Annotated in this window: 386 protein-coding genes, 9 tRNA genes, 1 other RNA gene and 11 pseudogenes (2 of these 407 cut by a window edge); 200 read left to right on the forward strand and 207 right to left on the reverse strand. The window is 64.8% G+C overall.

Annotation, left to right across the window (positions count from 1 at the left end; genetic code table 11):
* On the forward strand, positions 1-685 hold the 3' end of the coding sequence (locus LOY42_RS16725; protein ID WP_258598510.1) for a hypothetical protein. Its footprint begins 1,373 nt before the window's first position; the window shows 685 of its 2,058 coding nt (coding positions 1,374-2,058); the start codon falls outside the window, past its left edge; it ends in the stop codon at positions 683-685.
* Positions 686-777: 92 nt separating this feature from the next.
* Here the strand turns inward: LOY42_RS16725 and LOY42_RS16730 are convergent.
* Positions 778-854 (reverse strand) — tRNA-Val (locus tag LOY42_RS16730).
* 202 nt (positions 855-1,056) lie between these two features.
* A tRNA-Val gene (locus LOY42_RS16735) sits at positions 1,057-1,133 on the reverse strand.
* A 202-nt stretch (positions 1,134-1,335) separates the two neighbouring features.
* On the opposite strand from LOY42_RS16735, the gene LOY42_RS16740 reads away from it, so the two are divergent.
* Positions 1,336-2,619 (forward strand): FAD-binding oxidoreductase, encoded by a 1,284-nt coding sequence (locus tag LOY42_RS16740; protein ID WP_102719452.1) that lies wholly within the window; start codon positions 1,336-1,338, stop codon positions 2,617-2,619.
* 78 nt (positions 2,620-2,697) lie between these two features.
* On the opposite strand, the gene LOY42_RS16745 is transcribed toward LOY42_RS16740, so the two are convergent.
* Positions 2,698-3,390: a peptidase C39 family protein gene (locus tag LOY42_RS16745; RefSeq protein WP_177486045.1), complete on the reverse strand. Its 693-nt coding sequence runs from the start codon at positions 3,388-3,390 to the stop codon at positions 2,698-2,700.
* A gap of 204 nt (positions 3,391-3,594) precedes the next feature.
* On the opposite strand from LOY42_RS16745, the gene LOY42_RS16750 reads away from it, so the two are divergent.
* Positions 3,595-3,774, forward strand: a complete 180-nt coding sequence (locus tag LOY42_RS16750) for a hypothetical protein (protein WP_081941225.1) — start codon at positions 3,595-3,597, stop codon at positions 3,772-3,774.
* Positions 3,775-3,870: 96 nt separating this feature from the next.
* Here the strand turns inward: LOY42_RS16750 and LOY42_RS16755 are convergent, their stop codons facing one another.
* Both LOY42_RS16755 and LOY42_RS16760 read right to left on the reverse strand, forming a co-directional pair.
* Positions 3,871-4,623 carry a TerC family protein gene (locus LOY42_RS16755; RefSeq protein WP_102683332.1) on the reverse strand — a complete coding sequence of 251 codons (753 nt, stop codon included), beginning with the start codon at positions 4,621-4,623 and terminating at the stop codon, positions 3,871-3,873.
* A gap of 15 nt (positions 4,624-4,638) precedes the next feature.
* A complete protein-coding gene (locus LOY42_RS16760) occupies positions 4,639-4,878 on the reverse strand; it encodes a hypothetical protein (protein ID WP_102683333.1) in 240 nt (79 codons plus the stop codon).
* Positions 4,879-5,009: 131 nt separating this feature from the next.
* Here LOY42_RS16760 and nhaR point away from each other — a divergent pair, with 131 nt between their 5' ends.
* From nhaR to LOY42_RS16775, 3 genes are all read left to right on the forward strand, one after another.
* Positions 5,010-5,903, forward strand: coding sequence for a transcriptional activator NhaR (nhaR, locus tag LOY42_RS16765; RefSeq protein ID WP_110698522.1), 894 nt, complete (start codon positions 5,010-5,012; stop codon positions 5,901-5,903).
* Between the two features lie 72 nt (positions 5,904-5,975).
* The gene (sstT, locus tag LOY42_RS16770) at positions 5,976-7,187 is read left to right on the forward strand and encodes a serine/threonine transporter SstT (protein WP_139671996.1); all 1,212 of its coding nucleotides are present in this window, start codon (positions 5,976-5,978) and stop codon (positions 7,185-7,187) included.
* A 124-nt stretch (positions 7,188-7,311) separates the two neighbouring features.
* The gene (locus tag LOY42_RS16775; RefSeq protein WP_102683336.1) at positions 7,312-7,950 is read left to right on the forward strand and encodes a YceH family protein; all 639 of its coding nucleotides are present in this window, start codon (positions 7,312-7,314) and stop codon (positions 7,948-7,950) included.
* A 1-nt stretch (position 7,951) separates the two neighbouring features.
* Here LOY42_RS16775 and LOY42_RS16780 read toward each other — a convergent pair whose 3' ends face one another.
* Entirely contained in the window at positions 7,952-8,143 is a 192-nt protein-coding gene (locus tag LOY42_RS16780) for a hypothetical protein (protein WP_023631521.1), read from the reverse strand.
* A gap of 166 nt (positions 8,144-8,309) precedes the next feature.
* Here LOY42_RS16780 and LOY42_RS16785 point away from each other — a divergent pair, with 166 nt between their 5' ends.
* Positions 8,310-8,774 carry a DUF1348 family protein gene (locus tag LOY42_RS16785; protein ID WP_046856235.1) on the forward strand — a complete coding sequence of 155 codons (465 nt, stop codon included), beginning with the start codon at positions 8,310-8,312 and terminating at the stop codon, positions 8,772-8,774.
* 350 nt (positions 8,775-9,124) lie between these two features.
* Here the strand turns inward: LOY42_RS16785 and LOY42_RS16790 are convergent, their stop codons facing one another.
* Complete coding sequence (locus tag LOY42_RS16790; protein ID WP_258598517.1) at positions 9,125-19,951, reverse strand: peroxidase family protein; 10,827 nt, start codon at positions 19,949-19,951, stop codon at positions 9,125-9,127.
* A gap of 653 nt (positions 19,952-20,604) precedes the next feature.
* Here LOY42_RS16790 and LOY42_RS16795 point away from each other — a divergent pair.
* The 5 genes from LOY42_RS16795 (at position 20,605) to LOY42_RS16815 (ending at position 26,864) form a co-directional block, all read left to right on the forward strand.
* Entirely contained in the window at positions 20,605-22,341 is a 1,737-nt protein-coding gene (locus LOY42_RS16795) for a type I secretion system permease/ATPase (RefSeq protein WP_258598518.1), read from the forward strand.
* 6 nt (positions 22,342-22,347) lie between these two features.
* Positions 22,348-23,685, forward strand: a complete 1,338-nt coding sequence (locus LOY42_RS16800) for an HlyD family type I secretion periplasmic adaptor subunit (RefSeq protein ID WP_258598520.1) — start codon at positions 22,348-22,350, stop codon at positions 23,683-23,685.
* Position 23,686: 1 nt separating this feature from the next.
* On the forward strand, positions 23,687-25,015 hold the full coding sequence (locus LOY42_RS16805; RefSeq protein WP_258598522.1) for a TolC family outer membrane protein: 1,329 nt from the start codon (positions 23,687-23,689) through the stop codon (positions 25,013-25,015).
* A gap of 91 nt (positions 25,016-25,106) precedes the next feature.
* Complete coding sequence (locus tag LOY42_RS16810) at positions 25,107-26,159, forward strand: hypothetical protein (protein WP_258598523.1); 1,053 nt, start codon at positions 25,107-25,109, stop codon at positions 26,157-26,159.
* A 99-nt stretch (positions 26,160-26,258) separates the two neighbouring features.
* Positions 26,259-26,864 carry a hypothetical protein gene (locus tag LOY42_RS16815; protein WP_258598525.1) on the forward strand — a complete coding sequence of 202 codons (606 nt, stop codon included), beginning with the start codon at positions 26,259-26,261 and terminating at the stop codon, positions 26,862-26,864.
* A 67-nt stretch (positions 26,865-26,931) separates the two neighbouring features.
* Here LOY42_RS16815 and LOY42_RS16820 read toward each other — a convergent pair whose 3' ends face one another.
* Positions 26,932-27,723 carry a FecR domain-containing protein gene (locus tag LOY42_RS16820; protein ID WP_258598527.1) on the reverse strand — a complete coding sequence of 264 codons (792 nt, stop codon included), beginning with the start codon at positions 27,721-27,723 and terminating at the stop codon, positions 26,932-26,934.
* Between the two features lie 264 nt (positions 27,724-27,987).
* On the opposite strand from LOY42_RS16820, the gene LOY42_RS16825 reads away from it, so the two are divergent.
* The 4 genes and pseudogenes from LOY42_RS16825 (at position 27,988) to LOY42_RS16840 (ending at position 31,257) form a co-directional block, all read left to right on the forward strand.
* Positions 27,988-28,368: a hypothetical protein gene (locus LOY42_RS16825; protein ID WP_198755186.1), complete on the forward strand. Its 381-nt coding sequence runs from the start codon at positions 27,988-27,990 to the stop codon at positions 28,366-28,368.
* Positions 28,369-28,535: 167 nt separating this feature from the next.
* Positions 28,536-28,628, forward strand: a pseudogene (locus LOY42_RS26675) (isocitrate lyase/phosphoenolpyruvate mutase family protein); the annotation flags it as partial.
* A 367-nt stretch (positions 28,629-28,995) separates the two neighbouring features.
* Positions 28,996-30,036, forward strand: coding sequence for a hypothetical protein (locus tag LOY42_RS16835; RefSeq protein WP_139672005.1), 1,041 nt, complete (start codon positions 28,996-28,998; stop codon positions 30,034-30,036).
* Between the two features lie 357 nt (positions 30,037-30,393).
* Positions 30,394-31,257 (forward strand): sensor domain-containing diguanylate cyclase, encoded by an 864-nt coding sequence (locus LOY42_RS16840; protein WP_139672008.1) that lies wholly within the window; start codon positions 30,394-30,396, stop codon positions 31,255-31,257.
* Between the two features lie 61 nt (positions 31,258-31,318).
* Here the strand turns inward: LOY42_RS16840 and bla are convergent, their stop codons facing one another.
* Positions 31,319-32,194 (reverse strand): class A beta-lactamase, encoded by an 876-nt coding sequence (gene bla, locus LOY42_RS16845; RefSeq protein ID WP_139672011.1) that lies wholly within the window; start codon positions 32,192-32,194, stop codon positions 31,319-31,321.
* A 227-nt stretch (positions 32,195-32,421) separates the two neighbouring features.
* Between bla and LOY42_RS16850 the strand changes: the two genes are divergently transcribed.
* From LOY42_RS16850 to LOY42_RS16860, 3 genes are all read left to right on the forward strand, one after another.
* On the forward strand, positions 32,422-32,739 hold the full coding sequence (locus LOY42_RS16850; protein WP_046856247.1) for a hypothetical protein: 318 nt from the start codon (positions 32,422-32,424) through the stop codon (positions 32,737-32,739).
* A gap of 239 nt (positions 32,740-32,978) precedes the next feature.
* Positions 32,979-33,362 (forward strand): tautomerase family protein, encoded by a 384-nt coding sequence (locus LOY42_RS16855; RefSeq protein WP_139672014.1) that lies wholly within the window; start codon positions 32,979-32,981, stop codon positions 33,360-33,362.
* 76 nt (positions 33,363-33,438) lie between these two features.
* Positions 33,439-34,494, forward strand: coding sequence for an alpha/beta fold hydrolase (locus LOY42_RS16860; RefSeq protein WP_139672020.1), 1,056 nt, complete (start codon positions 33,439-33,441; stop codon positions 34,492-34,494).
* 51 nt (positions 34,495-34,545) lie between these two features.
* Here LOY42_RS16860 and LOY42_RS16865 read toward each other — a convergent pair whose 3' ends face one another.
* Positions 34,546-35,337 carry a response regulator transcription factor gene (locus tag LOY42_RS16865; RefSeq protein ID WP_258598531.1) on the reverse strand — a complete coding sequence of 264 codons (792 nt, stop codon included), beginning with the start codon at positions 35,335-35,337 and terminating at the stop codon, positions 34,546-34,548.
* A gap of 138 nt (positions 35,338-35,475) precedes the next feature.
* Between LOY42_RS16865 and LOY42_RS16870 the strand changes: the two genes are divergently transcribed.
* The 3 genes from LOY42_RS16870 (at position 35,476) to LOY42_RS16880 (ending at position 38,598) form a co-directional block, all read left to right on the forward strand.
* Positions 35,476-36,579 carry an extracellular solute-binding protein gene (locus LOY42_RS16870; protein ID WP_258598533.1) on the forward strand — a complete coding sequence of 368 codons (1,104 nt, stop codon included), beginning with the start codon at positions 35,476-35,478 and terminating at the stop codon, positions 36,577-36,579.
* A gap of 121 nt (positions 36,580-36,700) precedes the next feature.
* Positions 36,701-37,855, forward strand: a complete 1,155-nt coding sequence (gene tssI, locus LOY42_RS16875) for a type VI secretion system tip protein TssI/VgrG (protein WP_198755182.1) — start codon at positions 36,701-36,703, stop codon at positions 37,853-37,855.
* 89 nt (positions 37,856-37,944) lie between these two features.
* Complete coding sequence (locus LOY42_RS16880; RefSeq protein ID WP_139672032.1) at positions 37,945-38,598, forward strand: HD domain-containing protein; 654 nt, start codon at positions 37,945-37,947, stop codon at positions 38,596-38,598.
* Positions 38,599-38,600: 2 nt separating this feature from the next.
* Here LOY42_RS16880 and LOY42_RS16885 read toward each other — a convergent pair whose 3' ends face one another.
* Positions 38,601-39,062, reverse strand: a complete 462-nt coding sequence (locus LOY42_RS16885; RefSeq protein WP_139672035.1) for an Lrp/AsnC family transcriptional regulator — start codon at positions 39,060-39,062, stop codon at positions 38,601-38,603.
* A gap of 320 nt (positions 39,063-39,382) precedes the next feature.
* Here LOY42_RS16885 and LOY42_RS16895 point away from each other — a divergent pair, with 320 nt between their 5' ends.
* From LOY42_RS16895 to glsB, 4 genes and pseudogenes are all read left to right on the forward strand, one after another.
* Positions 39,383-40,588, forward strand: a complete 1,206-nt coding sequence (locus LOY42_RS16895; protein WP_139672038.1) for a diaminopropionate ammonia-lyase — start codon at positions 39,383-39,385, stop codon at positions 40,586-40,588.
* A 97-nt stretch (positions 40,589-40,685) separates the two neighbouring features.
* Positions 40,686-41,243: pseudogene (locus LOY42_RS16900) on the forward strand (HD domain-containing protein); the annotation flags it as partial.
* A 9-nt stretch (positions 41,244-41,252) separates the two neighbouring features.
* Positions 41,253-41,759, forward strand: coding sequence for a GNAT family N-acetyltransferase (locus LOY42_RS16905; protein ID WP_256659329.1), 507 nt, complete (start codon positions 41,253-41,255; stop codon positions 41,757-41,759).
* Positions 41,760-41,908: 149 nt separating this feature from the next.
* The gene (glsB, locus tag LOY42_RS16910) at positions 41,909-42,826 is read left to right on the forward strand and encodes a glutaminase B (RefSeq protein WP_038705799.1); all 918 of its coding nucleotides are present in this window, start codon (positions 41,909-41,911) and stop codon (positions 42,824-42,826) included.
* Between the two features lie 249 nt (positions 42,827-43,075).
* Here the strand turns inward: glsB and LOY42_RS16915 are convergent.
* From LOY42_RS16915 to LOY42_RS16925, 3 genes are all read right to left on the reverse strand, one after another.
* A protein-coding gene (locus LOY42_RS16915; RefSeq protein ID WP_258598537.1) for an IS3 family transposase occupies positions 43,076-44,295 on the reverse strand; the annotation gives its coding sequence in 2 pieces (ribosomal slippage) (positions 43,076-43,947 and positions 43,947-44,295; 1,221 coding nt in all).
* A gap of 111 nt (positions 44,296-44,406) precedes the next feature.
* Positions 44,407-48,627, reverse strand: coding sequence for a hemagglutinin repeat-containing protein (locus LOY42_RS16920; protein ID WP_258598538.1), 4,221 nt, complete (start codon positions 48,625-48,627; stop codon positions 44,407-44,409).
* Positions 48,628-48,665: 38 nt separating this feature from the next.
* Positions 48,666-50,375, reverse strand: a complete 1,710-nt coding sequence (locus LOY42_RS16925; protein WP_258598556.1) for a ShlB/FhaC/HecB family hemolysin secretion/activation protein — start codon at positions 50,373-50,375, stop codon at positions 48,666-48,668.
* Between the two features lie 546 nt (positions 50,376-50,921).
* Here LOY42_RS16925 and LOY42_RS16930 point away from each other — a divergent pair.
* The 11 genes from LOY42_RS16930 to LOY42_RS16980 all read left to right on the forward strand — a co-directional run bounded on the left by LOY42_RS16930 (position 50,922) and on the right by LOY42_RS16980 (position 62,095).
* Positions 50,922-51,380, forward strand: a complete 459-nt coding sequence (locus tag LOY42_RS16930; protein ID WP_139672053.1) for a GNAT family N-acetyltransferase — start codon at positions 50,922-50,924, stop codon at positions 51,378-51,380.
* Positions 51,381-51,549: 169 nt separating this feature from the next.
* Positions 51,550-53,052: a glycine betaine/L-proline transporter ProP gene (gene proP, locus LOY42_RS16935; RefSeq protein WP_023631310.1), complete on the forward strand. Its 1,503-nt coding sequence runs from the start codon at positions 51,550-51,552 to the stop codon at positions 53,050-53,052.
* Positions 53,053-53,200: 148 nt separating this feature from the next.
* Positions 53,201-53,656 (forward strand): (2Fe-2S)-binding protein, encoded by a 456-nt coding sequence (locus LOY42_RS16940; RefSeq protein WP_023631311.1) that lies wholly within the window; start codon positions 53,201-53,203, stop codon positions 53,654-53,656.
* The gene (locus LOY42_RS16945) at positions 53,656-55,902 is read left to right on the forward strand and encodes a molybdopterin cofactor-binding domain-containing protein (protein ID WP_258598558.1); all 2,247 of its coding nucleotides are present in this window, start codon (positions 53,656-53,658) and stop codon (positions 55,900-55,902) included. Before LOY42_RS16940 ends, LOY42_RS16945 begins: the two co-directional genes overlap by 1 nt.
* Positions 55,903-55,919: 17 nt before the next feature.
* Entirely contained in the window at positions 55,920-57,254 is a 1,335-nt protein-coding gene (locus LOY42_RS16950) for a cytochrome c (protein ID WP_139672059.1), read from the forward strand.
* A 66-nt stretch (positions 57,255-57,320) separates the two neighbouring features.
* Positions 57,321-58,337, forward strand: coding sequence for an XdhC family protein (locus LOY42_RS16955; RefSeq protein ID WP_139672062.1), 1,017 nt, complete (start codon positions 57,321-57,323; stop codon positions 58,335-58,337).
* 189 nt (positions 58,338-58,526) lie between these two features.
* Positions 58,527-59,108 (forward strand): hypothetical protein, encoded by a 582-nt coding sequence (locus tag LOY42_RS16960; protein ID WP_139672065.1) that lies wholly within the window; start codon positions 58,527-58,529, stop codon positions 59,106-59,108.
* Positions 59,109-59,171: 63 nt separating this feature from the next.
* Positions 59,172-59,726, forward strand: coding sequence for a lipocalin family protein (locus LOY42_RS16965; RefSeq protein ID WP_110698569.1), 555 nt, complete (start codon positions 59,172-59,174; stop codon positions 59,724-59,726).
* A 220-nt stretch (positions 59,727-59,946) separates the two neighbouring features.
* Positions 59,947-60,252: an NIPSNAP family protein gene (locus LOY42_RS16970; RefSeq protein ID WP_110698570.1), complete on the forward strand. Its 306-nt coding sequence runs from the start codon at positions 59,947-59,949 to the stop codon at positions 60,250-60,252.
* A gap of 137 nt (positions 60,253-60,389) precedes the next feature.
* Positions 60,390-60,812 (forward strand): DUF2231 domain-containing protein, encoded by a 423-nt coding sequence (locus LOY42_RS16975; RefSeq protein ID WP_102684433.1) that lies wholly within the window; start codon positions 60,390-60,392, stop codon positions 60,810-60,812.
* A complete protein-coding gene (locus LOY42_RS16980) occupies positions 60,809-62,095 on the forward strand; it encodes a sorbosone dehydrogenase family protein (protein ID WP_139672067.1) in 1,287 nt (428 codons plus the stop codon). Before LOY42_RS16975 ends, LOY42_RS16980 begins: the two co-directional genes overlap by 4 nt.
* Before the next feature lie 90 nt (positions 62,096-62,185).
* Here the strand turns inward: LOY42_RS16980 and LOY42_RS16985 are convergent, their stop codons facing one another.
* The 10 genes from LOY42_RS16985 to LOY42_RS17030 form a co-directional block, all read right to left on the reverse strand.
* The gene (locus tag LOY42_RS16985) at positions 62,186-62,446 is read right to left on the reverse strand and encodes a hypothetical protein (protein WP_139672070.1); all 261 of its coding nucleotides are present in this window, start codon (positions 62,444-62,446) and stop codon (positions 62,186-62,188) included.
* 72 nt (positions 62,447-62,518) lie between these two features.
* Positions 62,519-63,085 carry an EndoU domain-containing protein gene (locus LOY42_RS16990; RefSeq protein WP_110698576.1) on the reverse strand — a complete coding sequence of 189 codons (567 nt, stop codon included), beginning with the start codon at positions 63,083-63,085 and terminating at the stop codon, positions 62,519-62,521.
* 77 nt (positions 63,086-63,162) lie between these two features.
* Entirely contained in the window at positions 63,163-63,945 is a 783-nt protein-coding gene (locus LOY42_RS16995) for a glycoside hydrolase family 19 protein (RefSeq protein WP_139672073.1), read from the reverse strand.
* Between the two features lie 92 nt (positions 63,946-64,037).
* A complete protein-coding gene (locus LOY42_RS17000) occupies positions 64,038-64,424 on the reverse strand; it encodes a hypothetical protein (protein WP_110698580.1) in 387 nt (128 codons plus the stop codon).
* A gap of 31 nt (positions 64,425-64,455) precedes the next feature.
* A complete protein-coding gene (locus tag LOY42_RS17005; protein ID WP_232968108.1) occupies positions 64,456-64,629 on the reverse strand; it encodes a hypothetical protein in 174 nt (57 codons plus the stop codon).
* 43 nt (positions 64,630-64,672) lie between these two features.
* A complete protein-coding gene (locus LOY42_RS17010) occupies positions 64,673-64,978 on the reverse strand; it encodes a hypothetical protein (protein ID WP_110698584.1) in 306 nt (101 codons plus the stop codon).
* Entirely contained in the window at positions 64,978-65,250 is a 273-nt protein-coding gene (locus tag LOY42_RS17015; RefSeq protein WP_110698586.1) for a hypothetical protein, read from the reverse strand. Before LOY42_RS17015 ends, LOY42_RS17010 begins: the two co-directional genes overlap by 1 nt.
* 87 nt (positions 65,251-65,337) lie before the next feature.
* On the reverse strand, positions 65,338-65,952 hold the full coding sequence (locus tag LOY42_RS17020; protein ID WP_110698588.1) for a DUF2589 domain-containing protein: 615 nt from the start codon (positions 65,950-65,952) through the stop codon (positions 65,338-65,340).
* An 11-nt stretch (positions 65,953-65,963) separates the two neighbouring features.
* Entirely contained in the window at positions 65,964-66,452 is a 489-nt protein-coding gene (locus LOY42_RS17025; protein WP_110698590.1) for a DUF2589 domain-containing protein, read from the reverse strand.
* Positions 66,453-66,652: 200 nt separating this feature from the next.
* Positions 66,653-67,672: a helix-turn-helix domain-containing protein gene (locus LOY42_RS17030; RefSeq protein ID WP_139672082.1), complete on the reverse strand. Its 1,020-nt coding sequence runs from the start codon at positions 67,670-67,672 to the stop codon at positions 66,653-66,655.
* A 223-nt stretch (positions 67,673-67,895) separates the two neighbouring features.
* On the opposite strand from LOY42_RS17030, the gene glpT reads away from it, so the two are divergent.
* Positions 67,896-69,248, forward strand: a complete 1,353-nt coding sequence (gene glpT / locus LOY42_RS17035; RefSeq protein ID WP_046856272.1) for a glycerol-3-phosphate transporter — start codon at positions 67,896-67,898, stop codon at positions 69,246-69,248.
* A gap of 54 nt (positions 69,249-69,302) precedes the next feature.
* Here the strand turns inward: glpT and LOY42_RS17040 are convergent, their stop codons facing one another.
* Both LOY42_RS17040 and LOY42_RS17045 read right to left on the reverse strand, forming a co-directional pair.
* Entirely contained in the window at positions 69,303-69,590 is a 288-nt protein-coding gene (locus LOY42_RS17040; RefSeq protein WP_046856273.1) for a HigA family addiction module antitoxin, read from the reverse strand.
* A gap of 30 nt (positions 69,591-69,620) precedes the next feature.
* Positions 69,621-69,884 carry a type II toxin-antitoxin system RelE/ParE family toxin gene (locus LOY42_RS17045; protein WP_139672085.1) on the reverse strand — a complete coding sequence of 88 codons (264 nt, stop codon included), beginning with the start codon at positions 69,882-69,884 and terminating at the stop codon, positions 69,621-69,623.
* A 288-nt stretch (positions 69,885-70,172) separates the two neighbouring features.
* Between LOY42_RS17045 and LOY42_RS17050 the strand changes: the two genes are divergently transcribed.
* The 4 genes from LOY42_RS17050 to LOY42_RS17065 all read left to right on the forward strand — a co-directional run bounded on the left by LOY42_RS17050 (position 70,173) and on the right by LOY42_RS17065 (position 73,536).
* Entirely contained in the window at positions 70,173-70,397 is a 225-nt protein-coding gene (locus LOY42_RS17050; RefSeq protein WP_139672088.1) for a hypothetical protein, read from the forward strand.
* Positions 70,384-70,764, forward strand: coding sequence for a hypothetical protein (locus tag LOY42_RS17055; RefSeq protein WP_139672091.1), 381 nt, complete (start codon positions 70,384-70,386; stop codon positions 70,762-70,764). Before LOY42_RS17050 ends, LOY42_RS17055 begins: the two co-directional genes overlap by 14 nt.
* Before the next feature lie 2 nt (positions 70,765-70,766).
* Positions 70,767-71,900, forward strand: a complete 1,134-nt coding sequence (locus LOY42_RS17060) for a hypothetical protein (protein WP_139672095.1) — start codon at positions 70,767-70,769, stop codon at positions 71,898-71,900.
* A 559-nt stretch (positions 71,901-72,459) separates the two neighbouring features.
* On the forward strand, positions 72,460-73,536 hold the full coding sequence (locus tag LOY42_RS17065) for a type I restriction endonuclease (protein WP_139672100.1): 1,077 nt from the start codon (positions 72,460-72,462) through the stop codon (positions 73,534-73,536).
* 62 nt (positions 73,537-73,598) lie between these two features.
* Here the strand turns inward: LOY42_RS17065 and LOY42_RS17070 are convergent, their stop codons facing one another.
* The 3 genes from LOY42_RS17070 to gnd all read right to left on the reverse strand — a co-directional run bounded on the left by LOY42_RS17070 (position 73,599) and on the right by gnd (position 78,204).
* A complete protein-coding gene (locus tag LOY42_RS17070; protein WP_258598565.1) occupies positions 73,599-75,395 on the reverse strand; it encodes a glycoside hydrolase family 15 protein in 1,797 nt (598 codons plus the stop codon).
* A 316-nt stretch (positions 75,396-75,711) separates the two neighbouring features.
* Positions 75,712-77,220, reverse strand: a complete 1,509-nt coding sequence (gene zwf, locus LOY42_RS17075) for a glucose-6-phosphate dehydrogenase (RefSeq protein WP_258598567.1) — start codon at positions 77,218-77,220, stop codon at positions 75,712-75,714.
* Positions 77,221-78,204, reverse strand: coding sequence for a phosphogluconate dehydrogenase (NAD(+)-dependent, decarboxylating) (gene gnd, locus LOY42_RS17080; protein WP_110698609.1), 984 nt, complete (start codon positions 78,202-78,204; stop codon positions 77,221-77,223).
* A gap of 197 nt (positions 78,205-78,401) precedes the next feature.
* Between gnd and LOY42_RS17085 the strand changes: the two genes are divergently transcribed.
* The 9 genes from LOY42_RS17085 (at position 78,402) to LOY42_RS17125 (ending at position 92,132) form a co-directional block, all read left to right on the forward strand.
* Positions 78,402-78,569, forward strand: a complete 168-nt coding sequence (locus LOY42_RS17085) for a DUF6026 family protein (RefSeq protein ID WP_219730232.1) — start codon at positions 78,402-78,404, stop codon at positions 78,567-78,569.
* 495 nt (positions 78,570-79,064) lie between these two features.
* Entirely contained in the window at positions 79,065-80,624 is a 1,560-nt protein-coding gene (gene glgA / locus LOY42_RS17090; protein WP_102684443.1) for a glycogen synthase GlgA, read from the forward strand.
* Positions 80,625-80,638: 14 nt separating this feature from the next.
* Complete coding sequence (gene treZ, locus LOY42_RS17095) at positions 80,639-82,381, forward strand: malto-oligosyltrehalose trehalohydrolase (protein WP_139672109.1); 1,743 nt, start codon at positions 80,639-80,641, stop codon at positions 82,379-82,381.
* Complete coding sequence (gene malQ, locus LOY42_RS17100) at positions 82,378-84,447, forward strand: 4-alpha-glucanotransferase (protein ID WP_139672114.1); 2,070 nt, start codon at positions 82,378-82,380, stop codon at positions 84,445-84,447. Before treZ ends, malQ begins: the two co-directional genes overlap by 4 nt.
* Positions 84,444-87,218 (forward strand): malto-oligosyltrehalose synthase, encoded by a 2,775-nt coding sequence (locus LOY42_RS17105; RefSeq protein ID WP_258598569.1) that lies wholly within the window; start codon positions 84,444-84,446, stop codon positions 87,216-87,218. Before malQ ends, LOY42_RS17105 begins: the two co-directional genes overlap by 4 nt.
* 17 nt (positions 87,219-87,235) lie before the next feature.
* A complete protein-coding gene (locus LOY42_RS17110; RefSeq protein WP_139672120.1) occupies positions 87,236-87,478 on the forward strand; it encodes a DUF2934 domain-containing protein in 243 nt (80 codons plus the stop codon).
* 156 nt (positions 87,479-87,634) lie between these two features.
* Positions 87,635-89,788: a glycogen debranching protein GlgX gene (gene glgX / locus LOY42_RS17115; protein ID WP_102684448.1), complete on the forward strand. Its 2,154-nt coding sequence runs from the start codon at positions 87,635-87,637 to the stop codon at positions 89,786-89,788.
* A gap of 165 nt (positions 89,789-89,953) precedes the next feature.
* Positions 89,954-90,736: an endonuclease/exonuclease/phosphatase family protein gene (locus LOY42_RS17120; RefSeq protein WP_139672126.1), complete on the forward strand. Its 783-nt coding sequence runs from the start codon at positions 89,954-89,956 to the stop codon at positions 90,734-90,736.
* A 319-nt stretch (positions 90,737-91,055) separates the two neighbouring features.
* Positions 91,056-92,132: an autotransporter outer membrane beta-barrel domain-containing protein gene (locus LOY42_RS17125; protein ID WP_102684450.1), complete on the forward strand. Its 1,077-nt coding sequence runs from the start codon at positions 91,056-91,058 to the stop codon at positions 92,130-92,132.
* A 95-nt stretch (positions 92,133-92,227) separates the two neighbouring features.
* Here the strand turns inward: LOY42_RS17125 and glgB are convergent, their stop codons facing one another.
* From glgB to LOY42_RS17140, 3 genes are read right to left on the reverse strand one after another with little or no spacing between them, the layout of a single operon-like run.
* Positions 92,228-94,438 carry a 1,4-alpha-glucan branching protein GlgB gene (gene glgB / locus LOY42_RS17130; RefSeq protein ID WP_139672129.1) on the reverse strand — a complete coding sequence of 737 codons (2,211 nt, stop codon included), beginning with the start codon at positions 94,436-94,438 and terminating at the stop codon, positions 92,228-92,230.
* Positions 94,439-97,756: a maltose alpha-D-glucosyltransferase gene (gene treS, locus LOY42_RS17135; protein ID WP_258598572.1), complete on the reverse strand. Its 3,318-nt coding sequence runs from the start codon at positions 97,754-97,756 to the stop codon at positions 94,439-94,441.
* Positions 97,757-97,803: 47 nt separating this feature from the next.
* Positions 97,804-99,822 carry an alpha-1,4-glucan--maltose-1-phosphate maltosyltransferase gene (locus LOY42_RS17140; protein ID WP_258598574.1) on the reverse strand — a complete coding sequence of 673 codons (2,019 nt, stop codon included), beginning with the start codon at positions 99,820-99,822 and terminating at the stop codon, positions 97,804-97,806.
* Positions 99,823-99,961: 139 nt separating this feature from the next.
* Here LOY42_RS17140 and LOY42_RS17145 point away from each other — a divergent pair, with 139 nt between their 5' ends.
* Together LOY42_RS17145 and LOY42_RS17150 are read left to right on the forward strand one after the other, a co-directional pair.
* Positions 99,962-100,123, forward strand: coding sequence for a hypothetical protein (locus LOY42_RS17145; protein ID WP_167388392.1), 162 nt, complete (start codon positions 99,962-99,964; stop codon positions 100,121-100,123).
* A 162-nt stretch (positions 100,124-100,285) separates the two neighbouring features.
* Positions 100,286-100,546 (forward strand): acyl carrier protein, encoded by a 261-nt coding sequence (locus tag LOY42_RS17150; protein WP_102684454.1) that lies wholly within the window; start codon positions 100,286-100,288, stop codon positions 100,544-100,546.
* Here the strand turns inward: LOY42_RS17150 and LOY42_RS17155 are convergent.
* Positions 100,521-102,191 (reverse strand): AMP-binding protein, encoded by a 1,671-nt coding sequence (locus LOY42_RS17155; protein WP_198755735.1) that lies wholly within the window; start codon positions 102,189-102,191, stop codon positions 100,521-100,523. The genes LOY42_RS17150 and LOY42_RS17155 overlap by 26 nt on opposite strands.
* A 311-nt stretch (positions 102,192-102,502) precedes the next feature.
* Between LOY42_RS17155 and LOY42_RS17160 the strand changes: the two genes are divergently transcribed.
* Genes LOY42_RS17160 through LOY42_RS17175 form a run of 4 tightly spaced genes read left to right on the forward strand, consistent with a single transcriptional unit; the run spans position 102,503 to position 108,064 of the window.
* The gene (locus LOY42_RS17160; protein WP_102684456.1) at positions 102,503-103,666 is read left to right on the forward strand and encodes an isovaleryl-CoA dehydrogenase; all 1,164 of its coding nucleotides are present in this window, start codon (positions 102,503-102,505) and stop codon (positions 103,664-103,666) included.
* 19 nt (positions 103,667-103,685) lie between these two features.
* On the forward strand, positions 103,686-105,293 hold the full coding sequence (locus LOY42_RS17165) for a carboxyl transferase domain-containing protein (protein ID WP_102684457.1): 1,608 nt from the start codon (positions 103,686-103,688) through the stop codon (positions 105,291-105,293).
* A 3-nt stretch (positions 105,294-105,296) separates the two neighbouring features.
* On the forward strand, positions 105,297-106,106 hold the full coding sequence (locus LOY42_RS17170; RefSeq protein ID WP_102684458.1) for a gamma-carboxygeranoyl-CoA hydratase: 810 nt from the start codon (positions 105,297-105,299) through the stop codon (positions 106,104-106,106).
* Positions 106,103-108,064, forward strand: a complete 1,962-nt coding sequence (locus LOY42_RS17175) for an acetyl/propionyl/methylcrotonyl-CoA carboxylase subunit alpha (protein WP_258598577.1) — start codon at positions 106,103-106,105, stop codon at positions 108,062-108,064. Before LOY42_RS17170 ends, LOY42_RS17175 begins: the two co-directional genes overlap by 4 nt.
* A 354-nt stretch (positions 108,065-108,418) precedes the next feature.
* Here the strand turns inward: LOY42_RS17175 and LOY42_RS17180 are convergent, their stop codons facing one another.
* Positions 108,419-109,075 carry a LexA family transcriptional regulator gene (locus LOY42_RS17180; protein ID WP_139673169.1) on the reverse strand — a complete coding sequence of 219 codons (657 nt, stop codon included), beginning with the start codon at positions 109,073-109,075 and terminating at the stop codon, positions 108,419-108,421.
* A 129-nt stretch (positions 109,076-109,204) separates the two neighbouring features.
* On the opposite strand from LOY42_RS17180, the gene LOY42_RS17185 reads away from it, so the two are divergent.
* The 3 genes from LOY42_RS17185 to LOY42_RS17195 all read left to right on the forward strand — a co-directional run bounded on the left by LOY42_RS17185 (position 109,205) and on the right by LOY42_RS17195 (position 111,717).
* Entirely contained in the window at positions 109,205-109,519 is a 315-nt protein-coding gene (locus LOY42_RS17185; RefSeq protein ID WP_102690657.1) for a DUF6124 family protein, read from the forward strand.
* Between the two features lie 430 nt (positions 109,520-109,949).
* On the forward strand, positions 109,950-110,465 hold the full coding sequence (locus LOY42_RS17190; protein ID WP_139672147.1) for a DUF4880 domain-containing protein: 516 nt from the start codon (positions 109,950-109,952) through the stop codon (positions 110,463-110,465).
* Positions 110,466-110,568: 103 nt separating this feature from the next.
* Positions 110,569-111,717 (forward strand): carboxypeptidase family protein, encoded by a 1,149-nt coding sequence (locus tag LOY42_RS17195; RefSeq protein WP_139672149.1) that lies wholly within the window; start codon positions 110,569-110,571, stop codon positions 111,715-111,717.
* Positions 111,718-111,730: 13 nt separating this feature from the next.
* On the opposite strand, the gene LOY42_RS17200 is transcribed toward LOY42_RS17195, so the two are convergent.
* From LOY42_RS17200 to LOY42_RS17230, 7 genes are all read right to left on the reverse strand, one after another.
* Complete coding sequence (locus LOY42_RS17200; protein ID WP_139672151.1) at positions 111,731-112,699, reverse strand: spore coat U domain-containing protein; 969 nt, start codon at positions 112,697-112,699, stop codon at positions 111,731-111,733.
* Entirely contained in the window at positions 112,696-115,029 is a 2,334-nt protein-coding gene (locus LOY42_RS17205; RefSeq protein WP_258601251.1) for a fimbria/pilus outer membrane usher protein, read from the reverse strand. The genes LOY42_RS17200 and LOY42_RS17205 overlap by 4 nt, the downstream gene beginning before the upstream one ends.
* A 68-nt stretch (positions 115,030-115,097) precedes the next feature.
* Entirely contained in the window at positions 115,098-115,874 is a 777-nt protein-coding gene (locus LOY42_RS17210) for a molecular chaperone (protein WP_139672157.1), read from the reverse strand.
* A 34-nt stretch (positions 115,875-115,908) separates the two neighbouring features.
* Positions 115,909-116,412, reverse strand: a complete 504-nt coding sequence (locus tag LOY42_RS17215) for a spore coat U domain-containing protein (RefSeq protein ID WP_111532995.1) — start codon at positions 116,410-116,412, stop codon at positions 115,909-115,911.
* Between the two features lie 3 nt (positions 116,413-116,415).
* A complete protein-coding gene (locus LOY42_RS17220) occupies positions 116,416-116,949 on the reverse strand; it encodes a spore coat U domain-containing protein (protein WP_111532996.1) in 534 nt (177 codons plus the stop codon).
* A 17-nt stretch (positions 116,950-116,966) separates the two neighbouring features.
* Complete coding sequence (locus LOY42_RS17225) at positions 116,967-117,500, reverse strand: spore coat U domain-containing protein (protein WP_102684541.1); 534 nt, start codon at positions 117,498-117,500, stop codon at positions 116,967-116,969.
* Between the two features lie 24 nt (positions 117,501-117,524).
* Positions 117,525-118,052 carry a spore coat U domain-containing protein gene (locus tag LOY42_RS17230; RefSeq protein ID WP_139672163.1) on the reverse strand — a complete coding sequence of 176 codons (528 nt, stop codon included), beginning with the start codon at positions 118,050-118,052 and terminating at the stop codon, positions 117,525-117,527.
* Between the two features lie 271 nt (positions 118,053-118,323).
* Between LOY42_RS17230 and LOY42_RS17235 the strand changes: the two genes are divergently transcribed.
* The 3 genes from LOY42_RS17235 to LOY42_RS17245 are packed head-to-tail and all read left to right on the forward strand — an operon-like array spanning position 118,324 to position 123,474.
* Positions 118,324-120,606 (forward strand): ATP-binding protein, encoded by a 2,283-nt coding sequence (locus LOY42_RS17235; RefSeq protein ID WP_258598583.1) that lies wholly within the window; start codon positions 118,324-118,326, stop codon positions 120,604-120,606.
* An 11-nt stretch (positions 120,607-120,617) separates the two neighbouring features.
* A complete protein-coding gene (locus tag LOY42_RS17240) occupies positions 120,618-121,079 on the forward strand; it encodes a response regulator (RefSeq protein WP_102684529.1) in 462 nt (153 codons plus the stop codon).
* A 10-nt stretch (positions 121,080-121,089) separates the two neighbouring features.
* Positions 121,090-123,474, forward strand: a complete 2,385-nt coding sequence (locus LOY42_RS17245; RefSeq protein WP_139672168.1) for a response regulator — start codon at positions 121,090-121,092, stop codon at positions 123,472-123,474.
* A 54-nt stretch (positions 123,475-123,528) separates the two neighbouring features.
* On the opposite strand, the gene LOY42_RS17250 is transcribed toward LOY42_RS17245, so the two are convergent.
* Positions 123,529-123,603: transfer RNA gene (locus LOY42_RS17250), tRNA-Gln, on the reverse strand.
* Positions 123,604-123,895: 292 nt separating this feature from the next.
* On the opposite strand from LOY42_RS17250, the gene LOY42_RS17255 reads away from it, so the two are divergent.
* From LOY42_RS17255 to LOY42_RS17265, 3 genes and pseudogenes are all read left to right on the forward strand, one after another.
* On the forward strand, positions 123,896-124,138 hold the full coding sequence (locus tag LOY42_RS17255; protein WP_102684527.1) for a hypothetical protein: 243 nt from the start codon (positions 123,896-123,898) through the stop codon (positions 124,136-124,138).
* A 106-nt stretch (positions 124,139-124,244) separates the two neighbouring features.
* Complete coding sequence (gene zapE, locus LOY42_RS17260) at positions 124,245-125,318, forward strand: cell division protein ZapE (RefSeq protein ID WP_258598586.1); 1,074 nt, start codon at positions 124,245-124,247, stop codon at positions 125,316-125,318.
* Between the two features lie 120 nt (positions 125,319-125,438).
* Positions 125,439-125,630: pseudogene (locus tag LOY42_RS17265) on the forward strand (MFS transporter); the annotation flags it as partial.
* Here LOY42_RS17265 and LOY42_RS17270 read toward each other — a convergent pair.
* The 16 genes and pseudogenes from LOY42_RS17270 to LOY42_RS17345 all read right to left on the reverse strand — a co-directional run.
* A pseudogene (locus tag LOY42_RS17270) lies at positions 125,604-125,684 on the reverse strand (cell filamentation protein Fic); the annotation flags it as partial. The pseudogenes LOY42_RS17265 and LOY42_RS17270 overlap by 27 nt on opposite strands.
* A gap of 2 nt (positions 125,685-125,686) precedes the next feature.
* The gene (locus LOY42_RS17275; RefSeq protein WP_102684523.1) at positions 125,687-125,854 is read right to left on the reverse strand and encodes a YhfG family protein; all 168 of its coding nucleotides are present in this window, start codon (positions 125,852-125,854) and stop codon (positions 125,687-125,689) included.
* Between the two features lie 77 nt (positions 125,855-125,931).
* On the reverse strand, positions 125,932-127,743 hold the full coding sequence (locus LOY42_RS17280; protein ID WP_139672174.1) for an ABC transporter ATP-binding protein/permease: 1,812 nt from the start codon (positions 127,741-127,743) through the stop codon (positions 125,932-125,934).
* Positions 127,744-127,985: 242 nt separating this feature from the next.
* Positions 127,986-128,189, reverse strand: coding sequence for a formate dehydrogenase subunit delta (locus LOY42_RS17285; RefSeq protein ID WP_139672178.1), 204 nt, complete (start codon positions 128,187-128,189; stop codon positions 127,986-127,988).
* Positions 128,186-131,062 carry a formate dehydrogenase subunit alpha gene (gene fdhF, locus LOY42_RS17290; RefSeq protein ID WP_139672181.1) on the reverse strand — a complete coding sequence of 959 codons (2,877 nt, stop codon included), beginning with the start codon at positions 131,060-131,062 and terminating at the stop codon, positions 128,186-128,188. Before fdhF ends, LOY42_RS17285 begins: the two co-directional genes overlap by 4 nt.
* The gene (locus LOY42_RS17295) at positions 131,059-132,603 is read right to left on the reverse strand and encodes an NADH-quinone oxidoreductase subunit NuoF (protein ID WP_139672184.1); all 1,545 of its coding nucleotides are present in this window, start codon (positions 132,601-132,603) and stop codon (positions 131,059-131,061) included. Before LOY42_RS17295 ends, fdhF begins: the two co-directional genes overlap by 4 nt.
* The gene (locus tag LOY42_RS17300; RefSeq protein WP_139672187.1) at positions 132,597-133,082 is read right to left on the reverse strand and encodes a formate dehydrogenase subunit gamma; all 486 of its coding nucleotides are present in this window, start codon (positions 133,080-133,082) and stop codon (positions 132,597-132,599) included. The genes LOY42_RS17295 and LOY42_RS17300 overlap by 7 nt, the downstream gene beginning before the upstream one ends.
* A 351-nt stretch (positions 133,083-133,433) precedes the next feature.
* Positions 133,434-134,591, reverse strand: a complete 1,158-nt coding sequence (locus tag LOY42_RS17305; RefSeq protein WP_139672190.1) for a glutathionylspermidine synthase family protein — start codon at positions 134,589-134,591, stop codon at positions 133,434-133,436.
* A gap of 2 nt (positions 134,592-134,593) precedes the next feature.
* Positions 134,594-135,346: a DUF1190 domain-containing protein gene (locus LOY42_RS17310; protein ID WP_139672193.1), complete on the reverse strand. Its 753-nt coding sequence runs from the start codon at positions 135,344-135,346 to the stop codon at positions 134,594-134,596.
* 25 nt (positions 135,347-135,371) lie between these two features.
* Positions 135,372-135,797, reverse strand: coding sequence for a DUF350 domain-containing protein (locus LOY42_RS17315; protein ID WP_023631082.1), 426 nt, complete (start codon positions 135,795-135,797; stop codon positions 135,372-135,374).
* Between the two features lie 12 nt (positions 135,798-135,809).
* Complete coding sequence (locus LOY42_RS17320) at positions 135,810-136,466, reverse strand: DUF2491 family protein (RefSeq protein WP_046856318.1); 657 nt, start codon at positions 136,464-136,466, stop codon at positions 135,810-135,812.
* Positions 136,467-136,721: 255 nt separating this feature from the next.
* Entirely contained in the window at positions 136,722-137,423 is a 702-nt protein-coding gene (locus LOY42_RS17325) for a PspA/IM30 family protein (RefSeq protein ID WP_046856319.1), read from the reverse strand.
* A 16-nt stretch (positions 137,424-137,439) separates the two neighbouring features.
* The gene (locus tag LOY42_RS17330; RefSeq protein WP_139672196.1) at positions 137,440-138,054 is read right to left on the reverse strand and encodes a YjfI family protein; all 615 of its coding nucleotides are present in this window, start codon (positions 138,052-138,054) and stop codon (positions 137,440-137,442) included.
* 107 nt (positions 138,055-138,161) lie between these two features.
* Positions 138,162-138,794 carry a hypothetical protein gene (locus LOY42_RS17335; RefSeq protein WP_139672199.1) on the reverse strand — a complete coding sequence of 211 codons (633 nt, stop codon included), beginning with the start codon at positions 138,792-138,794 and terminating at the stop codon, positions 138,162-138,164.
* An 11-nt stretch (positions 138,795-138,805) separates the two neighbouring features.
* Positions 138,806-139,096 (reverse strand): hypothetical protein, encoded by a 291-nt coding sequence (locus LOY42_RS17340; RefSeq protein ID WP_139672202.1) that lies wholly within the window; start codon positions 139,094-139,096, stop codon positions 138,806-138,808.
* Between the two features lie 272 nt (positions 139,097-139,368).
* Positions 139,369-140,298: a LysR family transcriptional regulator gene (locus LOY42_RS17345; RefSeq protein ID WP_102684513.1), complete on the reverse strand. Its 930-nt coding sequence runs from the start codon at positions 140,296-140,298 to the stop codon at positions 139,369-139,371.
* 176 nt (positions 140,299-140,474) lie between these two features.
* On the opposite strand from LOY42_RS17345, the gene LOY42_RS17350 reads away from it, so the two are divergent.
* The 3 genes from LOY42_RS17350 (at position 140,475) to LOY42_RS17360 (ending at position 143,111) form a co-directional block, all read left to right on the forward strand.
* On the forward strand, positions 140,475-141,458 hold the full coding sequence (locus LOY42_RS17350) for a DUF1852 domain-containing protein (RefSeq protein WP_139673174.1): 984 nt from the start codon (positions 140,475-140,477) through the stop codon (positions 141,456-141,458).
* Positions 141,459-141,484: 26 nt separating this feature from the next.
* On the forward strand, positions 141,485-142,519 hold the full coding sequence (locus LOY42_RS17355) for a methionine synthase (protein WP_139672206.1): 1,035 nt from the start codon (positions 141,485-141,487) through the stop codon (positions 142,517-142,519).
* A gap of 85 nt (positions 142,520-142,604) precedes the next feature.
* A complete protein-coding gene (locus LOY42_RS17360) occupies positions 142,605-143,111 on the forward strand; it encodes a flavin reductase family protein (protein ID WP_111533003.1) in 507 nt (168 codons plus the stop codon).
* Positions 143,112-143,136: 25 nt separating this feature from the next.
* Here LOY42_RS17360 and LOY42_RS17365 read toward each other — a convergent pair whose 3' ends face one another.
* The gene (locus LOY42_RS17365; RefSeq protein ID WP_111533013.1) at positions 143,137-143,712 is read right to left on the reverse strand and encodes a hypothetical protein; all 576 of its coding nucleotides are present in this window, start codon (positions 143,710-143,712) and stop codon (positions 143,137-143,139) included.
* A gap of 235 nt (positions 143,713-143,947) precedes the next feature.
* Here LOY42_RS17365 and LOY42_RS17370 point away from each other — a divergent pair, with 235 nt between their 5' ends.
* A complete protein-coding gene (locus tag LOY42_RS17370) occupies positions 143,948-144,985 on the forward strand; it encodes a sensor domain-containing diguanylate cyclase (protein WP_139672208.1) in 1,038 nt (345 codons plus the stop codon).
* A 295-nt stretch (positions 144,986-145,280) separates the two neighbouring features.
* Positions 145,281-145,562 carry a GNAT family N-acetyltransferase gene (locus LOY42_RS17375; RefSeq protein WP_372241241.1) on the forward strand — a complete coding sequence of 94 codons (282 nt, stop codon included), beginning with the start codon at positions 145,281-145,283 and terminating at the stop codon, positions 145,560-145,562.
* A gap of 152 nt (positions 145,563-145,714) precedes the next feature.
* Here LOY42_RS17375 and LOY42_RS17380 read toward each other — a convergent pair whose 3' ends face one another.
* Positions 145,715-146,527, reverse strand: a complete 813-nt coding sequence (locus LOY42_RS17380) for an aminoglycoside phosphotransferase family protein (RefSeq protein ID WP_139673177.1) — start codon at positions 146,525-146,527, stop codon at positions 145,715-145,717.
* Positions 146,528-146,778: 251 nt separating this feature from the next.
* Here LOY42_RS17380 and LOY42_RS17385 point away from each other — a divergent pair, with 251 nt between their 5' ends.
* On the forward strand, positions 146,779-147,843 hold the full coding sequence (locus tag LOY42_RS17385) for an FAD-binding oxidoreductase (RefSeq protein ID WP_139672217.1): 1,065 nt from the start codon (positions 146,779-146,781) through the stop codon (positions 147,841-147,843).
* 20 nt (positions 147,844-147,863) lie between these two features.
* Here LOY42_RS17385 and LOY42_RS17390 read toward each other — a convergent pair whose 3' ends face one another.
* On the reverse strand, positions 147,864-148,919 hold the full coding sequence (locus LOY42_RS17390) for a hypothetical protein (protein ID WP_258598597.1): 1,056 nt from the start codon (positions 148,917-148,919) through the stop codon (positions 147,864-147,866).
* A 442-nt stretch (positions 148,920-149,361) separates the two neighbouring features.
* Here LOY42_RS17390 and LOY42_RS17395 point away from each other — a divergent pair.
* From LOY42_RS17395 to LOY42_RS17420, 6 genes and pseudogenes are all read left to right on the forward strand, one after another.
* Positions 149,362-149,606, forward strand: a pseudogene (locus LOY42_RS17395) (hypothetical protein).
* A gap of 138 nt (positions 149,607-149,744) precedes the next feature.
* Positions 149,745-150,014 (forward strand): DUF3077 domain-containing protein, encoded by a 270-nt coding sequence (locus LOY42_RS17400; RefSeq protein WP_102684504.1) that lies wholly within the window; start codon positions 149,745-149,747, stop codon positions 150,012-150,014.
* Between the two features lie 288 nt (positions 150,015-150,302).
* Positions 150,303-150,692, forward strand: coding sequence for a hypothetical protein (locus LOY42_RS17405; RefSeq protein WP_139672224.1), 390 nt, complete (start codon positions 150,303-150,305; stop codon positions 150,690-150,692).
* Between the two features lie 261 nt (positions 150,693-150,953).
* The gene (gene dusA, locus LOY42_RS17410) at positions 150,954-151,961 is read left to right on the forward strand and encodes a tRNA dihydrouridine(20/20a) synthase DusA (protein ID WP_258598599.1); all 1,008 of its coding nucleotides are present in this window, start codon (positions 150,954-150,956) and stop codon (positions 151,959-151,961) included.
* Positions 151,962-152,174: 213 nt separating this feature from the next.
* Positions 152,175-153,095: a transaldolase gene (gene tal / locus LOY42_RS17415; protein WP_139672345.1), complete on the forward strand. Its 921-nt coding sequence runs from the start codon at positions 152,175-152,177 to the stop codon at positions 153,093-153,095.
* 144 nt (positions 153,096-153,239) lie between these two features.
* Entirely contained in the window at positions 153,240-155,093 is a 1,854-nt protein-coding gene (locus LOY42_RS17420) for an alkaline phosphatase D family protein (protein ID WP_258598602.1), read from the forward strand.
* 29 nt (positions 155,094-155,122) lie between these two features.
* Here LOY42_RS17420 and rssC read toward each other — a convergent pair whose 3' ends face one another.
* Positions 155,123-155,605: an anti-sigma factor antagonist RssC gene (gene rssC, locus LOY42_RS17425; RefSeq protein WP_023631332.1), complete on the reverse strand. Its 483-nt coding sequence runs from the start codon at positions 155,603-155,605 to the stop codon at positions 155,123-155,125.
* Positions 155,602-156,786: a two-component system response regulator RssB gene (gene rssB / locus LOY42_RS17430; protein ID WP_102684499.1), complete on the reverse strand. Its 1,185-nt coding sequence runs from the start codon at positions 156,784-156,786 to the stop codon at positions 155,602-155,604. The genes rssC and rssB overlap by 4 nt, the downstream gene beginning before the upstream one ends.
* 269 nt (positions 156,787-157,055) lie before the next feature.
* On the opposite strand from rssB, the gene LOY42_RS17435 reads away from it, so the two are divergent.
* Positions 157,056-157,355 (forward strand): PilZ domain-containing protein, encoded by a 300-nt coding sequence (locus LOY42_RS17435; protein ID WP_102684498.1) that lies wholly within the window; start codon positions 157,056-157,058, stop codon positions 157,353-157,355.
* A gap of 48 nt (positions 157,356-157,403) precedes the next feature.
* Here the strand turns inward: LOY42_RS17435 and LOY42_RS17440 are convergent, their stop codons facing one another.
* Positions 157,404-158,111: a VacJ family lipoprotein gene (locus LOY42_RS17440; protein ID WP_139672352.1), complete on the reverse strand. Its 708-nt coding sequence runs from the start codon at positions 158,109-158,111 to the stop codon at positions 157,404-157,406.
* A 329-nt stretch (positions 158,112-158,440) separates the two neighbouring features.
* Here LOY42_RS17440 and LOY42_RS17445 point away from each other — a divergent pair, with 329 nt between their 5' ends.
* Complete coding sequence (locus LOY42_RS17445; RefSeq protein ID WP_258598604.1) at positions 158,441-158,992, forward strand: phosphonoacetaldehyde phosphonohydrolase-related protein; 552 nt, start codon at positions 158,441-158,443, stop codon at positions 158,990-158,992.
* Positions 158,993-159,115: 123 nt separating this feature from the next.
* Positions 159,116-159,379 carry a DUF4404 family protein gene (locus LOY42_RS17450; RefSeq protein ID WP_031315272.1) on the forward strand — a complete coding sequence of 88 codons (264 nt, stop codon included), beginning with the start codon at positions 159,116-159,118 and terminating at the stop codon, positions 159,377-159,379.
* 118 nt (positions 159,380-159,497) lie between these two features.
* Here the strand turns inward: LOY42_RS17450 and queF are convergent, their stop codons facing one another.
* Positions 159,498-160,328 (reverse strand): NADPH-dependent 7-cyano-7-deazaguanine reductase QueF, encoded by an 831-nt coding sequence (gene queF, locus LOY42_RS17455; protein ID WP_139672358.1) that lies wholly within the window; start codon positions 160,326-160,328, stop codon positions 159,498-159,500.
* 68 nt (positions 160,329-160,396) lie between these two features.
* Complete coding sequence (locus tag LOY42_RS17460) at positions 160,397-160,915, reverse strand: plastocyanin/azurin family copper-binding protein (protein WP_139672360.1); 519 nt, start codon at positions 160,913-160,915, stop codon at positions 160,397-160,399.
* A 158-nt stretch (positions 160,916-161,073) separates the two neighbouring features.
* Between LOY42_RS17460 and LOY42_RS17465 the strand changes: the two genes are divergently transcribed.
* Together LOY42_RS17465 and LOY42_RS17470 are read left to right on the forward strand one after the other, a co-directional pair.
* Entirely contained in the window at positions 161,074-161,754 is a 681-nt protein-coding gene (locus LOY42_RS17465) for a heavy metal response regulator transcription factor (RefSeq protein WP_102683161.1), read from the forward strand.
* Positions 161,751-163,097: a heavy metal sensor histidine kinase gene (locus LOY42_RS17470; RefSeq protein ID WP_258601261.1), complete on the forward strand. Its 1,347-nt coding sequence runs from the start codon at positions 161,751-161,753 to the stop codon at positions 163,095-163,097. The genes LOY42_RS17465 and LOY42_RS17470 overlap by 4 nt, the downstream gene beginning before the upstream one ends.
* Before the next feature lie 101 nt (positions 163,098-163,198).
* On the opposite strand, the gene LOY42_RS17475 is transcribed toward LOY42_RS17470, so the two are convergent.
* The 3 genes from LOY42_RS17475 to LOY42_RS17485 all read right to left on the reverse strand — a co-directional run bounded on the left by LOY42_RS17475 (position 163,199) and on the right by LOY42_RS17485 (position 166,447).
* Positions 163,199-164,443, reverse strand: a complete 1,245-nt coding sequence (locus LOY42_RS17475) for a lipoprotein-releasing ABC transporter permease subunit (RefSeq protein ID WP_102683170.1) — start codon at positions 164,441-164,443, stop codon at positions 163,199-163,201.
* 62 nt (positions 164,444-164,505) lie between these two features.
* Positions 164,506-165,189 (reverse strand): lipoprotein-releasing ABC transporter ATP-binding protein LolD, encoded by a 684-nt coding sequence (gene lolD / locus LOY42_RS17480; protein ID WP_172670900.1) that lies wholly within the window; start codon positions 165,187-165,189, stop codon positions 164,506-164,508.
* Between the two features lie 7 nt (positions 165,190-165,196).
* Positions 165,197-166,447 carry a lipoprotein-releasing ABC transporter permease subunit gene (locus LOY42_RS17485; RefSeq protein ID WP_046856390.1) on the reverse strand — a complete coding sequence of 417 codons (1,251 nt, stop codon included), beginning with the start codon at positions 166,445-166,447 and terminating at the stop codon, positions 165,197-165,199.
* 93 nt (positions 166,448-166,540) lie between these two features.
* On the opposite strand from LOY42_RS17485, the gene LOY42_RS17490 reads away from it, so the two are divergent.
* Together LOY42_RS17490 and LOY42_RS17495 are read left to right on the forward strand one after the other, a co-directional pair.
* Positions 166,541-167,125, forward strand: coding sequence for a PilZ domain-containing protein (locus LOY42_RS17490; RefSeq protein WP_102683159.1), 585 nt, complete (start codon positions 166,541-166,543; stop codon positions 167,123-167,125).
* 30 nt (positions 167,126-167,155) lie between these two features.
* Positions 167,156-167,872 carry a glycerophosphodiester phosphodiesterase family protein gene (locus tag LOY42_RS17495; protein ID WP_258598606.1) on the forward strand — a complete coding sequence of 239 codons (717 nt, stop codon included), beginning with the start codon at positions 167,156-167,158 and terminating at the stop codon, positions 167,870-167,872.
* Positions 167,873-167,920: 48 nt separating this feature from the next.
* On the opposite strand, the gene sthA is transcribed toward LOY42_RS17495, so the two are convergent.
* The 3 genes from sthA to LOY42_RS17510 all read right to left on the reverse strand — a co-directional run bounded on the left by sthA (position 167,921) and on the right by LOY42_RS17510 (position 172,168).
* Positions 167,921-169,315, reverse strand: a complete 1,395-nt coding sequence (gene sthA, locus LOY42_RS17500; protein WP_023631920.1) for a Si-specific NAD(P)(+) transhydrogenase — start codon at positions 169,313-169,315, stop codon at positions 167,921-167,923.
* 203 nt (positions 169,316-169,518) lie between these two features.
* On the reverse strand, positions 169,519-170,553 hold the full coding sequence (locus tag LOY42_RS17505; protein ID WP_408981062.1) for an FAD:protein FMN transferase: 1,035 nt from the start codon (positions 170,551-170,553) through the stop codon (positions 169,519-169,521).
* Positions 170,554-170,704: 151 nt separating this feature from the next.
* Positions 170,705-172,168, reverse strand: coding sequence for a glyceraldehyde-3-phosphate dehydrogenase (locus LOY42_RS17510; RefSeq protein ID WP_046856393.1), 1,464 nt, complete (start codon positions 172,166-172,168; stop codon positions 170,705-170,707).
* Between the two features lie 167 nt (positions 172,169-172,335).
* On the opposite strand from LOY42_RS17510, the gene mfd reads away from it, so the two are divergent.
* From mfd to LOY42_RS17525, 3 genes are all read left to right on the forward strand, one after another.
* Positions 172,336-175,785 (forward strand): transcription-repair coupling factor, encoded by a 3,450-nt coding sequence (mfd, locus tag LOY42_RS17515; RefSeq protein ID WP_139672366.1) that lies wholly within the window; start codon positions 172,336-172,338, stop codon positions 175,783-175,785.
* Between the two features lie 9 nt (positions 175,786-175,794).
* Positions 175,795-176,355, forward strand: a complete 561-nt coding sequence (locus LOY42_RS17520) for a peptidoglycan binding protein CsiV (RefSeq protein WP_258598611.1) — start codon at positions 175,795-175,797, stop codon at positions 176,353-176,355.
* Positions 176,356-176,770: 415 nt separating this feature from the next.
* The gene (locus LOY42_RS17525; RefSeq protein ID WP_408981085.1) at positions 176,771-179,671 is read left to right on the forward strand and encodes a DEAD/DEAH box helicase; all 2,901 of its coding nucleotides are present in this window, start codon (positions 176,771-176,773) and stop codon (positions 179,669-179,671) included.
* A gap of 66 nt (positions 179,672-179,737) precedes the next feature.
* Here LOY42_RS17525 and nagZ read toward each other — a convergent pair whose 3' ends face one another.
* Positions 179,738-180,736, reverse strand: coding sequence for a beta-N-acetylhexosaminidase (gene nagZ, locus LOY42_RS17530; RefSeq protein ID WP_177486054.1), 999 nt, complete (start codon positions 180,734-180,736; stop codon positions 179,738-179,740).
* Between the two features lie 180 nt (positions 180,737-180,916).
* The gene (locus LOY42_RS17535) at positions 180,917-181,621 is read right to left on the reverse strand and encodes a TetR/AcrR family transcriptional regulator (protein ID WP_046856397.1); all 705 of its coding nucleotides are present in this window, start codon (positions 181,619-181,621) and stop codon (positions 180,917-180,919) included.
* 219 nt (positions 181,622-181,840) lie between these two features.
* On the opposite strand from LOY42_RS17535, the gene lexA reads away from it, so the two are divergent.
* Together lexA and sulA are read left to right on the forward strand one after the other, a co-directional pair.
* Positions 181,841-182,449 (forward strand): transcriptional repressor LexA, encoded by a 609-nt coding sequence (gene lexA / locus LOY42_RS17540; protein WP_110698740.1) that lies wholly within the window; start codon positions 181,841-181,843, stop codon positions 182,447-182,449.
* Positions 182,450-182,462: 13 nt separating this feature from the next.
* Complete coding sequence (sulA, locus tag LOY42_RS17545; RefSeq protein ID WP_139672383.1) at positions 182,463-182,939, forward strand: SOS-induced cell division inhibitor SulA; 477 nt, start codon at positions 182,463-182,465, stop codon at positions 182,937-182,939.
* A 51-nt stretch (positions 182,940-182,990) separates the two neighbouring features.
* On the opposite strand, the gene LOY42_RS17550 is transcribed toward sulA, so the two are convergent.
* The 7 genes from LOY42_RS17550 to LOY42_RS17580 all read right to left on the reverse strand — a co-directional run bounded on the left by LOY42_RS17550 (position 182,991) and on the right by LOY42_RS17580 (position 191,213).
* Positions 182,991-183,224: a hypothetical protein gene (locus LOY42_RS17550; RefSeq protein WP_023630868.1), complete on the reverse strand. Its 234-nt coding sequence runs from the start codon at positions 183,222-183,224 to the stop codon at positions 182,991-182,993.
* A 51-nt stretch (positions 183,225-183,275) separates the two neighbouring features.
* Positions 183,276-183,797, reverse strand: coding sequence for a DUF6586 family protein (locus LOY42_RS17555; RefSeq protein WP_139672386.1), 522 nt, complete (start codon positions 183,795-183,797; stop codon positions 183,276-183,278).
* 109 nt (positions 183,798-183,906) lie between these two features.
* On the reverse strand, positions 183,907-186,516 hold the full coding sequence (topA, locus tag LOY42_RS17560; RefSeq protein WP_139672389.1) for a type I DNA topoisomerase: 2,610 nt from the start codon (positions 186,514-186,516) through the stop codon (positions 183,907-183,909).
* Between the two features lie 100 nt (positions 186,517-186,616).
* A complete protein-coding gene (locus LOY42_RS17565) occupies positions 186,617-186,868 on the reverse strand; it encodes a DUF1653 domain-containing protein (protein WP_102683169.1) in 252 nt (83 codons plus the stop codon).
* 78 nt (positions 186,869-186,946) lie between these two features.
* Positions 186,947-188,122 carry an acetyl-CoA C-acyltransferase FadA gene (gene fadA / locus LOY42_RS17570; protein ID WP_023629457.1) on the reverse strand — a complete coding sequence of 392 codons (1,176 nt, stop codon included), beginning with the start codon at positions 188,120-188,122 and terminating at the stop codon, positions 186,947-186,949.
* Between the two features lie 30 nt (positions 188,123-188,152).
* The gene (gene fadB, locus LOY42_RS17575) at positions 188,153-190,300 is read right to left on the reverse strand and encodes a fatty acid oxidation complex subunit alpha FadB (RefSeq protein ID WP_258598622.1); all 2,148 of its coding nucleotides are present in this window, start codon (positions 190,298-190,300) and stop codon (positions 188,153-188,155) included.
* 475 nt (positions 190,301-190,775) lie between these two features.
* A complete protein-coding gene (locus LOY42_RS17580) occupies positions 190,776-191,213 on the reverse strand; it encodes a hypothetical protein (RefSeq protein ID WP_139672395.1) in 438 nt (145 codons plus the stop codon).
* A 110-nt stretch (positions 191,214-191,323) separates the two neighbouring features.
* On the opposite strand from LOY42_RS17580, the gene LOY42_RS17585 reads away from it, so the two are divergent.
* Positions 191,324-191,767 (forward strand): universal stress protein, encoded by a 444-nt coding sequence (locus LOY42_RS17585; RefSeq protein WP_139672398.1) that lies wholly within the window; start codon positions 191,324-191,326, stop codon positions 191,765-191,767.
* An 81-nt stretch (positions 191,768-191,848) separates the two neighbouring features.
* Here the strand turns inward: LOY42_RS17585 and LOY42_RS17590 are convergent, their stop codons facing one another.
* Entirely contained in the window at positions 191,849-193,780 is a 1,932-nt protein-coding gene (locus tag LOY42_RS17590) for an ATP-binding cassette domain-containing protein (protein WP_102683168.1), read from the reverse strand.
* 206 nt (positions 193,781-193,986) lie between these two features.
* Here LOY42_RS17590 and LOY42_RS17595 point away from each other — a divergent pair, with 206 nt between their 5' ends.
* Positions 193,987-195,915, forward strand: a complete 1,929-nt coding sequence (locus LOY42_RS17595) for a transglycosylase SLT domain-containing protein (RefSeq protein WP_102683147.1) — start codon at positions 193,987-193,989, stop codon at positions 195,913-195,915.
* A 347-nt stretch (positions 195,916-196,262) separates the two neighbouring features.
* On the opposite strand, the gene LOY42_RS17600 is transcribed toward LOY42_RS17595, so the two are convergent.
* Together LOY42_RS17600 and LOY42_RS17605 are read right to left on the reverse strand one after the other, a co-directional pair.
* A complete protein-coding gene (locus LOY42_RS17600; RefSeq protein WP_139672401.1) occupies positions 196,263-197,066 on the reverse strand; it encodes an MOSC domain-containing protein in 804 nt (267 codons plus the stop codon).
* 55 nt (positions 197,067-197,121) lie between these two features.
* Positions 197,122-198,057 carry a chemotaxis protein CheV gene (locus LOY42_RS17605; protein ID WP_102683145.1) on the reverse strand — a complete coding sequence of 312 codons (936 nt, stop codon included), beginning with the start codon at positions 198,055-198,057 and terminating at the stop codon, positions 197,122-197,124.
* Between the two features lie 339 nt (positions 198,058-198,396).
* On the opposite strand from LOY42_RS17605, the gene LOY42_RS17610 reads away from it, so the two are divergent.
* The 3 genes from LOY42_RS17610 (at position 198,397) to LOY42_RS17620 (ending at position 200,832) form a co-directional block, all read left to right on the forward strand.
* Entirely contained in the window at positions 198,397-198,909 is a 513-nt protein-coding gene (locus LOY42_RS17610) for a histidine kinase (protein ID WP_139673188.1), read from the forward strand.
* Positions 198,910-199,283: 374 nt separating this feature from the next.
* The gene (locus LOY42_RS17615) at positions 199,284-200,180 is read left to right on the forward strand and encodes a sensor histidine kinase (protein ID WP_139672404.1); all 897 of its coding nucleotides are present in this window, start codon (positions 199,284-199,286) and stop codon (positions 200,178-200,180) included.
* Positions 200,170-200,832 (forward strand): response regulator transcription factor, encoded by a 663-nt coding sequence (locus LOY42_RS17620; protein ID WP_139672407.1) that lies wholly within the window; start codon positions 200,170-200,172, stop codon positions 200,830-200,832. The genes LOY42_RS17615 and LOY42_RS17620 overlap by 11 nt, the downstream gene beginning before the upstream one ends.
* Here the strand turns inward: LOY42_RS17620 and yegS are convergent.
* The gene (gene yegS, locus LOY42_RS17625) at positions 200,816-201,703 is read right to left on the reverse strand and encodes a lipid kinase YegS (protein ID WP_139672411.1); all 888 of its coding nucleotides are present in this window, start codon (positions 201,701-201,703) and stop codon (positions 200,816-200,818) included. The two genes, LOY42_RS17620 and yegS, sit on opposite strands and share 17 nt — an antisense overlap.
* A 273-nt stretch (positions 201,704-201,976) precedes the next feature.
* On the opposite strand from yegS, the pseudogene LOY42_RS17630 reads away from it, so the two are divergent.
* Positions 201,977-203,433 (forward strand): annotated as a pseudogene (locus LOY42_RS17630) (mannose-1-phosphate guanylyltransferase/mannose-6-phosphate isomerase).
* 64 nt (positions 203,434-203,497) lie between these two features.
* On the forward strand, positions 203,498-204,733 hold the full coding sequence (locus LOY42_RS17635) for a glycosyltransferase family 4 protein (RefSeq protein WP_139672417.1): 1,236 nt from the start codon (positions 203,498-203,500) through the stop codon (positions 204,731-204,733).
* On the opposite strand, the gene glp is transcribed toward LOY42_RS17635, so the two are convergent.
* Positions 204,722-205,942 (reverse strand): gephyrin-like molybdotransferase Glp, encoded by a 1,221-nt coding sequence (gene glp / locus LOY42_RS17640; RefSeq protein WP_256659318.1) that lies wholly within the window; start codon positions 205,940-205,942, stop codon positions 204,722-204,724. The genes LOY42_RS17635 and glp overlap by 12 nt on opposite strands.
* On the reverse strand, positions 205,926-206,465 hold the full coding sequence (gene moaB / locus LOY42_RS17645) for a molybdenum cofactor biosynthesis protein B (RefSeq protein ID WP_046856412.1): 540 nt from the start codon (positions 206,463-206,465) through the stop codon (positions 205,926-205,928). The genes glp and moaB overlap by 17 nt, the downstream gene beginning before the upstream one ends.
* 180 nt (positions 206,466-206,645) lie before the next feature.
* Here moaB and LOY42_RS17650 point away from each other — a divergent pair, with 180 nt between their 5' ends.
* Positions 206,646-206,867: a YgdI/YgdR family lipoprotein gene (locus LOY42_RS17650; protein WP_023632528.1), complete on the forward strand. Its 222-nt coding sequence runs from the start codon at positions 206,646-206,648 to the stop codon at positions 206,865-206,867.
* A gap of 82 nt (positions 206,868-206,949) precedes the next feature.
* Positions 206,950-207,026 (forward strand) — tRNA-Pro (locus LOY42_RS17655).
* A gap of 97 nt (positions 207,027-207,123) precedes the next feature.
* Here LOY42_RS17655 and mqo read toward each other — a convergent pair.
* From mqo to LOY42_RS17670, 4 genes and pseudogenes are all read right to left on the reverse strand, one after another.
* On the reverse strand, positions 207,124-208,689 hold the full coding sequence (mqo, locus tag LOY42_RS17660; protein WP_258598630.1) for a malate dehydrogenase (quinone): 1,566 nt from the start codon (positions 208,687-208,689) through the stop codon (positions 207,124-207,126).
* Positions 208,690-209,060: 371 nt separating this feature from the next.
* The gene (locus LOY42_RS26680) at positions 209,061-209,828 is read right to left on the reverse strand and encodes a methyl-accepting chemotaxis protein (protein ID WP_372241246.1); all 768 of its coding nucleotides are present in this window, start codon (positions 209,826-209,828) and stop codon (positions 209,061-209,063) included.
* A 165-nt stretch (positions 209,829-209,993) separates the two neighbouring features.
* Positions 209,994-210,773: pseudogene (locus tag LOY42_RS26685) on the reverse strand (methyl-accepting chemotaxis protein); the annotation flags it as partial.
* A gap of 100 nt (positions 210,774-210,873) precedes the next feature.
* On the reverse strand, positions 210,874-212,637 hold the full coding sequence (locus LOY42_RS17670; protein ID WP_258598632.1) for an ABC transporter transmembrane domain-containing protein: 1,764 nt from the start codon (positions 212,635-212,637) through the stop codon (positions 210,874-210,876).
* Positions 212,638-212,883: 246 nt separating this feature from the next.
* On the opposite strand from LOY42_RS17670, the gene LOY42_RS17675 reads away from it, so the two are divergent.
* The gene (locus tag LOY42_RS17675; protein ID WP_173862435.1) at positions 212,884-213,054 is read left to right on the forward strand and encodes a PA1571 family protein; all 171 of its coding nucleotides are present in this window, start codon (positions 212,884-212,886) and stop codon (positions 213,052-213,054) included.
* Positions 213,055-213,107: 53 nt separating this feature from the next.
* Here LOY42_RS17675 and pdxB read toward each other — a convergent pair whose 3' ends face one another.
* The 3 genes from pdxB to rlmM form a co-directional block, all read right to left on the reverse strand.
* On the reverse strand, positions 213,108-214,250 hold the full coding sequence (pdxB, locus tag LOY42_RS17680; RefSeq protein ID WP_258598635.1) for a 4-phosphoerythronate dehydrogenase PdxB: 1,143 nt from the start codon (positions 214,248-214,250) through the stop codon (positions 213,108-213,110).
* 47 nt (positions 214,251-214,297) lie between these two features.
* Positions 214,298-214,540: a sulfurtransferase TusA gene (gene tusA, locus LOY42_RS17685; protein WP_139672427.1), complete on the reverse strand. Its 243-nt coding sequence runs from the start codon at positions 214,538-214,540 to the stop codon at positions 214,298-214,300.
* A gap of 107 nt (positions 214,541-214,647) precedes the next feature.
* Entirely contained in the window at positions 214,648-215,712 is a 1,065-nt protein-coding gene (gene rlmM / locus LOY42_RS17690; RefSeq protein WP_139672430.1) for a 23S rRNA (cytidine(2498)-2'-O)-methyltransferase RlmM, read from the reverse strand.
* A gap of 219 nt (positions 215,713-215,931) precedes the next feature.
* Between rlmM and acnA the strand changes: the two genes are divergently transcribed.
* The 3 genes from acnA to LOY42_RS17705 all read left to right on the forward strand — a co-directional run bounded on the left by acnA (position 215,932) and on the right by LOY42_RS17705 (position 221,345).
* A complete protein-coding gene (gene acnA, locus LOY42_RS17695) occupies positions 215,932-218,673 on the forward strand; it encodes an aconitate hydratase AcnA (RefSeq protein WP_139672433.1) in 2,742 nt (913 codons plus the stop codon).
* Positions 218,674-218,802: 129 nt separating this feature from the next.
* Positions 218,803-219,579 (forward strand): CPBP family intramembrane glutamic endopeptidase, encoded by a 777-nt coding sequence (locus tag LOY42_RS17700; protein WP_258598637.1) that lies wholly within the window; start codon positions 218,803-218,805, stop codon positions 219,577-219,579.
* Between the two features lie 200 nt (positions 219,580-219,779).
* Complete coding sequence (locus tag LOY42_RS17705; RefSeq protein ID WP_198753849.1) at positions 219,780-221,345, forward strand: PAS domain-containing methyl-accepting chemotaxis protein; 1,566 nt, start codon at positions 219,780-219,782, stop codon at positions 221,343-221,345.
* A 113-nt stretch (positions 221,346-221,458) separates the two neighbouring features.
* Here the strand turns inward: LOY42_RS17705 and LOY42_RS17710 are convergent, their stop codons facing one another.
* The 4 genes from LOY42_RS17710 to LOY42_RS17725 form a co-directional block, all read right to left on the reverse strand.
* Positions 221,459-222,343, reverse strand: coding sequence for a pseudouridine synthase (locus LOY42_RS17710; protein ID WP_139673197.1), 885 nt, complete (start codon positions 222,341-222,343; stop codon positions 221,459-221,461).
* Between the two features lie 50 nt (positions 222,344-222,393).
* Complete coding sequence (locus LOY42_RS17715) at positions 222,394-222,702, reverse strand: transcriptional regulator (RefSeq protein ID WP_139672441.1); 309 nt, start codon at positions 222,700-222,702, stop codon at positions 222,394-222,396.
* A 67-nt stretch (positions 222,703-222,769) separates the two neighbouring features.
* Entirely contained in the window at positions 222,770-223,006 is a 237-nt protein-coding gene (locus tag LOY42_RS17720; protein ID WP_046856422.1) for a glutaredoxin family protein, read from the reverse strand.
* A gap of 73 nt (positions 223,007-223,079) precedes the next feature.
* Complete coding sequence (locus LOY42_RS17725; protein ID WP_258598640.1) at positions 223,080-224,288, reverse strand: ammonium transporter; 1,209 nt, start codon at positions 224,286-224,288, stop codon at positions 223,080-223,082.
* Between the two features lie 302 nt (positions 224,289-224,590).
* On the opposite strand from LOY42_RS17725, the gene LOY42_RS17730 reads away from it, so the two are divergent.
* The 6 genes from LOY42_RS17730 (at position 224,591) to LOY42_RS17755 (ending at position 231,552) form a co-directional block, all read left to right on the forward strand.
* Positions 224,591-224,902 carry a YqjD family protein gene (locus LOY42_RS17730; protein ID WP_023631678.1) on the forward strand — a complete coding sequence of 104 codons (312 nt, stop codon included), beginning with the start codon at positions 224,591-224,593 and terminating at the stop codon, positions 224,900-224,902.
* 9 nt (positions 224,903-224,911) lie between these two features.
* Positions 224,912-225,286: a phage holin family protein gene (locus tag LOY42_RS17735; protein WP_102683128.1), complete on the forward strand. Its 375-nt coding sequence runs from the start codon at positions 224,912-224,914 to the stop codon at positions 225,284-225,286.
* A complete protein-coding gene (locus LOY42_RS17740; protein WP_102683127.1) occupies positions 225,283-225,609 on the forward strand; it encodes a hypothetical protein in 327 nt (108 codons plus the stop codon). The genes LOY42_RS17735 and LOY42_RS17740 overlap by 4 nt, the downstream gene beginning before the upstream one ends.
* Positions 225,610-225,687: 78 nt before the next feature.
* Entirely contained in the window at positions 225,688-227,019 is a 1,332-nt protein-coding gene (locus LOY42_RS17745) for a deoxyguanosinetriphosphate triphosphohydrolase (protein ID WP_102683164.1), read from the forward strand.
* 278 nt (positions 227,020-227,297) lie between these two features.
* Positions 227,298-227,918 carry a response regulator transcription factor gene (locus LOY42_RS17750; RefSeq protein ID WP_102683126.1) on the forward strand — a complete coding sequence of 207 codons (621 nt, stop codon included), beginning with the start codon at positions 227,298-227,300 and terminating at the stop codon, positions 227,916-227,918.
* 1 nt (position 227,919) lies between these two features.
* Entirely contained in the window at positions 227,920-231,552 is a 3,633-nt protein-coding gene (locus tag LOY42_RS17755) for a transporter substrate-binding domain-containing protein (RefSeq protein ID WP_139672447.1), read from the forward strand.
* A 30-nt stretch (positions 231,553-231,582) separates the two neighbouring features.
* On the opposite strand, the gene LOY42_RS17760 is transcribed toward LOY42_RS17755, so the two are convergent.
* Positions 231,583-231,927 carry a YggL family protein gene (locus tag LOY42_RS17760; RefSeq protein ID WP_046856427.1) on the reverse strand — a complete coding sequence of 115 codons (345 nt, stop codon included), beginning with the start codon at positions 231,925-231,927 and terminating at the stop codon, positions 231,583-231,585.
* Positions 231,928-232,112: 185 nt separating this feature from the next.
* Here LOY42_RS17760 and dacB point away from each other — a divergent pair, with 185 nt between their 5' ends.
* Positions 232,113-233,576 carry a D-alanyl-D-alanine carboxypeptidase/D-alanyl-D-alanine-endopeptidase gene (dacB, locus tag LOY42_RS17765; protein WP_139672450.1) on the forward strand — a complete coding sequence of 488 codons (1,464 nt, stop codon included), beginning with the start codon at positions 232,113-232,115 and terminating at the stop codon, positions 233,574-233,576.
* A gap of 448 nt (positions 233,577-234,024) precedes the next feature.
* Here dacB and LOY42_RS17770 read toward each other — a convergent pair whose 3' ends face one another.
* From LOY42_RS17770 to LOY42_RS17790, 5 genes are all read right to left on the reverse strand, one after another.
* Positions 234,025-234,834 (reverse strand): OmpA family protein, encoded by an 810-nt coding sequence (locus LOY42_RS17770; RefSeq protein ID WP_102683123.1) that lies wholly within the window; start codon positions 234,832-234,834, stop codon positions 234,025-234,027.
* Positions 234,831-235,184, reverse strand: coding sequence for a DUF4398 domain-containing protein (locus LOY42_RS17775; protein WP_102683122.1), 354 nt, complete (start codon positions 235,182-235,184; stop codon positions 234,831-234,833). The genes LOY42_RS17770 and LOY42_RS17775 overlap by 4 nt, the downstream gene beginning before the upstream one ends.
* A 9-nt stretch (positions 235,185-235,193) precedes the next feature.
* The gene (locus LOY42_RS17780) at positions 235,194-236,015 is read right to left on the reverse strand and encodes an ABC transporter substrate-binding protein (RefSeq protein ID WP_139672456.1); all 822 of its coding nucleotides are present in this window, start codon (positions 236,013-236,015) and stop codon (positions 235,194-235,196) included.
* A gap of 87 nt (positions 236,016-236,102) precedes the next feature.
* A complete protein-coding gene (locus LOY42_RS17785) occupies positions 236,103-237,032 on the reverse strand; it encodes an electron transfer flavoprotein subunit alpha/FixB family protein (protein ID WP_139672459.1) in 930 nt (309 codons plus the stop codon).
* The gene (locus LOY42_RS17790; RefSeq protein WP_102683119.1) at positions 237,033-237,782 is read right to left on the reverse strand and encodes an electron transfer flavoprotein subunit beta/FixA family protein; all 750 of its coding nucleotides are present in this window, start codon (positions 237,780-237,782) and stop codon (positions 237,033-237,035) included.
* Between the two features lie 542 nt (positions 237,783-238,324).
* On the opposite strand from LOY42_RS17790, the gene LOY42_RS17795 reads away from it, so the two are divergent.
* The gene (locus LOY42_RS17795; protein WP_139672461.1) at positions 238,325-239,989 is read left to right on the forward strand and encodes an electron transfer flavoprotein-ubiquinone oxidoreductase; all 1,665 of its coding nucleotides are present in this window, start codon (positions 238,325-238,327) and stop codon (positions 239,987-239,989) included.
* 63 nt (positions 239,990-240,052) lie between these two features.
* Here the strand turns inward: LOY42_RS17795 and LOY42_RS17800 are convergent, their stop codons facing one another.
* From LOY42_RS17800 to LOY42_RS17815, 5 genes and pseudogenes are all read right to left on the reverse strand, one after another.
* Positions 240,053-241,702 carry a hypothetical protein gene (locus LOY42_RS17800; protein WP_258598643.1) on the reverse strand — a complete coding sequence of 550 codons (1,650 nt, stop codon included), beginning with the start codon at positions 241,700-241,702 and terminating at the stop codon, positions 240,053-240,055.
* 189 nt (positions 241,703-241,891) lie between these two features.
* Positions 241,892-241,939, reverse strand: a pseudogene (locus LOY42_RS26475) (hypothetical protein); the annotation flags it as partial.
* Positions 241,940-241,972: 33 nt separating this feature from the next.
* The gene (locus LOY42_RS17805) at positions 241,973-243,298 is read right to left on the reverse strand and encodes an MFS transporter (RefSeq protein WP_258598645.1); all 1,326 of its coding nucleotides are present in this window, start codon (positions 243,296-243,298) and stop codon (positions 241,973-241,975) included.
* Positions 243,299-243,367: 69 nt separating this feature from the next.
* Positions 243,368-243,853, reverse strand: a complete 486-nt coding sequence (locus LOY42_RS17810) for a histidine kinase (protein ID WP_102683115.1) — start codon at positions 243,851-243,853, stop codon at positions 243,368-243,370.
* Between the two features lie 171 nt (positions 243,854-244,024).
* A complete protein-coding gene (locus LOY42_RS17815; RefSeq protein ID WP_408981063.1) occupies positions 244,025-244,501 on the reverse strand; it encodes a sigma-70 family RNA polymerase sigma factor in 477 nt (158 codons plus the stop codon).
* Between the two features lie 216 nt (positions 244,502-244,717).
* On the opposite strand from LOY42_RS17815, the gene LOY42_RS17820 reads away from it, so the two are divergent.
* Genes LOY42_RS17820 through LOY42_RS17830 form a run of 3 tightly spaced genes read left to right on the forward strand, consistent with a single transcriptional unit; the run spans position 244,718 to position 249,266 of the window.
* Entirely contained in the window at positions 244,718-245,896 is a 1,179-nt protein-coding gene (locus LOY42_RS17820; protein ID WP_102683113.1) for an efflux RND transporter periplasmic adaptor subunit, read from the forward strand.
* Position 245,897: 1 nt separating this feature from the next.
* Complete coding sequence (locus LOY42_RS17825) at positions 245,898-247,856, forward strand: MacB family efflux pump subunit (RefSeq protein ID WP_258598647.1); 1,959 nt, start codon at positions 245,898-245,900, stop codon at positions 247,854-247,856.
* Between the two features lie 3 nt (positions 247,857-247,859).
* Positions 247,860-249,266, forward strand: coding sequence for an efflux transporter outer membrane subunit (locus LOY42_RS17830; protein ID WP_139672473.1), 1,407 nt, complete (start codon positions 247,860-247,862; stop codon positions 249,264-249,266).
* 60 nt (positions 249,267-249,326) lie between these two features.
* Here LOY42_RS17830 and LOY42_RS17835 read toward each other — a convergent pair whose 3' ends face one another.
* Positions 249,327-250,949: a twin-arginine translocation signal domain-containing protein gene (locus tag LOY42_RS17835; RefSeq protein WP_102683110.1), complete on the reverse strand. Its 1,623-nt coding sequence runs from the start codon at positions 250,947-250,949 to the stop codon at positions 249,327-249,329.
* 146 nt (positions 250,950-251,095) lie between these two features.
* On the opposite strand from LOY42_RS17835, the gene LOY42_RS17840 reads away from it, so the two are divergent.
* The gene (locus LOY42_RS17840) at positions 251,096-252,028 is read left to right on the forward strand and encodes a siderophore-interacting protein (RefSeq protein WP_139672476.1); all 933 of its coding nucleotides are present in this window, start codon (positions 251,096-251,098) and stop codon (positions 252,026-252,028) included.
* Positions 252,029-252,098: 70 nt separating this feature from the next.
* On the opposite strand, the gene LOY42_RS17845 is transcribed toward LOY42_RS17840, so the two are convergent.
* The 3 genes from LOY42_RS17845 to LOY42_RS17855 form a co-directional block, all read right to left on the reverse strand.
* Entirely contained in the window at positions 252,099-253,499 is a 1,401-nt protein-coding gene (locus LOY42_RS17845; RefSeq protein WP_102683108.1) for an aspartate aminotransferase family protein, read from the reverse strand.
* 247 nt (positions 253,500-253,746) lie between these two features.
* On the reverse strand, positions 253,747-255,069 hold the full coding sequence (locus LOY42_RS17850; protein ID WP_139672478.1) for an ATP-binding protein: 1,323 nt from the start codon (positions 255,067-255,069) through the stop codon (positions 253,747-253,749).
* Complete coding sequence (locus tag LOY42_RS17855) at positions 255,066-255,749, reverse strand: response regulator transcription factor (RefSeq protein WP_102683106.1); 684 nt, start codon at positions 255,747-255,749, stop codon at positions 255,066-255,068. Before LOY42_RS17855 ends, LOY42_RS17850 begins: the two co-directional genes overlap by 4 nt.
* Positions 255,750-255,949: 200 nt before the next feature.
* Here LOY42_RS17855 and dsbD point away from each other — a divergent pair, with 200 nt between their 5' ends.
* From dsbD to dsbG, 3 genes are read left to right on the forward strand one after another with little or no spacing between them, the layout of a single operon-like run.
* Positions 255,950-257,668, forward strand: a complete 1,719-nt coding sequence (dsbD, locus tag LOY42_RS17860; RefSeq protein ID WP_139672481.1) for a protein-disulfide reductase DsbD — start codon at positions 255,950-255,952, stop codon at positions 257,666-257,668.
* Positions 257,668-258,498 carry a TlpA disulfide reductase family protein gene (locus tag LOY42_RS17865; RefSeq protein WP_102684969.1) on the forward strand — a complete coding sequence of 277 codons (831 nt, stop codon included), beginning with the start codon at positions 257,668-257,670 and terminating at the stop codon, positions 258,496-258,498. Before dsbD ends, LOY42_RS17865 begins: the two co-directional genes overlap by 1 nt.
* Position 258,499: 1 nt before the next feature.
* Positions 258,500-259,258 carry a thiol:disulfide interchange protein DsbG gene (gene dsbG, locus LOY42_RS17870; protein ID WP_102684968.1) on the forward strand — a complete coding sequence of 253 codons (759 nt, stop codon included), beginning with the start codon at positions 258,500-258,502 and terminating at the stop codon, positions 259,256-259,258.
* Between the two features lie 92 nt (positions 259,259-259,350).
* On the opposite strand, the gene LOY42_RS17875 is transcribed toward dsbG, so the two are convergent.
* The 3 genes from LOY42_RS17875 to LOY42_RS17885 form a co-directional block, all read right to left on the reverse strand.
* Positions 259,351-259,749: a hypothetical protein gene (locus LOY42_RS17875; RefSeq protein ID WP_139672483.1), complete on the reverse strand. Its 399-nt coding sequence runs from the start codon at positions 259,747-259,749 to the stop codon at positions 259,351-259,353.
* Positions 259,746-264,278, reverse strand: coding sequence for an RHS repeat-associated core domain-containing protein (locus tag LOY42_RS17880; protein WP_139672486.1), 4,533 nt, complete (start codon positions 264,276-264,278; stop codon positions 259,746-259,748). Before LOY42_RS17880 ends, LOY42_RS17875 begins: the two co-directional genes overlap by 4 nt.
* A gap of 150 nt (positions 264,279-264,428) precedes the next feature.
* Positions 264,429-277,376 carry a non-ribosomal peptide synthetase gene (locus LOY42_RS17885; RefSeq protein ID WP_258598649.1) on the reverse strand — a complete coding sequence of 4,316 codons (12,948 nt, stop codon included), beginning with the start codon at positions 277,374-277,376 and terminating at the stop codon, positions 264,429-264,431.
* A 319-nt stretch (positions 277,377-277,695) separates the two neighbouring features.
* Here LOY42_RS17885 and LOY42_RS17890 point away from each other — a divergent pair, with 319 nt between their 5' ends.
* The gene (locus LOY42_RS17890; RefSeq protein WP_046856458.1) at positions 277,696-278,223 is read left to right on the forward strand and encodes an RNA polymerase factor sigma-70; all 528 of its coding nucleotides are present in this window, start codon (positions 277,696-277,698) and stop codon (positions 278,221-278,223) included.
* A 112-nt stretch (positions 278,224-278,335) separates the two neighbouring features.
* Here the strand turns inward: LOY42_RS17890 and LOY42_RS17895 are convergent, their stop codons facing one another.
* Positions 278,336-279,136, reverse strand: coding sequence for an ABC transporter substrate-binding protein (locus LOY42_RS17895; RefSeq protein WP_102684965.1), 801 nt, complete (start codon positions 279,134-279,136; stop codon positions 278,336-278,338).
* A gap of 184 nt (positions 279,137-279,320) precedes the next feature.
* On the opposite strand from LOY42_RS17895, the gene LOY42_RS17900 reads away from it, so the two are divergent.
* Positions 279,321-279,872, forward strand: coding sequence for an exonuclease domain-containing protein (locus LOY42_RS17900; protein WP_102684964.1), 552 nt, complete (start codon positions 279,321-279,323; stop codon positions 279,870-279,872).
* Between the two features lie 72 nt (positions 279,873-279,944).
* Positions 279,945-280,229, forward strand: coding sequence for a pyrimidine/purine nucleoside phosphorylase (locus tag LOY42_RS17905; protein ID WP_038705716.1), 285 nt, complete (start codon positions 279,945-279,947; stop codon positions 280,227-280,229).
* Between the two features lie 143 nt (positions 280,230-280,372).
* Here the strand turns inward: LOY42_RS17905 and LOY42_RS17910 are convergent, their stop codons facing one another.
* Positions 280,373-281,065 carry an alpha/beta family hydrolase gene (locus tag LOY42_RS17910; RefSeq protein ID WP_139672492.1) on the reverse strand — a complete coding sequence of 231 codons (693 nt, stop codon included), beginning with the start codon at positions 281,063-281,065 and terminating at the stop codon, positions 280,373-280,375.
* 49 nt (positions 281,066-281,114) lie between these two features.
* Between LOY42_RS17910 and ccoN (LOY42_RS17915) the strand changes: the two genes are divergently transcribed.
* From ccoN (LOY42_RS17915) to LOY42_RS17990, 16 genes are all read left to right on the forward strand, one after another.
* Positions 281,115-282,539, forward strand: a complete 1,425-nt coding sequence (gene ccoN / locus LOY42_RS17915) for a cytochrome-c oxidase, cbb3-type subunit I (RefSeq protein ID WP_050706570.1) — start codon at positions 281,115-281,117, stop codon at positions 282,537-282,539.
* Between the two features lie 13 nt (positions 282,540-282,552).
* On the forward strand, positions 282,553-283,161 hold the full coding sequence (gene ccoO, locus LOY42_RS17920; protein ID WP_139672495.1) for a cytochrome-c oxidase, cbb3-type subunit II: 609 nt from the start codon (positions 282,553-282,555) through the stop codon (positions 283,159-283,161).
* A gap of 5 nt (positions 283,162-283,166) precedes the next feature.
* Entirely contained in the window at positions 283,167-283,361 is a 195-nt protein-coding gene (locus LOY42_RS17925; RefSeq protein WP_023632287.1) for a cbb3-type cytochrome c oxidase subunit 3, read from the forward strand.
* The gene (gene ccoP / locus LOY42_RS17930) at positions 283,358-284,299 is read left to right on the forward strand and encodes a cytochrome-c oxidase, cbb3-type subunit III (protein WP_102684963.1); all 942 of its coding nucleotides are present in this window, start codon (positions 283,358-283,360) and stop codon (positions 284,297-284,299) included. Before LOY42_RS17925 ends, ccoP (LOY42_RS17930) begins: the two co-directional genes overlap by 4 nt.
* A 434-nt stretch (positions 284,300-284,733) precedes the next feature.
* Entirely contained in the window at positions 284,734-286,176 is a 1,443-nt protein-coding gene (gene ccoN, locus LOY42_RS17935) for a cytochrome-c oxidase, cbb3-type subunit I (RefSeq protein ID WP_046856465.1), read from the forward strand.
* Entirely contained in the window at positions 286,176-286,784 is a 609-nt protein-coding gene (gene ccoO, locus LOY42_RS17940) for a cytochrome-c oxidase, cbb3-type subunit II (RefSeq protein WP_023631369.1), read from the forward strand. The genes ccoN (LOY42_RS17935) and ccoO (LOY42_RS17940) overlap by 1 nt, the downstream gene beginning before the upstream one ends.
* Positions 286,785-286,789: 5 nt before the next feature.
* The gene (locus LOY42_RS17945) at positions 286,790-286,981 is read left to right on the forward strand and encodes a cbb3-type cytochrome c oxidase subunit 3 (protein WP_102684962.1); all 192 of its coding nucleotides are present in this window, start codon (positions 286,790-286,792) and stop codon (positions 286,979-286,981) included.
* Positions 286,978-287,961, forward strand: a complete 984-nt coding sequence (ccoP, locus tag LOY42_RS17950; RefSeq protein WP_110699087.1) for a cytochrome-c oxidase, cbb3-type subunit III — start codon at positions 286,978-286,980, stop codon at positions 287,959-287,961. The genes LOY42_RS17945 and ccoP (LOY42_RS17950) overlap by 4 nt, the downstream gene beginning before the upstream one ends.
* A gap of 257 nt (positions 287,962-288,218) precedes the next feature.
* Positions 288,219-289,634, forward strand: a complete 1,416-nt coding sequence (gene ccoG, locus LOY42_RS17955) for a cytochrome c oxidase accessory protein CcoG (protein ID WP_258598651.1) — start codon at positions 288,219-288,221, stop codon at positions 289,632-289,634.
* 15 nt (positions 289,635-289,649) lie between these two features.
* Entirely contained in the window at positions 289,650-290,177 is a 528-nt protein-coding gene (locus tag LOY42_RS17960; RefSeq protein WP_258598653.1) for a FixH family protein, read from the forward strand.
* A 106-nt stretch (positions 290,178-290,283) separates the two neighbouring features.
* The gene (locus LOY42_RS17965) at positions 290,284-292,755 is read left to right on the forward strand and encodes a heavy metal translocating P-type ATPase (protein ID WP_232967861.1); all 2,472 of its coding nucleotides are present in this window, start codon (positions 290,284-290,286) and stop codon (positions 292,753-292,755) included.
* Positions 292,737-292,949 carry a cbb3-type cytochrome oxidase assembly protein CcoS gene (gene ccoS, locus LOY42_RS17970; protein ID WP_102684671.1) on the forward strand — a complete coding sequence of 71 codons (213 nt, stop codon included), beginning with the start codon at positions 292,737-292,739 and terminating at the stop codon, positions 292,947-292,949. The genes LOY42_RS17965 and ccoS overlap by 19 nt, the downstream gene beginning before the upstream one ends.
* Positions 292,942-293,625: a sulfite exporter TauE/SafE family protein gene (locus LOY42_RS17975; RefSeq protein ID WP_139672501.1), complete on the forward strand. Its 684-nt coding sequence runs from the start codon at positions 292,942-292,944 to the stop codon at positions 293,623-293,625. Before ccoS ends, LOY42_RS17975 begins: the two co-directional genes overlap by 8 nt.
* A gap of 100 nt (positions 293,626-293,725) precedes the next feature.
* Positions 293,726-295,108 (forward strand): oxygen-independent coproporphyrinogen III oxidase, encoded by a 1,383-nt coding sequence (gene hemN / locus LOY42_RS17980; protein ID WP_139672504.1) that lies wholly within the window; start codon positions 293,726-293,728, stop codon positions 295,106-295,108.
* Between the two features lie 187 nt (positions 295,109-295,295).
* On the forward strand, positions 295,296-296,030 hold the full coding sequence (fnrA, locus tag LOY42_RS17985; RefSeq protein ID WP_023630845.1) for a Crp/Fnr family transcriptional regulator FnrA: 735 nt from the start codon (positions 295,296-295,298) through the stop codon (positions 296,028-296,030).
* Between the two features lie 53 nt (positions 296,031-296,083).
* Positions 296,084-296,632 carry an adenine phosphoribosyltransferase gene (locus LOY42_RS17990; protein WP_139672510.1) on the forward strand — a complete coding sequence of 183 codons (549 nt, stop codon included), beginning with the start codon at positions 296,084-296,086 and terminating at the stop codon, positions 296,630-296,632.
* A 120-nt stretch (positions 296,633-296,752) separates the two neighbouring features.
* Here LOY42_RS17990 and recR read toward each other — a convergent pair whose 3' ends face one another.
* From recR to dnaX, 3 genes are all read right to left on the reverse strand, one after another.
* Positions 296,753-297,355, reverse strand: a complete 603-nt coding sequence (recR, locus tag LOY42_RS17995; RefSeq protein ID WP_139672513.1) for a recombination mediator RecR — start codon at positions 297,353-297,355, stop codon at positions 296,753-296,755.
* Positions 297,356-297,443: 88 nt separating this feature from the next.
* Positions 297,444-297,779: a YbaB/EbfC family nucleoid-associated protein gene (locus tag LOY42_RS18000; RefSeq protein WP_023632783.1), complete on the reverse strand. Its 336-nt coding sequence runs from the start codon at positions 297,777-297,779 to the stop codon at positions 297,444-297,446.
* A 65-nt stretch (positions 297,780-297,844) separates the two neighbouring features.
* On the reverse strand, positions 297,845-299,905 hold the full coding sequence (dnaX, locus tag LOY42_RS18005; protein ID WP_139672516.1) for a DNA polymerase III subunit gamma/tau: 2,061 nt from the start codon (positions 299,903-299,905) through the stop codon (positions 297,845-297,847).
* Between the two features lie 131 nt (positions 299,906-300,036).
* Here dnaX and LOY42_RS18010 point away from each other — a divergent pair, with 131 nt between their 5' ends.
* Complete coding sequence (locus tag LOY42_RS18010; protein ID WP_139672519.1) at positions 300,037-300,834, forward strand: ABC transporter substrate-binding protein; 798 nt, start codon at positions 300,037-300,039, stop codon at positions 300,832-300,834.
* Here LOY42_RS18010 and LOY42_RS18015 read toward each other — a convergent pair.
* Complete coding sequence (locus LOY42_RS18015; protein ID WP_139672522.1) at positions 300,795-301,289, reverse strand: DUF2938 domain-containing protein; 495 nt, start codon at positions 301,287-301,289, stop codon at positions 300,795-300,797. The two genes, LOY42_RS18010 and LOY42_RS18015, sit on opposite strands and share 40 nt — an antisense overlap.
* An 85-nt stretch (positions 301,290-301,374) precedes the next feature.
* Here LOY42_RS18015 and LOY42_RS18020 point away from each other — a divergent pair, with 85 nt between their 5' ends.
* Positions 301,375-301,809: a helix-turn-helix domain-containing protein gene (locus LOY42_RS18020; RefSeq protein WP_258598660.1), complete on the forward strand. Its 435-nt coding sequence runs from the start codon at positions 301,375-301,377 to the stop codon at positions 301,807-301,809.
* Here LOY42_RS18020 and LOY42_RS18025 read toward each other — a convergent pair.
* From LOY42_RS18025 to LOY42_RS18055, 7 genes are all read right to left on the reverse strand, one after another.
* Positions 301,763-303,709, reverse strand: a complete 1,947-nt coding sequence (locus tag LOY42_RS18025; protein WP_139673200.1) for a hypothetical protein — start codon at positions 303,707-303,709, stop codon at positions 301,763-301,765. The genes LOY42_RS18020 and LOY42_RS18025 overlap by 47 nt on opposite strands.
* Positions 303,710-303,732: 23 nt before the next feature.
* Positions 303,733-304,122 (reverse strand): hypothetical protein, encoded by a 390-nt coding sequence (locus LOY42_RS18030; RefSeq protein WP_139672528.1) that lies wholly within the window; start codon positions 304,120-304,122, stop codon positions 303,733-303,735.
* A 163-nt stretch (positions 304,123-304,285) separates the two neighbouring features.
* Positions 304,286-304,382: signal recognition particle sRNA small type (gene ffs / locus LOY42_RS18035), an RNA gene on the reverse strand.
* 156 nt (positions 304,383-304,538) lie between these two features.
* Positions 304,539-306,881, reverse strand: coding sequence for an NAD-dependent DNA ligase LigA (gene ligA / locus LOY42_RS18040; protein ID WP_258598663.1), 2,343 nt, complete (start codon positions 306,879-306,881; stop codon positions 304,539-304,541).
* A gap of 100 nt (positions 306,882-306,981) precedes the next feature.
* A complete protein-coding gene (gene zipA / locus LOY42_RS18045; RefSeq protein ID WP_139672534.1) occupies positions 306,982-307,872 on the reverse strand; it encodes a cell division protein ZipA in 891 nt (296 codons plus the stop codon).
* A 361-nt stretch (positions 307,873-308,233) separates the two neighbouring features.
* Positions 308,234-311,722, reverse strand: coding sequence for a chromosome segregation protein SMC (gene smc, locus LOY42_RS18050; RefSeq protein ID WP_258598666.1), 3,489 nt, complete (start codon positions 311,720-311,722; stop codon positions 308,234-308,236).
* Between the two features lie 3 nt (positions 311,723-311,725).
* Complete coding sequence (locus LOY42_RS18055; RefSeq protein ID WP_110699108.1) at positions 311,726-312,385, reverse strand: GntR family transcriptional regulator; 660 nt, start codon at positions 312,383-312,385, stop codon at positions 311,726-311,728.
* Positions 312,386-312,657: 272 nt separating this feature from the next.
* Between LOY42_RS18055 and xdhA the strand changes: the two genes are divergently transcribed.
* From xdhA to guaD, 4 genes are all read left to right on the forward strand, one after another.
* The gene (gene xdhA, locus LOY42_RS18060; protein ID WP_139672540.1) at positions 312,658-314,112 is read left to right on the forward strand and encodes a xanthine dehydrogenase small subunit; all 1,455 of its coding nucleotides are present in this window, start codon (positions 312,658-312,660) and stop codon (positions 314,110-314,112) included.
* Entirely contained in the window at positions 314,105-316,504 is a 2,400-nt protein-coding gene (gene xdhB, locus LOY42_RS18065) for a xanthine dehydrogenase molybdopterin binding subunit (RefSeq protein ID WP_139672543.1), read from the forward strand. The genes xdhA and xdhB overlap by 8 nt, the downstream gene beginning before the upstream one ends.
* 129 nt (positions 316,505-316,633) lie before the next feature.
* Positions 316,634-317,479: a xanthine dehydrogenase accessory protein XdhC gene (gene xdhC / locus LOY42_RS18070; protein WP_102684658.1), complete on the forward strand. Its 846-nt coding sequence runs from the start codon at positions 316,634-316,636 to the stop codon at positions 317,477-317,479.
* A gap of 10 nt (positions 317,480-317,489) precedes the next feature.
* The gene (gene guaD, locus LOY42_RS18075; protein WP_139672546.1) at positions 317,490-318,794 is read left to right on the forward strand and encodes a guanine deaminase; all 1,305 of its coding nucleotides are present in this window, start codon (positions 317,490-317,492) and stop codon (positions 318,792-318,794) included.
* Here guaD and aqpZ read toward each other — a convergent pair.
* On the reverse strand, positions 318,791-319,489 hold the full coding sequence (aqpZ, locus tag LOY42_RS18080; protein WP_102684656.1) for an aquaporin Z: 699 nt from the start codon (positions 319,487-319,489) through the stop codon (positions 318,791-318,793). The genes guaD and aqpZ overlap by 4 nt on opposite strands.
* A 264-nt stretch (positions 319,490-319,753) precedes the next feature.
* Positions 319,754-320,509: a GntR family transcriptional regulator gene (locus LOY42_RS18085; protein ID WP_038705701.1), complete on the reverse strand. Its 756-nt coding sequence runs from the start codon at positions 320,507-320,509 to the stop codon at positions 319,754-319,756.
* A gap of 355 nt (positions 320,510-320,864) precedes the next feature.
* Between LOY42_RS18085 and LOY42_RS18090 the strand changes: the two genes are divergently transcribed.
* Complete coding sequence (locus LOY42_RS18090) at positions 320,865-322,214, forward strand: NCS2 family permease (RefSeq protein WP_258598671.1); 1,350 nt, start codon at positions 320,865-320,867, stop codon at positions 322,212-322,214.
* A 454-nt stretch (positions 322,215-322,668) separates the two neighbouring features.
* Here the strand turns inward: LOY42_RS18090 and LOY42_RS18095 are convergent.
* Positions 322,669-322,914: pseudogene (locus tag LOY42_RS18095) on the reverse strand (RHS repeat-associated core domain-containing protein); the annotation flags it as partial.
* Positions 322,915-323,097: 183 nt separating this feature from the next.
* Positions 323,098-323,451 (reverse strand): hydroxyisourate hydrolase, encoded by a 354-nt coding sequence (gene uraH, locus LOY42_RS18100; RefSeq protein WP_028692847.1) that lies wholly within the window; start codon positions 323,449-323,451, stop codon positions 323,098-323,100.
* Positions 323,452-323,817: 366 nt separating this feature from the next.
* Here uraH and puuE point away from each other — a divergent pair, with 366 nt between their 5' ends.
* The 7 genes from puuE to LOY42_RS18135 all read left to right on the forward strand — a co-directional run bounded on the left by puuE (position 323,818) and on the right by LOY42_RS18135 (position 330,844).
* Entirely contained in the window at positions 323,818-324,744 is a 927-nt protein-coding gene (gene puuE / locus LOY42_RS18105; protein ID WP_102684653.1) for an allantoinase PuuE, read from the forward strand.
* Positions 324,744-325,259, forward strand: coding sequence for a 2-oxo-4-hydroxy-4-carboxy-5-ureidoimidazoline decarboxylase (uraD, locus tag LOY42_RS18110; RefSeq protein WP_139672555.1), 516 nt, complete (start codon positions 324,744-324,746; stop codon positions 325,257-325,259). Before puuE ends, uraD begins: the two co-directional genes overlap by 1 nt.
* 98 nt (positions 325,260-325,357) lie before the next feature.
* Positions 325,358-325,861: an ureidoglycolate lyase gene (locus LOY42_RS18115; protein ID WP_046856488.1), complete on the forward strand. Its 504-nt coding sequence runs from the start codon at positions 325,358-325,360 to the stop codon at positions 325,859-325,861.
* Positions 325,862-325,916: 55 nt separating this feature from the next.
* Positions 325,917-327,233 (forward strand): urate hydroxylase PuuD, encoded by a 1,317-nt coding sequence (locus LOY42_RS18120; protein WP_102684673.1) that lies wholly within the window; start codon positions 325,917-325,919, stop codon positions 327,231-327,233.
* 194 nt (positions 327,234-327,427) lie between these two features.
* Positions 327,428-328,783 carry a nucleobase:cation symporter-2 family protein gene (locus LOY42_RS18125; RefSeq protein ID WP_046856489.1) on the forward strand — a complete coding sequence of 452 codons (1,356 nt, stop codon included), beginning with the start codon at positions 327,428-327,430 and terminating at the stop codon, positions 328,781-328,783.
* Positions 328,784-328,924: 141 nt separating this feature from the next.
* Positions 328,925-329,710: an outer membrane protein OmpK gene (locus LOY42_RS18130; RefSeq protein WP_139672561.1), complete on the forward strand. Its 786-nt coding sequence runs from the start codon at positions 328,925-328,927 to the stop codon at positions 329,708-329,710.
* A gap of 351 nt (positions 329,711-330,061) precedes the next feature.
* On the forward strand, positions 330,062-330,844 hold the full coding sequence (locus tag LOY42_RS18135; protein WP_102684649.1) for an outer membrane protein OmpK: 783 nt from the start codon (positions 330,062-330,064) through the stop codon (positions 330,842-330,844).
* 67 nt (positions 330,845-330,911) lie between these two features.
* Here LOY42_RS18135 and LOY42_RS18140 read toward each other — a convergent pair whose 3' ends face one another.
* Complete coding sequence (locus LOY42_RS18140) at positions 330,912-331,826, reverse strand: DUF808 domain-containing protein (RefSeq protein WP_102684648.1); 915 nt, start codon at positions 331,824-331,826, stop codon at positions 330,912-330,914.
* 132 nt (positions 331,827-331,958) lie between these two features.
* On the opposite strand from LOY42_RS18140, the gene LOY42_RS18145 reads away from it, so the two are divergent.
* Entirely contained in the window at positions 331,959-332,570 is a 612-nt protein-coding gene (locus tag LOY42_RS18145) for a TetR/AcrR family transcriptional regulator (protein WP_028692838.1), read from the forward strand.
* A 141-nt stretch (positions 332,571-332,711) separates the two neighbouring features.
* Here LOY42_RS18145 and LOY42_RS18150 read toward each other — a convergent pair whose 3' ends face one another.
* Complete coding sequence (locus tag LOY42_RS18150) at positions 332,712-333,152, reverse strand: heme-binding protein (protein ID WP_139672567.1); 441 nt, start codon at positions 333,150-333,152, stop codon at positions 332,712-332,714.
* 257 nt (positions 333,153-333,409) lie between these two features.
* Here LOY42_RS18150 and gcl point away from each other — a divergent pair, with 257 nt between their 5' ends.
* The 8 genes from gcl (at position 333,410) to LOY42_RS18190 (ending at position 343,087) form a co-directional block, all read left to right on the forward strand.
* Positions 333,410-335,185, forward strand: coding sequence for a glyoxylate carboligase (gene gcl / locus LOY42_RS18155; RefSeq protein WP_102684645.1), 1,776 nt, complete (start codon positions 333,410-333,412; stop codon positions 335,183-335,185).
* Between the two features lie 54 nt (positions 335,186-335,239).
* On the forward strand, positions 335,240-336,022 hold the full coding sequence (gene hyi / locus LOY42_RS18160; protein ID WP_046856495.1) for a hydroxypyruvate isomerase: 783 nt from the start codon (positions 335,240-335,242) through the stop codon (positions 336,020-336,022).
* A 176-nt stretch (positions 336,023-336,198) separates the two neighbouring features.
* Positions 336,199-337,092 (forward strand): 2-hydroxy-3-oxopropionate reductase, encoded by an 894-nt coding sequence (locus LOY42_RS18165; RefSeq protein WP_023631172.1) that lies wholly within the window; start codon positions 336,199-336,201, stop codon positions 337,090-337,092.
* A 246-nt stretch (positions 337,093-337,338) separates the two neighbouring features.
* Positions 337,339-338,613, forward strand: coding sequence for a glycerate kinase (locus LOY42_RS18170; protein ID WP_139672571.1), 1,275 nt, complete (start codon positions 337,339-337,341; stop codon positions 338,611-338,613).
* Positions 338,610-340,025 (forward strand): pyruvate kinase, encoded by a 1,416-nt coding sequence (gene pyk, locus LOY42_RS18175; RefSeq protein WP_258598678.1) that lies wholly within the window; start codon positions 338,610-338,612, stop codon positions 340,023-340,025. The genes LOY42_RS18170 and pyk overlap by 4 nt, the downstream gene beginning before the upstream one ends.
* A 196-nt stretch (positions 340,026-340,221) precedes the next feature.
* On the forward strand, positions 340,222-341,097 hold the full coding sequence (locus tag LOY42_RS18180) for an urea transporter (RefSeq protein WP_258598679.1): 876 nt from the start codon (positions 340,222-340,224) through the stop codon (positions 341,095-341,097).
* A gap of 45 nt (positions 341,098-341,142) precedes the next feature.
* Positions 341,143-341,964, forward strand: coding sequence for an ion transporter (locus tag LOY42_RS18185; protein ID WP_258598682.1), 822 nt, complete (start codon positions 341,143-341,145; stop codon positions 341,962-341,964).
* Between the two features lie 124 nt (positions 341,965-342,088).
* Positions 342,089-343,087: a sulfate ABC transporter substrate-binding protein gene (locus LOY42_RS18190; protein WP_102683548.1), complete on the forward strand. Its 999-nt coding sequence runs from the start codon at positions 342,089-342,091 to the stop codon at positions 343,085-343,087.
* A 199-nt stretch (positions 343,088-343,286) separates the two neighbouring features.
* On the opposite strand, the gene LOY42_RS18195 is transcribed toward LOY42_RS18190, so the two are convergent.
* Positions 343,287-344,213 (reverse strand): class I SAM-dependent methyltransferase, encoded by a 927-nt coding sequence (locus LOY42_RS18195; RefSeq protein WP_102683602.1) that lies wholly within the window; start codon positions 344,211-344,213, stop codon positions 343,287-343,289.
* 161 nt (positions 344,214-344,374) lie between these two features.
* On the opposite strand from LOY42_RS18195, the gene LOY42_RS18200 reads away from it, so the two are divergent.
* The 4 genes from LOY42_RS18200 to LOY42_RS18215 all read left to right on the forward strand — a co-directional run bounded on the left by LOY42_RS18200 (position 344,375) and on the right by LOY42_RS18215 (position 350,688).
* Positions 344,375-345,028, forward strand: a complete 654-nt coding sequence (locus LOY42_RS18200; RefSeq protein WP_102683549.1) for a DsbA family protein — start codon at positions 344,375-344,377, stop codon at positions 345,026-345,028.
* Positions 345,025-346,128, forward strand: coding sequence for an efflux RND transporter periplasmic adaptor subunit (locus tag LOY42_RS18205; RefSeq protein ID WP_052752633.1), 1,104 nt, complete (start codon positions 345,025-345,027; stop codon positions 346,126-346,128). The genes LOY42_RS18200 and LOY42_RS18205 overlap by 4 nt, the downstream gene beginning before the upstream one ends.
* Positions 346,129-346,164: 36 nt before the next feature.
* Entirely contained in the window at positions 346,165-349,242 is a 3,078-nt protein-coding gene (locus LOY42_RS18210) for a MexW/MexI family multidrug efflux RND transporter permease subunit (RefSeq protein ID WP_110704539.1), read from the forward strand.
* A 78-nt stretch (positions 349,243-349,320) separates the two neighbouring features.
* Positions 349,321-350,688 carry a TolC family outer membrane protein gene (locus LOY42_RS18215; RefSeq protein WP_198754911.1) on the forward strand — a complete coding sequence of 456 codons (1,368 nt, stop codon included), beginning with the start codon at positions 349,321-349,323 and terminating at the stop codon, positions 350,686-350,688.
* A gap of 480 nt (positions 350,689-351,168) precedes the next feature.
* Here LOY42_RS18215 and LOY42_RS18220 read toward each other — a convergent pair whose 3' ends face one another.
* From LOY42_RS18220 to LOY42_RS18230, 3 genes are all read right to left on the reverse strand, one after another.
* Entirely contained in the window at positions 351,169-351,372 is a 204-nt protein-coding gene (locus tag LOY42_RS18220; RefSeq protein WP_139672577.1) for a DUF3077 domain-containing protein, read from the reverse strand.
* Positions 351,373-351,404: 32 nt separating this feature from the next.
* The gene (locus tag LOY42_RS18225) at positions 351,405-351,644 is read right to left on the reverse strand and encodes a hypothetical protein (protein ID WP_139672580.1); all 240 of its coding nucleotides are present in this window, start codon (positions 351,642-351,644) and stop codon (positions 351,405-351,407) included.
* Between the two features lie 491 nt (positions 351,645-352,135).
* A complete protein-coding gene (locus tag LOY42_RS18230; protein ID WP_046856506.1) occupies positions 352,136-353,032 on the reverse strand; it encodes a LysR family transcriptional regulator in 897 nt (298 codons plus the stop codon).
* A gap of 584 nt (positions 353,033-353,616) precedes the next feature.
* Between LOY42_RS18230 and LOY42_RS18235 the strand changes: the two genes are divergently transcribed.
* The 8 genes from LOY42_RS18235 to LOY42_RS18270 all read left to right on the forward strand — a co-directional run bounded on the left by LOY42_RS18235 (position 353,617) and on the right by LOY42_RS18270 (position 361,989).
* Positions 353,617-354,804, forward strand: coding sequence for a hydroxymethylglutaryl-CoA synthase (locus tag LOY42_RS18235; RefSeq protein WP_258598691.1), 1,188 nt, complete (start codon positions 353,617-353,619; stop codon positions 354,802-354,804).
* Between the two features lie 5 nt (positions 354,805-354,809).
* The gene (locus LOY42_RS18240) at positions 354,810-355,592 is read left to right on the forward strand and encodes an enoyl-CoA hydratase-related protein (RefSeq protein ID WP_046856508.1); all 783 of its coding nucleotides are present in this window, start codon (positions 354,810-354,812) and stop codon (positions 355,590-355,592) included.
* Positions 355,593-355,672: 80 nt separating this feature from the next.
* Positions 355,673-357,616, forward strand: coding sequence for an asparagine synthase (glutamine-hydrolyzing) (gene asnB, locus LOY42_RS18245; protein WP_102683557.1), 1,944 nt, complete (start codon positions 355,673-355,675; stop codon positions 357,614-357,616).
* Positions 357,613-358,737: an NAD(P)/FAD-dependent oxidoreductase gene (locus LOY42_RS18250; protein ID WP_050706619.1), complete on the forward strand. Its 1,125-nt coding sequence runs from the start codon at positions 357,613-357,615 to the stop codon at positions 358,735-358,737. Before asnB ends, LOY42_RS18250 begins: the two co-directional genes overlap by 4 nt.
* Before the next feature lie 10 nt (positions 358,738-358,747).
* Entirely contained in the window at positions 358,748-359,824 is a 1,077-nt protein-coding gene (locus LOY42_RS18255) for an acyl-CoA dehydrogenase family protein (RefSeq protein ID WP_258598694.1), read from the forward strand.
* An 11-nt stretch (positions 359,825-359,835) separates the two neighbouring features.
* A complete protein-coding gene (locus LOY42_RS18260; protein WP_046856512.1) occupies positions 359,836-360,273 on the forward strand; it encodes a PaaI family thioesterase in 438 nt (145 codons plus the stop codon).
* Between the two features lie 206 nt (positions 360,274-360,479).
* Complete coding sequence (locus LOY42_RS18265; protein WP_023629104.1) at positions 360,480-361,127, forward strand: FMN-dependent NADH-azoreductase; 648 nt, start codon at positions 360,480-360,482, stop codon at positions 361,125-361,127.
* A 1-nt stretch (position 361,128) separates the two neighbouring features.
* Complete coding sequence (locus tag LOY42_RS18270) at positions 361,129-361,989, forward strand: glutathione S-transferase C-terminal domain-containing protein (protein WP_046856513.1); 861 nt, start codon at positions 361,129-361,131, stop codon at positions 361,987-361,989.
* A 273-nt stretch (positions 361,990-362,262) separates the two neighbouring features.
* On the opposite strand, the gene LOY42_RS18275 is transcribed toward LOY42_RS18270, so the two are convergent.
* From LOY42_RS18275 to LOY42_RS18295, 5 genes are all read right to left on the reverse strand, one after another.
* Positions 362,263-362,739: a hypothetical protein gene (locus tag LOY42_RS18275; protein WP_258598696.1), complete on the reverse strand. Its 477-nt coding sequence runs from the start codon at positions 362,737-362,739 to the stop codon at positions 362,263-362,265.
* Between the two features lie 88 nt (positions 362,740-362,827).
* On the reverse strand, positions 362,828-363,175 hold the full coding sequence (locus LOY42_RS18280) for a DUF3969 family protein (protein WP_258598698.1): 348 nt from the start codon (positions 363,173-363,175) through the stop codon (positions 362,828-362,830).
* Positions 363,176-363,197: 22 nt separating this feature from the next.
* Complete coding sequence (locus LOY42_RS18285) at positions 363,198-363,458, reverse strand: hypothetical protein (RefSeq protein ID WP_258598700.1); 261 nt, start codon at positions 363,456-363,458, stop codon at positions 363,198-363,200.
* 340 nt (positions 363,459-363,798) lie between these two features.
* Complete coding sequence (locus LOY42_RS18290; RefSeq protein WP_258598701.1) at positions 363,799-364,140, reverse strand: colicin D domain-containing protein; 342 nt, start codon at positions 364,138-364,140, stop codon at positions 363,799-363,801.
* 163 nt (positions 364,141-364,303) lie between these two features.
* On the reverse strand, positions 364,304-364,858 hold the full coding sequence (locus tag LOY42_RS18295; RefSeq protein WP_258598703.1) for a hypothetical protein: 555 nt from the start codon (positions 364,856-364,858) through the stop codon (positions 364,304-364,306).
* A gap of 472 nt (positions 364,859-365,330) precedes the next feature.
* Between LOY42_RS18295 and nfi the strand changes: the two genes are divergently transcribed.
* Positions 365,331-366,029 carry a deoxyribonuclease V gene (gene nfi / locus LOY42_RS18300; RefSeq protein WP_102683565.1) on the forward strand — a complete coding sequence of 233 codons (699 nt, stop codon included), beginning with the start codon at positions 365,331-365,333 and terminating at the stop codon, positions 366,027-366,029.
* Here the strand turns inward: nfi and LOY42_RS18305 are convergent.
* The 4 genes from LOY42_RS18305 to LOY42_RS18320 all read right to left on the reverse strand — a co-directional run bounded on the left by LOY42_RS18305 (position 366,013) and on the right by LOY42_RS18320 (position 380,517).
* Positions 366,013-366,879, reverse strand: a complete 867-nt coding sequence (locus LOY42_RS18305) for a hypothetical protein (protein ID WP_102683566.1) — start codon at positions 366,877-366,879, stop codon at positions 366,013-366,015. The genes nfi and LOY42_RS18305 overlap by 17 nt on opposite strands.
* On the reverse strand, positions 366,879-377,720 hold the full coding sequence (locus LOY42_RS18310) for a DUF637 domain-containing protein (RefSeq protein ID WP_258598705.1): 10,842 nt from the start codon (positions 377,718-377,720) through the stop codon (positions 366,879-366,881). Before LOY42_RS18310 ends, LOY42_RS18305 begins: the two co-directional genes overlap by 1 nt.
* Positions 377,721-377,776: 56 nt before the next feature.
* A complete protein-coding gene (locus LOY42_RS18315; protein ID WP_258598707.1) occupies positions 377,777-379,471 on the reverse strand; it encodes a ShlB/FhaC/HecB family hemolysin secretion/activation protein in 1,695 nt (564 codons plus the stop codon).
* A gap of 146 nt (positions 379,472-379,617) precedes the next feature.
* Positions 379,618-380,517 carry a DMT family transporter gene (locus tag LOY42_RS18320; RefSeq protein ID WP_102683571.1) on the reverse strand — a complete coding sequence of 300 codons (900 nt, stop codon included), beginning with the start codon at positions 380,515-380,517 and terminating at the stop codon, positions 379,618-379,620.
* Positions 380,518-380,650: 133 nt separating this feature from the next.
* Here LOY42_RS18320 and LOY42_RS18325 point away from each other — a divergent pair, with 133 nt between their 5' ends.
* The 3 genes from LOY42_RS18325 (at position 380,651) to LOY42_RS18335 (ending at position 383,874) form a co-directional block, all read left to right on the forward strand.
* Positions 380,651-381,088 (forward strand): Lrp/AsnC family transcriptional regulator, encoded by a 438-nt coding sequence (locus tag LOY42_RS18325; protein ID WP_028692812.1) that lies wholly within the window; start codon positions 380,651-380,653, stop codon positions 381,086-381,088.
* Between the two features lie 504 nt (positions 381,089-381,592).
* Complete coding sequence (locus LOY42_RS18330) at positions 381,593-383,128, forward strand: NCS1 family nucleobase:cation symporter-1 (RefSeq protein ID WP_258598710.1); 1,536 nt, start codon at positions 381,593-381,595, stop codon at positions 383,126-383,128.
* Between the two features lie 17 nt (positions 383,129-383,145).
* Positions 383,146-383,874 carry an aspartate/glutamate racemase family protein gene (locus tag LOY42_RS18335; RefSeq protein ID WP_110703939.1) on the forward strand — a complete coding sequence of 243 codons (729 nt, stop codon included), beginning with the start codon at positions 383,146-383,148 and terminating at the stop codon, positions 383,872-383,874.
* A gap of 101 nt (positions 383,875-383,975) precedes the next feature.
* Here LOY42_RS18335 and LOY42_RS18340 read toward each other — a convergent pair whose 3' ends face one another.
* From LOY42_RS18340 to LOY42_RS18375, 8 genes are all read right to left on the reverse strand, one after another.
* Positions 383,976-385,166 (reverse strand): D-amino acid dehydrogenase, encoded by a 1,191-nt coding sequence (locus LOY42_RS18340; RefSeq protein WP_258598713.1) that lies wholly within the window; start codon positions 385,164-385,166, stop codon positions 383,976-383,978.
* 45 nt (positions 385,167-385,211) lie between these two features.
* Positions 385,212-385,874, reverse strand: coding sequence for a hypothetical protein (locus LOY42_RS18345; RefSeq protein WP_023629101.1), 663 nt, complete (start codon positions 385,872-385,874; stop codon positions 385,212-385,214).
* Between the two features lie 189 nt (positions 385,875-386,063).
* On the reverse strand, positions 386,064-386,402 hold the full coding sequence (locus LOY42_RS18350; protein ID WP_102683576.1) for an FKBP-type peptidyl-prolyl cis-trans isomerase: 339 nt from the start codon (positions 386,400-386,402) through the stop codon (positions 386,064-386,066).
* A 74-nt stretch (positions 386,403-386,476) separates the two neighbouring features.
* A complete protein-coding gene (locus LOY42_RS18355; protein ID WP_258598716.1) occupies positions 386,477-386,890 on the reverse strand; it encodes a GFA family protein in 414 nt (137 codons plus the stop codon).
* A gap of 107 nt (positions 386,891-386,997) precedes the next feature.
* On the reverse strand, positions 386,998-387,558 hold the full coding sequence (locus tag LOY42_RS18360) for a DUF1285 domain-containing protein (RefSeq protein ID WP_258598718.1): 561 nt from the start codon (positions 387,556-387,558) through the stop codon (positions 386,998-387,000).
* Positions 387,559-387,569: 11 nt separating this feature from the next.
* On the reverse strand, positions 387,570-388,175 hold the full coding sequence (locus tag LOY42_RS18365) for a DUF4823 domain-containing protein (RefSeq protein ID WP_023629097.1): 606 nt from the start codon (positions 388,173-388,175) through the stop codon (positions 387,570-387,572).
* 66 nt (positions 388,176-388,241) lie between these two features.
* Positions 388,242-389,210 carry a GTP 3',8-cyclase MoaA gene (locus LOY42_RS18370; protein WP_198754893.1) on the reverse strand — a complete coding sequence of 323 codons (969 nt, stop codon included), beginning with the start codon at positions 389,208-389,210 and terminating at the stop codon, positions 388,242-388,244.
* A 128-nt stretch (positions 389,211-389,338) separates the two neighbouring features.
* Positions 389,339-389,974 (reverse strand): TetR/AcrR family transcriptional regulator, encoded by a 636-nt coding sequence (locus tag LOY42_RS18375; RefSeq protein ID WP_023630645.1) that lies wholly within the window; start codon positions 389,972-389,974, stop codon positions 389,339-389,341.
* Between the two features lie 73 nt (positions 389,975-390,047).
* Between LOY42_RS18375 and LOY42_RS18380 the strand changes: the two genes are divergently transcribed.
* Positions 390,048-391,181: an aminotransferase class V-fold PLP-dependent enzyme gene (locus tag LOY42_RS18380; protein ID WP_139672616.1), complete on the forward strand. Its 1,134-nt coding sequence runs from the start codon at positions 390,048-390,050 to the stop codon at positions 391,179-391,181.
* A gap of 246 nt (positions 391,182-391,427) precedes the next feature.
* Here the strand turns inward: LOY42_RS18380 and LOY42_RS18385 are convergent, their stop codons facing one another.
* The 12 genes from LOY42_RS18385 to LOY42_RS18440 all read right to left on the reverse strand — a co-directional run bounded on the left by LOY42_RS18385 (position 391,428) and on the right by LOY42_RS18440 (position 401,286).
* Positions 391,428-392,210, reverse strand: a complete 783-nt coding sequence (locus LOY42_RS18385) for a TatD family hydrolase (protein ID WP_102683581.1) — start codon at positions 392,208-392,210, stop codon at positions 391,428-391,430.
* 33 nt (positions 392,211-392,243) lie between these two features.
* Positions 392,244-393,230: a DNA polymerase III subunit delta' gene (locus tag LOY42_RS18390; RefSeq protein WP_139672619.1), complete on the reverse strand. Its 987-nt coding sequence runs from the start codon at positions 393,228-393,230 to the stop codon at positions 392,244-392,246.
* Positions 393,223-393,855 (reverse strand): dTMP kinase, encoded by a 633-nt coding sequence (gene tmk, locus LOY42_RS18395; protein WP_139672622.1) that lies wholly within the window; start codon positions 393,853-393,855, stop codon positions 393,223-393,225. The genes LOY42_RS18390 and tmk overlap by 8 nt, the downstream gene beginning before the upstream one ends.
* Entirely contained in the window at positions 393,852-395,027 is a 1,176-nt protein-coding gene (gene mltG / locus LOY42_RS18400) for an endolytic transglycosylase MltG (protein ID WP_139672625.1), read from the reverse strand. The genes tmk and mltG overlap by 4 nt, the downstream gene beginning before the upstream one ends.
* Positions 395,028-395,030: 3 nt before the next feature.
* Positions 395,031-395,846: an aminodeoxychorismate lyase gene (gene pabC, locus LOY42_RS18405; protein ID WP_139672629.1), complete on the reverse strand. Its 816-nt coding sequence runs from the start codon at positions 395,844-395,846 to the stop codon at positions 395,031-395,033.
* Positions 395,846-397,090, reverse strand: a complete 1,245-nt coding sequence (gene fabF, locus LOY42_RS18410; protein ID WP_102683587.1) for a beta-ketoacyl-ACP synthase II — start codon at positions 397,088-397,090, stop codon at positions 395,846-395,848. Before fabF ends, pabC begins: the two co-directional genes overlap by 1 nt.
* Positions 397,091-397,244: 154 nt before the next feature.
* Positions 397,245-397,481, reverse strand: a complete 237-nt coding sequence (gene acpP, locus LOY42_RS18415) for an acyl carrier protein (protein ID WP_046856533.1) — start codon at positions 397,479-397,481, stop codon at positions 397,245-397,247.
* 203 nt (positions 397,482-397,684) lie between these two features.
* Complete coding sequence (gene fabG / locus LOY42_RS18420) at positions 397,685-398,425, reverse strand: 3-oxoacyl-ACP reductase FabG (RefSeq protein ID WP_023630496.1); 741 nt, start codon at positions 398,423-398,425, stop codon at positions 397,685-397,687.
* Between the two features lie 16 nt (positions 398,426-398,441).
* The gene (gene fabD, locus LOY42_RS18425) at positions 398,442-399,380 is read right to left on the reverse strand and encodes an ACP S-malonyltransferase (protein ID WP_139672631.1); all 939 of its coding nucleotides are present in this window, start codon (positions 399,378-399,380) and stop codon (positions 398,442-398,444) included.
* A 168-nt stretch (positions 399,381-399,548) separates the two neighbouring features.
* Positions 399,549-400,559 carry a phosphate acyltransferase PlsX gene (plsX, locus tag LOY42_RS18430; protein ID WP_102683589.1) on the reverse strand — a complete coding sequence of 337 codons (1,011 nt, stop codon included), beginning with the start codon at positions 400,557-400,559 and terminating at the stop codon, positions 399,549-399,551.
* 3 nt (positions 400,560-400,562) lie between these two features.
* Positions 400,563-400,745, reverse strand: coding sequence for a 50S ribosomal protein L32 (gene rpmF, locus LOY42_RS18435; protein WP_028690987.1), 183 nt, complete (start codon positions 400,743-400,745; stop codon positions 400,563-400,565).
* Positions 400,746-400,758: 13 nt separating this feature from the next.
* Positions 400,759-401,286 carry a YceD family protein gene (locus LOY42_RS18440; RefSeq protein ID WP_023630499.1) on the reverse strand — a complete coding sequence of 176 codons (528 nt, stop codon included), beginning with the start codon at positions 401,284-401,286 and terminating at the stop codon, positions 400,759-400,761.
* Positions 401,287-401,382: 96 nt separating this feature from the next.
* Here LOY42_RS18440 and LOY42_RS18445 point away from each other — a divergent pair, with 96 nt between their 5' ends.
* Positions 401,383-401,961, forward strand: coding sequence for a nucleoside triphosphate pyrophosphatase (locus LOY42_RS18445; RefSeq protein WP_258598729.1), 579 nt, complete (start codon positions 401,383-401,385; stop codon positions 401,959-401,961).
* A 124-nt stretch (positions 401,962-402,085) separates the two neighbouring features.
* Here LOY42_RS18445 and LOY42_RS18450 read toward each other — a convergent pair whose 3' ends face one another.
* Genes LOY42_RS18450 through rluC form a run of 3 tightly spaced genes read right to left on the reverse strand, consistent with a single transcriptional unit; the run spans position 402,086 to position 404,712 of the window.
* The gene (locus tag LOY42_RS18450; RefSeq protein WP_139672636.1) at positions 402,086-403,072 is read right to left on the reverse strand and encodes a S49 family peptidase; all 987 of its coding nucleotides are present in this window, start codon (positions 403,070-403,072) and stop codon (positions 402,086-402,088) included.
* Positions 403,073-403,074: 2 nt separating this feature from the next.
* A complete protein-coding gene (locus tag LOY42_RS18455) occupies positions 403,075-403,755 on the reverse strand; it encodes an HAD family hydrolase (RefSeq protein ID WP_110703908.1) in 681 nt (226 codons plus the stop codon).
* A 3-nt stretch (positions 403,756-403,758) separates the two neighbouring features.
* Positions 403,759-404,712: a 23S rRNA pseudouridine(955/2504/2580) synthase RluC gene (rluC, locus tag LOY42_RS18460; RefSeq protein WP_102683593.1), complete on the reverse strand. Its 954-nt coding sequence runs from the start codon at positions 404,710-404,712 to the stop codon at positions 403,759-403,761.
* Positions 404,713-405,507: 795 nt separating this feature from the next.
* Here rluC and rne point away from each other — a divergent pair.
* The gene (rne, locus tag LOY42_RS18465; protein WP_258598733.1) at positions 405,508-408,741 is read left to right on the forward strand and encodes a ribonuclease E; all 3,234 of its coding nucleotides are present in this window, start codon (positions 405,508-405,510) and stop codon (positions 408,739-408,741) included.
* Positions 408,742-408,933: 192 nt separating this feature from the next.
* On the opposite strand, the gene murB is transcribed toward rne, so the two are convergent.
* The 8 genes and pseudogenes from murB to LOY42_RS18505 all read right to left on the reverse strand — a co-directional run bounded on the left by murB (position 408,934) and on the right by LOY42_RS18505 (position 415,799).
* Complete coding sequence (murB, locus tag LOY42_RS18470) at positions 408,934-409,953, reverse strand: UDP-N-acetylmuramate dehydrogenase (RefSeq protein ID WP_258598735.1); 1,020 nt, start codon at positions 409,951-409,953, stop codon at positions 408,934-408,936.
* Complete coding sequence (locus LOY42_RS18475; protein WP_258598737.1) at positions 409,950-410,414, reverse strand: low molecular weight protein-tyrosine-phosphatase; 465 nt, start codon at positions 410,412-410,414, stop codon at positions 409,950-409,952. Before LOY42_RS18475 ends, murB begins: the two co-directional genes overlap by 4 nt.
* Positions 410,414-411,178, reverse strand: a complete 765-nt coding sequence (kdsB, locus tag LOY42_RS18480; protein ID WP_139672644.1) for a 3-deoxy-manno-octulosonate cytidylyltransferase — start codon at positions 411,176-411,178, stop codon at positions 410,414-410,416. Before kdsB ends, LOY42_RS18475 begins: the two co-directional genes overlap by 1 nt.
* Positions 411,175-411,360 carry a Trm112 family protein gene (locus LOY42_RS18485; protein WP_003247142.1) on the reverse strand — a complete coding sequence of 62 codons (186 nt, stop codon included), beginning with the start codon at positions 411,358-411,360 and terminating at the stop codon, positions 411,175-411,177. Before LOY42_RS18485 ends, kdsB begins: the two co-directional genes overlap by 4 nt.
* A 33-nt stretch (positions 411,361-411,393) precedes the next feature.
* Positions 411,394-412,404 (reverse strand): tetraacyldisaccharide 4'-kinase, encoded by a 1,011-nt coding sequence (gene lpxK, locus LOY42_RS18490; RefSeq protein WP_110703899.1) that lies wholly within the window; start codon positions 412,402-412,404, stop codon positions 411,394-411,396.
* On the reverse strand, positions 412,404-412,838 hold the full coding sequence (locus LOY42_RS18495; RefSeq protein ID WP_023632003.1) for a biopolymer transporter ExbD: 435 nt from the start codon (positions 412,836-412,838) through the stop codon (positions 412,404-412,406). The genes lpxK and LOY42_RS18495 overlap by 1 nt, the downstream gene beginning before the upstream one ends.
* The gene (locus LOY42_RS18500; RefSeq protein WP_110703965.1) at positions 412,835-413,470 is read right to left on the reverse strand and encodes a MotA/TolQ/ExbB proton channel family protein; all 636 of its coding nucleotides are present in this window, start codon (positions 413,468-413,470) and stop codon (positions 412,835-412,837) included. The genes LOY42_RS18495 and LOY42_RS18500 overlap by 4 nt, the downstream gene beginning before the upstream one ends.
* Positions 413,471-413,589: 119 nt before the next feature.
* A pseudogene (locus LOY42_RS18505) lies at positions 413,590-415,799 on the reverse strand (DNA internalization-related competence protein ComEC/Rec2).
* Positions 415,800-415,943: 144 nt separating this feature from the next.
* Between LOY42_RS18505 and LOY42_RS18510 the strand changes: the two are divergent.
* Positions 415,944-416,600 (forward strand): DUF2062 domain-containing protein, encoded by a 657-nt coding sequence (locus LOY42_RS18510; RefSeq protein ID WP_258598743.1) that lies wholly within the window; start codon positions 415,944-415,946, stop codon positions 416,598-416,600.
* Here the strand turns inward: LOY42_RS18510 and LOY42_RS18515 are convergent.
* The 3 genes from LOY42_RS18515 to LOY42_RS18525 form a co-directional block, all read right to left on the reverse strand.
* Positions 416,484-417,263 (reverse strand): ABC transporter permease, encoded by a 780-nt coding sequence (locus LOY42_RS18515; protein WP_023631459.1) that lies wholly within the window; start codon positions 417,261-417,263, stop codon positions 416,484-416,486. The genes LOY42_RS18510 and LOY42_RS18515 overlap by 117 nt on opposite strands.
* Positions 417,260-418,192 carry an ABC transporter ATP-binding protein gene (locus LOY42_RS18520; protein WP_110703895.1) on the reverse strand — a complete coding sequence of 311 codons (933 nt, stop codon included), beginning with the start codon at positions 418,190-418,192 and terminating at the stop codon, positions 417,260-417,262. The genes LOY42_RS18515 and LOY42_RS18520 overlap by 4 nt, the downstream gene beginning before the upstream one ends.
* Before the next feature lie 133 nt (positions 418,193-418,325).
* A complete protein-coding gene (locus LOY42_RS18525) occupies positions 418,326-418,949 on the reverse strand; it encodes a glutathione S-transferase (protein ID WP_258598746.1) in 624 nt (207 codons plus the stop codon).
* A gap of 510 nt (positions 418,950-419,459) precedes the next feature.
* On the opposite strand from LOY42_RS18525, the gene LOY42_RS18530 reads away from it, so the two are divergent.
* The 4 genes from LOY42_RS18530 to LOY42_RS18545 all read left to right on the forward strand — a co-directional run bounded on the left by LOY42_RS18530 (position 419,460) and on the right by LOY42_RS18545 (position 423,202).
* Positions 419,460-419,699 (forward strand): hypothetical protein, encoded by a 240-nt coding sequence (locus LOY42_RS18530; RefSeq protein ID WP_139672656.1) that lies wholly within the window; start codon positions 419,460-419,462, stop codon positions 419,697-419,699.
* A complete protein-coding gene (locus tag LOY42_RS18535; RefSeq protein ID WP_139672658.1) occupies positions 419,696-419,935 on the forward strand; it encodes a DUF3077 domain-containing protein in 240 nt (79 codons plus the stop codon). The genes LOY42_RS18530 and LOY42_RS18535 overlap by 4 nt, the downstream gene beginning before the upstream one ends.
* 255 nt (positions 419,936-420,190) lie before the next feature.
* The gene (locus LOY42_RS18540) at positions 420,191-422,638 is read left to right on the forward strand and encodes an acyl-CoA dehydrogenase (RefSeq protein WP_258598750.1); all 2,448 of its coding nucleotides are present in this window, start codon (positions 420,191-420,193) and stop codon (positions 422,636-422,638) included.
* 153 nt (positions 422,639-422,791) lie between these two features.
* Complete coding sequence (locus tag LOY42_RS18545) at positions 422,792-423,202, forward strand: PA2817 family protein (protein ID WP_110698185.1); 411 nt, start codon at positions 422,792-422,794, stop codon at positions 423,200-423,202.
* Between the two features lie 68 nt (positions 423,203-423,270).
* On the opposite strand, the gene LOY42_RS18550 is transcribed toward LOY42_RS18545, so the two are convergent.
* The 6 genes from LOY42_RS18550 to LOY42_RS18575 form a co-directional block, all read right to left on the reverse strand.
* Positions 423,271-423,495 carry a hypothetical protein gene (locus LOY42_RS18550; RefSeq protein WP_139672664.1) on the reverse strand — a complete coding sequence of 75 codons (225 nt, stop codon included), beginning with the start codon at positions 423,493-423,495 and terminating at the stop codon, positions 423,271-423,273.
* 247 nt (positions 423,496-423,742) lie between these two features.
* Positions 423,743-423,818 (reverse strand) — tRNA-Gly (locus tag LOY42_RS18555).
* Positions 423,819-423,898: 80 nt separating this feature from the next.
* Positions 423,899-423,974 (reverse strand) — tRNA-Gly (locus LOY42_RS18560).
* A gap of 4 nt (positions 423,975-423,978) precedes the next feature.
* Positions 423,979-424,054: transfer RNA gene (locus tag LOY42_RS18565), tRNA-Glu, on the reverse strand.
* A 92-nt stretch (positions 424,055-424,146) separates the two neighbouring features.
* Positions 424,147-424,222 (reverse strand) — tRNA-Gly (locus LOY42_RS18570).
* Between the two features lie 4 nt (positions 424,223-424,226).
* A tRNA-Glu gene (locus LOY42_RS18575) sits at positions 424,227-424,302 on the reverse strand.
* A gap of 433 nt (positions 424,303-424,735) precedes the next feature.
* Between LOY42_RS18575 and LOY42_RS18580 the strand changes: the two genes are divergently transcribed.
* Complete coding sequence (locus tag LOY42_RS18580; RefSeq protein WP_046856553.1) at positions 424,736-425,503, forward strand: hypothetical protein; 768 nt, start codon at positions 424,736-424,738, stop codon at positions 425,501-425,503.
* 165 nt (positions 425,504-425,668) lie between these two features.
* Here the strand turns inward: LOY42_RS18580 and LOY42_RS18585 are convergent, their stop codons facing one another.
* Complete coding sequence (locus tag LOY42_RS18585; RefSeq protein WP_139672667.1) at positions 425,669-426,151, reverse strand: GAF domain-containing protein; 483 nt, start codon at positions 426,149-426,151, stop codon at positions 425,669-425,671.
* A complete protein-coding gene (locus tag LOY42_RS18590; protein WP_139672670.1) occupies positions 426,152-427,039 on the reverse strand; it encodes an ATP-binding protein in 888 nt (295 codons plus the stop codon). It abuts the gene before it with no gap.
* Between the two features lie 186 nt (positions 427,040-427,225).
* On the opposite strand from LOY42_RS18590, the gene LOY42_RS18595 reads away from it, so the two are divergent.
* The gene (locus tag LOY42_RS18595) at positions 427,226-429,580 is read left to right on the forward strand and encodes a response regulator (RefSeq protein WP_198754651.1); all 2,355 of its coding nucleotides are present in this window, start codon (positions 427,226-427,228) and stop codon (positions 429,578-429,580) included.
* Here the strand turns inward: LOY42_RS18595 and LOY42_RS18600 are convergent.
* On the reverse strand, positions 429,570-430,058 hold the full coding sequence (locus LOY42_RS18600; RefSeq protein ID WP_046856557.1) for a glutathione peroxidase: 489 nt from the start codon (positions 430,056-430,058) through the stop codon (positions 429,570-429,572). The genes LOY42_RS18595 and LOY42_RS18600 overlap by 11 nt on opposite strands.
* A 12-nt stretch (positions 430,059-430,070) precedes the next feature.
* On the reverse strand, positions 430,071-430,466 hold the full coding sequence (msrB, locus tag LOY42_RS18605) for a peptide-methionine (R)-S-oxide reductase MsrB (RefSeq protein ID WP_139672676.1): 396 nt from the start codon (positions 430,464-430,466) through the stop codon (positions 430,071-430,073).
* A gap of 167 nt (positions 430,467-430,633) precedes the next feature.
* Between msrB and LOY42_RS18610 the strand changes: the two genes are divergently transcribed.
* Both LOY42_RS18610 and htpX read left to right on the forward strand, forming a co-directional pair.
* Positions 430,634-431,845 carry a pyridoxal phosphate-dependent aminotransferase gene (locus LOY42_RS18610; RefSeq protein WP_139672678.1) on the forward strand — a complete coding sequence of 404 codons (1,212 nt, stop codon included), beginning with the start codon at positions 430,634-430,636 and terminating at the stop codon, positions 431,843-431,845.
* Between the two features lie 228 nt (positions 431,846-432,073).
* Entirely contained in the window at positions 432,074-432,961 is an 888-nt protein-coding gene (htpX, locus tag LOY42_RS18615; RefSeq protein WP_038705666.1) for a protease HtpX, read from the forward strand.
* Positions 432,962-433,105: 144 nt separating this feature from the next.
* Here htpX and LOY42_RS18620 read toward each other — a convergent pair whose 3' ends face one another.
* Positions 433,106-433,756: a thiopurine S-methyltransferase gene (locus LOY42_RS18620; RefSeq protein WP_258598753.1), complete on the reverse strand. Its 651-nt coding sequence runs from the start codon at positions 433,754-433,756 to the stop codon at positions 433,106-433,108.
* A gap of 101 nt (positions 433,757-433,857) precedes the next feature.
* On the opposite strand from LOY42_RS18620, the gene LOY42_RS18625 reads away from it, so the two are divergent.
* On the forward strand, positions 433,858-434,610 hold the full coding sequence (locus tag LOY42_RS18625) for a class III extradiol ring-cleavage dioxygenase (protein WP_258598755.1): 753 nt from the start codon (positions 433,858-433,860) through the stop codon (positions 434,608-434,610).
* Between the two features lie 87 nt (positions 434,611-434,697).
* Here LOY42_RS18625 and LOY42_RS18630 read toward each other — a convergent pair.
* A pseudogene (locus tag LOY42_RS18630) lies at positions 434,698-436,414 on the reverse strand (DEAD/DEAH box helicase).
* Positions 436,415-436,717: 303 nt separating this feature from the next.
* A complete protein-coding gene (locus tag LOY42_RS18635) occupies positions 436,718-437,473 on the reverse strand; it encodes a spermidine synthase (RefSeq protein WP_110698165.1) in 756 nt (251 codons plus the stop codon).
* A 116-nt stretch (positions 437,474-437,589) separates the two neighbouring features.
* On the opposite strand from LOY42_RS18635, the gene LOY42_RS18640 reads away from it, so the two are divergent.
* Positions 437,590-438,936, forward strand: a complete 1,347-nt coding sequence (locus tag LOY42_RS18640; RefSeq protein ID WP_139672690.1) for a class II 3-deoxy-7-phosphoheptulonate synthase — start codon at positions 437,590-437,592, stop codon at positions 438,934-438,936.
* On the opposite strand, the gene LOY42_RS18645 is transcribed toward LOY42_RS18640, so the two are convergent.
* Complete coding sequence (locus LOY42_RS18645) at positions 438,917-440,137, reverse strand: winged helix-turn-helix domain-containing protein (protein WP_258598758.1); 1,221 nt, start codon at positions 440,135-440,137, stop codon at positions 438,917-438,919. The genes LOY42_RS18640 and LOY42_RS18645 overlap by 20 nt on opposite strands.
* Positions 440,138-440,207: 70 nt before the next feature.
* On the reverse strand, positions 440,208-440,426 hold the full coding sequence (locus tag LOY42_RS18650) for a DUF1127 domain-containing protein (RefSeq protein ID WP_258601271.1): 219 nt from the start codon (positions 440,424-440,426) through the stop codon (positions 440,208-440,210).
* Between the two features lie 96 nt (positions 440,427-440,522).
* Here LOY42_RS18650 and LOY42_RS18655 point away from each other — a divergent pair, with 96 nt between their 5' ends.
* On the forward strand, positions 440,523-441,374 hold the full coding sequence (locus tag LOY42_RS18655; protein WP_258598760.1) for a LysR substrate-binding domain-containing protein: 852 nt from the start codon (positions 440,523-440,525) through the stop codon (positions 441,372-441,374).
* Between the two features lie 76 nt (positions 441,375-441,450).
* Here LOY42_RS18655 and LOY42_RS18660 read toward each other — a convergent pair whose 3' ends face one another.
* Positions 441,451-442,200 carry a sulfite exporter TauE/SafE family protein gene (locus tag LOY42_RS18660; protein ID WP_139672701.1) on the reverse strand — a complete coding sequence of 250 codons (750 nt, stop codon included), beginning with the start codon at positions 442,198-442,200 and terminating at the stop codon, positions 441,451-441,453.
* A gap of 115 nt (positions 442,201-442,315) precedes the next feature.
* On the opposite strand from LOY42_RS18660, the gene LOY42_RS18665 reads away from it, so the two are divergent.
* The 3 genes from LOY42_RS18665 to LOY42_RS18675 all read left to right on the forward strand — a co-directional run bounded on the left by LOY42_RS18665 (position 442,316) and on the right by LOY42_RS18675 (position 444,342).
* Positions 442,316-443,272 carry a LysR family transcriptional regulator gene (locus tag LOY42_RS18665; RefSeq protein ID WP_046856564.1) on the forward strand — a complete coding sequence of 319 codons (957 nt, stop codon included), beginning with the start codon at positions 442,316-442,318 and terminating at the stop codon, positions 443,270-443,272.
* Between the two features lie 55 nt (positions 443,273-443,327).
* A complete protein-coding gene (locus LOY42_RS18670) occupies positions 443,328-443,783 on the forward strand; it encodes a MarR family winged helix-turn-helix transcriptional regulator (RefSeq protein ID WP_102684218.1) in 456 nt (151 codons plus the stop codon).
* A gap of 130 nt (positions 443,784-443,913) precedes the next feature.
* A complete protein-coding gene (locus tag LOY42_RS18675; RefSeq protein WP_011532840.1) occupies positions 443,914-444,342 on the forward strand; it encodes an organic hydroperoxide resistance protein in 429 nt (142 codons plus the stop codon).
* A 108-nt stretch (positions 444,343-444,450) separates the two neighbouring features.
* On the opposite strand, the gene efp is transcribed toward LOY42_RS18675, so the two are convergent.
* On the reverse strand, positions 444,451-445,020 hold the full coding sequence (gene efp / locus LOY42_RS18680; protein WP_011532839.1) for an elongation factor P: 570 nt from the start codon (positions 445,018-445,020) through the stop codon (positions 444,451-444,453).
* Between the two features lie 48 nt (positions 445,021-445,068).
* Positions 445,069-446,202 (reverse strand): elongation factor P maturation arginine rhamnosyltransferase EarP, encoded by a 1,134-nt coding sequence (gene earP / locus LOY42_RS18685; RefSeq protein ID WP_139672704.1) that lies wholly within the window; start codon positions 446,200-446,202, stop codon positions 445,069-445,071.
* 135 nt (positions 446,203-446,337) lie between these two features.
* Between earP and LOY42_RS18690 the strand changes: the two genes are divergently transcribed.
* Both LOY42_RS18690 and LOY42_RS18695 read left to right on the forward strand, forming a co-directional pair.
* The gene (locus tag LOY42_RS18690; RefSeq protein WP_046856567.1) at positions 446,338-446,736 is read left to right on the forward strand and encodes a hypothetical protein; all 399 of its coding nucleotides are present in this window, start codon (positions 446,338-446,340) and stop codon (positions 446,734-446,736) included.
* A gap of 2 nt (positions 446,737-446,738) precedes the next feature.
* Complete coding sequence (locus LOY42_RS18695) at positions 446,739-447,221, forward strand: GreA/GreB family elongation factor (protein WP_139672707.1); 483 nt, start codon at positions 446,739-446,741, stop codon at positions 447,219-447,221.
* Between the two features lie 7 nt (positions 447,222-447,228).
* Here the strand turns inward: LOY42_RS18695 and LOY42_RS18700 are convergent, their stop codons facing one another.
* Positions 447,229-448,158, reverse strand: coding sequence for a LysR family transcriptional regulator (locus LOY42_RS18700; protein ID WP_139673202.1), 930 nt, complete (start codon positions 448,156-448,158; stop codon positions 447,229-447,231).
* Between the two features lie 124 nt (positions 448,159-448,282).
* Between LOY42_RS18700 and LOY42_RS18705 the strand changes: the two genes are divergently transcribed.
* On the forward strand, positions 448,283-449,032 hold the full coding sequence (locus LOY42_RS18705; RefSeq protein WP_258598763.1) for a 3-oxoacyl-ACP reductase family protein: 750 nt from the start codon (positions 448,283-448,285) through the stop codon (positions 449,030-449,032).
* Between the two features lie 109 nt (positions 449,033-449,141).
* On the opposite strand, the gene LOY42_RS18710 is transcribed toward LOY42_RS18705, so the two are convergent.
* Positions 449,142-450,026, reverse strand: a complete 885-nt coding sequence (locus tag LOY42_RS18710) for a LysR family transcriptional regulator (protein WP_258598765.1) — start codon at positions 450,024-450,026, stop codon at positions 449,142-449,144.
* Positions 450,027-450,134: 108 nt separating this feature from the next.
* Between LOY42_RS18710 and LOY42_RS18715 the strand changes: the two genes are divergently transcribed.
* Positions 450,135-451,322 carry an MFS transporter gene (locus LOY42_RS18715; protein WP_139672719.1) on the forward strand — a complete coding sequence of 396 codons (1,188 nt, stop codon included), beginning with the start codon at positions 450,135-450,137 and terminating at the stop codon, positions 451,320-451,322.
* A 108-nt stretch (positions 451,323-451,430) separates the two neighbouring features.
* Here LOY42_RS18715 and LOY42_RS18720 read toward each other — a convergent pair whose 3' ends face one another.
* The 5 genes from LOY42_RS18720 to LOY42_RS18740 all read right to left on the reverse strand — a co-directional run bounded on the left by LOY42_RS18720 (position 451,431) and on the right by LOY42_RS18740 (position 457,732).
* Positions 451,431-452,780, reverse strand: coding sequence for a TolC family outer membrane protein (locus LOY42_RS18720; RefSeq protein WP_139672722.1), 1,350 nt, complete (start codon positions 452,778-452,780; stop codon positions 451,431-451,433).
* 9 nt (positions 452,781-452,789) lie between these two features.
* Positions 452,790-454,082, reverse strand: coding sequence for an HlyD family type I secretion periplasmic adaptor subunit (locus tag LOY42_RS18725; protein ID WP_102684211.1), 1,293 nt, complete (start codon positions 454,080-454,082; stop codon positions 452,790-452,792).
* Positions 454,079-455,800, reverse strand: a complete 1,722-nt coding sequence (locus tag LOY42_RS18730; RefSeq protein WP_110698140.1) for a type I secretion system permease/ATPase — start codon at positions 455,798-455,800, stop codon at positions 454,079-454,081. Before LOY42_RS18730 ends, LOY42_RS18725 begins: the two co-directional genes overlap by 4 nt.
* 44 nt (positions 455,801-455,844) lie before the next feature.
* Positions 455,845-456,210, reverse strand: a complete 366-nt coding sequence (locus LOY42_RS18735; protein WP_256659321.1) for an AprI/Inh family metalloprotease inhibitor — start codon at positions 456,208-456,210, stop codon at positions 455,845-455,847.
* Positions 456,211-456,274: 64 nt separating this feature from the next.
* A complete protein-coding gene (locus LOY42_RS18740) occupies positions 456,275-457,732 on the reverse strand; it encodes a serralysin family metalloprotease (protein ID WP_139672727.1) in 1,458 nt (485 codons plus the stop codon).
* 439 nt (positions 457,733-458,171) lie between these two features.
* On the opposite strand from LOY42_RS18740, the gene LOY42_RS18745 reads away from it, so the two are divergent.
* Together LOY42_RS18745 and LOY42_RS18750 are read left to right on the forward strand one after the other, a co-directional pair.
* Positions 458,172-458,549 (forward strand): hypothetical protein, encoded by a 378-nt coding sequence (locus tag LOY42_RS18745; protein WP_046856576.1) that lies wholly within the window; start codon positions 458,172-458,174, stop codon positions 458,547-458,549.
* A gap of 235 nt (positions 458,550-458,784) precedes the next feature.
* Positions 458,785-458,798, forward strand: partial view of a TonB-dependent siderophore receptor gene (locus LOY42_RS18750; protein ID WP_258598769.1) — the 5' end (the start) only. Its footprint extends 2,116 nt past the window's final position; the window shows 14 of its 2,130 coding nt (coding positions 1-14); its start codon is at positions 458,785-458,787; the stop codon falls past the right edge of the window.

Here is a 458,798-nt window from a genome sequence, read left to right on the forward strand (position 1 = left end):
GGCATTCTCCAGCGATTGGCTAGACCTGCTGTGGACGCCCCACGACCTCAGCGAACGCGAACCGTCAGCCAGAGGCTGGTGGCCTTGCCAGGACACACTGGACTGGCTCAACCAGGAACTGCTGCCACAGGTCAGGCGCTGGACCTGGGAGCGCGAATTCGGCTCACGCTGGCGTCGGTTGCGCTACGCCAGGGAAGCTCGGAGCTTCGCAGGCTATCTGGATTATCTGCTGACGATCGGGGATGTACGCGAACAAGCACTGGTAGCACAAGGCCGCTGGCAGGCGGACCTGCCGTACGCCATCAACCGACTCGAGCGTTACTATGCAAGCCGCTCGGCAGGGCACATCGACAAGGAAGATGTCGTCAACCTGTACCGCGCAGTCGCCATGATGGCAGGCCACAAGCGAGGGCTGCCCAGGTATCTTGCCCTGTCGCTGAGCCTCGAACCGACAGAGGATCACGACACGCTGATGGCATCGATTCACCACCACATCGAGACATCAAAAACAGTCGTCAACAATACAGTGGTCGAATATGCGCTAAGGGCCCTGGGCGCTCAGTTCGAGGGGGCAGACAGCCCTTTGCAGGCCAATGAACGCCAGCAGATGCTGGACTGGCTGCTGCCGTTGGCACATACGTGCGATGACGGTGCGCTGGTGCGACGCCACAGCAGCAAGCGCTAAGGCCGTACCAGGGCGACCGAGGAAAAACACCGCAAGCGTCTTTTCTTGCGCAAACAAAAAGGGCGATCCTTGCGGATCGCCCCTTTCTGATTTGGTAGGCACAATTGGACTCGAACCAACGACCCCCACCATGTCAAGGTGGTGCTCTAACCAACTGAGCTATGTGCCTGTCGTGTGGTGCGCATATTAGTGATCGACTGCGCACCTGTAAAGCGTTTTTTTCAAAAAAATCAAAAACTTTGCGAAATTTATCCGAACCGCCCCAGTGACCTGCGGGCAAGGCTTTTACCGGCCGATCTCGCATACGGCTCGCCCGCTGGAAGCGACCAAAAGCAAAAAGGGCGATCCTTGCGGATCGCCCTCTTCTGATTTGGTAGGCACAATTGGACTCGAACCAACGACCCCCACCATGTCAAGGTGGTGCTCTAACCAACTGAGCTATGTGCCTGTCGTGTGGGGCGCATTCTACCCGATCCAGATACCCTGTCAACTGTTTTTTTCACGCTAAGCTACTGAATCTTAAACTATTTATAGAAAGGTCGAGGCTCAGGGGGGCGTAAAGGATTTTCACCGGACGACTAGCGGGTGTTTATTATTATTGATAGCATCGGTACATTCGTTAAAAATATAAAACACGAGGTCCCTCGAGCATGGCTAACACCCCCTACCCCCAGTCCTACTACGCCGCCTCGGCCAACCCGGTGCCGCCACGTCCGGCGCTGCAGGGTGAGGTGGAAACCGATGTATGCATCATCGGTGCCGGCTACACCGGCCTGTCCAGCGCCCTGTTCCTGCTGGAGAACGGCTTCAAGGTGAGCATCGTCGAGGCCGCCAAGGTCGGTTTCGGCGCCTCGGGCCGCAACGGTGGCCAGATCGTCAACAGCTATAGCCGCGACATCGATGTCATCGAGCGCACCGTCGGCCCCAAGCAGGCGCAACTGCTCGGTCAGATGGCCTTCGAGGGCGGGCGCATCATCCGTGAGCGCGTGGCCAAGTACAACATCCAGTGCGACCTGAAGGACGGCGGCGTGTTCGCCGCGCTGACCAGCAAGCAGATGGGCCACCTGGAATCGCAAAAACGCCTGTGGGAACGCTTCGGCCACAACCAGCTGGAGCTGATGGACCAGAAGCGCATCCGCGAAGTGGTGGCCTGCGACAGCTATATAGGCGGCATGCTCGACATGAGCGGCGGCCACATCCACCCGCTGAACCTGGCCCTGGGCGAAGCCGCCGCGGTCGAGTCGCTGGGTGGCATCATCTATGAGCAAACCCCGGCCGTGCGCATCGAGCGTGGCGCCAACCCGGTGGTGCATACCCCGCAGGGCAAGGTGCGCGCCAAATTCATCATCGTCGCCGGCAACGCCTACCTGGGCAACCTGGTACCGGAGCTGGCTGCCAAGTCGATGCCCTGCGGCACACAGGTGATCACCACCGAGCCGCTGGGCGAAGAACTGGCCCGCACCCTGCTGCCGCAGGACTACTGCGTCGAGGACTGCAACTACCTGCTCGATTACTACCGCCTGACCAGCGACAAGCGCCTGATTTTCGGCGGTGGCGTGGTGTACGGTGCGCGTGACCCGGCAAATATCGAGGCGATCATCCGCCCGAAGATGCTCAAGGCCTTCCCGCAGCTCAAGGACGTCAAGATCGACTACGCCTGGACCGGCAACTTCCTGCTGACCCTGTCGCGCCTGCCGCAGGTCGGCCGCATCGGCGACAACATCTACTACTCGCAGGGTTGCTCGGGCCACGGAGTCACCTATACCCACCTGGCCGGCAAGGTCTTGGCCGAAGCCCTGCGCGGCCAGGCCGAGCGCTTCGACGCGTTCGCCGGCCTGCCGCACTACCCGTTCCCGGGTGGCCAGATGCTGCGTGTGCCGTTCAGCGCCATCGGTGCCTGGTACTACAGCCTGCGCGATCGCCTGGGCTTCTGATGTAAAGCCATCGCGGGGCAAGCCCGCTCCCACAAGGCCATCTTGTGGGAGCGGGCTTGCCCCGCGATCATTTCAGCCTCACCGTCCGAGGCTGATGACAGCCTGCTTCGCCGCGATCTCCTGCCCCGAACGGGCCAGTTCATCCGCTGCCTGCAGCCAGCGCTGGCGATCCACCTGGGCCGGCAACTGTCGCGGCGATTGCACCAGCACCGCCCAACGCCCCTCCTTGCCCCACGCCGACTCGAAATCGTCGAAAGCCATCAACTGGCGCCGGTGCATGCCCGAGCGCAGCAATACCCGCTGCTTGTAGCGGTCATAGCCGATCAGCACGGCATAACGCGGCTCGCTCCACCACGCCGAACCTTCCTGATAACGCAGCAGCACCGGGTAACCGGCCGCCACCTGGGCGAGCAAGGCATCCAGGTGTTTGTCCAGCGGGTAGACGACCCTGCCGTATTCACGGGCAACCCGAGGGATGCCGGTTTCCAGCGAATCGGCGGCGGCAGGCAGGCCCAACGACTTGTCGAGCAGGCCCGGCGTGATCGGTGCGCCCTGCTGCGACAGCACGGCGGCCAGGGCCATCGAGCCACTGTGGTTGGCGTTGCCGCCGTAGAAGGGAACGCTGCTGATCTCGACCCGCTGCGGCAGGCCCTTGAGCGCGGCCGGTGGCGTGCCGGCGCAGCCGGACAGGGTCGCCGCCACCAGGCAGGCGGCCAGCAGGCGACGTGGGCCCTGGGCCCGAAACTTGGAGAGCTTTTGCAACGTGGACACTCGCTTGTTCCGCGGCCAGGCAGGCAGCGCCCGGCCAAGAAGCCGATCATAGGACGCCGGCGCCTGCGGGTATAGCCCGATGCGGGCTTGGAACGAAACGGCCCAAGGACTAGACCTTCGGTCAATGGAACGTCACAGCCGACAGGCTAGACTAAAGCAGTGTCTGGATGGCGAGCCTGGCTTGCCAGAGAGAAGGAGGCACGCATGAGCCTGACAATGGCGATTCTAATGCTGGTCGGCATGTGGCTGAGCGTCGCGGCCGCCATGCTCTGGGGCGTACTGCGCATCGTGCGCCGGCATGCACACCCACATCACCTGCCCCCTCAGGCCCTGGTCAAACCACAACCTGTGCGCCGTGCGCGTCGGCATGCCGGGGCCCATTGAGCTGAAGCTTTCCTGAAACGCATCGCGGGGCCAGCCCACCACCACAAGATCCATGTCCTGTGGCGGCGGGCTGGCCCCGCGATGGTTCACGCCAGATCAGCCCTCGGCAGCCTCACGCTTCAAGCGCGCCCGGCGGGCCATGATGTTGAGGATCTCGATCGCGGTCGAGAACGCCATGGCAGCGTATACGTAGCCCTTCGGCACATGGGCACCGAAGCCTTCGGCGATCAGCGTCATGCCGATCATGATCAGGAAGCCCAGGGCCAGCATCACCACGGTCGGGTTGTCGTTGATGAACTTGGCCAGCGGGTCGGCGGCCACCAGCATCACGATCACGGCACTGATCACGGCGATGATCATGATTGGCAGGTGCTCGGTCATGCCCACGGCGGTGATGATGCTGTCGATCGAGAAGACGATGTCCAGCAGCAGGATCTGGAAGATCGCCGCAGTGAAGCCGATGGTCACGACGTGGCCGGCCTTGGACTCTTCCTTGGCGCCATGTGGGTCGACACTTTCATGGATCTCCTTGGTCGCCTTCCACAGCAGGAACAGGCCACCGGCAATGAGGATCATGTCCTTCCACGAGAACGTGTGGCCGAACACCTCGACCACAGGCTCGGTCAGCTGGACGATCCAGGCCACGGTGCTGAGCAGCGCCAGGCGCATGACCAGAGCCATGCTGATACCGATGCGCCGCGCCTTGGAACGATAGGCCTCGGGCAGCTTGTTGGTGAGGATGGAGATGAAGATCAGGTTGTCGATGCCCAGCACGACCTCCATGGCCACCAGGGTGGCGAGGGCTACCCAGGCGGTGGGGCTTGCGGCGAGTTCCAGCAAATATTCCATTGGTCAGTCCTGCTCTCAGATGTCCTGGGTGTCTTTCTTGTCGTCTTCGGCCTTGGCTTTCTCGCCATCGCCACCGATGGCGTCGCTCAAGGCCTGCTGGGCGGCGTCATTGGTCTTGTCGATGGCCTGCTTGGCCGTTTCAGCCGCCTGGTCAAGCATCTGCTGGGCGGATTTCTCGGCCTGGTCGCAACCGGACATGGCAAACAGGGCCAGTGCCAGTACCAGCGGTGTGCCAATGGATTTGAGTTGTAGCATGAGGTCCTCGCTTGTCGAATGCCGGGCGGCGCGTCATGCGCCTGATGGGGTGGCATTCTAGAGGGACTGAAACATCCGGAAAATTCGTATTTTCAGCGTGTATACTTCGATTTTTCCGAATCGAGGCAGGCATGCTCAACTATCGCCAGCTCCACTATTTCTGGGCGGTGGCCAAGACCGGCAGTATCGCCCGCGCCAGCGAACAGCTCAACCTGACGCCGCAGACCATCAGTGGCCAGATCAGCCTGTTCGAGCAGACCTGGAATCTGGAGCTGTTCCAGCGCGTCGGGCGCCAGCTGGAACTGACCGAGACCGGGCGCCAGGCCCTGGCCTACGCCGAGCAGATGTTCCAGATCGGCGGCGAGCTGGAGGCCATGCTGCGCGCCGGGCCGCAGGAGCAGATCCTGTTTCGCGTGGGGGTGGCCGATGTGGTGCCCAAGTCCATCGTCTATCGCCTGCTGGCACCGACCATGGAGCTGGAGGAGGTATTGCGCATCAATTGCCGCGAGGACAAGCTCGAACGCCTGCTCGCGGACCTGGCGATCCAGCGCCTGGACCTGGTGATTTCCGACAGCCCCATGCCCAGCCACCTGGGCATCAAGGGCTACAGCCAGAAGCTCGGTGAGTGCGGCCTGAGCTTTTTTGCCACTCAGGCATTGGCCGAGCGCCTTGATCGCCCCTTCCCCGCCTGCCTGGACGACGCGCCGCTGTTGATCCCAGGCCAGGAAACCGTGCTGCGCAGCCGCCTGTTGCGCTGGCTGGCCGAGCAGCAGGTACAGCCGCGGATCGTCGGCGAATTCGACGACAGCGCGCTGATGCAGGCCTTCGGCCAATCGGGCAGCGGCATCTTCGTGGCCCCCAGCGTGATCGCCGAGGAGGTCTGCCGCCAGTACGGCGTGCGCCTGATCGGCCAGACCGAGGCGGTGAACGAGTCGTTCTACGCCATATCGGTGGAGCGCAAGGTCAAGCACCCGGGGATCCTGGCGATCACCGAAGGCGCGCGGCGGGAGTTGTTTCACTGGTAGGCCCGCGCCTACAGGAGCCAGCGCGGTCTGTGGTAAAGTCGCGCGCTTTCACGTAACTGGATTGCGCTGCACATGACCCCCATCCTCCGCCTCATCAACCGCACCGGCCTGGTGACGCAGATCTGCATCGGCCTGGTGGCCGGCATTGCCCTGGCCCTGCTCGCCCCCGCCGTGGCCCGCGAGCTGGGGTTCCTCGGCAAGGTCTTCGTCAGCGCCCTGAAGGCCGTGGCGCCGATCCTGGTGTTCATCCTGGTGATGGCCTCGATCGCCAACCATCGCCATGGCCAGGAAACCCATATCCGCCCGATCCTCTGGCTGTACCTGCTGGGCACCTTCGCCGCTGCGGTAGTGGCCGTGGTGGCCAGCATGCTGTTCCCGTCGAACCTGGTGCTGAGCACCGGCGAGGCCACGCTGAGCGCGCCCGGCGGCATCACCGAGGTGCTGCAGAACCTGTTGCTCAGCGCCGTCGACAACCCGATAAACGCACTGCTCAATGCCAACTTCATCGGCGTGCTGACCTGGGCCATCGGCCTGGGCGTGGCCCTGCGCCATGCCGGTGACACCACCCGCACCGTGGTCGAGGACCTGTCCAACGGCGTGACCCTGATCGTGCGCGTGGTGATCCGCTTCGCCCCGCTGGGCATCTTCGGCCTGGTCAGCGCCACCCTGGCGCAGTCAGGGCTGGATGCACTGCTTGGCTACCTGCACCTGCTGGCCGTGCTGATCGGCTGCATGCTGTTCGTGGCGCTGGTGATGAACCCGCTGATCGTATTCTGGAAGATCCGCCGCAACCCCTACCCGCTGACCCTGCTGTGCCTGCGCGAGAGCGGCATCACCGCGTTCTTCACCCGCAGCTCGGCAGCCAACATCCCGGTCAACCTGGCACTGTCGGAGAAACTCGGCCTGCACGAGGACACCTATTCGGTGTCGATCCCACTGGGCGCGACCATCAACATGGCCGGTGCGGCAACCACCATCACCGTGCTCACCCTGGCCGCCGTGCACACTCTGGGCATCCCGGTCGACCTGCCGACCGCGGTGCTGCTCAGTGTGGTGGCCGCGGTCTGCGCCTGCGGCGCCTCGGGTGTGGCCGGTGGCTCGCTGCTGCTGATCCCGCTGGCCTGCAGCCTGTTCGGTATCCCCAGCGAGATCGCCATGCAGGTGGTGGCGGTCGGCTTCATCATCGGCGTGCTGCAGGATTCGGCCGAGACCGCGCTGAACTCCTCGACCGACGTGCTGTTCACCGCCGCGGCCTGCCAGGCCATGGAGCGGCCCAGCACCTGAAGCCCCAGCCGTGCCAGCTCCCACGCCACAGGGGAGCTGGCTTGGCCGGCGACGCCAGCGGTGATTGCTTAAGCCCGGCGCTTTACCTAGGCTAAGGGCCTTTTCCTCGCAATGAGACAGGGCCATGTCAGAACACGAAACCACCCGCGAAGGCCGTTTCAACAGCATCGAGATCCGCGTGCTCGGTTCACTGATCGAGAAACAGGCCACCAGCCCGGAAACCTACCCCCTGACCCTCAATGCCCTGGTCCTGGCCTGCAACCAGAAGACCAGCCGTGAACCGGTGATGAACCTCTCCCCCGGCCAGGTCGGCCAGGCCCTGCGCGCCCTGGAGAACCAGGAAATGGCGCGCCTGCAGATGGGCAGCCGCGCCGACCGTTGGGAACAGCGGGTGGACAAGGGCCTGGAGCTGGTGCCGGCGCAGCTTGTGCTGATGGGCTTGATGTTCCTGCGTGGCCCACAGACCCTCAGCGAACTGCTGACCCGCAGCAACCGCCTGCATGAATTCGAGGATGTCGATCAGGTCCAGCACCAGCTCGAGCGCCTGGTCTCGCGGGGCCTGGCCTTGCACCTGCCGCGCCAGGCCGGCCAGCGCGAAGACCGCTACACCCACGCCCTGGGCGACCCGGCCGAGATCGAGGCGATCCTCGCTGCCCGCCAGCAGGAAGGCGGCACGCGCGCCAGCGCGGCGGACGAGCGCATAGAGGCGCTGGAAGCACGGGTGGCGGCGCTGGAGGCGCGCCTGGCCCAGCTCGAAGGTTGACTCAAGGCTTTTCGGCGTCGGGGAAGTTACGGCAACTCTTGCGTTCGGCCAGCTCCCGCTCACTGGGTCGCTGGTCGACGAACACAGTGCGGCCGTCGGCGTAGATTTCCAGGTAGCCCCAGTGCAGGTCCTGCTCGGTCTGCCCGGGCTTGGGCGGGACGAGCCACCAGGGTTCGCGGCTGATCAGGGTCATGGCGGGCTCCAGCGAATGTCTGGGGTAACTATAGACAGGCGTGCCAGGCGGGATTGTTCCTCCAAGAGCAATTATGAAGTGCCCAGGGCACCGATTCTCCCCGCCAGCCGACCGGACTACTCTCGGTTCTGCAAACCAAGCCCACCGACCTTGAGGATTGACCACGATGTCCCGCCCACCATTGCCCCCGTTCACCCGTGAAACCGCCATCGAGAAAGTCCGCCTTGCCGAAGACGGCTGGAACAGCCGCGACGCCGCCAAGGTGGCCCTGGCCTACACCACCGACACCCACTGGCGCAATCGCGCCGAATTCTGCAGCAGCCGCGAAGAGGCCCAGGCCTTCCTCACCCGCAAGTGGAACCGCGAGCTCGAATACCGCCTGATCAAGGAGCTCTGGGCCTTCACCGACAACCGCATTGCCGTGCGCTACGCCTATGAGTACCGCGACGACAGCGGCCAGTGGTACCGCGCCTACGGCAACGAGAACTGGGAGTTCGCCGAGGACGGCCTGATGCGCAATCGCCACGCCAGCATCAACGAACAACCCATCAGCGAAGCCGAGCGCAAGTTCCGCTGGCCACTGGGGCGCCGTCCGGACGATCACCCGGGCCTGAGCGACTTCGGCTTCTGAAGCCCGACACCGGATCAGCGGGGCCGCTCCACGGCCCCGTTTCAGGTTTGGGAAACGGACTACGCGGTCTGGGGAAACAGTGAGCGCAGCGCTGCCAGACTTTGCGGCGAATCCACTTCAGGACAGCCCGATGACCCTCCTTGATGCCTTTTTACAGCGTCGCCGATGGTGCCCGGACCGTGCTGGGCAAGGCCAGCCCCGGCGCAAGGTCCGGGTCGGCGAAATGATCAGTCTGCGCAGGGTCGATGACCAGACGGCCGGCGTGCGTTCCTAGGCTGTGTGTTTGGATGAAGTGGAGCAGCAAGCAAAGACCTGGCGCAGCGCCGCTGACGCGACGCTGCGCCATTGCCTCAGGACGCCAGGATAAAGTCCGCCGCCGTCACGCTGGTCGCATCCCCCACCCCGACCAGGCGGATGGAGTCAGGCCCACCGAAACTCACCAGCGTATCGGCGCCCACATCGGCAATGCTGACGCTGCCGGCAAAGGTCGCCGCGGTAATGCTCAGTGCCGTGATATCCAGCCGGTCCTGGCCGCCTGCCGGGGCGGCGTCGAAACCGAACACCTGATCGGTGCCGAAGCCCGCCGCGAACTGGAAGATATCGTTGCCGTCGTTGGCGACCAGCGTGTCGTTGCCAGCCCCGCCACTGACGATGTCGTCACCGGCACCGCCATCGACGAAGTCATTGCCGTTGCCACCCTGCACCACATCGTTGCCGCCCCCGCCCAGCACCGTGTCGTCGCCATCGCCACCGGCCAGCACATCGATGCCGACGCCACCATCGAGGTTGTCGTTGCCGGCCCCGGCCTGCAGCGTATCGTTGCCAACGCCGCCATTGAGCGTGTCGTTGCCGTCACCGCCGTCGAGGCTGTCATCGCCACCACCACCGTTGAGGCTGTCCGCGCCAAGGCCACCGATCAACTGGTCGTTGCCGGCATCGCCATTGAGCGTGTCGTTGCCCGCGTTGCCGATGAGGGTGTCGTTACCACCGTCGCCCGTGAGCGTATCGTTGCCGACACCGCCGGTGATGACGTTGTTCAGCCCGTTGCCGGTGCCGACGAAATTGCCAGCGCCGGTGTAGGTCAGGTTCTCGACGTTGGCACCCAGGCTGTAGCTGGCCAGCGCGGTCAGCACGGTGTCGGTACCACCACCGCCTGCCTCGACCACCACATCCGAGGCAGAGTCGACAATGTAGGTGTCGTTGCCGGCACCGCCTACCATTCGGTCACCACCTGCCCCGCCATCGAGCCGGTCGTTGCCGGCAGCACCCGTGAGGGTGTTGGCCAGTGCGTTGCCTAAACCTGCGAAGTTGCCGTTGCCGGTGTAGGTGAGGTTCTCGACATTGGCGCCCAGTTGGTAGCTGAGCAGGCTGGTCTGCACCAGGTCGGTGCCGCCACCGGCCACCTCGATGACACTGTCGCCTACATTGTCGACCACGAAGGTGTCGTTGCCGAGGCCACCGTCCATGGCGTCCGCGCCAAGGCCGCCGTTGAGGGTGTCGTTGCCGTCCTCCCCGAACAGGAAGTCATCGTCGTCGCCGCCGTTGAGGATGTCGTTGCCCACCCCGCCGAACAGCTGGTCGACGGCCCCCAGGCCATTGAGCGTGTCGTTGCCGCCCAGGCCACGCAGCACATCGTTGCCGACGCCACCGGTGAGGGTATTCGCCGCATTGGTACCCACCAGCGTGACGCCACTCAGCAGGCGCACCGCGGTGGTCGCCGCGGAGGTCACCGTCTCCTGGGCGCCGAAGCCGTCGGTGTAGCGCACGATCACCCGCAGTTGCTGGTTGCCCTGGGCGAAGCCCGGGGTGTAGCTAGCTGCGGTGGCGCCGGCGATGTTGACGAAGTTGCCAGCCACGCCCTGCTGCCACTGGAAGCTGAAGGCCCCCAGCCCGTCGAGGTCGGCGATGCCGGCGGTTGAGGCAGTCAGCAGTTGCCCCTGGTCCGGCGTGGTATCGCTGATCAGCACCGCGCCGGTCGGCGCGTCGTTGACGTTGGCCACCGGGCCGAGGATGTCGCTGGCGGCGCGCTCGGCCACGCCGAAGGTGTCCACGTAGCCCACCTGCACCCGCACATGCTGGCCGACCTGGGGCTGGCCGAGGGTAAAGGTACTGGCAGTAGCGCCGCCGATGTCAAGCCAGCCCCCACCGTTGTTCATCTGCCATTGGAAGGTGAACGGCGCGCCACCGATACCATCGGCGTCGACGATGGTAGCCGGGTTGGCGGTCAGTACCTGGTTCTGCGCCAGCAGCCCGGCCACGGCGGGCCCGCTGCTGGGCGCGCTGTTGGCCGACGAATCGACAATCTCCAGAGTGCCCTTGGCGTCCTGGTAGACCGCACGTACACGAATGTTCAGGCCGGCGACATCGTCCGCCACCCGATAAGTGCTGCCGGTCACCCGCGAGGCTTCGCCGGCGGCAACGAAGGTGATGTCCTCATACACGCCCGTGCCGGGGATGCTCTCGACCTGCCAGTAGTAAGCCACCGGCCCGTTCAGCGCGCCGTTCGGGTTGCCCGCGCCCTGGTTGTCGGCATCGTGCACCGCCAGGTTGCTGACCCGCAGCAGTTGGCCCGCGACCGGTGTGTCATCGCGCAGGCCGCTGGCATCGTCGACGATCGCCAGGTGACCGGTAGGGCCGTTGTTGATGGCGCTGCCCACGCCCGAGGCCAGGGCGCCGTCGGCGAACTGCAGGCGCTCGATGCCAGTCAGGCGGTCGGCGCCGTCGCGCCCGACCACCGTGTCGGTGACGATCACGGTGTTGCCCTCGATGACGATACGGTAGTCGGTGGCAATGCCCGAGAACAGCGCGGTGTCGTACTGGTCGGTACCGCTGAGGATCTCCCGCACGATCACCAGCTGGCCGGGGTTGTAGGTGCCCTTGAGCATCAGTGGCACCATCGGTTCCATGCTGTCGAACGAAGCGATTTCCGCCCCGCTGCCGTCGTTGTTGGCACGCACGCTGATGCGCACGTTCAGCCACTTGTCGCCATCGAGGATGTCGTCGCCGCCACGCCCTTCGATCAGGTCGCTGCCGCTGCCGCCGAGGATGATGTTGCCGCCGTCGTAGAAGGTCGCGCCGGCGCGCAGCAGCCCGGCCAAGCCGTTGATCAGGCTGATGTTGGTGAGCACGCTGCCGGTGGCCCCGGCAGTCGGCAGCGAGGTGGCGTCCTCGTTGTCGCCGCGCAGGAAGTCGCCATGCGCCGAGCCCGAAAGGCCTTCCATGATGTCGAAGCGCACCAGCGCCGAGGCCCCCGAGCCCGGAACCGGCGGCACATCGAAGAAGCGGTCGCTGTAGTCGATGCTCACGCCCTGGGCCAGGCCCTTGAAGGTTGCCCAGTCATAGCCCGAGCCGCCGATGTAGCGATCGCCGAAGCCGAGGCTGCCGACCATGATGTCGTCACCGCCCTCGCCGTTGAACTTGTCGTTCTCGTTGCCGCCGACGAACACGTCGTTACCGATCACCGGGTCGTTGCCAAGCGGGTCGAAGTTGTCGCCGGGAGCCCCGTCCGAGGTACCCTTTTCGATCCAGTCATCGCCTTCGTTGCCCATGTCCTGCTCGTTGGCCTTGCTGCCGAGGATGAAGTCGTTGCCCTGGCCGCCGATGGCTTCGGAGGCATCCTCGCCGGTGACGATGAAGTCGTTGCCGAAGCCGCCGATGATCAGGTTGACGCCATTGCCACCATGCAGCACATCGTTGCCGTCTCCGCCCTGGATGTTGTCGTCGCCGCCCATGTCGCTGATGATGTCGTCGCCGGCGCCACCGCGCAGCTGGTCGTTGCCGTAGCCCCCTTCGATACGATCGTTGCCGCCATCACCCCAGACCGTGTCATCACCTTCGCTGGAAACGAGGATGTCATCGCCCTGGGTGCCGCCCAGCACGATGTGCTGGTCACCGGCATAGCGGATGTAGTTGCTGTCGGGGCCATCGGTCAGCGGGCTGTCGCGGAACACCACTTGCTGGCCGTTTTCACCCAGCGGGTCGGCGTTGCCCAGGCCATCGTTGTACTGCTTGTCGCGATCCAGTTCCAGGTAGAAACCGGGATCGGAGAACACCAGCCCCGGCAAGTGGGTGGCCGAGGTGTTGGCCATGATCAGCTTGGCGAACGAGTTGCTCTCAAGCTCCGCGTTCATCGACAGGCCGGCGGTGCGCTCCAGGTAGTAGAAACGGTCGCCGTCCTGGAGTTTCTCCAGCTGGTTCTCGAACACGAAATTGAAGGTGCTGCCGAGCATGCCGCCGAACGGCGTCTTGGCCTCGGCCAGACCGCCGATCCACAGGTCGATGGCATCGACGCCGGTCACCGTCACACCCTTGAGGTCATCGGCAGTGCCCATCACCCCATCCTTGCCGGCCAGGGTCACGTTGGCCCAGGTGCCGCTGCCGTTGAGGAAGTCCAGGCGGTCGCTCGGCGCGCCAGCGCCGCCGAATACCAGGGCCAACGCCGCGGCACGCTTGTCGTCCAAGGTGATGGCCGAGGTGATGCTGCCGTGGGTGCCATAGGCTGCAATGAAGTTGATCAGCGACTCCGGATGCTTCAAGTGCTGCACCAGGTCGACCCAACTGGTATAGGGCTTGAGCTGGGTGTCTCCGGTCTGCCCGAAGATGTCGCGGCGCACGGCGTTGAGCGATGGGATGCCGACATCGCGGCCACGGGCGATGTTGATCGCCGGCAGGTCCAGTGGCAGGCCGAGCAGGTTGTTGCGCAGCGCCTCGGTGACGAACTCGTCGATCTCGTTGCCGGCCTGGCGGGTCACCCCACGCACGATGGCGCTGGTCGCCTCCTCCGGCGTCACGCCGCTGGCGGCATACGCCAACGGGTTGAGGAATGCCGCGATCAGGCCGAGCTGCTGCTCGGGGTTGGCGCTGGTCGGGTCACCGATCACTTTGAAGTCGATGTCGAAACGGTCGACGGTTTCGGTCAGCATCGAGTGACCGAAGCGGTACACGGTGTGCGCGAACTCGGCGACGATCGAGGCATCGAGGTCGACGTCGTAGACCTGGGTCGGGGCGAAGAACAAGTCCACGCGCGGCTGGATGGTACGGGCAAACTCCTCGAACACCAGGTGCTGGTACTGCATCTCGGTGCCGAACTTGGCCGCCTGGAACAACCGCTCGCCGTTCCACACCAGCGCATCGACCTCTGCCTGGCTGACAGGCAAGGCGCTGACCGGCGCGAGCAGCCATTCGTTGAGGAAGGCCAGGTCGCCCGAGTCGAGCACGGTGTCCTGGGTCTGCGCTACCAGCCGGTTGTGCTCGGCATGGAAGATCGCATGCACCGCCGTCAGACCGATGTTCTCGTTGACCCGGCCATCGCCGGCGATGTAGTGGGCGTCCAGCAGTTCGTTGTCGTAGGCCAGGTTGGCGCCGGTGTGCGGGTTGACCGGCACGGCATTGCCGGTGGCAGCGTCGGCGTCGGGGGCCAGCACTCCACCGGTGAACACTGGCACGGCATTGTGGGCGATATCGGCAAGGAACTGGTGGCCGGTGCGCACCGCGTTGGTCAGGTCGATCGGCGCCAGCGGGTTGCCCTCGACCAGCACGTCGTCAGCAGTGCCGCCCAGGCCGTCGGCGCCCTTCATCACCACCATCGGATAGCCATGCGGCCCTTTGATGAAGTTGCCATAGGCGTCGGTGGCCAACAGCGGCACATTGTCGACGTCGGCGTCGGTGAGGCGGAGGCCGAGAATGTCGTTGGCCTGGGCCTTGACCACCTTCCAGGTGGCCATGCCACCGATCTCGCTGTCGTCGCCGGTACCGAACTTGCCGTCGCTACCCAGGTCGCGGTTGGTGATCAGCCGGCCAGTGGCGATGGGACCGCTGGCGGTGAGCTGGTAGCCACGCAGGAACACCTGGTGCGAGGGGTGCGAGCTGTAGGTCTGGTTCTGGTCCACGAAGGGCGTGGTGGTGTTGCTGTGCTCATGGATGTCATCGGCGTTGCCGAGGATGCCGTCCGGCCCTGGCAGGTTGGTGGCTCGGGTCAGCACCATGAAGTTGGCGGCGCCGCCTGGCACGTACAGCGGATCGTCCGGCTGCAAGGGGATGAAGATGGTCCCCGAACCGCCCTTGGTGACCAGGTCCAGGCCATGGTCGAAGAACTGGCCGAAGAAGGTCATCCAGGCATTGAATGGCGCCGACAGCCCGGCATCCGCCGCAGTGTTCTCGAACAGGAAGACATCATGGTCGTCGCCGGTGCCGAACTGGCCGTCCATACCTGGGCTGGCGACCACCCGCACACCGTCCTTGAGCTGGTCGTCGTTGCCGGGGGTGCCGAAGTCCAGCACGCCGTTGGCGCCGGGGTCGTAGGCGCTGGCGTAGGCCGCCGGGTTGTTCGAAGTCTGGTCGACGATCAGGTTGCTGATGGTGCGTGGCTGCGAGTCGAACACGTAGCCGCTGGTCTGCTGGTAGGACGAGCCGGGAATGGCCGGCGAACCCGGACCGAAGAAGCCGGCGGGCGCGCCCTCGGCAGCGTTGAACACCGGGTCGGTCAGACGCGGGAAGACATGGTCGGCGGCGCCGTAGCCGGTGTGGTCGTGGCCATTGAGGTTCATCAGGTTGTTGTTAGAGCCGTCGACCGCACGCAGGCCCAGGGGCGCGCGGATGTTGGGGATCAACGAGAGTATGTCCTGACCGGCGGCGTGCGCCTCGGCAATCTTGATCTGGGCCAGGATGAAGTTGAGGTCGGAGCGGACCATGTGCAGGCCATCGCCCCCCGCGCTGGCATCGACCACCGGCGTCGGCGCAGTCGGCACCATGGGGGCGCCGGCCTCGACCACGCTGGTGGGCGCGCTGAACAGCACCTCGGTGGTGCCATGGCCGTCCTGGTAGATCGCCTTGACCCGCAGCGACAGCCCGGCCAGGTCCGGCGACACCTTGAACGCGGTGCCATCGGCGCTCTGGAACGCCAGGTCGCCGGCCGGCAGCAGGATGATGTCCTGGAACACGCCGCTGCCGGGGTCGGCCTCGAACTGCCAGAAGTAGGACACCGACGCGTTGGCCAGAGTACCCAGCGGGTTGCCCGCTGCGACATTGTCGCCATCGCGCACGCCGGCCATGCTCACGCTGAGGATATCGCCGACGGTGATCGCACCACCGTTGCCGTCGCTGAGGCTCGGGCTGCCGGTCGGCTGCGCGTTCAGCCCTGGCACCAGTACGCGCTGGGCATCGGCGAACTGCAGGCGCTCGATATGCAGCAGGGTATCGGTGCCGTCACGACCGGCCACGGTGTCGGTCACGGTCCACACATCGTCCGCCAGGTCGGCGGTACCACGGGTGTCCTGGGTCACCACGTACTCGGCCTGCACCCCGGAGAAGACCGCGGTGTCGAAGGCGGCGCCGCCGGTCGAGGTGCCGGGCAGGATCTCGCGGATGGCCTTGAGCTGGCCCGGGTTGTAGGTGCGGTCGAGCATGAACGGGATCATCTCGACCATGCTGTCGAAGCTGGCAATCTCGGGCCCTGTGTGGTCGACGTCATCCGCGGCGTAGACCGCGATGCGCACGTTGAGCCACTTGTCACCATCGATCAGGTCGTCACCGCCACGGCCTTCGATCAGGTCGCTGCCATTGCCGCCCAGCAGGATGTTGCCGGTGGCGAAGCCGGTAGTCGGCAGCCCGGCGTCGGCGAGGAACTGCGCCAACCCGCGGATCAGCGCAACATTGCTCAGGGCGCTGCCCGTCGTGCCACCATGGTTGAGGATGGTCACCGCATCGACGTCATCGCCCTTGAGCACGTCGGCGAACCGCGAACCGGACAGCCCTTCGACCTCGGCGAAGCGGTCGAGGATCGACGCCGGCGAGGCGCCGACCGGGTTGAACACCCCGGCGTTCTGGTTCGGCGCGTTGCCATGGGGCTGCGCCAGCGCGGCCAGGCTCAGGTCGGCGGTGACGCCGACCTGGTCGTTCTTGTAGGTGACCCAGTCGAAGCCGGACATGCCGTCCATCTTGTCCTGGGCATCGCTGCCGACGAAGATGTCGTCGCCGCCCTCACCGATCATTTCGTCGAATCCGCCGCCACCGACGAAGATATCGTTGCCCACCACTTCATCGGTGAGTAGCGGCGCGAAGTTGTCGCCCGGTGCGCCGTCCTGGGTGCCCTTCTCGATCCAGTCGTCGCCCTCGTTGCCGGTGGGCGGCAGGTTGGTCTTGGCGCCAAGGATGAAGTCGTCGCCCTGGCCGCCGAAGGTGGTGCTGATGTCTTCGGTGGTGATGATGAAGTCCTGGCCATCGCCGCCAAGGATCAGGTTGCCGGCAGCAAGCATGCTGCCCGCCACGATTACATCGTTGCCGGCGTTGCCCTCCAGGCGGTTGTCGCCGAACGCATCGGTGATGATGTCGTCGCCTGCACCACCGAGGACGGCGTCGTTACCGGCGCCGCCCTCGAGGTAGTCGTTGCCGCCATCGCCATACAGCGTGTCGTCGCCTTCGCCGGAGATGATGATGTCGTCGCCCGAAGTACCGCCGAGCACCACATGGTCTTCGCCGGTGTAGTGCAGGTAGTTGCTGTCAGCGCCCTCGGTATCGGGATTGTCGCGGATCACCAGCGGCACGATCTCCACGCCGTTGATCTGCAGGCCGCCGGTAGGATCGGCGCGACCGTCACCGCCCAGCCCGGTGAACTGGTTGGCCTGGTTCACCTCCAGGGTGAAGGTCGGCGTCAGGAACACAGTGTTGGACAGGTGGGTGACATCCGAGTTGGCCATGATCAGCTTGGCGAACGAGTTGTTTTCCAGCTCCGCGCCGAAGTTCAGCCCGGCGGTACGCGCCAGGTAGTAGAAGCGGTCGCCGTTCTGCAGGGCCTCCAGCTGGGTCTCGAAGACGAAGTTGAAGGACGAGCCGAGCATGCCGCCGAAGGGCATCTTCTGTTCGGCCAGGCCGCCCACCCAGAAGTCGATGGCATCGACCCCGGTGACCGTCACCGCGGTCAGGTCGTCCGCGGTGCCCAGCACGCCGTCCTGGCCGGCCTTGGTCACATTGGCCCAGCTGCCGGTGCCATTGAGGAACTCCAGGCGGTCGGCGGGTGCGCCGCTGCCCCCCAGCACCAACGCCAGCGCCGCGGCGCGTTTGTCGGCCAGAGTCGCCGCCGAGGTGATGGTGCCATGGGTGCCATAGGCGGCGATGAAGTTGACCAGCGACGCCGGGTGCTTGAGGTGGTCGGCAAAGTCGACCCAACTGATATAGGGCTTGAGCTGGCTGTCGCCGGTCATCGCGTAGAACTCGCGCCGCGCCTCGTTGAGCGAAGGGATACCGGTATCACGACCACGCGCCAGGTTCAGCGCCGGCAAGTCCAGGGGCAGGCCTAGCAGGTTGTTGCGCAGTGCTTCGGTGACGAACTCGTCGATCTCGTTGCCGAGCTGGCGGGTCACGCCGCGGATGATCGCCCCGGCCGCCTCATCGGCGGTGGCACCGCTGCCGGCGAAGGCCAGCGGGTTGAGGAAGGCGGCGATCAGGCCCAGTTGCTGGTCCGGGTTGTCCGGGTCGCTGAGAATCGGATTGAACGCCGGGTCGAAGCGGTCGACGGTCTCGGTCAGCATCGAGTGGCCGAAGCGGTACACCACATGGGCGAACTCGGCGAGGATCGCCGGGTTGATCGAGGTGTCATAGCCGTTGGGCGCGAGGAACTCGTCGATCTGCGGCTGGAGGGTACGGGCGAACTCCTCGAACACCAGGTGCTGGTACTGCATCTCGGTACCGAACTTGGCAGCCTGGAACAGGCGCTCGCCGTTCCACACCAACGCAGCCACCTCGGCGGGCGTGGCGGGCAGTGCGACCACGTCGATGGCCAGCCACGCGTTGAGAAACGCCAGGTCGCCGGAGGCAAGCACGGTGTCCTTGGTCTGCTGGACCAGGCGGTTGTGCTCGGAGTGGAACACGTGGTGCACGGCGGTCAGGCCGATGTTCTCGTTGACCCGGCCGTCACCGGCGATGTAGTGGGCGTCGAGCAGTTCGTTGTCGTAGCTCAAGTTGTTGCCACCCGGGCCCATGGGCTGGGCATTGCCCACGGTAGTATCGGCGTCGGCCTGCAACACTCCGCCGACCAGCACCGGCTCGGCGTTGTGGGCGATGTCGTCGAGGAAGCCGTGGCCCGTGCTCACGGCATTGGCCAGGCTTATGGGCGCGGCGCGGTTGCCTTCGACCAGCTGGGTGACGTCATCGGCGGTCCCGGCAATGCCGTCGGCACCATTGCCCACGCGGATCACCACCTGCGGCATGCCGTTGGGCCCGCGCAGGAAGTTGCCATAGGCGTCGGTGGCCAGCAGTGGCACCCGATGCACGTCGGCGTCGGTCAGGTTGATGCCGAGAATGTCGCGGGCCTGGGCCTTGACCACGGCCCAGGTAGCCATGCCGCCATTCTCGGCATTGCCGTCGTCGCTGGTGCCGAACTTGCCATCGGCGCCCAGGTCGCGATTGGTAATCAGACGCCCGGTCGCCACCGGATGGCCGCTCGCGTCGAGGGCGTACTCGCGCAGGAACACCTGGTGCGAGGGGTGCGAACTGTAGGTCTGGCTCTGGTCGACAAAGGGCGAGGTAGTGTTGGGCTGGCCATCGTCGGCGGTGCCGAGCACGCCATCGGCGCCAGCCGTGCGCACGGCACGCGACAGCACCATGAAATTGGTCGGACTGTTGGCCACGTAAAGCGGATCATCAGGTTGCAACGGGATGAACACGATCTCGCTGCTGCTCTTGGTGACCAGGTCCAGGCCATGGTCGAAGAACTGGCCAAAAAAGGTCATCCAGGCGTTGAAACCGGCGGTCAGGCCAGCGTCCGGCGACTGGTTGGGGATGAAGAACACTGCTTTGTCGTCCGCGGTGCCGAACACCCCGTCGATGCCGGGGCTGAGCACCGGCGCAGCACCGCCGTTGGCCTCGACCGCGGCCGGGTTGCTGGCCGTCTGGTCGACGATCAGGTTGCTGATGGTGCGTGGCTGGCTGTCGACCACCATGCCGGTGCCGGCATAGGCCGCCCGGTACTGGGCATCCATCAGGCGCAGGAAGGCGTTGTCGGCGGCGCCGAATTCGCTTTGCCCGGCCACCAGGTTGTTGTAGCTGCCATCGACGGTGCGCAGGCCAAACGGCACCTGGCTGTTGGGCAGCAGGTCGATGAGGCTGGCGCCGTTGGCATGGGCCTCGGCGATGAAGATCTGCTGGAGGATGAATTGCAGGTCGGACTTGCTGAAATTGGCCATGTTGGCTGACCTCGATCTGTCGGGCGGCGGGCAGGCGCAGGCGCTCGCCACGCCCGGTCATTGGCGTGCACGGTTATGCGGTTCGGTTGTCTAGTGGCGAACACGGGCTCAGCCCGCCGCGCGGGATGCGAACCTGGAATTCGCGGGGTTCAGGGCTCGCCGACGATCAGGCGCGGCGCTCCCGGGCGGTGGGTGGGCCATGGTTTCGCGAGTGGGAGGGGAACGTCCTGTAGAGCCCATTCACTCGGCACAAGAACAGGAAACGAGTCATGTTCTGCTCCTACAGGAATGTCGACAGAGGATTCGCGGAGGGGTCGGGGCGACAGCAGGCCTGCGGCGAAAGTTCCCACGAACTGATTAAGACTAAAGTTGCGCTGCAAAATCTTGTCAATATTTCGTCAGCAAAAAAACCTTGCCAGCGATAATGGTTATCAACCCACTGTTTTTAATAGGAACTTGAAGGAACCGATAGAGCAAAAAGATATTACAGGATGTTTCTGAGGCACCTACTCTGCTGCTTGTGGGCTGCTTGCACTGTATTCGGAAAACGCGCCAAAAGAGCGACCAACCTTTCTGCAAACCAGCAACCACAAGGCTTCTAGCCCGACCGCCGCAACGGCGGACGGCTTTTGCGAAGAGGGAGGCTCCCCCCGATGACCAGGCATCCAGGTACCCGCTCCGAGCTGGCCGAGGCAGTGTTTCATTTGCGACGCAGCTTCTATGCCCTGGCGGTGTTCAGTGGGGTGATAAACGTCATGATGTTGACACCTGCGGTGTACATGCTGCAGGTGTACGACCGCGCGTTGGTCAGCCGCAACCTCACCACCCTGGGCATGCTGACGGTGCTGGTGACGGGCCTGTTCCTGCTGATGACCGCCCTGGAGCTGCTGCGCAGCCGAGTACTGGTGCGGGTTGGCAATCGCCTGGACATGGCGCTGAACCGGCGCCTGTTCAGCGCCGCCTTCGAGCGCAACCTCAGCCGTGCCGGCGGCAGCCCCGGCCAGGCCCTGCAGGACCTGGCACAGGTGCGCCAGTTCCTCACCGGCAATGGCCTGTTCGCCTTCTTCGACGCGCCCTGGACACCTATCTACCTGCTGGTCGCCTACCTGATCCACCCATTGCTGGGGCTGGTCACGCTGGTCGGCTCGCTGATCCTCGCGGCCCTGGCCTGGCTCACCGAGAAAGCCACCAAGCAACCGCTGTCCGAGGCCAACCACGCCGCCCTCGCCTGCGCCCACTACGCCAACAACAACCTGCGCAATGCCGAAGTGATCGAGGCCATGGGCATGCTGCCGTCGATCAGCCAGCGCTGGTTCCAGAGCCACCTGCGCATCCTGCAGATGCAGACCCTGGCCTCCGACCGCGCCGCCGTCATCGGCAGCATCGGGCGCTTCGTGCGCATCACCTTGCAGTCGTTGATCCTCGGCACCGGCGCCCTGCTGGCCATCGAAGGCAAGATCACCCCCGGCATGATGATCGCCTGCTCGATCCTTACCGGCCGTGCGCTGGGCCCGGTGGAACAGGTGATCGCCGCGTGGAAACCGCTGCTCGGTTGCCGTCTGGCCTGGAGCCGCCTCAACGGCCTGCTGCAAGACTACCCGCAGCGCCCGCCGAGCATGTCGCTGCAACGGCCCGTGGGCATGCTTGCCGTGGAGAACGTCTACGCCGGGGCGCCCGGCACCAGCAACACCATCCTGCGCGGGGTCAGCCTGAGCCTGCTGCCAGGCGAAAGCCTCGGCGTCATCGGCCCCTCGGCGTCCGGCAAGTCGACCCTGGCCCGGCTGCTGGTCGGGGTATGGCCAGCCCAGGCCGGCAAGGTGCGCCTGGACGGCGCCGACATCTTCACCTGGAACAAACGCGAACTGGGCCCCTGGCTCGGCTACCTGCCCCAGGACGTGGAGCTGTTCGAAGGCAGCATCGCCGACAACATCGCCCGCTTTGGCGAGGTGGACAGCGACGCGGTCATCCGCGCCGCCAGGAGCGCCGGCGTGCACGACATGATCCTGCGCTTTGCGCAGGGCTACGACACCCGCCTGGACAGCGACGGCAGCCCGTTGTCCGGTGGCCAGAAGCAGCGCATCGCCCTGGCCCGTGCCTTGTACGGCGAACCCAACCTGATCGTGCTGGATGAACCGAACGCCAACCTCGACGACGTCGGCGAAAAAGCCCTGGTCGACGCCCTGGCCGAGCTCAAGGGCCGCGGCGCCACCGTGGTGTTGATCTCGCACCGCCCCAACGTGCTCTGCGCCGTCGACAAGGTACTGATGCTGCGCGATGGCGGCGTGCAGATGTTCGGCAGCCGCGACGAAGTGTTCGCCGCCCTGCGCACGGCCAGCGTCATCCCCGCTGGCACCGCGACCCCACTGGCCGCCGTCAAGGCAAGGGAGTGACCGATCATGTCCACCACCGCGCATACCGAACTGCTTGCCGCCAACACCGAGCTGCTTGACCTGGACGTTGGCAAACCCGTGCGCTGGGGCCTGTGGCTGGTGCTCGCCGGCTTCGGCGGCTTTCTCCTGTGGGCCTGGCTGGCGCCGCTGGACGCCGGCGTGGTCGCCACCGGCACGGTCAAGGTCACCAGCAACCGCAAGGCCGTGCAGCACCTGAGCGGCGGCACCGTGGAGGCGATTCTCGTGCACGAAGGCGAGCGGGTCGGCAAAGGCCAGCCGCTGGTACGTCTGGACGCCCTGCATGCGCAGGCCGAACAAGGCGCGGTCAGCGCCCAGTACATCGTCAGCAAGACCGTGGAAAACCGCCTGGAGGCCGAGCGGGACGGGCGCGACACGGTCATCTTCGCCCCCGAACTGCTCAGGCAATACGCAGGTGACCCGCGCCTGCTTTCAGCCATGGACCTGCAACAGCACCTGCTCGATACGCGCCGCGCGGGGCTCGCCGGAGAGATCAGCATCCTCGAAGAGAACCTCGCCGCCTCGGCGGCGCAGCTCAAGGGCCTGCAGCAGGTGTACGGCGCACGCGCCTCGCAGATCGGCTTCCTCGGCCAGGAGCTGCAAGGCACTCGCATGCTCGCGGCCGAAGGTTACGTGCCGCGCAACCGCCTGCTCGAGCTCGAGCGCAGCAACGCAGAGCTCTCCGCCGGGCAAGCGGAGAACCTCAACAACATTGCCCGTGTGCGCAGCCAGGTCACCGAGCTCAAGTTGCGCGTGCTGCAACGTCGCCACGACTACCTCAAGGAAGTGCAGTCGCAGTTGACCGACACCGCCAAGGAGAGCACCACCCTGGCCGACCGCCTGCGCGCCCTGGACGACGAGGTGACTCACACAGTCATCCGCGCGCCCATCGACGGTATGGTCCAGGCCCTGGGCATCGCCACCGTTGGCGGGGTGGTGCAGCCCGGCGCGCGGATCATGGAGGTGGTCCCGCTCGACGAGCCGCTGCAGGTCGACGCGATGATACCGGTGCAGGCTATCGACAAGATGACGCCGGGGCTGGCCGTGGACATCGCCTTCCCCGCTTTCAACCATGCCAGCACGCCGAACATCCCCGGGCGCGTGCTGACCGTCTCCGCCGACCGCCTGCTCGACGAGGAGAGCAAGCAGCCGTTCTACCTGGCCCAGGTGGAGGTCACGGCCGATGGCATGGCCTTGCTCGGCAGCAACCATATCCGCCCCGGCATGCCCGCCACCGTCACCATCAAGACCGGCGAGCGCAACCTGCTGAGCTACCTGCTCAAGCCCCTGCTCGAACGCGTCGACGCCGCGTTCAAGGAGCAATGAGATGAACCGCCACTGCCTTGGCCTGTGCCTGCTGGCGCTGGCGTTGCCGGCAGCCGCCATGGACCTCAGGCAGGCCTGGGACCTGCTGCAGTACCAGGGGCCGATCTACCGCGCCGCGGTGCATGAACAGCAGGCCGGCCTGGAAAACCGCGCCATCGGCCAGGCCGGCCTGCTGCCGCAGGTCAACGCATCGGCCTACGCCAACCGCATCGACGGCAGCCAGCGCCAGCACGGCATCGACAATGACCTCGACTACGACTCCACCGGCGCCAACCTGCGCCTGCGCCAGCCGCTGTTCAACAAGCAGAAAATGGCTGAATACCGTCAGGGCCAGCAGCGCGCCGACTACAGCGTCGCTGTGTTCGATGCCAAGAGCCAGGACGCCGCCGTGCGCCTGGCCGACAGCTACTTTGACGTGCTCCTCGCTAGCGAGACCATCACCCTGGCCCGCGCCAAGCTCGCCTCCTTCGAGGAACAGCTCACCTCGGCCCGGCGACGCATGCAGCTGGGTGCCGGCACCGTCACCGATATCGACGAGTCCCTGGCCCGCCGCGACCTTGCCGAAGCCCAGCTGATCGAGGCCCAGGACGACCTGGCCAATGCCAGCCGCAAGCTGGCCGAATACATCGGCGAGACACCGGCGTCGCTGACCACCCTGCAAACAGATTTCGCCACCCCGCCGCTGCTGCCGGACAACCTGCGCGACTGGCTGGCCCGGGCCCAGGCCGACAGCCCATTGATCCATGCGCGCCAGCACAGCTACGCGCAGGCCGAGGAAGAGTTCAAGCGTGCCAAGGCCGGTCACTGGCCAACCCTGGACTTCGTCGCCGGCTACACCGCCGGCAAGAGCCAGTCGATATCCGAGCTCAACCAGCGCAACCACTACAGCTCAATCGGCCTGGAGCTGAACATCCCGCTGTACAGCGGTGGCGGTGTCAGCGCGCTGAGCCGGCAGGCCAGTGCCAACAGTGCCAAGGCCCTGGACGAGCTCGACGCCACACGCCAGGAAGTCATCACCGGCACCACCCGCGAGTTCCGCGGCGTGCAGAGCGGAGCCCTGCGCGTGCACGCGCTGGAGCGGGCGGTCGCCTCCAACGAACGCTCGCTGCTCTCGGCGCGCAAGGGTTTCAGCGCGGGCGGCACCAGCACCAATGCCGATGTGCTCAACGCCGAGGAGTTGCTGTTCGTGGCACGCCATGACCTGTTCGAGGCCAAGCTGCATTACCTGATGTCACGGCTGCGCCTGGCGTCTTCGGTGGGCAGCCTGGGAGATGACGACATCGACCAGATCAACCGCTACCTGGGGCCGGAGTTGTTGGTGACGAACTGAAATCTGCATACCTGCTCATTCAGCGCTATTTGGCCAGATGCCAGCCTTATCAGCGCTGCGATCTGCAAGGCACGTCAGGGGACGTCCAGAAATGCAACTGAAGCGTTCCATGTCAGGCGTACTGCTCGCAACTGGGTGCATCATCTCGTTGCTACCCGTGTTGTACGTCAACGATGGACTCGATCTGTTCGAGTCAACGCAAAGCCTGGGCACACCCCGCATAGAGATCCATGTCGACGACGCCTGCAACTCGGTTGCCGAGGTGACTGCCATGATGGAGGTGCTGCCATTCCAGTCAGCGCTCACCATCCAAGCACTGCCGTCGGAGCACCCCAGCTGCAGTACCCCGCCCTATGCACTGATCACCACCGAAAACCTGGTGCTTCACTTGGAGGAAGGCCGGATCATTCCTCGTGGTTTCTCACTCAACGATGGGCCGAGTATCGTAACCCGAGGGACACTGAAGAGGGCCATGGGTGAATCTTCGTCATTTGCCGTACACCTTGCAGGAGATGTCTCTAACCCTCAAGGCAGCTTCCGCCTGGCCGCTGATGCAATGGACGCCGGATTCGGTCAAGTTTCAGCCCAGGTTCAGCTCGCCACCCGAAATCTGCGCTGCCAGGACGCTGTCTCGGGCCAACCGAACCAGAATGGAAAGCCTGACGATCTCAATTGCGGGCCCCCCTTGCGGGGAGCGCTGTTGTACGCATCCTCGGTGTTTGAATTGACCTCCGCGCTCCCTCCTGTTCAAGGTCTGTCGATGGGGCCGAACATCGGGCGTGGTGATGATGTCGAACACCGTTATTTCGCCACGACCCGGCTATCGTGGTCCGGGAAGCCAACAGCACGTTCCAGTGACATCCAGGGTGCATTGACAGGCTTCGAGATCCACCTGCAAAAACGCCACAGCGTAGCTCAGCGCCTGTTCGTGACCATCAGCTGTTCTACCCTGTTCGGTGCGTTCCTTTCCATGCTCATGGGCTTGTTCATGCCGCCCGCCGGCACCTTGAGCACGCATGACAGCGATGGGCCTGTCGGGACACCTCCCTCCACCCTCTCATCTGGCACGCCCGAGGCGAGAGTACCTGCCGAGGAAGACTCCACGATTGCACCCACACAGGACCAGGACGACAAATCATCCTGAGCGTTGGTCCGCAACCAGCCTGGAAGAGGCGTGCCCCACGACATCCGCCCACGGATTGGCGATACTACGCGGCCCTCATCCATGAAAAGGACTTCGCTGATGAAGCGACTGCTTACCCTCGCCCTCCTCACCCTGGCCATCGCCGGCTGCGACAAGGCCGAACAGACCGCCGCAGTGTCTGGCCAATGCGCCAAGGACACCGACTGCAAAGGTGAGCGCATCTGTGAGAGTGGACAGTGCGTCAACCCCCAGCCGCAACCCGCGCTGCTGGCCAAACCGGCCACCGCGCCGCTGGCGCCGAGCATCGCCTACGAGCCGCTGCCAGTCGGCGACGAAGGCGCCGGGCCGTTCACCGTGCAAGGCATGGAACTGGGCACTGCACTGAACTACCAGTCCCGGGCGGGCGTGATGAACGTCATGGAGGCCGTCGTCGCCGATGCCGAAAGCACCGGCTACGTCGCCATCGAAAAGGCCTATACCTTCGGCCCCAACCGCTATGTACTCGTGGTTTCCACGGGCGAAGGCGGCAATGCCTGCCCGGCGTCCACCTATGTCTTCAGCTTCGATACCAGCGGTGAGTACGTGGACGGCAAGGCCGAAGTGGAAGGCTGTTCGGAAATGGTCGAAAGCATGGCCGAGGGCAACAAGCTGACCATCAAGAAGGACGGCGCCGCGACGGTGGTGTACAACGGCCAGGTGAAGTAAGTGACTGGCGCGTGCGGTACGTTGCAGGTCCCGACAACACGCTGTTCAGCCGTTGAAACAGACGGACTCAGGCCGGCACCACGTTGACCCAGAACCCCAGCACCCGCAGGACCCGGACTGGCAGCACTTCGCTCAGCAGCGTCAGGCTGTCGTCCGGCTGGTCGAGGGACAACGATCTGCTGACCTGCAATCCCGCGACCCGCGGGTCGCACCTGAGCACGCCGGGGCGATAGTTGTCGAGCTCCTCCAGCACCTCGGCCAGGGGCATGTGCTCGGCCACCAGGTGCCCGTGGGTCCAGGCTCCAGCACCATCCGGCAGCGCAGCTCTCGGTGTGCAGCCCTTGTCGCCGAACAGTTGCTGCCAACCGCCTTCCAGTACCACCGGCGCTGCCGAACCACACGCGATCGACGCCACGCCATCAAGCATCTGCACCAGGGTGACGCCGGCCTGTTGCTGAACGATTAAGCGTGCCGCCTGCCCCGGCAGAATGCATATCTGCGCAGTTCGCAGGCTGACTCCAGCGCCCTGCGTCACCTCCAGCAACACCCGTCCACGTTGCAAGGTCACGGCGCGGTCAACGCTGTCCAGCGCGCTGCGGCTGTCCAGTAGCACTGAAAGGCCCGACGCCAGCCGCCAGCCACGTCGTTGCCCGGTGCCAGTGGCGCAATCGCTGAACAGGGTTGGCAGCGCGCCGCACTTGCTCGCGCCATAGCCACTGGCGAGGAGCGCACCGGCCACGCTCAGTCCGCCGAGCAATGCCCGCCGCGATACCTTCGCCCCGCCACTCCAGGTGCCCAGCGGCTCGGCGCCATTGTTCTGGATCAGGTCCAGAGCCGGCTCGCGGTTGGTTGAAGACATACGACGACTCTCTGGGGAGGGCGAAAGGCGCTTATGATAATTCTTATCATTTACTTTCTGCCAGTTGCTTCAATCCACTCCAAAGGCAGGCTTTCAAGACGCTGGCCACAGCGCTTGCTGCAGACAACCGGAGAGCAAGCCCCGGGGCACGCGCCGCTCCAGAACTTTTTCCATTTTGCCGGTCTATTGGATGAGTGCGTTCCACGGTTGTTCCAACAGCTACCGAACGCACGTTCAACTGCCAATCAGAGGTTGTCTTCACTCATGAAAATCCCTGCCCCATACATGCTGCTCGTTGGCCTGTTCGCACTCGCGACCGCAGGCTCGGCAACCGCCGCAGCGATGAAGACTTCGACACCTCCCTCCCATACCCTCGACCTGGCGGACCGAAAGGCCACTGAAACCCCTTGGCCAAGCCTGGCAAGCGCGCCATCGGCACCGCTGCTGGCCCATGACGACCGCTACCGCCACGACGAGCGCTGGCATGACCACCGCGACGACTGGCGCCGGGAGCAGTGGCGCCGCGAGCAATGGCGCCGGGAGCAGCACCGCCGGGCAATGGAGCGGCAACGCTACTGGGACCGCCACCATGATCGCGCCCTGCACCATCGCTATGACGACGACCGCCGCTACTATCGCCGTTGAGCAGCAGCCCTGTGTATGCAGCCCCGCGCTAAAGCTCCACTGGGGCTGGAGGCCACCGCGACGCTTCGCTGGAACATCTTGAAAAATCCTGCAGGCCCGACCGGTTGGGTGGCAATCTAGGGCGCGCAGCAAACACTCTTCAGGATATTCAAGGGAGTCATGCACTAATGCCTGCAATGGATCGCATTTTTCATGACCTTCACCAGCAAGAGCTGTTGATGCTGGCCAATGTGGCGGACGCCGGCGGTGCACGCCTGGTCGGGAGCGTTCGAGTAGCCGCCTTCGATATCCACGGTTTCCTCCACGGTGCCATGCGCGGCCTGATCCAGCGCTTCCTGCAGAGCGGGCAGCTCGAGACCAGCGGGTTGAAGGCCCACAGCAATGCAGAACTCAACGCACTGATGGCACCTCCCCAACGGTAGGGAAAGCCTGTAAATGCTGAACAGCACCTGACCCTCATGGGTTCGTGTGAGCTGGTCAAGGCCTTGCTCTACGTGGACGGTGGCGGATGTTCTAAACGGAAGAGCAAGCGCTCCACCACCGTGGGCTGATCACCTTCGGCCCACTGGACGATTAGCCGGAATCGCCCTAGCATCGGCGCCCCCATGGCCTCACTCACGGACGATCATGCACCCCGCCGCCCGCCTGCTTGCCCTGTTCGCCCTGTCCACCCTGGTCAGCGCCTGCAGTCTCAATGGTACCTATATCGACAGCGCCCGCCCGGATGCCGCCAAGCTGCGTTACATCTCGGGCAATGGCAGCGCCACCCTGGACCTGTTCGACAGCGCGCGCTGTGAAGCCCGGACCACCGGCATGCTCAACAACCTGTTCGTGCCCGACTCTCGCCGGCGGGCCGACATGAGCGTGCCGCCGCCAGCAAACAGCAACAGCTACTACGAGATCCGCCTCGAACCCGGCCAGCCGGTACATGTTCGCGCCAACACCCAGGGCGCAACCACGGTCTGCTCGGCCTCGTTCACCCTGACACCTCAGGCAGGCTCCGAGTATGAACTGAGCTTCGACCAGTCACCTGGCTACTGCCAGGCGGCACTGGTGCGTCTGCAACGCGTCGAGGGCAAGGACCAGCGCCAGCCCTATCCGATGATCGACACCATCCCAAGCGCCTGCCGGGGTACCTCAGCGTTGTTCCCGAAACAACCCACACCGCTGCCCGATACCCCCCGGCGCACCGCGTTGATCGATAGCATCATCCACGACAGCGTCACCCCGGAGATGGAGCAACTGACCACGTTGCGCACTGCCGTCGCCATCACTCGTCAAACCTCTCCCGAAGCCCAGGTAGCGGCACGCAAGCGGGAACTGGGCCTCGATCTGCCAGAGGCCTACTGGCAGCAGTACCAGCAGAATCTGCAGAGGCTCGCCGAGGCGCTCGCCAACCTCAAGGCACGTACGCTAGAGCGCTACGACGCCGACAGCCGCGCCTATCTGCGTAGCGTGCGCGACGAGCAGCTACAGGTCTGGGCCGGTGGCAACAACGACGCAGGCCTGCGCAGCAAGGCCCAGCGCATGCGCGACATGGCGTACTATTACAACTATGTCCTGCAAGAGACGGTCGCGCAGATCAGCCTCGAACACTTGCGCAGCATGGCTGAACTGGATCAACGCGAAGGGGTTTGCCAGCGCTTCGCCGGATGCTGGAGGCTGTAGGCAGTCACCCGAGCGCAAGTCTGTCCCATGCTAGTGATCGCCGCCCCCTTGAACCTCGGCCTCAGCTCCCTGAGGCCAGCCACCAACCCGCCGGCTCCATCAGCCTAGGCGCAGCCCGGCACCTGCCTGCGCAAAGGTCACGCCCTGCGCCCGGTCACCCTCGCCTTGGGGGACAGGGTACGCGCCGCCAGGCTGCACCATGCAGGCTTTGCTTGCTCACAGGTAGTGTGCCCGCCCCCGACCCTGTGTATGCTGCTCGGGCGCGGCAAGCGGCCCACGGCGGCTTGCAGGACATCGCGCGGCCGCCCTGCGTGATCGGACCATGACCGGGCTACCCGTATCGGATACCCCCGCCCTATGCCCGTCGACCTGCAAGCGCTGTACCCCAGGCTGATCCACCTGATGCTGGACACCGTGTTCGTGGTCGACCGGGACGACACCATCGTGTTCGTGAGCGATGCCTGCGAGGCCTTGCTCGGCTACCGCGCCGACGAGCTGACCGGCACCCCGATCACCCGCTACATGCACCCGGATGACCTGGAGGCCACCCGCGCCTCGATCGTGCGGGTGATGAACGGCAACGCCCACTGCGACTTTCGCAACCGCTATGTACGCAAGGATGGCGAGATCGTGCACATTCTCTGGGCGGCCTCCTGGTCCGACGAAGTCGGCGCGCGGATCGGCGTGGCCCGCAACATCACCGCCCTCACCCAGGCCGAGCAGGAACTGCGCTTCCTGGCCCATCACGATCCGCTGACCAAGCTGACCAACCGCTCGCTGTTCAACGACCGCCTCGCCACGGCCCTGCGCATGGCTCGCCAGCAGCAGCGGCGGCTCGCCTTGCTGTTTCTCGACGTCAATGATTTCAAGGGTATCAACGATGTGCATGGCCATGCTGCTGGCGACCGCGTGCTGTGCACCATCGCCCGCCGGCTGCAGGACAGCGTGCAGGCGGCGGACACCGTGGCGCGGATCGGCGGCGACGAGTTCATCGTGCTGCTGACTGACGTGCCCTCGGAGGATGCCGTGTACCAGATGGTCGAGCAGATCGCCAGGGTCATGGAGCAACCGCTCGGCGCCGAATTCGGTGAGGTCAGGATGCCCTCCTGCAGCATTGGCGTGGCCTGCTACCCCAGCGATGGCGAAGATGCCGACACCTTGCTCAGCCATGCCGATGGCCAGATGTACCTCAAGAAACGGCGGCGCGTACGCGTGGGGTGAGCCGACCTCATCGCGGGGCAAGCCTGCTCCCACGCGTTCGGATAATGGTCCGAGCGATTGCTCAGCCCTGCCAGGCGTCCACCACCACCCGCGTGGCTGCCGCGATCGTCTCGCTGTTCCAGGGTGCATCCGCCTTGGCGCCCCGGCTGAACACCACCAGGATCCACGGCGCCCGGCCTTTGGGCCAGATCACCGCGACATCGTTGGCCACGCCATAGTCACCCGACCCGGTCTTGTCGCCCACCACCCAATCCTTCGGCACGCCGGCGCGGATGCGGGCATCGCCCGTGGTGTTGCCCTTGAGCCAGGCCTGCAGCTGTTGTCGCTCGGCAGCGGCCAAGCCGTCGCCCAACAACAGACGCTGCAGGGTCACGCCCATGGCCAGGGGCGTGGTGGTGTCACGCGGATCGCCTGGCAAGGCGGTATTGAGGGTCGGTTCGTTGCGGTCGAGACGGAACGTCGGGTCACCCAGGCTGCGAGCAAACGCCGTAAGACCCGGCGGGCCACCGACCAGCTCGAGCAACAGGTTGCCGGCGGTGTTGTCGCTGTACTGCACCGCGGCGGCGCAGAGCCCGGCGACGGTCATGCCGGCGCCTACGTGCTTTTCGGTGACCGGGGAATACACCACCAGCTGTTCGGCGCCGTAGGCGATGCGCCGCTCCAGCAAGCCTGGCTCGGCCTGGCTGCGGTGCAGGATGGCGCCGGCGAGGACGGCCTTGAAGGTGCTGCAGAACGCGAAGCGCTCCTCGGCGCGCCAGGCCAGTTGCTGGCCGCTGCCCGTGTCCAGGGCCCACAGGCCGATCGTGCTGCCGGTGGTGGCCTCCAGTTGCTGCAATGCTTTGCGCAGCGGGTCATCCGCCCAGGTTGGCAGGGCCAGCAAGGCCGAGCAGCCGAGCGCGCCCTGGAGCACGCGACGGCGGCTGAGGGTGGAAGTCATGCGGGTATTCCTTACGGCAATGAGCAAAACGCGAAGGCTAGAACGTTTTAGCATGCGCGCCAAGTAGAGGATGCGCCCAGGGCTGCCTGCGCGGCGCATGGCACGCGCTTGTGCTGCGAGCGAGCCTGGACAACTGTTTTTCGCGCCACCGCCCTGGCTACCCTTGCGCTGACCGGCAAAAGGCAGGACAGTAACCGGGTATTCCCGCAAAGAAACGGAGATTCGCCTTGACTACCGATCGCCTGAGCCTGCTCCAGTTCGAGCACCTCAGCCTGAAACCCGCCGCCGCCAGCCAGTTCGCCCTTTCGTTGAAGGAGCTTGAACAGCTGACCCTCCCCGAGCGCTACGCCTTCCGCGCAGCCCACTACCTGGGCGACCTGGCCGAAGCGGAGAACAGCCAGCAACTGGCGGTTGCCAAGGACCAGGGCATCGGCTTTACCCAGGGCCTGCTCACTGCCGCGGCAATCGAAGACGCACTGGCGAAAAGACTGATCGAGGTCTTCAATAACGCCAGCGAACGCGCCCACAAGCTGTTGCCTCAGTAATGCCTTCAAGAGCCCGGCGCCATGCCGGGCTCTGCCCCTGCCCCGATCCTGTCCTAGGCTCTGTACGAAAAGTCTTGAGACGCAGGTCAGGCAAGGCGAAAACAGCCGAGGAAGCGCAGTGTACTGGAGTACATGAGCATTCCGAGGCTGTTTTCAACGCAGCATGAACAAGTATCAAGGCTTTTCGTACAGAGCCTACCAGCTTCTGCGTCTCGCCTGGCATAGCCCAAGGAGTCCACATGCCCCTGGTACGCATCGACATCAAGCGCCACCCCGACCCGACTCACCTGCGCACGCTTGGCCAGATCGTCTACGCCTGCCTGCGGCGCACGATCAATGTCCCCGAGCACGACAACTTCCAGGTCCTGACCGAGCACGACGGTGATCGCCTGGTGTTCGACCCGCAGTACTTGGGCATCCAGCGCTCCGACGGCCAGGTGTTCATCCAGATCACCCTCAGCGAGGGCCGCACCCTGGAGCAGAAGAAGGCGCTGTACCAGGCGATCACCGAAGGCTTCGAACGCGAGGCCGGGGTCCGCCCGCAGGACGTGTTCATCAACCTGGTCGAAGTGCGCAAGGAGAACTGGTCGTTCGGCAACGGTATCGCCCAGTACGCGCTCTGAGGTAAAACGACCACCTACCGCAGAGGACCTGCGTCCACCCCGGCATGACACGCACTCATTCAAGGAAGAAAAGAGATTGAAAACAGTTTTCGGCGCACTGTTGTCGGCTTGCCTGACGACGCTTGCCTTTGCCGATGAGAACGCCATCGGCTTCCAATCCTCCACACTGCAGGATTCGCACACTGGCCGCCCACTGCAGATGGTTGTCTGGTACCCGACCGCAGCGACCACCACCGCGCAACTGATCGCCGACAATGCGCTGTTTGCCGGTGTCGCTGCCGTTCCTGACGCACCGCCATCCAGCGGTGAACACCCCTTGGTGGTGCTCTCTCACGGCTATCGGGGCAACTGGAGCAACCAGGCATGGCTCGCCAGTGCCCTGGCCCACAAGGGCTACATCGTCGCCGCCGTCAATCATCCTGGCAGCACGACCCATGACCGCAGCCCAGAAGCTGCTGCGCAGTTATGGCAGCGGCCGGTTGACCTGCGCCGCGCCATCGATCGGGTCACGGCTCAACCGAATAAGTTCGGCAGGGTCGCCGCTGGCCGCATTGCCGTGGTGGGCCATTCACTCGGTGGCTGGACCGCCCTGGAAATCGCCGGTGCGCGTTTCGATCCAGATCGCTTTGCCCACGACTGCAACGCCCACCCGCAGCTGTCCAGCTGCTCCGTTTATGACCAGATGAAGCCGGCAGGCACGTCAGACGCGAAGGCCGCGCTCGGCGCCAATCTGCGCGATGAACGCGTCAGCGCTGTGGTGAGCCTGGACCTGGGTCTTTCACGGGGTCTCACCGATGAAAGCCTGGCCGCGTTGCCCGTACCTGCGCTGGTGATCGCCGCCGGCGTCCCCTCGCGGGAACTACCCGCCGAGCTTGAGTCCGCCAACCTGGCCAAACGCCTGCCCGCGGCGTCAAGCCGTTACGTCGAAATCGGCGACGCAAGCCATTTCACCTTCATGGCTGCGTGCAAGCCTGGCGCACAGTCATTGCTCGAAGCAGAAGTGCCCGGCGATGGCATCATTTGCCTGGACGGCGATAACGGCCGCGCCCGCGAGGTGATCCAGCAGCAGGTCACTTCACTGATAACAGCATTTCTCGCCCAGCCAGCCGGCGAAACAACAGGCAGTCTTTGAACGTGCGGTATTGACCGCAAGCTCACGCCCGGTCAATACCGACAACTCACCTCACCGCGCAGGAAGAGCGTCCTGCTTTGGCATTAGAAACCGAGCGAACAATTCCGATTGTGAACGGACATTCAACTTGGCATAGAGGTTACGCCGATGAACCTTGATGGTCTCCACCGAGAGTGCCAGCTTGCCGGCCACTTCCTTGTTGGAATAGCCACTGAGCAACAACCTGAGCACATCGCTTTCGCGCGAGGTGATCTGCGTGGCCAGCTGCGCAACCGTTTCAGGCCATGACAGTGGCTCGGCGAGGTGTTCATTCGCGTCGACTTCAAAGGCTATGCGCTGGTGCATGAGCGCAGTTACCCAGGGCTTGATGATATCGAGCAGGGTAATTTGCTCCTGGCTGAAACGTACCTTGCTCCCGATGGACATGCACAATGTTCTATCGGGGTCGAGCTGGACATTGTATTGGACTTCATCCGCCGAAATATAATGAGCGAAATACTGCTGATAGTATTCAGTTTCGACGAAGTATTCCGGCGCTATGTCCAGCAGATGAAAGAAGCCACTCTGCGGGTTTTCCCGATTGGCGATATAAAACGGGTCCAGCAGGTAAAGCCCCTTCACATAGCGATGAATGAACGCATCGACCTCCTGCGCATCCGCCACCTCAGGAAGAGCCACCACGTCCACCTGCTGCTGGCTGAAGATCAACACCACCCAGTTGTCGATCTGCACGTACTCATTCAATACCCGCACCAACGAACTCCAGAACGCGGGGCGGTCCAGCTGCATGATCAGCTTGCCGATCGAACGGTGCCACGCCAGGCCATGAAGGTCGAACGGCATTTTCTACCCCTTTTGGGTTAGGAATCAGCAGGTCAGCGCTACGTAATCGGAGGTATTTACTATCCGGGCCTGCCCGGTATAGTCGCTGTCTGGGCTCAGGACGGGCCAGAAGATACATCGTTTCGATAAGGATGTTGCATGAGAACGTCACGTTTGCGAACCCTTTTTGCGGCCTCGCTGCTCGGTGCGGCAATCAGCACCTCGGTGGCCGCGGCCCAGCCCGGCATGTACCTGTACAACTGGTTCGGGCTGCTCGCGCCTGAGACCCCCAAGGCCTTCGAGCAGGCAACCGGCACGCGGATGCGCATGGATGCGTTCGACAGCGCCGACATCATGCAGAGCAAGGTAATGGCCGGGCGCACGGGGTATGACGTGGTCGTGGCCACCTCCAACGTATTGCCCAGCCTGATCCAGGCGGGCGTGCTGCAGCCCTTGGACCGTGAGCAACTGAGCAACCTGGCGCATATCGACCCGGCGCTGCTGGCCCAGGTCGCGGTCAATGACCCTGGCAATCGTTACGCGGTGCCCTACCTGTGGGGCACCACCGGCATCGGCTATGACGTCGACAAAGTCAAAGCGGCATTGGGTGAACAGGCGCCGGTGGACAGCTGGGACCTGATCTTCAAGGAAGAGAACATCAGCAAGCTGCAATCCTGCGGGGTGGCGATGCTGGATTCCCCGAGCGAGATCATCTCGATTGCCTTGCATTACCTGGGGCTGCCCAGCAACAGCAAGAACCCGGACGACTACCAGAAGGCCCAGGCGCTGCTGTTGAAGATACGCCCCTACGTCCTCTACTTCGATTCCTCGCGAATCGACACCGACCTGGCTGACGGTAATATCTGCGCGGTTGTCGGTTGGGCCAATGGCGCCCTTGCGGCACAGGCCCTGAACGAAAAGACCAACACCGGGCGCCGGATTTCCTACAGCCTGCCGCGCGAGGGCGCGCTGGTCTGGTCGGAGAACCTGGTACTGCTCAAAGACGCCCCTCACCCCAAGGAAGGCATGGCGTTCATCAACTACATGCTGCGGCCAGAAGTCATTGCCAAGACCTCGAACCACACGCTGTACCCCAACGCCAACAAAGACGCCACCGCGTTTGTCGAGCAGAAGCTGCGCGACAATCCCTGGATCTACCCGGACGCCACGACGATATCCACGCTGATCCCACTCGAGCCACTGCCATTGAAACTGGAGCGGATCCGCACCCGGGTCTGGACCAAAGTGAAGAGCGGCGTGTGATCTGAGGTGATGGGGTGGCTGCTGCCCCATGCCACCCCTTGATCGTGTCCATTGCCGTGCAGCGCGCTGCGCGCCAATGCCTGTTGCTCAATTGAGTCCGACCTTGAAAAGAGAACAGTGGATGTTCAGCCCAGCCCAACAAACTCGATTCAGTTTGACGATCGACGGTATCGATCCCGCTTTCCAGGTGCTCGCATTCAGTGGGGAGGAAGCGCTCGGCAGGCCGTACTACTTCAATGTGGAGCTTGTCGGCGAGCGGGCTGACATGGATCTCGAGTGCCTTTTCGACCGTGAGGCTTTCCTGTCCTTCGACAACAATGGCAACGGCATCCATGGCCGGGTCTACCACATCGCTCAAAGCGGTAATGCACAGTGCTCGAAGCACTACAGCATGACCCTGGTACCGCACCTCTCCTACTTGCGCCATCGCATCAACCAGAGAATCTATGAACAGTTCTCGGTACCGAATATCGTTGCCTTGATCCTGGAAGAGCACGGAATCGTCGGCGACGCTTATCGGTTTCATCTAGGCTCGACCTACCCCGAGCGCGACTACTGCACCCAGTACGACGAAACGGATTTGCACTTCATTCAGCGCCTGTGCGAGGAAGAAGGCATCCACTTCCATTTCCAGCACAGTGCCCAGGGCCATGTGCTGGTGTTCGGTGATGACCAGGCGGTGTTCCCCAGGTTGGGGCAACCTGCCGCCTGCAACCAGGACGGCGACAATCCGCTCGATTTTCGTGGCCTGGCAGATCATCAAGCTGAAGGGCACAGTGACCAGACCCATTTGGCCAGTGGCCATGTGCTGGACGTTTGCGGGCATCCGCGCCAGGCGTTGAACGCCCCGTGGCTCCTGACGCGGGTCATTCACCAGGGCAGGCAACCACGGATAGCCGGTGAGCGCGGCGCCACTGACCACGTGGATGACATTGCTCGGGGATACCGCAACCACTTCATGGCTATTCCCTGGGAAGCGCCCTACCGCCTGCCTCTGACTCACCGCAAACCTGAGTTACCCGGCAACCAGACCGCTGTCGTCATCGCGGTGGAAGACGAGATGTCCCAGCGTGACCGGCGCCTGGCAAAGATACAGGTCAAGTTCCCCTGGGACCGTGAAGACAGGTTCGACGACAAGAGCCGTTGCTGGCTGAGCGCGTGCTCCAGTTGGAGCTGTGCGAGCACGCCACCGCACACGGGCATGGAAGTCATGGTCACCTTTCTGGAGAACGACCCTGATCAACCGCTGATCAGCGGTTGCCTGTGTTGCCGCTGACCACGCCTGCCCGAGCCAGCGACGATTGGTGTACCGTTGCCGCGCCGAACCGATGTTCAGCCCTTACCCTGATCGATGGAGCACGCTCGATGGCCAACGCGCCGTTCTTTCCCCTGCAGCCCCTGGCTGACGAACTGCTGCCCTGCCTGCCCGGCGCCTGTACCGACGGCTCCCACGACCTCGCCCATGTGCAGCGGGTGTGGAGCAACGTCCGGCGCATCCAGGCCAAGGAAGGTGGCGACCTTGAAGTGCTGCTGGCCGCCACCGTGCTGCACGACTGCGTGGCGGTGGAGAAGAACTCGCCTCTGCGTAGCCAGGCCTCGACGCTCTCGGCCAAGCGGGCCGCCGCGATCCTCACCGACAAGGGCTGGCCATCGGCACGCGTCGAGCAAGCGGCCCATGCGGTGCAGGCCCACAGTTACTCGGCGGGCATCGCGCCGCTGAGCCTGGAGGCGAGGATCCTCCAGGACAGCGACCGCCTCGATGCCCTCGGCGCGGTGGGCGTCGCCCGTTGTTTCTATGTCGCAGGGCGCATGGGCTCGTCACTGTACGACTTCGAGAATCCCACTGCCGAAGGGCGGGACCACCAGGACAACCGGTACGCCATCGAGCATTTCCACACCAAGCTGCTAAAGCTCGCCTCGGGGTTCCAGACCACCGAGGGGGCTCGCCTGGCGACGCTCCGGCATGAACGGCTGGCGTCGTTCCTGGACGACTTCATGGATGAGATCGGCGTGGCCTGAGCTCAGGTCGCCGGCACCTGCAACCCGGTCTTCACATTGCTCATCGCCACCAGCGTCTTGAAGTGCTTCACATTGTTGCTCTGGAAGAACAGCTCCCGCGTCAACTGGGTGTACTGCGCCATGTCCCGCACCAGCAGGATCAGCACGAAGTCGCATGCCCCCGCCACGTAATAGCACTGCTGAACCTGCGGGCAGGCCATGAAGGTGCGCTTCATGGCGTCGAGCAAGTCGAGCCGCTCATTCTCCACCTCCACTTCGGTGATCACCGTCAGCGTGTAACCCAGCGCCACCGGGTCGACCAGGGCCACGGTGCGCTGGATCACGCCATCGTGGGTGAGTTTCTTCAGCCGACGGTTAACCGCAGCCGACGACAGGTTCACCTGTGTGCCAAGATCGATCTGGGAAGTGCTGGCGTCACGCTGCACGGCGTCGAGCAGTGCGCGGTCGAAGGGGTCAAGGGTCATGGGAGTGGGTCCTGTCAGGCGTGTGCGAATGCAACAAGATTACGCATTTTACCTGAAAATCAATCTTTCCATACGCCACAAGCAAATACCATTTCGCTCACACCGCATGGCGTCAATGCACAGAGTGGAGGCCATACGCGCATCGCTCCGGCGGCGATGACCTTCTTGCCCATCCAGGACTGGTATCAGCCACACCCCCCGTGAGCATACTGACGACGCCCAGTTGCTCGACGGCGCGCGGATGTTGCTGGACGTGGTTGCTCAGCGACTGAGCGCCACGCAGTGACCAGATCCTACCGCCCTGCCCCCTGGAGACGTATATGCTGTTTGCCAACCCCAACGCCACCCGCCAGCCCTATCCTCGCAGCCTGCAGGTACTGATGAGCATCCGCCAGGCGAACGAAAGCCGCCAATGGCTGGCGCACTGGCCGCAACTGCGCGCCGCGGGCACGCCACTCTACGACCTGCCTGACCTGGCCGCCGAACTGGGTGTCGACCAGGTGCTGGTCAAGGATGAATCGGTGCGCTCCCCCTTGGGCAGCTTCAAGGCGTTGGGGGCGCCCATCGCCCTGGTGCGCCTGATCCTGCGCACCTTCCCCGGGCACGGCTTCACCGCCGCCGACCTGTTCGCCGGCCGACACGCCAGCGAGCTGGCCGGCTTCAGTGTGGTCAGCGCCACCGACGGCAACCATGGCCGCGCCCTGGCCGCCGCCGCGCAGAGCGTGGGGTGTCGCTGCGTCATCGTCCTGCACGCCCACGTCAGCGTGGAGCGCGATCAGGCCATTGCCGCCTACGGCGCGCAGATCATACGGGTCGAGGGCAACTACGACGCCGCGGTGGCGCACGCCGCGGCCTTGGCCCAGGCCCACGGCTGGCAGGTGGTTTCAGACACGTCCTACGATGGCTACGAGCAGATCCCCGGCGATGTCATGCAAGGTTACGGAGCCCTCGCTGCCGAACTGGTCGAGGCCGGCGGGCCAGATCCCACCTTTACCCATGTGTTCCTGCAAGGGGGCGTGGGTGGCTTGGCGGCGGGCATTGTCAGCTACCTGTGGGAGCTGATGGGTGAACAGCGCCCGACCTTCATCGTGGTCGAACCTGAGCAGGCCGACTGCCTGCTGCAAAGCGCCATGGCCGGCCAGCCCCGTGCTGCCAGCGGCTCGGTGAACTCACTGATGGCCGGACTGGCCTGCGGGAAAACCTCGCCGCTGGCATGGCGATTCCTGCAGCCAAGCGTCGACTTCTTCATGACCCTGAGCGACACCGATGCCATCGCCGCGATGCGGCGCCTGGCGCAAGGCAGTGCTCGGGACATTCCGTTGCTGGCGGGTGAGTCGGCGGTGGCCGGGCTGGCAGGGTTGGCGCAGTTGATGGCGGCGCCGGAACTGGCGGCCCAGGTGGGGCTCGGACGCGACTCGAGGGTGCTGCTGATCAGCACCGAAGGGGCTACCGCGCCGGGCCTGTATACCGAGTTGGTGGGGGAAAAGCCGGCATCGGTGCTCGCACGGCAGCAGGCGTGGAATTGAGTATCCCAGGCATGCAAACGTCAGAACCATGAAGGCCGGCAGTCGTCTGGGGTTATCATGCCGACACGCTGAACCCGCCCCAGGACATGGAGTCGCCATGAACATCGAAAAACTGCAGAACCGCCTGGACTTCCTGCGCCAGGCCGAACAACTCAAGAGCGTGCTGCGCAGCGCCCATACCTCCACCGGCCGTGCCGAAAGCACCGCCGAGCACACCTGGCGGCTGTGCCTGATGGCCATCACCTTCGCCGACGAACTGGGCGACCTCGACCTGCTCAAGGTCCTGAAAATGTGCCTGGTCCACGACCTCGGCGAGGCCATCAGCGGCGACGTGCCCGCCGTCAGCAAGCAGGGCTTCCCCGACAAGAGCCAGCAGGAGCGCGACGACCTGCTGCAGTTGATGGCGAGCCTGGATACGCCCCTGCGCGAGGAGATCATGTGGCTGTGGGAAGACTACGAAGCCGCGACGTCCGCCGAAGCCCAGGCGGTCAAGGCCCTCGACAAGTTGGAGACCCTGCTGCAGCACAACCAGGGCCGCAACCCACCGGGCTTCGACTATGCCTTCAACCTGGATTACGGCAAGCGCTACACCGCCGCCACACCGCTGTTCGAGGCCCTGCGCGGCCTGATCGACGCCGATACGCGCAGACACCTGGACAATGGCATCGCCCTGCGCGACGAACGCCCTGAAGACATCGACGCCATCGGCCAATTGACCGCAGCCGCCTTCGCCGACGCCGAGCACAGCAGCCACACCGAGCAGTTCATCGTCACCGCGCTGCGTCGGGCGGGGCAGCTCACTGTCTCGCTGGTGGCCGTGGAAGCCGGCGCTGTCGTCGGCCATGTGGCGATTTCCCCAGTCACCCTGGCGTCGGGCGCCAGCGGCTGGTTCGGCCTCGGGCCGGTGTCGGTGTCGCCGGCGCGCCAGGGGCAAGGCATCGGCTCGGCGCTGATCAATGCCGCGCTGGCCCGGTTGCATGGGTTGGCCGGCCAGGGCTGCGTGGTGCTGGGCGACCCGCGCTACTATGCCCGCTTCGGCTTCAAGGCCCAGCCGGGCCTGACCTTGCCGGGCGTGCCTGCCGAGTACTTCCAGGCCCTGGCCTTCACTGGGGACGTACCGCAAGGCGACGTACAATACCACGCCGCGTTCGAGGCAACCTCCAACGCGTAAAACGCGGTCACTGCAGGCGCGGGGCAAGCCTGCGCCTGCAGGTCACGCATCATCACAGGAATCAACGCCGGCAGATGTGCTCCGCAGCCAGCGACCATCGTCTACCTGAACGTTTTCGACCGCGTCTTTCCTCCGCACCAGGTTTTCCGATGCAAGCACTCCTGCAAGAGATCCTCGACCACGTCCGCCCCCTGCTCGTCCAGGGCCAGGTGGCGCAGTACATTCCCGCCCTCGCCCAGGTCGACCCCAACCAGCTGGGCATCGCCGTGCAGAGCCTGGACGGCCAGTTGCACTGCGCCGGGGATGCGCGCACGCCGTTCTCGATCCAGAGCATCTCCAAGGTGTTCAGCCTGGTGCAAGCGATCAACCACAGTGGCGAAGACATCTGGTCGCGGCTGGGCTACGAGCCTTCGGGGCAGGCGTTCAACTCGCTGGTGCAGCTGGAGGTGGAAAAGGGCCGGCCGCGCAACCCGTTCATCAATGCCGGGGCGCTGGTGATCTGCGACATCAACCAATCGCGCTATGCCACCCCCACCCTGTCGATGCGCGACTTCGTCCGCCGCCTGGCGGCCAATCCGCGTATCGTCAGCGACACGGTGGTGGCCGAGTCGGAGTACCAGCACCGCGCACGCAATGCGGCCATGGCGTACCTGATGCAGGCCTTCGGCAACTTCCACAATGATGTCGACGCGGTGCTGCGCAGCTACTTCCACCACTGTGCGCTGTCGATGAGCTGCGCCGACGTCGCCCGTGGCTTCGCCTTCCTGGCCAACAGCGGCTACTGCCCGCACAGCGGCGAACAAGTGCTCAGCCCGCGCCAGGCGCAGCAAGTGAATGCGATCATGGCCACCAGCGGGCTGTATGACGAGGCCGGCAATTTCGCCTACCGGGTCGGCCTGCCGGGCAAGAGCGGCGTGGGCGGCGGCATCGTCGCGGTGGTGCCGGGGCGCTACAGCATCTGCGTGTGGTCGCCGGCGCTGAACGCCTCGGGCAACTCGCTGGCGGGATTGCGGGTTCTGGAGCTGTTGAGCGAACGGATCACCGGGTCGGTGTTTTCGGCGGTCTGAACGAGGCCGTTGCAGGCAGGCGCTTGGTTGCACACATAACCTGCACGCGAGCGGGCTTGCCCCGCGATAGCGTCAGATGCCCTATGGCGTTGCCTTGTGCTATCGCGAGGCCAGGCTCGCCTCCACAGCTCTCGCACCAAGCCGAGAGGCTCAGCCCCGCCCAGCGCTATTCCGATCTAGGACACCGTCGCTATTACCAGTGTCTAGTCCTGAAATAGGTTTACACCTGTTCAGGTAGGCCGACAGACCTCAAAACGCCCGATGCACCGCATCGGGCGTTTTGTTTTTCAGGGCCATATGAGACCGTTCTGTGTTGTAGATCTGCACTGCCTCATCAACCATCTTCCTCGCCTGCTCAAGATCTTCAGGGATCCTCAACAACAGCTCCGTCTTGAGGATTCCGTTGATGCGCTCCGCCAGCGCGTTCTGATAACAGTCATACCCATCAGTCATGGAGCACTGAACGTCGTGCCGTTGGTGCAGTGACTGGTACAGCGTCGAGCAGTATTGGATGCCTCGATCCGAATGATGGACTAATGGCTGGCGACGACGTCGCTTTCGTAAGGCCTGCTTGAAGGCTTGCGCCACTGACTCGGCATGCAGGCTTTCATGGACGTGGTGGCCAACAATTTTCCTGGAGTACGCATCCGTTACCAGGCTCAGATACAGCGGGCCGTTACGTGCGGGCAGATAAGTAATGTCGGCAACCCAGACGTGCTCTGGCCTTGTCGGTACGACTTGGCTTGGGCCGGGCTTAAGTAAGTTGGGATGACGGTAGAAGCGATGAAAGCTCTGCGTTGTCTTGTGATACGCCCGCTTAGGCAGCACTAGCAAGCGGCGCTCACCCAAGACCTGGAAAAGCCTGTCTCGGCCGAGCTGGACTCGTCTGTCAGGTTGGCAATGCAGCAGATAGTGCAGCTTGCGTGTACCCAGACGAGGCTGGCGCATCCGGATTTGCTGTACGAACTCAACCACTCGATCCGTCTGGCGCTCTTTGTCATCAGCGGCTTGGTTGCGCTTGTAGTATGCCTGTCGACTGATGCCTAGAAACTGACAAGCCCTGGCAATGCTCAGTCCTGCGACTTGACCTTGCGTGAGGACTTGCCGGATCGCTTTTTTACGACCGATACACCGTAGTCATTTTTCAGAACATCAACGACCGTCTCAAAGAACTGAGCCTTCTGACTCATCAGCTCAAGCTGCTGCTCAAGCTCTTTGATTCGCTGCTCTGGAGTGAGCGTTTTGGGGTCAGACATCGCGCAGCTCCTCTCGTCGCGGATCGAGGCCCCCTGGCTCCAATCCTGCCGACCGTGCTTACGCAACCATACCAGAACCGTAGATTTTCCTTGGATGCCGTACCGCTCCCGGGCCTGGGTGCAGGTCAGCTCGCCTTTTTCGATCTGATCGACCACTGCCAATTTAAAAGACAGCGAGTAATCACGCTGTGTGCGCTTTACACCTTGATCCATCTGACTCTCCGGAAATTCGGGATGGGAGGTGTAAACCTTATTCAGGACGGGACACAGCCAACGAAAAGGGGCGCCAAGCGCCCCAGACCTCATTGGTGTAACGGAAGCCCTTCAGCCGTCGATATGCCCCTCGACCGTCAGCGGCCCGACCTTCAGCTTGCCGTCATCCAGCGACACGCTGGGCAGGCCGGCGTCAGGCAGCTTGGGCAGGTCGAGGGTGGCCTTGACCTGGTAACCGAGTGGTTTCACCTCGGCCCCGACCGTGTTCCCGCCCTGCTCCACGCCCTTGACCTGCAGCCCCAGCTCGCGCTGCGCCGCTATCTGCGACGTTTCCTGGACCCCGGCCTTGCGCACGAACTCGCCCTGCGCGTTGAACGACGGCGTGTAGCCGAAGGCGGGCTTGGCTTCGCCCTCCTTGGCCTCGCCCGGTTTGCCGACAAGGCCGGCGCCCAGGTCGAGACGCACCGAGGTGGTGGTGTCCTGACGCTCCTGGATGCTGAGCCCGCCGGCGAGCTTGCCGCCGATGTGCGGGCCTTCGACACGGGCACCGCTCAGTTGCGCCGCGCCCGTGCTGTTCAACGCCACCGTGTCGGCGGCGATCCGGCTGTTCTGCTGGGTGGTGCCCTGCAGATGGTCCACGTGCACCTTGCCGCCGAGGTCGAAGTCATGGGACGCAGTGGCCTGCTGGCCGGCGTCGGCCGGGGTATTGCGGCTCAGGTTGCCGCCGGCCTTCAGCTCGACGCCCCAGTTGTTGCGGCCCTGGGTGGACTGCGCCGACTCCAGCGCCAGGCCACCCTCGCCTGCGCCGACGTTGACGCCCGCAGCAGCGACCTGCGTGCCCTGCAGATGCACCGACTGGCCGGCCAGGTCCACATTGGCGTGGCTGTTCAGCTGGCCGCCGCTCAGGGTCTGCGAGCGTTCGTTGGTCTGGCCCACATTGAAGTTGCCGCCCAGCTTGCCGCTCAGGTCGCGGCCCTGCTCGCCGGTGGCTACCTTGCCGCCGAGGTTGAGACCGCCGCCCAGGTGGCTGCCGCTGACAGTCCGGGTGTCGCTGGCGGCCTGCAGGTCAAGAGCGCCACCGGCCTTGAGTTCGACCGGGCCCGTCGCGTCAATGCGCGTACCTTGCAAGGTCTGGTCGCCACCGCTGCCCAGCCGCACCGGGCCGCTGCCGCTGATGCTCGCCACCTGGGCCTTGCTGTCGGCACTGTGTTCGCCGGCATGATCGAGTTGCAACCCTGCGCCCAGGTCGACCTTGTCACCCACCGGCAAGGTGCCCACGGTCAGCGAGCCGCTGCCACCGAGGCTGCTGGTGTCGCGACGCTCATGGTTGCTGGCCTGCTCCAGGGCCAGCTTGCCGCCAGTGTTGACGGCCACCGCGCCCTGGCCACCGTCGAGGCGGCTGCCTTCGAAGCGGGCATCGCCGCCGACCTGGATGTTCAGGCCCTGATTGCCAGTGAAGGTGCCGACCACGGCAGTGGAACGGTCTTCGGCCAGGCGCTTGCTCCCCCCCGAACCACTGGCGGTCACATTCAGGTCCTCGCCGGTCTTGGTGTAGACCCGGGCGGATACATCGGCATTCACCTGATGTTCGCTGCGGCTGTGGGTGTTGCTGGCCGCATCGGCCTGCAACGTGCCGGCCTTGACGTTCAGCGCGCCGCCGTTGGCGTTGTACTGGGTGCCCTGATCCTTCAGCGCACCGGCCACGTCCAGCTGGACGCCCTGGCCGTTGAACTGGCTGACCACCGCGGTGCCGGTCTGCTCGCCCTGCTGCTGGCTGGCATGGCCCACGGCCAGGTCGACGCCCAGGTTCGGCGTGCCTAGCTTGCCCAGGGCTTCGGTCAGCGAGGTCTTGCCGGCAAGCACGTCCTTGACATCGCCCAGCGGCAGCTTGCCGTCGAGCGCGTCTTTCACCGACACCTTGCCGTCCACCACATCCTTGACCACCCCGGCGATCGGCCGGGCGATGTCCTTGTATTCGACATTGACGCCGACATCCGCCGTCCAGTTGCTCTGCTGGTGGCTGCTGCTGGTGGTGTCGCGAGCCGCGCGGTTGTCCACCTGGTTGGCGCTGACGCTCAGGGTGCCGGCGCTGTTGACCTGGGCGCCTTCGCTGGCCAGGGTGTCGGCCTTGATGGTCAAGCTGCCGGCGCTGTCGAGGCCGGTGGTCTTGGCAGTGCTACTGCTCGCGGCGTCCTGCTGGGTGCCATGGGCGAAGTCGACCCCGGCGCCGGCACGGTCGAGGCCGGCGGTGAGGTAGACGCCACCCCCGGTGTGGCTGCTGTCGCGGGACTCGCTGCGGCTGTCCTGCTCGGCCAGCAACAACACCTGCTTGCCGGCCAGGGTAGTGTCGCCGGCGGTGGACTTCACCGCTGCGCCCTTGACGGTCAGGTCAGCGCCGGCGGTCAGCTGAACCTCGCTGCCGCTGAGGCTGGAACCCTGCTGGCTGACCTGGCTGCCAGTGGCGCTCTGGCGATCGCTCGCATAGCCGACGCCGGCCCGATACTGCCCCGAGCCCGGCGCGGTCTCTTTGGCCGAGGCCACGAAACCACGGTTGCTGCTGGCGCTGCCGTGCTCGCGGGTGTCCTGGGCCGAGGCGACCTTCAGGTCGCCCGCCGCGTCAGCGCTCAACGCGCCGGTGGCCTTGACCGTGGAGCCGACCACCTCGATGCCTTCGGCGCTGTTCAGGCCAACGCTGCCACCGGCCACCAGCTCGCTGCGCACGGCGGTGCTTTCCCGGCTGTTCTGCTTGGCTTCGTTGTGGCTGACGCCGAAGAACTTGCTCTGCTGGTTCTGGCTGTCGCGCTGGTCGGTGCGCGAGGCGTTGCTGATCTGCACCTGTTTGCCGGCGATGCGGATGTCCTGGCCGCTGGTCAGCTGGGCACCTTCGGCCAGCACCGAAGCCTTGGCCCGCAGTTCGATATCGCCGCCCTTGAGCTGGCTGGTGACGCTGCGCTGGGTTTCGCTGCGGTTGTCCCAGTCGGCCTTCCAGAAGCCCTTGGTGTGCTTGCCCTGGTCGCTGTTGACCTGGCGTTCGGTGGCAGCGGTCAGGCGCAGGTCGCCACCGCTGTTCAGGCTCAGTTGGCCGGGCGCCTCGATGCTGGCGGCATTGACGGTGACATCCTGGCCGGCATTCGCCCGAGCATCACGCTGGGCCACGACCTGCACCCCATGCTCGCGGGTATCGCTGTCAGTCTGGGTGCGCTGGTAGGTTTCCCAATCGATGCCCAGTGCGCCGCTGCGCCAGTTCTCGCGTTTTTCCTGGAGCTTGCGGCTTTGCACGGTGCTCAGGGTGAGGTTGCGCCCGGCGTCGAGCTTGACGTCGCGCCCGGCCACGTCGGCGGCGGCCAGGGTCAGGTCCTGGGCACCATGCAGTTGCACATCGCCCTGGCTGCTGCGCACGCCCGCACGGGTCGCTTGCAGCGAGTCGGCCACGGCGGCGCCGCTGATATTCAGGTTACCCGCCGAGTCGATGCGCACGCCGTCGCGGCCTTCGATCTGCCCTGGCCCGACCCGCACCCCGGCACCCTGCGCGGTGCTGACGATATTGATGCGCCCGGCCTGCATCGCGCCGAACAGGCTGGCGTCGATACGCTGCTCGCCGCTGGCCGCGCCCCCGTCGAGCACCTTGACCTGGCCGCTGGCGTAGTCCACCTGGTTGCGCCCCACGGTAAGGTTGAGCTGGTCCCGGGCATCCAGTCGGCCCTGGCTGTCGATGCGCGGGGCGATCAGGTTGACCGAACCGCCGTCGTTGCGCAGGCCGGCGCCCTGCACCTGCAACTGGCCGTTGGCGTCCTGGGTGCCCAGGGCCTTGAGCCGGCCCGCCTCCAGCTCGGGCCGGCCCACCACCAGGCTGGCGTTGGGCGCGTTGATGAAGCTGGCACCATTGACCGAGATGCCGTTGGGGTTGGCCAACACATAGTCGGCGGCACGGCCGAAGATTTCCTGGGCGCCATTGATGGCGGAGGCATTGCGGCTGACCACTTCATTGAGGATCACGCTCGCCGCCTGGCCCTGGAACTGCGGGTTGGCCGCCAGCTCGCCGGCCAGCTGCGAGTGCCCGGCCTGCAGGGCGTTGTTCAGTACCAGGCCCTGGCGGTCGACGTTGTAGTCGAGGAACTGGTTATGCGACAGGCCCGCGCCGTTGGGGGCGACGATATTGACGATGGGCACGCCGCCCTGGGTCTGCAGTTGCGCCGTGCCCCCGGGCCCGGGGGCGACTACCACGCCGCCAGCCAGCGCCTGGGGCAGGCTGGTGGCCAGCAGCAGGCTGGCGATCGCCCAGCGCAGCTTGCCTTGCGGGGACAAATGGAAGGTAAAGGGGGTCTTGGGCATAGGTCACTCTCCATGTAGGTACTGCTAAATCGGTGCGCTCAGATCTGCACGGCGGCCCTGAACAGCCAGACTTCAGGCTCGCGCTGGTAACCGCGGGGAGTGTTGAGGCTGCGCTGGTAGTCGATGTCCAGCTGCAGCGCCTTCCAGCCCAGGTTCACGCCCAGGCTCGCGCCGCTCAGGCGCTGGCTGGCGGCGCCGTGGTCGGCCTTGATCCAGCCGTGGTCCAGGCCCAGCCGTGGGGTGACGCTCAACGGCCCCTGCGCCCGCAACGGCAGGCGGAGGGTGTTGCGCCATACCGCCCCACTGGCCCCGGACAGGCTGCTGATGCGGTAGCCGCGCACGGCCGAATCGTCGGTGCCGAGCAACTGCTCGATGGCCGGCAGCGGGTCGGGGCTGTACTGCAGGTTGAGCTGGCTCTGCCACTGCCAGGCCTGACCCAGCAGCTGGCCATTGCGCCACTGGCTGAGCCCGGCGCGGTACTTGTGGAACTGCGCCCTGGGCAGGTCGGGCACCGGGCGATCGGCGTCATCGTCGGCACCGAACCAATGCAGCCCCTGGGCATAGTTGAGGTCCAGGTTCCACACCGCGTGGTCGAGCCAGAACAGGTTGAGCCCGGCCTCGGCCACGGTCAGCGTCGGGCTCTGCACGTCCAGGCGCACCTTGGCGAACTCGCTGTCGACATCCTTGTGCGCCAGTTGCAGGCTGGCGCTCAGTTGATGGCGCTGGTCGCGCCACAGCACGCGCTCGCCGCGCAGGCTGAGCTGGTCGGTGATGCCGCGGCTATGCAAGGTCAGCGTGCTGAGCTTGACCGGCGAGCGGTACTCGGCATGGCTGGCGAACAGGCTGAAGGTCCAGTAGCCATAGGGGATCGCGTAGTACAGGCTGGCGTTGCGGCTGTAACGGTCGCCCTGGTTGAGGGTATCGCTGGCCGACAGGCTGAGCAGGTCGTTGAGTGCCAGCGGGTTGTCCAGGCCCAGGCTGAGCACGCGACGGTCGCGCCCGGTGCTGGCGCTGCCGAGGTTGTCCAGGCCCAGGCCCACGGCCACCCGTGGCTGGCCGGCGCTGCGCGGGCGCAGGATGATCCGCGAGGCGCCCGGCTGGCTGCCGGGGGCGATGTCGGCGGTCAGGTCGACCGAGCGCAGGCGGTTGAGCTGGTCCAGGCCCTGCTCCAGGTCACGCAGGTTCAGCGGCTCGCCGAGCATGCCGGGGAAGGCCCCGGCCAGCGACACCGGCAGGCGCTGGTCGGCCAGTTCGATGGCCTCCAGGTAGCCCTCGTCCACCAGGATGTCCAGCGACTGCCCGGCTGCCGGGGCGCTGCTCAGGTAGGGCCGGCTGGCGATATAGCCCTTTTCCAGGTACAGCGCGGTGATACTCGCCAGCAGCTGGTTGATCTGCCCCACGCCCATGCACGCCGCCACCAGCGGATCGATGCGCGCATCGAGGGTGGCACGGTCGATCAGGGTGACGCCGCCCACCCGCACCCCGGCCAGCGGCCAGCAGTGCGTATCCGGAGCCGCGGCCTGAGGGACCTGCGCGGATGTATCGGGCCCTGTGAACGCACCGCGCTGCAGTTGGCGGCGGCGTTGTTCCAGTTGCAGTTGCTGCAGGTCCTGTTGTTGCTGTTGCTGTTGGCGCAACACTTCCTGGCCAGGCACGAACGTCTCAGCCCGCACGTTGCCCAGGGACAGGCAAGTCAATACGACACACAGCGATACGCGGCGGCAATCAATAGCAGACAGGTACGACATACAACACCCATTCGCAGGCAAAGGCACAGCGAGAATCGCAGCACTTGGAACTTCCCGGCACGGTTACCGAGAGTTATCGGCACACGTGCAATAACTTTAGAAAGTTGAGCGTTATTCACTGAAACGCTCACGGAAAAGTTAATGACTGCCAATTACCACCCGAAGCCTGGCATGACCACCTGGTCACCCGACACCCCGTATTGCAGAGGCTAGAGGGACTGACGCGCTAGATTGTCCAACAATCAAACTTGCCGACTGTTTGAGCCAACGGTACTTCTAGACACGAGCGGGAGACACCGGACTTTAGTCGCATGCCGCCTACGCACAGCAACTTGGAAACACACAAGAGGATTCTACCTCGGTGAAACGCGCCGAAACTAAGCCGAATAATTGGCCCGTGCGGCGACGGTTCGTGCTGAACTTTCGACTCTATTGAAGCGACTGCCCTCGAATGCACTTGCAACTCGAGTACGCGTTAGAGGCCTGGTGTATGCTCGCGACATCACAGCCCACCGCACTGAAATGCCCCTCGACAAGGACAACAGCATGCCCCGCCTGGACTGGCTTGAACACCACATGGCCCACAGCGATACCCTCGCCCAGTGGCTGCACCAACAGTTCCACTACGAGTACGCGGACGTGCCGCTTAGCGACTGGCAACGCGAGTTCGCCGAAGGCCAGCGCAACGGCCAATGGCGATGCCTGGTCGCCCTCGACGGCGACCGCCTGCTGGGCAGCGCCGCCCTGGCCAGCGACGACCTGCCCGGGCGCAGCGACCTTGGTCCGTGGCTGGCCTGCGTGTTCGTCACCCCGCAAGCACGAGGGCAAGGCCTGGCGGAGCAACTGATCGAAGGCATCTGCGACCATGCACGCAGCAGCGGAGTCTCCACGCTCTACCTGCACACCCACGACCAGAGCGCCTACTACGCCAAGCGTGGCTGGGCACCGCTGGAACCCTTCGAGGCCTGGGGGCAGCAGCACTGGCTGATGTCACGCACGCTCTGATCGCTTGCCCGATGGCCTCTGTAGAAGCGGGCTTGCCCCGCGCCAGGGCCATCCATGCCGCACACAAATGATCCAGTAGGGAATTATTTAGCGCGCCGTTGTATCTGACCCTAGGTACAAGGCTGGCCAAACCATGGCCATGCCCCCAAGCCTTCAAGGACAACGGCCCATGAAATCACGCAGAAAACCCGTCAAGCCCATCGGCTTGAAGGACATCACCATCGTCGACGACGCCAAGATGCGCAAGGCCATCACCGCCGCCGCCCTGGGCAACGCGATGGAATGGTTCGACTTTGGCGTCTACGGCTTCGTCGCCTATGCCCTGGGCAAGGTGTTCTTCCCCAACGCCAGCCCCGGCGTGCAGATGATCGCGGCGCTGGCCACCTTCTCCGTGCCCTTCCTGATCCGCCCGCTGGGCGGGCTGTTCTTCGGCGCCCTGGGCGACCGCTACGGGCGCCAGAAAGTGCTGGCCGCGACCATCGTGATCATGTCCCTGAGCACCTTCGCCATCGGCCTGATCCCCTCCTACGCCAGCATCGGCATCTGGGCGCCGATCCTGCTGTTGCTGGCGAAGATGGCCCAGGGCTTCTCGGTGGGCGGTGAATACACCGGCGCCTCGATCTTCGTCGCCGAGTACGCCCCGGACCGCAAGCGCGGCTTCCTCGGCAGCTGGCTGGACTTCGGCTCGATCGCCGGCTTTGTCCTCGGCGCCGGCGTGGTGGTGCTGATCTCGACGCTCCTCGGCGAGGAACAGTTCCTCGAATGGGGCTGGCGCCTGCCGTTCTTCCTGGCCCTGCCGCTGGGCCTGATCGGCCTGTACCTGCGCCACGCGCTGGAAGAAACCCCGGCCTTCCAGCAACACGTCGAAAAACTCGAGCAAGGTGACCGCGAAGGCCTGGCCAGCGGCCCGAAAGTTTCGTTCAAGGAGGTGGCGACCCAGCACTGGCGCAGCCTGCTGACCTGCATCGGCGTGGTGATCGCCACCAACGTCACCTACTACATGCTGCTCACCTACATGCCCAGCTACCTCTCGCACAACCTGCACTACAGCGAAGACCACGGCGTGCTGATCATCATCGCGATCATGGTCGGCATGCTGTTCGTGCAGCCGATCATCGGCCTGCTCAGCGACAAGTGGGGGCGCAAGCCGTTCATCATCATCGGCAGCGTCGGCCTGTTCGCCCTGGCGATCCCGGCGTTCATGCTGATCACCAGCGGCAAGCTGGCGGTGATCTTCGCCGGCCTGTTGATCCTCGCCGTGCTGCTGAACTTCTTCATCGGCGTGATGGCCTCGACCCTGCCGGCGATGTTCCCCACGCATATCCGCTACAGCGCCCTGGCCAGCGCCTTCAACATCTCGGTGCTGATCGCCGGCCTGACCCCGACCCTCGCCGCCTGGCTGGTGGAAACCACCGACAACCTGTACATGCCGGCTTATTACCTGATGGTGATCGCCGTGATCGGCCTGCTCACCGGCCTGACCATGAAGGAGACCGCCAACCGCCCGCTGCGCGGCGCCGCCCCGGCCGCCTCGGATATCGACGAAGCCCGCGAACTGCTGCAGGAGCACCACGACAATATCGAACAGAAGATCGAGGACATCGACGCGCAGATCGCCGAGCTGGAGGCCAAGCGCAAGACCCTGGCCCAGCAGCACCCGCGCATCGATTGAGGAGGCTTGCGCATTCCACCGGATTGCTTGCCTGATCCTCTGAACCTGCGGGGTGCATCGATTGCGCAACGGGGCCATGTGCTAGCGTTTCTGGATTGGGGAACAGCGTATTCCCCGCTTCCAGAACCGATGATCAGCAGGTGAGCCCATGGAACTAAGAATCAACCAGCAGACCTACCAGGTCGAGGCTGACGCCGACACGCCCTTGCTCTGGGTGATCCGCGATGACCTGGGCCTGACCGGCACCAAGTACGGTTGCGGCCTGGCCCAATGCGGCGCCTGCTCGGTGCTGGTGGACGGCAATGTGGTGCGCGCCTGCGTCACCCCGGTGGCCGGCGTGGTCGGTCGTGAAGTCACCACCATCGAGGCCATCGAAGCCGACGCCGTGGGCAAGCGAGTGGTCGCCGCCTGGGTCGAGCACCAGGTGGCCCAGTGCGGCTACTGCCAGTCCGGCCAGGTGATGGCGGCCACTGCGCTGCTCAAGCACACCCCCAAGCCCAGCACCGAACAGATCGACGCGGCCATGGTCAACCTGTGCCGTTGCGGCACCTACAACGCCATCCATGCCGCCGTGCACGAACTGGCCCAAGGGGAGAACGCCTGATGAACGCGCGTATCGACACCCCTGACGACCTGGCACGGCTGCGCAGCGGCGAAACGGTCAACCTGTCGCGCCGGCGTTTTCTCGCCGGCAGCGCCATCGGTGCCCTGGTGCTGGGCTTCGGCCTGCAGCTGGGCTCGGCGCGGGTACAGGCCGCCGCCGCGACCACTGAGCGCGGCACCCAGGTGCCGGCCTTCCTGGAAATCCGCGCGGACGGCAGCGTGCACCTGCTCAGCCCGTTCATGGAGGGCGGGCAAGGGGTCAACACGGCCATGGCGCAGATCATCGGCGAGGAACTGGACGCCGACCCGGCCACCTTCGTGGTCGAAAGCGCGCCAGCGGGCGAGGCCTACGTGGTGATGGAGAACGGCCTGCGCATCACCGGCGGCAGCATGTCGGTGCGCATGAGCTACCCGACCATGCGCCGCCTCGGCGCCCTGGCCCGCGCCATGCTGCTGCAGGCCGGCGCCGAGCAGTTGGGCGTGCCAGTTGGTGAATTGAGCACCGAGCCTGGCAAGGTGGTGCACGCGGCCTCGGGCCGTGCGCTGGGCTACGGCGAACTGGCCGCCAAGGCCATGGACCTGCCGGTGCCCGACCCTGCCAGCGTCAAGCTGCGCGACCCCAGCCAGTTCCGCTGGATCGGCAAGCCGGTGCAGCGCCTCGACGCCTACGACAAGTCCACCGGCAAGGCCGTCTACAGCATCGACGTCAAGGTCGACGGCATGCTCCACGCCGCCGTGCAGCATGCCCCGCGCCTGGGCATGACCGTAGGCAACCTGCGCAACGAGGAACAGGTCAAGGCCATGAAGGGCGTGCACTCGGTGCATCAACTGCCCGGTGCGGTCGCCGTGGTCGCCGAACGCTGGTGGCACGCCAAGCGCGCGGTGGAAGCGCTGCAGGTGGACTGGAAGGAAGTGGCCGCCGACAGCCAGGTGCGGCCTATGCCTGCCGATTTTTCCAGCGATGGCTGGCGCGAACACCTGGCCGCCCAGACCGGGCCGAGCCGCGACGAGGAAAACCAGGGCGATGTCGCCAGCGCCCTGGCCGGGGCCAAGACCAAGGTCGAGGCCACCTACCACAACCAGTTCCTCAACCACGCGCAGTTGGAGCCGCCCTCCGCCACCGCCCGTTTCAACCCCGACGGCTCGCTGGAAGTGTGGCTGCCCAACCAGGCCCAGGACATGTTCCGCGACGATATCGCCAAGCGCACCGGCCTGGACCCGGCGCGGATCACCCTGCATTCGCCCCTGCTCGGCGGTTTCTTCGGCCGGCACTTCCTGTACGACTCGGCCAACCCCTACCCGCAGGCCATCGCCCTGGCCAAGGCGGTCGGCAGGCCGGTGAAACTGATCTGGAGCCGCGAGGAGGAGTTCCTGCGCGATGCCATGCGCCCCATGGCCGTGGTCAAGTTCCGCGCCGCGCTGGACGAGAAAGGCCTGCCGGTGGCCATCGAGGCGATCAGCGCCACCGAAGGCCCGACCGAGGCCATTGCCGGCAAGCAGGGCGACACGGTCGACCCCACCGCCCTCGAAGGACTGTCGGGCAAGGCCTACGCCATCGCCAACAAGCGCATCGCGCAGATCTATGTCAAAGGCCCGGCCATGCTCGGCTACTGGCGCTCGGTGGGCAATTCGCTGAACGACTTCTTCTACGAGTCGTTCCTCGACGAGCTGGCCGACAAGGGCGGCCACGATCCCTTCGAGCTGCGCCTGCAGCTACTGCGGGACAACTCGCGCCTGACCGCCCTGCTGCAAGCGGTGGGCGAATTGTCCGGCGGCTGGAAGCGCGGCCCGTTCACCGCCGAGGACGGCAGCAAGCGCGCCCGCGGCGTGGCCATGGCCTCGCCATTCGGCTCGGAGGCGGCGGTCATCGCCGAAGTGTCGCTGGAGGGTGGCCAGGTCAAGGTGCACGATATCTGGCAGGCCATCGACCCGGGCAGCATCGTCAACCCGGCGATCATCGAGGCCCAGGTCAACAGCGCGGTATCCCTGGGCCTGTCCCAGGTGCTGCTGGAAGAATCGGTGTGGCTGAACGGCATGCCACGGGCGCGCAACTACGACCTGTACCCGGTGCTGCCGCCATCGCGCATGGCCCGGGTGCATGTGCGCATCGTCGAGAGCGGGGCGAAGATGGGCGGCATCGGTGAACCGCCGCTGCCGGCGGTCGCGCCTGCGGTGGCCAACGCCGTGGCGCAGCTCACCGGCCAGCGCGTGCGCAGCATGCCCCTGAGCCGCCATACCTTCAGCTGACACGACAAGGACAGCCCATGAACAACAGCCGATTCGCAAGAACCGCAGGCTGGCTGGCTTTGCCGTGCCTGGTCGCGGCAGGCCTGCTGGCCTGGTACGTCACCCGCGAGCCTGCCTCGCCCTTCAGCGCCTCGGACAGCGCCGACGCCGCCCTGGTCAGCCGCGGCGAATACGTCGCCCGCCTCAGCGACTGCGTGGCCTGCCACAGCCTGCCGGGCAAGGCGCCCTTTGCCGGAGGCCTGGAAATGGCCACGCCGCTGGGGGCGATCCATGCCACCAACATCACCCCGGATCGCGACCACGGCATCGGCGCCTACAGCCTGGCCGACTTCGACCGTGCCGTGCGCCAGGGCGTGGCGCCGAGAGGGCGACGGCTGTACCCGGCCATGCCCTACCCGTCCTATGCCAAGCTCAGCGATGACGATGTACGGGCGCTCTACGCGTTCTTCATGAAGGGCGTGCAACCGGCAGCCGAAGCCAATATACCCAGCAGCATTCCCTGGCCATTGAACCTGCGCTGGCCCATCGCCCTGTGGAACGGCCTCTTCGCACCGACCACCGCCTATGCGCAGAAACCCGACCAGGATCCGCTGTGGAATCGCGGCGCCTACATCGTCCAGGGCCCCGGCCACTGCGGCAGCTGCCATACGCCTCGGGGCCTGGCCTTCAACGAGAAAGCCCTGGACGAAAGCGGCGCGCCGTTCCTCGCCGGGGCCCTGCTCGATGGCTGGTACGCGCCGAGCCTGCGCCAGGACCACAACACCGGGCTCGGGCGCTGGAGCGAAGCCGAGATCGTGCAGTTCCTCAAGACCGGGCGCAATCACCATGCGGTGGTGTACGGCTCGATGACCGAGGCGTTCAACAACTCCACGCAGTTCATGAGCGACGACGACCTGGGCGCGATCGCCCGCTACCTCAAGGCATTGCCCGGTGACCCTCGACGTGATGGTGCGCCCTGGCAGTACCAGGCGACGGCCGCCGCGTCTGATGCGCCCGGCGCGCACACCTACGCGACCCGTTGCGCCAGCTGCCATGGCGCGGATGGCAAGGGCCAGGCCGAGTGGATGCCGCCGCTGGCGGGGGCCACCTCGATGCTGGCCGCAGAGAATGCCTCGGCGATCAACATCACCCTCAACGGCTCGCAGCGCATCGTCGCCGCCGGGGTGCCGGACGCCTACCGCATGCCGGCGTTCCGCGAGCAGCTGTCGGACCGGGAGATCGCCGAGGTGCTGAGTTTCGCCCGCAGTGCCTGGGGCAATCAGGGTGGCGCGGTGCAGGCCAAGGCGGTGGGCGAGCTGCGCGGGCATACCGACCCTGCCAGCAGCAGCCCGATCATCCTGCATATGCGCTGATACCGCCATCGCGGGGCAAGCCCGCTCCCACGTGTGAAGCGTGGAGCACAGACAACCGAGGACACCATGGAAAGCATCGACCTGCTGGTCCTGCGCACCACCCACGACTGGCTCCAGGCCGGGCACCGCGTGCTGCTCGCCACTGTCGCCCGTACCTGGGGCTCCTCCCCTCGCCCGGTCGGCTCGATGATGGCGCTGCGCAACGATGGCCGGGTGGTTGGCAGCGTGTCCGGCGGCTGCATCGAAGACGACCTGATTCATCGCTACACCACCGCCTATGGCGGCCCCGGCCTGCCCCAGGGCAGGCCCGAGGTGATTCGCTATGGCGTCAGCGCCGACGATGCCCACCGCTTCGGCCTGCCCTGTGGCGGCACCCTGGAGCTGATCCTGGAATTCGAACCGGCCGCGTTGCCCCTGCTGCAACTGCTGGAGCACCTCGACCAGGGCCGGCTGATGCGCCGCCGACTGGCCCTGCAAAGCGGCGCGGTGAGCCTGGCAGCCACCGCCACCCCCGAGCAGTTCAGCTTCGACGGCCAGCACATGGTCAACACCCTCGGTCCCGGCTACCGCATGCTGCTGATCGGCGCCGGGGCACTGGCCGAATACCTGGCGACCATGGCCTTGTTCAACGGTTTTCGGGTGGCGGTGTGCGACCCTCGCCCCGAACACATGGCCACCTGGGCGGTGGCCGGCGTCGAGCACCTCAAGGGCATGCCGGACGATGCGGTACGCGCCTTCAACGCAGACCTGCGTACCTGCATCATCGCCGTCAGCCATGACCCCAAGCTCGACGACCTGGCGCTGCTCGAGGCCCTGCACAGCCCGGCGTTCTACATTGGCGCCATCGGCTCGCGGCGCAACAGCCAGCTGCGCCGCGAGCGCTTGATAGAGCATTTCGGCGAGAGCGAGGCCTCGTTGCAACGACTGCATGGCCCCATCGGCATCTACATCGGCAGCAAGACCCCGGCGGAGATCGCGGTGAGCGTGATGGCCGAAGTGCTGGCCGCCAAGAATGCCGTGAGCTTGCCGGGGGCGGTGAGCGTATCCGGGGCCAAGCGCGAGCGTGACCATCAACCTTCGTAATGCCTGAACCGGCCTCATCGCGGGGCAAGCCCGCTCCCACGTTGGTACTGCTCGCAACTCTGCTGGCTGACGATCGTGGGAGCGGGCTTGCCCCGCGATGAGACCGACACGCTCCACACATCTGCCAACCTGTGTCTATGCTTCTTCTCGCATACATCCACCGGTATCGACCACAAGGAAGACAGGCCAATGACTGCCACCCTCGCACGCGCTGTTGCTTTCGCCTCGTTAGTGTCCGCCGCCAGCCTCGCCGCCCACGCCGCCGAACTGCCCATCGCCAGCGAGGCGCTGGAAAGCCATATCACCACCGAAGTGACCAAGATCGACCTGCCCAACCGCCAGGTCACGGTCAAGGGTCCCCACGACAAGGACGTGACCTTCCAGCTCACCGAACAGGCCAAGGCCCTGCCCAACCTCAAGGTCGGCGACCAGGTCGACATCAAAGTCACCCGTGCCATCGCCTATGTACTGAACACCAATGTCGGCGGCGCGCCCAAGGCCTCCGAGGAATCGGGCACCATCCGCGCCACCGCGGCCAACCCCAACCCAGGTGGCGAGGCTTTCCGCCAGGTCAAGGTCACCTCGCAGATCAAGAAGATCGACCTGAACACTCATGAAGTCACCCTGCTGCCGCCCGAAGGCAAACTGCAGGTGGTCAAGGTCGAGAATCCCGAACTGCAGGCACGCATGAAAAACCTCAAGGTCGACCAGACCGTCGAAGCCATCTTCACCGAAGTACTGAGCGTGGAAACTTCCCGCCCAGCCCAGTAAAACCTTTGGCCGGCCCGCGCATCGAAAGCCATGTGAGCCTTTCCCCCCTTCAGGAGGTTTCCCATGGCGATGCGCCTGGCCGTGCCGTTTTGCTGCTGCCTTACCCTCGCGCTCACGGGCTGCACCAGCGCCCGCGACGAGCAGCCACCGCCTACCACGCAACAGGTCGAGCTCCAGCGCTATCAGGGCACCTGGTATGAACTGGCGCGCCTGCCGATGTTCTTCCAGCGCAATTGCGTGCAGTCCGAGGCCCGTTATGGCCTGCGCGAGGACGGGCGCATCGACGTCTCCAACCGCTGCCTGGAAAAGGACGGCCAATGGAACCAGGCCAATGGCATCGCCGAGGCGCAGGTACCCGGCCGCACCGACAAGCTCTGGGTGCGCTTCGACAACTGGTTCAGCCGCCTGGCACCGGACCTGACCAAGGGCGAATACTGGGTGCTGTATCACGACGCGGATTACCGCGTGGCCGTGGTCGGCCACCCGAACCGCGAATACCTGTGGCTGCTGTCGCGCACCCCCACTGTCAGTGACCAGACCCGTGACCAGCTACTGGCGCTGGCGCGCAAGCAGGGTTATCCCACCGAGCAATTGATCTGGCGCCAGGCCAAACTCTAGTGTGGTGTTTCACAAATAACGACCATAACTCGCGGCGCTTTTTGCGCTCATGCGGCGTTGTCGCTCCTCGCCGTAGCTGGGCTACGACTCGTCGCGACGCCTTGCCTGAGCGCAAAAATCGCTCGCGAGTTATTGGCCGTATTTGCAAAACACCACACTAGCTGCCCACGCCCACGCCCTGTAAGGTGAGCCACCCGGCTCACCCAAAGGATTGCGTGCAATGATCACCTGCCACCTCAAGTACATCATCGACCCCTACCAGGTCCCCGCCTTCGAAGCCTACGGCAAGCTGTGGATCGGCCTGGTCAACCGCATGGGCGGCAGCCATCACGGCTACTTCCTGCCCAGCGAAGGCGCCAACAATGTCGCCTATGCCCTGTTCAGCTTCCCCAGCCTGGCGGCCTACGAGCAGTACCGCAAAGCTTCGGAAACCGACCCCGAGTGCATCGCCGCCTTTGCCCTGGCCACCGAGCAGCGTTTCATCCTCAGCTATGAGCGCAGCTTCCTGCGGCCCGTGCTCGACTGAATTTCCCAGGCAAGACCCAGGCTCCTGCAGGCGCCGGTAAAGCCAACGGCAAACGCCACTGAACTATTGCACCTCGATCACGATCCTCACCTAAGCACCCTCGACCCAGGATCGTCGATCGACAAGGAGCCTAGCCAGTGACCACTACCACCCTCCCCCGTTGCACCCCAGGGCCGCTGCACGCGACCCTGCTCGCCGGCAGCGTGCCGCTGTTCCTCGGCGCCCTGCTCAGCGACATTGCCTACTACCAGAGCTACCAGATCCAGTGGAGCAACTTCGCCGCCTGGCTGATCGCCGGGGCCCTGCTATCCAGTGGCCTGGCGCTGCTGTTTGCCCTGGCCAACCTGATCCGGGCGCCACGCAAGGCCGGTCGCCCGCTGCTGTACGTGCTGTTGCTGCTGGTCACCTGGGTACTGGGCCTGGTCAACGCCTTCGAGCACGCCAAGGACGCCTGGGCCGTGATGCCCGCAGGCCTGGTGCTGTCAGTAGTGGTCACGGTGCTGGCCATGATCGCCACCTGGGCCGGCCTGACCCGCCTGCGCACGGAGGGCGAAGCATGAAGCACGCATTGAGCGCCCTGAGCATGGCCCTGCTGCTCAGCGCCTGTGGCGGCGACGGCGAGAAGACCCAGGCCCATGGTCCGGACCCGAAATTGCCGTCTCCCGAGCGCGGGCTGCTGCCAAGCATGAAGATCGCCCAGCCGGCCGTCTGGGGTGAGCAAAAACCCCTGGTGCCCCAGGGCTACCGCATCAGCGCCATCGCCACCGACCTGAAGATCCCGCGCCAGACCCTGGTGCTGCCCAATGGCGACATCCTCGTTGCCGAGGGGCGTGGCGGCAACGCCGCCAAGCTCAAGCCCAAGGACGTGATCGCCAGCCAGATCAAGGCCAAGGGCAACACCCAGGTCAAGGGCGGCAACCGCCTTACCCTGCTGCGCGACGCCGACGGCGACGGCCGCTACGAACTGCAGACGGTGTTCGCCGAACACCTCAATGCCCCCTATGGCCTGGCCTATGCCGACGGCAAACTGTACGTGGCCAACCAGGACGCGCTGGTACGCTTCGATTACCAAGACGGCCAGACCCAGGCCGGCAGCCCGCCGACCAAGGTCACCGACCTGCCCGCCGAGATCAACCACCACTGGACCAAGTCGTTGGCCATCAGCCCCGACGGCCGCTACCTGTACGTCGGCATCGGCTCCAACAGCAACATCACCGAGCGTGGCATGGAGGCGGAGGTCGACCGCGCCATGGTCTGGCAGGTGGACGCTGCGACCGGTGCCCACCGGCCTTATGCCACCGGCCTGCGCAACCCGACCGCGCTGGCCATCCAACCACGCGAGGGCAAACTGTGGGCAGTGGTCAACGAGCGCGACGAACTGGGCCCGGACCTGGTGCCGGACTACCTGACCTCGGTGCAGGAAGGCGCGTTCTATGGCTGGCCATACAGCTACTGGGGCCAGAACGTCGATGACCGCGTGCGGCCGCAGAACCCGGACAAGGTGAAAGCCGCGATCAAGCCCGACTACAGCCTGGGCTCGCATGTGGCGGCGCTGGGCGTGGCCTTCTCCAACCCGGCCATGGGCGAACCGTTCGCCGACGGGGTCTTCGTCGGCGAACACGGCAGCTGGAACCGGCCGAACCCGGTGGGCTACAAGGTGATTTTCGTGCCGTTTCGCAACGGCAAGCCCGCCGGCGAGCCGGTGGATTTCGCCACCGGTTTCCTCGGTGAGGACGGCAAGACCCGTGGCAGGCCCGTGGGGGTGACCGTCGACCCGAAGGGGGCGTTGATCATTGCCGACGACCTGGCCAACACCCTGTGGCGGGTGACTCGCGAGCCGTAGGGGCGCCAGCGCTTTTCAGGTGCTCAACACGAGCGTGCAGCGCTCGCGTTGCGCACGTGGCTACCGCCATGCACATTTTGCAAGGCGCGTTCAGGCCTTGCCTGCAAACGACTCCAAGGCTTTGATGAAATCCTGCAACGGCAGGTGTACGGCCGGCCAGCCTTCGATGTAATAGTGCTCGATCACCACCGCGTCCTCTTCGAACGCAACATGGTAGGCATTGCCACTGTAGGGCTCCACCACTCGGTTGAGGCGCGCGGCAAGGGCCTTTTCCAGCAAATGCTCGCGTGCCACGGCCGTCACCTCATCGTCCAGGAACTGCTGCAGACTGCTGGATGGGATGTTGGACATCAGCAAACTCCTTTGTCGTGCTGACGAAAAGAGCCGGGCATCACGCCCGGCCCTGCAGAGAGTGACGCAGAATCAGTAGTCAGGATAGGCGGTGGTTACCACCGTGCCACTGGCGTTCATATAGCCGACGATGTTGAAGGACGCCGCCGGGTTGCCCGCCTGGCAACTCGCCCCCGACGGCCCGTGGAACTCGCCGTTTACCAGCCCGGTGCGGTTGTTGTACGCGTTCTGGATGGCCGCCACCACGTTGGCTTGTGAGCAAGTGTCAGGAAACATCGTGGAGACGGTCTTGGTGCCGGTCGCGCCATTCTGGGTGATGTTGAAGTTGCGCAGCACGTAGATCCCGGCCGGACCACGCGGGGTATTGGTGGTGGCAGCGGTAAAGGTCACGGTGGCAGGTGACTGGCCGTTCGGCCTGCTGTGAAAGCCCTTGGCCCGGTTGCCGGCAGCCTGCACCTGAACCTCACCACAGAACACATGCTGCTGGTTGACCGCGGGCGCGCCGCCCGAGTTGGGTTGCGGGCATTGCACGGCGGCCTGGGCAGGCGCCATCGGCACCAGGGTGAAGGCCAAGCTGCCGATAATTGCCAGACCAGCCAGCACGGCACGTGCAGGGGTTGCTACGAAAGTCTTTTTCATCTTGAAGCTCCTTTTTGCAGTGACAGGACGTTGTTGTCCTCTGGCTCCGCCGCTGCCGGCGGAAAGCGGGAGTGGGGTCAGCCGAGCAGCAGCCACTTGGCCCGGGCTAGATAAGCGGCACGATCATCGAGGCCGTTGAAGCCGCCGTTGACGCGCCGGGTGACTTCGCGCAGGTCATCCTTGTCGGCCCAGTCGTTGAGCTTGCGGTTGGCCCAGAACCAGCCGGCGACATCCACCGCCAGGGCCGGGTCGCTGCTCACCAGGGCGGGGTCGTCCTTGTTCTCGAAGTCGCGCGTGCAGTACTGGCCGTACTGGCGATAGTTGGCGCGGCCGGTGAGCTGAATCAGGCCACGCCCCTTGAAGCGCGGGCCGTCGCCCGGCTGCAGGTTGCCGAGGTCCTTGCGCCCTTCGTAGGCACTGCCGCTGGCCAGCTCTTCGGTGTATCGAAGGCAGCCACTCTCATGGGCGATCTGGGCGAGGAAGTGAGCAATACGCAGTGGCGTATCGATGCGGTAGCGGGTCAGCACCTCCAGCAACGGCTGATGGAACGCCGTGATGCGTGCGCTGCTGGCGTTGATCAGCGCCAACCACAGCTTGGCCACGCCGAGCCCGCCGGGCAGCCCGACCCGCAAGGCGGCCAGGGTCGTGTCGCCCGGCGCTACCGGTTTGCCGGCCGGGCTGCCGATGATCTGCTGGAAGCTCTCAAGGGCGCTGCGCGTGCCTGCGCCCCAGAGGCCATCGGTGCCGAGCGCGCAACTGAAGCCGCGTTGCCCGCTGTTGAGGTTGAGCAGCAGTTGCAGGCTGCGCACATCGGCGGGCGCATTGCTACCGCCGGTTCCTACGGTGTTGGTGATGCACATGGTCTGCTCCTTTTTCGGGCAAGCCGCTCCCCGTGGGGCAGCGGGCAGGCCGTGCCTTGGTGTCGAAGCGAGAGGTGTCGTGGGGGTTGGCGCTACTTACCGGATGGCAAGAGCGTCAGGCTGTAAGCCAGCTTGTTGCGTTGGGTAAACAGTTGCACCTGCAAGCCACCGCCACCCTGGCTGCTCTGCAGGTAACCCTGCGCCAGTTGCCCGCACAGGCCAGCGCCTGCGCCATCCAGGCCATAGCTGTTGACCTGCCCGTTGGCCCCGCTGTACTCCAGGTCGAAGCCGCATTTCCAATTGCCGTTGAAACGCACCTTGCCGGCGCGATCCCCCAACCCGGCGGCGGGCTCAATGTCCAGGACGACGGGGATGTCGCGGCCATCGTCCTTGAAGGTGCCGCGGTACTCGACGGCCCAGGCCGATGCCAGGCTGGTGAGGGCCAACGCCCCCACCAGTGCAGTTGCCAACTGTTTCATGGTGACTCTCCTTGTTGGTTGAATGCAGGGTTCAGAACGCCAGCACCAGCCCCGCCCACTTGGCGATGCTCAGGGCCAGGTCAGGCTGGATCGCGCCCAGAGCCACCAGCGCAGACAGCACCGCAGCGGCGATGGCGCACAGCACGCGCCTGGTGGTGGACATACGCGCCGGTTGCGCGTTTTTTTTCTTCAGGATCGTGCGCATGGTTCGAGTCTCCTGGGTTGAGAGCAGCAGCCGCATCGAGCGGTCAGTTCGCCTGGCCATCAGCGGGCCTCCGGTAGTGCCCGAACAGCTCGCCATCGAGGCGCACGACGATCGCCGCATGGGCATCGCCGGGCACGACAATGCTCAGTTCATGCAAGGTCTGCTTACCGCGTGGCGGGCGGCCGACCCGCAACGCCAGGCAGCCCGAGACATCGCCTGGCTCGACGGTCGCGGCCAGCGACACCTCCATCTGGGCGATGCGGATGCCCGGCCAACGCGCCCCTGTGACCTGCTGGGCGCCGGCCATGGCACCGCCGAGGGCCTGGACGAATTCTTCGAGGTGGTTCATCACGAGGCCTCCTGCTCGTCAGGCAGCCAGAACGGCCGACGGGCGAAGCCCACGTGGTAGATGAGCGACTGCAGCACCACCTGGTGCTCGCCGATGTTGAGCAGGTTGAAGCTCTTCTCGATGCCGACGATGCGCCCCTTCGGCGGCTCGCAGAGACAGCGGTTGAGCAGCGCGGTCTGCGCCTGGATCACATCCTGCGACGTCAGCTTCTCCGGATCGGTGCTGCCGACGACGATGCGTTTCACATATCCCACGTCCGTTAGATCGAACATCACGGAACTCCTTTCCGGAAAAGACTGACGGCCAACCCCCGGTCAAGGCTCAGGCGAACCCAGGGCTGACGCTGGGCCGCTCACCCTTTACTGCTGGGTGATGGCTTTTGGCGCAACCGACTGCGATATCATGTCCAGCACCCGGGCCAGCCCTTCCGGCATTCCGTCGTCGGCGGCGTGCACCTCGACGTGGTACTTGGCCGACTGGTCGGTGGAACGGGTGTTCTCCTTGTGCGAGGACACCGAGCCTGAGATGTTGACTTTGGCGCTGAACGGCCCCCAGCCCACACTGGCCTCGGCCGACATCGCCGCCTGGGCGTCGGTGGCTTCGCGCGATTGCTCGGAGTTCTTCACCTCCATGTCGAAGGTGATGTCGACCTTGTTGATCGACAGGTTCGGCACCTTGACCACCGCCAGCAGCGGTACTTCCAACTCGACCCGTTCCATGGGGATGGTGCCGTCGTCGGGCTTGCTGGTGGAGGGACGGTCGAAGCGGAAGCTGACCGTACGCACATCACCCACCCGGTTGGGGTCGGTGTTGTTCGGGTCAGGCGCCGGTGGCAGGAAGCCGATCACCTTGATGAAGTCGGCGGTAGCGTTGGCCAGGCGGACCTGGGCGTCGCAGGCGGCGGTCAGCGGACCACCGATCAGGTCGCCCATGGGCAGGCCGCGGAACTGGTCACCCATCGAGAAGTTAGCCATTTCTGTGTCTCCTAGATCAATTTATCGAGGTTTTGCAACAGCCGAGCCATCCCCTCCGACGGGGGCTGGGTTTCGACTTTGAGGGTGACGCGCGCCAGTGGCCCGCCTTCACCATTGCGGCGAACGCCCAGGTCGACGTTCAGAGCCTTGTGGTTCTCGCTCGGCCAGCCCGAGCCATCGGCGCCGGCATTGGCCGGTCCGACGTTCGCAGCCGAGCCGTCATCGGCGTTCAGCCCTACCTCGAACGAGATTTCCATGTCCTTGACGGCCATCAGCCGTGCCCCCACCAGCGACAGCAGCGGCACACGCACCACGCGCTCCTCGCCTTCGCGCGCTTCGGGCGAATGGGACGGCAGGCGCACATCAATGCTCACCGGTCGGTTGTCTTCGTCGAAGTACTGGCGCACGGTCGATACCTGAAAACGCTGGATCTTGTCCTGCGCCTCTGCGACCGCGCCGGCGATGCTCTGGATGAGGTGGTGGAGGGATTGATTCGCCACGTCCGACGCTCCTTGTCTGTTGCGGTGCCGATGCCGTCCGGGTGGCTTCGCAGTTCGTGCGTTGCAGGTTCAGGCCCTGACGACGGCACCGGATTGAAGGGTGGTTGGGTTACCCGTTGAATCCAGATTACGGTCAGGGCCACGCACTGTCCGGGGCTGGGCGTCCCAAAAACCTGGTCAGCCGTCCCAGGATGCGGGGGTTACTGGCCAGCCAGTTCATGCAGCCAACGGGCCAGTGAAGGCGGGGCGTGCGCGCCGCTCGCCGCGGCGTAACTGGCACTCAGCTCACCGCGCTGCAGCGCCCTCCGGGCGGCACGGGGCGACAGGCCGAAGGCCTTGCGAAACGCCTTGCTGAAATGCCCTTCGTCGGTGAACCCGTAGACATAAGCCAGGTCGCCGATACGCCGCCCGGCATTGGCGGGCTCGCCCAACGCCAGCAGGCAACGCCGCAGACGCCGTTGCAGCAGATAGCGCGCTACCCCGCCGAACGGTTCGAACGCCCGGTACAACTGGCTGCGCGAGGTACCCAGTGCCTTGGCCACAACGGCCGGGGTAAGGTCGTCACGCTGCAGGTTGCCCTCGATGTAACGACGGGCGCGCCGCCCCAAGGTCTCGGCGTCCGGTACGACAAGCGCAGGGTCGGTCACCGCGCTGGCCAGGCACGCGGCGATCACATGGAGCAAGGGCTCGGTCAGCCGTGTGCAGTCATCCTCGGTCAGGCGCGGTGCGGCCACCGCCAGCGACGCCAGCAGGCGCCCCAGAAGGCCGCCCATCGTGCTTTGCCGGCACAATCGCAGGCCATGGAGTTGCCCCTTGGCATGGGGCACCACTACGCGCGGGATGACCAGGCTCAGCCCCTCGCCTGCGGCCATGCCGAATGTCGCCGGCTGGGCCAGGTCCAGCACCACTACATCCTGCACGCGCACGCGTAGGCCATTGCCGCCGGCCAGCCCACGTTGCAGCGGCAGGTACAACACATAGTGATCCAGGTCACACCAGGCCAGACGCGCTCGATCACGCACATAGCGGGCAGCGTCCAGGCGACCGCTACACAACAGGAACCGCTTGAAATGAAAGACCGCGAGCGAGGCGTCAACCGAGGTCCCGGCACGAGCCGTGGTGCCGAACAGCACCGAGGGCCAGCCGGGATGATTTTCCTGACCGAGGTGCAGGTGGGGCAGCAGCGTGGCGCGGTCGATTGGCGTTGCGTGAATATCCATGGGATTGGCTCTTCCGTCCGTAGTAGAGCCGGAAAAGTGGTCCACAACTGACCAGTTCGTAGCCAATCGCCATCATCAATGTCAGAGGATGCCTTGCGCTGCCGTAATCACCCATGCGCAGGCTTTCACAAAAGAACAACCACCCGGCCTAAAACCGAGATTTTTTCCGTAACGAAAATGTAATATTCGCTTTCGCATACCTATAACAAGCTGGGAGCTTCAAATGTTTGCCTTCTTCCGCCCTGCCGCGCACCAGGCGCCGCTGCCCGACGAGCGCGTCGACAGCACCTATCGCCGCCTGCGCTGGCAAATCTTCGCCGGGATCTTTTTCGGCTATGCCGGCTACTACCTGCTGCGCAAGAACTTCTCCCTGGCCATGCCCTACCTCATCGAGGAAGAGGGCTACACCCGCGGCCAGCTTGGCCTGGCGATCTCCGCCATCGCCATCGCCTACGGTTTGTCCAAGTTCCTCATGGGCCTGGTCTCGGACCGCTCCAACCCACGCTACTTCCTGCCCTTCGGCCTGCTGATCTCGGCCGGGGTGATGTTCATTTTCGGTTTCGCGCATTGGGCCACGTCCAGCGTGACGATCATGTTCGTGCTGCTGTTCATCAACGGCTGGGCCCAGGGCATGGGCTGGCCGCCAAGCGGCCGGACCATGGTGCACTGGTGGTCGCAGAAAGAGCGCGGCAGCGTGGTGTCGGTGTGGAACGTCGCCCATAACGTCGGTGGCGGCCTGATCGGCCCGCTGTTCCTGCTGGGCCTGGCCTGGACCAACGACTGGCATGCGGCCTTCTACGTGCCTGCCACGGTTGCCGTGCTGGTGGCCGTGTTCGCCTTCGCCACCATGCGCGACACTCCGCAGTCGGTCGGCCTGCCACCGGTCGAGCAGTACAAGAACGACTACCCCGAAGGCTACGATGAGAGCCACGAGCAGGAGTTCAGCGCCAAGCAGATCTTCGTCCAGTACGTGCTGTGCAACAAGCTGCTGTGGTACATCGCCCTGGCCAACGTGTTCGTCTACCTGCTGCGCTACGGCGTGCTGGACTGGGCGCCGACCTACCTGAAGGAAGCCAAGCACTTCAGCGTCGACACCACCTCGTGGGCCTACTTCTTCTACGAGTGGGCAGGCATCCCCGGCACCCTGCTGTGCGGCTGGATGTCCGACAAGATCTTCCGCGGCAACCGTGGCCTGACCGGCATCGTGTTCATGGCTTTGGTCACCGTGGCCACCCTGGTGTACTGGCTCAACCCGCCGGGCAACCCGACCATCGACATGATCGCGTTGTTCGCCATCGGCTTCCTGATCTACGGTCCGGTGATGCTGATCGGCCTGCAGGCGCTGGAACTGGCGCCGAAGAAAGCCGCCGGTACCGCGGCAGGCTTCACCGGGTTGTTCGGTTACCTGGGTGGCTCGGTCGCGGCCAGCGCGGCGATGGGCTACACCGTCGACCACTTCGGCTGGGACGGTGGCTTCGTGATGCTGGTCAGCGCGTGCGTGCTGGCGATTGCGTTCCTGATTCCGACCTTGCGTCATACCAAGGTGGCCAGTGCAGGTCGTGAGGCAGTGGCCTGACAGCCTCGGCCGACACTCAGGTAAAAGCCCGGGGCCTGCACCCCGGGCTTTTTTTCAAGCGGCTTGATGCAACCGCGTGATCACCGGTTGCTGACGCTGGCGCGCCTGCCAGATGTCGTAGTCCACCTGGATCGTCAGCCACAGCCGCGCCGTGCTGATGCCGGCCATTTCCAGGCGTACCGCCAGGTCCGGAGAAACCGCCGCTCGGCCATGAAGGACCCGCGACAGCGCCTCACGCGAGAAACCCAGATGCTCGGCGAACGCCTTGACCGTCAGGCCCAAGGTCGGCAGGACATCTTCACGCAGGGTTTCGCCGGGGTGAGGCGGGTTGTGCATAGCCATGATTTTTGCCCCTTGTCAGTGGTAGTCGAGCTAGTCGACCAGTTCGACATCAAAGCCTGTGATACGGAAAACCAGGCGCCAATTGCCGGACACGCTTATCGACCAGAAACTGAGCCGCTCTCCTTTGAGCGGGTGCAACGGCCAGCCAGGCACATTCATGTCCTCGGCGACCACGGCACTGTCGAGGAACTGCAACTGTCGCCGCAGTCGCTGGAAATGGGCAGCACGAATGCCGCGGGTATTACCCGTTTCGTGGAAGAGCCGCAGGCCTTTGTGGCGAAAGCTGATGATCATGGGGCACGCATCCGTTCCATGCGACAAAACCAGAGTGTGACCCCACGCGTCACATATAGCAAAGTATCATATGTGACCCCATGCGTCACACCCTGCCGATAAAAATGTCGTGCCCTGCCTACATGGAGCTACCATCGCTCCGTCACTGGCTGGATGCGGCGCAGGCGCTGATCAGCTATTTGCGCCGCTCGCCTCGACGTGTCTGACGCAGCTCCCCAACGGTATAATACCCTGCTTGCCATCTGGAGGAACGGGCTTGCGCGCAATGGCGCCAACAGTGATACAGAAATGACCTACACCAAACACAGCCATTCTGACGTTCAGATCAGCAGCTGGCTCCTCAATTTGCATCTACAGTCAGGTCCGATGCAGCAAGTGCGCAAAAAACACTCCGGTAAAAATACTGCCCGCTTGCAAGCCATCATCGAACGCCAAGTCATGCCACATGGACGCACCACGACCATGGACCTAGAATGCCAGACACGACAAGGATGCACCGATGACCTTTCCTGATGGGCTGCCCGACAACTGTCCGCTACCAGCGGCTGTGAGCTGCTCCGGTATGATCTATATGGTTTCACTCAACAACCCCGTGCACGAACAGGATTGCCTCTCGCAGGCGGAGCGTGGCCGGGCCGCTGACGCAACCGGCGAAAATGCCTGCATTCGCCATGGGTTGTCCGTATTTCCCGACCTTGCCAGTTGCAGCCATCAGCAATCATTGTTCCCAAGACTTGGGAAGTACATCGCTACCGCCAGGCTCGAGCCAAGCCACGGAAAGATTCTGCAGACACCGGCAAAGCGCAACCCTCTCCATATGACGTGGTGGCCATGCAAGGACGTCGAGCGCAAGCTTCTGTTCTCGATGATGGAGGTTTGAGCATGCTGTGGCCCGTTACCTCTAACCCCATCAGCCCCCAGCCCTTTGAGACGCTGCATATCGCGGAGGTCCTTTACGAGTTCGACGGCCCCAAGATATTCACCACCTTGGGCAGCGATTCCCTCCTGCGTTTCTGGTACGAAAGCGAGGAAGACCGCGAAGAGAAGTTGATTCGCTATCTGGTTACCCCTACCAGCCCCTCGCTGATCCAACAGTTAAAAACTGGGCACAAAACTGTCCATGACCTGCTCAAACAGAGTTGGCTCTGGGTGGTCGATATGCACTACGACATGTCCCCCGCCATGGCCTGGAGCCTGGAAAGCCTGGATGACGTACCCCTGCAGTTCAAGCCAGAACCCCATGCCACCCTTTGCCCAGAGCATATGCCGCTGCTTTCCTATCGCCTCATCGGGCCGGGTCTGAAGGAAGGCGCAGTACCCGCCAGCGTGATTGCACGAGCGGTCAACAGCCCGGCAAGCGCGCTCAAGAAAATCCTCGAAGTCGTCACGCAAAGCGTCTCGCAAGGGAGGCCGGAAGAGAGTTTCAGGAGATCATACGATCTTCCTGCCACGCGCTTTGCCTACAACAGCTTCGAAGTTTCGTTCAGCATCCCCAACTCCGACCAACTGGATCTGCAGACCTCTCCCATAGACACTTATGCCCAAAGTGCGCACGTGCTCGAGTCGGGTTTGAGCTGGCTTGTCGAGCGGTCAGGCAACGAGCCTGAGATTTCCATACTGGAAGCACTGAGGGACCTGACACCACCGACTCACGGCCAGGTGGAGTCTGCCGAGATTCGCGGGCAGTTGATCAAGAACAATCAAGTCATCCGCCTGAACCGCCACCACCGAAAGTTCATCAGTGAAACGCTAGCCCGGCACCTTACGCAAAAGCACCAACTCGTGAAGACCAGCGGCCAGATCCGAGAACTGGACAAGGACAACCTGACCTTCATCCTCCGTGGCCGCCCCAACGGCGAGGCCGAACTGAAATGTGCTTTCAACGACAGCCTCTACGATGACGTCGTCGAGCACTTCGCCAGCGAAGTGAACATCAGCGTCACCGGCAGGCTCCGGCAAACCAAGGCAGTGCTGGAGATCAGCGATATTGAAGCCATACCGGATGATGCTGTTTAGCACTCTTGCAGTATCTATCCGTCTCAAAGTCGCTTAGCTGAACTACCGCTCAGGGAGCACAGTGGCAGGCATCACCAACGTGGGAGCGGGCTTGCCCCGCGATAGCGCCTTGCAAGTAATGGTGGCAGTCGTGTGCAGGGCTGCAAGACCGGGGCAATAGGAGAAAACCCGGCTGGCCCGAAGGCCACCCACACACAACCGCCATAAATCAGCCACAGACAAACGTCAGCAGCATAGCAGTTAGCGCTAGGCTTCCTATCACACACAGGCTTGCAGACCTGGTCGCTGAATTGGCAACGACCGAAGGAGCCTAGATTGATGAGAAAACCGTAGCAATGGCCAAGGAGGGGTAAAAGGATGATTCGGAAACGGACTACAAGCAATGAGGAAAATCTGATCGTTCTGCGGATGTAGGATTAACTTTCAGGCCGCTACATTGTGCTTTCACCTGCCTGTTCGGGTATCCAGCATGGATGAAACGACAGTAGCGGCAAGCAGATCCCCCATAGTAGCGTCTTGCCTCTACCGCCCGGATGGGCGAGCACGCACTGGAGCGCAAATGGAATTTGTAGAACGTCTCAACGCGATGGCCGCCAAGGTCAACCAACTGGCTTCGAGCATTCAAACTGAAGAAGCTACTAAAACTGCATTCATCATGCCCTTTATCCACTCCGTTCTGGGCTACGACGTTTTCGACCCGTCCGAAGTTGTCCCAGAATACGTCTGTGACGTAGGCACAAAGAAAGGTGAGAAAATTGATTACGCCATATTGAAAGATGGTGAAATCCAGATACTCATCGAAACAAAGAAAATTGGCGAACCGCTCAACATCAACCATGCCAGTCAATTGTTCCGCTACTTCCACGTCACAACCGCCAGAATTTCAATATTGACGAATGGGCGGCATTACCGCTTCTTCACAGACCTTGACGCACCGAACAAAATGGACGAAAAGCCATTTTTGGAAGTCGACCTTCTCGATATTGATGAGCACGTTATCCCGGAGCTGCAGAAGCTTACAAAATCAGCTTTCGACGTTGACTCAATAATCAATGCAGCAGGAGAGCTCAAGTACGTCGGGCAGATCAAACGAGTCATCGCATCACAATTCAGCCAACCTGACGACGACTTTATAAAATTCTTCGCCTCACGCGTCTACGACGGCGTTATCACTCAAAAGGTGAGAGAGCAATTCGGCCTGCTGACTCGCAAGGCAGCATCTCAATTCTTGAATGACCAGATCAACGATCGCCTGAAGTCAGCCATGAGTGGTGTTTCTTACCCAACCCCTGCTGAAAAGGTTGTTACCGAAACGCAGAGTGATTCCTCGGATAACGCAGAAGATCGCATTCAAACCACAATGGATGAGTTGGAAGGCTTCCACATAGTCAAAGCTATTGTCCGTACCACTGTGGACTCCAAACGTGTCATCCACCGAGATACGCAGAGCTATTTCGGGATTCTGCTGGACGACAACAACCGAAAACCGATTACCCGGCTTCACTTCAACCGTTCACAAAAATACATCGGTATTTTCGACAAAGATAAAAATGAGACACGCCACCCCATTAACTCATTAGACGACATCTACGAATTCGCTGACCAGTTAAGGGACACCGTGGGCTATTACGAGTAAAGATAAAGACGCCCTCGCCACTGGAGTACAGCCAGGGCGAAGGCAACCCTACCGTGTCACCATCAACTGCCTCCCGCCCGATCCCGCACCGGACACTGCGCCCGGTGCAGGTTCAGCGCCGTATTGATGATGCCGATATGGCTGAACGCCTGCGGGAAATTCCCCAGCATCCGTTTGCCCACCGGGTCGTACTGCTCGGCCAGCAATCCCACGTCATTGCACAAAGCCGTGAGCCGTTCATAAAGCCCCTGTGCCTCCTCCTGCCGCCCCAGCAGCACGTAGACATCCGCCAACCAGAACGAACACACCAGGAACGTCCCCTCCCCTGGCGTCAGGCCGTCGCTGCAACTGTCGCTGTCGTAGCGCAGCAGCAGGCCGTTGCGCAGCAGGCGGGTTTCGATCTGTTCGAGTGTGCGCAGGAAGCGTGGATCGTCGGCGGGCAGAAAGCCGGTCAGGGCAATTTGCAGCAGGCTCGCGTCGAGCTCGGTCGAGCCGTAGGCCTGGACGAAGTGGCGCCCGTCGGCATCCAGCCCGCGGCGGCAGACCTCGTCACGGATCTGGTCCGCCACCTGGCGGTAATGTCGCCCCCGTTCACGCCCTTCCTCGGTGGTGTCGGCCAGGCTCGCCGAGCGGTCGAAGGCAACCCAGGCCATGACCTTGGAGTGCACGAAGTGCTGGCGACCGCCGCGCACCTCCCACAGCCCCTCGTCGGGCTCGCGCCAGGTGCTTTCAAGGTACGGCAGGATCGAGCGGGCGATGGCGGCGCTGCGCGGATGCCGCGGCAGCCCGCCCTTGATGGCCTGGGTCATGGCGTCGGCCAGTTCGCCGTAGATATCGAGCTGCAACTGCTCGGAAGCGGCATTGCCGACCCGCACCGGCTGCGAATGCTCGTAACCGGCCAGCCAGGGCAGGCTGAACTCCGGCAGGTCGCGCTCCCCCGCCAGCCCATACATGATCTGCATCTGCTCGGGGTTGCCCGCCACCGAGCGCAGCAGCCACTCGCGCCAGGCCTGGGCCTCGTCGAAGTAGCCAAGGTTCATCAGCGCCAGCAAGGTCATGGTGGCGTCGCGCAGCCAGCAGTAGCGGTAGTCCCAGTTGCGCTCGCCACCGACACGCTCGGGCAGCGAGGTGGTGACGGCGGCGACCATGCCCCCGGTGGGCGCGTAGGTCATGGCCTTGAGGGTCAGCAGCGAACGGCGTACCCGCTCGGTGTATGGGCCGACGTCGGGGCAGCGGGCGGCGAAGGTCTGCCATTGGTCGATTGTCTGCTCGAGGTCGTGGTCGACATCGCAACCGGGCTGCACAGGCAGGTGCGAGGGCTGGTGGCAGAGGCTGAACACCTGGCGCTCACCGGCGCGCACGCGAAACCGGGCGACGCTGTGGTGGTCCCGGCCATGGGTCTCGGTGCTGCTGCGCAGGATCAGGCGATCGGGGCCGGCAACCGCGCTCAGGGTCAGCGGGTCGAGTTTCTCCACCCAGGGCACGCTGCGGCCATAGTCGAAGCGCAGCACCAGGTCCATCTCGAACGCCGTCTCGCCGGCCAGGCCCTCGACAATGCGCAGCACAGCATTGGGTTCGCCCAGGGGCATGCAGTCGAGCACGCGGGCGCGACCGCTGGCGGTGGTCCAGGTGGTTTCCAGTACCAGGGTGTCGTCGAGGTAGCGGCGGGCGCTGTGATCGACCGGGTCGCTGGGGGCGATGCGCCAACGGCCGTTTTCCTCGTTGCCCAGCAATGCGGCGAACACCGCGGGAGCGTCGAAGCGTGGCAGGCACAGCCAGTCGAGGGCACCGTCGCGGTTGATCAGGGCGGCACTGCGACAGTTGCCGATGAGGGCATAATCTTCGATCAGGGCGGGCATCGCGGGTCCTCAGGCGGTGGGCGTGAGTTTGGATGCCGAAGGGGGATTGCAGGTTCCGTTGCGATGCACTCGGTGCAGGCTACCGAGGCGTTCGAATCGATGCGCAAGAACATTGATCCACGGCACAGACCCACTGTTGCGCTGTGTTAGAAATACCGGGCCAGTGGTTTCCTGACCTGAGTGATTTGTCGACGATCTCGTTGCCGGACTGGAAACTGTTCTGCAACGAGGAGAATATTGCCAGGATCGAACCTACCGGCGGCCTGTAGGGCACACCTGCGCACCTACCGCCAACGGCGGTAGGCTCGCCGCAAACTCATCCCAGCCTGTGCCACTCGCGCTTGTCCCGCGCCAGCAGCTCGTCGCCGGCCTCGGGGCCATCCTCTCCCGCCGCATACTCATGCACCTCGCCACCCTCGGCCGCCCAGGCATCGAGGAACGGCTGCACGGCACGCCAACCGTTCTCGATATTGTCGGCGCGCTGGAACAGGGTCTGGTCACCGGTAAGGCAGTCGTAGATCAATGTCTCGTAGCCGGTCGCCGGGGTCATCTTGAAGAAGTCCTTGTAGGCGAAACCCAGCTCGACATTCTCCATCACCAGCTCCGGCCCCGGGCGCTTGGCCTGCAGGTCGAACCACATACCTTCGTTGGGCTGGATCTGGATCTTCAGGTAGTTGGGCTTGGGCCGCTCCAGTTCGCTTTCGCGGAACTGCGCGTAGGGCGCCGGCTTGAAGCAGATGGCGATCTCGGTGTCGCGCACGCTCATGCGCTTGCCGGTACGCAGGTAGAACGGCACCCCCGCCCAGCGCCAGTTATCGATCATCACCTTGAGGGCGACATAGGTCTCGGTCTGGCTGTGCGGGGCGACATTGGCCTCCTCGCGGTAGCCGGGGAGTTTCTTGCGGCCCTGCTTGCCGGCGCCGTACTGGCCACGCACGGAATTGCGCAGGGCCATTTTCTGCGACCAAGGGCGAATGGCGCCGATCACCTTGGCCTTTTCACCGCGTACCGCATCAGCGCCGAAGGCCGCCGGCGGCTCCATGGCGACCATCGCCAGCAGCTGGAACAGGTGGTTGGGCACCATGTCGCGCAGGGCGCCGGTATTGTCGTAGAACGCCCCGCGCGTCTCGACGCCGACGGTTTCGGCGGCGGTGATCTGCACGTGGTCGATGTAATGATTGTTCCAGAACGATTCGAACAGGCCGTTGGAGAAACGGCTGACCAGGATGTTCTGCACGGTTTCCTTGCCCAGGTAATGGTCGATGCGGTAGATCTGCCGCTCGTTCATCACCTTGAGCAGGCAAGCGTTCAGCGCTTCGGCGCTGGCAAGGTCAGTGCCGAAGGGTTTCTCCACCACCACCCGGCGAAAGCCGCCACCCGACTCGTCGAGCAGGCCGGCGTCGCCCAGGCGCTGGGCCACCTCGGGGAAGAAGCGTGGCGAGGTGGCCAGGTAGAAGATGGCATTGCCATGGCCGGTTTTAGCGATGCGCCGAACCAGGGCCTGGTAAGTCTCGGGGTCGAGGAAGTCGCCGGTCTGATAGTCCAGGCGCTTGGCCAGTCGCGCCCAGCGCTTCTCGTCCAGGCACTTGGCATGCCCTTCCACGCCCTTGTCCCGCGCCTGCATGAACGCATGCAGGCGCGCGGCAAAGTCCTCGGCCGTGGCCGGGTTGTGGTCGACCCCGACGATACGCAGGTTGCGGTCGAGCAGGCCGTCACGGCTGAGGTTGTACAGCGCCGGCATCAACAGGCGCTTGACCAGGTCGCCGTTGGCGCCGAACAGGAACAAGGTGCATGGCGGCGCCGCGGGGATGGTCGTTCTAGTCATCTAGTCCTTCTTTTTCTCGACGTGGCCGCCGAAGCCCAGGCGCATGGCGGAGAGGATCTTGTCACCGTAGGTGCCCTGCTGCTGGCGCGAGCGGAAGCGGGCAAACAGCGCGCTGGACAGCACCGGCACCGGCACGGCCTGTTCGACGGCGGCGTCGATGGTCCAGCGCCCTTCGCCGCTGTCCGATACCGAGCCGCTGAATTCGGTCAGTTGCGGGTCGGCGACCAGCGCGTCGGCGGTCAGGTCCAGCAGCCAGGAGGTGACCACGCTGCCGCGGCGCCACACTTCGGCGATCTCGGCGACATTGAGGTCGAAGCGCTGTTCTTCCGGCAGTTCCGGGCCACCCTTGCTGCGCAGCAGGTCGAAACCTTCGGCGTAGGCCTGCATCAGGCCGTACTCGATGCCGTTGTGCACCATCTTCACGTAGTGACCGGCGCCGGGCGGGCCGGCGTGGATATAGCCATGCTCGGCGCGCTCGTGCTCGCCGCTGCGGCCCTGGGTGCGCGGAATGTCGCCGACGCCCGGGGCGAGGGCCTTGAACAGCGGCTCCAGGCGCTCGAACACCGCCTTCTCGCCGCCGATCATCATGCAGTAGCCACGGTCCAGGCCCCACACGCCGCCCGAGGTGCCGACGTCGAGGTAGTGCAGGCCACGCTTGCCCAGCTCGGCGGCGCGGCGCACGTCGTCCTTGTAAAAGGTGTTGCCACCATCGATGATGGCGTCGCCCGGCTCGAGCAGGTCGGCCAGTTGCGCGATGGTCTGCTCGGTGATTTCGCCCGCGGGCAGCATGACCCACACCGCGCGCGGCGCCTTGAGTTTCTGCACCAGCGCACCGAGGTCGTGGGCGCCGACGGCCCCCTCGCCTTCCAGGGTGGTGATGGCTTCGCGGTTGCGATCGTGGACCACAGTGCTGTGACCTGCGCGCATCAGGCGCCTTGCGATATTGCCGCCCATGCGGCCAAGCCCGATGATTCCCAGTTGCATGTGCCGACGCTCCCGTTGGTTTTGCTTTACAACAATTGAAGATTTCAGATTAGTCCAGCGTTCTGGCGTAGGGTTCACCGACGAACGGGGCGACAACGATAAACAAAAAAGTTCCCAAGGGCCTGCAAAGAATTCAGAATGCGCGCCGCGTGAAGCGTCTACGCTTCAAAATGTCACCAGCCATGCGAGGTGTGCCCATGGGAACCCTGATGCCTGCCACTCCCACCCAGACCCTCTATGTCACCGTGCGCCGCGATGAGCTGCGCCAGTTGAAGGATGAGCGCGATCACCTGCGCCAGCAGGTCGCCCAGCTGAACCTGCTGCTCGAACAGGCCCGTTTGCAAGGCAAGGCCGCCGGCCTCTGACTCACCGCCCCTCTGCGTGGGAGCTGCCAGGCTCCCACCTCGCCTCAGCTTCCCTTCCTGATTGCGTTGTGCCGCGTCTGTCGCGAATCCGCTGCGCCTACGCTGGCTAGCCTCATATTTTGCAACAACTCGCCAACGTTTGCGCGTCTAAACAGTCGCGACAAAAATGACCAACGGGTCACTTTCATGCCGCTTCGTCTCCTACACTCCAGATTCGGCCCGCGTTTTGCTCGGAAAAAGTGACGTAAAAAAGTCGAACTTTCCAAAACACGGGCAGGTCAGGACTTAAGTAGGGCCGACGCAAAGGACTGCCTGACGCCAGGCCCGCACACCCCAACCAGTCCATACGTCTTTCGGCGGGAATGCCGAGCGTGTCGTGCCTGCGCGCACGAATCTGGGGCAAGGAATGCACTACGAAGATGCAACAACGATCAGAGAGCAGACCCACGAGCCAACGCCAACGCCAAGCAAACAGAACAAGGGACGGAGAGAAGTATGATCAGTGCCGCTGTCGAACCTCACGTAGAGTCATTCAACCCGGATAACCGCGAGCCGCTGCCATCGGCACTCGCCCCGACAGTCAAGGCACCCGGCGCGCAGCGCCAGCACAATCCGAACAAACGCAAGATCCTGTTCGTCACCTCGGAGATTGCCGACCTGGTCAAGACCGGCGGCCTGGGCGACGTGTCCGCTGCCCTGCCCCGTGCCCTGGCGCACCTGCACGATGTGCGCGTGCTGATCCCCGGCTACCGCCAGGTGGTCGAGAGCGACAACCCCATTCACATCGTCGGCGAGCTGGGCGGCCACGCCGCGCTGCCGCCGTGCAAGATCGGCCGCATGGATCTGGCCGACGGCCTGGTGATCTATGTGCTGATCTGTCCCGAGCTGTACCAGCGCGACGGCACGCCCTACGGCGCCAACAACGGTCGCGACTGGCCCGACAACCACATCCGCTTCGCCCGCCTGGGCCTGGCCGCCGCGGAAATCGCCGCCGGCGAAGGCATGGCCCACTGGCGCCCCGACCTGGTGCACGCCCACGACTGGCCGGCCGGCCTGGCCCCGGCCTACATGCACTGGCGCGGCCTGAGCACCCCGACCTTGTTCACCATCCACAACCTGGCCTACCAGGGCGTATACAGCCGCGGCTGCAGCCCGGAACTGGCGATCCCCGACCACGCCATGCAGCAGGAAGGCATGGAGTTCTACGGCAAGCTGTCGTTCCTCAAGGCCGGGCTTGCCTACGCCAGCCATATCACCACGGTCAGCGCCACCTACGCCCGGGAGATCACCACCCCTGAGTTCGGCTGCGGCCTGGACGGTTTTCTCGCCAGCAAGGCCCAGCAGGGACTGCTCGGCGGCATCCCCAACGGTATCGACGAAAGCTGGGACTCGGCCACCGACCAGCACCTGGACCACAACTTCAGCATCAACGACTGGGAGGGCAAGGCGCGCAATGCCGACCAGGTACGCGCGCTGTTCGGCCTGCAAGCAAGCGAGGGGCCGCTGTTCGCCGTGGTTTCGCGGCTGGTCTACCAGAAAGGCCTGGACCTGACCCTGGGGGTGGCCGACTACATCGTCGAACAAGGCGGCCAGATCGCCATCATCGGCCGTGGCGAACCGGAGGAAGAGCAGGCCATGCGCGAACTGGCCCTGCGTCACCCCGGCCGCATCGGCGTGCGCATCGGTTTCAACGAGACCGACGCCCGGCGCATGTTCGCAGGCAGCGACTTCCTGCTGATGCCGTCGCGCTACGAGCCCTGCGGCCTGAGCCAGATGTACGCCCAGCGCTTCGGCTCGCTGCCAGTGGCGCGCAACACCGGCGGGCTGGCCGACACCATCGAGAACGGCGTGACCGGTTTCCTGTTCAACGACTCCACCGAGGACAGCTATCGCGAAGCCCTGGGCCGCGCCTTCTATGTGTACGGCAAGAAGCACCTGCTCAATGCCATGCGCTGCCTGTCGATGACCCAGCCATTCAACTGGTGCCAGGCGGTGGAACCCTATGCGCGCCTGTACGAAGACCTGGTGAAGCAGACGCAGCACGCCCATTACTGAGCGGAGAGCCGATGATGCACAAGCATGGCGCACAGTTGCTGGACGCCACGTCGGCGCGCTTCGCCCTGTGGGCGCCGGATGCGCGCAGCGTGAGCGTGGCGATCGGCCAGCAGCCGCCCGTGGCACTGCTGCCCGACGACGATGGCTGGTACACCGGCGTCGCCCCTTGCCAGGCGGGCGAGCGCTATCAATTCGTGATCGACGATGAACAGCGGGTTGCCGACCCGGCCTCGCGCTGCCAGCCCGAGGGCGTGCATGGGCCCAGCGAGCTGGTGGACATCAGCCGCTACCCGTGGCACCACGCGTGGCAAGGCCGTCCGTGGCACGAGGCGGTGATCCAGGAGCTGCACGTGGGCCTGTTTGATGGCTACCACGGCGTGGCCCAGGTGCTGCCACGCCTGGCCGGGCTGGGCATCAGCGCCATCGAGCTGATGCCGCTGGGGCAGTTCCCCGGTGAGCGCAACTGGGGCTATGACGGCGTGCTGCCGTTCGCCCCCCAGCACAGCTATGGCCGCCCCCAGGACCTGTGCGCGCTGGTCGACGCCGCCCATGGCCAGCGCTTGATGGTGCTGGTGGACGTGGTCTACAACCACTTCGGCCCGGACGGCAACTACCTGCACCGCTACGCCAGCCCGTTCTTCCGTGAAGACCGCCAGACACCGTGGGGCGCGGCCATCGACTTCCGCCGCGCCGAGGTGCGCGAGTTCTTCATCCAGAACGCCCTGATGTGGTTGTGCGACTACCGCTGCGACGGCCTGCGCCTGGACGCGGTGCACGCCATCGACCAGCCGGACTTTCTCGTCGAGCTGGCCCAGCGGGTACGCGCCACGGTCGAGCCTGGGCGGCAGGTCTGGCTGGTGCTGGAGAACGAGCACAATCAGGCCATGCTGCTCGAGCAAGGCTTCGACGCGCAGTGGAACGACGACGGCCACAACGCCCTGCACGTACTGCTGACAGGCGAAACCGAAGGCTACTACGCCGACTACAAGGACCGGCCGATCGACCAGCTGGCACGCTGCCTGGCCGAGGGTTTCGTGTTCCAGGGCCAGCCCGACCGCCACGGCAGGCCCCGCGGCGAGCCCAGCGGCCATCTGCCGCCCAGCGCCTTCGTGCTGTTCCTGCAAAACCACGACCAGGTCGGCAACCGCGCCCTGGGCGAACGGCTGTCCCGGCTCTGTCCGCCGCAGGCCCTGAAGGCCGCCACCACCCTGCTGCTGCTGGCACCGATGATCCCGCTGCTGTTCATGGGCGACGACGACGGCAGCCGCAAGCCGTTCCTGTTCTTCACCGACTTCCACGACGCGCTGGCCGACGCCGTGCGTGAAGGTCGCCGGGGTGAGTTCGCTCATTTCGAGGCCTTCGCCGACCCGCAGAAGCGCGAGCAGATACCCGACCCCAATGCCGAGGCCACCTTCGAGACCTCCCGGCCGCGGCAACAGGAGGTGCTGGCCGGCTGGCACGGCCTATACCAGCAACTTCTCGAACTGCGCAGGCGTCACGTCACCCCACATCTGCCCGGCACTCGCGCCGAGGGCTGCGAGGTACTCGGCGCCAAGGCGCTGACCGCCCGCTGGCGCCTGGGCGACGGCCAGCAGCTGCGCATCGACCTGAACCTCGATACCCAACCCCAGCCGGTCACCTTGCCGGCACTGCCCCGCCGCCTGTTCGACAGCAGCGACAACGCCCACCCCGACTCGAGCCTCGCCGCGCACAGCTGCGTGGTGAGCCTGCTGCCCCCCGACCAGGAGACGCCATGAGCGCAGAGCCCCTTCACCGCCTGGCCGCCCGGGCAGGCCTGGCCCGCGACTGGATAGACGCCAATAACCGCCCGCAGCAGGTCAGCGATGACGTGCTGCGCCTGGTGCTCGCCGGCCTTGGCCACCCGGCCGGCAACGCCGCCGACATCGACGCCAGCCTGCGCGCCGTGGAGCAGGCCGAAGACAGCGAGCACCTGCCACCGCTGCTGACCGTGGACATCGACCAGCCCCTCGACCTGCAGCGTTACTTCAGCGCCGCCAGCCAGGTGCGCTGCAGCCTGGAAGACGGCAGCCAGCGCAGCCTGACCCTGGACGCCCAGGCGCGGCTGCCGGCCGGGTTGCCCCTGGGCTATCACCGCCTGGATATCGATGGCCGGACCTGCACCGTGGCCGTGGCACCGGCGCGTTGCCATGCCCTGCAAGACTGCGTGGAGCAACCCCCGCCCCGTTGCTGGGGCCTGGCCGTGCAGCTGTACAGCCTGCGGCGCCCCGGCGATGGCGGCTTTGGCGACTGCCTGGCACTGGAACAACTGGCGCGCCACGCCGCCGAGCGCGGCGCCGATGCCCTGGCCATCAGCCCGATCCACACCCTGTCGGCCTTCGACCAGCACCACTACAGCCCCTATTCGCCCTCCAGCCGCCTGCTGCTCAATGTGCTCTATGCCAGCCCCGGCGTGGTCTTCGGCGAACGCGAAGTGCGCATGGCCATCGAGGCCTGTGGCCTGGAGGCGACCCTCGAAGCGCTGGAGCAGCATACGCTGGTGGACTGGCCCAGGGCCGCCGATGCCCGTCTGCGCCTGCTCGAAGCGCTCTACCGGCACTTCAGCCAGGGCGAGCACCCCTTGCGCGCGGACTTCGACAGTTTCCGCGCCAGTGCCGGCGAGCAACTGGAACACCACTGCCGCTTCGAAGTACTGCAGGCCGAAGCGGTGAGCAGCGGCCTGGGCGCGGACTGGCGCAACTGGCCCAAAGCCTGGCACAACCCCTACGACCCCGAGGTCGAGGCCTTCGCCAACGCCTACCCGGCCCGGGTCGAGTTCCATGCCTTCTGCCAGTGGCTGGCCGAGCGCAGCCTGCAACGGGCCCAGGACGCGGCGCGCGGCAACGGCATGGCCGTGGGCCTGATCGCCGACCTGGCAGTGGGCGCCGACGGTGCCGGCAGCCAGGCCTGGAGCCGCCAGGACGAACTGCTGGCCGAACTCAACGTCGGCGCCCCGCCCGATATCCTCAACCGCGCCGGGCAAGACTGGGGCATCTGCGCGTTCTCTCCCGAAGGCCTGCGGCGCAACGGCTACCGCGCCTTCATCGAAATGCTGCGGGCCAACCTGGCCCATGCCGGCGGCCTGCGCATCGATCATGTGATGGGCCTGCGCCGCCTGTGGCTGATCCCCCGTGGTGCCCGGCCCAGCGAAGGCGCCTACCTGAATTACCCGCTGGACGACCTGCTGCGCCTGCTGGCGCTGGAGTCGGCGCGACACCAGGCGATCATCCTTGGCGAGGACCTGGGCACCGTGCCCGAGGGCCTGCGCGAGCGCCTGGCCGACAAGGCCGTGCTGGGCATGCGCGTGCTGCCGTTCGAGCAGCAGCCGCCCGGGCGCTTCACGCCGATCCTCGACTGGCCGGACAACGCCCTGGCCACCACCGGCACCCATGACCTGGCCCCACTCGCCGGCTGGCTGGCCAGCCGTGACATCGACTGGAGCCATCGCCTGCAACTGATCGACGCCGCCACAGAGCTGCACTGGCGCCACACCCGGGCCCTGGAGCGCGACGGCCTGCGCCGAACCCTGGAGCAGAACTACGGGCCACTGCGCGACGATTCGGCGCTGATCGACGCGGCGATCCGCTACGTCGGCCATACCCGCGCACCGCTGGTGCTGGTGCCGCTGGAGGACCTGCTGGGCAGCGACGAGCAACCCAACCTGCCCGGCACCACCACCGGCCATCCCAACTGGCGCCGCCGCTTCAAGGCGCCAGTACGCGAACTGCTGGACGACGAGGACGCCGTCCGGCGCCTGGAACTGCTGGCCCAGGCCCGCGAACAAGCCTGGGAGCGTGACCGATGAAACCCTTGACCGCCACTCTGCGCCTGCAACTGCACAGCGACTTCACCCTCGACCACGCGGTACCGCTGGTGCCTTATTTCGCCCGGCTGGGTATCAGCCACCTTTACGCCTCGCCCATCCTCACCGCCCGCGCAGGCTCGCGCCACGGCTATGACGTGGTCGACCCGACCCGGGTCAATCCCGAACTCGGCGGCGAGGCGGCGCTCGAACGCCTGGTGGCCGCCTTGCGCCAGCATGGCATGGGGCTGATCGTCGACACTGTGTCCAACCACATGGCCGTGGGCGGCGCCGACAACCCGTGGTGGCAGAGCCTGCTGGCCTGGGGCCGGCGCAGCCCCTACGCGGAATTCTTCGATATCCAGTGGCATTCCAGCGACCCGTTGCTGGCCGGGCAACTGTTGCTGCCGTTTCTCGGCAGCGACTATGGCGCCTCCCTGCACAACGGCGAGATCCCGCTGACCTTCGATGCGCAGCACGGGCGCTTCGAAGTCGCCCACCATGAGCACCGTTTCCCGATCTGCCCACTGGACTACCCACGCATCCTCGGCCAGGCCGAGGACCCGCGCCTGCAAACACTGGCCGCGCACTTCAGCGCCCTCGGCGAGGCGGCCGACCCTCTGGCCGAGGCCCAGCCGCTACACCGCGAACTGGCGCGCCTGGCCGCCGCCGGCGCGGATCCGCAACCCGCCCTCTCTGCCTTCGACAGCCGCGGCGAAGTAGGCTTCAAGCGCCTGCACCTGCTGCTCGAGCGCCAGACCTACCGCCTGGCCAGCTGGCGCACCGCCGCCGACGACATCAACTGGCGGCGCTTCTTCGACATCAACGAACTCGGCGGCCTGCGCGTGGAGCGTGCCGTGGTGTTCGAGGCCACCCACGCCAAGCTGTTCGAGCTGATCCAGCGCGGCCTGGTCGATGGCCTGCGCATCGACCACATCGACGGCCTCGCCGATCCGCGCCGCTACTGCCGCAACCTGCGCCGCCGGGTCGATTCGCTGCTGGCGCGACGCCCCGTCGATGCCGCGCTGGCGCACTTCCCGATCTACGTGGAAAAGATCCTCGGCGCGGGCGAACACCTGCACCGCGACTGGCTCACCGACGGCACCACCGGCTACGAGTTCATGAACCAGGTGTCGCTGCTGCAGCACGACCCTGCGGGCCAGCCCGCCTTGGACGAACTATGGCGCAGCACCAGCGAGCGTCCCGATTTCCCCGAGGAGGTGCGCATTGCCCGGCACCTGGTGCTCAACGCCAGCCTGGCCGGCGACTGCGAGTCGGTGGCCCAGGCCCTGCTGCAGGTGGCCCGCGACGACCTGATGACCCGCGACCTCACCCTCGGCGCCATTCGCCGGGCGCTGCAGGCGCTGGTCGAGCACTACCCGGTGTACCGCACTTACATCAACGCCTGCGGCCGGCCCGCCGAGGACGAGGCGTTCTTCCAACAGGCGCTGGCCGGGGCGCGCCAGTCGCTGGGGGAGGCCGACTGGCCGCTGCTCGATCAGCTCGAACGCTGGCTCGGTGGCCAACCCTGGCGGCACCTGCCGCCGGGCCGGCCGCGCAAGCACCTGCGCCACGCCTGCGTGCGCTTCCAGCAACTGACCGCTCCCAGCGCCGCCAAGGCCGTGGAGGACACCGCCTTCTATCGATCCGCCCGGCTGCTGTCGCGCAACGACGTGGGCTTCGACGCCGAGCGTTTCGGCGCCGATACGGCCTGGTTCCACAACGAAGCCCAGCGCCGCCTGCGCGACTTTCCCGACAACCTGCTGGCCACCGCCACCCACGACCACAAACGCGGCGAGGACTGCCGCGCGCGGCTGGCCGTGCTCAGCGAACGCGCGCCTTGGCTGGCCAGCCGCGTCGAGCACTGGCGCGAGCTGGCAGCGCCGTTGCGTGAGGAACTGGACGATGGGCAGGCGCCAAGCCCCGGCGACGAGCTGCTGCTGTTGCAGACGCTGCTCGGCAGCTGGCCGCTGGACCTCGACCTGCATGCCCCGCAAGCCCTGAAATGCTACGCCGAACGCCTTGGCCAATGGCAATGCAAGGCCCTGCGCGAAGCCAAGCTGCGCAGTAGCTGGGCGGCCCCCAACGAACGCTACGAGCGTGCTTGCGCGGCCTACGTCGACGGCCTGCTGCTGGACGAGGAAAACCAGCAGCTGCGCCAGTCCCTGCATGAAGCCGCGCAGCGCTTGGCCTGCCCCGGCGCCTTGAACGGCCTGGTGCAGTGCCTGCTGCGCATGACCACCCCCGGCGTGCCGGACCTGTACCAGGGCAACGAGTACTGGGACCTCTCGCTGGTCGACCCGGACAACCGTCGCCCGGTGGATTACCCGGCAAGGCGCGCCAGCCTCGAAGATGGCACGCCCCTGGCCGAGCTGCTCGCTCACTGGCGCGATGGCCGCATCAAGCAGGCCCTGGTGGCCCGTGTGCTGGACGCCCGCCAGGCCCATCCAGAGCTGTTCCAGCGCGGCGCCTATCTGCCACTGACCGTGCAGGGCCGCCACGCCGACCAGGTGCTGGCCTTTGCCCGCCTGGGCCAGGGCGAACGCGCCATCATTGTCGTGCCACGGTTGGCCAGCGCCCTGCTGGGCCCGGCCGCCACCCCGTTGATCCCGGCACAGAACTGGGACGATACCCGGCTTGTACTGCCGTTTGCCTTGTCGCCTGCCAACTGTTCGGGACTTTTCGGCGGCGGTGCTGTCACCCCTTCAAGGGAGCTGATGTTGAGCACCGTGCTGGCCGAGTTTCCGGTCAATGTGTTGATTGATCATGCCTAACTGTATTCAGGAGCGTCGTGATGAGTGTCGATGAAAAGCGTATTCGCGAGTTCGCGTATCAGATCTGGGAGTCGGAGGGTAAGCCTGAGGGGCGCGAGGCGGAACATTGGGACAAGGCGCGCAAGCTGGCCGAGGCCGAAGCGCTGGCCCCCAAGGCGCCACCACGCAAGAAGACAGCGGCCAAGCCGAAGGCCGCTCCCCCCGTGGAAAAACCGCTCCCGGTGAAAAAAACCAGAGCAGTGAAGAAGCCGGCAGTCTGAATTCGTCGTAGTACCTGTACCGGCCTCATCGCTGGCAAGCCAGCTCCCACAGGGTCCGTGCAGACTTCTCAGGTACCGCTGTACCTGTGGGAGCTGGCTTGCCAGCGATGGGCCGCACAGCGGCCCCGCTTCCGACCACGGACCATGAGGACCGCCATGAGCCCCCGCACCCCGAAGAAAACCCGCTCCGTCGCCCCATCGCGCATTCGCGAAGGCCTGCCCTTCCCCCTCGGCGCCACCTGGGACGGCCTTGGGGTCAACTTCGCCCTGTTCTCGGCCAACGCCACCAAGGTCGAGCTGTGCCTGTTCGACGCCACGGGCGAAACCGAAATCGAGCGCATCGAGCTACCCGAGTACACCGACGAGATCTACCACGGCTACCTGCCCGACGCCCACCCGGGCCTGGTCTACGGCTACCGGGTGCACGGACCCTACGAACCGGAGAACGGCCACCGCTTCAACCCCAACAAGCTGCTGATCGACCCCTATGCCAAGCAATTGGTGGGCACGCTGAAATGGTCCGAGGCGCTGTTCGGCTACACCATCGGCCACCCCGACGGCGACCTGTCGTTCGACGAGCGTGACAGCGCGGCGTTCGTGCCCAAGTGCAAGGTCATCGACCCGGCCTTCACCTGGGGCCGCGACCAGCGCGTGTCGATCCCGTGGGAGCGCACCATCATCTACGAAGCCCACACCCGCGGCATCAGCATGCGCCACCCGGCGGTGCCCGAGCACCTGCGCGGCACCTTCGCGGGCCTGGCCAACGACGAGCTGCTGGCTCACATCAAGGAGCTGGGCGTGTCGAGCATCGAGTTGCTGCCGATCCACGCCTTCGTCAACGACCAGCACCTGCTGGACAAGGGCCTGAACAATTACTGGGGCTACAACAGCATCGCCTTCTTCGCCCCCCACCCGCGCTACCTGGCCAGCGGCAAGATCGCCGAGTTCAAGGAGATGGTCGCCCACCTGCACGACGCAGGCCTGGAGGTGATCCTCGACGTGGTCTACAACCACACCGCCGAAGGCAACGAACGCGGCCCGACCCTGTCGATGCGCGGTATCGACAACGCCTCGTACTACCGCCTGATGCCCGACGACCGGCGCTTCTACATCAACGATTCCGGCACTGGCAATACCCTCGACATGAGCCATCCACGGGTACTGCAACTGGTCACCGACTCGCTGCGCTACTGGGCCGGCGAGATGCATGTGGATGGCTTTCGCTTCGACCTGGCGACCATCCTCGGCCGCTATCACGACGGCTACAGCGAGCGCCACGGCTTCCTCGTCGCCTGTCGCCAGGACCCGATGCTCAGCCAGACCAAGCTGATCGCCGAACCCTGGGACTGCGGCCCGGGCGGCTACCAGGTGGGCAACTTCGCCCCGGGCTGGGCGGAGTGGAACGACCGCTTCCGCGACACCGTGCGCAGCTTCTGGAAAGGCGATGAAGGCATGCTCGCCGACTTCGCCGCGCGCATCACCGCCTCGGGCGACCTGTTCAACAACCGCGGCCGGCGCCCCTACGCCTCGGTCAACTTCGTCACCGCCCACGACGGTTTCACATTGCGCGACCTGGTGTCGTACAACGACAAGCACAACGAGGACAACGACGAGAACAACCAGGACGGCACCGACAACAACCTGTCGTGGAACTGCGGCGTCGAAGGCCCCACCGACGACCCGGCGATCAACGCCCTGCGCATGCGCCAGATGCGCAACTACTTCGCCACCCTGCTGCTGGCCCAGGGCACGCCGATGATCGTCGCCGGCGACGAGTTCAGCCGCACCCAGCACGGCAACAACAACGCCTACTGCCAGGACAGTGAGATCGGCTGGGTGAACTGGGACCTGGACGAGGACGGCCAGGCGCTGATGGCCTTCGTCAAGCGCCTGACCCGACTGCGTCTGGCCTATCCGATCCTGCGCCGCTCGCGCTTCCTGGTCGGCGACTACAACGAGGCGATCGGGGTCAAGGACGTCACCTGGCTGGCCCCGGACGCCAGCGAGATGACCGTCGAGCAGTGGGAAGATCCGCACGGGCGTTGCCTGGGCATGCTGATGGATGGCCGCGCCCAGGTCAGCGGCATCGCCCGGCCCGGCGCCGAGGCGACCATGCTGCTGATCGTCAACGCCTACCACGACGTGGTGCCGTTCACCCTGCCGGCGGTGCCGGAGGGCGACTACTGGAGCTGCCTGGTCGACACCGACCGGCCCGAGCTGCGCAAGGCGCAGCATCTGGCGTTCGATACGGTGTTCGAAGTCAAGGGGCGGTCGTTGCTGCTGATGGTGTTGCAGCGGGAGGAGGACTGAACCTGCAATGGGCCTTTCGGTCCTACACTGTAGCCTTGATCGCCAACGCTGCCCCCTGTAGGAGCGGCTTTAGCCGCGATCCAGACGCCGCGATGCAGGGCACCCGCTTCGCGGGTGATCGCGGATGAATCCGCTCCTACAGGGGACGTGTCAACAGGAGCCGCCGTGAGCAGTCCAGGTTTCGCCAGCGTCAGCCAGGCCCCGGCCGTGCACCGGGTCAAGGTGCTGACGGTCAACACCCACAAGGGCTTCACCGCCTTCAACCGACGCTTCATCCTGCCGGAGCTGCGCGAGGCGGTGCGCAGCACCGGGGCCGATGTCGTGTTCCTCCAGGAGGTGCTCGGCAGCCACGACCGCCACGCCGCACGCTACCCCGGCTGGCCCCAGACCTCACAGTACGAGTTCCTCGCCGACAGCATGTGGAGCGACTTCGCCTACGGCCGCAACGCGGTCTACCCCGACGGCCACCACGGCAACGCGCTGCTGTCCAAATACCCGATCATCGAGCACCGCAACCTCGACGTGTCGATCACCGGCCCCGAGCGCCGCGGCCTGTTGCACTGCGTACTGGACGTCCCCGGCCAGCAGCAGGTGCATGCCATCTGCGTGCACCTGTCATTGCTCGAGCGGCACCGGCAGAAGCAGCTGCACCTGCTGCGCCAGTTGCTCGACGCCCTGCCCGCCGACGCCCCGGTGATCATCGCCGGCGACTTCAACGACTGGCGGCTGCGCGGCAACCGCACCCTGCGCCTGCACCGCGACCTGCACGAGGCCTTCGAGCGCCATCATGGCTTGCTCGCCCGCACCTACCCCGCCCGCCTGCCCCTGTTGCGCCTGGACCGCGTGTACCTGCGCAATGCCGACAGCCACGCGCCGAGAATCCTCGGCAACAAACCCTGGACCCACCTGTCCGATCACTTGCCACTGGCGGTGGAGGTACGCTTGTAGCAACGATTCGGCATAGCGGCGTGGCGGCAAATCACCATTGTCGATATGCGGGAATAAATTTCCAATTGATTCAATAATTTGTGCAGCCAAACAGGCATTTCGCGATCATTTCACGCTTTCTTGACGCAAGCGCCGTCCTCTCCTTAGCTGAACAGTAATCACCAGATGGAAAATCTCGTGCCGGGCCTCTAGCTCGCGCCCTCGTGCGCGTTCCAAGAAGCTGGCGCGCTGGTTTGGGTCGCCCCTGTTCTTGTCGTACAGCTCGTGACATCAGGCCAGGTATCGGGCTGTTCACTTCACACACAACAGGAGATCCGCCATGAAAAGCACCTCGAATCCCTCGCGCTTCGACGCTTTTTTCTGTGCGGTTTCCACGTCGCTGCTCCTGGCAACCCCGGTGGAAACCTTCGCGTTCGAACTGCAGGAGGGCGAGCCCTTCGCCCCCTTCCTGGCGCAACCCGAGGTGCCGCGACTATCGCTCGATCCAGTCAGCGCCAGCGGCCTGAGCCAGGGCATGCTCAGCGCCTTTTCCGAGCGCATGGGTGAGCGCCACGGCCAGCCCGACAGCGATCATATTGCCAGCCAGTGGGCGCAGTTCTTCCCCGGCGCGCCGCGCCCGGGCGCCCAGCCACCGGCGCAGGTGGAGGCCCCGAGCCAGCAGATGATGATCGGCCCGGACCTGTTCGTGCGTGAAACCAGCGCCGGCAACGTGCACCGCGCCGGCATCTTCGTCGGCCACAACAACCTGCAGAGCAGCTTCAATGGCATGCGCCCGCTGCTCGGCGACAAGCAGCGCGACGCGGTCAACCTCAGCGGCGAGAGCCTGGGCGTGTACTGGAGCATGACCCACGAACAGGGCTGGCACGTGGACGCCGTGGCCATGGGCACGCGCATCGACGTCAACGGCCGTTCCCAGGCCGGCCAGCGCCTTGACGACAGTGGCCACGCGATGACCTTCTCGGTGGAGGGCGGCTACCCCATTGGCCTGGGCGCCGGCTGGGTGATCGAGCCCCAGGCACAGTTGATCAACCAGCAGTTCTTCCCCGGCAGCCAGGTGCAGGAAGAGACCCTGCAGGCCTTTGACAGCCAACCCAGCTGGAGCGGCCGGGTCGGCGCCAAGCTGTCGGCGCGCTACGAGGTGCGTGGCATGCCCATCGAACCCTATGTGCGCACCAACGTCTGGTACGACTTCAGCAACGCCGACCCGGTGAAGCTGGACCAGGTGGACAAGATCTCCAGCTCGCGCAGCGCCGCCACGGTGGAACTGGGGTTGGGCCTGGTGGCCCGGGTGACGCCGAACGTGGCGCTGTTCGTCAGCGCCGATTACAGCTCCGATGTGGATGACAATGACCTCAATGGGCTGATCGGCAGCCTGGGGGTCCGGATGCGCTGGTAAGCAGGCTCGGCCTCATCGCCGGCAAGCCAGCTCCCACAGGGATAGCACTCTGTGGGAGCCGGCTTGCCGGCGATGAGGCCAGGACAGCCGACACATCAGGCCGGCTTCATCACCAATACCCCCAGCGGCGGCAGGTTCAGCGCCAGCGACAATGGCTGGCCATGGCTGGCGACCTCATCGGCCACCACCGCCCCGAGATTGCCCACGTTTGACCCGGCATACAGCTCGGCGTCGCTGTTGAGCAGTTCCACCCAGTGCTCGCCAAACGGCACGCCAATGCGGTAGCCCTCCCGCGGCACCGGGGTGAAGTTGGCCACCACCAGCAGCGGCTCGCCCTGGCTGCTCCAGCGCAACCAGGCATACACGCTGTTGTGCGCATCGTCGCCGATCAGCCACTGGAAACCCTGGGGCTGGCAGTCCTGCTCGTGCAGCGCGGGCAGTTCGCGGTACAGGCGGTTGAGGTCGGCGACCAGCTTCTGCACGCCCTGGTGCTCGGAGTACTGCAGCAGGTACCAGTCCAGCTGCTGGTCGTGGTTCCACTCGCGCCACTGGCCGAACTCACACCCCATGAACAGCAGCTTCTTGCCCGGATGGGTCCACATGAACGCCAGGTAGGCGCGCAGGTTGGCGAACTTCTGCCAGCGATCGCCGGGCATCTTGTCGATAAGCGAATGCTTGCCGTGCACCACTTCGTCGTGGGAAATGGGCAGGATGAAATGCTCGGAATAGGCGTAGATCAGCCCGAAGCTCATCTCATTGTGATGATAAGTGCGGTGGATCGGGTCGTTCTGGATGTAGTGCAAGGTGTCGTGCATCCAGCCCATGTTCCACTTGTAGGCGAAGCCCAGGCCGCCCTGCTGCACCGGCTGGCTGACGCCGGGCCAGGCGGTGGATTCCTCGGCGATGATCAGCGCGCCCGGCGCTTCATGGGCGGCAACGCTGTTGAGGTGGCGGATGAAGTCGATGGCTTCGAGGTTCTCGCGCCCGCCGTGGCGGTTGGGCACCCATTCACCAGCCTTGCGCGAATAGTCGCGGTAGAGCATCGAGGCCACCGCGTCCACGCGCAGGCCATCGATGTGGAAGTGCTTGAGCCAGTGCAGCGCCGAGGCCAGCATGAATCCGCGCACCTCGTTGCGCCCGAGGTTGTAGATCAGCGTGTTCCAGTCCTGGTGAAAGCCTTCCAGCGGGTTCTCGTATTCGTACAGGGCAGTGCCGTCGAAACGCGCCAGGCCATGCTCGTCGGTGGGGAAATGCGCCGGCACCCAGTCCAGCAGCACGCCGATGCCGCCCTGGTGGCAGGCATCGACGAAGAAGGCGAAGTCCTCGGCGCTGCCATAGCGTGAGGTCGGCGCGAACAGCGACAGCGGCTGGTAGCCCCACGAGCCGCCGAAGGGGTGCTCCATGATCGGCATCAGCTCGATATGGGTGAAACCCAGCTCCTGCACATATGGCACCAGGCGCTCGGCCAGTTCGCGCCAGTTGTAGTAACGGGCGACTTCGCCGGCATCGTCCAGCTCGCAGCGCCAAGAACCGACGTGCAGCTCGTAGATCGACAGCGGCGCGCTGTAGGCGTGGCGCTGGGCCCTGTGTTCCAGCCACTGGCCATCGCGCCATTCATGGGCCAGGGCGCCGGCCACCTTGGAAGCGGTGCTCGGCGGCAGTTCGGTGGCGCGGGCCAGGGGGTCGGCCTTGAGGGGCAGCACGCCATCATGGCCGAGCACTTCGAACTTGTAGGTCTCGCCCACGCCAAGGCGCGGCACGAACAGCTCCCACACCCCGGCGCCATGGCGCAGGCGCATGGGGTGGCGACGGCCATCCCAGTTGTTGAATTCGCCCACCACCGACACCCGCCGGGCATTCGGCGCCCATACCGAAAAGCACACGCCGGCGACCCCATCCACCTCGGTCGGCTGGGCGCCGAAACGCCCGGACAGGTCGCGGTGGTTGCCCTCGGCAAACAGGTACATGTCCATCTCGCCCAACTGCGGGCCGAAGCTGTAGGGGTCCTCGGTGACCTGCTCGCCACCGGCCCAGCCGATCTGCAGCAGGTAGGGGACCGCCTGGTCCAGGTGCGCGGTGTACAGACCGGGCACGCCGCCCTGGCGCATCTCGGCGAGTACCCTGCCGTCGTCGCGGGCCAGCACGCGCACGCTCAGGGCACTGGGCAGGAAGGCCCGGATGAACTGGCCGCCCGCACCATCGGGGTGCGGGCCGAGTACGGCGAACGGGTCGGCGTGCTCGGCGCGGGCCAGGGCATCGAGGTCCCGTTGCCGAAGGCCGCCGTTGTCACGCGTGGTTGCATTCATCTATGACTCTCCCCAGGTACTGATCAGTCCATGCAGGCCATGCAAAGGCACGGCCAGCCAACTTGGCCGGTTCTCGGCTTCATAGGTAATTTCGTAGGCGGCCTTCTCCAGGCAGAACAGCTCCAGCGCGGCGCGCTCGCCCTCGGCCTGCTGCCAGGCGTGGGGCATGGCGGCGGTGGCCAACCCGTAGGCTTCGACGAAGGCATGGCGCGACTGGTGCAGGTACTGCCGGGCGACCCGCTGCCGGGCCTGGCGCGCCGCCTCGGAGAGGTCTACCGCCGAGGCGCTGCGCAGGATCATCGCAGCAGCATAGTCGAAGGATCGCAGCACACCGCTGACATCCTTGTACGGGCTGTGTTTGGCCCTGCGTTCATCCAGCGGTCGCGCCGGTTCGCCCTCGAAATCGATCAGGTAGGCGTCGCCCTGCACCACCAGCACCTGGCCCAGGTGCAGGTCGCCGTGCACCCGCATCAGCAGCCCGCCCTGGGCCTGGTGTGCGAGATTGTCGACATGCTGCTGCAGGCCTTCGCGCTGTTGCTGCAGGTCGTCGACCAGGGCCTGGCTGTCACTGTCCAGGGTGTCACGGTGCTGGGCGAGCAAGTCGAGGGCATGGCTCAGTTCGGCACTGATCTGGCGGCTCCAACGCTCGCTGTCGCGGGCGTCGCTCGGGCGTGAGCGGAACGCTTCGTCGTCGCTCGGCGCGGCCAGCAACAGGTGCATCTCGCCCAGGCGCTGGCCAAGCAAGGCGGCAAAGCCGGTCAGCTCGGCCAGGGCATCGGTGTGCGCCTCCTGCTCGACGCTGGTGGGCTCCATCTGGTCGCGGATCGCCCGTTCCAGGGTGTTCTGCGTCCAGTCCCAGGCATCGCCCTGATTGCTCAGGTAGCCCTGGGCGATCATCAGCAGATGCGGCTGCTCGCTGTCGTCCTCGCGGCTGACCCAGGCCAGCAGCGGCGAGATGTTGGCAAAGCCAGCGGCGGTCAGGTAGGCGCTCATCTCTAGCTCCGGGTGGATGCCCGGATTGACCCGGCGGATCAACTTGAGCACCAGGCTGCCGCCGACCACCACCGAGCTGTTGGACTGCTCGGCGCTCAGGTAGCGCACCTCGCTGTGCTCATCGAGCTGCAACGCAGCCAACTGTTCGGTGCTGTGGAAGCGCAACTCGCCCAAGCCCTCGCCACAGGCCAGCCGCAGGCCGTCCTGGCAGCCCTGGAGCACGGCGCGAATAAAGGGCTCTAGCACGAAAGCATCGGTGATCAACCCCACCTGACGGCCACGGCGCACCCGCGACAGCGCCAGCTGCTGGGGCAGCGCGGCATTGATCTGCTCCTCCGGCAACAATCCGAAGGGCAGCTGGTAGTGGGTGACCACGCCCTCGCTGTACACCTCCAGCTCGCCAAGCAGCACCGGCAACGCCGGGGTGGCCATGCGCACACCGTAGCGCAGGCGGACCTCGTCGACCGGCCCTTCCTTGCCGGCGAACCAGCGGCGCTTGGGCAGGTACTGCGGCAGGATCGCTGCCTGCAACGTCTCGCGGGCCGGTGATTCGAGCAGCTCCTCCATGCGCTTGCGCAACACCAGGGTGGTCAGCTCGGGCAGGCCCTCGCTGGGCTGGATATGCCAGCTGGGCATGCGGTCGTGGCTGGCCAGCAGGAACCAGTAGAAGCCGTAAGGTGGCAACGTCAGCAGGAACGGCAGCTGGCCGATGGGCGGGAAGGCGCTGCCGCCGAGCATCTCCACCGGCACCTTGTCAGCGTACTGCGACAATTCCAGCTCGGCGGCCTGGGCGGCCCGCGAGACGTTGGCCACGCACAGCACGATCTCGACATTGCCCTCGGCATCGGTGTACTCGCGGATATAGGCCAGCACCCGCCGGTTGCTCGGCGTGAGCATCTTCAGGCTGCCGCGGCCGAAAGCCTTCTGCTGCTTGCGCACCGCCAGCAGCCGGCGGTTCCAGTTGAGCAGCGAATGCGGGTCGTGGGCCTGGGCCTCGACGTTGATCGTCTGGTAGCCGTACAGCGGATCCATGATCGGCGGCAGCACCAGACGCTGCGGGTCGGCCCGCGAGAAGCCGCCGTTGCGATCCGGCGACCATTGCATGGGGGTGCGCACGCCATCGCGGTCACCCAGGTAGATGTTGTCGCCCATGCCCAGTTCGTCACCGTAGTACAGCGTCGGCGTGCCGGGCATCGACAGCAGCAGGCTGGTGAGCAGCTCGATACGCCGCCGGTCGCGTTGCAGCAGCGGCGCCAGGCGCCGGCGAATCCCCAGGTTGATGCGGGCGCGGCGATCCTCGGCGTAGTAGTTCCACAGATAGTCGCGCTCGCGGTCGGTGACCATCTCCAGGGTCAGCTCATCGTGGTTGCGCAGGAAGATCGCCCACTGGCAGTTGGCCGGGATCTCCGGGGTCTGGCGCAGGATGTCGGTGATCGGGAAGCGGTCTTCCATGGCCAGGGCCATGTACATGCGCGGCATCAACGGGAAGTGGAAGGCCATGTGGCATTCGTCGCCGTCGCCCTCGCCGAAGTACGGGCGGGTGTCCTCGGGCCACTGGTTGGCCTCGGCCAGGAGCATGCGGTCGGGGTAGTTGGCGTCGATTTCGGCGCGGATCGCCTTGAGCACCACATGGGTCTCGGGGAGGTTCTCGTTGTTGGTGCCGTCGCGCTCGATCAGGTAGGGGATGGCGTCCAGGCGCAGGCCGTCGACGCCGATGTCGAGCCAGAAGCGCATCACCCCGATCACTGCCTTGAGCACCTGCGGGTTGTCGAAGTTGAGGTCCGGCTGGTGCGAGTAGAAGCGGTGCCAGAAGTACTGGCCTGCCACCGGGTCCCAGGTCCAGTTGGACTTCTCGGTGTCGAGGAAGATGATGCGCGTGCCGTCGTACTTCTGGTCATCGTCCGACCACACGTAGAAGTCCCGGGCCTTGCTGCCGCGCTTGGCATGCCGGGCGCGCTGGAACCAGGGGTGCTGGTCGGAGGTGTGGTTGATGACCAGCTCGGTGATCACCCGCAGGCCGCGCTTGTGCGCCTCGGCAATGAAGCGCCTGGCGTCGGCCATGCTGCCGTAGTCCGGGTGCACGGCCTTGTACTCGGCAATGTCGTAGCCATCGTCGCGCCGTGGCGAGGGGTAGAACGGCAGCAGCCAGAGGGTGTTGACGCCAAGTTCCGCGATGTAGTCGAGCTTGCCGATCAGGCCTGCGAAATCGCCGATGCCGTCGTTGTTCGCATCGAAGAACGATTTCACGTGCAGTTGGTAGATCACCGCGTCCTTGTACCACAGCGGATCGTCGATGAAGGCTGCCGGGCGGGAACGCTTGGCCATTGGGGACTCCTTTGTGTCCGAGGGTTCAGCTTGAAGCCCATCGCGGGCTAGCGCGATTTCTCGATGCGCCAGATACCGAACGGCTGGTGCCAAGGTTCGATGCGCATCCACTGGGTCTTGCCATGCCAGGTCCAGCGCTGGCCATTCATCAGGTCTTCCCCTTGGGTGTCGGCGCTGTCGTCCAGCCCCAGCTCCCACAGTGGCAACTCGAAGCTGGCCTCCTGGGCGTTGTGCGGGTCGAGGCTGATGGCCACGAGGATGAAGTTGTCGCGCTCGCGGGTGCGCTTGGCGAAGTAGAGAATGTTGTCGTTCCAGCAGTTGAGGAACACCACCCCAAGGTGGGTCTGCAGGGCGCGGTTGTGCCGGCGGATGCGGTTGAGCTGGGCGATCTCGGCGACGATGTTGCCAGGCTGGGTGAAGTCCCGGGGGCGGATCTCGTATTTCTCCGAGTCCAGGTACTCCTCCTTGCCCGGCAGCGGCGTGCCCTCGCACAGTTCGAAGCCCGAGTACATGCCCCACAATCCCGAACCCGTGGTCGCCAGCGCCGCACGGATCAGAAAGCCCGCCCTTCCGGAGGTCTGCAGGAAGAAGGGGTTGATGTCCGGGGTGTTGACGAAGAAATTGGGTCGGTAGCACTGGCTCCACGGCGGCTGGTTGAGCTCCTCGAAGTAGTCGCGCAGCTCCTGCTTGGTATTGCGCCAGGTGAAGTACGTGTAGCTCTGCGCGTAGCCGACCTTGCCCAGGCGCGCCATCATCGCCGGGCGGGTGAACGCTTCGGCGAGGAAGATCACCTCGGGGTGCTGGCTGCGCACATTGCCGATCAGCCATTGCCAGAACGGCAGCGGCTTGGTGTGCGGGTTGTCGACGCGGAAGGTCTTCACCCCCTCCTCGACCCAGCCGACCACCACGTCGCGCAGCGCCAGCCACAGGCTCGGCACCGCCTCGGGGGCGTAGAAGTCGACGTTGACGATGTCCTGGTATTTCTTCGGCGGGTTTTCCGCGTAGCGGATACTGCCGTCGGGGCGCCAGCTGAACCAGCCGGGGTGCTCCTGCAGCCAGGGGTGGTCCTGGGAGCACTGGATGGCGAAGTCCAGGGCGATCTCCAGGCCATGCTCGGCGGCGGCGGCGACCAGTCGGCGGAAGTCCTCACGGCTGCCCAGCTGCGGGTGGATGGCATCGTGCCCGCCCTCGGGGCTGCCGATGGCATAAGGGCTGCCGGGGTCGCCGGGCTCGGCCTGCAAGGCGTTGTTGCGGCCTTTGCGGTGCTTCATGCCGATGGGGTGGATCGGCGGGAAGTACAGCACGTCGAAGCCCATGTCGCGGATCATCGGCAGGCGCTGGTGCACGTCATCGAAGGTGCCGTGGCGTTCGGGGTCGTCGGTCACCGAGCGCGGGAACAGCTCATACCAGCTGGCAAACTGGGCCGCCTCGCGGTCCACGTCCAGCGGGAATTCGCGGCTGCGGGTGAGGTAGCTGCGGTGCTCGGCCTCCCCCATCAAACGGGCGGCCTCAGGGTGCAGCAACGTCTTCACCTGTTCTTCCACCGGCAATCCCGGCAAGCGCTGCTGCAGCTGCGCCAGTTGCTCGCGCAGCAGCCCGTCGCTGCGTTCGATGCCCTTGCCCAGCAGCAAGCGGCCCTCCTCCAGCTCCAGCTTCACCTCCACGCCGGCGGCGTACTTCTTCTCCAGGTCGTGGCAATAGGTGGCCCAGGGGTCGATCCAGGCCTCGATGCTGAACAGATGCAGGCCCAGCTCGGCAGGCGTGAATTCGGCCAGCCACAGGTCGTTGCCCGGCGAATGCATGGCCACGCAGTGCCAGCGCCGGCTGTGGGCCTGGCGCCAGTGCAGGGTCACGGCCAGGCGGTCATGACCGTCGGTGTAGACCTTGGCGCCCACTTCGACCTTGTGACCGCGCACGGCCTTGGCGGCGAAGGTGCCGCCGTCGAGCACCGGGCTTGCGTCCTCGATCACGATGCGCGGCGCCAGCAGGGCCTGGGACAGGCTGATGGCCTGGTCCGGGTGATCACCTGCCATCGGCACGCTTTCGAACGGCTCGTTACCAGACATCGACCTTGCTCCCCTGGGCTGGTGGCGGTAAGGGTTCAGAGCCGTGCGCAAGCGCGAGGGTTCAAAAAAAATGAGCGCAGGGCGCAGGCTTGGGTCAAAGCCTGCGACACCTCTTCATTCATCCCGCGAGGCCAGGCCCATGAACATTCCCATTCCACCGGAGACACCCGACCCGAACATCGACGACCCGACCTTGCCGCCGCCAGTGCCCGAGGAGGACCCGGACGAGCTGCCGATCAAGCCGACCGTGCCGCCGACGGTGGGCGACCCGCCGAGCCAGGAGCCGCCGGTGAAAGCTTGAGGATAGACAAGGCTGCGCAAATCTGACCGCCTTGGCCGGCCTCGTCGCGGGGCCGGCATTCACAGCACAAACCTGGCTCAACCGCACCTGGCATTTCTACCAGTAGCACCTGCCCGCAAAGCCACGTACAGAGAAGCCTCACTCTCTGACGATCCTTCCGGCATGCACTCACGCCTCTACATCGCCTTCCACCTGCAATGGATCCTCGCAAGCTTCCTGGAGCAGAGCCTGCACCAGATCCGCCCCGACATCTCCCTGGACGAACTGGGCGCCGACAGCTTCGACCTGATGGAGCTGCAGGCGATCATGGAGGAAACCTTCGGCATCTTCATCGCCGAGCCCCTGCGTACCTACACCACCTTCGCCGAACTGGTCGAGCTGGTCTACACGACCATGGCTAACCCCCCAGCTCCTCCACACTGATCTCGCGCATGCGAAACTTCTGCACCTTCCCCGTCACCGTCATCGGAAACTCTTCGACGAAGCGGAAATGCCGCGGTGTCTTGAAATGCGCCAATCGCGCCTTGCACCACTGCTGCAATTCCTCGGCCGTGGCATGGTGCCCAGGGTGCAGGCGAATCCACGCCACCACCTCCTCGCCGTACTTGCTGCACGGAATCCCCACCACCTGCGCCTCGGCCACGGCCGGGTGGGTATGGAAGAACTCCTCCAGCTCGCGCGGATAGATGTTCTCGCCGCCGCGAATGATCATGTCCTTGTTGCGCCCGACAATGCGCACATAACCCTCGTCGTCCATCACCGCCAGGTCGCCGCTGTGCATCCAGCCGGCCGGGTCGATGGCGTCATGGGTGGCCTGCAGGTTGTCCCAGTAACCAAGCATCACGCTGTAACCACGAGTGCACAGCTCGCCGATCTCACCCTGGGCAACGATGCGCCCGTCGGCGTCCACCAGCTTGGTCTCCAGGTGCGGCTGGGTACGGCCCACGGTGGTCACGCGCAGCTCAAGGCCATCGTCGGGACCGGTCTGCAGCGACACCGGGCTGGTCTCGGTCATGCCGTAGGCGATCTGCACCTCGGCCATGTGCAACTGGTCGATCACCTTGCGCATTACCTCGATCGGGCAGGTGGCACCGGCCATGATGCCGCTGCGCAGGGTGGACAGGTCCAGTTGCGTGCGTGCGGGGTGGTCGAGCATGGCGATGAACATGGTCGGCACCCCATATAGGATGCTGGCGCGCTCCTCGGCCACGGCGCGCAGGGTGAACTCCGGGTCGAAGGCATCGTTGGGGTAGATCATGGTGCTGCCGTGGGTGATGCAGCCGAGGTTGGCCATGACCATGCCGAAGCAGTGGTACAGCGGCACCGGGATCACCATGCGGTCGCGCTCGCTCAGGCCCAGGCTCTGGCCGACCATGTAGCCGTTGTTGAGAATGTTGTAGTGGCTCAGGGTCGCGCCCTTGGGCGCGCCGGTGGTGCCGGAGGTGTACTGGATGTTCACCGGCTGGTCGAACTGCAGGCCCTGTTGCCGCGCCTGGTAGGACTCAACCTCGACCGCCCCTGCCCGCCCGGCCAGCGCGGCCCAGGGCAGGAAACCCGAGGGCGGCTCGGCGGCCAGGCTGATCACGCCACGCAGGTCGGGCAGGCGTTCGCTGGCCAGTTCGCCCAATGCGTGGGTCGCCAGCTCCGGCACCAGCGCCTGCACCATCGCGTGGTAGTCGGAAGTCTTGAAGGCATCGGCGCACACCAGCCAGCGGCAGCCGGACTGGCGCAGCACGTACTCCAGCTCGCCCACCCGGTAGGCCGGGTTGATGTTGACCAGGATCGCGCCGACCTTGGCCGTGGCCAGTTGCAGGATGCACCACTGGGCGCAGTTGGGCGCCCAGATGCCAACCCGCTCGCCCACCTCCACCCCCAGCGCCATCAAGGCCTGGGCCTGCACATCGACCTCGGCGGCGAGCTCGCGCCAGCTGTAGCGCAGCCCCTGGTGGCGCACCACCAGCGCCTCGCGCTCGCCGTGGCGGGCGACGGTGGCATCGAAGGCCTGGCCGATGGTCAGGGTCAGCAAGGGGTGGTCTTGACGGCCGCGGGTATAGCTTGGTTGAGGCATGGTGATCCCTTCTTGTGGTTGTTCTGGGCATGACTGAAGCAGGCGGCGAATACTCTGGCGCAGATTTACGTTTACGTAAAGGTGATGATCCGATTGACAGCCCCGGAAGGCAGGTTTACGTTAACGTCAACCACGCATCACGACGACCGGACGGGAGCGCGGTTGTGGGAGCGGGCTTGCCCCGCGATGAGGCCGGACCAGGCAACACAGCTGGCCGTTCTGACGGGCATCGCGGGGCAAGCCCGCTCCCACAACCCCGTTTCCGCAAGGTCGCCGTGGTACCCAAATTTCAAGAACAAGAAGGTGCCCACATGCATTACCCCAGCCTGAACTTCGCCCTGGGCGAGACCATCGACATGCTCCGCGACCAGGTGCGCACCTTCGTCGCCGCCGAGCTGGCGCCGCGCGCCGCGCAGATCGACCACGACAACCTGTTCCCCGCCGACATGTGGCGCAAATTCGGCGACATGGGCCTGCTGGGCATCACCGTGCCCGAAGAATACGGCGGCGCCGGCCTGGGCTACCTGGCCCACGTGGTGTCGATGGAAGAGATCAGCCGGGGCTCGGCGTCAGTGGCCCTGTCCTACGGCGCCCACTCCAACCTGTGCGTCAACCAGATCAACCGCAACGGCAGCCACGAGCAGAAGCTCAAGTACCTGCCCAAGCTGATCAGCGGCGAGCACATCGGCGCCCTGGCCATGAGCGAGCCCAACGCCGGCTCCGACGTGGTGTCGATGAAACTGCGCGCCGAAAAACGCGGCGACCGCTACGTGCTCAACGGCAGCAAGACCTGGATCACCAACGGCCCCGACGCCAACACCTACGTGATCTACGCCAAGACCGACCTGGACAAGGGCCCCCACGGCATCACCGCGTTCATCGTCGAGCGCGACTGGAAAGGCTTCAGCCGCAGCAACAAGTTCGACAAGCTCGGCATGCGCGGCTCCAACACCTGCGAGCTGTTCTTCGACGGCGTCGAAGTGCCGGAAGAAAACATCCTCGGCCAGCTCAACGGCGGCGTGCGCGTGCTGATGAGCGGCCTGGACTACGAGCGCGTGGTGCTGTCCGGCGGCCCGACCGGCATCATGCAGAGCTGCATGGACCTGGTGGTGCCGTACATCCACGACCGCAAGCAGTTCGGCCAGAGCATCGGCGAGTTCCAGCTGATCCAGGGCAAGATCGCCGACATGTATACCCAGCTCAACGCCAGCCGCGCCTACCTGTACGCCGTGGCCCAGGCCTGCGACCGCGCCGAGACCACCCGCAAGGACGCCGCCGGGGTCATCCTCTACACCGCCGAACGCGCCACGCAGATGGCCCTGGAAGCGATCCAGATCCTCGGCGGCAACGGCTACATCAATGAATTCCCGGCTGGCCGCCTGTTGCGCGACGCCAAGCTGTACGAGATTGGCGCCGGCACCAGCGAAATCCGCCGGATGCTGATCGGCCGCGAACTGTTCAACGAAACCCGCTGAGCACAAGGAACGGGCGCACATGGCTACCCTGCATACCCAGATCAACCCGCGCTCGGCGGAGTTCGCCGCCAACAGCGCGGCCATGCTCGAACAGGTCCAGGCCCTGCGCGGCCTGCTCGCCCAGGTCAGTCAGGGCGGCGGGCCGAAGGCCCAGGAGCGGCATACCTCGCGGGGCAAGCTGCTGCCGCGCGAGCGCATCGACCGCCTGCTCGACCCGGGCTCGGCGTTCCTCGAGATCGGCCAGCTGGCCGCCCATGAGGTGTACGGCGAAGACGTGCCGGCTGCGGGCGTGATCGCCGGCATCGGCCGCGTCGAAGGCGTGGAGTGCATGATCGTGGCCAACGACGCCACGGTCAAAGGCGGCTCCTACTACCCGCTGACGGTGAAGAAGCACCTGCGCGCCCAGACCATCGCCCTGCAGAACCGCCTGCCATGCATCTACCTGGTGGACTCCGGCGGCGCCAACCTGCCACGCCAGGACGAGGTGTTCCCTGACCGCGAGCACTTCGGGCGGATCTTCTTCAACCAGGCCAACATGAGTGCCCTGGGGATACCGCAGATCGCCGTGGTGATGGGCTCGTGCACCGCCGGTGGCGCCTACGTGCCAGCCATGGCCGACGAAGCGATCATGGTGCGCCAGCAGGCGACCATCTTCCTCGCAGGCCCCCCTTTGGTAAAAGCCGCGACCGGCGAGGTAGTCAGTGCCGAGGACCTCGGCGGCGCCGACGTGCACTGCCGCACCAGCGGCGTGGCCGACCACTATGCCGACAACGACGAGCACGCCCTGGCCATCGCCCGGCGCAGCGTCGCCAATCTCAACTGGCACAAGCAGGGCAAGCTGCAATGCCAGGCACCGATCGCGCCGCTGTACAACGCCGAAGAGCTGTACGGCGTGGTCCCGGCCGACGCCAAGCAGCCGTTCGATGTGCGCGAGGTGATTGCGCGGCTGGTCGATGGTTCGGTGTTCGATGAATTCAAGGCGCTGTTCGGCACCACCCTGGTGTGCGGCTTCGCTCACCTGCACGGCTACCCGGTGGCGATCCTGGCCAACAACGGCATCCTCTTCGCCGAGGCCGCGCAAAAAGGCGCGCACTTCATCGAACTGGCCTGCCAGCGCGGCATCCCGCTGCTGTTCCTGCAGAACATCACCGGTTTCATGGTCGGGAAAAAATACGAGGAAGGCGGCATCGCCAAGCACGGCGCCAAGCTGGTGACGGCAGTGGCCTGCGCCCAGGTACCGAAGTTCACGGTGATCATCGGCGGCAGCTTCGGCGCCGGCAACTACGGCATGTGCGGCCGCGCCTACGACCCGCGCTTCCTGTGGATGTGGCCCAACGCCCGCATCGGCGTGATGGGCGCCGAACAGGCGGCCGGCGTGCTGGCCCAGGTCAAGCGCGAGCAGAGCGAGCGCAGCGGCGAGGTGTTCAGCGCCGATGACGAGAAGAAGCTCAAGCAGCCGATCCTCGACCAGTATGAGCGCCAGGGCCACCCCTACTACTCAAGCGCCCGGCTGTGGGACGACGGTGTCATCGACCCGGCGCAGACCCGCGACGTGCTCGGCCTGGCGCTGTCCGCCGCGCTGAACGCCCCGATCGAACAGAGCCGCTTCGGCATATTCCGGATGTGACCCATGAGCGAATTCGCCACCCTTGAACTGGTCAAGGACCCTCGCGGTTTCGCCACCCTGTGGCTGAGCCGGGAAGACAAGAACAACGCCTTCAACGCGCAGATGATCCGCGAACTGATCGTCGCCCTCGACCAGCTGGGCGAGGATAGCGGCCTGCGCTTCGTGGTGCTGCGCGGCCGTGGCCGGCACTTCAGCGCCGGCGCCGACCTGGCGTGGATGCAGCAGTCGGCGCAACTGGACTTCAACACCAACCTGGACGACGCCCATGAGCTGGGCGAGCTGATGTACGCCCTGCACCGGCTCAAGGCGCCGACCCTGGCCGTGGTGCAAGGCGCGGCCTTCGGCGGCGCGCTGGGGCTGATCAGTTGCTGCGACATGGCCATCGGCGCCGAGGACGCCCAACTGTGCCTGTCGGAGGTGCGCATCGGCCTGGCTCCAGCGGTGATCAGCCCGTTCGTGGTCAAGGCCATCGGCGAGCGCGCCGCCCGCCGCTACGCCCTCACCGCCGAGCGCTTCAGCGGCGTGCGCGCCCGCGACCTGGGCCTGCTGGCCGAGGTGTACCCGGCCGCCGAACTGGACGCCCAGGTCGAGGCCTGGGTCGACAACCTGCTGCAGAACAGCCCGCAGGCGCTGCGCGCCACCAAGGACCTGCTGCGCGAAGTGGATGACGGTGAGCTGAGCCCGGCCCTGCGCCGCTACTGCGAGAACACCATCGCCCGCATCCGCGTCAGCGCCGAAGGCCAGGAGGGCCTGCGCGCCTTCCTGGAAAAACGCCGCCCTGCCTGGCAAGACAACAAGGAACCGCGCCCATGAGCCGACCCACGCTGACCACCCTGCTGGTCGCCAACCGCGGCGAAATCGCCTGCCGGGTGATGCGCACCGCCAAGGCCATGGGCCTGACCACCGTGGCCGTGCACAGCGCCACCGACCGCGACGCGCGGCACAGCCGCGAGGCCGACATCCGTGTCGACCTCGGTGGCAGCAAGGCCGCCGACAGCTACCTGGTGATCGACAAGCTGCTCGCCGCCGCCAAGGCCAGCGGCGCCCAAGCCATCCACCCAGGCTATGGCTTCCTCTCGGAGAACGCCGGTTTTGCCCGCGCCATCGAACAGGCCGGGCTGATCTTCCTTGGCCCACCGGCCAGCGCCATCGTTGCGATGGGCAGCAAGTCGGCGGCCAAGGCGCTGATGGAGGCCGCCGGCGTGCCGCTGGTGCCGGGCTACCACGGCGAGGCCCAAGACCTGGAGACCTTCCGCGCCGCCGCCGAGCGCATCGGTTACCCGGTGCTGCTCAAGGCCAGCGCCGGGGGCGGCGGCAAGGGCATGAAGGTGGTCGAGGAGGAAAGCCAGCTGGCCGACGCCCTGGCCTCGGCGCAACGTGAAGCGCAGTCTTCGTTCGGCGATGCGCGCATGTTGGTCGAGAAGTACGTGCTCAAGCCGCGCCACGTGGAGATCCAGGTGTTCGCCGACCAGCACGGCCACTGCCTGTACCTCAACGAGCGCGACTGCTCGATCCAGCGTCGCCACCAGAAGGTGGTCGAGGAAGCCCCGGCACCGGGCCTCTCCCCCGAGCTGCGCAAGGCCATGGGCGAGGCCGCGGTGCGCGCCGCACAGGCCATCGGCTACGTGGGGGCCGGCACTGTCGAGTTCCTGCTCGATGCCCGTGGCGAGTTCTTCTTCATGGAAATGAACACCCGCCTGCAGGTGGAGCATCCGGTCACAGAGGCCATCACCGGGCTCGACCTGGTGGCCTGGCAGATCCGCGTGGCCTGCGGCGAGCCGCTGCCTTTGATTCAAGAGCAGGTGCCGCTGATCGGCCACGCCATCGAGGTACGGCTATACGCGGAGGATCCCGCCAACGAATTCCTCCCGGCCACCGGCACCCTGGCGCTGTACCGCGAGTCGGCGCCGGGCGAAGGCCGCCGGGTGGACAGCGGCGTCAGCGAGGGCGATGTGGTATCGCCGTTCTACGACCCGATGCTGGGCAAGCTGATCGCCTGGGGCCAGGACCGCGAACAGGCGCGCCTGCGACTGCTGGCGATGCTCGATGAGTTCGCCATTGGCGGGCTGAAAACCAACATTGCCTTCCTGCGCCGCATCCTGGCACACCCAGCGTTTGCCGAGGCGGAGCTGGACACCGGGTTCATTCCGCGTCACCAGGATGTGTTGTTGCCTGCGCCTCAGACTTTGCCGGCCCATTTCTGGGAAGCTGCCGGCGAGGCGTGGCTGCAAAGCGAGCCTGCGCTAAAGCGCCAGGACGACCGCGCTTCACCGTGGGTGGCCCGCGATGGCCTGCGCCTGGGCTTGCCGGCGCGCAGCAGCCTGCATTTGCAGTGTGAAGGGCATGAACAGGCGGTGGCACTGGAGCGCAGCGCGCCTTCGACTTATCGCCTGGAGGGGGAGCAGCTGTGTCATGACCAGGATGGTCTGCGCCATCGCCACCTGGCGGTGCGTCGGGGTGGCACGCTGTACCTGCAGTGGCAGGGTGAGCTGCATGCCGTCAGCGTTCATGACCCGATCGCTGCGGCCGAGGCCAGCCACAGCCACAGCCACCAGGGCGGGCTGGGTGCGCCGATGAACGGCAGTATCGTGCGGGTGCTGGTGGAACCGGGGCAGGCTGTGGAGGCCGGTACTGCGCTGGTGGTGCTTGAGGCGATGAAGATGGAGCACAGCATCCGGGCGCCCCATGATGGGACGGTGAAGGCGCTGTTCTGTCAGGAGGGGGATATGGTCAGCGAGGGGACAGTGTTGGTGGAGTTGGAGGAGGCGTAACGGCGGCAATGTGTTCGTCGAAAGGGTTGTTTCGCCTCTGAGATCGAGCGCCGCCCGCGCGGCGCATCGCTGGCAAGCCAGCTCCCACATCTGTTTCGGGCCAATCAATCCTGTAAGGTCATCACTGTCCGCCTTGGCGCTTGTCTTGAGACAGGTGGGGCGCCAGTGGCGCCCAAGCTGAAACCGCGTCGTACCCACAAGGCGTACAGCCGCGGCGGCGCAGACATAACTGGCCCGAAACCGGTGTGGGAGCTGGCTTGCCAGCGATGCGCCGCGCGGGCGGCGCTCGATCTCGAGAGCGCTGCAAGGCTCCCGCCTGGCACCTCGCAGCCCCAACACGGTCTGTGCGCGAACCTAGAGCACCCCGTGCATTCGCACCACAACACCAAGGAACTCGCACCCTTCCTCGCACAGCACCGTCGGATACAAGGTATTGAGCGGCCTGAGCATCCGCTGCCCGCCCTCCTCGATCAACTCACGCAGCACCGCCGACTTACCGGGCTGCCGAGCCACCACCAGCCTGCCCGGCGTCACCTCGATCCCCGCATCCACCAGCACCCGCATACCCAGCGGCACGCTCCTACCGCTGGCGGCATTCATCGAATCGTTCTCGACCGGCAACCAGAACGCATTGCCCGCAGGCATGTAATCGGTCAGCTCATGAACTTCACAGGATTGCGGCAAAGGCCCGTCCAGGTCGGACCAGCTCAGCACTGGAAAGCGGAAACTGGCATGGCGCAAGGCATTGACCGAAAGCGGCCGCTCCACGGCATAGGCCCCCCTGGTCTCGCGAACCGTAACGTCACGCTCGACCACCATCACCCGCGCTTCGAGGTACACCAGCCCGAGCTTTTCCAGCTTCTCGTTGACTGTCACCAGGGTGGGCCTGCGCGTGCCACGCAGCCAATGGCCGACACCACCTTGGGTCATGCCCAGGCGTTCGGCCAGTTGGTGCTGCTTGAGGTTGTGCTCGCGCTGATAGCGCGACAGAAATTCGATCCAGTTTTCCATGGCAGTGAACGATACGGACTGGATGAACGGCATCAATACACATCCTGAATTATCTCAGAACTAAAAAACAATACAAATTGACCTAACATCAACGCTCATTGTCCTCGAAGGGATTTCACAGGAGCAGTCATGAGCAATTCGACAAAAGAAGAAACAGATCTCGACGAAGAAGCAGCCCGCCGCGCCCTCGATTTCTACCTCAACCCCACCCCCACGCCCCGCGACCTGGAACGTTCGCTGTGGACCCTGCGCGAAGGCGTCAGCGACGCCCAGGCCAGCGAGCACGCCATGGCCCTGCTGCGCTGCGCATCGGCCACGGCACAGGAAACCGGCAACCATCTGCAGGGCACGACGCGGGAAGTGGTGTTTGCGCTGATGCACATGATCAATATGGCCCGCGCCCTGCTGGAGCAGTGCCACGCCACGGAAAAGGCATCGAGCTGAAGGGAGAACGTGATAGCCGACGAACGGCAAAAGCCCCGATTGCCGGGGACGAGGAGTGCGTCAGGAATATTTTTTTAGCCGATCGCTGAAAAATCATTTGACTGGCAAATGATAACGATTATTATTGCACTCAGCAGGTCGCGAGACCCGCTGGATAACCTGCAACGTCCTCAGGTCGGACGCTCAGATTATCTCCTCATCAGGCTAATCACGGTTTTTGACCCGGCTTTTTGCCGGGTCATTTTTTTTGGCTCTTCAGGCTAATGAAGATCGTTTAATGGCCGCGATGATAGCAAAAGTGTGTCAGCACGTGAATGCTCATTACAAATCTTTGCGGAATCAGCACTTGAGAATCAATCTCGTTTAGCCTAAGCTGGTTCGGCATCAAGGAAGATGCCCCCACCCTTTCCTTATGAGCAAGGAGCTGTCCATGACCCGCCTGCTGCTGCCTCTCGAGCACGACCCGCACCCTGCCGAAATGCACGCTGAAGACGCACTGCTGCATGCACTCAAGCGCCTGCCGCGCCGGGTCCAGCAAGTCTTCCTGCTCAACCGCCTCGACCAGCTGAGCTTCGCCGCCATTGCCGAGCACCTGGACCTGCCACTGATCAGCATCGAACGCCACATGAACCAGGCCCTACAGACTGCCCGTGCCCCCGGCGACGCGCTGGCCAGCATTGCCGGCCAATGGTACGTGCGCCTGCAGAGCCCGCAGGTGACCGCCAGCGAACGCATCGACTTCCGCCGCTGGCTGGATGCCGACCCCGACCACCTGCGCGCCTTCCACGAAACCGAACTGCGCTGGCGCAGCCTGCTCGCCCCCGCGCGGCAATTGGGCCATGACGGCTGGTACCGGCAAGGGCGCGCGGCGCTTTCGCTAGGTGGCTGTTCGATTGCCGTCGGGCTTGGTGTTGCTGCGCTTGTGGCACTGGGGCTGCTGGCCTGATTCGCAGGCGCGGGCTTATCCACGACTGCGTCAATTAACCTGCGCACCCGCGCCACCAGGCGGTGTAGAGTACGGTCACAACAACGCCAACAGGAGGCTGGCAATGACCGTGACGCTCTCCCCGCTGCACATCGACTGCGATTTCGACTCCGGCAACATCCTGGTCCTGGACGCCAGCGACCCTGCGCACGTCCACCTGAACATCCGCAAGGACAGCCGCAGCGACCACTTCCAGTGGTTCCACTTCAAGGCCAGCGGCCTGACCCCGGGCCAGGTTCATCGCTTCAGCCTGGATAACGCCCACCAGTCCTCCTACAAGAACGCCTGGACCGGCTACCACGCCGTGGCCTCCTACGACCAGCAGACCTGGTTCCGCGTGCCCAGCCAGTTCGACGGCAAGGCCCTGAGCTTCGACTTCAAGGCCGAACAGCCACAAGCCTGGTTCGCCTACTTCGAGCCCTACCCCCGCGCTCGCCACAACCAGCTGATCGAGCGCGCCAAGCAGATCCGCGGCGTCGAGCTGCTGGCCAGCGGGCGCAGCGTGCAAGGTCGGGATATCCCGCTGCTGCGCGCAGGCAACGGCGCGGTCGGCAAGCGCAAGCTGTGGCTCATCGCCCAGCAGCACCCGGGCGAGCACATGGCCGAGTGGTTCATGGAAGGTGTGATCGACGCCCTCGAAGCCAACACCCCGGTCATCCAGCAACTGCTGGCCAAGGCCGACCTGTACCTGATCCCCAACATGAACCCGGATGGCGCCTTCCTCGGCCACCTGCGCACCAACTTCAAGGGCAAGGACCTCAACCGCGCCTGGCAGGACGCCAGCGTCGAACTGAGCCCCGAGGTGTTCTTCGCCCAGAGCCAGATGAAGCTACATGGCGTGGACGCGTTCATCGATGCCCATGGCGACGAGGAGATCCCCCATGTGTTCACCGCGGCCTGCGAGGGCAACCCCGGCTATACGCCACGCATCGCCAAGCTGGAAGAGCAGTTCCGCAGTACCCTGTGCAGCCTGACCCCAGACTTCCAGGTGAAGTATGGCTATACCCGCGACGAACCAGGCCAGGCCAACATGACCCTGGCATGCAATGCCGTGGGGCAGACCCATGACTGTCTGTCGCTGACCCTGGAGATGCCATTCAAGGACCACGACGATGCGCCGAACCCGCGCACCGGCTGGTCGGGTGAGCGCTCCAAGGCGCTGGCCGGAGCGGTGCTTGAGACGTTGCTGAAGATGGTCGGCGACCTGCGCTGAGCAACGCCGTCACTCAAAACTGCACATCCAGGATCACGCTGTCGGTATAGGTCGCCGCCGGCGGCGTGGCCTGGTCGGTGTACACCTTGGCGTTGTAGTTGAACACCTGGCTGCCCGTGCCGGTCCCCGCCCCGGGGTTCACCTCGGCATCGCTGCTCGAACGCCGCGCCGCGCCCACCGAGCCCCAGCGCACCACGCCTGCGCTCTTGAAGATGTCGTAGGCCAGGTAGTTGTTGGCACTGGATTTCATCCGCCGCCGTCCGCCCGAGACGTTCTGCCCGTCGTCCAGCCCGACCGTGTAGTTGCTGCCCTTGGTGCACGACACGCTCAGGCTCTGGTTCACCGTGCCGAACCCGGCCACCACCGGTGCGCTGGCGAAGCTGATGTTGGGCGTGGTGATCTGGCAGTCGTTGCTTACCGTCAGGCTGACGTTCAGGGTCTTGCTGCCACTGCCGATGTCGCGCCCCAGGCAGATATTGCCGATGCCGATGCCCGAGCAGTAGTTCCAGCTCCAGGCAACGGTCAGCGTCTCCTGGTACAGGCCCGCGGCGACATTGCTGCCGATCTGTGTACGCAGATAAATCGGTACCGCCTTGGGCGTCGGACCATTGAGCAGGCCCAGCAAGTCGATGATGCCATTGCGGGCAAAGTCGAAGGCAACGCCCCGGGTGATCGGGTAGTTGACACTGTTGTCGGCATACAGGGTGTAGTTGATGACATCGCCGGTCGGGCCGACCAGGCCACCGGAGGCGGGCGTGATGGTTGCGTAGAAGTGGTCATTGCTGGACAGCAGGCTGAGCAGCGAGCCGGTGCACTGCAAGCCGGAATTGGTGCTCGAGGCCGTCTGCACGGTAGTACGTACCAGCGTCGAATTGACGGTGCCGAACGCCGCTGGCGTGGTAGCCACCGACGAACACAGTGCCCAGGCCGGGCATGGCGCCAGCAACAGGCCGAACAGCAGGCCGTGCCGTCGAACATTCACTGGCACACCAGCGGACCGATCAACGGGATCGGCCCCTCCCCTTCAGGCAGGTCGAACGCCACCTGGCACTGCCCGCCGTCGGCCTTGTCCACCTGCAGGCGGTTGTGCGGCGCCAGGTTTTCCAGGTAGACCAGCCCATCCCAGCCCACCACCGCCTCGGCGCCGCTTTCCTGGTGGCGCACCCGGCTGCCCAGCTTGAGCTCCTGCTGATTGCCGTCGACCAACACCAGGCTTGCCGCCAGCACACGCTGGAGCGGGAACTCCAGCAGGTAGCCGCTGCCACGGCGCACCGCCACTCGCTGTTCCACCTGCGGCGCCAGCACATCGGCGGGCAGGTCCATGGGGTCGATCTCGTATTTGCCGCGGTAGTAGCCACTGCTGTAGGGCACCAGCAAGTGGCCATTGCGGTCGGTGCGACCGATCTGCTGGTTCTCGTAGCGCACCGGCACATCGGCGTAGCCGCTGGTGCTGACCACCACAAAGGCGTCGTCGATGCGGTTGGCGGCGAACAGCCCCGCATCCATCAGCACCAGCGAACCGCTGACGTCGGCCCAGCGGGTCATCTCGCCGCTGCTGCCGTAGGCGCCTACCTGCAACTGCACCGATTGCAGGCGCCAGGTCAGGTCGGCCTGGCGGTAGTCGTCGCGGTTGCCGCCGGTGGCGTAGCCCAGGTTATAGCCCACACCACCGCCCACCGGTACCGCCTGGCTGTAGTTGACCCGCTGCAGGTCCTGGCCGTCCTTGCTGCGCTCGGCGCTGAAGGCCAGGGTGCCGCGCAGGTCGAAGGGGATCACCAGTTGCGCCTGCACCGCCCACTGGCTGTCACCAACCTCGCGGTTCGCCGACAGGTACAGGCTGCTGTTGCGCCACAGCGGCTTGCTCCAGCTGAGGTTGATCAGCCGCGTGCGCGTGCCGTCACCGGCGCGCACATCGAAGTAACCGGCGCCGAGGCTGCCGTAGCTGTCCAGGTTCAGGCTCAGAGTCGCCTGCTCGCTGCGCTGGCTCAGGCGCGTGTAAGGGCTGTCGACCCGCGACAGGTCGGCGTAGTCGCCATGGCGCTGCACACGCTGGTAGTTGAAGCCGATCCGCCGGCTGTTGTACTGGTAGCCCAGCGCCAGCTGCTGGCCTGTATCGCCTTCAAAGCGGCTCTGGGTCACTGCCGCATTGAGCACGCCTAAGGTGCCCAGGCGCAGGTTGCCGCCCAGGCCGCCGAGCATCAGCGACTCGGCGCTCTCGGCATGGGTTTCCACGGTGAAGTAGTCGGATACACCGTGGCGCAGGGTCGCCGAGGCCACACCCGGACCATAGGCGAAATCGCGCACGGCGTAGTCGCGGCGCAGGCTGCCGGCGGCCACCGAGAAGTCCGACAGGCCCTTGGCCAGCAGGCTGCTGGTGACATAGAACGGCAAGGTGGTCGACACCTGCCGGCCCAGGGCATCGGTGGTGACCACCACCGCTTCGCCGGCGCCGTTGATGAACGGCACGTTGGTCAGGGTGTAGGGGCCAGGCTGCAACTCGGTACTGCTGCTCTTGTAGCCGTTGATGAACAGGTCCAGCGAGGTCGGCACAGCGGCTTCGCCAGCAAAGGCCGGCAACGGATAGGTGACCAGGTCGGGACGGGCGCCGAAGTCGCGGGACAGTTGCAGCCCGCCCACGCGCACCGAGGTGGTCCAGGGCAGCGCGCCGGTCACCAGGTCGCCGGCCTCATAAGTGAGCAGGCGCTGCTCGTCGGTGTAGCGGAAGGTGGTGTCGTAGCGCAGGAAGCCCTGGCGGCCCTGGGCCTGGGCACCATTGAACGACTGGCGCCATTGCCCGGTGGTGGAAAAGGTGCCCCAGTCGTCGAACAGGCGCAGCTCGTTCCAGGCGGCCAGGTAGCTGCCGCCCTCATCGGTGTCGTTGAGGTAGGCGTCGTAGTTGAGCAAGGCGCCGAAGCTGCTGCGCGCGTCGCTGGCCGGGTACAGGTTGCGCTCACTGACCTGCTGGTCGGGTAGCCAGGCCGGCGGCACCTGCAGCAGCAGGCGCTGGTTCTGGCTGTCGTAGTCGCTGTGCAGGCCGGAGATGTCGTCCAGGGCCACCTCGCCCTGAGGCTCTCCCGGCAGCCTGACGCCCGCCTCGCGCAGCACCTCGCTGGCCAGGTACAGGCGCCCGGCGCGCTGCTGCACCGGCACCAGCTCAGCCTTGGCCACCTGGTTCACCAGCAGGTCGAGGTACAGCGTGGCGTCGGCGATGGCGGCATGCTCCGAGGGCGGCGGCGGCAGCTCGTCGGCCACGCCCAGGCCGGGCCCCAGCACCGCCAGGCCCAGCCACAACCGGTGCGTTGCCACCCGCACCCAGCTCACACACGATTTCCAACCATTGCCGGGTCCTCCCTGGCCCCTGTGATCCGTTCAAGCGCGGCTCATTGCCCCTGTTTGATGGCCTGTGCCACCTCCTGGCCGTTGACTCGCCCTTTCAGCACGCTGGCGGCGCCCGGCGTGGCCGGTGCCGGCCAGCGCATGCTGGCGCCAGGCAACACATAACCGAGCAGCCCTTCGACCAATGGCCTGTCCTGACCGGCTTGCTGCAGCACCACGTCGGTCAGCCGCGCATGCACAGGCCCCGTGTTGCGCAGCTCGACATAGGGTTTGCCTTGTACCGTCACCGCGTGCCAGCTCAACTGCGGCTTGCCCACGCCTTCGGCGCTGCGCTTGCCCGCAGGGTCGGGTTTGCCCCACAGCCCCTCGCCGTAGACGAACAGCGGCACCGAGTAGCGCATCTGCAAACGGATCGCTGCCTTCGGCCCTTCACTGGCGGCATCGGTCGGCAGCGGCGACGGGATCTCATCGATGATGATGCGGTATGCCTGTTCCTGACCTGCGGGCGAACCGCCGGTGCGGGTCAGGCGGATCAGTTGTTTCTGCCCCGGCGCAATGTTGGCCACCGGCGGGCTGCCGATGATCTCGCGCTGGGCCTGGAACTGCTCCTGGTACTCGCCCTGGCGCCAGGCGAACACCCGCACCTGCAGGCTGGTCGGCGCCGAGCCACGGTTTTCCAGCCACAGCGCGCCGGCCTTCTGGTCGGCCTCAAGCACTGGGTCGATCGGCCAGATCAGCACCGAGGTGGCCGCGAAGGCCGGTGCGCTGGCCAACAGCAGCACCCCGATGATTCCTCGCGCCCATTTCGCGCCTGCCCCCATGCCCCTCTCCTTTTCTGTTATCCGCGGTGGCCTTTCACCAGGTCACCGTCACTTGCACGACATCGGTGTAGGTCCCCGCCGGCAAGGTGCCGGTCAGGGTGGTACGGCCATAGACCGGCAGCTTGATCGCGGTCGGGTCGCTGTAGCTCACCGCCACGCTGCTGCCGATGCCCAGGCTCTGGCTGAAACCAGCGTCGCGGTAAAGCTGGTAGGCCAGCAATTGCGTACCGCCCGAACGCTTGAGGTTGCGCGTGCCGCTGGCGCTGTTCTGGCCGCCGTCCAGGCTCATGCTCAGGGCCACGCCGGGGGTGCACTGGAACGTCACCGTGCTGCCGCCGAGCGAGGTGCTCAGGGTGGCCGTGGACAGTGCCGAGCTGGTGCCGTAGTCGAGCACGCCATAGGCCGTCACGCCGCCCACAACCAGGCAGCCCGCGACGATCTGCGCCGTCACCTGGAAGGTGCTGGTGGTGACCGCGTGGGCACCCGGGGTCAACGTCAGGCACACGCCGACCGCCAGCAGCCGCGCAGTGCCTGGCATGGCTCAGAAACTCAGCTCGACCGCCACCGTGTCGGTGTACACCCCGGCCGGCAGGCCGGCTTTACCCCGGGCCTGGCCATACAGGTTGACGGTCTGCGCCACGCCGGTACTGGTCGGCAGGGTAATGGTGCCGTCGATCGCCAGCAGCTGGGTGTGTCCGGCGTCGGTGTAGAAGTCGTAGGGCACGAAATTGCCCGCGCCATCGGCCAAGGCCCGGGTCCCCCCGGCGGACTGCGAGTCATGGGCGCCGGCACGCACCTTGATCGTCGGCACCGTGCCTGCCGAGCAGAGAATACTCATGGCCCCGCCTCCGCCGCCGAGCACCTGGCCATTGGCGGTGGTGAACAGCGAATCCTGGGTGCCAAAGTTGAGGCTGCCGAAATTCAGCCCCGAGGTGCCGCCGCTGCCATTGACCTGACAGGCGGCGGTCAGGGTCAGGGTCGAGCTGATGGTGCCGGTCACGGTAGCGGCCTGGGCCTGGGCCGCCAGGGCGAGGCCAAGGCCGGCGAGCATGCAGCGGGTGAGGTGCTTGGGCATCGGAATCTCCTTGCGTGTTACCAGTCCAGGGTCACCCTGAGGGTGTCGCGATACAGCCCGGCGGGCAGCGCGCGCGGTTGCGCGACCACTACGCCGTAGATGGGCACGGGCACTTGCTGGGTACTGCTGATGGTGAAGGTACGGGCCTGGCCGATGCCGTAGCGGCTGTTGCCGCCCGGGTCGATGGCCAGTTGGTAGGGAATGAGCTCGCGGCCATTGCTCAGGCGGCGCACGCCGTCGCTACCGTTCTGGCCACCGTTGATGCGCACGCTGAAAGCGCGCACCTGGGGCGAACAGCTGATCTGCAGGCTGCCCTCGCCGCCGGCCTCGTCGACCCGGCTGGTCAAAGGCTGGTCCCAGGTCGGCCCCCGCGCACCGAAGTCCATCAACCCCGGGTTGCCCAGGGTGGCCGGTTGCGGGTCGCTGCTGATCTGACAGGCGGCGCTGATCACCAGGCGCGCCTGGATGAAGCCGGTGGTGGTGCCGTGGGCCGCGCCAGTGGGCAACAGCAGCGGGCCGAGGGTCAGCAGCAGGATCGATCCACGGTGCAACACTTCCATGAGCATGAAGCCTCCCTACCAGGTGACCGTGACTTTGAGCAGGTCGGTATACAGGCCGGCGCGGGGTACCCAGGCCAGCTTGTCGATCCGTGCGTAGAGGGGAAGCTGCGCCGAACCGCTGTCCGGCACCCGCGCCGATTGCGCAGCGTCCACCGCCAACGGCTGGCGCCAGGCGGCGTCGCGGTAGAGACGATAGGGAATCGGCCGGGCCTGGACATCGCGGCTCGCCAGGTAGCGCAGTTCGCCGATGCCGCCGTGCTGGCCGCCATCGACACGTACCTGGTACGGGGTATCGGGGTTGCACTCCAACCGCGGCGGGCGCTGGGCCAGCAGAGCGCCACTCAACGGCGCACCAGGGCCATCCAGGCGCGCCGCGCTGCCCAGGTCGATGCGCCCCAGCGCCTGCGGGCCGGCATCGCGCTGCTGGTTGACCAGCATGCACCCGCGCTGCACGCGCACCTGCACTTCAACGAGAAAATCCGCTGCCATGGCGTTGCCACTCAACCACAGGCCCAACAGCATGGCCACAAAGCGCTCCGTCACCTGACAATCCTTCCTGTATAGGTTGAACTTGAGCGTAGCAGCGCGATTGGATCCGGGCCGGGCAAGCCCTACCCCTCTTTGGCATTAATGAAAATGGCGGGGCTGGGGCTGTGCAGTTCATTGCGGGCCTGACAAACGTGACACGATTGAATTTTCTCGCCTGATAACGAAACCCCAGCGCCTGGCGCCTTTCAAAACAATCAGATCCCGGCAAAGCGGCCGGCATTCTGATACCGTTCACCAACAACATCCTGTGCAATACGCATGCGCCATGCGTGGACGGACCCTACAGGAGAGTCCCGTGACGACCGAACCGACCTCGCTCGAGCAGGCCATCGAGCGCTGTGCCCAGGAACCGATCCAGGTTCCGGGCAGCATTCAGCCACAGGGTTTCCTGTTGGTGCTGGACGAGACCGACCTGCGTATTCTCCAGGCCAGCGAGAATACCGAACGTTGGCTGGGCGTACCTGCCCGCGCGCTGGCGGGCCAAGCCTTCGCCGAGCTGGTCAGCACCAGCTTCGACCTGCGCACCCGCCTGGCCAACCTGCCCGACGACGAAATCTTCCCGTTTCACATCGGCGATACACACCTGCACCATGGTGCGCCCTGGCAAGCGCCGCTGCGGGTCCTGGCACACCGTCACGACCAGGTGCTGATCCTCGAACTGGAACCCCACCGCAGTGCTGCGCAGGGTGGCGAAAAGGACAACTACTACCCGCTGGTCCGCGCCTTCGTCAGCACCCTGCACCAGGTCAGCAGCATCGACGAGTTGCTGCTGCAATCAGTACGCCAGATCAAACGCATCACCGGCTTCGGCCGGGTCAAGGCCTACCGCTTCGACAGCGAGGGCACCGGCACGGTCCTGGCCGAGGATGCCGACCCCGGCTACCCGAGCTACCTGGGGCTGTGCTTCCCCGCTTCGGACATCCCGCGCCAGGCCCGCGAGCTGTACCGGATCAACCGCATCCGGGTGATCGAAGACGCCAACTACCAACCCTCGCCCCTGGTGCCGGCCAGCAATCCGCGTACCGGCAAGGCCCTGGACATGAGCTTCGCCTCGCTGCGCAGTGTGTCGCCGGTGCACCTGCAGTACATGCGCAACATGGGCACACTGGCGTCGATGTCGTTGTCCATCGTGGTCGATGACCAGCTATGGGGCCTGGTGTCCTGCCACCATGACCAGCCTAGGCCGGTGGATTTCCAGACCCGCACCGCCTGCGAACTGCTGGCCAATGTGCTGTCGTTGCAGATCGAGGCCATCGAGTCCCACGACAGCACACGCCAGCTGCTCGACTTGCGCCAGCGCATCGTGCGCATGCTCGGCTCGATGGCCGACCATGACAGTGTCAGCGATGGCCTGCTCGCCCAGCCCGAGGTGATGCTGCAGTTCGCCGGAGCCTCGGGGGCGGCGATCATCAGCGCCGAGCGCTGCGACCTGATCGGCGCCACCCCGCCAGCGTCGCTGGTCAATGCCCTGGCGCACTGGCTGGCGCGGCGTGACGGCCAGGCGGTGTTCCACACCGACAACGTACAGCGTGACATCGATGAACTGCCTGAATTGGCCCGGCATGCCGCCGGGGTGCTGGCAGTCGCGATCTCGCAGATTCATTCGCACTATCTTGTATGGTTCCGGCCCGAGCAGGCCCATACGGTGAACTGGGCGGGCCAACCGGAGAAGTCTGTCGGTCCGCAGGGCAATCTCAACCCACGGCACAGCTTCGACCGCTGGCAGCAGGAAGTGCGCGGCTTCAGCGCGCCTTGGCACCCGCTGATCATCGAAGGCGTGATGGAGTTGCGCGGCGCGGTGCTCGGCATCGTCTTGCGCAAGGCCGAGGAACTGGCACAGCTGGCCGGCGAGCTGAAGCGCTCGAACAAGGAACTCGAAGCGTTTTCCTACAGCGTGTCCCACGACCTGCGTGCTCCGCTGCGGCACATCGCCGGCTACAGTGAACTGCTCGGCGAAATAGAGGGAGAGCAGCTCTCCGAACGCGGCAAGCGCTTCCTCAGCCATATCGAGGATGCCGCGCAATTCGCCGGTACCCTGGTGGACAACCTGCTCAACTTCTCGCAGATGGGCCGTTCCGCGCTGCGCCTGTCCGACGTCGACCTCAATACCCTGGCCGACACCATCCGCTCGGAGCTGGCGCCGGACTACGCGGGGCGTGACATCGTCTGGGAAATCGCCGACCTGCCCAAGGTGATCGCCGACCCGGCTTTCATCAACATGGTCCTGCACAACCTGATCGCCAATGCCATCAAGTACACCCGCGGCCGCGCCCCCGCGCGCATCGAGATCGGCTCGGTGCGTCACCGGCACGAACTCGAGTTCTATGTGCGCGACAATGGCGTGGGCTTCGACATGGCCTATGTCGACAAGCTGTTCGGCGTGTTCCAGCGCCTGCACCGTATGGAAGAGTTCGAAGGCACCGGGATCGGCCTGGCCAGCGTGCGCCGCATTATCGAGCGCCACGATGGGCGGGTGTGGGCCGAGGGCCGCATCAACCAGGGCGCCAGCTTCCACTTCACCCTGCCACTAAACCCAAAGTCTGCCTGAGGCCGGACATCATGCTCAAACCTATCCTGCTGGTCGAAGACAACCCCAGAGACCTCGAACTGACCCTGCTCGCCCTTGAGCGCAGCCAGCTGGCCAACGAGGTGGTCGTCGTGCGCGACGGCGCCGATGCGCTGGACTACCTGCTGCGGCGCAACGCCTTTGCCGGACGCGACGGCGGCAATCCGGCGGTGATGCTGCTGGACCTGAAGCTGCCCAAGGTCGATGGCCTGGAAGTCCTCAAGGTAGTGCGCGAAACCGCCGAGTTGCGCAGCATCCCCATCGTCATGCTGACGTCCTCGCGCGAGGGGCCGGACCTGAGCCGGGCCTATGAGCTCGGGGTCAATGCCTATGTGGTCAAGCCTGTGGAGTTCAAGGAGTTCGTCACCGCCATCTCCGACCTGGGCATGTTCTGGGCGGTGCTCAACGAACCACCACCCGGTTCGCTGCGCCTGAACCGACGCGGCAGCAACTGAGGCGGACACGATGCAACTTACTCCACTGAAACTGCTGATGGTCGAAGACAGCGCCATGGATGCCGAGCTGATCCTGGTGCGCCTTGAGCGCAGCGGGTTTCAGGTGCAATCACGGCTGGTGTTCGACCATGTCGGTGCCGAGCATGCCCTGGGCGAGGCTTCGTACGACCTGATCCTATGCGATTGCGTGCTGCCGAGTTCCTCTGGCGCCGACGTGCTGGCCATCGCCCAACGCCTGGCGCCTCACATACCGTTCATCTTCCTCTCCGGCATCTACGGCGAAGAACACGCGGTGGAGATGATCCGCCTCGGCGCCACCGACTACGTCCTGAAGAAGAACCTGCCGCTGCTACCCAAGGCCGTGCGCCGGGCGCTGACCGAAGTGCAGGAACGCCAGCGCCGACGCCGCGCTGAAGAGGCCCTGGCCGAGGCGGAGGCGCGCGCCCGCATCGCCATCGATGCCGCCGGCATGGGCACTTGGGACTACCGCCCGCAGGACGGGCAGTTGGTCTGGGACGACCGCTGCAAGATGCTGTTCGGCCTGCCCAGCGACACTCGGATGACGATCGAGGTCTTCTACGCCGGCATCCACCCCGACGACCAATCCCGTGTGCGCAACGCCGTCGAACAGGCCATGCGCCCTGACAGCGATGGCCATTACCGGGCCGAGTTCCGTATCGCTCAACCCGGCGCACTGGAGCCGCGCTGGCTGCTCTCCACCGGCCAGACCCAACTCATCGACGGCCTGTGCGTGCGCTTTTCCGGGGTGCTGCAGGACATCCACCAGCAGCGCCAGGCCACCCGGGCGCTGGAGCAGCTAAACGAGATGCTCGGCGAGCGGGTCGAGCGCCGCACCCGCGAACGCGACCGTGCCTGGGAACTGTCCCAGGACCTGCTGGCGGTACTCAACAAGGACCTGACCCCGGTAGCCCTCAACCCGGCCTGGGAAGCAGCGCTGGGCTTTCCCCGTGAGCGGTTGGCGCAGATTTCGCTGCTGCAGCTGCTACCGGAAGCCGACCAGGAAACCTTCCTCACCGAGCTGGCCGCGCTCTCTCAGGGACGCACCAGCGCCCGCTTCGTCGGCCGCATCCTGCATGCCGAAGGCCAGCAGCGCTGGCTGTCTTGGGTGGTGGTGCCGGACGACAACCTGCTGCATGTGGTCGCCCGCGACATCTCCAGCGAACGCGAAGCGGTGCTGGACCTGGCCGAGGCCAACGAGCGCCTGCGCGAACAGATCGCCGAGCGCGAACGCATCGAGGCCGCGCTGCAGCAGATGCAGCGCCTGGAAGCGGTCGGCCAGCTCACGGCCGGCGTTGCGCACGATTTCAACAACCTGCTGACGGTGATCCTCACCGGTGCCAGCTTCCTGCAGAACGACTTGGACAAAGGCCTGCTGGACAAGGCACACAAGCGCCTGCAGCACATTCGCGAGGCGGGTGAGCGCGGGGCCAAGCTGACCTCCCAGTTGCTGGCGTTTTCGCGCAAGCAACGGTTGGAGCCGGTGCCGCTGAACCTCAACCGCACGTTGGCAGGGCTGGAAGAACTGCTGCGCCGCACACTGGGTGGCAGCGTCGCAGTGCGCCTGGAGCTCGATGCTGGGCTATGGCAAGCCCTGACCGACCCGACCCAGACCGAAATGATCATCCTCAACCTGGCGATCAACGCCCGCGACGCCATGCCCGAGGGCGGCCAACTTACCCTGGCCACGCGCAACACCCGAATCAATACCCGTCCACAACGCCCGGAGGACCCGGAACCCGGTGAGTACGTGGTGCTGAGTATCCGCGACAGCGGCTGCGGCATGAGCGAGGAAGTACTGGCCAAAGCCTTCGAACCGTTCTTCACCACCAAGGATATCGGCAAGGGCTCAGGCCTGGGGCTGGCGCAGGTGTTCGGCTTCGCCAAACAGATCGGCGGTGGCGTGCGCATCGATACAACGCCAGGCCGCGGCACCCTGGTCAGTGTCTACCTGCCAGCGGTAAAGGCCCGTGCCGATTCACTCACTACGGGCGAGGACGATGTGCGCCCGCCTTTCGCCCAAGGGGCCGAGCGTCACATCCTGCTGGTGGACGACGACCATCTGGTGCGCGAAATGATTGGCGACCTGCTGCAGCGCCAGGGCTACGAGGTACACCAGGCGCACAATGGTGCCCAGGCCATGGCCCTGCTCGATGAACGCATAGACCTGCTGCTTACCGACTTCGCCATGCCAGAGTTCAATGGTGCCCAACTGGCCCTGGCGGCCCGCGAGCGCTTTCCACGCCTGCCCGTGGTGTTCCTCACCGGCTATGCCCAGCTGCAAGGGCTGGAGCTGCAGGGGTGCCAGGTGGTGCAGAAACCGGTGCACGAACACATCCTCGCCCAGGTGCTGGCCGAGTCGCTGGAAAACAGGTAGGCAGAAACGAAAAAATCGCCGAAAGGCGATTGGGAAGAGGATACAACTTTAAAATGGCAGGGGCGGCTGGATTCGAACCAACGCATGGCAGGATCAAAACCTGCTGCCTTACCGCTTGGCGACGCCCCTGTATCGGATCTGGCGAATGACTGATCACCGCCTCACTGACAACCCCCTGACAGCTCCGTGTGTTGCTGCTCGGGAATGGCCGGCACTTTAACAACCTTTTTTCGAAGTGGGAAGCTTTTTTTTGAAAAAAACGCAGGAAAACAGCAAGTTAGTTATAGCAGCTACCTCCCGAGAGGGTTCTCGCGGCACCTACGACAACCGCTCGTCGCAATTCCACCGCCTCGCCTCAACACAATCGCATTCCTCCATTCCAATCAGATAGAGCCCATCGGCGCATTACAAGGAGGACGCCATGCCCGTTTCCCATGACCTCTATCAGGACCTGCACTACCCACGCGAAATCGTCCAGCAGCGCCGCCAGCAGGACCCGCAGCTCGACCGCCTGCTGGACGAGTACATGGACATCGACAACCAGGTGCTGGCCGCCGAGTCGATCTCGGCAGGCAACTTTGTGGACGAAGACCTGCGCCATCTCAAGGAGCGTCGCCTGGCGGTGAAGTACATGATCGAGCGCCAGCTCGAGCACAAGACCTGAAGTATCGTATTTCACGATCATTGCCCGGCACATTCTCGATTGGTCAAAATGCCCGGCATCGCGCAAGCTGCGCCCTGCCCCAGACTCGGCCCGAGGAGCCTGCCACTTGCCCACCTGGATTCCCCCGTCCTTGCGCCAGATTGGCCAGCGCCTGCGCAGTGCCCCGGCCAAGGTTCCCACCTTGTTGGGCCACTTCCAGACAATGGCAACCGAGCGTGGCTATGCCCTGAGCGATGGGCAGCTTCAGGTGATAGAGGCGATGGCCATGCTGTTGGGCAGCCTCGACGCGGGTCCGACGCGCAGCCTGTACCTGCACGGCGCGGTCGGACGCGGCAAGAGCTGGTTGCTCGATGGCTTCTTCCAGGCCGTGCCGACGGCGGCCAAGCGTCGCCTGCATTTTCACGATTTCTTCGCCCGCCTGCACCAAGGCATGCATCACCACCGGGCGCAGGACGATGCCCTGGGGGCGACCCTCGACGCGCTGCTTGGCCACTGCCAAGTGCTGTGCTTCGACGAGTTCCACGTCCATGACATCGGCGATGCCATGCTCCTCACCCGGCTGTTCGATGCCCTGTTCGCACGAGGCGTTTCCCTGCTGGTCACGTCCAACTACGCGCCTGAGGGGTTGCTGCCCAACCCGCTGTATCACGCGCGCTTCCTGCCGGTGATCCGCCTGATCAACAGCCGCATGCAGGTGCTTGAGGTAGGGGGAGAGACCGACTTTCGCAGCCTGCCAGCCAATCGCCAACACCAGCACTTCACCCGGGGTCGCTACGTCTGGCCAGGAGATGCAGGGCAGCGCCGGGCTCTGCAGGTGCCCGCGCCGCAGCCGGTAGGGCTGGAGGTCAACAAACGTTCCCTGAGGGCCCTGGCCAGCGAGGGGCGCCAGGTAATGTTCAGCTTCGACGATCTGTGCGAACAACCGACAGCAGTGATCGATTACCTGGCCCTGGCCGAGCGCTATGATCGCTGGATCATAGACGGCCTGGATGATCTGGCCGAGTGCTCGCTGGCGGCGCAGCAGCGCTTCGTCAACCTGGTGGATGTGCTGTACGACCAGGACCGGGAGGTGCTGGTGATCGGCAAGCAGGCGCTGGAAAAAAGCCTGGGCGGCGCCATCGCCGATCTGATGCGTACACGCAGCCGCCTGGGACAGCTGCATCAGCAAGGGCCAGCCTGAGCGCCCCTGCTAGTGTGGTGTTTCACAAATAACGACCATAACTCGCGGCGCTTTTTGCGCTCATGCGGCGTTGAGGCCGCTATTGTCTAGAGTGAAATCGGAGCAACGCCGAGATCACCGATGAACAGTGTTCCGCACTCGCGCCGTCGCCACAGCCTCGCGCTGATCCCCCGCAGCGTCTGGGCCCTGGGTTTTGTCTCGCTACTGATGGATGTCTCTTCGGAGATGATCCACGCCCTCCTCTAGCTGTACATGGTCAGCGTGCTCGGCACCTCAGTGCTGGCCGTCGGCCTGATCAAGCCGATTGCGCAAGACCGAGGTGCCGGCATAGCAATAAGCATCCTGCCCTACCCCGTACTTATCCAACGTCAACGCTGCTTGCGGTATTTATGCAGCAGTTCCTCCCGGGTCGGGAGTTCACGCTCGGCCGCGTCCCGAGACACGCTGAACCCCTCTAGCCTCAGGCTGGCCAGGTAGTTGGAACGACGCGTCTTGGCGCAATAAGCCTTCTTGGTTTCCAGGCTGATCCCCTTCACCTTTACACACCTTGCTGGGTGAACACACCGCGATTATAGCGGATCGCAAGCAATGCCGTGCTATGTTCCCCTACGCCCTATGCTGGCACGGCCGGCTGTTGCTCCAGGAGCGACCAGCCCCCCTGCCCGTCCACCTCCAGGCGATGGGAATGGAACGCCGCCAGGGTGCTGCGGTGCCCGACGCTGACCAGCAGCGTCGCCGGCAACTGCTCACGCAGCAGCGAATACAACGCATGCTCCAGCCCTTCGTCCATCGCCGAGGTGGACTCGTCGAGGAACACCACCTGCGGCCGATTGAACAGCACCCGGGAAAACGCCAGGCGCTGCTGTTCGCCCAGCGACAGGATGCGCGACCAGTCACGCGGCTCGTCCAGTCGCTCGGCCAGGTGGGCAAGATTGACCTGGCGCAGGGCCTGTTGCATGCGCGCATCGTCCCCAGGCTCACCCTGCGCCGGATAGGCGATGGCAGTACGCAGGTCACCCAATGGCAGGTACGGACGTTGCGAGAGGAACAGCGCCTGCGTCCCCAACGGCCGCCTGACCTCACCGTCGGCATGCGGCCACAGGCCCGCCAGGGCGCGCAGCAAGGTGGTCTTGCCGCTGCCCGATGGTCCCTTGATCAGCAGCGCCTGGCCGCTGTGCAGGTTCAGGTCGAGATCGGTGATCAGCGCGTGGCCGTCGGGCCGACGCACCTGCAAGCCATGAATGCCCAGCGCATGCGCCAGGTCCACAGTGGTCACCCGTGGCAACTCACTGGCCTGCTGATTGGCATCGAGAAACCCGGTCAGACGGTCGAGGGTGGCACGATACTGGGCGAAGGTGTCGTAGGACTCACGGAAGAACGACAGTGAATCCTGCACCTGGCCGAAGGCCTGGGCGGTCTGCATCACGTCGCCGAGCTTGATCGCACCACTGAAAAAGCGCGGCGCCTGGAGGATGAACGGGAACACCACCGCCACTTGGCTGACGCCCAGGTTGAACCCGCTGAACTTGAGGTTCCGGAATACCAGGGCCCAGGCGTTGCCGATCAAGGCGAAGAAACGCCCAAGCAAGGTGCCGCGCTCCACCTGCGCGCCCTGGTAGAAGGCGATGTTCTCGGCGTTCTCGCGCAAGCGCATGAGCGCGTAGCGGAAGTTGGCGGTAAGTTTTTCGTTGAGGAAATTCAGGCGGATCAGCGGCTGGCCGAGGCGAAAGGCGATCCAGGTGGCGATCAGCACATAGATGTAGACAGCAAACACCATCGCCCGGGGGATTTCGACGCCGGCCACGGCCAGTGGCGCCGACAGGCCCCAGAGAATGCCGGTGAACGCCACCAACGACACCACCGCGCCAACCGCCCCCAACGCCAGGGAAACGGAACCTGTGACAAAGTTGTTCACGTCCAGCTCGATACGCTGGTCGGGGTTATCCACGGGCTCTGCGAGAAACTGCCCACGGTAGTAGGCATCGCCGTGCATCCAGTCGGCGGTCAGGCGCTCGGTGAGCCACACCCGCCAGCGGATGTTAAATGCCTGGGTCACATAGAAGGTGAACAGCGAACGCAGTACATGGATGGTCGCCAGCACCGCGAACACCCCGAGCATGTACCAGAACGCCGTCTGGTCCAGGGCCTGCAAGGCACTGTAGAAACCGTTGTACCAGAACGAGAACAGCACGTTCAGGCGCACCGCGAACAACGTCAGCACCAGCAGCAGGGCGAAGGCCAGCAGCGGGCGCCAGCTGCGGCGCCAACTGAAATAAGGTCCGGCCAGGTGCCAGAACTGAGCACCCCAGCGGGTGCAGCGCACCGCCAGGAAGGCGGCGACGATGAAGCAGCCAAAGGTGACCAACGAGGCGATCGCCAGCCAGCTCAGGCTCGCTTGCAGGGCCTGGTGCCAGTTCATGTCCATGGTGGGCTTCCGTCAGGGTGTTCTTGCGAGCGTAGCACCGGCTATTCGTTAACCCTGCGAACATGACGGACATTTCATCCAGGCCATGCGCTGCGCCAACATTCTATTGCTGGCGATCGGATCAGGGCGGGAGCCCGCCGGCGGTCACAGGGCACCGCTGACGCTGCGCATCGCCGGCAAGCCGGCTCCCACAACGACCGCATCAGCCTCAAGCCATGCGCCATCCTGCGGGAGCAGGCGTGCTACGCCAGTGCCTCCCGTACCTTGGGGTCGAGCCCCTCCCCCGCGTGGGTCTCGTTCCACTCCAGTAACTGCCGGCGCATGGCCGGCGTCCAGAAGCTCTGCAGATGCTGCCTCACCCCCTGCACCGCCTTGGCATGATCCGGCTCACTGTCGAAGTAATGAGCGATCTGGTTGGCCATCTTGACCAGGTTGTCGCTGCTCATGGGCGCACCTTCGCCTTTTCCGACTGACGCCGCTCCTTGAGCAAGCGCCGCTGCTCGTCACTGAAACTCTGATAGCGCTTCTGCCATTCCGACGGCTGGAACACCTTCACCACCTCCACTGCGGTGACCTTGTATTCCGGGCAGTTGGTGGCCCAGTCGGAGTTGTCGGTGGTGATCACGTTGGCCCCGGACTCGGGGAAGTGGAACGTTGTGTACACCACCCCCGGCGCCACCCGGCTGCTGACCCTGGCGCGCAGCACGCTCTGCCCGGAGCGGCTCCCCACGCCCACCCAATCGCCGTCGGCGATGCCGCGGCTCTCGGCGTCGCTGGGGTGGATCTCCAGGCGGTCCTCGTCGTGCCAGGCGACATTGCCGGTGCGCCGGGTCTGCGCGCCGACGTTGTACTGGCTGAGGATGCGCCCGGTGGTCAGCAGCAGCGGGTAGCGGCTGTTGACCTTCTCGTCGGTGGGCACATAACCGGTGAGCATGAAGCGCCCCTTGCCGCGCACGAACTGCTCGATGTGCATGGTCGGAGTGCCGTCGGGAGCGGCGTCGTTACATGGCCACTGCAGGCTGCCGTGGCGGTCGAGTTCGGCATAGCTGACCCGGCGGAACGTCGGGGTCAGGCGGGCGATCTCGTCCATGATCTGCGATGGATGCTGGTAGTCCATGTGATAGCCCAGGGCATCGGCCAAGGCCAGGGTCGCCTCCCAGTCGGCCTTGCCGGCCAGCGGTTCCATGACCTTGCGCACCCGCGAGATACGCCGCTCGGCATTGGTGAAGGTGCCGTCCTTCTCGAGGAACGAGCTGCCGGGCAGGAACACATGGGCGAACTTGGCCGTCTCGTTGAGGAAAATGTCCTGTACCACCACGCACTCCATCGCCAACAGCGCGGCGGTGACGTGCTGGGTATTGGGGTCGCTCTGGGCGATATCCTCGCCCTGGCAGTACAGCGCCTTGAAGCTGCCATCCAGCGCGGCCTCGAACATGTTGGGTATGCGCAGGCCCGGGTCGGGCTGCAGGGTCACGCCCCAGGCCTGCTCGAACTCGGCGCGCACGCTTTCGTTGGAGATGTGCCGGTAGCCGGGCAACTCGTGGGGGAACGAACCCATGTCGCACGAGCCCTGCACGTTGTTCTGCCCGCGCAGCGGGTTCACCCCCACCCCTTCGCGGCCGATGTTGCCGGTGGCCATGGCCAGGTTGGCGATGCCCATCACCGCAGTGCTGCCCTGGCTGTGCTCGGTCACGCCCAGGCCATAGTAGATCGCAGCATTGCCGCCAGTAGCGTACAGCCGGGCGGCGGCGCGGATCTGCTCGGCGGGCACGCCGCACACCGGGCCGAGCACTTCAGGGGCATTGTCGGGCTGGGCGACAAAATCGCGCCAGCGCGCAAAATCCTCGGTTTCGCAGCGGGCATCGATGAAGCGCTGGTCGAGCAGGCCCTCGCTGACGATCACATGAGCCAGGGCGTTGAGCATGGCCACGTTGGTACCCGGACGCAGTTGCAGGTGCAGTTCGGCGCGGGCATGGGGTGAATCGACCAGATCGATGCGCCGTGGGTCGATGACGATCAGCCGCGCGCCCTGGCGCAGGCGGCGCTTGAGCTGCGAGCCGAACACCGGGTGGGCGTCGGTGGGGTTGGCGCCGATCACCAGCACCACGTCGGCCTGCATCACCGAGTCGAAGCTCTGGGTACCGGCGGACTCGCCCAGGGTCTGCTTGAGGCCATAGCCGGTAGGTGAATGGCAAACCCGCGCGCACGTGTCGACGTTATTGTTGCCGAAGGCCGTGCGCACCATTTTCTGCACCAGGTACGCCTCTTCGTTGGTGCAGCGGCTGGAGGTGATCCCACCGATGGAATCACGCCCGTACTTGAGCTGGATGCGTCGCAACTCGCTGGCGGCATAAGTGACTGCCTCATCCCAGCTGACCTCTTGCCACGGATCCTCCAGGCGTTTGCGGATCATCGGCCTGGTGATGCGGTCCGGGTGCGTGGCATAGCCCCAGGCGAAGCGTCCCTTGACACAGGCATGGCCGTGGTTGGCGCCGCCGTTCTTGTCCGGGACCATGCGCACCAGCTGGTCGCCCTTCATCTCGGCGCGAAACGAGCAGCCCACGCCGCAATAGGCACAGGTGGTGATCACCGCGCGCTCGGGCTGGCCGAGCTGGATCAGGCTTTTCTCGCTCAGGGTCGCCGTCGGGCAGGCCTGCACGCAGGCGCCGCAGGAAACGCATTCGGAGCTGAGGAAATCGTCACCGCCGGCCGCCGCCACCCGCGACTCGAAACCACGCCCGGTGATGGTCAGGGCGAAGGTGCCCTGGATGTCCTCGCAAGCGCGCACGCAGCGGCTGCAGACGATGCACTTGCTCGGCTCGTAGTCAAAGTACGGGTTGGACACGTCCTTGCCTTCGCCCAGGTGATTGGCGCCGTCGTAGCCATAGCGCACCTCGCGCAGGCCGACCTGGCCGGCGACGGTCTGCAGCTCGCAGTTACCGTTGGCCGAACAGGTCAGGCAGTCCAGCGGGTGGTCGGAGATATACAGTTCCATCACGTTGCGGCGCAGGTCGGCCAGGCGTGGCGTCTGCGTGCGCACCACCATGCCCTCGCCCACCGGGGTGGTGCAGGACGCCGGGTAACCGCGCATGCCGTCGATCTCGACCATGCACATGCGGCACGAGCCGAAGGCCTCGAGGCTGTCGGTGGCGCACAGTTTGGGGATGCTGGTGCCAAGCATGGCCGCGGCGCGCATCACCGAGGTGCCGGCGGGCACGCTGATCGAACGGCCGTCGATGACCAGGCTGACCTGCACCTCGCTGAGGCGTTGCGGGGTACCCAGGTCGAGGTCGCTGCTGGGGTCGAAGTAATTGATCATTGCGCGGCCTCCAGACCGAAATCGGCGGGGAAATGCTTGAGGGCGCTGGCCACCGGGTACGGGGTCATCCCGCCCATGGCGCACAGCGAGCCGTACTGCATCGTGTCGCACAGGTCGCGCAGCAACCCCGCCTGGCTTTCGCGGTAGGCCGGGTCGGTGCTGGCGATCAGCCGGTCGACCACTTCCACGCCGCGGGTCGAACCGATCCGGCACGGCGTGCACTTGCCGCAGGATTCTTCGGCGCAGAACTGCAGGGCGAAGCGGGCCATGCCGGCCATGTTCAGGGTGTCGTCGGCCAGTACCACGCCGCCATGGCCGAGCATCGCGCCAATGGCAGCGAAGGCCTCGTAGTCCAGCGGCGTGTCGAACTGTTCAGGCGGCACCCAGGCACCCAGCGGGCCGCCGACCTGCGCTGCCTTGATCGGCCGGCCACTGGCGGTGCCGCCACCGTAGCCATCCACCAGCTCGCGCAGGGTCAGGCCGAAAGCGCGCTCCACCAGCCCGCCATGGCGGATATTGCCGGCCAGCTGGAACGGCAGGGTGCCGAGCGAGCGGCCCATGCCGAAATCGCGGTAATAGGCCACGCCCTTGGCCAGGATGATCGGTACCGAGGCCAGGGTGAGCACGTTGTGCACCAGCGTCGGTTGACCGAACAGGCCCTCCAGCGCCGGCAACGGGGGTTTTGCGCGGACGATGCCGCGCTTGCCCTCCAGGGATTCGAGCAGCGCGGTTTCCTCGCCACAGATATAGGCTCCCGCGCCGACCCGCACCTCCAGGTCGAAGGCCACGCCGCTGCCGGCGACATCCAGGTAACCGGCCTCGCGGGCCAGCAGGATCGCCTCGTTGAGCGCGCGCACGGCATCGGGGTACTCCGAGCGCACATAGATGTAGCCCTTGCTCGCCCCCACGGCGAGGCCGGCGATGATCATGCCCTCGATCAGCAGGAACGGGTCGCCCTCCATCAGCATGCGGTCGGCGAAGGTACCGGAGTCACCCTCGTCGGCGTTGCACACCACATACTTCTGCCCGGCCGGCGCCTGGCGCACGGTGCGCCACTTGATGCCCGCCGGGAAGGCCGCGCCACCTCGGCCACGCAGGCCCGAATCGAGCACTGCCGCGACCACTTCGTCGCCGTCCAGCAGGGTGGCCTGGCGCAGCCCCTCGAAGCCACCGTTGGCGTGATAGTCATCCAGCGACAGCGGCCGGGTGATGCCGGCGCGGGCGAACAACAGGCGCTGCTGGGTTTTCAGGTAGGGAATCTCCTCGACCGGCCCCAGCGCCAGCGCATGGCCGGCGTGGTCGCCCGCCAGGGCATCGAGCAAACCGGGGACATCCTCGGGCGCTACCGGCCCGAAGCCCAGCCGGCCTTGCGCGGTGTCCAGTTCCACCAGTGGCTCCAGCCAATACAGGCCACGGGAGCTGGTGCGCTTGATGCGTATCGGCAGGTTGCGCTGCGCCGCCTCGCGGGCCACCGCATCGGCCACTTGGTCGGCACCGACTGCACGGGCCAGCGAATCACAGGAGATGCACAGGTTCAACATGCCTTCACCTCCTCTCGGCAGCTCGCCACCAGCGCCCGCAGGCGCTCCGGGGTAACGCGGGCGTGGAGCTGGCCATCGAGCTCCAACGCCGGCGAGCAGGCACAGGCACCCAGGCAGTACACCGGGCGCAGGTCGAGCGCACCGTCTTCGCTGCGGCCGTGGTCATCCAGCCCGAGCTGCTCGCGCAATTGCGCGGCCAGCGCCTCGGCGCCACGGCTCTGGCAGGACTCGGCGCGGCACAGGCGCAGGGTATGGCGGGCCGGCGGCGTGGTACGGAAATCGTGGTAGAAGCTGAGCACCCCGCGCACCTCGGCCTGGCTGAGGTTGAGGGCATGGGCGATCTCGGTGACGGCGATGTCAGGGATGTAGCCGGCGCCGGTCTGGATGGCCTGGAGAATCGGCAACAAGGCGCCGGGGGTGTCCTTTTCACGGGCCAGGACACGCTGGATCAACGGCAGGTGGTTCAACTCATCAGGCATACAGCAGACCTCGGCAACCCGGCCCGACCCTGATCGCGGGCCAGTGTCCGGCGGTGTTCAGCTGTGGTGCGCCGGCCGCGTCACGGTGGCGGCAGGCCAGGCACCCTCCTTGCCTGTGGCCATGCGTCTTGCTGCGCGCGGTCCACGGGCATCCTCAGAGCATGGCAGCTATTGCGCGAAGAGGTTGTGCGCGGGCGACCCGGCGCGTCCTGAAACCGACCATTGAAGGGGCCGCTCCGCGCCCCATCGCCGGCAAGCCGGCTCCCACAGGGATAGCTGACGCGCTCAGTGTGGGAGCCGGCTTGCCGGCGATGGGGCGCGGAGCGGCCCCCGCATAGACAGCCCTGACACTCAGTCCACGACCACATGCGGCAGGAACCGCGAGCTGTCCTTGGTGATCAGGGTGTCGTCTTCACGAATGCCGATCCCCGAGGCCAGATCACCGACCACCCACGAGCCGATCAGGGTGTAGCTGTCACCGAACTTCGGCAAAGGCGCAAAGCCTTGCAGGATATAGGGTGCATCGTCGTAGGGCCCGTCCTCGAACACCCGCTGGTCATCGGTGGTGCGGATATCCACGTTGGCCCCCTCGCGGGAGAAGTACGGCTTGCGCACCCAGCCCTTGGGCACCGGCCGCCGGGGGTCTTCGTCGAGGAAGGCCGGCAACAGGTTCGGGTGGCCCTCATGCCATTCCCACAACAACGGCAGGATGCCCTTGTTGGAGATCAGCGACTTCCACGCTGGCTCGACGAACTGGGTATCGCAATCGGCGATGGCCTGGCCGAAGTCCTCGTGGAAGATATGCTCCCAGGCGTGCAGCTTGAACAGGCGCGGGATCGGTCGGCCTTCGAGGTCGACGAAGCGCCCCTCGTCGTTCAGACCGATATCCTCCAGGTCGATATGCCGGGTACTGATACCCACGTGCCCGGCCATCTTGCGCAGGAAATCAGTGGTGCCGCGGTCCTCGATCGAGCCGCCGATGGCCGAGAAGTAGAACGGGCTTTCACGCTCGAAGGCGGCAAAAGCCCGCACCAGGTCTTCAGCCAGGGTGTTGAACTGGCTGGCATGGGTCGGCAGCACGCCGCGCTCGATCTGCTGCTCAAGCCAGATCAGCTGGAACGCCGCGGCTTCGTACAGCGAGGTCGGCGTGTCGTAGTTGGCCTCGATCAGCTTGGCCGGGCCCGTGCCGTCGTAACTGAAGTCGAAACGCCCGTAGAGGTGTGGATGCCCCTCCTTCCACGAACGACGCACCAGGTCGAAGAACGCCGGCGGGATCGCCAGGCGGGTCATCAGCGCTTCGCTGTCGACGATGCGCGCCACCGCGTCCAGGCACATCGCGTGCAGCTCCTGGGTGGGCGCCTCCAGGTCACGGCTGACCTGGGCCTCACTGAACTGGTAGTAACCGCGCTCATCCCAGTAGCGCTCACCGTCGATGGTGTGGAAGGCGAAGCCCTCACGCTCGGCGGTGGCGCGCCAGTCCGGGCGTTCGTCGCAGTGGACCTTGCGCATGCTCAACCACCGAAACTGAAGCCGCCGCTGCTCTTGCCGCCCCAGCCGCTGCGCGCAGTGGCCTGGCTGCCGAAGCCGCCACGGGAGATCGACGAGGACACGCTGGAGCGGGTCGAGGTGCTGGACTTGTAGCTGCGGCCACTGGAGCTGCCGGAATAGTAGCTGGAATAGCTGCCACCGCTCTGCTGGGCCTGGTCGGAGCGCTCGAAGCGCTTGCCCTGGTCGATCTGCTGGCCGAGCGTGGTGTTGCGGTATCCACCGTTGCTATCACGGTACTGGTAGACCGGCTGCGAGTAGTACTGGCGATTGCCGCCACTGAGCACCTGGCCGAGCAGCAGGCCGGTAAGCAGGCCGTTGAAGTTGCTGCCACCGCTGCTGGCCTGGCCGCTGTTCTCGACCTGGGCGCGGGCCGCGTCGACCTGCGACTGGCTCACCTCACCCGACACCGCCAGCTCGAAACCGCCGAGGCGCGGCATGTAGCGGTTATCGCTGGTGACCTGGCAGTAGTCCGGCACGAAGTCGGCCTCGCAGGCGGCCTTGTCGCCGTAGGTCGGGGCGATGCGGCGGTGGTCGGCCAACGCCTGCATGTAGGCGTCGGAACACACGTCCACCGGCATCTTGTCATCGACACAGGCCTGGACGGTGGTGTAGTTGCTGCGCTTGCTGACCGTGTAGGTCTCCTCGGGCGCGCTGCACGCGGTGAGCGCCAGCGGCAGGGAACTGGCCAGCACCAGCTTGACGGAACTGCGTCTCATGTATGGCTCCTTGCGCGCAAACGGCTCAGACCGACGGGGTCATGCAGGCCGAATTGAGGAAGCCCACGCTGATCGCCACGGCGGCGGCGTAGATCGCGGCGGCCATCTCGCCCTTGGCGATGCGGCTGGCCAAGCCCTTGAGCACCAGGCTGGTGATCCCGAAGGCGAGCAGTTGCACCACGGCGGCGATCACCACCCATACCACGAAGTCGAGCAGGCTGACGCTGTAGGCGATGATGTTGCTGGCCGGCAGCGAGAAACCGATCAGCGCACCGCCCAGGGCGATGGCCGCAGCGCTGTTGTTGTCGCGGATCAGGGCGAATTCGCGGTGCGGGGTAAGGTGCGTATAGATGAACTGGAACAGCCAGAACAGCACCAGCGCCACGCTGATGTAGAGAATGAAGCCGATCACTGCCTGGGCGTTGAGCGACATGCGAAGTGCGTCGAGCATGGTGAATCCTTGTCAGATGACGTTGAAGTCCGTTGATTGCAGGGTGACACCCACCGAAGTGGTCAGGCTGACATTGCCGTCCTCGTCTTCCTCCACCGACAGCAGGAGGAATTCGCGGCGGTCGGTCAGACCGGTTTCGCGGGCATACAGCATCGACAGGTGCTGGATGCGGTAGCTGGTTTCGGGGCTGGTGACCCACTCGCTGATCGGCGTGAGCTCGGTCTGTCCCTCTTCGCTGCCCCACTGGCGAACGAACTCGTAGCCTTCGTGCTCGTAGTACGGCAGGCCGATGTTCGACTCGGGGCCGACCAGGCGTTTGAGTTCGGCGTCGCTGGTGACCGGCACCACGCTGTAATAACCGAACAGGATGATGTCACGGACATCGTCAGCGGACGCGCCGTTCATCACCACCTGCAGCCAGTAGTCCTCGTCTTCCATATAGAAGCGCGCCAGGCGCACCGACTGGCCGAGGTCGACTTCACCGACCGCCCAGACCACTTCCTGCTCGGGGACCTCCAGCTCGGAATGCCCGTCGAGCAGCAGTTTGAGCGAGCGATCGAGCTTGAGCATGCGCCCGCTACCCAGGCCAAATGGCAGGTTGCCTTGGGCCTGGCTGCCGGCGGCAGGTTTGGGGGCTTCGAAGCCCATGAAGCGTTTCAACCAACCCACGGGGCATCTCCTGGGTGAAAGGGGGACGGAACAGGAGCCAATCGCGGAGCTGTAGCGAACAGGCTGGGCCTGTCGGGAGAAGGCGACATTGAAAATCCCTTGGGTCGCGGCAGTCCTTTGGCGGGGGCGACACGATACTGCTTTTCGTGCGCCCCGCCAACGGGTCTGCAGCAGGGTTTTGCGCCAGCCGGGCCGGCTCCATCGCGGGGCAAGCCCGCTCCCACGGGCCCACGATAGGCCGGCCCGGTCAACGAATCACTCCGCCGGCTTGGCCGCCTTGGCCTTCAAGCGTGCCAGCACATCGTCGGCACCACTGTTACTGGCGCCGATCCCGGCCGACTTCAGGCGTGCTTCCAGATCGCTGCCGTCAGCCTTGCCTGCCAGTTCCGCCGCCGCTTCCAGCTCGGCGGCACGCTCGGTCTGACGCTTCTTGATGCGATCCAGCGAGCCGACCGCCGTTTCCAGGCTGCCATTGGCACCGCCGGTGGCCGAGGCCGCACTGACCTGGGCACGCTGCACGCTCTCGCGGGCCTTGACCAGGTCCACCTGCTGCTTGAGGCCCTTGATCTGCGCCTCGGTCTTGCTCACGGTGGCGGTCAGGGTCGTCACCGACGCACCGAACTGGTCGGCCAGCGCCTGCTCGCTGTCACGCTGGTTGGTCAGGTCGGCGATGCGCGCCGCGCATTCGTGAGCCAGGCCTTCCTCGCCCTTGTCCAGCGCGGCAATGGCCTTCTGCTCCCAATCGCCGATGGTCTTGTCGAACTCGGTGATGCGCTGCTGCGCGGTCTTGTGCTTGGCCATGATCTTGACCAACTGGTTGCGCGCATCGATCAGGTTGTTGTCCGCGTCGCGGATCTCCTGGTCGAGGATGCGCAGGGCCTGGGAGTCGACGATCGCCTCACCGACTTCCGAAGCGCCGCCACGCAGGGCGGTGACGATCTTTCTCAACAAACTCATGGTGCAATCTCCGGAATCAGTGGGTGAAGTAGTCTTCGAAATCTTCGGCGGCGGTGATGACGTTGTCGGCCAGGGTGTGGATCTCCTGGACGATGTTGTCCAGCGACGAAGCCGCGCTCAGGGCGCCGAACATGGTGTACACCGACTCGCCCGACGGCAGTGTGTGCAGGCCGATGGACGACAGCGGGAACACGTCGCGGGTGCGCAGCACCGCATCGTTGAATGCAGCGCGGTCTTTCACCTGGTTGGCTTCCACCAGCAGCGTATCGACCAGGATCTGCTCACCGGCCACGGCGATGTACAGCGGCAGGCCGTCCAGTTCGTTCATCACCAGCTTGAGGCTGGGCTCGGCGCCCTGTTGCAGGGACAGGCCGATCGACCCGTCGCGCACCTCGTCCAGGCCTTGCAGGGCGCCGTGCAGCGTTTCGATCGTCCAGTGGGTGTGCTCGGTCATGAAATCCTCCGTTCTGACCTGTTTGCCCGCGTGGGGCTGACGTAAAGCCTTCTCTATACCGCGCAGGGCGGCGGCGTGCTCGGGCAGGATCCACAGCTCACGCTTGACCAGGCCCGCGGCCTTGAGCCGGGCGCGCATGTCACGCATGTAGTCGGTGGAGCTTTTCTTGCCTGCCATCGAAGGGGGTATCCTTGTCTCACATGTGATGCACGTTACGCCTGGATCACGAGCTGCGCAAGCATCACATGTGAGGAGCAATGTCCGCACGGTGCGCCCGCCCCAACCTACCCCGCCACTCGCGTCAGCCGCTGCAGCGCCTCGATCACCTGCGGATCACGCGCCTCGAGCACATCCATCTGGATCCTTGCGATCACCGCCTTGAGTAGCTCGGTTTGGCTCATCCGGGTTTGCCCCAGCAGCGTCAGGAAATCCTCGGCCATGTGCGCGTTGACCTTCATCGACAACCGCCGCGTGGCTCCGGACGCCGGCAACCCCCTCTGACGCCGCTGCGCGTCGAGTGCCTGGACGAAGGCCTCGTGGCCGGGCTGCAGACCCGCGCCCTGGCGGGCCTGCACCAGCCAATGGAAATAATGGGCGAGGAACAGCTTGCGCAGGTGTGCCCCTGCCTCGCTGCTGACCGCTTGCATCGCCGCGTCGAGCACATCGAGATACACCGCCGGAAGCCTCGCCTCGATGGACTTGAGCTGCTGCTTGCGCGCCTCGCGGATTGCCGGAGTGGACTGCGGCGGGATGGCCACCACCGTATCGCAGCCATCGCACACGCCCACCAGGATGTCCCGCGCCACGCCCAGGCCGTCACTGAAAGGCACGTCGCGCCGGGTGTAATGCATGGCGACCAATGCCTGGCAACGCTCGCACAGGGCCTGGCCGGTGTCGCCCTCGAACAGGATATTCATGCTTGGGTTACTCATTGGTGAACACTGATGAACCACGTCTGGGGCTCGATGAAATAGAACTTGATGTACCAGTCGGAGCGCCTGAGCACATGGACTTCGATGGCTGGCACGGCATGGTGTGGGCTGCAGCTGTAGTGAGTGCCATTGCAAGCACGGATGACCTCGATGATATCGCCCGCACTAACCGCGCCAAGGGCCAACAGGTTCTTTACCTCGATATCGCCCCGCGCTGCATGCAGGTACTTCCCGGATTCGAGCGCGGCAATCACCGCGCTCTTGGCTGCCTTGAAGCCTTTTGGCATGACCCCTCCCTGGCATTACGAAAATCATCGTACATTTTTCTGGCCAAATCCAGCTTGCGCTGCGACTCAGTCGACCAACGGCGCTGTCGCGCACCGATGAAGCCTGGGCATGAACTATGGCCGCGGGCGCGCAAGTGTGTGGCCTGGATGTGTAACCGGCGCTTTCGGGGAAATACAGCGTGTTTCGCGCGATCCTTGCCGACTCGATGATGACCCGCTGATCCGTGCGCCTCGATTGCCAGGTAATGCGCTGCGATAGCTGGGGCTGGCTATCAAACGGCGATCCCGGAAACAGCATTGACGCCTTCCAGCGTCGCGAAGGACATATCCTTTGCCGTGAGCAGGAAGTCGCTTACATAAGGCACTTCGAGCATGTCGCTGCGGACCGCCGCATACAGTTTTGCCTGCAGCCCCTTCTCCCCCAGTCGCTTGGTGGTCACGTAACCGCGCGAACTGTATTCATGCACGGCCCAATTCGGCAGGCAGCACACACCGCGGCCGCTGGCCACCAGTTGCATCATCATGATCGTCAGCTCCGAGGTGCGTACTTGCGCCGGCTCGATGTCGGCCGGGTCAAGGAAGCGGGTGAAGATGTCCAGCCTGTTGCGCTCGATCGGGTAGGTGATCAGCGTCTGGCTGGCAATATCGGCGGGCTCGAGGTACGGCCTTGCGCACAAGGCGTGGTGATTGTCGATGGCCAGCAGTGCCTCATAGCCGAACAGTGGCACGTAGCTGATCCCCGGCAGTTTCATCGGGTCGGACGTCACCACCAGGTCCAGATCGCCCCGCTCCAACGCCGGCAGTGGCGCGAATGAAAACCCCGACGCCAGGTCCAGTTCGACCTCCGGCCAGGCACCGCGAAATTCGTCCACCGTCGGCATCAGCCATTGATAGCAGCTGTGGCACTCGATCGCGATATGCAGCCGCCCAGCCGTACCGCCCGCCAGCTTGCCCAGGTCCCGCTCGGTGGCGCGGATCTGCGGCAGCACCTGCTCGGCCAGCTCCAGCAGCTTGAGACCGGCGCTGGTAAAACGTACCGGCTTGGACTTGCGCACGAACAGCGGCATGCCAATACGGTCTTCGAGCTCGCGGAACTGGTGCGACAGCGCCGATTGGGTCAGGTGCAGCCGCTCGGCGGCTTCGTACAGGCTGTCGGTTTCGCGCAAGGCATGGATGGTGCGCAGGTGCCTCAGATCAATCATGAGCAAAACTACACTTGTATGCAAAAAAAATGAGTTTGTCTCATGACGAGCTGATCTTTGACAATCCCCTCATCGAATTTGCGTGAGCGAGAAAGGCAGCCTGGCTTGGTGCGACCGCCATGACCTCAACCCTGGCCTTTCTTGCCTCGCTTCAGACATCAGGGTACACGACCACCATGAATAACGAGTTTGCATTCACCCTCAAGCGTATTTGTTTCGATGAGCACTACCAGCCTTCGGACAAGACCCGCACTACCACCAACTTTGCCAACCTGGCCAGGGGCAAGAGCCGCCAGGAGAATCTGCGCAATACCTTGAGGATGATCGACAACCGCTTCAATGCCTTGGCGCACTGGGATAACCCCAAAGGCGACCGCTACACGGTCGAGCTCGACATCATTTCAGTGGAAATGGATATCGGCTTCTCGGGCACTGCCCCTGCCCTGCCCTTGATTGAAATATTGAAAACGACGGTGGTCGATCGACAAACCAACGAGCGTATCGACGGCATGGTCGGCAATAATTTTTCCTCGTACGTGCGCGATTACGATTTCAGCGTGCTGCTGCAGGGGCACAACAAGGATCGGCAAACCTTCAGCACACCCGATGATTTCGGAGACCTGCACGGAAAACTGTTCAAGTGCTTCGTGAGTTCGAGCGCCTACAAGGAGCATTTCAGCAAGCCCCCCGTCATCTGCCTGAGCGTCTCGAGCAGCAAGGTTTATCACCGCACGGAAAACCAGCACCCGGTCCTGGGCGTTGAATACCTGCAGGCTGAATACTCGCTGACCGATGAGTACTTCAAGAAGATGGGTTTGAAGGTGCGCTACTTCATGCCGCCCAACAGTGCCGCGCCGCTGGCGTTCTATTTTGCCGGCGATTTGCTGGGCGACTACACCAACCTGGAACTGATCAGCACCATCAGCACGATGGACACCTTCCAGAAAATCTACCGGCCTGAAATCTACAACGCGAACTCCGCCGCCGGCAAAACCTACCAGCCCAGCTTGCACCACCAGGACTACTCGTTGACGCGCATCGTTTACGACCGCGAAGAGCGCAGCCGGCTGGCTGTCGAACAGGGGAAGTTTGCGCAAGAGCATTTCATCAAGCCCTACCAGGCGATCCTCGAGCAGTGGTCCGCCCGTTGCGCGCTTTGACTCAACCAGACACAAGGTTTTCCAGTATGAAAAAGCTGTTACCCACCTCCACTGCCGGCAGCCTGCCCAAACCCGCCTGGCTCGCCGAGCCCGAGAAGCTCTGGTCGCCATGGAAGTTGGAGGGTGATGAACTGGTCGAGGGCAAGCAAGACGCGCTGCGCTTGTCCTTGCAAGAGCAACAGCACGCCGGCATCGATATCGTCAGCGATGGCGAACAGACACGGCAGCATTTCGTCACGACCTTTATCGAACACCTCGACGGTGTCGATTTCGAGAAGCGCGAGACGGTCAGAATCCGCGATCGCTACGATGCCAGCGTGCCGACGGTCGTAGGCGCTGTTGCGCGCCGCAAGCCTGTGTTCGTCGATGACGCCAGGTTCTTGCGTCAACACACCTCGCAACCCATCAAGTGGGCGCTGCCAGGCCCCATGACGATGATCGACACACTGTATGACGCCCACTACAAAAGCCGCGAAAAACTGGCCTGGGAATTCGCCAAGATCCTCAACCAGGAAGCCCGCGAACTCGAAGCGGCGGGTGTCGACATCATCCAGTTCGACGAACCCGCCTTCAACGTGTTCTTCGACGAGGTCAATGACTGGGGCGTGGCCACCCTGGAGCGCGCCATCGAAGGGCTCAAGTGCGAAACCGCCGTGCACATTTGCTACGGCTACGGCATCAAGGCCAACACCGACTGGAAAAAGACCCTCGGCTCGGAATGGCGCCAATACGAAGAAGCCTTCCCCAAGCTGCAGAAATCCAGCATCGATATCGTCTCGCTGGAGTGCCACAACTCCCACGTGCCGATGGACCTGATCGAGCTTATCCGTGGCAAGAAAGTGATGGTTGGCGCCATCGATGTCGCCAACCACGCCATTGAAACCCCCGAGGAAGTTGCCAATACCCTGCGCAAGGCCCTGCAGTTCGTCGACGCCGACAAGCTCTACCCTTGCACCAACTGCGGGATGGCGCCCCTGCCGCGCCAGGTGGCAAGAGGCAAGCTCAATGCGTTGAGCGTGGGCGCGGAGATTGTTCGCAGAGAACTGGCAAACCAGCGCTGAGCACAGGTCGGAGGTAACAGGCGAAGGCCCGGACAGATGCGGGCCTTCCCACACCTTCGAGCGGCACCCACACCCAGGACCTACTATGTCACTCCCTATCGAGCCATCGAGCTTTCGCGAAGCGCTCGGGCACTACGCCTCCGGTATCACGGTCATTACATCGCACACCGATGACGAGCCGATCGGCTTCACTTGCCAGTCGTTCTACAGCGTGTCGATGAACCCGCCACTGGTGTCATTCAGCGTGATGGCCAGTTCGGCCAGCTACCCCAGGATTCGCCAGGCCGGCCGCTTCGCGGTCAACATCCTGGCGGGTGAGCAGATCGAGATTTCCAACCAGTTCGCGCGGCGCGGCACGGACAAGTGGCACAAGGTGCAATGGCAACCGTCACCGCTGGGCAATCCGATCATTACCGGTAGCCTGCACTGGATCGATTGCGAGATTCACGCTGAACACGCCGCGGGCGATCACCTGATCGTCATCGGTGAAGTGAAGGCGTTGAACCTGCAGCAAACCACGTCCTCGCAGCCTTTGCTGTATTTCAAGGGGCAGTATTGCAACCTCGCGGCGCAGGGTGCGACGAGCGCCTGACGCTATCGCCAACAAGCCATGGCCATCAGAACAGCCCACCCATGGTCAACGCCAGGCCACCGCCCGCCTGCACGCCGATGTTGAACCCGGCGGAGAAGATCACGCCCTTGGCCGAGCGCAGCAGGCGCGGCAAGGTTTCCTGCGGCAGGAACGCGCCGCCGCCACCAATCGCGGCGGTACCCAGGACCAATAGCTTGGGATCCAGGCCGAACAGCACGCCCGAGCCGCTGCCACCGCCAACCAGGCCCAGCCCGCCTTCGAGGAACACGCACCCGCCCTTGAAGTCGTCGCGCACCAGGCCCCGGGCCGCGACCGATTCGGCCACCAGCACCGTGCCGACCGCCGGGAAGTCTTCATTGGCGCCGACCGCACCCACGCTCTTGCCCGCCACCAGCAAGTTGATCTTGCCTACCCGCGGCAAGCGTGCGCCTACGCCAACACCGACCCCGAGCGAGCCATAGCGAAACTGCTGCTCGGCCTGGTTGGGATCGGTCAGGGTCAACAAGCCACCGTTGGCGGCGGCAAACATCACCGTCAACCCACCCCCGCTGGCAGTCTTGTATTTCCAGTCGCTGACACTCAGCGGCAATGTGATCTGCATGTGCACCTCCGTGTAGTGGCAGCGCCATTCGACGCCGGCCAATCCCTGTGTCCAGACCGACAGCAGCATAGCAACCCGCGCCTTGCCAGCCCCATAGCCCCAATGAGCTATTGCCAAACCGCCACAAGGCGCCAGCCCATACGGATGACGAGCCGATCGGCGTCACTCGCCAGTGGTGAAGCTTGTCTAAAGTAGTTCCCATCACAGACCCAGCCCATGGAATGGAGAAGCAAAGATGCCGGCTTGCCCGATCCCCACCGACGAAGCGCTGCGCCAACGCGCCCTCGATGAGATGAACCTGGTCGATACGCCCGCCGAGCATTACCTCGATACCCTGGTGCGGCTCACCCAGGACCTGGCGCACGTGGACACCGTGCTGATCAGCCTGATCGACCAAGACCGTCAGTGGTTCAAGGCCAGGATCGGGCTGGACGCCAGCGAGACCCCGCGCGACGTGTCCTTCTGCGGGTACGCCATTCTAGATGACGACACGTTACTGGTGCCGGATGCCACGCAAGACCCGCGATTCGTCGACAATCCTCTGGTGCTGAATCCGCCTTATATCCGCTTTTACGCCGGACATCCGCTGCGTGCCGGAAACGGCAAGGCCATCGGTACGTTGTGCATGTTCGACCCCCGACCGCGCCAGCTGAACGAGATCCAGCAGGCGAATTTCAAGGACCTGGCCACACTTGCGGAGGGCTATCTGCGACTGCGCAGCCTGATCCAGACCAATCGCGACCTGCGCCTGGAGATGGACCGCGAACAGCGCAAAGCGCTGCTCGACCCCTTGACCCAGCTGTGGAACCGCGGGGCGTTGGCCGCCTTCCATGACCGTGAGCGGCGCCTGGCCCACGAGCGAGGTCTGCAGCTGGGGGCGATTTATGCGGACCTTGACCACTTCAAGGCCGTCAACGACCAGCATGGCCACGCGGCCGGCGACCAGGTGCTGTGCGAGTGCGCCCGCCGCCTGCGCGCCGCGCTTCGCCCCGATGACCTGCTGGTGCGCCAGGGTGGCGAGGAATTCGTCGCCTTGCTGCCGGTCAAGGACAGCGCGGAACTGAACGGGATCGCGCAACGGGTACGTCAGCTGATCGGCACCCAACCGGTGCAGCTGGCCAGCGGCCCGCTGCGGGTAAGCCTCAGCGCAGGGTGCACCCTGTTTGCCGAGGGGGAAGCGCTCGAAGACGCGCTGAGACGCGCCGACAGCGGGCTGTACGCCGCGAAGCAAGGGGGGCGGGATCAGGTGGTCTATGTGCCGGGCGCGTTTTGAACGGGGTGGATTGTGCATTCCAATCGACTGATACTTCTCATCCAGAAGCGAACGTTTGATCAGGCAAGGAGAAAACAGGCGAGAAGCGTTAGGAGTCGCGCCTGGCCTTGCTGATTGCGCATGAAAATTCCGAACTTGTTTTCACCGCCGCATGACCGTCGTGCAGGCACTTTCGTACAAAGACCTCGCTTGGCCTTCGGATATCCTTTCCATACCTTGGACACGGCTGGCCTCATGCCTGCTAGCGGTCCGACCAGGCCAAAATGTCAAGGGCAATGTGCTAGGATCGAAAAATATGGAGAATAAAGAGCCTCGGTATCCGATCCCGGCGATTCTCTTGAGCCGTCTTGCAGTCGACCGAACCGCACAAAAACAGGGCCTTGGCAAACGCCTGATGGCAGACTTCTTTCGGCGAGTGTGCGTGGTTGCCCGACATTCGGGAGTTGCGTTCATTGTCGTCGATGCAAAGGACATGGACGCTGCCAGCTACTACCACAGCAAGCTTGGTTTCGTACCATCCAGCAATAATCCTTTACGCCTCGTATTACCCACCGCCACTCTTTTAAAAACGGTTTAGACCGATCTGCCCAACGGAGGGCAATACACTGGGTGCCCGTGCGGGGCCAGTATGCGTGTAGCCAACGCCTAGGGGTTGGAAGGTTTCGTGTGCGAGCTGCACATCAGCGCAATCCCGGCGTCACCCTTGATCGCCGCCTTACATACAATGCCTCAGTCAGAACCCCGAGCGCTGCCATCGAGCGCCGAAGCCGCCAGCCTCGCCAACGCCAACCTGCCCCCCGGCTCAGCGCCGTCCTCGATCATCCAGGTTGCCGACAACCCTGCCCACGCCAGCACCCACTGCAACAACCTGTGACGCTCAATACCGGCTGCCTGCGAAATGATCGCTATACGCCGTGGGAAGCGCCCCGGTGCCTGCGCGCTGGCGTCGTCCGGGTTGCAGAGGATATTGGCAAAATCGAAGCCCCGCTCGCCGTACAACCCCTTGGGGTCGATGGCGAGCCAACCGGCCGGCCCGAAATCCAGCACATTGCCGTGATGGATGTCGCCATGCAGCACCGCAGCGTCCTGGGGAGCTGCGAAAAGCGCCCTCGCCGCCTTTGCGCTGTGCTCCAGCACCCCACCGTACGTCGCCGCCGCGCTCCACAATGCGTCGAACCATTGCTCCAGCGGCACCTGCGCAGGCCTCGGCGTCGACCGTGGCGCATGCAGGCGGGCTGCCACGGCACAGAGAATGCGCGTGGCCTCGTCATCCCTGCCATCTGCGACAATCTGCGCAAGCGACGCCGAACCTTGCGCCCGCTTCATCAGCAATGCCTCGCCCGCGTGGGCCAGCACAGGGGCTGCACCGTCGCCTGCCCACCAGGCCATCAGCTGGCTGCCGGCCTGCTCTTCCGGCGCCTGCGAGACTTTCAGCATCGCCGGTGTATCGCCTTGGCGAACGGGCAATAGATTGCCGTTGAGTGAAACGAAAGGTTCCCCATCGATGGTCAGCCCCCACTGCTTCAGGTATCGATCAAACATAGGCTCGCTGGTACTCACGCTTTCCATTTAATATGCCGTTTGCTCCTGTGGACCTAGGGTCTGTACGAAATGTGTCTGCGCGAAGGCCAGACAAGGCGAAACGGGGGGAGGAAGCGGAGTGTACTGGAGTACATGAGCATTCCGAGCCCCGTTTCAACGCAGTATGGGCGAGTGCAGATACATTTCGTACAGAGCCTAGGGTTGCCAGGTACGGCCAGTGAAACATAGTCCCGAGTCGGTGACGGAGCACGATGAAAAATATCCCGGGACTGAATGTGGTTGTGGTGGGGGCAGGTATCGTGGGGGCCTCCGTTGCCTACCACCTTTCCTGCCAAGGCGCGCAGGTGACCATCGTGGAGGCTGACCATGTAGCGTCTGGTGTGACCTCCACTTCCTTTGCATGGATCAATTCCGCCTGCAGTGACGCAGACCCTGTCGCCGCACTGCGGGCCGCAGCCGTATCGGACTATCGTCGCCTCGAAGCGCAACTGCCAGACCTACACATTCAATGGACCGGTTCGCTGACCTATGGCCTCCCGGAAGCACCGGCCGCCCCTGCGACGGGTACAGGGATATCAACGGTATCCCGCGCTCAGATCCTCACCCTGGAACCTAATCTGAAACACCCTCCTGCCCAGGCCAACCATGCTCCAGAGGAAGGCGCGCTGAACGCAGTAGCGGCCAGCCGGGCCTTGATCAAAGGCGCTCAAGCCCGAGGCGCCAGGTTGCTGGAGCAGACACAGGTGGAAGGGTTCACGGGTAGCGCAGATAAAGTCTCAGGTTTGAAAACCACCCACGGGGTAATCGATGCGGACCTGGTGGTACTTGCGGCGGGAACGGGTACCACGCTATTGACGGACTTGTTGTGCTACCCACTTCCACTGGAAGCCTCTCCTGCCATCTATATCCGCTACCACTCGCCGCCCCACCTTGTCCGAGGGATCCTTTCCAACGCAACCATGGAGGTACGGCATGCTGATGACGGCAGCCTGTTGGCGGCAGAGGATTATCTGGACGATGCCGCAGATAACCAACCAGGCGCGATTGCACTGAGAACCGCCGAGGCCATCAGAGCAGAGTTGCATGGCGCCGTTTCACTCGACGTGGAAAAGGCGTGCGTGGGTTTCAGGCCAATACCCAGCGATGGTGCACCGCTAGTTGGTTATCTGCCGGGTATCAGCGGCGTTTACGTTTGTGTCATGCATCCTGGTGTCACGCTGGCCGCTACCGTAGGCCGCCTCGTGAGCATGGAAATCACCAGTGACACGCCATCGCCCGATTTGGCGCCGTGCAGGCTTGGTCGATTTGGCCGGTGAAATGGGGGCCTGCCCCCTGCCTATTGCAACTTGATGCCTAGGCTCACCAGTGCGGCCAACTCCAGTGGGTTCAACTGGTTGAGGCTATCAATAGTGGGCGAGCTCTTCATACCAATCTCGGGCATATCAAGCTTCGCGCGAAGCAGACTGATCAGGCTATCGCTCAGACCTTCAGCACGGGTCATGCGGGACAGAAGCTGATCGTCATCGTCCGCCAACCCCAATAGTTCGATGGCAGTCCCCATAACCCCATATGCCCGCTGACCGAAACACTCCTCCAGCTGCTCAAGAATCTTGTTGGCCTCGTGAGCACCCAGTTTATCGATATGCGCCTGGAGCTGTTCGCTAATGAAATCATTCTGCGCTTGAGCGTCCAGCCGCATCTTAGGATTATTCATGGTTTTTTCGAACCACCGGGTTTCCTGTCCTTGCAGGAATGTCATCAGCCCATTCAGAAAGACACTTGGGTTTGGACGGTCGGTGGCCAAGTTCGCCAGCGCTGCCTTGATTGAAGGCTGATGGGAGTCAGCATCATGAGTCAAGCTCAACGCGAGGGTGCGCACACATTGCAAGTCCCCGCGGGTTTTCACCATCATCTCGATTTCTTTGAAATTTGCACGCCCCTCGACAATGGCACCTTGCAAGCTATTAATCTGCTCGGCTTTCAGCGTTACATCGAAGCATTCGTGATCAACTTTGGAGTCAGTAGCGAGCAGGCTTACTGCATCGAGCGCGGTCTTGAAGCCATTGCCGAAACTGCGGCGAAAAGGCGCTGCGGTGCCGGTCGGTTCGGCGTGTTGCGGGCGTAGATCCTCCGCCGCGCCCTGGGCCGCTGCGCTTCGGCCAAGAAAACTGGCCAACCATTGGAGCAAGTCCTTCAGCGGCTGGGTCGTGGATATATTCAGGTAGTGGAGCAAACTCTTACCTGCACTATATTCAATTCGCTTGGCCAACCGATTGGCCTCTGGCGAGGTAGTGACCACGCTCACCTGCGCCTCACCAACGGTACCTGAATGAGTCTGCCCGCTGATTTGGCTGGGCAGGTACTGGAAGCTCTGATAACCATTGATCAGCATAGTTAACTCCTTGGTTTAACCTAGCCATCAATGTATGACCCTGGGCAACGCAGAGGCTATCAATGCTGATCGGTTTGTTTTAGGCGACGCCTGTCCCCACACCCTGTTCCCGAAAAGCGTCGATGTAGATCATCAACAATCAGATTTTACCCCTTCCTTGTAGTCCATTTCCCAAACATACTGCTGCCGCCTGTTTTCCGTTGCGGCTGCTCTGTGGGCGCTCTAGTCTCGGCCTGTCGTTGCACATCAACGACACAGCTTTGACAGGCTGTAACGGTAGAATCACGTAGGCAGTCCCCGTTCAATGGTGGCTGTACGTGTGGGCACGCTTGCGTGCGCCGGAACTTTTGCGTGATTTACCGCCGGTCTGTCAACCCACGTACAGCTGCCGCCTTTCTGTTTGACAGCAGGCTGGTGGTGGCACCGTCAACGGTAAATCACCATGCTAAAGATCGTCCCCGACCCACCCCACAACCACCACTCTCTCGAAGACACCCTTATCCAGGCCACCGAGTACGCCCTGTGCGCGCAAAACGTGGCGCATCAGGCTGTTCTGCTGCAGCCAAGTCACCCGCCTCGATTCTGATGCTGGCCTCCATGCATGAGATGGAGCAACTGCGCGTGCTGCTTGAATCGGCATTGATCCAGGTGCAGATGCCGAACGCGCAGCCGCGTACGTTGCAGTAGACCACAAGGTATGCGACGCCTGAGCTGACGTCATCGCGGGGCAAGCCCGCTCCCACGCCATTACGTACTGACGTGGGAGCGGGCTTGCCCCGCGATAGCGACAGACCAGGCAGCAGAACACTTCAGGGAGATTCAACGATGACCACAGATACCACCCCGCCCCACACCACCGTGGGCAAGACCAAGTTCTACCAGGGCGAAGGCCAGACCGACCCGCTGTTCTGCATCGAACCCGGGATCCCTTGCCAGCATGCGCGGGACCAGGCTTCGGAATTGATGGGCTGCGTACGCGACCTGACCATCACCGGCATCATGGAGGAAAAGCCCCAACTGCTCTGGGCGTCGTATTACCTGAGCGCGTTGGCCAAGGCATTGATGGACGATGCGGAGTTGGGGATGAGTCGCTAGGAAAAACGACTATCCGGTCGGTGCCATAAGCCAGGATGTGGGGCACCACCAAGGATCGTTCGGCAAACCGGCTCCCACCCAACCGCGCCGACCTCAAGTCGGCGCCATCGCTGGCAGGCAAGCCCGGTGCGACGCACTGGGATAACTCTTGGACTACACTGCACCCGCGCTCAACGACGTACAGCGCAAAACGCGTTAGTTCATGAACCCGCCTCCAGCGCACTGCTTGAGGCAAGGTTATCTACCGCCTCAGGTCTGGCTGGAGCGGCAGCCAAAAGGAATTGGAAAATGCTCAAAGCACTCTCGATAACCGGGCTTACGCTCTCGCTTGCTGGCTGCATGCTCCCCGAGCCGCCAGCGCCCCCAACCCCTCCCACCGTCGAACATGCCGCTGCAAGCAAAGCTGAAATGGCCGATGCCAAACAGAAGCTGCTCAAGCATATTGCCGACCCGGATTCGGCGAAGTTCGAAACGCTGTACAAATTCAAGGCAGCCTACGCCAGCGGTAAACAGTACGAAGGCGTTTGTGGCTATGTGAACTTCCGCGGGGCGGAAGGCGGCTACGAGGGCTTTACACCGTTCATGGTTATTGGTGATGTGGTCTCCTATTACGGTGACCACTTGTCCCACAATCAAAACTTCCTCAGACAATTCTGCACGCGCCCACGCCTGGGCTGAAAGCCAGCAGATCTTCCTATCCCCCGATGCAAACAGCATCGGGACGATGCGTCAGAGCTTCAGCCATGGCCTGGCGCATTCGCGGGGCAGGCCCGCTCTCACGTGGATGATGCTTGCTCACCTTCAAACCGGCCAGCACTTGATCACCGATCATACCGGACGAATCCCGCCACGCTTGGTAAACTGGCAACCATTCATTCTTCACATTGCCTGCCAGCGCACCCCCGCCGTCTGGCTTCGCTGAGTTCGTGCCCCACACCTATGCATTCTCAAGCCGCTACCCCCACTGCATCACGCCCCGAGCCATCCCGCCGCTTCTCCGTGGCGCCGATGATGGACTGGACTGATAGACACTGTCGTTTCTTCCTGCGCCTGCTCTCCCAGCACGCCCTGCTCTACACCGAAATGGTCACCACCGGCGCCCTGCTGCACAACGACGCCCAGCGTTTCCTGCGCCATGACGTGTCCGAGCACCCGCTGGCCCTGCAACTGGGCGGCAGCGTGCCGGCGGACCTGGCCGCCTGCGCGCGCCTGGCCGAGGACGCCGGCTATGACGAGGTCAACCTCAACGTCGGCTGCCCCAGCGACCGGGTGCAGAACAACATGATCGGCGCCTGCCTGATGGGCCACCCGGCGCTGGTGGCCGATTGCGTCAAAGCCATGCAGGACGCGGTCAGCATTCCGGTCACGGTCAAGCACCGCATCGGCATCAACGGCCGCGACAGCTACGCCGAGCTGTGCGACTTCGTTGGCCAGGTGCGCGACGCTGGGTGCCGCAGCTTCACCGTGCACGCGCGCATCGCCATCCTCGAAGGGCTGTCGCCCAAGGAAAACCGCGAGATCCCGCCGCTGCGCTACGACGTGGCGGCGCAACTGAAGGCCGACTTCCCCGACCTGGAACTGGTGCTCAATGGCGGCATCAAGACCCTCGACGAATGCCGCGCCCACCTGCAGACCTTCGACGGCGTGATGCTGGGGCGCGAGGCATACCACAACCCGTACCTGCTGGCCGAGGTCGACCAGCAGCTGTTCGGCAGCGCGGCGCCAGTGGTCAGCCGCGCCGAGGCCATTGAAAAGCTGCGCCCGTATATCGTCGCGCATATGCAAAGCGGCGGCGCGATGCACCATATCACCCGGCATATCCTCGGGCTGGGCCAGGGCTTCCCGGGAGCGCGGCGCTTCCGCCAACTGCTGTCGGCGGACATTCACAAGGCCAGCGAGCCGCTGAAGGTGCTGGACCAGGCCGCCGAGCTGCTGCAAGGGCGCTGAGGGAACCTGCGGCGGGGTTGGCACTCGAAGGCAATGCCTTTTGCTGCAGGCCCGGTGTGAGCCGGGGCTGCTTTGCAGCCTAATGCGGGCAAGCGCGCGCCTACAGAAGGATCGTGTTGCCTGCGAGGGCTTTCCCGATACGCCTGCGACGGGCCTTGAGTGGCTGTCGGGGCTCGGGTAATGTCGAGTAATTGCACAGGACAGAGCACGCCCATGACCTCCAAGCTGGAACAACTCAAGCAGTTCACCACCGTGGTCGCCGACACCGGCGACCTGGACGCCATCACCCGCCTCAAGCCGGTCGACGCCACCACCAACCCGTCGCTGCTGCTCAAGGCGGCGGCCATCCCGGGCTACGCCGACCTGCTCAAGCAGGTCAAGGCCGACGCCAAGGGCAATGTCGACCTGGCCTGCGACAAGTTCGCGGTGTCGGTGGGCTCGGGTATTCTCAAGGTCATTCCGGGGCGCATCTCCACCGAGGTGGACGCGCGGCTGTCGTTCGACGAGCCGGCGCTGCTGAAAAAGGCCCGTCAGCTGATCGAGCTGTATGAAGCAGCCGGTGTGCCGAAAGACCGCGTGCTGATCAAGCTGGCCTCCACCTGGGAAGGCATCCGCGCCGCCGAGAAGCTGGAGAAGGAAGGCATCCAGACCAACCTCACCCTGCTGTTCTCCTTCGCCCAGGCCCAGGCCTGCGCCGACGCCGGGGTGTTCCTGATCTCGCCGTTCGTGGGGCGCATCTACGACTGGTACAAGAAGAGCACCGGCAAGGAATACGTCGGCGCCGAGGACCCGGGCGTGGTATCGGTCACGCGCATCTACGACTACTACAAGACCAACGGCTACAACACCGTGGTCATGGGCGCGAGCTTCCGCAATATTGGCCAGATCGAGCAACTGGCCGGCTGCGATCGCCTGACCATCAGCCCCGAGCTGCTGCAGCAGCTGTCGGACGACCAAGGCGATCTGCCGCGTATCCTCAAGCCGGGCAATGCTGGCGAGGCCAAGCAGCAGTTGAACGAGAGCAAGTTCCGCTGGGCAATGAACGAGGACGCCATGGCCACCGAGAAGCTGGCCGAAGGCATCCGCCAGTTCGCCCGCGACCAGGAGAAGCTGGAAGCGCTGATGGCTGGCTGACAAAGCCTGATACATCTTCGGCTTGATCGACGGGCGGTTAATGCAGAGCATTTCCGCCCGTTTTCGTTGGGGCCGCATTCCCCATAACCAGTGGGAGCGGGCTTGCCCCGCGATAGCGTCATAGCAGACAAAGCCGAGCCATAGATGATCCCCAGCACCACCCTCCCCCTCGTCCTTGCCGGCCCGGTACTGCGCCGCCTGGAGCCCCAACGCCTGGCCATCTGGCTGGTCGGCTCACAACCGCTGCAAGCCGAATTTCTCCTCGATCAGGCCGGCATCGGCGCCACTGTGCACTGCGAGATGATCCCGGTCGGTACCCACGCCTTCATACACCTGCTGGACATCCACTTCGATCAGCCGCTCCCCAGCGACGTGGCCCTGGAATACGACCTGCGCCTGGCCAACGGCCAAGGCATCGCGGACTGGGCCCCACACCTGCTCTATCCCGGCGCCAGCCGCCCTAGCTTCGTGCTACGCCAGCGCCTCGACCAAGTGCTCCACGGCTCCTGCCGCAAGCCTCATCACCCGGCCGCCGACGGCCTGCTGTGCGCCGACCGCCTGCTGGCCACCGGCCCGCGCCCCGAGGAGCGCCCCGCCGTACTGTTAATGAGCGGCGACCAGGTCTATACCGACGATGTCGCTGGCCCCATGCTGCGTGCCATCCACGGGTTGATCGAGCGCCTGGGGCTGTTCGACGAGGCACTGGACGGCGCCCTGGTCGACAGCGGCGCCGCGCTCTACCAGCACCCAGCCTGCTATTACCACCGCGCCGACCTGCTGCCGGCCCAGGAAGGCAACGAGACCCTGCGTGAGCGCTTCTTCGGCGGCAAGCGCAAGCCGATCTTCTCCTCCAGCAACGCCGACAACCACCTGGTGACCTTCGCCGAAGTCATGGCCATGTACCTGCTGGTCTGGTCGCCGCTGCCCTGGTCGCTGGTGGGCATGCAGATGCCACCCGGCCTCACCGACAAGCGCCAGGCCCGCTACCGCCACGAGCTGCCTCTGATCGAGGCCTTTCGCGACGGCCTAGGCCAGGTGGCGCGGGTCATGGCCCACCTGCCCTGCCTGATGATCTTCGACGACCACGACATCACCGATGACTGGAACCTGGCGGCGCAGTGGGAACAGACCGCCTACGGCCATCCGTTCTCGCGGCGGATCATCGGCAACGCCCTGCTCGGCTACCTGCTGTGCCAGGGCTGGGGCAACGACCCGGACGGCTGCGCGGCGCTGGCCCGACGGTGCCGGCAGATGGGCGAGGCGCGGGATGAACTGATTGGCGAACTGCTGCACTTCCAGGGCTGGCAATACGCGCTGCCGAGCAACCCGCCGCTGCTGGTGCTGGACACCCGCACCCGGCGCTGGCGCAGCGAGCGCAATCTGGCCAAGCCTTCGGGCTTGCTCGATTGGGAGGCACTGAGCGAGCTGCAGCAGGCGCTGCTCGATCACCCGTCGGCGATCATCGTGTCGCCGGCGCCGATCTTCGGGGTCAAGCTGATCGAGACCGTGCAACGGGTGTTCAGCGCCCTGGGCTACCCGTTACTGGTCGATGCCGAGAACTGGATGGCGCACCGGGGCGCGGCGCAGGTGGTGCTCAATATCTTCCGCCACTCGCGCACGCCGGGGCATTACGTGGTGCTATCGGGCGATGTGCACTACTCATTCGTCTACGAAGTGCTGATCCGCCATCGCCAGAGCAGCCCGCACTTGTGGCAGGTGACCAGCAGCGGGATCAAGAACGAGTTTCCCCGGCGCCTGCTGGATGTGCTCGACCGGCTCAACCGCTGGCTATATTCGCCGCGCTCGCCACTCAACTGGTTTACCAAGCGTCGGCAGATGGAAGTGGTGCCGCGTACGCCCAGCCGCAGCAAGGCCGGGGAACGGCTGTGGAACAGCGCGGGGCTGGGGCAGGTATTCTTCGATGACCAGGGGCGGCCCGCGCGGGTGTATCAGTTGAATGCCGACGGTTCGCCGGCTACGGCGTTCATCAAGGACTGAAGCCATCGCGGGGCAAGCCCGCGATGGGGTCAGGATCTTTCCAGCGCGCTCACCAGGTCATGGAACGCCTCGCGGTTGGAGTCGTTCAAGCCCATGAGAATCTTGTGCGCCTCCAGCACCTTGGAGCGCACCACGCTCTCGTCCTGGTCCTGGGACGGCAGGTCGGTCAGGCACTCCGGGCACGGCACCGGGCGGTCAACGATGTTGAACACCTGGTCGAAACCCATTGACTGCAACAGCCGGGAGATGTCCGGGTTGGTGGTAACCACGGTCGGCAACAGGCCGACCTTTTGCCGGGACAGGATCGACAGCTTGGCCAGCAGGCCCAGGGTGGTGCTGTCGATGCTTTCGGTTTCGGTCAGGTCGATGACGATGGCCGAGAAGTTCAGCGCGGTGAAGATCTTCTCGATCGTCGCATCCAGTGCCGAACACAGGGTCAGGCGCACTTCACCGACAAATTTCAGAACGAAGGTCCCGCTTTGCTCGGCGAACTGGATTCTACCAGTACTCATTCAAGGTTCCTGCTCAACACCAATAGGGCGATATCATCCGGCATCTCCCCAAGCGTAGCCAATTCGAATCGTTGGCGCAGCCCCTCCAGGCTGCCCCCCGCCGCCTTGACGATTTCCGGCAAGGCAGCTTCCTTATCTTTGAGTGTGTCCCCGGGCAAAAGGTCCAGAATGCCATCGGACATCAGGGTGAGGCTGAACTGCGCTGGCAGTTCCAGCACCAGGTCCTGGTAGCTGGCCTCGTCGAACAACCCCACCGGCAGGCCGCGGCCTTCGAGGTAGCGGGCCTGGCCCGGGGTATACAGCACCGGCAGCGGCAAGTGGCCGCCGACGCTGTAGGTGAGCAGGCCGGTGTCCTCGTCGATGACCCCACCGACCATGGTCACATGCTTGCCCAGCTTGCAGTTGATCAGGCCACGGTTGATGTGGCTGAGCACCTGCGAAGGCTTGAACTCACGCATCTTGCCGCCACGCTTGAATTCGAACAGCAAGCGCGTGGTCATGAACTTGAGCAGCACCGTGACGAACGCCGACGAGGCACCATGGCCAGACACGTCCGCCAGGTAGAAGGCAATGCGCCGGTCGTCCACGCGGAAGTAGTCGGCGAAATCCCCCGATAGGTACAGCGACGGGATGATCTGGTGCTCGAAAGCGAAATCGCCGGCCACCCAGGGGTTTTCCGGCAGCATGTTCATCTGCACCTGGCGCCCGGCGGTCTGGTCCTCCTGCAGCAGGTGCAGGCTGGCCTCCAGTTCGCGGTTGGCGGCTTCGAGCTTCTCGCGGTAGCGCTGGTTCTCCAGCACCAGGCGCGATCGGTCGAGCGCGCGGCGCACCGAGTGCTCGAGCACGGCCAAGTCTTCCAGGGGCTTGATCAGGTAGTCCGCCGCGCCCAGGCGCAAGGCTTCGACCGCGTCGCTCATCACGCCGGCACCGGACACCACGATCACCGGCAACTGCGGCGCGAGCTCGCTGATCCGGCGGATCAGTTCGAGGCCGCCCATCTGCGGCATGCGCAGATCGCAGATCACGAGGTCGGGCTGGTGTGCTTCGAAGACCTGGAGGCCCTGCTGACCGTTACCGGCCTGGAGGACGCTGAAGCCGCTGTCTTCCAGATAAGCGGCGAGGCTGGCACGGACCACCTCGTCGTCATCGATGATCAGCAGCGTTGCACTGGGTTTCTGCATGTGGGCGAACGGCGCCAGATTTGGGTTGGCGTAGCGGCTGTGGAGAAACGACAGACGGCTACTGGAATGCTCTCTAGCCACTCTCTACTTGAGTTGTAGGACAAGAAGACTGGTCCGGCAAATAGCGAGGTGCCCTGTAAGGCGCTGACGGTACTCCCATCCGCCTGGCGTTTCAAGCATGGGCAGGTAGACTTCCCTGCACTTTACAGGGCAAATCACCCGGCGTTATAAGAATGTGGAGCAGCGCAACCTGACGAAAGGATGCAAGCATGTCACAGCACCCCGTGGATTACAGCGAAAAACGTGATTTCATTCGCATGCGTATCGATGCCGAGGTCCAGCTGCTGCAGGCCGACCAGGTTATCAGCGCTGTGTGCATCGACCTCTCCAGCACCGGCATGCAGGTGCAGGCGCCGCAGCGTTTCCAGGTAGGCGACCGCCTTGAGGTACGCATCGACTCCGACCACACGGCCCTTGCCGGGCTGCATGCCAGCACCGAAGTGGTATGGATCGCCGACCAGCCAGGCGGTGCGCAGCGCTTCGGCTTGCGCATACTGGCCATGCATTGAACTGTTACGAAAAAGGCGACCCGAGGGTCGCCTTTTGCGTAAGCAGTGTCAGAAGTCGTCTTCGACCTCGCCGTCCTTGACCTTGAACTCGCGGTTCTGCAGGTAGGCGTTGCGCAGGAAGATGTATTTGTCGCCCTGCATCAGCTTCTCTGCCGACAGCAGGCTGGCGCGGGTGTCGATCACGTCCAGGGCGAGGATCGAGTTGCGCGTCGGCACATGGTCGATGTAGCGGTAGGGCTCGGTGTAGGAGTCCGGGTACTTGGCCAGGCCGTCACGCACGGTGCTTGGGCCAAGGAACGGGATGACCACGTACGGCCCGCTGGGCACGCCCCAGTAGCCGAGGGTCTGGCCGAAGTCTTCATCGTTGCGCTGCAGGCCCATCTTGGTGCCGACATCGAAGAAGCCGCCCAGGCCGAAGGTGGTGTTGACGATCAGCCGCGCCGTGTCGACGCCCGCCGCACGGGGCTTGAGCTGCAACACGTTGTTGGCCAGGTTGGTGACGTCGCCCAGGTTGCGGAAGACGTTGTGGATGCCATCTTCGAGGAACTGCGGGGTGACGTATTGATAACCCTGCGCCAACGGCTTGAGGGCATAGGTGTCGAGGACGTCGTTGAACCGGAAGATCGGCCGGTTCACCGCCTCCCAGGGATCCTCCTCCGTGGCTGCCTGAGTAGCCGCCACGGGCGCCAGCAGCAAGCTGGCGCAGACACAGGCCTGGGTGACTCGCTCGATCACTCCGGCACCGATCCTACGCATAGATGTTTCTCCATCGGATTTCACGGCGGCAACGGCCTTTGGCACGCTGCTCGATAGGGCGCAAGTATACTGGCTTGCTGGCCGAACGATAGTTTTACATATCAGCGTCAAGAATTTGTGAACAACTGTAGGCTCTGTACGAAATGTATCTGCACTCGCCCATGCGGCGTTGAAACGGGGCTCGGAATGCTCATGTACTCCAGTACACTCCGCTTCCTCCCGCGTTTCGCTTTGTCTGGCCTTCGCGCAGACACATTTCGTACAGACCCTGGTCGTCATCCGTCGGTAACAATCGCTGGATAGCCTGCGGGTTATTTAGGGACGTTGCCATGCAAGACGCACCCGCCTTCACCGCTGTGCTGTTCGGCCTGCGCGGCTGCCTGGTACAGGCGACCGACGGCGGCCCCCTGCCCGCCCCCGGCGCCCTGGATTCCCTGCTTCGCCTGCGCTCGCAGCAGGTGCCGTGCATCTGGCTTGACGAACTCAGCGCCACCCTGGGCAAACGCCTGAGCAGCGTGCTACCCGACTGGCTGCCGGGCCACTGCGCCAATGGCAGCAAATGGCCCACCCCCAATGCCTGCTGGCAGGCGCTGATGAACTTGCAAAGCCAGCGCCTGGACGGCTGCGTGCTGGTCAGTGGCGAGCCGCTGCTGTTGCAATCGGGGCTCAATGCCGGCCTGTGGACGGTGGGGCTTGCGGCCTGCGATCAGGGCTCAGCGCAATGGCAGGCACTGAGCCGGCAGGAACGGGAGCTGGCCCGCGGCAAGGCCACCCTGGCGCTGTTCGGCCTGGGCGTGCACTCGGTGATTGACCACCTCGAATCCCTTGATGCCTGCCTCGCGGATATCGCCCAGCGCCGGCAAAAAGGCGAGAAACCCTGATACATCCCCGTTGATACGGGTCATGCAAAGCGCCGGCAGGTGGATTACGCTAGAAGACAGGCCCGAACCTTTGCCGCTTCGCTGAGGTCCATGCCTTGCCAAGTCATTGATGGAGTAAGAACAATGCCTGCCCGCGAACTGCAAGAGCGCCTGAATAGCCTGCGCGAGCAACTGGATCGCAATGTGCCGCTTTCGGAAGAGGAGCTGGCCAGCCTGCATGAAGAAGCCAGGCAGATCGAGGCCCAGCTGAAGCTTGAGGAAGCCACCCCGGACAACAACCTCGTCGACGGCGTGAACCTCGCCATCGAACGCTTCGAGGCCGAACACCCCGACCTTACCGCCACCCTGCGCAGCATTGCCAACTCGCTGCACAGCATGGGGATCTGAACCCAAGGGGCTGCGTTGCAGCCCATCGCCGGCAAGCCGGCCCCCACAGGGATTGCGCCAATCTGCTCTCTGTGGGAGCTGGCTTGCCGGCGATGGGCCGCTTCGCGGCCCGGTTACATTACTGCCGCACCAACCGCAGGTTCTGTGGGTTGATCGCCCCGGTGCTGCGGTACGGGTTGATATCCAGCCCCCCCCGGCGCACATACCGTGCATACACCGTCAGGTGCTCAGGCTTGAGCAGGTTCTTCAGGTCCAGGTAGATCCGCTCCACGCACTGCTCGTGGAAATCGGCATGCTGGCGGAAGCTGATCAGGTAGGTCAGCAGGCTGGCATGGTCCAGTGCCCGCCCTTTGTATTCCACCACCACGCTGCCCCAGTCCGGCTGGCCAGTAACCGGGCAGTTGGATTTGAGCAAGTGGCTGTGCACGGTCTCTTCCACCACGCGATCCGCCGCGCAGCGCAGCAGTTCAGGCTGCGGTTGCTCGTAGTTGCTGATGCTCACATCCAGCGCATCGATGCACTGGCCCGGCAAGGCGCTCACGCCTTGGCCTTCGACCTCGGCCAAGGTGCTGACCTTGACCGCGACCGGTTTGCCCGCAGCGGCAGACAAGTCGTTCGCCAGGCACGCCTGCAACTCGGCCACCGAGGCGAACACGGTCTGGTTCAGCGAGTTGAGGTACAGCTTGAAGGACTTGGACTCGATGATGTTCGGCGAGTCGCAAGGGATGGCGAACTCGCCGATGGCCACCACCGGCTTGCCCGAAGGCAGCAGCCAGGACAGCTCGAAGCAGTTCCAGAAATCCACGCCCTGCCACGGCAGCGCGTCGCCACTCACGCCCAGCTCGGCCCACTTGGCCAGGCGCGGGATAGGGAACAGCAGCGAGGGGGTGTAAGTGGCGATGTATTCGCTGGACTTGCCCAGCGGGGAGTGTTCGGCGGCGGGATGCATGGAAACTGACCTGAAGGTTCGAAATTGCCCCTAGTCTACCGGTTTTGCACCCCGCCTTGGAGCCGATGTCACTCGATGGTCAGCGGCCCGACCATGCCGGCCTGGTAATGGCCCGGTACGTTGCAGGCGAACTCGATGGGCGCCGATTTGCGGAAGGTCCAGGTCAGCTCCGCGCGCTGGCCAGGCTGCACCAGCACGGTGTTGCCGGTGTCGTGGCCATGGCCGCCGCCCATCATCTGGCTGTGGTCCATCTGGCCATGGTCCATGCCTTCGTGATTCATGCCGGCGGTAAAGATCTTGCCCTGCATGGCGACCATTTCCTTTTGATGTGCGGCATGCATGGCCTTGTCGCCGAGATTGAACTCGTGGGGCAGCTTGCCTTCATTGACCAGCACGAAACGTACGGTTTCGCCGGCCTTGACCTTGATGCTCTTGGGTTCGAAGGCGATGTCCTTGAGCACCACCTCGACAGTGCGGGTGGCCTTGGCTGCCGGCGCCGGCTCGCCGAAAGCGAAGGGTTTGGCTTCGCCAGCGAAGGTGGGCAGGCTGGTCAGGGCAAGCGCGGCGGTGAGCAACAGGTGTTTCATGGGTGACTCCAGATCAATGCAGCGAAGATGGCACCATTGTCGAAAAGGCTGGCTGGCAGCTGGCTGACGGGAAGATTACAACTTTGTCAGCTTGGGCAGGCCGCCAGATCGTCACGTATCATTTCGGCATCACGTTGGCCCGAACCGTTGGTAAACACATGAAACTGCTGATCGTCGAAGACCAGGCCAAGACCGGCCAGTACCTGAGCCAGGGCCTGAGCGAGGCCGGCTTCGCCACCGAACTGGCCAGCGACGGCGACACAGGCCAGCACCTGGCCCTGAGCGGCGACCACGACCTGCTGATCCTCGACGTGATGCTGCCGGGGCGCAACGGCTGGCAGATCCTCCAGGCGGTGCGCCAGGCCGGGCTGGACACCCCGGTGCTGTTCCTCACCGCCCGCGATGCCGTCGAGGACCGCGTGCACGGCCTGGAGCTGGGCGCCGACGACTACCTGGTCAAACCCTTCGCCTTCTCCGAACTGCTGGCCCGTGTACGCAGCCTGCTGCGCCGTGGCGCCAGTGCCAGCCAGGATACCTGCCTGGCCCTGGCCGACCTGCGCCTGGACCTGATTCGCCGCCGCGCCGAGCGCGCCGGTCAGCGCATCGACCTGACCGCCAAGGAGTTCGCCCTGCTCGAACTGCTGCTGCGCCGCCAGGGCGAGGTGCTGCCCAAGTCGCTGATCGCCTCGCAGGTGTGGGACATGAATTTCGACAGCGACACCAACGTCATCGAGGTGGCCATCCGCCGCTTGCGCCTGAAGATCGACGACAGCCATGCCGCCAAGCTGATCCATACTGTGCGCGGCATGGGCTACGTGCTCGAAGAGCGCCACGACTGATGCGCCGCCTGTCCCTGGGCCGCCGCCTGGCGCTACTGTTCGCCGCCTGCACCGCGGCCGTGTCGCTGGGCGCCGGCCTGCTGTTCAACCGCGCCAGCGAGCAGCATTTCGTCGAACTCGACCAGCAACTGCTCAGTGGCCGGCTTTCGCTGATGAGCAGCCTGCTTGCCGGTGTCACCACCCAGCAGCAACTGGCCACGCGTCTGCCGGCGCTGCTCAACGAGCTGAGCCACCAGTCCGACCTGGCCTTGCGTGTGCGCGGCGCCGACGGCGAGCCGTGGTTCGCCAGCCGGGGCGAGCTGCCGCAGGCCCCCACCCCTACCGGCCTGGCCACGCTGCACAGCCACGGGGTCGATTACCGCAGCCTCAGCGCGCCACTGGTCGACGGCCAGCCCGCTTCGCCACAACTGACCCTGTTCCTCGACATCACCCACCACCAGCACTTCCTGCAAGGCATGCAGCGGTTGATCTGGCTCACCGTCGGCCTGTCGGCGCTGGCCACCGCGCTGCTCGGTGCCTGGGCCGTACGCCGTGGCCTGAAACCGCTGCGGCAGATGGGCAAGGTGGCCGCCAGCGTCACCGCCGGCTCGCTAACCACGCGCTTGCCGGCCGCCGAGATGCCCGAGGAACTGGCCGAGCTGGCCGGCACCGTCAACGCCATGCTGCAGCGCCTGGACGATGCCTTCCAGCGCCTGTCGGCGTTCTCCGCCGACATCGCCCACGAGCTGCGCACGCCGCTGTCCAACCTGCTGACCCACACCCAGGTCACCCTCACCCGCCCGCGCAGCCTCGAGGAGTACCGCGAGGCCCTGCACGGCAACCTCGAGGAGCTGCAATGGATGGCCCAGCTGGTCAACGACATGCTCTACCTGGCCAAGGCTGACCACGGCCTGCTGATGCCCAGCCGCCAGGCGCTGGACCTGGCAACGGAGGCCGATGCGTTGCTGGAGTACTACGCGCCGCTGGCCGAGGACGCCGAGGTGCGTTTGTTGCGTGAGGGCCAGGCCCATGCCAAGGGCGACCGGCACATGCTGCGCCGGGCGCTATCGAACTTGCTGGACAACGCCCTGCGCTTCACCCCCGCCGGAGGGGAGATCCGGGTAAGCTTGGAGCCTGGGCTGCGCATCGTGGTAGCCAACACCGGGCCGGCGATTGCGCCGCAACTGCTGGAGCGATTGTTCGACCGCTTCTACCGGGCGGATCCGGCGCGCCAGGAAGGCAGCAGCGAGCATGCGGGGTTGGGGCTGGCGATCACCCGTTCGATCGTGCAGGCACATGGGGGACGCATCAGGGCAGAGTGCGCGGATGGCTGGACGCGGTTTGTGATCGAGTTGTCCGAATAGGGGCTGCTACACAGCCCATCGCTGGCAAGCCAGCTCCCACAGGGCTCTTGCAAGCCTGTACTTTGTGGGAGCCGGCTTGCCGGCGAAAGGGGCGCCATGCCTTACTCGTAACGCAACGCCATCGCCGGTTCGATCTGCGAGGCGCGGTACGCCGGGTAGATCGTCGCCAGGAAGCTCATCACCAGCCCCGCCACGCAGATGATCGCCACATCGCCCCATTGCAGCTCCGACGGCAGGCTGCTGATGAAGTAGATGTCGGAGGTGAAGATATGCTGCCCGCTGACCCGCTCGAGCCAACCGACCACCGCGCTCACGTTCAGCGCCAGGATCACTCCCAGCACCCCGCCAAGCAAGGTGCCGACGATGCCGATCAAGCTGCCCTGGACCATGAAGGTGCCCATGATCTGCGCCGGCGTGGCGCCGATGGTGCGCAGGATGGCGATGTCCGCGCCCTTGTCGTTCACCACCATCACCAGGGTGGCGATGATGTTGAACGCGGCCACGGCGATGATCATCATCAGCAGCAGGCCGATCATGGTCTTTTCCATCTTCATCGCGCTGAACAGGCTGCCCTGGGTGTGCGACCAGTCATCGGCGCGGTAGCCTTCGCCCAGGCCCGCGGCGATGGCCTTGGACACCTGTGGCGCGGCATACAGATCATGCAGCTTCAGGCGCACGCCCTGCACCTGGCCCGGTGCCCAGCGCTGCATTTCGCCGGCATCGGCGACGTGAATGTAGGCCTGCGAGCCATCCAGTTCGGCACCCACCTTGAAGATGCCGACCACGGTGAGGCGCTGCATGCGCGGAGTGATGCCGCCCGGTTCCTTGCTGATCTCCGGGACGATCAGGGTCAGCTTGTCACCGGTGTTCAGGCGAAAACGCCGCGCCGTCAATTCACCGATGACCACGCCATACTCGCCCGGCACCAATGCCTGCAAGCTGCCCTGGACGATGTGCTGGGTGACGATGGAGACCTTGCCTTCCTCGGTCGGATCGATGCCGGCGACCTGGATCGGCTGCATCGCCCCCTTGTACGAGAGCATGCCTTCCATCTCGGTGATCGGCGCGGCAGCCATCACCGCCGGATTGCCTTCGGCGGCGGCGGCGACCGTGCGCCAGTCGTCCAACGGCTGCGCGCCGAGGATCGCAGCGTGTGGCACCAGGCCAAGCACCCGCGAACTCATCTCGCGCTGGAAGCCGTTCATCACCGACAACACCGTGATCATGGCCAGCACGCCGAGCGACAGGCCGATCATCGAGGTCATGGAGATGAACGAGATGAAGTGGTTGCGGCGCTTGGCACGGGTGTAGCGGGCACCGATGAACAAGGACAAGGGTCTGAACATGAACGGGAACACCCAAGTAGAAAAAGAACCGGGGCCGCCTCACGGGGCCCCGCGCAAGCGACTCAGATCGCCACCAGGTGCCCGTCTTCCAGGCTCAGCACACGGTCCATCTGGCGCGCCAGGTTGAGGTCGTGGGTCACTACCAGGAAGGCGGTCTGCGAGTGGGTCGACAACTCGCGCATCAGTTCCTGGATGCCCTGGGCGGTGTGGTGGTCGAGGTTGCCGGTGGGCTCGTCGAGCATCACCAGGCCGGGGCGGTTGACCAGGGCGCGGGCAATCGCCACGCGCTGGCGCTCACCACCGGACAGCTCGGCCGGCTTGTGATTGAGGCGGTGGCCCAGGCCGACGCGCTTGAGCAGCGCCTCGGCGCGCTCGCGGGCCTCGCTGATCGGGGTCTTGCCGATCAGCAGCGGCATGCAGGCGTTCTCCAGGGCGGTGAACTCTGCCAGCAGGTGGTGGAACTGGTAGACGAAGCCCAGCGCGCGATTGCGCAGCAGGCCGCGGGCCCGCTCGCCCAGTGCCGACAGCTCTTCGCCGGCCAGCCAGACACTGCCCTGCGTCGGCGTGTCGAGACCGCCCAGCAGGTTGAGCAGCGTACTCTTGCCCGAACCCGAGCTGCCGACGATGGCCACCCGCTCGCCCGGGTGCAGTTCGAGGTTCAACCCTGACAACACCTGCACCGACTCCGGGCCTTCCTCGTAGCTCTTGCCCAGGTTGCGGCAGCTCAACACGGCTTTATCACTCATGCGCGACTCACTCATAACGTAGCGCCTCTGCAGGCTGGGTGCGCGAGGCGCGCCAGGCCGGGTACAGGGTGGCGAAGAAACTCAGGACCAGCGCCGCACCGCAGACCATGTACACGTCCTGGGCCTGGATCTGCGACGGCAGGTAATCGATGAAGTACACGTCGGCATTGAGGAACTTGTGCCCGATCAGGGCTTCGATGCCGGCGATGGCCGCGCTCACGTTGAGCGCGCCGAGGATGCCCAGCACCGCGCCGATCAGCGTGCCGACCACGCCGATCACCGTGCCCTGGACCATGAAGATGGCCATGATCTGCCCGGGCGTGGCACCCAGGGTGCGCAGGATGGCGATGTCGCCGCGCTTGTCGTTGACCACCATCACCAGGGTGGAAATGATGTTGAACGCCGCCACCGCGACGATCAGCAGCAGCAGCAGGCCGATCATGGATTTCTCCATGCGGATTGCCTGGTACAGGTTGCCGTGGGTGCGGGTCCAGTCCCGCGGATAGTACTCCTGCTCGCCCAGCTGCTGGGCAATGGCCCAGGTGGCGCGGGGGGCCTGGAACAGGTCGTCGAACTTCAGGCGCACGCCCTGGACCTGGTCGGCCTTCCAGCGATGCAGGCGCGACAGGTCGGCGATGTTGGTCAGGCCCAGGTAGCCGTCGATCTCGCCGGCACCGACATGGAAGGTGCCGACCACGGTGAAGCGCTTCATGCGCGGGAACATCCCCGCCGGGGTCACGCTGACCTCGGGGGCGACGAAGGTCAGCTTGTCGCCGATGGCCACGCCCAGCTTCTGTGCGGCCTTGTCGCCGATCATGATCCCCCACTCGCCCGGCGCCAGCTTGTCGAGGCTGCCGTCGAGGACGAACTTGTCGATGATCGACACCTCGCGCTCGCGGGCCGGGTCGATGCCGTTGAGCAGCACCTTCTGCACCTTGCCCTCATGGGTCAGCAGGCCCTGCATCTGGGTGAAGGGCGCGACCGCCAGCACCTGCGGATTCTGCTTTACTTTAGAGGCGAGGGCCTGCCAGTCGTCGATCGGCTGACCGGTCTCCAACGTGGCGTGAGGGATCATACCCAGCACGCGGGTACGCATCTCGTGGTCGAACCCGTTCATCACCGACAGCACCACGATCATCACCACCACGCCCAGGGCGAGGCCGATCATCGAGGTGAGCGAAATGAACGAGACGAAGTGATTGCGGCGCTTGGCACGGGTGTAGCGCGTACCAATGAATACGAATAGAGGTCTGAACATGTCGGGGCTTGTTCGGATGAAAGGGAACGTCCTTGTGGCGAGGCGCCTACGGCGGCTTTACACTCGGACCACCGCCGTAACCTTGGGTTCGCCATGACGACATTAGACGAAGAAGATCGCCGCGAATACTACCGCATCGAAGATCGGATCGCACTTCAAATCAGCCCCCTCAGCGCGGCCGAAGCCCTTGAGACAGAACTGTTGCAGGATGATTCGGAGCTGTTCAACCTGCTCAGCGAGCTGCACCTGTCGGACTTCGAGTCGCAACACCTGCTGCGCCAGTTGAGCGAGAAGGACCGCACCCTGGCCGCCTTCCTGCGCGCCCAGAACAAACGCCTCGACCTGCTCAGCGCCGTGGTCGCGCAAACCTTGATCGGCGAAATCGGCCAGCCGATGCCGGTGATCATCTCCGAAGGCGGCATCGAGTTCGCCCAGGCGCAGAAGATCGCGCCCGGCACCCGGGTCAAGGTGAAGATGGTGCTGATGCCCCGTGCCCATGGCCTGCTGCTGCGCGGCCGGGTCACCCATTGCGACCCGCGCCCGGACGGCGACTTCGAGGTCGGCACCGAATTCATCGACATGACCGACGCCCAGCGCCAGCTCCTGGCCCGCTACATCCTGCAGCGCCAGCAACAGCAACGGCGCCAGGCGCTGGAGCAGAACGAGCCGGACGCATAAGCCCTTTTTCCCTGATTTGAAGGAACGAACGTGACCCTGATCTATGGCCACCGCGGCGCCAAGGGCGAAGCACCCGAGAACACCCTGCAGAGTTTCCGTCAGTGCCTGTCCCATGGCGTGGACCGCTGCGAACTCGACCTGCACCTGTCGGCCGACAACGAGCTGATGGTGATCCACGACCCGACCCTCAAGCGCACTACCGGCAGGCGCGGCAAGGTAGTCGAGCACACCGCCGCCGAGCTGGTGACCTACGACGCCCGCAAGGGAGGGCCGGGCCATGTACAGCCCTGCCACATCCCACGGCTCGAGGAACTGTTCGAGAAGTGCCCGTTCGAGCATTGGCAACTGGAGGTCAAGAGCGCCTCGCGCACCCGCGCCGCCAGCACGGTGCTGGCGATCCGCGAACTGGCCCTGCAGCACGGCCTGCTGGACAAGGTGACCATCACCTCGAGCTCACGGGAAGTGCTCGGCGCCGCCCAGGAGCTGGTGCCCGACGTGAAACGCGGGCTGGTCGCCGAGTACGCCTGGCTCGACCCGTTGAAGGTCGCGCAGAACTACGGCTGCGAGATGCTGGCGTTGAACTGGACGCTGTGCACCCCCGAGCGCCTGATCAAGGCGCAGCGCCAGGGTTTGCACGTGTCGGTGTGGACGGTCAACGAACCGGCACTGATGCGCCGGCTCGCTGACTTTGGCGTGGACAGCCTGATTACAGACTTTCCCGGTTTGGCCAGGACCACCCTCGGGTAGGGCTGAAATCGGTCTCCCCGACCGGCTCAGGCCACCGGTCGGAGCCGCTCAAAAAAGCCGGTTCAGACCATCATAGGCGGCTACCCGATAGGCCTCGGCCATGGTCGGGTAGTTGAAGGTGGTGTTGACGAAGTATTTCAGGTTGTTCTGCTCGCCCGGCTGGTTCATCACTGCCTGGCCGATGTGGACGATCTCCGAGGCCTGGTAGCCGAAGCAGTGCACGCCGAGGACTTCCAGGGTCTCGCGGTGAAACAGGATCTTCAGCATGCCTTGCGGCTCGCCGGCGATCTGTGCGCGGGCCATGCTCTTGAAGAAGGCCTTGCCCACTTCGTAGGGCACCTTGGCCTGGGTCAGTTCCTGCTCGTTCTTGCCGATCGAGCTGATCTCCGGAATGGTGTAGATGCCGGTCGGCACGTCGTTGACGAAGCGCCAGCTGCCGTTGTCGACGATGCTGCCGGCCGCCGAGCGGCCCTGGTCGTGGGCGGCGCTGGCCAGGCTCGGCCAGCCGATCACATCACCGGCACCGTAGATGTTCGGCACGCTGGTGCGGTAGGTCTCGTCGACCTCGATCTGGCCACGGCTGTTGACCTTGATACCGATGTTCTCCAGGCCCAGCTTGTCGGTGTTGCCGGTACGGCCATTGCACCACAGCAAGGCGTCGGCCTTGATCTTCTTGCCCGACTTCAGGTGCAGGATCACCCCGTTGTCCAGGCCCTCGACACGGTCATACTCCTCGTTGTGGCGCACGGTGATGTTGTTGTTGCTGAAGTGGTAGCTCAGCGCCTGGGAAATCTCCGAATCCAGGAAGCTCAGCAGCTGGCCGCGGTTGTCGACCAGTTCCACCAGCACACCCAGGCCGCTGAAGATCGAGGCGTATTCGCAACCGATCACCCCGGCGCCGTAGACGATCAGCTTGCGTGGGGTATGGCTGAGGCTGAGGATGGTGTCGCTGTCATAGACGCGCGGGTGGTGGAAGTCGATGTCGGCCGGGCGGTATGGGCGCGAGCCGGTGGCGATGATGATGTGCTTGGCGTTGAGCTTCTCGACCACGCCGTTGGGGCAGACCACTTCGACGGTCTGCTCATCGGCGAAGCTGCCGGTGCCGACGAACACATCGACGCGGTTGCGCGCGTAGTAGCCGGTGCGCGAGGCGACCTGCTTGCTGATGACCTTCTCGGCGCTCTTGAGCACATCAGGGAAGGAGAACCAGCGAGGTTCGCCGATGGCGCGGAACATCGGGTTGGTGTTGAACTGCATGATCTGCCGCACGGAGTGACGCAGCGCCTTGGACGGGATGGTGCCCAGGTGGGTGCAGTTGCCACCGACCTGGCGACGGCTGTCGACCATGGCCACCTTGCGCCCTGCTTTGGCGGCGTTCATTGCCGCGCCCTCTCCGGCCGGGCCGGAACCCAGCACCACTACGTCGTAGTTGTAGACAGCCATGCGTACTCCTTCAGAACTGGCCCGCCGGCCGGATGGCCGCGGGGCGCGATCATGTCGCCGGGGCGCCATGAGAAAATTCGGGTGCAGTCTAATCAAGCGTGAACGCCGCGCACATTAACCCTTGGTCGCGTCGTAGGCCATTATTGCCTGCACTACATGTCGATTCACCGTTTCCCTGGCTTCGATCATCCGTGGCTTGCCTTTCACTTGCCTTTCACCCGCTGCTCGAAGGCCGGCGTGGAACGAGAGACGAAACCACCCTCGACCCGGGTCACCAGTACTGCGGCGATACCGTGGGCGATGGCGAAATCCCAGCCCTGCTGCGGCCCGAGGATCAACAACAGGGTCGAGTAGCCGTCGGCCAGCAGCGCCGAAGCGTCGAGCACCGTCACCGCCGCCAGGTCGTGCGCGACCGGGCGCCCGAGGCGGGCGTCGAAGGTGTGTGAATAGCGCCGGCCATTGTCCTCGAAATAATGCCGGTAGTCACCCGAGGTCGACACGGCCAGGTCCTGCACGTCGATGACCTGGCGGGCGATCTGGTGATCTTCGCGCGGCAGTTCCAGGGCCACCCGCCAGGCGCTGCCATCGGGCTTGCGGCCCACGGCCTTCAACTCACCGGTGGCCTCGGCAAGAAAGTTGTCGATGCCCATGGCGCGCAGGCGCTGGGCGATCAGGTCGACGGCGTGGCCGGCGGCGACGCTGTTGAAATCCAGTTCGACGGCGGCGTCCTTGCACAGGGCCTCGCCCTCAAGGCGCAAGTGGCGGTAACCCACGCGCAGGCGCGCCCTGGCCAGCGCCTGCGGCTCCGGCACCTGCATTTCGCGGGCCTGCGGGCCGAAGCCCCAGAGGTCGAGTAGCGGCTCGACGGTAAGGTCGAAGGCGCCCTGGCTCTGTTCGGCCAGGTGCTGGCCGAAAGTAACCAGTTCCAGCATGTCGGCATCGATGGGCAGGCACTGATTGGCCGGCAACTGGTTGAAACGGCTGACGATGGAGTCGCCGCGGTAGGTGGAGTAATGCGCGTCGATGGCCTGCAGGATGCCTTCGACCGCCGACTGCACCTGCTCCGGCGCCGGGCCGCCTGGCTGGCGCACGTACTGGATGCTGTAGCTGCTGCCCATGGTCGGGCCGCCGAAGCGCTCGAGGGTCGGGGCTGGCTTGCAGGCTGAAAGCAGCGTAAGGATGGACAACAGTAGTATCGCGCGCAAACGAGAGCTCTCAGGAGACTGCACTGACCTCATCGCCGGCAAGCCGGCTCCCACAAAAGGCTCGGCGCCAGCGCCTCTGTGGAAGCCGGCTTGCCGGCGATGAGGCCGGTACAGGCACAGCAGTTATCAGGCAAAAAAAACGGGAACCCGAAGGTTCCCGTTTTCTCAACGCATTACAAGCGGATCAGCGTGGAAACGCTGGCGGGTTCACACCGGCCATGTCTTCCATCACGCGCACCACCTGGCAGCTGTAACCGAATTCGTTGTCGTACCAGACGTACAGGACAACACGGTTGTCGTTGCAGATGGTCGCCTCGGCGTCGACCACACCGGCGTGGCGCGAACCGACGAAGTCGGTCGATACCACTTCCTGGGAGCTGACGTAGTCGATCTGCTTGTGCAGCTCGGAGTGCATGGCGGTCTGGCGCAGGTACTCGTTCAGCTCTTCGCGGTTGGTGGCCTTCTCGAGGTTCAGGTTGAGAATGGCCATCGACACGTTCGGCGTCGGCACACGGATCGCGTTGCCGGTCAGCTTGCCCTTGAGCACTGGCAGGGCCTTGGCGGCGGCGGTCGCGGCACCGGTCTCGGTGATGACCATGTTCAGCGGCGCGGCGCGACCACGACGGCTGCCCTTGTGGAAGTTGTCGATCAGGTTCTGGTCGTTGGTGAACGAGTGAACGGTTTCGACGTGGCCGTTGACGATGCCGTACTGGTCGTTGATGGCCTTGAGCACCGGCACGATGGCGTTGGTGGTGCAGGACGCCGCCGAGATGATCTTGTCGTCGGCGCTGATGTCGCCGTGGTTGATGCCGTGCACGATGTTCTTCAGCGCGCCCTTGCCAGGTGCGGTGAGGATCACGCGGGCGGCGCCCGGGCAGGCCAGGTGCTGGCCGAGGCCGTCGGCGTCACGCCAGACACCGGTGTTGTCGACGATCAGCGCATCGTTGATGCCGTACTGGGTGTAGTCGACTTCGCTCGGGCTCTTGGCGTAGATCACCTGGATCAGGTTGCCGTTGGCAGTGATGGTGTTGTTGGCTTCATCGATGACGATGGTGCCGTCGAACGGACCGTGCACCGAGTCGCGGCGCAGCAGGCTGGCGCGCTTGACCAGGTCGTTCTCGGCGCCCTTGCGCACAACGATGGCGCGCAGGCGCAGGCCGTCACCGCCACCGGTCTTCTCGATCAGGATACGCGCCAGCAGGCGGCCGATGCGGCCGAAGCCGTACAGCACGACGTCGGTGCCCTTGCGTGCGGAAGCGTTCTGCTGACCCACGACGTCGGCCAGTTCGTCACGGACGAACTGCTCGGCGCTGCGGCCATTGCCTTCGACCTTGAACTTGTTGGCCAGCTTGCCCAGGTCCACCGAGGCGGCGCCCAGCTTCAGCTCGCTCATGGCCTTGAGCAGGGGGAATGTCTCGTGGACGGACAGCTCGGTCTCGTCGGTCTGACGGTGACGGGCAAAGCGGTGTGCTTTGAGGATCGAGATAACCGAACGGTTGATCAGGCTGCGGCCATAGATCGAGCTCACCACGTTGTTGTTGCGGTAGAGCTGACCGATAAGCGGGATCATCGCTTCAGCCAGGGCTTCACGATCGATCCACTCACCAAGACACTGGTCGGGCTTCTGAGTCACGGTAACCTTCCACATGTAGGGGAACAAAAAAGGGGCTACATTATGACGCCCCGCGGCGTATCGGGCAATGAGCGCCTGTCGCCGGCGCCAGCCCCCGTCGCCAAGCCCTTTCGAACCTGACAGCGCGCCTCGTCACCGGTACAATCGACCTCTTTGCCGCAACGCTTGGAGTCCGATCTCCCGTGTCAGTTCTGCGCCTACCGCAAATGTCGGCCACGGCCGGCAAACAAACCTGGGGCAACCTGCCCGGCGCGGCCTTGAGCCTGGCCGTCGCCGAGGCTGCCAGTACCGCCGGTCGCTTCACCTTGCTGCTGACCGCCGACAGCCAGGCGGCCGATCGCCTGGAGCAGGAGCTGCGCTTCTTCGCGCCAGAACTGCCGGTGCTGCCTTTCCCCGACTGGGAAACCCTGCCCTACGACCTGTTCTCGCCGCACCAGGACATCATCTCCCAGCGTATCGCCAGCCTCTACCGGCTGCCGGAGCTGGACCACGGCATTCTCGTCGTGCCGATCACCACCGCCCTGCACCGCCTGGCCCCCACGCGCTTCCTGCTGGGCAGCAGCCTGGTGCTGGACGTCGGCCAGAAGATCGACGTCGAGCAGATGCGCGCGCGCCTGGAAGCCAGCGGCTACCGCTGCGTCGACACGGTCTACGAGCATGGCGAGTTCGCCGTGCGCGGCGCGCTGATCGACCTGTTCCCCATGGGCAGCAAGCAGCCGTACCGCATCGACCTGTTCGACGACGAGATCGAGACCCTGCGCACCTTCGACCCGGAGAGCCAGCGCTCGATCGACAAGGTCGACTCGATCCGCCTGTTGCCGGCGCGCGAGTTCCCCATGCAGAAGGACGAGGTGACGCGCTTCAAGGCGCGTTTCCGCGAACGCTTCGACGTCGACTTCCGCCGCAGCGCGATCTTCCAGGACCTCACCAGCGGCATCATCCCCGCTGGCATCGAGTACTACCTGCCGTTGTTCTTCGAAGAAACCGCCACCCTGTTCGACTACCTGCCGACCGACACCCAGGTGTTCTCGCTGCCGGGCGTGGAGCAGGCCGCCGAACACTTCTGGAACGATGTGCGCGGGCGCTATGAAGAGCGCCGCGGCGATATGAGCCGGCCGCTGCTGCCACCGGCGGAGCTGTTCCTGCCGGTGGAGGATTGCTTCGCCCGCCTCAAGCAGTGGCCACGAGTGGTGATCAGCGGCGAAGATGTCGAGGCCGGCGCTGGCCGTGAGCGCTTCGCCGCCCGCGCCCTGCCCAACCTGGCCATCGAGGCCAAGGCCCACCAGCCGCTGGCGGAGCTGGCCAACTTCCTCGACCAGTTCAGCGGCCGCGTGCTGTTCACCGCCGAGTCCGCGGGCCGCCGCGAAGTGCTGCTCGAGTTGCTCGAACGCCTCAAGCTGCGCCCGCAGACCGTCGACGGCTGGGCCGACTTCGTCACCGGCGGCGAACGCCTGGCGATCACCATCGCCCCCTTGGACGACGGCCTGTTGCTGGACGACCCGGCCATTGCCCTGGTAGCGGAAAGCCCGCTGTTCGGCCAGCGCGTGATGCAGCGCAGGCGCCGCGAGAAACGCGGCGAGGCGGCCAACGACGCGGTGATCAAGAACCTCACCGAGCTGCGCGAAGGCGCGCCGGTGGTGCACATCGACCATGGCGTGGGCCGCTACCTGGGCCTGGCCACCCTGGAAATCGACGGCCAGGCCGCCGAGTTCCTCACCCTCGAATACGCCGAGGGCGCCAAGCTCTACGTGCCGGTGGCCAACCTGCACCTGATCGCGCGCTACACCGGCAGCGACGACGCCCTGGCCCCACTGCACCGGCTGGGTTCAGAAGCCTGGCAGAAAGCCAAGCGCAAGGCCGCCGAGCAGGTGCGCGACGTCGCCGCCGAGCTGCTCGATATCTACGCCCGCCGCGCCGCGCGCAAAGGCTATGCCTTCGCCGACCCGGCCGCCGACTACGCCACCTTCAGCGCCGGCTTCCCGTTCGAGGAAACCCCCGACCAGCAGACCGCCATCGAGGCGGTGCGGGCCGACATGCTCGCCGGCCAGCCCATGGACCGCCTGGTGTGCGGCGACGTCGGCTTCGGCAAGACCGAGGTGGCCATGCGCGCCGCCTTCATCGCCGTGCACAGCGGCCGCCAGGTGGCGGTCCTGGTACCCACCACGCTGCTGGCCCAGCAGCACTACAACAGTTTCCGCGACCGCTTCGCCGACTGGCCGGTGAAGGTCGAGGTGATGAGCCGCTTCAAGTCGGCCAAGGAAGTCGCCAGCGCCGCGGCGGAACTGGCCGAAGGCAAGATCGACATCCTCATCGGCACCCACAAGCTGCTGCAGGACGATGTGCGCTTCAAGGACCTGGGCCTGGCCATCATCGACGAGGAACACCGCTTCGGCGTGCGGCAGAAGGAACAGCTCAAGGCGCTGCGCAGCGAGGTGGACATCCTCACACTGACCGCAACGCCGATCCCGCGCACGCTGAACATGGCGGTTTCGGGCATGCGCGACCTGTCGATCATCGCCACCCCGCCAGCGCGGCGCCTGTCGGTGCGCACCTTCGTCATGGAGCAGAACAAGAGCACCGTGAAGGAGGCGCTGCTGCGCGAACTGCTGCGCGGTGGCCAGGTGTACTACCTGCACAACGATGTGAAGAGCATCGAGAAGTGCGCCGCCGAGCTGGCCGAGCTGGTGCCCGAGGCACGTATCGGCATCGGTCACGGGCAGATGCGCGAACGCGAGCTCGAGCAGGTGATGAGTGACTTCTATCACAAGCGTTTCAACGTGCTGATCGCCTCGACCATCATCGAGACCGGCATCGACGTGCCGAGCGCCAACACCATCGTCATCGAGCGCGCCGACAAGTTCGGCCTGGCGCAATTGCACCAGTTGCGTGGTCGGGTCGGGCGCAGCCACCACCAGGCCTATGCCTACCTGCTGACGCCACCGCGCCAGCAAATCAGTGCCGACGCCGAGAAACGCCTGGAGGCCATCGCCAACACCCAGGACCTGGGCGCGGGCTTCGTCCTGGCCACCAACGACCTGGAGATCCGCGGCGCCGGCGAACTGCTCGGCGAAGGCCAGAGCGGGCAGATCCAGGCGGTCGGCTTCACCCTGTACATGGAGATGCTCGAGCGCGCGGTCAAGGCCATCCGCAAGGGCACCCAGCCGAACCTCGAACAGCCACTCGGTGGCGGCCCGGAGATCAACCTGCGCCTGCCGGCGCTGATCCCCGAGGACTACCTGCCCGACGTGCATGCGCGCCTGATCCTGTACAAGCGCATCGCCTCGGCGGCCGACGAAGAGGGCCTCAAGGACCTGCAGGTGGAGATGATCGACCGCTTCGGCCTGCTGCCGGAACCGACCAAGAACCTGATGCGCCTGACCCTGCTCAAGCTGCAGGCGGAAAAGCTCGGCATCAAGAAGGTCGACGCCGGCCCCAACGGCGGCAAGCTCGAGTTCGAGGCCGAAACCCCGGTCGACCCGCTGACCCTGATCAAGCTGATCCAGGGCCAGCCCAAACGCTACAAGTTCGAAGGCGCGACCCAGTTCCGCTTCCTGGTGCCGATGGAACGCCCCGAAGAACGTTTCAACACCCTGGAAGCGCTGTTCGAGCGCCTTACCCCACAAACACACTAAGGAAGCTTCATGCGTGCCATCCGTTGCCTGACCTTGCTGCTGACGCTGATCGCGCCGGCCGCCTTCGCCGCAGGCCCGTATCAGGTGGAAATGGTCCTGGTGCGGCAGAACGCCGTAGCGGCCATTACCAGCCCGTTTGCCCCGGAAGACTGGAGCGCCGGCGCGCCACGCCTGGACAAGGGCGCTGAACGCCCGACCGGCCTGGGTGACGAGGTCACCCGCCTGCAGGCCACCGCCGACTACACCGTGCTGCTGCACAAGGCCTGGCAACAGGATGGCGAAACCATTGCCCTGAGTGCCGGTGACGAACAGTTCGGCCACTTCCCGATCGAGGGCAACCTGCGCATCAAGGAAAGCCGCTTCATCGCCGTTGACGCCAACCTCTGGGTCAACCAGCTCGACAGCAATGGCAGCGTGCTGCGCAGCGAGCAGTTCAAGCAGAGCAACAGCAACATGAAGGCCGGGCAGCTGACCTTCCTCGATGGCGGGCACCTGGCCGTGCTGCTCAAGGTCTCACCGGCCGGCATGCGCAAGATGCCGCTGCCCGACCCGGAAATGATGGAGCAGTGAAACCGTGAACGCCGATGTGCAGAAGCTGGCGGCCGAGAACCCGAGCTGGAAGCGCGACTTTTCCGCGGCCACCCTGCAACGTGGCGAGCGCTACGCCGAACAGGGCCTGGTGCAGATCCAGTCCCACGGCGATTCACGCATCGAGTCCACCTGCCGCGGCAGCGGCGGCAATGTCTACCGCCAGCGGATCATCATCACCGCGGGGCCATCCGGGCAGTGCCACGTGCGCGGCAAATGCTCCTGCCCGGTCGGCGAGAACTGCAAGCACTGCGCCGCCGCGCTCTACACCCTGGCCAGCAGCTACGGGCGCGGCGCGGCCAGCGGCGAGCAACTGCCCCATCACCTGCAGCATTGGTTGCAAGGCCTGGAGCAGCCCACCCCCAGGCAAGACGGCGCTGAAGACCGGCGCGGGCGCATGGTCTGCTACCAACTCATGCTCAAGGACGACAAGAGCTGCGCCTTGCGCGTGCGCAAAGGCACCCGCGAAGAGCATGGCATTCGCTACAGCCGCATCCATTCGCTGTACGAACTGCTCTACGAGCCACCGAAATACGTCAAGGAAGAAGACCTGCGCATCCTGCGCCAGCTGTCGGCGCAGAACGCGCCCTTCGGCCAGGAACGCGGTTTCGCGCTCAAGGGGCACGAAGGCGGCGAACTGCTGCAGCGGGCACTGGATACCGGGCGCCTGATGTTCATCGAAGACTTTCCCTTGATGGTTCAGGGCGCCCCGCGCCAGGCGCAATTCCGCTGGGTACGCCTGAACAGCGGTGACTATCGGGGCATGTGGTACAACGGCGAGGAACCGCTCAATTGCGTGCTGCCGCTGGTGCCGCTGTTCTACTTCGATGTCGACAGCCAAGAAGTCGGCACCGTCACCCACACCCTCGACCCGCACACCGCCCTGCAGCTGTCCCTTGCCCCCGATGTACCGGAACACCTTATCGTGCCCCTCAGCCACAAGCTCAACGCGCTCAACCATCGCCTGCCGACCCCCACCGCCGTGCAGGAGGAACAGCTCGACGGCATCGAGCCGACCCCACACTTGACCCTCGGCAGTCTCGAATTCAGCGCCTACACGCCCAAGACCGGGCGCATGCAACGCCAGATGCAGCACCGCGCCGCGCTGGCGTTCGACTACGACGGCCTGCGTGCCAGCGGCAGCGACGACAAGTCACTCAGCCGCCTGGTGGGCACCACCAGCCAGCGCATCCAGCGCCAGCCACAGGCCGAGCAGGCCCTGCGCATGGCCCTGCGCGACCACGGCTTCAAGGTGGCGACCCGCCAGAGCAAGGCCCTCCCCGACAGTGCCGGCGAAATGTACCAGTTGCCCGACGACGAAGCCTGGCTGCGCTTCGCCCGCGAAGGCCTGCCGCGTCTGCGCGAGGCGGGCTGGGCGATCGACGTGCACCGCGACTTCGCGTTCAACCTGCACGAGGTCGACGACTGGTATGCCACCATCGAGGAAGCGCCAGGCCAAGAATGGTTCGACCTTGAGCTGGGTATTGTGGTGGACGGCCAGCGCCACAGCTTGCTGCCCATAGTCCTGCAACTGCTGCGCACCAGCCCGGAACTGCTGCGGCCCAGCGAACTGGCGCGGCGCAATGACGACGAGCACCTGCTGATTGACCTCAACCGCGCCCGCCATGACGGCCCGGCGCTGCGGGTCGCCCTGCCCTACGGGCGCATCAAGGCGGTGATGGGCACCCTGGGCGAACTGTACCTGCACGAGGACGCCGTGGGCCCGAGCCTGCGCCTGGACCGCACCGATGCCGCGCGCCTCAACGAAATCGACCACCTGCCGCTGCAATGGGAAGGCGGCAGCCATGTGCGCGACCTGGGCCGACGCCTGCGTGACGCTCGCGACCTGCAGGTGATACCGCCCAAAGGCCTGAACGCCACATTGCGCCCCTACCAGCAGCAAGGCCTGAACTGGCTGCAGGCCCTGCGCGAGATGGGCACCGGCGGCATCCTCGGCGACGACATGGGCTTGGGCAAGACCCTGCAGACCCTGGCCCACCTGCTGCTGGAGAAAGAAAGCGGGCGCCTGGCACATCCGGCGCTGGCGGTGATGCCCACCAGCCTGGTGCCCAACTGGCTCGACGAAGCCCGGCGCTTCGCCCCCGACCTGCGCGTGCTGGCCTTGCACGGCCCAGGCCGCAACAAGCACTTCGCCAATCTGGCCGACTATGACCTGGTGCTGACCACCTACGCCCTCGCCCCCCGCGACCTCGAACCACTCAAGGCCCAGCCCTGGCACCTGCTGGTGCTGGACGAGGCACAGAACATCAAGAGCAGCACCAGCAAGGCGGCCCAGGCCGTTCGCGAGCTGCAGGCCAGCCAGCGGCTGTGCCTGACCGGCACGCCGATGGAGAACAACCTCGGCGAGCTATGGTCGATCTTCCACTTCCTGATGCCCGGCTGGCTGGGCGACAGCAAGCGCTTCACCCAGGACTACCGTACCCCGATCGAGCGTCACGGCGACGCTGAGCGCATGGCCCATCTGGCCAGCCGCATCCGCCCGTTCCTGCTGCGCCGTACCAAGGAACAGGTGGCCACCGAACTGCCGGCCAAGACCGAAATGATCCACTGGGTCGAGCTCAGCGACGCCCAACGCGACACCTACGAGGCGCTGCGGGTGGCAATGGACAAGAAGGTCCGCGACGAGATCGCCCGCAACGGCGCCGCGCGCAGCCAGATCGTCATCCTCGACGCGCTGCTCAAGCTGCGCCAGGTGTGTTGCGACCTGCGCCTGGTCAAGGGTACCGAGGCCAAGGGCACATTCGCCGACAAGGGCAAGCTGGGCAGCCTGCTGGAGATGCTTGAGGAGCTGCTCAGCGAGGGGCGCAAGGTGCTGCTGTTCTCGCAGTTCACCTCGATGCTGGCACTGATCGAGTTCGAGCTGGAGAAGCGCGGCATCCGCTACAGCCTGCTGACCGGCGACACCCGCGACCGCCGCGCTCCCGTGCAGCAGTTCCAGAATGGCGACAGCGAGGTATTCCTGATCAGCCTCAAGGCCGGCGGCACCGGGTTGAACCTGACCGCCGCCGACACTGTGATCCACTACGACCCGTGGTGGAACCCCGCCAGCGAGAACCAGGCCACCGACCGCGCCTACCGCATCGGCCAGGACAAGCCGGTGTTCGTGTTCAAGCTGATCACCCGTGGAACGGTGGAAGAGAAGATCCAGCAATTGCAGCAAGAGAAGGCGGCACTGGCAGCCGGGCTGCTCGATGGCGGGCAGGCCGGGCAATGGCGGTTGGGGGATGAAGAGATCGAGGCGCTGTTCGCGCCGCTGCCGGGCAAACGAAGTAAGTAAAAGCCCGCTCCCATGAACCCTCAGGGGGGCGTGCCAGCGGGCTTGCCCGGGACGAGGCCAGCGAGATCAATCGACCAGCTGAGCTTCCTTCAGCGCCCCCAGCGCCTCCAGCCAACGCGGCTGCTGGCGGTAATCGGTACGCGCAAAGCCCTGCCCGCGCATCCGTGCAATCCGCGGCGACGGCTTGACCTTCATGCGCTGCGCCGCGCTCAGCGCCAGCTCGGCCGAAGCCCGGTCATTGCACACCAGGCCCATGTCGCAGCCCGCGCTCAATGCAGCCTCGATGCGGCTGGCGGCATCGCCCACCACGTGGGCGCCGGCCATGGACAAGTCATCGCTGAAGATCACCCCGTCGAAGCCCAGCTCGCCGCGCAGGATGTCCTGCAGCCAGCGCCGGGAGAAGCCGGCCGGCTGGTTGTCGACCTGCGGGTAGATCACGTGGGCCGGCATCACCGCCGCCAACTGCCCGCTCAGGCGGGTGAACGGCACCAGGTCGGCCGCGCGCAGCTGTTCCAGGCTGCGCTCATCGACCGGGATCGCCACATGGGAATCGGCCTCGGCCCAGCCGTGACCGGGGAAATGCTTGCCACAGGCGGCCATGCCCGCGGCATTCATGCCACGGATGAAGGCGCCGGCCAGTTCGGTAGCCCGCTGCGGATTGCCTTCGAAGGCGCGGCTGCCGACCACGGCACTGCGCTGATGGTCGAGGTCCAGCACCGGGGCAAAGCTCAGGTCCAGGCCTACCGCCAGCACCTCGGTGGCCATCAGCCAGCCGCACTGCTCGGCCAGGTATTCGGCATTGGCGTTGTCGGCGATGGCGCGCATGGCCGGCAGGCGCACGAAGCCCTGGCGCAGGCGCTGGACCCGCCCGCCTTCCTGGTCCACGGCCAGGATCAGGTCGGGGCGGATGGCGCGGATCGAGGCGCACAGCTCGCGCACCTGGCGTGGGCTGTCGATGTTGCGGGCAAAGATGATCAGGCCGGCCACTTCGGGCTGGCGCAGCAGATGGCGGTCTTCGGCGGTCAGCCATTTACCGGCGATATCCACCATCAGGGAGCCTTGCAGGCTGGCAGTCATTGGGAATCCTTCATTGGAGATCCGGAGGTCGCGCAGACGCACGCACACATCGGACAACGCGGTGTCCGATGGTTCAGTGGCGAAGCTGCCGTGCTGACGGGAATTGCGGCGGGGGCGAGTTCAGGCATGGGCGCTAGCTTAGCGCAAGCGCCCTGCCCCGCCCAGTGCTCAGGCCTTGGCGGGCGCGCCGGACTTGCTGCGTGGGCGCAATTGCGCCGCGGCCATGGCCTGGTCGGTGACACCGCTGTCGGCACGCATGCCGGCGGCCAGGAACGGCACCATCAGGCGCATCACCTGCTCGATCGAGGTGTTGATGCCGAAGTCGGTTTCGGCGATGGCGCGCAGGGCCTTGATACCCGACATGCTGAACGCCGCGGCGCCGAGCATGAAGTGCACGCGCCAGAACAGCTCCAGTGGCGGAATGCGCGGCGCGGCCTCGTTGACCAGCAGCATGTAGCGGCGGAACACCTTGCCGTACATGTCTTCCAGGTAACGGCGCAGGTGCCCCTGGCTCTGGCTGAAGGCCAGGCCCAGCAGGCGCATGAAGATCGACAGGTCGTTGTTGCTGCGCGGTTGCACGACCAAGGCCTGCTCCACCAGCATTTCCAGCAGCTCCTCGAGCGAAGCCTTCTGCTCGGGACGCGCCTGGTGGCGGTCGAGCTCACGCTCCAGGCTGGCGCAGAACGGGCCCAGGAAGCGGGAAAAGACTGCCTGGATCAGGGCTTTCTTCGAACCGAAATGGTAGTTCACCGCCGCCAGGTTGACTCCGGCCTTGCTGGTGATCAGCCGCAATGAGGTTTCCGCGAACCCGCGCTCCGCGAACAGCTGCTCCGCCGCATCGAGGATGCGCTCAACGGTTTCCGATTGGGCCATGACTACTCCGCCTGACAAACAGTTGTTTGAAACATACGTTTCAGTGCTGCACATGTCAAGGCTGGGTGACTGGCCGGTCGCCATTTAAAAGCGCCAAGCCACAAGCTGCAAGCGACAAGATGCACCCGACGCGCTCTATTTCTTGCAGCGAGTAGCTTGCAGCCGCCTCATCACTGTATATAATCCCAGTCACTGTATATAAAGACAGAGCCCTCGCCCATGCTGAAACTGACGCCACGCCAAGCCGAGATTCTGGCTTTCATCAAACGCTGCCTCGAAGACAACGGCTTCCCGCCGACCCGTGCCGAGATCGCCCAGGAGTTGGGCTTCAAGTCGCCCAACGCCGCCGAGGAGCACCTGAAAGCCCTGGCCCGCAAGGGCGCCATCGAGATGACCCCTGGCGCTTCCCGCGGTATCCGCATCCCCGGCCTCGAGCCCAAGCAAGAGGACAGCGGCCTGCCCATCATCGGTCGCGTCGCTGCCGGTGCACCGATCCTCGCCGAGCAGCACATCGAGGATTCCTGCAGCATCAACCCGGCCTTCTTCCATCCGCGCGCCGATTACCTGCTGCGGGTACACGGCATGAGCATGAAGGACATCGGCATTTTCGACGGCGACCTGCTCGCCGTGCACACCACCCGCGAAGCCCGCAACGGCCAGGTGGTGGTAGCCCGCATTGGCGACGAAGTGACCGTCAAGCGCTTCAAGCGCGAAGGCAGCAAGGTCTGGCTGATCGCCGAGAACCCCGAATTCGCCCCCATCGAAGTCGACCTGAAAGACCAGGAACTGGTGATCGAGGGCTTGAGCGTCGGCGTCCTGCGCCGCTGAACCAGGAGGCGTCATGCAGCCGTTCACCCATGTACCCCAGCAAGCCCAGCTGCCGCTGTTCGAAGCCTTCCTTGCCCAGCCGGTGCTACCAGGCCTCAAGCCCAGCGCGCCACCGCGCAAGAGCAGCCAGCCAGAGCTGTTCAGCGAGCTGGCCCTGCGCGGCGCGCCAGGGCACTGCCAGAGCCTGCTGGCGCCGATCCTGCGCGAACTCAGCGAAGAAGACGACAGCCGCTGGCTGACGCTCATCGCCCCACCCGGCAGCCTCACCCAGGCCTGGCTGCGCGACGCCGGCCTAAACCGCGAACGCATCCTGCTGCTGCAACCCGGCGGCAGGCAGACAGCCCTGCAACTGGCCTGCGAGGCACTGCGCCTCGGGCACAGCCATACCGTGGTCAGCTGGCTGGGCACCATCAACAGCAACGCCCGCCAACAGCTGCAGCGCGCAGCGGCCAGCGGAAACGCACAAAGCCTGAACATCCGCCTCGGCTGATGTTCAGGCTTTGCCTGTCAATCGCTTGAAACCCTGGGCCGCTACCGTGGCTCAGTGAAGGACGCGCGGCCCCTCTTCACGCTCGAAGTCACCTTCAACCAGGCGACCGGCCATTTGCACGCCAACGCTGAGCATGGCCTTGGCCACCTCCACATGCTGTCCTTGCAGGAATGCCTTGGCATCCTCGGAGAAATCCAGGGTTACCAGGGAGCCTTCATCCTCGGCGCGGCGCAGCTCGATCCGGCCATCAGGCAACTCGACAATTTCTAGAAAGGACGTTGACATAAAGGGCCTGCTTTTCACGAAAGGCCATTAGTGTACCAGCCATGGAAGCGCTCAGCACTCACTCAGCGCATCGCGGAATCGTCTCACCAGGCTTTTCAGGTTCTGCCGCCAGGCCTCCAACTCCTCCCGGGAAAGCTCAGCCGGCTCAGGCTCGTCCAGATTGACGGCCTGGATCAGCGGCTGGGTAACGTCACCCTTGACGGTTTTCTTGGCGACCGGTGGTCGGAACAAATCGGCATAAGCCGCCAGCAGACGCGCCAGCCAGGTTTCCGGCTGGCGGGCCAACTCCAACAGCTCGGCCATTTCCGGGATCGCCACGCTCTGCAGCACCTCGTCGCTGAACAGCAATTCCGCCCGTGCCGCCGAGGCCTGGGGCAGGCGGTAGAAGCCGGCGATCTCATGGCACAGCCCAAGCAGCGCGCCATACAGGTGGAACAGCGCCGACTCGCGCTCGGCCTGGAGCAGGCCCTGGGCATTCATCGCCTGGCTGTCCGCGGCCTTGGCCATGGACTCCAGCGCGAGGCCGGCGAAGAACAGTTTCTGGTTGGTGCGAGTGTAGAGTTCCTGGGCCATTTCGACTGACTCCTGAAGGCTGCAAGGCGATTGCCTGCAGTTTCAGGGATTGCGCTTTGCTTGTCATCAAATGACTGGGGCCGCTCCGCGCCCCAGTCACGCCTTCAGATCAGCGCTTGTCTTCGACCTTCCACACCTTGCCGTCGTAGAACGCCTTCCAGCCGGTAGGCTTGCCGTCAACCTCGGACTGCACGTACTGCTCCTTGGTCTTGCGGCTATAGCGGATCACCGTCGGGCGCCCTTCCGGGTCCTTCTGTGGCGCCTCGCAGAGGAAGTGATACTTCGGATCGATCTCATGCTTGTGCGGGACGATCTCCAGCACCAGCGGCGCACGGGTTTCGCGGTTTTTCGGGAACTGGCTGGCGGCCAGGAACAGACCTGAGGCACCGTCACGCAGCACGTAGGTATCGTCGACCTTCTCGCACTTGAGCTCCGGCATGTCCACCTTGTCCATTTTCGGTGGCGCCGCCTCGCCGCTCTTGAGCAGCTTGCGGGTGTTCTTGCAGGTTGGGTTGGTGCAGCCGAAGAACTTGCCGAAACGGCCGGTCTTGAGCTGCATCTCGCTGCCGCACTTGTCGCATTCCAGGCTCGGGCCTTCGTAGCCCTTGATGCGGTAGTTGCCTTCTTCGATCTCGTAGCCGACGCAGTCCGGGTTGTTACCGCAGATGTGAAGCTTGCGCTTCTCGTCGAGCAGGTAGGCATCCATCGCCGTCGCGCAGATCGGGCAGCGGTGCTTGCCGCGCAGCACCAGGGACTCGGACTCGCCCTCGTCGTCAGCGGCGATTTCGTCGCCCGGCACCAGGTTGACCGTTGCCTTGCAACGCTCCTTCGGCGGCAAGCTATAGCCCGAGCAGCCGAGGAACACGCCGGTGGACGCGGTACGGATCATCATTGGCCGGCCACATTCCTTGCACGGAATGTTGGTCAGGGTCGGCTGGTTGGCGCGCATGCCGTGCTCGCTGGACTCGGCGGTCTGCAACTTCTTGCTGAAGTCGCCATAGAACTCGTCGAGGACGTTCTTCCAGTCACGCTCGCCCTGGGCCACATCGTCGAGGTTCTCTTCCATGCCGGCGGTAAAGCCGTAGTCCATCAGGTTGGAGAAGCTCTCCGACAAGCGCTCGGTGACGATGTCGCCCATCTTCTCGGAGTAGAAGCGACGGTTGTGCAGGGTAACGTAGCCGCGGTCCTGGATGGTGGAAATGATCGCCGCATAGGTGGATGGGCGGCCGATGCCGCGCTTTTCCATCTCCTTGACCAGGCTGGCTTCGGTGAAGCGCGCCGGCGGCTTGGTGAAGTGCTGGCTGGGATCGAGCTGGATCAGCTTGAGCGCTTCACCCTGGGCCATTTCCGGCAGCACGTCGTCTTCGCCCGGTTTGCTCTGCTGCGGCAGGACACGGGTGTAACCATCAAACTTGAGGATACGGCCCTTGGCGCGCAGCTCGAACTCGCCCGCTACCACAGTGACACTGGTGGACAGGTACTGCGCCGGCGGCATCTGGCAAGCCAGGAACTGGCGCCAGATCAGCTCGTACAGGCGCTCGGCGTCACGCTCCATGCCACTGAGCTTGGTCGGGTGGGTACTGACGTCGGACGGACGGATCGCTTCGTGCGCCTCCTGGGCCCCTTCCTTGCTGCCATAGACGATGGGCGCGGCAGGCAGGTACTGCTTGCCGAACTCCTTCTCGATGTAGCTGCGGGCCATCTCGACAGCGTCGGTCGACAGGTTGGTCGAGTCGGTACGCATGTAGGTGATGTAGCCGGCTTCGTACAGACGCTGGGCCATCATCATGGTCTTCTTCACCCCGAAGCCCAGGCGATTGCTTGCGGCCTGCTGCAGGGTGGAGGTAATGAACGGTGCCGAAGGCTTGCTGCTGGTCGGCCGGTCCTCGCGCTTGCTCACGCTGTAGCTCGAGGCCTTGAGCTTCTCCAGCGCGGCCATGGCCTGGGCTTCGTTAAGCGGCTTGAAGGCCTCGCCCTTCTCACGGGCTACCTCGAAACGCACCTTGGCGTTCTTGGCAGTACCCAGGTCGGCGTGGACTTCCCAGTACTCTTCGGGATTGAACGCCCGGATCTCGCGCTCGCGCTCGACCACCAGCTTCACCGCCACCGACTGTACGCGGCCGGCAGAAAGGCCACGGGCGATTTTCGCCCACAGCAGCGGCGAGACCATGTAGCCAACCACGCGATCAAGGAAACGCCGCGCCTGCTGGGCGTTGACCCGGTCAATATCGAGCTCGCCCGGCTGGGAGAAGGCTTCCTGGATGGCTTTCTTGGTGATCTCGTTGAACACCACGCGCTTGTAACGACTGTCGTCGCCGCCGATGGCCTCGCGCAGGTGCCAGGCGATGGCTTCCCCCTCGCGATCCAAGTCGGTTGCGAGATAGATGGTGTCGGCATCCTTGGCCAGGCGGCGCAGCTCCTCGATGACCTTCTCCTTGCCGGGAAGGATCTCGTACTTGGCCTTCCAGCCCGCCTCGGGGTCGACGCCCATGCGTGCAACCAGGGTACGGCGCGCCTTTTCCTTCGGCGACAAGGCCGGAGCCTCGGCCGCGGCCTTGCCACGCTTGGCCGCCGGTTCCTTGCTCGCACTGGCGGAACCGCTGGTGGGAAGGTCACGGATGTGGCCGATACTCGACTTCACCACGTACTGGCTGCCCAGGTACTTGTTGATGGTCTTGGCCTTGGCCGGGGATTCCACAATGACCAGCGATTTGCCCATGGATCGGAGTATTCCTGAATCTGAAGATGAAAAACGCGTCAGGTGCCGGACGCGGCACCGCTATATATAGTGGCAAAAGAGTGAGGTCAAGCGCGGTCTATCACTCGTGCACCTTGCCCAGCCGCTCGCCAAGGCCCTCTTCGGCCTTGACCAAAGCAAAGCGTGGCACCTGCTCGCCGTCAACCTCGACGGACTCCTGGAACATCGAAAGTGGCCTGACCCAGAAGCTGTAATCACCATACAGACACTGGTAGAACACCATCCACTCCTCGCTCTCGGAGTGTCGCGCAGCGCTGAAAACACGGTACTCAGGGCCTTTGTAATGCCGGTACACACCAGGTTGTATCTGCATGTCGCTCGCCCTCTTGAACAAATCCTGTAAAAAACAAAAGCCGGGGCACATGGCCCCGGCTGCTGTCCTGCGACGCGATCAGACGCGTTCGAAGACAGTGGTGATGCCTTGGCCCAGGCCGACACACATGGTGGCGACGCCCAGGGTACCGCCATTTTGCTTCATGACGTTGAGCAGGGTGCCGGAAATCCGCGCCCCCGAGCAACCGAACGGGTGACCCAGGGCGATAGCGCCGCCGTGCAGGTTAACCTTCTCATTCATCTTGTCGAGCACTTTCAGATCTTTCAGCACCGGCAGGGCCTGTGCGGCGAAAGCTTCGTTGAGCTCGAAGAAGTCGATGTCGGCGATGGTCAGACCAGCGCGCTTGAGGGCTTTCTGCGTCGACGGGACCGGGCCGTAGCCCATGATCGCCGGGTCCACGCCGGCGACCGCCATCGAACGGATGACCGCCAGTGGCTGGATCCCCAGGTCCATGGCGCGCTGGCCGGACATGACGATCATGCACGAGGCGCCGTCGGTGATCTGCGACGAGGTGCCCGCGGTGACGGTGCCGCCTTTCGGGTTGAACGCCGGCTTGAGCGACGCCAGGCCTTCGAGGGTGGTTTCCGGGCGAATGGTCTCGTCGTAGTCGAAGACCTTCAGGAAGCCGTTCTCGTCGTAGCCCTGCATCGGGATGATCTCGTCCTTGAACTTGCCTTCGACCGTCGCCTTGTGGGCGAGCTGGTGCGAACGCACACCGAACAGATCCTGTTGCTCACGGGTGATGCCGTGCATCTTGCCCAGCATCTCGGCAGTCAGGCCCATCATCCCGGAAGCCTTGGCAGCGTGCAAGGACAGGTGTGGGTTGGGGTCGACGCCATGCATCATGCTGACGTGACCCATGTGCTCGACACCACCGATGACGAACACGTCGCCGTTGCCGGTCATGATCGCCTGGGCGGCGGTGTGCAGCGCGCTCATCGACGAGCCGCACAGGCGGCTGACGGTTTGCGCGGCGGAGGTGTGCGGGATCTGGGTCATCAGCGAGGCCATGCGGGCGATGTTCCAGCCCTGCTCCAGGGTCTGGTTGACGCAGCCCCAGATCACGTCTTCGACTTCTTTCGGGTCGACCTTGTCGTTGCGCTCCAGCAGCTTGCTGATCAGGTGCGCGGACATGTCTTCGGCACGGGTGTTGCGGTGCATGCCACCCTTGGAGCGGCCCATCGGCGTGCGACCGAAGTCGACAATCACCACGTCTCTTGGATTCAGGCTCATATCAATATTCTCGCTCTAGCTCGTGGGCGCTCAGTTGAAGAAGCGCTGGCCATTCTTGGCCATTTCGCGCAGCTTCGCAGTGGGGTGGTACAGCGGCCCCAGGTCGGCGTACTTGTCGGCCAGTGCGACGAACTCGGCGACCCCGATCGAATCGATGTAGCGCAGCGCGCCACCGCGGAAGGGAGGGAAACCGATGCCGTAGACCAGGCCCATGTCGGCTTCGGCGGCGGTGGCGACGATGCCGTCCTCCAGGCAGCGCACGGTTTCCAGGCACAGCGGTACCATCATCCAGTTGATGATGTCTTCGTCGGTGACTTCACGCTGCTCGAAGATGACCGGCTTGAGCACGTCGAGCACGCTGGCGTCGGCGACTTTCTTCGGCTTGCCGCGCTTGTCGGTCTCGTAGGCGTAGAAGCCCTTGCCGTTCTTCTGGCCCAGGCGGTTGGCCTCGTACAGGGCGTCGACGGCCGAGCGACGCTCGTCCTTCATGCGGTCCGGGAAGCCTTCGGCCATCACGTCGCGGCCGTGGTGACCGGTGTCGATGCCGACCACGTCCATCAGGTAGGCCGGGCCCATCGGCCAGCCGAACTTCTCCATCACCTTGTCGATGCGCACGAAGTCGACGCCTGCGCTGACCAGCTTGGCGAAGCCGCCGAAATACGGGAACAGCACGCGATTGACCAGGAAGCCCGGGCAGTCGTTGACCACGATCGGGTTCTTGCCCATCTTCTTGGCGTAGGCCACTGTGGTGGCCACGGCCACGTCGCTGGACTTCTCGCCACGGATGACTTCCACCAGCGGCATCATGTGCACCGGGTTGAAGAAGTGCATGCCGACGAAGTTTTCCGGACGCTTGAGCGCCTTGGCCAGCAGGTTGATGGAGATGGTCGAGGTATTGGAGGCGAGGATCGCATCCTCTTTCACCTGGCCTTCCACTTCAGCCAGCACGGCTTGCTTGACCTTCGGGTTCTCGACCACGGCCTCGACGATGATATCGACGTTGCCGAAGTCACCGTAGGACAGGGTCGGGCGAATGGCGTTGAGGGCCTCGGCCATCTTGGCCGGGGTCAGGCGCCCTTTCTCGACGCGCTTGCCGAGCAGCTTGGAGGCCTCGTTCAGGCCCAGCTGGATGGCTTCCTCGCGAATATCCTTCATCAGGATTGGCGTGCCCTTGACCGCCGACTGGTAGGCGATGCCGCCCCCCATGATACCGGCGCCGAGCACGGCGGCCTGCTTCACGTCGTGAGCGATCTCGTCATGGGCCTTGGCCTTGCGCTTGAGCTCCTGGTCGTTCAGGAACAGGCCGATCAGGCTCTCGGCGACCGAGGTCTTGGCCAGCTTGGCGAAGCCTGCGGCCTCGACCTCGAGGGCCTTGTCACGGCCGAAGTTGGCGGCCTTCTGGATGGTCTTGATGGCCTCGACTGGCGCCGGGTAGTTCGGGCCGGCCTGGCCGGCAACGAAGCCCTTGGCGGTCTCGAAAGCCATCATCTGCTCGATGGCGTTGAGCTTGAGCTTTTCCAGCTTGGGCTGGCGCTTGGCCTTGTAGTCCAGCTCACCGCTGATGGCGCGCTTGACCAGGTCCAGGGCACCGGCCTGCAGCAGCTCAGGGGCGACCACGGCATCGACGGCGCCGACTTTCAGGGCGTCCTCGGCGCGGTTTTCCTTGCCGGAGGCGATCCACTCGATGGCGTTATCCGAGCCGATCAGGCGCGGCAGGCGCACGGTGCCGCCAAAGCCTGGGTAGATGCCCAGCTTGACTTCCGGCAGGCCGATCTTGGCGCTGTTGGACATGACCCGGTAGTCGGCGGCCAGGCACATCTCCAGGCCGCCGCCCAGGGCGATGCCGTTGATGGCGACGACGGTCGGCACCTGCAGGTCTTCGAAGTCACTGAAAATGCGATTGGCTTCCAGGTTGCCGGCGACCAGTTCGGCCTCGGGCAGCTTGAAGTTGTCGACGAACTCGGTGATGTCGGCGCCGACGATGAACACGTCCTTGCCACTGCTGACGATCACGCCCTTGACCGAGGCATCGGCCTTGATCACGTCCACGGCCTGACGCAGCTCGTTCAGAGTGAGACGGTTGAACTTGTTGACGGACTCACCCTTGAGGTCGAACTTCAGTTCGACGATGCCGCTTTCAAGAGCCTTAACCGTGATGGCTTTACCTTCGTAAATCATCAACTGATCTCCACGATATGGAAGCTGAACAGTACACGTCGATCGCTGGCAACGAGAGCCGGTCTACCGGCCCCTCGCCCCAGGCACACCCGTCGACGCGCTAATCGGGATTCTGTAAGAGCCGTCTGACATACAAACGCTCAATTCATACGCCCGTTTGACTTGGGTGTGCACACATTCCCCGAAAAGAACCGCGTTGTCAAATACTCGCGAAGGCCGTGAAAACGCGACTTTCCAGTCATCTTCTACCCTCCGGGTACGAAAAATGATGACAGTGATCGCCCTCCATTCATGTCAGCGATAGGCCACCCCAATGGCAGACGTGCTTTTTTTCTAAACGCATCCGGCCAGGATGGCTACACTGCGACTGATTGAAAGTATTTCCGGCCTGCCTGGCCCTGTGCTTGCACGCACAAACGCAAAACGGCGCACAGGAGCATGTTTGCTCCTGTGCGCCGTTTTGCGTCACACGGGTTCAGGCGAGGGTTTCGAGGGTCTGGGCAATATCCTGCAAAACAGATTTGTCGCCCCGCTCGCTCCAGTACAGCGCAATCATGCGACTGTCGGCTTCGACCTTGTAGACCGTTGCCGGCAGGCGGGCGAAGGCCTCGGCAAGGCGTTTATCCTCGCAAGGCTCGCGCCACTGGTTCCACCACACGCCGGGGGTGATCTGCCAGTAGCACCAGTTGTCAGCGCGCCCCTTACGCCGCGCCCGGTGGTACTGCGGGCAGGGGCTGGGTGGCTCGTTTAGCAGCCAGTGCGGCCACTGTTGCGGCGCCAGTTGCATGGCCAGCCCCATGCGGCGCCCCTCCAGGCGCAGGCTCATCTGCTCGCTCTGTTTGCGCGAGGGGCGCAACCAGGCCAACGGGCTGAGAATCAGCGCAAGGATTGACACCACCAGCCATACCGTCATATCTGTAGACCTTATAAAGCGTTGCAAATGAGCGGGTTAGTCAGGTTTCACGAACGCCCCGCGCGAAAGCGACCATACTTCTACTATCGCGATTGTCAGGAGTACTGCACATGCACTATGAACATCTTCTGGTCGCCGTCGACCTGACCGAAGAATGCGATCCGGTGATCAAGCGCGCCATGAAACTCGCCGAACCCACCGGCGCCAAGGTCTCCCTGGTGCATATCGTCGAACCCATGGCCATGGCCTTCGGCGGCGACGTGCCCATGGACCTGTCGCAGTTGCAGCAGCAACAGTTCGACCAGGCCAAGGAACGCATGGAGCGCCTGTACAACAAATACCCGGATATCAATCGCGGCGACTCGCACCTGGTCTACGGCCAGCCGCGCCAGGAAATCCACCAGTTGGCCAAGGATCAGAAGTGCGACCTGATCGTGGTCGGCAGCCATGGCCGCCACGGCCTGGCACTGCTGCTGGGCTCCACCGCCAACGACGTGCTGCACGGCGCGCCGTGCGATGTGTTGGCGGTGCGGTTGCAGAAGAAGGCCGAGTAATACTTTCATCGCGGGGCAAGCCCGCTCCCACAAAGCCCGTCAAACAGGGCTGCGTGGGAGCGAGCTTGTCCCGCGATGGCTTCAGCCTTCCAGCTCGGCCCAGCGCTCCACCAGCACGTCCAGCTCGCCCTGCAGCTTCTCGATCTTGGCCAGCACCGCCGCAGTCTCGGCAATCGGCCGCTGATAGAAGCCCGCCGCACTCACTTCTTCCTGTGCCTCGGCCATCCGCCGTTCCAGCTCATCGATCTGCCCCGGCAGCATTTCCAGCTCACGCTGCAGCTTGTAGCTGAGCTTCTTCTTGCTGGCATCGGCCGCAGGCGTAGCAGCGGCAAGCGGCGCCACCTCCTCCACCGGCGCCTGCACCACGGCGCTGTTGAGCTCGGACTTGCCGCCCTTGCTTTCGGTCACGCCGAGCAGCTTCGGCGAACCGCCCTGGCGGATCCAGTCCTCGTAGCCACCGACGTACTCGCGCACGCGCCCTTCACCTTCGAACACCAGAGTGCTGGTCACCACGTTGTCGAGGAAGGCCCGGTCGTGACTGACCATCAGCACCGTGCCCTTGTAGTTCGACAGCACCTCCTCGAGCAGTTCGAGGGTCTCGACGTCGAGATCGTTGGTCGGTTCGTCCAGCACCAGCAGGTTGGCCGGCTTGCTGAACAGCTTGGCCAGCAGCAGGCGCGCGCGCTCGCCCCCGGACAGCGCCTTGACTGGTGTACGCGCACGCTGCGGGCTGAACAGGAAGTCGCCGAGGTAGCTGAGCACATGGCGGTTCTGGCCATCGATTTCGATGAAATCGCGGCCTTCGGCCAGGTTGTCGATGACGGTCTTTTCCAGGTCCAGCTGATGGCGCATCTGGTCGAAGTAGGCCACCTCCAGTTTGGTGCCACGCTCGACCTTGCCACTGGTGGGCTCCAGGTCGCCCAGCATCAGCTTGAGCAGGGTCGTCTTGCCGGTGCCGTTGGCACCGAGCAGGCCGATACGGTCCTGGCGCTGCAGCACCATGGAGAAGTCCTTGACCAGCTTCGGTCCATTCTGGTGGGCGAAGCTGACGTCCTCCAACACCATCACCTGCTTGCCGGACTTGTCCGCCACCTCGATCTGGATATTGGCCTTGCCCTGGCGTTCACGGCGCTCGCCGCGCTCCACGCGCAGCGCCTTGAGCGCGCGCACGCGGCCTTCGTTGCGGGTACGTCGGGCCTTGATGCCCTGTCGGATCCACACTTCCTCCTGGGCCAGGCGCTTGTCGAACAGCGCGTTGGCAGTGGCCTCGGCGGCCAGCTCGGCCTCCTTGTGCACCAGGAAGCTGGCGTAGTCGCCGTTCCAGTCGATCAGCCCGCCACGGTCCAGCTCGAGGATGCGCGTGGCCAGGTTCTGCAGGAAGGAACGGTCGTGGGTGATGAACAGCACCGCGCCACCGAAGCCTTTGAGCGCCTCTTCCAGCCAGGCGATGGCGCCGATGTCCAAGTGGTTGGTCGGTTCGTCGAGCAGCAGCAGGTCAGGCTCGGACACCAGCGCCTGGGCCAGCAGCACGCGCCGGCGCCAGCCGCCGGACAGCTCGGCCAGGGTCTTGTCGGCCGGCAACTGCAGGCGGCTCAGGGTGCTTTCGACCACCTGCTGCAAGCGCCAGCCGTCACGGGCCTCGAGCTCGTGCTGGACGTGCATGAGCTTTTCCAGATCCTCGTCGCCGTGGATGTTCTGGCTCAGGTGATGGAACTGCGCCAGCAGCTCGCCGACGCCGTCAAGGCCGGCGGCCACCACGTCGAATACGCTACGCTCGTCGGCCACCGGCAGCTCCTGCGGCAGCTCGCCAATCTTCAGGCCTGGGGCGCGCCAGATATCGCCGTCATCGCCCTTCTGCTCGCCCTTGACCAGGCGCAGCATGCTCGACTTGCCCGTGCCGTTGCGGCCGATGATGCACACCCGCTCGCCACGGGCGATCTGCCAGGACACTTTGTCCAACAGCGGCATGGCGCCGAACGCGAGGGACACATCGCTGAATTTGAGCAGGGTCATGATCATCTCCAAAAACCGGGCGCGCATTCTACCTGACTTACCCCTTCACGGCATCAAAAGCCCGTTGCCGCGACAGGGCGTCGGATAACAACTCGATACAAGCACAGTGCTTTCGCCGGCCACCGGCAAACGGCTAAGCTAAGCAGTAATACTCAACAGTGCTGGCTCCGCCGTCACTTTCCATGGTTCCACTGCCCGGACGTATCATGCGCAGCCGCCTGTTACAAATTGCTTCCTGCCTGTTGCTGACCACCCTCGCCGCGAGCGTCGCACAGGCCGCCGACCTCACCCAGCAACGTCAATACTACGACGAGGCCAAGCGCGCCCTGGCCAAGGGCGACAAGGGCCCCTACCTGCGCTACGCGCAGGCGCTGCGCGATTACCCACTCACGCCCTACCTCACCTACGACGAGCTGACCGCCCGCCTCAAGAGCGCCAGCAACGAGGAGATCGAGGGTTTCCTCAAGGCCCATGGCGACCTGCCCCAGGCCAACTGGATGAAATTGCGCTGGTTGCGCTGGCTGGCCGAGCGCGGCGAATGGAACACCTTCACCCGCTATTACGACCCCAAGCTCAACTTCACCGAACTGGATTGCCTCAACGGCCAGTACCAGCTCTCCCACGGCCAGCGTGCCGAAGGCTTCGCCAGCGCCGAGAAGCTGTGGAACGTCGGCAAGTCCCAGCCCACGGCCTGCGACACCCTGTTCGCCATGTGGGCCGCCGAAGGTCAGCTGACCGAGGCCAAGCGCTGGCAGCGCGCCAAACTGGCGGCACAGGCGCGCAACTATGGGCTTGCGAACAATCTGGTGAAAACCCTCACCACCCTCGCCCCCCAGGGCAAGCTGCTGATTGACGTGGCGCAGAAGCCCGAGTTGCTCAACCAGCCTTCGCGCTTCACGCCCGTCAACGAGGCCATGTCCGACGTAGTCAGCCTTGGCCTTCGTCGCCTGGCCCGGCAGAACCCGGAGCAGGCCATGGCGCTGCTCGACGACTATGCCCAGCGCATGCACTTCTCCCGTGACGAGAAGGTCGCCATCGCCCGCGAGATCGGCCTGACCCTGGCCCGCCGCTACGACCCGCGCGCCCTCGACCTGATGACCCGCTACGACCCGGAGCTGCGCGACAACACTGTCAGCGAATGGCGCCTGCGCCTGCTGCTGCGCCTGGCCCGCTGGGAAGAAGCCTACGAACTGACCAAGCGCCTGCCCCAGGACCTGGCCAGCAGTAACCGCTGGAAGTACTGGCAGGCGCGCAGCCTGGAGCTGGCCCAGCCGAACAACCCGCAGGTCCCGCTGCTGTACAAGACCGTCGCCCGCGAACGCGACTTCTATGGCTTCCTCGCCGCCGACCGGGCGCAGACCCCCTACCAGCTGAACAACAAGCCGCTGGCACTGAGCCAAGCGATAACCAACAAGGTCCGCAACACCCCCGGCATCCGCCGCGCACTGGAGTTCCACGCCCGTGGCCAGATTGTCGAGGGACGCCGCGAGTGGTACCACGTCAGCCGCCACTTCAACCGTGACGAAATGGTCGCCCAGGCCCGCTTGGCCTACGACATGCGTTGGTACTTCCCGGCCATCCGCACCATCAGCCAGGCCCAGTACTGGGACGACCTGGACATCCGCTTCCCCATGGCCCACCGCGACACCCTGGTGCGCGAAGCCAAGGTTCGCGGCCTGCATTCGAGCTGGGTATTCGCCATCACCCGCCAGGAAAGCGCCTTCATGGAAGACGCCCGTTCCAGCGTCGGCGCCAGCGGCTTGATGCAGCTGATGCCGGGCACCGCCAAGGAAACCGCGCGCAAGTTCAGCATCCCGCTGGCTTCGCCGGCCCAGGTCTTCAACCCGGACAAGAACATCCAGCTCGGCGCTGCCTACCTGAGCCAGGTGCACAGCCAGTTCAACGGTAACCGCGTGCTGGCCTCGGCCGCCTACAACGCCGGCCCCGGGCGCGTACGCCAGTGGCTCAAGGGCGCCAAGCACCTGAGTTTCGATGTGTGGGTCGAATCGATTCCGTTCGACGAGACGCGCCAGTACGTGCAGAACGTGCTGTCGTATTCGGTCATCTACGGGCAGAAGCTCAATTCACCGCAGCCGCTGGTGGATTGGCATGAGCGGTATTTCGACGATATGTGATCGTTCGCCGAGGGCGCTGCAGCGCCTACGAGATCGAGCGCCGCCCGCGCGGCGCATCGCTGGCAAGCCAGCTCCCACATTTGTTTCGGTCCAATTACGTCTGCGCCGACGCGGCTGTACGCCTTGTTTGTACGACGCGGTTTCAGCGTGGGCACCACTGCCGCCCCACCTGTCTCAAGACATGCGCCAAGGCGGGCAGCGATAACATCACAGGAGTGATTGGCCCGAAATAGATGTGGGAGCTGGCTTGCCAGCGATGCGCCGCGCGGGCGGCGCTCGATTTCGAAAACGCTGCAAGACTATCGCCCAGCACCTTGCAGCCCTCACACAATCACACTTGCCCTGCCTTACTCGATAACCTCAACCGCCATCCCCACCTTCAGCTCCCCCTCGCCATCCACCGCCAGGTTCTGGCCAAACAGCACATCCCCTTCCTTTTCGCGGAACGTCTTGAGCGTGGTCAACGGCTCACGGTCCGGGCTGCGTTCGCCCGTGGCGGGATCGAGGGTGGTGAGGATGCAGCGCACGCTCGGCTTGAGCACGCGGAAGGTCATGTTGCCAATACGGATGCGCTTCCAGCGGTCTTCGGCAAAGGCCTCGGCCCCCTCGACCACCAGGTTCGGGCGAAAACGCAGCATCTCCATCGGGCGCCCCACCCGACGGCTCAACTCATCCAGCGAGGCCTGGCCGATCAACAGCAGGGGGAAACCATCGGGAAAGGCTGCCCGGTCACTGTTGAGGCCGTAGCCGCTGGGCAGGTAGCGGGCCCGCTGCTCGGGGCAGTACACCAGCCTTACCGCCTTGCCCAGCAGCTCGCTGAGCCAGGCTGCGGCGGCATCGCCGGCATCGGGCACGCGCAAGGTGTCGCGCCAGATGGTGATACCGCGCAGGGCCTCGTCGGCGGACGGTACCGGTACCTCCAAGGGTGCCTGCCCCGGCGCCTGGAGCAGCAGTTGGCCCTGCTCGCCGTAATTGGCGCCAACCTGCCCCAGCCCCGGCCAGGCGCGCTGGGTCAGGAAGCGGCCGTTCTCCTGCTCCACCACCAGCCAGCGCCGGTCCCCGTCCAGGCCCAGGTTGCCGACAACCGACGCCTGCAGGCGCTGGGCCTGCGCCGATTTCACCGGGTACCGATACAACGCACTGAGAAACATCCCTGCCACCTTGCGCCAGTCGAAAGGCCAAGCTTATACCGGATCGGTACAGCCGTTACACCGTGGCGTCGTCCAGGCTCAGGCGTTGACGCACCACATCCACCAGGCGATCGGGCTGGAACTTGGACAGGAAGTTGTCGCAACCGACCTTCTTGACCATGGATTCGTTGAAGCTGCCCGACAGCGAGGTATGCAGTACCACGTACAGGCCACGCAAGCGCGGGTCGTTGCGGATTTCGGTGGTCAGCCGGTAACCATCCATCTCGGGCATCTCGGCATCGGTGAAGACCATCAGCAACTTCTCGCAGACATTCTCCCCTGCGTCCGCCCAACCCTTGAGCAGGCGCAGGGCCTTGAGGCCGTCGCTGGCCACATGCAGCTTGACCCCCAGTTGCGAGAGGGTATCGCGCAGTTGCGCCAGGGCCACGGTGGAGTCGTCCACCAGCAGCACCTCGCGGCCACGGGCGCGGGCCAGCACCGGGTCTTCGAGTTTGTCGCGGGAGACCTTGGCGTTGTAGGGCACGATCTCGGCCAGCACCTTCTCCACGTCGATGACCTCCACCAGTTGCTCGTCGACCTTGGTGATCGCCGTGAGGTAGTGCTGGCGGCCAGCGCTGGCCGGCGGCGGCATGATGGCTTCCCAGTTCATGTTGACGATACGATCCACGCCCCCCACCAGGAACGCCTGCACCGAGCGGTTGTACTCGGTGACGATGATGGTGCTGTTTGGCCCCGGCTGCAGCGGACGCATGCCGATTGCCTGGGACAGGTCGATGACCGGCAGCGTCTGGCCGCGCAGGTTGACCACGCCACAGACGAACGAATGGCGCTGCGGCATCAGGGTCAGCTTGGGCAGTTGCAGCACCTCCTGGACCTTGAACACGTTGATGGCGAACAACTGCCGGCCGGCCAGCCGGAACATGAGGATTTCCAGGCGGTTCTCACCCACCAGTTGCGTGCGTTGGTCTACCGTGTCGAGAATGCCAGCCATTGGAAGCCCCCAGGCGTGAGTCGGGAAAAAGTGAATGCATCCCCCTGTATCGGCGGACACGGGCACAGCTTGACCCCTGATGGAAAAAGCCATGCGGGGTGATTGATATCACTTTACCATCATGCTTTACTGCTGCCACATCCTGCCATGCCCGTCGCTCGCAACGAACGACCCGCCTGAAAACCCCATCAGGGAAACCCCTAGTGGCAATCGGGTCCAACCTGATGTTCGCAATATCCATTAGCCATTAATGTGACGCCATTCTCACTGCATGAACGGAGTCAGGCTTTTGCGAGCGATCATCTTGGTACGGCCAATCCCTGAAGACGGGGCGCCATGATGGATAGCACTCCACTGCACAACGCCGCCGTGGCGGCCTTTTTGCAGGATGCGCAGGTCCTGTTGGCCAGGTCCCAGGAATGCCTGCAGCACCTGGAGCTGATCACCAACGATCCGGATGCCTGCCACAGCCTCAATGCCGCACTCGACACTCTCGCCCGACGAGCAGTCGCGCTCGACCTGCTCGAAGTGGCCCACCATGCCCTGGCCCTGCAACGACTGCTCGCGCCCGCGTGCGCCCAGCAGCACCTGCACGGTACCAGCCTGCCCGCGCTTGCGGCCTGCCTGACCCTGCTGGACTGGCAACTGGAGCTGCTCGACCCGCAGACCGGCCGCCTGGACATGGACACCGAGGAGCAACGACGCCTGCTGGCCGAGCTCGCCACCACCCTGGGCCAGCCGGCATCGCAACTGTGTGCCGATTGCCAGGAAGCCGGCACGTTCTGCGCCCACCCCCACGCCCAGGATGCGCTTGCAGAGCAAAGCCTCAGTGCAGCCGACCGCCATCATTAACCCGACTAAATGCGCGGCAACTAAACTCACTCAGGGTTTAACTTGAAAAGTTTGGCAAGTATTTCCAAATGTTTTTGCCCGCTGGTTTTTAGTTGATCGAGGCGCACTGGAAACATCTTTTAATAATGGCACTATGCTAGCCAGCGCCTTGCCCGCCAGACCCGCCACAGCCCGGAAAATCCGAGGTTTCAAGCAGTTATCCCCCCGCGACCAAATTCAATCAAAGTGATAACATGCGCACGTTCGAACATGCGCACCCAGACTATCGGGTGATTGGATACGTGCCCGGTGCTTGATTGAATGCACGGCACCAGCACCTCTGGCCAGGCATGTGCAATGCCCTCAACTGCAATAACTCAGTGGCTTCCCTATCTATGCTCCCACGCTTGAAGTTCCTCCAGCGTTGCCGCTCCAGAGTTGCCCTGCTCCGCTGGACGACCACGCTGTTGTGCATTGCATCGCTGGCGGCAAACCTGGTGGTGTACCTGCGCACCCTGCCATTGTCGGCCAGCTTGCTGTTGCTCCAGTTGCTGGCGATGATCGGCGTCGGCTGGCACCTGCGCCATTGGGCGCGCTCGATCAACCTGCGCCCGGCGGAACTGGCCACGCGCATGCTCAAGGTGCAAGAGAGCGAGCGTCAGCGCCTGAGCCGTGAACTGCATGACGATATCGGTCAACTGCTGACCGCCGCCAAGCTGCAGGTCGACTGGCTGCAACGCCGGGTGCCGGCGGACCTGCAGGAGCACTGCGCTACCTTGCGCAGCACCCTGGACCATACGCTGGGCAACGTGCGCGACGTTTCCACCATTCTCAATCCTCGACAACTGGCCAGCCTGGGCCTGGAGGCGAGCCTGCGCGCGCATTTGCTGCGCACCTTGGAAAACACCGAGGTGCACTGGAGTCTTGAATGCAACCAACGCCTGGGCGGCATCAGCGAAGAGGTGACCATGGCGGCCTTTCGCATCACCCAGGAAGCGGTCACCAACATGCTCCGCCACGCACACGCACGCAATCTGGTGGTCCGCCTGCAGCGCACCTCAGCCGGCCTGGCGCTGTCGATCCAGGATGACGGCGGCGGCTTCGTGCCGGCGCAGACGCCAGCAGAAAGCGGCCTGCGCGGCATGGCTGGCATGCAGGAACGTGTGACAGCGCTGCAGGGCAGCCTGAACATCACCAGCCAGCCCGGCCAGGGCACCCGGATCGACGCCCTCTTCCCATGGCCACCCCGCAACCAAGAACGTGCCAGGACTCCCGCTCCCGATGACCTGTAGATTATTGCTGGTGGACGACCATTCCCTGATTCGCGCAGGCGTCAGGGCCCTGGTATCGGACATCCCCGGCTACACCGTGATTGGCGAGGCCGACGATGGTGGCCAACTGCTGGAGCACGTCCGGCGTCTCGCGCCAGACATCGTCCTGCTGGATATTTCCATGCGCTCGACCAGCGGCCTGGACGCTCTCACGCAGCTACGGGCAAGCGGCTGCACCTGCAAGGTGCTGATCCTGTCCATGCACACCGACCCGGAGCTGATCATGCGCGCCCTGGAGAGCGGCGCCCATGGATACCTGCTCAAGGACACCACGGCCACCGAACTGGAGCAGGCACTGACCGCCCTGCGCAACGACGAACGCTACCTGAGCCCGGCCATCGCCCACACCGTGATCAACCAGGCATTATTGCGCGCCCAGAGCGGCCGTCAATCGAACAACGAAGGCCACCACAACCTGACCGCCCGGCAGTTGGAGATCCTGCGCCTGATCGTGCGCGGTAAATCCACCCGGGAGATCGCCGGCGGCCTGGGCCTGTCGATCAAGACCGTGGAAACCCATCGCTCGCAGATCATGAAGCGCCTGCAGATCTACGATGTGGCGGGCCTGGTGCTGTTCGCCGTGCGCGAGAAGATCATCAGCCTGGACGACTGAGCAATGGCGAATCCGCCGGCAGGTGCACGCGCAGCGCCTTGGGCACGGCCTCGAAACGCAGGCTGGCCGCTTGCAGGGGCTCGCCGTCGAGGTTCATGTCCAGCCCCTGGGCGCCCTTGATCTCCACCCATGGCAAGCGGGCGCGCACGAACAACCCCTCACCGGCCAACAGATCGCGCAAAGCCCCGGCCATCTCCTGGGGCGCCGGCAGGATGCCGACGTCCAGCAGGCCATCGTCCACGCTCGCCTCGGGGCATAGCACGTGCCCGCCGCCGGCCTGGCGACCATTGCCGATGCCCAGCGCCAGCAACTCGCCCTGCCACTGGAACCCGGGGCCCTGCAGCTCGACCGAGGCCGCCTGCAGCTCACTGAAGCGCGACAGCCCGGTGAACAGGTAGGCCGCGGCGCCCAGCACTTTCTTCAGGTCTTCAGAGGTATTGGCGGTGACCTGGGTGCCGAATCCGCCGGTAGCCATGTTCAGGAACAGTTGCTCACCCACCCGGCCCAGATCGATCGGCCGTGCCGATACCTCCAACAGGTCGAGGGCCGCTTGCGGCTCAAGCGGCACACCGGCCGCCTTGGCGAAGTCGTTGGCCGTGCCCAGCGGCAGCAGCGCCAGGCTGGCCTGGGTAGCCGCCAGCCCCATGGCCTCGGCCACGTCGCGCAACGTGCCATCACCGCCGCCGGCGACCACGTGAGCATAGCCCGCCGCCAGAGCCTCCTCGACCAGGCGCTGGGCATCACCGCCCTCCCAGGTCAGGCGCACATCCAGCTTCCAGCCACGCTCACGCAGCTGACCCACCGCGGCTCGCACGTCTTCGTTGGTGGCCTGCTTGCCATGCAGGATCAGCAATGCCTTGCGCTCGCTCATGTCGCCCTCCCGGAAACAGGTACACAAATACCCTACTGCAATCTCGACCATGAACGCGCACGGATTGCTGCATGCCTCGCCCAAAAACCACCGTTTCATGCAATTGCCATTGAAAGCCGCTCGTGACAGGCGCATCATTCGACAAATATTTGGCCTTCATGGAAGATGCCGCTCATAAAAGTCATTTTATTGACTTTGCGCCGCCAGACGCCTGACAGGTCGTGATTCCCTTGCATTGCGCTGCCCACAGCGCACCGATTCGAGGTTGTGACTATGAGCGTTCTGATCCCCTGCATCATCGCTGGCGGCGCCGGCACCCGATTGTGGCCGGTCTCGCGTGAAGCGATGCCCAAGCCCTTCATGCGCCTGCCCGACGGCATGAGCCTGCTGCAGAAGACCTTCAGCCGCGCCAGCAGCCTGCCCGGGTCGAGCGGGTGCTCACGGTGACCAACCGCGAAGTGGTGTTCCGCACCCAAGACGAATATCGCCAGGTCGGTGCAGCACGCGTGGCCCTCGATTTCATTCTCGAACCCCTGGGTCGCAACACCGCCCCTGCCATTACCGCCGCTGCACTGCACTGCGCCCGCCTGCACGGCGAAGACAGCCTGCTGCTGGTGCTGCCCGCCGACCATTTGATTCAAGACCAGGGCGCTTTCGAGGCGGCCGTCGGGCAGGCCCTGGCACTGGCCGGACAAGGTTGGCTGACCACCTTCGGCCTGCAACCGACCCGTGCCGAAACGGGTTTCGGCTATATCGAGCAGGGCCAGCCGATCACTGACGGCGGCTACCAGGTCGCCCGCTTCGTCGAAAAGCCCGACGCCGACACCGCCCAGGGCTACCTCGACGGTGGTCGGCACCTGTGGAACGCCGGCATGTTCTGCCTGCGTGTCGGCACCGTGCTGCAGGAGTTGCAAGTCCATGCCCCTGAGGTCCTGCGCAGCGTGGCCGACTGCCTGGAACAGAGCCAGGTCAAGGAGGGCACGGGCGGCCGGCAGGTGGAACTCGACCCCGACCGCTTCGCCCTGGTGCCGGATATCTCCATCGACTATGCCCTCATGGAACCGTCCGCCCAGGTGGCCGTGGTGCCGTGCGACATCGGCTGGAGCGACATCGGCTGCTGGGAAGCGGTACGTGAGCTGCGCCCGGCCGACGGCCAGGGCAACCACTGCAACGGCGAAACCGTGCTGCTAGACGTGCGCAACTGCTACATCGACTCGCCACGGCGCCTGGTCGGCGCGGTCGGCCTGGACAACCTGATCGTCATCGACACCCCCGACGCCCTGCTGATCGCCGATGCCGCGCGCAGCCAGGAAGTCAAGGTGATCGCCCAGCAGCTCAAGCGCCAGGGCCATGACGCCTACCGCCTGCACCGCACCGTGACCCGCCCCTGGGGCCTGTACACGGTGCTCGAGGAAGGGCCACGGTTCAAGATCAAGCGCATCATGGTCCGCCCTGGCGAATCGCTGTCGCTGCAGATGCACCATCATCGCAGCGAGCACTGGATCGTGGTCAGCGGCATGGCCTGCGTGACCAATGGCCAGGAGGAGTTCCTGCTCGACACCAACGAGTCCACCTTCATCAAGCCCGGGCGCAGCCACCGCCTGACCAACCCCGGGGTCATCGACCTGGTGATGATCGAGGTGCAGAGCGGCGAATACCTGGGCGAAGACGACATCGTACGCTTTACTGATATCTATGGACGCGCCCCGGCGGCAGCAGCACCTGCCTGACTGCCAAAGGGCGCGTTTTTGCCATCCAGGGCCGACACCCGGCCAACCGCGAGGATTCGGGCTCATGCGCATACTCTGGACCCTGCCCTACCTGCCCTGGCCCACCACCAGCGGCAGCAAGACCCGGCAATACCACCTGCTGCGCGCCCTGGCGCAGCATGGCCACCGGATTACCTTGCTGGTGCAGTCGAAGATCCCGTTGAGCGACACCGCGCGCGAAGCCCTGGAACCCCTGGTGGAACGCCTGATCGTGCTCCCCAGGCGGCCACTGAACAGCCCGCTGAACCTGCTCGCCTCACCCATCATCGACTACCCCATGCGGGCCATCATCAATGGCCTGGCACCTTGCCTGCGGCACCGCTTCGAGCAACTGCTGGACGAACCCTGGGATGTGATCCAGATCGAGCACAGCTACAGCTTCCAACCGTTCGAGAGGGCCCTGCAGGCCCGGGGCCTGCCCTACATGCTCAGCGAGCATTACCTGGAGTCGGTGATGGGCGCCGCCTGCCATGACCGCCTGCCATTGTGGTTGCGCCCGCTGAACGCCTTCGACCGCTGGCGCTATCGGCGCTGGGAACAACGGGTGCTGCGCCAGCCCACCGAAGTGGTGGCGGTCAGCGCCCAGGATGCCGAGCTGATCGGCCAGATCAGCGGCCGCCCGGTGAATGTGGTGGTCAATGGCGTGGACTGTGACCACTATCAGGACGTGCGCCCCACCCTGCACAGCCAGCGCCTGCTGTTCGTTGGCAATTTCGAGTACGGCGCCAACCTGGAGGCTATCGAGTGGGCGCTGGAGGAGATCCTGCCCCAGGTATGGATGAGCAACCCGGCGGTGCGCCTGGCCATTGCCGGGCACGCGTTGCCGGCCAGCTGGAAGCTGCACTGGAACGACCCGCGCATCGAATGGGTAGGTTACCGCCCCGACCTGCGCGAGCTGCAGCGCCGCTCGGCGCTGTTCTTCGCGCCGCTGCGCCACGCCGGTGGCTCCAAGGTGAAGATCCTCGAGGCCATGGCCGCCGGGCTACCGGTCATCACCACCAGCAAGGGCGCCTCGGGCCTGGCCATGAACAATGGCGAACACTACCTGGGCAGCGACGACAGCGGCCAGCTGGCGCTGCTGGTCACGCAACTGCTCAACCAGCCGTGGCGCATGTGCCAGCTCAGCGAGGCCGGGCGCCAGTTCGCCCGCCAGCGCCATGACTGGAGCGTTGCCGCCCAGCAGCTGGAGAACGTGCACATGCGCCTGACCCAGCTGGCGCCAGCAGGCGCAGGCGCCCCCGGCGGCGTGCTAGCCAAGTAGCTCGCTGAACGGGATGAATGCCACGGGGTCCCCCTGCCGTGGCGTGCTGCCTTCAAGCACCTCCACCACCCCATCGGCCCAGGCGGCGCTGCGCAGCACACCGGAGCTCTGGTTCTTGTAGATGCGCACCCGGCCATCCTCGATGCGCGCGCGCAGGAATTCGCGCCGCGTACCGGCCTTGGGCCAATCGAAACCCGCCGGCACGCTGAAACGCAGCGGCGCGACATTTTGCACACCCAACCGCCGCAGCAGGTAGGGCCGCGCCAGCAGGCCGAAAGTGACCAACGTCGAGGCCGGGTTGCCCGGCAGGCCGATCACCGGTACCCCCTGGTAATGGCCGAAGGTCAGCGGTTTGCCCGGCTTGATCGCCAGCTTCCACAGCGCCAGTTCGCCCGCTTCGCGCAGGGCCAGGCCAAGAAAATCGGCCTCGCCCACCGACACACCACCGGTGGACAGGATCAGGTCGACATCGCCCAGCCCGGCCAGGCACTGGCGGGTGCGTTCGAGGTCGTCGGGCAGGATCCCGGCGTCCACCACCTTGCAGCCCAGGCGTTGCAGCCAACTGACCAGCAGGCGCCGGTTGCTGTTGTAGATCTGCCCGGGCCCCAGCGGCAGGCCCGGCTCGACCAGCTCGTCACCAGTCGACAGCACCGCCACCCGTGGCCGGCGCCGCACTTGCAGGGTGCCGAAACCCAGGGTCGCGGCCAGCCCGAGCTGGATCGGCCCCAACCGCGTGCCGGCGCTCATCACCTGTTCGCCAACACGGGTTTCCTGGCCTTTGGGGCGAACGTTCTGTGACAGTGCCAGGGGTTCGAGGAACCGTACCCGGCCATCCTCGAGCACTTCGGTGTTTTCCTGCATCTCAACGCAATCGGCGCCTTCGGGCAGCGGCGCGCCGGTGAAGATCCGTGCGCAGGTGCCCGGCTCCAGGGGCTGTGGCGCGTGGCCGGCGAAGATGCGCTGGGTCACCCGCAGCGGTTCGCCCTGCCAGTCGGCCAGGCACAGTGCGTAGCCGTCCATGGCGCTGTTGGGCCACGGCGGCAGGTCGAGGCCGGCCACCAGCTCATGGGCCAGGACGCGCCCTTCGGCTTCGGCCAGCGCGACGTGTTCGGTCTCGGCGATGGGCGACTTCTCGGCCAGCGCCAGCAGGCGCTGCAAGGCCTCTTCCATCGGCATCAACGGCCGGGCTACCTCAACCACGGCTGTCACAGGCCGCTGCCTGCTTCAGGTGCGGCACGAAGTTGCACGGCCGGTGGCGGGCATCCAGCTGCTCGGCGAGGATACCGTCCCAACCGGTGCGCACGGCATTGGTCGAGCCCGGCAGGCAGCAGACCAGGGTGCCGTTGGCAAGGCCTGCCAGGGCGCGGGACTGCACGGTGGAAGTGCCAATGTCGGCCACCGAGATCTGCCGGAACAGCTCGCCAAAGCCCTCGACCTGCTTGTCCAGCAGGCACGCCACGGCCTCCGGAGTGCTGTCGCGCCCGGTAAAGCCGGTGCCGCCGGTGATCAACACCACCTGCACCTGGTCATCGGCGATCCAGGTCGCGACCTGGGCGCGGATCTTGTACAGGTCATCCTTGAGCAGCACGCGCTCGGCCAGGCGGTGGCCGGCGGCGCTCAGGCGATCGACGAACAGCTGGCCGGAGGTATCGGTGTCGAAGGTACGGGTATCGCTGACCGTCAGCACGGCGATGTTCAGCGCTACAAAAGGGGTATCTGCCTTGGCTTTCATGGGAGTCCGTCGCAGGGGAACAGGGAATGTGCGCTGTTATATCACAGGCCACGGCGCCCAGACCGCGACGTTGTTCTTGGTCAATGCCAGCACGATGGCGCTATGCTGCACTGTGCAAGGAACTTGCGTGGACGCCCTGCGTCTTAATGACATCTAGCACCATCGCACTGGAGAAACACGATGATCCAACGGACCCTTCCCGCCTTCCTGCTTGCCCTGGGCCTGGGCGCCCTCGCCGGCTGCGCCTCGCCAACCGTCATCACCCTGAACGACGGCCGCGAGATCCAGGCGGTGGACACCCCTTCGTATGACGACGACTCCGGCTTCTACGAATTCGAACAGCTCGACGGCAAGCGCACGCGCATCAACAAAGACCAGATCCGTACCGTCAAGGAGCTGTGATCCAGCCCTGCGTTTTTGGCGCAACTCCTTTTTGCAACAAGGGGTTGCGTTGAAAAAATCGATGCAGTAGCATTTCGGACATCGGAGTGTAGCGCAGCCAGGTAGCGCGTCTCGTTCGGGACGAGAAGGCCGCAGGTTCGAATCCTGTCTCTCCGACCAAATCCTGCAAAAAACCCGCCTTGCGCGGGTTTTTTGTTGCCCGCGAAAAAGCCAGTCACTGGTGGGAGCAGGCCAGCCCGCCCCCACGCTTGTGCGATTACTCCGGCAACACGGGCACATGCAGCAGCTGCAAACGCGCACTGCTCCATTCGCGGGTCTTGTTGGTCAACTCAAGATTATTGTTCAGCTTCTGGCCGTAGGTCGGCACGATTTCCTTGAGCTTGGCCTGCCACTCGGCGCTCTTGATCCGATCCTTGAAGGTCTTCTCCAGCACGCTGAGCATGATCGGCGCGGCGGTCGAGGCACCGGGCGAGGCGCCCAGCAGCGCGGCGATGCTGCCATCCTCGGCGGCCACCACTTCGGTACCGAACTGCAACACGCCACCGTGCACGGGGTCCTTCTTGATCACCTGCACGCGCTGACCGGCCTGGAGCAGCTGCCAGTCTTCGTTCTTGGCGTTGGGGAAGTATTCGCGCAGGGCCGCCATGCGGTCGTCGAAGCTGAGCATCAGCTGGCCCATCAGGTAGGTGCTCAGGTCGATGTTGTCGATGCCGGCATGCATCATCGGGCTGATGTTGTGGGTGGTCAGCGAACTGAACATGCCCAGCAACGAGCCGTGCTTGAGGTACTTGGTGGAGAAGGTCGCGAACGGGCCGAACAGCAGCACCTCCTTGCCATCGATCACCCGGGTGTCCAGATGCGGCACCGACATCGGCGGCGCGCCGACCGAAGCCTTGCCGTACAGCTTGGCCTTGTGGCGGGCGACCAGGTCGGCGCTGTCGGTCATCAGGAACTGGCCACCGACCGGGAAGCCGGCATAGCCCTCGGCTTCCGGAATGCCGGACTTCTGCAGCAACTTTAGCGCGCCGCCACCGGCGCCGATGAAGACGAACTTGGCCTTGACCGCAGACTCCTTGCCACCTTTGGCCAGGTCGGCCACCACCACATTCCAGCTGCCGTCGTCGTTGCGCACGATGTCGCGCACTTCATGACCCAGGTGCAGTTGCACGTTCGGGTTGCGGGTCATGGCAGCAAACAGCTGGCGGGTGATCTCGCCGAAGTTCACGTCGGTACCGATGGCCATGCGGGTCGCGGCCACCTTCTGCCCGGGGTCGCGCCCCTCCATCACCAGCGGCACCCACTGGCGGATCTGCTCGTGATCCTCAGTGATCTCCATGCCGCGGAACAGCGAACTGTGCTGCAAAGCCTCGACGCGCTTGTGCAGGAAGGCGACGTTCTCGTCACCCCAGACAAAGCTCATGTGCGCCACGTTGTTGATGAACGATCGCGGGTTGCTCAGTACGCCCTGCTCGACCTGGTAGGCCCAGAACTGCTTGGACACCTCGAACTGTTCGTTGACGTTGACCGCCTTGCTGATGTCGATGCTGCCGTCCTTGCCGACGCTGGTGTAGTTCAGCTCGCAGAACGCCGAGTGGCCGGTACCGGCATTGTTCCAGGCGTTGGAACTCTCTTCGGCGACCTGGTCCATGCGCTCGTAGACGTCGACTTTCCAGTTCGGTTCCAGTTCGGTGAGGTAGGTCCCGAGGCTTGCGCTCATGATGCCGCCGCCGATCAGCAGCACATCGACGGACTTTTGTGGCTCCGCGGGCTTGGAGCAGCCGATGACACTCAGGCACAGGAGCGTCAGCAGGATTTTTTTCATTAGCTCAATCCAATTGAAGTGAAGGATTGGCAGTCGTTGCCCCCGGTGTGCACGCCCGGTTGTTGTTGTGGTTGGCAGGAGTTTCGCGAAATCGGGGCACGATCGCCTCGGGCCTTGGCCCGGGGCGCCGTAAAGCAGGGAGTGTGCCAGGTTGCTCTGGGCCAGTGGGTCAGGGCTGTCGCAACGGGATCTGTCGGGTTGGTGGCGGCAATCCGCCAGCTAAACAGGCGCTTTGCCTGGCAGGTTGGCGGAATTCCCCCTAAGGGCCGCTTCGCGCCCCATCGCCGGCAAGCCGGCTCCCACGGAGAATAGAGATCGTCTGTGGGAGCCGGCTTGCCGGCGATGGGGCGCGAAGCGGCCCCGCACTACCGTCAGGCGGTCAGGCGGGAAGTCACTTCGCCCAACTGACCCGACAGTCCGTGCAGGCGCTGTCCGGCCTGTTCGGTGTGCTGCACCGCCTGCTGGTTGGCGGTGGCGATGCGGGTGATCTCGACCAGGTTGCGCGAGATATCCTCGGCGACGCTGGTCTGCTCCTCCGCGGCGGTGGCGATCTGGCGGTTCATGTCGCGGATCGCCTCCACCGCCGTGGTGATGCGCTGCAGCATCTGTCCGGCCTGCTGCACCTGCTCGGCGCCCTCCTCGCTGCGCTGCTGGCCACTCTCGATGGCCTTGACCGCCTCCACCGCGCCCGACTGCACCGCCTCGATGATCTGGTGGATCTCGGCGATCGAGGCCGCGGTGCGCTGGGCCAGGCTGCGCACCTCATCAGCCACCACCGCGAAGCCACGCCCGGCCTCGCCGGCACGGGCGGCTTCGATGGCGGCGTTGAGCGCCAGCAGGTTGGTCTGTTCGGCGATGCCGCGAATCACTTCAAGCACCTTGCCGATGCGCGTGCTGTCGTTTTCCAGGTGGCGAATCACCGCGGCGGTGCCGGCAATCTCGCGGTTGACCGCGGCAATGGTGTCGATGGTGCGCTGCATGACCTGCTCGCCCGCCTGGGCGCTGTGGTCGGCCTCGTCCGCCGCGCGGGCGGCATCGGCGGCATGGCGGGCCACCTCCTGGGCGGTGGCGGACATCTCGTGCATGGCCGTGGCGACCTGGTCGGTACGCTGGAACTGATCATGGGTGCCGTGAGCCATGTCGCCGGCAATACGGCTGAGCTGACCGCTGGCGTTCTCCAGTTCCTCGGCGTTGTCCTTGAGCCGGCCAACGGTGTCGGCAAGAAAATCGCGCAGGGTGTTGGCGGCCAGCGCCAGGCGTCCGAGTTCATCCTCGCGGCGGCTGTCGACCCGGGCGGCGAAACGCCCCTGGCTGAGCTGGGCGACGTAGTCGATCAACTGGCGAATCGGCTCGACCAGGCTGCGGTTGACCAGCCATAGGCTGAACAGCCCGACCAGTACGGCCGAGGCCAGCATCACCAGCACGCCCAACCACACCGTGCGCTCGGCGCTGGCGCTGATGGCGTCGGCACGCCCGTGGGCATCGGCGCGCAGTTGCTCCACCAGTGCACTCATCTGGTCGCTGGTGGCGCGGTCCACCCCCTTGACCGCCAGGTCGCCGGCCACCGGGTCGCCACCGGCGGCCAGGAATGCCTGGCGCCCTTGCTCGTAGGCCGAACCCAGCTGGCGGTGGCTGGCCTTGAGCTGCTCCAGACGCGATTTGAGAGCCGGATCGCTGCTGTCGATCAATTGCCCCAGCAATTGCTGCACCTGCTGCTCGCGGGCCTGGAACTGCTGCCAGTACTTGTCCAGCTCCGCGGGTTGGCGACCACGCAGCAGCACGTTCTTCCACTCCTGCACCTGGATCTTGAACTGCAGGTTGGCTTCGTCGATCAGCTGCGAGGCACGCAAGGGTCCGTCCACCAACTCGGCGTAGCCGCGCACACTGGACGACAGGAACTGGAAGCACACCAGGGCGATCAACAGGATCGCCAACAGGCTGCCACCGAGCAGGGAGAGAATTTGCACTCTGAGGGATTTACGCAAGATTGCGGATCTCGGAACAAGGAAGAGGGAAACGGCGCACGCCGGCACCGCCGACAGAGGCGTCCTTGTCCTCGTTCGCTGCCCCATCAACGCCGCCATCGGGCGATGGCAGCCAGGGCAAGCACCTGCGCAACAGCCGAGGCAGATAGTCTCAGGCAATTGCTACAGAATTGTTACAAAACAGCGACAGCAAAGACGGTCAGCCCGAGTTGAATTGCAGTGCTGCCAGGCGGGCGTAGAGTGGGCTTTGCTCGATCAATTGTCGATGGGTCCCGACTGCCGCCAGTCGGCCTTTGTCGATCACCGCGATGCGGTCGGCATGCTGCACCGTCGCCAGGCGGTGGGCGATGACCAGCGTGGTGCGCCCGGCCATCAGTTGTGGCAACGCCTGCTGGATCAGATACTCGCTTTGCGCGTCCAGCGCGCTGGTGGCTTCGTCCAGCAGCAGGATCGGCGCATCCACCAGCAGCGCCCGGGCAATCGCCAGGCGCTGACGCTGACCACCGGACAAGCCCACGCCCCCTTCACCCAAGAGTGTCTGATAGCCCTGGGGCAGTTGGATGACGAACTCATGGGCATGGGCACCGCGCGCCGCCGCCTCGACCTCGGCCAGGCTGGCCTCGGGCCGACCATAGCGGATGTTGGCCTCGACCGTGCCGCGAAACAACGCCGGTTGCTGGGCCACCAGGGCAAACTGGCGGCGCAGGTCGGCAGGCGCCAGACCGGTGATCGGCTGGCCATCGAGCAGAATCGCGCCACCTTGCGGATCGTAGAACCGCAGCAGCAGGTCGAACAAGGTCGATTTGCCGGCCCCCGACGGCCCAACCAGCGCCACGGTCTCGCCGGGACGGATATGCAGGCTCAGGCCGTCGACGGCCGCCACCGCGGGCCGTGACGGGTAGGCGAAGCGCACCTCGCGCAGTTCGATGTCGCCACTGGCGCGCCCGTGCGCCAATCCCGCCGGCTGTGACGGCGCCAGGATCGCCGTCTGCGCCGCCAGCAGCTCGGCGATACGCTCGACGGCACCGGCGGCCCGTTGCAATTCGCCAATCACCTCGCTCAGGGTGCCAAAGGCGCTGCCGACGATCAGGCTGTAGAACACGAACGCGGCGAGCTCGCCGCCGGAGATACGTCCAGCGATCACATCCATGCCGCCGACCCAGAGCATCACCCCCACTGCGCCAAGCACCAGCACGATCACCAGGGTGATCAGCCAGGCGCGCTGGGCGATGCGACGGCGCGCCACATCGAACGCCGCCTCCACGGTGTCGCCGAACAGTGCCTGGTCACGCGCCTGGTGGTTGTAGGCCTGCACCGTCTTGATCTGGCCAAGGGTCTCGGCGACATAGCTGCCGACATCGGCCACCCGGTCCTGGCTCTGCCGCGACAGGCTGCGCACGCGCCGGCCAAACAGCAGGATCGGCGCCAGCACCAGGGGCAGGGCCAGCACCACGATGCTGGTCAGCTTGGGGTTGGTGACGAACAGCAGGATCACCCCGCCGACCACCATCAGCGCATTGCGCAGGAACATCGACAGCGACGAGCCGATCACCGACTGCAGCAAGGTGGTGTCGGCGGTCAGCCGCGACTGGATCTCCGAACTGCGGTTGTCCTCGAAAAAACCCGGGTGCAGGCCGACCAGGTGGTCGAACACCGCCCGGCGGATATCGGCCACGCAGCGCTCGCCGATCCACGACACCAGGTAGAAGCGGGCGAACGTCCCCACCGCCAGGGCCAGCACCAGCAGCAGGAACAGGCCAATGGTCTGGTTGAGCTGGTGCGCCGAGCCGGTCATGAAGCCCTGATCGACCAGCAGGCGGATCCCCTGCCCCATGGACAGGGTGATGGCGGCAGTGACCACCAGCGCCAGCAAGGCCAGCAGCGCCTGGCGGCGATAGGGTCGCACGAACTGCCAGCCCAGGTGCAGGGCGCGGCGTTGGCGGGGAGAGATCGGATCGGACATGGCAAAGGTCGTTCCACAGGGGATTGGTAGCAGACTACCACTCGTCGGTGCTATGCAACGCCTGGGAATGCGAGGTCGTCCCATGCCCGGACGGAGCGGCAGTGGCTATGCCCATTCGTTCTAAAGTGTGACTGGAGCTTTGCCGCGCTTTCTGGTGGACTGATCCAGCATGAAGCCGAAAAGCTGTCACAGACCAGTCACGGCGAAGCGATACCTTGAGCTTGAACCTGAAAGAGGAGACAGGACATGAGCTTGCAGCACACCGATACGCCCAAGACCCAGCCCCCTGCGCAACATCAGGTCTGCGGCTCGATCATCGATGCCCAGGGCCGCGAGGTACCCATCACCGAGCAGATGATCCAGAAGGCCTGCAAGGACCTGGAAGCCAGCCGGGCCGAGAAAACCCGCAAGACCTGACCCCTGAATTGCGTGCAACCCGGCGCTTGCGCCGGGTTTTTAGTGGCCGAGCCTCAGGCCAGCACCGCCCCCAGCGCACTGACCAGTTGCGCCAGCTGCGGCGCCTCCCCACGTACACCCACCGCCAGCCCCTCGATCTCACGCCTTACCGGGTAGTGTTTGCGCAGCAGGTCGAACGCCGCACGCTGTTCGAGCGGATCTTCGCTCAGGCTGCGACGGAAATCGGCATCGTCACGACGTGGGTCGTAGACCGCCCGGCACAGGGTGGCCAATGCCCAAGCCGAATCCGCGCTCGCGTCAAACTCGATCCGCGCAAGGCCCGGCGCCGGCAGCAGGTCGGCAAGGCGCACCTGCTCGGGCTCCCCGCGCCAGCGGCAGAAGGCCTGGTAAATCTGCGCCGTGCCCCGCTGCTTGCCGTCCAGGCTGTAGCCGGCGATGTGCGGCGTGGCCAGGGTGCACAGGTCAGCCAGTTGCAGGTCCACCTGCGGCTCTCCCTCCCACACATCAAGCACCGCGTGCAGATCCTCGCGATCCAGCAGCAGTTCGCGCAGGGCCGCGTTGTCCACCACAGGCCCACGGCTGGCGTTGATCAGCCAGGCGCCTGCGCGCAAGCGGGCCAGGCGCGGCTGATCGAGCAGGTGCCAGGTCGGGTGCTCGCCGCCACGCTGCAGCGGCGTGTGCAGGCTGATCACATCACACTGCGCGAGGACACTATCGAGATCGACAAAATCGCCGGTCTCGCTGGCCTGGCGCACCGGGTCGCACACCAGCACCTTCCAACCGAGGCCGCGCAGCACCCGCACCAGCCGCCCGCCGACCTCACCCGCGCCGACCACGCCATAGACGCGCTTGCCCAGGTCGGCCCCCTCGAGCTCGGCCAGGGTCAGCAGGCTGCCCAGCACGTAATCCACCACGCCACGGGCGTTGCAGCCCGGCGCGCTGCTCCAGTGGATACCGGCTTCGGCGAAATGCTCGAGGTCGAGATGATCGGTGCCGATGGTGCAGGTGCCGACGAAGCCCACCCGACTGCCCTCAAGCAGTTGCCGATCGACGCGAGTCACCGAGCGTACCAGCAGCACGTCGGCGTCCTTGACGCAGTCGGCGTCGATGGCCCGGCCGGGATAACGGCGAATTTCACCGAAACCGGCAAAGAAGGCATCGAGCAGCGGGATATTCTCGTCGGCAACTATCAGCATGGCGCTCTCCTGTCAGGGGAGCGCAGTGTAGCGCGATCGCGGCAGGCTCAGTCGGCCTTCTTGCGGATCCAGTACAGGTAGGTTCCGGCGTCTTCTTGCTGGCCGAGCAGCTCGTGGCCGAGGAAGATGCAGAACTTGGGGATGTCGCGGCGGGTCGACGGGTCGGTGGCGATGACCTTGAGCACGCCGCCGGATACCAGCTCGCGCACATGCTTGTGCAGCATCATCACCGGCTCCGGGCAGTTCAGGCCGGTGGCGTCGAGGATCGCGTCGTGGGTGAAATCGGTCATGAAAGGCTCCGCAAAATGCTCGTCATTGTGGCGTATCGGCCGAGGGGCGCCAAGCCCACTCCCACAAGGGCCGGGTACCGTGGGAGCGGGCTTGCCCCGCGATGGGCTCAGCGCGGCTTCAGGTCCAGCCGGCGCAGGTGGCAGGTGACTTCCTCACGGTCGTGATACAGCTGCTTGCAGGCGATCGAAACCTTCACCTTGCGCGCCTTGAACCCAGCCTCGATACGGTCCAGCAGCTTGCGAACCTCGGCATGGCGCTGTTTCATCGGCAGCTTCAGGTTGACCACCGCCTCGCGGCACAGCCCTTCGCCCAGCCAGGTCTCGATCAGCGAAGCGGTGCGCGCCGGCTTCTCGACGATGTCGCAGACCATCCAGTCCACCGTCAGCTTCGGCTGCCAGGTGAAACCGTCGGCCATCAGATGGGTGACCAGGCCGGTATCCATAAGGCTCTCGGCCATCGGGCCGTTGTCGATGGCGGTGACCAGCATGCCACGCTTGACCAACTGGTAGGTCCAGCCACCGGGCGAGGCGCCCAGGTCGACACCCGTCATGTCGTCGTTCAGGCGCGCGTCCCATTGCTCGCGCGGGATGAACTGGTGCCAGGCTTCCTCGAGCTTGAGGGTCGATCGGCTCGGGGCCTCGCGGGGGAACTTCAGCCGTGGGATGCCCATCGGCCACAGCGCCGAGTTGTCGGCCTCGGCCAGGCCGAGGAACACCCGGCGGCCGCTGATGAAGGTCAGCAGCAGGCGCGGACGGCGGGCGTCATCGACCAGGCGGCCGGCCTTCTCCAGGGCCTTGCGCAGCGGCACTTCGAACTTGCGGCAGAAGGTCGACAGCTCCTTGCCCTCGTTGCTGTCGAGCACCTCCAGCCACAGGCTGCCGCACACCGGCAGCCCGGCCAGGTGCTCGAGCAGCACGCTGATACGGTCGGTCTCTGGCAACTCGACGTACATACCGCGGGCCCACTGGCGCGGGAAGATCAGCTGCGAGAAGCGCAGCGCCTGCATCATGCGTTCGGCGCCACCGGGCTCGGTGCAGACGAACTCGGCGCAGGCACTCTGCGGCTTGCCCTTGGCATAGCCGGGCACGCCCAAATGGGCGGCGTGTTCGCTGATTTCGGCGCAGACCTCGCCCTCGAAGCCGGGCCGGCAATGCATGAACAGGGTATTCATTTCTCACTCCACATCACTGGCGCAGACGGCGCCAGGGCGGCGAATGATAAAGGAAGTCGGGAACCAGCGACACGCCCCATCGGTCCAGAAAAGGGTCGGGGCCGGCAAACCGGTCTAACCTGACTGTTCAGCCAGGTCCGTGCCGTGCGGACCGGTCCAGAGCGGTGATACCGGCGAGCGACCCGCAGTCGCCGGGCACCGGAGCACAAGGAGTTGTAAATGCCCTCGCTCGATAGCCTGAAAACCCTCAAGACCCTCCAGGTGGCCAACCGCGCCTACCACTATTTCAGCCTGCCCGACGCCGCCCACCAGCTCGGCGACCTGCAGCGCCTGCCCATGTCGCTCAAGGTGCTGCTGGAGAACCTGCTGCGCTGGGAAGACGGCAAGACCGTTACCGGTGACGACCTGCGCGCCCTCGCCGCCTGGCTGCAGGAGCGTCGCTCCGACCGCGAGATCCAGTACCGCCCCGCGCGGGTGCTGATGCAGGACTTCACCGGCGTGCCGGCGGTGGTCGACCTGGCCGCCATGCGCGCGGCCATGGCCAAGGCCGGCGGCGACCCGCAGCGGATCAACCCATTGTCGCCGGTGGACCTGGTGATCGACCACTCGGTGATGGTCGACCGTTATGCCACCCCGGCCGCGTTCGCCCAGAACGTCGACATCGAGATGCAGCGCAACGGCGAACGCTACGCCTTCCTGCGCTGGGGCCAGAGCGCCTTCGACAACTTCCGCGTGGTGCCGCCGGGCACCGGCATCTGCCACCAGGTCAACCTCGAGTACCTGGGCCGCACGGTATGGACCCGCGAAGAGGACGGCCGTACCTATGCCTTCCCCGACACCCTGGTCGGCACCGACTCGCACACCACCATGATCAACGGCCTGGGCGTGCTCGGCTGGGGCGTGGGCGGCATCGAGGCCGAGGCAGCCATGCTCGGCCAGCCGGTATCGATGCTGATCCCCGAGGTGATCGGTTTCAAGCTCACCGGCAAGCTGCGCGAGGGCATCACCGCTACCGACCTGGTCCTGACAGTCACGCAGATGCTGCGCAAGAAGGGCGTGGTGGGCAAGTTCGTCGAGTTCTATGGCGACGGCCTGGCCGACCTGCCGCTGGCCGATCGCGCCACCATCGCCAACATGGCCCCCGAGTATGGCGCCACCTGTGGCTTCTTCCCGGTCGACCAGGTGACCCTCGACTACCTGCGCCTGTCCGGCCGCCCCGAGGAGACCGTGCAACTGGTCGAGGCCTACTGCAAGGCCCAGGGCCTGTGGCGCCTGCCCGGCCAGGAGCCGCTGTTCAGCGACACCCTGGCGTTGGACATGAACGATGTGGAAGCCAGCCTGGCCGGGCCCAAGCGCCCGCAGGACCGCGTCGCCCTGGGCCAGGTGCGCCAGGCCTTCGACCACTTCATCGAGTTGCAGCCCAAACCACTGGCCAAGGAAGTCGGCCGCCTGGAGAGCGAAGGCGGCGGTGGCGTGGCGGTGGGCAATGCCGACCAGGCTGGCGAGATCGACTACACCCACGAAAACCAGACCCACACCCTGCGCGACGGCGCGGTGGTGATCGCCGCCATCACCTCCTGCACCAACACCTCCAACCCCAGCGTGATGATGGCCGCCGGGCTGGTGGCGAAGAAAGCCGTGGAGAAAGGCCTGCAACGCAAGCCCTGGGTGAAGAGTTCGCTCGCCCCCGGCTCCAAGGTGGTCACCGACTACTACAAGGCCGCGGGCCTGACACAATACCTCGACCAGCTCGGTTTCGACCTGGTCGGTTATGGCTGCACCACCTGCATCGGCAACTCAGGCCCTCTGGACGAGGCCATCGAGCAAGCCATCGGCAGCGCCGACCTCACCGTCGCCTCGGTGCTATCGGGCAACCGCAACTTCGAAGGCCGGGTACACCCGCTGGTCAAGACCAACTGGCTGGCTTCGCCGCCGCTCGTGGTGGCCTATGCTCTGGCCGGAAGCGTGCGCATCGACCTCAGCCAGGAGCCGCTCGGCACCGGCAAGGACGGCAAGCCTGTCTACCTGCGCGACATCTGGCCAAGCCAGCAGGAGATCGCCGAGGCGGTCAGCAATGTCGACACCGGCATGTTCCACAAGGAATACGCCGAGGTGTTCGCCGGCGATGCCCAGTGGCAGGCGATCGAAGTGCCACAGGCCGCGACCTATGTCTGGCAGGCCGATTCCACCTATATCCAGCACCCGCCCTTCTTCGATGACATCGGCGGCCCACTGCCGGAGATCGGTGATGTGCGCAACGCACGCATCCTCGCCCTGCTCGGCGACTCGGTGACCACTGACCACATTTCCCCGGCCGGCAACATCAAGGCCGACAGCCCGGCCGGCCGCTACCTGCGCGGCAAGGGCGTGGAACCGCGCGACTTCAACTCCTACGGTTCGCGTCGCGGCAACCATGAAGTGATGATGCGCGGCACCTTCGCCAACATCCGCATCCGCAACGAGATGCTTGGCGGCGAGGAAGGCGGCAACACCCTGTACGTGCCCAGCGGTGAAAAGCTGTCGATCTACGATGCCGCCATGCGTTACCAGCAGGATGGCACGCCGCTGGTGGTGATCGCCGGGCAGGAATACGGCACCGGCTCCAGCCGCGACTGGGCGGCCAAGGGCACCAACCTGCTGGGGGTCAAGGCGGTGCTGGCGGAGAGTTTCGAACGCATCCACCGCTCCAACCTGGTGGGCATGGGCGTGCTGCCACTGCAGTTCAAGGCAGGGGACGACCGCAAGCGCCTGGGGCTGACCGGCAGCGAGCGCATCGATGTGCTGGGGCTGACTGATGCGCAGATCCGCCCGGGCATGAGCCTGCCGCTGCGCATCACTCGCGAAGACGGGCGCCAGGAGCAGATCGAGGTCCTGTGTCGGATCGACACCCTCAATGAGGTGGAGTACTTCAAGTCGGGAGGGATCCTGCATTATGTGCTGCGGCAATTGATCGCAGGATAAGGCCCCTTCGCGGGGCAAGCCCGCTCCCACGCAATGTGGGGGCTTGCCCCGCGCGGGTGGTTTCAGGTGTCCTGAAGGCCAGACGAGGAGTCCTACCCTCCTCTGATTCACCGGCACTAAGGAAACACCATGCCTCTTCTCCACTGGATCGCCCTGCTCCTGCTTGCCCTCGGCTATGCGATCGCCCTGACCTACGGCAGCCTCGGCCTCGCCGCCCTGCCCGCCTTGCTCGCGCTGCTGTGCAGTGCCCTGCTCGTCCGCCGTCCGGTGCGCTGGCAACAAAGCCTCGGCCATCTGCTGTTCATCCTCCTGGGCATCGCCCTGGCGCTGCACTGGCTGCCCGGTTTCCATGGCGCTCGCGTCATCGACAAGGCCGTCCTCAGCGAAGGCGCGGTGCCCTTCTCCATGTACCTGAACCTGGACAAGCCGCTGATCGGCCTGTGGCTGCTGCTGGCCTGCCCTTGGCTGGTAATGCTGCGCGGTCGCGGCCTGGCCATGAGCCTGGCGCTGATCCTTCCCCTTACCCTGCTCGCCTGCCTGGGTGGTGCCTCGGCCCTGGGCCTGGTTGCCTGGGCACCGAAATGGCCGGACCAGGCCTGGCTGTGGCTGGCCAACAACCTGCTGCTGGTGAGCCTGACCGAGGAACTGCTGTTCCGTGGCTACATCCAGGGCGGCCTGCAACGTCTGTTCAAACATGAGGGGCTGGCGCTGCTGGTGGCCGCGCTGTTGTTCGGCCTCGCGCACCTGGCCGGCGGCTGGCAGTGGTTCTACCTGGCCACCCTGGCCGGGGTGGGGTATGGTCTGGCCTATCGCTATGGCGGGCTGGCAGCGGCGGTGCTGTGCCACACCTGCGTCAACCTGGCGCACTTCGCCCTGTTCAGCTACCCGATGCTGGCCCCGAGCTGAACAATCGGTCATGATCAGACCTAAACGTCATCTTTTATAAAGAAAACTGCAATATTGAAGGCAATGGCTGCGATCAGGTCGGCTGCGATAGCTCAACCACACTGATGGCACCTTGCCCCAGATCAAGGCAGTCAAATATTCATTCAATAAAACCAGAGGCTTGCCGATACCCGTCGAAAGCCTTGCGGATTGAACAGCCAATGCGTAACAACCAGCCGATTACCCAGAGAGAACGGACTTTCCCTGCCCAGCAGCGGTTGATCTCCACCACCAACGCCAAAGGCGTGATCACTTACTGCAACGATGCCTTCATCGAGATCAGCGGATTCTCCCGCGAGGACCTGATGGGCGCACCGCACAACCTGGTGCGTCACCCCGACGTCCCGTCAGCCGTATTCGCCCATATGTGGCAGACCCTCAAACAGGGCCTGCCGTGGATGGGTATCGTCAAGAACCGCTGCAAGTCGGGCGACCACTACTGGGTCAATGCCTACGTCACACCGATCTTCGACAACAACCAGGTGGTCGGCTACGAGTCGGTGCGGGTCAAGCCCACCGCCGAGCAGATCCGCCGCGCCGAGGCGCTTTACCAGCGCATCAACCAGGGCAAGTCGGCCATCCCGAAACGTGACAAGTGGCTGCCGGTGCTGCAGGACTGGTTGCCGTTCATCCTGATCAGCCAGGTCGGTTTCCTGATCGGCAACTGGCTGGGCCACTCCTGGGGCTTCGCCTTGGCCGCCGGCCTGTCGGTGCCGCTGGGCCTGCTCGGCCTGAGCTGGCAGCAACGCGGCCTCAAGCGCCTGCTGCGCCTGGCAGAACAGACCACCTCCGACCCGCTGATCGCGCAGATGTACACCGACAGCCGCGGCGTTCAGGCACGCCTGGAAATGGCCATGCTCAGCCAGGACGCACGGATGAAGACCTGCCTGACCCGCCTGCAGGACAGCGCCGAGCAGCTCAGCGACCAGGCCCGCCAGTCCGACACCCTCGCCCACCAGAGTTCCTCGGGCCTGGAGCGCCAGCGCGTTGAGACCGAGCAGGTGGCCGCCGCCGTCAACCAGATGGCCGCCACCACCCAGGAAGTGGCCAACCATGTCCAGCGCACCGCCGACGCGACGCAGGAGGCCAATCGCCTGACCAGCCAGGGCCGCAATATTGCCGGCGAAACCCGTGACGCCATCGAACGTCTGTCGGCTGCCGTGGGCGAAACCGGGCTGACCGTCACCCAGCTGGCCAAGGACAGCGACGAGATTGGCGGCGTGGTAGATGTGATCAAGGGTATCGCCGACCAGACCAACCTGCTGGCGCTCAACGCTGCCATTGAAGCGGCCCGCGCCGGGGAGATGGGGCGCGGCTTCGCCGTGGTGGCCGATGAGGTCCGCCAACTGGCCCAGCGAACCGCCGAGTCCACCGGGCAGATCCACACCCTGATCGCCAAGCTGCAACAGACCGCCAACAACGCGGTGCAGACCATGGAATCCGGCCATCGCCAGGCCCAGGAAGGCGTCGAGCGGGTCATGCAGGCCGACCAGGCATTGGTGGGTATCAGCGAGGCCGTGGCCAACATCACCGACATGGCGACCCAGATCGCCGCGGCCACCGAAGAGCAGAGCGCGGTGGCCGAGGAGATCAGCCGCAACATCAGCACCATCGCCGACCTCGCCGACCAGACCGCCGGCCAGGCCCAGCGCTCGGCGCTGCTCAGCGAAGAGCTGACCAGCACTGCGGGGACCCAGTACTCGCTAGTGGAGCGTTTCAACCGCTGATGACAAAAGGCGCCGCTTAAGCGGCGCATCGCCGGCAAGCCGGCTCCCACACTGACCGCGCCGCCCTCAGGCCAAGCGCCATTTCTGTGGTAGCCGACTTGCCGGCGATGCTTTTACCAGTCGAGCGCCAGCCGGCTCTCGAAGTAACGAACCTCACCCGTCAACGGATCCTCGAAACGCAGGCTATGGGCCAGCAGCTTGAGTGGCCGTGCGTAATCATCCTGCTCGTTTACCAGCTGCGGATAGAACGGATCGTTGCAGATCCCCGCCCCGAGCGCCGCCATGTGCACGCGCAACTGGTGAGTCTTGCCGGTGACCGGTGAAAGGCCGTAGCGCCACAGTTCGCCCTGCTTTTCCAGTACGCAGGCATGGGTCTCACTGTTGTCGACCCCTTCGACCTCATGCATGCGGAAGAACGGCTCGCCGTGCACCAGGCGGCTGCGATGCACCAGCGGGTAGTCATGCTGCGGCATCGCCGCGGCAATGGCCTGGTAGTGCTTGTCGATACGCCGCTCGGGAAAAAGGCGCTGATAGGCGCCACGGCTCTGAGGGTTGGCAGAGAACAGCACCAGCCCAGCCGTGTGTCGGTCAATGCGATGCAGCGGAACCAGATGCGGGTTGTCCAGGCGCCGGATCAGCCGGCGCAGCAGCGTCTGCTCGACATACTCGCCGGTGGGCGTCACAGGCAGGAAATGCGGCTTGTCCGCTACCACCAGGTGCTCATCCACATGCAGGATTTCTTCCTGCACCGGAATCACCCTTTCATTGGGTACTTCACGGAAATAGTGCAGGCGCATGCCCCGACGATAGCGGGTGTCCGCTGCAATCGGCTGGCCCTCGGCATTCAATACCCGCCCTCGGGCGAAGCGGTCGAGCCATTGTTCGCGGCTGATGCCCTTGAAATGCTCGCACAGGCAGTCGAGCACGTTTGCCCAAGGCCCAGGCGGCAGGCATACAGTGCTGGCTTGCTGTTGGGCGGGGTCGAAAGGCGTGGTCATCATCGGGCTCGGTTCTGCGTGGGCGGACATTATCTCCTACCCCCCGCCCCTCAACCAGCCTCGCAGGCCGGCTCGCAGCGCGCCTTCAGCCAACGCAGTACCTGCACCGCTTCCCAGCGACCCGGATCGTAGAGGGCGTAGCTCAGCCCCTGGTAGCCCACGACATCCAGCGGGCGGTGGAAGCCGGCACGCTGGAACAGCGCCTCGATCTCGGCGAAGCAGGTGTTGAAATGGACCTTGCCGAACGGTGTGCGCTCGTCGGTGACGATGCCATCGAGGCGCAGTTCCAGCACCGCCTCGCACACACGCTCGGGCGCCATGTGATTGATGCTGTACTTGAGTTGCTCGACATTGAGCATGACTTACCTCGGGATACTGTATTTATATACAGCATACGAAGCGAAGTGGGTGCCGTCAATGCGCGGCTCAGCCGAGGAAGGCCACTACTTGCTCGGCGTCGAACGGCCAACCCAGCTCGGCACCGGTATCGCAACGGCGCAATACCGGAATGATCAGCCCATAACGTTCGAACAGCGCCTCACTGTCGGCGATATCGACCAGCTCGACCAGCAAGCCGTGCTCGACGAATGGCATCAGCACGGCTTCGGCCACTTCGCACAGATGGCACCCGAGGGTGCCGAACAATTGGGTTTCAGGCAGCATGCGTCTATCCGCAAAATCGCAGGAAGGGATGCTCATTCTAGGTCCGCCTGCGCCTTCGTGCACCTGACCTGCCTCAATCCTGGCTGGTGGCGCCGATGCGATGCACCGCCAGGTCCGCGCCCTGGAACTCCTGTTCATGGTTCAAGCGCAAACCATGCAGCGCCTTGAGCAGACCATACACAGCAAAGCCGCCGATCAGTGCCACCAGCACACCCGCAAGGCTGCCCAGCAGTTGGCTGACCAGGCTGACACCGCCCAGCCCTCCCAGGGCCACCTGCCCGAACACGCCGCAGGCGATGCCGCCCCACACGCCGCACAGGCCATGCAGCGGCCATACCCCCAGCACGTCGTCGATCTTCCAGCGGTTCTGCGCGGCAGTGAAGCTCCAGACGAACAGCCCGCCTGCCACCAGGCCGGTGGCCAGCGCCCCCACAGGGTGCATCAGGTCGGAACCTGCGCACACCGCCACCAGGCCGGCCAGCGGGCCGTTGTGCAGGAAACCGGGGTCGTTGCGCCCGGCCAGCAATGCCGCCAGGGTGCCCCCGACCATGGCCATCAGCGAATTGATCGCCACCAGCCCGCTCACCCCTTGCAGGGTCTGCGCGCTCATGACATTGAAGCCGAACCAGCCGATGATCAGGATCCACGACCCCAGCGCCAGGAACGGAATGCTCGAGGGGGCGAACGCCACCAGCCGGCCATCGCGATAACGGCCGCGGCGCGCCCCCAGCAGCAACACCGCCGCCAGCGCCAGCCAGCCCCCCATGGCGTGCACCACCACGGAGCCGGCAAAGTCGTGGAACGGCGCACCGAAGCGCGTTTGCAACCAGGCCTGCAAGCCGAAGTTGCCGTTCCACACGATGCCTTCGAAAAACGGATAGATGAACGCCACGATCAACGCCGTCGCGCACAGTTGCGGCGCAAAGCGCGCGCGTTCGGCGATACCGCCGGAAATGATTGCCGGAATCGCCGCGGCGAAGGTCAGCAGGAAGAAGCATTTGACCAGCGCGTAGCCATGGTCGCTGGCCAGCGCCGCCGCCGGCTGCAAGAAGCTCACGCCATAGGCGATCCAGTAACCGACGAAGAAGTACACCAGCGCCGAGATGGCGAAGTCGCTGAGGATCTTCGACAGGGCGTTGACCTGATTCTTGTACCGCACTGTGCCGACTTCGAGAAAGGCGAACCCCGCATGCATGGCCAGGACCAGTATCGCGCCCATGAGGATGAACAAAGTGTTGGAGCCGTGGACCAGGGAGTCCATCGCGCTGTGCGTGTTTTCCATGTAATGGCAGACCTGCAAAAAGGCACCAGGACAGTTCAAGAACCGGCATCCATGCACCGCATCGGTGCCAGGCCGCTGCCCAATTTCGGTGAGCCGGGCGGGGCCTGCGTGGTTTTTTCTTGGGTTTGTCGTGGATTGGGTTAAGGTTTAGCGGTATCTGCAGCAAGGGCGCCTGATGTCGGCGCACGCCTCGGCGGACACGCACCGTTTTTTAGCAAGCGCTGTACCAACACATCCCGCTGAACCTTCCACGCCACCGCTTACTCGAAATACCACACACATCCACAGGGAGAGGCCCACCTATGGCCAGCAAATCGGCAAAGACTGCACAAGACATACTGATGGCTGACTTCCAGGCCCTGGTCCGCGACACCGAAAAACTGCTGGCCGACACGGCCAACCTGGCCGGCGACCAGGCCGATGAACTGCGCGAGCAGATCCACGATCGACTGGTCCAGGCTCGTGAAACCCTGCAACTGACCCAGGACTCGGTGCGCGCCCGTGGCCAGGCGGCCCTGGGCAGCGCCGAGCAGTACGTGCAGGAGAACCCGTGGCAGGCTATCGGCATCGCCGCCGGCGTCGGCCTGCTGATCGGCCTGCTGGCCAAGCGCTGAGGAACCTACATGGACAACGAAGCCATCGGCACGGGCGCCTCCGGCAGGCGCCTGGGCGCGGCCGTGCTGGGCTTGCTGCACAGCCATATCGAGCTGTTCGGTATCGAGTTGCAGGAGCAGAAGGCCCGCACCTTGAGCCTGCTGCTGTTCGCCGGCCTGGCGCTGGTGTTCGCCCTGCTGCTGCTGACCGCCCTGTCGGGGCTGGTGCTGGTGCTGCTGTGGGACAGCTACCGCCTGGCCGGGATCATCGGCCTGTGCGTGTTCTACGGGGTCGCCGCGCTGTACTGCGGCCTGCGCCTGAAGGCCGCGGTGTTCGACGAATCCTCGCCGTTCAATGCCACCCTCGAGGAGTTGGCCAAGGATCGGGAGCGCCTGCTGCCATGAGCCTGCCAGAACTACCCAACACCCGTAACCCACGGGAGCTGCGCAAGGCGCTGCTGCGCCTGCGCATGGAAATGCACCGCCAGGAAATCCGCCACGAATCCGGGCAGTTGCTCGAACCGGTCCGCCGCCTGCGCGGCATGGGCGGCTCGTTCGGTGAAGGCCTGGGGGTCAAGCACGGCTCGCTGTGGGGCATTGGCGCCGTGGTCGCCCTGGGCTTTCTCACCGGCAAGGGCGTGCGCAGCGGCAACCTGACGCGCCTGGTGCGCCTGGGCGCCAGCCTGGCCCCCTTGATCCGCCTGTTCCTCGGCAGCCGCCGCCGCTGAAGCCCGAGCGCGCCCGGCCCTTGCGCGGGCGCGCCGGACACAGGAAGCTATCCCGACTCGACGATGGGAGAAAACGCCTTGGACTGGCAAACCCTGCTGACCCGCGAACGACTGGGCAAGGCCCTCTACAGCCCCGAGGAACTCGGGCGCAGCCCTTTCCACAAGGACCACGACCGCATCATCTTCTCCGGCGCCTTCCGCCGCCTGGGGCGCAAGACCCAGGTGCATCCGGTGTCCAGCAACGACCACATCCACACCCGCCTCACCCACTCCCTGGAAGTCAGCTGCGTTGGCCGCTCGCTGGGCATGCGTGTCGGCGAGACCCTGCGCGGCCAACTGCCGGACTGGTGCGAACCCAGCGACCTGGGAATGATCGTGCAATCGGCCTGCCTGGCCCACGACATCGGCAACCCGCCGTTCGGCCACTCGGGCGAGGACGCCATTCGTCACTGGTTCCAACAGGCTGCCGGGCGTGGCTGGCTGGACGACATGAGCGACGAGCAGCGCGGCGACTTCCTCAATTTCGAAGGCAACGCCCAAGGGTTTCGTGTCCTCACGCAGCTCGAATACCACCAGTTCGATGGTGGCATGCGCCTGACCTACGCAACCCTCGGTGCCTACCTCAAGTACCCCTGGGCCGCGCGCCACGCCGATGCCCTGGGCTACAAGAAGCACAAGTTCGGCTGCTACCAGAGCGAACTGGGGCTGCTCGAGCAGATCGCCGGCAAGCTCGGCCTGCCCCAGCTCGAACACCAGCGCTGGGCGCGCCATCCCCTGGTGTACCTGATGGAGGCCGCGGACGACATCTGCTATGCCTTGATCGACCTCGAGGACGGCCTGGAGATGGACCTGCTGCAGTATGCCGAAGTCGAGGCGCTGCTGCTGGACCTGGTGGGTGACGACCTGCCGGAAACCTACCGCCTGCTGGGCGCGGGCGAGTCACGCCGGCGCAAGCTGGCGATCCTGCGCGGCAAGGCCATCGAGCACCTGACCAATGCCGCCGCCCAGGCTTTCGTCGAACAACAGCAGGCCCTGCTTGCCGGCCGCCTGGCCGGTGACCTGGTGGAGCACATGCACGGCCCGGCGCAACGCTGCGTGCTCCAGGCCAAGGACATGGCGCGCAAGAAGATCTTCCAGGACAAGCGCAAGACCCTGCACGAGATCGGCGCCTACACGACCCTGGAGATCCTGCTCAACACCTTCTGTGGCGCGGCCCTGGAGCAGCACGGTGGGCGCACGCCATCGTTCAAGAGCCGGCGTGTGCTGGACCTGATCGGCAACAACGCCCCCGACCCGCATGGTTCGCTGCATGGCGCATTCCTGCGCATGATCGACTTCATTGCCGGCATGACCGACAGCTACGCCAGTGAAATGGCCCTGGAAATGACCGGGCGCTCCAGCCCGAAATAGAAAAAACGGGGTGGCAGACGAATGTTTGCCACCCATGTTTAATTTGTATGAAATTTCCTATGATATTTTTTTACAAATAAACTTGCCAGCTTCCCATCCCCGCAAAAGTTATCAATTCCTGATAAAAACCTGCCAACATCTACATCTCTCGTAGCAAAGTTTCGCGAGCGCTGTAAGTTAATTCCTATATCCCGCATTTGGCACCTACTTCCCTGCCCGCCGCCATGCATCTGAGCTAATGTGCCGGCTGCCTTCACCTGCAGCCTGGAATGTTGAATATGCACTCAGTCTTTATTGTTGATGACCATCCCGTTATACGCTTGGCGATACGGATGTTGCTGGAGAACCAGGGATATCGGGTGGTCGGTGAATCGGACAATGGCGTTGACGCCATGCAGCTTATCCGCGAGACCCCGCCGGACCTGGTCATACTGGACATCAGCATCCCCAAGCTCGATGGCCTGGAAATGCTTTCACGCCTGCAGGCCATGGCCATCCAGCTGAAAGTCCTGGTGCTGACCGCGCAATCGCCGGCACTGTTCGCCGTACGCTGCATGCACTCCGGCGCGGCCGGGTATGTGTGCAAGCAGGAAGACCTCAGTGAGCTGCTCAGCGCCATCAAGGCCGTGCTGTCCGGCTACAACTACTTTCCCAGCCAGGCACTCAATCCACCGCCGACAGGCAGCAACCAGGAGCTGGAACTGTTCCGTCAGGTCAACGACCGGGAATTGATGGTCCTGCAACTTTTTGCCCAGGGCCGCAGCAACAAGGAAATTGCCAAGGGCATGTTCCTCAGCAACAAGACCGTCAGCACCTACAAGAAGCGCCTCATGCACAAATTGCGCGCCAGCACATTGGTAGAGTTGATCGACGTCGCCAAGCGCAACGCACTGGTCTGAAATGATGACGTGGAGGTACATCGCTGTATTGCTGCTCTGCCTGGGCACGCCGCAGCAAGGTGGCAGCGTGACCGTCGACCTGGGGCGCACCTACACCTTGCTCAGCCGCTCGGCACCGACGTCGGTCCGGCCGCCCTTGACAGCGGCCCAGCGCGACTGGCTCGCAGAGCGCAAGGAGCTGGTGCTGGGCACCTCGGCGCCCGACTATCCCCCCTTCGATATCGCCACGGGTGGGCGCGAATACCAAGGGTTGACCGCCGACTACGCCGGCTTGATCGGCAGCGCCCTGGGCCTGCCTGTCCGTGTGCAGCGCTTTCCCAGCCGCCCGGCGGCGGTCGCGGCGCTCAAGAGCGGCCATATCGACCTGCTGGGCAGCGCCAACGGCTATGAAGCCGTCACTCAGGGCCTGGCGCTGTCACGCCCCTATGCCATTGACCAACCCGTGCTGGTGACCCGCGAGGACGAAAGCCGCGCACTGGACACCGGCCTGGCGGGCATGCGCCTGAGCATGCTGTATCACTACCTGCCGCCCGGGGAAATCCACGCCAACTACCCCAAGGCCGAACTGCTGACCTTCGAGTCATCCACCCAGGCCCTGAATGCGGTAGCCTTCGAACAGGCCGACGTGTTCATTGGCGACACCATCTCCACTCACTACCTGATCAGCCAGGGTCACTTGCCGCATGTGCGCATGGCCAACTTCGGCAAGCACGAGGCCGTAGGCTTCAGCTTTGCCATGCGTGAGGGCGAGCCTATCCTCCAGTCCCTGGTGGATGCCGCGCTTGACGCGCAGTCCAGCGCCACCCGCAACGATATCTTCAAACGCTGGAGCGCAAGCAGCGGCAGCCTGCTGACCGACCGCAAGCTGCAGTTGTCGACACGCGAGGAGCAGTGGCTGAGCCAACACCCGATCATGCGCGTGGTGGTCAACGACACGGCGGCGCCACTGACGTTCTTCGACAGCAATGGTCGCCTGCGGGGGATAGTCGCCGACCTGCTTGAGCTCATTCGCCTGCGCACCGGCCTGCGCTTCGAGATCCGCCGCGCCAGTGGCGACGGCGACATGATCGATCAGCTCGAGTCCGGTCGTGCCGATATCATCGCCAGCCTGTCCACCGAGGCACGCCGGGGCAACCCGCTGCAGGTCAGCCGCCCCTATCTGGAGAGCGCCTATGTGCTGGTCACCCATACCGGCACCGGCCAACCCAACAGCCTCAAGCAACTCAAGGGCAAGCGGGTCGCCGTTCCCCGCGACAGCACCGTGGCCGCCCTGCTTGCAGCTCGCCACCCGCGGATCCATCAGGTTGCCACCGAAAGCACCTATTACTCCATGGTGCTGCTCGGCAGCGGCGCGGTGGATGCGGCGATCGCCACCCTGATCGACGCCAACCACATGCTCGCCACCAGCAACGACCTGGTCATCCGCAGCACGGTCGGCACGGAACCCGCGGCCTTTTCCATGGCCACCGCCCCCGACGCCAGTGAGCTGGGTTCGATCCTCGACAAGGCGTTGCTGAGCATCTCGCCAGAAGAATTGGGGGTGATCAACAGCCGCTGGCGCGACCATGGGCTGCGTGACGACGCCTACTGGCGCAGCTACCGCCGGGTGATCCTGCAGGTGGTCGGGGTGATCGCGATCCTGCTGGTGCTCGCATTGGTATGGAATGCCCGGCTGCGCCGTCAGATCAAACAACGTCAGCGGGCGGAACGGGCGCTGAACGACCAGCTGGAGTTCATGGGTGCTCTGCTCAACGGCACGCCCCACCCCATGTATGTGCGCGATCGCGAGGGACGCCTGCAAAGCTGCAACGACAGCTATCTGCAAGCCGTCGGTGCCAGCCGCGAACAGGTGCTGGGCAAACGCCTGGAAGACGCCCCCTACAGCGACTGTGACTATACCCAACAGGTGCAGGACGACTACCAGCGGGTGATGGCGCAGGGAACACCCTTGATTCTTGATCGCCCCTTGCGCCTGAAAGACCGCGACCTGACGATCTATCACTGGATCCTGCCCTACCGCGATTCGGTAGGCGAAATGCAAGGAATCATCGGCGGCTGGATCGACATCAGCGAACGCCGCAACCTGGTCCAGGACCTGCGCCTGGCCAAGCAGCAGGCCGATGACGCCAACCGGGCCAAGAGCACGTTCCTGGCCACCATCAGCCATGAGATCCGTACGCCGATGAACGCCCTCATCGGCATGCTGGAGCTGGCCTTGAAGCGCGCCGAGCAGGGCAAACCGGACCGCCCCGCGCTGGAAGTCGCCCACCATTCGGCCAACGATCTGCTGGGCTTGATCGGCGACATCCTGGATATCGCCCGGATCGAATCCGGGCAAATGTCGCTGGCTCCCGAACCCGTCGACCTCGCGGCGCTGGTCGAGTCGGTCGGGCGGATTTTCGACGGCCTCGCCCGCCACAAGGGTTTGGTACTGGATGTGGTGATTGCCCGCGAGGCGCGCTGCCATGCGCTGCTCGACCCGCTGCGCTTCAAGCAGGTCCTGTCGAACCTGGTCAGCAATGCGATCAAGTTCACCGAACAAGGGCAGGTGCGCATCACCGTCAAGCTGCGCAACGACGGCGAACCCGCGTTGCCGGCGCTTGACCTGGAGGTTCGCGACAGCGGTATCGGAATTCACGAGCACGACCTGCAGCGCCTGTTCTCCCCCTTCGTACAGGCCAACCCCTACAGCGACGGCGCACGGGCCGGCACCGGCCTTGGGCTGGTGATCAGCCGCGACCTGTGCGCGATGATGGGCGGCGAACTGACCCTGCAGAGCCTGCAAGGTGTCGGCACCCGCGTGCGCCTGGTGATGCCGCTACAGTGCGTCGAGCCGGTCGCGGCCCCGCCGCGGCCAATGGCGCAATTCCTGCCGCCGAACAAGCAACTGCGCATTCTGGTGATCGACGACCACCCGGCCAATCTGCTGTTGATGGCCCAGCAGCTGAACTACCTGGGGTTGAACCAGCAAAGCGCCGAGGAGGGCGGCGAAGGACTGCGTAAATGGCGTGAGGGCTGTTTCGATGTGCTGATTGTCGACTGCAACATGCCACAGATGAATGGCTACGAACTGGCTCGGACCGTGCGCACGGAGGAGCGCCTGCACGGCCGACCGCGCTGCACCATTCTCGGCTATACCGCCAACGCACAGCCCGAGGTTCGCCAGCAGTGCCTGGACGCCGGCATGGATGACTGCCTGCTCAAACCCATCGGCTTGCAGGTGCTGGGGCAACGCCTGAGCGCCATCACACCCATTGCCCGGAGGTGTGACAGCCACCCTGGCCCGGCACCACGCTTCGATCTCAAAGGCCTGTCCACGATCGTTGGCGACAACCTCGCCGACCGCGACCGCATCCTCGAAACCCTGCTCCTGAGCCTGCGCCAGGACCTGAAGATTCTGATGGCCATCGATCCGCGGCACGAAGGTGACGAGCTGGCGCTGCAGGCACACAAAATCCTCAGCGCGGGACGGATGCTGAATGCGCGGGCGTTGATCGAGGCTTGCCAGGCACTGGAGGGAACGGACGTACCCCAGGCCGAACTGCTAAGGCGCCGTCAGGCGTTGGCACGGCATATGCGCCGCGTCGAGAAAGCCCTGGCCAGGCAGCTGGAGCACCTGGCCGAGGCGGGATGAGGGCGGTACAGGGCGTACCGCCGACATCGATCAGGAAGCCGGGTTGATCGGCTTTTCCGGGTACCAGGCATCCAGCAGCGGGCTGACTTCAATGCTGGTCAGTTCGCTACGGCCCTTGAGCCAGGCTTCGACAGCGGCGCGCTGCTCTTCGCTGACCGAGCCACGCTTGACGGAACAGACCAGACCGAAGTCATCGCCGCCGACATAGTCCAGGCCGTTGGCATCCATGGCATCAGCCAGGAAAGCATCGAGGAAGGCATCGATGGCTTCATCGGACAGGTCTTCCTTGAAGCCCAGGTTCAGTTCGAAACCCAGCTCCTGGAATTCATCCACGCACAGTTTCTTGCGCAGGCGACGGGAACGGTTGGTAGCCATGAAACAATCCTCTCAATTAATTACGCGCGGCACTTTACCAGTTTCCAGCGCACAACGGCGCTTTTCCGTCGAACGAGGCCCATGCAGAGCACGCTTGGGGCATAATGCGCACTATATTCGTCTTGGGGCCATCATTTCATACAGCCCCAGTGTCTTTTCCCCTCGCCCGCAGGGTTTGTCCATTTATGATCAAGACGCTCCGCCCACTGCTGTTCGCCGGCCTGTTCCTGCCCTTGTCGCTGTCCGTCCAGGCCGCCACCGTCAACACCAATCTGCCACCGAAAGTGCAACAGGCGCTCAAGACCAACAAGCTGCAGGATTCGGCCCTGTCGCTGGTCATGCTGCCGCTGGACGGACCGGGCGCGGCGACCGTGTTCAACGCCGACGTGTCGGTCAATCCGGCCTCGACCATGAAGCTGGTCACCACCTATGCCGCGCTTGAGCTGCTGGGCCCCACCTTCCAGTGGAAAACCGAGTTCTACACCGACGGCACCCTGAGCAACGGCGTGCTCAATGGCAACCTGTACCTCAAGGGCGGTGGCGACCCCAAGCTGAACATGGAAAAACTATGGTTGCTGATGCGCGACCTGCGCGCCAACGGTGTGCGTACCGTGACCGGCGACCTGATCCTGGATCGCAGCCACTTCGTGCAACCCAACCTGCCACAGTTCAACGACGACGGCGGTGACGACAACAAGCCGTTCCTGGTCAAGCCGGACTCGCTGCTGGTCAACCTCAAGGCCTTGCGCTTCGTCGCCCGTAACGACGGTGGCAAGGTCAACGTGTCGGTCGAACCACCGATCGCCAGCATCCGCATCGACAACCAGGTCAAGGCCGTGTCGGGCAAGCAGTGCACTGGCGAAGTGCGCTACAACCCGGTAGTGCAGCCTGATGGTGTCAGCGTCACGGTCAGTGGCCAGCTCGCCGATGGCTGCAACTCGCAGACCTACCTGGCGCTGCTGGATCATCCGACCTATGCCGCCGGTGCCGTACGGGCCATCTGGAACGAGCTGGGCGGCAGCATCCAGGGCCGCGACCGCATCGAGAACGTGCCCAAAAGCGCACGCCTGCTGGCCCGGGCCTTCTCGCCAGACCTGGTGGAAGTGATCCGCGACATTAACAAATACAGCAACAACACCATGGCTCAGCAGCTGTTCCTCAGCCTTGGCGCGCAGTTCCGTACCGACGCCGACGGCGACGATGCCCGTGCTGCCCAACGGGTGGTCCGCCAGTGGATGGCCAAGAAAGGCATCACCGCACCACACCTGGTGATGGAGAACGGCTCGGGCCTGTCCCGTGCAGAGCGGGTCAGCACCCGCGAGATGGCCGCGCTGCTGCAGGCGGCCTGGAAGAGCCCGTACGCGGCCGAGTTCATCAGTTCGATGCCGCTGGTGGGCATGGACGGCACCATGCGCAAGCGGCTCAAGCGCACCGCCATGACAGGCGAAGGGCACATCAAGACTGGCACGCTGAATACCGTGCGGGCTATTGCCGGGTTCAGCCGGGACAGCAACGGGCACACCTGGGCGGTGGCGGCCATTCTCAATGATCCCAAGCCTTGGGGGGCTTCGCAGGTGCTGGATCAGGTGTTGCTGGATCTTTATCGGCAGCCGAAGGTGGGGAATGGGACTGTTGGGGTGATGCCCTGACCGGGCTTGGGTCCTCAAAGTGCGGGTTTTGATTGATGTAAGCACATTCATTGGCGAGGGCGACGCATAGTCACCTTTTCGCCTTTACGGCGACCTTCTTTTGCACGCGGGCAAGAGAAGGCAAAAACCGCTGGCTCCATTCATCCGGCCCCTTCGCTTCGGGGTCCCCTCACTCCGGGCTTGCTCCGGGAGGACGCGCCGACGGGCCATCCATGGCCTGATCGGCGCTTGACGGGCATCCATGCCCGTCACCTCCCTGCGCAAACCCTGCGTTCGGCCTCCTGAAGTCGCAATTGGCGGCGCCTGGACTATTGCGCGCTTAGAAGCAGAGCAAGAGCAAGAGCAAGAGCAAGACGAAAAAGCACAAATGCTTGTTTGGCAGCTGATCATTGATTGGCTGTCGCATCGGTGCACCGATGCGACGTGCTCATGATCGAAGAGGCGGGGCTCAGCGTGCGGGGGCGAGCTTGCCCTTGTCGTCGGAGAAGACGATCTCCACCCGACGATTCTGCGCCCTGCCCCGCTCCGAGGCATTGGCCTCCACCGGGTACTGGTCACCATAGCCCTCGACCTGGATGCGCTTTTCATCCACGCCCAGGTCAACCAGCATGTCGGCCACCGATTGGGCACGATCACGGGACAGCTTAAGGTTCTCTTCCGCCGCGCCGGTGCTGTCGGTATAACCCTCGATCCGCACCACTCGACGCGGATTGAGCTGGAGGAACTGCACCAGCTTGAGCACGGTGCGGCTGGCCGAGTTCTTCAGATCAGCCTGGCCGGTATCGAACAGCACATCACCCAGGGTCATCACCAGGCCACGGTCAGTCTGCTCGGACGCCAGCGCTACAATTTGCGCCTCGACGAACTTGCCCTGCTGCTGCACGCTCGCCAGCTTGGCCTCGCGCAACGCCAGTTGCAGGCGCTGGCGCTCCAGGTCGAGCTTGGCCATGCGTTCCTGGTTCAATGCCAGCTTGGCATGCTCGCTGGCGATCTCGCTGTAGCGTTGGCTGAGGTAGGCGTAATGGCGGACATCGCTGCCGGTGCCGACATAACCGGCCAGGCGCTCCGCGCGCCCCAGCGATTCGCCGGCACGAATCACGTCACGGGGCGCGCTGCGCAGCACGTCGGAATTGTCCTTGACCTTCTGGAACGCGGCGCTGGCGTCGTCCAGCGCCGACTCGCTGCGCTGGCTGGCGCAGCCCTGCAACCCCACCAGGGCCAGCAAGGCCAACGCGGCCACGGGCGTGAAGCGGCTCATGGCTGCACCTCCAGCTGTTTGCGCAGACGCTTGATACGCGATTGCAACACCTGCAACTGCTCCTCGCTCTTCTGGTTCAGCACCCGCGCCTCGGCCAGCCGGGCATCGAGTTCGGCCTGCTCGGCGCGCATGCGTGCATCGCGATAGCTTTCACCGAGCATGTTGCTCTTGGCGCGGGCCAGTTTGTCTTCGGCCAACTTGAACTCCGGCACCTGCTCGGTGGCACCGACCGCCTTGGCCTGCTCGAGCGCCTGCTCAGACAAGCGCAGCTGTTCATTGGGTGCCGGGTCATTGGCACAGCCGGCCAGGCCAAGCACGGCCAGGGCGAGCATCAAGGGTTGGATTCTCACACACGCTTCCTACTGTTTGGGGGCACCCTGCGACGCCTGCATCTGCGCCTTCCAACGCTCGACATTGCGCTGCAACACAGCCTCGCTCGCCCCGGAGATCGGCAATTCTGTCAGCTTTTTCGCCAGTTGTCCGCGCAACCAGCTGTCGTTGCAGGCCGAGTTGTGCGACACCGCCAGATACAACCCCGGCCGGTCCACCGGCAAGCCGCGGGCGATGAGGTCGTTACCCACCCCCAGGCTCTGGGCCATGGCCATGCCCGAGTAGCGCCCGGCCAGCACATAGTCCACCTGGCCAAGCACCAGCTTCTGGAAGGCCTGCGTCAGATTCTGCGCCGGTTCCAGCTTGAGCTGGGCCTTGGCGAACGCCTCGAAGGCCGGTGTCAGACGGGCCTTCTCCGACAAGGCGCCCTGGTAGTGGGCAAGGTCGGCCGGACCGTCGAACGCCAGGGCGGCGTCATGACGGGTCCAGACCAGGTATTCATTGAGCTGCAAAGGCGGGTGGATGTAGTCCAGGCTGGTCAGCTGGGTTACCTGCATCGGCGTGTCGAGCAACAGGTCCATGCGCCCGCTGCGCACTTCCTCAAGCGCTTGTTCGCGCTTGCCGGCGTGCAACACCTCGACCTTCACCCCCAGCTCGGCGGCGACTTGGCGAAGCAGGTCGACATTGGCGCCAATCAGGTGCTTGGGGTCTTGCGGATCCTGCCAGGAATACGGTGGCGCATCCGGGCTGCCGGTGGCTACCAGACGCTCGCACTTCCCCACCGCCAAGGCCTGAGTCGACAGCAGCGCCAGCACGCAGGCCAGCCCCCCCTTGCTCCAGCGAAACGCCATGCACCCTCTCCCCACCCCTGAAAAAAATCATGAAAAAACCCGGACCGCCAAGGGCGGTCCGGGTTCTTTATAAGTGAAGCAGTCGGATCAGACCAGCTTTTCCAGCTCTGGAACCGCTTCGAACAGGTCGGCTACCAGGCCGTAGTCGGCCACCTGGAAGATCGGCGCCTCTTCGTCCTTGTTGATCGCGACGATCACCTTGGAGTCCTTCATGCCGGCCAGGTGCTGGATCGCGCCGGAGATACCGACGGCGATGTACAGCTGTGGCGCGACGATCTTGCCGGTCTGGCCGACCTGCATGTCGTTCGGCACGAAGCCGGCGTCGACTGCGGCGCGCGAGGCCCCCACGGCAGCACCGAGCTTGTCGGCCAGGGCGTACAGGTGCTTGAAGTTGTCACCGTTGCCCATGCCACGGCCGCCGGAGACGACTATCTTGGCAGCGGTCAGCTCTGGACGGTCGGACTTGGCCAGCTCTTCGCCGACGAAGGCCGACTTGCCAGCGTCGTGGGCGGCAGCCACGGCTTCGACGGCAGCCGAGCCACCCTCGGCGGCCACGGCGTCGAAACCGGTGGTGCGCACGGTGATGACCTTCACGGCAGCGCTCGACTGCACGGTGGCGATGGCGTTACCGGCGTAGATCGGGCGCTTGAAGGTATCGGCCGATTCCACCGAGATGATCTCGGAGATCTGGTCGACGTCCAGCAGCGCGGCGACGCGTGGCAGGATGTTCTTGCCGTTGGTGGTGGCCGGGGCCAGCACATGGCTGTAACCCTTGGCCAGCTCGACTACCAGCGGCGCGACGTTTTCCGGCAGGGCGTGGGCGTAGGCCGCGTTGTCCGCGACCAGCACCTTGGCGACGCCGGCGATCTTGGCGGCGGACTCGGCGACGCCACCGACGTTCTGGCCTGCGACCAGCACGTGGATATCACCACCGAGCTTGGCGGCGGCGGCGACAGTGTTCAGGGTGGCCGGGGCTACGGCACCGTTTTCGTGTTCAGCGACAACCAGGATAGTCATTTAGATTACCTTCGCTTCGTTCTTCAGCTTCTCGACCAGTTCGGCCACCGACTTGACCTTGATACCCGCGCTGCGGGCGGCAGGCGCTTCGACCTTGAGGGTCTTGGTGGTGGAGGCGAGGGATACGCCCAGGGCGTCCGGAGTGACAGTCTCCAGCGGCTTCTTCTTGGCCTTCATGATGTTTGGCAGCGACGCGTAGCGCGGCTCGTTCAGGCGCAGGTCGGTGGTGACGATGGCTGGCAGGTTCAGCGCAACGGTCTGCAGGCCACCGTCGATTTCACGGGTGACGTTGACCTTGTCGCCAGCAACTTCGACCTTGGAGGCAAAAGTGCCCTGGGCGTAACCGGTCAGCGCGGCCAGCATCTGGCCGGTCTGGTTGTTGTCGCTGTCGATGGCCTGCTTGCCGAGGATGACCAGCTGCGGCTGCTCCTTGTCGACAACGGCTTTCAGCGCCTTGGCCACGGCCAGGGAGTTCAGTTCATCGGCGGCCTCGACCAGGATGGCGCGGTCGGCGCCCAGGGCCAGGGCGGTACGCAGTTGCTCCTGGGCGGCGGTCGGGCCGATGGAGACGACGACGATTTCGCTCGCCACGCCCTTCTCTTTCAGGCGGACGGCTTCTTCCACGGCGATTTCGCAGAAGGGGTTCATGGACATCTTGACGTTTGCAAGGTCGACGCCGGAGTTGTCCGCCTTGACGCGAACCTTGACGTTGTAGTCGACCACTCGTTTGACAGCTACAAGAACCTTCATGGATTCCTCGTTACTCTCCGGTGAAAAGAAGATCGCCTGGGGACTGCCCGGCGAATGCGCGTGGGTACAAGGGCACCTCTAAAAACGTTTCTGCGCCGGCAAAGTTCAGTTGACCGATCAGTCTTGTTGCGACCTTCAGGGACAAAACCTGCGGGTCATTTTCTGTCGTGGCGTGTAGACTCCACTACAAAACCTGATTCGGCCCGTAAACCCTGCTCCACGCCTGGTCTTTAGGGGTGCACCTGCGCCCGACGGTCAGCCTACGGCGAACGCGAAAGCGCTCGTATCTTGACCGTAACACCCAATCCGGTCAATACGGCAAATTGGCCAGCCTCCAGCCGCCTACCTGCGATTCTACGGGCCTCCGGCAAATTCAAACAAACGTTTGTATTGGACCCGCCAAGTGGTGTAGATATAATGCGCGGCCAAGACAAAACGGTGTAGTCCATCACCTGCGAAGCTACAGCCTCTGCACGCCGCACGTGACCGTGAACACCCATAAAAGACAAGCAACGCGATGAGCCTTGAGTAGGAGAGAACCTGTGGAACGCGAATACATGGAATTCGACGTGGTCATCGTCGGCGCAGGCCCGGCGGGCCTGTCCGCCGCCTGCCGCCTGAAGCAGAAGGCCGCCGAAGCCGGTAGCGAGATCAGCGTCTGCGTGGTCGAGAAAGGCTCCGAAGTCGGCGCCCACATCCTCTCCGGCGCCGTATTCGAGCCGCGCGCACTGAACGAACTGTTCCCCGACTGGAAAGAACTGGGCGCACCGCTGAACACCGAAGTGAAGCGCGACGACATCTATGTGCTCAAGGATGCCGGAAGCTCGACGAAAGTGCCTGACCTGTTCGTGCCCAAGACCATGCACAACCAGGGCAACTACATCATCTCGCTGGGCAACCTGTGCCGCTGGCTGGCCCAGCAGGCGGAAAACCTTGGCGTGGAGATCTACCCAGGCTTTGCCGCCCAGGAAGCGCTGTTCGACGAAAACGGCGTGGTGCGCGGCATCGTTACCGGCGACCTGGGCGTGGACCGCGAAGGCAACCCGAAAGACGGCCTGTACACCCCCGGCATGGAACTGCGTGCCAAGTACACCCTGTTCGCCGAAGGCTGCCGTGGCCATATCGGCAAGCAGTTGATCAAGCGCTTCGACCTGGACAACGAGTCCGACGTCCAGCACTACGGCATCGGCCTGAAAGAGATCTGGGAAATCGACCCGGCCAAGCACGAGCAGGGCCTGGTGGTGCACACCGCCGGCTGGCCGCTGGACGTGATGGCCAAGGACAACACCGGCGGCTCGTTCCTCTACCACCTGGAGAACAACCAGGTGGTCGTTGGCCTGATTGTCGACCTCTCCTACGCCAACCCTTACCTCTCGCCGTTCGACGAGTTCCAGCGCCTGAAGCACCACCCGGTGATCAGCCAGTACCTCGAAGGCGGCAAGCGCATCAGCTACGGCGCTCGCGCCCTGGCCAAGGGCGGCATCAACTCGCTGCCCAAGATGGTCTTCAACGGCGGCGCGCTGATCGGTTGCGACCTGGGCACCATGAACGTGGCCAAGATCAAGGGCAGCCACACTGCGATGAAGTCCGGCATGCTCGCCGCCGAAGCGGTGGCCGACGCACTGATCGCCGGCAGTGAAGGCGGTGACCAGCTCAACAGCTACGTCAGCGCCTTCAAGGCCAGCTGGCTGCATGAAGAGCTGTTCGCCAGCCGCAACTTCGGCCCGGCCATGCACAAGTTCGGGCCACTGCTGGGCGCAGCGTTCAACTATGTCGACCAGAACTGGTTCGGCGGCAAGCTGCCCTTCACCCTGCACGACACCAAGCCGGACTATGCCTGCCTCAAGCTCGCGGCCGACTCGAAAAAAATCGACTACCCCAAGCCGGACGGCAAGCTCAGCTTCGACAAGCTCAGCTCGGTGTTTCTCTCCAGCACCAACCACGAAGAGGAACAACCCTGCCACCTGAAGCTGACCGACCCGAACATCCCGATCGCCAGTAACCTGCCGTTGTACGACGAACCGGCGCAGCGCTACTGCCCGGCCGGCGTGTACGAAGTGGTCACCCAGGAAGACGGCAACAAGCGCTTCCAGATCAACGCGCAGAACTGCGTGCACTGCAAGACCTGCGACATCAAGGACCCGGCCCAGAACATCACCTGGGTCACCCCTGAAGGCGCCGGCGGGCCGAACTACCCGAATATGTAAGCCCTGCCCTGGCGGCAAGCAAAAGCCCCCTGACCGAGAGGCCCGGGGGCTTTTTCATGGCCGCTATCCCTTGTACGAAACCACGGTGTGCGTGGTGTCCAACCCCAGTTGTTCGAGCCGCTCCAGGACATGCCGCAGGCACTGTCCGCCATCGGGCTTGTAGTGTCCGGAGGCATCGTTGACCAGACCAAGAATGTCGCTCACCGCATTGCTGGTGGTCTTGCGGTCGATGCGCATTTCTCCGGCGCACACCACCGGCTGGCCACCGCCAAGCTGGCTGTGCCGGGTATAGCGCGTACGGTCCAGGGACTGGTCCCAGAGTTTGACCAGGATGCTTTTTTGCGGGGTGTAGACCCAAGTGTAGGCATCCTGGGCAGTATTGGGGCGCAGATAGGTCAATCTGCCGCTCTTCAGCTCATAGGCCAGTATCTGACCCCGCTCCTCGCCAATTAGCTGACAGACGCCCTCAAGGGTTTCAGGCTGATAGCTGCGCCATTTCAGCACATCGATCAGCCATTGCTGCAATTGCACCGGGTAGGTGTAACCAGCAAAGTCCAGGGGCGCCGAGATATCGGCCTTGCGCCAGTCCAGCCAGTTCACCCGGCCTTGCCATGCCACGCCGCCCCTGGCCTCGATCCAGCGGTTGTCGCTCCCTACCACACGGTTGTTCAGCTGGTCATTGACCTTGAGGTCCAGCGACTGCATCTTCCAGGCCGGACCGTACCCCCCGGCACTGGTCTGGTAGATCTCGACCGAATGCAACTCATCGGCATAGATCACGCTGCGCTGGAACATCTTGGACAGGTCGACCTCGACCTGGAAGTGCGCCCCCCGCTCGAAGTTGCCGGCCAATGGCTGTCGGTGCTCGCTGCCATTGATCGAAAACGAAAGCGTATCGCCGGTTCCGGCACTGTAGTCGGCAGAGACAGCGAGGCACACGCTCAGCTTGTCGATGACCATGCTCGGTACCTGACCCCGCCTCGGACGCTGAGGCAAGTGCACCCGCCAGGCCTCGGCAGGCAGCGCCCCGCTTCGTCGCTGCAGCCAGACCTCACCCGAAATCGGAGCACTGCACAAGGTACGGGTGCCGTCACCATAGAGAAGCTCGCCCTTGGACGACAGCCGCCAGCGATCTCCCGAGGCTGCGCTCGCCTTGCCGCAGATCCCGAGCCCCAAGGTCTGCCCGGTGGTGACATTGACCAGTTGACCGTCCTTGTAGAGCCATTGCATGGCCTTGGGGTCTGGATTCACGGCGAGGCACACGCCCTCCTCGTCCGCCATCAGGTAATCATGACCATTGGTGAGCATGAACGGGATACCGCTGGGTAGGCCGTTCACGGGGTCCCCGGCACCACCACTGCCATCCAGTGCCTTCAGCTGGGTGAATTCGACCGTTTGCTGACGCTGCGCACTGTCGGTCAACAACACGGCATGGCCGTTGGCGGCCAACTCGATACGGCTGATGTGGCGAAAGTCACGCAGCGGGTGCACGCCGGTCAGTTGCTTGCCGTCACCGTAGACCACCACCCACGCCTGATCGTGAAGGTGCTGGGACTCCAGGACACAGGCAAGGCTACGGCCCCAGTGAACAACGGGGGTTCTGGCTTGATCATCCGGTTTCGTGCTGGCGGGGTTCGCAGCCGAAAAGCTCATCTGTGGCGGAAACGCCGGCAGTTGGGCCCGCGTCATCCAGGTGATGCTGAAACTGGACATGTACATTTCTCCTGACTGTATGAACGGAAGGGTCCGTCAACGATCAGTCGAAACTACGTGCACAACCTCGCAGGCGCTGTAGGGGAGCAGAGTTGCGGACACTCAAAAACCCGCCCCTGCCTGTAGGAACTGTTGACTGCCAGGCCGTAGCAGGCAGCCCTGACTTCTTCGAACAATTCCGGATGACAGTCAAGGCGCTTGAAACAACTTGATCAGCGCGACCGATGGTTGAGCCTTGCCGTTCTCGTAGCGGGAAAAGGCATTACCACCTCATTTGTCACCGCACATGAGCGGCACCGACTCGGCAACAAAGCCCAACGGCTCACGACGCCCGAAATAGAGCGCCGTCAGCAACCCGACCATGCCCATGACCAGACAAAAGCCGACACACACCCACGGACTCCAGGGCATCAGGGCGATCAGCGCCAGCGGCGTGGTACTGGCCCACAGGGCGTAGGCGACGTTGTAGGTGAAGGAGATGCCCGAGACGCGGATATCGGCCGGGAACAGCCCGACCATCACCGATGGCACTACCCCCACCACGCCACAGCACAATCCGGCCAGGGCATAGGCCAGCCAGGTCATGCCCCACTGCCCCACCAGGCTGGCGTACAGCGCGCCGATACCCAGCGGCAGCAACAGGCTGTAGATCATCAATGCCCGCCACGCCCCCATACGGTCGACCAACAGCCCGGCCAGCACACACCCGATATTGAGGAAGACGATGCCCACACTGCTCAGAGCAAAAGTATGCCCGGCGGTCATGGCAAAGCGCTGCTGCATCACGGTCGGGGTGATCACCACCAGCACCACCACCGCCGAGGTCAGCACGCACGTAAGCAACGCCGCCGGAATCAACGCCCGACGGTGTCGGCTCAGTACTCTACGCAACGGGAATGCCACAGGCTGCTCCCGCTGCTCGCGCAACGCCAGGAATACCGGCGTTTCACTCAACCAGCGGCGCAACCAGACACCGATCACGCCGAACACTCCGCCCAGCAGGAAGGGATAGCGCCAGGCGTAGTCGAGAATTTCCTGGGGCGTGAACACCTGCGCCAACAAGGTCGCGGTCAGCGCCCCGAGCAGATAGCCAAAGGTCAACCCAGCCTGCAGGAAGCCCAGCGCATACCCGCGTCGCCCGGGTGGCGCGTGCTCGGCAACGAACGTCCAGGCACTGGGCACCTCGCCGCCCACCGCCGCCCCTTGCAGGATGCGCAGCGCCAGCAGGATCAGCGGCGCGGCGTAGCCGATGTCGGCGTAGGTCGGCATCACCCCGATCAGCAGGCACGGCAGCGCCATCATCAGGATGCTCAGGCTGAACACCCGCTTGCGCCCCAGGTGATCGGCGAAATGGGCCATCAGGATGCCGCCCAGCGGCCTGGCCAGGTAACCGGTGACGAAGATCCCGAAGCTCTGCAGCAGGCGCAACCACTCCGGCATCTCGGGCGGGAAGAACAGCTGGCTGAGCGTCAGGGCAAAGAACACGAAGATGATGAAATCGTAGATTTCCAGGGCACCACCCAGCGCGGCCAGCCCCAGGGTCCGGTGGTCGCCACGGCTGAACCGTGGCGGGCGGGTGGTATCGAGCGCAGTCATGGCAGCTTCCGCAACGTGGCAAAAGGCCAAGAGAATAGCAAAAGCCTTGAGCCTGTGGCCGTCCGTGCTTCAGGAGTTGCGGCAGAACACTGTCTGCGCGAGGTTGGTGCGTCGCCGGGAATAGTTCGAGGCCCCGGCCAGCCCCGGTGGCAGGGGCAACTGCCCGACCAGCACCGGCAGGTCGATGATCGCCATGAACGACTCCAGCGCCTCGCTGTCGGGCGCATGGGGCAGGCTGATGCTGACAGCATGCCGGTCACTCGGCGGCACCGCCGGCACCTTCAGGTGCGGCGAGTGGTACAGCAGCGCATGCTGGATCTGCGAACTGACCCGGCAGAAGCGCGCCAGGTCCACCCCAGCATGGCTGGCCAGCTCGATGTTGCCCACCAGCAGGTTGAACGGTTGCAAGGCACTGTGCACCAGGCGCTGCAGGTCTTCGAAATTCTCCACCGGAGCGATCCGGTAATAACCCAGGCCATTGAGCATCCTCTCCAGTTGCAGGCGCTGGGCGGGATGCTCGTCGGCGATGAGGATGCGCATGGATTTGTTAGGCATCGTCCGGACCTGGGCAGTTAGGTGATGACAGTGGCTCCGTGACCATACTGCGCCGGGAACGGCAACGTCAGGCAGCGCGCCTGGACGGGGGGTCTTTATTGATAGTTGTCGTGAACCCGGGAGAAATCAAGTGACCGGCTCACGGAATTTTCACATCCGCCGGCATCCCGCTCAGGACTCCCACTGGCGCATGCGCATGCGGCAGTGCTTCATGGCGTTGACGATGTGCTTTTCCACCACGCTGCGGGAAATATCCAGGCGTTCGGCGATCTGCTGGTGTGACAAGCCCTCGAGCTTGCGCAGCAGGAAACTGTCACGGCAAGGCGCGCTCAACTCGCCCAAGGCCTGCTGCATCAGCGCCAGACGCTGGTCGAGCTGCATGCTGTGCGTCGGCGCGGGGCTGTGCCAACGCTCATCGCTGTCGAGCACCTCGAGCGGCTCGGCCTGACGCACCTGGTGACGCCGGTGATGATCGACCACCAGGTTCATCGCCGTGCGATAAAGAAACGCGCGCGGGTGTTCGATACGCTCGCCGCCCGTGCGCTCCAGCACGCGGATGTAGGCATCATGGGCAACGTCTTCGGCCGCCTGGCGATTGCCAAGCCGGGCAGACAGAAAGCTCACCAACTCGCGATAGTAATGTTCCACGACGGCACCTGTCGTCTCCCTGCTCGAGCGCTGGTAGGCAGGCGCAGCGGGTCTGGATAATATCAGTGTGCGATCTTACAAATTATAATTATTCGCAGCAACACACAGCCCTCCCCTTCCTGCGTTAAATCGCCACCTATCACATTCGTTTAACTGGGACCCCCGAGCGCGTGCCGCGTCGCAGCACTCGGCCACTACCCCCGGCTGGAAGCCCGCATGACACGCACATCCAATACCCGCCGCCGAGTGCTGTTCGGCGCCCTGGGCCTGGCCGGCCTCGGCAGCCTCGTGGCCTGGCAGGTCCTGCCGCTCGGCGGCGCACCGGTCAGCACCGTGCCGGTGCTGCGCGCCGACATCGAAAGTAGCGTTACCGCACTGGGTACCCTGCAACCGCGCCGTTACGTCGACGTCGGCGCCCAGGCCTCGGGTCAGATTCGCAAGTTGCATGTGGAGGCCGGTGACGAAGTGCGCCAGGGCCAGTTGCTGGTGGAGATCGACCCGTCCACGCAACAGGCCAAGCTCGACGCCGGACGTTACTCGATCGAGAACCTCAAGGCCCAGCTGGCCGAACAGCGTGCGCAATACCAGCTTGCCCAGCAGCAGTACCAGCGCCAGCACGGCCTGGCCGCCGCCGGCGCCACCCGCCAGGAAGACCTGCAGACGGCGCAGGCGCAACTGAAGGTGACCCAGGCCCGCATCGACATGTACCTGGCGCAGATCCGCCAGGCCCAGGCCAGCCTGCGCAGTGACGAGGCAGAACTGGGCTACACGCGCATCTACGCCCCCATGAGCGGTACCGTGGTGGCGGTGGATGCCCGCGAAGGCCAGACCCTCAATGCCCAGCAGCAGACGCCGCTGATCCTGCGGATCGCCAAGCTCTCACCGATGACCGTCTGGGCCCAGGTGTCCGAAGCCGACATCGGCAAGGTCAAGCCGGGCATGACCGCCTACTTCAACACCCTGGCCGGCGGCAAGCGCCGCTGGACCAGCACCGTGCGCCAGATCCTGCCGGTACCGCCCAAGCCGCTGGACCAGACCAGCCAGGGCGGCGGCAGCCCGGCCAGCGCCACCGCCGGCACCACAGGCAGCAAGGTGGTGCAGTACACCGTGCTGCTGGACGTGGACAACCCCGACGGCGCCCTGATGGCAGAAATGACCACCCAGGTGTTCTTCGTCGCCGGGCAAGCCAGCCAAGTGCTCAGCGTCCCCCTGGCTGCGCTGGATGACACCCCCGGCGACGGCGTGCGCCTGGCCCAGGTGCTGAACAGCAAGGGCCAGGTCGAGGCACGCCAGGTACGCACCGGCTTGAGCGACCGCCTGCGGGTGCAGGTTCTCGAAGGCCTGAACGAAGGCGAGCGCCTGGTCATCGGCCTGCCTGCCGCCAGTGGGGGTTGAGATGGCCACGCCCCTGATCGAGCTGTGCGACATCCGCAAGGTCTACGGCGGTGTCGATTCGCCCAGGGTCGAGGTGTTGCGCGGCATCAGCCTGAGCATCCACCCCGGCGAGTTCGTCGCCATCGTCGGCGCCTCGGGCTCCGGTAAATCGACCCTGATGAACATCCTCGGCTGCCTCGACCGTCCCACCTCGGGCAGCTACCGCTTCGCAGGCCGGGACGTGGCCGAACTGGACAGCGACGAGCTGGCCTGGCTGCGTCGCGAAGCGTTCGGCTTCGTGTTCCAGGGCTATCACCTGATCCCTTCGGGCTCGGCCCAGGAGAACGTCGAGATGCCGGCCATCTATGCCGGCACCCCGCCCGCCGAGCGCCATGCCCGCGCCCACGCCCTGCTCGAGCGCCTGGGCCTGGCCAGCCGCACCGGCAACCGCCCGCACCAGTTGTCCGGCGGCCAGCAGCAACGGGTGTCGATCGCCCGGGCGCTGATGAACGGCGGGCACATCATCCTCGCCGACGAGCCCACCGGCGCCCTCGACAGCCACAGCGGCGCCGAGGTGATGACCCTGCTCGACGAACTGGCCAGCCAGGGCCATGTGATCATCCTCATTACCCACGACCGTGAAGTCGCGGCCCGCGCCCAGCGGATCATCGAAGTGCGCGACGGCGAAGTGGTCAGCGACTCACCCAGCCAGCCATCGGCCGACATCCCCCGGCAATTGCAGGCCGACGACCTGCGCCAGCGCCTGGACCGCGGTGCCACCCAGCGCGGCGCCTGGAAAGGCGAACTGGTCGAGTCCCTGCAGGCTGCCTGGCGGGTGATGTGGATCAACCGCTTCCGCACCGCGCTGACCCTCCTCGGTATCATCATCGGGGTCGCCTCGGTGGTGGTCATGCTCGCGGTCGGCGAAGGCAGCAAGCGCCAGGTCATGGCGCAGATGGCCGCATTCGGCTCGAACATCCTTTACCTCAACGGCAAGCACTCCTCCGAGGAACTGATGGGCATCGTCACCCTCGACGATGTCGACGCCATCGGCGAACTGCCCCAGGTCAAACGGGTCATGCCGGTAATCGGCGACAAGCTAATGGTGCGCCACGGCAACAAGGGCGAGCAGTTCTACGTTGGCGGCAACAACACCGGGTTCCCCGAGATCTTCAACTGGCCCGTGGTCGAGGGCAGCTTCTACAGCGAAGCCGACGAAGCCAACGGCGCCGCCGTGGCGGTGATCGGGCAGAAGGTGCGTGACAAGATGTTCGGCCCGGGCAGCCATCCACTCGGCCAGTACCTGCTGATCGGCAACGTGCCGTTCCAGGTGATAGGGGTGCTCCAGGGCAAAGGCGCCAGCTCCGGCAGCGAGGACAGCGACGAGCGCGTGGTGGTGCCCTACTCCGCCGCCGCCATCCGCCTGTTCGGCAGCCGCGACCCGGAATACGTCACCATCGCCGCCCTGGACTCCAGCCGGGTGAAGGAGACCGAGCAGGCGATCGAGCGCCTGATGCTGCAGCGTCACCAGGGCAAGCATGACTTCGTCCTGACCAACGACGCCGCGTTGATCCAGGCCGAGGCCCGCACGCAGAACAGCCTGTCGCTGATGCTCGGTGCGATTGCCGCGATCTCCCTGCTGGTGGGTGGCATCGGCGTGATGAACATCATGCTCATGACCGTGCGCGAACGCACCCGCGAGATCGGCATCCGCATGGCCACCGGCGCGCGCCAGCGCGACATCCTGCGCCAGTTCCTCACCGAGGCGGTGATGCTGTCGATGGTCGGCGGCGTGACCGGCATCGTCCTGGCCCTGGCCATCGGCGGCAGCCTGTTGCTGGCCGACATCGCCGTGGCCTTCGCCCTGCCCGCCATCCTCGGCGCCTTTGCCTGCGCCGTGATCACCGGCGTGGTGTTCGGTTTCATGCCGGCCCGCAAGGCCGCCCGCCTCGACCCGGTCAAGGCCCTTACCAGCGAATAACCCATGACGATCCCCTGCCGTATCAGCTTGCTGGCCCTGAGCCTTGGCCTGGCCGCCTGCAGCACCCCACCGCCGCCTGCGGCGAACATCGACGCCCCGCCGGCCTGGCAAGGGCCGACCAGCGCCAACCAGGCCCTGCCGGACAACCAGTGGTGGCGCGCCTTTGCCAGCCTGGAACTGGACCAGTTGATCGAGCGCGCGCGCTCGAACAGCCACGACCTGGCGGCAGCCGCGGCGCGGGTGCGCAAGGCCCAGGCCATCGCAGTGATCGCCGGGGCGCCATTACTGCCAGAAGTACAGCTCGGCCTGGATGGCAGCCGGCAGCGCCTGTTGCGCGGTGAAGGCAACAGCCAGCTCGACGCCAGCAGCAGCGAGCGCACCAGCACCTCGTTCGGCACCCGCCTGAGCGCCAGCTACGAGATCGATTTCTGGGGCGGCCTGCGCGCCACCCGCGACAGCGCGCTGCGCAGCCTGGATGCCAGCCGCTTCGATCGCCAGACAGTCGAGCTGACCCTGGTCAGCGCCGTGGCCGACAGCTACCTGCAAGGCCTGGCACTCGACGAGCAACTGCGCATCGCCCGGCTCAACCTGGACAATGCCCGCGACGTGCTGGGCCTGGTCGAAGCCCGCGAACGTTCAGGCTCGGCCACCCGCCTGGAACTGGCCCAGCAGCGCAGCCTGGTGGCTGCCCAGGAACGCCAGCTACCGTTGCTCGAACAGCGTCGCCAGGACAACCGCATCGTCCTCGCCACCCTGCTGGGCGACCCGGTGCAGGCCCTGCCCGACAATCGCGAAATGATCAGCAACGTACAGTGGCCCAGCATCGGCAGCGGCGTGCCCAGCGAACTGCTCGGCCGGCGGCCGGACATCGCCGCCGCCGAGGCGCGCCTGGCGGCGGCCAGCGCCAACATACAGGTGGCCCGGGCGGCCATGCTGCCTCGCCTGATACTCGGCGCGAACCTGGGCAGCGGTGCGCGCACCCTGCCCAATGTCTTCGACAGCCCCTACTACACCCTGACGGCCGGCCTCGCCGCGCCGATCTTCAACAACGGCCGACTCAGCGCCGCACGGGACCAGGCCAGCGCCGAACAGGAGGAATTGCTGGAGCTGTACCGCGGCAGCATCCTGGCGGGCTTCGCGGATGTGGAGAAAGCCTTGAACGCCATTGCCGGTGTTGAACGCCAGCGCCGCTGGCAGGACCAGGAGGTGGAGCAGGCACGCATCGCCTTCGACCTGGCCCAGCAACGTTACGCCGCCGGCGCCGAGACCCTGCTGACAGTACTGGAGACCCAGCGCACGCTGTATCTGGCCCAGGACCAGCAGGCGCAACTGCGCCTTGAGCAGTTGCAGGGCAGCGTGGCGCTGTACAAGGCATTGGGTGGGGGCTGGCAGACGCCGGTCAAGCTGTAGGGCACGCGACAAGTCCCTGCAGGCGCGGGTTTGCCCGCGCTTGCAGGGGCACAGGGTGCATCAGGGCACGATGTTTTTCAGTGACAGGTGGCGCGCGTACCAAGGGCGTTGCGGCACCTTGCGCAGCAGGCTATCGAGCTTTTCTTCGTTACCGAACGTGATACGCAGGGCCAGCTTCATGGTCTCGACGTCCATCTCCACCGACTTGCCCAGGCGCATGCCTGGCTGCGTGCTGCAGCCATGGGTGTCCGGGCCCAGCCACGGGTCGCCGGCTTCGACCCAGCGACCCGGGGCGAACCAGGGCACGCCATTGACCTCCAGGCGCCGTACCTGACCGGGGTGATAGCGCTCATGGGCACGGAACCAGTCGTCGATGCGGTCGTCGATCCAGCCATGGAAACCCCAGAACACCGGATTGACATGGGACGAGAACGGATCGCCGAGAAAATCGTTTTCGGGCTCGAACCAGCGCGCGGCAAAGTCTGCCTGGTCACGGGCGAACGGCACCGGCGCGCCATTGTTCGGATCACGCGGCACCGACGCCCAGCACATGTGCAGCCAGTCGTGCAGGTTCATCTCCAGTTCCGAACCGAAGGCCCCAAGGGTCAGCTTCGACAGGTACAACGGGTCCTGGTACTGCGACTCCCACACCTGGAAGTTGCTGCAGTAGGTTTCGCCGGCCTTGATCGCCCCAACCCACTGGCCATAGGCTTCGTCGCCCGGCGCCTGCCAGGTCGGCGGCACGCAGTAGCCGTCGTGGTTGTCGAAATAGCGGGCAAAGCCTGCGCGGTCGAACTCGACGCTCGGCTGCGGCAGCGGGAAGCGCTGCCACGAGGGCAGGTCCTGCAAGGTGCGTGCATACATCAGCATGTGCCGGTGCATGAACAGGAAATCGATGCCCGAGCCATTGCGGTGCTTGCGCGGGCCACGGGCATCGCGCTCATGGTCCCTGGGCCCGGGCTGCCAGCCCAGGCCACGCAGGGCGTCCTGCTTGTTCCGCGGCAATTTGTGCCACTGGTCACGGGTGGCATGCCAGAGCTGGTGGAACAAGCGGTGTTCGGCACCGACCACCCAGGCCAGCATCTCGGGGGTGTAAGGCAGGCGCTCACGGGCCTCGGGGAACAATCGCTTGACTGCGACGAAACGGCTGTCGGGCACCGGCAGCGTCAGCGGCCGATCCAGACGCTGCACGCGCCCGGTCAGCGTGCCGCTGCCGGCATTGGCGAACTCGGCCCAGACTTCGTCAAGGCTGGCCACGCACTCATAGCCCGGCCCGCCATGCTGGTTGACCAGCCGCCAGCGCACCTGCGCGCTGCTGGCGCCGACCAGGTCGCCCAGCACCCGGTAGACCGGCTCGCCAGCCCCACGCAAGCGCTCGCCGGTATCGACGAAACCGCGCAGGCCGCGCCCCTTTGTGGCAACGTCGAGGAACATCTCGACACCTTGCTGGGGCAGCCCATCCAGGCCGCGCTCGGCACCCTCGAAGCGGATTTCCCAGACGCCGCGCAGTTGGTCCGCGAGCATCTGGCCTGCGTAGTCGGCCAGCTCGACGCTGGCTTCCCCAGGCGTGACGATGTCGTCCTCGGGGTCATGGGTCAGTTGCTTGTGCGCGTAATAGGCCGCCGTGCCTGTGGCGCCTGCCACAGCCAGGCCGGCGATGAATCCTCGTCGGGAAATTGTCATTGCGCCTCAATCCGTCTTCGCGTGCCGCGACTGCTATCCAAGCTAGAACGTAGGCGGGCCAGGGAAATTTAGGCGCGGCTCACCCGGCTAATTAACCGCGCAGTGCGCTCGTCTGATGGGTATCTCCCGCTGACAGAGGCATGCCCATGACCTCCCCGCTTGCCCGCCTGGCACCTGCTGCCCAGGCCACGCCCTACCGGCTCTTCGACCTCGATCTCAAGGCCATCGAAACCCTGAGCCCCTCACTGACGCGCTTCGTCTTCACCGGCGAGGACGTCGCGCAGATGACCACCCTGGCCCCCGACCAGCGTGTGAAGTTGCTGTTTCCGACGCCAGCCGGCGCGCCACCCAACCTGCCCAAGCACGCGCAATGGCAGCAGGCGCGGCGCGAACTGCCGGCGCAAGACATGCCATCCATGCGCACCTACACCATCCGCGCCCTGCGCCGCGAGGCGCTGGAGGTGGATGTGGACTTTGTCCTGCACGGCGTCAATGGCCCCGCCTCGGCCTGGGCCACCCATGCCCGCATCGGCGACCGCCTGCAGATGGTCGCCCCCAACCTGGCATATGCCGACGACCCCGGCGGCTATGAATGGAAACCGCCACGCAGCGCCCGGCGCATTCTGCTGGTCGGCGACGAAACCGCCCTGCCGGCGATTGCCGGCATCCTCGAACAGCTGGCCGCGACCGCGCCGGATCTGCCAGTCGAAGCGTTCATCGAAGTGCCGTTGGAAGCCGACTGTCTCGACCTGCGCCAGAGCCCGGCCACCCGCCTGCACTGGCTGCCACGCGACCTGCTGCGCAGTGAGCACGGCCAAGGCATGCAGCACGCCGTGCGCGAGCTGGCCAGCCTGCCGGCGCCGCGTGGCGCGTCGACGGTCGAGCTGGAAGACGTGGATATCGACGAAAGCATCCTATGGGAACAGGCCTGCGGCGAACACGGCGACTTCCATGCCTGGGTCGCCGGGGAATCGGGGACTGTCATGGACATCCGCCGCTACCTGATCAAGGAGCGCGAGCTGCCACGAGAAAGCCTGACCCTGATGGGTTACTGGCGCGCCGGGCGCGTGTTCGACTGAGGCACAGGCAGGGGCGCCTTGCGCCCCATCGCCGGCAATGGACGAAGGGGCTGAACGCAGCCCCGGAACATCAACCGGCCTTGACCGCCGCCGCGACGGCTTCGGCAAATCTTGCCGCCACTTCATCGATCTGCTCGGCACTGATGATCAACGGCGGCAGGAAGCGCACCACAGCACCATGGCGACCGCCCAGCTCGAGGATCAGGCCGCGGCGCAGGCACTCGCGCTGCACCTTCGGCGCCAGGCTGCGGCATGCCGGCGGATGCCCCTGCGCGTCGCGCTTGCCCGCCGGATCCACCAACTCCACGCCCAGCATCAAGCCACGGCCACGAATATCGCCGAGCTGCGGATAGTCCTGCTGCAACCGCTGCAGGTGCCCACGCAAGCGCTGGCCCATGGCCTCGGCGTGCTCGCACAGACGGTGCTCGACCAGGTACTTCATCACCGCGGAGCCCGCCGCCATCGCCATCTGATTGCCACGGAAAGTGCCGGCGTGCGCACCCGGCGACCACTGGTCGAGCCAGTCGCGGTAGACCATCACCGCCAGCGGCAGGCTGCCGCCGATGGCCTTGGACAGGGTGACCACGTCAGGCACGATGCCCGCGTGCTCGAAGGCGAACATCTTGCCAGTGCGGGCGAAGCCGCTCTGGATCTCGTCGACGATCAGCGCCACCCCGGCCTGCTCGGTGATCCGCCGCAGCCCGCGCAACCACTCGATATCGGCAGGGATCACACCGCCCTCGCCCTGCACCACCTCGACGATCACCGCCGCTGGCAGCGCCACCCCGGCCTCGGGGTCGTTCAGCAGGTTTTCCAGGTAGTGCAGGTTGGCGCGCACGCCCGCCTCGCCACCCAGGCCGAACGGGCAGCGGTAGTCATAGGGATAGGGCAGGAACTGCACGCCGTTGTTCAGCAGCGCGCCAAGGGGCTTTTTCGGCCCCAGGCTGCCCATCAGGCTCAGGGCGCCCTGGGTCATGCCATGGTAGGCGCCCTGGAACGCCAGCACGGTGCTGCGCCCGGTCACGGTACGCACCAGCTTGAGCGCGGCCTCCACCGCATCGGTGCCGGTCGGGCCGCAGAACTGAATCTTCGCTTCGCCGCGCAGGCCCTCGGGCAACAGCCCGAACAGGTCCTGGACGAACTGGTCCTTGACCGGCGTGGTCAGGTCCAGCGTATGCAGTGGCAGCTCGTCAGCCAGCACGCGCTGGATCGCGTCGATCACCACCGGATGATTGTGACCCAGGGCCAGCGTGCCGGCACCGGCCAGGCAGTCGATGAATTGACGGCCCTCGACGTCCTCGACGTACAGGCCTCGGGCGCGCTTGAGCGCCAGCGGGATGCGTCGCGGGTAGCTGCGGGCGTTGGACTCCTGCTGTTGCTGGCGCAACAGCAGGGGCGAATCCTCGAATTCGTACAGGGGGCGCGGCGCGGTGGCCGGCAGCACCTGGGCAAGGCTGGAAGCGGTCGACATCGGAAAATCCCTCGCAAGCAAGCGAATGTGCCCGCCACGCGCCCTGTAACCGGATGTGTGTCGGGTTCTTATCGCTTGAAAAACGCTTCAGCGAGGTGCGGATTTAGCGGTTGCCGTCGGATTTGTTGAGGATCTGCGGCCTCTGTCACGGGGCAAGCCCGCTCCCACGCCATGCACTGGCCCGGCAAGAGCAGTCGCGCGGATGCGAATTGCGTGGGAGCGGGCTTGCCCCGCGATAGGTATGAACTCAACTCCCCGAGCGTGCCGGCACCTGCAGGCACACCCGCAAGCCATCGGCCTGGCTGTCGAAACGCAGGTTGCCAGAACAGCGCTGGACGATGGCCTGGACGATCGCCAGCCCCAGGCCGCAGCCACCGCTCTGGCCGTTGCGCCAGAAACGCTCGGTCAGGTGTTCGAGATCTGCCGGCGCGATACCTGGACCATGATCGCGCACGAGGAAATCCACCTGGCCGTCCTGCGCCTGCACATCCAGCTCCACGGCGGCATCACCGCCATGGCGCAGGGCATTGTCCAGCAGGTTGCGCAGTGCCGCCACCGCCAGCGGCGCCGGCATGCCCAGGTAGACCCTGGCAGCCTCCTCGGGCAGATGCAGGTGAATACGGCGGTTGTCGCCGCCCCCGGCATCCTCGATGGCCTGCCGGGCAACCTGGGCGGCGCTGCACTGCACACCGTCATCGAACGACAGGCTGCCCTCGACCCGCGCCAGCATCAGCAACTGCTCCAACGTGCGGTGCATGCGGTCGGTACCCTGCTCGGCGTGTTCCAGGGCCTGTTCGCGCACCGCGCCGTCAGTCATGCGCGCCACCTGCAGGTGGGTCTTGATCGCGGTCAACGGGCTGCGCAGTTCATGGGCGGCGTCGTCGGTCAGGCGGCGTTCGCGTTCGAGGGTCTGGGCGATGCGCAGGAACAGCTGGTTCTGGGTGTCGAGCAGCGGTTGCAGTTCGCTGGGCAGGCCGGCCACCTGCAACGGCTCGACGCTGTCGGCGCGGCGCCTGCGCAAGGCGTCGCGCATGCGATTGAGCGGTTCCAGGCCCTTGCCCAAGCCGATCCACAACAACCCCAGGCTGCCCAGCAGGGCCATCAGCACCGGTGCCGAGGCCGCCAGCAGGATCGACTGGTTCAGCGCCTCGCGCTCCTGATGACGGTCGGCGGTGGTGATACGCACGTCGCCATGGTTGTAGGTAAAGGTACGCCATGAGGCGCCATCGATGGTCTGGTCACGGAACCCACTGCGCTCGTCGTCCATGGCGCCATCGTGCTTGTGGTTGCTGGCGAGGATCTCGCCACGCAACGAGCTGACCTGGCAGGCCATGCCATCCGGCACACTGAACTGGTCGGCGGAGAAATGCGCGTCCTGCCCCTTGGCGGTCAGCGGCTGCGGCAACTGGTCGATCAGCCCCGCGACCATGCGCGCCGAGGCCACCAGCCGCTGGTCGAGGGAAAACATCATCTGCTGGCGCAAGTCACGCAGCATCCACGCCGCCGCCAGTGCCCAGATGACGATGAACACGCTGCCGAGGATCAGTGACAGGCGTACCCGCAGGCTCATGATGCGGCCTCCTCCGGCGCCTGGGCCGGGCCCAGGCGGTAACCCAGGCCGCGCACGGTCTCGACGATGCTGTTGCCCAGCTTGCGCCGCAGGTGGTGGATATGCACGTTCAGCGCATTGCTCTCGACTTCGTCGCCGAAGCCATAGACGCAATCCTTGAGCTGCTCGCTGGAAAGCACGCGCCCCGGGTTCTGCAGCAGCGCCTGGAGCAGCGCCTGTTCGCGCCGCGACAGGTCCAGCGGCCGACCAGCCAGGGTCGCCTCGCAACTGCTGGGGTCGTAGCGCAGCGGACCATGCTCGATCACGTTCACCGCCCGCCCGGCCACTCGACGCAGCAGGGTGTGCAAGCGGGCGGCGAGTTCGCGCAGGTCGAAGGGCTTGAGCAGGTAATCGTCGGCGCCGGCCTGCAGGCCATCGACCCGGTCGGTGACCGCGTCACGGGCGGTGAGCACCAGCACCGGCAGGATCTCGCCCTGCTGGCGCAGGCGGCGCAACAGCTTCAGGCCATCTTCGTCGGGCAGGCCCAGATCGAGGATCATCACGTCGAACTTCGCGGTCTGCAGCATCTGCCGAGCCTGCGAGGCGCTGGCCACCCGGTCCACGGTCAGGCCTTGGGCCGAGAGACCGGCGCAGATGCCGCTGGCGATCAGGTCATCGTCCTCGCAGAGCAGAACGTGCATGGGGGGGCTCCTGGGTGGGGAAGATGGCATTGCACAGGTTCATCATTAAGGGGGGATTATGAACCCGTTTGGCGACGTTCGTCGGGCTGATAGCATCAGGCGCTGCAACGCCCCCACCGACGGTCCTAGGACCAGCTTAACCTTCAGTTAATAACCCAAGGCCAGCATGGCCTCCTTCAAAGTTCTGCCAAGGCGTCGACATGCGTGTTCTCCTGCTTTTCCTGACATTCCTGCTCGCCGGCCCCCTACAGGCCAACCCGTTCGCGGTCAAACCGGACTTCCTGCCGGTGAACGAAGCCTTCGTGCTGACTCACGACCGCCTGGAAAACGGCCAGACGCGCCTGCATTTCCAGATCAAGGACGGCTACTACCTCTACCAGAAGCGCCTGAAGTTCGACGGCCTGCCCCCCAAGCAGCACCCGCCCCTGCCCCAGGCCGAGAACCATCACGATGAGTTCTTCGGCGACAGCGCGGTCTACCGCACCGAACTCGAACTGCTGCTGCCGGCCAGCGCCAGCGGGGAACTGCGCCTGGGCTGGCAAGGCTGCGCGGACGCAGGGCTATGCTATCCGCCGCAGACCACGCCGATCGCCCTGGGCGGGGCGGCTGCGGCAACGCCGGCTGCCGACCAGGCCAGCGACCAGGCCCTGGCCGGCACCCTGCAGCAGGACAGCCTGGCCTGGAGCCTGCTGGCCTTCTTCGGCCTGGGCCTGCTGCTGGCCTTCACCCCGTGCTCGCTGCCAATGCTGCCGATCCTCGCCGGGCTGGTCCTGGGCAATGGCGCCAGCGCCCGACGTGGCTGGTGGCTGGCCGGCATCTATGTGCTGAGCATGGCGTTGGTCTATGCCGCCCTCGGCGTGATCGCCGCGCTGCTGGGCGCCAGCCTGCAAGCCTGGCTGCAACAACCCTGGCTGCTGGGCAGCCTGGCTGGTTTGTTCGTGCTGCTCGCCCTGCCCATGTTCGGCGCTTTCGAACTGCAACTGCCCGCCGCCCTGCGTGACCGCCTGGACCGCGCCGGGCAAGGCACCCGTGGTGGCAACCTGTATGGCGCGGCGCTGCTGGGTGCCCTGTCGGGCTTGCTGCTGGGCCCTTGCATGACCGCGCCCCTGGCCGGCGCGCTGCTGTTCATCGCCCAGAGCGGCGACGTGCTGCAAGGGGCACTGGTGCTGTTCACCCTCGGCCTGGGCATGGGTGTCCCGCTGTTGCTGCTGGTCACCCTGGGCAATCGCTACCTGCCGCGCCCAGGCGCCTGGATGAACCTGGTCAAGGGCTTGTTCGGCTTCGTGTTCCTGGCCATGGCCCTGTACACCGTGCGCGGCCTGCTGGCGGAAACGCTGGTACTGGCCCTGGCCGGCGCCTGGTTGATCGCCCTGGGCTGGGCCGCCTGGCCTGCCTTGCAGCGCCTGCCCGCCTTGCGTGCAATCCCCCTCTTGGGGGCACTGTGGGGTGGCCTGTTGCTGGTGGGCGCCGCAGCCGGTGGCAATGATGTGTGGCAGCCTTTGCAGCCTTTTGCCGGCAAGAGCACGGCCACGGCCCCCGCCAGCGGCCGCGACGCCTTTGTCACCGTCAGCGCACCGGCCGAGCTGCAACGGGAACTCGATGCCGCCAAAGCCCGTGGCCAATGGGTACTGGTGGACTACTACGCCGACTGGTGCGTGTCGTGCAAAGTCATGGAGAAGCAGGTGTTCGCCCGTGCCGATGTCCAGGCCAGCCTTGACGACGTGCGCCTGCTGCGCCTGGATGTAACCGCCGACTCCCCGGCCAGCCGCGAGCTGCTGCAACGGTACCAGGTGCCGGGCCCGCCCAGCCTGATCTGGGTCGGCCCGGAGGGCGAGGAACGCCGCGCCCGCCGTATCACCGGTGAAATCGACGCCGCCGGATTCCTCCAGCACTGGGCCCAGACCAGGAGCCAAGGCTGATGCTCACCATCACTCTCGGGCCGCTGACCATGGCCCTCAACCACCTGCTGCTGCTTGCCGCACTGGGCATCGCCAGCCTGGTCGGCTGGCGAGTCGCCAAGCGCGGCGGCGAAAACCCGGAGTCGGCACTGTTCAACCTGTTCCTGCTGGGCTTGCTGTTCGCCCGCCTGGGGTTCGTCCTGGCCTACTGGCCGATGTACCGCGATGACCTGCTGCAAATCATCGATATCCGTGACGGCGGCTTCCTGCTCTGGGGTGGGCTACTGGGCATCGTGCTCGGTACCCTGTGGCAAGGCTGGCGCCGCCCAGGTTTGCGCCGTCCGCTGGGCTGGGCGCTGTTCAGCGGCGCCCTGTTCTGGGGGCTCGCCAGCCTGGCCAGCCACCTCTACAGCAAAGGCACCGAGCTGCCCGACATGAGCCTGCGCGACAGCCGCGGCCAGGCGGTGGCCCTGCATGGCTACCGCGGTCGCCCGCTGGTGATCAACATCTGGGCCACCTGGTGCCCACCCTGCCGCCGCGAGATGCCGGTGCTGCAACAGGCCGAGGACGACTATCCCCATGTGACCTTCCTGTTCGTCAACCAGGGGGAGACCCCTGAGAACGTCAGCACCTTCATGGCCACCACCGGCCTGACCCTCTCCAACGTGCTGTTCGACGGCACGGGCGAGCTGGCCCGCAAGGTCGGCTCCATGGCCCTGCCCACCACCCTGTTCTACAACGCCGAAGGGCGGCTGGTCGGCAGCCACCTGGGCGAACTGTCGCGCGCCAGCCTGCGCCACGCCCTGGAACCCTTCGAACGCGCCGATGCGCCCGCCCCACAAGGAAACTGACATGCGATTGAATGCACTGCTGCCCCTGACCCTCGCCCTGCTTGCCACCCCCACGCTGCAAGCAGAGGAACTGCCCAAGGCGATCCAGCAACTGCAAGCCAAGGGTGCCGTGATCAAGGGCAGCTTCGACGCCCCCGACGGGCTGCGCGGCTATGCCGCCGAGTACCACAACAACGGCATTGCCCTGTACCTCACCCCCGACGGCAAGCACGTCCTGGTGGGCAGCCTGTTCGACGAGCAAGGCAAGGACCTCAGCGCCGAACCCTTGGAAAAACTGGTGTACGCACCGATGAGCAAGGCCGTTTGGGCGAAGATGGAAAAGACCGCCTGGATCCAGGACGGCAAGGTCGATGCGCCGCGTACCGTCTACCTGTTCAGCGATCCCAACTGCCCCTACTGCAACATGTTCTGGCAGCAGGCGCGGCCCTGGGTCGACTCGGGCAAGGTGCAACTGCGCCACATCATGGTCGGCATCATCCGCGAGGACAGTCCGGGCAAGTCCGCCGCGCTGCTCGCCGCCAAGGACCCTGCCAAGGCCTTGCAGGAACACGAGAAGGCCGGCAAGGCCAGCTCGCTCAAGGCGCTGGACAAGGTGCCGGAGGCGGTACAGAAAAAACTTGAGGCGAATCTGGCGCTGATGGAAGAACTGGGCCTGGCCGCAACCCCGGCGATCTTCTATCAGGATGAAAAGGGGCAGTTGCAAAGCCAGCAAGGCGCGCCGCGGCCAGAGATGCTCGGGAAGATCCTCGGCAAACGCTGAAACGCGTCAGGGGAAACGGCTCAGGGCGGCTTTCCGGCTGGCTGCCCTGACCGCCCTGCCACCCTTTCTGGCACTGCGCACTACGTGCAGGATCACCAGCTTTTCATGGCGGTGGAGAAACACGGCGTTTGTCCATCGAAGTACAGTTTCACCCCCGTCGTGGTCAGCAGGATGGTCTGCCCATCCTTGCGCTCCTCCTCGAAGCCCACCCCTGCCTGGGTCAGGTAATCCTTGAACGCCTCCACAGACGTCGTCTCATCGATCGGATGCCGGTTGAAGGACATTTTGCGGATGCGCGAAATATCATATTGCACAAGGCAGAGCTGGTTCATGTCGAACAGGTACTCGATACCTTGCGAGAACACCCCGAAGCGCTGATCCGGCTCGCTGATCATCTGCACGGTGGGTTTGTGAAAACCGGGCATGAGTGTTTCCAGCGAAGCCCCGAACCGCACCTGCAGCTTGCCCTTTACAAAATCGTCGAACGTCATGTGATTGCTTCCAGTAGTTTCTTGAACCTGACAACGCCTCGCTCCGCCTGCTGGTAGAGGCGGGTAGCTGGCTTGTTGTGCTTGAGGATCTGCTCGAAATCGGCAAGCGCCCGACGTGTCTGCGATACGGCTTCAGTCATGATGGAGGTGTCCTTGCCCATGCCACCGATGACTTTGTCCGCCTCTTTCAACATCTTCTTGTCCTTGATCAACTCGCCCCAGCGGAACCAGTCGCCATCATCGGACAAGCGCGCCTCGGCAACTTTCCGGTTGTTGACGTAGATATCGGCGTGCGGCCCCTTGACCATGACATCGTCGCGGTAAGGTTGCATCTTGGCATGACTGCAACTCAACCCCAGCGGATCGATCCAGGTCACCGGGTTGGGTGAATACTGGTACAGGTTCACGCCCCCCAGCAGGCCGACAGGATCTTGCTGGGTGAACCGCCCGATATCCGGGTCGTAGAATCTGAACATGCTGTAATGCAGCCCGGTCTCCCGGTCCAGGTACTGCCCCTGGAAGCGCAGGTTCTGCCGACTGACCTGTTCGGGTGCGTGCCACTCCTCCCTGCTGTTGCCCCACACCTGGAAATTGCCGTGCCAGACACTCATGCCGCGCTCATCAGTCAGTTGCTCTGGCAGACCGGCAAGATTGGTGTGGAAGTAAAAGACCCGTTCATGGCCAGGCGCTCCATCCACCCTGGCCAGAGGCTCGTGACTGGTCGCATCGGCATACAGGAACAGGCTCGGCCTGCCATCCTGTACTTCCTGCAGCAGACGCAACCCTTGCCACAGGAATTCGCTCCGGCTGACGGGTGCTTCATGATTGTCACGATAGACACGCTTGTCGACTCGCCTGCCCAAGGGATCATAGGCGAACTCGATTCGCTCGCGGACTGCTCCGCGTTGCTGCCTGACCCTGACCAGCCGATGCTCGGCGTCATACTCAAAATGCTGGACAAGGCGGTTGCCGCTGCGCTTCTCGCTGAGCCGGCCAAAGCGGTCGTAGCGGTAGCGTCTGTCCTGGAACACCTTGACCCGGTCATGGCGCACCCGGCCACCGACCTGGTAACCATCAAGCAGGTTCCCGGCAGGGTCATAGCCGAAGTGTTCGAGAGTCGGCGACTGCCGGTGGGGCAACTGCCGTGATGCGCCATGGATACGTTCGGTGGGACCGTAGTCATAGCTGACGCGCCCACCAGCACCTGTCTGAAAGCGCCCGATGATCTCATCGAGCTCTACTCCCAGCCCATTGCCGCAGCGCTGGGCCTGGGTCAGTACCTCGCCAACGAGATTGTTGCCGGCATCGTACCGGTAATCCTTTTGCAGCAAAGGCAGTACCGCCTGTGCGCCATCCTGGTACTCGATGACCCTCTGCACCAGACGCCGCGTGCTGTCGTGGCGTGTCCTGGTTGACAATGCGCCCTGGCTTCGCAGGACTTCGGCGTGCAACGCATCCCGTTCGAAATCACTGATTACCCGGCCATCGAGGTTGAGCTGGTGAAGGTGCCCACTCCCGTAGCGCAGGTAATTGATCCGACGCTGGTCCGGCAAGGTCAGGGTCTGCAGGTTGCCCAACGGGTCGTAGCGGTATCCGAGCTGCCCGGGGCCGCAGCTTTCCTCCAGCAATTGCCCTGAAGCGTCATAGGCAAAGTCCAGTTGCCGGGATTGCCCAGCCTGGTCGCTGAAACGGATCGACAGCAGATTGTCGGCTGCATCGTAGGTATACGCTGTCAGCCCATCCTCGGTTCGCTTGCGCACCAGGCGCCCGGCCGCGTCATGCTCGAAGCAGCGCAACTGCACCTGAACGTCCGCTTCCTCAGGGCTGCCCGCAAGAGCGGGCTCCGCTGTACTGGCCGGATGCAGGGTCGTCTGGACGACGTTGCCCAACGCATCGTACGACAGGCTGTAACCACCGCCGTCGAGGTTCTTCTGGGCCAGAAGTCGATCAAGCGCATCCCACTGAAAGCGGTAGCACTCGCCGTTCTCGTTTTCCAGCTGCTGCAGGCGGCCGTAGGCATCCCAGCCCAGGCGTACGGTCAGGCCCATGGCATCGGTACGTTGCAGCAGCCGGCCGCTGGCGTCGTACTGCCATTGGGTCATGCATTGGTCCGGGCCGGTATGGCCTGTCAGCTGGCCGGCCGCATCGACTTGATAGTGCTCGACCCTGCCGTCTGCCAGTTCGCGCTGCAACAGGTTGCCACGGGCATCGAAACGATATCGCGTGGTACCGCCTTCGGCGTTGCGCAACTCGCTCAAGTACCCCTGCGGGTCATAGCGATAAGCCGTCTTTTGTCCTGAGCAGTCACGTGTGGCAATCAGCTGGCCTCGCTCATTCCAGCGCAACGAGCGGTCCTTGCCCTGCGCATCGACAATCCGCGCCAGTCTTCCCTGTTGATCATAGTCATAGCGGGTCTGTTGCCCGAGCGGGTCGATTTCGGCAAGCAGATTGCCCCGTCGATCATAGGTATAGCGACGCAACCGCCCCGCTCCGTCGGTGATACGGTCTGGCAAGGCCCAATGCTCGATGTAGCCGATGCTTTCACAACGCCCCAGGGGATCGGTCGTGGCGACCAGACGGCCAATGGCATCGTAACCGTAGGACCACTCGCCCCCCTGTGCGTCGAGACTGCGGCGCAGCAATCCATCGACGTAGTCATACCGCCAGCATTGCCCCAAGGCATCACGGAAGGTATGGATTTCGTACAGCGCCCCCCAGTGATAATGCTCGGTGCGCCCCAGGCCGTCGACCACCTGGGTATGGCCTTGCTCAAGATCATAGGTGAAGCGGTACTCCTCGCCATCACTGCCCCAATGCCGCACCACACGCCACTCATGGTCTGGTTGTGGCTCAAGCAGTGGCGGCATGTGATAAGGCGTGCCGTCGAGGCTGCAGGGCTGACGACGGATGGCCGCAGAGGCGAAGCAGGCCCACTCGTACTGACGAATCGCGCCCGTGGGCAGCGTATGGCTGGCCAGCAATCCCTGATCGGTGTAGGCGAAATGCCGCAGCACCCGCCCTTCGCCGTCGGCGACCTGTTCCAGTTGGCCCGCCGCGGTATACCCATACCGTGCCAGGCATTCCCGGCGCTCGACCGCAAAGGCCTGGCCGGCCTGCAGGTACAGCCTGTGCACCGCCGACACGCGACGGGGTTGAGCTTCGGTGTAGTGCAGCTCGATGAATGTGCGAGCGAAACTGTCACCCAGAAACTGCAGGCGTCCCTGCGCGTCGTAGAACAGCTCCAGGGTATTGAGATTACGGTCGCCCAGCTTGACTAGCCGCGAGCGCCGGGGTTCCAGCGGATCGGTATGGAACACCTGATACAGTCCGCTGTTGATGTTCTCGACGATGGTGAAACCGTTGTCCTGATGGAAAAACGCCAAACCATCGAGAATGCTGACGAACGCGCTGCCGACCTGCAGGCGGCCAAGCTCCAGCCGCGCACCCTCCTCGTCGACGTAGATCCACAGCTCTCCACCTTCCGGGTGCGCGACACGTTCCAGGCACACCTCGTAAGGCACGCTCCAGCCCATGCCGAACAAGCCATTGACACGTCTGTCGTTGCTGTCGTAGCGGCGCGCCCAGGTAATCGGCACCAGCGCCGCCAACCTGAAGTCCACATCCTCAGGACCGTCCTGGAACTTGCCGCCCGTGGACGGCGCCACTGGGTTGCCCACACCGCATCGGCGACCTTTGAGCATTCCCCTTCGACTGATGAGCATCCCCGCGATCAAGCCGATGATCTTCGCCGCGGCGCTCTTGCCATCATGGATGTCGCGCACTGTCAGCGTACCGCCGCCGATACGTACATTGGGCGAGAAGGTCATGCCGATGGGCCCGTCGCAGGTGGTCTTGTCCCCCACCCGGGCGGCGGGCTGGCCATTGATGAACACCTTGTCGGAGCCTTGGGCGACGAACTGTTCAGGCATCGGCGGGTGCTTGCTGCACACCGCCTTGTCCTGGGGCTTGGGGATCGTACCGGGTGCCGCGGGGGTCGTCACCGGTGGGTTGAAGATGCTGTTGATCTCCTGGGCCAGGCCGATCACCGGCAACACCATGGATGCCCCGACCATGGCGTACGCCCCGATATTTTCGAGGATCGACGGCTCCTCGCCCACGGCGGGCGCCTCGACCGGGCCACCGCTCACCCCGGCTGCGCGGGCGGCGAAGATGCCGTTGATGCGGGTATTGTGCGAGCCACTGCTGATGGCGCCGTAGGGCTCCGGGGGGAACAAGGAATTGCCGACCCAATTGCTGAAGTCGGATATGCGATCGCCGATACTCTTGTCCTCGCCACCCGGCAGCAGGCTGGCGGCACTGACCATGGCCCCGGCGATCAGCGGCGTGAGCACGGCGGCGGCACCGCCGGTACCGACCACCGCGACCACCGCGCCACCGATGGCGGCACCGACCGCGGCGACCGCCGCCGCATAGACCGCAGCCTCGACCAGGCCACTGACCAGCTCGGCCATCAGCGGCGGATGAAGAATGAGATCGCCCATGCGGGCGGCATGCAGGCTATCGTCCATGAAACCTGTGAAATCCTTGGCTACTGAGTGTGCAGCGTAGCACCGGCAAGGGTGGGTTTTACAGGGTGGCCCGGCGCCACATCGCCGCGTCAGCGCAGGGTTTGCCTGATCCTGTGGGAGCAGGCAGGCCCCGCGCTGACGGCAATGAGGCTACAACGCCTCCAGCTCCGCCATCAGGTCGCTCAACCGATCGACCTTGGCGTCGTCCAGCGCGCTGTCCTGCAAGCCACGCACATAGTCCGCCAGCTCTTGCACCGTGCTGCACTCGAACATTGCCCGCAACGGCACGTTCAACTGCAGGGCCTTCTGCACCCGCGAGGCGATCTGCGTTGCCAGCAGCGAATGCCCGCCCAGCTCGAAGAAGTTGTCGCGCACGCCCACCCGCTCGGCCTTGAGCACATCGGCCCAGATGCCGGCGAGCGTCTCTTCAAGCTCATTGCGCGGCGCCAGGTAGGCCTGGCTGTGCTGGCCACCGATATCGATGGCAGGCAGCGCCTTGCGGTCGAGCTTGCCGTTGGCGTTGTGCGGCAGGCTGTCGAACCAGCCCCAGTGCAGCGGCACCATGTACTCCGGCAACTCGGCGCGCAGGCGCTGCTTGAGCTGGTCGAGCAGCGCGGCATCGGCACTGACGCCCTGGTGCGCCACCAGGTAGCCGACCAGGTGCTTGCCATTGACGCCCTCCTGCACGCCCACCGCCGCATCGCGCAGCTCCGGCTGTTCGTGCAGGCGCGCCTCGATCTCGCCCAGCTCGATGCGGTAGCCACGGATCTTGACCTGATGGTCGATGCGCCCGACGTATTCCAGCACGCCATCCGGACGGCGCCGCGCCAGGTCGCCGGTGCGGTACAGGCGCTCACCGGGGGCACCGTACGGGTGCGGGATGAACGCCTGGGCCGTGCGCAGCGGGTCGCCGACATAGCCACGGCCCACACCGGTACCAGCGACGCACAGCTCGCCCACCGCGCCCAGCGGCACCAGGGTCTGGTCTTCGCCGAGCAGGTACAGGCGGTTGTTGTCGGTCGGCGTACCGATCGGCAGGTAGCTGCCCTGGGTCGAGGCGGCATCGACGCGGAAGAACGCCACGTCGTCCGAGCACTCCGCCGGGCCGTAGGCGTTGACCAGGCCGATGGCCGGGTAGCGCTGCAGCCACTGGGCGGCCAGCTCGGGCGGCATGGCCTCGCCGGTCGGCAGCATCCAGCGCAGCCCATCGAGGGCCTGGTGATCGTTGGCCAGCATGCCCTGGATCAGCGACGGCACACTCTCCAGCACTGTGATGCCGGTGGCCTGCACATGGCTCAGCAAGCCTTGCGGATCATGGGCGATGGCGTTCGGCACGATCTCCACACGGGCACCGAACAACGGCGCGGCGAGGAACTGCCACACCGAGATGTCGAAGCTCTGCGAGGCGGTCTGGGCGATCACGTCCTGCTCGTCCAGGGCCAGGTACGGCACCTTGCTCAGCTGGTTGTTGAGCATGCCGCGCTGCTCGACCATCACGCCCTTGGGCAGGCCGGTGGAACCGGAGGTGTAGATCACGTAGGCAAGGTTGTCCGGCGCGCTGTGGATGCCAAGGTTATGGCTGGCCACGTTGCCTGCCTGCACGTCTTCCCAGACCAGCAGCTTCGGCCGCGCCGTGCCCGCTACCTCATCGAGCAGCTGGCGCGCCTGCTCGGCGCAGGCCGCGCTGCACACCAGCACTGGCGTGCGGCTGAGCTCGACGATACGTTGCAGGCGCGCGGCAGGCAGGCCCGGATCCAGCGGCAGGTAGCCAGCGCCGGCCTTGAAGCTGCCGACGATCATGCCCAGCAGCGCCAGGCCGCGCTCGGCCAGCAACGCCACCGGTTGGTCGATGGCCACGCCAGCCGCAACCAAAGCATGACCAAGCCGGTTGGCCGCCACGTTCAGGCCCGCATAGTCGTATGCGGCCGCCTCGCAACGGGCGACGGTGCGCTGCGGATGCGCGGCCACCCGTGCCTCGAACAGCTCGATGTAGCTCTGCTCCAGCGCATAGGCATGTTCGGTGCGGTTGCAGTCCTCGAGCAGGAAGCGTTGTTCGTCGGCCCCCAGCAGCGGCAGCTCGCCGACCTCGCCGTCGAAGCCCTCGACCAGCGCCAGCAGCAGGCGCTTGAATTCGGCGAGCAAGCGCTCGACGGTCGGGTGGTCGAAGTAGCGCTGGTCGAACGACAGGTGCAGGCCCAGGTCATCGCCCGGGTAGCACACCGCGGTCAGCGGGAAGTTGGTGTGGGTCCGGCCCGAATCGGAGCTGGCGTCCAGGTGCTGGGCGTGGTCGAGCACCGCAGTTTCCACCGGGGCGTTCTCGAACACGAACAGGCTGTCGAACAACGGCTGGCCCTTGGGCAGTTCGCTGCATTCCTGGATCGCCACCAGCGGCAGGTACTCGTACTCACGCAACTGCATGTTGCGATCGAGCAAGCCTTGCAGCCACTGGCGCACGCTGCTGCGCTCGCCCGGCTGCGGCAACTGCACGCGCAGGGCGATGCTGTTGATGAACAGGCCGACCGTGCGCTGCATCTGCGGCAGGCTCACCGGACGCCCGGCCACGGTGACGCCGAACACCACGTCGCGCTCGCCGCTGTAACGGGCCAGGGTCAGCGCCCAGGCCGCCTGGGCGAAGGTGTTGACCGTCAGTTGGTGGGCCTGGGCCAGATCACGCAGGCGGGCGCCCTCGCTCACTTGCAGGCGGGTGTAGCAGTCACCCACGACCATGCCGTCTCCGGCGTGGTCATGGCGCAGCGGACGGTCGCTGGGGATCGCCGTGGCGCGCTCGAAGCCGGCCAGGTTGGCCTGCCACCACTGGCGCGCCTCGTCGAGGTCCTGGCGCTGCAGCCAGCCGATGTAGTCGCGGTAGCGCGGCGGCACCGGCAACTGGGCCTGGCGCCCTTCGCCCAGGGCCTGGTAGATCTCGAAGAAGTCGTTCATCAGCAGCGAGCGGCACCAGGCATCGATGAGGATGTGGTGGTTGCTCATCATGAACCAGTAACGCGCATCGTCCACACGTACCAGGCGCAGGTGGAACGGTGCTTCGCGCAGCAGCTCGAAGCCGGCCTCGCGCTCCTCCTTGTGCAACGCTTGCAGGCGCGCTTCCTGGGTGTGCTCGTCGAGGCCGCGCCAGTCCTGATAGTCCACCGCGGTCTTGCCGGGTTTGTGGATGATCTGCAGCATCGCTTCGCCGGCGTTCCAGCTGAACGAGGCGCGCAACGCCTCATGGCGCGCCACCACCGCCTGCCAGGCCTGGGCGAAGCGCTTGGGGTCGAGGGCGCTGTTGATGCGGTAGCGGTCCTGCATGTAGTAGATGCCGGTGCCCGGCTCGAGCAGGGTGTGCAGCAGCAGGCCTTCCTGCATCGGCGTCAGCGGGTAGACGTCCTCGATCTCGGCGGCCGGGATCGGCAGCGCGTCGATCTGCTCCTGAGTCAGTTGCGCCAGCGGGAAGTCCGAGGGGGTGAAGCTGCCGTTGCCGTCCGCCAGGCAGTGGGCGACCAAGGCCAGCAGCTCCTGGCGATAGGCCTCGGCCAGACGGGCGATGGTCGCCTCGTCATAGCGCTCGGCACTGAAGCTCCAGCGCAGTTGCAGCGCGCCGCCGTAGACCTGGCCATCGACGCTCAGCCAGTTCGGCAGCGGCGCATCCAGGTCATGGGCCAGGCCCGCCGGGGCATCCAGCGGCTGGAACAGTGCCGCCTGGTCGAACTGCTGGTCGAACTGGCCGAGGTAGTTGAAGGTGATCCGGGCCTGGGGCAAGGCGGCCATGCGCTCACGCCCGGCCTCGTCGGCCAGGTAGCGCAGCACACCGTAGCCCTGGCCTTTGTGCGGTACCTGGCGCAGTTGTTCCTTGATGCGCTTGATCGACGCGGCGCGGCCAACTTCGCCCTCAGCCATTACGGGGCTCAGGCTCAGTGGGTAGGCGTTGGTGAACCAGCCGACGCTGCGGGTCAGGTCCATGTCCTCGAACAGACCATCGCGGCCATGGCCTTCCAGCTGCACCAGCACCTGCTCGTCGCCGCTCCAGTGGCACAGCGTGCGCGCCAGGGCGGTCAGCAGCAGGTCGTTGACCTGGGTGTGATAGGCCGCCGGCGCCTGTTGCAACAGTTGCCGGGTCTGTTCCACGTTCAGGTCGATGGCAAGGCTGCGGGCATGGCGGTGCAGGTTGCCGCCTTGGGGATGATCGCAGGGCAGTTCGCGACGGGCGCTGCCCAGTTGCGCTTCCCACCAGCCCAGCTCGTCGCGCAGCGAGTCGCTGCCGGCATAGCTGGCCAGGCGCGCCGCCCAGTCACCCATGGCATGGGTCTTGGCGGCCAGGGTTTCACCGCGGTACAGCGCCTGCAGGTCTTCCAGCAGGACGCGCCAGGACACGCCATCGACCACCAGGTGGTGGATCGCCAACAGCAGGCGCTGGGCGCCCTGGTCATCGCTGACCAGCAAGGCGCGCAGCAGCGGCCCCTCGGCAAGGTCGAGGCTGCGCTGCACATCGGTATAGAACGCCTGGCAGTCCTCGAAATCGCTCACCGTCGCGGTCCATAGCAACGGCTGGGTGCTCGGCTGGGCGTACTCGGCCTGCCAGCGGCCGTTGGCCTGGCCAAAGCGCAGGCGCAGGCTGTCGTGGTGTTGCACCAGCGCGGCCAAAGCCCGCTCCAGCGCCTCGGCCTGCAATGGCTGGCGCACGCCGAGCAGCACCGCCTGGTTCCAGTGCTGCGGTTGCGGCACTTCGCTGTCGAAGAACCAGTGCTGGATCGGCGTCAGGCCGGTGCGTCCCTGACGTGCGCCCTGCTCGATCGCGCTCGGCGCCTCGCTGCGGGTCACCACGGCCGCCAGGGTCTGGATGGTCTGGTGCTGGAACAGGTCACGCGGGGTGAACTGCAGCCCCAGCTGGCGGGCACGGCTGACCACCTGAATCGACAGGATCGAGTCGCCGCCCAGTTCGAAGAAGTTGTCCTGCACGCCGATGCGGGGCAGGTTGAGCACCTCGCGCCAGATCTGCGCAAGTTGGCCTTCCAGCTCATTGGCCGGCGCCTGGTAATGCTGGCGCGCCTGCTCCAGATCCGGGGCCGGCAACGCGCGGCGGTCGAGCTTGCCGTTGCCCATCAGCGGCAGGCTGTCGAGCAGCACCAGGTGCGCCGGCACCATGTAGTCGGGCAGGTGCTGGCGGGCATCGGCCTTGACCGCCTCGCGCAGCAGGGCCTGGGCCTCGCCGTCGGCGCTGGCCTGCGGGCACACCAGGTAACCCACCAGCTGCTTGCCGCCCGGCAGGTCGAGGGCCAGGACTACCGCTTCCTCGACGTCGGCGTGCTCCTGCAGGCGGCTCTCGATCTCACCCAGTTCGATACGGAAGCCACGGATCTTCACCTGCTGGTCAGCACGCCCGACGTATTCCACCTGGCCATCGGCGCGCAGGCGCACCAGGTCGCCGGTACGGTACAGGCGACCACCGGCATGGCTGAACGGGTCGGCGACAAAACGCTCGGCGCTCAGGCCCGGACGGTCGTGGTAACCCTGGGCCAGGCCCGCGCCCCCCACGTACAGCTCACCGATACCGCCCTGTGGCAAAAGGGCCAGATCGTCGTCGAGGATGTAGGCGGTGCGGGCACCGATGACCCGGCCGATCGGCACGCTGCCGGCGTCGACGGGTATCTGCTCCGGCGCCAGACAGGCCAGTGGCATCACCACGGTTTCGGTCGGACCGTAGGCATTGAAGAACTGCCGCGGCGCAAAGGCCTGTCGGATGCGTTGCAGGTGCTCGCCGGTCAAGGCCTCGCCACCAGTGATCACCAGGCGCACCGGCAATTGCTCGCCCTGCCCGGCCAGGTACTGGGCCAACTGGCTGCCGTAGCTCGGGGTGAAACCGAGCACGCTGACCTGCTGTTCACGCACCAGCTGGCAGATCTCCTCGGCGCCCCACTGGCCCTGGGCGCGCAGCACAACGCGGGCGCCACACAGCAGTGGTACCAGCAGGCGCTCGCTGGCGGCATCGAAATTGATCGAATAGAAGTGCAGCTCGCAGTCGTCGCTGCGCATGCCGAACTCGGCGATCACCGCCTTGCAGTGCATGGCGATCTCGCCATGGCTGACCACCACGCCCTTGGGCTTGCCGGTGGAGCCGGAGGTATAGATCAGGTACGCCTGGTGCTGCGGCAGGTTGAGGTTGTCCAGGGCCGCGTCGCTGTAGGCGGACAGGCTCGCGGCATCGTCCTCCAGGCTCCAGCGGGCGACGCCTGGCGGCAGTTCGCCCAAGGTCTCGAGCAACGCCCGTTGGCCGATCAGCAAGCCGAGGTGGCTGTCCTCGATCATGTAGCGCAGGCGGTCGAGCGGGTATTCCGGGTCCAGCGGCACGTAGGCGCCACCGGCCTTGAGAATGGCCAGCAGGCCCACCACCATCTCCAGCGATCGCTCCAGCGCCAGGCCTACTCGTACCTGCGGGCCGACGCCGCGCTCGCGCAGGGCCCGGGCGAGGCGATTGGCCTGCTGGTCGAGCTCTGCGTAGCTCAGGTGCTGGCCGGCAAAAGTCAGGGCCAGGGCCTGCGGGGTACGCTCAGCCTGGGCGGCGAACAGGCCGTGCAGCGTCTGGTCCAGCGCGAAGTCCTGCTCGCCCTGCAACTGGCCGATCAGCACCTGCTGCTCGGCATCAGCCAGCATCGGCAGTTCGCACAGGCGCTGCTGCGGATCGTCGATCAGCGCTACCAGCAACTGCTGCCAGTGCTCGGCCATGCGCGCGATGCGCGGCTCATCGAACAAGTCGCGGCTGTAGGTGAAGCAGCAGCCCAGGCGGCCGTCGAGGTCGGTGACCTCCAGGTACAGGTCGAACTTGGTGGCGCTGGCGTCGTTGACCAGATAGTCCACCTGCATGCCCACCAGCTCACGGCTCTGCTGGAAGGCCCAGCGCTGCACGTTGCACATCACCTGGAACAGCGGGTTGTAGGCGCTCGAACGCGGCGGCTGCAAGGCCTCGACCAGTTGCTCGAACGGCAGGTCCTGGTGCGACTGGCCATCGATGATGGTCTGGCGCACCTGGTCGAGCAGCGCGCCGGCGCTCATCTGGCCGTCCAGTTCGCAGCGCAGCACCTGGGTGTTGAGGAAGGCGCCGATCAACCCCTCGCTTTCCGGGCGGATGCGGTTGGCCACCGGCGCACCGATGCGCAGGTCGCGCTGGCCGCTGTAGCGGTGCAGCAACGCGGCCAGGGTGGCGGTCATGGTCATGAACAGGGTCAGGCCGCGCTGGCTGTTGAAGGCATGCACGCGCTTGACCAGCGCTGGGTCCAGGTCGAAGCGGTACAGCTCGCCGCAGTGGCTCTGCACCGCCGGGCGTGGGCGGTCGGCGGGCAATGCCAGCACCGGGTGCTCGTCGCCCAGGCGGTTCTTCCAGTAAGCCAGCTGGCGATCGCCCTCGCCGCTTTCCAGCCATTGGCGCTGCCACACGCTGTAGTCGAGGTATTGCACAGGCAGCGGCGCCAGCGGCGACTCGCGCTCGTCGACGAAGGCCTCGTACAGCTCGCCCAGTTCGCGGGCGAAGATGTCCATGGCCCAGCCTTCGGTGACGATATGGTGCAGGGTCAGGACGAAGTAGTGCTCACGCTCGCCGGCCTTGACCAGGCAGGCGCGCAGCAGCGGACCGCGCTCCAGGTCGAACGGCTGGTGCGCCTGGTCATCGGCCAGTTGTTGCAGGCGTTGCTGCCGGGCCTCGCCGGCCAGGGGGCTGAAGTCGTGCCAGTGCAAGTGCACGTGGCTGTCGTCGGCCACGCACTGGTACGGCTTGCCGTCGATGCTGGGGAAAGTGGTGCGCAGGGTTTCATGACGCATGATCAACGCCTGCAGGGCGCGCTCGAAGGCGTCCACATGCAGCGCGCCCTGGAAGCGGGCCATGCCGCCGACGTTGTAGGCGGGGCTGTGCGGATCCATCTGCCAGAGGAACCACATGCGCTGCTGCGAGTACGACAGCGGCACCGCCTGGCGGCGGTCGACACGGGCGATGGCGCCTTGCAGGTTGCGTGCGCCGCTGCCCTGCAGACGGGCAATCTCGGCGCAGAACGCGCCCAGCTCGCTGGCCTCGAACAAGGCCTTGAGCGGCAACTCGACATCCAGCGCCTGGCGGGTGCGCGAGACGATCTGGGTGGCCAGCAGCGAGTGGCCGCCGAGGGCGAAGAAGTCATCCTGCAAGCCGACCTGCGGCCGGCCCAGCACCTCGCGCCAGATCGCCGCGACCTGTTGTTGCAACGCGCTTTGCGGCTCGACATGTTCACGTTGCTGCCAGACCGGGGCCGGCAGCGCCTTGCGATCGACCTTGCCGCTCGGCCCCAGGGGCATCTGCGCAAGATGGATGAGTTGTGCCGGCACCATGTAGGCCGGCAGGCGCTCGGCCAATGCGGCCAGCAGCGCCTCGGTCTGCTCGACACCACTGTAGTAGCCCACCAGCTGGGCACCGACGGCATCCTTGTGGATCAGCACCAGTGCCTGGGCGACACCCGGCTCGGCCAGCAGCACCGCCTGCACCTCCTCCGGCTCGACGCGGAAGCCGCGCACCTTGACCTGCTGGTCGAGGCGCCCCAGGTACTCCAGGGCTTGGCTCGGCACATGCCAGCGGGCGCGGTCGCCGCTGCGGTACAACCGTGTACCGTCGCCATCGGGCTGCGGTACGAAGCGCTCGGCGGTCAGCCCCGGGCGGGCGAGATAGCCGCGGGCCAGGCCCGCGCCCCCCAGGCACAGCTCGCCGGGCACGCCCGGCGCGGTCAACTCGAACTCATCGTCCAGCACCCGGCACAGCACGTTGCCCAGCGGGCGACCAATGGGCGAGCGCTCGCCGTCATTCGCCTGGCAGTGCCAGTGGGTGACGTTGATCGCGGTTTCGGTCGGGCCGTAGCGGTTGTGCAGTTGCGCCTGTGGCAGCAGTTGCAGCACGCGGTCACGCAAGGCCGCGGACAGCGCCTCGCCGCCGGAGAACAACCGGCGCAGACTGGTGCAGCCGGCGGCCAACGGCTCCTGGACGAACACCTGCAGCAACGGCGGCACGAAGTGCAGCGTGGTCACCGCGTGTTGCTGGATCAGCTGGGCGATGCGCTGCGGATCGCGATGTTCGCCGGGGCCGGCCAGGACCAGCTTGCAACCGGTGAGCAGCGGCCAGAAGCACTCCCACACCGACACGTCGAAGCTGATCGGCGCCTTCTGCATCAGCACGTCGCTGTCATCCAGCGCATAGCTGGACTGCATCCACTGCAGGCGCTCGGCCAGCGCGGCATGGGTATTGCCTACGCCCTTGGGCTGGCCGGTGGAACCGGAGGTGTAGATCACATAGGCCAAGTTGTCGCCGTGCAGGTGCAGGCCGGGGGCCTGGCTTGGCCAGCTGTCCAGGTGCAGCTGGTCGAGGGCGATGGCGCTCACGCCTTCGACCTGCGGCAGTTTGTCGAGCAGGCTGCTGTGGCTGAGCAGCAGGCCGGCCTGGCAATCACCGAGCATGTAGGCCAGGCGCTCGGCCGGGTAGTCGGTATCCAGCGGCACGTAGGCGCCTCCGGCCTTGAGAATGGCCAGCAGGCCGACCAGCAGCTGCGGCGAACGCTCCAGGGCAATCGCCACGCAAGTGTCCGGACCGACGCCCTTGTCGCGCAGGTAGTGCGCCAGGCGGTTGGCCTGCTGGTGCAGTTCGGCATAGCTCAGCTGACCGCCCTCCCACACCAGCGCGGTGCGCTCGGGGCTCAGGCGCGCCTGTTCGTTGAGTTGCTCGACCAGCAGGCGCGGCGCGCTCGCCATGGGCGCCTGGCCCCACTCGAGCAGTTGCGTCTGGCTGTGCTCGTCGAGCAGGCGCACCTCGCCGAGGGGCAACTGCGGCTCGGCGCAGACCTGCTCGAGCAAGGCCAGCAGATGGCTGGCCAGGCGTTTGACGGTGGCCGCCTCGAACAATCCGGCGGCGTAGTCGAAGGCCAGCGTCAGGCGGCCCTGGTGGTCTTCCTCGCTGTGCAACTGCAGGTCGAACTTGGCTTCGCGGCTGTGCCAGGGCAGCTCTTCGGCCAGCACGCCGGGCAGGCGGCGCAACGCCGACAGGTCGCGTTGCTGGTGATTGAACATGACCTGGAACAGACCCTGTTCACGGGCCTGCGGCAGCGCCTCGAGCAGTTGCTCGAAGGGCAGGTCCTGATGGGCCTGGGCCTCGAGTGTGACCTGGCGTGCCTGGGCCAGCAGCCCGGCGAACGGCAGACGGCCGTCGAGCTCGGCGCGCAGCACCTGGGTGTTGATGAAGAAACCGACCATGCCCTGGGTTTCCAGGCGCGGACGGTTGGCATTGGGCACGCCGATACGGATATCGCCTTGGCCGCTGTAGCGGTGCAGCAGGGCCTGCCAGCCGGCTAGCAGGACCATGAACAGGCTGGCCTGCTGGTCGCGGGCCAGATCCTTGAGGGCGCTGGTCAGCGCCGCAGGCACCTTGAGCGTGTGGCGCGCGGCAAGGCTGTGCTGCCGGCTGGCGCGGGGCTGGTCGGTACACAGGTCGAGCACCGGCAGTTCATCACCCAGCTTGTTCTTCCAGTAGTCGAGCTGGCGGGCGCTTTCGCCATCGGCCAGCCACTGGCGCTGCCACTGACCGTAGTCGGCGTAGCCCAGCGTCAGTTCGGGCAGTTGCACAGCCTGGCCCTGGGCCGCGTACAGACGGGCGAACTCATCCAGCAGGATGTTCAGCGACCAGCCGTCGGCGACGATGTGGTGCAGGGTCACCCACAGCTGGTGCTCTTCGTCGTCCAGGCGGGCCAGGGTCACCCGCAGGAGCGGACCCTGGCGCAGATCGAACGGCTGCTGCGCCTCATCCTCGCGGCGCGCGGCCACCTCGGCGGGAGACTGCCCTTCGAGCTCCAGATGACGCAGGGTGAACGCCTGGCTCGGCAGGATGCGTTGCACGGCCTGGCCGTCGACTTCGTCGAACAGCGTGCGCAAGGATTCATGGCGTGCCACCAGAGCCTGGAAGCTGGCCTGCAGCGCCGCGACATCCAGCTCGCCGCGCAGGTGCAGGCCAGCGGGGATGTTGTAGGCGGCGGACTGCGGCTCCAGTTGCCACAACAGCCACAGGCGGTTCTGTGCCAGCGACTGCGGCAGGGCCTGGTCGCGAGCCTGGGTTTCGATGGTGCCGGCGGCGCTGCCACCTTCGGCGAGCACGGCCGCCACGGCGGCGCTGTACTCGGCCAGGGTCGGTGCCTCGAACAGGGTACGCAGGCTGAGCTGGATGCCCAGTTCGTCACCCAGGCGCGCGGTTACCTGGGTGGCCGCGATGGAGTTGCCACCCAGCAGCAGGAAGTGGTCGTCCGCCGCCACCGCCTCGACCTTGAGCAGTTCACGCCAGATACCCGAGATCCGTGCCTGCAGGTCGTCACCGGCCACGCCATTGCCCTGCTCCGTTTGCGCCGTCGGGAACCGCGCATAGATATCCAGGCTGCCGTCGTTCATGCGCAGGCGGCAGGCCGAGCGCTGCAGCTTGCCGCTGGAGGTCTTGGGCAAGGCGCCCGGGTTGAGCAGCAACACCACGGCCGGCGCCTGGCGACAGGCATCGGCAATGACCCGGCGCAGGGTATTGATCAGCGCCTCGGGTGTGTGCGCCTTCTGCACATTGCGGCTGATCTCCACCGCCACGCCGATGCCCTCCTCGCCCTGGTCGTCGACGGCGAACACCGCTACCCGGCCCTTGCGCAGCACATCGACTTCACGCTCGAGGGTCTTTTCCAGGTCTTGCGGATAGATATTCTGGCCACGGACGATAAGCATGTCCTTCAGCCGCCCGGTGACGAACACTTCGCCATCGCGCATGAAGCCGAGATCGCCGGTGCGCAGCCAAGTCTGGCCGTCACGCTCGACAAAGGTCCGGGCGCTGGCCTCGGGGTTGCGCCAGTAGCCCAGGGCGATACTCGGGCCGCCGGCCCAGATCTCGCCGACCCGGTTGTCCTCCAGCACCTCCAGGCGCTGCGGGTCGACAATGCACACCGCGTGGCCCGGCTGCGGGTAGCCGCAGCTCATCAGCACGCTGTCCTGGCCGGGCTCGGCGCGGTTGGCGGCGAAGGCCCCGGCATCCAGTTCCAGGGCGCCGATGCCCTGGCCACGGCGACTGCCGCTGACGAACAGGGTGGCCTCGGCCAGGCCGTAGCTGGCGAAGAAGCTGCTGGCGTCGAAGCCACAGGCGGCAAATTTTTCGGCGAAGGTGTCGAGGCTGTCCTGGCGGATCGGCTCGGAACCGGAATAGGCCACGCGCCAGCGGCTCAGGTCCAGTCCGGCGAGTGCCGCCTCGCTGACGCGCTCGCTGCACAGTCGGTAGGCGAAGTCCGGGCCACCGCTGATGGTGCCGCCGTAGTCGCTGATCGCCTGCAGCCAGCGCAGCGGTCGGGCGAGGAAGTAACCCGGCGACATCAACACGCAAGGCACGCCGCTGAAGATCGGCTGCAGCAGGCCACCGATCAGGCCCATGTCGTGGTACAGCGGCAGCCAGCTGACGATCACGTCGTCCGGGTTCAGGTCGATGCCGAATCCCTGGCGGATCAGCTGTTCGTTGGCCACCAGGTTGCCGTGGCTGACCTGCACACCCTTGGGCAACGCGGTGGAGCCGGAGGTGTATTGCAGGAAGGCGATGTCTCTGCCTTCCAGCCTCGGTTCGCGCCACTGCGCGGCCAGCTGCGAATCCAGGCGGTCCACGGCCAGCAGGCTCGGAGCATTGGCCCCGGCCAGGGCCTCGAGGCCCTGCAAACTGTCACACAGCGCCTCTACCGTCAGCAGCAGGCGCGGCTCGGCGTCGTCGATGATCGACAGCAAGCGTTCCTGATGGTGCTGGCGCGAAGACTCCGGCGGATAGGCCGGCACGGCGATCACCCCGGCGTACAGGCAGCCGAAGAACGCCGCGACATAGTCCGGCCCACTAGGGAACAGCAGTACCGCACGCTCGCCGAACCCGGCTCGCGCCTGCAACGCCGCGGCGATGGTCCGCGCACGCTGGTCGAGGTCCCGATAACTGAGCACCGCCTGCTCGCCGGGCGCGTCAGCGAGGAAGCGCAAGGCGATGCGCTCCGGGGTCTGGGCGGCGCGTTGCGCCAGGGCCTGGACCAGCGAGTGCGGGAGTTCGAAGGCGTCCGTCATGGAATGTTCCTGCCAGTGTCTGGGTGAGTCGCGCCTGACTGGCCCGCGCACGACAGGCGGGCAGTGTTCGGCAGCCGAGATGTACACAGGGGAACGGATGGGCGGGGGAAGAAATTAGGACCGTCGGGAAGGCTGGAAAGGCCGGACGCAGAGGCAAATGTTGAAGCGTTTCACAGGTTGAAGCTTAGAACCAAAATGGATAGAAACTCATTAACTTTCGTATTTGACAATCATTATCATTACGAATAGTTTGTCGCACGTCGTAGGAAGCCTCCTCCAGAGGTGCGCTCCCTCTCCTCTCTGAGACAAGGTGATTTCCATGGCGGAACAACTATCCACAAGTAAGTGCGATTCACCATTACTCCAGGCATTCGTCGACAACCGCAGCATCCTGGTCAAGATCGCAGCCCGCATCACCGGCTGCCGCTCCCGCGCCGAGGATGTGGTGCAGGATGCCTTCTTCAGGCTCAGCGCCGCCCCGCAGATCACCTCATCGTTCAAGGCCCAGCTCAGCTACCTGTTCCAGATCGTGCGCAACCTGGCCATCGATCACTACCGCAAGCAGGCCATGGAACTCAGGTACTCCGGCAGCGAGGAGGAAGGGATGAACGTGGTCATCCAGAACGCCTCGCCCGAGGCCACCCATATCAACCTCGCGACCTTGGAACACATCGCCGACGCCCTCGACGAACTGCCCAAACGCACCCGCTACGCCTTCGAGATGTACCGCCTGCATGGCGTACCGCAGAAGGATATCGCCAAGGAGCTGGGGGTCTCGCCGACGCTGGTCAACTTCATGATCCGCGATGCGCTGATCCATTGCCGCAAGAGCAGCCGCCTGGGCTGAGGCCGTCATCGCGGGGCAAGCCCGCTCCAACAGGGGCGTGTTTGCCTTGGGCACTGCAACAGCCTGCCCACTCCATACTGAATACGCGACGGCCTTGCCGAAATTTAGGCTCCTAGTCGTGCGGCGCTTCGACGGTGATCTGGTAAGGCTGGAAGATCCGCAGCAGCTCGCCGTTTTCCCGCAGCTGGCGCAACAGACTGGCGAACGCCTCGGGGCTGATGGACGCCCCTGGGCGCAGCAGCGCGTAGTGATGGTAGACCTGGTCGACCCGTTGCGAGGCCAGCAACTGGCCGGCACTGTCCGGGTTGCGCCTGAGAAAATCGCTGAGGTACGAACGGGTGACCAGGGCGATGTCCGCACGCCCACGCTCGACCATGTTCAGGTTGCTGTCGTGGGAATAGGTCAGGGTCGCCCTGTAGCGTTTCTTCAACCAGGCCGGGTCCGGGTTGAAATCGGCGAAAGCGTAGTGGTAGCCATTGAACAGCGCCAGGCGCTTGCCTTCGAGATCGTCGAAGTAGTGCTGGTCACGCCCGGCCTGCTGACGGCTGACGAACACCTCGGCATCTTCCAGCCCCATGTCCACGGTCTTGTGGGCAATCTCCTGCCAGCCCCACTGCGGGTTCTCGAAGATCGCCATGTCGGTGCGGCCTTGCTGGAAGTCGCCAAAGCGCCGGGGAATCGAGGTGGGCACCAGGACGAAACGGTGCCGGGACTGCAAACGGTTCAACGCCTCGACCAATTGCGGCAGCAAACCGGTATCGGCACCCTGTTCGGGGCGCACGGTATACGGGGGAAAGTGCGCCGCCCCGATCTTCACTTCCAGCACCTCGTCTGCCCGCGCCGCACCACCCAGCGCTACCGCAACGAACAACAGCAGGGAAGAGGAAATCTTGACGCTGGGCAGTGGGATCAAGTCGAGACACTCATCACGGGTAGGGGCCTGAATGCGCCTAAACTAGGCGTTTTCCCACATGGGCACAACCGCCGAATATGCCAAAGTGCCAGGGGATGCCGTGGCTCTCGACTTTGGCTACGCTCTACCGGCCGGCCCGCTCAGATCAGCGCGCCGGCCTTTGTGCATTGAAGGGGAGCCTGGCATGGGCCACTGGTTGGTGATCGACCTGGAAGCCACCACCGACGACGGCGGCTGGCCGGTCACGGAGATGGAAATCATTGAAATCGGCGCAAGTTTGGTAACCCGCGAAGGGCGCGAGGTCGATCACTTCCAGCGTTTCGTGCGCCCCAGGCGGCGGCCGCAATTGACGCCATTCTGCTGCGAACTGACCCACATCACCCAGGCCGACGTCGATGGCGCGGAGAAATTCGACCGGGTCTGGCGCCAGTTCGAACAATGGCTGCAGCCGCACCAGGCGCAGTTGCAGGCGTGGGTCAGCTGGGGCGACTACGACCGCAAGCAACTGCTGCAGGAATGGCAACTGCACCATGTGCGCAGCCTGCTGGAACAACTGCCGCACATCAACCTCAAGCAACGCTTCGCCAAGGCCCGCCACCTGCAGCGCCCGGCGGGCCTGAACAGCGCCTTGCAACTGGCCGGCCTGCAGTTTTCCGGGCAGCAGCACCGAGCTCTGGAAGACGCCCGCAACACCGCCCGCCTGCTACCCTTGAGCCTGCCGCCGGGCGCGGCCTGAAACAGATGACGCTGGGGCGGGCCTTGGGCATACTGGCCAGCCTTTTTTCATTGCTTTTTCAGGAGTCGCCCGATGTTCAAGGTCAATGAGTACTTCGATGGCACCGTCAAGTCGATCGCCTTCGAAGGCAAGGAAGGTCCAGCCACCGTGGGCGTGATGGCCCCGGGCGAGTACGAGTTCGGCACCGCCAAGCGCGAAATCATGCATGTGGTCTCCGGCGCCCTGAGCGTGAAGCTGCCAGGCAGCGACAACTGGGAAACCTTCAACGCTGGCGACAAGTTCAACGTGGCCGCCGACAGCAAGTTTCAACTGAAGGTGGCCGTGGACACTGCCTACCTGTGCGAGTACCGCGACTAAGCACCAACCTGTAACGGCCTCATCGCCGGCAAGCCGGCTCCCACAGGGACGGCGCTTGGCTTGAGGGCAGCGTGGTCGGAGTGGGAGCCGGCTTGTCGTGGCGACGAACCGCGGCGATGGGCTGCAAAGCAGCCCCAAGCGGCCTAGACCTTGAGAAACGCCGCCACCCGCTCCGCCGCCGCCTGCATATGCTGCTCATGGCTGAACCCCGACGCCTTCAGCGGCTTCAGATCATGGTCCGCCGCCGCCAGCCAGTTCACCTCGATCGCCGGCGATAGCGCATACCCCTCGACCGCCTCGCGATTGCCCAGGGCATCCCGCTCGCCCTGCACGATCAGCGTGCGTGTGCGCAGGCCTGCAAGATGCTCCACGCGAGGTTTCTCCGGCTTGCCAACGGCATAGAACGGATACCCCAGGCACACCAGCGCATCGGCGCCCAGTTCATCAGCCAACAGGCTGGCCATGCGCCCTCCCATGGACTTGCCACCTATGGCCAACGGGCCTGCGGCTAAACGCCGCACCTGTTCGTATACAGTCCGCCAGGACTCCAGCAACACCTTCTGCGGATTGGGCGGCCGCTTGCCGCCGTTCAACCGTCGTTCGGCCATGTAGGGAAACTCGAAGCGCACCACCCCTACCCCTTGCCCCGCCAGCCTTTGCGCCATGTCCTCCATGAACCCGCTGTCCATCGGCGCACCCGCGCCGTGGGCCAGGATCAGGCAGCCGCAAACGCCGCGATCCGCCGGAATTTGCGGAGGATCGCAGCGCAAGCCTGGGACATTTCCGATCTTCGCCCATTGATCCCCGTCAATACCGGCACTTTGCCCATTAATCATGCTTGCCTCGCTGTCTAGCCTGCCTATAACCGTGGATGGGAACCCATACATGAACACAACCAGCAGTACCGCCTACAACTATCAGGTGGTCCGCCAATTCGCCATCATGACGGTGGTGTGGGGCATCGTCGGGATGGGGCTCGGCGTCTTCATTGCCGCCCAGCTCGCCTGGCCCGCCTTCAACCTTGACCTGCCGTGGACCAGCTTCGGCCGCCTGCGACCCTTGCATACCAACGCGGTGATCTTCGCCTTCGGTGGCTGTGCCCTGTTCGCCACCTCGTATTATTCGGTGCAACGCACCTGCCAGACCACCCTGTTCGCACCGCGCTTGGCCGCGTTCACCTTCTGGGGCTGGCAACTGGTGATCCTGCTGGCGGCCATCAGCCTGCCGCTGGGCTACACCAGCACCAAGGAGTACGCCGAACTGGAGTGGCCGATCGACATCCTGATCACCATCGTCTGGGTCGCCTATGCCGTGGTGTTCTTCGGTACGCTGATGAAGCGCAACACCAAACATATCTATGTCGGCAACTGGTTCTTCGGCGCCTTCATCCTGACCGTGGCGATCCTGCATATCGTCAACAACCTGGAAGTACCGGTCAGCCTGACCAAGTCCTACTCGCTGTACGCCGGCGCCACCGATGCCATGGTGCAGTGGTGGTACGGCCATAACGCCGTGGGCTTCTTCCTCACCGCCGGCTTCCTGGGGATGATGTACTACTACGTGCCCAAGCAGGCCGAACGTCCGGTGTATTCGTATCGCCTGTCGATCGTGCACTTCTGGGCGCTGATCACCCTGTACATCTGGGCAGGCCCGCACCACCTGCACTACACCGCGCTGCCGGACTGGGCGCAGTCGCTGGGCATGATCATGTCGCTGATCCTCCTGGCACCGAGCTGGGGCGGCATGATCAACGGCATGATGACCCTCTCGGGCGCCTGGCATAAGCTGCGCAGCGACCCGATCCTGCGCTTCCTGGTCGTCTCGCTGGCGTTCTACGGCATGTCCACATTCGAAGGCCCGATGATGGCCATCAAGACGGTCAACGCCCTGTCCCACTACACCGACTGGACCATCGGCCACGTCCACGCCGGCGCGCTCGGCTGGGTGGCGATGATCTCCATCGGCGCGCTGTACCACACCATCCCGAAAGTGTTCGGCAAGGAGCGCATGTACAGCCTCGGGCTGATCAACGCGCACTTCTGGCTGGCCACTATTGGCACCGTGCTCTACATCGCCTCGATGTGGGTCAACGGCATCGCCCAGGGCCTGATGTGGCGCGCGGTCAACAGCGACGGCACGCTGACCTACTCGTTCGTCGAAACCCTGGTGGCCAGCCACCCAGGCTTCGTCGTGCGCTTCGTCGGCGGCGTGATCTTCCTCAGCGGCATGTTCCTGATGGCCTGGAACACCTGGCGCACCGTGCGTGCCCCGGCTGCCGAGCAAGCCACCGCCAACGCCCAGCTGGCTTGAGGAGTAGAGCCTGATGAAACACGAAGTCGTTGAGAAAAACATAGGCCTGATGGCCCTGCTGATGGTGTTCGCCGTCAGCATCGGCGGCCTGACCCAGATCGTCCCGCTGTTCTTTCAGGACGTGACCAACAAGCCGGTCGAAGGCATGAAGCCCTACACCGCCCTGCAGCTCGAAGGCCGCGACATCTACATCCGCGAAGGCTGCGTCGGCTGCCACTCGCAGATGGTCCGGCCGTTCCGCGCCGAAACCGAGCGCTACGGCCACTACTCGGTGGCCGGCGAAAGCGTCTGGGACCACCCGTTCCTGTGGGGCTCCAAGCGCACCGGCCCGGACCTGGCCCGGGTCGGCGGGCGCTACTCGGACGACTGGCACCGTGCGCACCTGTACAACCCACGCAACGTGGTGCCTGAGTCGAAGATGCCGTCCTACCCGTGGCTGGTGTCCTCGCAAGTCGACAACAGCCACACCGACGTCAAGATGCGCGTCCTGCGCAACCTGGGCGTGCCTTACACCGACGACGACATCACCGGTGCCAAGGACGCGGTCAAGGGCAAGACCGAGATGGACGCGCTGGTCGCCTACCTGCAGGTGCTCGGCACCGCGATCAAGAACAAGAGGTGAGCGCGATGGAAATGGACATCGGCATGATCCGCGGCCTGGGCACTTTGGTGGTGATGATCGCCTTCATCGGCTTGTCGCTCTGGGTGTTCAACCGCCGCCGCGACCGTGATTTCGCCGAAGCGCGCCTGCTGCCCTTCGTCGACGACCGCCTGCCCCCCGCCGGGCAGGAACCTGCTGCAATGAGGAGTACCCGGCAATGACCACCTTCTGGAGTACGTACATCAGCGTACTGACCATCGGCAGCCTGATCGGCCTGACCTGGCTGCTGCTCGGCACCCGCAAGGGCCAGAGCAGCGACACCACCGACCAGACCATGGGCCACAGCTTCGATGGCATCGAGGAGTACGACAACCCGCTGCCGAAATGGTGGTTCTGGCTGTTCGTCGGCACCCTGGTATTCTCGGTCGGTTACCTGATCCTCTACCCGGGCCTGGGCAACTGGAAAGGCATCCTGCCCGGCTACGAGAACGGCTGGACCCAGGTGGACGAGTGGCAGAAAGAGATGGACAAGGCTGACGCCAAGTTCGGCCCGATCTTCGCCAAGTATGCCGCCATGCCGGTGGAGGAAGTGGCCAAGGACCCGCAGGCGCTGAAGATGGGCAGCCGGCTGTTCGCCTCCAACTGCTCGGTGTGCCACGGCTCCGACGCCAAGGGCTCGTACGGTTTCCCCAACCTGACCGACAAGGACTGGCGCTGGGGCGGCGAGCCGGAGACCATCAAGGCCTCGATCATGAACGGCCGCCACGGCGTGATGCCGGGCTGGGCCACGGTGATCGGCGAGCAGGGCGTGGCAGATGTCGCCGCGTTCGTGCTGACCAACCTCGATGGCCGCAGCCTGCCGGAAGGCGTCAAGGCCGACCCGGCCAAGGGCCAGGAGATCTTCGCCAGCAATTGCGTGGCCTGCCACGGCCCCGCAGGCAAGGGCACCCCAGCCATGGGCGCACCCGACCTGACCCACCCGCAGGCGTTCATCTACGGCTCGAGCTTCGCCCAGCTGCAGCAGACCATCCGCTACGGCCGCCAGGGCCAGATGCCCGCGCAGCAGGATATCCAGGGCAATGACAAGGTTCACCTGCTGGCGGCCTATGTCTACAGCCTGTCGCAGGATGAAGTGCCGGAAACCGTAACCGCCAAGTAAGCAAGCGCAACACCCCTGTGGGAGCAAGACCGCTCCCACAGGCCCGCTCTACCCTCCCCGCCTTGCACCCCCTCCGAACACAACTAAGCTTGTTGCCACAGTGGCTCCGCTCGCAGCGACCGGAACAGACGTGGTGCACAGCCTGACATCACGCATCCAACCTGGACGCTCGAGCCTGCGGCTTTGGGATGCGCCTTGCGTGCCCGTCCCAAGAACAAAAGCTTGACCGAACGATCAGAAAAACATGGAAAACGGTACACATTACAAATATTTATTTGTGTACAATCGTTCAGCCCCCAACGCCACGGGACGGTGGCGAAAAGGGCCTGGACACGGGTCGGCGTACACAACTTGCGTTGCCATAACCCTGGTGGTTATCAATACTGGCGCCGATTTACCAACCAACAAGAACACCCAAACCGTGGAACCTTAGAATGAGCACTGCAATCAGTCCGACTGCTTATAACTATAAGGTCGTCCGCCAGTTCGCCATCATGACGGTGGTCTGGGGGATCCTTGGCATGGGGCTCGGCGTCTTCATCGCCTCGCAACTGGTATGGCCCCAGCTCAACCTGGACCTGCCATGGACGAGCTTCGGCCGCCTGCGCCCGCTGCACACCAACCTGGTGATCTTCGCCTTCGGTGGCTGTGCCCTGTTCGGCACCAGCTACTACGTGGTGCAGCGCACCTGCCAGACCCGCCTGATCTCCGACAGCATGGCCGCCTTCACCTTCTGGGGTTGGCAGGCGGTGATCGTCGGCGCGCTGATCACCCTGCCGATGGGCTTCACCACCACCAAGGAATACGCCGAGCTCGAGTGGCCGCTGGCGATCCTGCTGGCCATCGTCTGGGTCACCTACGCCCTGGTGTTCTTCGGCACCATCGTCAAGCGCAAGACCAAGCACATCTATGTCGGCAACTGGTTCTACGGCGCCTTCATCGTGGTCACCGCGATGCTGCACATCGTCAACCACATCTCGCTGCCGGTGAGCCTGTTCAAGTCCTACTCGGCCTACGCCGGGGCCACCGACGCGATGATCCAGTGGTGGTACGGCCACAACGCCGTGGGCTTCTTCCTCACCACCGGTTTCCTGGGGATGATGTACTACTTCGTGCCCAAGCAGGCCGAACGGCCGATCTACTCCTATCGCCTGTCGATCGTGCACTTCTGGGCGCTGATCACCCTGTACATCTGGGCCGGCCCCCACCACCTGCACTACACCGCGCTGCCGGACTGGGCGCAGTCGCTGGGCATGGTGATGTCGATCATCCTCCTGGCGCCGAGCTGGGGCGGCATGATCAACGGCATGATGACCCTCTCGGGCGCCTGGCATAAGCTGCGCACCGACCCGATCCTGCGCTTCCTCGTGGTGTCGCTGGCGTTCTACGGCATGTCCACCTTCGAAGGCCCGATGATGGCCATCAAGACGGTCAACTCGCTGTCGCACTACACCGACTGGACCATCGGCCACGTCCACGCCGGCGCCCTCGGCTGGGTGGCGATGATCTCGATCGGCGCGGTCTACCACATGATCCCGAAACTCTACGGCCGCCAGCAGATGCACAGTGTCGGGCTGATCAACGCGCACTTCTGGCTGGCGACCATCGGCACCGTGCTGTACATCGCCTCGATGTGGGTCAACGGCATCACCCAGGGCCTGATGTGGCGCGCCATCAACGACGACGGCACCCTCACCTACTCCTTCGTCGAAGCCCTGCAGGCCAGCCACCCGGGCTTCATCGTTCGCGCCCTGGGCGGGGCGTTCTTCGCCTCCGGCATGCTGCTGATGGCCTACAACGTGTACCGCACCGTGCGCGCCGCCAACCCGGTGGAGGCTGAGGAAGCCACCAAGATCGTCGTCGTGGGAGCCCACTGATGAAGCATGAAGCAGTCGAGAAGAACATTGGCCTGATGGCCTTCTTCATGGTCATCGCCGTCAGCGTCGGCGGCCTGACCCAGATCGTCCCGCTGTTCTTCCAGGACGTCACCAACAAGCCGGTCGAGGGCATGAAGCCACGCACCGCGCTGGAGCTCGAAGGCCGCGACATCTACATCCGCGAAGGCTGCGTCGGTTGCCACTCGCAGATGATCCGCCCGTTCCGCGCCGAAACCGAGCGCTACGGCCACTACTCGGTAGCCGGCGAAAGCGTCTGGGACCACCCGTTCCTGTGGGGCTCCAAGCGCACCGGCCCGGACCTGGCCCGGGTCGGCGGGCGCTACTCGGACGACTGGCACCGTGCGCACCTGTACAACCCGCGCAACGTGGTGCCGGAGTCGAAGATGCCGTCGTACCCGTGGCTGGTCGAGCACAAGCTCGACGGCAAGGACACCGCCAAGAAGATGGAAGTGCTGCGCACCCTGGGCACCCCCTACACCGATGAAGACATCGCCGGCGCCGCCGACGCGGTCAAGGGCAAGACCGAGATGGACGCCCTGGTCGCGTACCTGCAAGGCCTTGGCACCCTCATCAAGAGCAAACGGTGACCGTGATGGATATCGGGATGATTCGCGGCCTGGGCACCGTCGTGGTGCTGGTGGCCTTCGTGGGCCTGGCGCTGTGGGTGTTCAGCCCGCGGCGCAAGAAGGAGTTCGACGAGGCAACGCAATTGCCGTTCGCGGACGATCCCGAAGCCACCCGTCACGTCGAGCAAGCACAAGCTTCTAGGAGCAAACAACAATGACAACCTTCTGGAGTCTGTACGTCACCGTCCTGACCCTGGGCACCATCTTCGCCTTGACCTGGCTGCTGCTGTCGACCCGCCGGGGCCAGCGCGAGGAAATCACCGACGAAGTCGTCGGGCACGCCTTCGACGGCATCGAGGAGTACGACAACCCCCTGCCGAAATGGTGGTTCTGGCTGTTCGTCGGCACCGTCGTCTTCGCCCTCGGCTACCTGGTGCTCTACCCAGGCCTGGGCAACTGGAAAGGCATCCTGCCGGGCTACGCCTACGTCGACAACGAAAAGAAGACCGAGTTTTCCAACGGCCAGGCCGGCTGGACCGGCGTGCACGAGTGGGAAAAGGAAATGGCCAAGGCCGACGCCCGCTTCGGGCCGATCTTCGCCAGGTTCGCCGCCATGCCGGTGGAGGAAGTGGCCAAGGATCCGCAGGCACTGAAGATGGGCGCGCGCCTGTTCGCCTCCAACTGCTCGGTATGCCACGGTTCCGATGCCCGCGGCGCCTACGGCTTCCCCAACCTGACCGACAACGACTGGCGCTGGGGGGGTGAGCCGGAGACCATCAAGACCACCATCATGAACGGTCGTCATGGCGTGATGCCGGGCTGGGCCACGGTCATCGGCGAACAGGGCGTGGCGGATGTGGCGGCCTTCGTGCTGACCAACCTCGACGGTCGCAAGCTGCCCGAGGATGCCAAGGCCGACCCGGCCAAGGGCAAGGAAATCTTCGCCACCAACTGCGTGGCCTGCCACGGCCCCGAAGGCAAGGGCACCCCGGCGATGGGCGCGCCCAACCTGACCCACCCGCAAGCGTTCATCTACGGTTCGAGCTTCGCCCAGTTGCAACAGACCATCCGCTATGGTCGCCAGGGCCAGATGCCGGCCCAGGCGCAGATGCAGGGCAACGACAAGGTGCATCTGCTGGCGGCGTACGTGTATAGCCTGTCGCACCAGGAACAGCAGCAGGCCCCACAAGCCGAGTGATGTCGAACCATGGGAGCGGCGGCACGCCGCTCCCATGGCTGTTTCAGCACATGCAAAAACAGCCGCGACTGACATGGATCAATTGACACCCGCCATAACACGATTCACACCACGAACCCAACGCGACTAAGTGTCGCAGTGCGCCCCGCATGCGCTATCACAGGCGTATCATGGGCCGCAGAGCGCTAGCAGAACGCGCGAGACTGCGGCCGGCACGCACTGGCCGCGGCATTTCTCCACTGCCGTGGGACTTGATGATGAGCAAGCAAATTCCGGTACATGACGTCACCCCGCCTGCCAGCAAAGGGAAGGATTCCGTCGATCTCTACGCCTCGCGCGAAAAAATCTATACCCGCGCCTTCACCGGCATTTTCCGCAGGTTGCGGATGGTCGGTGGCGCGGTATTGTTCCTGCTGTATTTCGGCACCGTCTGGCTGAACTGGGGCGGCCACCAGGCCGTGTGGTGGAACCTGCCCGAGCGCAAGTTCTACATCTTCGGCGCCACCATCTGGCCCCAGGACTTCATCCTGCTTTCGGGCATCCTCATCGTCGCCGCCTTCGGCCTGTTCTTCATCACCGTGTACGCCGGCCGGGTCTGGTGCGGCTACACCTGCCCGCAGAGCGTGTGGACATGGGTGTTCATGTGGTGCGAGAAAGTCACCGAAGGCGACCGCAACCAGCGCATGAAGCTGGACAAGGCGCCCATGAGCGCCAACAAGTTCCTGCGCAAGCTGGCCAAGCACAGCCTGTGGCTGTTGATCGGCTTCGTCACCGGCATGACCTTCGTCGGCTACTTCTCGCCGATCCGCGAACTGGCGATCGAGTTCTTTACCGGCCAAGCCGATGGCTGGGCCTACTTCTGGGTCGGCTTCTTCACCCTGGCCACCTACGGCAACGCCGGCTGGCTGCGCGAGCAGGTGTGCATCTACATGTGCCCGTACGCGCGCTTCCAGAGCGTGATGTTCGACAAGGACACCCTGATCGTTTCCTACGACCCGCGCCGCGGCGAAACCCGCGGCCCGCGCAAGAAGGACATCGACTACAAGGCCAAGGGGTTGGGCGACTGCATCGACTGCACCATGTGCGTGCAGGTCTGCCCCACCGGCATCGACATCCGCGACGGCCTGCAGATCGAGTGCATCGGCTGCGCCGCCTGCATCGACGCCTGCGACAGCATCATGGACAAGATGAACTACCCCAAGGGCCTGATCAGCTACACCACCGAGCACAACCTGTCCGGGCAGAAGACCCACATGCTGCGCCCGCGCCTGATCGGCTATGCCCTGGTGCTGCTGGTGATGATCGGCGCTCTGGTCACCGCCTTCGCCACCCGTTCGCTGGTGGGCTTCGACGTGGCCAAGGACCGCGTGCTGTACCGCGAGAACGCACAAGGCCGGATCGAGAACGTCTACAGCCTCAAGGTGATGAACAAGGACCAGCGCAACCACGTCTACGTGCTCGACGCCGCCGGCCTGCCCGACCTCAAGCTCGAAGGCCAACGCGAGATCCGCGTGGCCGCCGGCGATATCGTCAACCTGCCGGTGCAGTTGTCGGTCGCACCGGAGCAGCTGCCCTCGACCACCAACGAAATCACCTTCATCCTCAAGGACGCTGACGACAGCGCCAGCCAGGTTGAAGCCAAGAGCCGCTTCATCGGCCCACAGATCCGCTGAAAGAGAACCTAGACAATGCCTGCCGCCACCGCCGCCAGCCCCTGGTACAAGCACCTCTGGCCCTGGATCATCATCGGCATCCTGGCCACCTCGGTGTGCCTGAGCCTGACCATGGTCAGCATCGCCGTGCGCAACCCGGACAACCTGGTCAACGACAACTACTACGAGGCCGGCAAGGGTATCAACCGTTCGCTGGACCGCGAGCTGCTGGCCCAGACCCTCAACCTCAAGGCCAGCGTGCACCTGGATGAGCTGACCGGCGAGGTCGAAGTGCGCCTGACCGGCAACAGCGACCCGCAGGCGCTGGAGCTGAACCTGATCTCGCCGACCCAGCCGGCCAAGGACCGCAAGGTGCAGCTGGCACGCACCGAGCCAGGCCGCTATGTCGGCCAGCTGGACGACAAGGTCGACGGCCGGCGCTTCGTCGAGCTGCTCGGCAGCCAGGACAACCATGTGTGGCGGTTGTTCGAGGAGGAGAAGGTCGAGCATGGGGTGACCTTGCAGCTGGGCGATGAAGCCATTCAAGGGGCCGAGCACCAGTAACAGCGACACACCACACCTCGTGGGGGCGGGCCTGAAAACCAGCATTCCAGGCCCATCGCGGGGCAAGCCCGCTGCCACGAACCCGCTGCAGCAAGAAGAGATGTCGATGAGCCAACCCACCCCCTGCTACCACTGCGCCCTGCCCGTCCCCGCCGGCAGCCGCTTCACCGCCGTGGTGCTTGGCGAGCCCCGGGCATTCTGCTGCCCCGGCTGCCAGGCAGTGGCAGAGTCCATCGTCGCCGGGGGCCTGGAGCACTACTACCAGCACCGCAGCGACACCAGCGCCAACCCCGAGGCCCTGCCCCGCCAACTCCAGGACGAGCTGGCCCTATACGACCGCAGCGACGTGCAGCAGACCTTCGTGCGCCACACAGGCGAACTGGCCGAGGCCACCTTGCTGGTCGAGGGCATCAGCTGCGCCGCCTGTGGTTGGCTGATCGAGAAGCACCTGCGCACCCTGCCCGGCGTCGTCGACGCCCGGCTGAACCTGTCCAACCATCGCCTGCTGGTCAACTGGGACGACCAGCAACTGCCACTGTCGCAGCTGCTGGCCGGGCTACGCCACATCGGCTACGCCGCCCATCCCTACCAGCCCGACCAGGCCGCCGAACAGCTGGCCCGGGAGAACCGCAGCGCCCTGCGCCGCCTGGGCGTGGCCGGGCTGCTGTGGTTCCAGGCGATGATGGCGACCATGGCCACCTGGCCGGAATTCAACATTGACCTGTCGCCCGAGCTGCACACCATCCTGCGCTGGGTCGCGCTGTTCCTCACCACGCCCATCGTGTTCTACAGCTGCGCACCGTTCTTCAAGGGCGCGGCCCGCGACCTGCGTACCCGCCATCTGACCATGGACCTGTCGGTGTCGCTGGCCATCGCCCTGGCCTACTGCGCCGGGATCTGGACCGCGATTACCGGCCACGGCGAACTGTATTTCGACACCGTGGGCATGTTCGCCCTGTTCCTGCTCACCGGCCGCTACCTGGAGCGCCGCGCCCGCGAACGTACCGCGGCGGCCACCGCGCAGCTGGTCAACCTGCTGCCGGCCTCGTGCCTGCGACTGGACGCCAACGGCCAGGGCGAGCGCATCCTGCTCGGCGAACTGCAGTGCGGCGACCACGTGCAGGTATTGCCCGGCGCGGTGATCCCGGCCGACGGGCTGATCGTCGACGGCCGCTCCAGCGTCGACGAATCGCTGCTAACCGGCGAATACCTGCCTCTGGCACGCCACGTCGGCGACCGGGTGACCGGCGGCACCCTCAACGTCGAAAGCACACTCACGGTCGAGGTCCAGGCCCTGGGCCAGGACTCGCGCCTGTCGGCCATCGTCCGCCTGCTGGAGCGCGCCCAGTCGGAAAAACCGCGCCTGGCGGAAATCGCCGACCGCGCCTCACAATGGTTCCTGCTGTTCACGCTGGTTGCCGCCGCCGTGATCGGTGTCCTCTGGTGGCAGCTCGATGCGCCCCGGGCGTTCTGGATCGTCCTGGCCATGCTGGTCGCCACCTGCCCTTGCGCCCTGTCGCTGGCCACCCCCACCGCCCTTACCGCCGCCACCGGCAGCCTGCACAAGCTCGGCCTGCTGGTGACCCGCGGGCATGTGCTCGAGGGCCTCAACCAGATCGACACGGTGATCTTCGACAAGACCGGCACCCTCACCGAAGGCCGCCTGGCCCTGCGCAGCATCCGCCCGCTGGGCCGACTGGACGCAGACCAGTGCCTGGCGCTGGCGGCGGCGCTGGAAAATCGCTCCGAACACCCCATCGCCCGCGCCTTCGGCCGCGCCGCGCAGGCGGCCGAAACCGTCACCGCCGTGCCGGGGCTAGGCCTGGAGGGCATGCTGGCAAGCCAGCGCCTGCGCATCGGACAGGCCACCTTCGTCTGCGCCCTCAGTGGCGCCGAGGTACCCAACGTACCGGAACCACAGGGGCAATGGCTGTTGCTCGGGGACCGGCAAGGGCCACTGGCCTGGTTCGGCCTGGATGACCGCCTGCGCGACGACGCTCACGACCTGGTGACCGCCTGCAAGGCACGCGGCTGGAACACGCTGCTGCTGTCCGGCGACAGTTCGCCGATGGTTGCGCAGGTCGCCGCGCAACTGGGCATCGACCAGGCCGTTGGCGGCCTGCGTCCGGACGACAAGCTCGCTCGCCTGAAAACGCTGCAAGGTGAAGGGCGCAAGGTGCTGATGCTCGGCGACGGCGTCAACGATGTGCCGGTACTGGCCGCCGCCGACATCAGCATCGCCATGGGCAGCGCCACGGACCTGGCCAAGACCTGCGCTGACGCGGTGCTGCTGTCCAACCGCCTGCAGGCGCTGGTGCAGGCCTTCGAACTGGCCCGCCGGACCCGCCGCAACATTATCGAGAACCTGCTTTGGGCGACGCTGTACAATGGCCTCATGCTGCCGTTCGCCGCGCTCGGCTGGATCACCCCGGTGTGGGCGGCGATCGGCATGTCGATCAGCTCGCTGATCGTGGTGCTCAATGCCCTGCGCCTGACCCGGCTGCCCAGCGGGGAGACGCCGCCCGGGCGCGAGCCCGCGTCGCTCGAAAGGAAACCGCTATGCCCGCCCTCTACGTGATGATTCCCGCCGCCCTGCTGCTGGTCGGTGTCGCCGTGTACATCTTCTTCTGGGCGGTGGACAGCGGCCAGTACGACGATCTGGAAGGCCCGGCCCACAGCATCCTGTTCGATGACCAGGACCCCTGCCACCAGGCCGCCGTAAAGCCCAAGGGCGAGAAACCCGAAGACCAGGACCCTGCCCCGCGTGCCTGAACTGATCCCCCTGCTGGGCTCGGCGCTGGTCCTGGGCCTGCTCGGGGGCGGCCATTGCCTGGGCATGTGTGGCGGCCTGATGGGCGCCCTGACCCTGGCCATCCCCCCCGAGCAGCGCAGCCGGCGCCTGCGCCTGCTGCTGGCCTACAACCTCGGGCGCATCCTCAGCTATGCCGCCGCCGGCTTGCTGCTCGGCCTGGCAGGCGTGGCCCTGGCCAGCAGCCCGCTGGCGACCGGTTTGCGGGTCGCGGCCGCGTTGCTGCTGATCGCCATGGGCCTGTACCTGGCGGGCTGGTGGAGCGGCCTGACCCGCATCGAAGCACTGGGACGCGGGCTTTGGCGCCATGTGCAGCCGCTGGCCACGCGCTTGCTGCCGGTTTCCAGCCTGCCCCGCGCCTTGCTGCTGGGCGCCCTGTGGGGCTGGCTGCCGTGCGGGCTGGTGTACAGTACCCTGCTGTGGGCGGCGAGCCAGGGCGATGCACTGCACAGCGCGGCGCTGATGCTGGCGTTCGGCCTGGGCACCTGGCCGGTGCTGCTGGCCACGGGGCTGGCGGCCGAGCGGGTGGGTAGCCTGCTGCGCCATCGCGGAGTGCGCATGGCCGGCGGCGTGCTGGTGATTCTCTTTGGCCTGTGGACCCTGCCCGGTCCTCACCAGCACTGGCTCATGGGGCATTGAGGGCTGCTGCGACCGCCAGATCTCCTGATACAAATCAACACGACTTCTTACAAGCGCCCCTAGACTCCGGACACTGCAGCTTTATCCGGGGACTACCCACATGCTCGACGACCTACGCTGGGACGCCGACCTGATTCGTCGCTACGATCTGGCCGGGCCACGCTACACCTCCTATCCGACCGCTGTGCAGTTGCATGGCGAAGTGGGCTCGTTCGACCTGCTCCACGCCCTGCGCGAGAGCCGCCGCGCCACCCGCCCGCTGTCGCTGTACGTACATGTGCCGTTCTGCGCCAACATCTGCTACTACTGCGCCTGCAACAAGGTCATCACCAAGGACCGCGGCCGCGCCGCGCCCTACCTGCAACGCCTGGAGCAGGAAATCCAGCTGATCGCCTGCCACCTCGACCCCAAGCAAGTCGTCGAGCAGCTGCATTTCGGCGGCGGCACGCCGACCTTTCTCAGCCATGTGGAACTGCGCCAGCTGATGGCCACCCTGCGCCAGCACTTCCACCTGCTGGACGACGACTCCGGCGACTACGGCATCGAGATCGACCCACGCGAGGCCGACTGGTCGACCATGGGCCTGTTGCGCGAGCTGGGCTTCAACCGTGTCAGCCTCGGCGTGCAGGATCTGGACCCCGCCGTGCAGCGCGCGGTCAACCGCCTGCAGAGCCTGGAGCAGACCCGCACCCTGATCGAAGCCGCGCGCACCCTGCAGTTCCGCTCGATCAACCTGGACTTGATCTACGGCCTGCCCAAGCAGACACCGGAAGGCTTCGCCCGCACCGTCGAAGAAGTGATCCGCCTGCAGCCCGACCGTCTGTCGGTTTTCAACTACGCGCACCTGCCCGAACGCTTCATGCCCCAGCGGCGCATCGACAGCAGTGACCTGCCGGCCCCGGCGGCCAAGCTGGAGATGCTGCACGCCACCATCGACCAACTGACCGCCGCCGGCTACCGCTACATCGGCATGGACCACTTCGCCCTGCCCGACGACGAACTGGCCATCGCCCAGGAAGAAGGCACCCTGCAACGCAACTTCCAGGGCTACACCACCCATGGCCACTGCGACCTGATCGGCCTGGGCGTGTCGGCGATCAGCCAGATCGGCGACCTCTACTGCCAGAACAGCAGCGACCTCAACACCTACCAGGACTCCCTCTCCACCGCCCAGCTGGCGACCCAGCGCGGCCTGATGTGCAACCAGGACGATCGCTTGCGCCGTGCAGTGATCCAGCAACTGATCTGCCACTTCGAACTGGATTTCGAAGCGATCGAACACGCCTTCACCATCGATTTTCGCGGCTACTTCAAGGAGCAGTGGCCACAACTGCAAGCCATGCAACGCGACGGCCTGATCAGCCTGGACGCCAAGGGTATCCGCATCCTGCCGGCCGGCCGCCTGCTGGCGCGCTCGGTGTGCATGGTGTTCGACGCCTACCTCGCGCAGCAGAACCGCCAGCGTTTCTCGCGGGTGATCTGAGGCGCTTGAGGCGTTTCACCGCATGGACAGCCCGCCTTTCGAGGCACACTATGGACAGTTGAACGGTGACGGGACACACCTTCCGCACCGCTGCTAGCGTGCACCAAAAATGCGCACACTGGCCTACAGCCCATGCCGCAGGTTATCCTTACGGCTTATGTGTGCTTTCCCACAAGGATCGAAAGAAATGTCCGAGCCAGTAAAACTGCGCCCACACAACCAGGCCCACTGCAAGGATTGCAGCCTGGCCCCCCTGTGCCTGCCCCTGTCCCTGAACCTGGAAGACATGGACGCACTGGATGAAATCGTCAAACGCGGCCGCCCGCTGAAGAAAGGCGAGTTCCTGTTCCGCCAGGGTGACAATTTCGGCTCGGTCTACGCGGTACGTTCCGGCGCCCTCAAGACGTTCAGCCTCAGCGACAGCGGTGAAGAGCAGATCACCGGCTTCCACCTGCCCAGCGAGTTGGTCGGCCTGTCCGGCATGGACACCGAGGCCTACCCGGTGTCGGCCCAGGCCCAGGAAACCACCTCGGTGTGCGAGATCCCCTTCGAGCGCCTCGACGAACTCTCGGTACAGCTGCCACAGCTGCGCCGTCAGCTGATGCGGGTGATGAGCCGCGAGATCCGTGACGACCAGCAGATGATGCTGCTGCTGTCGAAAAAGACCGCCGACGAGCGCATCGCCACCTTCCTCGTCAACCTGTCGGCGCGCTTCCGCGCCCGTGGTTACTCGGCCAACCAGTTCCGCCTGAGCATGTCGCGCAACGAGATCGGCAACTACCTGGGCCTGGCGGTGGAAACCGTGTCGCGCGTGTTCACCCGCTTCCAGCAGAACGGCCTGCTCAAGGCCGAGGGCAAGGAAGTGCACATTCTCGACCCGATCCAGTTGTGCGCGCTGGCCGGTGGTGCACTCGAGGTCTGATCGCCGCGCTAAAAGGGTATACTGACGCCGAGTTTTTCCAGGATACCCGCCCCATGCACAGCGACACCTTCGACCTCAAAGCCTTGATCCGCCCGGTATTGGACTTCCCCAAGCCGGGCGTGATCTTCCGCGACATCACCCCGCTGTTCCAGTCGCCGCGCGGGCTGCGCTATGTCGCCGACCAGTTCATCGAGCGCTATGTCGAGGCCGAGTTCAGCCATATCGGCGCCATGGACGCGCGAGGCTTCCTGATTGGCTCGATCATTGCTCACCAGCTGAACAAGCCGCTGATCCTGTTCCGCAAGCAGGGCAAGCTGCCGGCTGACGTGCTGTCCGAGGGCTATCAGACCGAATACGGCGAGGCCTTCCTGGAAGTGCATGCCGACAGTCTCTGCGATGGGGATTCGGTCTTGATCTTCGATGACCTGATTGCCACCGGCGGCACCCTGCTGGCGGCCGCCAACCTGGTGCGCCGCACCGGTGCGCAAGTGTTCGAGGCGGCGGCGATCATCGACCTGCCGGAACTGGAAGGCTCGCGTCGCCTGCAGGCGGCCGGGGTGCCGACCTTCTGCCTGACCGAGTTTTCCCTGAGCGAATACTGAGTTCGCCTTCAAAACGATCGCGGGGCCAGCCGCATCGGCGCACCGCCGCTTCCACGCATGTTGATCTGCGCGGGAGCGGCGGTGCGCCGATGCGACTGGCCCCGCGATGCGTTTACAGGTTTACAACGCGATCGGCCTGCGCCCGGCAAATGCATGGGCCAGTGTCCCGCCGTCCACCAGTTCCAGCTCGCCACCCAATGGCACGCCATGGGCAATACGCGTGGCGGTCAGGCCCTTCTCGGCCAGCAGCTGGGCGATGTAGTGTGCCGTCGCCTCCCCTTCCACCGTGGGGTTGGTAGCCAGGATCACCTCGCTGAAGGTGCCCTGCTCTTCGATCCGCGCCATCAACTGCGGAATGCCGATGGCATCCGGCCCCAGCCCGTCCAGCGGCGAGAGGTGCCCCTTGAGCACGAAGTAGCGACCGCGATAGCCGGTCTGCTCCACTGCGTACACATCCACCGGCCCCTCGACAACGCACAGTTGAGTGTCGTCACGGCGTGGGTCGGCGCACTGCGGACATAGTTCCTGCTCGGTCAAAGTCCTGCACTGGCGGCAATGACCGACGCCTTCCATGGCCTGGCTCAGGGCCTGGGCCAGGCGCGTGCCGCCACTGCGGTCGCGCTCGAGCAGCTGCAGGGCCATGCGTTGGGCGGTTTTCTGACCGACGCCGGGCAGGATGCGCAGGGCGTCGATCAGTTGGCGGATCAGGGGGCTAAAGCTCATGTGTGCAGGCCTGCCAATTCAGGAAACAGAATGAACAAGGGAGCAACGACCACCGGGTCGTTGCTCCCCATTTGAAGCCAGAAACCGATCAGAACGGCATCTTGAAACCAGGCGGCAGCTGCATGCCAGCGGTCATGCCACCCATCTTTTCCTGGCTGCTCTGCTCGATCTTGCGCACGGCGTCGTTCAGCGCGGCGGCGATCAGGTCCTCGAGCACTTCCTTGTCGTCAGCGTCGGTCGACATCAGGCTCTGGTCGATGCTGACGCGCTTGACGTCGTGGCGACCGGTCATCACCACACTGACCAGGCCGCCACCGGACTGGCCGGTGACTTCCGCATTGGCCAGCTCTTCCTGCATCTTCTGCATTTTTTCCTGCATCTGCTGGGCCTGCTTCATCAGGCCGGCCATGCCACCTTTCATCATGGGGGTATACCTCGATTGGGTCATGTGATGCGGCCCGGCACAGGGCCGGCCGCATGGTTATCCGTTCATTGGCCCTGGCTGGCCAGGGCGTCTACAGGCTCAATAGTATCCTGCCTGACCGTCGCGCCGAACTGCCGGATCATCTGCTGGATGAGCGGGTCCTGTTCGATCGACACCACGGCGTCATGCTGGCGCTCGGCGCGCTTGCGCGAGGCGGCCTGGGCCGGGGTTTCCTGCTCGGGGCGGATCAGCTCGATCTTCAGGCGGATCTCGCGGCCCAGTTGCTGGTTCAGTGCGTCGTTCAGCCTGCGCTGCTGCGTCGAGTTGAACAGCGCGCCCTGCCCCGGGTCCAGGTGCAACAGCCAGTCATCACCCTCGGCGGCGATCAGCGTACAGTTTGCGGCGATGTTGCCTGTCATACCGGAGACAGGCAACTGTGGGAATAATTCCAGCCATTGCAGGGCCAGGCCGGTCGCGGGCATGGCCGCCGGCAGTGGCTCCGGCGCCTGGGCAGGCGCCTCTTCCTGCACGTGCTCGGCCAGCTCGTCCAGGTAGCTGAAGCCGGCCGGGTCGCTGTCGGGCGCGTAGTAGTCCTCGTCCGCCGGGGGCTCGTCGTCGCGCTCCATGCCCGCCGGGCTGTAGGCCGACGGATCGAACGGCGGCTCGTCATCGTCCGGCTGCTGGCGGGCGGCCTCGACCGCAGGTGCCGGCTCGGGCAACTGCTCGGGCGCAACCGGCGCCGGAGTGGCGATTGGCTCCTCCCACGGCAGGTCGACGACCTCCTCGACGGGCTGCGGCTCTGGCTCCGATGGCGCTTGCGGCGCCTCGACAACCTCGGCAACGGCCGGCACGTCCACAACTGGGGGCTCGGCCTGTATGGATGGCTCAGCCACAGGCAGCGGCGCGACCACTTCAGCCACAGGGCTGGCGGCAACGGTCGGCGCCACGGGCATAGCCGCTGCCGCCACCGGTTGGGTCGGATCAGCTGTGGCCTGGCTGATCCCCGTCGGCTTTAGTATCGGCTTCGGGGCATCATCGGTGTCGGCCGGGCGGAATGCCAGCATGCGCAGCAGGACCATCTCGAAACCGCCGCGCGGGTCCGGCGCCAATGGCAGGTCACGACGGCCGATCAAGCCCATCTGGTAGTAGAACTGCACGTCTTCGGCCGGCAGGGCCTGGGCCAACGCCAGCACGCGGTCACGGTCGCCCTGGCCGTTGTCCACCGCTTCCGGCAGGGCCTGGGCGATGGCGACGCGGTGCAGCACATTGAGCATTTCCGACAGCACGCCGTTCCAGTCCGGGCCTTGTTCGGCCAGGTCACGCACCGCGGCCAGCAGCGCACGGGCGTCGCCCTCGAGCAGGGCCTGGAGCACCCCATACACCTGGCCGTGATCGAGCGTGCCGAGCATCGCCCTCACATCGGCGGCCAGCACCCGGCCCTCGCCAAAGGCGATGGCCTGGTCGGTCAGGCTCATGGCATCGCGCATGGAGCCATCGGCGGCGCGGCCGAGCAGCCACAGGGCATCCTCTTCGAACGGCACGTTCTCGGCGCCCAGCACGTGGGTCAAGTGCTCGACCACGCGCTCCGGGCTCATGTTCTTCAGCGAGAACTGCAGGCAGCGCGACAGGATGGTCGCCGGCAGTTTCTGCGGGTCGGTGGTGGCGAGGATGAACTTGACGTAGGGCGGTGGCTCTTCCAGCGTCTTCAACAAGGCGTTGAACGAGTGGGTGGAGAGCATGTGCACTTCGTCGATCAGGTAGACCTTGAAGCGCCCGCGGCTCGGGGCGTACTGCACGTTGTCGAGCAGCTCGCGGGTGTCCTCGACCTTGGTGCGGCTGGCGGCGTCGATCTCGATCAGGTCGACGAAGCGGCCTTCGTCGATCTCCCGGCACACCGAGCAGGTACCGCACGGGGTCGAGGTGATGCCGGTCTCGCAGTTCAGGCACTTGGCGATGATCCGCGCAATGGTGGTCTTGCCCACGCCCCGGGTCCCGGTGAACAGGTAGGCATGGTGCAGGCGCTGGTTGTCCAGGGCGTTGATCAAAGCCTTGAGCACATGGGTCTGGCCGACCATTTCGCGGAACGAGCGCGGACGCCATTTACGTGCAAGAACCTGATAACTCATCAAAAAACCATCGTGACCGGAGCGGGCGGAAAGAGCGCTAATGCTAGCGGAGCGGGGCCAAAATTGCACCCTGCCGATCTCGTCTAAGCTCAGTGACGGGCACACGGACGACGGATCAGGGAGGATGAGGCGTGCGGCGAGTCCTGGCCATCCTGTTGTTGTGGGCCACCCACGGCCTGGCGCAACCGCCGGTGCTGCGCTTCTCCATCGCCGAAAGCTGGAGCATGCCGCTGATGCGCATCGAGGACCAGCAGCCAGCGGAAGGCATCCTGTTGGAGCTGATGCAGGCCATCGCCCGGGAGGTCGATGCCCGCCCCCAGTACCATGTGCTGGCGCGCCTGCGCCTGCAGGAGGCGATGCAGGCCGGCGAAATCGACGTACGCTGCTACGTTTCCACCCAATGGTTGACCGATCGGCCCGGCGACTATCTCTGGAGCATCCCTCTCATAGAGCAACGCGACCTGCTGGTCGGCCGCCCCGGCGACAGCGGCCCCGTCAGCCCGGACGCACTGCCACCCCAGGCCATCGGCACCGTGCTCGGCTACACCTACCCCACGCTCGAGCCGCTGTTCAACAAGGCCCGCCTGCAGCGCGAAGATAGCCGCAACCAGTTGCTGGTCCTGCAGAAACTCCAGGTCGGGCGCTTGCGCCATGCCGTGAGCAACCAGTTGTCGCTGCAGTGGTACAACCGCTCCCTGCCCCCGGCTCAACACCTGCAGGCCCTGGCCGTGCTTGAAGAGCAGGCGCTGGGCTGCATGGTGCGCAACGACCCCGCACTGCCGACCCAGGCGGTGCTCAGGGCGCTGGTGCGGATCAAGCAGTCCGGGGAAATGCAGCGGATCGTCGAGCGTTATAGCGAGCCCCATCCGTTCGCAGGTGACGACAGCCCTCAAGTACCCGCAGCCGCGACACCCAGTGCCGCCAGGTAGAGGCCCAAACCGAACACGCAGTGCGTCGCCAGGCTGCGCAGGCAGCTCTTCAAGGGCGCGGGTGTGTTCGTCGCGAAATACCCTGCCCCCAATGCAGGCTGCACCACGCACAATGGCACGAGCACCGAGACCACCCCGAACAGCAAGGCTGGCCACAGTGTCGGCGCCCGCAACCAGCCCTCCCCTGCAATAGCCGCCAGCAGCGCCGCGAATACCAACCCTGTGGCGTAGTGGAGCAGCCAGCCCCACACCAGCTCCCCCCTGACCGGCGCAGCCTTGCCGATCGCCGCATGCCGCCAGCGCCCTTCGAGCAGGTGCCCCGCCCAGCGCCCGACCATGGCGTAGTTAAGGGTGGTGACGCCCAGATGCCTGAGCAACACGGTCCACAGATCCATGACCAGGGTGGCGCCGATGCCGATGAACAGGATGGAAAGCACAAGCGAGGAGATGGTCATGACGAGAGCCCTTGGCAGATTGACGGAAAGGTCGATGCCAAGCAGCATGCAAGTTGAAGTCAACTTCAAGTCAAGAGGGGTTGCAATGGACATTGCCGATGTCGCCAGGCGCACCGGAGTGCCGGCGTCGACATTGCGTTACTACGCGAACAAGGGGTTGCTCAGATCACTGGCCAGCCATGGGCAACGCCGCCAGTTCCCGCCAGACACCCCCGAGCGCCTGGCGCTGATCTCGCTGGGACAGGCGGCTGGCTTTTCGCTGGACGAAGTAGCCGCCATGCTTGACGAGCAACGGGTCGACCGCGAGTTGCTGCTGGCCAAGGCCGACGAGATCGACCGCCGGATAAAACGGCTGCAGGCGATGAGCAAGGGGTTGCGCCATGCGGCGCAGTGCCCTGAGGAGAACCATCTGCAATGCCCGACCTTCCAGCGGCTGATGCGGGTGTCGGCCAGCCTGGGCAGGCGTGGAGGCCTCAGTAGCCGTGTAACTCGCGGAACGGCTGGCCCTTGTGGTAGTTGATCCACTCCTCCACGTCATACGGCAGGTACAGCTGCCGACGCGCCCGCGACAGGGCGATATACACGGCGCAGATCCGGGCATCGAAGGCGTAGGCGTCCTTGAAGCGGTCGGTGGTCATCAGTTCCGGTGTCAGCAGCACCTGATCGAACTCCAGGCCACCGGCCTCCTCGGCCATCAACACCGTCAGGCTGTCGGGCCGTGCAGCGATGCGTGCGTCCAGCAGCGTCAAGTCTGCAAGCTTGAAACCCGCCTCAAGGCGCGCCTCGACCCAGAGGAACGCGGCATCGAAACGCTCGGACTCGCGCACCTGCTGCCAATCGAGCAGGTGCGCGAAGTACGGATGCGGCCCTTCGGCGTCCTGCCCGGGCGCATAGAACGCAGCCCTGAACAGGCCGATTGCCGTGGCCATGAAGCGGCGCATTTGAGGCCAATCGGGGAAGTTCAACAAGCAATTGGACTCGGCCATTTCCATGGCCCAGCGCATCGTGTCCCAGCACGAGGCGGTCAGCACCACGCAGCCCTCGGGAGGGATGAACCCTTCGGGGAAGTGCTCGATACCGACATCGACATGCCGTGCGGCCTCGAACGCGACCTTGGACTTCTTCGAGTGCACACCGATCAACGGGTTGATCAGGCGCTCTACCTTGGGTCCGGAGCGCACGGCAAAGGCCATGTCCTTCTGCCGTACCTGACGCTCGCGCCTGACCACCTCGCCGCAGGCCTTCTGGTATTCGTCACCCAGGGTGATCAGCACCTGGCGGCCCCGTTCGATGACTTGCAGCAGCGAGGCCGGCACGTCCTGGCTCTCGTCGATGATCACGTGGCTGAAGCGCCCTGGCACGCTGCAGCCAGTCAGGCTCGCTCGCTTGAGCAGCAGCAACGCCTCGAACCCGGTCTGCGCGCCCCAGGCCGGTTGCGCCTCCAGGTAGCGCCATAGCCGGCTGGCGTACTCGAGCAGGACCTGGGTATCGACGCCGGAGAGTGCTTGGCGAAAATACGGCAGATGACGATTCGACAGGCTGTAATCCCGCGAATCGCAGTAGTTGCGCAGCACTTCCAGGCAGATGTCCAGGGCATGCTCGGCGTCGTACTGGCGCAATCCGACGATCCCCAGTTCCTCGGCCAGCCTGCGCTTGCCAGGACCGCGCTGCGCCGTCCGGGCGGAAACTGACCGGGTATCCTTGAGCAGGGCCCGGGCGAACTGGCCGAAGGTCATGCCGACCTTGGCCTGCTCATCCAGCCCCATGCGCCGACGCAAGGCGCCGAGCTTGGCCGGCGTGCGCGCCAGGGCCAGCACCCGACCACGGGGCAGGCAGTCCATGAGCGCGCCGAGCAGGTAGCTCTTGCCGATCCCGGCATAGCCCTGCACGTGGATGTCTTCGTCGAGGTTGGCCTGGATAACCTTGAGCAGCTTGTCCTGCTCGACGGTCAGCCAGCGTTCGGTATCGAAGCCGGTGGTCACCCGCTGGCTGAACGGGTTGTCGCTGTGATGCAGGCGAATGCGGTAGTCGAAATCCCACTTGCCATCGGCCAGCAGGTATTCCCGCGCCTGGACCTGCTCCGCGTCGAGCAGACGCAGCTTCGAACCCTTGATCACCTCAAGGCCGAAATAGAGCTTGCGCGCATCGAACAGCCTACGGGCCTCAGACAACAACCCCACGCCAGGCGAGTGCGCGCCATCTACCGCCCACGCCAACAGCTTGCCCAGCACCTTTTCCGCCGCCCGCGCATCGACCTGCCCCTGTGCCTGGGCCAGGTTCTGGATCACCAGCACTGCCGCCAACTCCGGCTCGCCCAGGGTGTCGAGCGCCAGCGTGCCGTCGGCCAGCAAGGCCTGGCACACCTCTGCGGTGACCGGCAGGTATACCGGATGGGAAAAGTCCAAGTGCTCGGGCTGCATGTCGGTACGGGTCCGGGGATCACTCAAGGTTTGTCGGATTCAGCGGCCTGCCCCACCACCAGTTCGAAGCGGTAGGCCCCCAACGACCCGGCCATGTCGCCGGGATAGCTGACACCCGCCTGCGGTGCGTCGAGCACGCCATCGAGTTCATGCAGGGCCAGCTCCAGCAGCTTGCGCAAGTCACGCACCGAGCGCGCCGACACCTGCAGCTCCAAGGCCGCCGCGCCAGCCTTCACCGCCACTGGCGCAGCCGCTTCCTCGAGGATGCGCTCGTGCTCTTCTTCCATCTGGTCGAGCACCTGGGACAACTCCAGCACGCGCTCGGGACTGGCGGCCATCTGGTCCTTTATTTCCAGGCGGCGCAGCTGCCACTCGCGAATCTTCTGGCGGGTGAGGTCGTCGACATGTTCCACGGTCGCTATCTCCTGGCCGAATGGGCCAACACGATGGGATGCATGATAAGGCGCTGCGCGGGATCGTGCAGGCGGAAAACAGTGCGAGGGTGTAAAGAAACGCGTCTGATGTGCGACGCCTGACAGGTACGCCGGAAAAACCCTGCGCCCAAAATGGAGGCGGCCCCACCAGCCACACCCCGGCACTCGATGTTCCCGCTATGGCTGCTCCCTTCCGGGCCTGACCAGGTTAACGGGTAATCAATGCGGGGGGACCGATGGGGCCACCACGACGGCTCGCCAGCTGACGAGCCGCGCCATTGTACAACGCCAGCGAGAAGTTACAACCTTTGATCGAGAAAAAACCATCATTTCTCAAGGACTTGTGGAAAAGCCATCGCAGGGTCAGGCACACCCCTGCGATAACGCCCTGACCTTCAGACGTCGATTCCGCGCTCCGCAAGGAAGCCCACGAACGCCTCTTCGTCCATCACCGACACGCCCAGCTCGCTGGCCTTGGCCAACTTGGAGCCGGCGCCGGGCCCGGCCACCACGCAATGGGTCTTGCCGGACACGGAGCCCGCCACCTTGGCCCCCAGGCTTTCCAGCTTTTCCTTGGCGATATCGCGGCTCATGCGCTCCAGGGTACCGGTCAGCACCCAGGTCTGGCCGGCCAGCGGCAAACCCTCGGCGGACTTCCTCTCGCACGACCAGTGCATGCCGAACTCCAGCAACTGGGCTTCGATGGCGCGGGCCAACTGCTGGTTGGCCTCGACCTTGAAGAACTCGCGCACCCCGTCGGCGGCCTTGGTATTCAGGGCCTGGCGCAAGTCGATGCCATCGGCGGCGATGATCTTGTCCAGGGTGCCCAGCTTGTCTACCAGCTTCTCGGCGCCGGTCGGGCCGACCGACGGGATATCGAGCTTGGCGAGCATCCCGGCGAGGGTGGTGCTGGCGGCGAACTCGGCGCCCAGCTCCCCTTCATCCTGCAGTTGCATACCGCTGTCCAGCAGCTGCTTGATCACCGCACGGTTGTGTTCGTCCTCGAAGAAATTATGGATCTCGTAGGCGACTTCCAAGCCGATGTCCGGCAGGTAGGTCAGCACCTGCGGCAGCGCCACCTGCACCCGCGCCAGGCTGCCCAGGGAGCGGGCCAGGACCTTGGCGGTCTCCTCGCCGACATCGGGGATGCCCAGGGCGTAGATGAAACGCGCCAGGCTCGGGCGCTTGCTGGCATCGATGGCTTCGAGCAGCTTGCGGCTGGAGACCTCGGCAAAGCCTTCAAGGGCGACCACTTGCTCGAATTCCAGCTTGTAGAGGTCGGCCGGCGAGCGGATCAGGTTTTCATCGACCAGTTGCTCGACGCTCTTTTCGCCCAAGCCATCAATGTCCATGGCGCGACGCGACACATAATGGATGATCGCCTGCTTGAGCTGGGCGGCGCAGCTCAGGCGCCCCACACAGCGGTACACCGCGCCTTCGCTGGTGGTTTCCTTGCCCTTGCTGCGCTTGACCAGCTGAGTGCGCTCGACCTGCGAGCCGCACACCGGGCATTGGCTCGGCACCTGCACCGCACGCGCGCCTTCGGGGCGGCGCTCGAGCACCACCTGCATGACCTGCGGGATCACGTCACCGGCACGGCGGATGATCACCGTGTCGTCGATACGCAGGCCCAACCGGGCGATCTCGTCCATGTTGTGCAGGGTGGCGTTGGACACCGTCACGCCGGCCACCTTCACCGGCTTGAGGCGGGCGACCGGAGTCACCGCGCCGGTACGCCCGACCTGGAACTCGACATCGAGCACCTCGGTGAGCTCTTCCATGGCCGGGAACTTGTGGGCGATCGCCCAGCGCGGCTCACGGGCACGGAAACCCAGCTCACGCTGGGAGGCCAGGGCATTGACCTTGAATACCACCCCATCGATTTCGTAGGGCAGGCTGTTGCGGCGCGCGCCGATGTCCCGGTAATAGGCCAGGCACTCGTCGATACCAGCGGCGTGCCTGAGCTCGCGACTGATCGGCAGCCCCCAGGTCTTGAGTTTCTCCAGGATACCGATATGGCTGTCGCCAAACGGCTCGGACACCTGGCCGACGCCATAGCAGCAGAACTCCAGCGGGCGGCTGGCGGTGATCTTCGAGTCCAGCTGGCGCAGGCTGCCGGCGGCGGCGTTGCGCGGGTTGGCGAAGGTCTTGCCGCCGGCCTCGGCCTGGGCCGCATTGAGCCGGTCGAAACCGGCCTTGCTCATGTACACCTCGCCGCGCACTTCCAGCACCGCCGGCCAGCCCTCGCCCTGCAGCTTGAGCGGGATGTTGCGCACGGTGCGCACGTTGGCGCTGATGTCCTCACCGGTAGTGCCATCGCCGCGGGTGGCGCCCTGCACCAGCTGGCCGTCGCGGTACAGCAGGCTCACCGCCAGGCCGTCGAGCTTGGGCTCGCAGCTGTAGTCCACGGCCGCCTGATCGCCGCCCGGCAGGTCCAGGCCTTCGACCACGCGGCGGCCGAAGTCGCGCAGGTCGTCTTCCTCGAAGGCGTTGCCCAGGCTGAGCATCGGTATCTCGTGACGTACCTGGCTGAAGGCCGCCAGTGCCGCACCACCGACGCGCTGGGTCGGCGAATCCGGAGTCACCAGGTGCGGATGTTCGGCTTCCAGCGCCTTGAGCTCATTGAACAGGCGGTCGTACTCGGCATCAGGCACGCTGGGTTCGTCGAGCACGTAGTAGCGGTAGTTGTGCTGGTCGAGTTCGGCGCGCAGTTCATGGATTCGGGATTCGGCGTTCATTCCTGGTCTTCTCTTGCAAAGCAAAAGAGCAGCCCCTGGCTGCTCTTTCGTTTCAATCATCGCGGCGCGGACCGAGGCAGGGTCCGCCCGCTCGGGTCGGTCAGCGTTTCTGCGTCAGGGCGCGGCGCTCGAACTCGACGATACGCTGGCGGTAGTGCTCGATGGTCTGGGCGGTCAACACGCTGCGCTGGTCGTCCTTGAGTTCGCCATTGAGCTCGTGGGCCAGCTTGCGGGCGGCGGCGACCATTACGTCGAAGGCCTGCTTGGGGTGGCGCGGGCCTGGCAGGCCGAGGAAGAAGCTCACCGCACGGGTGCTGAAATGGTCGATGTCATCCAGGTCGAACACGCCGGGCTTGACCGCATTGGCCATGGAGAACAGCACTTCGCCGTGGCCGGCCATGCTCTCGTGGCGATGGAAGATGTCCATCTCGCCGAAGCGCAGGCCGCTTTCCAGGATGTTCTGCAACAGCGCCGGCCCCTTGAAGCCGCCTTCGTCGCGCGAGATGACACTGATCACCAGCACTTCTTCGGCCGGCGGCAGCTCCTTGGCCGGCGTGGACGCGGCAGTGAAACCGCTGTTGCGGGCGGTGTCGGCGGCGAAGTCATCGTCGCCAGCGTCGAACAGGTCCGGTTCACGCGGCTCGGCGGCCAGCTTCAGGTCGCCCTGTTGCGGCTCGCTGTTGTTGCGCTTGCCGCGCTTGGCCTTGGCCGGTTTGGCTTCACGCTCGCGTTCGCGCTCACGCACTGGAGCGCTGACCGATGGCAGGTCGCTCTCGTCCAGCTCGGGCTCTTTATGGGTTTCCAGCACACGCGAAGGGCCGAGCACCTCGGCGCCGCCGCTGTCGTCGTCCGGGGCGTTGGCGTAGCTACGGTCCAGACGGAACTTCAATTTGCCCTTGCCGCCGCGCATGCGGCGCCAGCCGTCGAAAAGAATACCGGCGATGACAATGATGCCGATGACGATCAGCCACTCGCGCAGACCGATTTCCATGTAATCCCGTGCCTCTATAAAAAATATGCTTGAAAACAAAGGCTTCAAAGGCCTTTAACACGTGGCGCCAACTCTATGTTCTGACAGGCGTTTTACCCACGCAAAAAACAAGTGACATTAAGCTAGCACGACCAAAGGCAACTTTACACCGTCTGTCGCGTCTGCTGAGGCTTTTGCCTACACGTTCACACCCTTTCTTTACCCCTTAGGCTCTGTCCGAAATGTATCTGCACTCGCCCATACTGCGTTGAAACGGGGCTCGGAATGCTCATGTACTCCAGTCCAGTCGGGCGCGACCCCGGCCGTTCCTCCCCCCTTTTCGCCTTGTCTGGCCTTCGCGCAGACACATTTCGAACAGACCCTAGGCATCGACCATGGCCATAGCCTCTTCCACATCAACTGCTACAAGACGTGAACAACCCGGTTCGTGCATGGTCACCCCCATCAGCTGGTCGGCCATTTCCATGGCGATCTTGTTGTGAGTGATGTAGATGAACTGCACGGTTTCGCTCATTTCCTTGACCAGGCGCGCATAGCGCCCGACGTTGGCATCGTCCAAAGGTGCGTCGACTTCGTCGAGCATGCAGAACGGCGCCGGGTTCAGCTTGAAGATGGCGAACACCAGGGCCAAGGCCGTCAATGCCTTCTCGCCGCCGGACAGCAGATGGATGGTGCTGTTCTTCTTGCCCGGCGGGCGCGCCATGATCGTCACCCCTGTATCGAGTAGATCTTCGCCCGTCAGTTCCAGATAAGCGCTGCCGCCACCGAAAACTTTTGGGAAAAGTGCCTGTAATCCGGCATTTATCTGATCAAAGGTATCCTTGAAGCGGTTGCGGGTTTCCTTGTCGATCTTGCGGATGACGTTTTCCAGGGTCTCCAGTGCCTCGACCAGATCGGCGTCCTGGGCATCCAGGTAGCGCTTACGCTCGGATTGCTGCTCGTACTCTTCGATGGCCGCCAGGTTGATCGCGCCCAGGCGCTGGATACGCGCCTCGACCTGCTCCAGCGCCTGCTCGGTGCCCTGCTCGCTGGCGTCGGCCTCGAGCGTGGCGAGCACGCCCTGAAGATCGTAGCCGTCGGCGAGCAGTTGTTCCTGCAAGGTCTTGCGCCGCACATCCAGCCCCTGGGACTCCAGGCGCTGCTGCTCCAGCTGGCCGCGCAACAGCTGCGACTGCTGCTCGGCCTGGGTGCGGCGGCGCTCGGCATCACGCAACTCACGGTCCGCCTCGTCCATGTGCAGCCGCGCCTGGCGCATTTCTTCGTCGACACTCATGCGGCGCTCGAGCAGTTCCTCAAGCTTCAGGCGCAACTCTTCGAGCGGCGCCTCGCCTTCCTCGAGATTCAGGTTCAGTTGCTCCTGACGCTCGTTCAGGCGCGCGGCCTGCTGCTCCAGGCGCTCAAGCGCCTGGCGGGTGGAATCGTGCTGGGCGCGCAACGAGCCCAGGCGCACGGCCAGTTGATGGGCATGATCCTTGTGCTGGCGGGCCTCCTGGCGGACCCGGTCGAGACCTTCGCGCAGGGTGTCGCGGCGCGCCATCAGTTGCTCGCGCTGTTCGGTGTCCGCGGCCATCAGGTCGAGGGACTCCTGCAACAGCAGGCGCGCCTCGCCCAACTGCTCATGCTCCAGGGCACGCTGCTCCTGGAGCTCGGCCAACTCTTCGTGCAAGCGTCGGCGGCGCAGTTCAAGCTGTTCGGCCCGGGCCCGGCCAGCAGACAGGCGCGCCTTGAGCTCACCGTGCTGGCGGCTCTCGTCCTGGCTGCGACGGCGCAATTGCTCGCGCTGCTCCTCCAGGTCGAGCTGTTGTTCACGCAGACACTGCAGTTGCTCGTCGAGCTGTTCGAGCGACGCTTCCTGCTCCAGTTGTTCCTGGGCCAGGCGTTCGATTTCCTGGCCCCTGGCCAGCACGCCGCCCTGGGCTTCACCACCGCGGCTGACCCGCAGGAAATGCCGCCCCACCCAGTATCCGTCGCGGCTGACCAGGCTTTGCCCAGCAACCAGTGACGCCCGCTGCGCCAACGCCTGCTCCAGCGTTTCAACCGGCCTCACCTGCCCCAGCCAGGCCGACAGGTCGGCCCGCCCCTCGACCTTGTCGAGCAGGCTGCCGGGAACACGCGGACCCTCGCCCCCGCCCAGCAGCAGGCGCAGATCGCCCTGCTCCAGCGCGGCGAAGTCCAGGCCGGCGAAGTCATCCAGCAACACTGCCTGCAGGTCGGCGCCAAGCACCGTTTCCACCGCCAGCTCCCAGCCGGGCTCGACCCGCAGCCCCTCGGCCAGGCGCGGGCGCTGCTCCAGGCCCTGGGCGCGCAGCCAGTCGGCGGCCCCCACACCGGGCTCCAGCGCCGCCTGCTGCAAAGCCTCCAGCGAGGCCAGACGCCCGCCCAGGCGCTGCAGATCACCCTGCTGTTGCTGTTGTGCCTGGCTGGTCTGCTGCAGGTGTTCGCGCAACCCTTCCAGGCGCTCGACCACCTGCTGCTCTTGCAGGTGCAGCTCTTCGAGCAGCAACTCGCTGCTGGCCACTTGCTCGCCCAGATCAAACGTCTCGGTGTCCTGGGTATCACCACCGAGCTGCTCACCCTCCTCGCCCAGCTTGCGCTGGCGCTCGGCCAGGCGCTCCAGGCTGGATTCGAGCTGCGCCAGGCGCGCCTGCTGCACCTCGGCCTGACGGCGCGGCTCGGCGGAGCGGGTGTTGAAGCCGTCCCACTGCTCCTGCCAGCCGTGCATGCCGAGCTCAGCTTCCTCCAGGGTCGCGGCGGCTTCCTCGGCCGCGGCCAGGGTCAGCTCCTGCTCCGGTTCGAGCATTGCCAATTCTTCGCCGAGGGTCGCCAGCAAGGTGCGGTCATGCCCCAGGTGCGATTCGGTTTCCAGGCGGCTGCGCTCGGCCTCCTTCAGGTCGTCCTGCAACTGGCGCAGACGCTGCTGGCCGTGCTGGATGCTCTGCTCGACGCGGGCGATATCGCCAGCCACCGAATAGAAGCGGCCCTGCACCTGGTTGAAGCGTTCGGACAACTCATGGTGACCGTCGCGCAGTCGCTCGATGCTGGCGTCGGCGTTGCGCTGTTCGGCCACCAGCGCCTCGAAGGCGACCTCCTGGTCGCCGATCACCGTCTCGCGCTGGCGCACCCGCTCATCCAGGTCGCGCCAGCGCAGAGCCGACAGGCGTGCCTTGAGCTGACGCTCCTCGGCCTTGTACTCACGGTATTTCTCGGCAGCCTGGGCCTGGCGGTGCAGGCGCTCGATCTGGCGTTCCAGCTCTTCGCGCAGGTCGGTCAGGCGCGCGAGGTTTTCCTGGGTACGGCGGATGCGGCTCTCGGTCTCGCGGCGACGCTCCTTGTACTTGGAGATGCCCGCCGCTTCCTCGATGAAGTTGCGCAACTCCTCGGGCTTGGCCTCGATCAGCTTGCTGATCATGCCCTGCTCGATGATCGAATAGCTGCGCGGCCCCAGACCGGTGCCGAGGAAGATATCGGTGATGTCACGACGCCGGCACTTGGTGCCGTTCAGGTAATAGGTGTTCTGCCCGTCGCGGGTGACCTTGCGGCGGATCGAGATCTCGGCGTAGGCGGCGTACTCGCCCACCAGGCTGTTGTCGCTGTTGTCGAACACCAGCTCGATGCTGGCCTGGCTGACCGGCTTGCGGCTGGTGGAGCCGTTGAAGATGACATCGGTCATCGACTCGCCACGCAGGTTCTTCGCCGAACTCTCGCCCATCACCCAGCGCACCGCGTCGATGATGTTGGATTTACCGCAGCCGTTGGGGCCGACCACGGCGGCCATGTTGCTGGGGAAGTTGACCGTGGTCGGGTCGACGAACGACTTGAACCCGGCCAGGCGGATGCACTTCAGGCGCACCGGTCAGACCCGCGCCAGCGCCGCCAGCACCAGTTCGCAACTGCGCTGGCAATAGGCGGTGAGCACCTCGCGGATGCGCGGCAGGTCGCGGGCGACCACAGCTTCGAGCAGGCAGGCAAACAGCTCCAGGTAATCGGCCATGTTGGCCTGGCGCTGGTCCAGGGCCAGGTAGTAGGCGCGGCTCATGGCCGGCTGCAGGTTCTCGACGGTTTCCTGCAGGTACGGGTTGTTGGCGAACGGATACGCGGCGCGCATCACCGCGAAGCTGTCGCCGACGAAGGCCTTGATATCCTTGCCGGCATGGGCCTGCTTGAGGCGCTGCTGGATGTCCAGGAACGGGCGCAGGTCGCCCTCGGTGCGCCAATGCTGGGCAACGGCATTGCCCAGCAGGATGTAGAACTCGCCCATCAGGGCGCACAGGCTGCGCACGCTGTTTTCGTCGAGCTCGGTCACATGGGCGCCACGGCGCGGCAGGATGGCCACCAGGTGCCGGCGCTCGAGGATGAGCAGCGCCTCGCGCACCGAACCGCGGCTGACGTTAAGGGCCTGGGTGACCTTCTGCTCCTGGATGCGCTCGCCGGGTGCGAGTTCGCCACGGATGATCCGCTCGGCCAGGTAGTGGGCAATTTGCTCGGAGAGGCTGTCCGGCGCCTTGAACGTCATGGTTTTCCTTCGCAATCTGGGTAGCTGTGCACAAGGGCGCGATTGTAGCGCACTTGCCAGGCGCTCGCGCAGCAGGACTGCATGCTTTGTGCGACTGGCGGGTCAACTTTCCTGCACGGCGCGAACTATGCTTTGGAAAAGGCTCGATGAGGCGGCTCGGAAGGCCCTCGTGCAAATTCTTGACCTTTGAGTCAGAAAATTATTGACCCGAAGGTCAGCCGTTGCTTAGAGTCCGCCAGAACAACAATAAAACCATTGCGAGGCCCTCCCCCGTGATCCAGTTTCTCGTCAACCAGGAGCTGCGCAGCGAGCATGCCCTGGACCCGAACATGACGGTGCTGCAGTACCTGCGCGAGCACCTGGGCAAACCCGGCACCAAGGAAGGCTGCGCCAGCGGCGACTGTGGCGCCTGCACCGTGGTCGTCGGCGAACTTGTCGAAAACGCCCAGGGTGGCGACGACATCCGCTACCGCAGCCTCAACTCATGCCTGACGTTCGTCTCCGCCCTGCACGGCAAGCAACTGATCAGCGTCGAGGGTCTCAAGCACCAGGGCGAACTGCACAGCGTGCAAAAGGCCATGGCCGACTGCCATGGCTCGCAGTGCGGCTTCTGCACCCCTGGCTTCGTCATGTCGCTGTTCGCCCTGCAGAAGAACAGCCAAGGCCACGACCTGCACCAGGCCCAGGAGGCCCTGGCCGGCAACCTGTGCCGCTGCACCGGCTACCGGCCGATCCTCGAGGCTGCCGAGCAGAGCTGCGCACGCCCCTGCCGCGACCAGTTCGACGCTCAGCAGGCGCAGACCATCGCCCGCCTCAAGGCCATCGCCCCGCAACAGACCGGCGAGCTTAATAGCGGCGACAAGCGCTGCCTGGTGCCGCTGACCGTGGCCGACCTGGCCGACCTGTACAGCTCGCACCCCGAGGCGCGCCTGCTGGCCGGGGGTACCGACCTGGCGCTGGAAGTCACCCAGTTCCACCGCACCCTGCCGGTGATGATCTACGTCGGCCATGTCGCCGAACTCAAGCGCATCGACAAGACCGCCAGCCATCTGGAGATCGGCGCCGCCACGCCGCTGACCGACTGCTACACCGCGCTCAACGAGGAGTACCCCGACTTCGGCGACCTGCTGCACCGCTTCGCCTCGCTGCAGATCCGCAACCAGGGCACTCTCGGCGGCAATATCGGCAACGCCTCGCCAATCGGTGACTCGCCACCTCTGTTGATCGCCCTCGACGCGCAGATCGTCCTGCGCCAAGGCGAGCGCCAGCGCACCCTGGCCCTGGAAGACTACTTCATCGACTACCGCATCACTGCACGCCAGGACAGCGAGTTCATCGAGAAGATCATCGTGCCGCGCGCCAGCAACGACTGGGCCTTCCGTGCCTACAAGGTGTCCAAGCGCCTGGACGACGATATCTCCGCGGTGTGCGCGGCGTTCAACCTGAGCATCGAGAACGGGGTGGTCAGCGGCGTGCGCATCGCCTTCGGCGGCATGGCGGCGACTCCCAAGCGTGCCCGCGCCTGCGAAGCCGCACTGCGCGGCAAGCCGTGGACCCAGGCCAGCGTCGAACGCGCCTGCCAGGCCCTGGCCGAGGACTTCACCCCGCTCAGCGACTTCCGCGCCAGCCGCGAGTACCGCCTGCTGACCGCGCAGAACCTGCTGCGCAAGTACTTCATCGAACTGCAAACGCCGCACATCGAAACCCGGGTGACCGCCTATGTCTAACCATCACGCCGTCAAGAGCCAGGCCGAGATGGCCGCACTGTTCAGCCAGGACCTGACCACCGGGGTCGGCCGCAGCCTCAAGCACGACAGCGCCGACAAGCATGTGGCCGGCGAGGCGGTGTACATCGACGACCGCCTGGAATTCCCCAACCAGCTGCACGTCTATGCACGCACCGCCGACCGCGCTCATGCGCGCATCCTGCGCATCGACACCACGCCCTGCTACCAGTTCGAAGGGGTGCGCATCGCCATCACCCACGAAGATATCCCGGGCCTCAAGGACATCGGCCCGGTGGTCGCCGGCGACCCGTTGCTGGCCATCGACAAGGTCGAGTTCTTCGGCCAGCCGGTGCTCGCCGTTGCCGCCTGCGACCTCGAGACCGCCAGGCGCGCCGCCATGGCCGCCATCGTCGAGTACGAAGACCTGGAGCCGGTGCTCGACGTGGTCGAGGCCCTGCGCAAGAAGCATTTCGTGCTCGACAGCCACACCCACCAGCGCGGCGACTCTGCCGCCGCACTGGCCAGTGCCCCGCACCGCATCCAGGGCACCCTGCACATCGGCGGCCAGGAGCACTTCTACCTGGAGACCCAGATCAGCTCGGTGATGCCCGGTGAAGACGGCGGCATGATCGTCTACTGCTCGACGCAAAACCCCACCGAGGTGCAGAAGCTGGTGGCCGAGGTGCTCGACGTGCCGATGCACAAGATCGTCGTCGACATGCGCCGCATGGGTGGCGGTTTCGGCGGCAAGGAAACCCAGGCCGCCAGCCCCGCGTGCCTGTGCGCGGTGATCGCGCGCCTGACCGGCCAGCCGACCAAGATGCGCCTGCCGCGGGTCGAAGACATGACCATGACCGGCAAGCGTCACCCGTTCTACGTGGAATATGACGTCGGCTTCGACGACAACGGCCGCCTGCACGGGATCAATTTCGACCTGGCGGGCAACTGCGGCTACTCGCCGGACCTGTCCGGTTCGATCGTCGACCGCGCCATGTTCCACTCCGACAACGCCTACTACCTGGGCGATGCCACGGTGCACGGCCACCGCTGCAAGACCAACACGGCCTCCAACACTGCCTACCGCGGCTTCGGCGGCCCGCAGGGGATGGTCGCCATCGAGCAGGTGATGGACCATATCGCCCGTCACCTGGCCCTCGACCCGCTGGCGGTGCGCAAGGCCAACTACTACGGCAAGACCGAGCGCAACGTCACCCACTACTACCAGACCGTCGAGCACAACATGCTCGAGGAGATGACCGCCGAGCTCGAAGCCAGCAGCGACTACCATGAGCGCCGCGAATCGATCCGCCGCTTCAACGCCAACAGCCCGGTGCTGAAAAAAGGCCTGGCGCTGACCCCGGTGAAGTTCGGCATCTCGTTCACCGCCACCTTCCTCAACCAGGCAGGTGCCTTGATCCACATCTACACCGACGGCAGCATCCACCTCAACCACGGCGGCACCGAAATGGGCCAGGGCCTGAACACCAAGGTCGCCCAGGTGGTGGCGCAGGTGTTCCAGGTCGACTTCAACCGTATCCAGATCACCGCCACCAATACCGACAAGGTGCCCAACACCTCGCCCACCGCCGCCTCCAGCGGCGCCGACCTGAACGGCAAGGCCGCGCAGAACGCCGCCGAGATCCTCAAGAAGCGCCTGACCGAGTTCGCGGCCCGGCACTACAACGTCACCGAGGAAGACGTCGAGTTCCGTAACGGCCATGTGCGCGTGCGCGAGCAGATCGTCAGTTTCGAGCAATTGGTCCAGCAGGCCTATTTCGCCCAGGTGTCGCTGTCGACCACCGGTTTCTACCGCACGCCGAAGATTTTCTACGACCGCAACCAGGCCCGTGGCCGCCCGTTCTACTACTTCGCGTTCGGCGCCGCCTGCGTGGAGGTGATCGTCGATACCCTGACCGGCGAGTACAAGATGCTGCGCGCCGACATCCTGCACGACGTGGGCGATTCGCTGAACCCTGCCATCGACATCGGCCAGGTGGAGGGTGGTTTTGTCCAGGGCATGGGCTGGCTGACCACCGAGGAACTGGTGTGGAATGCCAAGGGCAAGCTGATGACCAACGGCCCGGCCAGCTACAAGATCCCGGCAGTGGCCGACATGCCGATCGATATGCGCGTCAAGCTGGTGGAGAACCGCAAGAACCCCGAGGACACCGTGTTCCACTCCAAGGCCGTGGGCGAGCCGCCGTTCATGCTCGGCATTGCCGCCTGGTGCGCGATCAAGGACGCGGTGGCGAGCATCGCCGACTACCGCGTGCAGCCAAACATCGACGCGCCGTCGACGCCGGAGCGGGTGTTGTGGGGTTGCGAGCAGATGCGCAAGGCGGTGGCCGCGGCGCAGCCTGCCGAACAGCAACTGGAGCCCGTGACGCACTGACGCCGCCGCCCCTGTAGGAGCGGCTTCAGCCGCGAAGCTGACACCGCGGTGCCTGGCAGCCGCTTCGCGGCTGATCGCGGGTGAACCCGCTCCTACAAGGACCGAGTCGTTTGATAGAGGATCTGAATCATGCACCAATGGATCAACGCCCTCGCCGACCACCAAGCCCGTGGCGAGCCCTGCGTGCTGGTGACCATCATCGAGGAGCGCGGCTCCACCCCGCGCAACGCCGGCTCGAAAATGGTGGTCAGCGCCAGCGCGCTGTACGACACCATCGGCGGCGGCCACCTGGAGTTCAAGGCCCTGCACATCGCCCGGCAGATGCTCGCGGAACACCGCAGTACCCCGCACCTGGAGCGCTTCAGCCTCGGCGCCAGCCTCGGCCAGTGCTGCGGCGGCGCCACCGTGCTGCTGTTCGAGCCGATGAGCGGCGTGCAAGCCGAGATCGCCGTGTTCGGCGCGGGCCATGTCGGCCGCGCTCTGGTACCCTTGCTCGCCGCGCTGCCCTGCCGGGTGCGCTGGATCGATTCGCGCGAGCAGGAGTTCCCCGCGCTCATCCCCACCGGGGTGAGCAAGATCGTCAGCGAAGAGCCGGTCGACGAAGTTGCCGACCTGCCCGCCGGCAGCTACTGCATCGTCATGACCCATAACCACCAGCTGGACCTGGAGCTGACCGCCGCGATCCTCAAGCGCAACGACTTCACCTGGTTCGGCCTGATCGGTTCGAAGACCAAGCGCGTCAAGTTCGAGCACCGCCTGCGCGAGCGCGGCTTCGACGACGCCCTGATGGCGCGCATGCGCTGCCCGATGGGCCTGGCCGAGGTCAAGGGCAAGCTGCCGATCGAGATCGCCGTGTCCATCGCCGCCGAAATCATTGCCACCTACAACGCCTGCTTCGGCCAGCACGACGCTGCCGCCAACTCAGGCCCCATCGCCCAGTTGCTGCCGTCCTCGCGACGCAGCCAGACCCTTTGACGAGAGCCCCATGAGCGCAACCCGCAAAGCCTACCGAGCCGCCATCCTGCACAGCATCGCCGACCCCGCCGAGGTCGGCCTGGAGGCGTCCTGCGAATACTATGAAGACGGCCTGCTGGTGGTCGACGACGGCCGCATCAGCGCCCTGGGCCATGCCAGCGAGCTGCTGCCAACCCTCGACGCCGCCATCCCGGTGCAACACTACCAGGACGCCCTGATCACCCCGGGTTTCATCGACACCCACATCCACTTCCCGCAGACCGGCATGATCGGCTCCTACGGCGAACAGCTGCTGGACTGGCTGAACACCTACACCTTCCCCTGCGAAAAGCAGTTCGCCGACAAGGCCCATGCCGACCAGGTGGCGAAGATCTTCCTCGCCGAACTGCTGCGCAACGGCACCACCACCGCGCTGGTGTTCGGCAGCGTGCACCCCGAGTCGGTCAACGCCCTGTTCGAGGAGGCCGAGCGCCTGGACCTGCGCATGATCGCCGGCAAGGTGATGATGGACCGCAACGCCCCCGACTACCTGACCGATACCGCCGAGTCCAGCTACCGCGACAGCAAGATGCTGATCGAGCGCTGGCACGGCAAGGGCCGCCTGCACTACGCGGTCACCCCGCGCTTCGCGCCGACCAGCACGCCGGAACAGTTGAGCGTGGCCGGCCAGTTGCTCAAGGAGCACCCGGGCGTGTACATGCACACCCACCTGTCGGAGAACCTCAAGGAAATCGACTGGGTCAAGGAACTGTTCCCCGAGCAGAAAGGCTACCTGGACGTCTACGACCACTTCGAGCTGCTCGGCGAGCGCTCGGTGTTCGCCCACGGCGTGCACCTGTGCGACGACGAGTGCCAGCGCCTGGCCGAAACCGGTTCGGCCATCGCCTTCTGCCCGACCTCCAACCTGTTCCTCGGCAGCGGCCTGTTCAACCTGCCCCAGGCCGAGCGCTTCAAGGTCAACGTCGGCCTGGGCACCGATGTCGGCGCCGGCACCAGCTTCTCGCTGCTCAACACCCTGAACGAGGCGTACAAGGTGATGCAGTTGCAAGGCGCGCGCCTGCACCCGTACAAGTCGCTGTACCTGGCCACCCTCGGCGGTGCCCGCGCCCTGCGCCTGGAGGACCGCATCGGCAGCCTGCACCCGGGCAATGACGCCGACTTCGTGGTGCTCGACTACAAGGCCACCCCGCTGCTGGACTACCGCCTGCAGCAGTCGAAAAGCATCGAGGAGACCTTGTTCGTGCTCACCACCCTGGGCGACGACCGCACCGTGCGCGAGACCTACGCCGCCGGGCGTTGCGTACACCAGCGCTAAGGTTGTTTGGCCAGGCCTCGATAGAATGCACCGCCGATCGCAGCGCCGATCAGCGGTGCCAGCCAGAACAGCCAAAGTTGCTGCAGCGCCCAGCCACCGACGAACAGCGCAGGCCCGGTGCTGCGCGCCGGGTTCACCGAGGTGTTGGTGACCGGGATCGAGATCAGGTGGATCAAGGTCAACGCCAGGCCAATGGCGATCGGCGCAAACCCGGCCGGCGCCCGGGCGTCCGTGGCGCCCATGATGATCACCAGGAACATCGCGGTCATCACCACTTCGCTGACGAAGCCTGCGGCCAGGGTGTAGCCGCCGGGCGAGTGTTCGCCATAACCATTCGACGCCATGCCGTTACCCACCTCGAAACCGGCCTTGCCGGTGGCGATGAAGTAGATCACCGCCGCGGCGAGGATCGCGCCGATCACCTGGGCAATCACGTAGGGCAGCAACTCTTTTGCCGGGAATCGCCCCCCCACCACCAGCCCGAACGACACGGCGGGGTTGAGGTGACAACCGGAGATATGGCCGATGGCGAATGCCATGGTCAGGACGGTAAGGCCGAAAGCGAAGGCGACACCCAGGACACCGATGCCGACAGGCGAGCTGGCGGCCAGCACCGCGCTGCCACAACCACCCAGGACCAACCAGAAGGTGCCGACCAGCTCGGCACCCATGCGCACACCCAGGGATGAACTCATGGAGCATTCCTCAAGTAATTGGACGCAACGACTGCGCAAGCCCAACTGCTTGATGAAGGTTTGCTGAGGAAAATCTAGCAGAGCCTTGGCCAAGGGCCAGTAAAGCCAGGGGCCGCTTCGCGCCCCTTTCGCCGCGGTTCGTCGCTGCGACAAGCCGGCTCCCACTCCGACCGCATGAACGCATACCAGGCGCCTCCCTGTAGGAGCCGGTTTGTCGTGGCGGCGAAAGAACTGCGAAGCAGCCCCGCTCAGGCAGGCAAACGATCAACCCTTGGCAGTAGCCTTGGGCTTTTTCAACAGGTGGGAGAACACCGCGTGCAGATCGTCCGAGGCGCTCTCCTCGTCGAGGTTGAGCTTGCTGTCGATATGGTCCATGTGATGCATCATCAGGCTTACCGCCTGCTCGGCATCACGGGCCTCGATCGCATCGATCAGCTGCATGTGCTCATCGTACGAGCAGTGCGAGCGGTTGCCGCTTTCGTACTGGGCGATGATCAGCGAAGTCTGCGACACCAGGCTGCGCTGGAAGCTCACCAGCGGTGCGTTGCCGGCGGCTTCGGCCAGCTTGAGGTGAAACTCGCCGGACAGGCGGATACCGGCGCCACGGTCGCCACGGGAGAAGCTGTCACGCTCCTCGCGGACCATCTGGCGCAGTTCGTTGAGCTGTTCGAGAGTGGCGTGCTGCACGGCCAGTTCGGTGATGGCGCGCTCGACCATGCGCCGCGAGAAGAACACCTGCCGCGCCTCCTCGACCGTGGGGCTGGCCACCACCGCACCACGGTTGGGCCGCAACAGCACCACGCTTTCATGGGCCAGGCGCGACAGGGCGCGGCGGATGATGGTGCGGCTGACGCCGAAGATCTCGCCCAGTGCTTCCTCGCTCAACTTGGTGCCCGGTGCCAGACGCTGCTCGAGGATCGCCTCGAAGATATGCGCATAGACGATGTCGTCCTGGGTACCGCTGCGGCCGGCCTTGCCAGTGCGCACAGGTTTTTTTAGAGGTTGCAGCTGTTCGTTCATGGGCTCTCGAGCACAAAGGATCTGCCAGTCGGACCGTGACTGTAATACCGGTCAGCGGGGGGATGGCAAGCCCTGGAAGAAGAAAAGGGGCCAAGGTATGGCGCCATTGTACACAGGCTGACCCGTTTCTGCAGGTGGCCTTTTACCTATATAGCCGTTGTACGGCAGTTCGTGGGAACAAAAGATAAAACATTATTTGCATTCTTTGTACACAAAAGCATAATCCTGCGAGCAACTTCCTGACCCAAAAGTCAACAAACTGGTCGGACGTCTGCCACACCCCCTCGCGAAGCCCCCCAGTGCATGGCTCAGGACCAGGCTTCGAACAACAAGAAAGACTTGAGGAGTACTCGCTGTGGAAAGCCGCAAATCCGAAGCACCTACGCTGGATCTCGTCCCACCGCTCGAAACGGGCTGGCTGGAGCGGATTTTCAAACTCAAGCAGCATGGCAGCACCGTCCGCACCGAGCTGATCGCCGGGGTGACCACCTTCATCACCATGGCCTACATCATCTTCGTCAACCCCAACATCATGGCCGACGCCGGCATCGACCACGGCGCCGCGTTCGTCGCCACTTGCATCGCCGCCGCGTTGGGCTGCCTGCTGATGGGCCTGTACGCCAACTGGCCGGTGGGCCTGGCGCCGGGCATGGGGCTCAATGCCTTCTTCACCTACACCGTGGTCGGCACCATGGGCTACAACTGGGAAACGGCGCTGGGGGCGGTGTTCGTCTCAGGCGTGCTGTTCATGTTCCTGACCGTTTCGCGCGTGCGTGAGTGGCTGCTCAACAGCATCCCGCTAAGCCTGCGCCATGCCATGGGGGCCGGCGTCGGCTTGTTCCTCGGGCTGATCGGCCTGAAAACCGCCGGCATCATCGTCGACAGCCCGGCAACCCTGGTCAAGCTGGGCTCGCTGCATGAGCCCGGCCCACTGCTGGCGGCGGTGTGCTTCCTGCTGATCGCCATCCTCAGCTACAAGCGGGTGTTCGGCGCGATCCTGATCAGCATCATCGGCGTCACCCTGGCCGGCTGGGGCCTGGGCCTGGTCAAGTTCGGCGGGGTGGTGTCGATGCCGCCGAGCCTGGCACCGACCTGGATGGCCATGGACGTGGTCGGCGTGTTCAACGTCAGCATGATCAGCGTGGTGCTGGCGTTCCTGTTCGTGCATATGTTCGACACCGCCGGCACGCTGATGGGGGTGGCCCAGCGGGCCAACCTGGTGGCACCGGACGGGCGTATCGAGAACCTGTCGCGGGCACTGAAGGCCGACAGCACCTCCAGCGTGTTCGGCGCGGTGGTCGGCGTGCCGCCGGTGACCAGCTACGTGGAAAGTGCTGCGGGTGTGGCGGCAGGCGGGCGCACCGGTTTGACCGCCGTGGTGGTTGGCGTGCTGTTCATTGCCGCAATGTTCTTCGCCCCGCTGGCCGGAATGATTCCGGCCTATGCCACCGCCGGCGCGCTGATCTACGTGGCGATGCTGATGATGGGCAGCATGGCGCATATCGAGTGGGATGAAGCCACCGACAGCATTCCGGCGATCGTCACGGTGATCATGATGCCACTGACCTTCTCGGTGGCGGACGGCATTGCCCTTGGCTTCATCAGCTACGTGGCGCTCAAGGCGGGCACCGGGAAATTCAAGGAGATCTCGGCCAGCCTGTGGGTGCTGTGCGCCATCTTCATTGCGAAGTTTGTGTTCCTCTGATTTTCACAGCCTTAACAGGGGGCGCTTCGGCGCCCTTACTTGTTGATCCTGGTGATATAGTTTTTTTCCTCGCGAAAATGCCCGTCCGCGGAAGGTTGGCTGGCTTTGCGTCAGGCGGAGCCTCTTTTACAACTTCAATGACATCATAAGCCGCTGGCAGGATCGCGGTCACATCAAACGCATCCTTCTTGTAGCCTATGTCTGGCACTAAACTGACATCGGCTTTAAGAAGTACCACTAAGGTAACACCCTCTATAGCGGCTTTACGGTAGGGCTCTACATATGCTGAGTCTGGCCCGAGATAGAAAGCCTCCCCTTGAGCTTGCCTACCTGGCCTTGAATGGCCTCGGGAAACACCTTGCACCAACCCTGGTACATTAAATCCATCTGTCGCGTGAAACCCAAGTACTATACGCCTCGCCGCCTTACCAAGTAACATCACAGATGATTTAACATGACCACTTGGGTCTTTGTTGTTCAGCGGATCTCCCTGACAGTAGCTGTATGCGTTCAAATCACCTTTGGCGAACGGACTCATACTGTCCGGGCTATTGAAAGTCATCAAAACCGGATTGTACGCTCTGTAACCATTACCCAAAAGGTAATGACCAGTTGCCCTTTCCACCAACTCGCCAGTGAACCCGAGGGAAACTTGACCGCGCCTATGGTAGCCATAGGGCGTGTATGCATATTGAGTGCTCATCAGGCCGGATGCTCAGCTGACTGAAAGCCCGATGGTCTCAAACGACCGACACACAGACCACTGACAAAAATGTCAGTGGCACGCCGAGCCCCCACCTGAAAGAGCATATTCAGCAGACGAAAAAAAGCCCGCCAGTGTGAGAGCGGGCCAAGGACCTACGAAGATTCTTCTAGCGACCAACTAGCTTCCACGATAGGTCGAATAGCTGTACGGCGAGATCAGCAGCGGCACGTGGTAGTGCTCCTGCTGCTCGTCGATGCCAAAGCGCAGCACGACAACATCGAGGAACGCGGTGTCCGGCAGCTTCACACCCTTGGCGCGGTAATAGTCACCGGCGCTGAACTGCAATTGATAGACGCCGGTGCGGTAATCGTCGCCCTGCAGCAGCGGCGCATCGACGCGGCCATCGCTGTTGGTCAGGGCGGTGTTCACCAGTTCCAGTTGCTGGCCTTCGACGCGGTACAGCTCGACCTTGATCGAGCTGCCCGGGCAGCCATGCGCGGCGTCCAGTACGTGTGTGGTCAAACGTCCCATTTGCTTGTCGCCTCTTGTCGTCTACGTGGGCAAAAAATACACGGCAACAGGCTGGCACCGTGCGGGAATGCAGCCATTAAGACAGTTTAGCGATAGATTGTACACAATTTTTTCTGCATTCCAGGTCAACACTCCTCGAACACTCCATCAGTCGCAAAGACACGCCCGATGCCGACCCTCACGGCATTAGCTGACCAATCAGGCAGGTTTCTTGCAAGCCATTCTCAGGCGACAAATGGGAAGAAATGCGGAAAAACAGGCTTACAAAGTATTTAAGAAGTTGTATACAATCAGCCCATCCGGTGGTGCGACATCCCGACGCGGCCCGCCCACCACTCGCACATACGTACAAGAAGGAAGACTGCAGTGAGCGCTGACTACCCTCGCGACCTGATCGGTTACGCCAACAACCCACCTCATCCGCAATGGCCGGGTAATGCCCGCATTGCACTGTCCTTCGTGCTCAACTACGAAGAAGGTGGCGAGCGCAACATCCTGCACGGCGACAAAGAGTCCGAAGCGTTCCTTTCCGAAATGGTCGCCGCCCAGCCGCTGCAGGGCGCGCGCAACATGAGCATGGAGTCGCTCTACGAATACGGCAGCCGCGCCGGCGTATGGCGCCTGCTCAAGCTGTTCAAGGACAGCGGCGTGCCGCTGACCATCTTCGCCGTGGCCATGGCCGCCCAGCGCCACCCCGACGTGATCCGCGCCATGGTCGAGGCCGGCCACGAGATCTGCAGCCACGGCTACCGCTGGATCGACTACCAGTACATGGATGAAGCGCAAGAGCGCGAGCACATGCTCGAAGCCATCCGCATCCTCACCGAACTCACCGGCGAACGCCCACTGGGCTGGTATACCGGCCGCACCGGCCCGAACACCCGGCGCCTGGTCATGGAGGAAGGCGGCTTCCTCTACGACAGCGACACCTATGACGACGACCTGCCCTACTGGGAGCCGAGCAACCCGACCGGCAAGCCGCACCTGGTGATCCCCTACACCCTCGACACCAACGACATGCGCTTCACCCAGGTACAGGGCTTCAACTGCGGCGAGCAGTTCTTCCAGTACCTCAAGGACGCTTTCGACGTGCTCTACGAGGAAGGCGCCGAGGCGCCGAAGATGCTCTCCATCGGCCTGCACTGCCGCCTGGTCGGCCGCCCGGCGCGCCTGGCCGCTCTCAAGCGCTTCGTCGACTACGCCAAGAGCCACGAGCAGGTCTGGTTCGCCCGTCGCGTGGACATCGCCCGCCACTGGCACGCCACCCACCCGTACAAGAAAGAGAACGCCTGATGACCGCCTTCAAGACCCTCAAGCCCTCCACCCTGGACCGCGCCGCCTTCGTCGCGGCCTTCGCCGACATCTACGAGCACTCGCCGTGGGTCGCCGAGAAAGCCTACGACCTGGGGCAACTGGCCGAGCTGGACGAGATCGAGGCGCTGCATCAGCGCATGAGCGACATCCTGCTCAGCGCCAACCACGCCGACCAGCTGGCACTGATCAACGCTCACCCGGACCTGGCCGGCAAGGCCGCCATCCAGGGCGAACTGACCGAATCGAGCACCAACGAGCAGGCCGGCGCCGGTATTCACCAGTGCACCGCTGAAGAGTTCGCCCGCTTCACCGAACTCAACGACGCTTACAAGGCCAAGTTCCAGTTCCCGTTCATCATGGCGGTCAAGGGCAGCAACCGGCACCAGATCCTCGCCGCCTTCGAAAAACGCATCCACAACGACACCGATGCCGAGTTCAAGGAAGCCCTGGCCCAGATCAACCTGATTGCCCTGTTCCGCCTGCTTCAGCTTTGAGGGTTGAACCCCGTCCTGGCCCGAGTGCGTGACGCGTCCGCACCCAGGGCCTGGCCGGCAAGCCAACCCACCCAACAACGAATAGAAGAGATAACCGCATGCGCACCCTGATGATCGAGCCCCTGACCAAAGAAGCCTTCGCCCCCTTCGGTGACGTGATCGAAACCGACGGCAGCGACCACTTCATGATCAACAACGGCTCGACCATGCGCTTCCACAAGCTCGCCACGGTCGAGACCGCCGAGCCGGAAGACAAGGCGATCATCAGCATCTTCCGCGCCGACGCGCTGGAGATGCCGCTGACCGTGCGCATGCTGGAACGCCATCCGCTGGGCAGCCAGGCTTTCATCCCGCTGCTCGGCAACCCCTTTCTGATCGTGGTCGCGCCCGTTGGCGATGCACCTGTATCAGGCTTGGTCCGCGCCTTCCGCAGTAATGGCAGGCAGGGCATTAATTACCATCGCGGCGTCTGGCACCACCCGGTGCTGACGATCGAAAAGCGGGATGACTTCCTGGTGGTTGATCGCAGTGGTTCCGGCAACAACTGCGATGAGCATTACTTCCCCGAGGAACAGATGTTGATCCTCAATCCCCACCAATAAGAAAAGGTCGGTCACCCAGGTCCGCCTGAACCGTGACCGGCGAGAGGTACATACTGTGGAAGCACACCTTCACGAATGGCTGAACCTGAGCATTCGCTGGGTTCACATGATCACCGGCGTGGCCTGGATCGGTGCATCGTTCTACTTCGTCTGGCTGGAGAACCACCTGAACCGAAGCAACCCGCGCGATGGGTTGTCGGGTGACCTCTGGGCCATCCACGGTGGTGGTATCTACCACCTGGAAAAATACAAGCTGGCCCCGCCGAAGATGCCCGAGAACCTGCACTGGTTCAAATGGGAAGCCTACTTCACCTGGATGTCCGGGATCGCCCTGCTGTGCGTGGTGTTCTACTGGAACCCGACCCTGTACCTGCTGGCACCCGGCAGCACCCTCAGCGGTGCCGAAGGCGTGGCCATCGGTATCGGCTCGCTGATCGCCGGCTGGTTCATCTACGACTTCCTCTGCGACTCGCCCCTGGGCAAGAAGCCGGCCCTGCTCGGCGCCGTGCTGTTCGTGCTGATCATCGCCGCCTGCTGGGGCTTCAGCCTGGTGTTCAGCGGCCGTGGCGCGTACCTGCACACCGGCGCGATCATCGGCACCATCATGGTCGGTAACGTGTTCCGCATCATCATGCCGGCGCAGCGCCAGCTGGTGGCGGCCATCGAGAACAACCAGACCCCCGACCCGGTGCTGCCGGCCAAGGGCCTGCTGCGCTCGCGCCACAACAACTACTTCACCCTGCCGGTGCTGTTCATCATGATCAGCAACCACTTCCCGAGCACCTACGGCAGCCAGTACAACTGGCTGATCCTGGCCGGGATCGCGGTGGCCGCGGTATTGATCCGTCACTATTTCAACACCCGCCACGACAGCAACAAGTACGCCTGGACCCTGCCAGTCGGTGCCCTGGCGATGATCTGCCTGGCCTACGTGACCGGCCCCAAGCCGCTGCCGACCGCCCCTGAGCAAGCCGCCGCCAAGGTCGAGTACCAGCCGCTGCCGGCCACTGCCGTAGGTGGCAAGACCGCCGCCGAGCTGCGCGCCGAGGAAGCCGCCAAACCTGCGGCACCCGCCGAGGCTCCGGCCCAAGCCACAGCCCAGGCTGGCGGTGAAACCTTCGACAAGATCCACACCGTCATCCAGGAACGCTGCACCGTGTGCCACTCGGCCAAGCCGACCAGCCCGCTGTTCAGCGCAGCCCCAGCCGGCGTGATGTTCGACACCCCGCAGCAGATCCAGGCCCAGGCCGCGCGCATCCAGGCGCAGGCCGTCGCCAGCCAGATCATGCCGCTGGGCAACATCACCCAGATGACTGTCGAGGAACGCAAGCTGGTCGGCGACTGGATCGCCAAAGGCGCGCAGGTCAACTGAGACAACCCACGACTGCGTGGGAGCGGGCTTGCCCCGCGATGGGGCCGGTACTCCCGGCCTTGCTACAAGCTCTACGTAACAAGCAAGCATCGAGCGTTCGGCTTCATGCGGGAACCCCGGCCTCCTTTACCGGAGCCTGCCACGTGAAGCCGCCCGCTTGGATCCGAGAATAAAAACAAAACTCGAGGTGCTGCATGTCCGAGTCACCCAAGGCGTACATCCCTGTTGCGCCGCCACGACAGCCCCTGCCTTTGTTCCAGCTGATCCTGGTGGGTCTGCAACACGTTCTGCTGATGTACGGCGGCGCCATCGCGGTGCCGCTGATCATTGGCCAGGCGGCGGGCCTGTCCCGCGAAGAAGTCGCCTTCCTGATCAACGCCGATCTGCTGGTCGCCGGCGTTGCTACCATCATCCAATCCTTCGGTATCGGCCCGGTCGGCATTCGCATGCCGGTCATGATGGGCGCCAGCTTCGCCGCCGTCGGCAGCATGGTGGCCATGGCCGGCATGCCGGGCGTCGGCCTGCAGGGGATCTTCGGCGCGACCATCGCCGCCGGGTTCTTCGGCATGCTGATCGCGCCGTTCATGTCCAAGGTCGTGCGCTTCTTCCCGCCGCTGGTGACCGGCACGGTCATCACCTCCATCGGCTTGTCGCTGTTCCCGGTAGCGGTCAACTGGGCCGGTGGCGGCCATGACGCCGAAGCCTTCGGCGCGCCGATCTACCTGATGGTCGCCGGCCTGGTGCTGGCGGTGATCCTGCTGATCAACCGCTTCATGCGCGGCTTCTGGGTCAACGTGTCGGTACTGGTGGGCATGGGCCTGGGTTACGTGCTCGCCGGTTCCATCGGCATGGTCGACCTGTCGGGCCTGAGCGAGGCACCGTGGCTGCAGGTGGTTACGCCGCTGCACTTCGGCATGCCGACCTTCAGCCTGGCGCCGATCCTGTCGATGTGCCTGGTGGTGGTGATCATCTTCGTCGAGTCGACGGGCATGTTCCTTGCCCTGGGCAAGGTGACCGACCGTGAAGTAACGCCAGGCATGCTGCGGCGCGGCCTGCTGTGCGATGCCGGCGCGTCGTTCATCGCCGGCTTCTTCAACACCTTCACCCACTCCTCGTTCGCCCAGAACATCGGCCTGGTGCAGATGACCGGGGTGCGCTGCCGCTACGTCACGGTGATGGCCGGCGCGCTGCTGATCCTGCTCAGCCTGCTGCCCAAGGCGGCCTTCCTGATCGCCTCGATCCCGCCCGCGGTACTGGGCGGCGCGTCCATCGCCATGTTCGGCATGGTCACCGCCACCGGGATCAAGATCCTCCAGGAAGCGGACATCTCCGACCGACGCAACCAGTTGCTGGTCGCCGTCAGCGTCGGCTTTGGCCTGATCCCGGTGGTGCGCCCGGAGTTCTTCGCGCAGATGCCGCAGTGGATGGAACCGATCACCCACAGTGGTATCGCCATGGCCACCCTTAGCGCCCTGGTGCTGAACCTGCTGTTCAACATCCTCGGCGGCGCCGACCGCGCCGCGCACAACGATGCCTGTCACCAGCATTGAGTGACCAGGGGCGGCGCCGTCCTGGCCGCCCCGCTTCAACCCTGTGGTAACGCAGTACCGTCGGCCCGCCGGAATGGGCCGTCCGGGGCGCCTGCGCGCCGAAAAAGCCCTTACAAAAACAATAAGTCCGGGAATCACAACATGAAGCGCATCACCACCTCCGTCCTGCTTGGCAGCAGCCTGCTGGCCACCCTCCCCGCCCATGCCGGCGAATGGCTGCAGTGGCACGGCGAAAGCCTGTCCTACCTCTACGGCAAGGACTTCAAGGTCAACCCCGACATCCAGCAGACCATCACCTTCGAACACGCCAACAAGTGGAAGTACGGCGACACCTTCCTGTTCGTCGACAAGATCTTCTACAACGGCAAGGCCGACCCCGGCAAAGGCGTGACCACCTACTACGGTGAGTTCAGCCCGCGCCTGTCGTTCGGCAAGATCTTCGAGCGCAACCTGGCCTTCGGCCCGGTCAAGGACGTGCTGCTGGCCATGACCTACGAGCGTGGCGAGGGCGACAACGAGGCCTACCTGATCGGCCCCGGCTTCGACCTGAACGTGCCCGGCTTCAACTATTTCACCCTGAACTTCTACCTGCGCAACACCGAGGGCAGCCGCCCCGGTGACAACGTCTGGCAGATCACCCCGGCCTGGTCCTACACCATCCCGGTGGGCAAGTCCGACATCCTGATCGACGGCTACATCGACTGGGTGGTCGACAACGACCAGACCCGCCGTGGCACCTACCACGCCAACCTGCAGTTCAACCCACAGGTCAAATACGACCTGGGCAAGGCCCTTAACCTGGGCGCCAAGCAGCTCTACGTCGGCTTCGAATACAGCTACTGGAAGGACAAGTACGGCATTGACAGCCGCGGCAACGTGGACAGCAACCAGAGCGTCGCCAGCGCCCTGGTGAAGGTGCATTTCTGACCGAACGGGCGCATGCCCGATGATGTGACACCGTGCTCCAGGACGGAGCACTTGAGGCCCGGCGCGCAAGTGAGTAATCTGCGCGCCCCCTCGATCGGGGCGGGAAGGATCCCGCCCGCGTTTGCTGACCGCCCAGTCAATGTTTCCGGGCGGTTGGCCAACGTGTTGCCAGCGTGAAATACCTATTTCATCCGTTCAGAAAGACGTCGAGCAGGATGGTTGTGCCCAACGTGGAAAAGTTGGCGCAGCTCTTGCCAAACAGCTGTGGCCAATTGAAAAAAGCTGACCCAAAAGACAAGAACAGCGCCCGAGCGCTGACAACAGATCCAACTCAAGGGAGCGACACACGCAATGCGTACCATCAATAGCCTGATCCTCGCCGGCGGCCTGCTGGCCTGCGGCGCCAGCCAAGCCGGTGACCTGCTGCAATGGCAGAACAACAGCCTGACCTACCTGTGGGGCAAGAACTTCAAGGTCAACCCCGAGACCCAGCAGACGGTCACCTTCGAGCACGCCGATGCGTGGAAGTACGGCGACAACTTCTTCTTCTTCGACAAGATCTTCTACCAGGGCAAGAAGGACGCCAGTAACGGCCCGAACACCTACTACGGCGAGTTCAGCCCACGCCTGTCGTTCGGCAAGATCTTCGACCAGAAGCTCGAGTTCGGCCCGGTCAAGGACGTGCTGCTGGCCATGACCTACGAGTTCGGCGAGGGTGACACCGAGTCCTATCTGATCGGCCCCGGCTTCGACCTGGCGATCCCAGGCTTCGACTACTTCCAGCTGAACTTCTACCAGCGCACCACCGACGGCAGCCGTCCAGGCGACAACGTCTGGCAGATCACCCCGGTGTGGTCCTACACCATCCCTGTGGGTTCGTCCGACATTCTCATCGACGGCTTCATGGACTGGGTGGTGGACAACGACGAGAACCGTCGCGGCACCTACCAGGCGAACCTGCACTTCAACCCGCAGGTCAAGTACGACCTGGGCAAAGCGCTGCACCTGGGCGAGAAGCAGTTGTACGTGGGTATCGAGTACGACTACTGGAAGAACAAGTACGGCATCAAGGACAGCGATGCCTTCACTACCGATCAGAACACCATGAGCTTCCTGGTGAAAGTGCACTTCTGATCACACAGCGCTCAGGCTCTGTCTGACGTGGGAGCGGGCTTGCCCCGCCCCCACGTCCCTGCGCTACTCAGTGAGCAGGGCGCAGCGCCTGCCACAGCTTGCCGACGACGCTCACCACCGCCAGCACCACAGCCCCCGCAATCACCCCCGCCACACCATTGAGCAGTGCCCCGGTCAACGCCCCGCCGCGCCCGTCGGCGAACGCCTCGATGGCGTGATGCAGCGGCGCGATGCCATGCACCAGGATCCCGCCACCGACCAGGAACATCGCCGCGGTGCCAATCACCGACAGGCTTTTCATCATGTACGGCGCTGCGCGCAGGATGCCGTTGCCCACCGCCTGGCTCAGCGCCGAGGCTTTCTTGGTCATCCACAGCCCCAGGTCATCGAGCTTGACGATGCCTGCCACCAGGCCATACACCCCCAGGGTCATGACGATGGCGATCCCCGACAGCACGATGATCTGCTGGCTCAGCGGCGCATCGGCCACGGTGCCCAGGGTGATGGCGATGATCTCGGCGGAGAGGATGAAGTCGGTGCGCACCGCGCCCTTGATCTTGCTCTTTTCAAAGGCCACCAGGTCGACCTGCTCGTCCGCCACGGCCGCCTTGCGCGCCTCGTGCTGCGCGTCGTCCTCGGCCTTGCTGTGCAGGAACTTGTGCGCCAGCTTCTCGAAGCCCTCGAAGCACAGGTAGGCGCCACCAACCATCAGCAGCGGGATCACCGCCCAGGGAATGAACGCGCTGATCAGCAACGCCGCCGGCACCAGGATCGCCTTGTTCACCAGCGAGCCCTTGGCCACCGCCCACACCACCGGGATCTCGCGTTCGGCGCGCACGCCGGTGACCTGCTGGGCGTTGAGCGCCAGGTCGTCGCCCAGCACCCCGGCGGTCTTCTTCGCCGCGACCTTGGTCATCAACGAGACATCGTCGAGGACCGTGGCGATATCGTCGATCAATACCAGTAAGCTGCTTCCTGCCATGTCAAAATGTTTCCAGTAGGTTCGAATGGCCGGGATTCTAGCCCAAAGACGCTGCCTTGAGCGCCCGTCCGAGCGGGTGCTACCATGCCGGACCCCTCTTGGAGGGGCCAGACCCGAGGAAGATTCCCGACAATGAGCACCATTCGCGAGCGCAACAAGGAACTGATCCTGCGCGCAGCCAGTGAAGAATTCGCCGACAAGGGCTTCGCCGCCACCAAGACCAGCGATATCGCGGCCAAGGCCGGCCTGCCCAAGCCGAACGTGTACTACTACTTCAAGTCGAAGGAAAACCTCTACCGCGAGGTGCTCGAGAGCATCATCGCGCCGATCATGCAGGCCTCGACGCCGTTCAACGCCGACGGCGATCCGAAAGAAGTGCTCAGCGCGTACATCCGCTCGAAGATCCGCATCTCCCGCGACCTGCCCCACGCCTCCAAGGTGTTCGCCAGCGAGATCATGCATGGCGCGCCGCACCTGTCGCCGCGCCAGGTGGAGCAGCTCAACGAGCAGGCCCGCCACAACATCGAGTGCATCCAGCGCTGGATCGAGCGCGGCCAGATCGCCCACGTCGATCCGCACCACCTGATGTTCAGCATCTGGGCGGCGACGCAGACCTACGCGGATTTCGACTGGCAGATCGCCGTGGTGACCGGCAAGGCCAAGCTGGCCGACAGCGACTATGACGCGGCGGCCGAGACCATCATCCGCCTGGTGCTGAAGGGCTGCGAGCCCGAGGCAGCCTGACAGGGCCAATGGGGCTGCTGCGCAGCCCTTATCGCCGGCAAGCCGGCTCCCACAGGCCCTGCACAATTCCTGTGGGAGCCGGCTTGCCGTGGCGACGAACCGCGGCGATGGGCCGCACAGCGGCCCCAGAGAAACTGAACCTTAAGCCGCCACCCCGGCATCCGCCGTCAGCCCGACTTCCTCAATTGCATTGATTGCGCACTGCTCGTCGATATCCGACGTATCCCCGCTGATCCCCACCGCCCCCAGCACCCTGCCCTCCTGGTCACGGATCAGCACGCCCCCTGGCACCGGCACCACCGGTCGCTCGCCGAGCCCGTTCAAAGCCGCGTAGAAGGCTGGGCGCTGCTGCGAGTCCAGCGCCAGCAGGCGCGAACCCTTGCCCAACGCCACCGCACCCCAGGCCTTGCCAATGGCCACCTCGGGGCGCAGCAGGCTGGCGCCGTCCTCGCGCTGCAACGCCAGCAGATGCCCGCCGGCGTCGAGCACCGCCACGGTCAAGGGCGCAGCGTTGATCTTGCGGCCTGCGGCCAACGCGGCATTTACCACGCCCACGGCCTGTTTGAGGGTCAATGCGTTCATGAAAAGGTCCTCTTCTTGTTGTGAGAAGCCCTGAGGGCAGTTGAAAACCAATAGACACGATAGAACACAACAAAGACACTGTTTGTATACAATTTTCTGATCCAATGTCTCTAACTGCGACGAAATGCCGCCCTTTTTCGCCATGACCAGCAAGTCAAACCCGCCGACGAAAATGGATTGACCTTTTGCGCCGACCATGAATACACTCTGCCGCAACACAAGTTGTATACAATTACAAAATCGATGAGGCACAAACCATGAGCAAAATGAGAGCAATCGATGCAGCCGTTCTGGTCATGCGCCGTGAAGGTGTAGATACCGCGTTCGGCATTCCCGGCGCCGCGATCAACCCGCTGTACTCGGCCCTGAAGAAAGTCGGTGGCATCGATCACGTCCTCGCTCGCCACGTCGAAGGCGCCTCGCACATGGCCGAGGGCTACACCCGCGCCAACCCGGGCAACATCGGCGTGTGCATCGGCACCTCCGGCCCCGCCGGCACCGACATGGTCACCGGCCTGTACAGCGCCTCGGCCGACTCCATCCCGATCCTCTGCATCACCGGCCAAGCCCCGCGTGCCCGCCTGCACAAGGAAGACTTCCAGGCCGTCGACATCACCAGCATCGTCAAGCCGGTGACCAAGTGGGCGACCACCGTGCTGGAGCCGGGCCAGGTGCCTTACGCATTCCAGAAGGCCTTCTACGAAATGCGCACCGGCCGCCCAGGCCCCGTGTTGATCGACCTGCCGTTCGACGTGCAGATGGCCGAGATCGAGTTCGACATCGACGCCTACGAGCCACTGGCGATCAGCAAGCCAGCCGCCACCCGCGTCCAGGCCGAAAAAGCCCTGGCCCTGCTCAATGACGCCGAGCGCCCGCTGCTGGTAGCCGGCGGCGGCATCATCAACGCCGACGCCAGCGACAAGCTGGTCGAGTTCGCCGAACTGACCGGCGTCCCGGTAGTGCCAACCCTGATGGGCTGGGGCACCATCCCGGACGATCACGAATTGATGGTCGGCATGGTCGGCCTGCAGACCTCGCACCGCTACGGTAACGCGACGATGCTCAAGTCCGACCTGGTGTTCGGCATCGGCAACCGTTGGGCCAACCGCCATACCGGCTCCGTCGACGTCTACACCGAAGGCCGCAAGTTCGTGCACGTGGACATCGAACCGACCCAGATCGGCCGAGTGTTCACTCCAGATTTGGGTATCGTCTCGGACGCCGGCAAGGCCCTGGACGTGTTCCTCGAAGTGGCCCGCGAATGGAAAGCCGCAGGCCTGCTCAAGTGCCGCAAGGCCTGGCTGGAAGACTGCCAGGAACGCAAGGCTACCCTGCAGCGCAAGACCAACTTCGACAACGTCCCGGTCAAGCCGCAGCGCGTGTACCAGGAAATGAACGAAGTGTTCGGCAAGGACACCACCTACGTCAGCACCATCGGCCTGTCGCAGATCGCCGGCGCGCAGTTCCTGCACGTGTACAAGCCACGCCACTGGATCAACTGCGGCCAGGCCGGCCCGCTGGGCTGGACCATCCCTGCCGCGCTGGGTGTCGTCAAGGCCGACCCGAAACGCAAGGTGGTCGCGCTGTCCGGTGACTACGACTTCCAGTTCATGATCGAAGAGCTGGCGGTGGGCGCGCAGTTCAACCTGCCGTACGTCCACGTGCTGGTGAACAACGCCTACCTCGGCCTGATCCGCCAGGCGCAGCGTGGTTTCGACATGGATTACTGTGTACAACTGGCGTTCGAGAACATCAATTCCACCGACGCCGCCACCTACGGTGTCGACCACGTCGCCGTGGTCGAGGGCCTGGGCTGCAAGGCCATCCGCGTGTTCCAACCGGCCGAGATCGCCCCTGCCCTGCTCAAGGCGCAGAAGATGGCCGAAGAGTTCCGCGTGCCGGTGGTGGTCGAAGTGATTCTCGAGCGTGTGACCAACATTTCCATGGGCACCGAGATCAACGCGGTCAACGAGTTCGAAGACCTCGCCCTGGTCGGCAACGACGCGCCGACCGCCATCTCGCTGCTGGACTGATCGCCTGACGCCCCCGCGCCGCGCGCGGGGGCAATCACCGCAAGGAGACGACTTATGCCTCGCTTCGCCGCCAACCTGTCCATGCTGTTCACCGAACAGGACTTCCTGGCTCGCTTCAAGGCCGCCGCCGACGCTGGTTTCAGCGGCGTCGAATACCTCTTCCCGTACGATTTCAGCGCCGCCGAGATCAAGCAGCAGCTCGACGCCCATGGCCTGACCCAGGTGCTGTTCAACCTGCCCGCGGGCGACTGGTCGAAAGGTGAGCGTGGTATCACCTGCCACCCCGACCGCGTCGAAGAGTTCCGCGCCGGTGTCGACAAGGCCATCGAGTACGCCAAGGTGCTGGGCAACACCCAGGTCAACGCCCTGGCCGGCATCCGCCCGCAAGGCCCGGACTGCGCCACCGTGCGCAAGACCTTCGTGGAAAACCTGCGCTACGCCGCCGACAAGCTCAAGGCCGCCGGCATCCGCCTGGTCATGGAAATGATCAACACCCGCGACATCCCGGGCTTCTACCTGAACACCACGAAACAGGCCCTGGAAATCCAGGCCGAGGTGGGCAGCGACAACCTGTTCCTGCAGTACGACATCTACCACATGCAGATCATGGAAGGTGACCTGGCGCGCACCCTGGAAACCAACCTCAAGCTGATCAACCACGTGCAGCTGGCCGACAACCCGGGCCGCCACGAGCCGGGCACCGGCGAGATCAACTACCGCTTCCTGTTCGAGCACCTGGACCGCATCGGCTACCAGGGCTGGGTGGGCGCGGAGTACAAGCCCAAGACCACCACCGAAGCCGGCCTGGGCTGGCTCAAAACTCACAACGCTATCTAAGGATTCGCTCGAAGGGGCTGCCCTGATCGGCCCCTGTGGGAGCTGGCTTGCCAGCGATAGCGTCAACACGGCCAACATCGTTTGCATATCGATCGCAATCGCTGGCAAGCCAGCTCCCACAAGGTTCGCACCGCCTGCTCCATCGAGATTCAACAATTACAACGAGGTAATCTCTCATGGCTAAAATCGGTTTCATCGGCACCGGCATCATGGGCAACCCCATGGCCCAGAACCTGCAAAAAGCAGGTCACAGCATCTTCGTTTCGACCCACCACGACGCAGCTCCGGCCAACCTGATCGCCGCTGGCGGCGTGGCCCTGGCCAACCCGAAGGAAGTGGCCCAGGAAGCTGAATTCATCATCGTCATGGTGCCCGACACCCCACAGGTCGAAAGCGTGCTGTTCGGTGAAAACGGCGTCGCCGAAGGCGTGGGCCCGAACAAGGTGGTGATCGACATGAGCTCGATCTCGCCTACCGCCACCAAAGCCTTCGCCGAGAAGATCAAGGCCACCGGCGCCGCCTACCTGGACGCCCCGGTGTCCGGCGGCGAAGTCGGCGCCAAGGCCGCGACCCTGAGCATCATGGTCGGCGGCTGCCCGAAAGCCTTCGAGCGCGCCCTGCCGCTGTTCGAAGCCATGGGCAAGAACATCACCCGCGTCGGCGGCAACGGCGATGGCCAGACCGCCAAGGTGGCCAACCAGATCATCGTCGCCCTGAACATCCAGGCCGTTGCCGAAGCCCTGCTGTTCGCCGCCAAGAACGGCGCCGACCCGGCCAAGGTGCGCGAGGCGCTGATGGGCGGCTTCGCATCGTCGAAGATCCTCGAAGTGCACGCCGAGCGCATGATCAAAGGCACCTTCGACCCAGGCTTCCGCATCAACCTGCACCAGAAGGACCTCAACCTGGCCCTGCAAGGCGCCAAGGAGCTGGGCATCAACCTGCCCAACACCTCCAATGCCCAGCAAGTGTTCAACACCTGCCAGGCCCTGGGCGGCGGCAACTGGGACCACTCGGCGCTGATCAAGGGCCTGGAGCACATGGCCAACTTCTCGATCCGCGACGACAAGTGATTTGAATCCGGGGGCTGCTGCGCAGCCCTTTCGCCGGCAAGCCGGCTCCCACAGGGACCGCACCGTCCTATGATCCAGCGCTGTACCTGTGGGAGCCGGCTTGCCGGCGATGAATCCAACACCGTTCTCCTGCAACCACAGGTCGAAGGGTGACCCCGAGCAACACCCGCCCCTGGTTCGGCCTGCACGGAGGCAGTTCCAGGGGCGTTTTCGATTTGCAGAACAACAAGAATCTGGGAGCCTGCCATGTCGGTCGATCCACAAAAATTCCTGCGCGAGCTGTTCGACACAGCCATCGCCGCCGCCCACCCCCGTCAGGTCCTCGAACCCCACCTGCCCGCCGACCGTAGCGGCCGGGTCATCGTCATCGGCGCCGGCAAGGCCGCCGCCGCCATGGCCGAAGTGGTCGAGAAAAGCTGGCAAGGCGAGGTCTCGGGCCTGGTCGTGACCCGCTACGGCCACGGCGCCAGCTGCCAGAAGATCGAGGTGGTCGAAGCCGCCCACCCGGTCCCCGATGCCGCCGGCCTGGCCGTGGCCAAGCGCGTGCTCGCGCTGGTCAGCAACCTCAGCGAAGACGACCGCGTCATCTTCCTGCTCTCCGGCGGCGGTTCCGCCCTGCTGGCCTTGCCCGCCGAAGGCCTGACCTTGGCCGACAAGCAGCAGATAAACAAGGCCCTGCTGAAGTCCGGCGCCACCATCGGCGAGATGAACTGCGTGCGCAAGCACCTCTCGGCGATCAAGGGCGGGCGCCTGGCCAAGGCCTGCTGGCCGGCCACCGTCTACACCTACGCGATTTCCGATGTACCGGGCGACCTGGCCACGGTCATCGCCTCCGGCCCCACCGTGGCCGACCCGAGCACCTCGGCCGATGCCCTGGCGATCCTCAAGCGCTACAACATCGAAGCGCCCAAGGCCGTCATCGACTGGCTCAACAACCCGGCCTCGGAAACCGTCAAGGCCGACGATCCGACGCTGGCGCGCAGCCACTTCCAGCTGATCGCCCGCCCCCAGCAGTCGCTCGAGGCCGCCGCGGTGAAAGCCCGCCAGGCCGGTTTCAGCCCGCTGATCCTCGGTGACCTGGAAGGCGAGTCGCGCGAGGTGGCCAAGGTGCATGCCGGCATCGCCCGCCAGGTCGTCCTGCACGGCCAGCCGCTGAAGGCGCCCTGCGTGATCCTCTCCGGCGGCGAGACCACCGTCACCGTGCGCGGCAATGGCCGTGGCGGGCGCAACGCCGAGTTCCTGCTCAGTCTTACCGAAAGCCTCAAGGGCCTGCCGGGGGTGTACGCATTGGCCGGCGATACCGACGGCATCGACGGCTCCGAGGACAACGCCGGCGCCTTCATGACCCCGGACAGCCACGCCCGCGCCGAGGCCCTGGGCCTGTCGGCAAGCGATGAGCTGGACAACAACAACGGCTACGGCTACTTCGCCGCGCTCGACGCGCTGATCGTCACCGAGCCGACCCGCACCAACGTCAATGACTTCCGCGCCATCCTGATCCTCGAGACCGACCCCTCATGACGCCTGATAAAAAAGTAAAAATCCTCGCCACCCTCGGGCCTGCGATCAAGGGCATCGACGACATCCGCCAGCTGGTCGAGGCCGGGGTGAACATCTTCCGCCTCAACTTCAGCCACGGCGAACACGCCGACCACGCCCTGCGCTACCAGTGGATCCGCGAAGTCGAGCAGCAGCTCAACTACCCGCTGGGCATCCTCATGGACCTGCAGGGGCCGAAGCTGCGCGTCGGCCGCTTCGCCGACGGCAAGGTGCAACTGCAACGCGGCCAGGCCCTGCGCCTGGACCTGGACAAGACCCCGGGCGACCGCCGCCGGGTGAACCTGCCGCACCCGGAGATCATCGCCGCGCTGGAGCCCGGCATGGACCTGCTGCTCGATGACGGCAAGCTGCGCCTGCGCGTCACCGCCAAGCACAGCGACGCCATCGACACAGAAGTGCTGGCCGGCGGCGAGCTGTCCGACCGCAAGGGCGTCAACGTACCGCAAGCCGTGCTCGAGCTCTCCCCGCTCACCGAAAAGGACCGCCGCGACCTCACCTTCGGCCTCGAGCTGGGCGTGGACTGGGTGGCCCTGTCGTTCGTGCAGCGCCCGCAAGACATCCTCGAAGCGCGCGAGCTGATCGGCGACCGTGCCTACCTGATGGCCAAGATCGAGAAGCCCTCGGCGGTCGAGCAGCTGCAGGCCATCGCCGAGCTGTCCGACGCGATCATGGTCGCCCGTGGCGACCTGGGCGTGGAAGTGCCGGCCGAGAGCGTGCCGCAGATCCAGAAGGGCATCATCAATACCTGCCGCCAGCTGGGCAAGCCGGTGGTGGTGGCCACGCAGATGCTCGAATCCATGCGTTTCTCCCCGGCCCCGACCCGCGCCGAGGTCACCGATGTGGCCAACGCCGTGGCCGAAGGCGCCGATGCGGTGATGCTGTCGGCCGAGACCGCCTCGGGCGACTACCCGCTGGAAGCCGTGCAGATGATGAGCAAGATCATCCGCCAGGTGGAGAACGGCCCGGACTACCAGGCCCAGCTCGATGTCGGCCGGCCCAAGGCCGAAGCCACGGTGTCGGACGCCATCAGCTGCGCGATCCGCCGCATCAGCGGCATCCTGCCGGTGGCGGTGCTGGTCAACTACAGCGAGTCGGGGAACTCCACCCTGCGCGCCGCCCGCGAGCGGCCACGGGCGCCGATCCTCAACCTGACGCCGAACCTGAACACCGCCCGCCGCCTGAGCGTGGCCTGGGGCGTGCACTCGGTGGTCAACGACCGCCTGCGCCAGGTCGACGAGGTGGTCTCCACGGCGCTGGAAATCGCCCAGGCCCAAGGCATGGCCAGCCGTGGCGACACGCTGCTGATCACCGCCGGTGTGCCTTTCGGCAAGCCGGGTTCGACTAATACGCTGCGGATCGAGACCCTGGTCTGAGATCGCCGGGGGCGCTGCGCGCCCCTTTCGCCGCGGTTCGTCGCCACGACAAGCCGGCTCCCACACGGAATTGCGCAATACCTGTGGGAGCTGGCTTGCCAGCGATTGGAGGGCAAAGCCCTCCCCATACACCGAAATGCGGAAAACCGAGGCCCGAAGAGGCCCACCGCTCCCCCACTCACCTTACCGACTGCCCATGTACACCAAGAATTTCGTCAACCCGTGCCCCGACTGGGCCACGGCCTTGCTCAACGGTTTCAGCCAGGTGCTGCTGCTGCGCAATCCCCTGTGCGGCCTGTGCTGCCTGCTGGCCATCCTGCTGACCGCGCCGAACCTGGTCGGCGGCGCCCTGCTCGGCGCCCTGGCCGGCCTGCTTACCGCCCAACGCCGCGGCTACGACCGCGCCGACCGCCAGGCCGGGCTGTACTGCTACAACGGCGTGCTGATCGGCATCCTGATCAGCGCCGTGCTGCCCTGGTCGGCGATCCTGCCACCGCTGATCATCGCCGCCGGCGGCCTGTCGAGCATGCTCACCCGCCAATGGCGCAAGCGCGGCGGCAAGCTGCTGGTCGCCTACACCGCGCCCTTCGTGCTGCTGGGCTGGGCCGCGTTGCTGCTGACCGAGCCGTCGGCCAACGGCTATGTCGAAGCCGATCCTGTGTATGCCCTGCTGCGCGGCGTAGGGCAGATCTTTTTGCTCGACAAGCCCATGGCCGGCCTGCTGATCGTCATCGGCATGTACTTCGCCAACCCCTATGCCGCCACCTGGGCGTTGATCGGCTCGGCCATCGGCGGTGGTGTCGCGCTGCTGGCTGGAGAAACGCAGGCCGCGTGGCTGGGGCTGTATGGCTTCAACGCCGCCCTGGCAGCCCTGGCCTTCAGCCGCCAGGGTGAGAACCCCTGGATGACCTTGCTCGCCATCGCCTGCGCCCTGCTGCTGCAGCCGCTGTTCAACCTGCTGCCGATTTCCGGGCTGACCGCGCCTTTTGTGGCCGCGTGCTGGCTGATGCACCTGGGCAACCACCTGGTCCAGGTCAACCAGCGCCGCAACGCACCCCGCTTGCACAGCTGATACCCAGCCCCTAGGCTCTGCCCATCCACCTATTGGAACGAGCCCATGGACACCCCTGCGAGCCTGCGCGAGCGGCTCTACGTCATCGTCTTCCAGACCGACACCACGGCTGGCAGACGCTTCGACAAGATTCTCCTGCTGATCATCCTGGCCAGCCTGGTGACGGTGATCCTCGACAGCATCGACGACGTTCACCAGAACTACGCCGGGCTGCTGGCCGGGATCGAGTGGGGCTTCACCGCGATCTTCCTCGCCGAATACATCACCCGCCTGTACTGCTCGCCCAAGCCACTGCGCTATGCCTTCAGCTTCTACGGGCTGGTCGACCTGCTGGCGATCGTGCCGGGGATCATCGCCCTGTACTACAGCGACGCCCAGTACCTGCTGATCATCCGCGTGGTGCGCATGCTGCGGATCTTCCGCGTGCTCAAGCTCAGCCCCTACCTCAAGCAGGCCCACTACCTGCTGGCGGCGCTGCAGGGCAGCAAGCAGAAAATCATCGTGTTCCTGGTCAGCGTGTCGACCCTGGTGACCGTGTTCGGCACATTGATGTACGTGATCGAAGGGCCGGAGCATGGCTTCACCAGCATCCCCAAGGGCATCTACTGGGCCATCGTCACCCTCACCACCGTGGGCTTCGGCGATATCGTGCCGACTACGCCGCTAGGGCAGGTGCTGTCCTCGCTGGTGATGATCACCGGTTACTCGATCATCGCCGTGCCCACCGGGATCTTCACCGCCGAACTGGCCAATGCCATGCGCGGCGAACAGTTGCAGCATGACTGCCCGACCTGTGCCAAGCACCACCACGAGCATGGCGCGGCGTTCTGTTCGCGCTGTGGCAATGCGTTGTTTCCCAAGCAATAGGCAGCGTCCCCAATGCAGGGCAAGCATAAGCAAAGAGCCATTTGGTCTTTAGCCACCATAGCGCCAAACGCTATAGTCGCTGGCATATCGCCAACCCTTTGAATCAGAACAAGGAATGCCCCCTGTGAAAAAACTCTTCAGTGCCTCGCTGCTCGCCGCGGGCCTGGCCCTGGGCAACCTCGCCCAGGCCGCCCCTACCCTGCTCAACGTGTCGTACGACGTGATGCGCGACTTCTACAAGGACTACAACCCGGCGTTCCAGAAGCACTGGGAGAAGGAGCACAACGAGAAGGTCAACCTGCAGATGTCCTTCGGCGGCTCGAGCAAGCAGGCGCGCGCGGTGATCGATGGCCTGCCGGCCGACGTGATCACCATGAACATGGCCACCGACATCAATGCCCTGGCCGACAACGGCAAGCTGGTGCCGGACAACTGGGTAACGCGCCTGCCGAACAACAGCGCGCCGTTCACCTCGGCCACCGTGTTCATCGTGCGCAAAGGCAACCCCAAGGCGCTGAAGGACTGGCCCGACCTGCTGAAGGACGGCGTGCAGGTGATCGTGCCCAACCCGAAAACCTCGGGTAACGGCCGCTACACCTACCTCTCGGCCTGGGGCTACGTGCTCAAGCAGGGCGGTGACGAAAGCAAGGCCCGCGACTTCGTCGGCAAGCTGTTCAAGCAGGCCCCGGTACTGGACACCGGTGGCCGCGCCGCCACCACCACCTTCATGACCAACCAGATCGGCGATGTGCTGGTGACCTTCGAGAACGAAGCCGAGATGATCGCCCGCGAGTTCGGCCGCGACCAGTTCGAAGTGGTCTACCCGAGCGTGTCGGCCGAAGCCGAGCCGCCGGTGAGCGTGGTCGACAAGGTGGTGGCCAAGAAAGGTACCCAGGCCGTGGCCGAGGAATACCTGAAGTACCTGTGGTCGCCGGAGGCCCAGGAGATCGCCGCGAACAACTACCTGCGTCCGCGTGACGCCACTGTGCTGGCCAAGTACACCGACCGTTTCCCGAAAGTCGACTTCCTGTCGGTGGAGAAGACCTTCGGTGACTGGCGCACCGTGCAGAAGACCCACTTCAATGACGGTGGCGTGTTCGACCAGATCTATACCAGCCATTGATCACTGACCTGTACCGGCCTATCGCCGGCAAGCCGGCTCCCACACCGACCGCGCACACCTCAACCCTTGCGCTATGCCTGTGGGAGCTGGCTTGCCAGCGATGAGGCCACTACAAGCAACACAAGACAGTTGCTCCGACGGGGAACGCGATCTCCTGTGAGAGCCGGCTTGCCGGCGATAGGCCGGTAAGGGCTACTGATCACCCCTGGCGAAACACCAGCGCCTTCAGCCCACCCTCCGGATCCGCATCGGGAAACTCCGGCGGATTCTCCAGCCGCTCGACGAACGCCAGCCCCGGCGCCTGCTCGGCCATCCCCTCGATGAGAAACTGCGGCCCGATCCCAGGATCGTTGACGCAGGCCAATACCGTGCCGCCTTCAGTCAACAACTCCGGCAAACGCCGGAGGATCTTGGCGTAGTCCTGGGTCAGCACGAAGCTGCCGCGCTGGAAGGTCGGCGGATCGATGATGATCAGGTCGTACGGCCCGTACTTGCGCACCTTGCCCCACGACTTGAACAGCTCATGCCCCAGGTACGCCACCCGCGAGGCGTCATGGCCATTGAGCCGGTGATTGTCGCGGCCCCGGGACAGCGCCGACTTGGCCATGTCCAGGTTGACCACCTGCTCGGCGCCGCCGGCGATCGCCGCCACCGAGAAACCGCAGGTGTAGGCGAACAGGTTGAGCACGCGCTTGCCGCCCGCCTGCTCGCGCACCCAGCGCCGGCCGTAGCGCATGTCGAGGAACAGGCCGTTGTTCTGTCGCACGCCCAGGTCGAGCAGGTACTTCAGGCCATCCTCGACCACCTCGCGCTGCTGGCACGGCGCGCCCCACAGCCACTGCCCAGGGCTGTCGGGCAGGTAGCGGTGCTGCAGCAGGATGGCCTGGCCGCTCCACTGCGGGCGCTCGGCCAACGCCATCAGCATCGCTTCAAGCTCGGCCAGCTGGCCCTCGGGCGGCTCGCGGAACAACGCCACCAGCAACACGCCGTCGAGCCAGTCGACGGTGATCTGTTCAAGCCCCGGCCAGCAGCGGCCACGGCCATGGAACAGGCGGCGAGTCTCCTGGGGGGCAGGGTCGAGGGCGGCGAGCAGGTGCTGCTCGAGGGTGGCAATGGCTGGGCTCATGTCGGCTACGGTCAGGCAAAAGCGCCATTCTACCCGCTCGCGGCCGGGCCGGGCGGACATCGATGAAGGGGATGAGAGGGTTTGCGGCACTTTTGTCGCTTTTTTCTTGCCGGGGCGCTGTGGATAGTGCGGCCATCCCTCCCTGAAACCGGATCACTGCCATGTCACCCCTGAAAGTCGAATTCTTCCACGATGTCGTCTGCGGCTGGTGCTTCGTCCTCGCCCCGCGCCTGAAGCAGTTGCAGGACGAACTGAACCTGGACGTGCAGCACCGCAGCTTCATCCTGCAGACCAGCCGCGAGGCGATGGTCGAGCGCTTCGGCTCGATGCCCAAGGCCAAGGAGACCATCCTCAGCCACTGGCTGTCGTGCTCGCGCGCCGAGGACGTCAAGCGCATCAACATCGAAGCCATGCGCCAGCAGGACTTCGAGTACCCCACCGGCCTGCTCGCGGGCCTGGCCTGCCAGACCGCCAAGGCCCTGGGCGGCAACGAAGGCCACGAGCGCCTGTTCGACCGCCTGCAGGAAGCCCACCTGGTGCAGGCCCGCAACATCGGCGACCGCGCCACCGTGCTGGCGGTGGCCGCCGAAGCCGGTTTCGACCCGCAGGCCTTCGCCACGGCATTCGACCAGCAGGCCCCGCAGATGCTCGAGGAAGAACTGGCCCAGGGCCGGCGCCTGGGCATCAGCTCGGTGCCCAGCCTGGTGATCGACGGCCGCTACCTGGTCCCCGGCGCGCTGAGCCTCGAGCAACTGCGCCAGACCTTCATCCAGGTCCGTGCCAACCAGAACCAGGCACAAGGAGCCGCCCAATGAAAAACCGTTACTGGATCGCCGCCGGCACGTCCCTGTCGCTGCTGGCCATGGCCCTGCTGCCCGCCCCGGCGGTAGTGGCCAACGACGCCCCCGCCGCCCAGGCCAACGCCACCCCGGTGGCAATCGCCCGTGTGCAGTCGGGCCCGATGCCGCAGGTGCTCAGCGCCGTCGGCACCCTGGAGGCGGTACACCAGGTCAATGTCTCGCCCGAGGTCGGCGGGCGCATCACCGCGTTGGAGTTCACCGCCGGCAAGGCCGTGGCCGCAGGCCAGGTGCTGGTCAAGCTCAACGACGCGCCCGAGCGCGGCGAGCTGGCCAAGCTGCAGGCCCAGGCCAAGAACGCCAAGCTGGCCCTGGAACGCACGCGCAAGGTGCTGCCGCTGGCCTCCACCCAGGCCCAGCTGGACCAGGCCCAGGCCAACTACGACCAGCTGCTCGGCGAGATCGCCCAGGTCCAGGCGCAGATCGCGCAGAAGACCATCCGCGCCCCGTTCGCCGGCGTGCTGGGTATCCGCAAGGTCAACCTCGGCCAGTACGTCAGCCCCGGCGACAGCCTGGTGACCCTCACCGAGCTGTCGCGCCTGCACGTCAACTTCCCGCTGCCCGAGCAGTCCGCCGCCGCCCTGCAGGCGGGCCAGGCCATCACCCTCAAGGTCGACGCCTGGCCGCAGCAGCGCTTTGTCGCCGCGGTGACCACCCTGGAGCCGCAGATCGACCCGGGCGCCCGCTCCATGTTGGTGCAGGCAACCCTCGACAACCCCGGCCAGCAACTCAAGCCGGGCATGTTCGCCAACGTCAGCATCGAGCTGCCGAGCCACGCCGATGTGCTGAGCGTGCCGGAGACGGCGATCAGCTACAGCGCCTACGGCAACTCGCTGTACGTGCTGCGCGAGAAGGACGGCGCCCTGCGCGTGGAGCAGGTGTTCGTCAAGCTCGGCGCGCGCCGCGACGACCGCGTGGTGGTGCTCGACGCGCTGACCCCGGGCGACCGCGTGGTGGTCTCGGGGCAGATCCGCCTGAGCAACGGCATGCCGGTGCGGGTCACCGATGACACCCTGGCCGCCAGCACCACGCGCAAGCCGGACCTGGCCCAGCAGTAATGGGTTTGCGTGCCACTGAAAAGGACCTGTAGCACCATGAAATTCACCGACCTGTTCATCCGCCGCCCGGTACTGACCCTGGTGGTCTGCGCGATGATCGTCATGCTTGGCCTGTTGGCGCTGCTGAACCTGCCGATCCGCCAGTACCCGCAGCTGGAAAGCGCGACCATCACCATCACCACCGAATACCCCGGCGCCCGCTCGCAGCTGATGCAGGGCTTCGTCACCCAGCCCATCTCGCAGGCCGTGGCCTCGGTCGACGGCGTCGACTACCTGAGCTCGACCTCGACCCAGGGCAAGAGCGTCATCAGCGTGCGCCTGAAGCTCAACGCCGACTCCAACAAGGCCCTCACCGAGATCATGGCCGCCGTCAACCAGGTCAAGTACCGCCTGCCCGAAGGCGCCTACGACTCGGTGGTGGCCAAGTCTTCCGGCGAAGGCACGGCGGTGATCTACGTCGGCTTCTCGAGCAAGGACATCGGCCTGCCGGCGATCACCGACTACATCTCCCGCGTGGTGCAGCCGCGCCTGGCGGCCATCGACGGCGTGGCCGAGGCGCAGATCCTCGGCGGCCAGAAACTGGCCATGCGCCTGTGGCTGGACCCGGCGCGCATGGCTGCGCGCAACCTGTCGGCCAGCGACGTGGCCGAGGCCATCCGCCAGAACAACTTCCAGGCTGCCCCCGGGCAGACCAAGGGCCAGTACGTCTCGGCCAACATCAACATCAACACCGACCTGACCAGCGTCGACCAGTTCCGCCAGATGGTGGTGCGCCGCGACGGCGACACGCTGATCCGCCTGAGCGACATCGGCACCGCCGAGCTCGGCGCCACCTCCTACGACACCAGCGGCATCATGGACGGCGAGCCTGCGGTGTTCATCGGCCTGCACGCCACCCCCGCCGGCAACCCGCTGACCATCGTCGGTTCAGTGCAGGAAATGATGCCGCAGATCCGCGAGACCATGCCGCCGGGCATGACCGCCAACATCGTGTTCGAGGTGGCGCGCTTCATCCAGGCGTCCATCGACGAGGTGGTCAAGACCCTGGTCGAGGCCGTGGTGATCGTCGCCGTGGTGATCTTCCTGTTCCTCGGCTCGCTGCGCAGCGTGCTGATCCCCCTGGTGACCATCCCGCTGTCGCTGATCGGCGCGGCGGCGATCATGAGCCTGTTCGGCTTCAGCATCAACCTGCTGACCCTGCTGTCGATGGTCCTGGCCATCGGCCTGGTGGTGGACGACGCCATCGTCGTGGTGGAGAACGTCCACCGGCATATCGAGGAAGGCAAGACGCCGTTGCATGCGGCTTTGGTCGGCGCCCGCGAGATCGCCGGCCCGGTGATCGCCATGACCCTGACCCTGGCCGCGGTGTACGCCCCGATCGGCCTGATGGGCGGGCTGACCGGCGCGCTGTTCAAGGAGTTCGCCTTCACCCTCGCCGGCGCCGTGGTGGTGTCCGGCGTGGTGGCGCTGACCCTGTCGCCGGTGATGAGCGCCTTCCTGCTCAACCGCCAGGCCAGCGAAGGGCCGATGGCGCGTGGCGCCGAGCGCTTCTTCCACTGGCTGGGCAAGGGCTATGGTCGTTTGCTTGACGTGTCCCTGCACCATCGCTGGCTGACCCTGGCGATTGCCGCGGCGGTGTTCGTCAGCCTGCCGATCCTCTACCTCGGCGCCCAGCGCGAACTGGCGCCGGTCGAGGACCAGGCCCAGGTGCTGGCGGTTGCCAAGGCCCCGCAGTACGCCAACATCGATTACACCCAGATGTACGCGCACCGCATGGACCGCCTGTTCGCCACCTTCCCGGAAACCGACATCACCTGGGTGGTCAACGGCAACGACGGCCCGCGCACCGCGTTCGGCGGCGCCAACCTGAGCACCTGGGAAAAGCGCCAGCGCAGCGCCGACCAGTTGCAGGCCGAGATCCAGAAAGCCGTGGGCGAGATCGAGGGCGTGGCCATCTTCGCCTTCCAGCTGCCGCCGCTACCCGGCTCCACCGGCGGCCTGCCGGTGCAGATGGTGATCCAGAGCTCCCAGGACCACCGCGTGGTGTTCGACGCCATGGACAAGATCAAGCAGGCGGCCATGGCCAGCGGCCTGTTCGCCGTGGTCGACAGCGACCTGGACTTCAACAGCCCGCTGGTCAACATCAACATCGACCGCAGCAAGGCCAATGACCTGGGCATCAGCATGCAGGCCATCGGCGACGCCCTGGCGGTGCTGGTGGGCGAGAACTACGTCAACCGCTTCGCCCTCGACGGTCGTTCCTACGATGTAATACCGCAGGTGGCACGGGCCCAGCGCCTGTCGGCCGAGATGCTGGTCGGCCAGTACGTCAAGGCCGCCAACGGCGCCCAGGTGCCGCTGTCGACCCTGGTCAGCTTCGACATGTCGATCGAACCCAACAAGCTGACCCAGTTCAACCAGCTCAACTCGGCCACCCTGCAGGCGGTGCCGGCGCCGGGCGTGAGCATCGGCGACGCGGTGCAGTTCCTCGCCGCCCAGGCCAATGCCCTGCCCACCGGCTTCAGCCATGACTGGCTGTCGGATGCCCGCCAGTTCGTCCAGGAAGGCAGCGCCCTGGTAGTGACGTTCATCTTCGCCATCCTGGTCATCTACCTGGTGCTGGCCGCGCAGTTCGAAAGCCTGCGCGACCCGTTGGTGATCCTGGTCAGCGTGCCGATGTCGGTGTGCGGCGCGCTGATCCCGCTGTACCTGGGCTATGCCACGGTGAACATCTACACGCAAATCGGCCTGGTGACCCTGGTCGGCCTGATCAGCAAGCACGGCATCCTCATGGTCGAGTTCGCCAACGAGCTGCAGCAGGCCGACCAGCTCGACCGCCGCACGGCTATCGAACGCGCCGCGCAGATCCGCCTGCGGCCGATCCTGATGACCACCGCGGCCATGGTGGTGGGCCTGGTCCCGCTGCTGCTGGCCAGCGGCGCCGGTGCCCACAGCCGCTTCAGCCTGGGCCTGGTGATCGTCATCGGCATGCTGGTCGGTACGCTGTTCACCCTGTTCATCCTGCCCACCGTGTACTCGCTGCTGGCCAAGGACCACCGTGCCAGCGAAGACCCACGCCTGCAGGAACTGGCCGCCTACACCCAGCCGGCCTGACCCCTTAGCCCGCCCTCCCCTGTGGCAGCCATGACCGGCTGCCCCTGGGAGCGGCCGGCCCGAATAAAGAGAAACGACATGCTACGTAAGACCCTTCTGCCCCTGCTGCTGCTGGCGCCCCTGGCCCAGGCCGTTGCCGCCGACCGTGCGACGCTGATGTCGGTGTACGCCCAGGTGGTCGAGCACAACAGCGACATGGCCGCCGCCCGCGAGAACTACCTGGCCCGCCGCGAGGCCGTGCCCCTGGCCCGCGCCCGCCTGCTGCCGCAGGTGGCCCTGGATGCCGAGGCCGGCGACGTGCGCAGCGACCGCCGCCAGGTCGAGCAACGCAGCGGCAGCCTGTACCGCCTGAGCCTCGACCAGCCGTTGTTCGACCTCAGCCGCTGGTTCGACTACAAGGCCGCGCAGTCCGAGAACGAACAGGCCGAACTGGACTTCTCGGCATTCCAGCAGCAGCTGATCCTCGACACCGCCAGCAGCTACTTCGACACCCTGCTGGCCGAGGACAATTTGGCCACCGCCAAGGCCGAGCTGCGCGCCTTCGACCGCCAGCTGCAACAGACCCGGCTGAGCTACGACGCCGGCCTGTCCGACCAGAACGACATGCTCTCGGCCCAGGCCAGCTTCGACCGCGCCAGCGCCAACCTGATCGACAGCCAGCGCCGCAGCGAGGACGCCTACCAGGCACTGATGCGCCTGACCGGCCAGGCCCAGCCGGCATTGGCCGGGATCCGTCACAGCCTGCCGGTGCAGGCGCCGGTGCCCGAGCGCGCCGAGGCCTGGGTCGAGCAGGCCATGGCGCAGAACCTGCGCCTGCGCGCCAGCCAGGCCGCCGTTAGCCAGGCCGGCCAGACCCTGCGCAGCAGCAAGGCCGATCACCTGCCGACCTTCAACCTGGCCATGGGCTACGCCGAGGGTGACAGCGACCTGATGGACTCCAGCGCGCACTTCGGCCAGCGCCCCGGCAACCAGCGCGACAGCTCGGTGATGGTGCAGATGAAGCTGCCGCTGTTCAGCGGCGGCGGCACCAGCGCGCGGGTGCGCCAGGCCACCCATGAGCTGGCGCGTACCGAGTACGGCCGCACCAGCCTCGAACGCGAGGTGCTGGAAGGGTCGCGCAATGCCTTCCGCGCGGTGGTCAGCGATGTCGAGCAGGTGCGCGCGCGGCGCCAGAGCATCATCTCCAGCCAGGGCTCGTTGCGGGCCACCGAGGCGGGGTATGAGGTGGGCAGCCGCAACATCGTCGATATCCTCGATGCCCAGCGCGACCTGTACAACGCGGTGCGTGACTACAACGTCTCGCGCTATGCGTACATCGTCGACAGCCTGCGGCTCAAGCAGCAGGCCGGCAGCCTGAGCCCGGAGGACCTGCGCGAATTGGCGGGGTACCTGAAGCTGGATTACGAGCCGGAGCGGGATTTCCTGCCGAGTGATCTGCGCGGGTAAGGTATTGGTAATCGCGGGGCCCGTGCCCACGACAGGGTGTTTAGCGTCAGGCCTTGCAAGGTGTTCGCCGTAGCTCTTGCAGCGCCTGTCAGATCGAGCGCCGCCCGCGCGGCGCATCGCTGGCAAGCCAGCTCCCACATTTGTTTCGGGCCAGTCTGTCCTGTGGGGTTATCACTGTCCGCCTTGGTGCATGCCTTGGGACTGGTGGGGCGCCAGTGGTGCCTACGCTGAAACCGCGTCGTACCAACAAGGCGTACAGCCGCGGCAGCACAGGCATAACTGGCCCGAAACAGATGTGGGAGCTGGCTTGCCAGCGATGCGCCGCGCGGGCGGCGCTCGATCTGACAGGCGCTGCAAGAGCTACGGCGAACACCTGGTAGCCCTGATGCGGTCAATAACCCTCGCGCCAAAAGACCTTGAACGGGATGGTGTTTGGCGTGGGAGCGGCGGTGCGACTTGCCCCGCGATAGAGCCATCGGATCAACCGGACCGGTTCAACCCCAACTCCATATCATCAATCAACGCCTTGGCCATGGCGCTCAACATGCGCGCTGCGCTGCCCGCCATCAGGTCGCCTTCCATCTCGGCCTCGCAAGTGAGGTGGCGAATGCAGCCAAGCAGCACCGACAACTCGCTGAAGGCATCCGCGAAGGGAATGCCCGGCTCGACCTTGAACAGGTCCATGCAACGGGTCCGGCCCGCGGTACGTGCATTGGTCATGGCTGCACCTGCGGCTTGTGTTCGAGCAAGGCACAGGCAAGCTGGCCAAGGTAGTCGCTGGCGGTGAACAGGCGGTCCTGGGTTTCGCCAGGTTCGGTCTTGAAGTAGATATCGAGGACATCGGAAATAGCCGTGGCCACTTCGACGGCGGCGGTCATGGCTTCTTCGCGGGTGAGGGTCGGGCGGATAGCGATGAAGGGGGCTAGACGCGGTGGGTCTGGGACGATCTTTTTCATGATGAAACTCCAGTGCGTGACAGGAGCGGCCATCTCGATCTTTCTCACGGACAAAGGTGGCAGCCGTACGCGGGGTGAGAAACCGGTGCACTGAAGCCGGCCAGACCGAAGTCTGCCCGCGCATGGCTGCCATGAAGCAATAGCCTTGGCAGTGCAGGTCGGGTTCTCACACCCGGTCACCTGATATGGCGACCCAGTGAAGTTATCCGTGCGGTATTTCCCCGACAACGCAGCAGCTTCCGGCAAGCGCGTAGGATAGTTCCCAAGCTTTGCTGGCTGAAGCATTTGGTTTCAGGTTCGGAAAGATCCGACAGATCGCCGGGGCTGCTGCGCAGCCCTTTCGCTGGCAAGCCAGCTCCCACAGGAACGGCGCTTGGCTTGAGGGCGGCGCGGTCGGGGTAGGAGCCGGCTTGCCGGCGATGCGCCGCGTCAGCGGCGCTCGATCACTCAGGCGCTACGACAATGACGCCAAGCACCTGGCCCAAGCCCCATCACCCCGGCCGATACTCCCGGCACCGCTCCCGCAGTATCTGCGCCAGCAACCGCACCTCGGGACTGTGCCGGTACTCCTCGGGATACCCCATGTACATCGGCACCTCCCGCTCCCGCTGATGCTGCAGGTTGACCCGCACCAACCGCCCTTGCGCCAACCCCTGCTGCACCCGATGCTCCGGCAGCCAGGCAAAGCCCATCCCCCGCTCGACGAAGCTCTCGGCCGCCGCCAGGCTGCTCACCGTCCAACGCTGCGAGGTCCCTAGCCAACCACTGTTCTGCGAATTGCGCGTGCCGGAATCGCGGATCACCACCTGCCGGTGGTTCTTCATGTCGTCCAGGCTCAACTCGCCCTGCGCCTCGCTGAGCGGGTGGCTGGCCCCCACCACGCAGATCAACGAGACATTCAGCAAGAACTCCTGCAGATACCCCGAGGGCAGGCTGCTGGCGATGCCCAGCTCGACCTTGCCGTCCTCCAGCAACTCGCGAGCCCCGGACAACGCCGTCTCGTACAAGCGGATACGGTGATCCTTGTACTCCAGGGCAAACTCCTGCAATGCCTGCTGCAGCAATTCGATGGGGAACAGCACATCCACCGCCAGCGCCTGTTCGGTGAACAACCCTGGCTGGTATTGGTTAGCCAGGTGCTCGAGCTTCTGCGCCGCGCCCAGCAGGTGCTTGGCCTGGGGCAATAGCGCCTTGCCCAGCGAGGTGAGCACGGCCTTGCGCCCTTCGATGATGAACAGCTCCTGGCCCAGGAGCATTTCCATGCGGTTGACCGAATGGCTGATCGCCGACTGCGACTTGTACATGTGCTCGCCGGCCTGCTGGAAACCGCCGCACTCGACCGTGCAGACGAACGCGCGCCACTGATCAAGACTGATCTTGGAAAACACCACTACCTCCTTGTGTGCCCGGAAACCGGGCGACGAATCCTTTGTCCTGCGGCGTTGTACCACAGCTGCCGCCAACACATGAAGACCGTGCCGCGATGCGCGCACTTTTTGTCACTATTCGCCCAGCCCGCTTCGTGCGACAACAACGTCCCGCACAGTGCCTGGCACTAATGGATGAATTTTGGACAAGGAGTGTCCCCCCATGCAGATATGCACAAGCGATACGGCATAAAACAATAGCCGGAACAACACGGCAAAATAAAAGGCGATAACGCCATAAAATTTTCATATTAAAACAATTGAAAATTTTAATTGCCCTATTGTTCGACAATCCCCCTTCCAAGCCTTTTATGAAAGCCGCGTGACAGCACGGGGCCTGCGTCTGCGCGCGCTAAAAAAAAGAATAACTTAATAGCCAAAAAAACCATGAACAGGCGTCATCAATCCCATCTGAATTATTCGCTTTTTTTGGCAAAAGCTTCAGCCGCAATAATTAAATGGCCAGCAGGGACTGGCACCGGAACAACAAGACCGGTTGTGTATTTTGGGATTTTTTCAACAGTGAAAAATAATTGGGCATACACATGAAAATCGGCATTGATGATATTGGGCTGTCTGTACCGCAACACTTTTTTGCACTGGAAGAACTTGCCGAACGGCATGGTATCGACCCGCAGAAGTACCTGGTCGGCATCGGCCAGGAGTTCATGGCCGTGCCGGCCCCGGACGAAGACATCGTGACCCTGGCGGCCAACGCCGCCCTGCCGCTGCTCGATGACGCCACCCGCGCCTCGATCGCCACGGTGATCCTCGCCACCGAGAGCGGCATCGACCAGTCCAAGGCCGCCGGCCTGTTCGTCCACAGCCTGCTCGGCCTGCGCGCCGACTGCCGCGTGGTGGAGTTCAAGCAGGCCTGCTACGGCGCCACCGCCGGCTTGCAGATGGCCCGTGCGCTGGTCGCCCAGCGTCCTCACGAAAAGGTGCTGGTGATCGCCACCGACATCGCCCGCTACGAGCAGAACTCCGAGGGCGAATGCACCCAGGGCGCCGGCGCCGTGGCCATGATCGTGGCCGAGAACCCGCGCCTGCTGGAGCTGCACCCGCACCAGGGCCGCTACAGCCTGGACGTCTCGGACTTCTGGCGGCCGAACCTGCGCAGCACCGCGCTGGTCGATGGCAAGCTGTCGATCGAGGTCTACCTGGAGTCGCTGCGCAACGCCTGGCAGAGCTACCGCGCCGATGGCGGCCTGGGCCTGAAGGACATGAGCTTCCTGTGCTTCCACCAGCCATTCACCAAGATGGCGAAGAAGGCCTTCTCGGTGTTCGAGGCGATCGAACCCGAAGCGGCCAAGGCCCTGGGCGAGCAGGCCTACGCCACCAGCCAGCTGTACGGCAAGGCCATCGGCAACTGCTACACCGCCTCGCTGTACATCGCCCTGCTGTCGCTGCTGGACAACAGCGACGAGGACCTGACCGGGCGCAACATCGGCCTGTTCAGCTACGGTTCGGGCAGCGTCGGCGAGTTCTTCAGTGCCACCGTGGTGCCGGGCTACCAGGCCCATTCGCGGCGCAAGGCGCATGCGCGCATGCTGGCCAGCCGCACCCGCCTGGGCCATGAGCAGTACAGCGCCTGGTTCTACGGCGACAACCACCCGGCCGTGGCCGACTACAGCACGCCGTACGTCACCGGCGGCGCGTTCCGCTACGGCGGTTGCGAGGGCTATCGCCGTCAGTACGAGAGCACCGCCCTGTCCCTGAAGATGGCGAGCTGACGACCATGAGCGACGTGCTGCTGAGCTGGCCGCAACCTGCGGTCGCCTGCCTGACCCTGAACCGTCCGCATGCCGGCAACGCCCTCGACGAGGCCCTGCTCGGGGCCTTGCACGAGCAGCTGCAGGCCCTCGCCGAGCACCCCGGGCTGCGCGCCCTGGTGCTCGACGGCGCCGGCGAGCACTTGTGCACCGGGGCGGACCTGGAGTGGATGCGCCGCAGCCGCGAGTTCGACCATGCGCGCAACCTGGAGGACGCCAGCCTGCTGGCCAACGTCCTGCAGCGCCTGGACGACTTCCCGGTGCCGGTGCTGATGCTGGCCCGCGGCGCGGTGTTCGGCGGGGCCTTGGGCCTCTTGTGCTGCGCCGACCATGTGCTGGCCGCCGAGGATGCGCGGTTCTGCTTCAGCGAGGCGCGCCTGGGCCTGGCCCCGGCCTTGATCAGCCCCTACGTGGTGCGCGCCATGGGCGTGCGCCAGGCACGGCGCTACATGCTCTCGGCCGAGGTGTTCGGCACCGAGGATGCGCTGCGCCTGCAGCTGGTCCACCGCCTGGTGCCCGCCGCCGAGCTGGAGCAGGCCCGCGACCGCTGGCTGGCCACCCTGCTGCAGACCGGCCCCCAGGCCAGTCGCGAGATCAAGCAGATGCTGGCGCGCCTGGCAGGCCGCGACCACCTGCTCGACGAGCAGGGTTGCAACCTGCAGCTGATCGCCCGCCTGCGCACCTCCAGCGAGGGCCAGCACGGTCTTGCCGCCTTCTTCGAACGCAGCCGCCCCGACTGGGCGCAATGAACCCTGGGTGCGCGGACCACGAAGCCCGCGCCGTTCCGGCGTCGCCGACGACGCCCGACCTATGAGAAAAGGATTTTGCCATGTGTGGTTTCATCGGTGTCTACCAGTCCAAACGCAACAGCATCAGCGACCAGTCGATCCTCGACGCCCTGGCCGCCATCAACCACCGCGGCCCGGACGAGCACAGCCTGTGGCGTGACCCGGGCGAGCGCGCCGTGCTTGGCCATACCCGCCTGAGCATCATCGGCCTGGACAACGGCATGCAGCCGATCGTCGCCGACGAAGGCGACCTGGCGGTGATCGTCAACGGCGAGTTCTACGACCACGAGCGCATCCGCGCCGAGCTGCAGGCCGAAGGCGCGATCTTCAAGACCGCCTCGGACAGCGAGATCGCCCTGCACCTGTACCGCCGCTCCGGCATGGCCGGGCTCAAGGAGCTGCGCGGCGAGTTCGCCATGGTCCTGTTCGACCGTCGTCGCCGCCTGATGCTGGCGGTACGCGACCGCCTGGGCATCAAGCCGCTGTTCTACACCCAGCACGAAGGCAACTGGTACTTCGCCTCCGAGATCAAGGCCCTGCTGGCCGCCGGCGTCAACCCGACCTGGGACGAGAACGCCTATGCCAGCCGCGCCTTCTACCTGCGCGACCACACCCTGTTCGAAGGCGTGCGCAGCGTGCAGCCGGGCTGCTGGGTGATGGTCGACCACGGCGGCCTGCACAGCGGCCGTTACTGGGATATGGAGTTCGCCCGCCGCGACACCCCGGCGCCGAGCGACGAGGCCGGCATGATCGAGGCCGTGCGTGCCTCCATCGAAGAAGCCGTGCGCCTGCGCCTGCGCGCCGACGTGCCGATGGGCGTGTACCTGAGCGGTGGCATCGACTCCTCGGCGATGCTGGGCATGGCCACCGCCCTCAAGGGCGAGCCGCTGGACGCCTTCAACCTGTCGTTCACCGACATGGACGACTACGACGAGAACCGTTTCGCGCGCATGGCCGCCGAGCACAACGGCGCGCGCTTCCACACCATCGAGATCACCCAGGACGACCTGGCGGATAACTTCGAGCAGGCGGTGTGGCACAACGAGACGCCGTTCTTCAACGCCCACGGCGTGGCCAAGTACATCCTCAGCAAGGAAGTGCGCAAGGCCGGCCTGAAGGTGGTGCTGACCGGCGAAGGCGCCGACGAAGTGTTCGCCGGCTACCCGCACTTCCGCCGCGACATGCTGCTGTACAACAACGAACAACAAGACCCGAAAGTCATCGACCTGCTGCGCCAGCGCATCCAGGCCAACGAACAGGGCTACACCAACGCGCACATGCCCCACGACATCCACTGGATGGTCGACCAGCTCAAGCACGGCGTGTCGTGGCTGGACAACCAGGCCGGCTGGTTCAAGGCCCTGGAGAGCCTGTACCGCGGCGACTTCCGCGACCACTTCACCGGCGTCGACCCGTACCGCCAGTTCTTCGACCGCCTCGACCACGGCAAGCTCGCCGACCGCGACCCGGTGCACAACTCCATGTACCTGTGGGCCAAGTCGTACCTGCCGAACTTCGTCCTCACCACTCTGGGCGACCGCATGGAAATGGCCAACAGCATCGAAGGCCGCGTGCCGCTGCTCGACCACCACGTGGTCGAACTGGCCTGCCAGCTGCCGGTGTGGATGAAGGTGCGCGGCGCCACCGAGAAGTACGTGTTCCGCGAAGCCATGCGCCCTTACCTGCCCAAGGCCCTGTACGAGCGCAAGAAGCACTACTTCCGCGCGCCGCCGGCCACCCTGCAGCAGCAAGGCCGCCTGTGGCAGTTGGTGCAGGACACCCTGCACAGCCGTGACCTGGACGCGCTGCCGTTCTTCGACGCGGCCAAGGTACGCAGCCTGCTCAAGCAACTGCCGACCCTCAGCGCCCAGGAACAAGGCCTGCTCGACCCGATGCTGATGGAGCTGACCAGTCTGTGCCTGCTGCAGCGCCGCTACCGCATGAGCGGCCAGAGCTGGAACACCTTGAGCGAGGTGGCCGCATGAAGATCGCGATCATCGGCGCCGGCCTCAATGGCCTGGCCTGCGCCCTGATTCTCAAGCGCTTCGGCCTCGAGGCCACGGTGTACGAGCGGGCCCATGGCCCGCGCGACTCGGGCACCGGCATCTATGTCTGGCCCCAGGGTGTGCAGGTGCTGCGCTTCCTGTTCAACGACACCGGCTTCATCGGCCGCGGCAAGGCCATCGAGTTCCTCGACACCCATGGCCGCGACGGTCGCCTGATCCACAGCCAGCCGGTACGCCCGGACGGCCTGGGGATCCCGGCGCCGGCGGTGATGTTCCCACGCCCCGAGCTGTTCGGCCTGCTGCGCGAACGCCTGGCGCCGGGGCAGATCCGCTACCAGATGGGTTGCGAGAAGGTGGAGAAGGTCGGCGAACAGGCGCGGGTCACCTTCAGCAACGGCGAGCAGGAAGACTTCGACCTGGTGATCGGCAGCGACGGCGTCGGCTCCACCGTGCGCCAGTGCCTGGAACCGGGCCTGACGCCCTACGACACGGGCCTGGTGGCCAGCCGCGGCATGGTCGAGTTCGACTCGCCGCTGCTGCTGCCCGACCGTTGCCAGATCTTCGCCTCGGAGTTCTCGCGGGTGGTCACCTACCCGCTGGCGGCCGACCGTCCGTACCGCTACTGGTTCGCCGCCTACCAGCACCGCAACCAGCCGCTGCTCGACCGCGACGGCCTGGTGCGGCTGTTCGCCGACCTGCCGCCGGATGTGGTGCGGATGATGCAAGCCACCGAGCACGAGCAGATCCTCACCCACAAGATGATGGCCCTGACCGGCGCCGGCTGCTGGCAGAACGGCCGCGTGGTGATGCTCGGCGACAGCATCCACGCCATGCTGCCGACCCTCGGCTACGGCCTGACCCTGGGCCTGGAGAACGCCTTCATGCTCGCCCAGGCCCTGGTCGGCTGCTGCGACGAGCGCCTCGACAGTGCCCTGCAGCGCTACGAGATCCGCGCCGCCGAGCGTTCGCGGGTGATGCTGGAAGTGATGCGCGATATGACCGACCTGTACTACTTCGAGGAGGACAGTGCCATGACCTCCTCGCGGATCCGGCCGATCGTCGAGCGCTTCCACGACCTGGCCCTGACCACGGTGTTCTGAGGAGGCCGCCATGACTGACGCATACCGCCAGCGCCTGCAAGCCTTTGTCCAGGCGCAGATCGCGCCGAACATTGATGCCTGGGAACAGCTCGGCGCCTACCCCGCCACGCTCAACCGCGAGGCCGGCGCCGCCGGCCTGCTGGGCCTGGGACACGACCATCGGCAATTGCCCGACGACCCACGGGCGGTGGCCGTGCTCATCGAGGAACTGACCCGCAGCGGCGCCCAGGGCATCACCATGGGCCTGGGCTCGCATTTCGTCAGCCTCAAGGCAGTGCAGGCCACCGGCCACCCGATCGTCCACGACCTGGTGCCGGCGGTGCTCGACGGCCGCCAGAGCATCGCCCTGGCGATCACCGAGCGCCAGGCCGGCTCCGACCTGCGTGCCCTGGAGTGCCGCGCCGCGCGCCAGGCCGACGGCTACCGGTTGAACGGGCACAAGGCGTTCATCTGCAACGCCACCCGCGCCGACTGGCTGCTGATGGTCGGCCACTGCGAGGACGGCCTGGCGCTGTTCCTGGTGGAGGGTTCGGCCGCCGGTATCCGCCATACGCCGCGCCGCGCCCTGGGCTGGCGCTGCCTGCCGCTGGCCGACCTGGAGCTGGAGAACGTGCCGGCCATCCGCCTGACCGAGAAAGGTGGCGTGGGCCGCCTGCTGCAGGCCAGCCTGCAGCAGGAGCGGCTGAACCTGGCGGTGATGGCCATCACCAGTGCCGACATGGCCCTGCAGGCCGCCATCGACTGGTGCAAGAGCCGCCAGGTCGGCGGCAAGCCACTGTTCGACAAGTCGGTGATCCGCCAGCGCCTGGCCGAGCACTACGCGCAGCTGACGGTCAGCCGCCAGTTCGTCGACACCTGCGTGGCCCGCCAGGCCGAAGGCACCCTGGACGCGCACCAGGTCGCCATCGCCAAGAACAGCGCCGTGCAGACTTTGGAAACCCTGGCCCGCGACGCCGTGCAACTGCATGGCGCCCACGGCTGCGTCGAGCCCTCGCTGGTCGAACGCATCCACCGCGACGCCCGCCTGCTGGCCATCGGCGGCGGCACCCACGAAATCATGCTGGAAATCATTGCCCGGCACCTGTGAAGGATCACACCATGAGCACCATCAGCGACCACGCCGCCGCGCACTCGCGCGCGCTGCTCGAACACGCCTACCAGCGCTACTGCGGGCTGGAGATGCTGGAACAGTCCCCCGGCCAGTGCACCTGCCGGCTGACCGTCAACGCCGACATCGACAACCTGAGCCAGACCCTGCACGGCGGGGTGATCTACTCGATGCTCGACGTCACCAGCATGCTCGCCACCCTGCCCTTGCTGGGGCCTGACGAGTACGCCCTGACCAACAGCTTCAACACCCTGCTGCTGTCGGCCACGCCGCGCGACACCGAGGTGCTGTTCCACGCCAAGGTGATCCGCGACGGTCGCAATCTGATGTTCACCCAGGCCGAGGCCTGGCGGGTCAACGCCGACGGCAGCCAGACACGCATCGCCAGCGCGCAGTTGAGCAAGTTCAGGCTCAAGCGCGAGTGGTAAGGGCGTAATCACCCATCACGTTCATCGCGGGGCAAGCCCGCTCCCACTCGATTTGTGGGAGCAGGCTTGCCCCGCGCTCGTTCCAGCCCAGAGCCCCTGGCGATACATGACAACCTTAAGGGTAATACCCTGATTATCTGCGCTTTTCACTCCCGCCCGATTGCTCAAGACTGGCTATCACACACATCACAGAAAGGATTCGCGCAATGAATCACAAGGTCCTGGTCATCCGCTCCTCGATCAAGTCCGACGGCGGCTTCTCCGGCCAACTGGTGGACAACTTCCTCAAGCAGCTCAAAGAGGTCAACCCCGAAGCTTCGGTGGCGGTGCGCGACCTGCACGCCCAGCCCATTCCGCACCTCAATGCGGTGACCATGGACGCCCTGTTCGGCGGTGACGCCAGCAGCATCGAGGCGGCCGCGGCGCTGAAGCTGTCCAACGAACTGATCGAAGAGATCCAGGAAGCCGACCGCGTGGTGATCGGCCTGCCACGCTACAACTTCGGCGCACCGTCGATCCTGCACACCTGGGTCGACTACATCGTGCGTGGCGGCGTCACCTTCACCTATGTCGACGGCGCCCCGGTCGGGCTGCTCGACGACAAGCCGGTGCACGTGCTCAACGCCAGCGGCGGCGTCTACAGCCAGGGCACCGACACCCTGGCTGGCTGGCTGTCGCAGACCCTGGGCTTCGTCGGCCTGAACAGCGTCGAATTCATCTACGCCGAAGGCCTGGGCATGGGCGAAGAGAGCCTGGCCGCGGGCCTGGCCGCCGCCAACCTGAAGATCCAGCACAGCATCGCCGCCCTCGGCGAGCGCCCATGCCCAAGCCTGGCCACCGCAGTAGGGAGGTAAGATGACCCGCAGCCAAGACAACCCGTCGGTCCAGGAGCTGTTCCTCAGCGAACTGGTGGCCGAGCCCAACCGCTACCACCTGTACATCTCCCACGCCTGCCCGTTCTCGCACCGGGTGCACCTGGTGCAGAGCCTGCTGGGCCTGGAAGACGCGCTGGACGTGACCTCGGTGGCGGCGCGCCGCCACGACCAGGGCTGGGAGTTCGACGAGCACGACCAGGACCCGCTGCACAAGGACGTCACCCTGCTGTCGAGCCTGTACGAGCGTTCGCGCCCGGGCTTTGCCGGCAACCAGTCGGTGCCGGTGCTCTGGGACCGCCAGCAGAACCGTATCGTGCACAACGATTCGGCCGAGCTGGCGCTGCAGATGGCCACCCGCCTGCTGCCCCTGGCCAAGACCCCGATCGACCTGGTGCCCGACCGCTCCAGCTGCGACATCGTCGAGCTCAACCAGTGGCTGCACACCAACATCAACCGCATGGTCTACCACATGGGCTTCGCCCCGGACCAGGCGAGCTACGACGAGGCCTACAAGCAGTTCTTCGCGGCCATGGACACCCTCGAGCACCGGCTGCGCAAGCAGCCGTACCTGGTAGGCGGCAAGCTGAGCCTGTCGGACCTGTTCCTGCTGCCCACGCTGATCCGCTATGAGGCGGTGTACTACGTGCACTTCAAGGCCAACCACAAGACCCTGGCCGAGTACCCGGCGCTGTACCAGTACCTGGTGCGCCTGACGCAGATCCCGGCGATCTACCGCACCATCGACATGGCGCATATCAAGCTGCATTACTACTACTCGCACAACCACATCAACCCGACGCGGATCGTGCCGCAGGGGCCGGCGTTGAGTTGGTTGAACTGAGCAGCTGGCGTTTGCGGAGCAGGACCGCTTTGCGGTCCTTTCGCGGCAAAAGGCCGCTCCTACAGGAGGCCGCATCCCCCTGTAGGAGCGGCCTTGTGTCGCGAAAGGGCTGCATCGCAGCCCCGGCAGGTTTAAGCCGAATGCAGACTTCGAACAGCTTGAACTAACCGTGCTCAAGCAGGTGCAACATGGCACACCGGCACATCCGGCAATGTACCCTCGACCGACAGACACACTACATCCTCAGTACTGTCGTCAAACTAACGGCAAAGCTCACCCACGCATTTCATGGAAGGTGACCACCGGGCCATACTCCTGATCGGAGTTGATAGCCTCTACGTGAAATCTTCTATCAGGGAATTGCGCCTTCAACACCATTCGCCAGGACATGGCCAGCACATTGGACAGTTGCTCAAAAACCACCTCGTCCACCGAAGATCCACACCCTGAAAACACATCGTACAGATGGGTGTGATTCAGCATCCTCTCGACACCGGCTTTATCGCCTGAAAAATGATCAAGCCACACACGAAATGCGGGCTCGTCAAATTTCATTTCCAGTATCACCGAATCCTCGAACACGACGAAATCCGGGAACAGCCATTTGCAAAAAATCAAACTGTCCTCTGGGCTGACGACATCTTCAACATAGGAAAACAGGTCGACAGACGCTGGCTCCTGCCAGCCGGCTCGCCAAGCCGAAAACCTTTTAAGCCCTGTCAATTTCGCGAAGGATTTGATTATTTTCATGTTCGTGCGCCAATGTGAAAAAGTGCGGTTAAAAATGAAACAGGCCCATGTCTACGCTCTTTCCCCTCCACTGCCAGCAGCCTATAAACTACCTATATTCCGTATGATCTGAATAGGCATCTAGGGGTGTCGTGGCGGCTAAATACTCCGAAAAAGCATCAATTAGCCGTACAAGCTCGCTATCAAACCTATCCGGCAAGAGACCCAGTATGTCCTCCAACTCGCAACATTCCATAACAAGATCGCAGACAACAACAGAAATCCCTTTCTTTCTAAAAACACTTGACGCTCCGGGCGAGAACAACAAGCGTTCTGCTTCATCCAGCTCGATGACACCAGCCCTGACTGACGAAAGCAACCCAATCGAAGCCATCGCTAGAAATCGTCCAGCTTCATCACCGTTAAAAATTTTTACCTCCAGCGCTACATCGGCCACCTAATACGCCTCCCATCCCCAATCAAGACTTTTTGGAAGCATGAGACTTATCGACCAATACTCTCCGTTTATTTTCTTGCCGATCAGCCCGACTCACACCCTTCATTTCCTCCACCGAAAACCCCAAACGACCACCTAACGCTTCAAAGCGTCTATAAGATTCCTCTCCCTCGGCGAGGTATTCAACCATAAACGGCTGAGGTGGAGCCTCTTTGTTCCGGACGCCAGCCTGTAAAAAAACCATGTAGTCACTCAAAGTGGAAGCAGCTTGCTCAATGGTCATTAATACCTGGGATCCCTCACTGTACTCACACTCTAGATACAGATGACCTGCCGCATATGCCATGTGGTGTGCATTGCCGAAACCCAAGTACTCAGATTGACCACGGAGCTGACAGTCCTCCAGTCGAGTGATCAGCGCTTTTGCGCTAACACTACTACTGACGTCGTCACTCAACCACCCCACAATCTCACGCACACCGAAAGGAGGTCGCTCCTTCTGAACCTTGGCATCAGGCTCATTGGCCGAGAGGTCATTAAAAAAAGGGACAGATTTATTTTCCCTGCTCTAATCTCGCCCTACCTACATAAAGGCTAGATCCGTTCGCCGCCAGGAATCGAAATTAGAGTAGGAAAAATAAATCTGTCCCCTTTTTCTGCTCAGGCGACAACTTAAATCCCGTCACGAAATTCCCTGCTGCATCAAGCACAACAGCGTTGTTGGTGGTCGAATTAAAATACACTTTTGAGTCTTTTACAAAGCCGTATGTACCTTGCTGGGTCGTAGAAGTCGATGCCATGTGAGTTTTTATTGCTGACTCATACTGAGCAAGTGTTTCAGGGTTTTTCTTTGTAGTCACCACGCCAAAATCAGAGGCATATTTGAATTTTTTATCGAGCTGCTTCTGGGTAACCCCGGTTAAGGCCTCAGCAACACTGTTACCTTTTGCACCACCATTCAGCAAACCCGGTCCGAACTTCGCCTCGAGCGCGGCCAGCGCTTCCTTAGCGAAAAAGGGGACAGATTTATTTTCCCTGCTCTAATCTCGCCCTACCTACATGAAGGCTAGGTCCGTTCGCCGCCAGGAACCGAAATTAGAGTAGGAAAAATAAATCTGTCCCCTTTTCCTATTTAGTTTCATACGCGGAAATAAAACTTCGAGCCGACTTACTACCAGCCGATTTTCCGGCCGCAATCAAAGCCATCTCTGATTGCGAAATAAAATTCTCTCTCAGAAAATTGACAAAGCAGCCTTTAACATCCGAACCTCTCAAACCAATAACACCGTATTCTTCATATGCACTTTCAACAGCTATCCAATCGAATTTCGAATTAAAAAAATAGATCGGATAACCTAAGCTATTCTGTAAAATATCCTCAGACTGGCGGCTCGACGACAGCGCAGCACCACAGGCATCTTGACAAATTAAATAGCATGACCCCTCAACAACCTCCACCCCTGAAAACTTGATAAACACATCAGAGGAAAAGCTATAAACGCTATTTTTTACAACACCTGAGAACAGATCAACAAAACTGAGCAAAGGCCGTTCAAAAAACCAAAACCCCCAGTCTTCACCTAAAAAAACATTAGACGGAAGATCAAGTTCAAAATTCAAATAACCTGCTACGTTATTAATCATATTTTTTAATTTGTCCGACGCCACAGCCGAAACATTCATCATCACTCTCCACTAAACCGTATTTTTAGTGATCAGCTTCTTCCCACCCTCAACCGTCAAGGAAGCCGAAGATTGACCGGTAGAAGTCGCAGATGGGTAAAAACGATACGTCTTACTACCATTTGTCAACACCGTAACCGTACCATCCTTAGAAATAATCTTTTTATACCCACTCCAAAAAGGGGACAGGTTTATTTTCCCTGCTCTAATCTCGCCCTATCTACATGAAGGCTAGGTCCGTTCGCCGCCAGGAACCGAAATTAGAGTAGTAAAAATAAATCTGTCCCCTTTTCCGCTGTCCCCTTTTCCGCTCACAGCAGGCAAACTAGATCTGTCCATTTTTCAGTCCCTTTCATGCTTTCCATGCCCCAGATCGATAGTAAAATCAGCTAGTCATTTGGCTCTTAAATGGCATAATCTGACGGTTCGTTGACAACAATCTCACCAGCTTGATTTAGCGAGAACAGTCCACATGCAGCCAGTCATACAACACCCTTGGGATATAACCCCAAGCGAAGCCATAGATCTACAGATACGACTATCTAAACTAGTGGTCAAGCAAGATCATCTTGGGTCGATCTCTAGTATCGCAGGCATTGATGTCGCCTACCACAAAGAGAACGATACACTGATCGCCTCCATTGTTGTGGTTGACGCAGAAAGCCTGGAAATCATCGAAGAGCATGCATGGTCGGGTACGACTTCGTTTCCCTATATTCCTGGTCTTTTTTCGTTTAGAGAGCTGCCTTCAATCGTGAAGCTCTTATCAACTATAACCCACCGACCTGACCTGATCATCTGCGACGGGCAAGGTATAGCTCACCCTCGTCGGTTTGGCTTGGCATCGCACTTGGGGGTACTTTATGACATACCCACTATTGGATGCGGCAAAAGTCGCTTCATCGGTGAATACGCACCTCCCCTTGATGAAAGGGGATGCCAATCAGGCCTGTTCGACGGCGACGAACTAATCGGAGCCGCGCTCAGGACTCAAAAACATGTAAAACCTGTGTTCGTTTCAATCGGCCACCGAATCTCCCTTGAAACTGCCTGTCACTGGGTATTGAATGCAACACGCAACTATCGACTACCAGAAACGACCCGATTTGCAGACCGATATGGAAGGCAATTCTACGAACAGAACAAACACCCCATTACCCCTCCAAACTAACCTTCCGATTATTTAAATATACGTCACATTCGGGACGAAGCACCTGAAACTGGACGCACCCTTCACGCCACCAGTCAACGCAATCCTTAGCAGCCACAACTTTCAATACACTCAACTGCTGATAATTTTTCAAACACTGCAGAATTTCCGATGTCCCATTGACACCATCCAGCTCTAACTCTCTGATACAGCGCTCATTGTCGCCCATAAAAATGTAATCAACCACAGCCTTGTCAATACCATCTCCAATGAGTGAAACCCGGGCCGCACACTTAAGAGAGGAGAGCTCCGCTTTATCACGCAACACAGGAAACCTTATGCACCCGATCACTTGCGGTAGCTTAGAAAAGTAGTCACCCAACAGAGTCAACCGCTTCAGACCTTCCAAAGAAAATTTCAAGGAAAACATGAAAATATTATTCTGGTGAACCGTCATCGCTTCCAGTCCACCGCCTTCGAACCACTCATAACTCTGCGGAACATCCTCCCCGATCTCGACAGTACGCAACTGCCCATCTGGGAAATATGTTACTTCCTCTATCACCCAGCCATATTCATACAAGCGCTCGCTGACACATACATCTCCACTGAACTCATAGGAAAATCCATTGTAGACACTATCTCCCCAATAAAACTGCTCCCCCGTATAGTCTCGCTCCATTTCGATACTATTACGCACCTCCCCAACAATAAACTCGCTACGGTAGACATCAACATAGCGGCCATCGTCATACATACCTCCCCCAACCACATGACCATTCGAGAGTTCCAACGCGCCCCCGGTGTAGGGCACGCCCCGAAAAGTCCACAATCCGCCCTGGTTGCTTATCGCATTTCTTTTGATAATCATCAGTGCTTCCTTCCGCTAATCACATCGGCATCCTTCAGTACACCGCTACAGTTCGAGCACGCCTCGAATTTATCCCCTTGACCCTGCTTCGGTGCCAGCTTGTAGGTGGCCACTTTCACATCATCAATTGATACCTTGGGGTACCGAGTAAGCGCGCTATTCACCGCTCTGACCTCGGCATGCAGCCCAGGAATACCGTTCTGGACATCAAATCTCTTTCCATTGCTGACAAGGTTTTCAATCATTCCTTTAACCTGAGGTGTCAGCGGCGTTCCTGTGTCAGCATACAACTGGCCCACCTTCCGCATGAACGCCCCCTGATCGACCACTGTGAAATACTCCTTGGCCTCGCCAAACCGTTCTATCCCCGGAAATTTCGGCACCTTCGCACTTATATTGGTGAACGCCTCGCTCACATAATCCCGCCCAGGTACACCTGCCCTCGACAACGCGACACCGGCAGTATCCCCTGCTTTAATCAGCACCTCAGCTTCTGAACCAACCCTCTGGAAAAGCAGGCGGTCAAATTCGGCACTATTCAACGAATCAAGGTGGCCAAATTCCCCGTCCACCCCGGGCCGCTTGCCAGCACCGCCACTGGCGCCCTTTCCAGCTGACGCGCCCCCCGCATCAACCAGGGTTTCCTTGCCAACCACTGGCCTGATTGAACCAAGGTCACTTGTTACGACAGACCCAGCCCCTCCCCTGACACCAGCCCCCAGAGTAGCCATACCCAGCAAGCCAGCCACCATGTTACCAGCGGCATTCCACCCATCCCCCTCAACTGCCTGCTTAGCCCCCTGAGTAAACTGCAAAGCCCCGTTGGTCGCAGCAACAGCCCTGATCGTGCTGCCGATGGATCCCGTCAGGAAGTAGATGGCAGGGTCGCCCAGGTTGGCTAACCCTTGCTGTTCCGCTGCGTTACGCAAGGCTCCCCTAGCATCCAGATAAGTCTGCTCATCGGCACTACGATCGTGAGTCCAAGCCAGCTTCTCAACCAATCCCAATTGGCTGCGCTGCGCATCAGACCAAGCGATCTTGTCCTGACTGGTGCCTGCGTATGGGTAGCCATATCCGTAGATCTGCTCACCGCCGAGCAGACTGGAGAGGCTTGCCTGAGCTGCCGCAGGGCCTTTGGCATCCATTCTTTCGAAGGCATAGACCTGCAAATAGGCAGTGAGCTCAGCCATGTCATCCTGCGTAAGCGACGATGGGTCACGCTTGTAGGCTTCCAACAGTTTGTCGCTTCGCTGATCCGCGCCTTCCAGCTTGACCAACTCTCGCGCTGCTTTCAGCCCACCGTCCTTGCGGAAACTATCTCGCGCCTCGTCCCGCTGTTTCGCCGAATGGTCGCCCAGGAAGTTGTACTGAGTGCCATTCTTCGCAACCCATGCCGCTTTGTTCAGCGAGGCGGCATTGGCATCTTCCTGGCTCGCCGCTGCCAACACGCCAACGATCTGCGAGCTCATGGTCAGCAAGCTCTCGTTGCCACCCGCCAGCTTGTTGAGCTCTACCACCAGCGCCTCGTTTGCGCCGGCCGCCAAGGCGCCAGTCTTGAAGTCCCCACCCGTCGCTTTCGACAGCAAACCACCGACCATTGCGTGAATGGCAATCTTGGGCAGGCTGCCGTTCTCGATACCCCATTTATGAGTGTAATCACCAACTGCGTTGAAACTGGCAGCGGCCAGCGTATTGAACAGCGCCCCCTTGAGCGCTTCACTGGCATTTCCACCCTGTCCGAGCGCCTTGCTCAGCAACATGGATGTGCCGTTCTGCAGCGTTTGGTTGGCCGCGAACTGGCCTACGCCTTTCAGGGTGTAGAGTTTTGGACCAATGACTTTGCCTGTGGCGATGTCGGTTTTCGTTCCAGTCCAACCGTCGAAATAGGCTGCTGTCAGTCCGGCTGTCACGCCAGAGATGACATAACCTTTCATCGCATCGGACGACGTCACATCCTTGACTACCGCCCCAAGGTTGCCCCGGTTGTTGATGACGCTCACCGAGGCATTGGTAGATGCCCCTGTCGCGACCGCCCCCACTACAGCGCCTGTGATCCCACCATTCGCCCAAGCCGCTGCGGCCGGCCCTACAACTGCTGCCATCACGATTGCGATCGCCAGTTGGGCAGCAGGCCCCAATCCAGAATTGCTGTACTTGAACGAGTCGTGGATCTCTTTAACCTGACGCCAGTCCACGCCACCTTGTGCTTCGACCTGCTTGAGCCACGCCAGCTTCGGATCGGCCTTGACCATGGCATCGATGGACTCACTCACCGTCTGCTGGTTGACCTGGCGTACATCCACATGAATCTTGCCTACGGCGTTGATGACCAGATCACCTTTGGCCACCAGCTCACTCTGGCGCACGGTTTCATCTGTGCGCCCTTCACCCTTCATGCTGAACCAGCCAGCATTTGACTTGCTCTTCTCGTGACTCTCCTGATGCATGTCCTTGACCGCTTCGAAGGTCACCGAACCGCCGCTATCAATGGTCAGGTCCGCACCGGAGGCGAGTTTCGCGCCCTGGTACAACTGGTCACCGCCGCTCTCGAGGGTCAGGTTGCCACCACTGGTGATCTCGCTCCCCACCGCCTTCACGTCGGTCACTTCATCACGCTGGGTCTTCTTGCTCCCCCAGCCACCCTTCTTGTTCATGTCATACAGCGAGTACTGGCTGTCGTTGGCGGCCAGCAGCTCGAGCTTGTCGCCGGCCACCAGGTAGGCTTCGTCGCCGGCGCTGGCCTTGCTCGCCACCATGCGCAGGTCGCGCCCGGCGTCGATGGTCAGGTCGCCGCCGGCCTTCACTTCGGCCGACTGCTGCTCGACGTCGTCCTCCTGGCGCTCGTACTTGGTCTTGCCTTTCTTGCCCTTGGCGTAGCTGTGCTCCTCGTTCGCCGCGGCGGCCAGGGTCACGTCGCGCCCGGCCTGCAGGGCCAGATCGCGGCGGGCCTCGATTTCGCTGGCGACGATGCTCAGGTCCTGGCCGGCCGTGGCGGTGAGGTTGCCGCCGGCCTTCACCTCGCTGCCGTACTGGGTGATGCTGGTGTCGTGGCCGCTGACGCGGCGGCGCTGGTACTCGTGGCTATCGACACCTTCCTGGCTGGCGATGATCAGGTCACGCCCGGCATCGAGGTCGATGTTGCCGCCGGCCTGCACGGCGCCGCCGACAATGCCGATGTCCTGCCCCGCCGTGATGGTCAGGTTGTTCGCCGCCTCGATGCGCGCGGCGGTGTCGACCAGGTCCTTGGTCACGTGCTCACCGCCCGCGCGGCCTTCCAGGCGGGTGACGCTGCGCTCGTTGATCACGTCGCCGGTCAACGCGGTAAGGCTCACTTCACGCCCGGCAATGATCCCGCCCTGGGCATTGCGGATCGACTCGGTGGCCAGCATGTCCAGGCGCCCGCCCGCCTCCATCAACCCGGCGTTGCCGATGTTGGTGGCGCTGACAGCGAGGTTGTTGGTGGCGCGCAAGGTGCCGACGTTGACCAGCTCGCCGCCGCTGATCAGGTTGACGTCGCGGCCCTGGATCAACGCGCCGTTGGGGGCCACGCGGCCGTTGGCGTGGGCCAGGTACAGCACCGGGGCGAGCACCGTCTCGCCGTTGACCTCGATGTTTTCCATCCACACGATGTCGTGGGTCAGCGCCGCCACCTGCTCGGCGCTGAGCGACACGCCTACGCTCAGCGACAGCTTGTCCTTGCTGGCGATGGCGTTGTCCATCAGGTAGCGGAACAGCGTCTCGTCGCTGGTCATGCCGTCGATGTAGCGCTGCCCGGTACGGGCCACCACCGCCTCGCGGATCAGGCGTTGCTCGTAGAGGCCGTCGCCCAGGCGCTTGATCGCCTGGTCCGGCTTGATATTGAGCTGGCCAAGCATGTAGTCGGAGCTGAGGAACTGCTTGAGGTCGGTCAGGACCGGGTTGGTCTCTACCAGGTACTTGTGCGAGACGCTCGGCACGCTGCGCTCAGGCACGCCCTGGACCAGCTTGACGCCAGCGGCCAAGCCGCCCAGCGCCACGCCGGAGCCAGCCACGGCGCCTTGGGCAGACGCCGCGCTGTCGGCACCGAGCGCCGACGCCGCGCGGCTGTCGGCGCTGGCCGCAGTGGCCAGCGGTGCGATGAAGGTGCCGCTGCCGGCTTGGGTGCGGTCAGCGGTCGCGCCCAGGGCGTCACCGCTGATGGCGGCCTGGCCGGCCTGGCTGCTGATGCGGAACAGGCCGTTGTTGCCCTGGGGCAGGCTGAAGCTGGGCAGCGTCACCGGGTTGACCTGGCGCTGGGCCAGGTCCGGCGGCAACTGCGGGTTGAGCGCGCGCACCTGGGTCTGCGCCTGGCGCGCATCGGCCGTGGCATCGCCACGGGCGTTGATGGTGCCGGCACCGGCCTGGTTGACGCGCACCACACTGTTGTCGATACGCTGGGTGGCGTTGATGGTCACCGCACCGGCCGACTGCACCACCGCCGGGGCGACCACGGCGCCGGCAATCGGCGTATTGTTGTCGATGACGTCATAGATGCTGGCATACGGATAGCCAGACGCAGCCATCACCTGGTCCAGGGTCAGCGAACCCGGGTTCTGGTTGAACTGGTTCTTGGCGTTGATGAACGCGTTGTACTGGCCGCGATCACGGGTGTACATGCTGGCGGTGAGGTTGCGCTGCTCGCCGCCACCGGCGCCCTTGTTCTCGAACACGGCCGTATTGATGGCGATATCACCGCCCGCCGAGACACTGCTGTAGTGGTTGCGGAACGCGTCACCGGCAAAGGTCAGCTTGCCGCCGCTGGTGATGAAGGCCGTGGGGCTGTCCTGGTCGATGACATCCTGCCAGCTCTCGGTGGCCGAGAAGTACAGCTCGCAGCCCTTGCCCTTGCAGCGGTCATCGGAATACACGTTGACGTAGCCGGCGACCAGCTTCTGCTTCGAGGTCAGGTGTTCCTTGCGGTTGAGCAAGGTGTCCACCGCCAGGGTCATGCTGCCGGCGCTTTCCATGCTGGCGGAGATATTCTCCAGCAACGCGGCGCGGGCGCTGCCGTTGCCGGCCAGGTCCAGGCCACCGAGGCTGTAGATGTCGCCGTAGTAGTTGCTCAGGCTGCCTACGCGCAGGGTCATGTCGTTGCCGCTGAACACCAGGCCGCGCTGGTTACTCAGGGTATTGGCGGCAAGTATCACTGCCGCGGCGCCACCGAGGGTGCCGCGGTTTTCCAGGCTGGCGGCGTTGACCGTAAGGCCACCGAGGGCGGTCAGGCGACCGTCGTTGCTCAGCAGGTTGCGGGCGGTCACCACGCTGCCCGCGCCGCCGGCCAGGCTGGCGGCACTGGACAGGCGGATATCGGTGGCGCTCAACCCCAGGCTGCCGAGGCTGCTCAGGCGGCCGTTGCCGTCGTAGTTGCCGGTGAGGTCGAGTTGCAGGCTGCCATCGCTGGCCAGCAGGCCATGGTTGGTCCAGTCGCCACCGCGGCCCTTGAAGCTCTCGACCGCCAGCAGCTTGCCGCTGGCCGTCTGCACGAAGCGTCCGATGTCCAGCTCCAGGCGCCGGGCCTGCAGCACGCTGCTGTTGGTCCAGCTGGCGGCGCCGATGCTCAGCAGGCCATCGGTGTGCAGCACACCGCCGGCCTGGGTGACCTTGTCGGAGGCCAGGCCGAAGGTGCCAAGGCCGGTGTGCAGCAGTTGCCCGCCGCTGTTGCTCAGGCCGCCGATCTGCAGGTCGAGGTCCTGGTTGGCAGTGGCCAGCACGCCGTTGTCGTTGAGCAGGTCGCCTGCAACGATGAAGCGGCTGGTGCCGGCCTTGCCAAGGGCGCGCAGGTTACCGTTGCGGTTGTCCAGCAGGCTGGCGCGCAGTTGCAGGTCGCTTTCGCTCTCCAGCTGGCCAAGGCCGTTGTACAGCGCACCGCTCAGGCCGAAGTCGATACGCCCGGCGCCGACTTTGCCGCCCTGGTTGAGCAGTTGCTGGCCCTGCAGGTGCAGCAGCCCGGCGGCGTACAGGCCGCCGCCCTGGTTGTCGAACTCGGCGGTGACGAGCTGATTGTCGCCACCCAGGGCCGAGAGGTAGCCGCCCTGGTTGTTCACCCGGGTGTCGGCCTTGATGTCCACCGACTGCGCCTGGGTGGTGCCGCCGCCGTTGTCGAACAGGCCGCTGAAGACGCCCTTGAACAGGCCTTTGGCCGCGCTGAGCATGCCGCTGCCGCCGTTGTCGAGGCTCGCGGCGTGCAGCTCGAGGCCGCCGGCCTGGCTCTCCAGGCGCCCGCCGTGGTTGTTCAGGGCCTTGTCCAGGCGCACTTCGATGGCGCCCTGGCTCTTCAGCGTACCGGCCTGGTTGTCCAGGGCATCGGCGTGGATGTCGAGCTTGCCGTGTTCGCTGAACAGCAGGCCATCCTGGCCGTTGAGCAGGTCACCGTCCAGGCGCAGTACCAGGTTCTGCTGGCTGGCCAGGTTACCGCCGCGGCTGTTGTCCAGCGTCGTTGCGTCAACGCGCAACAGGCCGTGGCTGATCAGCTTGCCGCCGTTGTTGGCGACACTGCCGGCCTTGAGCAACAGGTCGGCGCCACTGACCAGGCGCGCGCCGTCGGTGTTGAGCAGCGCCTCGGCCAAGGTCAGGTCAAGCAGCGCGCGGCTGGTCAGCTGGCCCTTGGCGTTTTCCAGGCGCTTGCCAGTGACGGTGATCACCTGGCCGTTGATCTGCCCGCCCTGGTTGTCGATGACGGTGCCTGCCTGGTCGAACGCCAGGTCGCCGGTGGCGGAAATGAGGCCGCCGCCGCTGTTGTCGAGCCGGTCGGTGACACTGAGGGTGATGGCCTGCTCGGAAGAGATGATGCCCTTGCTGTTATGCAGGTTGGCCGCGGTGACCTGCTGGTTACCCTTGCTGACCAGGGCGCCCAGTTCGCGGTTGTTGAGGGAACCGTCCAGGGTCACGGTGAGGTCGCCGTCCTTGCTGGACAGGGTACCTTCACCGCTGTTGTTCAGGTCGGTCCCCTTGGCCAGCAGGCCCTGCGCGCCAGAAATCAGGCCCTTGGCGCTGTTGTCCAGCTGCGGCGCCTCCACGGTCAGCCGGCCATCACTGAGGATGCGCCCCTGCTGGTTGTCGATGCGTTTGGCGAGCAGGTTGTAGGATTGCTGGCTGGTGATTTCGCCGGCGCTGTTGTCGAGCTTGCGCAGGTTCTGGATGTTCAGTGGGCCGTTGGCGCTGATCAGGCCGCCCTGGTTCAGCAGGTCGCCGCCGTTCAGGTCGAGGTCGAGCTTCTGTTCGCCGATCAGCCGCCCCTGGCGCTGGATCAACGTGCTGACGCGCAGCAGCAGGTCGCCCTTGGCGGAGATTTCGCCGCCCTGGGTGGAATCGACCTGCCCGGCCACCAGCGTCAATGCGCCATCGCTGTGGATCCGGCCGCCGCGCTGCAGGGCATCGGCGTCGTTGCGCAGCTCGCCGGTGGTCAGCTTCATCGCCTGCTTGCTGCTCAGGGTACCGCCACGGTTGTCGAGTTCACTGCTGTCGACGGTCATCGCCGCCTGGCTGGTGAGCTGGCCGCCTTGATGGTTATCCAACTGGCCGGTAGTGACGGTCACGCCGGTGTTGCCCGACAACAGGCCGCGCTCGCCGTTGAGCAAGCCGGCGCTGGTCACGGTCAGCCCGCCAACGGCGGACAGGATGCCCTCGTCATGGTTGTCGAGCTGCTCGTCGATTGTTGCCTTGAGGGCCTGGCCGCTGGCCAGGCTGCCACCGCTGAAGTTGTCGAGGCTGACGGCCGCGACCTCGAGGTCGTGGCTGGCCGACAACACCCCCTTCAGGCTGTTGTCGAGGACGCCGGCGATGCGCAGGGTCAGGTCCTGGCTGCTGACCACTCGCCCACCCCGGTTGTCGAGACGGCTGGCGACCAGGCTGAAACCACGGCTGCTGGAAATCTCCCCGGCGTCGCGGTTATCGACCACGCCGATCTGGCGCAACAACAGGCTGCCCGGCGAGCGCAGCAGGCCGTGGTCACGGTTCACCCACTGGCCGTGCTGCAGGTCGAGGTCGATACCGGTCTCGCTGACCAGTTGCCCGTGGTCATGCTGGTCGAGGCCGGTCAGCGTGGCGTCGATCTGGCCGGCGGCGCTGATGCGGCCATAGCCGTAGTTGTCGAGCTGGGTACCGACCAGCAGCAGGCTGCCGGCACCGATGTTGCCCTTGGCGCTGTTGTCGATGGCGCCGCTGCGCAGCTCGGCGAGGCCCTGGGCGCTGATGATGCCGAGGTGGCTGTTGTCCAGGCGACCGGCCTTGAGCAGCAGCCCGGTATTGGTCACCAGGGTGCCGCCCTGGTTGTCCAGCAGCTCCTGGCTGGTCAGGTCCAGGGCCGCGATGGCCGAGACCTTGCCGCTCTGGCGATTGAGCAGCGTGCCGACATTCAGGGTGACGCTGGCGTCACTGACGATCAGGCCGGCGTCGCTGTTGTCCAGCTTGCCGTCCAGGGTCACGTCGATGTGCTGGTGGCTGCTCAGCTTGCCGCCGTTGTTAAGCAGCTCGGTGCCGTGCAGGCTCAGGCGGTCATGGCCACTGAGCAGGCCCTTGTTCTGGTTGAGCAGGCGCTGCACGGTGAGGGCCAGGCCACGGTCGCCGATGACCTTGCCACCCTGGTTGTCCAGCAATTCGCTGGCATTGAGGATGACCTTGCCGGCGCTGGAGATCTCGCCCTGCTGGTTGAGGATGCGCGCCGCGCTGATGTCGGCCACGCTGGTCGCACCAATCTTGCCGCCCTGCTGGTTGTCGATCGTGTCGGCGGTGAGCAGCAGGCTGCCCAGGCTGGTCAACCTGCCGCCTTGATGGTTCAAGGTGCCCAGGTGGGCCTCGAGGTCGCCCTTGGCGGTGATGTTGCCCAGGCGCTCGTTGTCGACCTTGTCGGCGATCAGGTCGAGGCGACCATCGCTCTGCAGGTGGCCGGCATCGCTGTTGGCCAGGCTCTCGACGTCGATAAGGGCCTTGCCCTTGGTAGTCGCCACGCCCTTGTCACGGTTGTCGAAATGCCCGCCGGTGACGGTCAGCGAGCGGTCGGCGAGGACCAGGCCGCCGCGGTTGTCGAGGCGCTTTCCATCCAAGGTCAGGTCGCCGAGGCTCGACAGCAGGCCGTTGTCACGGTTGTCCAGGGTCGCCACCTTGACGCCCAGTGTGCCGTCGCTGCGCAGGTTGCCCTTGCCGCTGTTGTCCAGGCCCACGGCCTTGAGGTCGAGCAGGCGCTTGGCCGAAACCACGCCGAGACGGTTGTCGATGTCGGCGCTGGCGTTTATCAGCACATCGCCGCCGAGCAACTGGCCGCCACCGTTGAGCAGGCCGGCGGTGGTTATGTCCAGGCGGTCGGCACTGAGCTTGCCGCCGCCCTGGTTGTCCAGCAGCGCGTGGGTGGTCAGCCTGGCCTGCCGGTCGCTGCCGACCAGGCCTTGGTCACGGTTGTCCAACCGGGTGGCGGTGACCTGCAGGTCGCCCTGGCCCACCAGGCGGCCGCCACGGTTGTCGAGGGTGGTGCCGACGTCCACCACGGCCTTGCCCTTGCCTTGCAGCAGGCCTTGGTCACGGTTGTCGATCGCGTTGGCATTGACCGTCAGGATGTCGTCGGCCAGTGCCTGGCCTTTGCGGTTGTCCAGCTGGCCAGCCGTCAGGGTGGTGACTTGGCCCTTGAAGGTGCCGCCCTGGTTGTCGAGGGTGGTGCTGCCGGTGGCCTCCAGGGTGCGGTTGGCCACCACGCTGCCACGGTTGCGCAGGGTCTGGCCGGTGAGGGTCACGTCGCCGTGGGCATTGCGGGTGTTGTCCGGTTCCACGCCGGCTTCGATGATGCCCTGGTTGTCGATCCGCGCGCCGGTCACGGTGATGCTGTCCTTGGCGGCGAGGCTCTGGCCGACCGTTACCTCGTCACGCACGCGCACGGTGGCACTGCCGGCGGCGTAGGTCTTGCCGGTCAGCTCGGCGCTCTGCGCGGCGACCGTCAGGTTGCCGGCACTGGACGTCTGCGCCAGGGTCACCTTGCCGTTGGCGTCCACCTGGATGTCGCCAGTGGTGGCGGCCATGTTGCCGGCCAGCTTGACGCCCACGCCCTGCTCGGTGCCGACCAGGCGAATGGTGTTTGCATACATGCCACCCAGCGCCGAACTGTCGATGGCCAGCAGCGGTTTTTCGCCGCCCTCATCGGCACGCGGCGTGGCCTGCAGGGTGTCAGCCTTGACGTCGTTGCGCCCGGTGACGATGTTCAGCTGCTTGGCGTGCAGTTCGGTGTTGAGCTTGGCGCTGCGGGTGATCAGGTCGAACTGGTCGAGGTTGGTGGCATTGAGCGCATCGCCTTCGATGGCGATGTCGCCGCCGTCCACCTGGAAGCGGTCGAGGCGCTCGCCGTCCATGATCGGCTTGCCGGTGGTGAGGGTCGCCCGCGGCGTGTTGATGAAGCCGCAGCCCTTGCAGGTGATGCCATGGGGGTTGGCGACGATGACCCGGGCCGCCTGCCCCGCCACCTCGGTGTAGCCCTGCAGGGTACTGCGGTTGCCGCCGGTGACCTGGTTGAGAATCACCTGGGCGGCCTGGCCCCTGAGGTTGGGGTTGCCGACGATGATGCCGCCCAGCTGGGTCGACTGGGTCTTGCTGGTGGCGTTGTTGAGGATCAGCCCGTTGCTGCCGACGTTGTAGTCGCGGAAGGTGTTGGTCGACAGGCCGCTGCCGTTGGGCGTGGCGATATTGACGATCGGCACCCCGTTGCCGGCCTGCTTGAGGCTGGTATTGGCGTTGGCCGCCGCATCGACGGTCAACTGCGCGGCCGTGGCGACGATGGGGTTGAGGAACAGCACCCCCGCGACGATCAGGGCAATGCATTGGTTCAGTGGGGTGCGGATATCCATGTCAAACAAACTCCAGGCGCGGGCGGCGGTGTCACGGGCAAAAGGTGGATCGGGGCTCAGAAGAACGCGTCGACACGGAAATAGATCGGGTGTTCGCGGCGGGTGATGACGTCGGGGCGCTCCAGCGAGCGGGCAAAGGTCGCGCTGGCGGCGAAGTACTGGCCGCGCACGTTGAACTCCAGGGCATTGCCGCTCAGGCGGCCATGGTCCTGGCCGTTACCGTGCTGGCCCTTGATCACCCCCGCGTCGTAGGCGAACGCCATGCCGTATTCGCGCAGCCAGGGCTGCAGCGACGCCCAAGTGACCGGCCGGCGCCAACGCAACTGGTTGCGCCAGTAGCCACCGCTGTCGCCGGTGAGGGTCTGCTCCTTGAAACCGCGCACCGAGGTCAGCCCGCCGACGCTGATGCGCTGGCCACTGTAGAGGGCATCCTCGCTGCGCTGGCCGGTGGCCAGGCTGTCGAAGCTGAACTGCTCGCCCCACAGCTGGAACGGCTGCAGGTAGCTCAGGGTGAGGGTGTACTTGTTGTAGCGCGCCACCGGTTCGTTGCCGCGCGGATCGCCTGCGCCCTGGGCGTCGAGCGCGCCGATACCCTGCTGCCAGCCGGCATCGAGGTTGACGAAGGCATTGCCAATGCGACGACCGTGGTTGACGCCCAGCTGGCGCTCGGTGATACGGGTGCTGGAAACGTCGATCAGGGTGTCGTCCAGGTAGTTGCGCGCCCGCAGGTGGCTGACGCCGACATTGACCGCGGTCTTGCTCAGGCTGTCGCGGTGGATCACCCGTTCGGCCTGGAACTGGTGCACGCTGTTGTCGCCGTCGAGCTTGAAGGGGAAACCGCTGGAGGTGTCGCGGGTGCGGTAGTAGTTGTGGTTGTAGCTGTAGTTGAAGGTCCACCAGCCCCACGGCAGGCTGTAGTTCAGGCCATGGCTGTCGGAGTGGCGCCAGTGGTCGCTGACCACGTCGCGCCCGCCACGCAGGCTCAACTGATCGGCCAGGCCCAGCGGGCTGTCCCACTCCAGGCCAAGGTTCATCTGCTGCTCGCCGCTGCTGGCGTCGCCGTTGTTGTGACGGCTGGCCGAGACCCGCCAGGGCTTGTCACGCTGGCCCTTGAGCTGCACGCGACTGCCGCCGACCTCCTGGCCGGGCACCAGCTCCACCTCGACCTGGCGCGAGGGCAAACGACCGAGCTGGTCGACCATCTGCTCCATGTCGCGCAGGTTGAGCACCTCGCCAGTCTTGCCGGGGAAGGCCATGGCCATTTCCCGGGGGCTGGCCAGGGCGGAGCCGTCCAGCCCTTCCAGGCGGCCTTCGACAATGATGATCTGCAGCACGCCGGAGCCCAAGTCCTGCTGGGGCAGGTAGGCCCGGGTGGTCAGGTAGCCACGGTTCAGGTAATGGTCGGTGATGCGCTTGAGCAGCTCGTTGAGCTGGCCGACCTGCAGGCACTTGCCTTCGTAGCCTTCGAGCAGCGCCTTGCGCTGTGGCTCGTCGAGCAGGCTGGCGCCTTGCAGGTCGATGCGCTGGATCTGGAAGCAGCGCCCTTGCTCGGCGGGCTGGGCAGGCGCCTGCGGTGCCTGCCTGCCCGGCAGTTGCTGGAGCTCCTCGAGGCGCTTGCGCTGCTCCTGCAGCAGGTTCTCCTGGCGATCGCGGATCAGGTCACGATCGCCGGGTGTCTGGAACGGTGCGGCACCGGCGAGCAAAGGCAAAAGTGCCAGGCCTGCGGTCAGGAAGCGGGTAGGAAGGGGCATGGGGCGTGGTCCGTCACTTAAAGCCGACTGCATCACTGCGAAATTGCCGCGCAGGGTACTAGAGGACAGCAATGCCATCAATAAGCCATCTTTCTCCTGGTATTGCCGGATAATTCCTTTATGCCAGCAAGCCTCCGTTCATTACTTTACTGTTGGCGCGCAGGCTTGCCGGCAGGCCGGAACCACCACCCCTGCTGCATGCCCGCCGCCGCCAGCAGGATCAGCCCCACCCCAAGCCATTGCAACGGCGCCAGACGATGGTCGAACGCCACCCAGTCGACCAGGATCGCGGCGATCGGGTAGATGAATGACAACGCACCGGTCAACGCCGTGGGCAGGCGCTGGATGGCGCTGTACAGCAGCACGTACATCAACCCGGTATGCACGATACCCAGCGTCACCAGGCTGCCAAGCGCCGGCAGCTCACCCGGCAGCCCGCCAAGCGTTACCCAGGGCGCCAGCAGCAATACGCCGGTACTTACCTGGATCAGCGCGATCAGGTGCGGCGGCGTGCCGGTCAGGCGCTTGATGATCAGCGCTGCCACGGCATACAGGAACGCGGCGCCCAGCGCCAGAAGGATACCCAGCAGGTACTCCTCGCCATTGGCCTGCCCCGCGCCATGAGCGCTGACGATGGCGAGCATGCCGAGGAACGCCACGCTCAGCCAGGTCAGCTTGGCCAAGGTGATCTTCTCGCCCAGGAACAGCGCCGCCAGCCCCACCAGCATGAACGGCTGGACGTTGTACACCGCAGTGCCGATGGCGATCGATGCCCGCGAGTAGGAGGCGAACAGCAGTACCCAGTTGCCGACGATCGCCACCCCGCTGACCACCGCCAGCAAGAAGGTGGCGCGGGTCAGCACCCCCGGCTTGAGAAAGCCCATGGCCGCGCAGATCAGTAGCAAGGTGCCGGCACCGAACACACAGCGCCAGAACACCACCTCCAGCACCGGCTGCCCGGACACCAGCACGAACCAGCCGATGGTCCCGGAGATCAGCATGGCAGCGATCATTTCCAGCGAACCACGGCGCAACGCATTGTCCATCTCACACCTCCTGTCGACGATGGGCACAGTATGCGGAGGGTCGAAGGTGACCTTCCAGCGGATAACCAAGGCATATCTTGGCTTGCGCCTTTACTATCAAGGCATATCTTGAAAATTGCCTAACGAGGCCGCCATGACCGATGCCATCGACCAGTTACTGATAAACGCCCTGATGGAGGACTCGCGCCGCTCGCTCAAGGCCCTGGCGCAGATCAGCGGCCTGTCGGCGCCCAGCGTCAGCGAGCGCCTGCGCCGCCTGGAGGAGCGCGGCGTGCTGCGCGGCTACACGGTAGAGGTGGACCCGCGCTGTTTCGGCTACCAGTTGCAGGCCATCGTGCGCATCCGCCCGCTGCCGGGGCAGTTGCAGGAAGTGGAACGGCAAATCGTCGCCATCCCCGAGTTCACCGAGTGCGACAAGGTAACCGGCGAGGACTGCTTCATCGCGCGCCTGCATGTGCGCTCGATGGAGCAGTTGGACACGCTGCTCGACCGCCTGAATGTGCTGGCCGAGACCAATACCGCGATCATCAAGAAGACGCCAGTGAAGCGGCGCTTGCCGCCGATGGCGTGAGCAGGCCCTATCGCGGGGCAAGCCCGCTCCCACGCGACGGGATTACCAGCCATAAGGCCAAGGGCCGCGAGAAAACATGTACACAAAAATGTCACCGTAGGTGCCATTTTTGTGTGCACTTCTCACAGGTAACGCCCCATTAGGTTACACACTTGAATCAACTAGATCTGACCATTCGATCAACTAACAGACCCGACAAAAAATATAACCTGTTCATTTGGTCAGTTTATATTTCCTTTATTTCATTGACTTATCTTTCAAATAGATAGATTCAAAATAATGGCAACTTGAAAGCGAGTTGATCGCTGGCATGGAACTGGCTTTTGTGTGTCCGTGTTTTGTATACAAACTCAACAAAACATAAATACACAATAACCCGCAGCGCTGCCCCATCGGCGGCCGTTGCGCCCAGAACCCAGTGATGCCAACGCCTGCACCGACGAGATGGCGAGCCCGTGCGCCAGCGCCCGCTCATCGCAGTCACGCGCATCAGGAGCCGCCGGAATGAGTAGCAGCCTCCCCCTTGCCCCTGAACTTTCCGTTGCCAGCACCCATCCCTCGACCACCAGCCTCGAAGGCCACCCCGCCGACCTTGAACTGAGCCCACGCCTGCACAACCGCGACCTCGCCCCGACCAAACTCGAAGGCCGCCGCTGGGGCGGCTACAGCATCTTCGCGCTGTGGACCAACGATGTGCACAACATCGCCAACTACTCGTTCGCCATGGGGCTGTTCGCCCTCGGCCTGGGCGGCTGGCAGATCCTGCTGTCGCTGGCGATCGGCGCGGCGCTGGTGTACTTCTTCATGAACCTGTCCGGCTACATGGGGCAGAAGACCGGTGTGCCGTTCCCGGTAATCAGCCGTATCGCCTTCGGCATCCACGGCGCGCAGATCCCGGCGCTGATCCGCGCGGTGATCGCCATCGCCTGGTTCGGCATCCAGACCTACCTCGCCTCGGTGGTACTGCGCGTGCTGCTGACCGCGGTGTGGCCGCAGGTGGCGGCCTTCGATCACGACAGCATTCTCGGCCTGTCGAGCCTGGGCTGGGTGTGCTTCGTGGCGATCTGGCTGGTGCAGCTGGTGATCCTCGCCTACGGCATGGAAATGGTGCGCCGCTACGAGGCGTTCGCCGGGCCGGTAATCCTGCTCACCGTGGCCAGCCTCGCCGTGTTCATGTACTTCAAGGCCGATGCGCGCATCGCCTGGTCGGTGGCCGAGCCGCTGAGCGGCTACGAGATGTGGCGCAACATCTTCGCCGGCGGCGCGTTGTGGCTGGCGATCTACGGCACCCTGGTGCTCAACTTCTGCGACTTCGCCCGCAGCTCGCCATGCCGCAAGACCATCCGTGTCGGCAACTTCTGGGGCCTGCCGGTGAACATCCTGGTGTTCGCGGCGATCACCGTGGTGCTGTGCGGCGCGCAGTTCCAGATCAACGGCCAGATCATCGACAGCCCGACGCAGATCGTCGCCAGCATCCCCAACACCGCGTTCCTGGTGCTCGGTTGCCTGGCCTTCCTGATCGTCACCGTGGCGGTGAACATCATGGCCAACTTCGTCGCCCCGGCCTTCGTGCTCAGCAACCTGGCGCCGCGGCATCTGAACTTCCGCCGCGCCGGGCTGATCAGCGCCACCCTGGCGGTGCTGATCCTGCCGTGGAACCTGTACAACAGCCCGCTGGTGATCGTGTACTTCCTCTCCGGCCTCGGCGCCCTGCTCGGCCCGCTGTACGGAGTGATCATGGCCGACTACTGGCTGCTGCGCAGGGGCCGCATCAATGTGCCCGAGCTGTACAGCGAGAACCCCACCGGCGCCTATCACTACACCAAGGGCATCAACCTGCGCGCCGTGGCGGCATTCCTCCCCGCCGCGCTGCTGGCCATCGTCCTGGCCCTGGTGCCCAACTTCCAAAGCGTCGCGCCGTTCTCGTGGCTGATCGGTGCCGGCATCGCCGCCGCCGTGTACCTGCTGATCGCGCCGCGCCATGTCCAGTACCACGACGTCAGCGGTGAATGCATCGCCGTCGACCACAGCAGCCACTGAATTCAGGGAGATCCGTCATGCGTATTCTGATCGCCAACGTCAACACCACCGCCGCCATCACCGAAGCAATTGCCGAACAGGCGCGCAGCGTGGCCGCGCCCGGCACCGAGATCGTCGGCCTGACCCCGTGGTTCGGCGCCGAGTCGGTGGAGGGCAATTTCGAAAGCTACCTGGCCGCCATCGCGGTGATGGACCGGGTGCTGGCCTACGACCAGCCGTTTGACGCCGTGATCCAGGCCGGCTACGGCGAGCATGGCCGCGAAGGCCTGCAGGAACTGCTGGAGGTGCCGGTGGTGGACATCACCGATGCCGCCGCCAGCACCGCCATGTACCTGGGCCACGCCTACTCGGTAGTGACCACGCTGGACCGCACCGTGCCGTTGATCGAGGACCGCCTGAAACTGTCCGGGCTATACGAGCGCTGCGCCTCGGTGCGCGCCAGCGGCCTGGCGGTGCTGGAGCTGGAAGCCGATCCACGGCGTGCGGTGGAAGCCATCGTCGAGCAGGCCGAGCGCGCCGTGCGCGAGGACAAGGCCGAAGTGATCTGCCTGGGTTGCGGCGGCATGGCTGGGCTCGACGAGCAGATTCGCCAGCGCACCGGGGTGCCGGTGGTGGACGGCGTGAGCGCGGCGGTGACCATCGCTGAATCGCTGGTGCGGATGGGGCTGAGCACCTCCAAGGTGCGTACCTATGCCACGCCGAGGGCGAAGAAGGTGGTGGGCTGGCCGATGCGCTTCGGGCGCTGAGAGACTCGGCGCCTGCTTAGGCCCTATCGCCGGCAAGCCGGCTCCCACAGGACACTGCAGCCCTTGTGGGAGCCGGCTTGCCGGCGATAGGGTCAGTTTCGTCAGCGCAACAGCCGTGCCAGCCGCTCGCCACTGCCACACGCCAAGGTAAACCCCAACGCGCCATGCCCCAAGTTCAGCCACAGGTTGCGATACCGCGTGGCCTCGATGATCGGCACCCCGGTCGGCGTCGCCGGCCGCATCCCAGCCCACTCCACCGCCTGTCCGTAATCAGCGGCCTGCGGCAGGGTCTCGCGGGCCAACCGGCGCATGCTCGCGAGCCTGCCGGCATCCACCGCCTCGTCATAACCGACGATGTCCACCATCGCCGCCACCCGCAGTTGATCCTCCAACCGGGCATAGACAATCTTGCGTTCGTAGTCGGTGATGCTCACCTCGGGCGCCCGGTGCGTGGCAACGACCGGCGCGGTCAGGCTGTAGCCCTTCAATGGGTAGACCGGCAGGTGCAAGCCTGGCAAGGCCAGGCCGACGCTACGGTGCCCGGCGCTGAGCACCAGGCGCTGCACCTCCAGCCTTTCACCGCCCAGCTCCAGCGCGACCACACGCTCGTCGCGCGCTATCAGCCGGGTCACCGGCCGCCCCAGCAGCAACCGGCATTGCCCTGACGCCTGCAGGCGTTCGGCCAGGCGCAGGCAGAAGCGGTGGCAGTCGGCGACCTCCTCGTGCGCAGTGAACACGCCGCCCACGAAAGGAGCTTCGGCAAGCGCCGGGTCGAGCCCGCGTAGCTCGGCGGCATTCAGGACCCGTTGCGTGTCGGGATCCAGCAAGTGTTGGCGGCCGTGCTCGAATGCACGCTGTGTTCGAAACGCGACCAGCTTGCCATTGCGGCGCCAGGCGAAGCCATCGAGGCCGTCCTCTTCACGCCAGCGGGCGAGAACGGCCTGGCTTTGCAAGGCCAGATCCAGCAACTGGGCGGCATTGCGGCGATTGACCCGGGTACGGCAGGCCATGACGAAGGCCGCCAGCCAACGCCACTGCGCGATGTCCAAACGTAGCCGCAGACGTAGCGGCGAATCGCCGCGCAACAGCCAGCCCAGCGCTTGCCATGGCACCCCGGCATCGGCCAGCGGCGCCACGTAGCGATATGACAACTGCCCACCATTGGCGAAGCTGGTCGCGCTGGCCAAGCTATCGCGAGCTTCGACCAGGTCGACCTGCCAGCCTTCGCGCACCAGTGCATAGGCCGTGGTCAGCCCGACCACGCCGCCTCCGATCACCGTCACCCGCTCCATCGGCACATCCCTGCCCGGCCCAGAAAGCCAGACAGTAACAGCAGGTCAGGTCGGGCAGCCAGGCTCGCCGTTATCCAGGCCCTGGCGCACGTTACGGCTGAGCAGGGTCGCCTTGCCATCGCGCCAGGTCAGCGTGAGCACGTACAGGGAGTCGAAATCGTCGCGATGCCAGTCCTCGGTGAGCACCCGGTCTTCGCCCAGGGCCTTGCCGGCCACGGTGTTGATCAGCTCCGGCAGATACCCCCGTGACCAGGCCGTGTAGACCGTCGCATTGCGGTACTTGTCACTGAGCAGTTCATCGGCCAGCGCGGCTGTGTCATTGGCGCCGTAGTCGATGTTGACCGGCAAACCGAGGCGGATGGCGGCGGGGCTGATGGTCATCAGCGGGCGGATATAACTGTAGCGCTCATCCTGGCTGCCCTCCTCGACACCTCGTGAAGGGTTGGCGGCGAAGACGTAGTCGGCATCCCCGAAACGCTCGGGCAACAGGGTGGCCAGGTCCAGGGCCCGGTTCAAGCCCTGGCAGTTCAACTGCCCGAGACCCTCGCCGGGTTTCTCGGCGTGACGCAGGAACACCAGGGTCTGGGTCCCGTCGACCGGTTGCGCCCGGCTTTCGACCACATCCAGGGCCAGCGGCACGGCGGCGGCGACGAGCGTCAGGCTCAACAGCAGGTGGCGGCGACGGCGAAGGAAGGCTGGCAGCTTCATACAGGGCGGGCTCTATGTGGCACTGGATATCGGGTTGCCCCGCCACATGTCCCTGTCGTGATTGCCATCCTTGGCAGCGAGTGAGGCTCAGAGTGCCTGCGGCCCGTTTGGTTCCTCCATGACTGCACATACCTTCCTTGGACAATCAGCACCTTAGCGCATCGGTGTTGCTGAAGTATTACAGGCGGTTCAGTCGTCGCGGGTCAGCACTTCCAGCAATTCGATCTCGAACGTAAGGTCCGAATTCGGCGGAATCGCACCGACCGAGCGTTCACCATAGCCCAGGTGCGCCGGTACCTGCAGCTTGCGCTTGCCACCCACGCGCATGCCCATCAGGCCCTGGTCCCAGCCCTTGATCACCCGGCCGGTACCGATGACGCACTGAAACGGCTTGCCGCGTGCCCAGGAAGAATCGAATTCACGGCCGTCAGCCAGGGTGCCACGGTACTGGGTGGTGATCAGCGCACCCTTGACCACGGCCTTGCCGTCGCCTTCCTGTAGATCGATGACGTGCAGCTCACTGCTCATGGCAGGTTCCTCGAAGCGGTTTTTCGTGGCCGCCGTTTTCTCAGGAATGCGCAGGTTTGGCAAGGCGGGCGGTGTCAGGTGGGGGCGAACTGGTCAAAGACCTGTTGACCGGTGAGGTGCCGGGTCTCGTTCTTGAAGCAATACCAGGCGGGCTGTTCGTCGACGAATATCTGCTCGGTGAAGCTCCAGTCTTGCTCGCCATCCAGCAGGCCGACCGGTACGACGTACAGGTCGCTCTCTTTCAGGCGGTAGAACAGATGCGTGCCGCACTGGCCGCAGAAGCCGCGCTGGGCCCAGGGAGAGGAGTCATAGGCGATGGGGGCCGGGCCTTCGATGGCTGGGGGCTCGGTGCATTGCACTGCCAGCAGCGGGCCGCCGGTCCATTTGCGGCACATGCTGCAATGGCAAGCGCTGACATGGTTATTCTCGAGCGTGACACTCAGTCGGGTTTTGCCGCACAGGCAACTACCTTGCTTTTCCAGTGACATGGCCCGGGCTCCTTGCTGTTGTTCTTGGGGACTTGGAGTATAGGGTCCGGCCGGTCAAGAGCAAGAACGCGCATCAATGGGGCTGGGCGGCCCCGACAACGCCATCGTCAGGCAGCACGCCCAATCGGATAGAACGTACCCCGGCTCCAAACCCCAAGCCATTGCTCCCCCTCGATCTCGCGTGGCACCGCCAGTTCCACCAGCTGGTAGAACACGTTGCGATGGACCAGCGCCTCGAGATTGCCGCGCACCAGCACATAGGGCGAAGGCTCTTGGGTGACCGGATCGAGTTCGACCCGCAGCGGATGGTCCGGCCCGGCCTCGACCTGGTCCTCGACGTTGCTGGTGAAGCGCAATACCTGCTGCTCGCCACTGCCCTGCACATCGAGCAGCACAGCCACGAACGGCGCGTCATCCACCGTGATACCGACCTTCTCCACCGGCGTGACCAGGAAGTAGTCGTCGCCATCGCGGCGAATGATGGTGGAGAACAGCCGCACCATCGGCTTGCGGCCAATCGGCGTGCCCAGGTAGTACCAGGTGCCGTCACGCGCGATGCGCATGTCGATGTCGCCGCAGAAATCCGGGTTCCACAGGTGCACCGGGGGCAGCCCCTTGTGCGCGGGGATCTGCGCCAGCAGATCGCTGGCCTTGCCGGAATCGCTCATGACGTGCTCGCTCAGTTGCTCATGCCCAGGAGGCTACGAGCGTACTCGCGCATTGGCGCGGCAAGCAAATCCTGTGGCGTGTTGTCGTGGAACGTCAACAAACCGCCGCGGCTCTTGATCCGCGCCGTATCGATCAGATAACGGGTGCTGGTCTCGATCAACATCATCTGTACCACGCCACGGTCCCAACCCAAGCGGTCGACGGCCTGCTCGTCATACCATTCGTCACCGTTGCCGATACGGTCGTCGGTACGGGCGAAACGGGTGTACAGCACGTAATCGGCGCCGACCGAACGGGCCTCGGCGATCGCGTCCTCCAGCCCCAGCGGGCCTTGGGCACGGCGCACCAGCGGGAAGTACTCGACGAAACTCTTGAAGGCCTCCTCGGCCACTGCGTTCTGCCGTGGCACCGGCCCCTTGCCCGGTGGCACGAAGGCGCCCTGGCCGATGAAGATGAACGAGTCCGGCTGCAAGCGGATCGACAGGGTACGGGTGGTGTCGCTGTGATCCAGCAGGCCCGCATCACTCATGTGGTAACGGACGCCCTCGCCCATATCGCTGACATTCATGCAGCCGCCCAACGCCATCAGCGCCAGCAGCAAGACCAGGCTACGCATCTTTCCTCCAGAAACCGGTGACGAAAAACCGGCGAATAGCCGCAGGATGCAGCTTTTGCGCCAGAGTCAGCCGCCGATCACCTTCATCACCATCACATCGCCGGAAAATGCCACATCCTGCTTGTCCGCCAGGGCCTTCACCAGTAGCCGCTGCAATGCCGGAAGCGCTTGATGACGGGGCTTGTCGAGCAGGTCCCCGAGAAAATGACGGTTACTCGACGACAGGCAACCATGCAGCCAGCCGGTGGACGACAGGCGCAGGCGCGAACAACTGCGGCAGAATGGCACGCTCTCGTTGGCGATCACCCCGAAATGACCTTTGCCGGGAATGCGATAGCGCAAGGCCGTGGCATCCAACGGGCGTGGCGCCTGTTCATAGGCATGGGACTGCCCGATCAGCGCCAGCAGTTGCTCCAGGCCTACGAACTGCTGCAGGAAGGCGTTGCCATCACGCGCCAGGTGGCCCATGCGCATCAGCTCGATGAAACGCAGCTCGTAGCCGCGCTCAAGGCAATAGTCGAGCAGCGGCAGCACCTGGTCGAGGTTCTGCCCGCGCATGGGCACCATGTTGACCTTGATCGCCATCCCCGCGTCACTGGCCTGGGCCATGCCCGTCAGCACGCTGGCCAGGTCGCCGCCCCGGGCGATGCGGCGAAAGGCCGTGGCATCGAGGGTGTCGAGCGAGACGTTGAGTCGGCGGATACCTGCTTCGCGCAGCAGCGGGAGCTTGCGGGCGAGCAACTGGCCGTTGGTGGTCAGGCTGATGTCCTCGAGGCCCAGCCCGGCCACCGCGCCGAGGAAGGCCTCCAGACGTGGGCTCACCAGCGGCTCGCCACCGGTGATGCGCAGCCGCTCCACCCCGGCCGCCTCGACCAGGTACGCCACGCCCCGGGCCAGGGCATCCGCCGTGAGCTCGTCCTGCGCCGCCACCAGGCGCTTGCCGTCAGGCACGCAGTAGGTGCAGGCATAGTTGCAGGCAGCAGTCAGGCTGACGCGCAGGTTGCGAAAGCGCCTGCCTTGACGATCGACGATCATGGATGACTCCGGCATGGATGAATCGGGCCGGCAAAACCTGACTCAAAAATCAGGTTTTTGCAAGCCTTCCTGTCGAAGCCTTGAAGCGAGGATGCCTGGCGAAGGTCGACAGGCATCTTGCGAGGGCTTTAGTTCGCGCCTTCCGGATCGCGCTTGCGCTTGTTGCCCATGCGCACGCCGATGTCCATGAGGAACTGGAAGAAGCCTTCCTGGTCCTCGAGCACATTGCTCCAGAACGGCGAGTGATACAGCGCCACGGCGCCATGGACCAAGGCCCAGGCCGCGCAATAATGGAAGTAAGGCGGTACGTCCTCGAGCTTGCCCTCGCTGATGCGCCCCTTGATCAATTGCGTGAGGCGGTCGAAGTTGGAGGCACGGATGCTGTGCAACTGCTCGACCATTTCCGGCACCTGGTTGCCCTTGACCACCTTTTCTTCCAGGCGGTCGAACAGCCGGTAACGCTGCGGGTCACGCATGCGGAACTCGAAGTAGGCGCGCGACAGGGCTTCCTTGTCGCGGTCGACGTCAGCCGAGTGCAGCAGCGCGTTCAGGTCGCGCTCGTAGTCGAGCATCAGGCGCAGGTAGATCTCCGCCTTGGACTTGAAGTGCTTGTAGATCGTGCCTTTGCCGATACCCACGGCGTCGGCGATCATCTCGACGGTGACACTGTCTTCACCTTGTTCGAGAAACAGCTTGAGCGCCGTGTCGAGGATCTCTTGTTCGCGACGGCGAAACTCACGGACCTTGCGAGGTTCTTTCTGCATAAGAAGGACTGGGATGACAATCGAAGCGGATTATTATGCCTAACTGGCGGCAAAATGCACGGATCTTCCAACCATGTCTGTGTTTCTTGATGAGTTCGAGCAGGCGCCGGGCCTGTGTTACCTGAACCACGCGGCAATAGCCCCCTGGCCACGCCGGGCCGCCGAGGCCGTGGCGAGCTTCGCCCGTGACAATGTACGCCTGGGTGCCAGCGCTTATCCGGCCTGGCTGGCCACCGAACGACGCCTGCGCGAACGCCTGGCACGCCTGCTCAATGCCCCCACCAGCGGCGATATCGCCCTGGTGGGCAACACCTCCCAGGCGCTGTCGCTGGTGGCGTTCGGCCTGGACTGGCAGCCCGGCGACCAGGTCGTCATCAGCGACGAGGAGTTCCCCTCCAACCGCGTGGTCTGGCAAGCGCTGGCCAACCATGGCGTCGAGGTCGTTGAGGCGAACCTGGCCGGCGCCGATCCGGAAGCGGCGCTGCTCGCCGCCTGCGGCCCACGGGCGCGACTGCTCTCGGTCAGCGCCGTGCAGTTCGCCAGCGGCTTGCGCCTGGACCTGGCGCGCCTCGGCGTCGCCTGCCGTCAGCGCGGCGTGCTGTTCTGCATAGACGCGATCCAGCAGGTGGGCGCCCTGCCCTTCGATGTACAGCGTTATCAGTGCGACTTCGCCATGGCCGACGGCCACAAGTGGATGCTCGGCCCAGAGGGGCTGGGCGTGTTCTATTGCCGTAGCGAACTGCGCAGGCAGTTGAAACTGCACGCCTACGGCTGGCACATGCTGGAACACCTCGGCGACTTCGAGCGCCGCGAGTGGCAACCGGCACGCAGCGCGCGGCGCTTCGAATGCGGCAGCCCGAACATGCTCGGCGCCTGCGCACTGGAAGCCAGCCTGTCACTGCTGGAAGACGTGGGCATGGCGCTGGTCGCCGAACAGTTGGAACTGCGGGTCGAGCAACTGCATCAAGGTTTACTGGCGATCCCCGGCGTGCAGGTGCACAGCCCTGCTGACCCTTCACGTCGGGCAGGGATAGTCAACTTCAGCATTGACGGCCAGGCCAACGTCGACATTTATCGAGCCCTGAGCAATAACGGGGTAATTTGCGCCCTGCGAGGCCCTGGCGTGCGATTTTCCCCACATTTCTATACTGACCAGCGCCTGATCGACGAAGTACTGTGCCAGATCCGCCAATTGGCAATGCATTGATCGCGCAAGGCGCTGCCTACGTATTCCAAATCTGTTTAAAAAACGATCAGCAGCCGCTGGCAGCACGCCAATCCTGGCCAATACTTGAAGTGTTGGCGCGGCACATCCCCCCAAGTGGCGCGCCGATAAAGGTGCCCAGGGACCGTGTACCTTTGTTTTACTCCTAATGGTCTTAACCCGGATTCCCCCCCCAGAACCCGGGTTTTTTTTGTCCGGGCCTCAAGCTTGGGGGGCTGCGCAGAGGCCTCAGGCCACCCGCGCCAGCGGGAACAAGCGCTTGAAATTCCCCGTGGTCTGCGCGGCCAATTGCTCGTAGCTCACACCGCGCAACGACGCCACGTACTCGGCCACTTCCCGCACATACTGCGGCAGGTTCGGTTTGCCGCGGTGCGGGATGGGCGCCAGGTACGGCGAGTCGGTTTCCACCAGCAGGCGGTCCACCGGCACCTGCCGGGCCACCTCGCGCAGGGCATCGGCATTGCGGAAGGTGACGATGCCGGACAACGAGATGTAATAGCCCAGGTCCAGCGCGGCCTTGGCCATCGGCCAGTCCTCGGTGAAGCAGTGCAGCACGCCGGCCTGGGGCAGGCTGGCCTCGCGCAGCAGCGCCAGGGTGTCCTCACGCGCCGCACGGGTATGCACGATGACCGGCTTGCCGGTCTGCCGGGAGGCTTCCAGGTGCAGGCGGAACGAAGCCTGCTGCAATTCGGCGGCTTCCGGCTCGTAGTGGTAATCCAGGCCCGTTTCGCCAATGGCCACCACGTGCGGGTGGGCCAGTTCACGCAACAGCCACTCCAGGGCCGGCGTCTCACCGGGCGCCAGGTCGAGCGGGTGCACGCCCACCGAGCAATCGACATCGGCGTAACGCTCGCTCAACGCCTTGACCGCACCGGCATTCTCGGCACTGACGCCAATGCACAGGAAATGCCCTACTCCACGCTCGCGGGCCGCCTGCAGGGCGGCGTCGAGGGAACCCTGATGGGCACTGAGATCGAGACGGTCGAGGTGGCAATGGGAATCTACGAGCATGGGAACACGACACACATTAGGAAACGGTGGGAATCAACGCATGCCCGGCAGCTGCACCCAGTGGGCGAGCAACGCTTCGAGCAGCAGTACACGATTGAGGTTGGCCTTGCCCAGCACCTTCTGGCGCTGCTCGAGAATCCACGCCTGGACCTCCAGCACCTTGGCCTGGCGGCTCTTCTGCGCCAGGTACTGCAACACCTTGCGCATATCGGGCAAGCCTAAACCCTCTTCGTCCTGGGTCAACTGATAACGCAGGATCAGGTGCGACCAGTCGCAGAACCAGTCGAACAGCAGCAACAGGGGCACCGCGTTCCAGGCTTCGGCCAGTTGGGTAGGCGACTGCTGCTGCTTGAGCAGCTTCTTCACCCCCTCGGTAACCAGCGCCCGTTGCTCACGCACGCCCTGGGCCTGCAGGCTGACCGCCATCAGCGGCGAACCCGCGGCCAGGGTCAGCAGCTCTTCGCGCTCCTGCTCATCGCTGCCTTCGAGCGCGCCGGCCAGCCAGGCGCGGCTCTGTTCCAGGCTTGGCTGCGGGCAGGCGACCTGCTGGCAGCGACTCTTGATGGTCGGCAGCAGGCGGCTGGGCTGATGGCTGACCAGCAACAGCACGGTGTCGCCGGAGGGCTCCTCCAGGCTTTTGAGCAAGGCGTTGGAGGCATTGATGTTCATCGCCTCCACCGGCTCGATCAGCACCACCTTGCGCCCACCCTGCTGGGCGGTCTGCACCACGAACGACACCAGTTCACGCACCTGGTCGATCTTGATCGGCTTGTCGGCCTCCTCCGGCTCCAGCACGAAGTTGTCCGGGTGGCTACCGGCCTTGAGCAACAGGCACGACTTGCACTGGCCGCAGGCATCCAGGCCCTCTGGCTGCTGGCACAACAGGCGCGCCATCAGGCGTTCGGCCAGGGCCCGTTTGCCGATGCCCTGGGGGCCGTGCAGCAGGTAGGCGTGGGCGTGCCGGGCACGCCCGGCCAATTGCAGCCAGAGCGCCTGCTGCCAGGGGTAGGCCTCAGCCACGGCAACGCTCCAGGATGCCCGGCACCAGGGCGTCGATGGCCTGCTGCACCGCGCTCAAGGGCTGCGCGGCGTCCAGCAGGCGATAGCGCTGTGGCTGCTGGCCTGCGCGCTGCAGGTAGGCCTGGCGCACCGCCTCGAAGAAAGCCTGGCCCTCCTGCTCGAAGCGATCCAGCCGGCCACGGGCCGCAGCACGGGCCAGACCGACCTCCACGGGCAAGTCGAAGACCAGGGTGAGGTCCGGGCGCAGCTCGCCCTGCACAAAGCTCTCCAGGATGGCGATGCGCTCTACCGAAAGACCGCGGCCGCCGCCCTGGTAGGCGTAGGTGGCGTCGGTGAACCGATCGCACAGCACCACGGCACCACGGGCCAGCGCCGGGCGGATCACTTCGGCCAGGTGCTGGGCGCGAGCGGCGAACATCAGCAGCAGCTCGGTGTCGACTGCCATGCGCTCCTCGCTCGGCGCCAGCAGCAGTTCGCGGATGCGCTCGGCCAACGGCGTGCCGCCGGGTTCGCGGGTCATGACCACATCGACGCCCTGCTCGCGCAGGCGCGCCGCCAGATACTCACGATTGGTGCTCTTGCCCGCGCCTTCGGGGCCTTCCAGGGTGATAAACAAGCCGCTCACGAGCGTTCCTTAGGGTCTACTGGCACCGACGTATCAGCCGGCGCGGATTCATCAGTGGGGGCCGGCGCGTCGCTTTCAGGTGCGGGCGCAGGGGCGGCGTCAGGCGTCGTCTGCGGTTCGGGCGTCGTCGGTTCTGCCTGCGGCGCAGGGCTCGAACGATAATCCGCCCGCCGCTTGATCTGGAACTCGCGCACCGCGCTGTTGTGATCGTCCAGGTCATCGGAGAACACATGGCTGCCGTCGCCACGGGCGACGAAGTACAAGCTCGAGCCATCGCTTGGGTTCAGCGCGGCGTGGATTGCCTCGCGCCCGACCATGGCGATCGGCGTCGGCGGCAGACCGGTCATGGTGTAGGTGTTGTAGGGGGTCGGCTCGCGCAGATCGGCGCGGGTGATTTTGCCGTTGTAGCGCTCGCCCATGCCGTAGATCACGGTCGGGTCGGTTTGCAACATCATGCCCAGGCGCATGCGCCGTACGAACACGCCAGCAATCTGTCCGCGCTCCTGGGGAATGCCGGTTTCCTTCTCCACCAGCGAGGCCATGATCAGCGCCTGGTACGGGTCGCGATACGGCAGGTCGGTGCTGCGCTCGGCCCACTCCTTGGCCAGCACTTCGTCCAGGCGCATGTAGGCCTGCTGCAACAACTCGACATCGCTCATGCCGCGCACGAAGCGATAGGTGTCAGGGAAGAAACGGCCCTCGGGGAACACGCCGGTATGGCCAAGCTTGTCCATCACCTCGGTATCGGACAGGCCTTCAAGAGTGTGCTTGAGCTTTTCATGCTTCGCCACCGCGGCGCGCACCTGGCGGAAGGTCCAGCCCTCGACCAGGGTGAGGTTGTACTGCACCACATCGCCACGCTTCCAGGCATCGAACAACTGTCCCACGGTCATGCCCGGGGTCAGGCGGTATTCACCGGTGTGCAACGCCGTGCCGGACATATTGAAACGCCAGTACAGGCGCAGCCACAGCGGGTCATCAAGCAGGCCTTCGCCCTGCATCCGGTAGAACATACGGTTTGGCGTCGTGCCATTGGGCACGTCGAGCATGCGCTCCTGTGCCACTTGCAGCGGCTGCTCCAGGACCGAGTTGACCTTCCAGGCAGCCCAGCCAAGTGCCAGGCCGGCGAGGATCAAGCTCATTTCCAGCAGCAGCAGGAATTTGCGTCTCACGAATCAGGTATCCAGTAACGTACGGGCAACGGCCTGCAGTTTACGGGTGAGCGGCCCTGCCGGCCAGTTCAGCGCGGCGAATTCACGCACGGGCCAGACGCCATAGACACTGTTGCAGAGGAATACTTCGTCAGCCTGCTGCAGCGCCTCGAACGGAAGGTCGCGCACCTGTGTGGGAATCCCCAGCAGCGCGGCCTGTTCCAGCAATGCCGCACGCATCACCCCGGCCACGCCACAACGGCTCAGGTCGGCGGTGAACAGTACGCCATCACGCACCAGGAACAGGTTGCTGTACACCCCTTCGATCACCCGCCCTTGGGCGTCACGCATCAAGCCTTCGGCAAACGCGCTGTCCTGCCATTCGGCACGGGCCAGTACCTGCTCGAGGCGGTTGAGGTGTTTGAGCCCGGCCAGCAGCGGTTGTTCCGCAAGGCGCGTCTCACAGGGGAACAGCCGCACGCCGAACTCGGCATGCTGCGTCGGATAGGCCGGCAAGGGGCCGCCTTGCAGGATACGCCGCGCCTGCGCCCCAGCCAGCGGGGCATAGCCGCGCTGGCTGTCGCCGCGGGTCAGGATCAGCTTGGCGACGCCTTCGCCCAGTTGCCGGGCGAATTGCAACAGTTCATTGCGAACCAGCGTCAGGTCGGCCTCGATCGCCAGGCGCTGGCAACCCAGCGCCAGGCGGTCGACATGCTGCGCGAGCAGGCTGGGCCTGCCGCCGCGCACGGCGATGGTCTCGAACAGACCATCGCCGTAGGCCAGGCCACGGTTCTGCAGATTGACCGCAGCCGCGTCCTGGCCATCGACCCAGCTGAGCATCAGCCGGCGAACCGGCGGAACACCAGCGAACCGTTGGTCCCGCCAAAGCCGAAGGAGTTGGACAGCACCACATCGATCGGCATGCTGCGCGCCTGGTGCGGCACGAAGTCCAGGTCGCAACCTTCGTCCGGTTCGTCCAGGTTGATGGTCGGCGGCGCCATCTGGCTGTTGATCGCCAGGACGCTGAAGATCGCCTCCACCGCACCGGCAGCGCCGAGCAGGTGGCCAGTCATCGACTTGGTCGAACTCACTGCCAGCTTGTAGGCATGCTCTCCGAACACCCGCTTGATCGCGGCCACTTCGGCCACGTCGCCAGCCGGCGTCGAGGTGCCGTGGGCGTTGATGTAGCTGACGTCCTCAGGCTGGATGCCAGCATCACGCAGGGCATTGGCCATGCAGCGAGCGGCGCCTTCGCCGGAATCGGGCGGCGAGGTCATGTGGTAGGCGTCACCGCTCATGCCGAAACCGACCAGCTCGGCGTAGATGGTTGCGCCGCGAGCCTTGGCATGCTCCAGCTCTTCGAGCACCAGGGCGCCGGCGCCATCGGACAGCACGAAGCCGTCACGGCCCTTGTCCCAGGGACGGCTGGCACGGGCCGGCTCGTCGTTGCGGGTGGACAGCGCACGGGAAGCACCGAAGCCGCCCATGCCCAGGCCGCAGGCGGCCATCTCGGCGCCACCGGCGATCATCACGTCGGCTTCGCCGTAGGCGATGTTGCGCGCGGCCATGCCGATGCAGTGGGTGCCTGTGGTGCAGGCAGTGGCGATTGCATAGTTCGGACCCTGCAGACCCAGGTGGATCGACAGGAAGCCGGAGATCATGTTGATGATCGAGCCCGGCACGAAGAACGGCGAAATCCGCCGCGGCCCCTGCTCATGCAGGGTACGGCTGGTTTCCTCGATGTTGGTCAGCCCGCCGATCCCCGAACCCATGGCCACGCCGATGCGCTCACGGTTGGCATCGGTGACTTCCAGCCCGGCATTGCGCACCGCCTGGAAGCCGGCCGCCAGGCCGTATTGAATGAACAGGTCGAGCTTGCGGGCCTCTTTGGCCGACAGGTACTGCTCGACTTCGAAGCCCTTCACCGAGCCGCCAAAACGGGTGGAGTAGGCAGACAGATCCGTATGCTCGATCGGACCAATGCCACTGCGGCCAGCCAGAATGCCCTGCCAGGTGCTCGGTACATCGGTACCCAGTGGCGACAGCATACCCATACCAGTGACCACGACGCGTCTACGCGACACAGTACTCTCCTCATTTCCAAATAACAGAGTCTCTTGCCAGTGCACTTGCCATGGCGAATGGAATGGCAGCAAACCCCGGCTCTCGCAAAGAAAAAACCGCACGCCGGCAAAGGCAGTGCGGTTTTTCCCGACAAGAAGCGTCGACTACAGCGTCTTAGGCCTGGTGGGCGTTGACGTAGTCGATAGCAGCTTGAACGGTAGTGATCTTCTCGGCTTCTTCGTCAGGGATTTCGGTCTCGAATTCCTCTTCCAGAGCCATCACCAGCTCAACAGTGTCAAGCGAATCGGCACCCAGGTCCTCAACGAAGGAAGATTCGTTCTTGACTTCCTCAGCCTTGACGCCCAGTTGCTCGGCGACGATTTTCTTGACGCGTTCTTCGATGGTGCTCATACCTAGTTTTCACTCCTAATGGACATATGTCAGGCAGCTGGCCGGTGACCAAGTTTATAGGAAGACGCCTGCTTTTCAAGCGTAACGCGCCTTCCACCAAGTCACCGGGCCCTCTGCCCGGAATCTGGTTGCAGCTTTATAACGGATTTTAGGCTCGGAGTATGACTCTTTTTTGAAGCAATCCGTCACATTGAGTTGCGGTTTTACATGTACATCCCGCCGTTCACCGGCACGGTGGCGCCGGTGACATAGGCTGCGCCGTCGGAAGCCAGGAAGGAAACCACTTTCGCGATCTCCTCGGCCTGGCCCAGGCGGCCCAGCGGAATTTCCTTCTGCAGGGCCTCGCGCTGCGCTTCTGGCAGCTCACGGGTCATGTCGGTGTCGATGAAGCCCGGGGTCACCGAGTTGACGGTGATGCCACGCGAGCCCACTTCACGAGCCAGGGCCCGGCTGAAGCCTTCCAGGCCGGCCTTGGCGGCGGCGTAGTTGGCCTGGCCGGCGTTGCCCATGGCACCCACCACCGAACCGATGCTGATGATACGACCCCAACGCGCCTTGGTCATGCCGCGCAGCACGCCCTTGGACAGACGGTAGAGGCTGTTGAGGTTGGTGTCGATCACATCGAACCACTCATCATCCTTCATGCGCAGCATCAGGTTATCGCGGGTGATACCGGCGTTGTTGACCAGGATGGCCGGCGCGCCGAACTGCTCGCCGATGGCGCCCAGCACTGCGTCCACGGACTCGGCGCTGGTGACGTTCAGCTCAAGGCCGGTGCCGTTGATGCCGTGCTCCTTCAGGGTGGCGGCGATACGCTCGGCACCAGAAGCGGTGGTGGCGGTACCGATCACGGTCGCGCCCTGGCGGCCCAGCTCGAGGGCGATGGCCTGGCCGATACCACGGCTGGCGCCGGTGACCAGTGCAACTTTACCTTGCAGGCTCATGCAAGCTTCTCCGAATTCAGGCCAGCGCCGCACGGGTGGCGGCGACGGCGTCTGGGGTATTGAGGTTGTAGGTGGTCACGCCGTCGGCGCAACGCTTGTTCAGGCCAGCCAGGACCTTGCCCGGGCCGCATTCGACCAGGTTCACCGCACCGCGCTCGGCCAGCGCCTGCACGCACTCGACCCAGCGTACCGGCTGGTAGAGCTGCGCCAGCAGGTCCTGTTTGAGGGCATCGAGGTCGGCGGCGATGGCCGCGGTGACGTTCTGCACCACCGGGATCTGCGGCGCTTTCCATTCGATGGCATTGACGGCCTCGGCGAAACGCTCGGCGGCCGGCTTCATCAGGGCGCAGTGCGATGGCACGCTGACCGCCAATGGCAGGGCACGCTTGGCGCCCTTGGCCTTGCACAGCTCGATGGCACGATCGACCGCAGCCTTGTTGCCGGCGATGACAACCTGGCCCGGCGAGTTGAAATTCACCGCGCTGACCACTTCGTCTTCGGCGGCTTCGGCGCAAATCTCGACCACCACAGCGTCGTCCAGGCCAAGGATGGCGGCCATGGCACCATGGCCGGCGGGTACGGCTTCCTGCATGAGCTGGCCGCGGCGCTCGACCAGGCGTACGGCATCTTTCAGCGACAGGCTGCCGGCAGCGACCAGGGCGCTGTATTCACCCAGGCTGTGCCCGGCGACGAAAGCCGGCTGCGCGCCACCCTCCTCCAGCCACAGGCGCCACAAGGCGATGGAGGCGGTCAGGATGGCCGGCTGGGTCTTGTCGGTCTGGTTGAGTTGTTCTTCCGGGCCTTCCTGGACCAGTTTCCACAGGTCGTAGCCCAGGGCCTCGGACGCTTCCTTGAAGGTCTCGACGATTACCGGTTTTTCGGCGCCCAGCTCTTTGAGCATGCCCAGCGACTGGGAACCTTGACCAGGAAAGACGAATGCGAGGGATGCAGACATTGAACAAGCCCTTATGATCTTGTCGTCGGATAGGGTGCGCCAGGCCGCGGGCCAGACGCGCAATCTGAAAGCTTGGATGGAGCGGCGGACCAAGCGGTCACATTTAAGCACTTCATGGGCGGTATGCCCAAAAGCTTTGCATTTCCAGTAATGACCTCATCGCGCAGCTCAGGGCAACAAGTCTTCGAGACGCCCGTGCAGGCGCTGCGGCAGGTTTTCCTGGATCTCGATCAGCGCTCGCTGGATCGCGCTCTGCAAACCCTGCACGCCCGCCGAGCCATGGCTCTTGATGACGATGCCCTGCAACCCCAGGAAACTCGCACCATTGTGCCGCGCAGGCGCAAGGTCGGCCTGCAGGCGCTTGAGCAGCGGCATGGCCAGGGCACCTGCGGCTCGCGCCAACACCCCGCCACGGAACAGCGCCTCGATGCGGGCACCGATCATGGTCGCCAGACCCTCGCTGGACTTGAGCAGGATATTGCCGACGAAACCATCGCACACCACCACGTCCGCCTCGCCCCGGTACAACCCGTCACCCTCGACGAAGCCGATGTAGTTCAGCCCCCGGGCGTTCTGCAACAGGCTGGCGGCCAGCTTGACCTGCTGGTTGCCCTTGATGTCCTCGGTACCGATATTGAGCAGCGCCACCCGCGGCCGATGCACGCCCAGAGCCTGGGCGGCCACCGAGCCCATCACGGCGAACTGGTAGAGGTTTTCCGCGCTGCAATCGACGTTGGCGCCGAGATCAAGCAACTGGCAGTAGCCGGCCTGGGTCGGGATCGCCGCCACCATCGCCGGACGATCAATACCGGGCAAGGTCTTGAGCACAAAGCGCGACAAGGCCATGAGCGCGCCGGTATTGCCGGCACTTACGCAGGCCTGGGCCTTGCCATCACGCACCAGTTCGAGGGCGATGCGCATCGACGAGTCCGGCTTGCCCCGCAACGCCTGCGATGGCCGCTCGTCCATGCCGATCACTTCGCTGGCCGCGACAATCTGCAGGCGTGCGCGATCCGCAGCCGCTAGGCCGCCGACAAGATCTTCAAGGAGGGAGGGTTGACCGACGAGGGTCAGGTGCAGCGAGGGGGTAGCCGATAGGCAGGCAATGCTAGCCTGGACAATGCTGCGGGGACCGAAGTCCCCGCCCATTGCGTCGATCGCGATGATCTGAGCGGACAAGGATTACTCGTCAGCGCCCTTGTCGATCACTTTGCGACCACGGTATACGCCTTCTGGCGAAACGTGGTGACGCAGGTGTACTTCACCGGTGCTCTTCTCTACCGACAGAGCTTCTGCCGACAGGGCGTCGTGCGAACGGCGCATGTCACGGGCAGAGCGGGATTTTTTGTTCTGCTGAACAGCCATAATTGATTAACTCCTAAACGTTTGGGTCACGCTTTAACTGCGCCAATACACTGAACGGGTTGGACCGCGATACCTCGTCCTTGCTCGGCTCGGGCTCATCGAGTCCCGCCGGCTGCTGGCATTCTTCCGGATGATGAGCAGGCACGATTGGCAGGGCAAGCAAAAGCTCTTCCTCGACCAGTGCCTGCAGATCCAATGGATCTTCGCCCAGTTCCAGCACGTCATAGCCTTTCGGCAACGACTGGGTGTTCGCACCCTCCTTCACCACAGCGTACGTACATTCGCTATGGATCGGCAGGGTGACCAGCTCAAGACAACGCTGGCAAACCATCTTGACTTCGACATCCAGCGCGCTGTGGATAACCACCACGTGCTGTTCATCTCGTTCAAAATCGAACTTCGCCTGCACCGTACCGACATTGTCGGAAAGCGGGTCGCAGAGTCTTTCCAAATCAGCGAGTTGCAGCGAACCTTCGAGGGTTACGCCACGATCAGCCAATTTGCGCGGGTCAACGTGAGGTGGAATCGGGTCATTCAACATAGGCGCAGCATTCTAGGGATGCACCCCCTCCCTGTCAAAGGAAATTAGGTGCCATCTCGCATGTTAGAATTCGGGGCAATTGCCCAGGAGTCTACCATGCTTCCCTTGTTACTGGCTTCCAGCTCGCCCTACCGCCGCGAACTGCTCACCCGCCTGCGCCTGCCCTTCACCTGGGCGAGCCCCGACCTTGACGAACGGCGCCTCGATGGCGAGCCCGCCGTCGAGCTGGTGCGCCGCCTGGCCCGACAGAAGGCCGAAGCCCTGGCCGCCAGTCACCCCGATCACCTGATCATCGGCTCCGACCAGGTGGCGGTACTGGGCGAGCAGATCCTCGGCAAGCCCCACACCTTCGAACGCGCCTGCGAGCAGTTGCTGGAGGCCAGCGGGCAGCAGGTCACCTTCCTCACCGGGCTGGCACTGCTGAACAGCGCCACCGGCCACTGCCAGGTCGATTGCGTGCCGTTTACCGTGACGATGCGCGAGCTGGATCGAGAGCGCGTGGAGCGCTACGTGACGGCCGAGCAGCCACTGGACTGCGCCGGCAGCTTCAAGGCGGAGGGCTTGGGGGTCAGCCTGTTCCAGAGCACCCATGGCTGCGACGCCACGAGCCTGATCGGGCTGCCGCTGATTCGGCTGGTGGACATGCTGCACAAGGAAGGCGTGCAGGTGCCTTGAGAGACTGGGGCCGCTTCGCCGCGGTTCGTCGCTACGACAAGCCGGCTCCCACAGGATGCGGCGTAATTTGTGGGAGCCGGCTTGCCGGCGAAAGGGCCGCGAAGCGGCCCCAATCGACTTCAGATCAACGCAGCGAAGGCCCCTGGAAGCCCATATACAGCGCCATGCGCTCCGCCACACTGGCACCGATGCGCTTGGAGAAACGATCGAACGGCGACTCCTGCACAGTGAAGTCCACCAGTTCCTTCTCGCCGACGATTTCGCGGGCGACATAGCTGGCACTGCCCAGCCCGTCCACCAGCCCCAACTCCTTGGCCTGCTCGCCCGACCAGATCAACCCGCTGAACAGCTCAGGGTGATCCTTGTCCTTCAGGCGCTCGCCACGCCCCTGCTTGACCATGGCGATAAACTGGCGGTGCGTGGTATCCAGCACACCCTGCCAGAACGCGGTTTCTTCCGGCTTCTGTGGCGAGAACGGATCAAGGAAGGCCTTGTGTTCGCCCGCCGTGTAGGTGCGCCGCTCCACGCCCAGCTTGTCCATGGTGCCGACAAAGCCGTAGCCCGCCGCAGTGACGCCGATGGAGCCGACCAGGCTGGCCTTGTCGGCATAGATCTCGTCGGCGGCGCTGGCAATGTAGTAGGCGCCGGAGGCCCCCAGGTCGGCGATCACCGCGTACAGCTTGATGGCCGGATATTCGGCGCGCAGACGACGGATCTCGTCGTACACATAACCCGCCTGCACCGGGCTGCCGCCCGGGCTGTTGACGCGCATGACCACGGCTTTGGTCTTCGGATCCTTGAACGCCTCGCGCAGACTCTTGACGATATTGTCGGCGCTGGCAGGCTCCTGATCGGCGATCACCCCGCGCACCTCGACCAGCGCGGTATGGCTGCCGCTGCGCGAGGCAGCCTTGTCCACATCCATCAATGGCGTGAACAGGAACAGGATGCCGAACAGGTAAACGAAGGTCAGCAGCTTGAAGAAGATCCCCCAGCGCCGCGCCCGACGCTGCTCCTGGACACCCGCCAGCAAGGTCTTCTCCAGCAGCTTCCAGCTCTTGCGCTCCTCGCCAGCCTCATCGGCCTCGGGCGCCTTCCACTCGTCAGTCATGCTCACCTACCTTGGAAATTGATCTGCGCAGGCTCGGCCAGCCATTCGCGCAACTGGGAAAAATGCTCGATGCACACTTGCGGGCCAAATTCGGCCAGGGCCTGCAGCGACATGGCGCCATAGCCCACGGCGACCGAATGCATGCCGGCATTGCTGGCCATCTGCAGGTCGAACGCCGAATCTCCGACCATCAGCGCCCGCCCGGGTTCGACCTGGCAGTGGGCGAGAATCTCCTCGAGCATCAGCGGATGCGGTTTGCCGCGGGTTTCGTCGGCCGCCCGGGTAATGTCGAAGTAGCTTTCCCAGCCATTGGCCTTGAGCACCCGATCCAGACCGCGTCGCGCCTTGCCGGTGGCCACCGCCAGACGATACCCCTCGGCACGGAACGCTTCCAGCGACTCGACCACACCGTCGAACAGTGGCGACGGCTGTTGATCCAGCGCCATGTAGACATCGGCATAATGCTGGCGGAATGTTTCCACCTGCGGCAGCTCAAGATGCGGATACAGGGTGGCGATCGCCTCCCCCAGCGCCAGGCCAATGATGCCCTTGATCGCCTCGTCGCTGCTGGCGGCCTCCCCGGCACGCCCGGCGGCCACGTTCATGGCCTCGACAATGCGTCCGATGGAATCGGCCAGCGTGCCATCCCAGTCGAAGACCAGCAGGTCATAACTTTTATTCATGGCTCAGGACGCCAACCGCTCGATAGTCTTGGCCCACATCTCGTCCACCGGCGCCTCGAGCTTGAGCTCGCCGCCGTCGGGCAGCGGCACGGTCAACTGGTAGGCATGCAGGAACAGGCGCTTGCCACCCAGGTCGCGAATCTCGCGACTGAAGTCTTCATCGCCGTACTTGCTGTCGCCGGCGATCATGTGCCCGGCATGCAAGGTGTGCACGCGGATCTGATGGGTACGGCCGGTGATCGGCCGCGCCTCGACAATCGTGGCGAATTCGCCGAAGCGGCGCAGCACGCGGAACAGCGTCAGCGCCTCCTTGCCCTCGTCATTGACCTCGACCATGCGTTCGCCGGAGCGCAGGTTGCTCTTCTGCAGCGGCGCATTGACCTGTTTCTTCGAGGTCGGCCAATGGCCGCGCACCAGCGCCATGTAGCGCTTGTCCACGCCATCGCCGCGCAACGCGGCATGCAGGTGGCGCAGCATGCTGCGCTTCTTGGCGATCATCAACAGGCCCGAGGTGTCGCGGTCCAGGCGGTGCACCAGCTCCAGCTCCTTGGCGTCGGGGCGCAACTGGCGCAGTGCCTCGATCACCCCGAAGCTCAGGCCGCTGCCGCCATGCACGGCAATGCCGGCCGGCTTGTTCATCACGATCAGCGCCTTGTCTTCATAGACGATGGCGGCTTCCAGGCGCTGCAACAGCCCCTGGGCCACGGGCGCGGGTTCGTCACGCTCTGGCAGGCGCACCGGCGGCACCCGCACGATATCGCCGGCCTGCAGCTTGTACTCAGGCTTGATCCGGCCCTTGTTGACCCGCACCTCGCCCTTGCGCAGGATGCGGTAGACCAGCGTCTTGGGCACGCCCTTGAGCGCGGTGATGAGGAAATTGTCGATGCGTTGGCCGGCAAGCTCCGGCGCGACTTCGATCAGCTGAACGCCGGAAGTCGGAGGGGTATTGGTCGTCATGGCGGGATCATAACAATTTTTTATGGAATTGAAGCACTTAATCATAACTGCTATAGTCGCGAACGCCGCCAAAAGCGGCAGGCCAGCGGCATCAGGCTCTACGCCGGCCCTGACCATCGCAATTCCGAGGACGCGAGGCCGTCCTACGGAGCGTTCGCCAGTTTAACTAAATGCCTGGAATCGCCACCAGCGCTGTGTAGAGAAGACCGGAAAAAAACGACAAGTGCGGTGTTTCACCTGCTTACCCGCTTCTTTTCGCCGTACCTCTGCCCGCCACCGTCGTTTCCGCGCATTCGGGCGAATGCTTCGGAAATACCTGCCTTGGATATGTCATGGCGCCAGCCCGGTACCGGGCTGGCGAAAAATGCAACCCGTTGCGGATTCAGCGCGCGGCAGCACCGAATTTTCAGGGATACGTGCAGGGTGGAGATGCACAGCCTTCGGACCGTGTGGCACCGAACCCGACCCCACCGCCCCACTCAACGGGCGATGAGCGGGCAAGGTCCTGAACAGACGCCCTCGTGGCATCCACGGACGACCGGTTGATTCCTCCTCCTGACTGAGTGCACCAGGCCCGCTCGATTGATTCGGATAACCTTCGAAAAGCTCGGCAGGCCTTTTGGCACCACAAAACAGGACGCGTCGTCGCGACAACGGCAGGCTGGGCAACCGGCTGGTGCCGAACGTCGTCAGACACGGGGGTGGCTCGCCACCCTTTGCGCACCTTGGCACCGATCATGAAAAGTCGCGTGTGCCGAACGCCGTTTCCGGCAGCCCGGAAACCGACGGTACAACATGAAAAGAATGCTGATTAACGCAACTCAACCCGAAGAGTTGCGTGTAGCCCTGGTGGACGGCCAACGCCTCTACGACCTGGACATCGAGTCCGGTGCCCGTGAGCAGAAAAAGGCCAACATCTACAAAGGCAAGATCACCCGGATCGAGCCCAGCCTTGAAGCCGCCTTCGTCGACTTCGGCTCCGAACGTCACGGCTTCCTGCCGCTGAAGGAAATCTCCCGCGAATACTTCAAGAAAGCCCCTGAAGGCCGGGTCAACATCAAGGAAGTCCTGAGCGAAGGCCAGGAAGTCATTGTCCAGGTCGAGAAGGAAGAGCGCGGCAACAAAGGCGCCGCCCTGACTACCTTCATCAGCCTGGCCGGCCGCTACCTGGTGCTGATGCCCAACAACCCGCGCGCTGGCGGCATCTCCCGCCGCATCGAAGGCGAAGAGCGCAACGAGCTGCGTGAAGCGCTGAACGGCCTGACCGTTCCGGGCGACATGGGCCTGATCGTGCGCACCGCGGGCCTGGGCCGCAGCAGCGAAGAAATGCAGTGGGACCTCGACTACCTGCTGCAGCTGTGGACCGCCATCAAGGAAGCCTCGCTGGACCGTACCGCGCCGTTCCTGATCTACCAGGAAAGCAACGTCATCATCCGCGCCATCCGCGACTACCTGCGCCAGGACATCGGCGAAGTGCTGATCGACAGCATCGACGCCCAGGAAGAAGCCCTGACCTTCATCCGCCAGGTGATGCCGCAGTACGCCAGCAAGGTCAAGCTGTACGAAGACAGCGTGCCGCTGTTCAACCGCTTCCAGATCGAAAGCCAGATCGAAACCGCCTTCCAGCGCGTGGTCGACCTGCCGTCCGGCGGCTCGATCGTGATCGACCCGACCGAAGCCCTGGTGTCCATCGACATCAACTCGGCGCGCGCCACCAAAGGCAGCGACATCGAGGAAACCGCCCTGCAGACCAACCTGGAAGCGGCCGAGGAAATCGCCCGCCAGCTGCGTCTGCGTGACATCGGTGGCCTGATCGTCATCGACTTCATCGACATGACCCCGGCGAAGAACCAGCGCGCCGTCGAAGAGCGCGTGCGCGAATGCCTCGAGGCCGACCGCGCCCGTGTGCAGGTCGGCCGCATCTCGCGCTTCGGCCTGCTGGAAATGTCCCGCCAGCGCCTGCGCCCATCGCTGGGCGAGAGCAGCGGCATCGTCTGCCCGCGCTGCTCGGGCACCGGCATCATCCGTGACGTCGAGTCGCTGTCGCTGGCGATCCTGCGCCTGATCGAGGAAGAAGCCCTGAAGGACCGCACCGCCGAGGTGCGCGCCCAGGTGCCGATCCCGGTGGCCGCTTTCCTGCTCAACGAGAAACGCAACTCGATCACCAAGATCGAACTGCGTACTCGCGCGCGCATCATCATCCTGCCGAACGATCACCTGGAAACCCCGCACTTCGAAGTCCAGCGCCTGCGCGACGACAACCCGGACGTGCTGAACAACCAGTCCAGCTACGAAATCGCCTCGGCCGAGACCGAAGAAGCACCGCTGCCGACCGCCACCCGCACCCTGGTACGCCAGGAAGCCGCGGTGAAGACCGCGCCGGCCCGCGCCAACGCACCGGTACCAACCGCCGTCGAAGAACAGCCAGCCGCACCCGCGGCGCCTGCGCCGAGCGTACCGGAGCCAAGCCTGTTCAAGGGCCTGGTCAAGTCGCTGGTCAGCCTGTTCGCCGGCAAGGAAGAGCCTGCCGCCGCGCCGGCTGTCACCACCGAAAAACCGGCTACCGAGCGTTCGCCACGCAACGAAGAGCGCCGCAACGGTCGCCAGCAGAGCCGCAACCGCAATGGCCGCCGCGAGGAAGACCGCAAGCCGCGTGAAGAACGCAGCGAGCGCGCCCCGCGTGAAGAGCGTCAGCCACGCGAAGAACGTGCACCGCGTGAAGAACGCGCCCCACGCGAAGAGCGTCAGCGCCAGCCGCGCGAAGACCGCCGTGGCAACCGCGAAGAGCGCGTGCGCGAATTGCGCGAGCCGCTGGACGCCGCACCGGCCCCGGCCGCCCGCGAAGAACGCGCCCCACGTGAAGAGCGTGCGCCACGCGAGGAACGTGTAGCCCGTGAAGAGCGTGCACCACGTGAAGAACGTGCCCCTCGCGAAGAGCGCGCGCTGCGTGAAGAACGCGCACCACGTGAAGAGCGTGCCCCGCGTGAAGAACGCGCACCACGTGAAGAGCGTGCACCGCGTGAAGAACGCGCCCCTCGTGAAGAGCGTGCGCCACGTGAAGAACGCGCTCCGCGTGAAGAACGCGCTCCGCGTGAAGAGCGCCAGCTGCGCCCTGAGGCGCAGGCCGTCGAACAGGCCGCCGAGCTCGCCGAAGAGCAACTGCCGAACGACGAACTGCTGCAGGACGAACAGGAAGGCACCGATGGCGAGCGTCCGCGCCGCCGTTCCCGTGGCCAGCGTCGTCGCAGCAACCGTCGTGAGCGCCAGCGCAACGCCAATGGCGAGTTGATCGAGGGCGACGAAGACGCCGGCGAAGAGCAGCAGCCACAACAGCACCAGGCCACCGAGCTGGGCGCTGAACTGGCCGCCGGCACTGCCGTCATCGCCGCCGTGGCCACCAGCAACATCAGCGCCGATGCCGAAGCCCAAGCCAACCAGCAGGCCGAGCGAGCCAGCGCCGCTGTCGCCGAAACCCAGGTGGAAATCACCGAGGTCGTGGCCGAACAGGTCGCCATCGCCCCGGTGGTCGAGCAACCGGTCAGCGAGCCAGTGGTCGCCGTTGAGCCGAGCATCGAACCGGTAGTCGAAGTAGCGCCGCAGCCAGTGGTCGAAGAAGCCCCTGCCGAGCAGCCTGCCGTCGTCGCCGAGGCGGTGCAAGCCCCTGCCGTGGAAGCCGGTGAAATCGAGCAGCCGCAGGTAGTCGAAGCCACCGTGGTCGAAGCCCCGGTAGCCGAGCAGCCTGTAGCGGTCGTCGAGCCAGTGGTCGAGGCCCAGCCGGAAGTGGCTGAAGCACCTGCCGCCGAGCCTGCGCCGATCGTTGCCGAGCAGGCGCCCGTGGAAGCACCGGCCCCGGTCGAAGCGCCTTCGGCGATGCTGGCCAACGGCCGCGCCCCGAACGACCCACGTGAAGTGCGTCGCCGCAAGCGTGAAGCCGAAGCAGCCGCCGCCGCTGCCGCCCAGGCCGCTGCCGAAGCCGCCCCTGCTGAAGCGCTGGAGACCGCCGATGAGCACAAGCCTCATCACGGTTGATAGCCTCGGCTGAATGAAAAAGCCCCGCCAGTGCGAACTGGCGGGGCTTTTTCTTTGCCGGGATGGTAACGGCTCTACTGGTGATCCGGGCGGTGCGGCCGCTCCCACGCCACCATCCTACGCCTGAGCAGGCATGTGATTATGGCGTGGGAGCGGGCTTGCCCCGCGATAGGGCCGGCCCAGGCCAGCCCATCAGTACAGGTTCGGCTCCATCTCCAGCTCGACCCCAAAGCGCTCAAGGATATCCGCCTGGATCCGCCGAGCCAGCCCATGCAACTGCGCCCCACTCGCCTGGCCGTAGTTCACCAGTACCAGCGACTGCAAACGGTGCACACCAGCATCGCCATCGCGATAACCCTTCCACCCCGCCCGCTCGATCAACCAGCCGGCCGCCAGCTTCACCTGGCCGTCGGCCTGCGGATAAGCCACCACGCCAGGATGCTCGGCACGAATATGCTCGGCCAGTGCAGCAGGCACCACAGGATTCTTGAAGAAGCTCCCGGCGTTACCCAGCGCAGCCGGGTCCGGCAGCTTTTCCCGACGGATACTGCAGATCGCATCGCTGATCGCCTGCGCGGTGGGCTGCTCGATACCCTGCTCCGCCAGGCGCTGACGCACCGGGCCGTAGTCCAGGTGCGCCTGCAACGAACGGCTCAGCGCAAAACGCACACGCAGGATCAGCCAGCGGCCCGGATTGCGCTTGAACAGGCTGTCGCGATAACCGAAGCCGCACGCCTCCAGCGAGAAGTCACGCAGCTCGCCGGTCTCGCGGTCCAGCGCCGTCAAACCGGCGAATACGTCCTTGATCTCCACGCCATAGGCGCCGACGTTCTGCATCGGCGCGGCGCCGACTGTGCCGGGGATCAGGCTGAGGTTCTCCAGCCCGCACAGGCCCTGGTCGAGACTCCACTGCACGAACGGATGCCAGGGCTCGCCGGCCTCGGCTTCGACCACCACGCGCTCACCGTCATCGCTGAGCAGGCGCCGCCCACGGCTGGCCATGTGCAGCACCAGGGCGTCGACATCGCGGGATAGCAGCAAGTTGCTGCCACCACCAATGACCAGCACCGGCACCTGCCGCTCGGCGGCCTGGGCCAGTGCATGGCGCGCTTCGTCGTCGTCATGGGCCTGGGTGAAGTAGCGGGCACTGACATCGATGCCGAAAGTGTTGTAGGGCTTGAGCGACACGCGCTCCTGCCAGTGCGCCGTCATAACCGCCCCTTGATTTCCACGACCAGCTCACGGCACGCCGCCTCGATCAGGTCCAGGACCTGCTCGAAGCCTTCGGCACCGCCGTAGTAAGGGTCCGGCACTTCGTCCAGGGCCGCGCCATAGCGGCGCAGGAACAGGTCGAGCTCGCCCTTGGCGTTGTGTGGGCGCAACGCCTGCAAATTGCCCAGGTTGCTCTTGTCCATGGCCAGAACCAGGTCGTACTCGGCGAAATGCGCCGCCTTGACCTGCTGGGCGCGCTGGCGCGACAGGTCGTAGCCGCGGGCCAGCGCGGCCTTGCAGGTACGGCTGTCGGGGGCCTTGCCGACATGCCAGTCGCCGGTACCGGCGGAGGCGACGTGCACCACATCACCCAACCCTTCGGCCTCAAGCTGATGGCGCAGCACGCCTTCGGCAGTCGGCGAGCGGCAGATATTGCCGAGGCAGACGAACAGAACGCGCATCAGGCCTCCAGCAAGCGCCGTACGCGCTCCAGGTCTTCAGGGGTATCCACGCCCACGGCCGGGGCCTCGATGGCATCGGCAACATGGATGCGCACGCCATGCCACAGGGCACGCAGCTGCTCCAGCGACTCGGTCTGCTCCAGCCAGCACGGGCCCCAGGCGACGAAGTCCTGAAGGAATCCCACGCGGTAGGCGTACATGCCGATATGGCGGCGGTACGGCACGCCTTCGGGCAAGCGCTCACGGTCCTTGGCAAACGCGTCGCGGGCCCAGGGCAATGGGGCGCGGCTGAAGGTCAGGGCCAGGCCGTTCTTGTCGCTGACCACCTTCACCGCGTTAGGATTGAAGATGGTTTGCGGCGCATGGATCGGCTCGGCCAGGGTGGCGATGCCGGCCTCGGGGTGCGCGGCGAGATTGGCCGCCACCTGGTCGATGATCACGGGGGGAATCAGCGGCTCGTCACCCTGCACGTTGACCACGATGGCATCGGCGGCCAAGCCCAGCTGGGCAGCCACTTCGGCCAGGCGGTCGGTGCCAGACTCGTGGTCGGCGCGGGTCAGCAGCACTTCGGCGCCGAACGCCTGGCAGGCCTCGACGATGCTGGCATCGTCGGTGGCAATGACCACGCGGCTGGCGCCGCTCTTGCGCGCCTGCTCCCACACATGCTGGACCATCGGCTTGCCGGCAATCGCCAGCAGCGGCTTGCCCGGCAGGCGCGTGGAGCGCAGCCGAGCGGGGATCACCACGGTGAAGTCCAGGCTCATTTGTCCAGGCGCTCGTCGTCGGTCAGGGTGCGCGCCTCGCTTTCCAGCATCACCGGGATGCCGTCGCGAATCGGATAGGCCAGGCCCGCGCCCTTGCTGATCAGCTCGGTCTTGTCGGCGCTGAGCTTGAGCGGGCCCTTGGTGATCGGGCAGGCCAGGATATCGAGCAGTTTGGTGTCCATGGGAGCTTCCTTGAAACGGAAATTGAAAAAGGCTCAGGGCCGGGGACGGCCAGGCAGCAGGCGATCGAGCTCGGCGTCGAACCAGGCGACGAACGCCTGCGAGGGTACGGCATCGACCGCCAGGTACCACCAGTCGTCAGCAGCGAACGGCCGGCATTTCACCGCATCCTTCTCGGTCATCACCAACGGCAGCGGCGGGCTGAACGACAGCACTTCGCGGCTGTACGGCGCATGGTCGGCAAAGGGGTGCGGCACCGGCTGCCAGTGTAGCCCCAGCAGGGTGTTGAAGAAACGTTGCGGATTACCGATGCCGGCCACGGCGTGCAGCGCCTGGCCAGCGGGAAACAGGTCGAGCTCGCGGCGCTCGCCGCTGCGCAGGTTGATCAGCGCCGACGGCTGCAGGCGGAAGGCAAAGCCACCGTCACGGTCGGCCTCGGCGCCGTTGAACAGCACCGCGTCGGCCTCGGCCAGGCGCTCGGCGGGCTCGCGCAACGGGCCGGCCGGCAGGCAGCGACGGTTGCCCAGGCCACGGGCGGCGTCGATCAGCACCAACTCCAGGTCGCGGGCCAGGCGGTAATGCTGCATGCCGTCGTCGCACAGGATCAGGTCCGGCGCGTCGCTGGCCAGCAGCGCCTGCACGGCGCGGGAGCGGTCGGGGTCGATCACCAGCGGCACGCCGGTGCGCTGGACGATCAGCAAAGGCTCGTCACCGGCCTGCTCGGCGAGCTGGTCGGCGGCGACACGCCAGGGATACTGCGGCGGCTTGGCGCCGTAGCCACGGCTGACCACGCCGACCTTCAGCCCCTGCCGGCGGCAGTGCTCGATCAGCCAGAGGATCATCGGTGTCTTGCCGGTACCGCCCACGGTGATATTGCCCACCACGATCACGGGCACCGGGGCGCGGTAGCTGGGGCTGGTGCCGCTGAGGAAGCGCGCACGCTTGCGCGTCACCACGCGGCGGTACAGGGCCTCCAGCGGGCGCAGCAGGGCCAGCGCCGGGTGCCCGGCATACCAGGCAGCGAGCAGACGGTCGGCGAAGGCCATCAGGGATTGCCCTGCGCGGCCTCGACGGTGGTCATGCGCAACTTGCTGAAGCCGAGCTTGCCGGCCGCATCCATTGCGGTGATCACCGCCTGGTGCGGGGTCTTGCCGTCGGCGCTGATCGCCAGCGGCAGGGTGATGTCACCGCCGGACTCCTTCTCGATGGCTTCGGTCAGGGTGGCCAGGTCGCTCTTGGGCAGCAGGTGGTTGTTCACCGAGTACACGCCGTCGGCACTGATGGTGACTTCGATCAGCTTGCCATCATCGGGCTGCGCGGGCGCGGCACTGCTTGCTTCAGGCAGCTCGACACGCAGCTGGGTCTCGCGGGTGAAAGTGGTGGTGACCACGAAGAACAGCAGCAGCACGAACACCACGTCGATCAACGACGCCAGGTTGATGTCGACGTTCTCGCGCTGGCGATTGCGCCGGAACTTCACGCCTTGCCTCCGGCCACTTCCACTTCGCGGTCGCCCTGCAACACCTCGACCAGCTTGATCGCCTCCTGTTCCATGCCCACCACCAGCTCATCGATGCGGCGTAGCAGGAAGCGGTGGAAGAACACCGCCGGGATGCCGACCATCAGGCCGGCCGCGGTAGTGACCAGGGCCTTGGAAATACCCCCAGCCAGCACGGCGGCATTGGCGGTCATCTGCGAGCCCATGAAGGCGCTGAAGATGTCGATCATGCCCAGCACGGTGCCCAGCAGGCCCAGCAGCGGGGCCATGGCGGCGATGGTGCCGAGGGTGCTGATGTAGCGCTCCAGCTCGTGGATGACCCGCGAGGCGGCCTCTTCGATGCACTCTTTCATGATCTCGCGGCCATGGCGCGAGTTGGCCAGGCCCGCGGCGAGGATCTCGCCCAGCGGCGAATCGGCGCGCAGCGCCTTGAGCTTGTCACTGGTGAGTTGCTTGTCCTTGATCCACATCCATACCTGGCCCAGCAGGTGCGGCGGGGTGACACGGCTGGCGCGCAAGGTCCACAGGCGCTCGCCGACGATTGCCATGGCAGCGATGGAGCTCAGGATGATCGGCAGCATCATCCAGCCACCGGACTTGACCAATTCCCACACAGTAAGCATCCCCTCGGAAAAAGGCCGCCACTCTACCATAGGACCGCCTGGGGCTCATCTGCCGGAGGTCAGGGAATCAACCGTCGCATGGCAGCTGTGGGGCTTGCTCCGCGATGGCGTCATTCGCGCTCTCGCCAGAACCTGCGCTCTGCGCGCACCCCTACCGCTGCACCCTGACTTCCCAGGCGCAAACTCAGTGCTCCCGCCAGCGCCGTGTCATGAATGCTGATCCCATGCCGCCGATAGCGCTCGATCACCTGCGCGTGCGGATGCCAGAAGCCGTTGCTGCGCCCCCGCGAAATCATCACCCCGCGTGGCGCCAGCGCCTTGATGAACGGTTCGGTGGACGACGTGCGGCTGCCGTGGTGCGGCGCCTGCAGCCAGTCGACACGCGGATCCTCGCTGGCCGCCAGCCAAGCCCGCTCCGCCCCGGCCTCCATGTCGCCGGCCAGCAGCAGGCGCTCGCCATTGGCCACCACCCGCAGCACGCAGGAGCGGTCATTGCTGGAGGCACCCTGCGGCCAATGCCACAGCTCGAAATCGACCCCATCCCAGCGCCAGCGCTCACCACTGTCGCACAGCGCGGCAGGCGCAAGCCCGGCAACCTCCCCCGCCAGCACCCGCGTCACCGGCAGCCCCCGACGCACTGCCGACGCCCCGCCGGCATGATCGGCGTGGCCATGGCTGACCAGCATCAGGTCCAGGTGCCTCACCCCCAGCCTGCGCAAGGTTGGCAGCACCACGCTCTCGCCCAGGTCACTGTCGCCGTGGGCAGGCCCGGCGTCGTACAACAGCGCGTGATGACGGGTACGCAGCAGTACCGCCAGGCCCTGGCCGACATCCAGCTGCCACACCTGCACCTGCCCGTGGGGCACCTGCTCGCGCGGCGCCCACAAGGCCACCAGCATCACCGCGCCCGGCAAGCGCAACGGCACGCCCCGAGGCAGCAGCAACAACAGCGCGCCCAGCGCGACCAACAGCCAGGCCCACGGCGGCAACGGTTCGGGCAGCCATGCCGGCCACTGCCCCGCAAGCTGCGCGAGCAGGTGAAACAGCCCATCCAGCGAAAGCCCCGCCAGCCACAACAGCCCCTCCCCTACCCCTGGCAGCGGCAACGCCGCCGTGCCAAGCAGGGCCAGCGGCAACACCGCGAAACTGATCCAGGGCACCGCCAGCAGGTTGGCCAGCGGCGCCGTCAGGCTGACCGGCAGCCCCAGCGCCAGCAGCACCGGCAACAGGCCCACGGCGATCACCCACTGGGCTCGGCTCCAGGCCTGCCAGGGCCGCCAGGCGCCGAGCCGGGCAGAGAAGCACAGCATCAGCACGCCAACCGCGGCAAACGACAGCCAGAAACCCGGCAGCAGGCTGGCCAATGGATTGATCAGCAACACCCCGACAACGCCAACAGCAGCGGCAAGGCTGCCCCCAGGTGCCTGAAGCGCAGGCGCCAGAGCAACACCACCGCCAGCATCAGGCAGGCCCGCTGCACCGGCACGCCAAACCCGGCCAGCCAGCCGTAGCCCAATGCCGCGGCCATGGCCAGGCCACAGGCCCAGGGCAGCCACGGCCAGCGCGATGGCCAGGCGCCCAGCCGCGCCAGGCCCGCGACCAGGCCATACACCAGCCCGGCCAACAGCCCGATATGCTGGCCGGAGATCACCAACAGGTGCACCGTGCCGGTGGCCTGCAGGGTCTGCCAGTCTTCGCGCGCCAGCCCGGCGCCATCGCCCAGCACCAGGGCCGCCAGCGCCGCCTCGCGCCCACGGGCATCCACGTTCATCAACCGCTGGCGCACGGCATCGCGCCAGCCCACCGTGGCCTGGCCGACCCGCTCGCCGGCCTTGACCGAGCCTGTGGCACCGATACCCCGGGCCAGCAACAGCGCTTCGCGATCCGGGCCATGGGGGTTGAGCAGCCCGTGGGGCTGGCGCAGGTTCACCGCCAGGCGCCAGCGCTCACCGGCGCGCAATTCGGGCCCGGCGAACCAGCTCAGTTGCAGGCGCCTGGGCAATTGCGCCCGGCGCGACTCAGGATGCTCCAGCTCGAAACGCACGCCGCGCTCCGTGCGGGTCGGCAGCCCCACCACCTGCCCCTCCAGCCACAGCGTGCGGCCATCCAGCGCTGGGGCCAGGCGATCATCCAGCGCCTGCTGCGCCGACCAGCAGGCCCAGCAGCCACCCAGCACAAACCAGCCCAGCGGCCAGGCCCGCGTGCGCAGACAGGCCAAGGCCAGCAACAGCAATGGAATCAGCCATCCGACCGGTGGCAAGGCAGGTAACAAACGCAGGCTCAACAGCCCGAGCACCAGCGCCAGCATCCCTGTGCGCATGAGATAGAGCTCCAGAAGCGATCACGACCCCTGAGGCTTAGCCGATTGGCGGGAAAACCCTGCTAATCAATTGTCACAAACTCTGAACGAGGCTGCGTTTCAATCAGGGCATACTGACGCCCTTCAACCCTGCCGGGAGCCCACATGCCGCGCCGTCTGTTCAAACGCTACATGCCGGACCCGACCAGCATCCGCGAACACAAGTCCTTACGCTTTTTCGGCAAGCTGCTGCACGACCCCAACCTCTGGCACCTGAATCGCCATTCGGTGGCGCGGGCCATGGGCGTCGGCCTGTTCGCCGCGCTCATTCCCATCCCCATGCAGATGTTGCTGGCCGCCGCGCTGGCCATTTCCGTGCGCGGCAACCTGCCGATCGCGGTGAGCCTGGTGTGGTTGACCAACCCGCTGACCATGCCGCCGGTGTTCTTCGTCACCTACATGACCGGCGCCTGGTTGATGCAGGTGCCGCCACGCACGCTGCCCGAGTCGATCACCGTCGACTGGGTCACCGAGCAGCTGGCGACGATCTGGCAACCCTTCCTGCTCGGCTCGGTGGTGTGCGGGGTGGTGCTGGGCGTGCTCGCCTACTTCACCACCATGGGCTACTGGCGCTGGTGGGTGGGCCGGCAGTGGCGCCAGCGCCAGTGTCGCTGCGCCGCCCCCCCCAACCAGGGCTCAGGGGGCTCAGGCGCGCATGCCGCGGCCGCTGACCAGCAGGCGCACGCACAGCACGTAGAGCACCGCGGTGGCCACCAGCATGAAGCTGATCGCCGTGCCAATACTGATATCCGACACCCCTAGGATGCCGTAGCGGAACGAGTTGACCATGTGCAGCACCGGGTTTGCCAGCGACACGGTCTGCCAGAACGGCGGCAGCAGGTTGATCGAGTAGAACACCCCGCCCAGGTAGGTCAGCGGTGTCAGCACAAAGGTCGGGATGATCGAGATATCGTCGAAGTTGCGGGCGAACACCGCGTTGACGAAGCCCAGCAGCGAGAAGATGGTCGCGGTCAGCAATACCACGATGACTGTCACCCCCAGGTGGTGCACCTGCAGATGGGTGAAGAACAGCGACAGGAACGTCACGATCACCCCCACCGCCAAGCCGCGCAACACGCCGCCCAGCACATAGCCGACCAGGATGGTGTGCGGCGACACCGGCGACACCATCAGTTCCTCGATGGAGCGCTGGAACTTGCTGCCGAAGAAGCTGGATACCACGTTGCCATAGGAGTTGGTGATCACCGACATCATGATCAGCCCCGGCACGATGTACTCCATGTAGGTGAAGCCGCCCATGTCGCCGATCTGCCGGCCGATCAGGTTACCGAAGATCACGAAGTACAGGACCATGGTGATCGCCGGCGGCAGCAGGGTCTGCGGCCAGATGCGCAGGAAGCGCCGCACTTCGCGGTAGACGATGGTGTTCAGGGCGACCCAGTTGGTGCGCAGTTCCACACTCATACGGCCACCTTCGACAGGTTTTTTTCCACCAGGGACACGAACAGCTCCTCGAGTCGGTTGGTCTTGTTGCGCAGGCTCTGCACCTCGATGTTCTTCAGCGCCAGCTGGCCGAACAGCGCGGTGATGCCGATGTCCTTGTCCACCTGCACCTCCAGCGTGTGCGGGGTGATCAACCGGCACGGGTAGCCCTGCAGCTCAGGGGCGGCGGGCAGGTCGCGCTTGAGGTCGAGGACGAAGGTCTCGACGTGCAGCTTGCCCAGCAGCTGGCGCATGCTGGTGTTCTCGACGATGGTGCCGTGGTCGATGATGCCGATATTGCGGCACAGCTGCTCGGCCTCTTCGAGGTAGTGGGTGGTGAGGATGATGGTGATGCCTTTCTGGTTGAGCTCGGTGAGGAAGCTCCACATCGAACGGCGCAGTTCGATGTCCACCCCCGCAGTCGGCTCATCGAGGATCAGCAGGCGCGGCTCGTGGATCAGCGCCCGGGCGATCATCAGCCGGCGCTTCATGCCGCCGGACAGCGAGCGCGAGGGCACGTCGCGCTTGTCCCACAGGCCCAGCTGCGTGAGGTACTGCTCGGCGCGCTCCTTGGCCACCTTGGGCGGGATGCCGTAGTAACCGGCCTGGGTGACGACGATGTCGAAGGTCTTCTCGAACTGGTTGAAGTTGAACTCCTGGGGCACCACGCCCAGGCAGCGCTTGAGCGCCGCGGGCGACCGGTCCAGGTCGTTGCCGAACACGTTGACCGTGCCGCTGGTCTTGTTCACCAGGGTCGAGAGAATGCCGATGGTGGTGGACTTGCCGGCGCCGTTGGGGCCGAGCAAGGCGAAGAAGTCGCCTTCGGCAACGTCCAGGTCGATGCCCTTGAGGGCCTGGAAGCCGTTGCCGTAGGTCTTGGTCAGCTGTCGAATGGACAGGGCGGAACTCATGGCGGGTCAGGTACCGATGAAAAAGGTTCGGGACACGCCAGGTAAAGACACTGGCGCAGTGAGTGCGGCCATGGTGCAAGGCCCGGCCGCACAAGTACAGTCACATGTATCGATAGTGACTATCGAAGTGGCGTCACGTCAGGGCGGTCATCACCGCCGCCTGGTAGGCCGGGCGTTGCTTGAGGCGCGCGTACCAGGCTTCGAGGTGATACATGGCCGGGCGTTCAATCGGCATTTCGAACCAGGCGTAGATGAAGCTGCCCAATGGGATGTCGCCCATGCCGATCTGCTCGCCGGAGAGGTACGGCTGCTGGGCCAGGGTCTGGTCGGCGATGGCCAGCAACTGGGCGCATTGCTTGTGCGCGGCATTGATCGCCACCCAGTCGCGCTGGTCCTCTGCGGTGCGCAGCAGGCCCCAGAACAGCGGGCGGAACGGGCCGGCGAAGGACGAGGTGGCCCAGTCCATCCACTTGTCGGCCAGGGCGCGCTGGCGCGGGTCGTCCAGGTACCAGCCCTGCTCTGCACCGTATTCGGCGCACAGGTAGCGCACGATGGTGTTGGACTCCCACAGCACCAGGTCGCCGTCTTCGAGCATGGGCACCAGGCCGTTGGGGTTCAGGGCCCGGTAGTGCGGTTCGTTGACCACGCCGAAGGCGCCGCCGGCATCGATGGACTCGAACTCCAGGCCCAGCTCGTGGGCGATCCACAACGCCTTGCGCACATTGCTCGAATTCTTGCGGCCCCAGATCTTCAGCATGGCAACGTCCTTATGAATGCGGGAGGTCGGACAGTCTACTCCAAGCGTTGGGCGGTACCAGTGAAACCGGGGGCCGCTGCGCAGCCCTATCGCCGGCAAGCCGGGTCCCACAAAGAGCAGGCGCGTACAGGCCCTGTGGGAGCCGGCTTGCCGGCGAAAGGGGCGCGCAGCGGCCCCCGCGATCTGTCAGATATTTCCGAACCTGAAACCAAATGCTTCAGCCAGCAAAGCTTGGGAACTATCCTACGCGCTTGCCGGAAGCTGCTGCGTTGTCGGGGAAATACCCCAGGGATACCTTCACCGGGTCGCCACATTTGGTGACCGGGCGTGAGAAACCCGACTACATATGACAACCAGCGGCTTCGTCATGGTGGCCGTGTGCGGGCAGACTTCGGTCTGACCGGGTTTGTCCTATGTCCCGGTTTTCTCACCTCGTACACGGCCGCCACCCTGACCTCGTGAGAAAGGACCTGAATGGCGGTTTTCATTGACCGCATAGGACTCTCTACCATGAAAAAAATCGTCCCAGACCCACCCCGCCTCGGCCCCTTCATCAGCATCCGCCCCACCCTCACCCGCGATGAAGCCATGTCCGCCGCCGTCGAAGTGGCCACCGCCATTTCCGATGTCCTCGACATCTACTTCCAGACCGAGCCCGGCGAAACCCAGGACCGCCTGTTCACCGCCAGCGACTACCTCGGCCAGCTCGCCTGCGCCCTGCTCGAACACAAGCCACAGGTGCAACCATGAGCCGCGGCCATACCGCAGGCCGCACCACCTGCCTGGACCTGTTCAAGGTCGAGCCGGGCGTGACCTTCGAGGATGCCTTCAGCGAGCTGTCGGTGCTGCTCGGCTGCATTCGCCACCTGACCTGCGAGGCGGAAATGGAGGGCGACCTGCTGGCCGGCAGCTCGGCGCGCATCCTCAGCGCCATGGCCAAGGCGCTGATCGATGACATGGAGCTGGGGTTGAACAAAAGTAAATGATCCTGGGGGGCCGCTTTGCGGCCCTTTCGCCGCGGTTCGTCGCCACGACAAGCCGGCTCCCACAAAGAGCAGGCCAGCGTAGCCCCTGTGGGAGCCGGCTTGCCGGCGAAAAGGGCTGTGCAGCAGCCCCAGGATCCATCAACCACCACCGAACTCCCGCTACAGAACCCGGTCAGTCTTCTAAGCAGGCCATTCACCCCGGCGCGTCTAAGCTCTGTGGGTCGGCCTAACGCCCGCTTCCAAGGAGGAAGAATCATGTTGCTGTTGTGGTTGCTGGTCCTGGTGCTTGGCGCCGCGTATCTCCTGCACCGGCGCCTGGCGCCCCTGCAGATCCTCGCGGCCATCGCCGCCTATACCCTGCTGATGGGCATCTTCAGCACCGCGCCAGGCTGGCTGCTGGCGCTGATCTGGGTAGTGATCGCCGCCAAGGCGGCCTTCTTCGCCCTGCCGGAGCTGCGCCGTAAACTGTTCACCACGCCAATGTTCAGCTGGTTCCAGCGCACCCTGCCGCCGATGTCGCCCACCGAGCGCGAAGCCATCGATGCCGGCACTGTGTGGTGGGACGGCCACCTGTTCAGCGGCCGCCCCGACTGGGACACCCTGCTTGACTACCCCGCGCCCAAGCTCAGCGAGGAAGAACAGGCCTTCATCGACGGCCCCACCGAGCAACTGTGCGCCATGGTCAGCGACTGGCAGATCGGCCAGGACCTCGACCTGCCGCCGCAGGCCTGGGATTTCATCAAGCAGCACGGCTTCTTCGCCCTGATCATCCCCAAGGAATACGGCGGCAAGGGCTTCTCGGCCTACGCCCACTCGCAGGTGGCGATGAAACTGGCCACCCGCAGCGGCGACCTGGCCTCCACGGTGATGGTGCCCAACTCCCTGGGCCCGGCCGAGCTGCTGCTGCACTACGGCACCGAGGCGCAACGCAACCACTACCTGCCGCGCCTGGCCCGCGGCGACGATATCCCCTGCTTCGCCCTCACAGGCCCCCTGGCCGGCTCCGACGCCGGCGCCATGCCCGATACCGGCGTCATCTGCAAAGGCCAGTGGCAAGGCGAGGAAGTCATCGGCCTGCGCCTGAACTGGGAGAAGCGCTACATCACCCTCGGCCCGGTGGCCACCCTGCTGGGCCTGGCCTTCAAGGCCTACGACCCCGAGCACCTGCTGGGTGAGCAGGCCGAGCTGGGCATCAGCCTGGCGTTGATCCCCACCGACCTGCCGGGCGTGGAGATCGGCCAACGCCACCTGCCCCTGGGCGCGGCGTTCATGAACGGGCCCAACAGCGGCAAGGATGTGTTCGTGCCGCTGGACTGCCTGATCGGCGGCCAGGAAATGCTCGGCAAGGGCTGGATGATGCTGATGAACTGCCTGTCGGTGGGCCGCTCCATCTCCCTGCCCGCAGTCGGCACCGGCGCGGCCAAGTACACCAGCCTGGTCACCGGCCAGTACGCCCGCGTGCGCGAACAGTTCAACGTGCCGCTGGCCGCCTTCGAGGGCATCCAGGAGTCGCTGGCGCGCATCGGCGGCAACGCCTGGCTGATGGACAGCGCCCGCCTGCTCACCGCCCAGGCCGTGGACCTGGGCGAAAAACCCTCGGTGTTGTCGGCGATCCTCAAGTACCACCTCACCGAGCGCGGCCGCGAATGCATCCAGCACGCCATGGACGTGCACGGCGGCAAGGGCATCATCATGGGCCCGAACAACTACCTGGGCCGCAGTTGGCAAGGCGCGCCGATCTTCATCACCGTCGAGGGCGCCAACATTCTCTCGCGCAACCTGATGATCTTTGGCCAGGGCGCCATCCGCTGCCACCCGTTCGTGCTCAGGGAAATGGCCCTGGCCGGGCGCGAGGACCATGACCAGGCGCTCAAAGAGTTCGACGACCTGCTGATGCAGCACATCCTGTTCGCCGCCGGCAACGCCGCCAGCACCCTGGTGCTGGGTTTGGGCCTGGGGCATTTCGAGAAGGTCCCGGGCGACGCCCTGAGCCAGGGCTACTTCCGCGCCCTCAACCGCCAGGCGGCAGCCTTCGCCCTGCTGGCCGACCTGTCGATGATGCTGCTGGGCGGCGCGCTCAAGCGCCGCGAGCGTCTGAGCGCCCGGCTGGGCGATGTGCTCAGCTACCTGTACCTGTCCAGCGCCGCGCTCAAGCGCTACCACGACCTGGGCTCGCCCGAGCACCTGCGCCCGTTGTTGCGCTGGGCAATGGAGGAAAACCTGGGCCAGGCGGAAAAGGCGCTCGCCGCGCTGCTCGACAACTTCCCCAACCGCTTCATCGGCTGCGCCCTGCGCGTGCTGGTGTTCCCATTTGGCCGCAGGCATACCGGGCCAAGCGATGAGCTCGATGCCGAGGTGGCGGCGCTGATCGGCCGGCGCAAAGGCGACCCGGCGCTGGAAGCCGTGCTGGAGGGCTGCTTCAGGCCTCAGGCCGAGGGCGACCCGGTGGCCGCGCTACAGACGGCCTGTGACCTGCTGGACGATGCGGCCCCCTTGCACAAGGCGCTGCATCAGGCGGTCAAGGAAGGCAAGGTGCAGGCGGCAGCCGGGCAATCGGTGATCGACGCCGCCATCGAAGCGGGTGTGCTGCAGGCGGAGGAAGGCCAGCGCCTGCATCAAGCCGAGCAGGCACGTCGGGTGGTGATCGATGTGGATGCGTTCGACAAGGAAGTGCTGCTGCCCGAGGCAGGCAAAGTGCGCTGAGCATTCGCCGACCGCATCGCGAAGTAAGCCCGCCCCCCAATGCGTGGGAGCGGGCTTGCCCCGCGATTGCGTCAGCACAGGCAGCTGCGCTGCCAGCCCGGGCAAAACCGGCGTATACTCCGCCCCCCGTTTCAACCACCGAGGAGCGCCGCCATGGCCAACCCCCACCTGGAATACCACCTGCAACTGCTCCACCACCTGCGCACCATCCTGGCCGCGCTGGGTGAAGCCGAACAGGTCCCGGAGGAAAGCCACGCCCTGTTCCTCGAGCGCTTCGACGAACTGCTCACCCTGCTACCGCAAGACCCGCTGCAAAGCCAGTACCTGGGCCAGGACCTGATCTGCCAGGTGATCCAGCGCTATCCTCAGATCGCCCACCTGGTGCCGCGCGACCTGCTGTGGTTCTTTGCCGGCGACTGCCTGCACTTCATGCCGGATGAAGAGCTGGAGCTTTATCAGACGCTAGAAGAGCGCCGGTACGAAGCAGAGCAGAACGGCGAAGCGTTTGATTGGCATCAAGAAAAGCAACTGCTAGCCAAGCCTGCTCAGAGTGATATTCACTGATCTGGTATAGATGCATCCCGGCCTCATCTGGGCCGGGAACCCAAATCGCCAGAGCGGGGCAAGTGAACTCACTCTGACAAATCACGATCTAGCAAGTCAGGGGGAATACCAGCCTTGCCCCTAAAAAAATGATGCGCCGAAGAAAATAAGAACTCGGCTTCCAGTCGAAGTCGCTCTACCTGCGAAGGGGGGGGCTGCCCTTTACTTTCTTCATAACGCCTCCAAGCATCGACCGCCCGTTTACATATCTCCAGCTGGACTTCCAAATCCGTCTTTTCGATCGTCACGGTCATTGCTCCTTCCTTGTTCAAGACAGAATGGAGTGAAATCAGGTGCGCCCAACATTCTCCCCCGACAGAGTAATAACTGATGGAACGAGTACGAACATCGGGCTCGTAACGAGTAGCGCCATGCCGTTGTACGCCCCCAGACGACATTAGCCAACTAGTAAAATTGATAGGTGTGCCGAGCCAGCTCGCCCCAAGAACCAATCATTCGAGCAAAAAAAAACGCCACTTCAAAGAAGTGGCGTTTTCAATTTGGAGCGGGAAACGAGACTCGAACTCGCGACCCCGACCTTGGCAAGGTCGTGCTCTACCAACTGAGCTATTCCCGCAGGGTGAAGCTTTACTGCATGTGGCGTGAAGCGCCTTGAAGACCTTCACCACCGGCACCGCCGAAACGATGCATTGAAACTGGAGCGGGAAACGAGACTCGAACTCGCGACCCCGACCTTGGCAAGGTCGTGCTCTACCAACTGAGCTATTCCCGCAATATGGCGTCCCCTAGGGGACTCGAACCCCTGTTACCGCCGTGAAAGGGCGGTGTCCTAGGCCACTAGACGAAGGGGACTAAGCCGACGCTTTTCAGCGCACCAGAACATGAACCTCACGATTCAGCCTGGATTTTCTTTTCCTGCCCTGCCGAGGCAGTGCCGGAGAAACTGGAGCGGGAAACGAGACTCGAACTCGCGACCCCGACCTTGGCAAGGTCGTGCTCTACCAACTGAGCTATTCCCGCAATGTGGCGTCCCCTAGGGGACTCGAACCCCTGTTACCGCCGTGAAAGGGCGGTGTCCTAGGCCACTAGACGAAGGGGACACGCTGCTCGCACTACCTATTAAAGCACTGCTTGCTTTCACTCCCTGCTGCGTTTCGCTGTGTGCTTTACGCTGCAAGTGGCGCGCATTCTATGGATGCCTCGCAGGGTCGTCAACCCCTTTGTAGAAATTTATTTAAATCAATGACTTCCCGTCGTCATGGGCAGTGATGCAGGATGCGTCCGGGGATTGGCGTTGCTTTTCTGACGCCGGCTCGGCAAGCTCGTAGCGATGTGCCAGCATCTGTAGGTTTTGGATTACGGGCCGATACATATAGACAAGGCTTGAGGGCCTGATCGCGGGGAAAGCCGGCTCCCACGAATCCACCACAAATTCAATGGAGCGCAGGCTGTTCCGCCGGGCTGCACTGTTCGCTTTCGGGCGGACTCACTACACTCTCGATAGATGCAAAACTTCTTCATGAGGCGTTAACGGTGACACCACTTCTGATCACCCTGCTTATCGTTGCAGGTATCGCGCTGCTGATCGTGATCGGCTACCTGAACAATGTGGTTGAAAACGGCAAGCTCGAGCGTGCACGGCTCAAGGTCGAACTGGCCGACCGCCTGCGCCGCTGCGGCGAGATCACCGAGACCTTCCCTGGGCAATTCATGACGCCTGCGCTGAAGCTGCTGCTGACCCGCCTCGAACTGAACCTCAACCAGCGCCAGCTGGCCCTGGACAAGCACAGCGGCGACCTCAAGGCCCGCATCGCCGAGCTGGAGGGGTTGATTGGCCTGGGCGAGCGCATCCCGGTGAGCAACCCGCCCGCGCCGATCCACACCGAGGTCAAGGCCAAGGACGTGCGCTTTTTGCTCGAGCTGCTGCACAACCAGATCGTGCGTGCCACCCAGGAAGGTTTCCTGGCGACCAACGAAGGCAAGTACTGGGTCAAGGAGATCCGCCATATCCTGGTGCTGCTGCATATCGAGTTCTTCAACAACCTTGGCCAACAGGCCCTGCAGCAGAACCAGCCGGGCCAGGCGCGCCTGGCCTTCGAGCGTGGCGTGCAGTACCTGCGCAAGCAGCCGGAGCCCAAGCAGTACGAAGAGCAGCTGACTTATATGGAGAAACTGCTGAACCGGGCCAACGCCCAGGTGCTGGACCAGATGGAGCCGGCGGAGAACGACCAGAATGCGCTGACCCAGGGGCTCAAGACCGATGAGGACGAGACCTGGAAGAAGAAAGTCATCTACGATTGATACGCCTCAGGGGCTGCTGTGCAGCCCATCGCCGCGGTTCGTCGCCACGACAAGCCGGCTCCCACAGGGACTGCGCAATGGCTAAGGTCTGCGCCCTACCTGTGGGAGCCGGCTTGTCGTGGCGACGAACCGCGGCGATGGGCCGCAAGGCGGCCCCTTTTCATTTCAGCAGTCGGTCAACTCGAGGAACACCTCGACCAACCGTTCCAGCCCCGCCTGGTCGGCCGCGCTGAAGCGCGCCAGCTTCGGGCTGTCCAGGTCGAGCACGCCGATCAGCCTGCCCGCCTTGACCAGCGGAATCACCAGCTCGCTGTTCGACGCACTGTCACAGGCGATATGCCCGGGGAAGGCATGGACGTCCTCCACTCGCTGGGTGCTACGGGTGGCCGCCGCAGCGCCGCACACACCACGGCTGAACGGAATGCGCACACAGGCCACCTGGCCCTGGAACGGGCCGAGCACCAGTTCTTCGTTGCGATTGAGATAGAAGCCCGCCCAGTTCAGGTCCTCCACCTGGTTGTAGAGAAACGCCGAGAACTGCGCGGCATTGGCGATGAAGTCGCGTTCGTCAGCGAACAGCGCCTGCACTTGCGCGGCCAGCAGGTCGTAGCCATCGAGGCCTTGGCCACTGGCGTTGAGGTCGATCATTTATTTCTGCTCCAGCAATTGCAGCCCGACCCAATAGCGGGCGAACTGATAGGCACAACGGCCATTACGGTTGCCGCGGCCGGTGGCCCAGCGCACGGCGAGGATGTCCAGGGCTTCGTCACGCTGCCAGCGCAGCCCGGCCGGGCGCGCCAGCTGGCCGATCCAGTGCTCGACCACGTTGAGGAAATGCTCCTGGCTGAACGGGTAGAACGACAGCCACAGGCCGAAGCGGTCGGACAGGGCGATCTTGTCCTCCACCGCTTCGTTGGGGTGCAGCTCGCCGTCGACCATCTTCCAGTTTTCGTTGTCGCTCTGCTTCTCCGGCACCAGGTGGCGGCGGTTGGAAGTGGCATATAGCAGCACGTTGTCCGGGGCCTGCTCCAGCGAGCCGTCGAGCACACTCTTGAGCACCCGGTAGTCGCCCTCCCCGGCCTCGAACGAGAGGTCGTCGCAGAACAGGATGAAGCGTTGTTCGAGCTTGTGCAGCTGCTCAACCACCCGCGGCAGGTCGGCCAGGTGGTCACGCTCGATCTCGATCAGGCGCAGGCCAACGCCTGCGTGCTCGGCCAACAGCGCGCGCACCAACGACGACTTGCCGGTGCCGCGCGAACCCCACAGCAGGGCGTGGTTGGCCGGCAGGCCGTTGATGAACTGGTGGGTGTTGCGGCCCAACTGCTCGCGCTGCTGGTCGACGCCGATCAGGTCGGACAGGCGGATATCGAGGCTGACCTCCAGGGGCATCAGGTAACCGCTGCGGCCATCGCGCTGCCAGCGGGCGGCGAGGGTGCGGGTCCAGTCGATGTCCGGGCGCGGGGCCGGCAGCAGGGGTTCGAGGCGGGCGAGGACCGATTCGGCGCGTTCGAGAAAAGCGGTAAGGCGGGCGTCCATGGCGACTCCTATTGATTTCAGTTTTTTGGGGCCGCTGCGCGCCCCATCGCCGGCAAGCCGGCTCCCACAGGTGATCACTCTTCACTGTGGGAGCCGGCTTGCCGGCGATGGGGCGCGCAGCGGCCCTTAATCGACGATCAACTGAAATGAACAGACAGACCCGCCAGCAGCCAGGGCTGATCGGCTATGCTTGCGCAGCGCACGGAGCAAGTAACCGGCTTGGGACCCATGGATATCAAGTTCACCAATCGCCTGTCATACAAGCAAGCCCGGTTGACAGTCCTGGTCGGCTTCATCCTGGGAACATTGCTCAGTCTCATCCAGATCGGCATCGATTATGCCAGCGAAGACGCGTCCATCAACCGTGAAATTCAGGCGCTGCTGAAGATCAGCCACGACACGGCCTCGCGCATCGCCTACAACATCGACACCGAGCTGGCCCAGGAGCTGACCGGCGGGCTGTTGAAATCACCGGCGCTGATCCGTGCGCGGCTGATCGACAACAACGACACGGTGCTGGCCGACGTGCAGCGGCCGCGCATGGAAAGCCGCTACCGACCATTGTCCGACTTCCTGTTCGGCGAGCAGCGCCTGTTCCAGGACCGGCTGTTCCTCGCCCACATGCCCGAGGAGTACCTCGGCACCCTGTACCTGGACGTCGACACCTATGCCTTCGGCGGGCGCTTTCTCGACCGCGCCGGGGTTACCCTGGTCAACGGTTTCGCCCGCAGCCTGGTGCTGACCGGCATTCTCCTGGCGCTGTTCTACCTGATGCTGACCAAGCCGCTGGTGACGGTGATCGGCGCGCTCAGCGGCAATGATGCGCGCACGCCCCGGCAGAACCGCGTGGACTGCCCCAAGGGGCACGAGAACGACGAGATCGGCGTGCTGGTGCGGGTCGCCAACCAGCAGTTCGTCAGCATGGCCACCGAGATCCAGCAGCGGCGCACCGCCGAGAACCGGCTGACCCAGTACCTCAATGAGCTGGAAGACATCGTCTCGGCCCGCACCAACGAGCTCAAGGCCAGCAACAGCCGCCTGAGCCAGTCCAACCAGGAACTGGACGAAGCGCGCCAGCGCGCCCTGGACATGGCCCAGGCCCGCGCCGCCTTCCTGGCCAACATGAGCCACGAGATCCGCACGCCACTCAACGGCATGCTCGGTATGATCGCCCTGGCGCTGGACAGCGGCCTGGCCGCCGAGCAGCGCCAGCAGCTGTCGATCGCCCACGACTCGGGCAAGGTGCTGGTGGAGCTGCTCAACGATATCCTCGACCTGTCGAAGTTCGACGCCGGCCAGCTGGAACTCGAACGCATCCCGTTCGACCTCGGCGCGATGGTCGAGGACACCGCCAACCTGCTGTCGCAGAATGCCGCGCCCAGTGTCGAGCTGACCTGCCTGATCGCCCCGGACTTTCCCAGCACGGTGCTGGGCGACCCGACGCGGGTACGGCAAATTGTCAGCAACCTGCTGTCCAACGCACTCAAGTTCACCCGCTTCGGGCGTGTTGATGTACGCCTGAGCAGCATCGTCGGCGGCGTGCGCCTGGAGGTCAGCGACACCGGCATTGGCATCCCCGAGGAGGCCCAGGCGCGGATTTTCCAGCCGTTCACCCAGGCCGGCGCCGGTATCACCCGCCAGTACGGCGGCACTGGCCTGGGCCTGGCCCTGACCCGCAACCTGTGCAAGGCCATGCAGGGGCACCTGCACATCCATTCCGAGACCGGTTTCGGCAGCCGCTTCAGCGCCGACCTACCGCTACCGGCGCATACCGAGGCAATCCCGCCGGCGGCAATAAGTGGACACGTGGTGGCCCTGGGCAACCCCGGCAGCGGCCTGGCCGAGCTGCTACAAGGGCTGCTGCCGCGCTGGGGGCTGGATTACGTGCGCCATGCAGATGCCGGCGCACTGGCCGGCCTGCCGGTCGACCTGCTGATCACCGACGACCTGGACCACGTGCTCGACCTGCGCCCGGCCATCGCGGCGCCGATCCTGCTGGTGACCGCCTACGGCAACTTCCTGCCCGCCGAACAGGCCACGCAACTGGCGCCGCTGCAGCAACTGGCCCGGCCCCTGGCGCGCAACGCCCTGTACCAGACGCTGCGCCGCATCCTGCAAGGGGAACCCAGCGCGCCGCTGCCCCACGAGGTGCCGGCCTCGCGCGAGCTGCGGGCGCGTATCCTGCTGGTGGAGGACAACCCGGTGAACCAGTTGGTGGCCAAGGGCATGCTGGGCAAGCTCGGCTGCCAGGTGCAGGTGGCCGCCCACGGCCAGGAGGCCCTGGACTACCTGGAGCGGGACAGCTTCGACCTGGTACTGATGGACTGCAACATGCCGGTGATGGACGGCTACGAGGCCAGCCGGCGCATCCGCCAGAGCAGCCGCTGGCCGGAGCTGCCGATCGTCGCGCTGACCGCCAACGCCATGCCCGAGGAGCGCGAACGCTGCCGCGCCGCGGGCATGAACGACTACCTGGCCAAGCCGTTCCGGCGCGAGGAACTGCTGGCGCTGATCGAGCACTGGGTGCCGGTCAGCGGTTGAGCAGCGGCTCTATCGCCGCTTTCAGCGCCTCGGGCTTGGTGGTCGGGGCAAAGCGGGTGACCTTGCCGCTGCGCGGGTCGACCAGGAACTTGGTGAAGTTCCACTTGATCTTCTGCGTGCCCAGCAGGCCCGGCGCGCGGCGCTTGAGCTCGGCGAACAGCGGGTGGGCGCCGGGGCCGTTGACTTCGATCTTGCGAAACAGCGGGAAGCTCACGCCGAAGTTGAGCTCGCAGAACTGCGCGATCTCCCGGGCGTCGCCCGGCTCTTGCTTGCCGAACTGGTTGCAGGGGAAGCCCAGCACCACCAGGCCCTGGCGCTGGTAGTCCTGCCATAGGCGCTCGAGCCCTTTGTACTGCGGGGTGAAACCGCACTGGCTGGCGGTGTTGACCACCAGCAGCGCCTTGCCGGCGAAGTCGCCCAGCACTTTCTGCTCACCGCCAAGGGTGACGCAGGGGATGTCCAGCAGCGCATCGGCCATGTTCGCTCTCCGTCAATCGCGTGGCTTGAAGTCCAGGCATACCGAGTTGATGCAGTAGCGTAGCCCGGTCGGCGGCGGGCCGTCGGGAAATACATGGCCCAGGTGGGCGTCGCACTGGGCGCAGGTGACTTCGGTGCGGATCATGCCGTGGGAGGTGTCGCGGATCTCGATCATCGCGGCCTCTTCGATCGGCTCGTAGAAGCTCGGCCAGCCGCAGCCGGAATCGAACTTGGCCTTGGAGGAGAACAGCGGCAGGTTGCAGCAGATACACTGGTAGACGCCGTCGCGGCGCTCGCTGTTGTACTTGCCGCTGAACGGCCGCTCGGTGCCTTTCAGGCGGCACACCTGGTACTGGGCCGGATCGAGCATGGCGCGCCATTCGTCCAGGGTTTTGTCGATCTTTTGCATGATGGGACCTCGGCAGGCTGAATTTCACCTCGCACCGGCTTTTCCCTGGCGCGGGTGGCACGTATATTAGTTGGCTTCGTGTGCAAGGCAGCCAGTCTGGCACCCGGTTCCCGCCCTTTCAAACCTTTCGAAAGAAGGCGGCGCGTATTCTCACTCGGGATCTCATCATGCAGTTCAGCAAATCGAACAAGCTCGCCAATGTCTGCTACGACATTCGCGGCCCAGTGCTCAAGCACGCCAAACGCCTGGAAGAGGAAGGCCATCGCATCCTCAAGCTGAACATCGGCAACCCGGCGCCGTTTGGTTTCGAGGCGCCGGACGAGATCCTCCAGGACGTCATCCGCAACCTGCCCACCGCCCAGGGCTACAGCGACTCCAAGGGCCTGTTCAGCGCGCGCAAGGCGGTGATGCAGTACTGCCAGCAGAAGGCAATCGAAGGCGTCACCATCGAGGACATCTACCTCGGCAACGGCGTGTCCGAGCTGATCGTCATGTCCATGCAGGCGCTGCTCAACAACGGCGACGAAGTGCTGATCCCGGCGCCCGACTACCCGCTGTGGACCGCCGCGGTGAGCCTGGCCGGCGGCAAGCCGGTGCACTACCTGTGCGACGAGCAGGCCGACTGGTTCCCGGACCTTGACGACATCAAGGCCAAGATCACCCCGAACACCAAGGCATTGGTGATCATCAACCCGAACAACCCGACCGGCGCGGTGTACTCCAAAGAGCTGCTGCTGGGCATGCTGGAGCTGGCACGCCAGCACAACCTGGTGGTGTTCTCCGACGAGATCTACGACAAGATTCTTTACGACGAGGCCGTGCACATCAGCACCGCGTCGCTGGCCCCGGACCTGCTGTGCCTGACCTTCAACGGCCTGTCCAAGTCGTACCGGGTGGCGGGCTTCCGCTCCGGCTGGCTGATCATCTCCGGGCCCAAGCACCACGCCACGAGCTACATCGAAGGCATCGACATGCTGGCCAACATGCGCCTGTGCGCCAACGTGCCGGCCCAGCACGCCATCCAGACCGCCTTGGGCGGCTACCAGAGCATCAACGACCTGGTGCTGCCGCCGGGCCGCCTGCTGGAGCAACGCAACCGCACCTACGAGCTGCTCAACGACATCCCCGGGGTCAGTTGCGTCAAGCCGATGGGCGCGCTGTACGCCTTCCCACGCATCGATCCGAAGGTCTGCCCGATCCTCAACGACGAGAAATTCGCCCTCGACCTGCTGCTGTCGGAGAAGCTGCTGATCGTCCAGGGCACGGCGTTCAACTGGCCGTGGCCGGACCACTTCCGCGTGGTGACGCTGCCGCGGGTGGATGACCTGGAACAGGCGATCGGGCGTATCGGCAACTTCCTGCGCACCTATTCGCAGTAAGCGATATCGCCATCGCGGAGCCAGTCGCATCGGTACGCCGATGCGATTTGCCTCGCGATACTTTTGCCTTACATCCTGCAACGCTCTACCCCACAGCCCTCACGGCATCCTCTGCCATACTCCTCGCGTACACAGTTTGAAATAGTCGCCCGGTTGAATAGCCGCGCCCTCCCCCTTATATACCCCGCAGTACGCAACAAACTCATCCGTCAGGAGAACGTAACAACCATGATGCGCATTCTGTTGTTTGTAGCCACCAACCTCGCGGTGGTGCTGGTTGCAAGCATTACCCTGAGCCTGTTCGGCTTCAACGGGTTCATGGCCGCCAACGGGGTTGACCTCAACCTCGGCCAGCTGCTGGTCTTCTGCGCCGTGTTCGGTTTTGCTGGCTCGCTCGTTTCGCTGTTCATCTCCAAGTGGATGGCGAAGATGACCACCGGCACCCAGATCATCACCCAGCCCCGTACCCGTCACGAGCAGTGGCTGCTGCAGACCGTCGAGGAGCTGTCCCGCGAGGCCGGCATCAAGATGCCCGAGGTGGGCATCTTCCCAGCCTACGAGGCCAACGCCTTCGCCACCGGCTGGAACCGCAACGACGCGCTGGTGGCGGTGTCCCAGGGCCTGCTGGAACGCTTCTCGCCTGATGAGGTGCGCGCGGTGCTGGCCCACGAGATCGGCCACGTGGCCAACGGCGACATGGTCACCATGGCGCTGGTGCAGGGCGTGGTGAACACCTTCGTGATGTTCTTCGCCCGCATCATCGGCAACTTCGTCGACCGGGTGATCTTCAAGAACGAAGAAGGCCACGGTATCGCCTACTTCATCGCGACCATCGTCGCCGAGCTGGTACTGGGCATCCTCGCCAGCATCATCGTCATGTGGTACTCGCGCCGCCGCGAGTTCCGCGCCGACGAGGCCGGCGCCCACCTGGCCGGCACCGGCGCAATGATCGGCGCGCTGCAGCGCCTGCGCTCCGAGCAGGGCCTGCCGGTGCACATGCCCGACACGATGAAGGCCTTCGGCATCAACGGCGGCCTGAAGCATGGCCTGGCCGGCCTGCTGATGAGCCACCCGCCGCTGGAAGACCGCATCGACGCGCTGCGTCGCCGCGGCTGATCCAGGCAGCAACAAGAAAGGGCGACTTCGGTCGCCCTTTTCGTTGCCAGTACCGACCACATCGCGGGGCAAGTCGCATCGGCGCACCGCCACTCCCACGCCAGTCCGTTTGGTGCGTGGGAGCGGGCTTGCCCCGCGATGGCTTCAACGCCAAACGCTATAGACTCGCTCAACCAAATTTTCGACACCAGCTTTGAGAAACTTCGGACTCTCGTCGAGAATTTCCTGCGCCTCGACCTCATCGACCCGCCACCCGGCAAAACCTGTCCGCACTTCGGCGTCCGGCACCGAGAACGGTGGCCCATCGATCAAGGCCTGATCGTAGTCGAGGGTCACCAGCAGCCCACGGCAGGCCGCTGGCAACAGCTTGCCCAACAACGCCATGTAGCGCTCGCGCATCGGCCCCGGCAAGGCAATCAACGCCGCCCGGTCGTACACCCCCGCGCAACCAGCCAGATCCTCGTCACGCAGGGCGAACACATCGCCGCACCACAACTCCACCTCGTCGCTGCGCCACACCTCGAAGGCGCCATGCCGGGCAACCTGCGCCACCAAGCCATGTTCGGTGAAGAAGTCCGCCACCGCCCTGCGCGACAGTTCCACCCCCAGCACCCGATACCCTTGCGCAGCCAGCCAGAGCATGTCCAGGCTCTTGCCACACAGCGGCACCAGCACCCTCGCGCCCGGGGCCAACCCCAACGCCGGCCAGTGCGTCTGCAGGTACGGGTTCACCTGGGCCTGGTGAAAGCCTATCTGGTTGTCCGCCCACCGCTTGTGCCAGAACGCTGGCTCCATGATCCCTCCCGGTTTTTCGATAAAAGACTGTGAAAACTTATATTGGATCTCGATCGAAGGCTGATCGAAGATGGCAGCATCTTACCTGCCAGGACACCACCATGCTGCCCAGCCTGTTCATTTCCCACGGTTCGCCCATGCTCGCCCTGCAACCCGGCGCCAGCGGCCCTGCCCTGGCCGAACTGGCCCGCGCCCTACCCCGCCCGAAAGCGATCGTGGTGGTGTCGGCGCACTGGGAAAGCCGCGAACTGCTGGTGATGAGCAACCCACTTCCGCAGACCTGGCATGACTTCCATGGTTTTCCGCCGGCCCTGTACGCGGTGCACTACCCGGCCCCCGGCGAACCGGCACTGGCGCAGCGGCTGGCCGGCTTGCTCGGCGCCCGCCTGGATGAACAACGGCCTTTCGACCATGGTGCCTGGGTGCCGCTGTCGCTGATGTATCCGCAAGCGGAGATTCCGGTAGTCCAGGTGTCGCTGCCCAGCCAGGCCGGCCCCGCCCTGCAACTGAAGGTCGGGCAGGCGCTGGCGCAGCTGCGCGAGGAAGGCATCCTGCTGATCGGCTCGGGCAGCATCACCCATAACCTGGGCGAGCTTGACTGGCATGCGGGGCCGGATGCGGTCGAGCCCTGGGCGCTGGCGTTTCGCGACTGGGTGGTGGAGCGGCTGAAGGCGGGAGACGAGGCGGCGCTTGTGGACTATCGGCGCCAGGCGCCGTTTGCGGCACGCAACCATCCCAGTGATGAGCATCTGCTGCCGTTGTTCTTCGCCATGGGCGCTGGCGAGCGGTTTGGCATCGTTCACCAAGGATTCACGCCGGGGGCGCTTGGGATGGATATCTATCGGTTCGACTGACGCTCCCACGCACATGGTTACATGTGCTGGACACAGGCAAAAAAAATCCCCGACCTAGGCCGGGGATTTTTCATTGCAGCGCCAGGATCAGTCCTCGCGGTAGCGGCGCAGCTTCAGCTGCTTGCCGGCCACGCGGGTGTCCTTGAGCTTGGTCAGCAGACGCTCGAGGCCGTCTTCGGGCAGCTCGATCAGGCTGAAGCTGTCACGCACCTGGATGCGGCCGATGGCGTCACGTGCCAGGCCACCCTCGTTGAGGATAGCGCCCAGCAGGTTCTTGGCGGCGATGCCGTCACGGGCACCCAGGGCGGTACGGCAACGCACGCGGCCTTCGGCCAGCGGCATCGGCGCACGGCGCTCACGGTCACCACGGTCGCTGCGCTCACCACGTTCGGCACGCTCGCCAGTGCTGCGCTCACGCGGGGTGTGGGTCGGCACCAACGGCTGCTCACGCTCGACCGAAGCCAGGTCCAGCGCCTGGCCATTGGTGGCCTTGCGCAGCAGGGCCGAAGCCAGGGCACGGGCACTGCAACCCAGGTCGGCGGTCAGGCGGTCGAACAGCTCGCCATGGCTGGCCTCGGACTCGGCCACCAGCGGTGCCAGGCTCTTGGTCAGCTTCTTGATGCGTGCGTCCAGCACGGCCTGCGGGTTAGGCAGGCGGGCTTCGGCAACCTTCTGCCCGGTGACACGCTCGATCACCTGCAGCATGCGGCGCTCACGCGGGGTAACCAGCAGCAGCGCGCGGCCATCGCGACCGGCACGGCCGGTACGGCCGATACGGTGCACGTAGGACTCCGGGTCGTACGGCATGTCGACGTTGAACACGTGGGTGATGCGTGGCACGTCCAGACCACGGGCAGCGACGTCGGTGGCGACGACGATGTCCAGGCGGCCATCCTTGAGCGAGTCGATCACGCGCTCACGCTGGTTCTGGGCGATGTCGCCGTTCAGCGCGGCAGCCTTGTAGCCTTTGGCTTCCAGGGCGGCGGCCAGGTCCAGGGTGGCTTGCTTGGTACGCACGAAGGCGATCAGCGCGTCGAACTCTTCCACTTCCAGCAGGCGCAGCACGGCCGGGATCTTCTGGTCGGCGTGGACCATCAGGTGGGCCTGCTCGATCGCGGTCACGGTCTGGGTCTTGCTCTGGATCTTGACGTGCTTCGGCTCGCGCAGGTGGCGCTCGGCGATGGCACGGATCGAGGCCGGCAGGGTGGCGGAGAACAGCACGGTCTGGCGGGTTGCAGGGATGGCGTCGAAGATCACTTCGAGGTCGTCCATGAAGCCCAGCTTGAGCATTTCGTCCGCTTCGTCGAGTACCAGGTACTGAACGGTGGACAGGACTTTCTCGTCGCGGCGCAGGTGGTCGCACAGGCGGCCAGGGGTGGCCACGACGATTTGCGCGCCGTTACGAATGGCACGCAGTTGTGGGCCCATCGGGGCACCACCGTAGACAGCCACCACGTTAACGCCCGGCATCTGCTTGGCGTAGGTTTCGAAAGCGGTGGCTACTTGCAGCGCCAACTCACGGGTTGGCGCCAGGATCAGGGCTTGCGGTTCGCGCTTGCTCACGTCGATCTTGTTGAGGATCGGCAGGGCGAAGGCAGCGGTCTTGCCGGTGCCAGTCTGCGCCTGGCCGATCATGTCGTGACCGGCGAGGATGATCGGGATCGACTGATGCTGAATAGCCGAAGGCTCTTCGTAGCCGGTGGCCAGAACAGCAGCAACGATATTCGGATTGAGATCGAGAGCGGCGAATCCGCCGGTTTCCTGGGTCATGGGTCTGCCTCTAGGTGCATCCGCAAAGACCCATGCTCCAAAACTGCACATGCCTTGAAAGACCAAGCGGTCACCCAGGCAGTTTTGGCGGCGGGGATTTGCGAAAACGATTGAAAAAGGAACGTCTTGGGAAGGTCCGACTAGCGGACGCTCAGCCGAAGCTGGGTTCGGAGGATTTGCACCACCTGATTCGAGGTCCGCTAAAAGACCGGCGCGTACTATACCCGAAATTGCCATGAGCTGTGAGAAATATTTCAATCCTGATGTCCGCCACGCGGGCAGCATTGGATCCAGGCTGAATCGTTTCCTCCAAAGGCTTGCGCCGCCTCCGCAGAACTCATGTCGCCGGGCGGATTGCCTTGATCAGGTAATCCAGTGAATAACCCAGGCGTGGCGCCAGGGATTCGGCACGGGCACGCAGCGCTTGCAGGTCCAAAACCTGCTCCAGGTCCGCCGGCACCAGCAGGATCACGTTACCCTCCTTGACCGGCAGCTCCCAGTAATGGCGATGGTACAGCCCGCGCAACAAGGCCGCGCCCAGTGGCTTGCCATCGTCCCCGGCCCACTGGTTGATCACCAGCCAGCCATCGGGGTTGAGCTGCTTCTGGCAGTTTTCCAGGAACCCCCAGGCCAGATGCCCGACGCCGGGGCCATAGTCGGTATACAGGTCGACGAACAGCAGGTCGGCCTTTTCGGCGCTGGGCAGCAGCTCAAGGGCGTCGCCCACCCGCACGTACAGCCGCGGATCGTCGTCCAGGCCCATGAACTCCATGGCCAGGCGCGGCACGTCCGGGCGCAGTTCGATGGCCTCGACATCCTCCAGCGGCAGGAACTTCAGGCAGGCCTGGGTCAGGGTGCCGGCGCCAAGGCCGAGGAACAACGCGCTTTCCGGCTGTCCGTGGCACAGCGCGCCGACCAGCATGGCGCGGGTGTAGTCGTACTCCAGCCAACTGGGGTCGGCGGTGAAGGTGCAGCTCTGCTCGATGGCGTCGCCGAACTCGAGGAAGCGATAGTCATCCACCTCGTACACGCTGATAACGCCAAAGGCGTCCTCGACCCGTGCCAGCAGCCGCTCTTCCCGCTCCGTCGCCATCCCTACCACCTGCCCGCGCAAAACCGCCATTGTCCGCCAATGCCGGTGGTGCAACAAGCACGCGCGGGCGTACCATGGCTGGCAGGCCTCAACGACACTTATGGATAGAGCTTGCAATGACCCGACAATGGACCCCCGACAGCTGGCGCGCCCTGCCGATCCAGCAGCAACCGATCTACCCCGACGCCGCGCACCTGCTGAAGGTGGAGCAGACCCTGGCCAGCTACCCGCCGCTGGTATTCGCCGGCGAAGCCCGCGAGCTGCGCCGGCAGTTCGCCGAGGTGACCCAGGGCCGGGCGTTCCTGCTGCAGGGTGGCGACTGCGCCGAGAGCTTCGCCGAGTTCTCCGCGGCGAAGATCCGCGACACGTTCAAGGTGCTGCTGCAGATGGCCATTGTCATGACCTTCGCCGCCGGCTGCCCGGTGGTCAAGGTCGGGCGCATGGCCGGGCAGTTCGCCAAGCCACGCTCGGCCAACGACGAAACCCTCGGTGACATCACCCTGCCGGCGTACCGTGGCGACATTGTCAACGGCATCGGCTTCGACGCGAAAAGCCGCATCCCCGACCCCGAGCGCCTGTTGCAGGCCTACCACCAGGCCACCGCCAGCCTCAACCTGCTGCGCGCCTTCGCCCAGGGTGGCTTTGCCGACCTGCACCAGGTGCACAAGTGGAACCTCGATTTCATCGCCAACTCGGCGCTGGCCGACAAGTACCACCAGTTGGCCAACCGCATCGATGAAACCCTGGCCTTCATGCGCGCCTGCGGCCTGGACACGGCGCCGCAACTGCGCGAAACCAGCTTCTTCACCGCCCACGAAGCGCTGCTGCTCAACTATGAAGAAGCCTTCGTGCGCAGCGACAGCCTGACCGGCGACTACTACGACTGCTCGGCGCACATGCTGTGGATCGGCGACCGCACCCGCCAGCTCGACGGCGCCCACGTCGAGTTCCTGCGCGGCGTGCACAACCCGATCGGGGTCAAGGTCGGCCCGAGCATGAACCCCGAAGAGCTGATCCGCCTGATCGACGTGCTCAACCCGGACAACGACCCTGGCCGCCTGAACCTGATCGTGCGCATGGGCGCCGGCAAGGTCGGCGACCATCTGCCGGGGCTGATCCGCACCGTGCAACGCGAGGGTCGCCAGGTGCTGTGGAGCTCGGACCCGATGCATGGCAACACCATCAAGGCCAGTAGCGGCTACAAGACACGCGACTTTGCGCAGATCCTCGATGAGGTCAAGCAGTTCTTCCAGGTGCACCAGGCCGAGGGCAGCCACGCCGGTGGCATCCATATCGAAATGACCGGGCAGAACGTCACCGAGTGCATCGGCGGCGCCCGGCCGATCACCGAAGACGCCCTCTCCGACCGCTACCACACCCACTGCGACCCGCGCATGAACGCCGATCAGTCGCTGGAACTGGCCTTCCTGATTGCCGAAACCCTCAAGCAGGTGCGCCGCTGAGCAACGCCTGACGCAGCCGGCTGCCCTCGGCGCGGGGGCAGTCGAGCCGCACCTGCGCCAGGCCCAACCAGCCGGCCATGCGCAACAGGCTGGCCGCCAGGGCCTGGTAGCCCTCCTCGTCCAGCCCCTGCGCCTCCTCGTGCACCGCATGCACCGCCAGATGCCCGTGGGCGCGCTCGGCGCGCAGGTCCAGACGCGCGGCAATGCGCTCTTTGTGCAGGAACGGCAGCACGTAGTAGCCGTACACCCGCTTGTGCGCGGGGGTGTAGATCTCCAGGCGATAGCGAAAATCGAACAGCCGCTGGGTGCGCTCCCGCGCCCAGACCAACGAGTCGAACGGCGAGAGCAAGGTGCTGGCCTCGATTCGCCGGGGTATCCGTGGCAGGCCCACGACATACGCCGGCTGTTTCCAACCCTGCACGGCACAGGCCTGCAGGCGCCCGTCCTCGACCAAAACAGCCAGGGCGGCCTTGCTCTGCTGCGGCGATAGGCGGAAGTAGTCGCGCAGGTCCTGTTCGGTGGCCACGCCCAGGGCGCCTGCGGCGTGCAGCAGCAAGCCCTGGTGCGCCTCGGTCTCGCTGAGCCAGGCCTGCTCGAGAATGGCTGCCGGCAGCACCCGCTCGGGCAGGTCATACAGGCGCTCGAAACCGCGACGCCCGGCCACGGTGACCTGGCCGGCGGCAAACAGCCATTCCAGCGCGTGTTTTTCTTCGCTCCAGTCCCACCAAGGGCCGGCGCGTTCCTCGCGGGTCGACAGGCTGCCTGCACCCAAAGCGCCGCGCTCGCGCACGGCAGCCAGTACCCGGTCGATGACCTCGCGCCGCTCCCGGCCAAAGGTCGCCAGCTGCCGGTAGATGCCCTTGCCGTCGGCGGCGTCGGCCATGCGCCAGCGCATCAGCGGGTAGAGCTCCAGCGGCAGCAACGACGCCTCATGCCCCCAGTATTCGAATAGTCGCCGCTGACGGCGCTTGCCCCAGGCGAGCTGGTCCAGCAGGTCGGCTGGATAGTCGCCAAGGCGCGAGAACAACGGCAGGTAATGAGAACGCACCAGCGCGTTGACCGAGTCGATCTGCACCACGCCCAGGCGCTGGAGCATGCGCTTGAGAGTGGCGAGGGTCGGCGGGTGCGCGGGCGACTTGCCAAAGCCCTGGGCAGACAAAGCCAGGCGGCGGGCCTGGGCGAGGGACAGGCTGAAGGACATGAGGTGGCTCCGTCTGGTGTCCAGACAGTAAAGACGCAATCGCGGGGCAAGCCCGCGATTGTCGCCACCTTCATTTACGCAACGGGTCCTCCCAGAAATGCCGGTCGGCCTCCTGCTGGATATCCGCCCGCGACAACCCAAGATCGTGCAGCGTGGCATCGCTCAGGCGCGCCAACTCGTCGCGCTGGCGGTGCAGTTCGAACCAGCGCAGCACCAGCTCGCTGGCGTCGTGCCACAGATGGCCCAGGGATGCGGCCGGTTGGTGAGCTACGTTGAAATGACCTTTCATCATGACGCCCTCCTTGTGGATGGCTCCAGTCTCGTCCCAGGCCTAAGATCAATCCAACGAATGTTTCTGATGCCATGCATCTCGGAGATTGATGCCATGTCCCAGTATCAGAGTCTCGACGCCGAGGTGCTGCGCACCTTCGTCGCCATTGCCGAGCAAGGTGGTTTCACCCGCGCCGGCGAAGTGGTCAACCGCACCCAGTCGGCGGTGAGCATGCAGATGAAGCGCCTGGAGGAGGACATCCTGCAGCGCCAGCTGTTCGAGCGCGACGGCCGCCAGGTGCGCCTGACCGCCGAGGGCCAGGTGCTGCTGGGCTATGCGCGGCGCATCCTCAAGCTGCATGGCGAGGTATTCAACACCCTGCGCATGCCGCACATGGTCGGGGTGGTGCGCATCGGCACGCCGGACGACTACGCCATGCGCTACCTGCCGGGCATTCTCACCCGCTTTGCCCAGGCCTACCCGCTGATCCATGTCGAGGTGCATTGCGATTCGTCCAAGCAGTTGATGCTGCGCCAGGACCTGGACCTGACCATCGTCACCCGCGAGCCGGGCAACGAGGTCGGCCAGCTGCTGCGCCAGGAACGCCTGGTGTGGGCCGCGGCCAAGGGCTTCTGCCCGCAGGAGCAGCGGCCCATGCCGCTGGCGCTGTTCAACACCGACTGCTTTTGCCGCGCCTGGACCTGCAATGCCCTGGAGCGCCACGGCATCGAGTACCGCATCGCCTACACAAGCCCAAGCCTGGCGGCGATCTTCGCCATCGTGCATGCCGGGCTGGCGGTGACCGCGCAGTTGCACAGCCTGATCGGCGGCGACCTGCGCATCCTCGGCGAGGACGACGGCCTGCCGCAGTTGCACATGGCCAATGTGATGCTGCTGCGCAATGACCAGCAGCATTCGCCGATTACCGACTGCATGGCCGAGTACATCGTCGAAGGGTTCAAGTAAGCCGAGGACGCTTCGCGCCCTTTTCGCCGGCAAGCCGGCTCCCACAGATGGCAATGGGCTCTGCAGCCCCTTGCGCTCAGAGCTCGAACCCGAGCATCACCGCGCACACCACCAGAAACACACAGAACATCGAGCGCAGTACCTTTTCCGGCAACGCATGGGCCAGCTTCACCCCCCAGCTGATGCTCAGCAACCCACCCACCGCCAACGGCACCCCGATGCTCCAATCCACGCTCTGGTGCAGGCCGTAGGTCAGCAGGGTCACCGCAGTGCTCGGCGCCGCCAATGCCAGCGACAACCCCTGGGCCACCACCTGGGTGGTGCCGAACACGGAGGTCAATATCGGCGTGGCCACCACCGCGCCACCCACGCCGAACAGCCCGCCCATGGTCCCGGCAAAGCTGCCCAGCACGCCCAGCCATGGCCAGGGATAGCGCAGCTGGTTGCTCGGCGGCTTCACCGGCAGGCACATGCGCGCCACGTTCCACAACGCCAGGGCCACCAGGAAACCGACGAAATACAGGCGCATCGACTGGGCATCGATGCCCACTGCCCAGATCGACCCCAGCCAGGCGAACAAAAAGCTGCACAACGACAGCGGCACGGCATGGCGCAACTCGATGCGGTTGCGCTGGTGATAGCGCCACAACGCAAGCAGCACGTTGGGCACCACCATCACCAGGGCGGTGCCCTGGGCCAGTTGCTGGTCAAGGCCGAACAGCACCCCCAGCGCCGGGATCGCGATCAGCCCGCCACCAATACCGAAGAGGCCACCCACAGTGCCCAGGGCGGCACCCAACACGATATACATCAACCACTCGATCATCCGGGCCTCATCCGCCTGTTTTCAGAGAATGCCGGCATGCTACCCAGTCACGGCTGGCGGGGAAACGCACAGCAGCGCACAATGGCTTTGCGTAATCCGCAAAAGCAGAGCCATCATGAGCCCCGATATCCTCACCGAACAACTGAGCCTGTTCCTCGATGTGCTGGAGACCGGCAGCTTCTCCGCCGCCGCCCGTCGCCATCCGCTCACGCCTTCGGCCGTGGCCAGGCGCATCGACAGCCTGGAAAACGCGGTGGGCAGCCGGCTGTTCTCGCGCAGCACCCATGCGGTGCGCGCCACGCCGGCCGGCAATGCGTTCGCCGAACGGGCCCGGCGCATCATCGAGGAACTGCGCCTGGCCCGGGCCGAGGCGGTATCCCTGAGCAACGCCCCCGAAGGGCTGATCCGCATCGACGCCCCGGCCGCTTTCGGCCGGCGTCACCTCGCTCCGGCCATCGCTGACTTCCTGGTCGCCTACCCCGGGCTCGACGTGCAACTGCGCCTGATCGACAGTTTCGTCGACCTGCACGGCAGCCACCTGGGCGAAGTCGACCTGGTGCTGCGCGCGGGGCCCCTGGCCGACACGCGCCTGGTGGCCACGCCACTGGCCTATATGGTGCGGATCGCCTGCGCCAGCCCGGCGTACCTGGCCAATCGCGGCGTTCCGGCCTGCCCCAGCGAGCTGCCTGGGCATGACGGCCTCGACTGGGACGGCCTGGCACCACCGTTCGCCTGGCGCTTCGAGGTCGGCGGCCAGACCCGCCTGTACCGCCCGACGCGCATGCGCATGGCCGCCAACAATGCCGAGACGCTGCTGTTCGGTGCCTTGGCCGGGCTGGGCATCGCCCACCTGCCGACCTGGCTGGTCAGCGACTACCTGCTGCGCGGCGAACTGCTCCCCCTGTTCTGCGACAACGGCCTGCCGGCCCCCGAAACCAGCGGGATTTATGCACTGCGCCTTGAACATGAAACGAACTCTCGCAGCCGCTTGCTGCTCGAATTCCTCAAGAGCCGTTTCAGCCCGGTGCCGCCCTGGGACCTGGCGCTGAGAAGCGAGCTGCGCTGGCAATGAGCGCACCAAGCTTTGGCGTGCTAGATTTTATTACTCACCGATTCCAAGGACCTGCATGAACGCCGACACCCAAGCCCCCTGCGACGCGCTGCTGCTGGACAACCAGGTCTGCTTCGCCCTGCACTCGACCTCGTTGCTGATGACCAAGGTCTACAAGCCTTTGCTGCAGGCCCTGGGCCTGACCTACCCGCAGTACCTGGCCATGCTCGTGCTGTGGGAGCAGGACGGCCTGACCGTGGGCGAGATCAGCCAGCGCCTGCTCACCGACCCCGGCTCCCTGACCCCGCTGCTCAAGCGCCTGGAAAGCGAAGGCCTGCTCAAGCGCAGCCGCAGCCGCGAGGACGAACGGGTGGTGCTGGTGCAACTGACCGACAAGGGCCGCGCCCTGCAGGCCGAAGCCCAGCGCGTGCCGCAATGCATCCTGCAGGCCAGCGGCCACAGCGCCGAGCAGTTGCGCAAGCTGCAAGCCGACCTGCTCACCCTGCGCGCGCAGCTGCAAGAAAACCTCTGACGTCTATGCTGTGAGAGGACTGTTCAGATGAATGGTCGAATATTTAACTTGCGCACTAAATAATTGCGCACTAAATTAAGCCCATACCCACTCAGCGCCGACGGCGCACAGCACCCAAGCGAGGCTCAAGATGCAAAAGGTCACTCCGCTGTACATCGCAGAAGCCACTTCCACCGGTGGTCGTGATGGCAAATCCCGCTCCAGCGACGGCAAGCTGGAAGTCAAGCTGAGCACCCCGAAAGAGCTGGGCGGCGCCGGAGGTGAAGGCACCAACCCCGAGCAGATGTTCGCCGCCGGGTACTCGGCCTGCTTCATCGGCGCATTGAAGTTCGTTGCCGGTCAGGAGAAAAAAGCCCTGCCGGCGGACGCCTCGATCACCGCCAAGGTCGGCATCGGCCAGATCCCCGGCGGTTTCGGCCTGGACATTGACCTGCACATCAACCTGCCTGGCCTGGCCCAGGCCGACGCCGAAGGGCTGGTGGAGAAGGCGCACAAGGTCTGCCCGTACTCCAACGCCACCCGCGGCAATGTGGATGTGCGCCTGCATGTGACGGTGTAAATGCCTTCGCGGGGCGACCCGACTTGCCCCGCGATGAAGGCGACACGGTTTCACGAGCACAAAAAAACCCGGCCAAGGCCGGGTTTTTCGTGCTCATCGCAAGAAGGATTACTTCTTGGAACGGCCCTTGAAGCTGTTGTCGCGAGTGTCGATGTCGATCCACTCGTCGATCTGGATGAAGTCGGCAACCTGGATCTCGGTACCGTTCTTCAGCTTGGCAGGCTTCATGACCTTGCCCGAGGTGTCGCCACGTGCGGCGTTCTCGGTGTAGGTAACCTGGCGGCTGATGGTGGTCGGCAGTTCTACCGATACCAGGCGGCCTTCGAAGAAGACGGCTTCGCAGATGTCTTCCATGCCTTCTTCGATGTACGGCAGAACGGCGTCGATGTCTTCGGCGTTCAGCTCGTACATGGTGTAGTCGGTGGTGTCCATGAAGGTGTACGAGTCACCGCTGATGAACGACAGGGTCGCTTCTTTGCGATCCAGGATCACGTCGTCCAGCTTGTCGTCCGCACCGTATACGGTTTCGGTCTTGTAGCCGGTCAGCAGGTTCTTCAGCTTGGTCTTCATGATCGCGCTGTTACGGCCCGACTTGGTGAACTCAGCTTTCTGAACCAGCCACGGGTCGTTGTCGATCCGCAGTACGGTACCGGGTTTCAGTTCTTTACCAGTTTTCATTACGAAGTATCCGAATCTGGATGGATTTATAAAAATCGAGGCCGCGTATCATAGCGAATTTCGGTAAAACTGTACCAGCCTCGTGGCAAGGTCCGGCCGAGCGGCCTGCGCGGCCTGCCACTGGCGGGCATGTTCGCGCACTTCCTCCCAGTGTGGCTGCAGCGCCTGCCAGGCCTGCCCCATCGGGCGGTCCATGTTCCAGGCCCGCCACAGTTCGCTCAGCGCCTGCCCGGCGGCGGCCGACAACCCATGGCAATAATGGGCGAGGAATGCTTCGAGCTTTTCCCAGTGGGCGTTCTCTTCCTGGATGTAGATGTGCCACAGCATCGGCACCCCAGCCCATTGCGCCCGCACGAACGAGTCCTCGCCGCGCACGGCGTTGAAATCGCAGCTCCACAGCAACTGGTCGTAGTCGTCCTGGCTGACGAAAGGCAGCACCTGGACCGTCAAGGCGCCGCGCCGATGCAGCGCCCCCACGGCCAAGTCCGCCTCGCCCAGCCAGTGGCCGAGGTCGCCCAGGATGCGCCCCTGCGGTACCAGCAGGTGGCTGGGGTGCGCGCCTTCGGCCAGTACGTCGAGCCAGTTGCCCAACTGTGGATTCTCGTAGGCGAACAGCGAGATCAGCCGCGCCCCGGCCTCGGGATGGACGCCCAGCCCTGCCAGGAACCTCGCCCGCTCATCCGGCGCCTGGCGAAACGCCTGGCAACGGGGCAGCAAGGCCGCTTCGCGCAGCAGGCCACCGGTCTTCTCGGTGAAACCCGGGAAGAAAAAGAACTTGCGCAACCCATTGGCCTGGGGCGACGGCAAGCCATGGCAGCCATCCACCCAGTCTTCGGCACTGAGGTAGTCCAGGTTCAGCCACAAGGGCGGCGTGGCCTGCTCGCCCATGGCCTCGACATAGGCCTGCGGTAACTGGCAGGCGAAGGCGCCCACCACCACCTGCGCCGGCTCCGCGCCTTGCCACGTGGCCGGCCAGTGGCGCACCTCGACGCCCTGCCGCCACTGCTGTTCGGCGTGGCTATCGGCCTCAGGGCACAGGCGCACGAAGGCTTGCAGGTCATCCACCCACAGGCGCACGGCGAGGTCATGCTCGCTCGCCAGCTGGCGCGCCAGGCGCCAGGTGACGCCGATGTCGCCATAGTTGTCGACGACCGTGCAGAAGATGTCCCAGGTGGTTTTCATCGCCACGTTCCGTTACCTGCGGAAAAAAGACCGCGGATTTTGCTGAAAAATGCCGGCCAACAAAAGCGCGGCGCTGAAAATACCTGCCGCGGCATGCGAGAATGGCGCCCTCGCCCCGTCTGCCAGGAGGCCATCATGCCCCGCCCCCGCGAATTGAAGATCACCCTGAAACCGGTGCAACTGGTGCTGTGCGTCGCCCTCGGCCTGTGGCTCGGCGCATTGGCGATCGCCGTGAGCCTGTGGCTGGCCCTGCACTTGTGGCCACAGCAGGTGCAACCGCTGGTCGAGGCCACCGCCCCCGCGCAGGTCCTGCCTGCGCCAACCGCTCCTCCAGCGCCACCGGCCGATGCCCAGGCGCAGATGTTCGAACATTACAAAGACATCCTGCACAAGCAGGAATTGCAGCAGGCCGCCGAGGCCGCCCAGGGCAACCCGCGCAACCTGAACAGCCCCAAGTGCCAGTTCTGGCTGCAGCAGAACCGCACCGCGCCGACCGACAAGAGCCAGGCCAACGTGCTGGAGTTCTGCTACTGACCATGGACAAGGCCACCCTGCTGCAGCGCATCGTCACCACCCTCGAGCACGACATGGAGGTGCTGCGCCGCGCCGCCCAGACCGCCTACGAGGCCGCCACCGCCGAAGAGAACATCGCCGAGAACAAGTACGACACCCTGGGGCTCGAGGCTTCGTACCTGGCCACCGGACAGGCCCGACGTACCGCCGAGATCCGCCAGGCGCTGCAGACCTATCAGCAACTGGTGCCACGCGACTATGACCCGGCGCGGGGGATCCAGGTCGGCTGCCTGGTGACCCTGGAGGACGAACAGGGGCAGCGTCGCAGGCTGTTCCTCGGGCCCGAAGGCGCCGGCTTGAAGATTGGTGAGGGAGAGGCGCTGGTGACGGTGATCACACCTCGCGCACCGCTAGGCCAGCAGCTGGTCGGCAAGCACGTGGATGACGAAGTACGCCTGGTGCTGGCTGGGGTGGCCCAGGTGCAGTTCATCATCGATATCGCCTGACCGGGCGTTATCGCTGCAAGGCATCGAAGCGCTGTGCCAGCCCCTGCTCGGCAAACTGCTCCACCACGAAATCGATGAAGGCGCGGGTCTTGCCCGGCAACAGCTTGCGCTCGGCGTAGTACAGGCTGATGTGCCCATCGTCGACGTACCAGTCCGGCAGCACCCGGCACAGCCGGCCTGAGGCCAGGTAAGGCAAGGCGAATGGCAGGCTGACCAGGGCGATGCCCAGGCCCTGCTCGGCCACCGCGCAGGCGGCGTCCGAATCGCTCATGGTCAGGCGCTGGGGCAGTTGCAGCGGCTGTTGCTCCTGCCAGCGGCTGGTCAGCGGCCAGCTGCGCACCCTGCCGGTCTGCGGCGAGCGGATGAGGATGCCGGCGCAAGCCTGCAACTGTTCCGGCCGGTCGATCGGCCCGTGCTGACGCATATAGCCCGGCGAAGCCACCAGCACCCGGTGCGCAGGCGTCAGCTTGCGTGCCACCACCCCGGGCGGCAGCTCGAAACCACCGCCGAGGGCGGCGTCGAAACCCTGGCCGATCAGGTCGACCTGGCGGTTGTCGAAATGCCAGTCCGCCGTCACCGCCGGATAGCGCGCCAGGAACTCGCCCAGCAACGGCAACACGTACAGGCGCCCGAACACCGTACCCATGCTGACCCGCAGCACGCCCGAGGGGTGGCCTTCGCAGTTGGCCAGATTGGCCACGGCATACTGGATGGTGCGAAAACTCTCGCTCACCTCGGCCAGAAAACGCTGCCCGGCCTCGGTCAGGGTCAGTTTGCGCGTGCTGCGCAGGAACAGGCGCACACCAAGCCGCGCCTCCAGCTGGGCGACGTTCTTGCCGACCGCCGCGGGGGTGAGCGAAAGGCGCCTGGCCGCTTCGGCAAAGCTGCCGACTTCGGCGCTGCGGATGAAGCATTCCAGACTGCTGAAGGATTCCATCGCGGCCATTGCCAACTCCTGGTTTATTCTGACTAGCGTGATTGCCATCTTATCAATAGGTAATCAAGCGTCGATACTGTGTCCATCCAAGGCATCCGGCCTTGCTTGAACGCAGGAGATCAGCATGTCCCAAGCACTTCCCCTCACCGGCAAGGTGGCCCTGGTCCAGGGCGGCTCCCGCGGTATCGGCGCGGCCATAGTCCGCCGCCTGGCCCGCGACGGCGCCAAGGTCGCCTTCACCTATGTCAGCTCGAGCGCCAGCGCCGAGGCCTTGGCGGGTGAGATCAACAGCGGCGGCGGCCAAGCCCTGGCCCTGCGCGCCGACAGCGCCGACATCCAGGCCGTGCAGCAGGCCGTGTCCGACACCGCGAAAGCCTTCGGGGGCCTGGATATCCTGGTCAACAACGCTGGCGTGCTGGCGGTGGCGCCGGTCGCCGAGTTCGACCTGGCCGACTTCGACCGGCTGCTGGCGGTCAATGTGCGCAGCGTGTTCGTGGCCACCCAGGCGGCGGTGAAGTACATGGGCCAGGGTGGGCGGGTCATCAACATCGGCAGTACCAACGCCGAGCGCATGCCGTTCGCCGGTGGCGCGCCCTATGCCATGAGCAAGTCGGCGCTGGTCGGCCTGACCAAGGGCCTGGCCCGGGACCTGGGGCCGCAGGGGATCACCGTCAACAATGTGCAGCCTGGGCCGGTGGACACCGACATGAACCCGGCCAGTGGCGAGTTCGCCGAGAGCCTGATCCCGCTGATGGCTATCGGGCGCTATGGCCAGGCGGACGAGATCGCCAGCTTCGTGGGCTATCTGGCGGGGCCTGAGGCCAGCTACATCACAGGGGCGAGCTTGCTGGCCGATGGTGGGTTTGCGGCCTGATGCGTAATTGCCTGTTTCGGCCTCATCGCCGACAAGCCGGCTCCCACAGGTACGGCGCCGCTTTCAAGAACCGCGCCGCACCTGTAGGAGCCGGCTTGCCGACGATGGGTTATCCACCGTTCGCCAGCAGCTGTTCTTCGAGTACGTCCAGAAATGCCCGCGCCGCCGGCGTGGGGCTGGGCGACCACACCGCGTACAGGTGCCGCACCGGCGCATCCACCAGCGGCACCCTGGCGACATCCTTGAAGCCCCGAGCGATACGCTCGGGGACCAGGCCCACGGCCATGCTCCGCTGCACGAACTTCTCCACCAGGCGGATATGGCCTATCTCGAACTGCACCCGATGCCGCAACCCTGCCGCCTGGAACGCCTCGTCGGTCTGCCGACGCGCCCCGGTGCCCTCGGGAAAGTCCACCAGCACCTCGTCGGCCAGCTCGGCCAGGGCCAGCTGAGCCCTGCCCGCCAACCGATGACCAGGTGGCAGCACTGCCACTAACTCCTCCCGCGCCAGCAGACGATGCTGCACGCCATGCAGCGCCTCGCCATGCCACAGGCCGATGAAGCCCACGTCCAGGCGCCGCTCGCAGACGTCCGTGACCAGCAACTCGCTCTTGGCGGTCAACCAGCACACGTCCACATCAGGGTAGCGCTCATGAAACACCACCAGCAGATCGACCAGGTCCAGCGCGGTGAGCGAGCTGATCTCGCCGATCGACAAACGTCCACGCACCTGCCCGCAGGCGGCGGCGACATCCTCGGCCACCCGCCGCGCCGCCGCCACCGCTGGCCGCGCGCTGAGCACGAAGGCTTCGCCGGCAGGGGTCAGGCGCACCCGCCGCGAACTGCGCTCGAACAGGCTTACCCCCAACTGTGCCTCCAGCCGTGCCACCTGATGGCTGAGGGCCGATTGCACCACGTGGCAGCGTTCGGCGGCGCGGGTGAAACTGCCGGTGTCGGCCACGGCCAAGGCGTATTCGAGCTGCTTTAGGTTCATCGATCTATCTGTTTTAGAGATTGATAAGCTGATAACTATACATTGGCTTCATGAATGACACTTCCTGATACTTGTCGCCACAAAACCTTGCCTGCAACGAGACTGCCCATGAAATCCCCGACTCTGAGTCGCGCCCTGATCCTGCTGATGGCCACCGCCACCGGCCTGGCTGTCGCCAGCAACTACTACGCCCAGCCCCTGCTGCACAGCATCGCCGAGCAGTTCGGCCTGAGTACCGCCAGCGCCGGCACCATCGTCATCGCCGCCCAGCTCAGCTACGGCGCCGGGCTACTGCTGCTCGCGCCACTGGGCGATCTGTTCGAGCAACGACGGCTGATCGTCACCATGGTGCTGATCGCCACCGCCGGGCTGGTGATCAGCGCCTGCGCGCCAAGCCTGCCGTGGCTGTTGTTCGGCACGGCGCTGACCGGACTGTTCTCGGTAGTAGCCCAGGTGCTGGTACCCATGGCCGCCGCGCTCAGTGCGCCGGATCAACGCGGCCGCGCCGTGGGCACGCTGATGAGCGGCCTGTTGCTGGGCATCCTGCTGGCGCGCACCGCCGCCGGCTTCATGGCCGAGCTGGGCGGCTGGCGCAGCATCTACGTGCTGGCCGCGGTGTTGATGGCCATCAGTGCCCTCGCCCTGTACCGCAGCCTGCCGCAACACCACAGCCACGCCGGTTTGAAATACCCGGCGCTGATCGGCTCGGTGTTCCGCCTGTTCGTAGAAGAACCTGTGCTGCGCCTGCGCTCGCTGCTGGGCTTGCTGGCGTTCAGCCTGTTCGCGCTGTTCTGGACACCGCTGGCATTCCTGTTGAGCGAGGCACCCTACCATTACTCCGACGCGGTGATCGGCCTGTTCGGCCTGGCCGGGGCGATCGGCGCACTGGCGGCGAACTGGGCCGGGCGCCTGGCCGACCGCGGCAAAGGCTCGCTGGGCACCACCGTGGGGCTGGTGGCGCTATTGCTATCGTGGGTGCCGCTGGGGTTTGCACAGAGCTCGCTGGTGGCATTGCTGGTGGGCGTGCTGTTGCTCGACCTGGCGGTGCAACTGGTGCACGTGAGCAACCAGAACGCGGTGATCGTGCTGCGCCCCGAGGCGCGCACGCGGCTCAATGCCGGTTATATCACCTGCTACTTCATCGGCGGCGCGCTGGGGTCGCTGCTGGGCACGCAACTGTTCGAGGTGCATGGCTGGGATGGGATCGTGGTGGCTGGCCTGGTGATCGGTGCGCTGGCGCTGCTGGTGTGGGGGCTGGCTGAGCGCAGGCGTGGGAAGGCAGTGGTGCCAGCCTGAAAGTATTTTGCTGACAACACCGGCCTCATCGCCGGCAAGCCGGCTCCCACAGGGTATCGCGCAACATTTGTGGGAGCCGGCTTGCCGGCGATGAGGCCCGCGCAGAAGTCAGGGCTTGCCTTCGATGAACGCTTCGTCCACCCGCGCCAGTTGCGTCTCGCTCAACACCCCCGCCTGGTAATGCAGCTTGATCCACGCCAGCAGGTAGTCGTAGCGCGCCTGGGCCAGGTCGCGGCGGGTGGTGGCCAGTTGCTGTTCGGCGTTGAGCACATCCAGGTTCACCCGTTCGCCACCTTGCACGCTCTTGCGTGTGGACACCACCAGCGCCTCGGCCGCCACCAGCGCCCGCTCGTAGGCACGCAACTGGCTGGCGCCGGACTGGCAGGCGTTGTACTGCTTGCGCAGCTCGATCAAGGCGCTGCGGGTGTTGCCGTCGAGCTCGTACTCGGCCTGCTCCAGGTGCCGGCTGGCCTGGCGGGTCGAAGCCAGCACTCCGCCGCCGGCGAAGATCGGCACGCTGACTTCGATGCCCACGGTGTTGGTGTCGTAGCGCTGGTTGTAGGTGTTGCCGCTGTCCGACTCCTGGCGCCGCGAGGTGGCGAACGCGGTGACTTTGGGCAGGTGCCCGGCACGATTGCGCTCGACTTCGTAGCGCGCCACTTCCAGGGCCTGGCGCGATGACGCCAGTTGCGGGTTGTTGGCCAGGGCCCGCTCCTGCCAGGCCTCGTAGCCGCTGGGGTCGACCACTGGCAGGGCGAAGCCCAGGCGCAGCGGCGCCAGGTCCTCGACCCGCACCGCCGGCTCGCCAATCAGCGCGCCCAGTTCGCGCAGCGCGGCATCCTGTTCGTTACGCGCCTTGATTTCCTCGGCATCGGCCAACTCGTAGCGGGCCTGGGCTTCGAGAATATCGGTGCGCGTGCCTTCGCCTGCGTCGAACAGCCGCTGGTTCTGCTGGAACTGCTGGCGGTAGGCCTGCTTGCTGGCGACGCTGATGGCAATCTGGTCCTGGGCAAACAGCGCCTGGGTGTAGCTGGTCATCACCCGCACCAGCAGTTGCTGGCTCTGGTCGCGGAAGCTCTCGTCGGCGAACAGCGCCTGGGCCACGCCCTTGCGATAGCTCGAATAGGCTTCATAGTCGAACAGCGGCTGCTGGAGGATGAAGGTCGAGCCCATGCTGTTGTAGGTGCGGTCTTCCTTTTGCCGGCGTGAATCGCCGAGGTAGCGCACCTCGGAATCGTTGCGGCCCTTGTTGTAGCTGTACGACAGGCTGGGCAGCAGGCCGGCGCGGCCGATGGCGCGGTATTCCTGGCCGGCCTCGCGGGCCTTGAACGCCGCGAGGTAGGTCGGATCGCGGCGCAGGGCCTGCTCGTATACCTGGAACGGCCCCATGGCGGCCTGGGCGGCGGTCGGCAGCCAGGCGCAGGCCAGCAGCAGCCCGATCAGTGGGAACTTCTTCACTGGCGGTCCTTATTGTTCGGTCAAGGCGGTGCCTGCACGGTCGAGCAGGGGTTTGAACAGGTAGTTGAGCAGCGAGCGCTCGCCGGTGCGCACGAACAGCTCGGCGGGCATGCCCGGGCGGATCGCCAGCCCCTCGAGACGCGCCAGCGCTTCTTCGCTGACAGTGCTGCGCAGTACGTAGTACGGCTGGCCGCTGCGCTCGTCGATCAGCTGGTCGGCCGACACCAGCGCCACCTCCCCGGTCACCCGCGGCGTGCGGTTCTGGTTGAAGGCGGTGAACAGAATGTCCACCGGCAACTGCGGTGCCACCTTGTCCACCAGGTTCACCGGCAGGCGCCCTTCCACTTCCAGCGCGGTGCCCTGGGGCACGATTTCCAGCAGGGTATCGCCGGCCCGCACCACGGCGCCTTCGGTGTGCACGCCAAGGTTTACCGCGATGCCGTCGGCCGGGGCGATGATCTCGCTGTGCTGCAGCTCAAAGTGCGCGGAGTTGAGCTGCTGCTCCAGGGTCGCGGCCTTGACCTGGGCTTCGGCCAGCTGACTGCGCACCTCTTTCTGGTATTCCTCGCGGCGCTGCTGCAAGTTGAGCCGGGCTTCGACGATCACCTGCTCCAGGCGCGCGCTTTCGCCGGCGTTCTGCGCCAGGTCGCGCTGCACCTGTGACAGCTGGCGCTGATATTCCAACACGCGGTTGCGCGGGATATAGCCCTCGCCGGCCAACGGGCGCAGGCTGTCGAGCTGCTCGCGCAACGAGTCGGCCTGGGCCTGCAGGTCGCCGCGCGCCCGGCGCATGCCGGTCAGCTGGGCCTGAGAGCCGTCGATGCTGGCAGCCAGGGCGCCCTGCTCGCGGGCCTGGGCCTGACGGCGGCTGTCGAACAGCTGGCGCTGGCCTTCGAGGATCAGCGCCAGGCGGGCGTCGGCGTCTTCGAGCAACTCCGTGGGAAACTGCACCTGGCCGAGGTTGTCGCGCTCACTCTGCCAGCGCGCCAAGGCGGCGCGGGTCATGCGGTACTGGGCCTGCAGCGCATCGACGTCGGCCTGCACCTGGGTGCGGTCGAGGCGGAACAGCGGCTCGCCCTGGCGCACCAGCTGGCCTTCGCTGACCAGGATGCGGCTGACCACGCCCGCGCCCATGGACTGCACCGCCTTGCGCTTGCCCGACACCACCACGGTGCCCTGCACCGGCACGCCCTGATCGAGCGGGGCGAGGCTGGCCCAGGCCATGAAACCGCCGAAACCGACCAGGGTCAGCCACCATCCCAGGCGGACATGGAAACGCGCATCACGGGTGTGCTGGCTCATGCGCCACCTCCGGCTTGCAGGGGTCGTTGCGCCGGGGCCTGGCCCATGGCGTGGAGGATATCGCGAGCCGGGCCGAAGCCCTGCATGCGCCCTTCGTTCATCACCAGCAGCTTGTCGGCCTGGGCCAACGCCGCGCTGCGGTGGGTCACCAGCACCACGGTGCGGCCCTGGGCCTTGAGCTGGACGATGGCGTTGGCCAGGGCGGCCTCGCCGTGGCTGTCGAGGTTGGAGTTGGGTTCGTCGAGCACGATCAGCCGGGCATCGCCGTAAAGGGCGCGGGCCAGGGCAATGCGCTGCTTCTGGCCGCCGGAGAGGTCCACCCCCTCCTCGCCCAGGCGCGTGTCGTAGCCCTGGGGCAGGCGCAGGATCAGGTCATGCACGCCCGCCAGGCGAGCCGCCTCGACCACCTTGATGCCGTCCAGCTCGCCAAAGCGGGCGATGTTCTCGGCGATGCTGCCGCGCAGCAACTCGATGTTCTGCGGCAGATAGCCGATGTGCGGGCCCAACGCGTCGCGGTCCCATTGGCTGAGCTCGGCGCCATCGAGGCGGACATGGCCGCCGAGGGTCGGCCAGACGCCGACCAGCACCTTGGCCAGGGTCGACTTGCCCGACCCCGAAGCCCCCAGCACGCCGAGCAGTTCACCCGGCGCCAGGGCGAAGTTCACCTGTTGCAGGGTGGCCAGGTTACGCCCGGGCGGGCCGGCGCTGACCTGCTCCACCGCCAGTTGCCCGGTGGGCACCGGCAAGGGCATCGGCGTCGGCGGCTCGGGGTGTTCGCGCAGCAGCCCGTCCAGGCGTTGGTAGGCCAGCTGCGCGCCGCTCCATTGCTTCCACACCGCGATCAACTGGTCGATCGGCGCCAGCACCCGGCCCATGAGGATGGAGCCGGCGATCATCATGCCCGGGGTCATCTGCCCCTCGATCACCAGCAGCGCGCCCAGCCCCAGTACCAGCGATTGCAGGCACAGGCGCAGGCCCTTGCTGGTGGCGGTGATCACCGCCGAGGTGTCGCTGGCCTTGTTCTGCAGATCGAGAAAACGCCCGTGCAAGCTGTACCAACGCTGACGCAGGGCACCGAGCATGCCCATGGCCTGGATGCTTTCGGCGCTTTGCAGCTGGCTGCCAGCCAGCAGTGTCGATTGCTGCTGGATGCCACTGGCCTCGGCCAGGGTGGCGTGGGTGAGGCGCTCGTTGAGGATGGCCAGGGCAATCAACAGCAGCGCGCCGACCGTCGCCATCACGCCCAGCCAGACGTTGAAGGCGAAGATCACCGCCAGGTAGATGGGGAACCAGGGCGCATCGAAGAAGGCGAACAGCGCGGGGCCGGTGATGAACTGACGCAGTTGGGTGAGGTCGCCCAGGGCCTGGCCAGCGGCACCGTCACGCTGGCGCAGATTGCGTTCGAAGGCGGCGCGGTAGACCTTCATATTGAACGTCTTTTCCAACTGGTTGCCGACCCTAATGACAATGAAACTGCGTACGGCTTCAAGCCCGCCGATATAAACGAAGAAGCCGACCACCATCAGCGTCAGCACCCACAAAGTTGTCGTGCTCTGCGAACTCAGTACACGGTCGTACACTTGAAGCATATATATCGACGGCACCAGCATGAGCAAGTTGATCAATGCCGTGAAACAGCCGACGCTGATCAAGGTCGACTTATGTTCGCCGAGTGCCGCCCACAAAGGCGCCCCGGGCTTTTTGCTCGGTAGTTTCATGTTTCGCCCTTGCTTGCCTGAAACTTTGAAGTTTCAGGCCGGGGTTATTTGTCCAGGCGCTTGAGCACCAGTTGCGTACCGTCCGGCCGGGTCCAGGCGTAACGCCTGGCGCCCTCGCGGCTGAAGTGCACCACGCTGCTGCCGTCGCCGCCCACCAGGGCCAGGGTGTCGGGGGTTACCAGCCAGCTGCCGGGGCGCAGGCCCAGCAGGTCCCTGGCGCAATCCAGCTCGCCTTCGATTTCGCCTTCGTTGGCGCCCAGGTGCAGGTTGCAGGTTTGCGCCTGCGGCTGTTCGGAGTAAAGCGTCCAATCACCGGCCATTTGCGCGGCGTTGGGGAGTAACAGGCTGCTCGCCATACCTACCTCGGTCATCGACATCAGGGCAATCGCGGCCAGCGCGATCGTTCGCAAGGTTGCTTTCATTCGTCTGCCTCGCCGACAAAAGGGCGACGCGCGAACGCCGCCCCCTGGTACATCAGACCACGATGTCGGTGACAGCGGCCTGGCCAACGGTGGTCACCAGGAAATCAGCCGAGGCGTTTCCGGTGAAGTCGATGGACAGGCTGCCCAGGTTGGTGGCCTGGTCGTAGGTCAGCAGCGCCTCGCCGGCATGGCCGGTGAAGGCATTGACGAACTGCAGCGGCAGCTTGTTCACGGCGAACGCGGAGATGGCCGACAGATCGATCTTGTCCACGCCCGAGGTGAAGTCCATGATGCGGTCCGGCGCCGCCTTGGTCGAGTCGCTGACGGCGGCGAACACGAAGGTGTCCGCGCCGCTGCCGCCCCACAGCTGGTCGGCACCGCTGCCGCCGTAGATGATGTCGTTGCCGGCACCACCCTTGAGCACGTTGGCCAGCGCATTGCCGATCAGCAGGTCGTTGCCCGAGCCGCCGAAGGCGTTTTCGATGGTCACGCCCTTGGCGATGGATACGTTGCCGACCATGCCGCCGACATCGGAGAACGACGCTTCGTTGAGGTTGATCTTCTGGTTCTGGGTGAAGCCAGAGAAGTCGAAGGTGTCGTTGCCGCCACCGTCCCACACCGAGAACACCAGCTTCGACGAGGCCGAGGTGGCCGAGTAGAAGTCGCGATCAGCGGTGGAGTTGAAGCCGTAGGTGGTGTCGCTGGCGCGGGTGGCATAGTTGGCGCCGTAGAGCTTCTGGATCGCCAGGATGTCATCCATCAACGGAGCCGAGGCGTAGTACTGCCCGCCGCCCTTGATGAAGTTCTGCCCGTTGTTGCTTTCGCTCCAGTAGCTCATGACGCTGTAGCCACGGGTGTCCTGGGCGTAGTCGGCGTCACGGTAGGTCGGGTTGCCCTCGCCGGCGTTGTAGTCGCCAGGGTGGGACAGGCCGAGCACGTGGCCGATCTCGTGGGTCAGGGTCTGGCGCCCGTAGTTGCCGGTGCCCGGGGTGATGTTGACCTGGTAGCCACTGTTGATCAGGTACCAGGACTCGCCCTTGTGCGAACCCGGGCCGTCGAACGGCAGGTAGGCAAATGCCGCGCCGCCGTTGCTGGCGCTGAAGTTACCGAAGGTCATGTGACCGTCGCCGCCCGATCCTGCCTCGGTGAAGGTGACCTTGGCCACGTCCGACCAGGACTGCATGGAGAGCTTGGCCTGTTGTTTCTGCAGGTCGCTGAACTGGCTGAACGAGCCCAGTCCGCGGCTGTAGAAGTCAGACGGTGCCTTGGTCAGGAAGGTGTAGGTGAGGCTGATCGTGCCGTCCTTGTTCAGGTCCTTCCAGGCTGCGCCATCACGCAGGAGGTGGTCGGCGGCCTGGTCGACCGTGAAGGACTTCTTGCCATTGATGTTCGCGCCGCCGCGATCGTACTGGTGGGCAAAGCTATCGATCAGGCCGAAGGACGAACTTGGCCCCTTCGGCTGCAATGCGGAAACGGCCGAAACAATAGCGCTTTCTTTGACTTTCGACATGCAGGTTACTTCCTTGTTTACAAAAAAGCAGTTGATGTCAGACAGGATTTCCCACCTGGCGAGAACTTCCTGTCACTCGCCTTTATGAGGCGCAAAAAAACTGACACACATTGAAACTTAATGTCCAGCGTTTTTTGGCGTCATTTTTTCGTTTTCGAAAACTCAACTGCATCGCACTTATTTGCGCAAACTGCGATGGATCAATGGCGGCAGCTACAAGCATTAGTTCCAATCATGCCCCCAGGGCTTTATAGACGACGATTCGAAGTTTACTTTCGAAAATGCGACTTGTGCCTGTGGTTTGCCATCAACGCTTCGTTTAGGCGCTTTACTACGCGACAACCTGCCGCACGACCCTCCGTCGCCTCGGCGTTGACTTGCCAGCGTGCGGAGCGCTCAGTAGGCGTTGGTCAAAGCCCCTTCCTGACAGGACGACACAATGACAAGACTCACGGTGCAATCCGGCGATTTCTTGCAAGGTGAAGGCGAGTATCGCAATGGAGCGCTCACACTCAAGACCCCGCGCAGCCCTTCGCCCGGCGAGCGCATTTCACTGGCGCGGATCAAGGATCTGAAACTGGCCAACCTCGAGTCGACCCGCAGCCTGGGCACCGCCCTGGGCTGGGGGGTGGCCGGCGCCCTGGTGGCCGGCCCGGTCGGCCTGCTCGCCGGCCTGTTGCTGGGCGGCAAGGAGGAAGAAGTCACCTTCCTCGCCACCTTCAAGGATGGCCGCAAGCTGCTGGCCATCACCGACGGCAAGACCTGGTCGAAGATCGACGACAGCTGGCGCCGGCACCAGCGTCCGGCGGCGGCCTGAATCACACCCCGCTTCGTTCGTATTGACTGTACTGGCGTCATCGCCGGCAAGCCGGCTCCCACAGGAAGCGCGCATGCCTCTGCATTGCGCGGCATCGGTGGGAACGGCGGTGCGCCAATCCCACGTCTGCCCCCTGCATCCCTGAAAGGCTCGGCAGCCTGCTACCATGGCGCCCTTTTGCCTGCCCGACAGCTGCCGAGCGATAACGGCGCGTCCGCTTTTCAAGGAGCCTTGCATGACCCCGCTTCG

The sequence above is a fragment of the Pseudomonas sp. B21-023 genome (genome assembly GCF_024749165.1).
Taxonomy (GTDB): Bacteria; Pseudomonadota; Gammaproteobacteria; order Pseudomonadales; family Pseudomonadaceae; genus Aquipseudomonas.

What these genes read in the sequence shown, in the direction of transcription:
- LOY42_RS16740 (WP_102719452.1), top strand. Translation starts at nt 1,336, where the DNA reads ATGGCTAACACCCCCTACCCCCAGTCCTACTACGCCGCCTCGGCCAAC.
- LOY42_RS16750 (WP_081941225.1), top strand. Translation starts at nt 3,595, where the DNA reads ATGAGCCTGACAATGGCGATTCTAATGCTGGTCGGCATGTGGCTGAGC.
- LOY42_RS16755 (WP_102683332.1), bottom strand. Translation starts at nt 4,623, where the DNA reads ATGGAATATTTGCTGGAACTCGCCGCAAGCCCCACCGCCTGGGTAGCC.
- LOY42_RS16760 (WP_102683333.1), bottom strand. Translation starts at nt 4,878, where the DNA reads ATGCTACAACTCAAATCCATTGGCACACCGCTGGTACTGGCACTGGCC.
- nhaR (WP_110698522.1), top strand. Translation starts at nt 5,010, where the DNA reads ATGCTCAACTATCGCCAGCTCCACTATTTCTGGGCGGTGGCCAAGACC.
- sstT (WP_139671996.1), top strand. Translation starts at nt 5,976, where the DNA reads ATGACCCCCATCCTCCGCCTCATCAACCGCACCGGCCTGGTGACGCAG.
- LOY42_RS16775 (WP_102683336.1), top strand. Translation starts at nt 7,312, where the DNA reads ATGTCAGAACACGAAACCACCCGCGAAGGCCGTTTCAACAGCATCGAG.
- LOY42_RS16780 (WP_023631521.1), bottom strand. Translation starts at nt 8,143, where the DNA reads ATGACCCTGATCAGCCGCGAACCCTGGTGGCTCGTCCCGCCCAAGCCC.
- LOY42_RS16785 (WP_046856235.1), top strand. Translation starts at nt 8,310, where the DNA reads ATGTCCCGCCCACCATTGCCCCCGTTCACCCGTGAAACCGCCATCGAG.
- LOY42_RS16790 (WP_258598517.1), bottom strand. Translation starts at nt 19,951, where the DNA reads ATGGCCAATTTCAGCAAGTCCGACCTGCAATTCATCCTCCAGCAGATC.
- LOY42_RS16795 (WP_258598518.1), top strand. Translation starts at nt 20,605, where the DNA reads ATGACCAGGCATCCAGGTACCCGCTCCGAGCTGGCCGAGGCAGTGTTT.
- LOY42_RS16800 (WP_258598520.1), top strand. Translation starts at nt 22,348, where the DNA reads ATGTCCACCACCGCGCATACCGAACTGCTTGCCGCCAACACCGAGCTG.
- LOY42_RS16805 (WP_258598522.1), top strand. Translation starts at nt 23,687, where the DNA reads ATGAACCGCCACTGCCTTGGCCTGTGCCTGCTGGCGCTGGCGTTGCCG.
- LOY42_RS16810 (WP_258598523.1), top strand. Translation starts at nt 25,107, where the DNA reads ATGCAACTGAAGCGTTCCATGTCAGGCGTACTGCTCGCAACTGGGTGC.
- LOY42_RS16815 (WP_258598525.1), top strand. Translation starts at nt 26,259, where the DNA reads ATGAAGCGACTGCTTACCCTCGCCCTCCTCACCCTGGCCATCGCCGGC.
- LOY42_RS16820 (WP_258598527.1), bottom strand. Translation starts at nt 27,723, where the DNA reads ATGTCTTCAACCAACCGCGAGCCGGCTCTGGACCTGATCCAGAACAAT.
- LOY42_RS16825 (WP_198755186.1), top strand. Translation starts at nt 27,988, where the DNA reads ATGAAAATCCCTGCCCCATACATGCTGCTCGTTGGCCTGTTCGCACTC.
- LOY42_RS16835 (WP_139672005.1), top strand. Translation starts at nt 28,996, where the DNA reads ATGCACCCCGCCGCCCGCCTGCTTGCCCTGTTCGCCCTGTCCACCCTG.
- LOY42_RS16840 (WP_139672008.1), top strand. Translation starts at nt 30,394, where the DNA reads ATGCCCGTCGACCTGCAAGCGCTGTACCCCAGGCTGATCCACCTGATG.
- bla (WP_139672011.1), bottom strand. Translation starts at nt 32,194, where the DNA reads ATGACTTCCACCCTCAGCCGCCGTCGCGTGCTCCAGGGCGCGCTCGGC.
- LOY42_RS16855 (WP_139672014.1), top strand. Translation starts at nt 32,979, where the DNA reads ATGCCCCTGGTACGCATCGACATCAAGCGCCACCCCGACCCGACTCAC.
- LOY42_RS16865 (WP_258598531.1), bottom strand. Translation starts at nt 35,337, where the DNA reads ATGCCGTTCGACCTTCATGGCCTGGCGTGGCACCGTTCGATCGGCAAG.
- LOY42_RS16870 (WP_258598533.1), top strand. Translation starts at nt 35,476, where the DNA reads ATGAGAACGTCACGTTTGCGAACCCTTTTTGCGGCCTCGCTGCTCGGT.
- tssI (WP_198755182.1), top strand. Translation starts at nt 36,701, where the DNA reads ATGTTCAGCCCAGCCCAACAAACTCGATTCAGTTTGACGATCGACGGT.
- LOY42_RS16880 (WP_139672032.1), top strand. Translation starts at nt 37,945, where the DNA reads ATGGCCAACGCGCCGTTCTTTCCCCTGCAGCCCCTGGCTGACGAACTG.
- LOY42_RS16885 (WP_139672035.1), bottom strand. Translation starts at nt 39,062, where the DNA reads ATGACCCTTGACCCCTTCGACCGCGCACTGCTCGACGCCGTGCAGCGT.
- LOY42_RS16895 (WP_139672038.1), top strand. Translation starts at nt 39,383, where the DNA reads ATGCTGTTTGCCAACCCCAACGCCACCCGCCAGCCCTATCCTCGCAGC.
- glsB (WP_038705799.1), top strand. Translation starts at nt 41,909, where the DNA reads ATGCAAGCACTCCTGCAAGAGATCCTCGACCACGTCCGCCCCCTGCTC.
- LOY42_RS16920 (WP_258598538.1), bottom strand. Translation starts at nt 48,627, where the DNA reads ATGCCCAAGACCCCCTTTACCTTCCATTTGTCCCCGCAAGGCAAGCTG.
- LOY42_RS16925 (WP_258598556.1), bottom strand. Translation starts at nt 50,375, where the DNA reads ATGTCGTACCTGTCTGCTATTGATTGCCGCCGCGTATCGCTGTGTGTC.
- LOY42_RS16930 (WP_139672053.1), top strand. Translation starts at nt 50,922, where the DNA reads ATGCCCCGCCTGGACTGGCTTGAACACCACATGGCCCACAGCGATACC.
- proP (WP_023631310.1), top strand. Translation starts at nt 51,550, where the DNA reads ATGAAATCACGCAGAAAACCCGTCAAGCCCATCGGCTTGAAGGACATC.
- LOY42_RS16940 (WP_023631311.1), top strand. Translation starts at nt 53,201, where the DNA reads ATGGAACTAAGAATCAACCAGCAGACCTACCAGGTCGAGGCTGACGCC.
- LOY42_RS16945 (WP_258598558.1), top strand. Translation starts at nt 53,656, where the DNA reads ATGAACGCGCGTATCGACACCCCTGACGACCTGGCACGGCTGCGCAGC.
- LOY42_RS16950 (WP_139672059.1), top strand. Translation starts at nt 55,920, where the DNA reads ATGAACAACAGCCGATTCGCAAGAACCGCAGGCTGGCTGGCTTTGCCG.
- LOY42_RS16955 (WP_139672062.1), top strand. Translation starts at nt 57,321, where the DNA reads ATGGAAAGCATCGACCTGCTGGTCCTGCGCACCACCCACGACTGGCTC.
- LOY42_RS16960 (WP_139672065.1), top strand. Translation starts at nt 58,527, where the DNA reads ATGACTGCCACCCTCGCACGCGCTGTTGCTTTCGCCTCGTTAGTGTCC.
- LOY42_RS16965 (WP_110698569.1), top strand. Translation starts at nt 59,172, where the DNA reads ATGGCGATGCGCCTGGCCGTGCCGTTTTGCTGCTGCCTTACCCTCGCG.
- LOY42_RS16970 (WP_110698570.1), top strand. Translation starts at nt 59,947, where the DNA reads ATGATCACCTGCCACCTCAAGTACATCATCGACCCCTACCAGGTCCCC.
- LOY42_RS16980 (WP_139672067.1), top strand. Translation starts at nt 60,809, where the DNA reads ATGAAGCACGCATTGAGCGCCCTGAGCATGGCCCTGCTGCTCAGCGCC.
- LOY42_RS16985 (WP_139672070.1), bottom strand. Translation starts at nt 62,446, where the DNA reads ATGTCCAACATCCCATCCAGCAGTCTGCAGCAGTTCCTGGACGATGAG.
- LOY42_RS16990 (WP_110698576.1), bottom strand. Translation starts at nt 63,085, where the DNA reads ATGAAAAAGACTTTCGTAGCAACCCCTGCACGTGCCGTGCTGGCTGGT.
- LOY42_RS16995 (WP_139672073.1), bottom strand. Translation starts at nt 63,945, where the DNA reads ATGTGCATCACCAACACCGTAGGAACCGGCGGTAGCAATGCGCCCGCC.
- LOY42_RS17000 (WP_110698580.1), bottom strand. Translation starts at nt 64,424, where the DNA reads ATGAAACAGTTGGCAACTGCACTGGTGGGGGCGTTGGCCCTCACCAGC.
- LOY42_RS17005 (WP_232968108.1), bottom strand. Translation starts at nt 64,629, where the DNA reads ATGCGCACGATCCTGAAGAAAAAAAACGCGCAACCGGCGCGTATGTCC.
- LOY42_RS17010 (WP_110698584.1), bottom strand. Translation starts at nt 64,978, where the DNA reads ATGAACCACCTCGAAGAATTCGTCCAGGCCCTCGGCGGTGCCATGGCC.
- LOY42_RS17015 (WP_110698586.1), bottom strand. Translation starts at nt 65,250, where the DNA reads ATGTTCGATCTAACGGACGTGGGATATGTGAAACGCATCGTCGTCGGC.
- LOY42_RS17020 (WP_110698588.1), bottom strand. Translation starts at nt 65,952, where the DNA reads ATGGCTAACTTCTCGATGGGTGACCAGTTCCGCGGCCTGCCCATGGGC.
- LOY42_RS17030 (WP_139672082.1), bottom strand. Translation starts at nt 67,672, where the DNA reads ATGGATATTCACGCAACGCCAATCGACCGCGCCACGCTGCTGCCCCAC.
- glpT (WP_046856272.1), top strand. Translation starts at nt 67,896, where the DNA reads ATGTTTGCCTTCTTCCGCCCTGCCGCGCACCAGGCGCCGCTGCCCGAC.
- LOY42_RS17040 (WP_046856273.1), bottom strand. Translation starts at nt 69,590, where the DNA reads ATGGCTATGCACAACCCGCCTCACCCCGGCGAAACCCTGCGTGAAGAT.
- LOY42_RS17045 (WP_139672085.1), bottom strand. Translation starts at nt 69,884, where the DNA reads ATGATCATCAGCTTTCGCCACAAAGGCCTGCGGCTCTTCCACGAAACG.
- LOY42_RS17050 (WP_139672088.1), top strand. Translation starts at nt 70,173, where the DNA reads ATGACCTACACCAAACACAGCCATTCTGACGTTCAGATCAGCAGCTGG.
- LOY42_RS17055 (WP_139672091.1), top strand. Translation starts at nt 70,384, where the DNA reads ATGACCTTTCCTGATGGGCTGCCCGACAACTGTCCGCTACCAGCGGCT.
- LOY42_RS17060 (WP_139672095.1), top strand. Translation starts at nt 70,767, where the DNA reads ATGCTGTGGCCCGTTACCTCTAACCCCATCAGCCCCCAGCCCTTTGAG.
- LOY42_RS17065 (WP_139672100.1), top strand. Translation starts at nt 72,460, where the DNA reads ATGGAATTTGTAGAACGTCTCAACGCGATGGCCGCCAAGGTCAACCAA.
- LOY42_RS17070 (WP_258598565.1), bottom strand. Translation starts at nt 75,395, where the DNA reads ATGCCCGCCCTGATCGAAGATTATGCCCTCATCGGCAACTGTCGCAGT.
- zwf (WP_258598567.1), bottom strand. Translation starts at nt 77,220, where the DNA reads ATGACTAGAACGACCATCCCCGCGGCGCCGCCATGCACCTTGTTCCTG.
- gnd (WP_110698609.1), bottom strand. Translation starts at nt 78,204, where the DNA reads ATGCAACTGGGAATCATCGGGCTTGGCCGCATGGGCGGCAATATCGCA.
- LOY42_RS17085 (WP_219730232.1), top strand. Translation starts at nt 78,402, where the DNA reads ATGGGAACCCTGATGCCTGCCACTCCCACCCAGACCCTCTATGTCACC.
- glgA (WP_102684443.1), top strand. Translation starts at nt 79,065, where the DNA reads ATGATCAGTGCCGCTGTCGAACCTCACGTAGAGTCATTCAACCCGGAT.
- treZ (WP_139672109.1), top strand. Translation starts at nt 80,639, where the DNA reads ATGCACAAGCATGGCGCACAGTTGCTGGACGCCACGTCGGCGCGCTTC.
- malQ (WP_139672114.1), top strand. Translation starts at nt 82,378, where the DNA reads ATGAGCGCAGAGCCCCTTCACCGCCTGGCCGCCCGGGCAGGCCTGGCC.
- LOY42_RS17105 (WP_258598569.1), top strand. Translation starts at nt 84,444, where the DNA reads ATGAAACCCTTGACCGCCACTCTGCGCCTGCAACTGCACAGCGACTTC.
- glgX (WP_102684448.1), top strand. Translation starts at nt 87,635, where the DNA reads ATGAGCCCCCGCACCCCGAAGAAAACCCGCTCCGTCGCCCCATCGCGC.
- LOY42_RS17125 (WP_102684450.1), top strand. Translation starts at nt 91,056, where the DNA reads ATGAAAAGCACCTCGAATCCCTCGCGCTTCGACGCTTTTTTCTGTGCG.
- glgB (WP_139672129.1), bottom strand. Translation starts at nt 94,438, where the DNA reads ATGAATGCAACCACGCGTGACAACGGCGGCCTTCGGCAACGGGACCTC.
- treS (WP_258598572.1), bottom strand. Translation starts at nt 97,756, where the DNA reads ATGGCCAAGCGTTCCCGCCCGGCAGCCTTCATCGACGATCCGCTGTGG.
- LOY42_RS17140 (WP_258598574.1), bottom strand. Translation starts at nt 99,822, where the DNA reads ATGTCTGGTAACGAGCCGTTCGAAAGCGTGCCGATGGCAGGTGATCAC.
- LOY42_RS17145 (WP_167388392.1), top strand. Translation starts at nt 99,962, where the DNA reads ATGAACATTCCCATTCCACCGGAGACACCCGACCCGAACATCGACGAC.
- LOY42_RS17150 (WP_102684454.1), top strand. Translation starts at nt 100,286, where the DNA reads ATGCACTCACGCCTCTACATCGCCTTCCACCTGCAATGGATCCTCGCA.
- LOY42_RS17155 (WP_198755735.1), bottom strand. Translation starts at nt 102,191, where the DNA reads ATGCCTCAACCAAGCTATACCCGCGGCCGTCAAGACCACCCCTTGCTG.
- LOY42_RS17160 (WP_102684456.1), top strand. Translation starts at nt 102,503, where the DNA reads ATGCATTACCCCAGCCTGAACTTCGCCCTGGGCGAGACCATCGACATG.
- LOY42_RS17165 (WP_102684457.1), top strand. Translation starts at nt 103,686, where the DNA reads ATGGCTACCCTGCATACCCAGATCAACCCGCGCTCGGCGGAGTTCGCC.
- LOY42_RS17170 (WP_102684458.1), top strand. Translation starts at nt 105,297, where the DNA reads ATGAGCGAATTCGCCACCCTTGAACTGGTCAAGGACCCTCGCGGTTTC.
- LOY42_RS17175 (WP_258598577.1), top strand. Translation starts at nt 106,103, where the DNA reads ATGAGCCGACCCACGCTGACCACCCTGCTGGTCGCCAACCGCGGCGAA.
- LOY42_RS17180 (WP_139673169.1), bottom strand. Translation starts at nt 109,075, where the DNA reads ATGGAAAACTGGATCGAATTTCTGTCGCGCTATCAGCGCGAGCACAAC.
- LOY42_RS17185 (WP_102690657.1), top strand. Translation starts at nt 109,205, where the DNA reads ATGAGCAATTCGACAAAAGAAGAAACAGATCTCGACGAAGAAGCAGCC.
- LOY42_RS17190 (WP_139672147.1), top strand. Translation starts at nt 109,950, where the DNA reads ATGACCCGCCTGCTGCTGCCTCTCGAGCACGACCCGCACCCTGCCGAA.
- LOY42_RS17195 (WP_139672149.1), top strand. Translation starts at nt 110,569, where the DNA reads ATGACCGTGACGCTCTCCCCGCTGCACATCGACTGCGATTTCGACTCC.
- LOY42_RS17210 (WP_139672157.1), bottom strand. Translation starts at nt 115,874, where the DNA reads ATGGGGGCAGGCGCGAAATGGGCGCGAGGAATCATCGGGGTGCTGCTG.
- LOY42_RS17215 (WP_111532995.1), bottom strand. Translation starts at nt 116,412, where the DNA reads ATGCCAGGCACTGCGCGGCTGCTGGCGGTCGGCGTGTGCCTGACGTTG.
- LOY42_RS17220 (WP_111532996.1), bottom strand. Translation starts at nt 116,949, where the DNA reads ATGCCCAAGCACCTCACCCGCTGCATGCTCGCCGGCCTTGGCCTCGCC.
- LOY42_RS17235 (WP_258598583.1), top strand. Translation starts at nt 118,324, where the DNA reads ATGCGTGGACGGACCCTACAGGAGAGTCCCGTGACGACCGAACCGACC.
- LOY42_RS17240 (WP_102684529.1), top strand. Translation starts at nt 120,618, where the DNA reads ATGCTCAAACCTATCCTGCTGGTCGAAGACAACCCCAGAGACCTCGAA.
- LOY42_RS17245 (WP_139672168.1), top strand. Translation starts at nt 121,090, where the DNA reads ATGCAACTTACTCCACTGAAACTGCTGATGGTCGAAGACAGCGCCATG.
- LOY42_RS17255 (WP_102684527.1), top strand. Translation starts at nt 123,896, where the DNA reads ATGCCCGTTTCCCATGACCTCTATCAGGACCTGCACTACCCACGCGAA.
- LOY42_RS17280 (WP_139672174.1), bottom strand. Translation starts at nt 127,743, where the DNA reads ATGGACATGAACTGGCACCAGGCCCTGCAAGCGAGCCTGAGCTGGCTG.
- LOY42_RS17285 (WP_139672178.1), bottom strand. Translation starts at nt 128,189, where the DNA reads ATGAGCAGCGACAACCTGGTCAAGATGGCCAACCAGATCGCTCATTAC.
- fdhF (WP_139672181.1), bottom strand. Translation starts at nt 131,062, where the DNA reads ATGATCAATTACTTCGACCCCAGCAGCGACCTCGACCTGGGTACCCCG.
- LOY42_RS17295 (WP_139672184.1), bottom strand. Translation starts at nt 132,603, where the DNA reads ATGTTGAACCTGTGCATCTCCTGTGATTCGCTGGCCCGTGCAGTCGGT.
- LOY42_RS17300 (WP_139672187.1), bottom strand. Translation starts at nt 133,082, where the DNA reads ATGCCTGATGAGTTGAACCACCTGCCGTTGATCCAGCGTGTCCTGGCC.
- LOY42_RS17305 (WP_139672190.1), bottom strand. Translation starts at nt 134,591, where the DNA reads ATGCGCAAGGTCCACTGCGACGAACGCCCGGACTGGCGCGCCACCGCC.
- LOY42_RS17310 (WP_139672193.1), bottom strand. Translation starts at nt 135,346, where the DNA reads ATGAGACGCAGTTCCGTCAAGCTGGTGCTGGCCAGTTCCCTGCCGCTG.
- LOY42_RS17315 (WP_023631082.1), bottom strand. Translation starts at nt 135,797, where the DNA reads ATGCTCGACGCACTTCGCATGTCGCTCAACGCCCAGGCAGTGATCGGC.
- LOY42_RS17325 (WP_046856319.1), bottom strand. Translation starts at nt 137,423, where the DNA reads ATGAGTTTGTTGAGAAAGATCGTCACCGCCCTGCGTGGCGGCGCTTCG.
- LOY42_RS17330 (WP_139672196.1), bottom strand. Translation starts at nt 138,054, where the DNA reads ATGGCAGGCAAGAAAAGCTCCACCGACTACATGCGTGACATGCGCGCC.
- LOY42_RS17335 (WP_139672199.1), bottom strand. Translation starts at nt 138,794, where the DNA reads ATGAATATCCTGTTCGAGGGCGACACCGGCCAGGCCCTGTGCGAGCGT.
- LOY42_RS17340 (WP_139672202.1), bottom strand. Translation starts at nt 139,096, where the DNA reads ATGCCAAAAGGCTTCAAGGCAGCCAAGAGCGCGGTGATTGCCGCGCTC.
- LOY42_RS17345 (WP_102684513.1), bottom strand. Translation starts at nt 140,298, where the DNA reads ATGATTGATCTGAGGCACCTGCGCACCATCCATGCCTTGCGCGAAACC.
- LOY42_RS17350 (WP_139673174.1), top strand. Translation starts at nt 140,475, where the DNA reads ATGAATAACGAGTTTGCATTCACCCTCAAGCGTATTTGTTTCGATGAG.
- LOY42_RS17355 (WP_139672206.1), top strand. Translation starts at nt 141,485, where the DNA reads ATGAAAAAGCTGTTACCCACCTCCACTGCCGGCAGCCTGCCCAAACCC.
- LOY42_RS17360 (WP_111533003.1), top strand. Translation starts at nt 142,605, where the DNA reads ATGTCACTCCCTATCGAGCCATCGAGCTTTCGCGAAGCGCTCGGGCAC.
- LOY42_RS17365 (WP_111533013.1), bottom strand. Translation starts at nt 143,712, where the DNA reads ATGCAGATCACATTGCCGCTGAGTGTCAGCGACTGGAAATACAAGACT.
- LOY42_RS17370 (WP_139672208.1), top strand. Translation starts at nt 143,948, where the DNA reads ATGCCGGCTTGCCCGATCCCCACCGACGAAGCGCTGCGCCAACGCGCC.
- LOY42_RS17375 (WP_372241241.1), top strand. Translation starts at nt 145,281, where the DNA reads ATGGAGAATAAAGAGCCTCGGTATCCGATCCCGGCGATTCTCTTGAGC.
- LOY42_RS17380 (WP_139673177.1), bottom strand. Translation starts at nt 146,527, where the DNA reads ATGTTTGATCGATACCTGAAGCAGTGGGGGCTGACCATCGATGGGGAA.
- LOY42_RS17385 (WP_139672217.1), top strand. Translation starts at nt 146,779, where the DNA reads ATGAAAAATATCCCGGGACTGAATGTGGTTGTGGTGGGGGCAGGTATC.
- LOY42_RS17390 (WP_258598597.1), bottom strand. Translation starts at nt 148,919, where the DNA reads ATGCTGATCAATGGTTATCAGAGCTTCCAGTACCTGCCCAGCCAAATC.
- LOY42_RS17400 (WP_102684504.1), top strand. Translation starts at nt 149,745, where the DNA reads ATGACCACAGATACCACCCCGCCCCACACCACCGTGGGCAAGACCAAG.
- LOY42_RS17405 (WP_139672224.1), top strand. Translation starts at nt 150,303, where the DNA reads ATGCTCAAAGCACTCTCGATAACCGGGCTTACGCTCTCGCTTGCTGGC.
- dusA (WP_258598599.1), top strand. Translation starts at nt 150,954, where the DNA reads ATGCATTCTCAAGCCGCTACCCCCACTGCATCACGCCCCGAGCCATCC.
- tal (WP_139672345.1), top strand. Translation starts at nt 152,175, where the DNA reads ATGACCTCCAAGCTGGAACAACTCAAGCAGTTCACCACCGTGGTCGCC.
- LOY42_RS17420 (WP_258598602.1), top strand. Translation starts at nt 153,240, where the DNA reads ATGATCCCCAGCACCACCCTCCCCCTCGTCCTTGCCGGCCCGGTACTG.
- rssC (WP_023631332.1), bottom strand. Translation starts at nt 155,605, where the DNA reads ATGAGTACTGGTAGAATCCAGTTCGCCGAGCAAAGCGGGACCTTCGTT.
- rssB (WP_102684499.1), bottom strand. Translation starts at nt 156,786, where the DNA reads ATGCAGAAACCCAGTGCAACGCTGCTGATCATCGATGACGACGAGGTG.
- LOY42_RS17435 (WP_102684498.1), top strand. Translation starts at nt 157,056, where the DNA reads ATGTCACAGCACCCCGTGGATTACAGCGAAAAACGTGATTTCATTCGC.
- LOY42_RS17440 (WP_139672352.1), bottom strand. Translation starts at nt 158,111, where the DNA reads ATGCGTAGGATCGGTGCCGGAGTGATCGAGCGAGTCACCCAGGCCTGT.
- LOY42_RS17445 (WP_258598604.1), top strand. Translation starts at nt 158,441, where the DNA reads ATGCAAGACGCACCCGCCTTCACCGCTGTGCTGTTCGGCCTGCGCGGC.
- LOY42_RS17450 (WP_031315272.1), top strand. Translation starts at nt 159,116, where the DNA reads ATGCCTGCCCGCGAACTGCAAGAGCGCCTGAATAGCCTGCGCGAGCAA.
- queF (WP_139672358.1), bottom strand. Translation starts at nt 160,328, where the DNA reads ATGCATCCCGCCGCCGAACACTCCCCGCTGGGCAAGTCCAGCGAATAC.
- LOY42_RS17460 (WP_139672360.1), bottom strand. Translation starts at nt 160,915, where the DNA reads ATGAAACACCTGTTGCTCACCGCCGCGCTTGCCCTGACCAGCCTGCCC.
- LOY42_RS17465 (WP_102683161.1), top strand. Translation starts at nt 161,074, where the DNA reads ATGAAACTGCTGATCGTCGAAGACCAGGCCAAGACCGGCCAGTACCTG.
- LOY42_RS17475 (WP_102683170.1), bottom strand. Translation starts at nt 164,443, where the DNA reads ATGTTCAGACCCTTGTCCTTGTTCATCGGTGCCCGCTACACCCGTGCC.
- lolD (WP_172670900.1), bottom strand. Translation starts at nt 165,189, where the DNA reads ATGAGTGATAAAGCCGTGTTGAGCTGCCGCAACCTGGGCAAGAGCTAC.
- LOY42_RS17485 (WP_046856390.1), bottom strand. Translation starts at nt 166,447, where the DNA reads ATGTTCAGACCTCTATTCGTATTCATTGGTACGCGCTACACCCGTGCC.
- LOY42_RS17490 (WP_102683159.1), top strand. Translation starts at nt 166,541, where the DNA reads ATGACGACATTAGACGAAGAAGATCGCCGCGAATACTACCGCATCGAA.
- sthA (WP_023631920.1), bottom strand. Translation starts at nt 169,315, where the DNA reads ATGGCTGTCTACAACTACGACGTAGTGGTGCTGGGTTCCGGCCCGGCC.
- LOY42_RS17505 (WP_408981062.1), bottom strand. Translation starts at nt 170,553, where the DNA reads ATGAGGTCAGTGCAGTCTCCTGAGAGCTCTCGTTTGCGCGCGATACTA.
- LOY42_RS17510 (WP_046856393.1), bottom strand. Translation starts at nt 172,168, where the DNA reads ATGTGGAAGGTTACCGTGACTCAGAAGCCCGACCAGTGTCTTGGTGAG.
- LOY42_RS17520 (WP_258598611.1), top strand. Translation starts at nt 175,795, where the DNA reads ATGCGTGCCATCCGTTGCCTGACCTTGCTGCTGACGCTGATCGCGCCG.
- LOY42_RS17525 (WP_408981085.1), top strand. Translation starts at nt 176,771, where the DNA reads ATGGTCTGCTACCAACTCATGCTCAAGGACGACAAGAGCTGCGCCTTG.
- LOY42_RS17535 (WP_046856397.1), bottom strand. Translation starts at nt 181,621, where the DNA reads ATGGCCCAATCGGAAACCGTTGAGCGCATCCTCGATGCGGCGGAGCAG.
- lexA (WP_110698740.1), top strand. Translation starts at nt 181,841, where the DNA reads ATGCTGAAACTGACGCCACGCCAAGCCGAGATTCTGGCTTTCATCAAA.
- sulA (WP_139672383.1), top strand. Translation starts at nt 182,463, where the DNA reads ATGCAGCCGTTCACCCATGTACCCCAGCAAGCCCAGCTGCCGCTGTTC.
- LOY42_RS17550 (WP_023630868.1), bottom strand. Translation starts at nt 183,224, where the DNA reads ATGTCAACGTCCTTTCTAGAAATTGTCGAGTTGCCTGATGGCCGGATC.
- LOY42_RS17555 (WP_139672386.1), bottom strand. Translation starts at nt 183,797, where the DNA reads ATGGCCCAGGAACTCTACACTCGCACCAACCAGAAACTGTTCTTCGCC.
- topA (WP_139672389.1), bottom strand. Translation starts at nt 186,516, where the DNA reads ATGGGCAAATCGCTGGTCATTGTGGAATCCCCGGCCAAGGCCAAGACC.
- LOY42_RS17565 (WP_102683169.1), bottom strand. Translation starts at nt 186,868, where the DNA reads ATGCAGATACAACCTGGTGTGTACCGGCATTACAAAGGCCCTGAGTAC.
- fadA (WP_023629457.1), bottom strand. Translation starts at nt 188,122, where the DNA reads ATGAGCCTGAATCCAAGAGACGTGGTGATTGTCGACTTCGGTCGCACG.
- fadB (WP_258598622.1), bottom strand. Translation starts at nt 190,300, where the DNA reads ATGATTTACGAAGGTAAAGCCATCACGGTTAAGGCTCTTGAAAGCGGC.
- LOY42_RS17580 (WP_139672395.1), bottom strand. Translation starts at nt 191,213, where the DNA reads ATGACGGTATGGCTGGTGGTGTCAATCCTTGCGCTGATTCTCAGCCCG.
- LOY42_RS17585 (WP_139672398.1), top strand. Translation starts at nt 191,324, where the DNA reads ATGCACTATGAACATCTTCTGGTCGCCGTCGACCTGACCGAAGAATGC.
- LOY42_RS17590 (WP_102683168.1), bottom strand. Translation starts at nt 193,780, where the DNA reads ATGACCCTGCTCAAATTCAGCGATGTGTCCCTCGCGTTCGGCGCCATG.
- LOY42_RS17595 (WP_102683147.1), top strand. Translation starts at nt 193,987, where the DNA reads ATGCGCAGCCGCCTGTTACAAATTGCTTCCTGCCTGTTGCTGACCACC.
- LOY42_RS17600 (WP_139672401.1), bottom strand. Translation starts at nt 197,066, where the DNA reads ATGTTTCTCAGTGCGTTGTATCGGTACCCGGTGAAATCGGCGCAGGCC.
- LOY42_RS17605 (WP_102683145.1), bottom strand. Translation starts at nt 198,057, where the DNA reads ATGGCTGGCATTCTCGACACGGTAGACCAACGCACGCAACTGGTGGGT.
- LOY42_RS17610 (WP_139673188.1), top strand. Translation starts at nt 198,397, where the DNA reads ATGGATAGCACTCCACTGCACAACGCCGCCGTGGCGGCCTTTTTGCAG.
- LOY42_RS17615 (WP_139672404.1), top strand. Translation starts at nt 199,284, where the DNA reads ATGCTCCCACGCTTGAAGTTCCTCCAGCGTTGCCGCTCCAGAGTTGCC.
- LOY42_RS17620 (WP_139672407.1), top strand. Translation starts at nt 200,170, where the DNA reads ATGACCTGTAGATTATTGCTGGTGGACGACCATTCCCTGATTCGCGCA.
- yegS (WP_139672411.1), bottom strand. Translation starts at nt 201,703, where the DNA reads ATGAGCGAGCGCAAGGCATTGCTGATCCTGCATGGCAAGCAGGCCACC.
- LOY42_RS17635 (WP_139672417.1), top strand. Translation starts at nt 203,498, where the DNA reads ATGCGCATACTCTGGACCCTGCCCTACCTGCCCTGGCCCACCACCAGC.
- moaB (WP_046856412.1), bottom strand. Translation starts at nt 206,465, where the DNA reads ATGAAAGCCAAGGCAGATACCCCTTTTGTAGCGCTGAACATCGCCGTG.
- LOY42_RS17650 (WP_023632528.1), top strand. Translation starts at nt 206,646, where the DNA reads ATGATCCAACGGACCCTTCCCGCCTTCCTGCTTGCCCTGGGCCTGGGC.
- mqo (WP_258598630.1), bottom strand. Translation starts at nt 208,689, where the DNA reads ATGAAAAAAATCCTGCTGACGCTCCTGTGCCTGAGTGTCATCGGCTGC.
- LOY42_RS26680 (WP_372241246.1), bottom strand. Translation starts at nt 209,828, where the DNA reads ATGGCTCACGGCACCCATGATCAGTTCCAGCGTACCGACCAGGTCGCC.
- LOY42_RS17670 (WP_258598632.1), bottom strand. Translation starts at nt 212,637, where the DNA reads ATGTCCGATCCGATCTCTCCCCGCCAACGCCGCGCCCTGCACCTGGGC.
- LOY42_RS17675 (WP_173862435.1), top strand. Translation starts at nt 212,884, where the DNA reads ATGAGCTTGCAGCACACCGATACGCCCAAGACCCAGCCCCCTGCGCAA.
- pdxB (WP_258598635.1), bottom strand. Translation starts at nt 214,250, where the DNA reads ATGCTGATAGTTGCCGACGAGAATATCCCGCTGCTCGATGCCTTCTTT.
- tusA (WP_139672427.1), bottom strand. Translation starts at nt 214,540, where the DNA reads ATGACCGATTTCACCCACGACGCGATCCTCGACGCCACCGGCCTGAAC.
- rlmM (WP_139672430.1), bottom strand. Translation starts at nt 215,712, where the DNA reads ATGAATACCCTGTTCATGCATTGCCGGCCCGGCTTCGAGGGCGAGGTC.
- acnA (WP_139672433.1), top strand. Translation starts at nt 215,932, where the DNA reads ATGCCCTCGCTCGATAGCCTGAAAACCCTCAAGACCCTCCAGGTGGCC.
- LOY42_RS17700 (WP_258598637.1), top strand. Translation starts at nt 218,803, where the DNA reads ATGCCTCTTCTCCACTGGATCGCCCTGCTCCTGCTTGCCCTCGGCTAT.
- LOY42_RS17705 (WP_198753849.1), top strand. Translation starts at nt 219,780, where the DNA reads ATGCGTAACAACCAGCCGATTACCCAGAGAGAACGGACTTTCCCTGCC.
- LOY42_RS17710 (WP_139673197.1), bottom strand. Translation starts at nt 222,343, where the DNA reads ATGACCACGCCTTTCGACCCCGCCCAACAGCAAGCCAGCACTGTATGC.
- LOY42_RS17715 (WP_139672441.1), bottom strand. Translation starts at nt 222,702, where the DNA reads ATGCTCAATGTCGAGCAACTCAAGTACAGCATCAATCACATGGCGCCC.
- LOY42_RS17720 (WP_046856422.1), bottom strand. Translation starts at nt 223,006, where the DNA reads ATGCTGCCTGAAACCCAATTGTTCGGCACCCTCGGGTGCCATCTGTGC.
- LOY42_RS17725 (WP_258598640.1), bottom strand. Translation starts at nt 224,288, where the DNA reads ATGGAAAACACGCACAGCGCGATGGACTCCCTGGTCCACGGCTCCAAC.
- LOY42_RS17730 (WP_023631678.1), top strand. Translation starts at nt 224,591, where the DNA reads ATGGCCAGCAAATCGGCAAAGACTGCACAAGACATACTGATGGCTGAC.
- LOY42_RS17735 (WP_102683128.1), top strand. Translation starts at nt 224,912, where the DNA reads ATGGACAACGAAGCCATCGGCACGGGCGCCTCCGGCAGGCGCCTGGGC.
- LOY42_RS17740 (WP_102683127.1), top strand. Translation starts at nt 225,283, where the DNA reads ATGAGCCTGCCAGAACTACCCAACACCCGTAACCCACGGGAGCTGCGC.
- LOY42_RS17750 (WP_102683126.1), top strand. Translation starts at nt 227,298, where the DNA reads ATGCACTCAGTCTTTATTGTTGATGACCATCCCGTTATACGCTTGGCG.
- LOY42_RS17755 (WP_139672447.1), top strand. Translation starts at nt 227,920, where the DNA reads ATGATGACGTGGAGGTACATCGCTGTATTGCTGCTCTGCCTGGGCACG.
- LOY42_RS17760 (WP_046856427.1), bottom strand. Translation starts at nt 231,927, where the DNA reads ATGGCTACCAACCGTTCCCGTCGCCTGCGCAAGAAACTGTGCGTGGAT.
- dacB (WP_139672450.1), top strand. Translation starts at nt 232,113, where the DNA reads ATGATCAAGACGCTCCGCCCACTGCTGTTCGCCGGCCTGTTCCTGCCC.
- LOY42_RS17770 (WP_102683123.1), bottom strand. Translation starts at nt 234,834, where the DNA reads ATGAGCCGCTTCACGCCCGTGGCCGCGTTGGCCTTGCTGGCCCTGGTG.
- LOY42_RS17780 (WP_139672456.1), bottom strand. Translation starts at nt 236,015, where the DNA reads ATGGCGTTTCGCTGGAGCAAGGGGGGGCTGGCCTGCGTGCTGGCGCTG.
- LOY42_RS17785 (WP_139672459.1), bottom strand. Translation starts at nt 237,032, where the DNA reads ATGACTATCCTGGTTGTCGCTGAACACGAAAACGGTGCCGTAGCCCCG.
- LOY42_RS17790 (WP_102683119.1), bottom strand. Translation starts at nt 237,782, where the DNA reads ATGAAGGTTCTTGTAGCTGTCAAACGAGTGGTCGACTACAACGTCAAG.
- LOY42_RS17800 (WP_258598643.1), bottom strand. Translation starts at nt 241,702, where the DNA reads ATGTCCAGTTTCAGCATCACCTGGATGACGCGGGCCCAACTGCCGGCG.
- LOY42_RS17805 (WP_258598645.1), bottom strand. Translation starts at nt 243,298, where the DNA reads ATGACTGCGCTCGATACCACCCGCCCGCCACGGTTCAGCCGTGGCGAC.
- LOY42_RS17810 (WP_102683115.1), bottom strand. Translation starts at nt 243,853, where the DNA reads ATGCCTAACAAATCCATGCGCATCCTCATCGCCGACGAGCATCCCGCC.
- LOY42_RS17820 (WP_102683113.1), top strand. Translation starts at nt 244,718, where the DNA reads ATGACACGCACATCCAATACCCGCCGCCGAGTGCTGTTCGGCGCCCTG.
- LOY42_RS17825 (WP_258598647.1), top strand. Translation starts at nt 245,898, where the DNA reads ATGGCCACGCCCCTGATCGAGCTGTGCGACATCCGCAAGGTCTACGGC.
- LOY42_RS17830 (WP_139672473.1), top strand. Translation starts at nt 247,860, where the DNA reads ATGACGATCCCCTGCCGTATCAGCTTGCTGGCCCTGAGCCTTGGCCTG.
- LOY42_RS17835 (WP_102683110.1), bottom strand. Translation starts at nt 250,949, where the DNA reads ATGACAATTTCCCGACGAGGATTCATCGCCGGCCTGGCTGTGGCAGGC.
- LOY42_RS17840 (WP_139672476.1), top strand. Translation starts at nt 251,096, where the DNA reads ATGACCTCCCCGCTTGCCCGCCTGGCACCTGCTGCCCAGGCCACGCCC.
- LOY42_RS17845 (WP_102683108.1), bottom strand. Translation starts at nt 253,499, where the DNA reads ATGTCGACCGCTTCCAGCCTTGCCCAGGTGCTGCCGGCCACCGCGCCG.
- LOY42_RS17850 (WP_139672478.1), bottom strand. Translation starts at nt 255,069, where the DNA reads ATGAGCCTGCGGGTACGCCTGTCACTGATCCTCGGCAGCGTGTTCATC.
- LOY42_RS17855 (WP_102683106.1), bottom strand. Translation starts at nt 255,749, where the DNA reads ATGCACGTTCTGCTCTGCGAGGACGATGACCTGATCGCCAGCGGCATC.
- dsbD (WP_139672481.1), top strand. Translation starts at nt 255,950, where the DNA reads ATGCGTGTTCTCCTGCTTTTCCTGACATTCCTGCTCGCCGGCCCCCTA.
- LOY42_RS17865 (WP_102684969.1), top strand. Translation starts at nt 257,668, where the DNA reads ATGCTCACCATCACTCTCGGGCCGCTGACCATGGCCCTCAACCACCTG.
- dsbG (WP_102684968.1), top strand. Translation starts at nt 258,500, where the DNA reads ATGCGATTGAATGCACTGCTGCCCCTGACCCTCGCCCTGCTTGCCACC.
- LOY42_RS17875 (WP_139672483.1), bottom strand. Translation starts at nt 259,749, where the DNA reads ATGACGTTCGACGATTTTGTAAAGGGCAAGCTGCAGGTGCGGTTCGGG.
- LOY42_RS17880 (WP_139672486.1), bottom strand. Translation starts at nt 264,278, where the DNA reads ATGGACGATAGCCTGCATGCCGCCCGCATGGGCGATCTCATTCTTCAT.
- LOY42_RS17885 (WP_258598649.1), bottom strand. Translation starts at nt 277,376, where the DNA reads ATGACGGACGCCTTCGAACTCCCGCACTCGCTGGTCCAGGCCCTGGCG.
- LOY42_RS17890 (WP_046856458.1), top strand. Translation starts at nt 277,696, where the DNA reads ATGGCGGAACAACTATCCACAAGTAAGTGCGATTCACCATTACTCCAG.
- LOY42_RS17900 (WP_102684964.1), top strand. Translation starts at nt 279,321, where the DNA reads ATGGGCCACTGGTTGGTGATCGACCTGGAAGCCACCACCGACGACGGC.
- LOY42_RS17905 (WP_038705716.1), top strand. Translation starts at nt 279,945, where the DNA reads ATGTTCAAGGTCAATGAGTACTTCGATGGCACCGTCAAGTCGATCGCC.
- LOY42_RS17910 (WP_139672492.1), bottom strand. Translation starts at nt 281,065, where the DNA reads ATGATTAATGGGCAAAGTGCCGGTATTGACGGGGATCAATGGGCGAAG.
- ccoN (WP_050706570.1), top strand. Translation starts at nt 281,115, where the DNA reads ATGAACACAACCAGCAGTACCGCCTACAACTATCAGGTGGTCCGCCAA.
- ccoO (WP_139672495.1), top strand. Translation starts at nt 282,553, where the DNA reads ATGAAACACGAAGTCGTTGAGAAAAACATAGGCCTGATGGCCCTGCTG.
- LOY42_RS17925 (WP_023632287.1), top strand. Translation starts at nt 283,167, where the DNA reads ATGGAAATGGACATCGGCATGATCCGCGGCCTGGGCACTTTGGTGGTG.
- ccoP (WP_102684963.1), top strand. Translation starts at nt 283,358, where the DNA reads ATGACCACCTTCTGGAGTACGTACATCAGCGTACTGACCATCGGCAGC.
- ccoN (WP_046856465.1), top strand. Translation starts at nt 284,734, where the DNA reads ATGAGCACTGCAATCAGTCCGACTGCTTATAACTATAAGGTCGTCCGC.
- ccoO (WP_023631369.1), top strand. Translation starts at nt 286,176, where the DNA reads ATGAAGCATGAAGCAGTCGAGAAGAACATTGGCCTGATGGCCTTCTTC.
- LOY42_RS17945 (WP_102684962.1), top strand. Translation starts at nt 286,790, where the DNA reads ATGGATATCGGGATGATTCGCGGCCTGGGCACCGTCGTGGTGCTGGTG.
- ccoP (WP_110699087.1), top strand. Translation starts at nt 286,978, where the DNA reads ATGACAACCTTCTGGAGTCTGTACGTCACCGTCCTGACCCTGGGCACC.
- ccoG (WP_258598651.1), top strand. Translation starts at nt 288,219, where the DNA reads ATGAGCAAGCAAATTCCGGTACATGACGTCACCCCGCCTGCCAGCAAA.
- LOY42_RS17960 (WP_258598653.1), top strand. Translation starts at nt 289,650, where the DNA reads ATGCCTGCCGCCACCGCCGCCAGCCCCTGGTACAAGCACCTCTGGCCC.
- LOY42_RS17965 (WP_232967861.1), top strand. Translation starts at nt 290,284, where the DNA reads ATGAGCCAACCCACCCCCTGCTACCACTGCGCCCTGCCCGTCCCCGCC.
- ccoS (WP_102684671.1), top strand. Translation starts at nt 292,737, where the DNA reads ATGCCCGCCCTCTACGTGATGATTCCCGCCGCCCTGCTGCTGGTCGGT.
- hemN (WP_139672504.1), top strand. Translation starts at nt 293,726, where the DNA reads ATGCTCGACGACCTACGCTGGGACGCCGACCTGATTCGTCGCTACGAT.
- fnrA (WP_023630845.1), top strand. Translation starts at nt 295,296, where the DNA reads ATGTCCGAGCCAGTAAAACTGCGCCCACACAACCAGGCCCACTGCAAG.
- LOY42_RS17990 (WP_139672510.1), top strand. Translation starts at nt 296,084, where the DNA reads ATGCACAGCGACACCTTCGACCTCAAAGCCTTGATCCGCCCGGTATTG.
- recR (WP_139672513.1), bottom strand. Translation starts at nt 297,355, where the DNA reads ATGAGCTTTAGCCCCCTGATCCGCCAACTGATCGACGCCCTGCGCATC.
- LOY42_RS18000 (WP_023632783.1), bottom strand. Translation starts at nt 297,779, where the DNA reads ATGATGAAAGGTGGCATGGCCGGCCTGATGAAGCAGGCCCAGCAGATG.
- dnaX (WP_139672516.1), bottom strand. Translation starts at nt 299,905, where the DNA reads ATGAGTTATCAGGTTCTTGCACGTAAATGGCGTCCGCGCTCGTTCCGC.
- LOY42_RS18015 (WP_139672522.1), bottom strand. Translation starts at nt 301,289, where the DNA reads ATGACCATCTCCTCGCTTGTGCTTTCCATCCTGTTCATCGGCATCGGC.
- LOY42_RS18020 (WP_258598660.1), top strand. Translation starts at nt 301,375, where the DNA reads ATGGACATTGCCGATGTCGCCAGGCGCACCGGAGTGCCGGCGTCGACA.
- LOY42_RS18025 (WP_139673200.1), bottom strand. Translation starts at nt 303,709, where the DNA reads ATGCAGCCCGAGCACTTGGACTTTTCCCATCCGGTATACCTGCCGGTC.
- ligA (WP_258598663.1), bottom strand. Translation starts at nt 306,881, where the DNA reads ATGAACGCCGAATCCCGAATCCATGAACTGCGCGCCGAACTCGACCAG.
- zipA (WP_139672534.1), bottom strand. Translation starts at nt 307,872, where the DNA reads ATGGAAATCGGTCTGCGCGAGTGGCTGATCGTCATCGGCATCATTGTC.
- LOY42_RS18055 (WP_110699108.1), bottom strand. Translation starts at nt 312,385, where the DNA reads ATGACGTTCAAGGCGCCGGACAGCCTCTCCGAGCAAATTGCCCACTAC.
- xdhB (WP_139672543.1), top strand. Translation starts at nt 314,105, where the DNA reads ATGTCTAACCATCACGCCGTCAAGAGCCAGGCCGAGATGGCCGCACTG.
- xdhC (WP_102684658.1), top strand. Translation starts at nt 316,634, where the DNA reads ATGCACCAATGGATCAACGCCCTCGCCGACCACCAAGCCCGTGGCGAG.
- guaD (WP_139672546.1), top strand. Translation starts at nt 317,490, where the DNA reads ATGAGCGCAACCCGCAAAGCCTACCGAGCCGCCATCCTGCACAGCATC.
- aqpZ (WP_102684656.1), bottom strand. Translation starts at nt 319,489, where the DNA reads ATGAGTTCATCCCTGGGTGTGCGCATGGGTGCCGAGCTGGTCGGCACC.
- LOY42_RS18085 (WP_038705701.1), bottom strand. Translation starts at nt 320,509, where the DNA reads ATGAACGAACAGCTGCAACCTCTAAAAAAACCTGTGCGCACTGGCAAG.
- uraH (WP_028692847.1), bottom strand. Translation starts at nt 323,451, where the DNA reads ATGGGACGTTTGACCACACACGTACTGGACGCCGCGCATGGCTGCCCG.
- uraD (WP_139672555.1), top strand. Translation starts at nt 324,744, where the DNA reads ATGACCGCCTTCAAGACCCTCAAGCCCTCCACCCTGGACCGCGCCGCC.
- LOY42_RS18115 (WP_046856488.1), top strand. Translation starts at nt 325,358, where the DNA reads ATGCGCACCCTGATGATCGAGCCCCTGACCAAAGAAGCCTTCGCCCCC.
- LOY42_RS18125 (WP_046856489.1), top strand. Translation starts at nt 327,428, where the DNA reads ATGTCCGAGTCACCCAAGGCGTACATCCCTGTTGCGCCGCCACGACAG.
- LOY42_RS18130 (WP_139672561.1), top strand. Translation starts at nt 328,925, where the DNA reads ATGAAGCGCATCACCACCTCCGTCCTGCTTGGCAGCAGCCTGCTGGCC.
- LOY42_RS18135 (WP_102684649.1), top strand. Translation starts at nt 330,062, where the DNA reads ATGCGTACCATCAATAGCCTGATCCTCGCCGGCGGCCTGCTGGCCTGC.
- LOY42_RS18140 (WP_102684648.1), bottom strand. Translation starts at nt 331,826, where the DNA reads ATGGCAGGAAGCAGCTTACTGGTATTGATCGACGATATCGCCACGGTC.
- LOY42_RS18145 (WP_028692838.1), top strand. Translation starts at nt 331,959, where the DNA reads ATGAGCACCATTCGCGAGCGCAACAAGGAACTGATCCTGCGCGCAGCC.
- LOY42_RS18150 (WP_139672567.1), bottom strand. Translation starts at nt 333,152, where the DNA reads ATGAACGCATTGACCCTCAAACAGGCCGTGGGCGTGGTAAATGCCGCG.
- gcl (WP_102684645.1), top strand. Translation starts at nt 333,410, where the DNA reads ATGAGCAAAATGAGAGCAATCGATGCAGCCGTTCTGGTCATGCGCCGT.
- hyi (WP_046856495.1), top strand. Translation starts at nt 335,240, where the DNA reads ATGCCTCGCTTCGCCGCCAACCTGTCCATGCTGTTCACCGAACAGGAC.
- LOY42_RS18165 (WP_023631172.1), top strand. Translation starts at nt 336,199, where the DNA reads ATGGCTAAAATCGGTTTCATCGGCACCGGCATCATGGGCAACCCCATG.
- LOY42_RS18170 (WP_139672571.1), top strand. Translation starts at nt 337,339, where the DNA reads ATGTCGGTCGATCCACAAAAATTCCTGCGCGAGCTGTTCGACACAGCC.
- pyk (WP_258598678.1), top strand. Translation starts at nt 338,610, where the DNA reads ATGACGCCTGATAAAAAAGTAAAAATCCTCGCCACCCTCGGGCCTGCG.
- LOY42_RS18180 (WP_258598679.1), top strand. Translation starts at nt 340,222, where the DNA reads ATGTACACCAAGAATTTCGTCAACCCGTGCCCCGACTGGGCCACGGCC.
- LOY42_RS18185 (WP_258598682.1), top strand. Translation starts at nt 341,143, where the DNA reads ATGGACACCCCTGCGAGCCTGCGCGAGCGGCTCTACGTCATCGTCTTC.
- LOY42_RS18195 (WP_102683602.1), bottom strand. Translation starts at nt 344,213, where the DNA reads ATGAGCCCAGCCATTGCCACCCTCGAGCAGCACCTGCTCGCCGCCCTC.
- LOY42_RS18200 (WP_102683549.1), top strand. Translation starts at nt 344,375, where the DNA reads ATGTCACCCCTGAAAGTCGAATTCTTCCACGATGTCGTCTGCGGCTGG.
- LOY42_RS18205 (WP_052752633.1), top strand. Translation starts at nt 345,025, where the DNA reads ATGAAAAACCGTTACTGGATCGCCGCCGGCACGTCCCTGTCGCTGCTG.
- LOY42_RS18210 (WP_110704539.1), top strand. Translation starts at nt 346,165, where the DNA reads ATGAAATTCACCGACCTGTTCATCCGCCGCCCGGTACTGACCCTGGTG.
- LOY42_RS18215 (WP_198754911.1), top strand. Translation starts at nt 349,321, where the DNA reads ATGCTACGTAAGACCCTTCTGCCCCTGCTGCTGCTGGCGCCCCTGGCC.
- LOY42_RS18220 (WP_139672577.1), bottom strand. Translation starts at nt 351,372, where the DNA reads ATGGACCTGTTCAAGGTCGAGCCGGGCATTCCCTTCGCGGATGCCTTC.
- LOY42_RS18225 (WP_139672580.1), bottom strand. Translation starts at nt 351,644, where the DNA reads ATGAAAAAGATCGTCCCAGACCCACCGCGTCTAGCCCCCTTCATCGCT.
- LOY42_RS18235 (WP_258598691.1), top strand. Translation starts at nt 353,617, where the DNA reads ATGAAAATCGGCATTGATGATATTGGGCTGTCTGTACCGCAACACTTT.
- LOY42_RS18240 (WP_046856508.1), top strand. Translation starts at nt 354,810, where the DNA reads ATGAGCGACGTGCTGCTGAGCTGGCCGCAACCTGCGGTCGCCTGCCTG.
- asnB (WP_102683557.1), top strand. Translation starts at nt 355,673, where the DNA reads ATGTGTGGTTTCATCGGTGTCTACCAGTCCAAACGCAACAGCATCAGC.
- LOY42_RS18250 (WP_050706619.1), top strand. Translation starts at nt 357,613, where the DNA reads ATGAAGATCGCGATCATCGGCGCCGGCCTCAATGGCCTGGCCTGCGCC.
- LOY42_RS18255 (WP_258598694.1), top strand. Translation starts at nt 358,748, where the DNA reads ATGACTGACGCATACCGCCAGCGCCTGCAAGCCTTTGTCCAGGCGCAG.
- LOY42_RS18260 (WP_046856512.1), top strand. Translation starts at nt 359,836, where the DNA reads ATGAGCACCATCAGCGACCACGCCGCCGCGCACTCGCGCGCGCTGCTC.
- LOY42_RS18265 (WP_023629104.1), top strand. Translation starts at nt 360,480, where the DNA reads ATGAATCACAAGGTCCTGGTCATCCGCTCCTCGATCAAGTCCGACGGC.
- LOY42_RS18270 (WP_046856513.1), top strand. Translation starts at nt 361,129, where the DNA reads ATGACCCGCAGCCAAGACAACCCGTCGGTCCAGGAGCTGTTCCTCAGC.
- LOY42_RS18275 (WP_258598696.1), bottom strand. Translation starts at nt 362,739, where the DNA reads ATGAAAATAATCAAATCCTTCGCGAAATTGACAGGGCTTAAAAGGTTT.
- LOY42_RS18285 (WP_258598700.1), bottom strand. Translation starts at nt 363,458, where the DNA reads ATGACCATTGAGCAAGCTGCTTCCACTTTGAGTGACTACATGGTTTTT.
- LOY42_RS18295 (WP_258598703.1), bottom strand. Translation starts at nt 364,858, where the DNA reads ATGAATGTTTCGGCTGTGGCGTCGGACAAATTAAAAAATATGATTAAT.
- nfi (WP_102683565.1), top strand. Translation starts at nt 365,331, where the DNA reads ATGCAGCCAGTCATACAACACCCTTGGGATATAACCCCAAGCGAAGCC.
- LOY42_RS18305 (WP_102683566.1), bottom strand. Translation starts at nt 366,879, where the DNA reads ATGATTATCAAAAGAAATGCGATAAGCAACCAGGGCGGATTGTGGACT.
- LOY42_RS18310 (WP_258598705.1), bottom strand. Translation starts at nt 377,720, where the DNA reads ATGGATATCCGCACCCCACTGAACCAATGCATTGCCCTGATCGTCGCG.
- LOY42_RS18315 (WP_258598707.1), bottom strand. Translation starts at nt 379,471, where the DNA reads ATGCCCCTTCCTACCCGCTTCCTGACCGCAGGCCTGGCACTTTTGCCT.
- LOY42_RS18320 (WP_102683571.1), bottom strand. Translation starts at nt 380,517, where the DNA reads ATGGACAATGCGTTGCGCCGTGGTTCGCTGGAAATGATCGCTGCCATG.
- LOY42_RS18325 (WP_028692812.1), top strand. Translation starts at nt 380,651, where the DNA reads ATGACCGATGCCATCGACCAGTTACTGATAAACGCCCTGATGGAGGAC.
- LOY42_RS18330 (WP_258598710.1), top strand. Translation starts at nt 381,593, where the DNA reads ATGAGTAGCAGCCTCCCCCTTGCCCCTGAACTTTCCGTTGCCAGCACC.
- LOY42_RS18335 (WP_110703939.1), top strand. Translation starts at nt 383,146, where the DNA reads ATGCGTATTCTGATCGCCAACGTCAACACCACCGCCGCCATCACCGAA.
- LOY42_RS18340 (WP_258598713.1), bottom strand. Translation starts at nt 385,166, where the DNA reads ATGGAGCGGGTGACGGTGATCGGAGGCGGCGTGGTCGGGCTGACCACG.
- LOY42_RS18345 (WP_023629101.1), bottom strand. Translation starts at nt 385,874, where the DNA reads ATGAAGCTGCCAGCCTTCCTTCGCCGTCGCCGCCACCTGCTGTTGAGC.
- LOY42_RS18350 (WP_102683576.1), bottom strand. Translation starts at nt 386,402, where the DNA reads ATGAGCAGTGAGCTGCACGTCATCGATCTACAGGAAGGCGACGGCAAG.
- LOY42_RS18355 (WP_258598716.1), bottom strand. Translation starts at nt 386,890, where the DNA reads ATGTCACTGGAAAAGCAAGGTAGTTGCCTGTGCGGCAAAACCCGACTG.
- LOY42_RS18360 (WP_258598718.1), bottom strand. Translation starts at nt 387,558, where the DNA reads ATGAGCGATTCCGGCAAGGCCAGCGATCTGCTGGCGCAGATCCCCGCG.
- LOY42_RS18365 (WP_023629097.1), bottom strand. Translation starts at nt 388,175, where the DNA reads ATGCGTAGCCTGGTCTTGCTGCTGGCGCTGATGGCGTTGGGCGGCTGC.
- LOY42_RS18370 (WP_198754893.1), bottom strand. Translation starts at nt 389,210, where the DNA reads ATGATCGTCGATCGTCAAGGCAGGCGCTTTCGCAACCTGCGCGTCAGC.
- LOY42_RS18375 (WP_023630645.1), bottom strand. Translation starts at nt 389,974, where the DNA reads ATGCAGAAAGAACCTCGCAAGGTCCGTGAGTTTCGCCGTCGCGAACAA.
- LOY42_RS18380 (WP_139672616.1), top strand. Translation starts at nt 390,048, where the DNA reads ATGTCTGTGTTTCTTGATGAGTTCGAGCAGGCGCCGGGCCTGTGTTAC.
- LOY42_RS18385 (WP_102683581.1), bottom strand. Translation starts at nt 392,210, where the DNA reads ATGCTCGTAGATTCCCATTGCCACCTCGACCGTCTCGATCTCAGTGCC.
- pabC (WP_139672629.1), bottom strand. Translation starts at nt 395,846, where the DNA reads ATGCTCAGCTGGGTCGATGGCCAGGACGCGGCTGCGGTCAATCTGCAG.
- acpP (WP_046856533.1), bottom strand. Translation starts at nt 397,481, where the DNA reads ATGAGCACCATCGAAGAACGCGTCAAGAAAATCGTCGCCGAGCAACTG.
- fabG (WP_023630496.1), bottom strand. Translation starts at nt 398,425, where the DNA reads ATGAGCCTGCAAGGTAAAGTTGCACTGGTCACCGGCGCCAGCCGTGGT.
- fabD (WP_139672631.1), bottom strand. Translation starts at nt 399,380, where the DNA reads ATGTCTGCATCCCTCGCATTCGTCTTTCCTGGTCAAGGTTCCCAGTCG.
- rpmF (WP_028690987.1), bottom strand. Translation starts at nt 400,745, where the DNA reads ATGGCTGTTCAGCAGAACAAAAAATCCCGCTCTGCCCGTGACATGCGC.
- LOY42_RS18440 (WP_023630499.1), bottom strand. Translation starts at nt 401,286, where the DNA reads ATGTTGAATGACCCGATTCCACCTCACGTTGACCCGCGCAAATTGGCT.
- LOY42_RS18445 (WP_258598729.1), top strand. Translation starts at nt 401,383, where the DNA reads ATGCTTCCCTTGTTACTGGCTTCCAGCTCGCCCTACCGCCGCGAACTG.
- LOY42_RS18450 (WP_139672636.1), bottom strand. Translation starts at nt 403,072, where the DNA reads ATGACTGACGAGTGGAAGGCGCCCGAGGCCGATGAGGCTGGCGAGGAG.
- LOY42_RS18455 (WP_110703908.1), bottom strand. Translation starts at nt 403,755, where the DNA reads ATGAATAAAAGTTATGACCTGCTGGTCTTCGACTGGGATGGCACGCTG.
- rluC (WP_102683593.1), bottom strand. Translation starts at nt 404,712, where the DNA reads ATGACGACCAATACCCCTCCGACTTCCGGCGTTCAGCTGATCGAAGTC.
- rne (WP_258598733.1), top strand. Translation starts at nt 405,508, where the DNA reads ATGAAAAGAATGCTGATTAACGCAACTCAACCCGAAGAGTTGCGTGTA.
- murB (WP_258598735.1), bottom strand. Translation starts at nt 409,953, where the DNA reads ATGACGGCGCACTGGCAGGAGCGCGTGTCGCTCAAGCCCTACAACACT.
- LOY42_RS18475 (WP_258598737.1), bottom strand. Translation starts at nt 410,414, where the DNA reads ATGCGCGTTCTGTTCGTCTGCCTCGGCAATATCTGCCGCTCGCCGACT.
- kdsB (WP_139672644.1), bottom strand. Translation starts at nt 411,178, where the DNA reads ATGAGCCTGGACTTCACCGTGGTGATCCCCGCTCGGCTGCGCTCCACG.
- LOY42_RS18485 (WP_003247142.1), bottom strand. Translation starts at nt 411,360, where the DNA reads ATGGACACCAAACTGCTCGATATCCTGGCCTGCCCGATCACCAAGGGC.
- lpxK (WP_110703899.1), bottom strand. Translation starts at nt 412,404, where the DNA reads ATGGCCTTCGCCGACCGTCTGCTCGCTGCCTGGTATGCCGGGCACCCG.
- LOY42_RS18510 (WP_258598743.1), top strand. Translation starts at nt 415,944, where the DNA reads ATGCCGCGCCGTCTGTTCAAACGCTACATGCCGGACCCGACCAGCATC.
- LOY42_RS18515 (WP_023631459.1), bottom strand. Translation starts at nt 417,263, where the DNA reads ATGAGTGTGGAACTGCGCACCAACTGGGTCGCCCTGAACACCATCGTC.
- LOY42_RS18520 (WP_110703895.1), bottom strand. Translation starts at nt 418,192, where the DNA reads ATGAGTTCCGCCCTGTCCATTCGACAGCTGACCAAGACCTACGGCAAC.
- LOY42_RS18525 (WP_258598746.1), bottom strand. Translation starts at nt 418,949, where the DNA reads ATGCTGAAGATCTGGGGCCGCAAGAATTCGAGCAATGTGCGCAAGGCG.
- LOY42_RS18530 (WP_139672656.1), top strand. Translation starts at nt 419,460, where the DNA reads ATGAAAAAAATCGTCCCAGACCCACCCCGCCTCGGCCCCTTCATCAGC.
- LOY42_RS18535 (WP_139672658.1), top strand. Translation starts at nt 419,696, where the DNA reads ATGAGCCGCGGCCATACCGCAGGCCGCACCACCTGCCTGGACCTGTTC.
- LOY42_RS18540 (WP_258598750.1), top strand. Translation starts at nt 420,191, where the DNA reads ATGTTGCTGTTGTGGTTGCTGGTCCTGGTGCTTGGCGCCGCGTATCTC.
- LOY42_RS18545 (WP_110698185.1), top strand. Translation starts at nt 422,792, where the DNA reads ATGGCCAACCCCCACCTGGAATACCACCTGCAACTGCTCCACCACCTG.
- LOY42_RS18550 (WP_139672664.1), bottom strand. Translation starts at nt 423,495, where the DNA reads ATGACCGTGACGATCGAAAAGACGGATTTGGAAGTCCAGCTGGAGATA.
- LOY42_RS18585 (WP_139672667.1), bottom strand. Translation starts at nt 426,151, where the DNA reads ATGATCGACCTCAACGCCAGTGGCCAAGGCCTCGATGGCTACGACCTG.
- LOY42_RS18590 (WP_139672670.1), bottom strand. Translation starts at nt 427,039, where the DNA reads ATGGACGCCCGCCTTACCGCTTTTCTCGAACGCGCCGAATCGGTCCTC.
- LOY42_RS18595 (WP_198754651.1), top strand. Translation starts at nt 427,226, where the DNA reads ATGCTTGCGCAGCGCACGGAGCAAGTAACCGGCTTGGGACCCATGGAT.
- LOY42_RS18600 (WP_046856557.1), bottom strand. Translation starts at nt 430,058, where the DNA reads ATGGCCGATGCGCTGCTGGACATCCCCTGCGTCACCCTTGGCGGTGAG.
- msrB (WP_139672676.1), bottom strand. Translation starts at nt 430,466, where the DNA reads ATGCAAAAGATCGACAAAACCCTGGACGAATGGCGCGCCATGCTCGAT.
- LOY42_RS18610 (WP_139672678.1), top strand. Translation starts at nt 430,634, where the DNA reads ATGCAGTTCAGCAAATCGAACAAGCTCGCCAATGTCTGCTACGACATT.
- htpX (WP_038705666.1), top strand. Translation starts at nt 432,074, where the DNA reads ATGATGCGCATTCTGTTGTTTGTAGCCACCAACCTCGCGGTGGTGCTG.
- LOY42_RS18620 (WP_258598753.1), bottom strand. Translation starts at nt 433,756, where the DNA reads ATGGAGCCAGCGTTCTGGCACAAGCGGTGGGCGGACAACCAGATAGGC.
- LOY42_RS18625 (WP_258598755.1), top strand. Translation starts at nt 433,858, where the DNA reads ATGCTGCCCAGCCTGTTCATTTCCCACGGTTCGCCCATGCTCGCCCTG.
- LOY42_RS18635 (WP_110698165.1), bottom strand. Translation starts at nt 437,473, where the DNA reads ATGGCGACGGAGCGGGAAGAGCGGCTGCTGGCACGGGTCGAGGACGCC.
- LOY42_RS18640 (WP_139672690.1), top strand. Translation starts at nt 437,590, where the DNA reads ATGACCCGACAATGGACCCCCGACAGCTGGCGCGCCCTGCCGATCCAG.
- LOY42_RS18645 (WP_258598758.1), bottom strand. Translation starts at nt 440,137, where the DNA reads ATGTCCTTCAGCCTGTCCCTCGCCCAGGCCCGCCGCCTGGCTTTGTCT.
- LOY42_RS18650 (WP_258601271.1), bottom strand. Translation starts at nt 440,426, where the DNA reads ATGAAAGGTCATTTCAACGTAGCTCACCAACCGGCCGCATCCCTGGGC.
- LOY42_RS18655 (WP_258598760.1), top strand. Translation starts at nt 440,523, where the DNA reads ATGTCCCAGTATCAGAGTCTCGACGCCGAGGTGCTGCGCACCTTCGTC.
- LOY42_RS18660 (WP_139672701.1), bottom strand. Translation starts at nt 442,200, where the DNA reads ATGATCGAGTGGTTGATGTATATCGTGTTGGGTGCCGCCCTGGGCACT.
- LOY42_RS18665 (WP_046856564.1), top strand. Translation starts at nt 442,316, where the DNA reads ATGAGCCCCGATATCCTCACCGAACAACTGAGCCTGTTCCTCGATGTG.
- LOY42_RS18670 (WP_102684218.1), top strand. Translation starts at nt 443,328, where the DNA reads ATGAACGCCGACACCCAAGCCCCCTGCGACGCGCTGCTGCTGGACAAC.
- LOY42_RS18675 (WP_011532840.1), top strand. Translation starts at nt 443,914, where the DNA reads ATGCAAAAGGTCACTCCGCTGTACATCGCAGAAGCCACTTCCACCGGT.
- efp (WP_011532839.1), bottom strand. Translation starts at nt 445,020, where the DNA reads ATGAAAACTGGTAAAGAACTGAAACCCGGTACCGTACTGCGGATCGAC.
- earP (WP_139672704.1), bottom strand. Translation starts at nt 446,202, where the DNA reads ATGAAAACCACCTGGGACATCTTCTGCACGGTCGTCGACAACTATGGC.
- LOY42_RS18690 (WP_046856567.1), top strand. Translation starts at nt 446,338, where the DNA reads ATGCCCCGCCCCCGCGAATTGAAGATCACCCTGAAACCGGTGCAACTG.
- LOY42_RS18695 (WP_139672707.1), top strand. Translation starts at nt 446,739, where the DNA reads ATGGACAAGGCCACCCTGCTGCAGCGCATCGTCACCACCCTCGAGCAC.
- LOY42_RS18700 (WP_139673202.1), bottom strand. Translation starts at nt 448,158, where the DNA reads ATGGAATCCTTCAGCAGTCTGGAATGCTTCATCCGCAGCGCCGAAGTC.
- LOY42_RS18705 (WP_258598763.1), top strand. Translation starts at nt 448,283, where the DNA reads ATGTCCCAAGCACTTCCCCTCACCGGCAAGGTGGCCCTGGTCCAGGGC.
- LOY42_RS18710 (WP_258598765.1), bottom strand. Translation starts at nt 450,026, where the DNA reads ATGAACCTAAAGCAGCTCGAATACGCCTTGGCCGTGGCCGACACCGGC.
- LOY42_RS18715 (WP_139672719.1), top strand. Translation starts at nt 450,135, where the DNA reads ATGAAATCCCCGACTCTGAGTCGCGCCCTGATCCTGCTGATGGCCACC.
- LOY42_RS18725 (WP_102684211.1), bottom strand. Translation starts at nt 454,082, where the DNA reads ATGAGCCAGCACACCCGTGATGCGCGTTTCCATGTCCGCCTGGGATGG.
- LOY42_RS18730 (WP_110698140.1), bottom strand. Translation starts at nt 455,800, where the DNA reads ATGAAACTACCGAGCAAAAAGCCCGGGGCGCCTTTGTGGGCGGCACTC.
- LOY42_RS18740 (WP_139672727.1), bottom strand. Translation starts at nt 457,732, where the DNA reads ATGTCGAAAGTCAAAGAAAGCGCTATTGTTTCGGCCGTTTCCGCATTG.
- LOY42_RS18745 (WP_046856576.1), top strand. Translation starts at nt 458,172, where the DNA reads ATGACAAGACTCACGGTGCAATCCGGCGATTTCTTGCAAGGTGAAGGC.